This is a genomic window from Nonomuraea sp. ZG12, from assembly GCF_052068115.1.
Taxonomy (GTDB): Bacteria; Actinomycetota; Actinomycetes; order Streptosporangiales; family Streptosporangiaceae; genus Nonomuraea.
Genome location: NZ_JBQHCW010000003.1, coordinates 1 through 455,234, shown reverse-complemented (window position 1 = coordinate 455,234; position 455,234 = coordinate 1). Strand labels below are relative to the sequence as shown.

The window sequence follows — 455,234 nt, the reverse complement described above, 5'->3', positions numbered from 1 at the left end:
CGGACTTCTTCTTGCCGGTGACTGTTTCCACCCTCGTCCCGGAAGGTCTTGCCACCTTCTACTGGTTTTCGATCGGTAACCAGGTGTTCGACGTGTTCGGGTTGGTATGGCTGGCCCGTACCGCGCACGAACTCGGGAGCCGTCGGGAGGAGTCGGCGCCCGGACGCGGGCACGGCCCTCGCGGACCGTTACGGGCGGCGCTCGCCTGTACGGTCACGATCGCGGTGCTCGTCCTCGTCCCGGTGTCGGACCACGCGCCAGGGCCCGTCACCACGGCGAGAGCCTGCGAGCGGGCGGAAGAAGACCGGCGGTGGAACGCGCGTCCGCCGATCACCGGTGGGCGGGCGTTCGTGTGCGAAGTGCGCACATCAGGCAAGCCGTCGTTCGCGCAGGGCATGCCGGACGGCCTGCTGATCGTCTACGGGCACCGCCTGTGCGGCGTCTACACCCGCGCCGACCCGCGTGAGCTGGCCGGGCTCCGCGAGAGCGACGGTCTCGACCCGGCGGACCTGGCGACCCTCCTGGCGGGCATCTGCCCTCGCGCCGCCGCCACGCTGAAGGCGGCGGCCGACGCCGAGCAGCGCGAGTTGCTGGCCTGGGAGGCGGCGCAGCAGCGTAAATGCGCCAAGGTGCCCCGCCACCGCCCCCTGATCAAGCCCGTGAAGGCGACGGTGGTGAAGAGTCCCATCTGGCCGGAGTTGCCCCTTGAGGCGTACGAAGAGGGAGCGGAGGACGACCCCTTCGAAGACGACCTGATGGAACGCGCGCAGGAGAACGACCTGGTCGTCTCGGCCCCCGGCCACCTCATCGTCTTCGCCAGCACCTCACTCCGCTCCTGCGTCACCGTCGAGACGTACGCCCGCCGCCCGCCGATGGAGACCAAGGGCTGGGCACACGTCGTCGAGGTCGGTTACCAGAGCCCGGACGGCAGCATCGTCCTGAGCGACGGGCTGGGCAGCGCCCCGCTCCCGGACCTCGCCGCCCACGGCAAAGGCCACTACCGGATCCGCGTCCACGTGAGCCAGATCCCCTGGAAGGGGGACGAACAGGGAGCCTGGCGGCTGCTCATCATGTCCTACCCGGGCCCCGGCGACCACGTCGTCGACCACCGCCCCGGCCGGACCCCCTGATCTGTTCAGCCGTCCTCTGCGTAGTCCGCGAATACCTCGTCGAAGATCCGCCGGGCCTGGTCCTGCTCCTTCTTCGAGATCGGCCCCTTGCGGCGCTCGTAATCCGCCAGGTATTCGTCCAGGATCCGGCCGCGTAGCTCGCGCTCGACCGCAGCGAGCGCTACTGGCGACTCGATCAGCCGCCGGGCTGGACCATCCGCGCCCACACCCGGTGCCCTATCTCCTCGTCGCCTTCGTAGCCGAACTGGTCGGCGAGTGCGGCGACGATGGCCAGGCCCCGGCCGTGCTCCGCGTCGATCCCGAAGAGCCTGCCGAAACGGGGGACGCCGCCCCGGCCGTAGTCGTAGACGCCGATGGTGGTCGTGGCTGTCGTGCGGGAGATCTCGACGATGAAGGTTCCGTTGGAGCGGCCGCTGGTGGTGTGCCGAACGGCGTTCGCGGCGAGTTCGCCGGTGATCAGTTCGGCGTCGTGCCGGTGGTCGGATTCGGCCAGGAGGTAGCGGGTGAAGTGGCGGGCGTACGGGATCTGGTCGAGGGTGCCGGGGAAGGTGCGTCGCCAGGTCAGGCCGCCGGGGTGCAGGTCGATCATCGCGTCGATGTGTTCGCGGAGGACCGAGCCGGATGGGCCGGTGCTCGGGTCCTGTTCGCGCTGCAGGGGAATGTGCGGGCGAGCGCGTACGGCCGCCGGTTCGGTGATGTCGGGCACGGGGACCTCTCGTGAACGCATAAGGGGGTTCGGTCGGTCGCCACTACGTTGCCCGGTCCGGCGTGCCGGGTGGACCGCCACCGCATCCTCCAGGACCACCCCGGTGGCATCGGCGCCGACCTGCGCGCGCCTGCCGCATCCATGATCGGTGCCCCGCTGCGGCCCGGATCGACCACCCAACCCTTCGCACGCAATGTGACTATTCCTTTACGATCGGTAGCCGAAGTGGAGGTGGTCCGGATGTCCGGAGAAGGCTGCCGAGTACTGCTCCGAGCTCGCTCGTGGAGTCAGCACCTGCGAGGGAAGGGCTTCACCTGGGATCAGATCGCCGATGTGCTCGCCCTCACCCACCAGGTGAGCCCGTTGCGGCTTCATCGGCTGGCGCACGGCCGCACCGCCGCCGATGTCGTGTCCATGGTCAACGACGCCGACCCGGCGGGCACCGCCGCACTGCGCGACTCGCGACTGTACGACTATGAGGGGTGGCCGGAAGCGGGCCGCCGCCCGCCCGCCCGCGTGCTGGCCGTACTGGCTGAGATCTACGAAACCACGGCCCGGAGCCTGCTGTCTGAGGCGGTCGTGGGTTCTTACGAGACTGCTGACCGTGTCCTGCTCGATGACGCGGACTTCCGCCATCTGGACGCCAACCAGCCCACACCGCCCAATCGGGACAGTCGTGTCACCACCAAGACGGATGCAGACCGTACGTCTGCGGGCAGGACGGCAGTGGACGCGGCGTCATGCATGCGGTTGCTGCGTGCCATCGACGTCGAGGAGGCCGACGTGAAGCGACGCGAACTGCTCTTCGAGCTGGCTCTGGTGTTCGGCGGAAGCCGTGCACTCGATCTGCTGCGGGTCCTCACCCCGGAGGAGGAGGAACGCCTGGCCGGGGTGCTGCGCAACACCTGGCGGACGGACGAGGCCACGGTACGGACCTTCGAGAAGATGACGTTGCACGCGCGGCAGTCCGACGACGTGTCCGGCCCCGCGACCCTGCTGTCCGTTATCCATGGACAGCGGACGGCGGTCGGAAGGCTCCTCGCATGCGAGTCGATGCTGCCGACCCTACGAGACCGGCTCCTCGACACGTATACGCAACTGTCACAGCTGGCCGGCTTTCTCACTTATGACCTACGCGATTACGCGGCTGCCGAGCAGCCTCTGCGCGACGGCTTGCACTCGGCACTAGACCTCGGCGATCCGACGTTGATCGCCTACATGCACTACTGGCTCGGCCGGGTGGCCGCTGACCAGGACCGGATCGCCTCGGTCCTCGACCATGCCTACGCCGTTCGGAGCTGGGCCGCCCGATCTCCGGACAAACTGCTGGCCCCGCTACACGAAACGCTGTTCTCACTCTCCTACGCCGCCGAGGGCAATGCGGCGGCGAGTGCTCGCGCGCATGAAAGCGCGCTTGTCTCGGCAGGGGCGCCGAAGGACAACGAACGCGAGTTCTTGTACTGGGTCTCGCCGGCGGTGGTGAAATCCCGGAGAACCGCCTTGCTGGTCCGGCTGAATCAGCCTGGCCAGGTCATAAAGACGGCCGAGCACCATTTGGCTGGGATAGACCCGAAGTTCAAGAGGCGTCGGGGAATGATGCTGGCCCGATATGCCCACGCCTTGGCGCAGGCGAAGGAGGTCCCCGAGGCCACCGCCAAACTCACGGAGGCCGCCCACATCACCAGGCAGCACAGCTCGGCCCGGCTCGCCGACGAGATCGACCAGGCACGAGCCCGACTGGAGCCCTGGGCGACCACCACGTACGTTCGCCGGCTGGACGAGACTCTACGATCCTGCGGCCTCACCTCGACGGGGCCAGAAACCAGGGCTTGAACCGGCGGCTCCACCCGATGCGGGTCGCCCTGTCACCGCTGCCTCATGAGACCTGTATTGACGGCGGTGAACCAGGCGTCGGCATGGGGACAGCCTTTTCTGATGGCGTCGATGCCGATCTCGGCGATGACGAGTGGGCCGTCGGACGTCTTGCGGTAGCGCGGATAGAGGCGCAGGAGTCGCTTGGAGGGGGCCGTATCGGCTCCGTCGTTGACAAGTTCGGCTCCCTGGGCGTCGGTCACGATCGCTTGGGCGGCATGGGAGAGCGCGGCATCCCCGGTGAGCTCGCCCAGGGCCTCATGGCCGAGGATCACCCATGCTTCGATCTCGTGGAGAACCAGGTGGGGTAGGAAGCGGGGATCCCCGATGGCTTGGCCCATGGCGCGCTCGACATGGGCCACCCGATCGTACGGAGAACCGGGTGGGCGTGTCGTCATTCCGGGAGTGTCGGCGGGGAGCCCGTAGTAGTCCAGCAGGGTCGTCAGCGTGGTGATGGATGAGTCACGCAGGAGCAGTCGGATCTCCGTGGCGAGCTTGCCCCAGGTGGACAACCCTCCCTTGTAGGAAGTGCCACCTGCCGGGCGTTTGGTTGTGAGGATGGATCGGGTGACGAAAACGTCGGCGCATTGCAGGTAAGGGGTGATGACCTCGCGGGCGACGGTCTCTTCGGTTTGTCCTTCACACAAGATGTGGAGTCTGCGCATCGGGGTCACCGAGACTCGGCTTGCGGCCTGCCGCCGAGCAGGTTCTTCTCCCATAGTTCGCCCAACGAGTAGTCCGTCAGCCAGTCGCGCAGCCGTTCGGGGTCGGGGCGGTCGAAGACCGAGGCGCCTTCGGCGCGTTCGACGACGATGAGGTCGTCGAGTTCGAACTGGTTCATCAGCGTGACCGACTGGGTGGCGATGAGCACCTGGCTGTCGTGGGCGGCGGCGCGCAGCATGTCGGCGAGTTGCACGATGGCGTAGGGGTGCAGGCCGAGCTCGGGCTCGTCGAGGACGACGAGGTTGGGCAGGTCGGGCAGGCTGAGCAGCGTGGTCAGACAGATGAATCGCAAGGTTCCGTCCGACAGAGCGTCGGCGGGGAAGACCACATCGGAGCCTTCCTGCTGCCAGCGGAGCCGCAGCCGCCCGTTCTCGTCGGCGAGTACGAAGTCCCGGAAGAACGGGGTGACCTGCTGAATCGTGCGTACGATGCGCCGGTAGGAGGCGGTGTCACTTCGCTGCAGGCGCAGCAGGACGGCGGCCAGGTTTCCCGCGTCGGGGTGGAGCGCGAGATTGTCGGAGGCGTATCCGGTCTGCTTGACGGGGGCGTTGGGACCGGTGTCGTGGAAGTGGAACACCCGGCAGCCGCGCAACATCTCCACCACATGCCCGGCCACGGAGGCCTGTCCACGCTTGTCGATCTCCTCCAGCAGCCGGGTTTCCCGGTGTCCTCGCCCCAGGGAAGCATCGTACGGCTCGGCATGGTTTCTGCCGCGGAATCGGATGCGTTCCTCTCCAAAGATCAGCTCGTCGCCGGCCGCGGGGAGGAGCGTCGCTTCGTACTCGTTGGGTGCGAAGTCCAGCCGCAGCGCGATCCGCGCGTCGCCCTTGGGACCGCCGTGCAGCAGAGCGGAGGCCCCGCCGGCCTGGCCGACGAAGAGGTTGAGCTCCCCGTCGACGATGCGGCCCAGCAGGGCGAGGGCGGAGATGAAGTTGCTCTTGCCCGCGCCGTTGGCACCGACCAGGACGTTGAGGTCACGCAACTCGACCTGGGCCGAGCGGATCGAGGTGTATCCCTCGACCGTGATCGACTGAAGTCTGCGGCGCGTCATGAGGCCAGCTTAGATCGGGACGGCCTTGCTCGATCACCGGAATCGGCGTCCCGGCTGTACCGGCCGAACCACCTCACCGCAGGAGACCGCGTCGGCCAGGAAGGCGAAGACCAAAGGCGGCGTTGATCGCGTCAGAGGGGGAGGCCTCCGGTGGCGGCGTTGGTGGAGCCGGTGGCCCGGTAGGCGGCTATGGTGCGCTCCGCGATGCGCATCTGGTGGATCTCGTCGGCGCCGTCGGCGAAGCGGGCCCAGCGGGCGTGTTGCATCATGTTCGCCAGTGGTGTGTCCGTGGAGTAGCCGAGGGCGCCGTGCACCTGGATGGCGCGGTCGATGATGCGGTTGAGGCTGTTCGCCACGAAGTGTTTGGCCATGGAGACCTCGGTGCGGAAGTCCTCGCCTTTGTCGATCTTGGAGGCGGCGTGCAGGACCATGAGTTTGCACTGGTAGAGCTCCATGGCGGAGTCGGCGATGAGCCACTGGACGCCCTGTTTCTCCGCCAGCAGTGAGCCGTGGCTGTAGCGGTTCAGGGCGCGGTCGACCATCATGTCCAGGGCCGTCTCCGCCTGTGAGATCCAGCGCATGCAGTGGGCCAGGCGGGCCGGGCCGAGACGATACTGGCCGAGCCGGTGACCGTTGCCCCGGCCGCCGAGGATCTGGCCGTCGGGGACGCGCAGGTCGGTGATGACGATCTCGCTGTGGCCGGTCGAGCCGTGCATGGTCTCGACCTCGCGGACGTCGTTCCAGCCCTCCTGCGGCAGGTCGATGAGGAAGGCGGTGTTCGCGCCCCGGGCGCCCTCCGGCACGTCGAGCTCGGTCCTGGCGATGAGGATGGCGAAACTGGCGCGGCGGGCGTTGGAGATGAACCACTTGTGGCCGTTGATCACCCACTCGTCGCCGTCCTGTACGGCCTGGGTGCGGATGAGGGTGGGGTCGGATCCGGCCACCTCCGGCTCGGTCATCGCGAAGCAGGACATTTTCACACCGTCCAGCAGGGGGCGCAGGTAGCGCTCCTTCTGCTCGTCGGTCGCCCAGTGCAGCAGGGTGTGCATGTTGCCCTCGTCGGGAGCGCTGCAGTTGAGCACCCAGGGGCCGAGCCGGGTCTTGGCCGCCTCCGACTGCACCATGGCCAGCTCCACATGGCCCAGGCCCATGCCGCCCCACTCCTTGGGCATGTGCGGCAGCCACAGTCCCTCGGCCTTGGCCTGCTCGCGGAGTGCGAAGATGCCGCGCAGGTAGCCGTCGCGGTCGCGCTCGCTCAGCTCCGCGCTCGCCGGGATCACGACCTCGTGGATGAAGGTACGGACCCGCTTGCGGATCTCCTCATGCTCGGGCGCAAGGGTGAAATCTATGGCCATAAATCCTCCTTCAGTCGGATATCTCGGGGAAGTGGCAGGCGACGAAGTGGGAGCCGCCGTTCAGCGGGCGGATCTGCGGCTCCTCCTGCGCGCACCTGGCCGCCGCCCGAGGGCAGCGGGTGCGGAAGCGGCAGCCCGTGGGCGGGCTGACGGGGGAGGGCGGTTCGCCGTCGATGAGCTGGTCCGCCGGAGGCAGGCCGAGTCCGCTGCCGGGGATGGAGGCGAGCAGCGCCCTGGTGTAGGGGTGGGCGGGACGCGCGATCAGTTCCTCGCTGGGTGCCAGCTCGCACGTCTTGCCCAGGTACATCACCAGGATCCGATCGCTGACGTTCTTGACCACGGCCAGGTCGTGGGCGATGAACACCAGCGTGAGCCGATAACGCTCCTTGAGATCCTCCAGCAGGCCGAGGATCTGCGCCTGCACCGAGACGTCCAGCGCCGACACCGGCTCGTCGCAGATCACCACCTCGGGCTCCAGGATGAGGGCACGGGCGATGGAGACGCGCTGGCACTGCCCGCCCGAATACTCGTGCGGTCGCCGGACCGCCGCGGTCGCCGGGTCCAGGCCCACGGCCTCCAGCACCTCGTCCACGTCGCCGGCGCCCGCACCCCACACCCGCGGCCCCTCCGCGACGATGTCGCGGACGCGGCGGCGCGGGTTCAGCGACGAGATCGGATCCTGGAAGATCATCTGGAGCCGCCGCCGGGTCCGCCGCAGTGCCTCGCCGCGCAGCCCGGTCAGCTCGACGCCGTCCAGCCGTACCGACCCCGAGCGCGGCGGCGGGAGCTGGATGAGCGCCCGCGCGGTGCTCGACTTGCCGCAACCGGACTCGCCGACGATGCCCAGGGTCTCGCCCCTGGCCAGGTCGAAGCTCACCCCGGAGACCGCCCTGACAGTACGGCCCCGCCCGGCGGGGAACTCCACGACCAGGTCCTCCACCTGGAGCAGCACCTCGTCGCGGGGACGCAGGTGCGCGGTTCCGCTACCGGCCATGAGTGTCGGCTCCTTCGGCTCCGGCGGCTTCAGTGATGGTGATGGCTGTTTCCGTGACGGCCGAGCCGGTGACGGCTGCTTCGGTGACGGCCGAGCCGGTCGGGTACCAGCAGGCGTAGCGGTGGTCGGGGGTCTCGGCCAGCAGCGGTGGCGCCTCGGTGGCGCACCTGTCCCGGGCGTGGGCGCAGCGCGGGTGGAACGGGCAGCCGTCGAGGGTGGCGGCCAGGTCCGGCGGCCGGCCGGGGATGACGCGCAGCCGGTGGTGCGCGGGGTCGGTCAGGCGGGGCGCCGCCTGGAGCAGAGCCTCGGTGTACGGCATGCGGGTCCGTTCGAAGATCTGGTCCGCGGGCCCCTGCTCGACGACCTTGCCCGCGTACATCACGATGACATCGTCGGCCCACTCCCGCACCACCGCGAGGTCGTGGCTGACCAGCACGACGGCCATGTCGCGCTCCTCGCGCAGCCGGTGGATCAGCCGCAGCACCTGGTCCTGGATGGTGACGTCGAGCGCGGTCGTGGGCTCGTCGGCGAACAGCACGTCGGGCCCGCAGGACAGGGCCATGGCGATGGTGACGCGCTGGCGCATGCCGCCGGACAGCTGGTGCGGGTAGCGGTCGAGCAGGCGATCGGGGTCCGGGATGCCGACGGAGGCGAGCAGCCGGGCGGCCTCCTCGCGGGCCGCGCGCCGGCTCATGCCGAGGTGCACCCGCAGCGGCTCGGCCACCTGCGTGCCGATGGTGCGGACCGGGTTGAGCGCCGTCATCGGGTCCTGGAAGACGGTGCCCAGCCTGCGGCCGAGCACCTGGCGCAGCTCCTCGGGGGTGCGCGCGGTGAGGTCGTCGCCCTCCAGGAGGACGCGGCCACCCCGGGCGACGTCCGTGCCGGGCAGCAGGCCGAGGATGGAGCGGATCAGCATGGACTTGCCGGAGCCGGACTCGCCCACGATGGCCAGCGTGCGGCCGCGCCGCAGGGTGAAGGACACGCCGTCGACGGCCTTGACGGCGCCGCGTGGGGTGACGAAGTGCGTGCGCAGGTCGTCGACCTGCAGCAGGGCGTCGGCGACGGGCTGCGCGGGAGCACCGACCGGCAGCACCGCCGCCGCCTGCCGCACCGGCTCCAGCCCACTCTGCCGTACGTCGCTGAGCGCCCTGAGCCGGTCACCCACCAGGTTGAACGACAGGACAGTCAGGAACATGACCACCGAGGGTGCGAGCACGACGTGCGGCGCGTTCTCCAGCAGGGTGCGGCCCTCGTTGATGAGTCCGCCCCAGGTGGGGGTGGGCGCCTGGACCGACAGGCCGAGGAAGGCGAGGCTGCCCTCGGCGACCACGACCACGGCCATCCCGATGAAGGCGTACGACGCGGCCGGCACCGCGACGTTGGGCATGATCTCCCGCCAGAGGATCCGGCGGTCACGAACCCCCAGCACCCGCGCGGCCAGCACGAACTCGCGCTCGGCGAAGGTTAGGGTGGCCCCGCGGATCAGCCGTACCCACGCGGGCACGCCCAGCACGCCGAGCACGATGAGCACGTTGCGCAGGCTCGCCCCGGCGAAGGCCACCACGGCCAGCGCGAAGACCAGGGCGGGGAAGGCCAGCGCCACGTCGTTGACGGCCATGATGACGGCGTCGGCGGCTCGCTTGCGGTATCCGGCCAGGACGCCGAGCGGGGCGCCGACGGCCAGGCCGAGGACGACCGCGCCGATGCCCACGCCGAGGGAGACGCGGGCGCCGTACACGACCCTGCTGAGCACGTCGCGGCCGAGGCCGTCGGTGCCGAAGGGGTGCGCGAGGCTGGGGCCCGACTGCGGCGGGCCGGCCAGCGTCTCGTCGTAGCGGGGGAGCGGCAGCACGTCGGCCAGGACGGCGGCGGCCAGGACCAGCCCGATCCAGGCCGTCGCGATCCAGAACCCGGGACCGAAGCGCCTACGCACGCCGGATCCTCGGGTCCACCGCGGCGTAGACCACGTCCACCGCGAAGTTGACCAGCACATAACCGACCGAGATCAGCACCACGCCTCCCTGCACCGTCAGGTAGTCCCGGGAAAAGATGGAGTCGACGATGAGCCGCCCGATGCCGGGCAGGCCGAAGAGCGTCTCGATGATCACGGTGCCGCCGATGAGCGCGCCGAGATTGAGCCCGACGGCGGTGACCAGCGAGATCGCCGACGGGCGTAACGCGTGCCGCCACAGGATGCGGCGCGGCGACAGGCCGCGGGCCCTGGCCAGGGTGATGTAGTCCTCCTGCAGGGTCGCGATCAGGTCCGTGCGCAGCAGCCGCGCGTACACCGCGAGTTGCCCGCAGCCGAGCGTGACGGCGGGCAGCAGCACCGAGGTGATGTTCCATCCCAGATCCACCGAGATCGGCGTCCAGCCGGTGGCGGGCAGCACCTGCCAGGTGACGGCGAACAGTAGGATCAGCAGCACGCCGAGCACGAACACGGGGGTGGACAGCAGCGCGAAGCTCACCGCGGTGAGCACCTGGTCCAGCGCGCGGCCCGCATGGCGGGCGGCGGCCACGGCCACCGGGACGGCCAGGCCCAGCGCGACGATCTGCGCCGCGACCAGCAGCTCCAGCGTTACCGGCAGCCGTTCCAGGAGTTCGTCGGCGACCGGTACCCGGCTGATGTAGGAGGTGCCGAAGTCGCCGGTGACCAGGCCGCCGAGCCAGGAGGCGTAGCGCACCAGCAGGGGCTGGTCGAGGCCGAGTTCCCGGCTGACCTGCGCGCGTGCCTCCTCGGTCGCCGACAGGCCCAGGATCTGGGTCAGCGGATCGCCCGGCAGCAGCGCCAGCAGCGCGTAGGACAGGAACGTCACCACGAGCAGCACGATGACCAGCCGGCCGAGCCGGCGCACGAGGATCACCGTGGGCTGACCCAGAGGTGGGCGAACGGGTGGTAGGGGATGGGGGAGCCGGTCAGCGGCAGGCCCTTCTCCCCGTCGGGGAGCGTCCGCTCCTCGATGCCGTGCACGTTCGCCCTGGCGATGACGGCTCCGGTGCTGAGATGGTCGATGAACACGTACGGCACCTGCTCACGCAGCCGCTCCTGGACGGTGGCGTAGGCCTGCTTGCGGGCGCCCTCGTCGGGGTTGGTCCTGCCGATGTCGAAGGCCTTGCTGAGCCGCTCGTCCTTGAGGCGGGTGAAGTTGAGCGAGATCTCGCCGACCGGCTTGGCGTAGGCCTGGTGCATCCAGATGTACTCCTCGTCGGGGTCGGAGGAGGAGAACGCCGTCCACACCGTGGCGCCGTAGTTGCCGGTGACGGCGCGGTTGATCAGGTCGGCCTGGTCGGCCTGCTTGATCGACACCTCGATGCCGGCCTTGCGCCACATGTCCTGGGCCAGCTCGACGCCCTGCATGGTGTTGGGGTCCGGGGTGGAGATCACCTCGAACCTGACCGGTCCCTTCTCCGCCTCCACCTCCTTGACCAGTGCGGTGGCCTTGGCCAGGTCGTAGGCGGGGTAGTCGCCCGCGTCGGAGTACCACGCGGAGTCCTTGGACCAGGGGCCGTCGGCCTCCTCGGTCAGTCCGCCGCGCAGGGTCGAGATGACGGCCTGGCGATCGGTGGCGTGGGCCAGCGCTCGGCGCACCCGTACGTCGTCCAGCGGCGCGGTGGCGGTGTTGAGCATGAAGGCGTACTCGGCGATGGCCATGCCCTGGGCGCGGTGCACGCTGTAGGCGTCCTTGAGCGCGCCGTACTTGGTGATGTCCTCGTCGCGCGAGGTGCCCATGGCGTCGATGCCGCCGGCTTCGAGCGTCTGGGCGCGGGTCTGGCTGTCGGGCAGGATCCTGAACTCCACTTCGTCCAGGTACGGCAGGCCCTTGCGCCAGTAGCCGGGGTTCTTGGTCACGACCATCCGGCTGTCGGGAACGTACTCCTTGAAGATGAACGGCCCGGTGCCCACGGGCTTGAGGCTCGCCGTCTTGGGGTCACGCAGCGAGCTCGGCGGCACGATCATGCCGATCTGGGCGTCCAGGTAACTGGGGAAGGCCACCCAGGGCTGCTTGAGCTTGACCGTGACGGTCATGGGGTCGGTGAGTTCGATGGACTCGACGGGCAGGAGCACCGCGTTGTTGAGCGGTGAGGCCTTCTGCGCCTCCAGGTTGGCCTTGACGACGGCCCCGGTCAGGGCGATCCCGTCATGGAAGGTGATGCCTTCCCTGATCTTGATCGCCCACTCGTCATAGGTCTTGCTGGGGGTGAGCGACTCCGCCAGATACGGCTTCCAGTCGCCGTCGGCGTCGGTGCTCACCAGGGGTTCGATGATCGTGCCGACCATGCTGTAGCTCTGGGCCGCGAACTGGTCGGTGACCGGGTTCAGCCCGTTGGCGTCGGCGCTCAGTCCGTAGACCAGCCGTCCGCCCGGTGTCGGTGACGATGGGCTGGCAGGCGCGTCGCTCTCCTGAACGGCGGCGGGCCGTTGCCCGCTGCACGCGACAAGCAGCACTGTGGCCAGCGAAAGTGCCGCCACCCTCTTCCAGCAGCGTTCCATCCGTGCCTCCCGGTCAGCCCCCGGCGCAATTTCACCGATAGTACTATCGGTGAAAAATCGCACAAGAGCCCAATGGCGATCGTTATCGGGGACTTGGCCTGGCTAGAGTTATCGGTGAACGAGAGAAGGTGGCCTGTGACCAACACACCGCTCACCAGGAGCGAGGGCAAGGACCTCACCCGGCGCAGGCTGATCAGGGCCGCGCTGGAGATCCTCGACGCGGAGGGCGAGACACGCCTGACCACGGTCAACGTCGCCAAGGCCGCGGGCATCGCGCAGTCCAGCTTCTACGTCCACTTCAAGGACAAGCAGGACCTGCTGCGCGCCCTCGGCGACGAGGGGGGCGAGCGGCTGCGCAGGGCCATGCGCGAGGCGCGGCGGCAGGCGAGGGAGTCGCCCAGCGACACCGAACGGCACCGCGACACCTTCCGCATCCCGCTGGAGGCCATCTCCCGCCACCCCGAGCTGCTGCGCGCCATGCAACGGGCCCGGCACGATCCCGCCTCCCCGCTGCGTGAGTTCGCCCTGGAGACGGCGAGGGTCTACCGCGACCACCACGCGGCCGACCTGGCGGCTCTCGGCTACACGGCCGACAACGACCGTGACCGCCGCCGCCTGGAGATGATCGCCGAAGGGATCAACGCGGCCACCAACGCCCTGGCCATGGGGCACCTGGAGGGCCGCTACCCGGACATCGAGGAGGCCGTGGACGTCCTGGTCGCCCTGTCCAGGGGAGCTCTGCGCCTCCTCAAGTCCGCACAGACCGCCCCGGACCAACAGGCCTGACCGCCTTCCGCTCCGGAGTGACGCCGGGCTCAGTATTCGGCGAGGACGATCACCGAGTCCCGCTCTCCCAGGACGATCGGGTCCGTCTTGTTGGGGTTCAGGACGATGCCGTAGTGCGGCGGATCGTTGCGCGCGGTGGCGTCGCGATAGCCGATGGCCGTCTCGCCCTGGCGCCGCGCCGACTCTACGACCGTGGAGAACGACACCGGCGTGCCGGTCTTCACGTAGCCGGCGGCGGGGCGTGGGTAGATCTCCGAGCCGCGCGAGTCGAAGAGGTAGCCGAACACGTCCGCCAGGTGCTGGTTCTCGGCGAGCTGGGCCAGCAGCAGGCCGATGACGGTGTCGCTGATCACGATGTCGTCGGCCTCGGTGACCTCGGCCAGGGCGCGGTTGTTCTCGTCGTGCATCTCGCTGACGATCGAGTAGTGCTCGCCCAGCACGCGCTGCATGTCGCGTAACTGCAGCAGCGTCATGAGCGTGCGCGTGTCGGCGTGATGAGTCTCGAAGCGGTCGTCGGACAGCACGATGACGTGCTGGAAGAGGCCGACGCCGAGCGACTCCAGGGCGAACCTGTCGGTGGTGTCGCAGTCCTTGACGTTCACGACGAGGTTGCGCAGCCCGGCGAGGTCCGCCCCGGCCTTGGGGTGGTCGGTGGAGATCTCCAGGATCGAGCCGGGGGCGACATAGCCGTCGAGGTAGCGGACGATCTGCTCGGCCCGGCCGTTCCAGTTGAGCAACAGCGTGCGCTCCGGCTCGGTGGACGTCTTCCCGGCCACGACGATGGCGGGCTCGTCCAGGGACGGCTCGCCGGCCGCCAGGCGGACGTGCGAGTCGTCGTGCGCGATGACGATGACCTGGTCGTCGGCGTTGATGACGGTGTCCATGGCCGGGTTGAGCACGACGCCGGACGGCCGGCGCAGGCCGATCACGGAGGCGGTCTGGTACGCGTGCAGCGCATCCCCGTACGTGACTCCCACGAGTTTCTTCGGGGTGCGCAGGTAGATCTCGCCGCCGTCGAAGTTCAGTAGGTCCATGCAGACGACGGACATGCCCGACTGGCGGGAGGACTGCACGATGAGCCGCGAGGCGGTGTCGTCGGAGTCGACCAGGTGCACGTCCGGGCCGCCGGCCAGGCGGGCGGCGGCGGCGTTGCGGCTGGAGGTGAGGGCGGCCACCACGGGCGGGTGGACGCCGTCGCGTTTGGCCAGCGCGAGCAGGGTCTTGATGACGTGCGCGTCCGGGTCCTCGCCCTCGGGCGAGAGCACGACGACGGAGTGGGCCGCCGCCAGGTTCAGCAGCGCGAGGTCGTGCGGCTCGGTGGGCCGTCCGGTGCGGCAGACCAGCCGGGTCCTGCCGAGGTCGCCGACGTGCTCGCGGATGTCCTCCTCCATGGCCAGCTTGTCACGTTCGGCCAGGACCGCGATGACCGAGCCCTTCTGGCTGGCCTTCGCCTTGACCAGCTCGGCCACGATCGTGAACACCTGGTCGGACCAGCCGAGCACCACCGTGTGCCCGGACTCCACGATCCGCGACCGTCCCCTACGCAGGCGGTCCACCTTGTGCTTCAGGCCGTTCGCCAGCAGGCCGACGAGCATGCTCACGATGAAGAGCCCGCCCAGCGAGCCGGCGAACATCACGATCATGTACGCCACCGAACCCTTGTCGCTGGCCACCTTGCCCGGGGTGAGCGCGTGCATGAGCGCGATCCAGAGCACTTCCCCCGCGTGGGTCACGCCCTCGGGCTCGCCGGGCGCCAGCCACAGCGTGAGCGCCGTTACCACGACGATCAAACCCAGCGACGCCATCGCCAGCCAGCCGATCAGCGACGCGGTGCCCCTGGACATCGTGTTGTCGAACCAGTAACGCACCCGCTCGCCGAACGTGACCTTCGACACTTCCTCGATACCTCCGCGTAAGGAGTGATCTGACCCGACAGCACAACGCCTCGGGTGATCTTATGTCCGTCCGGCGACAGTTTTTCCCCATCGTTCAGCCGACGGACCACGGAGAATCCTGGAACTCAGGGAACGGTGATGGCACGCTTGAGGATTTTGCCGGTCGGGGTGACCGGCAGTTCGTCGGTGAAGGAGATGTGCCGGGGATACTTGTAGGCGGCCACCCGCTCCTTGACGAAGGCGCGCAGCTCGTCGGCCTCGACCGCCCCCCGCAGCGACACCACGGCGGCGATCTCCTCCCCGAGCTCTGGGTGGGGGACCCCGATGACCGCCGCCTGCCGCACGGCGGGATGCTCGTACAGCACCTCCTCCACCTCGCGCGGATAGACCGTGTACCCACCCCGGATGATCACGTCGCGGCGGCGGTCGACCAGGAAGAAGAAGCCGTCGCCGTCCACCCTGCCGAGGTCGCCGGTGTGGAACCAGCCGTCACGGATGGCCTCGGCGGTCGCGGCCGGGTTGTTCCAGTAGCCCTTCATCACGTTCGGTCCCCGGATGACGATCTCGCCGATCTCGCCGCACGGCACCTCGCTCCCGGCGTCGTCCACCACCCGCATCTCGATGCCCCTGACCGGCCAGCCGATCGAGCCCGCCCGGCGGCCGTGGCCGCTGCGGTTGGTGGCGGCCAGCGCCGAGGTCTCGCTCAGGCCGTACCCCTCCACGATCGGGCAGCCGAAGCGCACCTCGAAGGCCCGCAGCACGTCCAGCGGCAGCGGCGCGCCGCCGGAGACGCACACGCGCAGCAGCGACAGATCCGAGGCGCCCGGATGGTCCAGCAGCGAGATGTACATGGTCGGCACGCCCTGGAAGACCGTGACCCCGTCGCGCCGCATGACCTCCAGCGCCCGGCAGGCGTCGAAGCGGCGCATCAGGGTGAGCCGCGCGCCCGCGTGCACGGTGGCGTTGAGCGAGCAGGTCTGCCCGAAGGAGTGGTAGAGCGGCAGCGCGCCGAGGACCACGTCGTCCACGCCGAGCGCGTGCATGCGGGCCACGGTCGCGGCGTTGCCGCCGAGGTTGCCGTGGGTCAGCTCGATGCCCTTGGCCCGGCCGGTCGTGCCGGCGGTGTAGTGGATGACCGCAGTGTCGCCGTCGGCCCTGGGGGTGATCCCGTCCTCGGCGGGCAGACCGCGCAGCAGCCGGCGGAACTCGTCGGGGACCACGAAGAAGCAGTCGGTACGGGTGCCGGCCGTCCCCGCCTCGGCGACCTCCGCGAAGGCGTGCCAGGCGATCAGCAGCCTGGCCCCGCAATCCCCGACGTACGAGGCGATCTCGCGCTTCCTCAGCAGCGGATCGATCGGCACCACCACGGCCCCGATCCGCAGCACCCCGTAGTAGACGGCGGCGAACTCGGGGACGTTCGGCAGCATGACCGCCACCCGGTCGCCGATGCCGATGCCACGCCGGATCAGGAGCGTCGCCACTCGTGCCGCCATCAGCTCCAGCGCGTTGTAGGTGAGCACCGATTCGTCCAGCGTGATGACCGCCCGTTCGCCGAGTCGCTCGGCGGAGGAGTGGAGCCGGTCGGCGAGGTTCATGGCAATGACCGTACGTCCGGCATCCCCGGTCCTCATTGGTCACGGTGGCCAGTCTTTTCCGCTGCTCATTGTGCCGGGAGGCAGGGAGTCCTGCAGCGCGATGGCCACGAGCAGCTCGACGAGGTCGTTGATCCGGCGCAGGCTGCGCCCGGTGCGCTCCTGGATGCGGCGCAGCCGGTACTGGGCCGTGTTGGGATGGATCTGCAGCCGCTCGGCGGCGGTGCGCAGGTTCAGGTCGGCGGCGGCGAAGGCGCGGATGGTGGCGGTGAGCACGCCGCCGCGCGCCCGGTCCTCGTCCAGCAGCGCGGTGATCCGGGGATCGACCAGGTGGCGGGCGGTGTCGTCGGCGCGCAGCGCCAGATACTGGAAAGGCGTGATCCTGGGCAGCGCGGCCACGCCGCCGTCCTCCGGCAGGAAGTCCAGCACCGCGCGGGCCTCCTGGTAGGCCTGCGGGATCAGGGCGAGATCCGCGCTGACCGTGCTGATGCCCATGGCCAGCACGATCCCCTCGGCCAGCAGGGTCTCGCGCAGCGCCTGCAGCCGGTCGCACAGCTCGCCGGGGTCGCCGCCCTGGCCGAGGACGGGAACGGCGACGATCTCCGACTGCCGCACCACCGACAGCGTCCGCGCGCCGTGACCGCCGGTCCTGGCGATCGCCGCGCAGGCCGCGTGCCGGGCGTCGGCTCCCCGGTCGGGCCCCCTGGGCACCGCGCCGCGCAGCCCGAGCACGACCGCGACGACCACGAGCACCGAGCTGCGTGAGTCCGGCGCGAGCCCGTGCGCCTGTGCGGCGGCGAGCTGCGGCCCGCGCGTCGGCAGCGCTCCGGCCAGCAACGTCTCCAGCAGGTCCCGGCTCTCCCGCACGGCCTCGGCGGCCGCGTACTGCTGGAATTCCATGTACGCGTTCGCGGCGTGCGTGCTGGCGAAGTCGCAGTAGCGCATCAGCGGCGCGGCCAGCGAGAGCGCGGCCTCGTGCCCGGCGGACGAGTGGCCGGCCCGGATGAGCACCGACTCCCAGAAGACCTGCTGGCCGACACGGAAGGCGTTGATGTAGTCGGCCAGGGCCAGCCCGGCGCGGGCCCGGCGCATGGCCGCCCGGCGGGTGAAGGCGATGTCGTCCAGCGTCACCGTCCGCTCTTCGAGCAGCACGGCGAGCTTGCTGCGGTAGTGGCGGGCCACCTGGTCGCGCACGTCGGTCAGGAACGCCTCCTCCTGGGCGGCGTAGGCGGGGATCTCGGCTCGCATCGTGGCCACCGCCGTGGCCGCCAGGGCGTCGAGGTCCGCGAGCAACTCGGAGAGGATCCGCGCGCGTTCAGCACGCACCGGCTCCGCACCAGTGAACGTTTCCATGCTGAAACCACGGGACATGTCCGGGATGATCCCCGCCGGTAGCGGACAGGTCAACGGCTTGTAACCGGTCCGAGACAGATGCTGTGCTCGGCGGACAACCTTCGTGTCACATGTTGGGTGACCGTACCCAATGCGGCCGGTGACGGCCGGATCCTACGCTGACCCCAACTTCAGAACATTCTTCCGCTCGCAGCGCCCCAGGAGGCCGGATGCTGGAAGTACACGATCTCACCGTCCGTTTCGGAGGCATCACCGCGCTCGACGGCGTCGGGTTCTCCGTGGCGCGCGGCGAGATGGTGGGGCTCATCGGACCGAACGGCGCCGGCAAGACCACCCTGTTCAACTGCCTGACCCGGCGCTACACCGCCGACGAGGGAACCGTCCGGTACGAGGGCGAGAACCTGCTGGCCGTCGCGCCTCACGCCATCGCGGCGCTCGGCATCGCCAGGACCTTCCAGAACCTCGGCCTGTTCCCGCGCATCTCCGTACGTGACAACGTGCTGGTCGGCGCGCACCACCGCGGCCGGTCCGGGTTCCTCACCGCGGCGCTGCGCCTGCCGGGCGTCGGCCGGGAGGAGCGGAAGCTGCGCGCCGAGGCGGACGCCATGCTCGCCCGCCTGTCGCTGACCGAGGTCGCCGGCCACCCGGCCGCCGGGCTGCCGTTCGGCACGCTCAAACGGGTGGAGCTGGCCAGGGCGCTGATCGGGCGGCCCCGGCTGCTGCTGCTCGACGAGCCGGTCAACGGGCTCAACTCCGCCGAGGTGGCGGAGTTCGCCGGGACGCTGCGCGCCCTGCGCGACGAGCTCGACCTGACCGTGGTCGTGGTCGAGCACCACATGGGCTTCGTCATGAGCACCTGCGAGCGGATCGTCTGCCTGGACTTCGGCAAGAAGATCGCCGAAGGGCCCCCCGCCGAGGTCCAGCGCGATCCCGGCGTCATCGAGGCCTACCTGGGGACGGCGGTATGAACGAGCTGGTGGTGTCGGACCTGCACGCCGGATACGGGGGCGCGCAGGTCCTGCACGGGGTGAGCTTCACGGTCGGCGAGGGCGAGATCGGCGCCATCCTCGGCCCGAACGGGGCGGGCAAGACGACCCTGCTGCGCGCGTTGTCCGGCATGGTGAAGGGGCGCGGCAGCGTCCGGCTCGACGGCGTCGAGCTGCTCGGCAGCTCGCCGGACACGCTGGCCAGGCAGGGCGTGGCGCACGTCCCCGAGGGGCGGGGCACGTTCATGCCGTTGACCGTCGAGGAGAACCTGCGCCTAGGGGCGTATGTACGGCGCGCCGGCGTGGAGGCCGACCTGGACCGGATCTACGGCTACTTCCCCGCCCTGAAACCCCGGCTCAAGCAGGCGGCGGGCAGCCTCAGCGGCGGCGAGCAGCAGATGCTCGCCCTCGGCCGGGCGCTCATGCTGCGGCCCCGGCTGCTCCTGCTCGACGAGCCGTCGCTCGGCCTGGCCCCGCTGGTCACCCGGGAGCTGTTCCGCATCGTGCGGGCCATCAACGAACAGGAGCGCACCACCGTGGTCGTCGTCGAGCAGAACGCTCATCTCGCCCTCGGCATCGCCCAGCAGGCGCATGTCCTGGAAACCGGCAGGATCGTGCTGTCGGGCACCGCGGCGCAGATCAGGGCGGACGAGCAGGTCGCCCAGTCCTATCTCGGATACCGGGTTTAGGCATGGCCGGATTCCTGCAGCAGATCGTCGTCGGGCTCGGCGCGGGCGCGATCTACGCCAGCCTCGCCCTGGCCCTCGTGCTGATCTACCAGTTCACCGGGATCGTCAACTTCGCCCAGGGCGAGCTGGCCATGTTCTCCGCCTACGTCGCCTGGCAGTTCACGGCCGTCGGGGTGCCGTTCTGGCTGGCGCTGGTGCTGGCGCTGGCGGTGTCGTTCGCCGGCGGGATGCTCATCGAACGCGTGATCATCCGTCCGGTGGAGGGCGCCCCCGAGCTGACCGTGGTGATCGTCACCGTGGGGCTGTTCATCTTCGTCAACGCCGCGGCGGGGTGGATCTGGTCGTTCCTCATCAAGGACTTCCCCAACCCGTTCCCGAGCGGCGCGATCGAGGCGGGCGGGCTGACCATCGGCTTCTCCACGCTCGGCGTGTTCGTGGTCGTGGGGGTGGTGATGGGGCTGCTGTACCTGCTCTTCCAGCACACCAAGATCGGCCTCGGGATGCGGGCGGTGTCGGCCAACCCCGACTCGGCCCGGCTCGTCGGCATCAGGGTCGGCTGGACGCTGGCGCTCGGCTGGGGGCTGGCCGCCACGGTCGGCGCGGTCTCCGGGGTGCTGGTGGCCCCGCTGCTGTTCCTGGAGCCGAACATGATGGGCGGCGTCCTGATCTACGCCTTCGCCGCGGCCACGCTCGGCGGCTTCGACAGCCCGATCGGGGCGGTGGCGGGCGGCCTGATCGTCGGCGTCGCGGAGACCCTGGCCGGGGCGTACGTGAGCGCCATCGGGCCCGACCTCAAGGTGGGGGTGCCGTTGATCATCATCCTCGGCGTCCTGCTGCTGCGGCCCCAGGGCCTGTTCGGGCGAGCGGTGGTGGAGCGGGCATGAACGAATCGACAGCGAGCGACGCGGCGGCGGGCGGTTCGCCGGCGGATGGCCCGGCGGCGGGCGGGAGCGTCGTGACGCGGGCTCGGGCGTGGGCGGGGGCTCGGGCGGGGGCTCGGGCGAGCGCGGCGCGCTGGCGCTGGGCGGTCGCGGGGCTGCTGCTGGCGGCGGCGCTGTACGCGCCCTTCCAGCTCGTCCCGTTCCACGTCTTCCAGCTCACCATGGTGCTGGTCTACGCGGTGGCACTGCTCGGGCTGAACGTGCTGGTCGGGCACGCCGGGCAGATCTCCCTCGGGCACGGCGCGTTCTTCGCCGTCGGGGCCTACGCCGCCGCCATCCTGCTGGCCAGGTGGGACGTGCCCCACCTGGTGACACTGCCGATCGCGGCCGGGGTGGCGTTCCTGCTCGGGCTGGCGCTCGGCCTGCCCGCGATGCGGTTGCGCGGGCTCTATCTGGCCCTCGTCACCCTGGCCATCGCGATCTTCCTGGTGCCGCTGCTCAAGCGGTTCGAGGAGGTGACCGGCGGGTCCATGGGGCTGACGCTCCCCAAGCCGGCGCCACCGGCCTGGACCGGCCTGGCCGAGGACCAGTGGCTGTACTTCCTGGCCCTGGCCGTGGCCCTGATCGCGTTCGGCCTGGCGGCCGGGCTGCTGCGGTCGCGGGTGGGGCGCGCCCTGCACGCCATCCGCGACAACGAGGCCGCGGCCGAGGTCATGGGCGTGCGGCTGTCGTACTACAAGACGCTCGCCTTCGCCTGGAGCGCGATGTTCGCCGGGGCGGCGGGCTGCGTCTACACCTGGGTGATCGGGTTCGTCTCACCGGACTCGTTCGTGGTCACCCTCTCGATCACCCTGCTGGCCGGCATCGTGGTCGGCGGTCTCGGGTCGCAGTCCGGCCCACTGTTCGGCGCGCTGTTCGTGATGTTCGTGCCGAGCATCTCCCAGGACATCAACAAGGCCGCGCCCGGCGTCATCTTCGGCCTGCTGATCATCGCGGTGATGTACGTCGCTCCGACCGGTCTTGCCGGGCTGGCAGGGCGCGCGGCTGGTTCGCTCAAGAAGACCCTCCGGAAGGGGTAAAAGGGATGCGTTTATCTGCGATCGGCCGTACGGCCGTGACGGCGACCCTGCTGATCGCCGCGGCGGCCTGCGGGGGGCGGGAGAGCGGCGGCGGCACACAGTCCACGGCGGCCGCGGGCGAGTGCCAGGGGCAGCAGACCACCGGCATCACGGACACGAGCATCAAGCTCGGCGGCATCTATCCGCTGTCGGGGCCCGCGTCCGCGTACGGCGACATACCCAAGGGCATCAAGGCCTACTTCGACTACGTCAACGCCGAGCAGAACGGCATCGACGGGCGCAAGGTCGAGTTCGTCGTCCGTGACGACGGCTACCAGCCGCCCAAGGCGGTCGAGGAGGCGCGCAGGCTGGTCGAGCAGGAGCAGGTGTTCGCGCTCTTCCAGACGCTGGGCACGCCGTCGACCACGGCGACCTGGGACTACGCCAACCAGCGGAAGGTGCCGCAGATCTTCGTCGCCACCGGCGCCTCCAAGTGGGGCCTGGACGCGGCGCACCCGTGGACCATCGGCTGGCAGCCCAACTACATCTCCGAGGCCCGCGTCTACGCGCAGTACCTCAAGACGGAGAAGCCCACGGCCAAGGTCGCCGTCCTCTACCAGAACGACGACTTCGGCAAGGACCTCCTCGGCGGCTTCAAGAACGCCATCGCGGGCACCGAGATCACCATCGCCGCCGAGCAGAGCTACGAGGTCTCCGACCCCAGCGTGGACCCGCAGATGCGCAACCTGGCCGGGTCGAAGGCCGATGTGTTCCTCAACATCACCACGCCGAAGTTCGGCTCGCAGGCGCTGGCCGCCGACGCCAAGAACACGAAGTGGAACCCGCTGCACATCGTCAACAACGTCGCCGCCTCCGTCACCGTGCTCAAGCCGGTCGGGTTCGAGAACGTGCAGGGTGTCGTCTCCTCCTCCTACTACAAGGACCCGCTCGACCCCGCCTGGGAGAACGACGCGGAGATGAAGCTCTACAAGCAGAAGATGCAGCAGTACGCGCCCGGCGCCGACCCCGACATCCCCTATCACACCTTCGGCTGGGCGGTGGCGAGCAGCTTCCACAAGGCGATGGCCGCGGCCAAGTGCCCGACCCGCGAGGGGCTGCGCGACTCGGTGCGTGACCTGAAGGGCGTCAAGGTGGACATGCTGCTGCCGGGCGTGCTGCTGGACACCGCGCAGGGTGACGGCTTCCCGATCGAGTCGATGCAGCTGATGGAGTTCAAGGGCGAGCGGTGGGAGGTCTTCGGCGAGGTGATCGACACCCGCAAGGAGTTCGGCCCGCTCACCGGCTGACCGGGCGCGTCAGCCCCCCACGAGCCCGCTACGAGCCCGCTATGAGCCCGCCGCGGGCTCGTAGCGGGTGAGCACGGCCTGGGAGTCGAGGCGGTGGGTGTCGGTGAGGCGCAGGGCGAGGCGGTCCTGCGGGTGCGGGAACAGCTGCCTGCCGCCGCCGAGCACGACCGGGTGCACCACGATGTGCCACTCGTCCACCAGGCCGAGCCGGGTGAGCGAGGACATCAGCTTCGAGCCGCCGGTGAGCAGGATGTCCTTGCCCGGCCGCTCCTTGAGCGCGGTGATCTCTTCGGCCACGTTCTCGCGGATCAGCTGGGCGTCCCACTCGACCTTCTCCAGGGTGCTGGACACGACGACCTTCGGGGTCGCCCGCCAGATGGGCGCGAACTTGAGGTCGTGCGGGTCCTGGGAGATCGACTCGGCGTCCGGCCAGTAGGCGGACATCACCTCCCAGACCGTGCGGCCGTAGAGGAAGGTGTCGGTCCTGTCGACGAGCGTGTGGGAGTAGGCCGACAGCTCGGGGCCCATGCTCGCCCAGTCGAACTCGCCCTGCGGGCCCTCGATGTAGCCGTCGACCGAGGCGTGGACGTAGTGAATGATCTTACGCATGGCGTGCTCCTGATGGGTGTTCCGTTGCCTTTCGCGAGTGGGTCGGAGCCGCCGGCGCGTTCTCTACACGTACGCGGAAGATTTTCGGGAAAGCGGTGAGCGGTCCCCGTGGGGACCGCTCACCAGGGCTGTCAGCTGCGGGCGCCGGCCGGGGCGCCCTTGCGGGCGGGGGCGGCGTCGGCCCGGTCGGGGATGGCCCGGAGGTTGAAGGCGTACCTGGCCGTGGAGTCGGCGATGGCGTCGGAGTTCACGTCCAGCGCGGTCGCGTTCACGTTCGTGATCGTGTCGCACGCCTGGTGGTAGCAGGCGTCGTAGGCCGCGCCCGCCGTGCCGCCGAACAGCGCGGCCTCCTCCGCCGTCTTGACACCCTCGGCGCCGGTGAAGATGCCGCCCGACGGGATGCCGATGGCGATGAACGGCCCGTAGTCGGAGCGGCCGTCGAAGTCGGTGCCGATGGTCGGCAGGTCACGCTTGCCGAAGAACGCCGCCAGCTGCTGCTCGATCTGCGCCGATCCGGGCGGGCCGGCGGCTGCGCCGGTGGCGTCGGAGTCGTCGCCGTCGTAGAGCATGTAGGCGTAGTTGGGCGAGGCGACCATGTCGAAGTTCAGATAGAGCCTGATGCGGTCGCGCTCGGCCTGGCTGAGCTTCTCCACATACTGGTCGGAGCCCAGCAGGCCGATCTCCTCGGCGGCCCAGAAGGCGAAGCGGACCTTGTTCTTCACCGGGAAGTGCTTCAGCTGCAGGGCGGTCTCCAGGATGGCGGCGCTGCCCGAGGCGTTGTCGTTGATGCCGGGACCGGCGGGGACGCTGTCGAGGTGCGCGCCGACCATGACGACGTTGCGCGGGTCACCGGAGCGGGTCTCGGCGATCACGTTGTCGTCGGTGCCGAGCACCAGGGCCGAGTCGACCTTGAGCCGGACGGACGTGCCCGGCGTGGCGGCGAGCTCGTTGCCGACGAAGAAGTCGGCGTAGACCATCGGGATCGCGGCCCGCCATTCGCCGATGTCCAGCGGGTTGGCCTCGGTCCGGTCCGGCTGGCCCTCGTTGAAGACGATGATCCCGCCGGCGCCGGCGATCCCGGCGTTGCGCACCTTGTTGGCGAAGGGACAGGTGCCGCGCTGGATGAGCGCGATGTTGCCCGCCTGGAAGCCCTCGAAGTCGGACTGCTCGCAGCCGCTGGTGGAGGAGGAGACGGGAGTGGGAGGCAGGGTCAGGTCGACGCCCTGGACCGGCGCGGTCACGTCGCCCGCCGGGGAGGGCTGGAAGGTGTAGAAGTCCTGGTTCGGGACGTACGTCTTGGCGCCCGCGGTCAGGGTGGGCGGGGTGTTCTCGCTCCAGCTCTCCACGAAGTTGATCGGCTGGAGGGTTACTTTGTACCCGGCTTTGCGCAGCTTGCCGGCCACGTAGTCACGGGAGGCCTCGTAGCCGGGCGTGCCGGCCGCGCGGTTGCCCCCGTTGGCCGTGGCGATGGCCTGGAAGGCCTCCAGGTGCTTGCTGACATTCGTGCCCTTGACCTTCTTCACGAGCAGTTTGGCGGCTGCTTCGTCGACGATTCCGGCGTTGGCCGGAGGCGTGAAAGCGAAGGGGAGGGCGAGCGCCGTGACCAGTGCGACGGTACGTATGGCGCTTTTTCCGAAACGAAGGTTCATTTCGCACTTCCCGTGGGACAGCTTGAAGCGGTCATGCGCCTGGATGCGCGGTGCCACCTCGACGGATGGCTTGAAAAGGACCTACACGGCATTTATTCCCCCGAATGCGTGCCTAAGGGAAGCTAATACCGACAGGTACCCGTGAAAAGACCCACTCAGCCCATGGTGTGTGCCAGATTTGGGACAATCTCGCAGTTGACCTTTCATGATATTCGCGATAAATGTTTATAAACGCCGCTAAAGCGGACCGCGCCGCCAGGGCCCCCGGATGGCGTATGTGCGCCCCGGCGGATCCAGCGAGGCCGTGCTGCCGAGCTGGTTGACGAACAGGACCGAGCCGTCCGGGCTGAAGCAGGCCCCCGCGAACTCGCTGTCGTCGGCGACGTTCACCGCGAACTCGAACGGCCGGCCACCGCGCGGGTCCAGGCCGATCAGCCGGTTGACGTTGGCCAGGCCCGGAGCCAGCGGATGCGGGTCGGCGTCGGCCGAGGAGGCGTCGTCCTCGCACAGCACGATGCCGCCGCGCGGGGTGAAGGTGAGGTTGTCGGGCGAGTCGAGCTCCTTGCGCCCCGGAGACTCGTACACCAGCACCAGCGTGCCGCCGTTGTTCCGACTGGGCAGATACTGCCAGACCTGGCCGTATCCCTCCACGTAGCCGTCAGCGCCCGGCGCGTCGCCGCTCTTGACGTCACCGCCGCTGGTGGAGTTGAAGAACACCGCGCCGTCGCCCCACCAGCAGCCCTCCAGCCGGTTGAACTTGGCGCCGCCCTTGGCGAGCCCCTGCTGGGTGCACGTCGGGGCGCCGCCCTCCAGGTCCGGGTCCGGGTCGTCGATCCGCACCCACTCGACCGGCAGCCGGGCCCCCATCCGCTGGCCCTCGCGGCAGTCGTAGCCGTCCACATCCCTGATCTTGAGCATCTCCAGCACGCCCCCGGCCGACAGCTGCCGGGGGTCGTGCGGGCGGAACCGGTAGAACCCGTCGGGCTTGCCCGAGTCGTCCTCGGTCTCGTACACGTACCCGGTGCGCGGATCGACGGCGACGGCCTCGTGGGAGAAGCGGCCCATCGCGGTGAGCGGCATCGAGGCGGCCGGCCTGCCCGGCACCGGGCCGCGCAGCGGCACCTCGAAGATGTAGCCGTGCTTGCGCTGCCAGCCGTCCGCCGGGCCGGCGGTCGTCTCCTCGCAGGTCAGCCAGCCGCGCTGGTGCAGCATCCGGCCGCCGGCGCAGTTGATGATCGTGCCGTTGAGGCTGACGAAGTGCCGCAGCACCTCGCCGTCGCGCAGGTCCACCTCCAGGGTGGTGGTGCCGCCGACGCCCAGCTCGTCGTACCTCTCAGAGCCCGGTACGTGCACGCGCCCCTCGGCGGTCCCCGGCGGCGTGCGGACCTCGTGGTTGCGGATGAGCCGCACGGTGTGGCGGTGGGTGCCGGGGAAGGCGGCCATGCCGTCGTGCGCGATCGGCGTCGGCACGCCGTCGGACATCGGGGTGCCGGTGCGGCCGAGCACGACGTAGGAGAAGCCGGCGGGCAGGGCGAGCAGTTCCTCCCCGGTGTTCCCGGCCGGTTCGCGGTGCAGCGGGCCGTAGCCGGCTCCTCCGGGCTCCCGGCCCGCTTGCGCCCAGGCGGCGTGGGCGGACAGGGTCTCGATGGCGACGCCGCTGGCCAGCGCGCCACCGGCGGTGGCAAGGAAGGATCGGCGATCGAGCGCACTCATGGGGTCCCCTCACGGTCGCGGATCACCACACGGTAAACGCACAATGCGCCGTCAAATAGACCCAATCGGGCGTGGTCCACCGCATAACCTGAAGGTCCGAGCGAAGGGGCCACGGGTGCTGCAGGGGTTCGTGCGGATGGCGTTGGCCGTCACGGTGGTGGTGCTGGCCGTCATGCCGGACACCGTGGTCACCGCCATCGCCAGGTCCTTCGGCGCCGCCGAGGCGTGCCCGCCGAGGGACACCCGGGTCACCACCCCCTACCCGATCACCGGCTACTGGGTCATCCCGCGCCCGGACCGGTGCGTGACCCAGCGGCTGGTGGAGGCGGTCCACGGCGTGGGCGGCGACACGCTCGTCACCTTCGGCGCGCGGATCCTGCCCGCCGAGGTGGACGGTGCGGGACGGGTGACCGGCGACCTCGCCGGCGACTTCGCCGGCTGCGTCGAGAACGGCAAGCCCTGCTACCGGGCCGCGCTGGAGGCGGCGCCCGGCCGGACCGTCCGCCAGGTGTACACCTACGTGACGACCGAGCGGTTCGGCGACGCGGTGCTGCGCTGCCCCGGGCTCGACCGGCGGATCGAGAGCGGCGGGCGCACCTACTACCGCCTGATGCTGGGCGGCTCCTGCGACTCCGGCGGCCACGACCTCCTGCTGATCGCGACCGACGGCGACGGGGTGGGCAACCTGCTCGCCGAGGCCGCGGCGTACGGCATGCGGGTCTTCCCCGGGCTGCCCGTGCCGCCCAAGGACGCCGCCAAGCCGTGGCTGCCCGACCTGTCGCACCTGCCCGCGCTGAACGAGCTCACCGCCCGCGTCCTGACCGACTACCGGCAGCGTTACGGGTCCTCGCCCGCGCTCGGCGGCGTCTACCAGTCTTTCGAGCTCGCCATGCGGGACCGGGCGGACGACGACCCCATCATCGCCCTGTACGCCGCGCAGCACGAGGTGGTGGCCGCCACCATGCCCGGCACGAAGATCATGGTCAGCCCCTTCTGGGACGCGCGCAGGGGCCGCGGCTTCCCGGTCGAGCAGGTGGGCAAGGGCTTCGCCGACATCGCCGCCACCCGGGCGGGCGCGCCGATGGCCATCGCCGTCCAGGACGGGCGCGGTGTGGGCAAGGTGCCCGTCTACGGCGCGGACGAGGTGGACGCCCCTGTCGGGCCACGGCTGGCGCCGATGGTGGGCGAGGTCACCCATCGGCAGGCCTACTACGGCTCCACCCGCGACTACGTGGCCGAGGCCGCGCGGCAGGTGGAGCCGGGGGTCGAGCTGTGGGTGAACGTCGAGGTCTTCGAGCCCACCCAGGTGGCGGGCGAATGCGGCAGGGCCAACCCGTTCCCGCTGCGTGGCCGCGCCGCCAAACCCCGGGTGGACGAGCAGGTCGCCGCGGTGGGCAGGAACGCCACGAAGATCATCGCGTACGGGTGGGACCCGTTCCTGACGTGCCGGTCCGACCTGGCCACGCCCTCGCTGAGCGACGATCTCGCGGCGGGCCGGCAGCAGCCCATCGTCGCCGGCGCGCGGTGGACGGACTCCGGCGTCACGGTCGAGGGCTACCACCTGGGCGGCGGCGAGCTGCGGTTCACCTACCGGCAGCGCGGCGGCGGCACGAGGACCGTGACGGCCGCACCACAGCGGCACACGGCGGTGACCGGCGCGGTGCCCGCCGGCCTGGAGACGGCCTGGGCGCCCTTCGCGGCGCCCGACCTCGACCCGGAACGGCCCTGGATCTCGATCACCGCCCAGAACGCCACCGGCGCCTACGCCTTCGACGGCGGCGGACCGCCTGCGGGCGGGCGCGCCGGGTCCTGATCGGCCTGCTGCATGTGCTCCGCGGGAACCCTGCGGAACCCTGCCGTACGTGCTCCGCAGGGTTCCGCCCTGCGGGAGGCCACAGCCGTCCAAGGCGGCAGTCCATGGGTCAAAATGGCGCACTTGGCTATTTATCCGATAAGAGTGACATGTGAGACATGAGATGAAGAAGTGCGGCATGTCTTCTGATCATGAAGGTGCCCGGGTGCGGCACGGGTGAGCGGGCGGGGGATCGCGGGCCGGGTGGTCTCGCCGGTCCTGGTCGGTCGCGACAGGGAGCTGGGCCGGCTGGCCGCCGCGCTGACCATGCCGCCGTCGGTGCTCGTCGTCGAGGGTGAGGCCGGTATCGGCAAGTCCCGTCTGGTCACCGAGCTGCTGGCACGGCCGGAGGCCGCCGGGAGGCGGATCCTGAGCGGTGGGTGCGGCCAGATCAGGGAGCCCTTCCCGCTGGGCCCGGTCGTCGAGGCGCTGCGGTCCACGGGCGGCGAGCTGGCGGGCGCGGCGCTGTCGCCGGTGGCCGGAGCGCTGCGTGGCCTGTTCCCCGAGCTGGCGCACGTGCTGCCGAGGCCGCCCGAGCCGCTCGACGACCGGGCGGCCGAGCGGCACCGGCTGTTCCGCGGCCTGGGCGAGGTGCTGACCGCGCTCGGCCCGGCGGTGCTCGTGGTGGAGGACCTGCACTGGGCCGACGAGCAGACGGTCGAGTTCCTGTCGTACCTGCTGGGGAACCAGCCGGGCTCGCTGTCGATCGTGGTGACGTACCGGGGCGAGGAGGTGTCGGCGGGCGTGCGCGCGCTGACCGCGCGCCCCCGTGACGTGCTCACCCACGAGCACGTGGTGCTCGCACCGCTGGACGAGGGGCAGACGCGCGCGCTCGCGGCGGCGATCCTGGGCAGCGAGGAGGTCTCCGCGGAGTTCGCGGCGCACCTGTGCGGGCGGGCCTCGGGGCTGCCGCTGGCGATCCAGGAGCTGCTGGCCCTGTTGCGGACGCGCGGGGCGCTGATCCCGTGGGCCGGTGGATGGGCGCGCCGGACGCTGGACGCGCTCGACGTGCCGAGCGGCGTGCGCTCCTCGGTACGGGAACGGGTCGGCCGGCTCTCGCCGGCGGCGCGGACGGTGACCGAGGCGGCGGCCGTGCTCCAACTGGCCTCACCCCTGACGGTGCTGATCGGCGTGACCGGCCTGCCCCCGGCGGCCGTGGCCGACGGGGTGGACGAGGCGCTGGACGCCGGCCTGTTCGCCGAGCGGGAGGGCACGGTGGGATTCCGGCACGTGCTGGCCTCCCAGGCGGTGTACGAGGGCATCCCGCTGGGCCGCAGGCAGACGCTGCACGCCGCCGCCGCGGACGCCGTACAAGGGCTGGCTCCCGTGCCGCTCGGGCAGGTGGCGCACCATCTGCGGCAGGCGGGCCGGGACGACGACTGGGTGACGGCCGCGCGGCGAGCCGCGGACCAGGCGGTGGACCTCGGCGACGACGCCGAGGCGGCCCGTCTCCTGGAGGACGTGCTGCGACGCGCGCGGCTGCCGGAGCCGGTCCAGGCCGAGCTGACGGTACGGCTCGGGTGGATCGCCACCGAGGTGCTGCACGTCCCCGACGTCTGCGATCTGTTCGCCACGGCGCTGCAGGGCGAGCCACCCCGGGCCGTCCGCGGCGAGCTGCGGCTGCTGCTGGCCCTGCACCTGAATCTCGCGCGGTCGGATCCGGCGCGGGAGCGGCGGGAGATGGCCGCTGCCGTCGACGACCTGGGCGATCGTCCGGAGCTGGCGGCGTGGGCGATGATGGCCCTCGGCCTGCCGACAGCGCCGGGAACCTCGCTGGACGAGCACGTCGAGTGGCTGGACCGGGCGCTGGAGACGGTGCCCGCGATCGATGACCCGACCATGCGCCTCTATCTCCTGGGCAAGATCGTGATGGCGCTGGTGCTGATCGGCGACCCTCGCTGGCGCGAACTGGCCGCGGGGATGGAGAAGGACGTCGCCGGGTTGCCCGCCCACCGCCGCATCGTCAACGTGCCCTTCTCGATCGGGGCGGGGGCGGTGCTGACCGGGCACCACCACCTGGCCCGGCGGCTGCTCACGATGGCCCTGGAGCGTAGCGCGGAGATCGACGCCACCGGACCCATCGCCGTGCGCTGCAGAGCGTCCCTCCTCCAGGTCGCCTATCTCAGTGGCGCCTGGGAGGGGCTGGCCAGGGAGCTCAGGGAGCTTGGCGCGGAGCTCAGCGAGCGGCCCGAACGTGACTCCCTGGCGCTGACGACCGCCGGGTTGCTGCTGGCGGAGGGCGATCTCGACACGGCGCGGAGCCGCTTCCTGGACCAGATGCGGATCGGCCTGACGACGGACACGGCGGACCTGCCCTTCCCCGCGACCGCGCTGCTGCGGCTGGGGATCGCTCGCGGCACCGCGGCGGCCGCGCTCGCCGAGACGGCGGAGGCCGTCGCGGCCTGGGAGGCGCACGGGCTGTGGCCCCTCGGCGTGCGTGCCCTGCCGGCGCTGACGGAGGCGCTGCTGGCCGCCGGGCGGCAGGAGGAGGCAGCCGGAGCCGTGGAGCGGTACGAGTCAGGGCTGCGCGGGCTGGACGCGCCGCTGGCCGTACCGGCCCTGGAGCACGCGCGCGGGCATCTGGCGGCGAGCGCCGGGCGGTGGCCGGAGGCCGTGGCGCACTTCACCGCCGCCGCGGCGGGCTACGAGCTGCTTCCCGCCGCCTACGAGGCCGCGCAGGCGAGAGAGCAGGCGGCGGCCTGCCTGTTCGAAGCCGGTGACGACACGGCGGAGCCGGCGCTCAAGGCCGTACTCGCGGTGTACGAACGGCTGGAAGCGCGCTGGGATCTGGACCGGGCCACCCAGCTGGGACGACTGCACGGACTGCGCACCGGCCGGCGTCGTGGCTCGGGAGGTCCGGAGCGGGGGCTGACGGCCCGGCAGTGGGAGGTCGCGCGGTTGGTGGCGACGGGGCTGACCAACCAGCAGATCGCCAGGGAGCTGTTCCTGTCGGCCAAGACGGTGGACAAGCATCTCAGCGCCGCGATGCAGAAGTTCGGCGCGCGGTCGCGCACGGAACTGGCCCGGCATCTGGAACGTCCCCTCCCCGACTGAATGGGGAATTTTCCCCATACGGCTCCCATACCCCACCGGGTGACGCGGCGACGATGCTGGCCGCATGTCTGACGAGCCCGCGACCGAATCCGACGTGGACGAGTTCTCCGACCAGGGATCGGAGGCGTCCGAGGGCGAGACCGCGCCGAGTGCCGAGGAAGCCCCGCCGCCCGAGGGATTCGTCCCGCTCTGAGCCATCCCCCATCACGACCGCAGAAAGGCAGTCCCCCCATGCCTACCCACGGCTTACTCCCCCGGAGGACCGCGTGAAACGCGCCATCCTGCTGTCCTCGCTCCTCACGCTGGCCACGCTGCCGCCGACCTCCGCGGCGATGGCCGCCGCGCCGCCACCTGCGGCGCCCGTCACGCTCCAGGGCGTCGGGCCCGGCCCGCACGTCATCACCCTGGTCACCGGGGACAAGGTCACCCTCACCCAGGCCGCCAACGGCGCCTTCGACGTGAAGACCGAGCCCGCCACCCGCCGGAACGGCCACCGGCCGCGGCTGGTCACCGAGACCACCCCCGACAGCGTCTTCGTCCTGCCCGACGACGCGCTGCCCGGCATCCAGGCGGGCCGGCTGGACCGGCGGCTGTTCGACGTCAGGTATCTGGCGGAGAACGGCTATGCCGACGACCAGGCCAAGCAGGTCCCGGTCATCGTGCAGTACCCGAAGGGCCAGGAGGCCACGGCCTTCAAGCGGGCTGCCGACGCGATCCCGGCCAGCGTCCCCACCCACACCCTGGACAGCATCCACGCCTCGGCCGTGAGCGTCACCAAGGCGGAGGCGGGGGCGTTCTGGGAGGCCGTACGGACCGTGCCGTCGGCCGGGCTGAAGGCGTCCGACACGCTGAGCGGCGGGATCGCCAAGCTGTGGCTGGACGGCAAGGTCAAGGCCGTCCTGGACGAGAGCGTGGCGATGATCGGCGCACCCGCGGCCTGGGCCGGGGGCCACGACGGCACCGGGGTGACGGTCGCGGTGCTGGACACCGGCGTCGATGCCACCCACCCCGACCTCGCCGGAAAGATCGCCGACTCCAAGTCCTTCGTTCCCGACGAGGCGGTCACGGACGGTCACGGCCATGGCACCCACGTGGCCTCCACCATCGCCGGCTCCGGAGCGGCCTCCGGCGGCACGCGCAAGGGCGTGGCTCCGGGCGCGCAATTGGTCATCGGCAAGGTACTGAGCGACAACGGTTCTGGCGATGACTCCGGGGTCATCGAAGGCATGGAGTGGGCCGCCGCCAGCGGCGCCAAGGTCGTCAGCATGAGCCTGGGCGACGGGCCCACCGACGGCACCGATCCACTCAGCCAGTCGGTCAACAACCTGACCGCCTCCACCGGGGTCCTGTTCGTCATCGCTGCCGGCAACGCCGGTGGCGCTGCCGGGACCGTGGCCAACCCCGGGACGGCCGACGCCGCGCTCACCGTCGCCGCGGTCGACAAGCAGGACGGGCTGGCCGACTTCTCCAGCCGGGGTCCGCGGTTCGGCGACTCGGGGCTCAAGCCCGACATCGCCGCGCCCGGCGTGGACATCGCCGCGGCCCGTGCGGCGGGCACCGCGATGGGCTCCCCGGTCGACGACCACTACACCGGGGCGTCCGGCACCTCGATGGCCACACCGCACGTCGCGGGCGCTGTGGCGATCATGGCCCAGCTGCACCCCGACTGGAAGGGGCCGCTGCTCAAGGCCGCGCTGATGTCCACCGCCAAGGACGACGGATACACCGTGTACGAGCAGGGCGCCGGGCGGACCGACCTCGCCAAGGCGTACACCCAGCGGGTCTTCGCCACCACCGGCGGCATCGACTACGGCTCGGTGACCGAGGAGGGCGAGTCCTTGCGGCGGGAGCTCTCCTACAGCAACCTCACCGATCAGCCGGTCACCCTCACCCTCACCGCCGCCCTGCGCGGCGCCAGAGGCTCCGAGGTCGACGGCAAGCTGGCCACGGACCCCACTCTCACCGTCCCCGCGCGCGGCACCGCCACGACGACCGTCACCCTGGAGAGAGGCGATCTCGCTTTCGGGAACTACACCGGCGTGGTGACGGCCGAGGCCGGAGACGTCCGGCTGACCACCCCGGTCGGCCTGGTGCGGGAGGCTCCGACGGTCCAGTTGACCGTCCACACCATCGGCTGGGACGGTAAGCCGTTGTCGCCGTGGTATCAGCAGACCCTCGACATCGACGGCGCGAAGGGATACATCGATGGCACCGTGCTGTCGACGGAGGGGACCACGGTCACCCGGGTCCCGATCGGCACGCACCATGTGATGCTCATGGCGGGCGCGGTGGACTCCGACGACCGCTACAACACGGTGTCGCTGATCGCCCCGGAGGTCACCGTCACCGGTGACACCGAGATCACGCTCGACGCCCGGCAGGCCTCCCAGATGCGCTTCAGCACCCCGAAGCCCGCCGAGCCGCTGAACACCTTCTGGGTCGCCGCCACCCAGCGGACCATCGCCAACGGCCTGACGTACGCCACCAGGATGGAACCGGGCTCGCAATTCAGCACGTGGGAGAAGTTCTGGGTCACGCCCACCAAGCCCGTCACCAAGGGCAAGTTCCGCTTCTCCGGCCAATGGACGCTGGGGCAGGCCCAGGTCACCATGAGCGCGGGCAAGCGCAAGCCGATCATCCTCGATCCGGTCGCCCCCCAGCACCAGGGCTTCTCGGACGGCGAACGCCAGAACGAGCTGCCCGGCTGGAAGCCGTTCACCGGGACGCAGAACCTGCCGCTCGTCGACATCGGTGAGGGCCGGCCCGAGGACATCGCGGGGAAGAACCTGCGCGGCAAGCTCGCCCTCGTGGAGACGGGGTCGACGCCCGAAGGCGGGCCGGCGTGCCACATCATGATCACCAAGGTCACTTCGATCCGTGAGGCCGGTGCGGCCGGATTCGTCATCTTCCCGTCGGAGGGCGGCGCCTGCGGCCTGCCGATCAACATTTACCAGGCGATCAACACCGGCGATCCCCAGCGCGTCGACATCTCCAACGTCTCCCTGTCGAACAAGGAGGGACTGAAGCTGCGCGCCCGGCTCGCGAGCGAACCGGTCAGCGTCCGGGTGACCGGCACGCCGCAGACGCCCTACTCCTACTTCCTCAAGCCGTACGCCGAGGGCAGCGTGCCGAAGTCCCTGCACTACACCTTCACCGCCAAGCAGCTGGCCCAGGTCGACATGGACGTCCATGCAACCCGGCCGACCGGCCACAACAACTGGCGCATGATCTACAAGCAGGACGACGTGGTGACCACCACGACGGCCACCTCGATGTGGTCGCCGGTGGCCTTCACCGCTCCGAGCACCAGGACCGATTACGTCGGGCCCATCTATCCCGAGGTCATCCACTCGCACGGCATGGGCTCCACCAGCGTCGACGGGACGGTGCCCGGCGAGACCCGCTTCCGCATCGAGAAGTTCGACCGTCCCGGCCGTACCCGGCAGCAGTGGTTCACCGCCGGCCTGACGCCGGGCGCCTTCACCGCGTCGGAGAAGGTCTACGCGACGGCGGACAAGGACGCGGCGCCGGCCATCACGCTGGGGCTCGACCTGCCGTGCGTCGTCTGCGTGCACGGTGACACCCTGTGGGCGGAGGTCGGCCTGGCGGGCACGCCCGACAAGCAGCCGGTCAGCAACGCGTTCTGGTCATGGACCCTTCCCGCCACCCCGGACTTCGACATCCATCTCTATCGGGACGGGACGGAGATCACCAACATCAAGCGGCCCTACCTGGACAAACTCCCGATGTTCCCCCTGTCCAAGGGCTCCGGCACCTATCGGCTGACCGCGAAGAACGCCGCGCACGACGCCGAGTGGACGTTCAAGGCTCCGCCGGCCGAGGAAACCGCGCTGCCGGGATCCGCCTGTGGGATCTGGTTCTACGTGGAGACCTACGAGCGATGCCGGCCGACCCCGGTCGTCTTCGCCGGATACGACCTGGGCGACTCCCTGTCGATGGACAACACCGTTCGCGCCGGTCGATCCCACAAGTTCACCGTCGAGGCCTACCACTCGCCGTCCCCGGCGAAGATGCCGAAGATCGCCGGGCTCAAGCTGTGGATGAGCACCGACGACGGCGCCAAGTGGACCCCCGTCTCGGTCGAGCGCGACCGCGACGGTGCCTACACCGCCCGCACCCGCTACCCGTCCCTGCGTGACACCAAGGGCGCGGTCAGCCTGAAGGTCGAAGCCTGGGACGCCGACGGCAACCGCCTCAAGCAGACCAGCACCCGCCTGTTCAACCTGCGCTGAACCGTCCCCGGCCGGGCGACGGGGAACCTCCCGTCGCCCGGCCGCGGGTCGTCAGGGGACGATGGAGTCCACGTACCCGCCGTCGACCCGGACCGCCCCGCCCGTCGTGGCCGAGGCGAACGGCGAGCTCAGGTAGACGACCAGGTTGGCGATCTCCTCGGGCTCGATCAGCCGCTGGAGCAGCGACTGCGGCCGGTACTCGCGCATGAACGCCCGCTGTGCCTCCTCCCACGGCAGCTCCCGGTCGACGAGTTGGTAGACGAAGTCCTCGACGCCGCCGGTGTGCGTGGGGCCGGCGATCACCGAGTTGACCGTGACGCCGCTGCCTGCCGCCTCCTTGGCGAAGCCGCGGGAGACCGCGAGCAGGGCGGTCTTGGTCATGCCGTAGTGGATCATCTCGGCGGGGATGACGATGGCCGAGTCGCTGGCGATGTACTGGATCCGGCCCCAGGCCCGCTCCCGCATGCCGGGCAGGTAGGCCCGGGTCAGCCGGATGGCCGCCAGCACGTTGATCTCGAAGTAGCGCCGCCACTCCGCGTCGGTGATCTCCAGGGCGGGTACGGCGCCGAAGATGCCGAGGTTGTTGACCAGGATGTCCACCTGCGGCAGCTCCCGCAGCACGCTCGCGGCGCCTTCCTCGGTGCCGAGGTCGCCCGGCGCGGCGACCAGGTCCGCGTCCGACACGTCGGCCCGGATCCGGTCCATGGCCGCGCTGACGGAGGCGTCGCCGCGGCCGTTGACCGCGACCCGCGCCCCCGAACGGGCCAGCCCGGCCGCGATGGCGGCCCCGATGCCCTGCGTCGAGCCGGTGACCAGCGCGGTCCGTCCGGTGAGATCGATGTGCACGGGTGAGACTCCTCTGTCGGATCCTGCTCTGCGGTCATTGTCGGCGAGTCCGGCATCAGGAGGGCGGCACGGTCACGGCGTGTCCCGCGAACGCCGCCACAGCCGCTCGCCGTCGTCGAACCGCTCGGTGGGCAGCAGGCCGGCCCGCCCGGCGACGGCGGCCGAGGCCGTGTGGCGGGGGTGGATGTGCGCCTCGACCGTGGTCACGCCGTGCCCGTCCAGCCAGGCGACCAGCGCGCGGGCGGCTTCGGACGCGTAACCCCGGCGCTGCCGGCGCGAGCTCACCACCCAGGCGATCTCCGCCCGCCGGCCGTCGTCGGCGATCGTCGCCTGCACGTAGCCGACCGCCTCGTCGTCCTCCACCGTGCGGATGATCCAGTTGCGCCACTGCTCGCGGCCGTCCGGTGAGTGGCCCACGACCTGCCTGGTGTAGCGCTCGCGCAGCTCCGCCAGGGTGGGCGGGGCGCCGCCGGTGAAGGTGTAGAGGTCCTCGCCGCTCAGCACCTCCACCATCTCCTCGGCGTCGCCCACCTGCAGCGGGACGAGCCGGATGCGCTCAGGTGCCATGCCACGAGCCTATCGGGCGGAGTCGCTCACGGAATGTGTGCCGAATGTGACCTAGTGTGCTGCCGGAAAGGATGGGGGATCGATGTCACGCCGAAGGATCCTGCTGGCGCTCGCCGTCGCGGGCACCGCCTTGACGCTGCCCGGCCCGGCCGGGGCCCGCACGGGGGACGGGCCGCAGGTGGACGCCTCGCCGGTGATGGATCCGCGCCGGGCGGTGGACTACTGGACCACCAGTAAGCAGTCCAACGCCGGCGCGGCCGAACTACCAGAGCTCGCGACACCGCTGGACAGGCCCGGCTGGATGCGCGGTGGGGCGGAACGGGGGGTGCCGGAGGGGATCCGGCTGACGCCGGGGGGTGACGTCAACGGGTACGCGAGCGTGCCCAGGCCGTACGGCGGGGCGGCGGCGAGCCGGGCCACCGGGCGGCTGTTCCTCCTCGACGCCGACGGCAGACGCAAGTCGTGCAGTGGGGCGGTGGTGCGCTCCGCCGGCCGGATGCTGGTGGCGACGGCCGCGCACTGCGTGTACGGCGTCTCACGGCGGACCGGCCAGGGCACCTGGTCGTCGCACCTCGCGTTCGTGCCCGCGTACGACGGACACGGCCAGGGCGCGCCGTACGGCGTGTGGGGGGCGCGGCGCGTCTGGAAGCCGCACGCCTTCACCGGCGAGGGGCAGTGGGACTGGGACTCGGTGTACGACATCGCCCTGGTCGAGGTCGGCAAGTTGGGGAGCGCCACCCTGCAGGACACCGTCGGCGCCTTCACCCCGATGCGCAACCAGGCCGGCGACTACACCGTCGTGAGCCTGGGCTATCCCAGCGACCCTCCCTACGACGGCTCCCGCCAGCTCTGGTGCCTGGGGCGGACGACCGTCGCACCCGGCTACGTACGGCCGACAGGGACGTCCGGGCGGTTGCACACCGTCAACTGTCACCTGTTCGGCGGCAACAGCGGCGGGCCGTGGCTCGACCGGAGCACCGGCCTGCTGGTCGGGGTGCTGTCGTCGGGGGCGGGCGGCGTGCCGGGAGACGGGTACGCGGTCGCCAACCCGCTCGGGCCCGACGGCTACGGAGCGCTGGCGCGGCAGGCGGATCCGGGCGGGGTGTACGACGCGCTCTCGGTGAAAGGCACGGTGAAGGGCGCCCGGTCGGCCAGGCGCGTCACCGCCACGGTGCGCATGCGCGGGCTGATGGCGGCGGCCCAGGTCCCCGTCACCTTCCTGCTGCCTCGCGGGCTGAGCCTGGCCTCGGGGTCGTCGTGCGCGGCGGTGCGGCGGCGGGTGACCTGCACGCTCGCGGTCGTCCGTCCGGGCAGCCCGGCCCGGGTGACCATCCCGACCACGGGCCGCACCGCCACCCACCGGAAGATCACCGTCTCGGTGGCGTCCACCTACCTGGACCAGAACCCCCGCGACAACACCCACACCTTCCCCGCCGGTGACGCCCCCGCGCGCCGAACACGGATGCGGGACAGGTGACCCCATCGGGGGGTGGGGGATCACCCACTGGTGACACCACCGGTGGGACAACCCCCACCGGCCCTGGCCGCCCCCACCTGAGCGTCATGGCCGTGTGCGGCTACGGCAAAGGATCGCGTGTTGCGCGAGCCGGTCCCGCGTCCGGTCTGGAAGCGTCTACGCGGCTGCCGCGAATGCGGGAGGGCATTCGACATCCTCGCCCTCGTGAACGAGGGGATTCCCACGGTCGCCCGTGAGGATTCCCGCCGCACCGCCGATTGCCCGCCCGAGAGGACTCTCCTTGAGGTCTTACACCAGCTCCACAGGCGTTTCAGCTCTCCGCCGGCCCGGCGGAGAGCACGTTCCTGGCCGCGTTCGCGTCCCGGGCGTGGACCGCCCCGCAGGCGCAGCTCCACTTTCGGACACGGCGATTCCGCCTGGCGGCGAATCTCCTGCCCCTGCTCTGTTCCGCAGGGGTTCGATTCCTCTCCCGCCTGAAGGCGGGGGTCTCCTCGGAGGTATCTGATGAGTTCTGTCGGGGGCGGGGAGCAGTTCGAGCGTCTGCTCTCCGCGGCGAGCGCCTACTGGGGCAAACGTCACCACCGGCCGGGAGCCTGTGTGGTGGTCGAGGCCATGCAGCAGGACGTCCGGCTCGTCGTGCGCAACCTTCTGCTCGCCAACGCGATCTGCGACGTGACCTCCGCGAGGCTGGTCGTGCTCACCGGCACCGACCGGGAGCTGAGCGGGGTGCTGTGGGAGCGGTTCGACGTCGAGCGGGTGCGCCGGCTGGCCGAGGCGTTCGGCGCGGCCGAGATCATCGACGTGCACGACCTCGTGGACCGGCGGCTCGCCGACGAGGGGGACAGTCCTGCCGACGGGATCGGCTCGGCGGCGCTGGAGGCGCTGGAGAGGGCGACGCTGCTCCGGCTGAGCCGGATGCCCAGGCTGCCCGAGACCGAGGACGAGCGGCACCACGCGAGGCGCGGGCGCGCCAGGGCGCTGTCGGCCGTCTACGACCGGCTGTTCGCCGAGCTGTCGCCCGTCGCCCTCGTCACCGGTCAGGTCGACTACGACCAGTGGGGACTGGCGGTCGAAACGGCCATGCGCAGGGACGTACCGGTCGTGCACACGCAGAGCACCGGGTCGCTGGGAGCGTACGCACTCTTCCCCCAAGCGGACCCAGGCACTCACGCGGACCTCGGTACGTCCGCGGCCGCCGGGACGCCTGGGGCGGGCGGCTTCCGCGAGGTGCTGACCGGTCGCCTGGCCCGCTACTTCGACGAGTGCGTCTGGCCGCACCGGGACCTCATCAGGCCGGGCGCGGAGCTGGTGGCCTGGCGGGTGAAGGGCGATCGGGGGAGCTGGTGGCGGGGCGGCAGCGTGAACTCCTTCGAGCTGCGGACCGAGACCGAGCGGCGTCAGCTCCGGGGGCACGGTTGCGACAGGCTCGGCCTCGACCCGGACCGCCCGACCATCACCGTCTTCCAGCACGCCGTCTCCGACGCCGTCGGCATGAACCGGGAGACATTCGACGACTTCGCGGAATGGTGCGAGGAGACCGCCGAGTTCGCGGCGGCCGAGGACGCCGTGAACTGGCTCTTCCTCGACCACCCCGAGCAGGACCGCCACGACTCGACCGGCCACTTCGCCGCCCTCGCCGAACGCCACTCCCGCCGCCCGCACCTGGCCTTCATGCCCAGGCGGGCGCTGTCGAAGAACATGCTGTGGAGCATGACCGACGTGGGCGTCACGGTACGCGGCCGGGTGGCCTGCGAGCTGCCCGCCTTCGGCATCCCGGTGATCCAGGCCTGCTGGTCGGAGTGGAGCGGCTGCGGCCTGTCGCATGTGGCGGAGACGCGGGCCGACTACTGGCGGCTGCTCGCCGAGGCGGTCGCCAGGCACACCAAGGGCGAGTCCCTGCTGGCGCCCGAGCAGCGCGAGCGGGCCCGGCTGTGGCTGTGGCTGCGGCGTAGCGGCGCCGACGTGTCCTCGCCGCTGCTGCCGCACTGGGAGCTGGGCGAGGGGGAGGAGTATCTGCGCGCGCTGTCGGTCAGCATGCGGCACGTGGAGCGGGACGGTGACCCGCTGCACCGCGCGGTGCGCCGCATGTGGGAGCGGCGTGACCCCGTGCTCAGCAGGTTCGACTTCCATGATCCAGCAGGGCTCGCCGAGGCCCTCACCGCATCGAGGGGCGCATCATGACCACGACTCTCCTGACCGGCCCCGCCACCGAGCTCGACGAGGTCATCGTGCCGCTGTCGCCGCCGATCGAGGTGTTCGGCGGGCAGGCGGCGGCGCTGCAGGTGGCCGACCAGTTCCATCGGGGCAAGCAGATCCTGGGCCGGTTCGAGCGTTCGGGGCTGGTCGGGTTCAAGGTCGCGACCAGGGGGCGGTGGTTGCGGGTCAAGGTGGCGCTGGCGCTGGACGAGACCTCCTTCCCCGGCTGGCACCTGGACGGCCGGGCCCAGGCGGCCCGCCTGCCGCAGCGGCTGATCCAGGTCCGGGCGCAGGGGCGGCTGCGGCAGTGCGTGCTGCTGAAGGGCGGTCCCGGCATCAAGAGCGGCCAGGCGGTCTTCGACCTGATGCCGGAGGAGGTGCCCGAGGACGGCCTGGTGTGCGTGGAGATCCTGGACGTCGCCGAGGGCCGTGACGTCTCGCCGGAGGTGCGCGAGGCCGTGGCGGGCTCGGTCATGGAGGGCGGCACGGCCGGCCTGCGCATCGACAGCGTGGCGTTCGAGGAGGTTCCGGAGCCGAAGGGGGCCCGGCAGGGCGAGGAGCTGGACGCCGCCCGCTGCGAGCTGCTGTCCTTGGTCAGCTCCGGCGGCCTGGCCAACCTCAACCGGCGCGGCGTCCGTACCATGCGCAGCGGCCTGTTCGTGGTCAACCCCGTCCCGCTCGGCGTCTTCGGCTCGGGCGGCCGGCTGACCGTCCGGCTCGGCAGCCGGGCCGACCTCAGCACCGGCAGGCCGGCCACGGCCAGGGACCGCGCGCTGATGCGGCGGGCCCTGCGCCGGGCCGGAGGCGAGGCCAGGCGGTTGCGGCACGCCGCCCGCGAGGCCCTGTGCACCGCGGCGCCCACCGTGGTGCGGATCATGAGCGTGCAGGACGGCGTCCTGCCCATGCCGACCCGGTCCACGACCGGCAACGCGCTGGAGCTGGACCTGCCCGCTCCGCTGACCTCGCCGGTGCTCGTCCAGGCCGCCTGCAGGCAGGGCGCCGTGCCGACCCTCGTGTCAGTCGCCTGGACCCCCTGACGCCCCGCCGAGGTTGTCGGCGAGCAGGTCGAGCAGTGGTTGCCGGCGCACGCACCCCTCCAGGGCGAACGAGTCCGCCAGCGCCAGCAGCTCACTGTCGTCGAGCCCGCGGAACAGCTCGGCGTACTCCGGCAGCAGCGCCTGGGCGATGAGGATGTGCCTGATCAGGTCGTCGGTCTGGTAGCGGGCGCCCCACGGGTAGGGGTTCCAGCCGGGGAACTCCGTCTCCACCAGTGTGTGCAGCGGGCTGAGCCGGTCGCCCGCCTCCTCCATGGTGGAGCCCCACCGGTCCGCGCCCAGCCGCCGCTTCTTGTCGATGAAGGCGCCGAACCGCTCCAGGTACGGCCCGCTCGCGTGCACCAGCCCCTGCAAGCCGACATCCTTGTACGTCCACAGCGACCATCCGGCGTCATGGGCGTCGTAGATGTCGAGCTGGTCCCGCAGGATCTGGTAGCGCTCCTTGTCCGGCTCCGGATGGCCGGTGTAGACGGGCCCGAACTCGCCCACCCACAGCGGCGTGCCCGTCTCCCGCTGGAATCGCGACCGTTTGTCGAAGGTGCGCTCCAGCTCGTTCCTGTCGCACCACTTCCCACGGGTGAAGCCGGGATATCCGCCCCCGTGGGCGAACCCGGCCAGCGCGTAGTCATGGCAGACGAAGACGGTGTTCTCGTACATCTCCCGGAAAATGGAGAAATCGGTGGAGTAGGTGTTGCCGTCGAGGAAGAGCACATGCCTCGGGTCGGCCGCGCGCACCGCCTTCACCAGACGGTCGTAGAACGGCCCGATGACCTTGCCGCTGGGGTCGCCAGGCTCGTTGACCGGGTTGTAGCCGGCCACCCAGGGGTGGTCGCGGTAGTGGTCGGCGATGGCCTCCCACAGGTGCACGGCCCGGTCCTGGAAGTGCCGGTGCTGCCAGAAGGCGGCGATGTGGGTGGGATTGTCGGAGTGCCAGTGCTGGTTCTGCGAGCCGGGCAGCGCGTGCAGGTCGACGACGCTGTAGATGCCGTGCGCGCCGAGCAGGTCGATGACCCGGTCAAGGTGGTGGAAGCCCTGCTCGATGACCTCGAAGGGCCGGTCGTCGGACTCGAAGTGCCGGTAGTTGATCGGGATGCGGACGCAGTTCATCCCCAGCCCGGCCAGCAGCGCCGCGTCCTGGTCGGTGAAGAAGGAGGCGAGCAGCCGGTCGAAGAAGAGCGCGGCCCGCTCCTCGCCCAGAACCTCTCGTACGGCGGCGCGCATGGCGGACTCGTTGGCCGGATGACCGGTGATGAAGTTCTCCAGGTTCATCCACCCGCCCAGCCCGACCCCGCGTAGCCGTACAGGCTGATCGCCGGCGAGGAGCCGCGCTCCGGAGACATGCAGCATGGTCATCCTTTCGTAGCGCCCGCGGTGAGGCCACCGATGAGGTGGCGCTCGGCGATGGCGTAGAAGCCCAGCGCGGGCACCATGGCCAGCACCAGGTAGGCGAGGATTCGGGAGGTGTCGGAGCTGTACTGGCCCTGGAACTGCTGGATGCCCAGCGGCAGCGTCCAGCTCAGCTCTTCGCTGAAGACCACCAGCGGGAGCATGAAGTTGTTCCAGCTGCCGACGATCGCCAGGACCGAGACGGTGGCCAGCGCGGGGCGGGCCATCGGCAGCAGGATGCGCCAGAAGAAGGCGAAGGGGCCGCAGCCGTCGAGCGTGGCCGCCTCCTCGATCTCGCCCGGGATGCTGCGGAAGAACCCGCGCAGGATGATGATCGTCAGCGGCAGCCCGAAGGCGGCCTGCACGAGGATCACGCCCCAGGGGTTGTCCAGCAGGTTCAGGGTGCGCAGCATGACGAAGATCGGCAGGATGGCCACCGCGAACGGGAACATCAGCCCGGCGGTGAAGAGGGTGAACAGCAGCTCCCTGCCCCGGAAGGCGAACCTGGCGAAGACGAACGCCGCCATCGCCGACAGCGCCACCGTGACGAAGGTGGTGAGCACGGCGATGAACGTGCTGTTCCACAGCTGCCGCCAGAACGACCCCTCGGCCAGCACCTCGGTGTAGTTGCCGGTGTTCCACGGGCTGGGCGGGCCGAACGGGTTGACCGAGAGCTGGTCGGTGCTCTTGAAGCCGCCGAGCAGCGCGTACACGATCGGGACGAGGATGAACGCGCCGACGACCCAGGCGATCGCGTGCAGGGGGAGTGTGGTGCGCTTCAACGGTTGTCTCCCATCGCGGTGGTCGCGCCCTCAAGGTCACGGCGCATCACGAACCGCTGGTATCCCAGGGCGAAGACGAAGCTGAGCACGAACATCACGACGCTGATCGCGCTGGCGTAACCCACCTGGGCGCGGTCGAAGCCGACGTCGAACATGGTGACCGCGAGCGTCTCGGAGGCGTGCGCCGGGCCGCCCTCGGTGAGGATCCAGACCAGGTCGAACAGCTGGATGGTGTAGATGACCGAGAGGAACACGCTGATCCGGATCGTCGGCCCGAGCAGCGGCAGCGTGACGTACCGGAACACCTTCCAGCCCGCGGCGCCGTCGATCTTGGCGGCCTCGATCAGCTCGTTCGGGATGTTCTGCCGCCCGGCGAGGTAGATCATCATGTGGAAGCCGAAGTACTTCCACGTCAGCACCAGGAACAGCGACAGCAGCACGGTGTCGGGATCGGACAGCCACTCCGACTCCAGCCCGACGATGCCGATGATCTCGTTCGCCAGCCCGGAGGTGGGCGACAGGATGAGCGAGAACAGCACGGCGGTGATGACCTCGGACAGCACGTACGGCGCGAAGAAGATCATCCGGTAGATGGAGCGTCCGCGGATCCGCTGGTTGAGCAGCATGGCGATGCCCAGCGCGAACGGCAGCTGGACCACCACGCAGAGCACGACCAGGACGAGCAGGTGCCACAGGTCGGTGAGGAAGATCTCGGACTGGAGCAGCCGGGTGAAGTTGTCGAAGCCGATGAAGTCGGTGGGCAGCCCGCCGAAGCCGTTCCACTTGAAGCCGCTGGCGTAGACCGCCACCAGGATGGGGGCCACCACCAGCAGCAGGAACAGCACCAGGGCGGGCAGCACGAACAGGATGATCGTCAGTAGGCCGCGCCCCCTCTTCCGGGTGGGGCGGGCGTGGGCCGGAAGCGTCGCCGCTTCCGGCCTACGGGTGACGGTCGTCATTCGCTCTTGGCCACTTCGGTGATGTCCGCCGCGACCTGCTCGGGGGTCTTGGTGCCCGCGAAGAGCTCGGCCACGCTGTCGTTGACCTCCGCTCCGACGGCCGGCGGGTACGCCTGGTCGAGGTAGAGCTGGAAGCCGGTGGCGCCGGCCAGGGACTCGGCCACCACCTTGAGGTTGGGATCCTTGACCGCGCTCTCCTCGCCCTTGAGCACCGGCAGCACCGCGTTCGCCTCGACGGCCTTGGTGTGGTTGCCGGTCTCGGTCAGGAACTTCAGCAGTTCGAGGGCCTCGGGGGGCGCGTCGGCGCCGACGGCCATGCCGCCGCCTCCGCCGAACGCCTCGGTGATCGTGCCCTTGCCGCCCTCGACCGCGGGGAAGGGGAAGAAGCCGAGGTCGTCACCGAGCCCCTTGCCGTTGTCGTTCTGCACGTTGGGCGCCCACTGGCCCATCAGCTCCATCGCGGCCTTGCTGTTGGAGACGGTGGCGGCCTGCCCGTCGGGGGTGGAGTAGCTGGCGCCCAGGAAGCCCTTCTGGAACGGCTGGAGGTCCACCAGCGCCTTGAGCTGCTGTCCCGCCTGGACGAACTCCGGTTTGGTGAAGTCGTGGTCGACCCCGGCCTGCTGGAGCGCCGGCAGCCCGGCGATGCGCATGGCGAGGTAGGCCCAGTAGTAGTGGCCGGGCCACTTCTCCTTGCCCGCGAGCGCGATCGGGGTGATCCCGGCGGCCTTGAGCTTCTTGACGGCGTCGAGGTAGGCCGACCAGGTGGCCGGCGGCTCGGTGATGCCCGCCTGCTCGAAGAGCTTCTTGTTGTACCAGAAGCCGACCATGCCGATGTCCACCGGCAGGGCGTACGTCTTGCCGTCGAACTGGTAGGCGGTGAGCGACGCCTTGGTGAAGGTGTCGAGGACGGGGGCGACGTCGGCGGAGACGTCCTTGACCAGCCCGGCGTCGATCTGCTGCTTGAGCACGCCGCCACCCCAGGTGGCGAACAGGTCGGGGGCCTTGCCGGACTGGGTGAGCGTGGTGACCTTGGACTTGTAGGCCTCGTTCTCCAGCACCGTCATCTTGATGGTGACATTCGGGTACTTGGCCTGGAACTCCTTGGCCCTGGTCTCGTAGACGGTCTTGAGGGGATCGGCGGTCGACAGGTGCCACCACTCCAGGGTGACCTTCTGTGGTGCTCCGCCGCTGGCGTCGGCCTCGGGTGCGGCGGCCTGTCCGCCTCCGCAGCCCGCCACGAGTGCGGCGGCCGCGATCAAGGCGAAAGTTCGTTTCATAGGGGTTCCTCCCCGGCTGGCGAAAGTTTCGTGAACCCCCCGATAATTTCGTTGTGTCCGGAGCATAAATATTGGTGTGATATTCGTCAATAGTCGTCCTGACCCTGATCATGGACCCCTTGCATCGTGATCCCGAAACTTTCGGCTAAACTTCGGATCATGTCTGCGAAAAGGCGGGTGACGATCGCTCTGATAGCCGAAGAGGCCGGGGTGTCGATCCCCACGGTGTCCAAGGTCATCAACGGCAGGCCCGAAGTGGCTCCGGCGACCAGGCACCGCGTCGAGCGGCTGCTGCACAAGCACGGATACCAGCGGCGCATCAGCCAGGACGAGACCCGCGCGGGCCTCGTCGACGTGGTCTTCACCGAGATGGAGTCCCCCTGGGCCATGGAGATCGTGCGCGGCGCCGAGATGGCCGCCCACGAGGCCGGGGCGAGCGTGGTGATCTCCGTTCTGCACACCCACGCCGGGCCGGGCCGCGACTGGCTCGAACGGCTCGCCGGGCGCAGGACGGACGGCGTGGTGATCGTCGCCTCCCGCCTGTCGCTCGGGGTCCAGGACCAGCTCAGCGCCCGTACGCTGCCGTTCGTGGTGGTCGACCCCGACGGTGAGCCCGCGCCGGGTGTCGTCTCCGTCGGCGCCACCAACTGGAACGGCGGCCTGGCCGCCACCCGCCACCTGCTGGAGCTCGGCCACCGCCGGATCGGCATGATCAGCGGTCCCGCCGACATGCTGTGCAGCCAGGCCCGGATAGACGGCTACCGCGCGGCCCTGGAGACGGCCGGCGTGCCCGCCTCGCCGGAGCTCATCCGCCGCGGCACCTTCCTGGTCGACTCCGGCCACGACCACGGTCACGCGCTGCTCTCCCTCGACGACCCGCCCACGGCGATCTTCGCGGGCAGTGACCTGCAGGCGTTCGGCGTCTTCGAGGCGGCGCGGCAGCGTGGGCTGCGGGTGCCCGAGGACCTCAGCGTGGTCGGCTTCGACGACCTGCCCCTGTCGAAGTCCGCCTGGCCGCCCCTGACCACGGTCCGTCAGCCCTTACAAGAGATGGCGGCGCTGGCCACCCGGACGGTGCTGGCCATGCGCCGGGGCGACACCCCCGAGGCGCGTCGCGTGGAGCTCGCCACCGAGCTCATCGTCCGCGAGAGCACCGCGGCGCTGCCCGCGTAGCGTTCCAGGGCGAGCGTTTCAGGGTAATTTCATCGGGTTCCGGCCCGGCGACCGTTTCGCGCCTGGGGAGTCGGGCAGCCGCACGGCATGATGCGCGAACTCGTCAACGGAGCCGTCAGCGGCACGCTCGCCACCGCGGCGATGAGCACGGTCATGGTCACGGGGGAGAAGGCGGGGCTCATGCACGGCCAGCCGCCCAAGCACATCGTCCGCGGCCTGCTGCCCGGCAGCGAGCGGCGGCGCAAGAAGGGCGAGGGCGTGCTGGGCGCGGTCGCGCACCTCGCCTTCGGCGCCGCCTCGGGCGCCGTCTTCGGCCTGCTGTGCAGGAGGCGGCGCGGCCGGATGCCGCTCGGCGTCGGTTACGCGCTGCTGATCTGGGTCGTCAGCTACGCGGGCTGGGCGCCCCGGCTGAGCGCGCTGCCGCCCCTGGAGCGCGACGACCCCGGCCGGAAGGGCGTGATGGCCGCCGGCCACGTGGTGTACGGCGCGACGCTGGCCTTCCTGCTCAACCGGCTCGACCCCGGCCGGGCCATCCCGGCCGAGGCGTCACCTCAGATGGCGTCCCAGGGCGTCGCGTCGTAGAGGTCCGTCAGCCGGGCCATGAGCCCTTCGTCCACCTTCAGCGCGACGTCGTCCACCCGGTCCACGGCCATCACGCCCCACGAGTTCGTCAGGAACACCGCGCCGAACGCCGGCAGGTCGCCCGCCCGCAGCACCCGGTGCTCGCACGGCACCCCGGCCCGGCCCAGCTCGGCCTCCATGAGCTGCATCGTGATGCCGCGCAGCATCGGCGCGTCCGGCCAGATCACCCGCTCGCCGTCGAAACAGCCCAGGTTGGTGATCGCCCCTTCGGAGATCACCCCGTCGTCCCCGGTGAGCAGTGCCTCGTCGAAGCCCTCCGCCCGCACCTGGGCCCGCAGATAGGCCTGGGGGAAGCCGCCGGTGTGCTTGATGTGCGGCAGGAAACGCTGGTAGCGCACCGACCGCAGCCCCTTCGGCGTGGCCGCCAGACGCACCGGCTCACCGGAGCCCACCAGCACGCACAGCCCGTCCGCCTCGCACACGTACACCCGCACGCCGGCGTCCACGACCTCCAGCGCCCTGATCGAGTCCACGACGAGATCCCGGTCAAGCTCCTGGCCGAACAGCTCCCGCGTGGCCGAGCCGAGCCGGTCGAGATGGCGGCCCAGCCCCCGCACCCGGCCGCCCCGCAGCTGCATCGCCGTGAAATGCCCGTAACGCGCCTTGAGGGCGAGAGCCACCTCGGCCCCGTCCGCGATCCGCCCGTCGATCACCGTGCGCTCGATGACGACCACCTCCTTCGACCTCCGGCAACATACTCCTTTCGTCGCCCCTCCCCGTAGCCGATCGGCCCAAGCCGGGCCCGCCCACCGCGCCGTACCCTGACGTCGTGCGGTGGAGGGAACGGATGCGGAGCAGTGTGCCGGCGGCGCTCGGCGCGCTGGTGTTCGTGACCTGCCTGATGGCGGTCACCGGAGGCCAGGGCTTCACGCCCGCACCTCCGGCCGCGCTCGTGCCGGTCGCCGCGGCGGCGGCCGGCGTGGCCGCCTGGCAGGCCGGGCGCTCGTGGTGGCCGCTCGCCCTCGTCGCCGCCGTCGTCTACCCGTCGCTGGTGATGTGGCCGCCGCTCGTCGTCGCCTCCTACTACGTCGGTACGTCCTGGCGCAGGACCCGGGACCTGGTCGCCTACCTGGTCGTGGCGGCGCTCACCATGACGGCGTCGGTGGTGGTGGGCCGGCTGACCGGCGGGATCCGGGAGACGGTGACCGCCACGCCCGCCAACGCCACCCTCATGGCGGCGGGCACGGTGGGCCTGCCGCTGGTGTTCGGGCTCTGGATCCGTACCAAACGCGAGGTGCTCGCGGCGGCCAGGGAGCGCGCCGACCGTCTGGAGCGCGAGCAGGTGATGCGCGCCGAGCAGGCCCGCACCCAGGAGCGGGCCCGGATAGCCAGGGAGATGCACGACGTCGTCGCGCACCGGGTCTCCCTCATGGTCCTGCACGCCGGCGCCCTCGAAGTGAGATCCCGCGACGAGGAGGCGGCCGGCACCGCGGCCATGATCGGCGACATCGGCAGAGAGGCCCTGACCAACTTGCGCGAGATCCTCGGCGTGCTCCGCTCCCCGCACCAGCCCGTGCCGCTGAGCCCGCAGCCCACGCTCGGCGACCTCGACCGGCTGCTGGACCAGACCCGCTCGCTCGGGATCTCCGTCGTCCGGCACGACCACGGCCAGGCCCGCCCGCTCGGCGCGACGGTGGAGCGGACCGCCTACCGCGTCGTACAGGAGGCGCTCACCAACGTCCACAAGCACGCCGCCGACGCCCGCACCGACGTCCACCTCCGCTTCCTGGCGGGTGAGCTCCAGGTGGAGATCCACAACCTGCCGCCGCGCGGCGCTGACCTGCCGTCTCCCGGCGCTGACGTGTCACGGCGGGGCGCCGGTCCGTCGGCCGGGGGCGGGGCGCCGGCCGCCGCCGGGTCGTTGCCCGGCTCCGGGTGGGGGCTGGCAGGGCTGCGTGAGCGGGTGGAGCTGCTGGGCGGCACGCTGCAGGCGGGGCCGCGTGCGGACGGCGGGTTCGGCGTGCTCGCCACCATCCCGGCGGAGGCCGCCGCGTGATCCGGGTGCTCGTGGTCGACGACGAGGCCCTGGTCAGATCCGGACTTAGGATGATATTGGAGGCATCCGATGACATCGTGGTCGTCGGCGAGGCCCGCGACGGAGCCGAGGCCGCCACGGCCGTCCTCCGGCTCAAACCGCACGTCGTCCTCATGGACGTACGGATGCCCGGCACCGACGGGCTGACGGCCGCCGCCCGCATCCTCGCCGCGCCGGACCCGCCCAAGCTGGTCATGCTGACCACCTTCGACCTCGACGAGTACGTCCACGAGGCGCTCCGGCTCGGCGCGGTGGGCTTCCTGCTCAAGGACACCCCGCCGCGCGACCTCGCCACCGCCGTGCGCACGGTCGCGGCGGGCCAGGCGATGCTCTCGCCCGCAGTGACCAAGCGGATCATCGACGCCTTCGTCGGCCGCGCGCCCTCCCGGGCCGAGGCGGCACGCGACCGGCTCGCCTCCCTCACCGGCAGGGAGGAGGACGTGATCAGGGCCGTGGCCCGCGGCCTGTCCAACGCCGAAATCGCCCGCGAGCTACGACTCTCGGAGGCGACGGTGAAGGCGCACCTGAGCCGCGTGCTGGCCAAGCTCGGCCTGACCAACCGCGTCCAGGCCGCCATCCTCGTCCACGACGCGGACCTGTGAGCGTGTCGTGTGGGTAGTGTCGTCTTCCGTGACGGAGTTGGAGCGGCTCGCCGCACGGTTGCAGGAGTTCGCCGAGGTCCGGGAGTGGGAGCGGTTCCACACGCCCAAGAATCTGGCGATGGCGCTCGCGGGCGAGGTCGGGGAGCTGGTGGCGGAGTTCCAGTGGCTCACCGCCGAGGAGTCCCGCGCCCCCGACCCGCAGACGCTCGCCAGGATCGCCGCCGAGCTCGGCGACGTGACCAACTATCTGGTACGGCTCGCGGACGTCCTCGGCGTGGACCTCATCGAGGCTGCCGAGGCCAAACTGGCCTCCAGCGAACGCCGCTACGACCCGGACCTCTACCGAGGATCCGCCAGAAAAGCCCCACCGGACGCCCACCCCTAGGGGCCGGGGAGCCGCTTACGCCCCGCTCTCGCCCATAGGGTACGAGTATGCGTTTTGGGGTGCTTGGGCCGCTGGCCGTGTGGACGGACGCCGGTGAGGCCGTCACGATCCCCGGTACGAAGGTACGCGCGCTCCTCGCCGACCTCCTGGTGCACGACGGCCATCCCGTCTCCGCCGACCGGCTGATCGACGACCTGTGGGGCGACGACCCGCCCGGCAACCCCACCGGCGCGCTCCAAGTCCGCGTCTCCCAACTGCGCAAGGCGCTGGAGGACGCCGAGCCGGGCGGCAAGAACCTGGTCGTCTCCAAGCCCCCCGGCTACCTGCTCCGGGCCGCCGACGTCGACGCCACCCGCTTCGCCGAGCTGCTCGCGCGCGCCGAGGCGGCCGGCGGCCCCGGCACCCGGGCGGGACTGCTCGCCGACGCGCTCGCGCTGTGGCGCGGGCCCGCGTACGCCGACTTCGCCGACGAGGAGCACACCCGGGGCGCGATCCTCCGGCTGGAGGAACAGCGGCTGACCGCCCTGGAGCTGCAGGCCGAGGCGCGGCTGGAGCTCGGCGAGCACGGCCTGCTGGTGGGCGAGCTGGGCGATCTGGTGGCCCGGCACCCCCTCAGGGAGCGGCTGCGCGCCGCGCACCTGCGCGCCCTGTACCGGGCGGGACGGCAGAGCGAGGCGCTCGCCGCCTACGCGGAACTGCGCGACCGGCTGGCCGAGGAGCTCGGCCTGGACCCAGGACCCGAGCTGGTGGCGCTGCACCAGGCGATACTCGGCCAGGACCCGGCGCTGAGCCTGCCCGCCGAACGCCCCGCGACCAACCTGCCCGCCTCGCTCAGCAAGCTCATCGGACGGGGTGAGGCCCTGGCGGAGGTACGCTCCCTCGTCCAGTCCGAGCGGCTGGTCACGCTCACCGGCACCGGCGGCGTGGGCAAGACCCGGCTCGCCCTGGAGCTCGCGAGCCGCCTGGTGGACGACTTCCCCGACGGCGCGTGGCTGGTGGAGCTGGCCCCCGTCGACCGGCGCACGACGTCGCTGGCCGAGGTCGTCATGGCGGCGCTGCAGATCAGGCAGGACACCGGCGCGGCCTCGTCCACCGACCTGCTGGCCGACGCGCTGCGCGCCAGGCACATGCTGTTGGTGCTGGACAACTGCGAGCATGTGGTCGAGCAGGCCGCGCAGCTGGCCGAGCTGCTGCTGCGGGCCGCCCCGGAGCTGCGGATCCTGGCGACGAGCAGGGAGCCGCTGTCGATCGACGGCGAGACGTTGTGGGCGGTGCCGCCGCTCGGCGTCCCCGGCAGCACCGACCTGGCGATCATGGCCGGTTCGGACGCCGTGCGGTTGTTCGTGACGCGGGCCGCCGCCTCGGCACGCGGGTTCGCGCTCGACGCGGCCAACGCCCCGGCCATCGCGCAGCTGTGCAGGCGGCTCGACGGCATCCCGCTGGCGCTGGAGCTGGCGGCGACCCGCGTACGGGTGCTCGGCGTGCAGGGCGTGGTGGCCCGGCTCGACGACCGGTTCCGGCTGCTGGCCTCGGGGCAGCGCGGCGCGCCGCAGCGGCAGCAGACGCTCATGGCGGTGATCGACTGGAGCTGGGAACTGCTGACGGAGCCGGAACGCGTGGCCCTCCGGCGCCTGGCGGTGCACTCCGACGGCTGCACCCTGGAGGCGGCCGAGGCCGTCTGCGGCTCCGGTGCCGCCGAGTCCGGGCCCGGGGTCGCCGGGCTGGACGTTCTCGATGTGCTGGCCCGGCTGGTCGATCGGTCGCTCGTGGTCGTGGTCGACGGCGCGGCGGGCGTCCGCTACCGGCTGCTGGAATCGGTGGCGGACTACTGCGTGACCAAGCTCGCCGACGCCGGCGAGCTCGACGCCGTACGGCTCGCGCACGCCGCCTACTACACCGGCCTCGCCGAGGAGGCCGAGCCCCACCTGTACGGCCACGAGCAGCGGGAGTGGCTGCGACGGCTGGACGCCGAGTCCGCGAACCTCCGGGCCGCCCTGGACACCGCCGTGGACCAGGGAGCGGCCGACCTGGCGCTGCGACTGGTGAACGCGATGGCGTGGCACTGGTTCCTCCGCGGCCGCCTGGCCGAGGCGAGACGGGCGCTGGAAGCCGCGCTGACCGCCGCAGGCGACGCCGGTGAGCGGCGTGACGCGGGGCCCGCCGGCGACGGGGACGGCGGCGATGCCAGGGCGAGGGCGGCCGCCTGGCACGCCGGGTTCGCGCTGCTGCTGGGGGAACAGGCCGGCTGGGAGTCGCTGCCGGACCGGATCGCCGACCCCGGCCGGCGGGCCAGGGCGGTGCTGTTCCTCGCGATGAGCGTGCATGACCTGCCGCTGTGCCTGGAGCTGCTGGACAGGGCACTGGTCACCTTCCGGGCCACCGGCGACCGGTGGGGCATCGCCGCCGCGCTCAGCCTGCAGGCCAAGGACCACTTCACCCGCCGCGACCTGGCCGCCCTGGAGCGCGACTGCGAGGAGAGCGCCCGGCTGTTCAGGGAGCTGGGCGACCGCTGGGGCCTGCTGCAGGCCACCGAGTGGCTGGCCGGACTGGCCGAGACGGTCGGCGACCTCGACCGCGCCAAGGAGCTGTTCGCGCAGGGCCTGCGCATGGCGCAGGAGCTCGGCCTCTGGGCGGACGCCGCCCGGCGCACGTTCTGGCTGGGCTGGGTCGCCATGCAGGCCGGGGACTACGACCAGGCCCTGGAGCTGTGCGGCAGCGCGCTGCGGCTGTCCGTCGACCAGGGCTACCGGGAAGGTCAGATCATGTGCGAGATGGGCGTCGCCTTCTCGGCCCGCCGGGCGGGCGAGCTGGAGCTGGCGGACAAGCACCTGCGCCACCTGCTCGACGGGGTGCCGCGCGGCCCCGGCGTCGAGCCCGCCCTGCACGTGCCGAGCACCCTCGTCGAGCTGGGCCTGCTCACCGAGCACCGCGGCGACCCGGCGGCGGCCCTGGAGCTGCACCGGGAGGCGCTCGACGCCTCACAGCGGATCGGCGACCCACGGACCTCGGCGTTCGCCGTGGAAGGGGCGGCCAGCGCGCTCGCGGCCGAGGGATCGTACGACAGAGCCGCCCGTCTCCTCGGCCTCGCGGCGGCCGCCCGCGACCTCAACCAGACCCCCGCGGGCCCCTCGGAGCAGGAGGACCTGGACCGCATCACGAGCGCGGCCCGCGACGCCCTCGGCGAGCGGGCGTTCGCCGAGGCGTACGAGCAGGGCGGCACCGTGAAACTGGACGACGCCGCCGCCGCGCTGTGACCGTTGTCCGGGTCACGCGGACGTGAGGTGGTCGTTCAGGCGGTCGAAGAACTCGAGCCAGCCCACCTTGGCCTCGTCGGCGTGCTCCTGGTCGGTGTTCACGCCCCACTGGTGGAAGCGCATCGTGGTCCTGCCGCCGGCCTCGGTCAGCTCGACCGTCGCCACGGAGGCGGGGCCGTCGCCGGGGTTGTCGGGGTCGCCGGTGGTGAAGACGAGGCGACCCGGCGCCGCCACCTCGCGGTACGCGCCGTCCAGAGTGACCTCGAAGTCCTCCTCGCCGCAGAGCGTCGCCTGCCACCTGCCGCCGGGGCGCACGTCCATGGCGACCCGGTCCACGGGGGCGGTCAGGCCGTGCGGCCCGAACCAGGCGGAGAAGTGCTCGGGCTCGGTCCACGCCTGGAAGACGCGCTGGCGGGGGGCGTCGAAGACGCGGGTGATCTCGTACTCGGCGGTCTGGATCATGGTGTGGCCCTTCGGGAGAGGCGGTGCGGCTTGATGACCATCACGATGCCGGGCCGCGCTTACGATCCCCTTCATGCCGCCTTCAGGCTTCGGGGTAAGGGCGCGTCGCTTGAAGGTCGTTTCCTGGTGATGAGCGTGCCGCGCGGGTGGGGGCCGGTTCACCGATAGTCTGCGCGGGTGGACAGCGCAGAACTGAAGGACCGCGTACGCGAGCTGAGAGCCGAGGGCCGCTCGCCGAAGGAGATCGCCCGCACGCTCAAGGTGCCGCCGTCGGCCGTGGCGCCGCTGGTGCGCGCCATCGCGGCCGAGAGCGCCGACCCGGAGCGCGAGCCCGAGCTGGTCGGTTGCTGGGTCAACGTCGGCTGGAGCGTCGGCCTCGGCGTCGACCCCGCCCACGGCTGGACCGACGAGGCGCCCGACGCCGGCGAGGGCGGCATGGTGTCGGTGCTGGTCGCCAGGCGCCACGGCTGGGACAAGCTGTCGGTCGCCGGCTTCCTGGCCGACGTCTACTGCACCGGCGTCAAGAACTACATGGGCCCCGAGGTGTTCGACGAGCGGGAGCTGCGCCGGTTCAGGGAGTTCTTCTTCGGCGAGTACAAGGGCTATCAGGAGGCGTCGATCGAGCTCGCCCGGCACCTCGTCCTCGGCTCCACCGACTATGCCCGCACGCTCGGCTTCAAGTCCGACGAGGAGTTCGCGGCACCCGCCGCTCTGCTCGGCGCGTGGGAAGGGCCGTCGGCCATCACCTTCGGCAGGCAGGGCAGGCCGTTCTACGTGCCGGGACCGCACGACGACCCGGGCAAGATCGTCCGGATCCTGCGCCGCACGCTGTCCTACGACGACTTCGACTACGTCACGGACCAGTCACCCGCCTAGCGCTCCCGGTGGATCAGGTTGCGGCCCAGCCGCCAGACGCCGCCGTCCTCGTCCGCCCCGCGCATCCCTTCGAGCGTTCCCGGCTCGGCCAGGGCGACGGCGCGGGCGGTGGAGGCGAAGCCGAACGTGCGCTCCGGGGCCCAGTCCGTGCTCCGTCGCAGGCGGGTGCTCATCCGGGCCCAGCCCAGGGGCGCTCCGGCGACGACCCACGCGTCGGGCGGCCCGGCGGCGAACCGCCTGGCCTGCCGCAGCCAGGACGCCGCCTCCTCCGGCCAGTCCACCACGGCCAGCACGGTGCCTCCCCACGCCCGCACGAACGCCTCGACCTGCGCGAACACCTCCGTCTGCGCGAACGCCTCCGCTTGGGCGAACGCCTCCGCATGCGCGGCGGCGTCCCGCCGATGACCGGCCGGTACGGGGACGCCAGGGCTGTGGTTGCCTGGGGCTTGGACGTCCTGGCTGGGACGGGTGTGGCCGGCCGGGAGCGGGACGTCACGGCTGGGACGGGTGAGGCCGACCACGACCGCCTCTACTCGTGGCCGCGTCGAGGAGAGCAGCTTCATGAGCGTCTCCAGCTCCGGCGTCAAGCGGCGTCGTGGAAGACGAGGCCGAGCGTGTGGCGCCGGCCTGAGCGTACGGTGCTGACGCCGTGCCTGACCGGCGCGGCCGACCAGCCGCGCGCGGACCTGACCGGGCGGTCACGCGTGGTGAAGATCAGCCCGTGGCCCTGCGGCAGCATGGTCACCGTGCCGCGCGACTGAGCCCGAGGTCGCTGCTCGACCAGCAGGAACTCGCCGCCCGCGTAATCCTCGCCCGGCCGGTCCAGCCCGATGACGACCTGGAGCGGGAACACCAGATCCCCGTAGAGGTCGCGGTGCAGCGCGTTCCAGTCGCCGGGCCCGTACCGCAGCAGGATGGGCGTCGGTTTCGGCTGCCCGGCCCGGTGGCACCGGTCCAGCCACTCGTCGAAGCTGTCGGGCCACGGCGCGGGCTTGCCGAGCCTGGCCGCCCAGTCGCGGGCGATCGGCAGCAGCCTCGGGTAGAAGGCCACGCGCAGCCGCGCGACCAGCGGCGGCAACGGGTGGGTGAAGTAGCGATACTGGCCCCGCCCGAACCTGTACCTCTCCATGTCGATCGTGGATCGGAACCGCGTGGCCTCGTCGTACAGGCCGGAGACGCTCGCGCACTCGGCCGGCGTGAGCACCGGCGGCGTCAGCGCGCACCCGTGCGCGTCCAACTCCCCGGCCAGGGCCGTCCAGTCGGCTGTGTTGATGGTCATACCTCTTACAACACCGGCGGCGCGCGGAAAGTCGGCGGTTTTCGGACCTCGGAGCGGGTGGCCGCCTGGACGGCGGGGAAGCCACGTCGTACGCTCACCACGAAATCCGGACAGGGGGCCGAAGATGGCGGAATCTCGGGAGTACGGCTTCGCCGGCACGCGGGGGCGGATCGTGGCCCGCGTGTGGCCGAACGAGCACCCGCGCTACGTCGCCATCCTGGTCCACGGCTACGGCGAGCACATCGGCCGCTACGAGCATGTGGCCGACACCCTCGTACGCCATGGCGCGGCCGTCTACGGCGCGGACCATCTCGGGCACGGCAGGTCCGACGGCGAGCGGGTGCTCATCGAGGACTACGAGGACGTGGTGACCGACGTCCGCACGGTGGACGAGCGGGCCAGGGCCGACCATCCGGGCCTGCCCGTCGTCGTCATCGGCCACTCGATGGGCGGCCTCATCGCCGCCCGCTACGCCCAGCGTTACGGCGACACCCTCGCCGCGCTGGTGCTGTCAGGCCCCGTCCTGGGCGAATGGGAGGTGGTCGGCACGCTGCTGGCGCTCGACGAGCTCCCCGACACCCCGCTCGACACCGCCACACTCTCCCGCGACCCGTCGGTGGGCGAGACCTACGCTCACGACCCGCTCGTCTGGCACGGCCCCTTCAAACGCCCCACCCTGCGGGCGCTGGACGCCACCATCAAGGCCATCGCCAAGGCGGGTGCCCTGGGCGCGCTGCCGACCCTCTGGATCCACGGCGCCGACGACCGCCTCGTCCCCCTCACCGGCACCCGCGTCGGCATCGACGAGATCCGGGGCGCCGACCTCACCGAGCTGGTCTACCCGGAGGCCAGGCACGAGGTGTTCAACGAGACGAACAAGGCCGAGGTCCTGGCCGACGTGACGACCTTCATCGACCGCGTACTGACAACCTGACCCTCACCGGCACCGCAGCCCGAAACTGACCTTCACCGGCATCGCAGCCCGATACCTGACGGCTCAGCCGGATATGCGGGCTGATTTGCCGACCTGTAGCCAGACGTGGCCCGAGCCGTGGGTTCTAGAAAGCTTCACCTTCCAACATCCTGCCTTGGGGAACACCCAGCCGGTGCCCCACTCGTAGCCGGGGCGCTGCCAGCTCGACCCGCCGTGCTCCTCCAGCCACACCAGCTTGGCCCGCTCGCCGCTGGGCAGCGAGGCCGACGCCTTGAGCGGGCCCTCGCCCGTCATCCGCCAGGCGATCTTGACCTCCTTGCCCCGCGCGAACGGCACCTCGGCGAACAGCAGCCCCCACAACTCCGCGCCCTGCGAAGTCCCGCGCACCTCCGTAAGCCCGGCAGAGGTAAGCAGCGGGGTGCCACCACACGTCTCCCTCGCCACGACCGACCCAGGCGAGGCCCCGCCACCGGTAACCCGCCCGCCAGGGCTCCCCACCGCAGTCGGCCCACCCGGCGAGGGCCCGCTCGTTACGGTTGCCCCGCCCGGCGAGGGCCCGCTCGTTACGGCCGGTTGGCCTGGTGAGGGACGGCCTGGCGTGGTCGGCCCGTTCGGCGAGCGGGTGACCGCCGTCGTCTGGGCGCACGCAGTGCAGCCGGTCGTCAGGACGAGCGCCGCGACCACCATCGTCAACCGCATGGAAACTCCATGCCTCTTCTACAACCGGCCGCCCCGGAGGGTTCCCAGCAGTCCCCGTGGGTGTGGCCGAGTCAGGGCCAGTCGGTCGTGGCACGGGCCTGCCCGATGGGTTGGTTGTACCGCCTTCGCCCCACAATGCGCTGCAAGTCCACTGCAAGATCGTCTAACTAGGTTGCCAACATGAGACGACTGTTGTTGGCCGGCATGCTGACGGTGACCCTGGGCGGTTGCGTGATCACGACAGGGGGACCGGTTCCGGTCAGCACGCAGGTGAGCGCGGAGCAGGGCAAAGGCACCCAGGAGGTCGAGGCGGGTCAGGACAACGGCACGCTGGAGGTCGAGGCCGGAGTGCTGAAGGGCCGGGTCGTGGGGGCGGACGGCAGGCCGATCCAGGGTGCCGAGATCGCCGCCGACAACCAGCTCCTCTACAACAGCAATCTCATCGTGTCGACCGACGCCGACGGCTTCTACCGGGTGGACACCGACGTCGCGGCCACGTTTCACGTGACGGCCAGAATGAAGATCGACTTCAACGGCAAGAACTACGCGATCGACCTCGCCCCCGAGGACGACACCTCCTTCGCCGGCCCGACCGGCGCGGTCAGGAACTTCACCTGGAAACTCACCGGGGAAAGGCCCGACGGCCTCGGCCACTACGGCAGCTCGGTGCTGTTCTACCTGGACAACGTCGACCCGCAGAATCCAGAGGTCTATCTGGAGGACGAGAACGTCGAGGTCACGCTCACCCCCGAAGGCCCGCTGGCCGACGGTTCGGCCGGACAGACCATCACCCGGAGGGCGATGCGGACCCCGGACGGGTCGGGCCTGGTGGACGTCCCTCTCGGCCGCTACCGGATCAGCGCGAACTATCAGGGGCGCCCGCTCCAGGTCGGCCCGCGTAACAGCGGGCAGTACGCCGCCGAGGTCGTCGCGGACTTCACCCAGCACATCAACGCCGTCTACTGGATCGAGCTGGAGATGAAACTCTGACCGAGCCGCCGGCGGTCACGGCGCGGCGTCACCCGCCAGGGTCTCCAGCACCTGCTCGCCGTATTTGGCCAGTTTGTTCTCGCCCACGCCGTTGACCGTGCCCAGCGCGGACAGTGACGTCGGCGCCAGCGTGGCGATCTCGCGCAGGGTGGCGTCGTGGAAGATGACGTAGGCGGGGACGCCCTGCTCCTTGGCGGTGGCGGCCCGCCAGGAGCGCAGCCGCTCGAACACCGGCGCGGCCTCCGCCGGCAGGTCGACGGCGGGGCGGGCCTTGCCCCCGGCGGGTCTGGCGGCACGGGCGGGCCGCTGAGCGTCGCGGCGGAGCGGCACCTCCTGCCGGCCGCGCAGGACCTCGGCGCTCGCGTCGGTGAGGACGAGGGCGCCGTAGTCGGGCTCGACCGCCAGCAGGCCCTGGGCCAGCAGCTGCCGGACCACCCCGTGCCACTCGGAGTTGCCCAGCTCGGCGCCGACCCCGAACACGCTCAGCGAGTCGTGGCCGTGCTGGAGCACCTTGGCGGTCGTCTTGCCGAGCAGGATGTCGACGATCTGGCCGACGCCGAACTTCTGCCGCCGCTCGCGGGCCAGCCGCAGCACGGCCGAGAGCACCTTCTGCGCGGGCACCGTGCCGTCCCAGGACTCCGGGGGCGTCTGGCAGGTGTCGCAGTTGCCGCACGGCTGGGAGCCGCTCTGGCCGAAGTAGTCGAGCAGCATGACGCGGCGGCACGTCACCGTCTCGCAGAGCGCCAGCATCGCGTCGAGGTGGTGCGCCTGGCGGCGGCGGTGCTGGTCGTCGCCTTCGAGGCTCATGCGGCGGTGTTGCACGACGTCCTGCAGGCCGTAGGCCATCCAGGCGGTGGCGGGCAGCCCGTCGCGCCCGGCCCGCCCGGTCTCCTGGTAGTAGCCCTCAAGGGACTTGGGCAGGTCGAGGTGGGCGACGAAGCGTACGTCGGGCTTGTCGATGCCCATCCCGAACGCGATCGTCGCCACCACGATCAGCCCCTCCTCGCGCAGGAAGCGGGCCTGGTGGGCGGCGCGGGTGCGGGCGTCGAGGCCCGCGTGGTAGGGGACGGCGGCGATGCCGTTGTCGACGAGGAACTCGGAGATCTTCTCGACGGAGGAGCGCGACAGGCAGTAGACGATGCCGGCCTCGTCGGGGTGCTCGGCGCGCAGGAAGTCGAGGAGCTGGCGCTTGGGCTCGCTCTTGGTGGTGATGCGGTAGTGGATGTTAGGGCGGTCGAAGCCGGCCACGAAGTGCCGCGCCTGCTCCAGGCCGAGCCGCTCGGAGATCTCGGCGTGGGTGGCGGGGGTGGCGGTGGCGGTCAGCGCGATGCGCGGCACTTCTGGCCAGAGCGTGGGCAGCTCCGACAGCGCGAGGTAGTCGGGGCGGAAGTCGTGGCCCCACTGCGAGACGCAGTGCGCCTCGTCGATCGCGAACAGCGAGATCTCGCCCTTGGCCAGCAGTCGCACGGTGGCCTCGACCCGCAGCCGCTCGGGCGCGAGGTAGAGCAGGTCGAGCTCGCCCGCCAGGAACGCCGCCTCCACCCGCTGCCGCTCGCCGAAGTCCTGCGTCGAGTTGAGGAACCCCGCGCGCACGCCCAGCGCGGTGAGCGCGTCGACCTGGTCCTGCATCAGCGCGATCAGCGGCGAGACGACCACCCCGACCCCCGGCCGCACCAGGGCGGGGATCTGGTAGCAGAGCGACTTGCCGCCGCCGGTGGGCATGAGCACGAGCGCATCGCCGCCCGAGACGACGTGCTCGATGATCTCCTGCTGACCGGTCCGGAACGAGTCGTAGCCGAACACTCGGTGCAGGACCTCAAGGGAGGTATCCATATGGCTACCTTACGTGTTCGGGGGTCGACGTCCGGCGAGGTTCGCCCACGGCGATCGTAGTCACCGGCGAGAGCGCTCCGAGACCGCATGCCGTATCCGATCAGCTGAGTGATCGCCGGTACGCGACCATCACTTTCCCGGAATGCCCGGAAATGCGGTGATTGCGGTCACGTCAGTGGGAAGGGCTGACCGATATGAGCCTGTCTTATGTGGTGACCGGTGGAGGACGAGGTATCGGGCGAGCCGTCGTGCAGCGGCTCCTGGGGGAGAAGGACACCGTGGTCGCCGTCGAACGCGACCCGGGCGCCCTCGACTGGGCCGGTCCCCGGGTCGTCCCGGTGATCGGGGACGCTGCCGACGAGGCCGTCGCCGGCCGGGCCGCAGACCTCGCGGAGGAGGCGGGCACGCTCTCGGGCTGGGTCAACAACGCCGCCGTCTTCGGGGATGCCTCCGTCCACTCCGCCCCGATCGCCGAGGTCCGCGCGCTGATCACGGCCAACCTCGACCTGGCCGTCGTCGGCTGCGCCACCGCGGTGCGCCGCTTCCTGGCCTCGGGTACGGCGGGCGCCATCGTGAACGTCACCTCGCACCAGGCGCGCAGGGCGGTCCCGGGCAGCCTGCCGTACTCGACGGCCAAGGCCGCCGTCGAGGCCCTGACCAGAGCACTGGCGGTCGAGTACGGCAGGAGCGGCATCCGGGTGAACGCGGTGGCGCCGGGCTCGGTGGCGACGGAGCGCTACGAGCGGTTCCTGGCCGGGCGGGGGGCGGAGGCGGCCGGGATCGAGGCGGAGATGGCCCGGCTGCACCCACTGGGCCGGGTCGCCACCACGGCCGAGATCGCCGCCGCGGTGGCGTACCTGCTCTCGCCCGAGGCCTCCTTCGTGAGCGGCGTGACCCTGCCCGTCGACGGCGGCCGCTCGGTCCTCGGACTGGATCCCGAAGCACGGGAATGAAAACCGTTGCCATCGAGTTGGAGGGGGCATGAAGAAGAACCTGCACCCGTCCTACCGGCCGGTCGTCTTCCGTGACCCCAGCGTCGGCTTCGCCATGCTGACCCGGTCCACCGTGTCCACCGACAAGACCGTCGAGTGGGAGGACGGCCGCACCTACCCGGTCGTCGACGTCGACGTCTCCTCCGCGAGCCACCCGTTCTACACGGGCCGTGGCCGCGTGCTGGACACCGCCGGCAGGGTCGAGCGCTTCAAGCAGCGCTACGGCAAGATGTGACGCGAGAGCTCGTAGCCCCCGTTCCGCCCGGCTTGTCCAAGCCCGGCGGGCGGGGGCTTCGACGTTCACTCCCTTTCCTCACCGAAGAGGCCGCATGTCCGAGTTACCAGCGGGTACAAGGGCTTTACCGGCGTGGGAGCGATGGTGATCGCACAATGAGTCTCTCTGGGAAGGAGCGCCGCATCCTCGCTGAAATCGAGCAGGCTCTGGAGCAGGATGACCCGGAGCTCGCCAAGAGGGTCGCGGCGATCAACGAGATCGAGTCGGACGGCGTGCCGGCCCGGCGCAAGGACGACGAGCTGCCCCGGGCCAGGGACGCGATCCCGATCCCCGGCGACGAGCCCGCCCCGCGAGCCGATCCCGAGCGACCGCGCGGCCACTCGCGCGGCCGACAGCCCGGCCGGCAGTCCGGTCGACAGTCCGGTCGCATGTGGCTCATCGTGGTGGTCGTGGTGCTGACCTTCCTACTGCTGGTGCTGGCCGTCGCGACGGCGTGAGCGGCGGTGCCTGAGCACCAGCAGGTCGACGGCCGCGATGACGGCCACAGCGGCCGCGATCGCCGCCTCCCAGACCCAGACCTCCTCGCCGGTGCTCAGCGCCCGCGAGACGAAGAAGACGGCCGCCACGGTGGCGAGCACGAGCGCTGCCAGGGACAGGATCCTGCGGACGCGCACGGGGCTGCGTGCGGTCGTGGGCTCGGTGCCCGCGCGGTTGCGTAGCCACATCATGAGTCAGGCCAGACAGCGCAGGGCCGAGACGAGCCGCGGATCCAGCGGGTGGCCTTCGGGCAGGCGGCCCACCGTCGCCTCGACGAACTCCGGCGGCGACAGCGACGCGCTCACCCCGCCGGCCGACACCCAGATCTGCTCGGCGGTCTGCTCCACCTGCGCCTTGGACTCGCTCTCGGCCAGCGCGAACCGCCCGATCGCGGTCCGCCAGCGCGTACGGTACTCGGCCTCCTCATCGGAGACGGGAGCGCCCACGTCGTCGGCGTGGGTGGCGTACTCGGAGTCGTAGTGAAAGGCCTGCCTGCCCACCGGGTAGGGGCCGGCCATGGTCTCCAGCGACGCGTCCGGGCCGAGCTCGCGCATGCGGCGGCGGGTGTCGCCGTTCTTGGCGCGCCACTCCCGCAGGACCTCCTCGACCGGCACGTCGCGGCGCTGCCGTACGCACCACTCGTTGAAGTCGTTGTAGCCGCTGATGCCCTCCCGCTCCATCAGGGAGAACAGGTCCGGCAGGGTGCCGTCGAGGCAGGCCTGGTTGTAGAGCTCCTCGCCCGCCAGGTGGCCGAGCACGTCGCGGACCGACCAGCCGGCGGCCCGGGAGGGACGCTGCCAGCCGTCGGCGTCGAGGCCGGCGAAGAAGCGGTCGAGCCTGGCCGCCTCGGCGTCGAAGATGTCGAACGGGTCGAACCGGTCGAGTTCGTGCAGCACGTCGTCACCCATGGTGCGGACGCTACCCCCGGGACGCCGCCTCTCACGGAGAAGCCTCCGGAGAAGCCTCCGGAGATGGCGAAGGCCCGGCCGACGGCCGGGCCCTCACTCAGGGTTGACTAGCGGCGCCAGCTGTAGACGCGCACGTAGTCGCTGCGGCTGGACGTGTCGTCCGTCCGCCAGCTGCCCTTGTACACGGCCTTGTAGCTGCCGCTCTTCCACGCGCGGGTCGAGGCGTCGAACTTGCCACGACGGTCGGTCCTGTCGGAGTCGACCCACTTCCAGCCACTGGAGCCGTTGGCCCGGTAGTAGATGGAGACGTTGGCGTGGCTCAGGGTGTCCCAGCGCCTGCCGTCCTCGACCAGGAGGCGGCCGGAGAAGCGGACCGTCCGGCCCTTGAAGGTCTTGGACGGCGACGCCTCGAAGCCGATGATCCGAGTGTCGTCCTTCGACCTGCGCTTCTGGACGTCCACGGAGAAGAACGACGAGTCCTCGGCGACTCGCTTGCCGTCCTTGTCGAAGGCGACGGCGGTGGCCCGCCACTTGCCCTCGTAGTCGCGGGAGTTGAACGGCACCGAGAAGCGCCAGTCCTCCAGCGGCTTGACTTCCTTGGCCGCCATGGTCCGCGCGTTGCGGGTGGCCGGTGAGACGGTGAGCTCGACCTTCTCGACGTCCGAGGTCGCGTTGACCTTGAAGTTGGCGGTCGTCTCACCGCGCCACTCGACCTCGACCGGGTTCGGCGAGATGTCGACGATCTCGACCTCAGGGTCGGCCGTGGTGGTGGTGCTGGCGGTGGCGACGCCACCGGACATCAACATTGTTCCGCCGGCCAGGGCGGAGATGATTCCTACAGCGAGCTTACGCATGAGGGTGCTGATTCCTCTCCCCGTATCGCTTTGGACCCGGCCCGGGATGGCCGGATCCTTTACTGCTTAGAGCCACAGTATGGGGAAAAGGTTGTCTAAAGTTGTGGGAAAGATTGGATCACGGCTGTTACCTGCACTGTCGCCGCAAAAAAATTTTGATGTGACCTTAACCGACTACAGTCTGTGTCCATGATCGACGTCTACACCCTGGGCGAGGCGCTCGGGGTCGTGTCCAGCGGCCGTGTCCGGCACGAGCATGAGGCCAGACTCGACGTCTGCGGCCCCGAATTCACCCTCGCCGTCGCCCTGGCCAGACTCGGCCATACCTGTGCCTACCTGGGCAAAGTAGGGGCCGACGAGCTGGGCGCGCGGGTGCTGACGGTGCTGCGGGGCGAGGGCGTCGACGTGGCCGACATGCGGGTGACGCAGGGTGGTCGTACCGGCCTGGTGTTGCGTGACACGCGGGTGGGTCTGGACCCGCGCACCACCCATTTCCGCGCCGGCTCGGCCGGGTCGGCGCTGACTCCCGGGAACGTGCCGATCGACCGGATCGGGGCGTCGAAGATGCTGCATGTCTCCGGCGTCACGGCGGCGCTCGGCCGGGACACGCTGGAGGCGGTGCGGTCGGCGGTGAGCGCGGCCAGGAACGCCGAGGTGATGATCTCCTTCGCCGTCGACTACCGGCCCGAGCTGTGGGCCTCGGTCCGCGAGGCCGAGGAGGCGCTGACCGAGCTGGCCTGCGACTCCCACCTGCTCTTCGTCCACCAGGACGAGCTGGACCTGGTCAAGCCCGCGCTCACGCCCGAGCGCGAGGTCGTGGTGGACCGCGGCGCGAAGGGCGCGAGCGTACGGTCGGACCGCATGCGCTACGACGCGCCGGGCCCGCAGGTGCCGGTGGTGGACACCTCCGGGTCGGCGGAGGCGTTCGTGGCCGGGTACATCAGCGCGGCCCTGGACGGGCTGACCCCGCCCGAGCGCCTGCACCGCGGGACGCTGCTGAGCGCCGCCGCGGTGACCAGCGCGAGTGACTGGCAGGGGCTGCCCACCAGGGGCGAGCTCTAGTCGCGTTTCAGGCGAGCTCTAGTCGATGTCGAGCGTGAAGGTCGACGTGGCGTTCCTGATGTCCTGCGCGTTGCCGCTGAACCGCAGGCCGGTGAAGGTGGCCGAGCCGACCGCCGGGCCCTGGCCGGTCTCGGGCATCTCGTTGACCCAGATGCCGAAGCCGGACTTGGCGTCGAAGGCGTCGCCGCTCTTGCGCGCCCCGCTGATGGAGACGTTGTCGAAGACGGTGTCCGTCACCGGGTTCAGTGGCCGGCCGCCGGTGTCGTATCCCGTCTGGAACATGATTCCCGAGTACGTCGGATCCACGATGTCCAGGTCGCTGACCCGGATGCCCTGGAACACCTTCGACGCCGAGAACACCCACAGCGCCGGGAAGGTCTGCGCCCCCCAGAAGTGCCCGCCGGCCCTGACGAGGGAGATGTTCTCGAACCGGGTGGGCGGGTCGGCGCCGAAGCCGTGCATCGGGATCCCGAAGTCCAGCGAGCTGATCGTGATGCCGGAGTACACCAGCGTGTCGGCGACGTAGATGTTCCTGAAGACGTTGTCGTAGCCGCCGTAGACGGCCACGCCCGCCGCCCGCCAGGTGAGCAGCGAGGTGAGGTTCTCGTAGACGTTGCCGTGCTGCTCGCCCTGGTTGTTGTCGATGGCGGAGAACAGCGCGAAGCTGTCGTCGCCGGTCGACCTGGTCTCGATGTTGGAGACGAGGTTGCCGGTGCTGCCGTTGGTCATGTTGAGCCCGTCGGCGAACACGTTCCGGATCCGCGAGTTCTTGATGACCATGTCGTCGGTGTTGGTGCCCCAGTACATGCAGACCTGGTGCTCCACCCACAGGTCGTCGATCGTGATGTCCGACACGTTGCTGAAGTCGAAGACCTTGCCCGGCCCGTTGATGCGCGAGGTGTAGTTGCCGAAGTAGGCGAAGCTCGCGTAGGTCGAGCCGTTGGCCGACGCCTCGGTACGGAACCCCACGTCGGTGTTGGCCTGCCCGGCGGGCGCGCGGAAGCGGGTGTACCACGGGCCGGCGCCGACGATCCTGACGGCCTTGCCGTACACCTGGAACTTGTTCGCCGTCTGGTAGTCGCCCGGGGGCAGGTAGACGCCGGTGAGCGCGCTGTCCTGGCGCGCACGGTCGAGCGCCTCCTGCACGTCCTGGTGGGTGAATCCGTCCGGTACGGCATAGCGTGCCGGGTCCGGGTTGGCCAGCGGCGCCACCTGCTCGAAGTTGACGAAGTCGATGGTGTAGGTGGAGGTGTTGGCCGCGTCCTTCTGCAGCTTGATCCTGCTGCCCGCCGGGACAGTGGCGTTCAGCATGATGTTGGCCTCGTCGTAGATGGCCCGGGGCGGGCCGGAGGAGGGATCGTTGTTCGGCTCCGCTTCCGGGCCGTACAGCCAGGCGTGGCGCGAGGTCAGGGGGATGGCCTTGTGGAAGACGCCGTCGACGTAGACGTTCAGGGTGGAGTCGATGCCGCCGCCGCCCGGCGCGTCCGGGATGGAGAACCTGGTGACCAGCGTGTTCGTGCTGGCGCGGGTGGTGAACTCGACGTAGGAGCCGGTGCCGCCGAGCGTCACCGCACGGCGTCCGGACGCCTCGCCCGCCAGGTCGCCGACGGTCCGGTTCGGGCCGAGGCGGGTGGCGCCGCCGCCGACCGCGGCGTCCTCGGCCTCGTACATGTCGTACGGCATGCTCGCGCCGCGGCCGACGAAGAGCGGCTGCGTGCTGGTGTTGTTGTCCCGTTTGACCGGCAGTTCCTCCGGGTCGGCGGCGAGCACCACCTTGACCGTGTGCCGGCCGTCGGCGGCGGTCCAGGTGCCGAGATCGACCGGTGCGCTGGTGGCGCCGGGGGCGAGCACGCCGCCGGTGGCGCCGGTGAGGGTCCGCACGACGTCGCCGGACTGGTTCGTCACGGTGAGCGTGATGCCGTGGGAGCCGCCGCTGCTGGCCCGCGTGCCCTGGTTCCTGACGGCCACGGAGAAGGTCACGGTGTCGCCCCGGGCCGGGTTGCTCGGGGTCCAGGCCACAGGGGCCGCGACCAGGTCGGCGGTGTCGACGGGCCGCACGGTCAGGGTGCCGGAGGCGGTGTTGTTGGTCTCGTCCTGCTCGAAGATCTCCTCGTCCTCGTCCACCTTGGCGCTGACCGCGTAGGCGGCGGCGTCCCGCGTGCCGACGTCGGCGGAGACGGTGGCCGAGGCGCCGGGGGCCAGTGCGCCGACGTCCGCGCTGCCGGCCTGGTCGTCGCCCAGGTAGAAGGCGACGGAGGTGGCGGCCGAGGCGGCGGTGCCGGTGTTCCTGACCGTGGCCGACAGCTCGATCTCGTCGGTCTCGGTGGGTGCGGCCGGGGTCGAGGCCAGCCCGGTGACGGTCAGATCCGGGTTGTCCGCCGGGGCGCCGAAGACCTGGAACTCGGCCACCTGCCCGCCCGGCGCGCCGGAGTTGGCGGCGATCCGCAGCCGCACGTCGGCGGCCGTGGCGGTGACCGGGATGGTCACGGTGTTCCCGGAGGCGGGGTCGAAGGTGTACGTGGCCTGCGGGACGAGGGTGGTGAAGTCGCTGTCGCCCTGGTCGCGGCCGAGCACCTGGACGGTCTGGGTGCGCCTGGCCCAGGCGGGGGCCGGGTTCAGCTTGAGCACCACCGAGGTGAGGTCGGCGTTGGCGCCGAGTCGCACGGTCAGCGTGTTCGGGTAGGCGGCGCCTTCCCAGTAGGTGTCCAGGTCGTTGTCGTTGGCCTGGGCCGCCACGTAGGTGTGGGTGTGCGAGGAGGCGTCGATCTGCTTGCCGATCGCCAGGTTCGCCCCCGGTTCCGGATTCGTGCCGCTGTCGCCGTACACCTCGAACTCCGAGAGCTGGCCGGCGGGCCAGCCGGTGTTGGCGGTGAATCGCAGGCGGACGTAGCGGGCGCTCGCGCTGACGGCGATCGTGGCGGTGGGGGCGAAGGTGTAGGTGGCCGAGGGCTTGACCGTGGTGAAGGCCGTGCCGTCGGTGCTGCCCTCGACGCTCAGTGTCTGCGTCCTGCCGGGCCAGCCGGTGGGCAGCTTGAGAGTGAGGCCGTCGATGGTGGCGGTGGCCCCCAGGTCCACCTGGACCCATTGGGGGAAGGCGTTGTTAGGAGACTCCCAGTAGGTGGCCTGGTCGCCGTCGGTGACGTTGGCGGCCCGGTAGACGTCGGCGTGGCCGCTGGCGATGGCGGTCCGGCCCGCCGCGAGATTGCTGTCGGCCGCCGCCGGGGCCGGCGCGGCGAGGACGGAGATGACCAGGGTGAGGGCGGCTAAGAGTGCTCTCATGGGGGTGGCCCTTCGAAGAAGTGCGGTTGGGCGCACCATAAGATGTCCAGCACATCTCAGCAATATTCCGATGAGATTGCGCAACTTATTGACTGACAATTGCAGCCGTTCCGCTGTCCTTGGTCCTGGTCAAGGCCCATGATGTACGTCTCACGCCTCGCGCAACGACTGCCGTCGAATCAACGTAAGTGGTTGCAAGCGTTTGCGCATTCTGTCGTATAGTTTGCGCATGACGCGACGACTCGCAGACGTGGCCAAGAAGGTCGGGGTGAGCGAGGCGACCGTGAGCCGCGTGCTCAACGCCAAGCCGGGGGTGTCCGACGCCACCCGTGAGGCCGTGCTGACGGCGCTCGACGTGCTCGGCTACGAGCGCCCCACCCAGTTGCGCGGCGACCGTGCCCGCCTGGTCGGCCTGGTGCTGCCCGAGCTGCAGAACCCGATCTTCCCCGCCTTCGCCGAGGTGGTCGGCGGCGCCCTGGCCCAGCAGGGGTTCACCTCCGTGCTCTGCACCAGGACCGTCGGCGGCGTGTCCGAGGCCGACTACGTGGACCTGCTGCTGCAGCAGCAGGTCAGCGGCGTGGTCTTCGCCGGCGGCCTGTACGCCCAGGCGGACGCCGCGCACGGCCACTACGAGCTGCTGCACGAGCGCAAGCTGCCGGCGGTGCTGGTCAACGCCGCCGTGGAGCGCCTGGAGTTCCCGCAGGTGTCGTGCGATGACGTGGTGGCCGCCGAGATGGCGCTGGGCCACCTCCGGGCGCTGGGCCACGAGCGCGTCGGCATGGTGCTGGGCCCCAAGGACCACATGCCGTCACGGCGCAAGCTGGCGACCTTCCTGGCCGAGGGCGGTGACCCCGAGCTGGTCGAGCACACCATGTTCGCGCTCGAAGGCGGGCACGCCGCGGCGACCCGGCTGCTCAGGCGCGGCGTGACCGCGGTGATCTGCGCCAGCGACCTGCTCGCGCTCGGCACGATCCGGGCCACCCGCCGCGCGGGGCTGAGCGTGCCCGGCGACGTTTCGGTGATCGGCTTCGACGACTCCGCCCTGATGAACTGCACGGACCCGCCGCTGACCACGGTCCGCCAGCCGATCGACGCGATGGGCCGGGCCGCGGTCGACCTGCTGGTGGCCCAGATCGACAAGGCCGCGGTGTCGGCGGACGAGCTGCTCTTCGAGCCGGAGCTGGTCGTGCGGGCCTCCACCGCGAGAGTCCGCGCCTCGTAACTCAGTCGTTATCTTGCAATAGTCCGTCCAAATCTTGCGGACTTCCGTTGGCGATCCTATGGTGTGGGCACCTCGCATCAGAAGGGTCAGATCAATGAAGAGATCCACAGGACTCTTAGTCGTCACCGCGCTCGGCCTGTCCGCCTGTGGGTCGGGTGAGCCCGCCACGCCCTCGGCCGGTGGGGCCGAGCAGGTGACGATCACGGTCGCCTGCCAGCCCGCCAAGTCGGCGCCCAAGGAGCGCCAGGCGTGGGATGACGACGTGGCGACCTTCATGAAGGCGCATCCCGGCGTGACCGTGAAGAGCACCGACCAGCAGCCGTGCTTCGACCCCAAGACGTTCGGGCCGAAGCTGGCCGGCGGCCAGATGGAGACCGTCTTCGTGGTGCCCGTCACCAACTACGCCGACGTGATCGCCAAGGGCCAGGCCCTGGACATCACGGCGTACACCGGCGAGATCAAGAACTGGAACGACCTCCGCTCCGACGTGCGCGAGCTGGTCACCAAGGACGGCAAGATCTACGGCGTCCCGAACGTGCACTACGGCGTCGGCCTGGTCTACAACCGCAAGCTCTTCACCGAGGCCGGCCTCGACCCCAACACACCGCCCACGACCTGGGCCGAGATCCGCGAGGCCGCCAAGAAGATCGCCGGGCTCGGCTCCGGCCACGTCGGCTACGGCGAGTACTCCGGCGGCAACACCGGCGGCTGGCACTTCACCCAGGCCATCTACGGCCGCGGCGGCAGCATCCTGACCCCCGACAACAAGCAGGCCGCCTTCAACTCACCCGAAGGCAAGGCCGTCCTGCAGACCCTGCACGACATGCGCTGGACCGACAACAGCATGGGCAACAAGCTCCTGGTCGGCTGGGAGTCGCTGATGATGGCCATGGGCAGCGGCAAGGTCGGCATGATGCTCGGCGCCCCCGACGTGGTCACCGACGTGGTCAACAAGTTCAAGGGCAACGTCGCCGACTACGGCATCACCGGCTTCCCCGAGGCCAAGGCGTCGCTCAGCGGCGGCGAGGCGTTCATGGTCAACCCGAAGGCCACGCCCGCCGAGGCGAAGGCCGGGCTCCAGTGGCTCGACTTCCGCTACAACACCGTCGGCAAGGGCCGCTTCGACTTCGCCCGCGGCAAGACCATCGGCAACCCCGTCGGCGTGCCCGACAACGACGTCTACGGCGACTCGGCCACCGGCAAGGCCATCCAGGCCGACCGCAAGGCCAACGCCTCGCTCCCGGTCGAGAACTACGAGCCGTACGTCCAGGCCGCCGCCACCATCCCGCCGAAGGCCGAGCCGCCGCACGCGCAGGAGCTCTACGCCATCCTCGACGTGGTCATGTCGGGCGTGCTCAGCCGTAAGGACGCCGACATCGACAAGCTGCTCGCCGACGCCGAGACCAAGGCGAACGCCGTGCTGGCCGCCAAGGGCTGACCTGTATGCCGGTTCTGAGGCGCAATCTGACGGCCTACGGGTTCCTGTGCGCGGCGCTGCTCTGCTTCGCGGTGTTCGCCTGGTACCCGATGGCCAGGGAGTTCATCCTGAGCTTCCAGTCGACCAACCTGATCGACCCGCCCACCTGGGTGGGGCTGGACAACTTCGGCTACGCCGTCAGCGACCCGGCCTTCGCCGACGCCTGGCTGGCCACCCTGCAGTTCACGTTCCTCGCGCTGGTCTGCGGCTACGTCGTGCCGTTCGCCGTCGCCCTCGTGCTGAACGAGTTGCGCCACGCCCGGGCGTACCTCAGGTTCGTGGTCTACCTGCCGGTCATGCTGCCGCCGATCGTCGCGGTGCTGCTGTTCAGGTGGTTCTTCGACCCGGGGCCCGGGCTGTTCAACCAGATCCTGGGCTTCTTCCAGCTGCCCGGCCTGGCCTGGCTGGACTCCCCGACCACCGCCCTGATCTCCCTGGTCATCGTCTCGACCTGGATGAACATGGGCAGCGCCACGCTCATCTACCTCGCCGCCCTGCAGAACATCCCGCCGGAGCTGTACGAGGCCGCCGAGCTGGACGGGGCCGGCATCTGGAAACGGATCAAGCACGTCACGATCCCGCAGACCCGGCTCATCCTGCTGCTCATGCTGATGCTCCAGATCGTGGCCACCATGCAGGTCTTCATCGAGCCGTACATGCTCACCGGCGGCGGCCCGGAGAACTCCACCGTCACCGTCGCCTACCTGCTGTTCCAGTACGCCTTCACGTACCAGAACTACGGCGCCGCGGGCGCGCTCGGCATGATGCTCATGATCGTGCTGCTCGCCTTCGCCGCCTTCCAGCTCCGGCTCACCCGGGAGGACAAGACATGATCTCCGTCGGCGCCCGGGCCGGCACCCGGCACGGCAGGGCCAGGCGAAGGCGTGGCAGGCCGATCGAGTCACAGTTCCGTACGATCATCTCCCCGCTCCAGCTGAACAGCCGGTGGGGCAGGCGGATCTACTGGGCCGTGCTGGTCACGGTCGTGGTGAGCTTCACGCTGGTCTTCCTCTTCCCGCTCTACTGGATGATCACCGGCGCCATGAAGACGGGCGAGGAGATCGCCCAGATGCCGCCGACGCTCTTCCCGGCCGAGCCCACCCTGGACGCCTACGTCGAGGCGTGGGACCTGTTCGACCTCGGCACGCTGCTGTGGAACACCGCCTACTACTCCTTCGGCGGCTGGCTGTTCTGCATGGCGGTCGACGTGTCGGCGGCCTACGCGCTGTCGAAGCTGCGGCCGATGTTCGGCGGCGTGATCCTCGGCGCGATGCTGGCCACGCTGATGATCCCGGCCATGGTCGTGCTGATCCCGCTCTACGTCACGGTGGTGGACCTGGGCCTGCTGAACAACCCGTGGGGGCTGTGGTTCCCCGCGGCGGCCAACGGGTTCAACATCTTCCTGCTCAAGCGCTTCTTCGACTCGATCCCCAGGGAGCTGATCGAGGCGGCGCAGATCGACGGCGCCGGCTCGCTGCGGGTGCTGTGGTCGGTGGTGCTGCCGATCTCCCGGCCGATCCTCGGCGTGGTGTCCATCTTCACCATCGTCACCTCCTTCAAGGACTTCGTCTGGCCGCTGCTCGTCATGACCGACAGCGACATGATGACGCTCAGCGTCGGCCTGTCGCAGACCGCGGGCATGGTCACGCAGAACGCCATCATGGGCGGCCTGGTCGTCGCGAGCATCCCGACGATCATCGTTTTCTTCATCTTCCAACGTCACATCATGGCGGGCCTGACCGCCGGATCCATAAAAGGATGAGCATGCCGAACACGTGGTGGCGGGGGGCCGCGATCTACCAGGTCTACCTGCGCAGTTTCGCCGACGGCAACGGCGACGGCGTCGGCGACCTGGCCGGGCTCCGATCCCGCCTGCCCTACCTGAAAGACCTCGGCGCCGACGCCATCTGGCTGAACCCGTGGTATCCGTCGCCGATGGCCGACGGCGGCTACGACGTGGCCGACTACCGCGACATCGAGCCGGTCTTCGGCACTCTCGCCGAGGCGGAATCGTTCATCACCGAGGCCCACGAGCTGGACATCAAGGTCATCATCGACGTGGTGCCGAACCACAGCTCCACGGCCAGCGCCTGGTTCCAGGAGGCCCTGACCGACCCGTCGACCCGGGACCGCTTCTGGTTCCGTGACCAGCCGAACGACTGGCAGTCCATCTTCGGCGGCCCCGCCTGGACCCAGGTGCCGGACGGTCAGTGGTACCTGCACCTGTTCGCGCCGGAACAGCCGGACTTCAACTGGGACAATCCGGAGGTGCATGCCGAGTTCGAGGACGTGCTCCGGTTCTGGTTCGAACGCGGCGTCGACGGCGTCCGCATCGACTCGGCGGCCCTGCTGCTGAAGTCGGACACCGCCTACGAGGACCTCGACGGCGTGCACGACGTCTACCGCCGCTGGCGGCAGGTCGCCGACTCCTATGACGAGCGCGTCCTGATCGGCGAGGTATGGCTGCCCGACCAGGAGCGCTTCGCCCGCTACCTGCGCCCCGACGAGCTGCACACCGCCTTCAACTTCGACTTCCTGTCCTGCCCGTGGGACCCTGCCGAGCTGCGCCGGGTCATCGACCTCACCCTCACCACGCACGCCCCCGTCGGCGCCCCGCCGACATGGGTGCTGTCCAACCACGACGTCACCCGACCGGTGACCAGGTACGGCCGCGCCGACACCAGCTTCGCCCACGGCGGCGCCCTGCACGGCACCCCCTCCGACGCCGAGCTGGGTTATCGCCGCGCTCGGGCCGCCGCCCTGCTGGCGATGGCCCTGCCCGGCGGCCTGTACGTGTACCAGGGGGAGGAGCTGGGCCTGCCGGAGGTCGAGGACCTGCCGGACGACCTGCGCCAGGACCCGATGTACGCCCGCTCCGGCGGCACGAACCCCGGCCGGGACGGCTGCCGGGTGCCGCTGCCCTGGTCGGGCGACGAACCCCCGTTCGGCTTCAGCCCCGCCGTCGCCCAACCATGGCTGCCCCAGCCGGAGAGCTGGCGCAAACTCTCGGCCGAGGCCCAGCTCGCCGACCTGGACTCCATGCTCAACCTCTACCGAGCCGGGCTGCGACTGCGGCGGGAACTGCTGGGTGACGGTACCTTGCACTGGCTCCCGTACGACCCGGCCGTGCTGGCCTTCACCCGCGACTCCGGCCTGACGTGCGTGACCAACCTGGGAACGGAGGCCGTCCGGCTACCGGCGGGGGAGGTGCTGCTGACCAGCGGTCCGCTGGAGGACGGCGCCTTGCCCCCCGACACCACCGCCTGGCTGGCCGGCTGAGCCAACGGCACGGCCTCGGTCGGGCACGCTACGCGCGTCTCCACCTCGGACTGTGCTGTGCGGGGGAGCCGAGCTCCCCCGCACCCCCTTGTGCCTAGTTCTTCGCGGGGTTGACCGCGTTGAACGACGTGCCCACGGCGACGTTGTCGTGAAAAATCACTCGGTTCTTGACGAGGGTTGGTGCGGTGTTCCATGCGGGCTTGTAGAGCCCCCACTTCAGATAGCCCTTGGTCGTGGCGTCGTCGTTGAAGGTGTTGGCCCCGGTGGCGCTCACCACCTTTTTCCAGCCGGGCGTCCTGTGGGTCTGATGCCAGCCGGTGAGGGCGCCGTCGCTGCCGTGGCTCCACTTGATGTGGAACACGAAGTCGTGCCACCGCCCCAGCTGCACGTCGGCCAGGTTGTAGCTGGTCTTCTTGAGGGACGCGGACGTCGAGCAGCGGTTGCCGTCCGAGTTGACGCGCAGTTGGAATGTGCCGGTGGGCTGCACGGTGAGGAACGCGCTGGGCCACTTCTGCGCCTCGCACTTGTCGCGCCACGGCTTCCACTGGAAGACGATCTCCTCCCTGGAGTCCTTCTCCCACGTGCTCGGGATGTAGATGCTGAACCCGTAGTAGGCCGTGGTGCCCGACCTGAAGTGGCCGGCCGTGTTGCGGAGCGTGTGCGATTCCGCCCTGATTCCACCCTCGACCTGCGGATCGCCGTATTTCAGCTGGCTCATGACCGCGTGCTCACCGGTCCGCCCGAGGGAACTGATCCCGAGCGAGTGACTGCAGCATTCGTTGACCTCGAGTGCGGTGCCCGAGGAGATCTCGCCGTTCTCATAGGTGAACCTCAGAGTGTCCGCCGCGGCGCTCGTCGCAGTCGCGGTGCCCGCCGCCGTGGCAGACAGCGCGGCACAGCCGGCAGCCAGTGCCACGCAGGCAGCACCGAGCCGGTAGTTCCGAGGTCTCACATTCGTCGCCTTCCGTCGCGTACGTAATGAAGCGTGATCGTAACGACGGGTGGTATGTCCCGGGTATGCCGACCGAGCATGCTCGTTTGAGCCGGTTGATGCCGCATTCCACGGCGTGACGCTGTATGTCCTTAAGGCAGGTGACGCACCTGTTCATGCGGCCATGGCGGTGAACGTCAGGCATTGCTTGGTGGAGCCGGCGACAGTTACGCGGCGTGGGTGTCGGTGCCGCGCAGGATGTAGAGATCATGCCGAACACCGCCGAAATCTGGATCTGCCCGCCCAGGGACTGCACGTAGGCGGCATCGTCACGTCCATCCGCTTGTAGGCGTATCCCAGAAAGGACTGCTCAGGAACGCTTATCAGATCGGCTGAGTTCGTGGTGGGCCCGAAAGTCGAAGAAACGAAGACCGTCGATCACTGTCCCGGACTCGATCTCCTGCAGGGTCCAGGGGTGGGCGGAGTAGTCGTCCATTGCCACGCCTCCGTGTTCGAGGAGTAGCGCGACCACGTAGTGGACCTCCGCGGTGCCGTCGATCCGTCCGGAGATGTCGATCTGCACGGCCCAGGTGGGGTGGTGTCCGACGGCCGCTTCGAGGACCGCCACGTCCTGGGGATCCCAGTCGGAGAAGAGGTAGCCGGTCTGCTCGTCGTCGATGTCGATGTTGAGGCCGCGCTGTCGGGACAGGTGCCGATCGATGGAGGCGACGGTCTCAGCGCGCTCACCGGCGGGGAACACGAACACGGTGCGCATGGGTCGGAGCGTAGGCCATGCAGCTTCGCGGCGGCCGCATCGGCGATCCTCGTCGAGCAGTTCTTCCAGGAGGTTGTCCCGCGAGTGGTGGTTCCGGAGCGGGGGTTAGGCGGGATGGTGCTGTCAGTGGTGAAATCTGGAGTCATGGATGATCCGTTCGCACTCGACACGCGCCTCAACCTTGACCGGATCCGCGCGGCTCGCCAGGTGATCGACCCGACATTCCTCGACACACCGCTGTACGAGTGCGACGCGCTGGGCGGCCGGCTCGGCTGCACGATGAGCATCAAGCTGGAAACGGCGAACCCGGTTCGCAGCTTCAAGGGCCGGGGCACCGAACTCGTCGCGAGCCTGCTGACCGACCAGGGCCGGGCAGCCGTGGTGTGCGCCAGCGCCGGCAACCTCGGCCAGGCGCTCGCTTGGTCGGGTCGCCGCCGTGGCCTCGACGTGACGGTCGTGGCATCGCGCCGGGCGCCCACTGCCAAGCTTGATCGGATCCGTGCGCTGGGTGCGGAACTGGAGTTGGTGGAGGGCGACTTCGACACGGCCCGCGAGCGGGCGGCGAGCATCGCGCGACAGCGCGACATCCGATTGGTCGAGGACAGCCTGGACATCGAGACCTGCGAGGGCGCGGCGACCATCGGCCTGGAACTGGCGAGCGGGGCGCCCTCCTTCGACACCGTCCTGATCGCCCTGGGCGGCGGCGCCATGGCCACCGGCGTGGGTCACGTCCTGAAGACCCTGCTGCCGGCGGTCGAAGTGATCTGCGTACAGCCCCTCGGCGCACCCGCGATGACCCGATCGTGGCACGAGCGCCGGGTCATCACCACCGACTCCACCGACACCATCGCCGACGGCGTCGCCGGCCGGTGCCCCATCCCGGTGGTCCTGGACGACCTCCTCAAGGTGGCCGACGACGCCGTCCTGGTCCAGGAGGCGTCGATCATCGCCGGCATGCGGATGCTCCTGGAGCACGCGGGGCTCGTCGCCGAACCCTCGGCGGCCCTCGGCGTCGCCGCCGTCCTGGAAGACCCTGACCGGTTCGCCGGACGCCACGTGGTCACCATCGTCTGCGGCAGCAACGTCGACCTGGACGCCTATCACCGCTGGGTCCGCACGTAGGTCACTGGCCGCTTACGGGACAGGGCCGGAGCCGTGCGGGTCGAGCAGGATGATGAGCGTCAGCAGGGCGATCCAGGCGATGACCGCGGCGAGCAGGAGCTTGCCTGCGGAAGGCCTGTGACGGAAGAAGCCGGGGGTTCTCACAGCCATCCGCTCTTGCGCAGCAGCCGGTGGACGATGAGCGCGGCCACGACCATGACGCCCAGGCTGAAGGGGTAGCCGAGCAGCCAGTGCAGTTCGGGCATGTAGTCGAAGTTCATCCCGTAAATTCCGGCGATCATGGTGGGTACGGCGACGAGGGCGGCCCACGAGGAGATTTTGCGCATGTCGGCGTTCTGCTGCATGGCCGCCGCGCTTTGCTCGCGGCCCACCAGGGCAAGGTGGGCGTTCAGGACGCTGGTGAGCAGTTCGTTGTACTCATCGATCCGGGCGTCCACGCGCAGCAGGTGGTCCAGGACGTCGCGGAACTGCTCCCGGTTGGCCGTGCACAGCTCGACCCGCCCTTTGACGATCTCCTCCAGCACCGGGATCAACGGATCCTGGGCGGTGCGGAACTCCAGCACCTCCCGTTTGAGCGAGTAGATGTCAGCGGTGACGTCATCGTGTTCGCCGCTGAAGACGCGATGCTCCAGGCCGATGAGGTCGCCCTCGATCTCGTGGGAGAGGCGTGAGTAGGTGTCGACGACCTCGTCGCAGATCGCGTACAGCACCCCCGCCGGGCCGGCGGCCATGAGGTCGGCGTCGGACTCGATGCGGCGGCGCACCCCGCCCAGCGGGTTGGCCTGGCCGTGGCGGACGCTGATGACGAAGTCACGACCCAGGAACAGGTTGATCTCGCCGACCTCGATGTCGGAGGTCTCCTCCACGTAGAGCAGCGGCTTGAGCACGATGAACAGGGTGTCGCCGTAACGCTCGAGCTTGGGCCGCTGGTGGGCATGGATGGCGTCCTCCACCGCCAGCGGATGCAGGCTCACCTCGCTGGTGATCAGGTCGAACTCCTCCTGTGTCGGTTCGTGCAGGCCGATCCACAGAAAGCAGTCGCCCCGGCCACGGGCGTCGGTGAACGCGTCACTGATGTCACCGTCGATGGCCTGGCGCACACCATCGCAGTAGATCGCCTTGTTCACAATCACATCCGGCATTGTCGCGTACCCAAAAGACCGCACATATCCGCAACCGGGATTAACCGAGCAGTTCGGCGAGCTCCTGTTGAGTACCCGGCAGCTCGACCTGCGCTCGGGGACTCGCTGCCGCTTGCGCCAGCAGCCAGGTCGCCAGCCTGGCCTCCACAGGCAGCGTGGCGGCGCCGGCGAACCGCTCCTGCTGCTGCCGGGCATGCTCGGCGAGGAGGCGCAGTACGTGTCCGCGTACCGAGGAGCGCAGCCGATCCTCAGACAGGGTGGCGAGCAGCGGCACCGCGGCCAATCCCTGCCACGCGGCCGATGTATCAGGAACTCGCCGAAACCCGCGACGAGGTGGCTTGCGAGCGCCAGGCACACCTACTCGCCAACGCCCTCATCGCTCTCGCCACCCCGTGACTCAGCCGAGGTCCGGCATTACTGCCCGCTCGATGATCACGATCGGGATCTGCCTCGACGTCGCTCGCTGGTAGCCGATGTAGCGCGGCCATATCCCGGTCATCGTCTCCCAGAGGCGGAGCAGCTCGTCGCCGGCCGCCGGGCGGGCCACCGCGTCGAAGACCTCTGCTCCGACCTGCACCTTGACCTGTGGCTGAGCGAGCAGGTTGTGGAACCAGAGCGGATGGTCGGCGGCGCCGCCGTCGGAGGCGACCACGAGGTAGCGGTCGCCGTCGCGGCCGTAGATGAGGGCGGTGCGGCGGGGGAGTCCTGAGCGGCGGCCGATCGTGGTGATCAGCAGGGTGGGCGCGCCATGGAAGAGGTGGCCGCGAGTGCCGCCGGACTCCGCGTAGCTCTTGACGTGCCTGGCCACCCACCCGGTCGGGCTGTCGATCGGCTCCTGGCTCATCGGGCCGCTCCGCCCACGTTGAGCGCGTGTCCGGTGCCGGGGACCAGGACAGTCTCCAGCCGGGCGCGGGCACTGGAGAAGGTGGCCCACAGGCCGGGCCGGGTGACGGGCATAGAGCTCCTTCGAGGCAGCCAAATTTGGTTAACCAAATTTGGTTATCGAACTATGCCTCGTCCACCTCCCTGGGGTCAAACCGGTTCCCGGACGGTCAGGCCGGGTCCTCGCCGCGTTCCAGCCGCCCGATCAGGTCACGCGTCCACGCCGCTTCACCCGCCGCCTGCGCCGCGCGCAGGGCGAACAGCTCTGTCACGTTCCTTGGGCGCCTTCCCTGCTGGGCCGTGGCCACGATCTGCGCCCGCTCATCCTCCAGAGCGCCTACCCGCTCCTTGAGCAGCGCGATCACCTCCTCGCCGGGCAGCGCGGGCAGCAGTACGAGGGCCGCGTTGAGCAGTTCCGGACGCCGATCGGGCACACTGAGGGCGTTTCTGAGCAGTCCGAAGAACTCCGCCTCGCCCTTGTCGTTGATGGCGTAGTCGACGCGGCCCGGCCATTCGTGCACCTCGCTGGTGTCCAGCAGACCTTCCTTGGCCAGTTGCCGCAGCGCGTGGTAGATCGAGCCTGACCTGAGCCCTGCCCATTGCCCGGCCTCCCATGACTCCAGTTCGGAGCCCACCAGGTAGCCGTGTGCCTGACCGTGCAGCCGTACCACACCAAGGACCAGCAGTCGCGTCGCCGACATCGTCTCCCTCACTCGCCGGGGGCCCCGGTACCCGCCCTGCCGACCAGGCTAGCCGCCGTGCCCGTGGCGGCGAGAAGGCGGCGGGCGAGGCAGCCCCTACCGCTTCACGAGCTGAGTCCGGCGTAGGGTCAGCCCGCCTGCGCCGGCGGCCAGCACGAGGGCGGACCCGGCGAGCACCAGCATCCGCCCGTCGGGTCCGGCCTCACCGCCGGCCCCGGTGGCGACTCCCTCCTCGGGAGTCTGCGATGACCTGGTCGTCGGCTCGTCCTCCGACTCCTGGGGCGTCGGCTCCTCGTCCGTTTCTTCCTCGTCCGCGGTGGGTGTTGTGCTGCCAGTGCCGCCGATGGTGAGCGGGTACGTCTTCAGCGTGGCCGAGTTGGTGGGCTCGCAGTCGATGAGACGGTTCTGCGGGCTCAGGCCGAAGTTGACCGAGGCGGGCTTCACACTCGCCGTGCCGGGATTCTTCGAGGTGGTCGTCATATTCACGGATTCGAGGAGCGCGATCGGCTGGCCGGCGGTGACGGCCGCCAGCTCTCCCACGCCCATAGCCGACGTCAGCTGGGGGAGTTTGGAGATCGACGCGTAGGCGTACATCTTGAGGCCGGCGGGGACGCCGGCGGGAGCTTCGAGCTCGCTGCCGGGCACGAACTCGCCCGTCCAGCCGATGGAGAATTGCTCGCCGGTCCGAGGCGTGGTGGACGGCATGGTGAGCGTGATCCTGATCCGGACGTCCCCCGGGATGACCTGCTCGTTGATCTCGCACCTGTACGTCACCACGTCGCCGTCCCCCACCGGATCCGCGTACGCGGAAGAGGGCAGGAACGTGGCGGCCAGGAGGAACAGGATCCCTAAACCGGAGACCTTCGTGGCAGACACTGTCCATCCCCCTGTCGGAGCGGAAGTCGCGGCGGCCCAACGATGCCACTTCTTGGTCACGTTCCAGTGGAGGCAATGCCGAGAGAGCAGAGCCGGACGGTCAGGCGGACTCGCGGATGATCAGCTCCGTGGGGAGGATCACGGGGACGGCGGGGCCCTCCCCGAACAGGCGCAGCAGGAGGCCGACCATGGCCGCCGTCTGCTCGGCGATCGGGTGGCGCATCGTCGTGAGCGGCGGCTCGGTGTAGCGGGCGGCCTCGATGTCGTCGAAGCCCACCACCGCGACATCGTCAGGCACCCGGCGGCCCGCCTGGCGCAGCGACTGAAGGGCGCCGACCGCCATCAGGTCGTTGGCCACGAAGACGGCGTCCAGAGCGGGGTCGTCGCGCAGGAGTTGGCGCATGGCCACCGCGCCGGACTCGCGGGTGAAGTCGCCCACCGCGACGATCGAGCGGCGGTCGGAGTCGCGCAGCACGTTGCGGTAGCCGGTGAGCCGGTCCTGGCCGCCGATCATGTCCTGCGGCCCGGCGATCGTGGCGATCCGGCGGCGGCCCTGGTCCACGAGGTGGCGCACCGCCGTCTCCGCCCCGCCCACGTTGTCGTTGTCGACGTACGGGATCTCGACGGGGACGGCGGGCCGGCCGTAGGAGACGACCGGCACCTGCAGGCGGGACAGCGCGGACGGCAGCGGGTCGGCGCCGTGCATGGAGATGAGCATGACGCCGTCGACGTGCCCGCCCGCGATGTAGCGCTCCACCCGGGCGTGGCTCTCGGCCGAGGACGCGAGCATCAGCACGACCTGCTTGTTGACCGCCTCCAACTCGTAGCTGGCCGAGCGGATCACCGTGGAGAACAGCGGATCTTCGGAGAAGACCCTGGTCGGAGGCTCGGAGACGACCAGGGCGATCGAGTCGGTCCGTTGTGTGACGAGGCTGCGCGCCGCCGAGTTGGGCACGTAGCCCAGCTCGTCGATCGCGCGCTGCACCGCGTCGCGGATCTGCGGCGCCACGGTCGTCTGGCCGTTGACGACGCGCGAGGCGGTGGCCCGTGAGACGCCCGCTCGGGCGGCGACCGCCTCCAGGGTCGGACGTCTCATGACTGCATCAAACAGGAGAGCACGGAAGGAATCTACAGGTGGTTGGCGGCGATCACGTCGCGGTACCACAGCGCGCTGTCCTTGAGCACCCTGGTCTGGGTCGCGTAGTCCACGTGCACGATGCCGAACCTGCGCCGGTAGCCCTCCGCCCACTCGAAGTTGTCCAGCAGCGACCAGACGAGGTATCCCCGCAGGTCGGCGCCCTGCTCGATGGCCCTGCCCACCTCGCGCAGGTGCCCCTGGAGGAAGGACACGCGGTCCACGTCGTGCACCCGGCCGTCCTCCACGACGTCGTCGAAGGCCGCACCGTTCTCCGTCACCATGAGGCCCACCTGCGGGTAGTCCTGCGAGAGCCGTACCAGCAGCCTGGACAGGCCGTCGGGGACGATCGGCCAGCCCATCGCGGTCGTCGGCGCGTCCGCCGCGGCGAACTCGACGTCCTCCGAGCCCGGCCAGGCCGCGTCGGCGGGCCGGCCGGGACCTGCCTGCACCACGCACGGGTTGTAGTAGTTGATCCCGACCAGGTCGATCGGCGCGTTGATGATCTTGAGGTCGCCGTCCTGGATGTGCCCGGTGCCGCCGTTGCGCGCGGCGGCGGCCAGCACCTCCTCGGGATACCGGCCGTAGAGGGCCGGGTCGAGGAACTGCCTGGTCAGCAGCGCGTGAATGCGGTCGACGGCCGCCGCGTCGGCCTCGCTCGCGACCGCCTGCGGGTCGTTGACCTGGGCCGGGGTCAGCACCGGGGCGGAGTTGACGACCAGCATGATGCTCTGCGCGCCGAGCTCCCGCAGCCGGGACGCGGCCAGGCCGTGGCCCAGCAGCAGGTGGTGGGCCGAGCGCATGGCGTGGGCCGGGTTCTTGCGGCCGGGGGCGTGCACGCCGTTGCCGTAGCCGAGGAAGGCCGCGACCCACGGCTCGTTCAGCGTCGCCCAGTCGCGGACCCGGTCGCCCAGCCGCTCGTGGACGAGCGCGGCGTAGTCGGCGAAGCGGTAGGCGGTGTCGCGGTCCACCCAGCCGCCGCGCTCTTCGAGGGCCTGGGGAAGGTCCCAGTGGTAGAGGGTGACGTACGGCGCGATGCCGGCTTCGAGGAGTTCGTCCACGAGCCGGTCGTAGAACGCGAGCCCGGCCGGGTTGGCGGGGCCGCTCCCGTCCGGTTGGATGCGCGGCCAGGCCACCGAGAACCTGTAGGCCGCCAGCCGCAGCTCGCGCATGAGCCCGACGTCGTCCTGGTAGCGGTGGTAGTGATCGCAGGCGACGTCCCCTGTGTCGCCGTCGGCTACCTTGCCGGGGGTATGGGAGAAGGTGTCCCAGATCGACTGGCCTCGCCCGTCCTCCTTGACCGCCCCCTCGATCTGATAGGAAGCCGTTGCGGCACCCCAGACGAAGTTTTCCGGGAAAATCATCCCTTGACCGCTCCTTGCATGATTCCGCCGATGATTTGCTTGCCGAACAGGGCGAAGACGAGGACGAGCGGCAGTGTGCCGATCGCGGTCCCGGCCAGCCCCAGCACGTAGTCGTTGACGTACCCGCTGGCGAGTGTCGACAGCGCCACCTGGACCGTCGGATTGTCCGGGGTGAGCACGACGAGCGGCCAGAAGTAGTCGTTCCAGGCTGACATGAAGGTCAGCATGCCGAGCACGGCCGCCGCCGGTCGCGCGGCGGGCAGCACGACGTGCCAGAAGAGCCCCCAGGTCGTGCACCCGTCGACCCGCCCCGCCTCCAGCAGCTCGTTCGGCAGCGCCCTGGACAGATACTGCGTCATGAAGAACACGCCGAAGGCGTTGACCAGCGCCGGCACGATCAGCGCGTAGTTGGTGCCGGTCCACTCCAGCTTGATCATGAGCATGTAGAGCGGGATGATGCCGAGCTGGGCGGGCACCATCATGGTCGCGACCGTGATGACGAGCATCGCGTTCTTGCCCCGGAAGCGGAGCTTGGCGAAGGCGAACCCGGCCAGCGTCGAGAAGAACATCACCGCCAGCGAGATCGACCCCGCCACGATGATCGAGTTCAGCAGCGCGAGCCCGAAGGGCACGGTGTCGAAGACGCGGGCCACGTTGGCGAAGAAGTTGCCGCCGGGCAGCAGCGGCGGCGGCACCTCGGCCAGCGCCGAGTTGTGCCGGGAGGCCACGACGACGCTGTAGTAGAGCGGGAAGGCCGAGAAGAAGGCCACCCCGGTCAGCGTCAGATAGCGCAGTCTCACAGGAGTCCGCCCTTCACTCGCCTGCTCAGCAGGAAGTTCACGCCGGCGACCAGCACCACGATGAGGAACATCACCCACGACGCCGCGGAGGCGTAGCCGAAGTCGAACACGGTGAAGGCCTGCTCGTAGACGTACAGCGCCAGCGTCTGGAACTGCCGGTCCGGCCCGCCGCTGACGAGGCCGCCTCCGCCGCCGCTGCTCGTGCCGAACAGCATGGGCTCGGCGATGACCTGCATGGCACCGATGGTGGAGACGATCACCACGAAGATGATCGTCGGCCGGATCATCGGGATGGTGATCCTGCGCAGCTGGGTGGCGCCGCTCGCCCCGTCGAGGGTCGCGGCCTCGTACAGTTCGCGTGGTACGGCCTGCATCGCGGCCAGGAAGATGAGCGCGTTGTAGCCGGTCCACCGCCACATGATCATCACCGAGAGCGCGATGTGCGAGGTCGCGGTGCCCGCCGCCCAGTCGATCTGGCCGACGCCGACCAGCGACAGCATCCAGTTGATCAGGCCGAAGTCCCGGCCGAACAGCTGGCTGAAGATCACCACCACGGCCACCACGCTGGTGACGTTCGGCAGCAGCAGCGAGATCCGGAACAGCGTCTGGAAGCGCAGCCGCCGGTTGAGCAGGTGCGCGAGCCAGATGGACAGCACCAGCTGCGGAACGGTCGACAGCACGCCGATCGACAGCGTGTTGAACGTGGCGTTCCAGAAGTAGCCGTCGGCGAGCAGCGTCTCGTAGTTCTTCAGGCCGATGAACGTCTGCTCCTCGTCCAGCAGCGTCCACTCGTGCAGGCTGACCCAGGCCGTGTAGAAGAGCGGGAAGAGGCCGAACGCGCCGAACAGCAGGAAGAAGGGGGCGACGTAGGCGTACGGCGACACCCTCGTGTCGAGGGTGTGCCGCATGCTCCGCCTACGTGGTCGGGTGACCGCGAGGGGAAGGGTGCTCATTTGATCTTCTTGACGTCCTCGAGCACCTGCGCCCACGCCTCGTCCGGGGTCTGCTTGCCCTGCTCGACCCGGCCCAGGCCGTTGCCGATGGCCGTGCGGACGTCGGCCTCCTTCGGGCCGAGGTGCTGCGGCTTGAGCGCCTTGGCGGCCTCGGAGTAGATCTTGCCGATGGGGGTGTCACCGAAGAACGGCTTGGTGAAGCTCTGGATCGACGGGTCGTCGTAGAGCGCCGGGATCGACGGGAAGATGCCCTCCTCCTTGAAGATCTGGGCTTGGGCGTCCTTGGAGGTGAGGAAGTCGATCAGCTCGGCGGCCTCCTTCGGGTGCTTGCTCTGCTTGGGCACCATCAGGTGGGAGCCGCCGCTGTTGCCCGATCCGCCGGGGACGGTGGCGATGTCCCACTTGCCGGTCGCGTCCTTGGCCTGCTCCTGGATGAAGCCGGTCATCCAGGCCGGGCAGATGATCGTGGCGAACGAGCCCTTGGCGAAGCCGGTGTTCCACGGCGGCGTGAAGGCGGCGAGCTTGGCGGTCAGCCCCTCGGCGGTGATCTGGTTGGACAGGTCCCAGGCCTTCTTGACCTCCGGGTTGGAGTCCACGACGAGGTTGTCCTGCGGGTCGTACAGGCCGGTCGGGGCCTGGTTCACGATCGCGCGGAAGATCTCACCGGGGGAGTCCACGAACTTGGCCCCGGCCACGTCCGCCGCGGCGAACTTCTTGCCCGTGGCGATGTAGTCCTCCCAGGTGGGCCAGAGCGCGGCGACCTTCTCGCGTTCCTCGGGCAGCCCGGCCTTCTTGAACAGGTCCTTGCGGTAGCACATGGCCAGCCCGCCGACGTCGGTGCCGAGCCCGAGCACCTGCCCGCCGTCCTTGCTCAGGCCCTGCTGCCACTTCCAGTCGAGGTAGTCGCTCTGCCGCTTGTCGAGGCCGTACTGCTTGAGGTCGTGGAACTTCTGCGGCTGGGCGGTGAAGGTGCTGATGTAGCCGACCTCGACCGCCTCGATGTCGCCCGCGCCCGCGTTGGTGGCCAGCCGCTTGACGAGGTTGTTGTGGTGATCGTTGAACTGCGTGACGTTCTCGACGATCTCCACGTTGGGGTGGGTCTTCTTGAACTCCTCGTACAGCGGCTTGAAGCCGAGGTCACCGAAGAGCCCGACCTTCAGCTGGATCTTCTCCGTGGGCGCGGCCTCGGGGCCCGAAGCGGTGTCGCTGCCGCCGCAGGCGGCGGTCGCGAGCGCGAGTGCCGACGCGGTGATCATTGGTACGGCGAGGCGCCGGAAACGAGAGGTCATGGAACTCTCCTGCAATCGTGCTCAGGGGGTGTGTGAGAGAGCGCTCTCTCGCCAGATTCGCGGGCATAACCAGGGCCTGTCAACGATTGTGCGATAACGATCGCTGTTATCGAGAGAGCGATCTCTCAGCCGGATCCGGGCATGGCCTGGTGCGGGAACGCTCCCACGGCATCCGCTCTACGAGCTGAGAACCCGCCCGACCATGCGGGCGTACATGCGTCCCGGGCTCGGCGCCTGGGTGAGGAATCCCGGCAGCATCGGCAGCGACACTGCCAGGGGCTCCAGCCGCCGGTAGAGCTCGTTGGCGTCCGACGGCCGGTCGTCCGGCTTCTTCTCCAGCAACTGGGCCAGCAGCGTGTCCAGCTCGCGCGGAAGCCCCGGGATGGCGGGCGGGCGCTGCTTCACCTGCCTCTCGAACACCACGTAGTCCGTGGGCCCGGTGAACAGCTGCCGCCCGGTCAGCATCTCGTGCAGCACGCAACCGAGCGCGTACAGATCGCTGCGGGGCTCGGCGACGCCGTGCTGGATCTGCTCGGGCGCCATGTAGGCGGGAGTCCCCAGGATCTGCCCGATCCTGGTGAACGTCGTCACGTCGGCGTCACGCAGCATGGCCAGGCCGAAGTCCAGCACCTTGACGCTGCCGTCGGGGCAGAGCATGAGGTTGGTCGGCTTGAGGTCGCGGTGGCAGATCGACAGCGCGTGCGCGGCCGACAGCACCGCGCAGGCCTGCGCCGCGATGGCGGCGGCCCAGGACACCGGCAGCGGCCCGTGCTCGCTCACCACGTCGGCCACCGTGACGCCCTCGATGAACTGCATCACCTGGTAGAGCCGCTGATCGTGGGTGCCGAAGTCATACAGTACGGGCGCGCCCGGATGCTCCAGCCTGGCCAGGATGCGCGCCTCACGGATGAACCTGCGCTCCAGCTCCTGGTCGGGGCCGCTGGGCAGCCGGAGCAGCTTGACCGCGACCCTGCGGTCCAGATGACGGTCATGGCCGGCGTACACCGCGCCCATGCCGCCCTGTCCGAGGGGAAGGGCGTCGAGCGCATAGCGGTCCCCGATGACCATAACCCCCCTCCCGCCGTCTTCCGGAAAAACTACACCGTCAGGACTGCGGGTGCAGGTGGCCGTCGGTCAGCCCGTCGAGCCCCAGCCGGATCAGTGTCTGGCCCAGCGCCGACGTCTCCCGCAGCGCGTCCTCCAGCACCGCCAGCCGCCTGAACGCCTCGCCGTACGCGCGCTGCTCCTTGAGCGAGAGCCTCGGCAGGCGCGTACGGCGTACGTCGAACCTGCTGGAGCCGGTGGTCGCGCGGCTGCCCGCGGCCCGCAGGAACCCCGCGAGGAAGTCCGGGTCGAGCCTGCGCGCGTCCACCCGGTAGAGCGTCAGATGCGGGCCGAGCGCGTAACCGCCGTCGGTCATCACCCGCACGCTGGAGTAGGAGGCCACCACATCTCCCGGCTGGACCATGACCAGGCCCTTGAACACGGAGACGCGGCCGGACGCCGGCGTGCCGGTGGCCACGTCGTCGACCGTGAGCACCGGGACGTCGCCGTCGCCGACGGCCATCCTGGGCGGCGCCTGCGCCACCGTCACCAGACCCTCCTTGATCAGGTCGCCGACCGTGGTGACGGGCTGGTCGAGCGGCTGGTCGAGCACCTTGAGGTCGGGCGGCACGGCGGTGGCGGCCAGGAAGCGCTCGCGGGTCTCGGTGAACGCCCGGCCCAGGTCGTCGCGGCGCTGGTGGCGGGCCGGCGTCATGTCGACCTCGTCGGCCAGCAGGTCGATGATCCGTACGGCCTGCCCGGAACCGTCCTCCAGGTAGGCCCGCCAGGCCGGCTCGACGGCCGACTGGTCGGCCGCCGCGTCCAGGATCAGCACGTCGGACGGCGGGCGCTCGCCGGCGGCCGGACGGCGCAGCAGCCACAGGTCGGAGCCCGGCAGCGCCACCACCGCCCGCAGCGCCCCGGCTCGCAGCAGGTTGGCGCGGATGCGGCGGCCCGCCTTACGGCTGGCGGCGGCGGGCGGCATCAGGATCGCCACCAGGCCGCCGGGCCTGACGTGCGTCAGGCAGTGCTGCACCCAGGCCAGCTCGGGCTCACCGCGCGGCGGCAGGCCGTACTCCCAGCGAGGATCGCCGACCAGCTCCTCGTAGCCCCACGCCCGCTCGTTGAACGGCGGGTCACAGACCACGGCGTCGGCCTTCTGCCCGGCGAAGCCGTCATGCCGCATGGCGTCGCCCGTCACGATCGCGGCCTCGACACCGCGCAGCCGCAGCCGTGCCGCGGCGATCCCCGCCGACGCCTCGCTGAGCTCCTGCCCGAGCACCCGCGCCGACCCGGCCGCGAGCAGCAGCGTCCCCACCCCGCAGGCGGGGTCGAGAATCACCCGGGCTCCTGGGCCGGCGTGGCCGGGGGCCGGGGGAGGGCTGTTGGCGGGGGCGATCTCCGCCGGTGCACGCCCCGGCGGACTGCTCGCCTGCCCGACACCGTCTTCCCCGCTGAGGCCGGGGGTCGGGCCGCTTGCCTGTGTGATGTTCTCGTCCCCGGGGCCCGTGGCCGAGGTGCTCGCCTGTCCTGCGCGATCTGTGACCGGGGTGCTCGCCTGCCCGGTGAGGCCCGTGACCGGGGGGTTCGCCTGGCCGCTGTTGGCGGGCCGGTCGGTGGTCGGGGGAGGGCTGCTTTCGGCGCCGACCAGGCGGAGCATCAGCTCGGCGATGTCGTCGCGGGTGACGGAGAGCTGCCTGGAGTGGGCTTCGAGGTAGCGCTCGACGAGGAACTCGTACGCGGTCAGCGCGCCGTGCCGGTCGGCCAGCTCCGACACGAGCGCCGCGAGCTCGGGCTCCAGGTCGCTCGCGCCGGTGGTCAGGAGCGCCCCCGCCTGAGCGACCGCCTCGCCGAGGCGCAAATCGCCTGCGGCTTTCAGGCGCTGCCAGGCCCGATCCGCCAGGGATACCTGGTAGGACTTCCCATAGCGTCTCAGCCACGCCTCGACTTGCGGCAGTGAGAAGAGCGGCTGGTTGGCGGTACCGCCGACAGGCGGCGGGAAGTCGTCGTGGCGGCGGCGCCAGTTGCTCACCGCCGCACGCCCGACACCGGCGAGCCGGGCGATGTCCCCGGCGTTCAGGGTCGGGTCGTGGCTCATGAAGGCCACAGTAGTTCAACCGAGTCTTCAGCGCATCTGCTTGTGAAGTCTTTCAACCAGTGATTTACTGCAGGGTATGAAGCAGAACATCCGCTATGCCGCCGGATCAGACGTGGGCCGCCGCAGGGAGCAGAACGAGGATTCTGGCTACGCGTCCGGCCGGTTGCTCGTGGTGGCTGACGGGATGGGCGGGCATGCGGCCGGTGAGCTGGCGAGCTCGGCGGCCATCGCGGTGATGCGCGAGCTGGACGCCACGCTTCCCGAGACGGGCACCGATCTTGAGAGCGCGCTCGAAGGCGCCGTGCACGAGGCCGCGCGCAGGCTGGTCGAGCTGGCGGAGATCGACCCCGCGCGCAGGGGGATGGGGACCACGGTGACCGCCATGCTCTGGGACGGTTACCGGTTCGCCCTTGCTCATCTCGGCGACTCCCGCGGATATCTGCTTCGTGATGGTGCGCTCTATCAGATGACCAAGGATCACACACTCGTGCAGTCGATGGTGGACGAAGGCCGCATCACCGAGGACCAGGCCGCCGTGCACCCGCGCCGCTCGATGGTGCTGCGGGTGCTGGGCAGCGAGGGCAGGGCGGAGCCTGACATGGCGCTGCGCGAGGCCGAGCCGGATGATCGCTACCTCCTCTGCTCCGACGGGCTCACCACCGTGCTCGGGCCCGAGGTCCTGCACGAGGTGCTGACCACGGTGGCAGACCCGGCCCTGGCCGTCCAGAGGCTCATCGACCTGGCCAACGAGGGCGGCTCGCCGGACAACGTGACGGTGATCGTCGCCGACGTGGTCACGCCGGGCGCGGGCGACACGAACATCTTCCGAGTGGGCGCCGGCTGCTGAGTTCACCACCGCCTCACCAGTATCAACAGCCACAAGACCGATATTTCGGCTCATAGCTTGACACTTTCCGAGTGTCCCGCGCACGTTTGCGATGCCGCTATTACAGTCCATCGTGATCTGCCACATTCTGGGGGGAGTCAAGCTGGACCCGATCGCTGAAGAGTTATTGAAAACGGTCCGCAAGGAACTCGGCTACCGGGAGAAGAAGGGCGAACATACCAAGTTCGGCCACTGGTACGCGGACCGCCTCCAGGACCCGCAGTATCGGGACGCGCCCTGGTGTGACATGTTCATCGCCTGGGCCGCCGACAAGGCCGGCGTCAGCGACTACGTCGGCCAGTTCGCCTGGACCCCCTCGCACGCGGTCTGGTTCATCAAGAAGGACGCCTGGACGCAGCGGCCGGAGCCCGGAGCACTGGTCTTCTTCGACTGGAAGGGCGGCAAGAGCTACAAGGGCGTCGACCACGTGGGGATCGTGGAGCGGGTGGAGGGCAAGAAGATCCACACCATCGAGGCCAACGTGGACCGCGTCTGGCTCAAGCGCAAGGTCCGCGAGACGGACAAGGTCGTCGGGTACGGCCTGCCGCGCGTGGTCAAGGCCAACGCCTCCCCGGACGAGATCCGTGCCACCGACCAGCCGTTCCCGTCAGGCGAGCGCTCCGACGCGCGGGAGGGCTCACCTCTCGACGTCCTGGGGTCGCCGCTGGCCCTGCTGGTGCTCATGGTGGCCACCACCGTCTTGGTCTCGCTCCGGCTGGCGGGTCGTCGCCGTGGTCACCACCGCCGCTTCCGTTGGCCCTGGAACGCGCCATCGTCCACGCCGTCGTCGTCCACCCCGCCGTCGCGCAGGGCCGCTGAGCCGCTCCCACCGGAGATCCCGCGCATCAGGACCCGCGCCGCCCGCCCCGAGACCGGCGCGTCGAGGACCACCCCCACGGTTACCGAGCCGCGTCCCGGCCCGGTGGCCACCAAGACCCGTCCCCCGGCGGGCCGTACCCCCACGAGACGCAGACCGTACGAACCGAGGGAATGAGCGGTCCGCGTGGTCAGGATTCCAGGTTGATGACCACCTTGACGTGGTCGCCGGGTTCGAAGGCCGCTGGGGCCTGGTCGAGCGGCAGGCGGCGGGTGATGAGCCTGGACAGCCAGTCGTGGTCCGCCTTCGTCAGCGCGGCGGCGGCGGCGCGGTAGTGGCGCAGGTTGGCGTTGACGCTGCCGAAGACCACGTCGTTCTCCAGGACGATGTCCCGGTTGATCTGGCCCGCGTCCATCCGGATGAGCCGTCCGCCGCTGGAGACGCCGGTGAGGCAGACGATGCCGGCGGCCGCGTTGTTCAGCATGGCCTCCACGACGAGCTGCGCCGCCCCGGTGGCCTCGACGATGATGTCCGGTTTGAAACCGACGGACTCGATGCCGTCACCCGCGTGGTAGGTGCCGCCCAGGTCGGCCACCAGGGCGGGTTTGATTCCGTCGGTGGCGCGGTCGAGGACGTGCACGTCGAGTCCGCGCTGCTTGGCGAGCAGGGCGGCCAGCAGCCCGATCGGCCCTGCCCCGGTGACGAGCACGTTCTGCGGCCCGAACCAGGCGCGCGCGCCGATGGCCTCGATGTGCTCCCAGGCCTTGGCCACCACGGAGGCGGGCTCGACGAGGACGCCGAGCTCGCCCAGGGCGGGATCGATCTTGATCGCGTACCCGGCCTCCACGACCCACCGCTCGCTGCCGTAGCCGTCCAGCTCCTTGATGCCGCGCTCGGTGTACCCGCCGTTGCGGCACATGTCGAACTCGCCCCTGGCGCAGGCGGGGCACGGCTCGGGGTCGGGCCGGCGGACCACGCCCACCACGAGGTCGCCGGGGGAGTAGGCGGAGCCCTCCGGCGCCCGCAGCACCCGCCCGAGTGACTCGTGGCCGAGGATCATGGGCTCTGCTCGCGGCCAGCCGTACTCCCCCGAGTTCAGCTCCCTGTCGGTCCCGCAGATGCCCAGGGCCAGACCCTGGACGAGCAGCTGGCCCGCCTTCGGCTCCGGCTCCGGAACCTCTGTCACCCCCAGCGTGCCCTGCTTGCCGGGAATCAGCGTGATCGCACGCATGGCCTCACCTCCGAGGGCACTACTACCCATCCAGAGGCCCTGGGAAATAGTAGGACGTCCTAGTATCTTCGGTTGTAAGCCCACAAAGGAGTGATCAGGCGTGCACGTTCCCGTCCACCCGGTCCGTTTCGTCACGGCGGCAGCGCTGTTCGACGGCCACGACGCGGCGATCAACATCATGCGGCGGATCCTGCAGACCCAGGGCGCCGAGGTGATCCACCTCGGGCACAACCGGTCGGTGGACGACATCGTCACCGCCGCCATCCAGGAGGACGTCCAAGGCGTGGCGATCAGCTCCTACCAGGGCGGGCATGTGGAGTTCTTCTCCTACCTGGTGGATCTGCTGCGCGAGCGCGGCGCCGGCCATGTCAAGGTGTACGGCGGTGGAGGCGGCGTCATCGTGCGCGAGGAGATCGACCTCCTGCATTCCCGGGGCGTGACCCGGATCTTCTCGCCCGAGGACGGCCAGCGTCTCGGCCTGCCCGGGATGATCAACAAGCTGATCGAGGAGTGCGACGTCGAGCCGGCGGGCGCGCCCACGGTGGAGGCGGTGGTCTCGGGCGACCAGACGGCCCTGGCCCGCGCGATCACCCTCCTTGAGTCGGGGCGGGCCCCCGCCGAGCTGGTCGACGGGCTGCGGGCGGCGGGCCGGTCCGCGCCGGTGCTGGGCATCACGGGCACCGGCGGCTCCGGCAAGTCCTCGCTCACCGACGAGCTGGTGCGCCGGTTGCGCGTGGACAACGACGACAAGCTGCGCATCGCCATCATCGCGATCGACCCCACCCGCAGGCGCGGCGGCGGCGCGCTGCTGGGCGACCGGATCAGGATGAACAGCCTGAGTCCCCAGACCTACTTCCGCTCCCTGGCCACCCGGGGCGCCGCCAGCGAGGTGCCCGCCTGCCTGGACGACGTCATCACCGCCTGCCGCGCCGCCGGGCACGACCTGGTCGTGGTGGAGACGCCCGGCATCGGGCAGGGCGACGCCGGCATCGTGCCGCACGTGGACGTGCCCATCTACGTGATGACGCCCGAGTTCGGCGCGGCCTCCCAGCTGGAGAAGATCGACATGCTGGACTTCGCCGAGGCGGTCGTGATCAACAAGTACGAGCGGCGTGGCGCCGAGGACGCCCTGCGTGACGTGCGCCGCCAGCTCGTGCGCAACCGCGAGGCGTTCGGCGTCCCGCCGGAGGAGATGCCGGTCTTCGGCACGATCGCGGCCCGCTACAACGACGGCGGCGTCACCGCGCTCTACCACCACCTCAAGGACCTGCTTGTGGACAAGGGCATGCCGGCCGGGCCGGGATTGCTGGCGGCGGTGGCTGGGCGTACCTCTCAGGCGTCGGCCGCGATCGTGCCGCCGGCGCGGGTGCGCTATCTGGCGGAGATCGCCGAGACGGTGCGCGGCTACCACGCCGAGACGCGGGCTCAGGCGGAGATCGCCCGCCGCCGCCAGCAGCTCACCGACGTGCGCGCACTGCTGGCGAGTGACAGCGCCAGTGCCAGTGCCAGTGCCAGCGCTAGTGCCGGTGACGGCGCGGCGGACGCCCGGCTGGCCGGGCTGAGCGAGCGGGCCGAACGGGAGCTGAGCGAGGAGAGCAGGGCCCTGCTGGACTCCTGGCCCGCGACGAGGGAGCAGTACACCGCCGACGAGCTGGTCGTGAAGGTGCGCGATCGGGAGATCCACACGCCGCTGTGGCGCGAGACGCTCTCCGGCAACCGCATCCCCCGGGTGGCCCTGCCCCGCTACACCGACCACGGGGAGCTGCTCAGGTTCCTGCGGGCGGAGAACCTGCCGGGCAGGTTCCCGTTCACCGCCGGGGTGTTCCCGTTCAAGCGGGACGACGAGGACCCGACCAGGATGTTCGCCGGCGAGGGCGATCCGTTCCGCACCAACAGGCGCTTCAAGCTGCTGTCGGAGGGACAGCCCGCGACCCGGCTGTCCACCGCCTTCGACTCGGTGACGCTGTACGGGAACGACCCCGACCTGCGCCCCGATATTTACGGAAAAGTCGGAACTTCGGGGGTGTCGATCGCGACGCTCGACGACATGAAGGCGCTCTACGACGGCTTCGACCTGGCCGCGCCCAGCACGTCGGTGTCCATGACGATCAACGGCCCGGCCCCCACCATCCTCGCCTTCTTCCTCAACGCCGCCATCGACCAGGCGATGGACCGCTTCCAGGCCGAGCACGGGCGGGCCCCGTACGAAGAAGAGGCCCGTGACCTGCGGGCCAGGACGCTCGCCACCGTCAGGGGCACCGTGCAGGCGGACATCCTCAAGGAGGACCAGGGTCAGAACACCTGCATCTTCTCCACCGAGTTCTCGCTCAGGATGATGGCCGACATCCAGGAGTGGTTCATCGACAACAGCGTGCGCAACTTCTACTCTGTGTCGATCTCCGGCTACCACATCGCCGAAGCCGGCGCCAATCCCATCAGCCAGCTCGCCTTCACCCTGGCCAACGGCCTGACCTACGTGGAGGCGTACCTGGCGCGCGGCATGAACGTCGACGACTTCGCGCCCAACCTGTCGTTCTTCTTCTCCAACGGCATGGATCCCGAGTACAGCGTGCTCGGCCGGGTCGCCCGCCGCATCTGGGCCGTCACCATGCGGGAGAGGTACGGCGCGGCCGAGCGGTCGCAGAAGCTCAAGTACCACGTCCAGACCTCGGGCCGCTCCCTGCACGCCCAGGAGATGAACTTCAACGACATCCGCACCACGTTGCAGGCCCTGATCGCCATCTACGACAACTGCAACAGCCTGCACACCAACGCCTTCGACGAGGCGGTCACCACCCCGTCCGCCGACTCGGTGCGCCGGGCCATGGCGATCCAGCTCATCATCAACCGCGAGTGGGGCCTGGCCCGCAACGAGAACCCGCTGCAGGGCTCGTTCATCATCGACGAGCTCACCGACCTGGTCGAGGAGGCGGTGCTGCGCGAGTTCGAGCGGCTGTCGGACCGGGGCGGCGTGCTGGGCGCGATGGAGACCGGCTACCAGCGCGGCCGCATCCAGGACGAGTCCATGCTGTACGAGACCCGCAAGCACGACGGTTCGCTGCCCATCGTCGGCGTGAACACCTTCCGCGCCCCGGACGGCGACGACCAGCAGGGGTCGCGGCACCTGGAGCTGGCCAGGGGGACCGATGAGGAGAAGCGCTCCCAGCTGGACCGGCTGCACGCCTTCCACGAGCGCCACCGCGACGAGGCGCCCGCCGCGCTGGCCCGGCTGCGCGAGACGGCCATGTCCGAGGGCAACGCCTTCGAGGTGCTGATGGAGGCGGCCCGGGTGTGCTCGCTGGGGCAGATCACCGAGGCGCTGTTCGAGGCGGGAGGCCAGTACCGGCGCAACGTCTGACGCCCCCCGGAGGAGCGGTCAGGTGAGGTGGGACCTGAACTCGCCGGCCAGCTTGAGCAGGTGCTGGTCGTCGGTGGCGGTGAGCTGGAGGTCCAGGAAGACCTCGTGGACCCCGGCCGCCGCCGCCTCGTTCAGGTAGCTGGCGATCTGCGCGACGGTGCCGCTCACGGGCGGCGTCCCCTGGCCCTTCCCAGTGATCTTCGGGTTGGCCCGCATCACCATGCGCAGCGCCTCCGGGTCGCGGCCGGCCGACTCGGCGCTGCGCCGTACGGAGTCCCACATCGGGACGAGCATGGACAGCGGCATGGCGGCGGTGAGCCAGCCGTCGGCCCGGCGTCCGATGCGCTGGAGCGCGCCGGGTGAGAAGCCGGCGAGGTAGAGCGGCGGGCGGCCGACGGGCTTGGGCTGGATGCGGCTGGGGGCCACGGTCCACAACTCGTTGGAGTAGGCCACCGGGTCGCTGTGCCAGATGGCCTCCAGCGCGTCCAGCGTGGCCTCGTACCGAGCGGCCCTGGACTGCCACGGCACGCCGACGGCCGCGTACTCGTCGGAGGACCAGCCCAGGCCGAGGCCGACGTCGAGCCGGCCGTCGCTGAGCCGGTCGATGGTGGTGAGCGAGCGGGCCAGCAGCGGGGGAGGGTACCAGCAGGCGTTCAGCGCGCTGGAGCCCAGCCGGACCCGGGAGGTGACGGAGGCGGCGACCGACAGCACCGCGAACGGGTCCAGGAAGACGCCGTGCTCCTCCGGGATCGCGCCGTCGCCGCCCGGATAGCGGTCCTTCGGCTCCAGCGGTGTCATCAGCCGGTCGCCCACCCACAGGGAGTCGAGGCCCATGGCCTCGGCCTCCTGCGCGACCAGGCGCAGGCTGCTGGGGGAGGCGAACCTGCCGTACTGCGGCACCGCCAGGCCGATCCGCACGCGTCAGCTCCTTCTGGCCACGCCGCACAGGACGAGCGACGATTCCGGCCGGTCGATGAAGTCGATCCTGTCAGCCTCGTCGGGCCGCCATTCCGGCAGCCAGACCACCCCGGGGTCCAGCAGCTCGAAGCCCTCGAACAGGGCCTCGATCCGCTTGCGGTCGCGCAGGAAGAGCCGCGAGGTGGCGTTCCGGTAGACCTCGGTGCCCTTGCTGACGGCCTCGGCGCGGGCGTCGCTGGTGCCGTGGGACATCACCAGATAGCTGCCCGGTGCCATGACCTCGCGCAAGGTACGGATGATCTGCTCGGGGTCGTCGGCCTCGTCGATGAAGTGCATGACGGCGACCAGCAGGATCCCGACCGGCTTGGTGAAGTCGATGATCTCGGTGACATCCGGATTTCTCAGGATTTCCTGAGGCTTTCTGAGGTCGCCTTCCACCGCTCTGGTGTCGTAGGCCGATTCGAGCAGCGCCCTGGCGTGGACCAGGACCACCGGGTCCACGTCCACGTAGACGACCTTGCTGGTTCCCAGGACCTCGTTGGCGACCTCGTGCACGGCACCCTGCGTGGGCAGCCCGGTGCCGATGTCCAGGAACTGATGGATCCCGGCGCCCGCCAGGAACCGCACGGCTCGTCCCAGGAACGCCCGGTTGGCGCGTGCGGCGGCTCGCAGCTCGGGGGCCACTTCAAGGATCTTCTCGGCGGCTTCGCGATCGGCCGGGAAGTGGTCCTTGCCCCCGAGGTAGTAGTCGTACAGGCGGGCGACGTTGGGCGTGTTCGGATCAAAGCCCAGCGAGTCTCGCTCCAAACCGACGATCCCCCGATTCGGTCAATATGGTGTTTTTTAGGATTGTAAGGTTCTCTAACCTCACTTGTAGCGCAATTCCCGGCGATCTCCCAGTCCATGGTCACGACGCATAGAGTTCTTCTGTGCCAGGCGAACAGGTCGACGACACCGGGGCGGTCGTGCCGGTCCCCGAGACGGTGACGCGCGTCGTGTCCCTCGTGCCGTCGCTGACGGAGTCGGTGGCCGCGACGCTCCCCGGCGCTCTCGTGGGCGTCACCGACTGGTGCTCGCACCCCGCCGACCTGGACGTCACCCGGGTCAAGGGCACCAAGAACCCCGACCTCGACCTGATCAGGCGGCTGCGCCCGGACGTCGTCCTGGCCAACGCCGAGGAGAACCGCGCCCCCGACATCGAGGCGCTGCGCGCGGCGGGCGTCCCCGTCTGGGTGACCAGGATCGAGACCCTGGACCAGGCCTTCGCCTCCCTGGCCCGGATGTTCGCCGTGGCCTGCCGCGCAGGCCGTCCCGGCTGGCTCGACCGGGCCGAGGAGAGCTGGCGGGCGCCGTACGAAGGGCCGAGAAGGAGCGCGGTCATCCCCATCTGGCGGCGTCCGTGGATGGTGGTGGGCCGCGACACCTTCACCGGCGACGTGCTCGCCAGGCTGGGCGTGGACAACCTCTACGCCGGCCACCCCGACCGCTACCCGAAGATCCCGCTGCCGGAGCTGGTGGCGGCCCGCCCGGACCTGGTGGTGCTGCCCGACGAGCCCTACGCCTTCACCGCCACCGACGGCCCGGAGTCGTTCCCCGGCCTGCCCTGCGCGCTGGTGAGCGGGCGGCTGCTCACGTGGTACGGCCCCTCGCTCACCACCGCCAGGGCCGGGCTGGAGGCCGCGCTGTCAGCCGGCCGCGCCGGTCCTGGCCCGTCCTCGTGACGGGGCGAGCTCGGCCAGGGCCGCGTCGACGGCCGCCGGCGACAGGACGTGCTCCATGACGGCGACGGCCGTCCCCACGATGCCCGCCCGGTCGCCCAGCGAGCTCGGGACGATCTCCAGGTTGCGGGTGGTGTACGGCAGGCTCCGGCGGTAGACGCTCTCCCTGATGCCCGTCAGATAGTGCTCTCCCGTCGCCGCCATGTCACCGGCCAGCACCAGCACGCCCGGGTTGAGCAGGCTGACCGCCGTGGCCAGCACGATGCCCAGCGTGCGGCCGCCCTCCTGGGTGCGCGCGATGGCGGCGGGGTCTCCCGCGTGCACCAGGCGGACCACGTCGCGGCTGCTGCTCCGGCCCAGGTCCGCGGCCATGGCGGAGCCGCTCGCCAGCGAGGCCACGCAGCCGCGCGAGCCGCAGGTGCACACGCGGTCGTCGGCCTCGTGCAGGCGGACGTGGCCGATGTTGCCCGCGGCCTCCTCCACACCCCGGTAGACGCGCCCGCCCAGCACGATGCCGGTGCCGATGCCGGTGGACACCTTGATCAGGATGAGCGACTCGCAGTGGCGCCAGCCGGACCACCACTCGCCCAGCGCCATCGCGTTGGCGTCGTTCTCCACCAGGATCGGCACGTCGAACCGCTCCCGCAGCAACTCCCGGATCGGGTGGTCGTCCCACCCGGGCATCAGGAACGACCTGATGACCCGGCCCGTCGTGTGGTCCACCGAGCCGGGCAGGTCCAGGCCGATGCCGCACACCTGGCCGGCGGTCCGGCCGGCGCGGTCGAGCAGCCGCTGGAAGGCCTGGCCCACCCAGGACAGGACGGCCTCGGGGCCGAGCTCGATGCGCATCTCGGTGTGCTCCTCGGCCATCGGCCGGGCCGCGAGGTCGGTGAGCGCCACCCGGGCGTGGCTGGCCCCCAGGTCGGCCACCAGCACCAGGCGGCTGGTGGCGTCGATGTCGAGCACCGAGGGCGGCCGCCCGCCGCCGGAGGTCCCGACGCCGGACTCGTGGATGAACCCGGCCTCGATCAGCCGGTCCACCCGGTCGGTGATGGTCGACCGGGACAGACCGGTGTACTCGATCAGTTCTCTGCGTGTCGGGCAGGAGCCGTCGCGGATGAGCTGGAGGACCTGCCCTGCCGTCAGCATGGTCTATCCCTTCTCCGCCCCTGCGGTGAGGCCCTCCGTCAGCAGTCTCTCGCCGGCGAAGAACACGATCACGATGGGCAGTGTCAGAACCACGGATCCCGCCATGAGAACCGTTGTCGGGATCTCGATGCTGCCTGCCAGCTGTGAGAGTCCCAGGGAAACGGTCCAGCTGTCCCGCTTTTCCACCAGGAAGAGCAGAGCGAACAGGAACTCGTTCCAAGCGATCATGAACGCGTACAGTCCGGTCGCCATGAGCGCGGGCTTGGACAGCGGCAGCACCACCCGCCAGATCGTCGACAGGCGGCTGCAACCGTCGATCGCGGCGGCCTCCTCCACGCTCTGCGGCACCGTTTCGAAGTAGTTGCGGAGCATGTATACCGTGACGGGCACGGTCTGCGCGATGTACACCAGGATCAGGCCGGTCAGCGACCCGCGCAGCCCCAGCATCGTGAACAGCACGAAGAGCGGGATGGCCAGCACGATGGCCGGGAACAGGTAGACGGCCAGGAACAGGAAGTGCACCTGCCGGCGGCCGAAGAAGCGCAGCCGCGCGACCGCGTACGCGCCGGGGATCGAGATCAGCAGCGTGACCGCGACCGAGACGACCGCGACGATCGCGCTGTTGCGCATGAAGGTCAGAAAGCCCTGCCGGCCCAGCACGTTCGTGTACGTGTCCAAGGTGAAGTTCCGCGGCCACAGCGAGCCGGGCTCCAGGATGAGCTCCTGGATGTCGCGGAAGGACAGCATCACCATGTAGTAGAGCGGGAACGCGGTGATCAGGAAGAGGACGGCGATCACCAGCGGCCTGAGCACGCTGAACAGGGCCCGCTCGAACCTATCCCTGGTCACGGTCGCCTCCAGCGAAGAACTTGAGATAGACGACCAGGAACACGACCAGCACGGCCGCGAGCACGATGGCCTGCGCGGCCGAGGCGCCGATGTCGTCGCGGGCGGTCAGGAAGTTGTAGACGCGCACGCTGACCACCTCCGTGCCGGCGCCGCCGCCGGTCAGCAGATAGACGTCGTCGAACTTGGTGAAGGTGAACACGAACCGCAGCACCGCCAGCAGCGCGATGATCCGCCACAGCTGCGGCATGATCACGTAGCGGAAGCGCTGCGTCGGCGTCGCCCCGTCCACCACCGCGGCCTCGTCCAGCTCGGCGGGCAGCGCCTGGATCCTGGCCAGGATGAACAGGAAGGCGAAGGGGAAGTACCGCCACGCCTCGAACGCGATCACGGTGAGCAGCGCCACCGGCACCTCGACGCCGAGGAAGGTGCCCCTGGCCTGGGTGAGGAAGGCGATCGGCTCGCGCAGCCAGGTGTTCACGATGCCGTACTGGGGGCTCAGCATCGTCTCCCACAGGAACGTCACCGCCACCACCGGCGCCACGTACGGGATCAGGATCGAGGCCCTGACCAGGGTCCTGCCCCTGAACCTGTCGCGCAGGGCCAGCGCGGCGACCAGCCCGATCACGATCGACAGCCCGGTGCCCGCCACGGTGTAGATCAGGGTGTTGACCAGGGCCGTCCAGAATCCCGGCTCGGCCAGCACGTACGTGAAGTTCTCCAGCGTGTAGCCGCCGAAGAGCCCCACCTGGCGGATGTTGATCAACCGTACGTCCTGGAACGCCAGCATGATCGCCCACAGGAGCGGCAGCACCACCACGACCAGCGTGATGGTCAGGGTCGGCGAGATCAGCGCCAGCCCGGCCCGGCCCTCCTGCTCGCGCAGGGTCTGCCCGCGTACGGTCTGCCCGCGCGGGGTCCGCCCGCGCTTCACTCGCGGATCCCGCGCTTGATGGTCTCCACCTCGGTCTTGGCCTGGGTGGCCGCGGCCTGGGCGGTGAGTGAGCCGTTCACGATGGCGCTCAGCGCCGTGGGCACCGGCAGCTCGCCCATGGTGGCGCCGACGAGCTTGCCCTGGCCCTGCGGAATGCCCCAGCGCCCGAACGTGTCGGGGCTGGTGCGCAGCGCGTCGAGCACCTCGGCCGGGTAGACGTCGGCCAGCGGCTTCTTGGTGTCGACGCCCGCCGGCAGCCGGTCCCACTTGTCCGCGTACCCCTTGCGGGTGGGGAACTTGCCCTCGGGCGCCATCCCGATCCACCGCTCGTAGCCCTCGTTCATCATGTAGGAGACGAACCGGGTGGCCGGGTCGGTGGCGGAGTCCCGCATGATCGCCCAGGAGACGATCTCGCCGTACTGCGCGGGCGCGCTGCCGTCAGGGCCCTTCAGCGCGGTGACGACTCCGGTGTTCTTGGCCAGCCATTCAGGATCGTCCCGGCATTCGGGGCAGCTGGGCAGGGCGTCCTTGCGCAGCCCGGCCAGCTCGTCCAGGACGAACGACGACCAGATCATCATCGCGGCCTTGCCGGAGAAGTAGGTGGCCCTGGTGGAGTCGACGTCCTGCATGCCCTTGACCGAGTGGTCCCTGGCCAGGCCGGCGTAGAAGTCGAACGCGCTGACGCACGGGGGTGAGTCGAGGGTGACGTTGCCGGCGTCGTCCACCAGTTGGCAGCCGTTGGCCAGTGCGATGTGCTCGAAGCTCTGCGCGGTGAAGGCGTCCTTCGGCGCGACCGCCAGCGTGATGCCCGCGGTGCCGCCGGTGTTCAGCTTCGCGGCCGCGGCCTGCAGCGCTTCGTAGGTGTCGGGCGGCTGTAGCCCGGCCCGCTCGAACAGGTCCTTGCGGTAGAGGATGAGCTGCGCCCATCCGTCGCTGGGCACGGCCAGCAGCTTGCCTTCGGAGCTGTCGAGCTCCAGGGCCCGCGCCGAGAACGTGTCCCGCCCGAGCCGATCGACGATCCTGCCGGCGGTCTCGGTGTCGAGCAGGTCGTTGGCCTCCAGCTCACGGACCGAGGCGAGGGGAAGCGCCCCGATCACGTCGGGCAGGTCGCCCGCCGCGGCGGCGGAGGTGATCACCTGGCTGAATTGGTCCTCGGCCACTCCGACGAGGTCGACCTTGACCCCGGTCTTCTGGGTGAACTCGGCGATGATCTGTTTCTGGACGGCCATCCGGTCTTCGAGGTTCTCCTCGGTCCAGACGGTGATCCGGTCGGTGGCCTGCTCGCTGTCGTCGCCACAGGCCGCCAGGCAGGTCGCGGCGAGCAGTGCGGCGGAGAGGACGGCGGTTACCCGCTTCGGCATGGCACGCTCCTCTGTACGGGGATACGCCCGCACGTACCCCCGGACGAGACGGCTCAACGTGGAGTAAGTGAGACCAGCCTTGACGTGGTCACGCCGGTCACTGCTTTCACCTGCGCCTCATGCGCCGGGCGTGGAATGTTCAGGTGGCCGGGCGCGCAGGCAAAGCGGGGGTCTGCTCTTCGCGAAGGATGTCGCGTTAGGAATCTAAGCGTATGACCTGGTGTTGTATGCCGGGTAAGGTGCCTTTCCAGAAGACACACCGTCTGAACCCCCATTTTCGTCAGGAGACTCGACGGAAGTCGTAGACTTACGAGTGTTCCGGGCGCAACTATGGTTTGCCAACAACCCGTAATTGATCGACTTTTGTTTGATCAAAAGGCATAAGTGTGGGAAATGCGCGTCATCACCTTTCAAGAGCCAGGCCTTGTCTCTGTCAGCCTGGAACAGCCCGCCGAGCTCGTCGCGGGCAGCGTGCGCGTGCGCACTCTGTTCTCGGGCGTCTCCGCGGGCACCGAGTTGACGGCCTATCGGGGGACCAATCCCTATCTCAACCGCAAGTGGGACACCGAGCAGCGCCTCTTCCTCGACGGCAACACCCACGCTTATCCGCTCAGCGGCTGGGGCTACCAAGAGGTCGGTGAGGTGGTGGAGGCGGCGCCCGACGTCGCCGACCCGCCCGTCGGCAGCCTCGTCTGGGGCATCTGGGGCCACCGGGCCGAAGCCGTCGTCCCGGCCGCCAAGCTCGTCGGTCATGTGCTGCCACCGGGCGCCGACCCGATCACCGGCGTCTTCGCCCGCGTCGGCGCCATCGCGCTGAACGCCGTGCACGCCGCCGACATCCATCTCGGCGACCAGGTCGCCGTCTTCGGTCAGGGCGTCATCGGCCTGCTCGCCACCCGCCTGGCCGTGCTGAGCGGCGCGCGGGTGGTCGCCGCCGACGCCATCCCGGCCCGGCTGGAGCTCGCCAGGAGGTACGGCGCCGCCGAGACGTTCGACGTCCGGTCCGGCTCGGTCGCCGAGTTCACCCGCAAGCGGATCGAGGGCGCCGACACCGTCATCGAGCTGAGCGGCAGCAACCTCGGCCTGCACGAGGCCATCAGGACCGTCCGCAAAGGCGGCCGGGTCGTGGCCGCCGGCTTCTACCAGGGTGACGGCATCGGGCTGCGCCTCGGCGAGGAGTTCCACCACAACCAGGTGCAGCTCGTCTCCTCCCAGATCGGCGGGGTCGCCTCCTGGCTCGCCCACCGCTGGGACGTCGAGCGTCTGCAGCGCACCTTCATGGAGGTCGTGCACCGAGGTGACATCGACGTCACCGATCTGATCAGCCACGTCGTCCCCGTGGACGACGCCGCCGCCGCCTTCGAGTTGATCGACAAGCACCCGTCCGAGGTGCTCCAGCTCGTCTTCACCTTCGAGGAGTCACAGTGAAGCTCGCCGCCCAGGAGCAGCTCCTGCCCGGCCGGTCCCTGCAGGAGAAGTTCGCGTTCGCGATCGAGGCCGGGTTCGACGCCATCGAGCTGCGCGGGAAGGGCGACTTCCACTTCGCGGGCCGCCTGACCGAGCTCAAGCGGGCGTTGGCCGACGGCGTCGTGATGCCGACCGTGTGCGTGGACATGCCGCACTTCATCGGCGACTTCGACCCGGCCAAGCGGACGGACGCGATCCAGCAGCTCAGGTCGCAGCTCTCGGTCATCGGCGAGCTCGGCGGCGTCGGCGTGATGACCCCGGCCTCGTGGGGCCAGTTCTCCCTGCGGCTGCCGCCGTTCGTCCCGCCGCGCAGCGCCCAGGAGGACCGCGAGGTGCTGGCCGAGGCGCTGGGCATCCTCGGCGAGCACGCGCAGCGCAACGGCGTGCTGATCATGCTGGAGCCGCTCAACCGCTACGAGAACCACATGGTCAACACCCTGGCCGACGCGGTCTCCTACTGCGCCATGGACTCGATCCGGATCGTCGGCGACACCTACCACATGAACATCGAGGAGGACGATCCCTGCCGCTCGCTGATCGAGGCCGCCCCCTACCTCGCGCACATGCAGATCAGCGAGTCCAACCGCAACCAGCCGGGCACCGGCCACCTCGACTGGGGCGCGCAGCTCGCCACCCTCGACGCCGTCGGCTACGAGGGCTACCTGGCGCTCGAATGCCGCCTGCGCGGTGAGCCCGAGATCGTTCTTCCCCAGACGGCCGCCTTCATCAGGAAGTTCCTATGATCCTCCGCGATGCGGTGCGTGTACTGATCGACAACTGGGACGGCGGACACACGGTCCCCTCGCGCAGGCTCTATCCCCATCAGTGGAGCTGGGACTCCGCCTTCATCGCCATCGGCAACGCCCACCTGTCGCCCAGGCGGGCCAGGACCGAGCTGCTGTCGCTGTTCGGGGCGCAGTGGAGCGACGGCAGGGTGCCGCACATCGTCTTCAACCCGGTGGTGCCCGAGGGGGCCTACTTCCCGGGGCCGGAGTTCTGGCAGGCGCGCTCGCCCTCCGGCGCGGCGACCTCCGGCATCGTGCAGCCGCCGGTGCACGCGCTGGCCGCGTGGCGGGTCCACCAGGCCGAGCCCGACCTGGCCTTCCTGCGCAGGATCTATCCCCGGCTGGTGGCGCAGCAGGAGTTCCTGCGCACCGCCAGGCGCTCGCCGGAGGGGCTGATCTCGATCGTGCACCCCTGGGAGTCGGGCATGGACAACAGCCCCGCCTGGGACCGGCCGCTCGCCGCCGTCGAGACGGGCGCCACCGGTTACCGCCGCAGGGATCTGACCCATGTCAGCGCCGAGGAGCGGCCCACCGACCGCGACTACGAGCGCTACACCGCGCTGGCCCGCGCCTACCGCGACTCCGGCTACCGCCAGGCGGGCGAGTTCCACGTCGAGGACCCGCTGTTCAACGCCGCCTACGGGATGGCCGAGCTGGCGCTGGCCGACATCGCCGCCGCGTGCGGCCTGGATCCCGAGCCACACCGCGCCGAAGCCGCCGCGATCACCGCCGCGATGGTCGAGCACCTCTACGACGACGGCCTCTTCCAGCCCCGCGACGTGCGCACCGGCAACCTGATCCGCTCCAGCAGCGCCGCCGGCCTGGTCCCGCTCATCCTGCCCGGCCTCCCGCGCGAGATCGCGCACGCGCTGATCGGCACCGGGCTCGACCGCTTCGCCCTCAAGGACGCGGTGCTGCCGAGCTTCGCTCCCGCCGCCCCGCAGTTCGACCCGGTCCGCTACTGGCGCGGGCCGAGCTGGATCAACCTCACCTGGCTGGTCTGGCAGGGGCTCAAGGACCGCCGCGCCGACCTGGCCGCCTCGCTCGCCGACAACATGATCAAGGCGGTGGTGCGGTCCGGGTTCCGCGAGTACTTCGACCCCATCACGCTGCAGGGGCACGGATCGCGCGACTTCAGCTGGTCAGCCGCCCTCATCCTCGACGTGGTGGCTGAGCACGGCCTGCACGGCGTGCCGTCGGCGGCTCGCGAGGTCGGCCAGCAGGCGGGGAGCTTCGGCAAAGCCGGCGACCTCGGTGATCACGTGCCGGCGTAGCAGGTCGCCACGCTGCCTGAGCAGGCCGATCGTCTCGTGGGACAGGCGTTCCCTGTCCCACGCGTGCGCCAGCCCGCGCGGCACCCGGCCGATCTGGGCGCAGCGCAGCGACAGCCCGTTGTGGTGAAACTCCTCGCCCAGCCGCACCTCGTCCGCGCCCTTCGTGTAGAAGGCCAGGTCGATCGCGGTGCCCTGCGGTCGCAGCAGCTTCAACGCCAGAGCCAGCGCCCGCGCCTGGCCCCGGCACTGGAACACCACGTCGGCGCCCCGGTCGTTGGGCCCGTGCCGCCAGCGCCGCTTCAGCTCCACGGCCGGGTCCTCGTCGGCGGCCAGCACGTTCGCGCCGAGCGCCGCGGCGACGGCGAGCCGGTCGGGGGTCTCGTCCACGACCACGACCTCCGCCGCGTCGTACGACAGGGCGAACGACGCCGTCAGCAGCCCGACCACGCCCGCGCCCATCACCACGACCCGCCGCCCCCGCACGCCGTCGCCCAGCTCCCGGACGTTGGGCCCGTGCAGGTCGGCGGCGGCGTGCAGCAGGCCGTTGGCGCAGATCGGGCCCATGTGGGCCACGTAGATGCCGAGCATCGGGTCCAGGTCGTCCGGTAGCTCCACGAAGCGGTCCTGCAGGGGGTCGGCCACATAGCCGGTGCGGTGCCCGTAGGCCATCGCGACCGTGGCGCCCTCGCGCACCGCCCGGGTGCGGGTCTCGACCACCGTGCCGACCTGCATGTATCCGATGCCGCGCACGGGATAGGCCACCGAGGGCGTGCCCTGCCGGAACAGGCCGAGCGCGGGGTCCCAGGTGGAGGTCAGGTAGGGATTGTCCCCCTTGACGTAGGTGAGCTCGGTGCCGGCCGAGATCCCGCTGTGCCCGGTCTCGACCCGGAACCCGCCGTCGGGCACCTCGACCAGCTTGTCCTCGACCAGCGTCACCTCGCCGGGCGCCTCGATGCTCAGCATTGCGCCCATGACTGGGCCCATGGACTTGCCGTACGCCCTGTCCGTGTGGCCACCGTGGTCACCCATCGAGCATCACCGGCTCCCGCTGTCGTGCCGACCGCGCCAGCGCGAGCGCCAGCCGGTGTGTCTTCAGGGCCTCCCGGTACGGGGCCCGCACGTCGGCTTCTCTACCCTGTACGGCGTCCACGAACGTGCGATCGACCATCGTCTTGGCCTTGCCGCCGTCCTGGACCTGCCGCTCGCCGTCCACGACCAGCTCCGTCTCGGTCAGGTCGAGCGCGATGCCCTCGGCGTGCACCTCCAGCCCCACCCGATGCTTGTGGCGCAGGAGGCAGGTGGTGGCCAGCAGCCCGGTCGCCCCGTCCGTGAAGCGCATCACCGCCGCCGTGGCGTGGTCGATCTCGCCGTTCACCGGGCTCTCGGCGGGCACGGCGTGCACCATGCTCACCTCGCCCACCAGCAGTCTCGCCAGATCGAGGACGTGGACCGCCTGCTCGACGGTCTGGCCGCCGGACATCATGGGGTCCAGCCACCACCCGACCGGGGGGACCTTGTCCAGCCAGTGGCCCAGGGCCAGGCGCACCGGCCGGTCGGCCAGCAGCTCCCGCGCCTGGTCGAGAATGTCGAGATAACGCCAGTGGTGACCGACGGCGGACGGCAGGCCGCGCCGGTCGATCTCGTCGGCGATCTTCTCCGCGGTCCCCAGATCAAGTGAGAGCGGCTTCTCCACAAAAATAGGGATATCGCAGGCCAAGATATCGAGCTCTGGATTACCGTGCGCGAATGGAGGCACACAGACGTAAACGGCATCCAGACCGCCGGCCTCCAGCAGGTCGGTGTGGCTTCCGTAAGCGGGGGAGTCGTGCTTCGACGCCAGTGTTTCGGCCCGGCGCGGATCTGTGTCCGCGATTCCGGCGATCTTAACATCGCCGAAACCAGACAGGACCTCAGCGTGCCTCGCGGCGACATTACCGGCACCTACCATGCCGATACGGGTAGTGGGGATCATAACCCGGCATATCCCACGGTCAGCAGAAAACAAACAACCATGTTCGAAGGCGCATGGATAGGGCAGATGTCGCCGACCGTGACCTGAAAAGATCGGGGATGACTGCATGGAGACAGATCTTCGCGCCTTGGCAAGGGTCCGGGAGTGGTACGGGCCGCATTCGAGCACGGCCGGGGATTGGCCGCTCGACGCCCTGCTCCCAGCCAAGGGGACGACCACGGTGAGCGTCGTGCTGCCGGCGCGTGACGAGGAGTCGACAGTCGGCGACATCGTCACCGTGATCCGCCGTGACCTCGTGGAGCGGACACCGCTCGTGGACGAGATCATCGTCGTTGATTCCAACTCCACCGACGCGACCGCGGTCAGAGCGGCCGCGGCGGGAGCGCGGGTGGTGGCGCAGCGAGCGGTGTTTCCCCAGCTCCCGCCCTTGACCGGCAAGGGCGAGGCGCTGTGGAAGGGGCTGGCCGCGTCCAGCGGGGACATCGTCGTCTTCGTGGACGCCGACCTGCGCAACTTCGGCTCCCACTTCGTCTCCGGTCTCCTCGGGCCGCTGCTTCTGGACAGGAACATCAAGTTCGTCAAAGCCGCCTACGAACGGCCTTTCACCGGTGCGGACGGCGTGGTCAGGCGCGGTGACGGCGGGCGCGTCACCGAGCTGGTCGCCAGGCCGCTGCTCAACATGTTCTGGCCGGAACTGTCCGGCTTCGCGCAGCCGCTCGGGGGTGAGTACGCCGCCCGCCGGGAGACGCTGGAGCGGGTGCCGTTCGTCACCGAGTACGGCGTGGAGTTCGGGCTCCTGGTCGACCTCCTGCACCTGATCGGGCTCGATGCCATGGCGCAGGTCGACCTCGGCTCCCGTACGCACAGCCACCAGTCGGTGGCCGCGCTCGGCCGCATGGCGGGGCAGATCATGGCCACCGCGTGGTCCCGGCTGGAGCGCCAGGGGCGCGTCCTCACCTCGGAGCCCCCCTCCCACACGCTGCTGCAGTTCGGGCTCGAAGGGCAGGCCGATCTGGTGGACGTGGCCGTGGCAGAGCGGCCTCCGCTGGCCTCCCTCGTACTGGAGGAGGATGTGGCATGAACGTCCTGGTGAACGCGGGACCGTGGCTGGCGGTCCCGCCCCCTGGCTACGGCGGCATCGAGAACGTGGTCGCCACGCTCGTCCCGGCCCTGCGCGAACGCGGGGTGCGGATCATCCTGGCCTCGGTGGGGTCGAGCACCCTCGACGTGGACGAGCTGATCAGCGTCTTCGAGCAGGGGCAGTTCGCCCACCTGCAGAAGCCGTACAACCAGGTGATGGGCATCTCGCACGCCCACCAGGCGCGGGTGGCCGCGGAGCTGCGCCGTCGCGACGACATCGACCTGGTCCACGACCACCTGGAGGTCGTCGGGCCCGCCGTGCTGTCGGCCCTGGACGGCCCGCCCGTGCTGCACACCCTGCACTGGGACCTGCGCAAGCACGCCGCCTTCTACCGGTCGTTCCCGCAGTCGATCGCGGTCAACGGCGTCTCGCACTCCCAGCTCGCCCGCGCGCCCAGGGCGGTGCAGGACGTCGCGCTCGGCGCGGTGCACCTGGCGACCCCGCTGGCCGACCGTGACCTGCGGGTCGAGCGGGGCGAGCACCTGGTGGTGATGGGCCGGGTCTGCGGGCTCAAGGGCCAGCACGTGGCCGCCAGGGTCTGCCAGAAGCTCGGTCTGCCGCTGGTGCTGGCCGGCCCGGTGAGCGGCCTCAACACCCCCGCCGAGCTGGACGTCGTGGCCCAGGACCCCTACCATCCGCTGCACGGCCACGCCGACGTCCGCTACTACCTGGACCACCTCGGCGCCTACCTCGACGGCGACCTCATCGCGTGGGCCGGCTCCCTGGGCGGCGACGAGCGCGACACCCTCTACGGCTCGGCCCGCGCGGCCCTGTTCCCCATCCAATGGGACGAGCCGGGCGGCACGGCCGTGGTGGAGGCGATGGCGCTCGGCGTGCCGCCGGTCGCCCTGCGCCGGGGCTGCATGCCCGAGATCATCGACCACGGCCGCACCGGCTTCCTCGCCGACACCGAGGAGGAGCTGGCGGAGTGGGTCCTGCGGGTGGACGAGCTCGACCCCGAGGAGTGCCGCCGCGAGGCCCGCGTCCGCTTCTCCCCGGCGGTGATGGCCGACCGTTATCTGGAGCTGTACGACCAGGCGGTCAGGCGCGGCCGCTAGGCCGGCCGCCGTCCCAGAACGGAGGTCGTCAGGCGAAGCCGCGTGGCAGCACGGCGACGGGGCACGGTGAGGCGCGCAGCAGTTTCATCGCCTGCTCGCCGATGAACACCCGGTGCGGCTGCGCGTCCTCGCTGGCCGCGCAGACCAGCAGCTCGCCGGGCAGCCACTCGGCCGCGGCCACCGCGGCGGCCACGTCATGCCCCTCGGCGACCTCCGCCTCGGCCTCGATGCCGGTGTCCTCCCACGCCTGCCGGACGGCCAGGGCGAGATCGTCCCTGAGCCGTCCCCGGTCCTCGGTCCGCAGGTCGAAGGTGATCAGCCGGAGCGGCACGCCCAGCCGGAGCGCGGCCTGCGCCACCTGCTCGACGGCGGTGTCGCACTGCGGGCGGTGCACGTAGGCGAGCGTGAGCCGGGTGGGGCCGTCAGGCGGCACGTAGCCGGCGGGCGTCAGCATCACCGCCTCCGGTGACAGGTGCAGCAGGTGGTCGGTGGTGCTGCCGAGCTGGATGCGGCCGTGCGGCCCGCCGTCCGCCGACCCGGCCACCACGAGGTCCGCCCTGATCCGGCTGGCCAGCACCGCCAGCCCGCGACCGGCGCCCCTGCTCTCGAACGCCATGAACTCGGCCGGCACGTCCTCCAGCCGGACCGCCGCGTTGGCCAGGCCCGCCTGCGCCTCGACCGCCAGGCCGGGACTGCCCGGCGGGTAGATCGACACCACCGTGAGGTCGCCGCCGGTGATGCGGGTGATGGCGGCGCCCAGGGCGAGAGCGTCCCGCCCGCCCGCGTCGTCGGTGTAGCCGACGATCACCTGCCCTCCGATCACGAGAGCCTCCATACCCGGTCCGAGGTGGGGATACGCAGCCTTCCTCGGGGACATGAAGGCAGTAATCATCCGAAAGGCCGAGGTGTCGACGAAGATCCACTCGTAAGGTTCTGTCCATCGGCTGTTAACAGATTGGACACCCGTTGTACCGCGACATCGTCGACTTCGCTCTCACCACGCCCGCATGGCTGCACACGCTCGCCGAGGTCGGCACCGACGCCGGGCTGTTCCTCTTCGCGGCGCTGTTCGTGCTGACGTGGTGGCGGGCGAGGAACGCCCCGCCCCGCGACCTGGCACTCGCCATCGCCGGGCCGGCCGGGATCGTGTGCGCGTACGTCAGCAGCGAGATCGTGAAGATCCTCATCCGGGAGGAGCGGCCGTGCCGGGACGGGGTCGCGACCATCGCCGCCTGCCCGCCCGTGGGCGACTGGTCGTTCCCGAGCAACCATTCGGTGATCGCCGTCGGCGCCGCCGCGACGCTCGTCCTGATCTGGCGCACCCTGGCCTGGGTGGTGCTCCCGCTGGCCGCGGTCATGGCGTTCTCGCGGGTCTTCGTCGGCGTGCACTACCCGCACGACGTGGCCGCCGGGGCGCTGATCGGCCTGGTGCTCGCGCCGCTGTTCACGCTCCTGCTGGTCGGCGCCGTCACGCCGGTCGTCCGGCTGCTCCGCGCCCGCCTGTCAGTCGCTCAGCGGGCGTAGGTCGTCAGGCCGACCACTCGTGCCGGCCGAGGAACCCGCGCTCGCCCGTGGCGTACTCCTGGAAGGCCCGTTGCACCTCGTCGAGCTCGGCCACCTCGGTCCTGATGAGGTCCGTCTCCTTGTATTCGAGCTCGTAACCGGGCGAGACCTGGATGAAGTGCTGCCCGAAGTTCACCAGGGCGACGAACGGGTTCTGCGGTGACAGGGTGGCCAGCACGTCATGCACCAGGCCCAGATCGGGGTCGTGCACGATCAGGCCGTCACCGGTGTGCAGCTGCATCCCCTGGTGGACGCCGAGCGGCGCGACGTTGTGCACGAGATCGCGCTGCGGGTCGTAACAGGCCACTCCGTGCGCGCGGGCGACCGTGAACACCTGGCCGGACAGCTCGTCCATCGAGTCCAGGTCCATCGCCACCAGCACCTGATCGTGGTAGACGGTGACGAGTCCGGGCAGCTCCTTGGCGATGTCCGGCAGTTGCCCGGCGACGGGCTCGGTCTTCTTGACCTCCAGGTAGGCGGCTCGCGCCTGGTCCCTGGAGATCGGCGCGGGCTCGTTCCAGACCATCAACTCAACGCTCACCCGTCCATCTTGTCGAACCGGTGCCGCATCTGCGTAGGTAGTGGCCGGAAGAACGCGAAACCCTCGTCCCACCAGACCTTCACCCGCGTGGCGCTCCAAGCCCACCGATCCTGCCAAGTACGGACATGGGCGGGCTAAGGCGGGCTAGGGCGTGGCCGGGGTCTCCGAGCCGGGGACCAGCTCGACCGTGCAGTACATGCAGCGGCGCGCCTCCACCGGCACGTCGCTGATGCACTCCGGGCACTGCTTCGTCGTGGCGGCCTTGTTCCGGTCGAGCAGCGCGAGCAGCCGGGTCATCGGTGTGACGACCAGCCAGTAGATCACCGCCGCGATGATCAGGAAGGTGATCAGGTGGTTGAGGAAGTCGCCGTACTTGAACTCACTGCCGTTGACGGTGAAGGAGTACTCGGCGAAGTCCGGCTGCCGCCCGCCGGTGACGGCGCCGATCAGCGGCGTCACCAGGTCGGTGACCAGCGCCTGCACGAGCCCGCTGAACGTGGCCCCGATGATCACGGCGACGGCCAGCTCGACGATGTTGCCGCGCAGAATGAAGTTCTTGAATCCACCCATGGCACCGCAATATAGCCGGTCAAGAGACGGTCAAACCTTGTCCTGGGACGCGGGCGTACGCCAGGGCGGTTAGCCGCTCGCGACGGGGTACAGAGTGATCGGCGCGAGGCGCGGGGAAGGTAAGAGGTTGCCGCTGGGCGGGGCGGACGAAACCGGGGTTGTCCGGTGGAGCGAGAGGACACACCATGGGAAAGACCGTGAGGGAGCTTCGATGATCGAAGTGTGGCCGGGAGACCCGTACCCACTCGGGGCGACCTACGACGGCGCGGGCACGAACTTCTCGCTCTACACCGAGGTGGCGCACTCCGTGGAGCTGTGCCTGTTCGACGAGGACAACTGGGAATCGCGGGTGCCGCTCACCGAGGTGGACGGCTTCATCTGGCACGGCTACCTGCCCGGCATCGGCCCCGGGCAGCGCTACGGCTACCGCGTCCACGGCCCCTACGAGCCGGCCCGCGGGCTGCGGTGCAACCCGGCCAAGCTGCTGCTCGACCCGTACGCGATGGCGATCGAGGGCGGTGTCGACTGGCACGAGGCGGTGTACGGCTACCGCTTCGGCTCACCCGACACCCGCAACGACATGGACTCGGCCCCCTACGTGCCGCGCTCGATCGTGATCAACCCGTTCTTCGGCTGGGGGCACGACCGGCCGCCCGCGACGCCGTACCACGACACGGTGATCTACGAGGCGCACGTGCGCGGCCTGACGATCAGCCACCCCAAGATCCCCAAGCACCTGCGCGGCACGTACGCCGCGCTCGGCCACCCGGAGATCCTCGACCACCTCACCAAGCTCGGCGTGACGGCGCTGGAGCTGATGCCGGTGCACCAGTTCGTCACCGACCACATCCTGGAGCAGCGCGGCCTGTCCAACTACTGGGGCTACAACTCCATCGGCTTCTTCGCCCCGCACAACCGCTACTCCAGCCAGGGCCAGCGTGGCGGGCAGGTGCTGGAGTTCAAGGCGATGGTGCGGGCGCTGCACGAGGCGGGCATCGAGGTCATCCTCGACGTCGTCTACAACCACACCGCCGAGGGCAACCATCTGGGGCCGACGCTCGGCTTCCGTGGCATCGACAACCCTGACTACTACCGGCTGGTCAACGGCGACAAGCGCTACTACATGGACACCACGGGCACCGGCAACAGCCTGCTCATGCGGTCTCCGCACGTCCTTCAGATGATCATGGATTCGCTGCGCTACTGGGTCATCGAGATGCACGTCGACGGCTTCCGCTTCGACCTGGCCTCGACGCTGGCCCGCGAGCTGCACGAGGTCGACCGGCTGAGCTCCTTCTTCGACCTGGTCCAGCAGGACCCGGTGCTGTCGCAGGTCAAGCTCATCGCCGAGCCATGGGACGTGGGCCCCGGCGGCTACCAGGTCGGCAACTTCCCGTCCCGGTGGACCGAGTGGAACGGCCGCTACCGCGACACCATCCGTGACCTGTGGCGCGGCCAGGCGGCCACGCTGCCCGAGTTCGGCTCCCGGTTCACCGGGTCGAGCGACCTCTACCAGGACGACAGCCGCCGCCCCGCCGCCTCGATCAACTTCGTCACCTGCCACGACGGCTTCACCCTGCAGGACCTCGTCTCGTACGACCACAAGCACAACGAGGCGAACAAGGAGAACAACCGCGACGGCACCGACGACAACCGGTCCTGGAACTGCGGCGAGGAAGGCCCGGCGGGCTGGGCCATCGAGTCGCTGCGCGAGCAGCAGAAGCGCAACTTCCTCACCACGCTCTTCCTGTCGCAGGGCGTGCCGATGCTCTCGCACGGCGACGAGCTGGGCCGCACCCAGCAGGGCAACAACAACGGCTACTGCCAGGACAACGCGCTGACCTGGGTGGACTGGTCGGACGTCCGGGAGAACTGGCTGCTGCTGGAGTTCACGCAGAGCCTGGCCGCGCTGCGCAAGAAGCATCCGGTCTTCCGGCGCAGGAGGTTCTTCTACGGCAAGCCGGTGCGTGGCCTGAGCGACATCGCCTGGCTGACGCCCTCCGGGGAGGAGATGGCCGACAGCGACTGGACCGTCGGCTACGCCAAGTCGCTGGCCGTCTTCCTCAACGGCGACGCCATCACCGAGCCCGACCGTCGGGGCAGGCCGATCCGCGACGACTCGTTCCTGCTGCTGTTCAACGCCCACCACGACACCATCAAGTTCACGATCCCGAAGGATTACGGCGAGATGTGGCAGACCGAGATCGACACCGCCATGCCGATCGGGCTGGACGTGCGGATGTGCCGGGCAGGAGAGGGCGTGGACGTGCCCGGACGCAGCGTGCGGGTGCTGCGCCGTGTCTAGGCCCACCTCGACCTACCGACTGCAACTCACCCCCGACTTCGGCTTCGCCCAGGTGGCGGAGGCCGCCGGCTACCTGCGCGAGCTGGGCGTCAGCCACCTCTACCTGTCGCCGATCCTGCAGGCGACCCCCGGATCCCGGCACGGCTACGACGTCACCGACCACTCCAGGATCCGGGAGGAGTTCGGCGGCGCCCAGGGCTTCCGCGAGATGGCCGAGCGGCTCGCCACGCTCGATCTGGGCGTCATCCTCGACCTCGTCCCCAACCACATGAACACCGAGAACGCCCAGTTCTGGTCGGTGCTTCAGCACGGCCGGGACTCGCCGTACGCGAGCTGGTTCGACATCGACTGGGACGGCGGGACCGTGGCGCTGCCCGTGCTGGGCGACGACACCGAGCCGGTGGTCGACGGCGACCTGCTGCGCTACCACGAGCACGCCTTCCCCCACCCCGGCCACTACCGGCTCGTCGACTGGCGCGAAGGGCCCGGCTACCGGCGCTTCTTCGACGTCTCCACACTGATCGGGGTGCGGGTCGAGGATCCGGCGGTGTTCTTCGCCACGCACGAGGTGATCTTCTGGCTGCTCGACGAGGGGCTGGCCGACGGGCTGCGGATCGACCACCCCGACGGCCTGGCCGACCCGCGCGGCTACCTGGACCGGCTGCGCGCCAGGTCCGGCGGCGTGTGGACGGTCGTGGAGAAGATCCTCATCGGCGACGAACGGCTGCCGGACGACTGGGCCTGCGACGGCACCACCGGCTACGAAGTGCTCAACCGGGTCAACGGGCTGTTCGTCGACCCGGAGGGCAAGACGCCGCTCGTCGAGCTGTTCACCCGGCTGACCGGCGAGCGGGACGACTACCTGCCCGTGGTCATGCGGGCCAAGCACGAGGTCATCGACCTGTTCTTCGGCGCCGAGGTCCGGCGGCTGGCCCACGCGGCCGCCTGCGCCCCGGAGGTGGTCGCCGAGCTGCTGGCCGCGATGCCGGTCTACCGGGCCTACGTGGTGCCCGGCGAGCCGCCGCCGCCCGAGGCCGTCGAGATCGTCGAACGGGCCGCCGCCACCTGCTCTCCCGCCGTCCGGCCGCTCGTCCAGCAGGTCCTGTACGGCTCCGCCGAGGTGATCACCCGGTTCCAGCAGGCCTGTGGGCCGGTCATGGCCAAAGGGGTGGAGGACACCGCGCTGTACCGGTGGTTCCCCCTGTCGTGCCTGAACGAGGTGGGGGGCGAGCCTGACCGGTTCGGGACCTCGGTGGAGGAGTTCCACCAGTTCTGCGCGGAGATGCGGCCGGACTCGATGACCACGCTGTCCACCCACGACACCAAACGGTCGGAGGACGTACGGGCCCGGCTGGCCGTGCTGTCGGAGCTGCCGGAGGAGTGGGCCGAGGCCGTGTCTCAGTGGGAGGCGGAGCTCGGCTTCGACCCCCACCTCGACTACCTCGCATGGCAGAACCTCATGGCCGCCTGGCCGATCTCCGCCGAGCGGTTCGCCGCCTACCTGCTCAAGGCGGCGCGCGAGGCCAAGACCGCCACCTCCTGGATCCGCCCCGATCCCGGCTACGAGCAGCGACTGCGCGACTTCGCCGAGGCCGCCGTCCGGCTGCCGGTGGGCCGCTTCACCGAGCGGATAGACGGCTTCGCCAGGTCCAACTCGCTGAGCGCCAAGCTCGTCCAGCTGATGATGCCGGGGGTGCCGGACGTCTACCAGGGCAATGAGATGACCGATTTCTCCCTGGTCGATCCGGACAACCGGCGTCCCGTCACCTTCCCGCGCACGCCCGCGTCCGACTGGGACCGGGTCAAGTTCCAGGTCACCGGCCAGGCGCTGCGGCTGCGCCGACGCCTCGGCCCCGCCGCGCCGTACACACCGTTGCAGGCCCAGGGGCAGGCGGCGGAGCACGTGATCGCCTTCGCGCGCGGCGAGGGCGGCGGGCCGCAGGCCGTCGCGATCGCCACCCGTCTGCCCGCCCGCCTGGCCGGCAGCGGATGGGGGGACACCACGCTGGCGCTGCCCCCGGGACACTGGCGCGACCTGCTCGGCGGCGGCCTGTACACCGGGCGGACCCCCCTGGCTCACCTGCTCGGCATGCATCCCGTCGCACTCCTGGAGAGACATGATCTTTGAGGTGTGGGCACCCACGGCCACGGCGGTCGAGGTCGACGTCCCCGGCGGCCGGCGGCCGATGTCCGCGAGCCAGGACGGCTGGTGGTCCGCCGACGTGCCCGAAGCCGGGCACGGCACCAGGTACGGCTTCGTGCTCGACGGAGACGGCCCCTACCCCGACCCCCGCTCCCGCTGGCAGCCCGAGGGCGTCTTCGGGCCCAGCGCGGTGTACGACGACGCCCGCTTCACCTGGGCCGACCACGACTGGAAGGGGCGCGACCTGCGGGGCGGCGTCATCTACGAGCTGCACATCGGCACCTTCACCCCCGAGGGGACGTTCGAGGCCGCCGCCGGGAAGCTCCAGCACCTGACCGAGCTGGGCGCCGACTTCGTGGAGATCATGCCGGTCGCGCCGGTGCCCGGCACCCGCAACTGGGGCTACGACGGCGTCGACCTCTACGCCGTCAACCACACCTACGGCGGTCCCGACGGGCTCAAGACCCTCGTCGACGCCTGCCATCGGGCCGGTCTCGGCGTCATCCTCGACGTCGTCTACAACCACCTGGGACCGTCGGGCAACTTCCTGCACCCGTACGGGCCGTACTTCTCCGGATTCGCCGGCAGCTACTGGGGCGAGGCGGTCAACCTCGACGGGCCGGGGTCCGACGTGGTGCGCCGCTACTTCATCGACAACGCCCTGCAGTGGCTGCGCGACTACCACATCGACGGGCTGCGCCTGGACGCCGTGCACGCGCTGCACGACCGCCGCGCCACCCACCTGCTGGCCGAGCTGTCCGACGAGGTCGACGCGCTGTCCTGTGCGGTCGGCAGGCCGCTGACGCTGATCGCCGAATCCGACCTGAACGACCCCCGCATGGTGCGCTCGCGCGACGCCGACGGGCTCGGCATGACCGCCCAGTGGAACGACGACGCCCACCACGCGCTGCACACCGCCGTCAGCGGCGAGCACCACGGCTACTACGCCGACTTCGCCGGCCTGCCCGCCCTGGCCAAGGTGCTGACCTCGGGCGTCCTGCACGACGGGAGCCGTTCGAGCTTCCGCGACCGCGCGCACGGACGGCCCTTCACCGGTGTGCCCGGCCACCGGCTGGTCGCGTGCCTGCAGAACCACGACCAGATCGGCAACCGGCCCATGGGCGACCGGTTGCCGATGCCCGAGCTCAAGCTCGGCGCCGGACTGCTGCTCACCTCGCCGTTCACGCCCATGCTGTTCATGGGGGAGGAGTGGGGGGCCGGGACGCCGTTCCTGTTCTTCTCCGACCACGTCGAGCCGGAGCTGCGCGACAGCGAGGGCGGGCGCCGGCAGCGCGAGTTCGAGGGCTTCGGCTACGCCTGGGAGGCGCCCGACCCGTCGGAGGAGGAGACCTTCCTACGCTCCAAGCTCGACTGGGACGAGCTGAAGGAGGAGGGGCACTGGTCGCTGCTGTGCTGGTACCGCGACCTGACGGCCCTGCGCAAGGCCCTGCCGGAGCTGTCCGACCCCCGCCTGGACCGGGTCCGGGTCGACTGCGACCCGGACGACCGGTGGCTGGTCATGTGGCGGGGGGCGCTGGCGGTGTCGGTGAACTTCTCGCCGGAGTCCGTGACCTTGCCGGTCCCGCTGGGAGCGGTGCTGCTCGCCTCCGACGAGAACGTGTCCGCACGGCCGGAGGGCACGCGGTTGCCGGGCCAGTCCCTGGTGATCCACCGCCCCTGACCGGTTTGTCAGGCGACGACCGCGAGCAGGGTCGTCATGGCGCTGGTGAGCTCCGGGTCACCACTCACCCGCGCACGCTCGCGAGCCTGCTCGACGGTGACACCCCTGGTCGCGAGCCGCCAGAAGGTGTCCTGATCCATCGAGACACGCGCCGCCGGCTCTCCTGCCGGCGTCGCCATCCGCCACCTGCCGTCCTCCCGGGCAGCGCTCCACTGCCCGCCCGCGGGCCCGAGCACCTCCAGGCGGACCGTCGTGCCCTCCGGACGGTCGAGCGCTCTCATGGCGTACGGCAGCGCCCGCGCGAAGAGCTCCAGCACCGGTGCCATGAGGTCCGGCTCGGTCGCTCCGGGAAGGGAGACGGCGTCGCGCACCTGCTGCTGGTGGACCCAGAACTCGGTGTACTCACGGCCGATGTCCAGCCAGGTGGGGCTGTCGAGGTCCATGGCCGCCCAGGACACGTTCAGGTCGGCGGGCGCCTCCAGGTCGCGTGCCGCCCAGACGGCGTCCAGCCGCGGCCCCAGGTGCTCCAGCAGCTCGATCAGCAACCGGGGGCTGAGCTGGCGACTCGCCCGGACGAACTCGTCGTTGGTACGGGTGAGATAGGCGGGAAGCGTCTCGTCATTGGCGAAGACGGCGCCGCCGTACCCGTCGCGGCTGCCTGACAGGCGGCGCATGTAGTCGTTGAGGACATGACCGGCGACGTCGTGCACATCCCAGCCTGGACAGACCGTGGATCTGGCCCAGTCTGCCGGGTCAAGGCCGCGTAGCAGGTCGAGCATGGCCTCCCGCTCGCGCGGGAACAAGGGGCGGACGTCTATGGCCGAGCCGAAAATCTTCATGGCTCCATTGTGGACAACCCTCCGTCGTCCACAGAACGACGTTCGCCGCCACGCCGCCGGCTGGGCATTGCCGATGCTGGGTGCCTCATCGAACGTACGTCGGAGGCTCTCATGAACATCGTCCTTTCGCTGCCCCACGCGCTGACGTCCCTGTTCGTCGTGGTCGCCGAGCGGATCCCGTTCGACGTCACCGCCGTGCCATGGCGGGTGGGCGCGCCCCACAGGAGGGCCGCCATCAGAGCGATCGGCAGTCCGGCGCTGCTGGTCACCCATCAGCCGACACGGTGGAGACCCGGCCGGACCAGCCTCACGGCCGACGAACGGCGCCTGCTGCGCCGATCCGGGGAGCACCTCGTCGTCTCCACGACGGTGCCACCGCACGAGCTGCCCGGCGGCGTACAGCTCGCCCGCGCGACGGCCCGCGCGCTGGCCCGCGCGTACGACGGCCTGCTGATCGACCCCCTGAGCGGCATGGCGGTGCCCGCGTGCGAGAGGGCTGAGGGGGAGCCGGTGGACTTCGACCTGGGCGACGACTGGCTGGGCTGGGACATCCACCCCCACGACACCACCCGCCTTCGGCCTGCCTCCTCGGTGGGCCCCCCACCTGGGAGCCCTCCCGCCGCGCTATCCCTCTCGGCCGTCACCCCGGCCTGGAGCCCTCGCGCGCTGGGGCTGAGCCCTCGCGCACCTGAGCCGGGTGTCCGCGATGGCCTGGGTGTCACCTCGCGAGGACTCCGGCGCTTCGCCGTGCCCGAGATCACCCTCGACGGCGGGGCCTGCACCCACCACCGATGCGCCATCGGCCTGCTGCGCACGGTCGCCCACCGCCTGGTCACCGACCAGCTGGCCTTCGTCGCCGCCCACCCTGACATCCGGCAGCGCGCCATCGACGACCATCTGCGGATAGAGCCGCTCCGGCCCGGTGAGCCGCCCTTCGCCGTCCGCCTCACCCCCTGCGAGACCGGCTCCCCCGAGCCAGGACGAGCGGGCGGCACCACCCGCCTCAAGGTCGCCCCCGCAGGCGGCACCGACCAGGCCACCTGCCTCAGAGCCGGCCCACCCCCAGGCTTCCCAGACACCTTCGACGCCCGGCCCCACGCGAGCCCTGGAGCCACCCTGACCGCAATCGACGGCCACACCTCGGACCCATCACGGGCTCTCGCCGCTTGAGCCCGCCGGTTATGGCCAGGGGTAGGTCCCCGGTGAGACGACTTCGCCCGAAGACAACATCAACGGTGGAACAGGCCCCCGGTGCGACAGGTCAACGCGACCAGCCGGTTACGGACGCTCGCTCGTCGGTTGCTGGGTGACGGGCAGCTCGCCAGCGGCTGGAGGTTGCTCGGTACCCGGATGCTGGCCGGCAGCGGCGGGCAGACCCGTGACGGCGGGTTGTCCCGTGACGGCCGGTTCGTCCCTGAGGGATGGCTGGGCGGTTGCCGGGGGCTGGGGCACGGCAGAGGCGGGCAGGGTCGGGGAGAAGGCGTGCCACTCACGGGGCTTGTCAGTGGGGCCCTGGGAGGAGGCTGCCCAGACTGCCTCCGCGCAGATGAGGCGAGCGGCCTCGACAGGCTCGGCGTCGCGGACGTGATAGCCCTCTTCGTCACGCCACAGGACGGTGACAATGCCGGTGACCAGCGTCGTGCCACTCATCACGTCCTCGTACACCACCCGGCGGTTCACGGTCAGTGTCTCGTGGTCCGGAGCTCCAGCGCTCTCCCAGCGCCAGCCCCGGCAGGTGTCGCCGGGCTCGGCCTTGTTGACGCGGATGTCGGTGACGAACGTACGGGCACCGTCCCGGTTGAGGATCGCGGAGGTACGCATGCGGGTGACCAGAGCCCGTGCCAGCTCATGGCGGCGCTCAACCGGCCAGTTCACAGCTTCGTGCGAGATCGGCAGCCACTGCGGGCCGAGGTCGGGATACCGCCCTGCCAACGCCCTCCACCAGTCCGGCCACCCCTCACGCTCAGCCGTCTCGGCCAGGCTGCGCTGCCTCAACGTCTCCGCCATCCGGTCGAACGGAGTGTCAGGAGGCAGCCCTCTGGCGGTCAGGAAATCGGCCATGGTCGCCCCCTGCCGGGCGAGCCGCTCCTCCAGTACGGCCTGCTCGCGCGCGACCCGAGCCGCCGGCCAGTCGGCCGCCTCAGAAACCGGCACCTGGACCGGCAGAGCCCTTTGCTGCCCTGGACCGCCAAGACTCCCCGAAGGCGCCGCGCCCACCCCGGGCACTCCAACGCTCCCAGGAACAGCCGACGCCCCAACCTCTGCCGAGAAACGCCCCGCGCCGGCAGCCGACGTTCTGTCACCTGTCGGAAGGCCCGGTACGTCAGACGCCAGAACCTCCGGGACGGGCGGGTGGGTCCGCGCGCCGGAGGCCGGTGTTCCGGCGTCTGGCTGCGTGCTTTGGGCATGGGTGGCTGGGCCCCTGAGATCTGCCGGTGGGGCTTGGCTGTGGGTGGCTGGGCCCCTCAGGTCTGGCGGTGGGGCTTGGGCATCGGTGGCTGGGACTCCCGGGCCTGGAGGGGAGGCTCCTGTATCGGAGGCTGGTGGTCCCCCGCCTGGCGGCAGATCGTGTGCGCCGGTGGCCGGAGCGCCGAAGGCTGTTGGGTGGGCTTGTGCGTCGGAGGCCGGTGGTCGAGCGTCTTGTGGAAGTGCCTGTGCGTCGCCGGCCGGAGACCCGGAGGGGGTCGGGCTGGTCTGTGTGCCGGCGGCCGGTGGGAGGCTCTGTCCGTCGGCGGCCGGCGTTTGCAGGTCGGGTAGCGGGCTCTGGGCGTGGAGAGTCGGCGTGTTCGAGTCTGCTGGGACGTCGGTGGCCGAGCCCCTCAGGCCGGGTGGGAGGTTCTGGGCGTCGGTGGGTGGGCCACTCAGGGCCGGTGGCCGGCTCTCCGCCTCGGGAGCCGGTGTATGCGGGTCAGGCAGGAGGCTCTGTGCAGGGGAAGCCGGTGGTGTCGCGTTCGAAAGGAAGTCTTGGGGGTCAGCACCGGACAGGCTTTCGACATGGTCGGGGCGGGCGTGTCTGGCAGGGTCGAAGGCATCTCTGATCGGCCAGAACCGGATCAGCCATCGTTCGGGCTCCCTGCTCTCGTACGCCTTCTCTAACTCCTCCTCCGACGCGGTCTGCGGAAGCTTTCCGGCAGGCTGGGAGTGCGCGGTCAGGCCGTACAGGAAGTGCGGTGGGCCGATGACGAAGCGCTCGGTGGCGTCCTCCGCGACCGAGCCGACGGCCACGAAGCCGGTGCCGCCCTCGATGGTGGTGTTCTCGACGGGGATCCAGGCGGGGGCCGGCTCGGGTGGCCGCGAGTCCCAGGCTTCCAGGCGGATGTGGGCGAGGTCGCCGTCACCGGGACTCTCCAGGAGGATGTCACCGTCGTTGCGTTCGAAGAAGATGGCGAGCTCCCCGAACTCCACCAGCACCGTGTTGTCGAGACCACGGATCAGACGTGCCACCGGACCTGCCTTCGCCCTCATAGTTGATCACTGGCTTCGGAGCTTAGAGGACTCTGCCGACAAACCAGATCAGCGAGCTCACCGCCTGCGATGCGGCTTATTACGCCTGGGTCCGGAACGTCCGGGAGTGATCGTTCGTACACCAGATGTGACCCAATTCGAAAACCTTGATCAGGGACTGCGAGAGGCGCGGGAGGGAGTTCGGAGGTTCGACCATCTGGCGGGGCGGCGGTCGGCGATCGCGGCCCAGGTTCGGGAGGTCAGCGAGCTGATCGGTCAGCTGGAGGTGGAGCTCGCCAAGGAGCGGCACGATGTGGCCAGGCTGGAGGGCGGCTTCGCGGGGTTCGTGGCCGGATTGGTCGGGTCCAAGCAGGAGCGGCTGACCAAGGAGCGGGCCGAGGCGGAAGCGGTCCACGAGCGGCTGGACGGACAGCGGGGGAGGCTGGCGCAGCTGACCGGCGACCTCGACCGCACCGACCGCGAGCTCGCCGAGACCGCTGGGGCGCACGAGTCCTACAGGCGGCTGCTTGCTGAGAAGGAGCGCCTGCTCGTGGAGCTGGGCGACGACCGAGGAGCCAGGCTCATGGAGCTGGCCACGCTGCTGGCCGACGCGCTGGCCGACCTCCGGGAGCACGAGGAGGCGCTCCAGGTAGGCATGACCGCAGGCCAGGCCGTGGGCCAGATGCTGAGCCTGCTCAACAAGGCACGCGGGGCCTCGACCTGGGACATGCTCGGTGGCGGCGCCTACACCGACGCCGTCGAGCGTCACCACCTCAAGGCGGCGGACCAGACGGCGTGGCATGCCCAGCGGGCACTCGACGTCTTCTCCCGGGAACTCGCCGACCTCGGCTGGGTGGCCGACCCGCGGCTGCCCGAGGTGGACACCCGGTGGTTCGCCGACGTGTTCTTCGACAACATCATCACCGACGCCCTCAAGCACCAGCGCATCAACCGCACCCGTGACGCCGTCGCCGAGATGTCCCAATGGGTCGGCGAAGCCGTGCGTACGCTCACCCAGCGCAGCGGCGAGTTGCACCAGCGTCGTGAGGAGCTGCTTCTGGAGAGGGAGCGGCTGATCGCCGCTTGAGCTCTTCAGGGAGAGGGGCTGGTGGGTGGTCGGGCTGTCAGTACGTGTGGGGGCGGCCTCGGGTGATGGCGCGTGCTGCCGTCAGGGATTGGCCGATGGCCGTGGGGATGTCGAGCACCGGAAAGATGACATGGCGTACGACGCGGAGGCGGTCCACTACCAGGATGAGGCGTTTGAGGCGCATCGCCTGACCTGCGCGGAACGTCGGCAGGCGAAGTGCTGCCGCCAGCCTCAGGTCCATGTCGGAGAGCAGGGGGAACGCGATGCCCTCAGCCTCGGCGAAGGCGGCCTGCTCGTCGGGCCGTTGCGTGCTCACTCCGTGGACGGCGATCCCCTCGGCGGCGAACTCGGGCAGTCTGTCACGGAAGAGACGGTTCTCCAGGGTGCACCCCATCGCGCCAGGGATGTCGTCCCAGCGTGGCGGCAGGGCACCGGGCGAGCCTGCCGCGGGATAGACGAACAGCACCGTGGCTCCGGCATCCGCGACCACGTCACTCCACCCCGTGTCAGTAACGCCGACCACCTCTGAGCCGACCTGCGCCACCGTGGCCGTACGGACCGGCGCCACCGCGGCCGTATCGATCTGTGCCACGGTGGCCGTACCGACCTGCTCCACCGTGGCCGTACCGACCTGAGGAGCCGAGTCGGGCGGCACCGTGGTCTCGGGTCTTGGGAGGGGCTGCGCTGTGCTCGCGGGGCTTGACGGGAGGACGCTTGTGGGCTCTGGCGCGGGGGCGGGAGTGGGGCCGCCGGCGATGGCGGGGGCGGGGGTGGAAGCGGGCAGCACCGTCTCACCCAGGTCGAGGCGGGCGCTGGGGCTGTGGAGCGACGGGTGAGGTTGGTCGAACTGGTCGCTGCGCTCCGCTGGATCGGTCTGGTCCAGGTGGTGGTCTGAGGGTCGTTGCGGTGGGTGAGTTTCGTGGGGGTGGGAAGGGCCGCGTTCTCCTGGCTGGGTGCGGTTGGGGTGGGGGTGCGGAGTGCGTTGCGGGGTCGGGGGTCCCTCGGGGTCGGGTGGGAGGAGGGGACGGGCTGTGGGGCGGGGACGGGTGGCGGGGAGGGAGAGTGGGGCGGGGATGCGGGTGCCGAGGAGGGCGTGGACTCGGGTGGTTTCCGAGTTGTGGGATTCCGGCAGGGCGGTGAGGGCGCCGGCGCCGAGCAGCCAGCGGTCCGCCCAGTCCTGCATGGTGATGAGCAGGGGTGCCAGGGCCCAGCCGGTGTCCGTCAGGACGTACTCATGGCGTACAGGCCGGGTCTGGTAGGGGTCGCGGGTCAGGACGCCATGCTCGACCAGGTGTTTCAGGCGGTCGGTGAGGATCTTGCGGGAGATGCCGAGCTCGCCGAGCAGGTCTTCGAAGCGCCGGTGCCCGCGGGCCACCTCGCGCACGATGAGCAGGCTCCACCAGTCGCCGATGACGGCGGCTGCCTGGGCGATCGAGCATTGGGCGTCCTGCGCACGCAACTCCCGGCTCATAAGGCGAATATATCGGGATAAGTCTCTTTAGGGAACTGACTGACCGGCCGTGCCGAGCGGGCGTGCAGAGGAAGGGTTGCTCAGCTCAGGTGGCGTTCCAGTGACTCGACCTTGCTCGTCATGCCGTCGGTGACCCCCGAGCGCATGTCGGCCTTGAGCACCAGTCCCACGCGGGGCGCCACCTCGGCCACGGCGTCCACGGCGTTCTTGATCACCCCCATCACCTCGTCCCAGTCGCCCTCGATCGTGGTGAACATGGCGTCGGTGTGGTTGGGCAGGCCGCTCTCGCGCACGACCTTGACGGCGCGGGCGACGGGCTCGGCGACGCCTTCGCCGACGCCGAGCGGGGTGATGGAGAATGCCACGATCACGATGTGCCCCCTTGAGGCTCCTGACGCGGACCGTCCGCGCCGACGAACGTGGCCAGGGGCCGCTCGAGCCGGTCCTGCTCGTCGGCGGTCAGCTTCGCGAAGATGGCGGCGCTCACCTGGCTCTGGAGATCTTCGATCCTAGCGAGTGCCTGCCGGCCGGTTTCGGTCAGCACCAGTACGGCCGGCCTCGGGGCGCCGTGCGAGCAGGCCCTCCGTTTCGAGGGCGGCCACCAGCGGGGTGACCGCGCGTCCCCTGACCCCCAGCGTCTGGGCGACTTCGACCATCTTGAGCCCGGCGGCGCCGTCGTCGACGCGCTGCTCGCCCGGCCCGGGTGGCGTGCACGGGGTCTCCTCGGTGCAGACCTCGCGTACGGCCGGCTTCAGGGGCGAGGTTGCTCCAGGGCCTGACACTGGCCGACGCCGCCCGGAAGGCAGGCGTCGCCCATGTCGTCTACAGGAGTGTCGGAGGTTACAGGAGCGTCGGAGGTGTCGAGCGGGCGCGCGGCATCCCGCATTTCGCCACCGAGTGGGAGATCGAGCAGCACATCCAGCGCTCCGGCCTGCCCTGCACGTTCCTGCGGCCGATCACCTTCACTGACGTGTTCATGATGAAGGGCGCGGCCATCGGGCTGGGCATGATGGCCGCGGTGCTGGGACGTGGCAAGACCCGCAGGTGATCGCGGTGCGGGACATCGGCGTCTTCGCCCGGCCGGTGTTCGAGGATCCGGACCGGTACGCCGGTCAGGCCCTGGAGCCGGCCGGTGACGAGCTCACCGTGCCTCAGATCGCGCGGACGGTGGGCAAGAGGTATGCGACCTTCCCGAAGGCGCTGCTGCGCCTGATGGGCAAGGGGAGCAGGATGCTCTTCTGGTTCGGGGAGTCGGGTTACGACGCCGGCATCCCCGCCCTCCGCGCGCTCCACCCCGGCCTGCTCAGCCTCGACGGATGGCCGACCGGTGGTCAGCGCCAGGACGCGCGCTGACCGGTCACTGGTGGATGTGCTCTTCCTCTTCCTCGTCCTCGCTGGGACCGTCGGAGGGCTCGACCCCGAGCACGGCCTCGCGCGGCTCGATCTCGTCGATGTGCTCGACGAGCTGCAGCACGTGCTCGGGCTCGATCAGCCACTGCAGGGCGGAGGCGCCGGTCTCGTCGGCGGAGACGAGCTCCGCCTGCTCGGCGCGCTCCTCGTCGGAGAGCTCGGCGTCGGGGTGGCGGATCTCGGCCAGCGCCGCAGCCTGGAGAGCGTCCACGTCGAGCACTTCGACCGTCAGCTCGACCGTGAGACGTAGGAACTTCTGTGCATCACTCATGGCGACGAGCCTAGGGCAGCTTCCACTCCACAGGCGCCGCGCCTTGCTGGACGAGGAGCTGATTGGCACGGCTGAACGGCTGGGAGCCGAAGAACCCGTTACGGGCCGACAACGGTGAGGGGTGGGCCGACTCGACACGCGGCACCTTGCCGAGCATCGGCGCGAGGTTGCGCGCGTCGCGACCCCACAGGATCGCCACCATCGGCTTGTCGCGGGCCACGAGGGCGCGGATGGCCTGCTCGGTGACCTCTTCCCAGCCCTTGCCGCGGTGTGAGGCGGGCTTGCCCGGCATCACGGTCAGCACCCTGTTGAGCAGCAGCACGCCCTGGTCGGCCCAGGGCGTGAGGTCGCCGTTGGCGGGGCGGGGCAGGCCGAGGTCGCTCTCCATCTCCTTGTAGATGTTGAGCAGGCTGCCCGGCAGCGGCCGCACGTCGGCGGCGACGGAGAACGACAACCCGATCGGGTGGCCGGGCGTGGGATAGGGATCCTGGCCCACGATGAGCACCTTCACCTCGTCGAAGGGCTGGTTGAAGGCGCGCAGCACATGAGCCCCCGCGGGGAGGTACTGCCTGCCTTCGGCGATTTCCTTGCGCAGGAACTCGCCCATCTGGGAGATCCGCTCGGATACGGGCGCGAGAGCCTCGGCCCATCCGGCTTCGACGACTTCGTTCAGGGGAAGACCGGCCATGGCCGATGAGCTTAGTCAGGTCCGGTACGGCATGCGTACCGAACGGGGGAGAATGATCATAAAGGCGGGCGCCCGCGGGGTGCGGGCGCCCGCGGGGGCTACTTGACAGAGCCGGCCATCATGCCCTGGACGAAGTAGCGCTGGAAGGCGAAGAACAGAACCAGCGGGATGATCAGTGACATGAAGGCGCCGGACGACAGGATGTCGATGTTGGTGCCGAACTGCCGCATCTGAGACTGCAGCGCCTTGGTCATCGGCTGGCTGTCGGTGTTGGCGAAGACCAGGGCGATGAGCATGTCGTTCCAGACCCAGAGGAACTGGAAGATCCCCAGCGAGGCGATGGCGGGCTTGCCCAGCGGGAACACGATCTGGACGAAGATCTTCCACTCCGGGGCGCCGTCCATCCGCGCCGCCTCCAGCAGCGAGGACGGGATGCCGACGAAGAAGTTACGCAGCAGGAAGATCGCGAACGGCAGCCCGAAGGCGACGTGGAACAGCACCACGCCGGGGATCGTGCCGAAGATCCCGACGCCTCCGTAGATCACGGCCACCGGGATGAGCGCGATCTGGATCGGCACGATGAGCAGCCCGACCACGATCAGGAAGAGCGTGTCGCGGCCCTTGAAGTCCATCCAGGCGAACGCGTAGGCCGCCATCGCGGCGATCCCGATCACCAGGATGGTGGTCGGCACGGTGATCGCCACCGTGTTCCAGAAGGACGCGGTGAAGCCGCTGGCCAGCAGGCTGCGGTAGCTCTCGAAGGTGATCTCGGCCGGCTTGGTGAAGATGGTCCACCAGCCCTCGGCCGCGTTGACCTCCGGCGTGCGCAGTGAGACCACCAGGAGCCCGAGTGTGGGCACCAGCCAGAACAGTCCGAGCAGCACCATCACGACCTGGAGGGCGCCGCCTCCCAGGCGGTCGACGATCCGGCCGACCAGGCTTCTCTGTGGCGCTCCCGCGTGCGTCGGCGCGGGGGCCGTGGCCGTCGCGGTCGTCATGTGTCTTCCCTCCTGAACCTGCGGATATTCATGATCATGAAGGGCAGGACCAGAATGAGCAGGAAGATGGCGAGCGCGCTGCCGAGCCCCTGGTTGTTCCCGCCGCCGAACGACACGCGCCACATCTCCAGCGCGACCACGTTCGCCTCCGGCTGGACCGACGCCGGCGCGATGATGAAGACCAGGTCGAACACCTTCAGCGTATTGATGATCATCGTGACGAAGACGACGAGCAGCACCGGTGAGAGCAGCGGCACGGTGATCCGCCGGAACACCTGCCATTCCGTGGCGCCGTCGATGCGGGCGGCCTCCAGCGAGTCACGCGGGATGGCCGCCAGTCCCGCCGCGATCAGCACCATGGCGAATCCTGCCCACACCCAGACGAACGCACCGATGATCGCCGGTGTGATGAGCGTCGGGCCGAGCCAGGTCAGGCCGTTGTAGGCGCCCACGAAGTTCGCCTGCGGTAGTCGTACGTCATAGGAACCTGCAGGCAGGCCCTCGAACCGGAAGGAGCCGTCCTCGGCCGTGGTGGCGGTGCCCGCCACCTGGCCGTTGCTGACCGCTTCCACGGTCATGCCGGGCAGCCCCTTCTCGGAGCCGTCCACGGCGCCGTTAACACCGCCGCCACCAGGGGTGAAGTCGAACCAGACGGTGCCCGAGAGCTGGTCGCCGCCCGTGGCGGCGCGGGCGGGCTGGGCCTCGGCCGGCATGAACTCCGGCTTGACGCCGACGATCGGGATCAGCACCGGCTGACCGGACTGCATCGGCTGCTTGGTGACGACCGCGCCGCCCTCCGCGGCGACCGCGGACTGCTCGCCCTCACGCGGCCGGGCGCCCGGATAGCCCTGCGAGGAGGAGAACGTGTCGTGCACGGTGGTCAGGATGGCGTTGGCCACGCCCTTGTCCGGGTCCTCGTCGTACACGAGGCGGAAGATCACGCCGGCGGCCATCAGGGAGACGGCCATCGGCATGAAGACGATCAGCTTGAACGCGGTCGCCCACTTGATGCGCTCGGTCATCACCGCGAAGATCAGACCCAGCGTGGTGACCATGATCGGTGCGGCGATCACCCAGATGAGGTTGTTCCGGATGGTCTTGAGCATGCTGCCGTCGGTGAAGATCGTCACATAGTTGCCGAGCCCGACGAACCCGTCACCGGGAGCGTCGAACAGGCTGCGGAAGATGGAGTAGACGATCGGATAGACCACCCAGATTCCCAGCAGCAGGGCCGCGGGGAGCAGGAAGGCGACGGCCATCATCGGGGATGGGCCGAGGCGTCGTTGCTTACGGGGGGTGTCAGCGGGTCCCGAGGTGGACCCGCCCGAGGTTTCCTCGGGCGGGGCCTGCGGGCCGTCCAACCTTTCGGTCACGGCCTTACCCTCTTTACTTCCAGGCCTTCTTGGCCTCGGCTTCGAGCGCCTCCTGGGCGCCCTTGATGTCGGTCGGCTTGCGCAGGAAGTCCTGCAGAACCTTCCACTCGCCCTTGCCGTCGGTGCCGCCGAACGCGCTCGGCGCCAGGTCGGACATGTCGTAGCGGACCGCGTCGCCGGCGGAGATGATCGTCTGGCCGAGGGCCTTGGTCAGCGGGTCCGGGTAGTTGTCAGGCGAGACGTTCTTGTTGGGGGAGAGGTAGCCGGGCAGCTTGGCCCAGATCTCGCCGCCTTCCTTGGAAGCCAGGAACTGCAGCAGCGCCATGGCTCCGGGGGAGTCCTTCATGGCCACCGCGACGTCGCCGCCGAGCACGACGGGAGCGGTGTCGCCGACCTTCGGGAACGGGAAGTACTTGGCCTCCTCGCCGACCTTGGCGCCCGACTCGACGGCCGTGACGGCCACGAAGTCGGCCTCGATGACCATGGCGGCCTCGTCCTGGCCGTAGACCTTGGTCACACAGGTCGGGAAGTCGGTCTGCAGCGCGCCGCTGTTGCCCTCGGCGAGGAACTCCTTCTTGCCCACGATCTCGGCGATCTTCTCCAGGGCGGTGCCGACGCTGGCGTCGGTCCACGGGATCTCGTGCTTGGAGAGCTGGTCGTACTTCTCCGGGCCCGCGGTCGACAGGTAGACGTTCTCGAACAGGTCGGTCAGCGTCCAGCCGGAGGCGCCGCAGAAGGAGAAGGGCGGGGTGCCGGAGTCGGCGATGGTCTGCCCGGCCTTGATCAGCTCGTCCCAGGTGGCCGGCGGCTGCACGCCGGCCTCCTCGAACGCCTGCGAGCGGTACCACACCAGGGACTTGTGCGCCGCCTTGATCAGCACGCCGTACACCTGGCCGTCGGCGGAGCCCAGCTCCTTCCAGTACGGCGTGTAGTTGGCGTCGATCTCCTTGGTGACGTCCGCGCCGAGCGGCTTGAGCGCGTCCTGGTCGGCGTACTGCTGCACCAGGCCGGGCTGCGGGAGGATCGCTACGTCGGGCGGGCTGCCGCCCTGGATGCGCGGGCCGAGGTAGGCGCCGGTGTCCTCGCCGGTGGAGGCGTAGGTGACCTTGGCGCCGGTCTTGTCGGAGAAGGCCTTGAGGACCTGCTCGAAGTTCTTCTGCTCCTCGCCGGTCCACTTGGCGGCGACTTCGAGTGAGACGCCCTCAAGGGTCTTGGCGGCCGCCTGGGTCGGCGACGCCTCCCCGGTCGGCTGCGTGGTCGTCGGCGCGTTGCCGCCGCAGGCGGTGACGGCTACCGCCAACCCCGCCAGGATCGCTACTGCTCTGCCTTTTCGCATGGCTGCCTCACTGGGTTTTGATGATCTCTTCGAGTTCGGCTTTCAACGAGGCCGCCACGTCGTCGGCGGACTCGGAAGACTGGGGTTTGAGCGCCTTGGCGACCGTGCTGGCGATCACCAGGCTGAGCTGGTTGTAGTTGGCGCCTGCCGCACGCGGCTTGGCGGCCAGGATGCTCTCCTTGAGTACGGGAAGGTACGGAAAGCGGTCGATCAGCTCGGGATCGTCGTAAAGCTCCGTCCACACCGGCGGGAAGGACCCTTCGGTGAGGACACGGCGCTCGTTCTCCAGACTCGTGAAGTAGCGGATGAACTCCTGTGCGGTGTGCTGATGCTTGGAGAAGGCGCTGATGGCGAGATTGATGCCGCCCAGCGCGCTGGAGCCGGGCCCGTTGAGCCCGGGCAGTCTGGTCACCGCCACCTTGTCGCCGAGCCTGACCCTGGCCGGGCCGTAGGCGTGCGGCCAGTTGCGGGCGAAGGCGAGCCGGCCTTCCTGGAAGGCCAGGCGGGACTCCTCCTCCTTGTAGTCCAAGGCCTCCTCGGGGATCCACTTCTCGCGCAGGCCCTGCTTGAGGAAGTCGAGCGCGATCGCGGCCTTGGCGGGGTCGAGGGTCACCGTGGAGCCGTCAGGGCTGACGATCTGCCCGCCCGCCGACTGCACGGCCTCGGAGAAGTTGACGGTCAGCCCCTCGTAGGCGAGGAACTGCCCGGCGTAACCCTCGATGTCATGCTTTTTCGTGATTTTTAGGGCTTGTTGGCGAAGTTCCGCCCAAGTGCGTGGCGGTTTCTTCACCAGGTCGGTGCGGTAGTAGAGCAGACCCGCATTGCTCGTGTAGGGGACCGCCCAGAGCTTGTCCTGATAGATGGCGGTCTCCACGACAGGCGGCAGGAACTTGTCGAGCGGGAACAACCCGCGCTCCAAGGGGATGATCCAGCCGTTGTCGGCGAACTCCGCCGTCCATACGACGTCGAGTCCGAGCACGTCGTAACGGTCGCTCTGAGCTTGCAGGTTGGCCGCTATCTGAGCGCGTTGCTCGTCGGCGACCTCGGGTAGTTCGAGCAGCGTCACCTTTTCGGCCGGGTGGGCCTGGTTCCAGCGATCCAGCAAGGGTTGCAGGTATGCCGTGGTGTCGCGCCCCGTGGCGAAGGTGATCGGGCCGGTTCCGCTGGCTCCGGTTCCACCGCCGCCCTCTTGGCTCACTGTCGAGCATCCGGCCACCACGAGGGCGGCCAGTGCGACTGACAGTGAGCGAATCATCCGGTTGAGCTCCGGTTTCTTCGGGGTTACATACATGTTAGGTAGATGCATTCATGTTAGGCAGCCAGTAATCTGGTGGTCAACGGGTGTCCACGTAACGCATCCGTAACACACGGGGAGGTGAGGTGTGCGGCTTCACCTGCTTGCGCTTCTGGCGAAGGAGCCTGCCCACGGCTATGAGCTCAAACAGGCGCTCGAACAGACCTTCGGCAGCGCCTATCCATCGCCCAACATCGGGCAGATCTATGTGACGTTGAACCGGCTCGAAAAGGACGGCCTCGTCCGGGCCGTGGACGTCGAGCAGTCCAACCGGCCCAACAAGAAGGTCTATTACCTCACCGCCAAGGGCCGCGACGTGCTCACTCTATGGGTGGACGAGCCCACGGAGGGGCCGCGGGTCCGCGACGAGTTCTTCATGAAACTGGTCCTGGCGCCGCTCACCGGCATCGCGGACCGGATGGCCCTGATCAACCGGCAGCGTCGCCACTACCTGTCCCTGATGGGCGACCTCAACGCCCTGCTCGACGACACCGAGCCGGATGATCGGGTGGCGACACTGCTGATCGAAGGTGCCATGCTGCACCTGCAAGCCGATCTCGAGTGGCTCGAACGGTGTCAGGAGGACCTGGCATGACCCATGCCGTGCTGAAGACGGTCAATCTGGTGAAGGTCTACTCCGGCGGCGCGGTCCCCGTGCACGCCGTGCGGGGGGTGGACCTGGTGGTGGAGCCGGGTGAGTTCATCGCCGTCATGGGCCCGTCAGGGTCCGGCAAGTCCACGCTCGTGCACATGCTCGGCGGGCTGGACGCCCGCACCAGCGGCGAGATCTGGGTCGACGGCAAGCGCGCCGACACCCTCTCCGAGAGCGCGTGGGCACTGCTGCGCCGGAAGAAGATCGGGTTCGTCTTCCAGTTCTTCAACCTGGTCGCCAACATGACCGTGACCGACAACGTCGAGTTACCCGCGCTGCTGGCGGGGGCCTCGCCCCGGGTCGCCCGCGAGCGCAGGGAGCACCTGCTCGGCGCGCTCAACCTCACCGACCGCGCCGACGCCTCGCCCGCCCAGCTCTCGGGCGGCGAGCAGCAGCGGGTCGCCCTGGCCAGGGCGCTGGCCAACGAGCCGAGCGTGCTGCTGGCCGACGAGCCCACGGGCAACCTCGACAGCCGCAACACCCGCGACGTGCTCCGCCTGCTCAGCAAGGTGCACAAGGACGGCCAGACGATCATCATGGTCACCCACGACGCCCGGGTGGCCGGCCTCGCGGACCGCGTGGTCTGCCTGCTGGACGGCGAGATCGTGGACGACGGCCGGATCGCCCGCCGCCGCACCGGGACTGCCGGAGCGGTGATCGACCTCAGATGAGCCCCGTAACGAGCCCCGTAACGAGCCCCGTAATGAGCCCTGCGATGAGCCTCGCGATGAGCCCCGTGATGAGCGCAGAATGAGCAGCACAGCACGAGCGGGCGGTCGCTGGATTCGGGCCGACCTGCGGGCCAGAAGGGGCCAGGCGGCGCTGACCGTGCTCGCCGTGGCCGGCATCGTGGCCGCCCTGATCACCGCCGTCACCCTGCTCGAAGACGGCACGAACCCGTGGCGCAGCCTGTTCGCCCAGACCGAGGGCGCGCACGTCTGGTTCTACACCAAGGACAATTCCGCCCAGGTGGCGGGCGCCGGGGGCCTCGACGGGGTCACCCAGGTGGCCGGCCCCTACCGATCGGCGCCCGTCACGGTCGTGCGGGACGGCAAGAAGGAGCCCGCGGCGCTGCGCGCGATGCCCGCCACCCCGCCCCAGGTGGCGCACCCGGTGGTGGCCGAGGGCAGCTGGCTGGACCCCGCGCAGGCCGACGGCGTGGTGGTCGAGCGCTCCTTCGCCCGCGCGCTGCGCCTGCGGATCGGCGAGCCACTCGCCATCATCGCGCTCAGCGGCGAACGCCACCCGCTGTACGTACGCGGCATCGCCGACTCCGCCGAGCAGGGCTTCTACCCGGAGTGGACGCCCGGCCTGGCCTGGGTGCTGCCCCAGACGCTCGACCGGATCGAGCCGATGCTGGGCCGCAGCGAGTGGGTGACCGGGCTGCGGCTGGCCGACGCCGACGCCGCCCAGGTGGTCTCCCAGCGGGTCGTCGTCACGCTCGACGACCAGGTCCAGCGGCTCTACACCTGGCGCGAGGTCCGGGCCGCGATGGAGCTCGACAACCGGCTGCTCGGCACGCTGCTGGCGCTGTTCGGCATGGTCGGCCTGGTGGCCGCCGCGCTCGCGCTGGCCAACGCGGCCGGCGGCCGGGTGCTCGGTCAGCTCCGCGACCTGGCCACGCTCAAGTCCATGGGCTTCACCGCGGCGCAGGTCGCCCTGCTGCTCGTGGTCGAGCACGGCGCGCTCGGCCTGCTCGGCCTCGCGCTCGGCACGCTGGCCGGCTGGGGGTTCGCGGTGGCGCTGCTCGGCGCGACGTCCGTCGCGCCGATGCCGGTGCTGGCCATCGTCGCGGGCACCGCGCTGGTGGTGCTCGCCGCCGTCGGCCTGCCGGCCTGGCGCGGCGGTCGCACCCCGCCCATCCCGGCCGCCCCCACGCAACCGCTGCGCGGCCACCTGTCCCGCCTGGCCAAGCTCGCTCTGCTGGTACGGCTTCCGCCCGCGCTCGTCCTGGGCAGCCGGGACGCCTTCACCAGGCGGGTGCCCGCGTTCCTGACCGCGTTCGGGCTCGCCGTGCCGATGATGATGATCACCATCGGGCTGGGCGTGTGGGCCACGCTGGACAACTTCGCCGACCACCCCGAGCAGGTGGGCCAGCACGCCGCCCTGCACGTCGGACCGGGCAAGCTCGAAGCGGCCGAGGCCGAGCGCCTGGTCAAGGCGGACGAGGATGTGCTGGCCGTCTATCCGGGCACCGACGTGAACGCCCTGGCGGCCGGTGAGGGCCGCTCGGTGCGGGTGCGGGCCATCGGTGGCTCAGCGGACCCGTACCCCTTCCCTGTCGTCGAGGGCCGCATGTACGGCGAGCCGGGGGAGGCGGTCGCCGGTCAGGGGCTGCTCGACCTGCTGGGCGTGGGGATCGGCGACCGGGTGCGGCTCACCGTGGGCGGCTCGCCGCTGATCGTGCGGATCGTGGGCCGGGCCATCGAGCCGGACCAGGACGGCGAGGTGCTGTCGGTGGGGCTGGACAGCCTGGCGCCGAAGGACTCGGTGCCGCCCGAGTTCTACGCGCTGGCGCTGCGGCCCGGCGCGGACCGGGGCGAGGTGGCGGCCAGGCTGCTCGCCCAGTCGAGCGAGGGGCTGGACGTGCAGGCGGTGGTCAACCCGGCCGACCGGCTGGCGATCATCCGGGTGCTCATCGTGGCGCTGATCGCGGTGCTCGCCCTGATCGGGCTGGCCAACCTGCTCACCGCCAGCGCGCTCGGGCTCCGCGACCACGCCTTCGACCTGGCCGTGCTCAAGGCGATGGGGCTGACGCCGCGGCAGGTCATGGCCACGCTGGTGACCGGCACCGGCCTGCTGGTGGTGCTGGGCGTCGCCGTGGGGACGGCGGCCGGCGCGTCGGTCGTGACCTGGCTGATCGACCTGCAGGGACACACCAGTGGGGTGGGGGCCGGAATCGGCCGCCCACCCTCTGGTCTCTCACTGTCGATCGCCGTGCTGGTCGCCGTGGGCACGGCCCTCGCCGTCGCGCTCATCCCGGCCCGCCGGGCGGCCCGTGCCCAGGTGCCCGTCACGGCACGTTGACGCCGCCCTCACGCTTGAGCGCGAACCAGTAGAAGCCGTGGCCCGGCAGCGTGAGCAGGTAAGGCCGCGGCCCCACCTCGGGGAAGTGCACCCCGCCGCGCGCCTCGATCGGCGTCATGCCCTCGAACCTGCGCAGATCGAGCTCCACCGGCTGGGGGAACTTCGACAGGTTGTTGACGCAGAGCATCACGTCGTCGCCGTCCTCGCGGACGTAGGTGAGCACGCTCGGGTTGGAGGACCACATCTCGGTGTAGGCGCCGACGCCGAAGACCGGGTGGTTGCGGCGGATCTGCAGCATCTTGCGGGTGAAATGGAGCAGTGAGCCCTCATTTCGCTGCTGCGACTCCACGTTGACCGCCTGGAACCCGTAGATCGGGTCCATCACGGCGGGCAGGTAGAGGCGCCCCGGGTCGGCGGTGGAGAAGCCGGCGTTACGGTCCGGACTCCACTGCATCGGCGTGCGCACCGAGTCACGGTCCTCCAGCCAGATGTTGTCGCCCATGCCGATCTCGTCGCCGTAGTACATGACCGGCGAGCCCGGCAGGCTCAGCAACAGGGCCGTGAACAGCTCGATGCGGTCCCTGTCGTTGTCCAGCAGCGGCGCCAGCCGGCGGCGGATGCCGAGGTAGGCCCGCATGCGCGGGTCCTTGGCGTACTCGTTGTGCATGTAGTCGCGCTCTTCCTCCGTCACCGTCTCGAGCGTGAGCTCGTCGTGGTTGCGCAGGAAGATGCCCCACTGGGCGCTGTCGGGAAGCTTCGGAGTGCGCGACATGATCTCGGAGATCGGCTCGCGCGTCTCCTTCCTGACCGCCATGTAGATGCGCGGCATCAGCGGGAAGTGGAAGGCCATGTGGCACTCGTCGCCACCGGTGGTCGGATCGCCGAAGTACTCGGTGACGTCCTCCGGCCAGCCGTTGGCCTCGGCCAGCAGCACCCGGTCCGGGTAGAGGCGGTCCACCTCGGCACGCACCTTCTTCAGGTACGCGTGCGTCTCCGGCAGGCCGGAGCACGCGGTGCCCTCCCGCTCGAACAGGTAGGGGACGGCGTCCAGGCGGAAACCGTCGATGCCGAGGTCGAGCCAGAAGCGCAGGACCTCCAGCATGGCCTCCTGCACGGCCGGGTTGTCGTAGTTGAGGTCCGGCTGGTGGTGGAAGAAGCGGTGCCAGTAGTACTGCTTGCGGACCGGGTCGTAGGTCCAGTTGGACTCCTCGGCGCCGATGAAGATGATCGGCGCGTCGCCGTAGGCGGTCGGTTCGTCCGCCCAGACGTAGAAGTCGCCGTACGGCCCCTCGGGGTCGTGCCGGGATGCCTGGAACCAGGGATGACGGTCGCTGGTGTGGTTCATCACCAGGTCGGTGATGATGCGCAGGCCACGCTCGTGCGCGGCCTCGATCAGCTGGACAAAGTCCCCCAAGTCTCCGAAGTCCGGGAGGATCTTCATGTAGTCGGAAATGTCGTAGCCGCCATCGCGCAGCGGCGACTCATAGAGCGGCAGGAGCCACAGGCAGTCGACTCCCAGCCACTCGAGATAGCCGAGCTGGTCGATGAGACCGCGCAGGTCTCCGGTGCCGTCTCCGTTGGAGTCCTTGAACCCCCGGACGAGAACCTCGTAAAACACCGCCCGCTTGTACCAGGAGGGGTCCTCCGAGATGAAGGTCTCGGCGACCGGCTCCGGTGATGGGGATGCGTTGATCATAATGTCGCTCACAGAAGGAGATGTGGGCAGGACGAAGTCACCGGTTTCCCCGGCGTTGTTATCTGGTGACCGCGCCGCGTGGGGTCGTCATCCCTGCGAACCCATGCCCTTGACAGGACCGGATTTGTGATCCGGTGCCCGCTTGTGCGGCGCTTACGGGCCGAACACTACCAGCCCGTTGGCTTTCCGGAACCCGCTTGTGCTGTGCGAGCTGTAATACCCAAGAGATCTCTGTGTAATCGTGATGTTACCGACCGTTCTTCTCCCCGTAACTAGAAGGGGGCAGACAGGTCGCTAAGGTCGGTTTCGTAGTCGCTGAGCCAGAGACCGAAAAGGACCAGCCCGCGCACCCAGAAACGGTCGTTCCAGCCGCTGAACCGGGTCAGCGCGTCGGGCCCGCCCGCGATCACCTCGTGCAACTCGTCCGAGAGCAGGCCGGGCACCCGGGTGGCGACCACGCTGAGCATCTGGTGCGAGTAGGCGCGCGCGGGAGCGGCCGTGGAGCGCAGCGGAACGCGCCGGAGCGGCTGCTTGATCACGTTCGTCGACGGCAGCGCCGCCACCCGCGGGTTGGCCGCGTGCAGCACCTCGCGGTAGAAACGGCCCTTGTCCTTGCGGGTCACGCCCACCGAGAGCGCGGCGTCGAAGAAGTCCGGATGGATGAACGGCGCGGCGAACGACGACTCCGGCCCCACCAGGTTGACCGCCGAGCGCGCGATGCCCCGCACCGTCCGGGTGTGCAGCACCGACAGCGGCAGCTCCGCCCGGTGGCCGTGCAGCATCGAGGTGGCGGCGGCGAACTGCTCCTGCACCGTCTCGGCCATCCACTGCGCGGCGGCCTTGGACAGCATCGGCTGCGTCGGCGCCCCGAGGCTCAGCGAGCCCAGCACCGCGGCCGACCGCTCGGCCTGCGTGGTCGCCTCCAGCGCGGCCCCGCTGACCATGAAGTTCTTCAGCAGCGGGCCGCCCGCCAGCCCGTCGACCAGCACTCGGCCGGCCTGGTGCACCTGCTTGGCGAAGGGGGCGTACCACGCGTGGTGCGGCGTCAGGTATTCGAGCCTGCGCGCCACCTCCCGCGCGTCCTCCGGGTAGTCGGCGGCGTCCTGCATGATCACCCGGTGCGGGATGCCCAGCTCACGGGTGATCGAGCGGGCGAACGCGATGTCGGTGTCGTTGCCGTCGTCGGGGCTCGTCGTCCACGACTCGACGTCGAACCCGCGCGCCTTGGCCACGCTGCCCAGCAGCCGCGAGTCGTAGCCGCCGCTGATCGGCACGAGCAGCTTGCGGCCGTCGTAGTCCTTGTAGACCTCGTGCAGCAGCTCGACGATCTCGCCCGCGCTGGTCCACGCCTCGTAGGGCTCGCGCCGCAGCCAGCGCGGCAGCCTGCGCTCGGTGGCCAGCCGGCCCTGGTCCCACACCAGCGCCCCGGAGCCGGGCAGCCGGCTGATGTCCGCGTAGGGGGTGGCCTCGCCCAGCGGGAAGGTCACCTGGAGGATCGACGCCCAGGCCGACCAGTCGATCGAGACCGGGACCAGCGAGATCAGCGGCTGGATCAGGGAGGAGAAGTAGACCGCCTCGCCGAGGCGTACGTAATAGACGTCGACCAGCCCCAGCGCGCCCGCGTGCAGCGTGACGCGCGAGCCGTCGCCGATCAGGCCGGGAGTCTCGTACGTCTCCGCGACCGACATCCAGTCGCCGACGAGCTCGCTCCGCTCCAGGGCGGGCCTGCGCTCGCCCCAGGAGAACGCGAACGCCTCACCGGCCCGTTGATAGGGCGGCAGCGGCGTGGAGCTGAACAGCGCCGCCTCGGCCGTCTGGAGCGCGGGCCTGACCCGGGGCCCGGCGGCGGACAGCTTGCCGAGCAGGGCGCCGTCGATCCGGCCCAGAGCGCCGCAGACATAGGGCCGCACGTTGAACTGCACCGGATGTCATCCCTTCGAGCCGCTTCCCGCAAAAGAGTATCCTTTGCCGGGCTGAGAGACGGAGGTCCACGTGTCCATCGAGCTGGAAAGCACGCGCAGGGCGTTGCGGGATGCTGTCGCACAGGCAGAGCACGCCGCCGAGCTGGCCCGGTTGCTGGCCGCCGCCCAGAGCAGGCTGGCGGAGGCGGAGAGCCGGGCAGGAGAGGCCAGGGAGCTCGCCGAGAAGCTGACCGAGGCCGAGGAGCGGCTGGAGGACGAACGCACCGCGGTGGACAAACTCCGCAAGGAGCTCGCCGAGCAGCGCTACCAGGCGGAGGTGGCCAACTGGAAGCTGTCCTCGATCAAGGTGGCCCGCTGGAACCGCCTCGGCGACGCCATCAAGAGCGGCAAGAACAACCCGATGCGCCTGGCCAAGGGGCTCAAGGGCGCCACCAGGCCGGTCAAACGGCCCATCGCGCCCAAGCGCAAGCCGGTCGCCGGCGGCGGCCAGGGCAAGGACGAGCGCCCCGGCGCCGCCTTCCAGGCCACCACGTCCACCAGGACGCTCGGCGGGGCCTCGTTCAAGCTCAAGCCGTACCGCGTCCCCACGGGCCCCAACACCCGCCCGCACATCACCGCCGCGGTGATCGCCGACCCCCACGTCGAGGCGCTGCTGCGCTACGAGTGGCGGCAGAGCACCGGCTTCACCCCGCGTGACTTCGCCAGGGTGCTGCCCCAGGAGGTGCCGCACCTGCTCGTGGTGGAGTCCGTGAGCCAGGGGCCGTGGGCTGGGGAGCTGCGCGGCGAGCCGGGGCAGGGGCTCAGGGCGCTGCTGGCCTGGTGCGGCGAGCGGGGCATCCGCACCGTGTTCTGGCACACTCAGGGCGACGTCTCCGACTACGCCGCCGCTGCCGAGCTGTTCGAGCACCGCTTCACCACCGATCTGACCGTCGGCTGGCCCCGCCTGCAGTTCGGCGTCCAGCCGCGCGTGCACAACCCGCTGCCGCTGGCGGGCGGCCGCATCGACCGGGTGCTCACCCTCGACCAGCTGCTGCCCGGTCACCTGAGCTATCCCGACGTGCTCACCTCCTACCGCTGGCCCGCCGCGGTCGACTGCCCGCCCGGCACCCCGCAGTGGCGGCTGACCGAGCTCGCCGCCTGCGGCACCCCGATCGGCGACGACCCCGACACCCGCCGGGCCCATGTGGCCCTGCGCCGCGCCTACAGCGGCGGCACGATGACCGACCGGATCGACACCATGCTGGAGGCGGTCGGCCTGCCCAGCGCCCGCGCCACGTTGGACGTCTCGGTGCTGCTCGTCATCCCCGACGCCACCCGCATGGAGCACGCGCTGGCCCAGCTCGCCCGGCAGAGCGGGGTGGTCCAGGCGATCGTCATCGGCCCCGACGAGGCCGAGCAGCGCGCCCGCGACATGCTGCCGGACGCCGACGTGGTCTTCCGCCGCCTGCGCCCCGACCTGACGGTCGGCGCCATGCTCGGCCACGGGCTCGACCTGTGCGAGGCCGACCTGGTCGCGGTCATGGACCCGCGTGACGTCTACGGCGGCCACTACCTCGCCGACCTGCGCCGCGCCTTCCTCTTCAGCACCGCCGACATCGTCGGCAAGGCCGCCTTCTACGCCCACCTGCGCAAGCCGCAGGCCACGCTGCTCAAGCAGCCGGACGCCGAATACGCCTACCTGCCGGAGATCGCCGGGGCCACGCTGCTCGCGCGGCGCAACGCCCTGCGCGAGGTGGGCTTCGCCGACCTGACCGACGGCTGGGACGAGGTGCTGATGCGCCAGTGCCGCCAGGACGGCGTCAAGGTGTTCTCCGCCGACCGGTTCGGCTACGTGCGGGTCCGCGACGAGGACCGCTGGCTGCTCGGCGCCGCCCACCTGGTCGAGTACGGCTCCGCCGAGCCGCACGCGCTCATCTGACGCCGTGACGCCGGGGCGGCTGGCCGGGGTGCTCGGCGAGCCGCCGGAGCCGGAGGGCACGTGGGCGGTCGAGGCCGCGTACATGTCGGCTGCCGCGCTGCGGCGGCGGATCCCGCCCGCCGAGCTGGCCGGGCGGGTCCGGTCGCTGCCCGGCGTCGCCGGGGTGGAGGTGCGGCCCAACGGGTTCCTGCGGATCGTGGTGGCGGTGCCGGGCGCGCTGGTGGAGGAGGTCGAGCCGCTCGGCCTGCCGGATCCCGGCTGGCCGGACTTTCCCCGGACCTGGGAAAACCCCGGTTTCGTGGTCCGCTACGGGCATGCCCGCGCGGTGGCGGCGCGGCGGTGGGCGCGGGAGCTCGGGGTGCCCGTGGACGGCTTCAGGCCCGAGCTGCTCGACGACCCGCACGACCGGGCCGTGCTACGGGTGCTGGCGGAGCTGCCGGGGCGGCTGGCGAGCCGGGACCCGGGCTGGGAGACTTACCTGGTGCGGCTGGCGCTGGCCTACCATGACGCGCATGAGCACGCCCCGGCGACGCCGATCGGGGACGAGCCGCCCGGTGCGGTGCACGGGGCGAGGGTGCGGCTGGCGCAGGCCGTACAGGATGTGCTGATGGGACCGGATCGGTTGTGAGGGTAAACAAAATATCCGGTCAAACGGCGAAAAAGCGTAAAAAATCCGCTCAGGTACGGTGATCGCGTCTCGATACGTGGGCAGACTGTCCGGGGCGAACGGTGGTTCGGATAGCCTCGTTCGGGTGAGTCGATTCGCCCATCCTGCCGGGGACCGTCACGCTGAGACGCCGCCCCACGAGCGCCCCCCGCTGGCGCCCGCCGACCTCAACCGGATCAACCCCGCGATCTGGCCGCGAACGTCGAGCCGGGTCGATGGCGCGCTCATGGTCGGCGGGCTCGACGTCCGCGAGCTGACCCGTGAGTACGGCACCCCGCTCTACGTGCTCGACGAGGACGACGTACGGTCCCGCATGCGCGACTACGCCACCGCCTTCGCCGGGTCCGAGGTGCACTACGCCGGCAAGGCGTTCCTGTGCAAGGAGATCGTCCGCTGGCTCCAGGACGAGGGCCTCGGCGTCGACGTCGCCAGCGGCGGCGAGCTGGCCGTCGCGCTCAGCGTGGGCTTCCCCGCCGAGCGCATCACCCTGCACGGCAACAACAAGTCCGCCGCCGAGCTCACCAGGGCGCTGGAGGCCGGCGTCGGGCACATCGTGGTCGACTCCTACGAGGAGATCGCCCGCCTGGGCTACCTCGCCGAGCAGCTCGGCAAGCGGCCCAAGGTGATGGTCCGGGTGACCACCGGCGTCGAGGCGCACACCCACGAGTTCATCGCCACGGCGCACGACGACCAGAAGTTCGGCCTGTCGCTCAACAGCGGCGCCGCCGCCGAGGCCGTGCGCCGCATCCTCGCGCTGCCCACGCTGGAGCTCGTCGGCCTCCACTCGCACATCGGCTCGCAGATCGTCGACACCGCCGGGTTCGAGGTGGCCGCCCGCCGCCTGGCCTCCCTGCTGGTGCAGATCAAGGAGGAGCACGGCGTCGTGCTCCCCGAGCTCGACCTCGGCGGCGGCTACGGCATCGCCTACGTCGACGAGGACGAGGCCCCCGACATCAAGCTCGTCGCCGACGGGTTGCGCGAGATCGTGCGCAAGGTCTGCACCGACGCCGGCCTGCCCGTGCCCCGCCTGACCGTCGAGCCCGGCCGCACCATCGTCGGCCCCGGCGGCATTACCCTCTACGAGGTCGGCACCGTCAAGGACGTCGAAGGGCTGCGCACCTATGTCAGCATCGACGGCGGCATGAGCGACAACGTCCGCACCGCCCTGTACGGCGCCGAGTACACCGCGGTGCTGGCCAGCCGCGAGAGCACCGCCCCGCCGATGCTCAGCCGCGTCGTCGGCAAGCACTGCGAGAGCGGCGACATGGTGGTGCGCGACTGCTACCTGCCCGCCGACCTGGCTCCGGGCGACCTGATCGCGGTCGCCGCGACCGGCGCCTACTGCCGGTCGCTGGCCAGCAACTACAACTACCTGCCCAGGCCCGCCGTGGTCGCCGTCTCCGGCGGCAAGGCCCGCGTGATCGTGCAGGGCGAGACCGAGGACGACCTGTTGAGAGGGCAACTGTGAGCAAACCGTTGAGGGTGGCCCTCCTGGGCTGTGGAGTCGTCGGCTCCCAGGTCATCCGGCTCATTCACGAGCAGAGCGCCGACCTGGCCGCGCGCATCGGCGCCCCCGTGGAGCTGGCCGGAGTGGCCGTCCGCCGCCTGGGCCGCAAGCGGGACGTCGAGGTCGACCCCGCCCTGCTCACCACCGACGCCGAGTCGCTGGTCACGCGCGACGACATCGACATCGTCATCGAGGTCATCGGCGGCATCGAGCCCGCCCGGTCCCTGATCACCGCCGCCCTGTCCAGGGGCAAGTCCGTCGTGACCGCCAACAAGGCGCTGCTCGGCGAGGACGGCGCCACCCTGCACGAGGCCGCCCGCGCCGGCCGCGGCGACCTCTACTTCGAGGCCAGCGTCGCCGGGGCCATCCCGCTGCTGCGCCCGTTGCGCGAGTCCCTGGCCGGCGACCACGTCAACCGGGTCCTCGGCATCGTCAACGGCACCACCAACTACATCCTGGACAAGATGGACTCCACCGGCGCGTCGTTCACCGACGCCCTGGAGGAGGCCCAGACCCTCGGCTACGCCGAAGCCGACCCCACCGCCGACATCGAGGGCTTCGACGCGGCGGCCAAGGCGGCCATCCTGGCCGGGCACGCCTTCCACAGCCGGGTCACGGCCGCGCAGGTGCACCGCGAGGGCATCACCGAGATCACCGCCACCGACGTCGCCTCCGCCAAGGCGATGGGCTACGTCATCAAGCTGCTGGCCATCTGCGCCCGCTCCGACGACGGCCGCTCGGTCGGCGTCCGCGTCCATCCCGCCATGATCCCCAGGACCCACCCGCTGGCCGGGGTCAGGGAGGCCTACAACGCGGTCTTCGTGGAGGCCGAGTCGGCCGGGCAGCTCATGTTCTACGGCAAGGGCGCGGGCGGTGCGCCCACGGCCTCGGCCGTCCTCGGCGACCTGGTGGCCGTGGCGCGCAACCGCCTGGCCGGCACCCGAGGCGCGGAGGAATCCACCTACGCCTCCCTCCGGGTGCACCCGATCGGCGAGACGGTCACCCGGTGCCACGTGGCGCTGGACGTGGCCGACAAGCCCGGCGTCCTGGCCACGGTGGCCGAGCTGTTCGCCAAGCACGACGTGTCCATCCAGACGGTCCGGCAGGAGGGCCACGGCGACGACGCCCAGCTCGTCATCGTCACCCACCGCGCCACGGACGCCGACCTGACGGCCACCATGGAGGACCTGCGCGAGCTGGACGTGGTCCGGGCGGTGGCGAGCGTCATGCGGGTGGAGGGCGACGAATAGCTTCCCGCCGGGGTCCGGCGCCGGGCCCCGACGGCTTTTCGCACGCTGGCAACTCCCTGTGAAGCTCCGCCTTATCGGCACCTTTCACCACATCGGCCACTAACGTGTCATTTATGGCGAGATGCCTATGGTGGAGAATGGCGTGCGGGCGGTGATCATCGCTTGTCATGGCAACCCGAACCGCAGGTCTACGCGCGTGTAAAACGGCGTAGGGTAGGCGCCGATCAAGTCCCGCAGGTCAAGGAGCAGCGCGCATGACCTTCAGTCCAGCCGGTTTCCTGCGCACGCCGGAGCAGGGGCTGGCCCGCCTGCACTGGCATGAGGACGCCTGGGCCGTCGACGGTCAGGCACCCGACCCCGAGGTGCTGCACACCCTGCGCGGCCTCGACATCGACTGGCCCGCGGCCGAGGTCGCGCCCGATGCCGGGTCGTCCACCGCGGGGGTCGCGCTGGACGCCGGGTCGCCCGGGGCAGGAGGCGCGTTCGATGCCGAGTGGGCTGGGGTCGAGGTCGCGCTCGACGGGCTCGCGCGGCTGGCCGCCGCCGGGGTGCCGCTGACGGCGGCGCACGCGCCGCCGTGGGTTCCCACCGACCTGGCCGCCCTGCTCACCGACCGGAGCTGGCTGGACCACGCCGCTGACGACACCGCTGACGACACCGTACGCAGCCTGGCCGACCTGCGGCGCGAGGAGCACAGCGTACGGCTGCGCCGCCTGGCCGCCCAGCCGGCCACGATCGCCAAGGTCAGCGTGGTCATGGCGACCAAGCGGCCCGGCTTCGTCGCCGGCGCGCTCGCCCAGATGGCGCGGCAGCGCGGGGTCGAGGTGGAGGTGATCCTCGGCCTGCACGGAGTCGCCTACGACGAGGTGCGGCAGGCCGCCGAGGCGTGCCCGCTGCCGCTGCGCTGGATCGAGGCCGAGGCCGGGACACCGTTCGGAGAGGTGCTCAACCAGGCGGCGGCCCTGGCCGGCGGCGACTACCTCGCCAAGTGGGACGACGACGACTGGTACGGCCCGGACCACCTGGCCGACCTGCTCATGGCGGCCGATTACTCGGGCGCCGACGTGGTGGGGGCCTCCGGGGAGTTCTTCTACCTGGAGCCGTTGCGCACCACGATCAGGCGTACGACGTTCGCGTCCGGGGCGGCCTATCCGAGCGAGGTGTGGGCCGATCACATCGCGGGCGGCACGATCATGGTGCCGGTGGCGAAATTTCGCGATATTGGGGGATTCCCTGGGCTTCCTCGGGCGGTGGACCGTGAATTCCTCAAGGCCGCGAGCGAGGCCGGAGCCCGCATCTACCGCACCCACGGCCTGGGATACATGTTGCGCCGCGGGCTGAGCGACCAGCACACCTGGCAGCTCCCGCTCGCGCACTTCCTCAAAGTCGCCACCAACCAGTGGTACGGCTTTCGCCCGAGCCTGCTGATGGAGCCCGATCTGCTGACGGAGTCGAGCATGAAGCCGAGCATGAATGCGAGCACGATGTCCAGCACCGGACCGAGCACGGGGGCCGGCACGGGGCCGAGACTGCTGGAGACAGCATGAGGGTGCGCGGCAACGACTATCGCGTCCTCGACCCGCCCGAGCGGTTCACCCCGGAGCTGCGCGTCAGCGTGATCGTGCCGGCCTTCGGCGGTCAGGACAAGCTCGACCTGGTGCTGGCCGCGCTCGCCAGGCAGACCTATCCGGCGGAGCTGACCGAGGTCATCGTCGTCGACAACGGCAGCACGCCACCGCTGCGGCTGCCCGGCACCCGCCCGCCGGGCGCCCGGCTGATCCGCTGCGAGACGCCCGGCCGGCCCAGCGCCCGCAACGCCGGGCTGGCCGAGGCCGCCGGCGACGTCATCCACTGGCTCGACTCCGACGTGGTGCTCACCCCCGGCGCCGTCGAGGCCCACATGCGCTGGCACCACGCCGCCCCCTACCTCGTCGTCGGCGGGTTCATGCGCTTCAGCGAGGCGCCGCTGCCCGCCGAGCTGCCGGACGACCTGGAGTCCTACTTCGAGCCCGCCGAGCCGCACCGCTGGATCATCGACCTGCTGGAGCGCACCGACGGGCTGACCAAGCGCACCCCGCGCCCCTTCAGCCTGCACGTGGGCGGCGCGACCTCGGTCAACGCCCGGCTCTTCGAGCTCGCGGGGCCGATGGACGAGGAGCTGATCCTCGGTCAGGACACTGAGATGGGCTACCGGCTGGGGCAGGCCGGCGCGGTCTTCGTACCCGAGCCGCGGGCCCTCGCCTACCATCTCGGCCCGACCATGCGGATGCGGCACAAGGAGCGCATCGACCGGGTCAGCTTCGCGTTCGTGGGTGACCGGATCCCCCTCTACCGCTGGCTGCGCTCGCATCCCGGCCGCCAGTGGAAGATCCCGTACGTCGAGGCCGTGGTGGACGGCACCGTCGGCTACGAGAGCGTGCGCGCCACCGTCGACGCTCTGCTGGCGGGCACGCAACACGACCTGCGCGTGGTCATCGTCGGCCCGTGGGAGGGGCTCGACCGGGACCGGCGCGCCCCGCTGAAGGATCCCAACCTCGAACTGGTCCTGGTGCACGGCCACTTCGAGCACGAGAGCCGGGTGCGGTTCGCCACCACCGGCGAGGTCGACCTGGCCGTCCCGTACGTGCTGCGCCTGCCACCCGGCTGGGCGCCCGGCGAGGACTCCGTGGCGAGCCTGCTCGACCTGGCGCGCACCGAACAGCACGGCCTGATCAACGTGCTGCTCGACGAGTCGCCCGCCGGCGTGGTGGCCGCCCGCCTGGAGCGCCCGGCCGCCTTCGCCCGGGCCCGGATCGTCGCCGGGCCGCAGGAGAACCTGGACGACGTCGTCGACGACGTCTCCTCCGTCACCTGGGTCGACGGCGAGACCTACGGCTTCACCAGCGAGCCCGCCAAGCCGCTCGGCCGACGCGGCGCCTACAACGCCAGGATCAAGGCCGAGGCCGACGTCGAGCGGCTGACCGGCGAGAACGAGCGGCTGCGGGCCCAGGTCACCAAGTGGCGCGAGGAGGCGGGCACCTGGCGCAAGGACGCCGTCGAGTACCGGCGCGACATCGGCGCCCTCCGCAAGGAGGTCTCCGAGCTGCGCCGCGAGCTGGCCGCCGCCCAGCGCGCCCAGGACAGCCTGCGCACCGTCATGGCGGCCACGGTCAGGCGCGCCCTGGGCAGGAAGACCGGCAGATAGCCCACCCTGCACGAGCCCGGCCTCAGGCACGAGCCCGGCTGGTGATCAGTTGGGGCGGAGCGCGGACTTGAGGCGGCCGAGCAGGGTGCGCTCGCCGGTGTCCGCCGGCGCGGTGGCGGCGAACGGCTCCGGGGCGGGAGCCGTCACGGCCGGCGCCTGTGGCGGCGCGGGCTTCGGCCAGTAGCGGTCCGGTGGCACATGCCGTACACCATGGGTGGTCTCGATGATGTCGTCCAGGTCGTCGCCGAGTTCGGCGAGCAGCTCCGCGCGGGCCAGCGCGGAGGTCCGCTCCAGGCGGGCGGTGCGGCCGTCGGGCAGGTCCACGATCAGCACGCCCGTCAGGTCCTTCTGGACCGTCTCGATCATGCGCTCCAGCGTCGCCCGGTGCAGCGGCACGTCCACCGGTCCCCGATAGCGGAACGGCGTGGGCGCGGGCGTCGGCGCGGCCTCGTCGATGAGCCGGATCCGCTCGTCATGCGCGAAGACCTCCCGCAGCACCCGCAGGTCGAACCACGGGTCCTCCAGCACCGAGCGCCGCCCGTCGCGCAGCAGCGACCAGGGCGCGACCAGGGTCACGACCACGTCCTGCAGCTTGCCGTCGAGCGCCGCGGACACCGCCTGCCGCACCACCGACTCGGGGGTGTCGGCGATGTCGAGGACGATCTCGACGTACGGGACCAGCCAGTGGCGGCCCCGGTCCTTGCGCAGGTCGCGGCGGAGCGGGATGCGCTGCGCGAGGTGCGGCTCCACGGCCCGTACGGCGCGTTCCCGGTCGCGATGCTGGGCGGGCAGCCCCAGGTGGACGGCCTGGGCCTCCAGCTCCGGCACGAACACCACGCCGTGCATGGCCAGCCGGTAGGCGAACTCGGTGTCGCCGCCGCGGGTCACGCCCGGGTCCAGGCCGCCGACGGCGTGGAAGATCTCTCTCGGCAGGGCGATGGTGGGCCCTGTGCACACGTGGTAGGGATTGCGGCTCTTGCGCAGGCCGTCGGTCTTGGCGATCGTCGCCTCGGTGGAGCTCCCCGGGGCCTGGGCCAGGTCGAACACCTCGCCCAGGTGGCGGGCCCGGTAGACCTCGCCGGGCGTGAGCGGCGGCGTCTCGACGAACTTCTTCATCCCGATGGTGACCAGATAGTCGGTCACGTGGTGCCAGCGGGCCATCGCCTCGATGTGCTCGCGGCAGGCCACCATGTCGGCGTCGAGCCGTTGGATGATCTCGCCGTCGGCGGCCTTCACGCCGGTGTTGACGGCGTTGGAGATGCCCCAGCCGGTCTCCGGCCGGACGATCCGGATGTTGTCCGGCCGCAGCTCCGGCAGGCGGATGGGCGGCTCGCTGCCGTCGTCCACGACCAGGACCTCCATGAGGTGGCCCGGGTACGTCTGCGCGGCGAGCGCCGCCAGTGTCAGATCCAGGTGCGGCCCGCCGCGCGCGGGAATGACCACGCTCACGGACAGGGTGGGCGACCAGGCGCCGAGCTCCGGTGGAACCAGAGCGGAATAGTCGTTCTGCGGCATAGCAGGACGCGCGTTCATCGTGAGACCCCCTGCGACGAACCCTAGCGAGAGATGCTGAGATTTTCCTGAATAATGACGTTCTTGAGGGCTCTGTCCACGCACTGGACTCGGCTCCGCGTCCACCCTGCCGACCCCGTACACTCGGTGCCCAACAGCGCAGGTAGGGAGACATCAATGAGCAGGTCCTGGCGTGGCCTCATCGAGGAGTACCGCGATCGGCTTCCGGTCACCCCGAAGACGCCCGTCGTCACGCTGCTCGAAGGCGGCACCCCGCTGGTGCCCGCGCACCGCGTCTCCGCCCTCACCGGATGCGACGTCTTCCTCAAGGTCGAAGGCGCCAACCCGACGGGCAGTTTCAAGGACCGCGGCATGACGATGGCCATCAGCAAGGCCGTCGAAGAGGGCGCCAAGGCGGTCATCTGCGCCTCCACCGGCAACACCTCCGCCTCGGCCGCCGCCTACGCCGTGCGCGCCGGCCTCACCTGCGCCGTCCTGGTGCCCCGAGGCAAGATCGCCATGGGCAAGCTGGCCCAGGCCCTCGTCCACGGCGCCACGCTCCTGCAGGTCGAGGGCTCCTTCGACGACTGCCTGGAGATGACCCGCAAGCTCTCGTCGAGCTACCCGATCGCGCTGGTCAACTCCGTCAACCCGTTCCGGCTGCAGGGCCAGAAGACCGCGGCCTTCGAGATCGTGGACACGCTCGGCGACGCTCCCGACATCCACTGCATCCCGGTGGGCAACGCCGGCAACATCTCCGCCTACTGGATGGGCTACCAGGAGTACGCCACCGACGGCGTCTCCACCAAGCGCCCCCGCATGTTCGGCTTCCAGGCCAGCGGCGCGGCCCCCATCGTCGACGGCGCGCCGGTCACCCACCCGCACACCATCGCCACCGCCATCCGCATCGGCAACCCCGCCTCCTGGCAGCTCGCCACGGCGGCCCGCGACGAGTCCGGCGGCGTCATCAAGGCCGTCACCGACCGTCAGATAGCCGCCGCCTACAAGCTGCTGGCCCAGGAAGAGGGCGTGTTCGTAGAGCTCGCCTCGGCGGCCAGCGTCGCCGGCCTGCTCCAGGCGCACGCTGACGGCCTCGTCGCCCCCGGCCAGCGGATCGTCTGCACGGTCACGGGCAACGGGCTCAAGGACCCCGACTGGGCCATCTCCGGCGCTCCCGCTCCGGTCACGATCCCCATCGACGTGCACGCGGCCGCTGCGGCTCTCAACCTCGCCTGACCATGCGGGCGGCTGCCGCCCTCTCGGCGCGTGCGTGGCTTACGTGATGGTCCTTCTCGCGTGTACGGATGCCGTACGAGATGGGTGGGTTCATGTACGCCCATAGAGAAATTGACCGCAGCTTCATAGAGGAATGACGCGGACAATGGCGAGAAAGGCTCAGGAATGACGACCGTTCACATCCGCGTGCCGGCGACGTCGGCCAATCTGGGGCCGGGGTACGACGCCCTGGGACTGGCGTTGAGCCTCTACGACGACATCGACGTCTCGATCGCCGACAGCGGCGGCGTGGAGGTCGTCGTGGAGGGCGAGGGGGCCGGGGAGCTCGACACCGGTGAAGGGCATCTCGTCGTCAAGGCGATGCGCGGGGCCTTCGACCGGATGCGGACGCCGCAGCCGGGCGGGATTCGGTTGCGGTGCCATAACAGGATTCCGCACGCTCGCGGGCTGGGCAGCTCGTCCGCGGCCATCTGCGCGGGGATCCTCGCGGCGCGGGCGCTGGCGCACGACGGCGACCTGACCGACGACGAGGTGTTCGCGCTGGCCGACGAGATGGAAGGGCACCCGGACAACGTCGCTCCCTGCCTGGCCGGTGGGCTGACGATCGCCTGGACGCAGCACGGCGGCACACCACGTATGGTGAAACTGGTTCCCGATGCGAGCATCCGGCCCGTAGTGATCGTTCCGGCGACGCGGCTGGCCACGGAGACCGCCCGGGAGCTGTTGCCGAAGGATGTGCCCCACAAGGACGCCGCCTTCAATGCCGGCAGGGCCGCGTTGCTGATCGCCGCGCTGACCCAGCGGCCTGAGCGGGCGTTGCTGCTCGCCGCCACGGAGGACCGTCTCCATCAGGACTACCGCGCGCCTGCCATGCGCGAGAGCGCGGATCTGGTAGAACGTCTGCGTGCAGTGGGCGTGCCCGCGGTCGTTTCGGGAGCGGGTCCCACGATCCTCGCGTTTTCAACATCGGATTCGCAGGATTTGATCGCGCCAGAAGTGGGTAATGACTGGCACATCCAGCTAATGGACGTCGACCCAGTTGGTGCGAACGTTCAGGTTCCCGAGACACGCTGATGCCTCTTTAGACCTTCAGGGAATAGCCGTGTGCGCTGGTGATGTTAGGCTGATAGCCGCACCAGATGCCCCCTTGTTGGGTGCGCGTGCTTGTCAGCCGTACATCGCTGCATCATGCTTCACGTCGCGAGGCGTGAGCAGCGCGGCTGTCTCCCCGGAATCCGTTGCCTCCGGTTGGCCCACACCCGGTTGGCCCAACGTGAGGCGGCGACGACGGGGATCTACGCGTTCGAATCACCTCGACATCTGGCTGGCGGCAGCAATCTTAGGGGTTGTCATCCACTCGTCACCGTCCTGTGGCGGCCTGGACGAGCCCCTTGCCAAGAGTGGCGACCGTCCCCAGCGGCGGCCGAAGATCGCAAAAGTGCACCCCGGTTCGGTCTGTCCCGCCGGATCGCAAGCACATCCGGGACGCCCGGCGAATGAATCCGGCGCCCGACCCCTGGGAAGGACCTTTTAGTTGAGCGACACCACCGAACTCCTCTCCGACGCACCAGGCACACCTGCTGCGACCGGCGACACCCCCACCCGTGCCGCGGCCAAGCCGCGTGCGCGTCGCTCCGGCACCGGCCTGTCCGCCAAGGTGCTGCCCGAGCTGCAGAAGATGGCCGCCGAACTGGGCATCAGCGGGACCGGGCGCATGCGGAAGAGCCAGCTCATCGCGGCCATCCAGGAGAAGCAGGGTGGCGGCACCGGGGACGGCGCGCCCGCCACGGCAACCGCGACCGAGGCGCCTGTCGCCGCCGACGCGGCTCCCGCCGCAGAGCGGCCCACCCGCACCCGTCGGGAACGTTCCCGCACCAAGACCGTGGAAGAGCCGGTCACGCAGGCCGCCGCCGAGCCGGTGGTCACGGCCGCCGAGCCCGTCGTGGCGCCGGCCGAGCCGGTCGTCGAGCAGGCCGCTCAGCCCACGCAGTCCACCGAGACCCCGCAGGGTGACTCGCGTGGCGACCGTGGCGAGAGCCGCCGTGAGCGTCGCGGCCGTGGCGAGCGCCGTGACCGCGGCGAGCGTGGCGGCAACGACCGCGCCGGCGACCGCGGTGAGATCCGTGGCGAGAGCCGCGACAGCTCCCGTGACGGTGGGCGCGACGGACGTGACACCCGTGACACCCGTGACACCCGTGACACCCGTGACACCCGTGACACCCGTGACATCCGTGATGGCGGTCGTGACAGCGGTCGCGACGGTGGCCGTGACGGTGGCCGTGACGGGCGTTCCGACCAGCGCGAGCGCGCTGCCGACTCCGGCGGTCGTGGCAACGACCCGCGCGGCGGCGGCGACGACGACGAGCGGGGCGGACGCGGGCGCCGGGGCCGCTTCAGGGAGCGCAACCGTGGCCGTGGCCGCGAGCGCTTCGACAGCAGCGAGCCCGTGATCGGCGACGACGACGTGCTCATCCCGATCGCCGGCATCCTCGACATCCTCGACAACTACGCCTTCGTCAGGACGAGCGGTTACCTTCCGGGCAGCAACGACGTTTACGTCTCGCTCGCCCAGATCCGCCGCAACGGTCTGCGCAAGGGTGACGTCATCACCGGCGCCGTCCGCCAGCCGCGCGACGGCGAGCGGCGCGAGAAGTTCAACGCCCTGGTCCGCCTCGACACCGTCAACGGCATGGACCCGGAGCAGGCCCGTAACCGGCCGGACTTCAACAAGCTGACGCCCCTCTACCCGCAGGACCGCCTGCGCCTGGAGACCGAGCCGAACATCCTCACCACGCGGATCATCGACCTCGTCTCCCCGATCGGCAAGGGCCAGCGCGGTCTCATCGTCTCGCCGCCCAAGGCCGGTAAGACGATGGTGCTGCAGTCGATCGCCAACGCGATCACCCGCAACAACCCCGAGTGCCACCTCATGGTCGTGCTCGTGGACGAGCGGCCTGAAGAGGTCACCGACATGCAGCGCTCGGTCAAGGGCGAGGTCATCCACTCGACCTTCGACCGTCCCGCCGAGGACCACACCACCGTCGCCGAGCTCGCCATCGAGCGCGCCAAGCGCCTGGTGGAGCTGGGACACGACGTGGTCGTGCTGCTCGACTCGATCACCCGTCTGGGTCGCGCCTACAACCTGGCCGCCCCGGCGTCCGGGCGCATCCTGTCCGGTGGTGTCGACTCCACGGCCCTCTACCCGCCCAAGCGCTTCTTCGGCGCCGCCCGCAACATCGAGAACGGCGGCTCGCTGACGATCCTCGCCACGGCCCTGGTCGAGACCGGGTCCAAGATGGACGAGGTCATCTTCGAGGAGTTCAAGGGCACCGGCAACATGGAGCTCAAGCTCAACCGCTCCCTGGCCGACAAGCGGATCTTCCCCGCGGTGGACGTCGACGCGTCCGGCACCCGTAAGGAAGAGATCCTCATGGCCAAGGACGAGCTCCAGATCGTCTGGAAGCTCCGCCGCGTGCTGCACGCGCTGGACATGCAGCAGGCTCTGGAGCTGCTTCTGGAGAAGATGAAGGAGACCTCCTCCAACGCGGAGTTCCTCCTCCAGGTCCAGAAGACGACCGTGAGCAACGACCGCGACTAGCGCGCGAATCGTGACGAAGCGGCGGGGGAGAACCCCCGCCGCTTCCTCGCGTTCCGGGCCGTTCTACCGCACGTCCACCAGACGCTGCGGCGACAGGGCCGCTCGGGTGCTCCGCGTGCCCGGCGACGTGACGCGGAAGTAGCCGTCGGTGCCGGCCTTGAAGGACTTGGTGTACTTGCCGGACCGGTTCGTCCTGACAAAGGCGACGAGCTTGTACGTCCTGGTGCCCTTGGCCTTGAAGTGGACCTTCAGTCTCTTGCTCACGTACGGCTCGGCGCCCCGGTAGGCCTTGCCGTATACCCGGAAATACCTGCCCTTCTTCACCTTCTCGGCCGCGCCGATCGTGACCCTGGCCCGAGTCTTCCCCGAGACGCCCTGGGCCGCCGCCCGCACGGTAAAGGGCGCCACCCCCTTGAGGACCTCCCCGCCGCGCGTGGCGTAGATCTCCAGCGTCCACGCGCCGGCGGTGCTGTCGTCGCCGAAGTAGGCCGTGCCCCGGTGGTAGCCGCCTGGCTCGAGCGCCAGGTTCCCCAGGTCGTAGTACTGGCCGCCCCTGTCGCTGACGAGCTTGGCCGACACCATGCCGGAGCCTTCGACCGTGGTCTCGACCGAGACCTTCACGTCCTTGCCCCTGACCAGCGGGACGGGGTCGGGGGCGACGGAGGCGGAGGTGATGCGCTGCTTGCCGGCCACCCTGACGGTGAAGTCGTTGGTCCGGGTGGTCTGGCGGACGACGCTGACCGTCAGCTTCCAGCGGCCGGCCGGGTCGTGCTCGCCGATCGTCCACTTCCCGGTGACGACGGCCTCGCGCTTGAAGTCGAACGTGACCGGCCGGGCGGGCTTCCCCGGCGCCGCGATCACGCCGGTGACCTTCCTGACCGTCATCGGGTCCCGGAGCTTGAGCGTCACAACGGCTCCGGCCTCGCCCTGGACCGGAACGTACGCATTGGCCGAGACATCCCCCATGAAGTCCGGCCCCGAGTCCTGCGCGGTGGTCAGCGCGTGCTGTGAGGCGTACGCGCCGGTGGCGGTGAGGCCTGAGCCTCCGAAAAGAACGGCGACCCCCGTGGCGGTCGCGAGCAGCGACCGCACCCTTCTCTTCATCAGATGAAAGATCCTTAGTCGGTGAAAGTGATGCTTGGTGCGGCGGAGCCTAGTGTGACCGCCGCGACCGTCGCCATAAACACCGGGGGAATGGCTGGTGGCCCTGGGTGGTTGAACCATCTGGCACACTGGTAGCTGACCGATTTCGCGGTTCCGGCTCCCGCCCATGCGCATCTGACGCACCAGCTGGCGACCCGGCGACCGCACCCGAAAGGACAGCCATGAAGCGCGACATTCACCCCGACTATCACGTCACGCACGTCACCTGCACGTGCGGCGCCACCTTCACCACCCGCAGCACCGCCAAGAACGGCGTGATCCACGCTGACGTGTGCTCCGCCTGCCACCCGTTCTACACGGGCAAGCAGAAGATCCTGGACACCGGTGGCCGAGTGGCGCGCTTCGAGAAGCGCTTCGGCAAGAAGCCCTCGGGCAACTAGCTTCACCGACGCCGATCCGGACGCACCATAGCGTGCGCCGGGTCGGCGTTCTTGGTGAAAGGCCCGCCCACACGCAAGACGAAGGATGCACGGTGAACCTCGACGAGTTGCTCAAGGAGTATTCCGAGCTGGAGTCGCAGCTCGCCGATCCCGCCGTGCACGCCGACCAGGTCAGGGCCCGCACGCTCGGCAAGCGCTACGCCCAGCTCACCCCGGTCGTCGGCACCTACCGCGAGCTGGAGGCGGCCCGCGACGACCTGTCCGCCGCCAAGGAGCTCGCCGGTGAGGACGAGGGGTTCGCCGAGGAGGCCGCCGAGCTGGAGAAGAAGCGCATCCCCCGGCTGGAGGAGCGGCTCAAGCACCTGCTGATCCCGCGCGATCCCAATGATGACAAGGACATCATCATGGAGATCAAGGCGGGCGAGGGCGGTGAGGAGTCCGCGCTGTTCGCGGGTGACCTGCTGCGCATGTACCTGCGCTACGCCGAGCGCATCGGCTGGAAGGCCGAGATCATCGACAGCCAGCCCTCCGACCTGGGCGGCTACAAGGACGTCGCGGTCGCGATCAAGGCCAAGGGCGACGACGGCGTGTGGTCCAGGCTCAAGTTCGAAGGCGGGGTGCACCGCGTGCAGCGGGTGCCCGTCACCGAGTCGCAGGGCCGCATCCACACCAGTGCCGCAGGGGTGTTCGTCTACCCCGAGGCCGAGGACGTCGAGGTCCAGATCGACCCCAATGAGCTGCGCATCGACGTCTACCGCTCCAGCGGCCCCGGCGGGCAGAGCGTCAACACCACCGACTCCGCCGTCCGCATCACCCACCTGCCCACCGGCACCGTGGTCTCCTGCCAGAACGAGAAGAGCCAGCTGCAGAACAAGGAGTCGGCGATGCGCATCCTGCGCGCCCGGCTGCTGGCCATCGCCCAGGAGCAGGCCGACGCCGCCGCGCAGGCCGAACGCAAGTCGCAGGTGCGCACCGTCGACCGTTCCGAACGCGTACGCACCTACAATTATCCCGAGAACCGTATTTCCGACCACCGGGTCGGCTTCAAGGCGTATAACCTCGACCAGGTTCTCGACGGTGAGCTCAATGCCGTCACCCAAGCCCTCATCGACGCCGAAATGGCGGAGAAGCTCGCACAACACTCATGACATTTCTGCTGGACGAGATCGCCCTCGCCACCGCGCGGCTGGCAGAGGCAGGTGTGCCGTCCCCGCGCACGGACGCGGAGGAGATCGCGGCATTCGTCCACGGCGTGCGCAGGAGTGAGCTGCACACCGTCAAGGACGCCGACTTCGACGCGCTGTTCTGGGAAGGCGTCGCCAGGCGCGAGGCGCGTGAGCCGCTCCAGCACATCACCGGCCACGCCTACTTCCGCTACCTCGAGCTCGCGGTCGGGCCCGGCGTCTTCGTCCCCCGCCCCGAGACCGAGGTCATGGCGGGCTGGGCCATCGATACGCTGCGCGCCATGGACGTCACCGCGCCCATCGTCGTCGACCTCGGCACCGGCTCGGGCGCCATCGCGCTGTCCATCGCCCAGGAGGTCGCGCTCTCCGAGGTGCACGCCGTCGAGGTCGACCCCGACGCCTACGGCTGGGCCAAGCGCAACATCACCGAGCACGGCCAGGGCCGCACCCACCTGCACCCCGAAGACCTCGCCGAAGCCCTGCCCGAGCTCAACGGCAAGGTCGACCTGGTCATCTCCAACCCGCCCTACATCCCGCCCGGCGCGATCCCGCGCGACCCCGAGGTCCGCGACTACGACCCCGCCCGCGCCCTCTACGGCACCGGCGACGACGGCCTCGGCGAGGTGCGCGCGGTCGAGCGCACCGCCCGCCGGCTGCTGCGCGCCGGCGGCTGGGCGGTGGTCGAGCACGCCGACGAGCAGGGCAGGTCGGTCTATCTCACATTCCCCGAGGACAACGGCTGGCGTGACGTACGGCTCCGCCAGGACCTGACCCGCAGGGACCGCTTCGTCACCGCCAAGCTCGGCCAGGACTAGGATGCACGCCGTGGGGAAAAGCTTTGACTGCACCGACCTCGAACAGCGGGCCGAAGGCCTGGTCGAGGCGACCGCCGCCGTCCGCCGCGGCGAGCTCGTCGTGCTGCCGACCGACACCGTCTACGGCATCGGCGCCGACGCCTTCACGCCGGCGGCGGTCACCGCGCTGCTGGAGGCCAAGGGGCGCGGCCGCGACATGCCGCCGCCCGTCCTCGTCGGCACTGTCAGAGCCGCCAGCGCGCTGGTCGAGGACCTCGGCCCCTACGGCCAGGACCTGATCGACGCCTTCTGGCCGGGCCCGCTCACGCTGGTCTGCAAGGCCAACCGGGCGCTGTCGTGGGACCTGGGTGACACCAAGGGCACCGTGGCGCTGCGCATGCCGCTGCACCCGGTCGCGCTCGACCTGCTCAAGGAGACGGGCCCGATGGCGGTTTCCAGCGCCAACCGCACGGGCTCCGCCGCGGCCGTCACGGCCGCGGAGGCCAAGGAGCAGCTCGGCGAGTCCGTCGCCGTCTACCTCGACGGCGGCAAGACCACCGACAGCACGCCGTCCACCATCCTCGACCTGACCACGGCCGTCCCCCGCCTCCTCAGAGCGGGCGCGATCCCCGTCGGGAAGCTTCGCGGCATCATCGGGTACGTCGCCACCGACGAGTGACGTATACCGTCTGCTTATCCCGGCTGCGCGGGCGGCCGGCTCGACATTACGGTGAAGCCCGGAGCAGCGACGTCCGGGAGTGACCCATGAGCAAGTTCGACGGCATGGATCCCAAGCTGGTCCGTGACCTGCTGGGTGAGGCGAAGCGGGCGGCGGAGGAGCTGCGCAGGGTCGAAGGGCGCGTCGGCCAGATCATGACCGGCGCCGGCCTGGCGACCCAGACCACCCACCGCCCGGCCCAGGTGGCCGACGCGGCGGACAAGATGGTCAAGGACGTCACGGCCCGGCTGGGGGTGCTGGAAAAACGCGTCGCCGACCGCGACACCACCCGCCCGTCGACCGCCGACCCCAAGCAGAACGGCTACGACAACCCTCCCACCGACACCGGCAAGTCCGAGAGCAAGCCGGACGGGAAGGTCGAGGACGGCAAGCCGGACGGGAAGGTCGAGGACGGCAAGCCGGACGGGAAGGTCGAGGACGGCAAGCCGGACGGGAAGGTCGAGGACGGCAAGCCGGACGGGAAGGTCGAGGACGGCAAGCCGGACGGGAAGGTCGAGGACGGCAAGCCGGACGGGAAGGTCGAGGACGGCAAGCCGGACGCGAAGGTCGAGGACGGCAAGCCCGACGCGAAGACCGAGGACGGCAAGCCCGACGGGAACGTCTGTCAAGACGATGTGCAGGATCGGGGGATCACCGATACTCCTGCGAAGGATCACCCGGATGATCGCGATCCGAGTAGGCCGCAGGTCGTCGAAGTGGACGGGGTCAAGGTGATCCAGGTGCCCATCGACCCGCCGACGGCCAACCAGCTGGAGAGTCTCCTCGAGAATTTGGACAAAGTTCAGCCGATAGACATGCCGCAAGTGGATGGCCGACCTGGCCAGGCGGATGGTTACGCGGATCGGCCTCCCAGCAGCGATCAGTCCCCTCGAAATGATCAGCCGATTCGCAATGATCCGCCGACCGGCTCCGATCAGCCGATTCGCAATGATCCGCCCACTGGCTCGGGTCAACCTGCTCGAATTGACCCGCCCACTGGTGCGGCGCCACCGTCGGGTACGGATCAGCCACCCGCAACGCAGCCCCCTGCCTCGGATGGTTGCTCGGACAACGGCAGCGGTCGCGACAGCGGGACCTCACGTGACGCTCAGCCGGGCGACCAGGACGTACGCGACCCCAGGCAGGACGGCAACGCCGAGCGGAACGACAACGCCCGGCAGGACGGCAATGCGGCGCGGGACGGCAGCACGGGGCAGGACAACGCCCGGCAGGACGCTTACGGCGGGCGGGACGGCAACACCGGGCAGGACAACACCGGGCAGGACAACGCGAGGCAGGACAGCGGTGGGCGGGACGGTGTAGGGCAGGGGGCGCGTGATGAGGGGGGCGGGTTGGTGGTGCCGCCCACTCCGCCGCCGGACAGTGCCAACGGCACCCAGTCGGTGGGTACGCAGAGCCCGCCGCGGTACGACGGAACGGGCGTGAACGCCGTCCCCGGAGCGCCTGCGGGGGTGAGCGCCTGGGTGAGCGACGGCGGCGACGTGGTGTCGGTGAACGTCGATCCACCCACCGCGGACTCGATCCGCCTGCTGGTGGGGGACGCGCGGGGAGTCCAGCCCGTGGAGATGCCGGGCGTGGAGGCGCCGGGTGCGAAGGTGCCGGGCGTGGAGGTGTTGCCGGGAGAGTGGAGGGACGGGGTGTGGGTGCCTGAGGACATCGAGCCCGATGGACCGCGTGGATCGGTCGATCCGGGGACACCGGAGAGGAATGCCTGATGTACGTGGACCCGCCCGCGCCACGCCCGCGCCAGCCCGGGGAGACACCGCCGTCGACGTCCGGCGGTGTGCTGGACGACCAGCCGAGGGCCTGGGAGTTCAACCCTGAGTACCAGCGGCTCGTGACGGCCTGGCAGAACGTCCTGCCGTTACTGGAGAGCCTCACGTCGTCCCTGGACAAGGCCTACCAGCTCGCCAGAAGCCCGCAGACGTGGGACGCGCCGGTCGGCGCCCGTTACGTCGAGGACCTGCAGGAGTGGCGTACCAGGCTCAATCTGTACCGCCAGGCCGTGCTCACGTCGATCAGCGACGAGGCGGCCGACACCCCGCGGTGGATCCCCAGCGCGATCGGAGCACCGCACGCCTTCTCCTGAATACCCGACAAATCTGGATAAATCCGGAAGCGTGCTCGTACAGTGGGATTATGGGTGTTGAGCCCACCTACGGCCCCGACTTCGACCAGCTCCAGCGGCAAGATCCGGAGCTGGCGCAGGTCCTGCTGGACGAGGTCGAGCGGGTGCGCGCCGGCCTCCAGCTCATCGCGAGCGAGAACTTCACCTCGCCCGCCGTGTTGGCCGCCCTCGGCTCGACGCTGAGCAACAAGTACGCCGAGGGCTACCCGGGCAGGCGCTACTACGGCGGCTGCGAGGTCGTGGACCGGGCCGAGCGGCTGGCCATCGAGCGGGCCCGCGAGCTGTTCGGCGCCGAGCACGCCAACGTCCAGCCGCACTCCGGCGCGTCGGCGAACCTGGCCGCGTACGCCGCGTTGCTGCAGCCCGGCGACACGATGCTGGCCATGGCGCTGCCGCACGGCGGGCATCTCACCCACGGCTCCAAGGTCAACTTCTCCGGCAAGTGGTTCGACGTGGCGTCCTACGGGGTGCGGCGCGACACCGAGCTCATCGACTACGACGACGTCCGGGACCTGGCGCTGAGGCGGCGGCCCAAGCTCATCGTCTGCGGCGCGACGGCCTACCCGCGCCTGATCGACTACGGGGTGCTGCGCGGGATCGCCGACGAGGTGGGCGCCTGGCTGCTGGCTGACGCGGCGCACCCGATCGGCCTGATGGCGGGCCGTGCCATTCCGTCGGCGGTGCCGTACGCGGATGTCGTCACCTTCACCACGCACAAGTCGCTGCGCGGGCCGCGCGGCGGCGGGATCCTGTGCACGGCGGAGCTGGCCGCGCGGATCGACCGGGCGGTGTTCCCGTTCGTCCAGGGCGGGCCGCTGATGCACGCCGTGGCGGCGAAGGCGGTGGCGTTCGGGGAGGCGCTGCGGCCGGAGTTCGCCGACTACGCGCGGCGGGTGGTGGCCAACGCGCGGGCGCTGTGCCAGTCGCTGGCGGCCGAAGGGATGCGGCCCGTCTCGGGGGGTACGGACACGCATCTGGCGCTGATCGACCTGCGTGACCTGGGGATCTCCGGGGCTGAGGCGGAGCGCCGGTGCGCGGCGGCGGGGATCACCCTCAACAGGAACGCGATCCCGTACGACCCCGAGCCACCGGCCGTGACCTCGGGCATCCGCGTCGGCACCCTCTGTGTCACCACGCAGGGGCTGGGGCTCCAGGAAATGGCGGAAATCGGCGCGCTGGTGGCCCGGGCCATCCTGCGGCCCGAGTCCGCGGAGGACGTGCAGGCAAGCGTGGCTGCGCTGCTGGCCATCCATCAGCCATATCTCAGCGAATATTAAGCTGTTCTGAGTCGTTTTCCGGTCACGAGCAGCCGGAGCATCCTGGAAACTAGGACTGTGCGCGAATACCTGTTCATGGCGCTCATCGCGGCAGCGGTGACCTATTTGCTCGTCCCGTTGGTGCGTAGGTTCGCCATCCGCATCGGCGCCATGCCGGAGATCCGCGATCGAGACGTGCACACCACACCCACGCCGAGGCTGGGCGGCCTGGCGATGTACGGCGGGCTGGTGGCGGGCCTGCTGGTCGCCAGCGAGCTGACCAACACGGGCGAGGCGCTGGCCGACTCCGACGGCCAGCCGGTGCTGGCGTTGATCATCGGCGGCGGCCTGATCACGGTGACCGGCTTCCTGGACGACTGGTGGGGCATGGACCCCTTCATCAAGCTGGCCGGCCAGATCGCGGCCGCCGGCGTGCTGGTCTACTACGGCCTGCGGCTGACCTACATCCCGCTGCCCAAGGACTGGGGCGGCTCCACCAGCCTCGACTACACCCTGAGCACGATCATCACCATCCTGGTCGTGGTGGTGGCCATCAACGCGGTCAACTTCGTCGACGGGCTCGACGGGCTCGCCGCCGGGATCGTGTGCATCGCCGGCATGGCCACCTGGGCCTACTCCATCTTCCTCAAGCAGAGCATCACCGGTGACCGCATCACCACCACCGCGGCCATCACCGCCGTCCTCATCGGCACCTGCCTGGGCTTCCTGCCGCACAACTTCCATCCGGCCAAGATCTTCATGGGCGACACCGGCGCGATGCTCATCGGCCTGGTGCTCGCCTCCTCGATCGTCACCGTGACCCCGGTCGACCCGTCCGTCATCGAGGGCATCAACCGGTTCGGCGTGCTGCTGCCGCTGCTGGTTCCCGCGGCGGTCCTGGTGTTGCCGCTCATCGATCTGATAACGGCGGTGGTGCGGCGCACCTCCTACGGCATGTCGCCGTTCGCGCCCGACCGCGGGCATCTGCACCACCGGCTGATGGACATCGGCCACTCACACCGCCAGTCCGTTCTGATCATGTACGCGTGGGCCTTCCTGTTCGCGTTCGGCATCTTCGCGATGTCCGCGATCGGCGTGCCGGTGCTGCTGTTCCCGGTGATGATCCTGCTGGCGCTCGGTGTGCTGGTCATGATGGCCGCGCCGCGGTGGCGCCGGCGGGCCAGGGCGCTGCGTGACCGGGCGGGCGACGACGACGGGCCGCCCACCGGTCCGATGCCGCCGATCGTGCCGGAGGCCGAGAGCAGGCGGCAGCTGCCCCCGGAATCGGGGCCGGCGCAGGAGCGAGCGAGCGCCGAGCGCAATCCGGTCATACCCGCCTTCCCAAGCCGTCCGTGACAGCGACCTAGAAACGGCAGGTAAAAGCGGTCTTCCGTGCGCTTGTGATATCTTTCACGAGCAGGGGCCCCCGGATACACAAGTTCAGGGGGTAGCAAACGCTCGCTTGACAACATGCTGATGGAGCACCGATGCAAGCCAACGACGTGCGCGTACTCAAAAGCGCCGCGATCCCGACCTTGGCCGTCGGAGTGGTTGCCGTGGTCGTGGCTCTGCTGGCGGCCGGTGGCAGAGGTGCGCTGGGCGCGGTGATCGGCACCTTGCTCGTCGCCGTCTTCTTCAGCATCAGCGTGGTGGCCGTCTCCTACGCCGCGCGAGTCTCCCCGCAGATGATGGCCATCGCCGCGATGGTCAGCTACCTCGTCAAAGTCATCGTCATCATGGTGATGCTGGTCACGTTCGGCGACACCACGCTCTGGAACCCTCAGGTTTTCGCCTGGTCAGTGGTGGTGTGCACGATCGTCTGGACCGCCTTCGAAGTCCGGGCCTTCATCAAGACCAAGATGCTGTACGTCGACCCCGAAGCCAAGGTTCCCGGCCAGGGCGACCGATGAGGCTTACTAACCGGACGGGGCCCGATATGACTAGTCCTCTACTCGCCTGCTATCGTCAGGGCCGCGATGAGCGAACAAGAACGTCGACCGGAAACAGACGGTCGCGACTTCGCCGACGCCATGTGGTCGGTCCCCAGCTATCTTCTCGCCGGGATGGCGGTCTACGGCGGCATCGGGTGGTTGCTGGACCGGTGGCTGGACCTGTCCGCGTTCTTCCCCATAGGCATCGTCCTGGGGCTGGTGCTCGCCGGCTACGCGGTCTACCGGAGGCACGGTCGCTAGTCCCACGCAGCGACCGCTTCTCTGAGGAAACTCTTGTGATCAACTACGACGTTGAAGGGAACGCCGCGTGAGTGCGCTGACGGTCCTAGCACCACCGGGAGAGTTCGGGGCGCCCACGCCTGACGAGCTCTTCACGTTGCCCCCCATCATTCCCGGGGTCTACTGGTTCACCAAGCCGGTCCTGCTCGCCATGTTCGCCTCGGTCCTCGTGATCGCTTTCTGCTGGGCGGCCTTCGCCAAGCCCAAGCTGGTTCCCAGAGGCGTGCAGAACGTCGCCGAGTACGGCTACATGTTCGTGCGCGACCAGGTCGCCCGGCCCTTCCTCGGCAAGGACGCCGACCGGTGGATGGGGCTGCTGCTCACCCTGTTCTTCCTGGTGCTGGTCTGGAACCTCATGGGCGTCATCCCGGTGCTCCAGTTCCCGGTCGCCTCGCACATCGCCTTCCCGGCCGTGCTCGCGATCTCGATCTACGTGCTCAAGGTCTACCTGGGCGTCAAGCACCAGGGGCCCGTCGGCTACTTCAAGAACATGATGTTCCCGCCGGGGCTGCCGAAGCCGATCTACCTGCTGCTCGCCCCGATCGAGTTCCTGTCGAACATGATCATCGCGCCGTTCACGCACGCCGTGCGACTGTTCGCGAACATGTTCGCCGGCCACATGCTGCTGGCCTTCTTCAGCATGGTGGGCTTCTGGTTCCTGTTCGAGGCGCTGACCCCGCTCGGCGCGCCCATCGGCGTGCTCGGCGTGATCATGACCATCGTGCTCACCGGCTTCGAGATGTTCATCCAGTTCCTGCAGGCATTCCTCTTCGCGATGCTGGCCGCGATGTACATCAACGGCGCACTGCACGCGGATCACTGAGAACCACATACCGGAATATCCATGACCGGTGAGACTCCACTTCACCGGCCGTTCAGTAAAGGAAACAAGCAATGAGCGTGAGCGTTCTCGCTGAGGTCTCCGGCAACGTCACCGCCATCGGTTACGGTCTTGCCGCCATCGGCCCCGGCATCGGCGTCGGCATCATCTTCGGTCAGGGCGTGCAGGCCATCGCGCGTCAGCCCGAGGCCTACGGCCTGATCCGTCAGAACATGCTGCTCGGCTTCGTCCTCACCGAGGCCCTCGCCCTGATCGGGCTGGTCGCGCCGTTCATCTTCGCGAACCTCTAAAGACCAGAAGAATCCCCTGACGAAAGGCTGCATCCATGAAAACGGCAGCTACGCTCCTCGCGGCGGCGGAGGAGGGTGCCAACCCTCTGATTCCGCACACCTACGAGCTCGTCGTCGGTATCTTCTCGTTCTTCGTCGTCCTCTTCGTCGTCGGTAAGATCCTCGTCCCGCGTATCCAGAAGACGCTGGCCGAGCGCACCGACGCCATCGAAGGCGGCATCAAGAGGGCAGAGGAGGCCCAGGCGCAGGCGCAGGTCCTGCAGCGGCAGTACAGCGAGCAGCTCGAAGAGGCCCGTCGCGACGCGGCACGCCTTCGCGAGGAGGCTCGTGAGCAGGCCGCGCAGATCAAGGCGGAGCTCCGCGAGGAGGCGCAGGCCGAGGCCCGCCGCCTTGTCGCGGCGGCGCACACCCAGATCGAGGCGGACCGCCAGGCCGCCTTCGCCCAGCTCCGCAACGAGGTCGGTCGCCTGTCGACCGAGCTGGCCAGCCGGATCGTGGGTGAGTCCCTTGAGGACGAGGTCAGGCAGCGCCGCACCGTCGACCGCTTCCTCGACGAGCTGGAGAGCTCAAACGCGCAGGCGGTGGGTTGATGCGGGGCTTGAGCAGGACCTCGCTGGCAGAGGTCGAGGAGCGCTTCAACGTGGTCGCCGGCAGCGCCGACCTCGGCACGCTCTCCGACGAGCTGTTCGCCGTCGCGGATCTGCTCGACCGGGAGCACGGCCTGCGCCGGGCCCTGTCCGACCAGGCCAGGCCCGCTGAGCAGAAGTCGCGCACTGTGCGCGCGCTGCTCGACGGCCGGGTCAGCGAGGCCGCGATCGCCACCGCCGAGGCAGCCGTCTCGGCCAAGTGGTCGCGCGCCGGTGACCTGGCCGACGTGCTGGAGCGGCTCGGCGTCATCGCCGCGGCGGCCGAGGCCGAGGGCCGGCGCAAGCTCGACGAGGTGGAGGACGAGCTCTTCCGCTTCGGCCGCATCCTGGCCGCCAACCCTCAGCTGCGCCGCGCGCTCGCCGACGCCTCCGCCCCGGAGACGGACAAGCGGGACCTGCTGCGCGACCTGCTGGCGGACAAGGTGGCACCGACCACCCTGCGCCTGGTCACGCAGGTGGCGGTGCATCCGCGAGGACGTAACCTGGAAACAGGCCTGGAAGAGTTCGGCCGGCTCGTGTCGCAGCAGAGCCAGCGCCTGGTGGCGGTGGTGCGCAGCGCCGTCGAGCTGTCGGAGGCGCAGAAGCAGCGGCTCGCCGCATGGCTGCGTTCCTCCTACGGCCGCGACGTGCACCTGAATGTCGAGGTGGACAAACGAGTGCTCGGTGGGTTCTCGGTCCGCATCGGCGACGAGATCATCGACACCACCATTGTGGGACGAATCGAAGAAGTCCGCCGCCGGTTGGCCGGCTAGGCGAATAGGGAGACAGAGTAGAGATGGCGGAGCTTACGATCCGGCCGGACGAGATCCGGGACGCGCTTGAGCGCTTCGTCCAGGCGTACGAACCGGAAGGCGCCGCGCGCGAGGAGATCGGGACCGTCGTCGACGCCGGCGACGGCATTGCCCATGTCTCCGGCCTTCCCTCGGCGATGGCGAACGAACTGCTCGAGTTCGAGGACGGCACGCGCGGCCTGGCACTTAACCTCGACACCCGCGAGATCGGTGTCGTGGTCCTGGGCGAATTCAGCGGTGTCGAGGAAGGTCAGACGGTTCGCCGGACGGGCGAGGTCCTGTCCGTACCCGTCGGCGACAACTTCCTCGGCCGCGTAGTAGACCCCCTGGGCAACCCGCTCGACGGCAAGGGCGCGATCGAGTCCGAGGGCCTTCGCGCCCTTGAGCTCCAGGCCCCCTCGGTCGTCCAGCGGCAGCCGGTGAAGCAGCCGCTGCAGACCGGCATCAAGGCGATCGACGCCATGACGCCGATCGGCCGCGGCCAGCGCCAGCTGATCATCGGTGACCGTGGCACCGGCAAGACCGCGATCGCCGTGGACACCATCCTCAACCAGCGCGAGAACTGGGCCTCGGGTGACCCCGAGAAGCAGGTGCGCTGCGTCTACGTGGCCGTCGGCCAGAAGGGTTCGACGATCGCGCAGGTGCGCTCCCGCCTCGAAGAGGCCGGCGCGCTCGAATACACCACGATCGTCGCCGCCCCGGCGTCCGACCCCGCTGGTTACAAGTACATCGCCCCCTACACCGGCTCGGCCATCGGCCAGCACTGGATGTACCAGGGCAAGCACGTTCTGATCATCTTCGACGACCTCACCAAGCAGGCCGACGCCTACCGCGCCGTCTCGCTGCTGCTTCGCCGCCCGCCGGGTCGCGAGGCGTTCCCCGGTGACGTCTTCTACCTCCACTCCCGTCTGCTGGAGCGCTGCGCCAAGCTCTCCGACGACATGGGCGCGGGCTCGATGACCGGTCTGCCGATCATCGAGACGAAGGGCAACGACGTCTCGGCGTTCATCCCGACCAACGTCATCTCCATCACCGACGGCCAGTGCTTCCTGGAGACCGACTACTTCAACGCCGGCATCCGGCCTGCGATCAACGTCGGTATCTCGGTGTCCCGAGTCGGCGGCTCCGCGCAGTCCAAGGCGATGCGGAAGGTCGCGGGCACGCTGCGGCTGTCACTGTCGCAGTATCGCGACCTGGAGGCCTTCGCGGCCTTCGCGTCCGACCTGGACGCGGCCTCCCGCGCCCAGCTCGACCGCGGCCAGCGGCTGACCGAGCTGCTCATCCAGCCCCAGTACTCCCCGTTCCCGACCGAGCACCAGGTCGTGTCGGTCTGGGCGGGCACCACGGGTGAGCTCGACGAGGTCCCGGTCGAGGACATCCGGCGCTTCGAGACCGAGTTCCTGGAGTTCATCCAGAGCTCGCACAAGGGCATCTTCGACAGCATCCGCGAGAGCGGGCAGCTGGGCGACGACACGGTGACCGTGCTCAAGGACGCCATCACGGAGTTCAAGAAGGGCTTCACCACCTCCTCCGGCGAGCTGCTGGTGAAGGACGAGCCGGTGGCTCCGCTGGGAGCCGACGAGGTCGGCCAGGAGAAGATCCGCAAGGTCGTTCGCCCGGCGGAGAAGAAGTAGCCGATGGGTGCCCAGCTAAGGCTGCTGCGGCGGCGGATCAAGTCGGTCAAGTCGACCGCCAAGATCACGCGTGCCCAGGAGCTCATCGCCTCTTCGCGGATCGTGAAGGCGCAGATGCGGATGCAGGCGGCGCTGCCGTACGAGCGTGAGATCACTCGCGCCGTGACGGGCGTCGTCAGCAACGCGGCGAGCGTCGATCATCCGCTGACCGTGGCGAAGGAGAACCCCGCCAAGGCGGGCGTCCTCGTCGTCACCAGTGACAGCGGCTTCTGCGGCGGCTTCAACGCCAACGTGCTGCGTGAGGCCGAGGCCCTGCGTGGGCTGCTGGCCGCCCGTGGCATGGACGTGGTGCCGTTCGTCACCGGCCGGAAGGGTGTCACCTGGCACAGCTTCCGCAACCGCGAGATGGGCGGCCAGTGGGTCGGCTTCTCCAGGGCCCCTGCCTACAAGGACGCCAAGGAGATCGCCGAGACGCTGATCGACTCGTTCAAGGACGAGAACGGCATCGACGAGATCCACATCGTCTCGACCGAGTTCATCTCCATGCTCACGCAGAACGTCGTGGTCAAGCGCGTGCTGCCGCTGGAGGTGGAGGAGACCGAGGCGTCCGAGTCCGACGCGATCCCTCCGTACTTCGAGTTCGAGCCGACCGCGGCCGACGTGCTGGAGTCGCTGCTGCCGCGCTACGTGGAGTCCCGCATCTTCACGGCGCTGCTGGAGTCCGCGGCTTCGGAGGAGGCGGCGCGCCGCCGGGCGATGAAGTCCGCCACGGACAACGCCAACGAGCTGATCCGCGTGTTCACCATGCAGATGAACCAGGCTCGCCAGGCAGAGATCACCCAGGAAATCAGCGAGATCGTCGGTGGCGCCAACGCGCTCGCTGACGCCGCAGCGGGGAAAGAGTGAAATGACTGCAGAGGCTGTTGAGACTGTTGAGACCCCCGTGGCCGGTGTCGGCCGCGTGGCTCGCGTCACAGGGCCCGTCGTCGACGTGGAGTTCCCCGTCGAGGCGATGCCCGAGATCTACAACGCGCTGACCCTCGAGGTGACCCTCGGCGGCGAGGCCAAGACCCTGACCGCGGAGGTGGCCCAGCACCTGGGTGACAACCTCGTCAGGGCCATCTCCATGCAGCCCACCGACGGTGTCGTCCGTGGGATGGCCGTCGTCGACACCGGGGCGCCGATCTCGGTGCCCGTCGGCGACGTCGTCAAGGGCCACGTGTGGAACACGCTCGGCGAGTCGCTGGACGTGCCGACCGCGTCGCTCAAGATCACCGAGAAGTGGGGCATCCACCGCCCGTCTCCGGCGTTCGACCAGCTGGAGTCGCGCACCGAGATGCTCGTCACGGGCATCAAGGTCATCGACCTGCTCACCCCGTACGTGCTGGGTGGCAAGATCGGCCTGTTCGGCGGCGCGGGTGTGGGCAAGACCGTCCTCATCCAGGAGATGATCCGCCGGGTCGCCCGTAACTTCGGTGGCACCTCGGTGTTCGCCGGTGTGGGCGAGCGCACCCGTGAGGGCAACGACCTCTGGCTGGAGATGGAGGAGGCGGACGTCCTCAAGGACACCGCGCTCGTCTTCGGCCAGATGGACGAGCCCCCGGGCACGCGTCTGCGCGTCGCGCTGTCGGCTCTGACGATGGCTGAATACTTCCGCGACGTGCAGAAGCAGGACGTGCTGCTCTTCATCGACAACATCTTCCGCTTCACGCAGGCCGGTTCGGAGGTCTCCACGCTGCTGGGCCGTATGCCCTCGGCCGTGGGTTACCAGCCGACGCTGGCCGACGAGATGGGTGTTCTCCAGGAGCGCATCACCTCGACGCGTGGTCACTCGATCACCTCCATGCAGGCGATCTACGTGCCCGCCGACGACATCACCGACCCGGCTCCGCACAACGCGTTCGCGCACCTCGACGCGCAGACCGTGCTTTCGCGGCCGGTCTCGGAGAAGGGCATCTACCCCGCGGTGGACCCGCTCGACTCCTCCTCCCGGATCCTCGACCCGACGATCGTCGGCGAGGAGCACTACCGGGTGGCGCAGGAGACCAAGCGGATCCTGCAGAAGTACCGCGAGCTCCAGGACATCATCGCGATCCTCGGTATCGACGAGCTGTCCGAAGAGGACAAGGTCACGGTGCAGCGGGCCCGTCGTATCGAGCGGTTCCTGTCGCACCCGATGTACGCCGCCGAGGCGTTCACCGGTCAGCCGGGCGAGAACGTGCCGCTGGACGAGACCATCGCCTCCTTCAAGGGCCTCTGCGCGGGTGAGTACGACCACCTGCCCGAGCAGGCGTTCTTCATGGTCGGTGGCATCGAGCAGGCCGTGGCCAAGGCCAAGGAACTCGAGCGCCGCTAAGTCGCCCCACACGGTGGTGGCACGGTTCGCGAACCGGGCCACCACCTGATCGGAAAGGAACCTACACAAGTGGCGAAGCTACGCGTAGGGGTTGTCTCACCCGAGCGTGAGATCTGGTCGGGCGAGGCCGACATGGTGATTGCCAAGACCGTGGACGGCGAGATCGGTATTATGCCGCAACACGCACCTGTGCTCGGCGTTCTCGTCGAGGGCGGCGTGCTGAAGGTGAAGCGGGAGGGCCAGGACGACCTGGTCGCCGCGGTGCACGGCGGTTTCATCTCCGTGGCCGACGACGAGGTGTCCGTGCTCGCCGAGGTGGCCGAGCTCGGTTCCGAGGTCGACGTCGCGGCTGCCCGTGACGCTCTCGACCGGGCTCAGGCCTCGATCGAGGCCAACCAGGAGGACGCCGACGCGTCTGTCGAGGCCAAGCGGGCGAGGGCCCGGCTGCGCGCGGCGGGCGAAGAGGTCTGATCATCACGAGTCCAGGGGGCGGCATGGTAGCGACGATAGTGACGTGTGTGCTGCTTGCCGCCGCCCTGATGGTCGCGCGCCATCTCCTGCTGGCCCGTCGTGGCAGCGTCCCCTGCCGCATCCGGGTGGGTGAGGGCGCCTGGCGCAGTGGCGTAGCCCGCTACGCCGACGGGGAGCTCCACTGGATCCCGTTCCTGGGTGTGCGACTTCGGCCGCGCCACGCTATCGCGAGGCGCGGCCTTGTCGTTTCCCGGCGTCGTGAGCTCGACGGTGGCCTGTTCGCGGTCGACTGTTCGGGCTCGACGCGTGATCTGTCGCTGGCGATGAGCGACGACGCGCTGACCGGTTTTCTGGCCTGGCTGGAGTCCGCGCCTCCCAGCGCCTATCTGGACGTCGCCTAGCGCTGTCCGGACGTCGCCCAGCGCTATCCGGCCGCCCTGGCGCTATCTGGTCCCGCCCGGCTTCCACAGGATCTCGCTGCCGGCGTGCGCGACCCGGCACAGGATGAACAGCAGGTCTGACAGGCGGTTGAGGTATCTCGCCGTCAGCGGGTTCATGTCCTGGTGCGCCTCCAGCGCGGCCCAGGTGGTCCGCTCGGCCCGGCGTACGGTGACCCGGGCGAGGTGGAGAGCGGCGGTGGCGGGGTCGCCGCCCGGCAGGATGAAGCTGCGCAGGGGCTTGAGCTCCGCGTTGAAGCGGTCGCACTGCTCTTCGAGCCGGTCGACGTAGGACTGCTCGACCCGCAGCGGCGGGAACTCCGGGTTTTCGGTGATCGGGGTGGCGAGGTCGGCGCCCAGGTCGAACAGCTCGTTCTGGACCCGCACGAGGACCGCCACGAGCTCGGCGGACAGGGTGCCGTGTGACATCGCCAGGCCCAGGTGGGCGTTGGCCTCCTCCACGTCCGCGTACGCCGCCAGCCGGGAATCGGTCTTCGACGTGCGGCTCATGTCGCTCAGCGTCGTCATGCCGTCGTCTCCCGTGCGGGTGTAGATCCGGGAGAGAACGACAGGCTTGTCCTTGTCTGCGCGCGTCATGAGGTCAGCGTAATGACAAATGTCATCGAGAACGGACGCGCAGCGCATCCCCGTTCGCTGATTTCCGCAACTACCAGGGCGAATGCCATGTAGGACACCATCTATCTCATGACAGAGGAGAAGATCTGATGCTCGAGATCAGCGAACTGCGCAAGCGCTTCGCCGGAGGCCCGGACTCGCCGGAAGGCAAGCTCGCCCTCGACGGGATCAGCTTCGCCGTACGGCCGGGCGAGATGTTCGGGTTCGTCGGCGCGAACGGAGCCGGCAAGACGACGACCATGCGGATCGTCATGGGTGTGCTCAAGGCCGACTCCGGCTCGGTGAGCTGGCAGGACAGGCCGCTGACGTACGCCGACCGGCAGAAGTTCGGCTACATGCCGGAGGAGCGCGGGCTCTACCAGAAGATGCGGGCGGGGGAGCAGATCGAGTACTTCGGCCGGCTGCACGGGCTGAGCGAGAGCGCCGCCAAGCAGGCCACCGACGACCTGCTGCAGCGCCTCGGGCTCACCGAGCGCAGGAACGACGCGGTGGAGTCCCTCTCCCTGGGCAACCAGCAGCGCGTCCAGCTCGCGGTGGCCCTGGTGCACGACCCCGAGGTGCTCATCCTCGACGAGCCGTTCTCCGGCCTCGACCCGATCGCGGTCGACGCGCTGGCCACGGCCCTCCAGGAGCGCTGCCGCGGTGGCGTGCCGGTGATCTTCTCCAGCCACCAGCTCGAACTGGTCGAGCGGCTGTGCGACTCGGTGGGCATCGTCTCGGCCGGGCGGATGGTGGCCAGCGGCACGGTCGAGGAGTTGCGCGCCGCCGAGAGCCGCACGCTGCGGGTCGTGGTCAGCGAGGCGGTCCCCGGCTGGGCCGAGGGCCTGCCGGGTGAGGTGACCGTCACCGGCGACCGCCATGTGCTGCTCACGGATGTCGGCCCAGGTCATGGCGATGACCAGGAGATCCTGCGCCGCGCCGTGAAGGCCGGCCGGGTCGAGCACTTCGGCGTCGAGCAGCCGTCCCTCACCGAGATCTTCAAGGAGGCCGTGGCGTGAACGGGTTGATGCTCGTCGCCAGGCGTGAGATCAGCACGCAGATCCGTACGAAGGCGTTCATCGTCGGCCTGGCGATCACCGCCGTGCTGGTGGGGGCGCTGGCGTTCGCGCCGAAGTTCTTCGACGGCCCCGATTCCTACGCGCTGGGCACCGTACACACCCAGCAGTTGCCGCTGGAGGCGGCGGCGCCCGACGCGGAGTTCGAGTGGCGCTCGTTCCCGGATGAGAAGGCGGCCACCGAGGCGGTGCTCGACGGTGACGTCGACGCGGTGCTCGTCAACGGCACCAAGGTGATCACCGACGGGGAGATCGAGTCCGAGCTGGGCGTGCTCCTGCAGAGCATTCACCGGGAGACGAAGCTCGGCGCGGCGGGAGTGCAGATCGCGCCGCTGCAGATGGAGTCCGTGGGCGCCGACACCCGTTACGAGGCCGCGCGGACGGGCATCGCCGTGGTCCTCGTCCTGGTGCTGTTCATGCTCATCATCGGTCAGGTCATGATGGTGGCGATGGGCGTGGTCGAGGAGAAGGGCAGCCGGATCGTGGAGATCCTGCTGAGCGCGGTCCGGCCGTGGCAGCTGCTGGGCGGCAAGATCGTCGGCCTCGGGGTGCTCGGCCTGATCAACCTGGGCACGATCCTCGTGGTCGGCCTCGGGGCCTCGTTCGCCTCCGGGTTCGCCGCCGACTTCCCGCCGGGCATGGTGGGCATCGTGGCGGGCGTCCTGCTCTGGTTCGTGCTCGGTTATGCCTTCTTCGCCACGCTGGCGGCCGCGCTCAGCTCGCTGGTCTCCCGGCAGGAGGAGGTCGGCAACGTGATGACGCCGCTGACGATGCTCATCATGGCGTCCTACTTCGTGGCCTTCTATGCCACCAACGACCCCACCGGCACGGTCGCCACCATCGTCTCCTTCGTCCCGCCGTTCTCCTCCATGGTGATGCCGGTGCGGATGGCGGCCACCGAGGTGCCGATGTGGGAGGTCGGGGTCTCCGTCGTGCTGATGGCGCTGGCCGTGGTGGGCACGCTCACCTTCGGCGCGAAGGTGTACGAGCGCGCCGTGCTGCGCACCGGCGCGCGGGTCAAGCTCGGCGAAGTCCTGCGCGCCAAGTAGATGGAGGAGCTCAGGCGGGCGCGGCGGCACACCCTGCAGATGATGGTCATGATGCTGGTCATCATGTGGCTGTTCATCGGGATGCGCCAGGCCATGGCCGCCGCCGACGGCCACGCCCCATCGTGGCCGCGCCTGGCGCCCGCCCTGGTCGCGTCCGCCTGCTTCACCTGGCTGTACGTACGGGTCGCGGCCGGCATCATCGACCGTCGCCACCCCGTCAAGGAGATCGTGGCGGCCGCCGCCGTGGCCGTGTGCGCGGCGGCAATCGGCGGAGGCGACCCCCTGCACTTCGGCATGGTGCTGGTCGTCTGGTTGTCGGTCGCCTCACTCGGGGTCACCCGGAGGACCGCCGTGCTCATGGCGGTGGGCACCTTCGTCACCGGCATCATGCTGAGTCTCGGCAACTATTATCTCGACCCTTCCACGCTGCTGGTCGACGACCGGGACATCGGCAGCGTCCTGCTGTTCGTGGTGCCCACCTATGCGGTGTTCTGCGCGCTCTTCCCGCCGTCCAACCGGGTCTGGATGTACATGCTGTCGCTGGCGATCCAGGCGCAGGAGGGCAAGGAGGCGCACACCCGGCTGGCGCTCGCGGAGGAGCGGCTGCGCTTCTCCCGGGACCTGCACGACATCGTCGGGCACCAACTGTCCGCCATCGCGGTCAAGACGGAGCTGGCCGTACGGCTGGCGGACGCCGACGCGGCGGCGGCCAAGGCGGAGATGACCGAGGTCAACACGCTGACCAGGAAGGCGCTGCGGGAGCTGCGCCAGGCGGTGCGCGGCTACCGTGAGCTTGACTTGCAGGCTGAGCTGAATAGCGTGAAGGGAGTCCTCGAAGCGGCGGGCGTACGGTGCCGGACGCATCTGCCCTACCGCGAGCTTCCCGAAGGCGTGGCGCCGGTGTTCGCCTACGTCGTCCGGGAGGCGGTGACCAACGTGCTCAAGCACAGCGCGGCCACGCACTGCGACATTCTCGTACGGTTCACCGACGAGGAGGCCGAGATCAGCGTGCGCAACGACGGAGTCGGCGGTTGGCGCGGCGAGGATCTGGGCAGCGGCCTGACCGGACTGGCCGAGCGGGTGGAGGCCGTCGGCGGCAGATTCACGGCGGGCCCGGCAGGTGACGGAGAGTTTGTGCTTCGCGCGGTCGTGTCTCTGCCGATACCTGGGTAGGGGACAGAGGCCGGGTCTACCTCGGCGAATGCTCTGTGCGAGAGAGCGACCACGCCGCGTACGACAGCGCGGGGTGACTGAGGAGGTGGCATGCGCGTCCGGGGCAATCCAAGAGCACAGGTGGTGCGGATCGGGGAGCGGCTCGACGCGGGCACGTCGGCGGGCGTGCGGTCGCGCCTGCACGAGGCCGTCGAGGCCGGCGAGGGAGACCTGATCGTCGACCTCTCCAAGCTGGAGATGATCGACGCCACCGGTCTCGGAGTGCTCGTGGGCACGCATCGGCTCGCGCTCAGCGCGCAACGCCGCCTCGTCCTTCGGGGGGTGCCACCGCGGATCATGCGGGTGCTGGCGGTGACCCGGCTGAATCGGGTCCTTTCCGTCGAGGCGCAGCAGGCGGCGGTGGCCTGACACGACGCCGTACGCGGCGACATATCGGAGCGGGCAGCGATCAGCCGCTGCCCGCTCTCACTGTTTTCCGGTAAGCGCTTTTCGGGCACACCGATTTATCGAATCCGGCCCGCTGCAATAAGACAATCGCAGACCGTGATCATGGTGTCACGGTTTTCCCAGCGATCTGCCGAAGATGTGCACCGCGACGTCCACGAGTTCGTCGATGCTCGGCGGGTCGTCCGCGAGCAACCATTCAATGAGCAACTCTTGCAGCGCTCCAATTACGCCGAGAGCGACCAGGCGGCGATTGCCCGTGGCCGGCTCGGGAAAATCGGTGGACGCCTCCTCGACCAGCCGGGCGAAGGAGCTGACGGCGCGCTGGCGTGAGGCGGCCAGGATGTCGCCTGACCTGCGCACCTCCAGGTGCATGATGCGTGCCCTGCGCCAGTCGGCGGTCGTGAACTCGACATAGGCCCGAATGCCGGCGCTGACCCTGTCGTCCAGGCCGGCGTGCGCCTCCTCCAACGCCGCGGCCACCGCGGCCAGGCTCTCCTCCACGCACCGCTCGTGAAGGGCCTGCAAGAGCTCCTCACGGCCGCTGACACACTCGTAGAAGGCGCGGTTGGAGATCCGCGCCTCGGAGCACAGCCTTTCGATCGTCGTGGCCTCGAAACCTGGTTTCGCGTATAGCGTGTAGGCGGCTGTCATCAGCCGCTCTCGTCTGTCCGCCAGCCTTTGCTCAGCCGACATTCCCCGGTAAGACCGGTTCACATTCCACCCGTCCAACATGATCGTGGCCCCCGAGCACACAATTATGGATGGATGATCGGAATAGTGAAAGAGTGCGTACATTACCTCTTACGTCGTCCATGCAAGAACGTGACAAGTTTGATCAGCCGCTCAAGCTCCTGGGGCCCTCGGGCGAACGACGTCACGTTCATCCCCGGCAACGCGAAGCGCTGACGGGAGATGGCCTTGGGCCGGGCGAACTCGCGCAGGCCGTCCGCGCCGTGGATGCGCCCGAACCCGGAGTCGCCCACCCCGCCGAACGGCAGTGCCGGCACCCCGGCGAAGGAGATGACCGAGTTGACGGCGGTCATCCCGGACCGCATCGCGCGGGCCAGCTCCATCGCCCGCCGCGCGTCGCGGGAGAAGACCGTGCCCGCCAGCCCGTAGGCCGAGGCGTTGGCCAGCTCCAGCGCCTCCTGGGCGTCGCGGGTGCGGCGTACGGTGATCGTCGGCCCGAACGTCTCCTCACGCACCGCGGGTGAGTCCTCCGGCACGTCCTCCACGATCACCGGATCGACGAAGGGCGCCCGTACGGACTCCGGGCCGCCGATGACCACCTTGCCCGAGCCGGTGGCGTCGTCGATGTGCCGCCTGATGATGTCGAGCTGCCCCGGCATGGTGATCGGCCCGTAGTGCTCCCCGGCCCTGATGGACGCCGCCCGCTCCGACAGTTCGCGCATGAACGGCGCGTAGACCGCGTCGACCACGTACACCCGCTCCACGCCCACACACGTCTGCCCGGCGTTGGACAGCGCGCCCCACAGGCACGCGTCGGCGGCGGCCTTCAGGTCGGCGTCGGCGTCGACGATGAACGCGTCCTTGCCTCCGCACTCGGCCACCATCGGCGTCAGGTTCTCGGCGCAGGCGGCCATCACCCGCTTGGCGGTCGCCGTGGAGCCGGTGAAGGCGATCTTCCTGACCCGGGGGTCACCGGCGAGGAAGGCGCCCGTCTCGCCGAGCCCGGTCACCGTCTGGAAGACCGGCTGCTCCGGCACCGACTCGGTGAAGAGCTCCGCCAGGCGCACCCCGATGCCCGGCGTGAGCTCGCTCGGCTTGAACACCACGGCGTTGCCGGCGGCGAGCGCGTACGCGATGGAGCCCATGGGGGTGAAGACCGGATAGTTCCACGGCCCGATCACGCCCACCACCCCCAGCGGGAGATACTCCAGCGTGGCGGCCAGATTGATGCCCAGCATCCCGGACGAGACCCGGCGGCGGCCGAGGACCTTCGGCGCGTTGCGGGCCGCCCAGTCGAGGTGCGTGATCGCCAGCACGAGCTCCAGCGCGGCGTCGGCGACCGGTTTGCCGGTCTCCTGGTGCACGAGCTCGGCCAGCTCCCGAAGATGGCGGGTGACGACGGCCTTGTAGTCGAGCAGCCGCCGTCTCCGCTCGGCGTGGCCGAGCCGGGCCCACCACGCCGAGGCCGTCTCGGCCCTGCCGACGGCCTCGCGCACGGCCTCCGCGCTCTGCCGGGGATGACTGCCGACGACCTGGCCGGTCGCCGGATTCAGGGACTCGAAGGTGAGCGTCGTCATGGCGTCACCATAGACCGGTAAGCCGCCGCTTACGAGCGCGCTCAGAACAGGGTGGGGTTCTCCGGCTCGATGCCGCGCATGGCGGCGTAGTCGAGGGTGACGCAGTCGATGCCGCGGTCGTTGGCGAGCACCTTGGCCTGCGGCTTGATCTCCTGGGCGGCGAACACGCCGCGGACGGGCGCCAGCAGGGGATCGCGGTTGAGCAGCTCCAGATAGCGGGTGAGCTGCTCGACGCCGTCGATCTCGCCGCGCCGCTTGATCTCCACCGCCACCGTGCCGCCGGCCGCGTCGCGGCACAGGATGTCGACCGGGCCGATGGCGGTCATGTACTCCCGGCGGATCAGGGAGTAGCCGTCGCCCAGGGTCGTGATGTGCTCGGCGAGCAGCTCCTGCAGGTGGGCCTCCACCCCGTCCTTGATCAGGCCCGGGTCGACGCCCAGCTCGTGACTGGAGTCGTGGAGGATCTCCGCCATCGTCAGGACCAGCTTCTCACCCGTCTTGCCGTGGGTGACGGTCCACGTCTCGCCGTCCTCCTTGAGCTTGCACGGCGGGTTCATCCAGTTGAGCGGCTTGAAGGCGCGATCGTCGGCATGGATCGACACACTGCCGTCCGCCTTGATGAGCACGAGCCTGGGCGCCATCGGCAGATGCGCCGTGAGCCTTCCGATGTAATCCACGCTGCAACGCGCGATGACCAGCCGCATGTCGGCCAACCCTACCGCTCTGGGAAACTACGGGTATGGCGTTCGAAATGGTGGCTGTGGTCGGGCTCGGCACGATGGGGGCCGGCATCGCGGAGGTGTTCGCGCGGGCCGGGCTGCGAGTGATCGGCGTGGAGGCTGACGCCGACGCGCTGGCCACCGGGCGCGGCCATGTGGAGAGATCCACGCAGCGCGCGGTCGACAGAGGCAGGCTGACCGACGGCGAACGCGCCTCGATCCTCGGCCGGATCACGCTCACCACCTCGCGGGAGGACCTGCGCGAGGCCGATCTGGTGGTGGAGGCGATCCCCGAGGTCCTCGACTACAAGCTCTCGCTCTTCGCCGACCTCGACCGGATCTGCAAGCCGGAGACCGTGCTCGCCACCAACACCTCCTCGCTGCCCGTCACCGCCATCGCCGCCGCCACCGGGCGCCAGGGCCGCGTGCTCGGCATGCACTTCTTCAACCCCGCGCCGGTGATGGGCCTGGTCGAGGTCGTCAGCACGGTGCTGACGGACCCCGCGCTGGTGCCGGAGATCTCCGAGCTGGCCACCCGGCTGGGCAAGACGCCGGTGGCAGTCGGCGACCGGGCTGGATTCGTGGTCAACCGGCTGCTCCTGCCCTACCTCAACCAGGCCGCCGTGCTCATGGAGCAGGGCCTGGCCGGGCGCGATGACATCGACGCGGCGATGCGGCTCGGCGTGGGGCTGCCCATGGGGCCGTTCGAGCTGCTCGACCTGATCGGCCTCGACACCGCCTACGAGGTGATGGGGGTGCTGTTCGACGAGACGCGTGACCGCCGGCACGCGCCCGCGCCGCTGCTGCGCGAGCTGGTCTCCGCCCGGCTGCTCGGCCGTAAGAGCGGCCGGGGCTTCTACGGCGACGAACCTCGCCCGCACGAACCGGTCAAATCCTCGGTCATCACGTTCGAGGTGGCCGGGGAAGAGGCCGGCGAGCTCACCGAGCGGCTCCGTACCGCCGGCTTCAAGCCCTCGACCGACCCGGACGTGATCCTGCGGCAGGCCGACAGGCCGGTGATCGAGCACGCCGTGCGGCTCCAGGACCCCGCCAGGATGGTCGGCGTCCGGATCGTCGGCGACCGGGTCGCCGAGCTCGCCGCCACGGTGCTCACCTCGGGCGAGGCGGCCAGGGCCGCCAGGGACCTGATGAAGGTCATCGGGCTGACGCCGGTGGCGTGCCGGGACCGGGCCGGCTTCGTGACCGACGCGCTGCTCTACCCCTACCTCAACGACGCCGTCCGCATGTACGACGCGGGCTACGCCTCGATCGGCGACATCGACGCCGCCATGCGGCTGGGCTGCGGATACCCGGCCGGGCCGTTCGAGACGCTGGAGACCATCGGCCTCGCGGTGGTGCGCGACGGGCTGCGAGCCCTGTACGCGGAGTACCGCGAGCCCGCCTACGCGCCGGCGCCCCTGCTCGACCAGCTGGTCACCGCCGGCGTACGCGCGTTCCCCCGGCCATGAGCCCGCGCCGCGCCCGCCGCAGGGAGACCGGCCGTCCGCTCGGCGTGCCCCGGGGCGCCGACCGGGTGGAGGAGTGGCCCGACGGCGACTGGAAGGTGCGCATGCTCACCGGCGGCACCTCCACCAAGGACTACCGCTGTCCCGGCTGTGACCAGGAGATCCGCGGCGGCCAGCCGCACCTGGTCGCCTGGCCGGACTGGACGGGCGGCGACGACGAACGCCGCCACTGGCATCCGGTGTGCTGGCGCAAGAGACTGGACCGCGGCCCCGGCCGCAGCCGCTACTGACAGGCATGAGCCCCAACCCCCCGATGAGGAGCGACGTGGAGATTCGCGCGGCGAGCGTGCTGCCCGCCCGGCGAGAGCCGATCGAACTGCACACCGGCGACGGCCTGAGGCTGGTCGGCGAGCTGGCCCTGCCCGAGGAGCGCCCGCCGGTGGCGACGCTGGTGACCCTGCACCCGCTGCCCACCCATGGCGGCTTCATGGACAGCCACGTCTACCGCAAGGCGGCCAACCGCCTGCCCGCCCTGGCCGACCTGGCGGTGCTGCGGTTCAACACCCGCGGCACCTCCTCCGATCGCGGCACCTCCGAGGGCGAGTTCGACGGGGGCGAGGGGGAGCGGTTCGACGTGGCGGCGGCGCTGGAGTACGCCGAGTTCCACGACCTGCCCCGGGTGTGGGTGATCGGCTGGTCCTTCGGCAGCGAGCTGGCGCTCAAGTGGGCGCAGGATCCGCTGGTGGAGGGCGCCATCCTGCTCTCTCCGCCGCTGCACAGGGCGACGGACGCCGACCTGGACGCCTGGGCGGCCTTCGGCCGTCCGCTGACGGCGCTGGTGCCGGAGTTCGACGACTACCTGCGCCCGGAGGAGGCCAGGCGCCGCTTCGCCCGGGTGCCGCAGGCGGAGGTCGTCGGCGTGGACGGGGCCAAGCACCTGTGGGTCGGCGAGCCGTTCGTGCGCATCGTGCTGAACGAGATCGTGCGCCGCGTCGCTCCCGCCTCCTACCCGCTGCCCACCGAGGTCTGACCCGGGTAGCGGCGAGAGCCCCGATGTCCATAGAATCTTGTTCGGTTACCAGCGAGGAGACATCGTGGGCGCGTTCACACTCGACGGGAAGAAGGCTCTGGTCACCGGGGCCTCCAAGGGGATCGGTAAGGCGATCGCGCTCGCCTACGCCGAGGCGGGCGCGGACGTCGCGCTGGTGTCACGCTCGGCCGAGGCGCTCGCCGAGGTCGCCAAGGAGGTCGAGGCGCTCGGCAGGCAGGCCGTGGTGATCCCCGCCGACCTCACCGACCGCGACGCCGCGAGCGCGGTCGTGCGCGAGTCGATCGAACGGCTCGGCCACCTCGACATCGTCGTCAACAACGCCGGCGGGTCGAACTTCCTCGTCGAGTTCAAGGATCTCCGCCTGACCGGCTGGGACAAGATCATGCGGCTCAACCTCGACTCGGCCATGGCGGTCTGCCACGCCGTGGCGCCGCACCTGCTGGAGCGCGGCAGCGGGTCGGTGATCAACGTCGCCTCCGTCGCCGCCCGGGGCGCCCCCTTCCTGGCCCCGTACGCCGCCGCCAAGGCGGGGGTGGTGGCCCTGACCAAGACGCTGGCGGTCGAGTGGGCCCTGGCCGGCGTCCGGGTCAACGCGCTGTGCCCCGGCTGGACCGTCACCGAGCTCAACCGCAACCTGTGGGCGAACGAGGCCAGCAACCAGGCCACGGTGGCGAACGTGCCGATGCGCCGCTGGGGCACCGTGGAGGAGATGGCGCAGCCCGCGGTCTTCCTGGCCGGCGACGCGTCGGCCTACATGACGGGCCAGGTCCTGTTCATCGACGGGGGCGCCACCGCCATCTGATCCCGGACAGATGCGGTCATGTCCATCGGGCATATCGGCCCATGCCCTGGAGTGATTGTCGCGGCGAACAGGGCTACCGTGTGGTGGTGCAGCTCTACACGAGATCAGCCGGGACCGGGCTCCCGGTCGTCCTGCTCCACGCTTTCCCGCTCTCCTCCGCCATGTGGCTGGCCCAGCGGGAGGGGCTGGCCGCCTTCTGCCGGGTCATCACGCCCGATCTGCGAGGCTTCGGCGGATCGACGCTGGGGGACGACGAGCCGTCTGTCGAGCTGATGGCCGACGACGTCGCCACGATGCTCGACGCGGAGGGCATCGACCGCGCGGTGATCGGCGGGTTGTCCATGGGCGGCTACGTGACCATGGCGTTCTGCCGCCGCCATCCCGACCGGGTGCTGGGCGTGATCCTGGCCAGCACGAAAGCGAGCCCCGACACCGAGCCCGCGCGCGCCAACCGGGAGCGCATCGCCCAGGCGGTGCTGGCCGACGACCGCGAGGTGCTGGTCGAGGAGGTGCTGCCCGGGTTGCTCGGGCCCACCACCAAGCAGCGCAGGGCGATGGTGTTCGGCCGGGTCAAGGGCCTGGTGCAGTCGGCGCCGCCCAAGGCGGTGGCCTGGGCGCAGCGGGCCATGGCGGCGCGGCCCGACTCCTTCGGCACGCTGGCCGCGCTGAAGGCGCCCACGCTGGTGCTGGCGGGGCAGGAGGACGAGCTGACGCCCCCGGCCGACGCGGAGGCGATGGCCAGGGCGGTGCCCGACGGCCGGGTGGAGGTCATCGCGCAGGCCGGTCACCTGACCGCCGTGGAGCAGCCCGAGGCGTTCAACACGGCGGTGGCGCGTTTCCTCAGCGCTGAGCTTGGCGCGGTATCACGATCTCACGGATGATCAGCGCGATGGCGGCGGCCACCGGGATGGCCAGCAGCGCGCCCACGATGCCGAGCAGCGCGCCGCCGAACAGCGCGGCGATGACCGTCACGGCCGGCGTCACGTCGACCGACCGCTTCATGACCCGCGGATAGATCAGATAGTTCTCCACCTGCTGGTAGACCACGAAGAAGATGGCGCAGGCGATGCCTGCGGGCAGCGAGCCGAGCAGCGCGACGCCCGTCACCACCGCCGCCCCGATCGTGGCGCCCACCAGCGGGATCAGGTCCGTCAGCGCGACGATCAGGGCCAGCGCGAGCGCGTACTTCACGTCCACGATCGACAGGAAGATCCAGGTGAGCACGCCCGCGATGAGCGAGATGAGGATGTTGCCCGCGACGTAGCCGCCGATGCCCTTGAGGACTTCCTCGGTGATCGCCCCGGTGCGTTCGCGCCGACTGGAGGGGACCAGCCTGAGCAGGTAGTCCTTGATCGTGTTCAGGGAGCCGAGGAAGTAGAGCATGAGCACCAGCAGGGTCACCGTGGTGAACGCGCCTTCGAGCACCACGAGCCCCGCGCCCAGCACCCCGGTGGCCAGCGAGGTCCCCATGGTGCCGGTGACGAACTCCCCGAGCTGCGGCAGGAGCTGGTAGTTGGCGTCGAGCTGGCGCAGCGTCGGATGGTTGGACAGCTCGGTGACGTAACCCGGCACCGCGTCGATGAACTCGGTCAGCTGCTGGCTGACGGGCGGCACCACGGCCAGCCCGAACAGCACGAAGGCCACGATCACCCCGGCGAACACGATGGAGATCGCCCACTGCCTGCTCAGCCGCCGCCGCTGCAGCGCCTCCACGGCCGGGTTCAGCCCGACCGCGAGGAACATCGCGACCACCACCAGGATGATCACGTTCTGCAGGCTGACGACCATCTGCGCCAGCCCGATCGCGGTCAGCACGCCCAGACCGCCGACCAGCCCGAACAGGAACGGGCCCTGGCTCAGGGGCTTGCCGGGCAGCCCGTAGGGCCGAGCCGGCGGGCTGTGGTCCTCGGCCGGGGCCGCTTTGACTTCTGCGGACACGAAGAGCTCTCCTGCGGAGGTCGGGGGGACGTGACCGGCTGATCGCCGGGCAACGGAAAGAGCCTAGCGACCTTACGGTCACCAGGCTCTGTCCGGTCGTTCGATCAGCCCCCGTGTGGCTGCCTAACCCCAGTCGCCCGCTCGCGTGGCGGCGGCTACTCCTGCCACCACTCCGCGTCGTCCTCGGACTTGCCCGCCGGCTTGGCCGCCGACGGCGCCGGCGAGACGTCCGGCCTGTCGTTGGCCGGCGCCGCCGGAGCGGCAGGGGCGGCGATCGCGGGCTTCGGCGGTGCCGCCGCGACCGCGGGCTCGGGCTCCATGCCCGGCAGCGCGGCGCCGCCGAGCAGCTGGCGCAGCTGCGCCAGGTGGCTGGTGATGCTGTCGCGCTGGCGGGTCAGCTCGTCGACCTGGCGCTGCATCGAAGTGCGGGTGCGCTCGGCCTCGTTCTTGGCCTCGGTCACTATCGTCTCAGCGCTGGCCTTGGCCTCGGAGACGATCTGCTCGGTGTTCTTCCGGGCGTTGGCGACGAGCTGCTTGGCGTGCAGATCGGCCTCGCGGCGGGTCTGCTCGGCCTGCTGGCTCGCCTTGGTGGCCCTGGACTCGGCGGTGGCGGCGCGCTGCTCGGCCTCCGCGACCAGCTTCTGGGTCGCGGCCTGCGTGCTGGCGTGGTGCTCGGCCTCCTGACGCTCCGCGTCCTCGCGCCTGGACGCGAGCTGGATCTCGAACTCCGCCTCGTCCTGCGCCCGCTTGGCCTCCGACTCCTCCAGGACCCGCTGTGCCTGCCCGCGCATCTCGTCGGCCTGCCGCTTGGCGGTGGTCAGCACCTCGTCGCGCTCACGCTTGGTGGAGGCGCGCAGCTGGGCCACCTCACGCTCGGTGGTGGTGCGCAGCTTGGCGATCTCCCGCTCGGCGTCCGCGCGCTTCTCGGCGACCTCGTGGTCGGCCGTGGCCCGCAGCTTGGCGACCTCGCGCTCGGTGGTGGCGGTCAGCTCGTCGGCCTCCCGGCGGGCGGTCGAGCGGATCTCCTCGGCGTCGCGCTCCGCGCTGGTGCGCATCTCTTCGCTCTCGCGCGTGGCCAGAGCGCGCTTGTCAGCGGCCTCGGCCTCGGCGGCAGCCCGCATGTCGGCCGCGTCCACCTTGGCGGCGGCCTTGATCTCGTTCGCCTCGGACCTGGCGGCCTGAACGAGCTCGGTGGCCTGCTCCTCGGCGAGCCTGAGCAGCTGCTCGATGCGGGCGCCCAGACCGGAGTAGGTGGGGCGCTCCTGCTCCTGCAGTTGGCGCTGGGAGTCGGACAGATCCCGCTGTAGGGAGGTGACCTGCTCGCGGGACTGGCGCAGCTCGGCGTCGATCTGCTTCAGGTGGTCATGGACCTGGTGCCGGTCATAACCGCGGAGGACGACGTCGAATTCGCGAGCTGGGGCGTCCTCGAAGAAATTGTTGAGCTGGGCGTCGATGTCGGACTGCATGGAGGCTCGATCCTGGGTTGTCGAGACGGCTACACGGGCCGGACGGGGGGTTCGGGGCACCCGAGCCAGGAGCCCGTGCCATGCGGCAGGCTCCTTGTCCGGTGGAAGGCCAGCGTACTCCGCCCTTGCCGCGTTCGAAGCCCCGTCCGGGTTTCTGCGTAACTAGTTACTAATGAACGATTCTTGCGTTTGCGAGGGCTTGGCCGCTTGAACCAGCTCCGTGAGCGTTCCTCCTAGGTCTTTGGGATGGAGAAACGCGATTTCCGAACCCATCGAGCCATGCCGGGGACGCTCGTCGAGCAGTCTCACGCCCTTTGCGCCGATCTTATCCATCGCCTCGGCCACATCAGGAACCCCGAAAGCCACGTGGTGGACTCCCTCCCCCCGCCTGGCCAGGAATTTTCCCACGGGGGAATCGGGTGACAACGGTTCGAGAAGCTGAATGTAGGAGCCCCCACCTTCGCCGTCGGAGATGCGCAGCATGGCCTCCTTGACGCCCTGCTCCTCGTTGGTCTCGCGGGCCACCACGGTCAGCTCGAACGTCTCGGAGAACAGCTTGATCTTCGCCTCGAGGTCATGGCAGGCGATTCCGATGTGGTCGATGCGCATGAACATGTGTGGCCTACCTCCATAGCGAACAACGTGCTGCCCCTGGGTATCGTGTCAAAGAACCCCACGCGAAGCCCAGGAGGCCCCCGCCATGTCCGATCCGGTGTCCGGTTCTGTCATCGTCGCCGGGGCGCGCACGCCCATCGGCAAGCTGCTCGGCGCCCTGTCCGGCCTGCCCGCGGTGGAGCTCGGCGGAATCGCCATCAAGGCCGCCCTGGAGCGTGCCGGGGTGGCTCCCGAGGACGTCCAGTACGTGATCATGGGCCAGGTGCTCCAGGCAGGGGCGGGCCAGATCCCCTCCCGCCAGGCGGCGGTCAAGGCCGGCATCCCGATGACCGTCCCGTCGATCACGATCAACAAGGTCTGCCTGTCGGGCCTGGACGCCATCGCCCTGGCCGACCAGCTCATCCGGGCGGGCGAGTTCGACATCGTGGTCGCGGGCGGCATGGAGTCGATGACGAACGCCCCCCACCTGCTGCCGGGCCTGCGCAAGGGCGTCAAGTACGGCGGCGCGGACGTGATCGACTCGATGGCCCACGACGGCCTGTACTGCGCCTTCGACCAGTGCGCGATGGGCGAGTCGACCGAGCGCTACAACGCCCGCCTGGGCATCGGCCGCGAGGAGCAGGACGCGGTGTCGGCCCGCTCCCACCAGCTCGCGGCGGCCGCCGCCAAGAACGGCGCGTTCGAGTCCGAGATCGTGCCGGTGGAGATCCCGCAGCGCCGCGGCGAGCCGGTGGTCGTCAAGGAGGACGAGGGCGTGCGCGGCGACACCACGGCGGAGACGCTGGCCCGGCTGCGGCCCGCCTTCGCCGCCGACGGCACGATCACGGCCGGCTCGGCCTCGCAGATCTCCGACGGCGCCTGCGCGGTGGTGGTCATGTCCAGGGCGAAGGCCGAGGAGCTCGGCCTGCCGTGGCTGGCGGAGATCGGCCGCCACGGCAACGTCGCCGGCCCCGACGCCTCTCTGCAGTCGCAGCCGGCCAACGCGATCAAGCAGGCCCTGGCCAAGCAGGGGCGGACCCCTGCCGACCTGGACCTGGTGGAGATCAACGAGGCGTTCGCCAGCGTGGTGATCCAGTCGGTCAAGGAGCTCGGCGTACCGATGGACATCGTGAACGTCAACGGCGGCGGCATCGCGCTCGGTCACCCGATCGGGGCCTCGGGCGCGCGCATCGTGCTCAGCCTCGCGCACGAGCTCAAGCGGCGCGGCGGCGGCCTCGGCGCGGCCGGGCTGTGCGGCGGCGGCGGCCAGGGCGACGCGCTCGTCATCCGCGTGCCGAACTAGGGAAATCCGCGTACGCGGCTGGGAAATCCGCGTACGCGGCTGGGAAATCCGCGTACGCGGCTGGGAAATCCGCGTACCGGGCTAGGGAGGATGATGCGCCCGGCCGCGAGGGAGGGTGCGGCCGGGCGTTCTTGCGGCGGTCATGAGGACAGGAGACGGGCGAACAGCGACCGGTGCCCGCGCTCGGCCTTGCGGGCCTTCAGCGCCTCGCGCACCCGGCGGTGCTCGGCGGCCGCCTCGCGCAGCTCCTGCGCGTGGTTCTGCATGACGGTGTACTCGAACTCGGCGTTCATCGAAAGCTCCTGTGCTGTGGGTTCTTCTCTGCCTGCACTCTCAAGACTCGTCCTAAGGCCCGCCCCGGCACATCGGGCGGATGCCTTATCTGCGCGGGGGCGGACGTCTGAGTAGGTGCCTAGGCAGGGGAGAAGGGCACTAGGACCCTCACGTCTCGTCGGCGAACTTCACCGTCACCTTGCTGAACCCGAGGGACTTGAGCATCCCTTCCAGCATCGTCTTGGTGTTGGCGTCGGCGCGGGCGCGCAGGTCGCTGGAGACGGCCGCCTCGCTGATCTTCTTCTCCGCCAGCAGGTAGAGCTCCCGCTGGTCGCCCGGGGAGGTCGACAGGAAGTCCTGCACCCGGTCGAACAGTCCGCGCTGCTGGGCGAAGACGTATGAGCGCGAGTTGTTCAGGCTGGGCTTCTCAAGCTGGGCGCGCGGCAGGCGCACGGTCGCCTGGGTGCGGTCCTCCGACACCGTCACCGCGTCCTTGCCGAGGCGCGAGAAGTCGGTGTAGGCGTCCACGCCGCCCGCGCCGACGAACAGCGTCCGGGTGCCCTTGATCGCGTCCGGCAGGAAGTTGGCGTCCTTCTCCAGGTCCACCACCACCTGGAAGCTGCCCGTCGCGCCCACGAACCGGCTCAGGTCCTTGATGGACTCCAGCAGGACCGGCTGGCTGCGGTCGATGGTCTGCTCGCCCATGGGATTGAGCCAGGTCCAGGCCAGGCGGCCGCCCACCACGAGCAGGACCACCGCGACCAGCAAGGCCGCGAGATATCGCCACCTGCGGCGGCGCCGTGGAGCCACTGCGGGGTCCGCCGTCTCGGAAGTCGTCATGGTGTCTGACTACCCGAAAGGCGATCATCATTGCCAGCCATGAGGTGACATATTCGGTCCCCAATCGGCCGAGGGCTGGTCGCTGGGGTCCGGATAGACGGGGTAGACCTGGGGCGCGCTCTCCTCGTGCACCTGCGTGGCGGCCGGTGAGGCCGGCTGCGAGGCCGCTCCCGCGGGGCCGCCGCCGAAGTGGGTGCTGGACAGCTTGCACGCCTGGAAGTCGCTGAAGAACATGCGCAGCCACTCGCGGCGCTGGTGCTCGTTGAGCCCGGAGAACCAGGCCGCCGCGTACTCGTGCTCCAGCAGCGGCCCGCCCGGCAGCGGCTCGCCGCGCAGCCAGGCCATCACGATCTCCCGGTAGCCGTCGGCGGCGCTGCCGGCGCACCTGGCCGCCAGCGAGTCGATGTACTCGTGCGCGGCCTCGTCGGCGAACCCCGCCGACAGGTCCGGCAGGTGGATGGGCGCCAGCCCGCTGGACGGCTTGAGCGGGTCGTCGAGCGGGCGCTGCTCCACCCGGGTGAACGCTGCGGGCGTCTCCGCCAGCCGCGAGGCGATCTCGGTGAAGGCCGCCCCGAGCTCCGTCAGCCCCGCCCGCATGCCGGGATGCACGCAGACCGTGATGGGCCATTCCTGGCAGCTGTAGGCGATCTCCTGCGCCGCCGCCGGCCTCGGCTCGGCCAGCACCCGCGCCACGCCCGTGCCCGCCGCCAGCACGGCCAGCAGCGCGCAGGCCAGCACCAGCGCCTGCCTGGTCACCAGCGCGGCCCAGCCGAGCAGCAGGGCGCCCGTGACGCCGAGCAGCCAGATGATCTGGTCGAGGAAGATCGTCCCGCTCAACCCCTGGAAGAGGTCGTACGGCTCGCCCGTGCCGGGGGCCAGCCTGTCGGCCCAGCCCTCGCCGTCGGCCAGCCAGCTGAACAGCCCGTAGCAGGCGATCCCGGCGAGCGGCGGGGTGACCGCGCTCGGCAGCGACCAGCCGGCCACCCAGCCGATCACGGAATAGAGCGCCAGCCCCGCCATGCCCATGCCCAGGCCGGACAGGCTCAGCCGGCCCGCCTGCTCGGTGAGCACGGTCTTGACGGCCAGCACCAGCACGGTGGCGGCGAACGAGCCCAGCACCACCAGCATGATGGCCAGCGGCGCCTTCAACGCCTTCCAGGTCGTCAGCGGGCGGTCGCGCAGCGCCCTGCGCTTGCGCAGGGCCACCCAGGCGGCGAACGCGGCGGCGACCGGCCCGGTCAGCCGGAGCGATCCGATGACCGCCGCCACGATGTTCTCCCAGGCGTCGACGCCAGGGATCAGGACGCTCCACGCCGCGGCCAGGCCGAGAGCGAGGAGCACGGCGACCGTGACCGCCGCGCTCTGCTTCAGCTCCTCGCGTGAAACGCCCGTGTGCTCACGCACCCGTTTTCCCGTTGAAGTTCACCAAGCACCCCCCGTGCCCCGTCGGCGAGGCGGAAACGCCGAGTCCAGCCGTCCCCACGGCTGATGGACTTGGCTTCTCCGTCACCATTCGATGCGAGAACCATAACTGAGCGTGATGATTGACGCCCGGATTCTTGGCCAAGCGGAGAATCCGATGGCTCTCCGTAAGCGCACGAACCTGGACGAGCAGCGCGCTACGGTAGCGCTGTGTCGCAGCACAAGCCGCTCAATCTGCCGTTCGATCCCATCGACCGAGCCGCGGAGACCTGGCGCGTTCACTTCGGCCCCTCTTCTGCCATGGCCGCCGTCACGTCGATCATGAGAGCGCATCAGATCCTGCTGTCGCAACTTGACTCGCTCCTGAAGCCCTACGACTTGACCTTCGCCAGATACGAGGCGTTGGTGCTGTTGACCTTCAGCCGCACGGGGGCGCTGCCGCTTTGGAAAATCGGGGAGCGGCTGATGGTGCACCCGACCAGCGTCACGAACACCGTTGACAGGCTGGAGAGATCCGGCCTGGTCCGGCGCATGCCCAATCCCCGGGACGGGCGTGGCGTGCTCGCTGAGATCACCGAAGCGGGTCGTGACGTCGTACGGCGCGCGACCGCCGATCTGATGGCGGCGGACTTCGGCCTGTCCATGTACGACGAGGACGCGTTGCGGGGCATGTTCGACCAGTTGCGCACGCTGCGGGTGGCGGCGGGTGACTTCTCAGGTTCCGCCATGCGGCAAGATGAGGAGCATGGCGGACTTCTCTAGGCCCGGATCGCTCTACGGAGCCATTGATCTGGGCGCGCGCAAGCAGGCACTGGACGCGCAGGCCCGACGGGAGGCCACGGGTCCACAGGCGGCGGCGTCGGCCGCGGTCGTCGACGTGACCGAGGAGACGTTCTCGACCGACGTCATCGATCGCTCGATGACCCTGCCCGTCATCCTCGACCTCTACTCGCCCCGGGCTCCCGGCAGCGCCCAGCTCAGCCCCGTGCTGGAGAAGGTGGTCGGCGGGATGGGCGGCCGGGCGGTGCTCGCCAAGATCAACGTCGACGCCAGCCCGCAGATCGCGCAGGCGCTGCGGGTGCAGGCGGTGCCGACCGTGCTGGCCATCTTCCAGGGGCAGGCCGTCACCGGCTTCCAGCAGGTGCTGCCCGAGCAGGAGGTGAGCCGCTGGCTCGACGAGCTGATGGGCGCGGTCGAGCAGTTCTACCAGGCCAACCCCGACGCCAGACCCCCGGCCGCCGGTCAGGAGGAGGCGGAGGGGCCGCAGGAGCCGCCGGCCGACCCCGACCTGGTGGCGGCCGAGCAGGCCATCGAGCAGGGCGACCTCGACGCGGCCGCGGCGGCCTACGAGCGGCTGCTGGCCCGCGCGCCGGGCAATGAGGACGCCAAGATGGGCCTGGCCGGCGTCAGCCTGATCAGGCGGACGGCCGACGCCGACCCCGCCGACGTCCAGCGGCGTCTGCAGGACCCCGCCGACCTCGACGCGCAGCTCCTGGCGGCCGACCTGGAGATGCTGTCCGGCTCGGTGGACGAGGCCTTCGACCGGATCATCGCGGTGGTCAAGCGCACCTCGGGCGACGATCGCGACAAGGCCAGGCGCCACCTGCTGGGGCTGTTCGAGGCTCTTCCCAACGAGGACCCATCTCTGTCCAGAGCGCGTAGAGCTTTGTCGAGCGCACTGTTCTAACCTGGAGGTATGCGGGTCGTCACGATCTCCGCGACGTACGGCACGGCCGGCGGCCACATCGGCCCGGCCGTGGCGGAGAGCCTGGGCGTGCCCTTCGTCGACCGCGCCATCGCCAGTGCCGTCGCCCAGGAGCTGGGCTGCACCCTTGAGGAGGCGCTGGTCCATGACGACCGGGCCGAGCACGGCCTCGGCAGGCTGCTGTCCAGCGCGATGCGGCTGCCGACCGTCACCTTCGGCGGGGTCGACATGTACGTTCCCGGCGCGCTGCCGCACGCGCCGGAGGAGTTCGTCCGCCACACCGAGCGGATCCTGACGGAGACCGCCCGCTCCCAGGGAGGCGTCTTCCTGGGCAGGGGCGGGGCGGTCGTGCTCGCCGACCATCCCGGCGCCCTGCACGTCAGGCTGGACGCCCCGGTGGCGCGCCGGATCAGGCAGACGGCCACGCTCAGCGGGCTGACCGAGCGCGAGGCGCGCAAGGTCATCGAGGACAACGACCGGGCGCGCACCGCCTACGTCCGCCATTTCTACCGGCGGGATCCGGCCGACATCTCGCTCTATCACCTGGTGCTCGACAGTACGGCCATCCCCGTGACGACCTGCGTCGATCTGATCGCGTCCGCCGCTGAGGCGCTGGGATGACCAGAAGACCCCTACCATGGGAGGACTTCTTGGTCAGGCGCGAAGGAGCGATTGACGTGGCGACCGTCCCCAGTGTGTCGTACTCCATTACCGTGCGGCTTGAGGTGCCGGCAGGCGGCAAAGCCGTCAGCCAGCTCACTCACGCCGTAGAGTCGGCCGGCGGGGTGGTCACCGCTCTCGACGTCACCAACGCCGGCCACGAGAAGCTCCGCATCGACGTGACGTGCGCGGCCCGTGACACCGATCACGCCCAGGCCATCGTGGACCAGCTCGAGGCCGTCGAGGGCGTCGTCATCCACAAGGTCTCCGACCGCACGTTCCTCATGCACCTCGGCGGCAAGATCGAGATGAAGTCGAAGGTGCCGCTGCGCAACCGCGACGACCTCTCCATGGCCTACACGCCGGGCGTCGCGCGGGTGTCGATGGCGATCGCCCGCAACAAGGAGGACGCCCGCCGGCTGACCATCAAGCGCAACAGCGTGGCCGTGGTCACCGACGGCTCGGCCGTGCTCGGGCTGGGCAACATCGGCCCGGAGGCCGCGCTGCCGGTCATGGAGGGCAAGGCGGCGCTGTTCAAACGGTTCGCCGGCATCGACGCCTGGCCGATCTGCCTCGACACGCAGGACGTGGACGAGATCGTGCGCACGGTGCAGATCATCGCGCCCGGCTTCGGCGGCATCAACCTGGAGGACATCGGCGCGCCGCGCTGCTTCGAGGTGGAGCGGCGGCTGCGCGAGCTGCTCGACATCCCGGTCTTCCACGACGACCAGCACGGCACGGCCATCTGCGTGGTCGCGGCGATGACCAACGCGCTGCGCGTGGTCGACAAGAAGATCGAGGACGTCAAGATCACCATGGCGGGCGCGGGTGCGGCGGGCAACGCCGTGCTGCGGCTGCTGCTGGCGGCCGGCGCCCGCAACGTGGTGGTCTGCGACTACCTCGGCGCCGTCCACCGGGAGCGCGACGACCTCGACGAGTCGCTGCGGTGGATCGCCGAGCACACCAACGCCGAGGGCTACTCCGGAGACCTGCGCGGCGCGGTCAAGGGCGCCGACGTGTTCGTGGGCGTCTCGGCGCCCGGCATCCTGACCGGTGACGACATCGCCGCCATGGCCCCGGGCGCGGTCGTCTTCGCGCTGGCCAACCCGGAGCCCGAGGTCTCGCCCGACGACGCCCGCGAGTACGCCGCGGTGGTCGCCACCGGCCGCTCCGACTACCCCAACCAGATCAACAACGTGCTGGCGTTCCCCGGGGTGTTCCGAGGTCTGCTGGACGCCCAGGCCAACGTCGTCACCTCGGAGATGCTCCTGGCCGCGGCCGGCGCGCTCGCCGCCGTCGTCACGCCGGAGGAGCTGGGCCCCAACTACATCATTCCCAGCGTCTTCCACCCCGACGTGGCCTCCGCGGTCGCGGCGGCGGTGCGCGAGTCGGCCGGCGGCCGCGCCCGCGGCTTCACCGAGGCGTAGTCCCGGCGCCACCGCCCGGCCCGATCGGGCGGTGGTCGTCCCGGGTCCGAGCCCGGATGAGGACCCCCGTGAGGGCGAGGGCCGCGTTGACCAGGACGGCCACGATCACGCCCTGGAGGACGGTGCCCATGGCGGCGGTCACCACAGCGCTCATGATCGGGATGCCCAGGGTGATGCCCACCTGCTGGGTCATCGTGGCCAGGCCGGTGGCCAGGCCCTGCTCGGAGTCGGGCAGGCCGGAGGTGGCCGTGATCATGAAGGCGACGATCGCCACCATGTTGCCCACCCCGCCGACGAAGGTGGCCACCAGCAGCAGCCAGATCCAGCCGGATCCGGCGCCGAGCAGGGCCAGGGACGCGGTGGCGGCGGCCTGCACGGCGAAGGCGACGGTCATGGCCCTGCCGGTGCCGGTCCTGGCCAGCACGCGCGGGGCGATGACGCCGCCGAGCACGGTGCCGATCCCGAGCACGCCGAACGACAGGCCGGTGGCCAGCGCCGAGTAGCCGAGGACCTTCTGCAGGTAGAGCGTCAGGAGAAAGACCAGCGAGGTCTCGGTGGCGAACGCGATCAGGCCCGCGAGGTTGCCCCACTTGACGGTGGGCCTGGCCAGGATGGTCACCGGCACCAGCGGCGAGGTGGCCCGCCGCTCGACGAACCAGAACGCGACCAGCAGCACCGCGCCGGCGGCCAGGGCGCCGAGCGCGACCGGGTCGGCGAACCCGTGCTCCCCGGCCCGGGTGAGCCCGAAGACGAGGGCGAGCAGGCCGCCGGTCACCGTCACGGCTCCGGGCAGGTCCATCTTCGGCCGCTGCGCGGGCCGGCTCTCGGTCAGGACCAGGGGCGCCGCGACGAGCACGGCCAGGGCCACGGGCACGTTGACGAAGAAGGCCCAGCGCCAGCTCAGCAGCTCGGTCAGCAGGCCGCCGAGGATCGCGCCGGAGGTGAAGCCGGCCGACATCAGCGCGCCGTTCAGCCCGAGGGCCCTGGCCCGCAGCGGCCCTTCCGGGAACGAGGTGGTCAGCAGCGACAGGCCGGCGGGCGTGACGATGGCCGTGGCCAGCCCCTGGGCGACGCGGGCGACGAGCAGCATGGTGGGTGAGGTGGCGAGGCCGCCGGCCAGCGAGGACAGGCCGAGCAGGGCCATCCCGGCGAGGAACAGCCGGCGCCGCCCGAACAGGTCGGCGATCCGCCCGAACAGCAGCGTGAACCCGGCGGCGGCCAGCGCGAACGTGGTGGCCACCCATTGCAGGTCGGCCAGCTCGAAGCCCAGGCCCGAGCCGATCACCGGCAGCGCGACGTTCAGGATGGAGAAGTCGACGGCGAGCATGAACTGCGAGCCGAGCAGCAGCAGGAGAATCAGTCGTTGGCGGGCGCTCATCCGAGCCGTTTGATCACTGAGTACGGTCACACCGTCCCCCTAATGGGCAATTCGTTCCGTTAAGATGGCGGTGACGTTAGCACGTAAGGAGAATTAATGGAACAAGAGTCCCGTTTGGCTGGGACGGTCCGCCCCGGTGGTCGTACGGCGAAAGTGCGCGCGGCCGTGCTCCAGGCGACCCAGGACGAGCTGGTCGAGCGTGGGTTCGACGGCCTCAGCATGGACCAGGTGGCCGCTCGGGCAGGGGTGGGGAAGACCACCGTCTACCGCCGCTGGGGCACCACCGCCCGGCTGGTCACCGACCTCATGACCGACCTGGCCGAGCAGTCCTCCCCGCCGCCGGACACCGGCGGCATCGACGGCGACCTGCGGGCCAACGCGCTCAGTGTCCTGAGCGCCATCACCGACCCGCGTCTCGGCGCCACCTTCCAGGCGGTCATAGCGGCGGCGACCTGCGACGAGGAGGCGGCCACCGCCCTGCGGGCCTTCTACACCCGCCGGGTCGCCGAATGGGCCAGGGCCGTGGACGCGGCGGTGGACCGGGGGGAGCTGCCCGAGGGCACGGACGGGCCGGAGCTGATCCGGGCCGTCTCGGCGCCCCTGTACTACCGGCTGGTGGTCACCAGGGAGCCGGTGGACGAGGTCGTCGCCGAGCGGGCGGCCTCCCGGGCGCTGGCCGCCGCCAGGGCCGGCGCCTTCGTCAGTGGCGCGGCCGGCTGAGCCGGACCAGATGGTCGTCGAGCGACGGGCGGCCTGAGCGCGGCCACAGAGAGCCGTACCACCACACGATGCCGCCGGTGAGGACCAGGCCGCCCGCGGTGGCGAGCTTGGCCATCAGGTCGACGGGAGGCCCGGTGAAGGGCAGGCGGTCGTGGTGGTGGCCCCAGGGACAGTCGTTGCGCACCCGGGTGGAGTCGATCAGGGTGTCGGCGCGGGGCGGATCGACGGAGTACGCCTCGATCTCGACGCTGCTGCCGGACCGGACCTTGACGTGCCTGGTGATGGCCTTGCGGGCGGGGATCGAGCCTGTCGCCACTGAGGAGGAGTCGGCGCGCAGGTCGAAACGGGCGAGCTGGCGGGTCTGGTTGCGCAGGGTGACGCGTACGGTGCTGGAGCGGCAGGAGACCTTGTAGGTCGTCATCGTGAACGGGTCGCCGGAGCCGGAGTCGGGCCAGGCCCAGGCGGCGGCCGGCAGAAGGAGGGTCATGCTCAGCGGCACGGCGGCCAGGGCGAGACGGGCTCCGATGCGCATGGCTCCTCCCGAGCGTGCCGATGTGACGATCTTTGATATCTACAGTGCCCATATGACTACAGAAAGTAACATCGGCCGTCTGGGGGAGCGGGAAGTCCGGTTGACCCTTCATGATGGAGGTATGGCGGAGGCGATCTACGTCGGCGGGTTGTTGGTGGCGACGCCGCTTCTCGACGATCCCAACTTCCGGCGTAGCGTCGTCCTGATCCTTGAGCATGATCTAGGCGGCGGCACGCTCGGCGTGGTACTCAATCGGCCGAGCGAGATCTCGGTGACCCAGGTCCTGCCGGTGTGGGATCCGCTGGTGACCGGGCCCCCGGTGCTCTTCGAGGGCGGGCCCGTACAGACCGACAGCGCGCTGGCGCTGGCCGCGGTGCCCAGCGGCGAGGAGCCGCTGGGCTGGCGCAGGCTGCACTCGGGCACGCCCGCAGTGTCCCGGCTGGGCACGGTCGATCTGGACGCGCCGCCGGAGATCCTCCAGGGGGAGATCGCGCAGATGCGCATCTTCGCCGGCTACGCGGGCTGGACGGCGGGGCAGTTGGAGAGCGAGATCGCCGAGGGGGCGTGGTACATCGTCGACTCGGAGGTGGGTGACACTTTTCACACCGATCCCGGGGCTCTGTGGCGCCACGTGCTGCGGCGGCAGCCGGGGGAGCTGGCGTTCGTGGCGACCTGCCCGGACGATCCCACGATGAACTAGGCGTCCCAGCCGGGCCGGAGCGAGCGCTCCACGAGCTGGAGGGTCTCCTCGATGCGGCGTACCATCTCCTGGAGTCCTTCCTGGTGGGCCGGGCATTCGAAGCCGACCCGCATGGCCGCCATGGCGAACGTCACGATCAGGTGGGAGAGCGGATCGGTGACGGGGTCCACGCCCCTGAGCGCGGCGATCGCCCCGATCAGGCGGCGCTCGGTCTCGATGGAGCGGCCGATCGCGTGGTCGGCCAGCTGGGGATTGGCCTCCATGAGCCGTCTCAGCTTGAGGAACCTTTCGGTGTCCGCGGGCGTTGCGCCCTTCATGTCCCGCAACAGGGCGCGCACGGCGCGGGTCATGGACGCGAAGGGGGGCTCGTCCGGAGCGCCGGCGGCCAGCGCCTCCAGCATCGTCTCCTCGCCCTGGTCGTGGTACCAGTGGACGAGGTGGTCCTTGCTGGTGAAGTAGCGGAAGAACGTCCTCGGCGAGACGTCGACGGCCCCCACTATCTGATCCACCGTGGTCGAGTCGTACCCTTGTTCGAGGAACAGATCGAGCGCGGCGTCCAGCAGTGCGAGCCGCGTTTTCTCCTTCTTGAGCTCCCTTAGCCCCACGCGCGTCACTCCTTCGAAACCTTTCTGTCACATTGTGCCAGATGTCGGCGAGTGCCTAATGAAATCCATTTGTCATGTGGCATGAGCTGTCATAGATTACCCCGAGACTTATGGGCGTATGCCCCGGTATGGGGCGAGATGTACTAGGGGGACTTCATGGCTCAAGCGACGGTCGACGCACCGTCGTCGCCGGAGAAGGCGGGGACCGGCGGCAATCCATGGTTGGTGCTGCTGGCGGTCAGCCTTGGCGTGATCATGGTGATGCTCGACGGCACCGTGGTCGGCATCGCCAATCCGGTGATTCAGACCGACCTGGGCGCATCCTTGGCGGACCTGCAGTGGGTGACCAGCGGCTACCTGCTGGCGCTGGCGGTCTTCCTGATCACAGCGGGCAAACTGGGTGACCTCTTCGGCCACAAGCGGATCTTCCTCATCGGTGTCGGCGGCTTCGCGCTCGTCTCGGTCGGCATCGGCTTCAGTCAGGAACTGGCCGAGATCGTCCCCGGCCTGTCGCCGGTCGGCGCGCTGATCGGCCTGCGCGTGCTCCAGGGCCTGTTCGGCGCCCTGCTGCAGCCCGCGGCGCTGGCCCTGCTGCGCGGGGCGTTCCCGGGCGAGAAGCTCAACCAGGCGATGGGGGCGTGGGGCGCCATCATCGGCCTGTCCAGCGCGGCCGGCCCGATCGTGGGCGGCGTGCTGGTGGAGAACGTGAGCTGGGAGTCGGTCTTCTTCATCAACGCGCCGGTGGGGATCATCGCCCTGCTCCTGGGCATCTTCCTCATCAAGGAGAGCTCGGTCAAGGCGCTGGCCAAGATCGACTGGGGCGGCGTGGTGCTGCTGTCCGGCGCGATGTTCGCGCTGGTCTGGACCATCATCAAGGCGCCCGAGTGGGGCTGGGGCGACTCCACGACGCTGGGCTTCATGGCCGCGTTCGTGGTGCTGATCGCGGGCTTCATCTTCTGGCAGAACAGGGCGAAGCAGCCGCTGGTGCCGCTGTCGCTGTTCACCAACGCCTCCATCTCCATCGGCACCGTGCTGATGATGATGGTCGCCTTCGCGATGTTCGGCGCGATGTTCTTCCTGGGCTTCTTCTTCCAGGGCGTGCACGGCCTGACCCCGCTGGAGGCCGGTCTGCGCATGCTGCCGATGAGCGCCGGCATGATCGTGGCCTCGCCGCTGGCCGGTTTCGCGATCGGCAAGCTCGGGCCGAAGATCACCATGACCGCGGGCCTGGTGGTGACCGCGCTGGCGATGTTCCTGATGTCCCAGCTCAGCATGGACGCCACGTTCGTGGAGAGCGCGATCCCGTTCGTGGTGCTGGCCTTCGGCCTGTCGCCGGTCTTCGTGGGCGCCACGGAGATCATCGTCGGCAACGCCCCGCTGGAGCTCAGCGGCGTCGCCGGCGGCCTCCAGCAGTCCGCCATGCAGGTCGGCGGCGCGCTCGGCACCGCGATCCTGGGCGCCGTCATGGCCGCCCAGATCTCCACCTCGCTGCCCGAGCACCTCGGTGCGGTGGCCCAGACGATCCCGCCGGAGCAGCTGGCCGGGCTGGAGAAGGCGGCCGCGTTCGGCGGGCTGCCGCCGGGCCTGCCCGGAGAGTTCGCCCAGGTGGTCGGCCCCGCCGTGAACAACGCGTTCATGGACGGCATGCACCTGGCCTTCCTGGTGAGCACCGGTGTCGCGCTGCTGACGGCGGTCCTGGCCATGTTCGTCAAGAGCGGGCGCAAGGTCGAGGACGCTCCGCTGCACGTCGGTTGATCTTTTCGGCTCTTTTCGGCTCGGCAACGGCTCTCGCTTCCGGCGGGAGCCGTTGTGCTGTCCGTGAACGGGACCGGTCGGCGGCAGGCATAGACTCGGTGAGGTGAGCACGAAGATCCTCCCAGAGCAGGAGACCCGTCCGCAGACGTCGCACGGCGACGGCGACCACGAACGGTTCGCCCACTACGCGGACAAGCACAAGATCACCGAGTCGATGGTGTCGGGCACCCCGATCCGCGCTCTGTGCGGCAAGATCTGGGTTCCGAGCCGGGACCCCAAGAAGTATCCCGTGTGCCCGGAGTGCAAGGAGATCTATGAGGGCCTGCCGGTCGGTGGCGGCGGCAAGGGCGACGACAACAAGCAGTGAGTGTTGCTGACATGTGACCGCCCTCGGTAGGGCTACGGTCTGTATCCAGACCAGCTCAGACCGTAACAGGGGGTTGCATGACCCGGCGCGCGACCGCCGTCTTCTTCGCATGCGTGCTCGCGGCCGGGATCGGCGTGCCGATCCGGCCGGTCGCCGCGGCCACCGGCTGCACCGGTGCGCCGCTCGCCGGCACAGCAGGTGGCCGGCCGCGCTCTCCTGAGCCCCGTTCTCCTGAGCCGCGGTCGCCCGCGCCCGGTGATGTCGCCACGGTCGGCGCCGAGCTCGCCCGGCGGCTGCGCGGGGTTACGCCGCCTGCCCGGCTCAGGGTGCCGACCTGGGTGCACGTCATCACCGACGGCACCTCCAGGGCGCCGGACAGCGCCGTCAAGGCTCAGCTCGCCACGCTCAACGCCGCCTACGGCGGCAGGCTCGGCGGCGTCGACACCGGCGTGCGGTTCCGGCTCGCCGGCATCACCGTCACGCGCGACGCCCGCTGGTTCACCGATCCCATCACCCACGAGCGCGCCATGAAGAGCGCGCTGCGCAGGGGCGGCCCGGAGACGCTCAACCTCTACCTCGCCCAGCCCGGCGAGCTGGTGCTGGGCTTCGCCGCCTACCCCTACTGGTACGACGACGAGCCGGCGCTCGACGGCGTGGTCGTCGACTGGCGCGGCCTGCCCAGCGGCTCACAGCCCGGCTACGACCGCGGCTTCACCGGCGTGCACGAGATCGGCCACTGGCTCGGCCTGTTCCACACCTTCGAGAACGGCTGCAGAGAGCCCGGCGACGGCATCTCCGACACCCCACCCCAGGTCAGGCCGACCAACGGCTGCCCCGGCGCCCAGGACAGCTGCCCGCAGCCCGGCCAGGACGCGGTGCACAACTTCATGGACTACGCACAGGACCGGTGCATGCGCGAGTTCACGCCAGGTCAGGCCGAGCGGATGCGCCAGATGTGGGCGGCCTACCGGATGAGGGGCCCGACTAAGATATCCAGGTGACAGTACCAAAGGCCCTAGACGCTCCCCACGAATCCCCTCGCATCTTCGGTCATCCCTACCGCACCGCCACCATCGGCATCCTGCTCGTAGTCACCCTGGTCGCCTTCGAGGGCATGTCGGTCGGCGTGGTCATGCCGACCGTCTCCATCGATCTCAACGCCCTCAACCTGTACGGCGTGAGCTTCTCCGCCTTCCTCATCGCCAGCCTGTTCGCCAACGTGGTGGCGGGACTGTGGGCGGATCGCCGGGGCTACGCGCTGCCGTTCCTGGCGGGGCTGGTGCTGTTCGTGATCGGCATGGGCCTGGCAGGCGCGGCGCACAACCCAGAGCTGTTCCTGGTCGCGCGGGCCGTGCAGGGGCTGGGCGCCGGGCCCACCATTGTCGCGCTCTATGTCATGATCGCCCGGGTCTACCCCGTCGACGTGCGGCCCCGGATCTTCGCCGCGCTGTCGGCCGCCTGGGTGGTGCCCGCCATGGTCGGCCCCGCCGTCGCCGGATTCGTCTCCGACAACTGGGGCTGGCGCTGGGTCTTCTTCGGCATCGTCCCGCTCGTGGTGCCCGCCTTGATCATGCTCGTCCCCTCGCTGAAGCGGCGCGCCACCGACGAGGAGGCGACGCCTTCGCAGGGTCGTCGCTCCCGTCCCCTGGCCATGACCGTGGCCGCCAGCGCGACCGCCGCCGGAGCCGGCGTGCTGCTGTACGGGGTGGACATCCTGCAGGCCCAGCCGCTGCTCGGCCTGCTCGGCTGCGCGGTGGGCCTGGCCACGCTCCTGTACGGCCTGGTCAGGCTGCTGCCCGTCGGCGCGCTCCGGTTCGGGCGTGGGCTGCCGACCGCGGTGATGATGCGCGGCCTGTTCTCCGCCTCCTTCTTCGGCGTCAACGCCTTCATCCCGCTCGCCCTGCAGCAGGTCAAGTCCTTCGACACCACGTTCGCGGGCATCGCGCTGACCACCGGAGCGCTCGGCTGGTCGGCAGGCTCCTACCTGCAGAGCAGGCGCGCGGCGCAGCCGCACGCGCGGATCAGGACGGGCGCGGCCTGCGTCACGGTGGGCATCGTGCTGTCGGTCCTCGCGGTCGCGCCGGGCGTCACCGGCTGGGTCGCCGTGCCCGCCTGGATCATCGCCGGGTTCGGCATGGGGCTCGGCATGACCACGGTGAACATCACCACCCTGCACCTGTCCCCGGTCAACGAGCAGGGCGCCAACAGCGCCTCCCTGTCGGTCACCGACATGCTCGGCTCCGCGCTGACCCTCGGCATCAGCGGGGCACTGGTCAACGTGATCGGGCACAGCGCCATCCAGATCGCCTGGGGATTCGTGGTGATCTGTGCGCTGATGGCGGTCATCGCCCTTGCGGCCACCCTCCTGTCCTTCCGGGTGGCCCCCGCCGCCTCATAGCCGCCAATCCTCCTCTCCCGTCACAACGATCGCCGAACGCCTGATCCGCGCGGCGCGCGGTGATAGGACAGCGGGACGAGGAGGTGCCATGGACGGGGATCAACGCGCCTGGCCGCCCAGGAGCCGCCGCGCCGAGGAACCGGAGGATCTCTACTGGGACACCGAGGAAGAGGAGCCGCCGTGGAATCCGCGCGCCGACCGGGCAGCCCGCCGGGAGCTGGAGCCCGAGGACCGTCCCGGGCCCTCGTGGGAGTCACTGCCGCCGTCGGCCCGCCTGTACGGCGCGCCGGCCGATCCGGGCTTCCGTCCGGTACGGCGCGGCGCATGGCGACGGCGGGCCGGCACGGTGCTCGTCAGGGTGCTCGCCCTGGCGCTGGCCGCGGCGCTGGTGACCGGGCTGGTCGTGGCGGCGGTGCGGCTGGCCACGCCGGAACCGCAGCCGGGGGAGCTGTCCGACTCCCTGGCCGGGGTGCGGCTGACGCTGCCGCCCGGCTGGCAGGAGGGCCGGGTTCCCCCTGTGACGGGATTCACCTCCGTCGCCAGGGACGGCGGCGGCTCGCTCGTGATGGCCAGGCCGATGTACGGATCGGTGCCCGACCTCGCCAAGGCGGCCAAGGAGGCGGCCACGCGCTACTCACGGCTCCTGCTCAAGGGGGACCAGGTCAGCGTGGTCGAGGACGAACCGGTCGCCCAGGGCCACACCAGGGCGCTGCGGGCGTCGTACGACGACATCGTGAACAGACCCGCCTACCTGCGCGTGACGATTCTCACCCGGAACGGCAGGACGGCGCTGCTCGTCGGCCTGCTCCAGCCGGAGCAGGCCGCGAGCAGGCAGGCGCTCGACGCGGTGCTGTCGAGCGTGCGATAAGCCGCGTCCCGCCCATAGCACGCAGGGGCCAGGTTGGCCAGAATCCCCGATGCACGGCACGTCTTGTCGGTCGGCCCGATTACTCTTGGGTCACTGTGAGAGAGCGAAGCACACCAACCCCAGAGGTGATGCGGTGAGCACCTTCGCCGCATCCCACCTGTCGCCTTCCTATCCCGACCGAGCCGCGTGGGGCACCGCCCAGAAGTTGCGCGCGTGGCAGCAGGAGGCGCTGGAGCTCTATTTCAGGCGTGAGCCGCGTGACTTCCTCACCGTGGCGACGCCGGGCGCGGGCAAGACCACCTACGCCCTGCGCATCGCCAGCGAGCTGCTCGCCAAGGGGGTGATCAAGGCGATCACCGTCGTCACGCCCACCGAGCACCTCAAGCGCCAGTGGGCCGACGCCGCGGCCAGGGTCGGCATCAGCATCGACCCCGAGTTCAAGAACAGCCAGGGCACCACCAGCCGCGACTACCTCGGCGTCGCGGTGACCTACGCCCAGGTCGCCATGCACCCCGCCCTGCACAGGGCGCGCACCGAGGCGCGCAAGACACTGGTGATCTTCGACGAGATCCACCACGCGGGCGACGCCCGGTCCTGGGGCGACGGCGTGAGCGAGGCGTTCGAGCCCGCGGCCCGCCGGCTGCAGCTCACCGGCACCCCGTTCCGGTCCGACGACAACCCGATCCCCTTCGTCAGCTACGAAGAGGACGCCGAAGGCTTCAAGCGCAGCGTCTCTGACTACTCCTACGGCTACGGCCCCGCCCTCGACGACGGCGTGGTCAGGCCCGTCATATTCCTGGCCTACTCCGGCGAGATGAAGTGGCGCACCCGCGCCGGCGACGAGCTCGCCGCCACGCTCGGCACCCCGCTCACCAAGGACCAGCTCTCCCAGGCCTGGCGCGCCGCGCTCGACCCCAAGGGCGACTGGATCCGCCAGGTCATGACGGCCGCCGACCGCCGCCTGACAGAGGTTCGGCGCGGCGTCCCCGACGCGGGCGGCCTGGTCATCGCCACCGACCACGAGACCGCCCGCGCCTACGCCCGCCACCTGCGCGCCATCAGCGGCGAGGGCGCCACGGTGGTGCTCTCCGACGACCCCGGCGCGTCCAAGAAGATCAAGGGGTTCGCCGCGTCGGGAGACCGCTGGCTGGTGGCGGTCCGCATGGTCTCCGAAGGCGTCGACATCCCGCGTCTGTGCGTGGGCGTCTACGCCACCTCGACCTCGACCCCGCTGTTCTTCGCCCAGGCGGTGGGCCGTTTCGTGCGGGCCCGCAAGCGCGGCGAGATGGCCTCGATCTTCCTGCCGTCGGTGCCCACGCTGATGGGCCTGGCCAACGAGATGGAGGTCGAGCGCGACCACGTCCTCAACCGCAAGCCGCCCGAGGACGGCCTGGACGACAGCCTCCTGGAGGACGCCAACCGCAAGAAGGACAACCCCGACGTCCTGGGCGACGAGCTGCCGTTCGAGACCATGCAGACGTCGGCCACGTTCGACCGGGTGCTGTTCGACGGCGGCGAGTTCGGCACCGGCGCCGAGATCGGCTCTGCCGAGGAGGAGGACTTCCTCGGCCTGCCCGGCCTGCTGGAGCCGGACCAGGTGGCCACTCTGCTGCGCAAGCGCCAGTCCGACCAGCAGGCGGCCAAGCGCAAGGAGCCGGTCGAGGCGCCCGCCAAGCTGGCCCCGCACGAGCAGATCGCCGAGCTGAGGCGCGAGCTCAACGGCCTGGTCGGCGCCTGGAACCACCGCACCGGCCAGCCGCACGGCGTCATCCACTCGGAGCTGCGCCGCGCCTGCGGCGGCCCGCCGATCGCCCAGGCGACGGCCGAGCAGATCCAGGAGCGCATCGCCGCCATCCGCCGCTGGGCCACCCAGCGCCGCTGACGCGCCGCCGGACCCGCAGCCTCGCTGCGGGTCCTTTCGGGTCGGCCGCATAGGGGCTCGTGACTCTCCGTAACCCTATGCGTTTGGCGACAGAGTCGTGGCCTTCCGTTAGAAACCGGCCGGAAACGGCAACACTTCTCTAGGCCGCCTTGGGATATGCAGAAGGACGTTACCCATGTCGTCTGGGGCCACCGGAAAGTCGACGCTCAACGTCTCTTCTGGTCTCTCCCGAAACGCCGTCATCGTCCGCCTGGACGGGGAGATAGACGCCTACGCGGTGTCGCCGCTGCGGGAGCACCTCGACCGCGTCTGGGAGCTCCCCGCCCGGCCCTTCCTGATCCTGGACCTGCACGGGGTCGGCTTCTGCGACTCCATCGGGCTGAACGAACTGGTGGACATCATGCACCGGTGCGAGGCGCGGGGGACGCGGTTGCTGCTCGGGGGTGTGCAGGAGGTCATGGCGCGGGTGCTCTACATCACCGGCCTGCGCAACGCCTTCGAGGTCTTCGACACCTTCGACGAGGCGCTCCGGCGCGCGCACTCCTGACGTGAGTCGAAGAATTCTCACGCCCAGGGTGCGGAAGTGTTACTCGCTGTGGGGCCAAGTCCTTCCCCGGGCGTGACTCCACATGACCACACTGTTGCCAGGCTCATACTCTCCGTGACGGGCCGCGACGCATGGGGGTCGCGTTAACGTAGAAAGGTGCCTGAGGTGAGTCTGTACCTACCGGAAGACATCCAGCATCGGGTTGCTGAGGCGGCGCGGGCGCACGGGGTGTCCGAGGCCGACTACATGCGTGAGGCGATCACGCGAGCGCTCAGCGAGGAGTTCGTGGGAGAGCGTCCTCGCCCACGACTGCCGCTGTTCGACAGTGGTGACCCCTCGTTGGCGCGGGACATCGACGAGGTCCTGGCCGAGGGATTCGGACGGGACGGGCTCGACTGATGCTCGTCCTCGACACCAGCGGCGCCTACGCCGCCATCGACCGGTCCGCCGAGGAGCACCAAGCGGCGCGGCGCGTGCTCGAGAACGAGCGAGGTCCGATCCTCCTCTCGCCGTTCGTGCTCGCCGAACTCGACTACATGCTGCTGACGCGGATCGGCCTGCGGGCCGAGCTGTCCTACCTCCAGGAGGTGGCGGACGGCGTCTACGACCTGATGCCCATGACGCGGCATGAGATCGTCGAGGCGGTCGACATCGTCGCCCGTTACGCCGACATGGAGGTGGGAGTGGCGTACGCTTCCGTCGCCGTGCTGGCAGCTCGGCACAGGACGACGCGGGTGCTGACGTTGGATCAGCGGCACTTCCGGGTGATGAAGCCGCTCTGGGGCGACGCCTTCACGCTGTTGCCGGCTGACGCCGCCTAGCGGACGATGGGGGCGCCCTGGAGGGTGGCGCCCGCCTCGTCGAGCTCGGCGAGGGCCGCCTGGGTGGTCTGCCTGGCGACCCCCGCCGTGAGGTCGAGGAGCACCCGGACGGCCAGGGCGTGCTTGACGGCGTCCAGGGCGGTGGCCCGGACGCAGTGGTCCGTGGCGATGCCGACCACGTCCACCTCGTGGACGCCGTGCCGCTCCAGCCATTCGCCGAGCGGCACGCCGTCGCCCGAGGTGCCCTCGAAGCCGCTGTAGGCCGCCTCGTGGGCGCCCTTGCTGAAGACCTCTTCCACCCCGGCCACGTCGAAGGCCGGGTGGAAGTCGGCGCCGGGGGTGCCCGCCACGCAGTGGGGCGGCCAGGACCGGTAGAAGTCGGGGGTGTCGGAGAAGTGGGGGCCGGGGTCGACGTGATAGTCGCGGGTGGCCACGACATGGTCGTAGCCGTGCTCGGCCACGTGGCGGGTGATCGCCGCCGCCACCTCCGAGCCGCCTGCCACGGGCAGGCTGCCGCCCTCACAGAAGTCGTTCTGCACGTCCACGATGATGAGCGCACTACCCATACGGATCACGATACGTCAGGCGAACTCCGTGGGGATCGCCGCATACCCTCTGGCGAGGTGGCGTGCGTCCTTCGGGAGCTGGGCGATGGCCTCGGCGTGCCTGGCGCGGGCGTCGGACAGGGGCTCGCGGCCGATGACCTCGCCGTCGCGGACGAGTTGGTGCAGCAGCCGGACGCCGCCCTTGGGGGTCAGGCCGGAGGTGCTGACCAACTCCGTCTGGAAGTGCCCGCTCTCGTCCAGCAGGCGGTAGGCCCTCTTGCGGCCCCCGCGCGAGGGTTTGCCGACCGAGCGTTTGGCCACGGGCTCCAGCTTGCCGCTGGGCGTCTCGCGGGCCACGAGCTTGTAGACGAGCGCGGCCGTGGGGACTCCGGACCCGGTCACCAGTGCCGTGCCGACGCCGTAGCCGTCGACGGGGGCGGCGGCGAGCGCGGCGATGGCGTACTCGTCCAGGTCGGAGGTGACCAGGATGCGGGTGTTGAAGGCGCCGAGCGAGTCGAGTTGCTCGCGGACCTCCTGGGCCGCGACGCCCAGGTCGCCGGAGTCGATGCGGACCGCGCCGAGCTCCGAGCCGGCCAGGTCCACGGCGGTGCGGACCGCCTGGGGCACGTCGTAGGTGTCGACCAGCAGCGTGGTGCCGGCTCCTAGGGCGTCGATCTGGGCTTGGAACGCCTGCCGCTCGGTGTCGTGCAGGAGGGTGAACGCGTGCGCGGCCGTGCCGGCGGTGGGGATTCCGTACATCCGCCCGGCCATGAGGTTGGAGGTGGAGGCGAAGCCGGCGATGTAGGCGGCGCGGGCGGCGGCCACCGCGGCGTGCTCGTGCGTGCGGCGCGAGCCCATCTCGATGATCGGCCGCTGGCCGGCCGCGTTGACCATCCTGGAGGCAGCGGAGGCTATCGCGCAGTCATGATTGAGAATGGAAAGGGTCACGGTCTCGAGGAGTACGGCCTCCGCGAACGTGCCCTCCACGACCATGATGGGGGAGGCGGGGAAGTAGAGGTCGCCCTCCCGGTAGCCGTAGATGTTCCCGGAGAACCTGTAGTCGGCGAGGAAGGCCAGGGTGGGCTCGTCGACCACGTGGTTGTCGCGCAGAAAGGCGATGTCCTCGTCACTGAACCGGAAGTTCTCCAGCTCGTCCAGGACGCGTCCGGTCCCGGCCACGACGCCGTAGCGGCGTCCGGCGGGCAGATGCCTGGCGAAGACCTCGAAAACCGCCCTTCTGTCCGCCGCGCCACTGCGCAGGGCCGCCTCAAGCATTGTCAGCTCATAGTGATCTGTGAGCAACGCAGAGCTCATCGTCATTGTCACGACTCGAAGACTACGGCCGAGGTAGGGCAGGATGGGGGATGTGGGTAGCACCGCTCCAATGACCGTCGAGCGTCCTTCAACGGACGTCCGGCCCGATCTGCCGTGGGTGACGATCGTCTGGAACGACCCGGTCAACCTCATGTCCTATGTCACGTACGTCTTCCAGACGGTCTTCGGTTACACCAGGGAGAAGGCCGAGAAGCTGATGATGGACGTCCATCACAAGGGCAAGGCCGTCGTCTCCAGCGGCACGCGCGAGGAGATGGAGCGCGACGTGCAGATCCTGCACTCCTACGGCCTGTGGGCGACGGTTCAGCCGGATTCGGTCAAGTGAGGCGGCGGTCGTGAGTTCGGGGTTCTCAGCGGGCCGGCGGGGTGCCGTCGTCGCGAGGTTCGAGGCGGCCGAGGTCTCGATCCTGCGCTCGCTCGTCGCCATGGTCCTGGGCCTGGTGGAGCCGGGCCTGACGAGCGACGATCCGCTGGAGAAGGCGCTCGGCATCGGCGGCGGGCAGGCGCCGTCGGATCCGGTGCTGGTCCGCCTGTTCCCGTCGGCCTACGAGGACGCGCAGGAGGCCTCGGAGTTCCGCCGCTACACCGAGGCGACGCTGCGGGACGGCAAGCGGGCCGACGCGCAGACCGTGCTCGACACCGCCCAGCCCGGCCGCGTCGACCTGACGCCCGAGCAGGCGCAGGCGTGGCTGCGCTCGCTCAACGACGTGCGGCTGACCCTCGGCGTCAAGCTGGACGTGACCGAGGAGATCCACGAGGAGATCGAGAACATGGGGGAGGAAGATCCCCGTTATGCGGCTCTCGTCACCTATGACTGGCTGACCTACCTCCAGGACAGCCTGGTCCGAGCCCTCTGGTAACTTCCGCAGCATGCTGACGATCTCACAGGAACTCGCCGACAAGATCGTTTCCCATGCCCGGGCCGACCACCCCGATGAGGCGTGTGGCGTCATCGCGGGGCGCGAGGGCGTGCCGGAGCGGTTCATTCCCATGGAGAACGCCGAGCGTTCACCCACGTTCTACCGCTTCGACTCGATGGAGCAGTTTCGTGTCTGGCGGGAGATGGACGATCGGGACGAGGAGCCGGTGGTGATCTACCATTCGCACACCGCCACCGAGGCCTACCCGTCGCGCACCGACGTCTCCTACGCGTCGGAGCCGAACGCCCACTATGTCCTGGTCTCCACGCGGGAGGAGGACAAGGTGGAGCTCCGCTCCTACCGGATCGTGGACGGTGAGATTTCTGAGGAAGAGGTAAGGTTCATCCCATGATGGTCAGGCATGTGCAGAGTTTTCTCTTCGCACACACTCCGGCTGTCGTCGTCTACGACTGTCGCTGAGCTGGAATTCCGCAGCCAGCCCTCGGCGTTGCATGCCGATGGGACGACGAACTGACCAAGGAGACTGACAGCGATGGCCATCGAGGTTCGCATTCCGACCATCCTGCGTAACTACACCGACGGCGCCAAGGCAGTCGACGCCGAGGGCGCCACCCTCGACGAGCTGATCGCCAACCTGGAGTCCCGCCACCCCGGCATCAAGGACCGCCTGGTCGACCAGGGCGCCCTGCGCCGTTTCGTGAACGTCTACCTCAACGACGAGGACGTACGGTTCCTCGGCGGCCTCGGCACCCCGGTGTCCGACGGCGACACGGTGACGGTCCTCCCCGCTGTCGCCGGCGGATGACATGCGGTTCGAATCACTGACCGACTCCGTCGGGGGCACGCCCCTGGTGGGCCTGCCGCGCCTGTCGCCCTCGGCGGACGTGCGGATCTGGGCCAAGCTGGAGGACCGCAACCCGACGGGCTCCATCAAGGACCGGCCGGCGCTCTGGATGGTGCAGGAGGCCGAGAAGAACGGGTTGCTCACCCCGGGCTGCACGATCCTGGAGCCCACCAGCGGCAACACCGGCATCTCGCTGGCCATGGCCGCCAAGCTCAAGGGCTACAAGCTGATCTGCGTCATGCCGGAGAACACCTCCGAGGAGCGCCGCCAGCTCCTGCGCATGTACGGCGCGGAGATCATTTCCTCGCCCGCGGCGGGCGGCTCCAACGAGGCGGTCCGGGTGGCCAAGGGCCTGGCCGCGGAGCACCCCGACTGGGTGATGCTCTACCAGTACGGCAACCCGGCCAACTGGCGTTCCCACTATGAGACGACGGGTCCGGAGATCCTGGCGGATTTGCCCACCGTGACCCACTTCGTGGCAGGGCTGGGCACCACCGGGACCCTCATGGGCGTCGGCCGTTTCCTGCGCGAGCGGGTGCCGGACGTGCGGATCGTGGCCGCCGAGCCACGCTACGGCGAGCTGGTCTACGGCCTGCGCAACGTCGACGAGGGCTTCATCCCCGAGCTGTACGACGAGTCGGTGCTGACCACGCGCTTCTCGGTGGGCTCGGCCGACGCCCTGCGCCGGACCAGGGAGCTGCTGAGCTCGGAGGGCATCTTCGCGGGTGTCTCCACCGGCGCCGCCCTGCACGCCGCCCTGGGCGTGGCCCGCAAGGCCGTGCAGGCGGGAGAGCGGGCCGACATCGCGTTCGTGGTGGCCGACGGCGGCTGGAAGTATCTGTCCACCGGTGCCTACGAGGGCACCCTGGACGAGGCGGAGCAGCGCCTGGAGGGGCAGCTCTGGGCCTGACCCGGAAAGCCTGACCTGACATGTGAGAAGGGCGGCCGGCGAGATGCCGGCCGCCCTTCGCGTTGTCACTGGTCGAACAGTTTTGTCACTAGTTGAACAGCGTTGTCACTAGTTGAACAGGACCCGCAGCGAGAACGTGGCCTCGGTGTCCGTCTGCGTGCCGCTCAGGCCGACGGCCCGAAGGACCTGGACGTTGGCCTTCGCGTCGCCCTGCATGTCCGCCAGGTAGAGCTTCTCGACCTTGTCCAGGTCCACGAACAGGCCGTAGGTGGCCGCGTCCGCGTCCGGGATGGCGATCTGGAAGGTCTCGTTGTCGCCGAGGGCACCGTCCTCGGCGAGCTTCTTGGCGTACTCGTCCGTGGTGGCCACGGTGAAGACGCCGTCCCCGGCGACCTTGGCGATCTGGGGCGCCTGCTGGCCGTTGGCCGTCGCGGCCTTGAGGACCTTGTCGAGCACGGCCTGAGCCTTGGCCGGGTCCGTGGCGATCCGGACGCCGCCCTTCAGCTGGTTGGTGTCGAGCCCCTCACTGTCGAGCGCGATGGTGAAGTTCTTGCCCAGGACGGTCGCCAGGTCATCGGGGAGCTGGAGGCCGAACTGGGTCTTGGCCTGCTCGACGAACTGCTTGAACTGGGCGCCGCTGGGCGTCGCGGCGGCCTGCTTCTCGATCTCGGCCCACTGGGTCGTGATGAGCTGGTCCAGGCCCGACATCGAGAACGCGCCCGCGGTGGAGGCGGGCAGCGCGGCCAGGGAGGAGCCGGGCAGCTCAGCGCCCTTGGTGAGGTTCTGGCCGCCCCGGACCACCCCGGCCAGCTCGGCGTAGCCGCTGTCGAACCGGAGCGCGCCCGCGAACCGGGCCGTCTTGATCTGGTCGAACATCTTGGTCTGCTCCGCCGTCAGCTCACTCTTGGCGAGCTCGCCCAGCTTGCCGAGGTGCGTCCAGAAGGACAGCACGCCCTGCTCGCCCATGGCGGCCAGGTCGTCGCTGAACTCGGCGTTGTCGGCCAGGCTGCCTTCCTCGGCCGCGTACTGGTCGGCGAGCTGCTGGCTGGTGGAGATCAGGGCGTAGTCCTCGCGGAACGCCAGCCCGTACTTCTCCCCGTCCATCATCTTGCTGATGCCGGCCTTGGCGGCCTCCTCGTCCTTGACCTGGATTGCCAGGGCGAAGTCCGGCTGCTCGCCGCCGGAGGGCAGCACGCTGAGGCCCACCCGGCTGCCGAGCCACGGGTCGACGTCCTTGAGGAAATCGAGCTTGGCGAGGTCGTCGCCGCCGTCCTTCTTCATGGCGTCGAACAGCGCCTGGCGCGGGTCCTCGCCCTGGAAGCTGTCCTTGGTGACAGTGAACTTCTGGGCGATCTGGAACAGCGCCAGCTTCTGGTTGGCGGCCGGGTCCAGGTCGAGGCGGACGTAGGCGATGGAGGCGGCGGGCAGTACCTCGTGCGGCTGCGTGCCGCCGCCGCTGAGCGCGCCGACCGCCCACACCGCGCCGCCGCCGAGCAGCACCACGGCCAGCGCGGAGGCGATGGCGATGATCCAGCCCTTGCGGCTCTTGGCGGGCGGCTCACCGCCCGTGCCGAGCAGTTCGGGGCCGTTGTTCTGCCAGCCGCCGCCCTGGTCCGGATGGCCGTACTGGCCGCCGTAGGCCTGCTGCTGACCGTACTGCTGGTTGTAGGCGGGCTGCTGTCCTTGCGGCTGCTGGCCGTAACCCGGCTGCTGCCCCTGCGGCGGCTGCTGGCCGTACTGGGGCTGCTGCCCGTACTGCGGCTGCTGGCCATAGGACGCCTGCTGCCCCGGCGCCGGTGGCTGGCCGTACTGCGGCTGCTGGCCGTACGGCTGCTGCGGTGGGTACGGCTGGCCGTGCGGCGTGGGCGGCGTCGGCGGGTTCTCGGGCTGCTGCTCCTGGTTCCACCGGTACGCCGTGGTCCGGTCAGGATCTTGGCCCCGTGGGGGATTGTTCGCAGACATCACTCAACTCACAGTGTGGACTTATGACCACAGAGAAGCTATCTGATGTTGCTAGAAGGGCGCTTGCAATGTACTGAAGTGAGGCCTATGCCCGGTTGAGCTCCTGGCGGAGGCTGCTGAGGTGCACCTCGCCGTCGCTGTACTCCCGCACGCTGGTCCACGGCACGAACGTGCATCCGGCGTAGATCAGGCGCCCTACCATCCGGGAGAGCCACGAGGGGCGGCCGTCGCGGTCGTGGGTGAGGCCGAGCAGCAGTGGCCCGCGCCGGGCCGACACCAGCAGGCCGTAGACCGTGGCGGCCTGTTGCGGCTCGCCCCTGTGCTTGATCACGCGGATGTCGACCACGTGACCGATCCACACCCCGTTGGCGTCCCAGACGGACTGTCCGATGAGTTCGGTGACACTCGCCATGCTCGAACTTTCTCAGCCTTGTCACGTTTTCGCAGGTAGGCGCGCTGATGGGTGGATGCCGTAGAGTATGGGGCGCTAGAACATAGTTCCAGACTTCAGGCAGGGGCGGATGACCAAGTTCGACGAGGCCACGCAAGCCATCCGGGTCGACGAGAACACCTACGACGTGTGCCTCGACCCCGGCTATTCGATCGGCGGCCCGCTCAACGGCGGCTACCTCATGGCGGTGGTGCTGCGCGCGGTGGTGGACGACTCACCGTTCGAGCACCCGGTGAGCACCACCTCACAGTTCCACAAGTCGCCCGCCGCCGGCCCCGCACAGGTGCGCGTCGAGCGGCTCAAGGCGGGCCGGACCGCCGCCTTCACCCGCGCCACGCTCGTCCAGGACGGCGTCGCGCAGATTGAGAGTCTTGTCACCACGGCCACGCTGCACGGCGCCGACCCGGTCTACGCGGCCCCTTCCGCGCACCGCATGCCCCCCGCCGAAGAGTGCGTCAAACTCCCCGACCCCAAGCCCGAGTCCGGCATGACGCTGAACGCCCAGATGGAGCTCCTGTTCGACCCGCCGACGATCGGCTGGCTCACCGGCGAGCCCACCGGCAGGCCCGAGGCGCGCGCCTACTTCCGGATGGCCGAGCCGCAGGACCCCGACCCGTTCGTGCTGGCCCTGGCCATCGACGCGCTGCCCCCCGTGGTCTTCTCCGCCGGGATGCGCGGCTGGGCGCCCACCGTCGACCTCACCTGGCACCTGCGCGCGCTGCCCGCCCCCGGCCCCCTCACCCTGATCGGCAGCGGCCGCCTCATCGCCGACGGCTGGTTCGACGAGGACGTCGAGGCCTGGGACGCCGCGGGCCGGCTCGTCGCCCAGTCACGCCAGCTGGCGAGGGTGGGACGCGGGTGACCCGCCCGGCGACACACCGGGTGACACACGCGGTGTGAGCATTCTTACGCAGAGAAGATGCCGCAGGTCGCCTACCCTCTGAAGGGTGCCGGACGCGAGTATTGGGATCTTCGACAGCGGGGTGGGCGGCCTGACGGTCGCCCGCGCGATCATCGATCAGCTGCCTCACGAGTCCATCACCTACGTCGCCGACACGGCTCGTCAGCCATACGGGCCCAGACGCATCGCCGAAGTGCGCGCGTACGCGCTGGAAGTGATGGACCACCTGGTCGAGCACGACGTCAAGATGCTCGTGATCGCGTGCAACAGCGCCAGCGCCGCCGTGCTGCGCGACGCCCGCGAGCGCTACGACGTGCCCGTCGTCGAGGTGATCCAGCCCGCCACCCGGCGGGCCGTACGGGCCACCCGCACCGGCAGAGTCGGTGTGATCGCCACCCAGGCCACGATCGAGTCGATGGCCTACCACGACGCCTTCACCGCGGCTCCCGACGTACTACTCACCGGCGTGGCCGCCCCACGCCTGGTGGAGTACGTCGAGCGGGGCGAGACGGCCAGCGAGGAGCTGATCGAGGTCGTACGCGGCTACCTGGAGCCCATCCAGGCCGCCGGCTGCGACACGCTCATCCTCGGCTGCACCCACTACCCCCTGCTCACCGGCGCCATCTCCTATGTCGCCGGTGACGGGGTGACCCTGGTGTCCAGCGCCGACGAGACGGCCAAGGACGTCTACCGCATTCTGCATGACCGCGATCTGGCGGTCGGACGCGGAGCCACCCCCCGGCACCGCTTCCGCGCCACCGGCGACTCCCTGCTCTTCGCCCGGCTCGGGCGCCGCTTCCTGGGCCCGGAGATCGATGCGGTCGAAGTCGCACCAGTGGGGGGTACCACCTACAAGGGAGGCCCACATGAAGGTGACCATCATCGGCTGTTCGGGGAGCTTCCCCGGGCCTGACAGCCCCGCGTCCTGCTATCTCGTGGAGGCCGAGGGGTTCAGGATGCTGCTCGACTTCGGCAGCGGGTCGCTGGGCGCGCTCCAGCGCCATATCGGCCTGTACGACGTCGACGCGATCTGCCTGACCCACCTGCACGCCGATCACTGTCTCGACCTGTGCGGCTATCACGTGGCCCGCACCTACGGCCCCGCCGCGCCGTACCCTCGCGTGCCCGTGTACGCGCCGGCGGACGCCCCGAGGCGGCTGGCCGCCGCGTACGGCATGCCCGAGGAGCCCTGCCTGGAGACCGCCTTCGACTTCGCCGGGCTGGCGCCGGGCACCTTCGAGGTCGGCCCGTTCACGGTGACCGCCGCCTTGGTCAACCACCCCGTCGAGGCATACGGGTTCCGCGTGGAGTACGCCGGGCGCAGCGTCGCCTACTCGGGTGACACCGGCGAGTCCAGCGACCTGGTCAAGCTCGCGGCGGACGTCGACATACTGCTGTGCGAGGCGTCCCTGATCGACAGGCCCGACCTGCCCGTCAACCTGCATCTGTCCGGCCGCCAGGCCGCCGAACACGCCGCCAGGGCAGGCGCTGGGCGGCTCGTGCTGACCCACCTCGTCCCCTGGAACGACCCGGCCACCGTCATGGCGGACGCCGGCAGAGGCGGCTACGACGGGCCGGTCGAGCTGGCGCACAGCGGCGCCGTCTACGACCTGACCTGAGGGCAGGCGGAGTCAGGTCACGGAGATAGGGTGATGCGCATGTCACGACAGGATGGCCGCACTTCTGACCAGCTCCGCCCCATCACCATCACCAGGCAGTGGCTCGCGCACGCCGAAGGCTCGGTGCTGGTGGAATTCGGTGGCACCCGGGTGCTCTGCGCCGCCTCCGTCCAGGACAGCGTGCCGCGCTGGCGCCGGGGCAGCGGCCAGGGCTGGGTGACGGCCGAGTACGCCATGCTGCCGCGCGCCACCAACACGCGTAACGACCGCGAGTCCGTGCGCGGCAAGATCGGCGGCCGCACGCACGAGATCTCCCGCCTGATCGGCCGCTCGCTGCGCGCCTGCGTCGACTACAAGGCGCTCGGGGAAAACTCCATCGTGCTCGACTGCGACGTCCTGCAGGCCGACGGCGGCACCCGTACCGCCGCCATCACCGGCGCGTACGTGGCGCTGGCCGACGCCGTCGCGTGGATGCGCGAGCGCAAGATGTGCCCCGGCGACCCGCTCATCGGCTCGGTGGCCGCGGTCTCCGTGGGCGTGGTCGGCTCGGTGCCGATGCTCGACCTCTGCTACGTCGAGGACGTGGCGGCCGAGACCGACATGAACGTGGTCATGACCGGCGACGGCAGCTTCGTCGAGGTGCAGGGCACCGCCGAGGGCACGCCGTTCGACCGCGCGGTCCTCAACCAGCTCCTCGACCTCGCCGTGGCCGGCTGCGAGGAGCTGACCCTCTTCCAGCAGGAGGCGCTGGGCGCATGAGGATCGTGCTCGCCACCCGCAACCCCGGCAAGATCAGGGAGCTGCGCCGCATCCTGTCCGGGTTCGACATCGTCGGCCTGGAGGAGTTCCCCGAGATCGGCGACGTCGCCGAGACCGGCGTCACCTTCGAGGAGAATGCCCTGCTCAAGGCGCACGCGGTGGCCCAGCAGTCGGGGCTGCCCGCGGTGGCCGACGACTCGGGGCTCTGCGTGGACGTGCTGGGCGGCATGCCCGGTGTGTTCTCCGCCCGCTGGTCCGGGCGGCACGGCGACGACCGGGCCAACCTGGAGCTGCTGCTCGCCCAGGTGTCCGACGTGCCCGCCGCCAAGCTGACCGCGCACTTCACCTGTGCCGCCGCGCTGGCGCTGCCGTCAGGTGAGTCACGGGTGGCCGAAGGGCTCCTGCCCGGTCGCCTGATCTCCACGCCGCGGGGCGCCAACGGGTTCGGCTACGACCCCATCTTCGTGCCCGACGGAGACACCCGCACCACGGCGGAGCTGTCACCGCAGGAGAAGGACGCCATCAGCCACCGGGGCCGCGCCTTCAACGCCCTGGCCCCGATCGTGCGCGAGCTGCTCTCTTCGTAACCACCGCGTAAGAACCCCGCGCCCGGGGCGGCGTAGCGTCATCAGTGTGCAGAGCAATGAGAACGTGCCCGCCTGGGCCGGCGCGCTGGCGGGAATCGTCACCGGGGGCGTCGCCCTCGGTGTGGCGCAATTGGTGGCAGGGCTGGTGAGCCCTGCGGCCTTCCCCGTGCTGGCCGTGGGCGACGCGGTGGTGGACCTGTCGCCGGCGCCGCTGAAGGACTTCGCCATCCGTACGTTCGGCGAGAACGACAAGGTCGTCCTCGTCGGTGGCGTCTTCGCGCTGCTCGCGCTGGCCGCCGCCGTCATCGGGGTGCTGGCCAGGCGCAGGATCTGGTACGGCCTGGCGGGGCTGGCCGGGTTCGCGCTCCTGGGCGTGCTGGCGGTGCTGACCAGGCCCGACGCGCAGGTGGCCGACGTTCTGCCCACCGTGGTCGGGGTCGGGGTGGGGGCCTTGGCACTCGTCTGGCTGATGGGGAGGGCCCGTGTTGGGGCGGTGGCGCCGTCCTCGCGCGCCGAGCCCGCCTTGCACGCCGAGCAGGCAGAGTCGGTGTCGCCTGCCTCGCCCGCTTCGAGCGGGAGCGCCGAGCCGGTCGAGGCCGCTGGGCCTGTCGAGCGGGTGGAGCCTGAGCGGCCGGCCGTCATGCGGGCGGGTCGTGAGCCGTACGTGTTCGACCGGCGGCGGCTGATCACCGGGCTCGCCGGCGGCGTCGTGGTCGCGGGCGCCACGACGGTGCTGGGACGAACCCTCGCCGGGCAGCAGGCCGTGGACGCCGCCAGGGTCGGCGTGGCCCTGCCCGCGCCTGCTCAGCCTCTTCCCGCGCTGCCGCCCGGCGTGGACTTCAAGCTCAACGGCCTGTCATCCTTCGTCACGAAAAATGCGGATTTCTACAGGGTCGATACCGCGCTCATCGTGCCCCAGGTCGACCCGCGGACCTGGACCCTCCGCGTCCACGGACTGGTGGACCGGCCCATCGAGATCACCTACGACGACCTGCTCAAGCGCCCTCTCACCGAGGCCGACATCACCCTCGCCTGCGTCTCCAACGAGGTCGGCGGGCCGTACGTGGGCAACGCCCGGTGGCTCGGCGTCCGGATGGCCGACGTGCTGCGCGAGGCCGGCGTCCGGTCCGACGCCGACATGCTCCTGTCCACCTCCTCCGACGGCTTCACCTGCGGCACCCCGCTGGACGTCGTCATGGACGGCCGCGACGCCCTGTTCGCCATCGCCATGAACGGCGAGGCCCTTCCCGTCGACCACGGCTTCCCCGTGCGGCAGGTGGTGCCGGGTCTGTACGGGTACGTCTCGGCCACCAAGTGGGTCGTGGACCTCAAGGTCACCAGGTTCGACACCGACGAGGCGTACTGGACGCCACGCGGCTGGGCGGCCAGAGGCCCCATCAAGGTCCAGTCCCGCATCGACCTGCCCGGCTCCAAGGTCACCGCCGGCCGTACCACCATCGCCGGCGTCGCCTGGGCCCAGCACACCGGCCTGTCCGCCGTCGAGGTCCGCGTCGACCGGGGCGAGTGGCTGAAGGCGAAGCTGGCCCAGGTGCCGGGCCCGGACACCTGGCGGCAGTGGGCGCTCGACTGGGACGCCACCCCCGGCGACCATACCATCGAGGTACGCGCCACGGACGCGGCCGGCCGCACCCAGCCGGAGGAACGCACCTCGGTCGCCCCCGACGGCGCCACCGGCTGGCACACCATCACGGTCCACGCCACCTGACCTCGTTGGCCCGCTGTTGCCCGCGTTTGTGCTGGTACGGGCGTCAGTACTGGCCGAGAATCTTCCTGACTCTGCCTCTTCCTCGTGGTGGCCGCCCCTACGATCGGTCGTCGAGTATGACAGGAGGCAGGACGTGTTCCGCGACCGAAAGTCCAGCGTCCGGTGGGTCCTTCCCGAGGGGCAGTACAACCCCGTGGTCGCTGACGGGGTCAGATGGCTCGACTACGAACGCGCCGCGACCCCCGACCCACCCGACTCCACACCCACCGACCTGACCAACTCCACACCTACCGACCCGACCGACTCCACCCGCACCGGTCCGACCAGCACCGGTCCGACTCGCACCGGTCCGGCTGCACCCATCCGCACATCCCCGCCGACCGCCCAGAATCCGCTGGGCGGCCCTCGCCCACGCGACCACCTACAGACCGACCAGCCATCGAACCGCCAGCGCTCCAACGCCCGGTTCTCCAACACCGATCAGCCGACCGGCCGATCTTCCAACGGCGAGTCCCCGTACGGCGAGCAGCCGAACGGTCAGCGCGCCAACGCCCAGCACTCAGCCAGGCACACCCCACAAGGACAAGGACCGGGAGGTCAGGGTCCTGGAGGTCATGGTCCCGGAAGGCAGGGTCCCGGAGGGCAAACAGCGGCAGGGCAGGGCCGGGCAGAGCAGGGCATGCACGGACAGGTGCCGGAACTGGAGCCGGAGCAGGGGCCGCAATGGCGACGGGCGGACGGCCGGTGGCGAGGTGCCCTGGCCTCTGACGGCCAAGCCCCAGACTCGCGACCTCAGGATGACCACCTTTCAGGCGGCTCGTTCCCCAACGCCCAGCCTTCTGACGGCCTGCTACCCCATGGCCAGTTCAGGAACGGGGCCAGGCGGGACCCCTCGCTGCTCGAAGGACCTGAAGGCCCTTCGAGTCCGATGACGCCGGATACGGCTGCGGCACGAGGGTCAGGACTCCGCGATGAGCCTGAGCAGGGCCCAGCCCGGCGGGCAGCACCATCAGGTGATCACGCACCACCGCCTGCCCCGCACCGAGCTGCGATGCCGTCGGCCATGTCCAAGGCCCTGCCTCACTGGCCCGCTCCGAGCACGTCCCAAGAGCCCGGTAGCGCCCAACAGCGTGCCGGTTCTCACCAGACCGGCAGCGTTCAGCACACGACGCCTCAGCACTCCGATACCCCGCACCAGTGCGCAAGGCCGCAGGAGTCCGAGACTCCCCAGCAGTACACGAGGCCCCGAGGTTCTGGGAGCTCGCAGCAGGGCGTGACCTCGAACGGATCCTGGCCCGTCGAGGCTTCAGCTCCCCAAGCCGCATCCCGTGAATATCCACACGCGGACAGTTCGCGAAAAAACGCAGCACCAGGCGATATGTCTCGCGAAAACGCCACGACCGGGGAGTCGTCGCGAGAACCTCTGGGACATTCGCAGCCCGACGGCATGCCAGCGACGTCCAGCGCCGCGACGGCCTCCACCTCTGGTGCTCCTCGGCAAGCCGGAGTCCAGGCCGGGAGCGTAGCTCCAGGCTTCGGCGAAGCTCCCAGCGCTGCTCACAGAGGCGCTGCCCCACAGGGGAGCGCCGGCGACCAGCGGGATGTTCCAGGAGCCAACCCCGCTGCGTATGCTCGCGCCTTCCCCAGGGTTGGCCCCTACGCACAAGTGGCCTCCCCTGCCCAGGCCGGCACCTCTCCTCAGATCGGCTCATCTGCCCGGATCGGAGACCCTCGACCGGGCGGTTCGTCCGCTGGGGTTGGGTCGTCCGCACAGGGTGGGGATTCTCCCTTGGGCGGTTCGTCTGGCCAGGTAGACCAGCCTGGCCCTTCCCTCCAGGGCGGCCCGTCTGCTCGGGTTGGGTCGTCTGCTCAGGGGGGCAACGTCTCTCAGGCGGGTTCTCCGGGTGAGACGGGCTCCTCTGCTGGGGTCGGTAACCCTTCTCCGGTCGGCCCGTTTGCGCAGAACGGCCCCTTTGCTCAATCTGGTTACCTTGCTGATGCTCCCGCCCCGAACGGTGCTGCCGGTTGGGGCGGTGCGCCCGTTCGGGGCGACGCGCCTGTTCGAAGCCAGGCATCTGGTCGAGGCGGTACGCCTGCCGACGGGCGTTCGGCAGCCGGGGCGGCGGACGTGGCGGTTCGTGGCCCGGGAGGGACCGCAACACAGGGAACGGCCGACGGGCCGGGCCATCAGGCGCCCGCTCCGAATGAAGCCCCGGGACCGGCGGCGCGATTCTCCACGCCGGGAGCTGGGACGGCCCACGCTGACGGCCGGGCCGGCGTTTCGGACGGCGGGCGGGCTGACGCTTTCGGCAACGGCCGGGCTGACGTTTCAGGAAACGGGCGGGCCTCCGGGGGTTGCGCATCGTCCGGGGTTTCCGTGGGGGTCCCGGCTGACGCCGGTTGCCGGGCTACGGGTGGGGGTGGTTCAGCGGCCCAGGGGAGGTGGGGGAGGGCAGGCGGCACCGCCGCGTACGACTGGTTCGACTGGCCGCATCGGCCGCCCAAGCTCGCCGACAGCAGGCCGTACGGTGTGCCGGGTGGGCTGGTGGCGCCGGACCCGCAGGTGCAGCGGGACCTGGTGGCGGCCGTGACGCCGGGTGCTCGGTTCCCAGACCCGCGCGGCACCTGGGTTCGGCTGATCAATGGGGGCGGGCCGACGGACGATCCGTTCCGGGCGTCGAACGCCGCCGACTGTGCGCTGGCCGTGGTGTCCACCTGGCACGGCGAGCCGGCCGCGTCCGCCCCGAGGATGCCCGAGTACGACAAGATCGGCAGGCCGCTGCTCACCGGTGAGGCCGGGAGCGCGGCGCGGATGGAACGCTGGGTGGGGCAGCGGTTCCAGCACGCGGGGCAGGGGAGGCACGCGTACCCGATGGTGGCGCGGCGGCTGCGGGAGGCCGGGCACGGGGCCTGTGCGGTCATCGTGGTGCGCTGGCCCGGCGGCGGGACGCACGCGTGGAACGCGGTCAACTCCCACGGTGAGGTGATCTGGATAGACGCGCAGCGCGGTCATATGGCCGTGGAGCCGCCGTACACCACGGTGACCGGGGTGTTCTGCGTCGTCCTCGACAGGCAGGGACAGTCACGATGAACATGGACCAGGCGCGGGCGCTGGCGGAGGAGTACTTCAACGGGGTGCGGCCGGCGGACGCGACGTACTCGGTGGGGATTTACGGGTTCGATGAGGGATATGTCGCCTGGGTCCGCGAGTTGGAGCCCGATGACCCGGTGAGACTGCCGGACGCGGTGGGGGGCGGCTGCATCGTGATCGACGGCAGCACGGGCGAGGTGGCGGCCCGCCCCCTGCTCGATCCGGAGACGGTGGCCGAGCTGTGGCCCGGCCACCGGACCCGCTGACGAAGGCAGTGCGTTCCGGCTCAGCGGATCCTTCGGCCAAGGCTCGTGCCTTCGGCGCTCGCCTGATCGCGAGGCGGAGTCGTCATGGGCAGGCCGGCAGCGGCCCCGGGCGGGATTGCGCGGGGCCGGGCGTTGCCCCCGTGGACGCCCGGCCCTGCGCATGGTGCCGCCGGGCCGGGCCCGGCGGCGTCACACCTACATCTATCCGGATTTATCGCCATAAATCGGATTCGAGGGCATCAATACCGAGCCCACCCATCACCCCGCAGCCAGCGAGCCGACGATCGAGGCCCTGGCGGCCCGCCGGGAGGGCAGGATCGCGGCCACCACCCCCGCCAGCCCCGAGAGCACCACGAACAGCCCGATCTGCCCGGCGGACGCGGAGAAGACCGCTCCGTCCATCAACGCCCGCGAGGCCGCCCACCCGAACGACACCCCGAGCACCACTCCCACCAGCGCCCCGATCAGCCCGAGCACCAGTGCCTCCACCGAGAGCATCCGCCGCAACTGGGGCCTGGTCAGCCCGAGCGCCCGGAGCAACGCCGATTCCCTGGTCCGTTCGTACACCGACAAGGACAGTGTGTTGGCGATGCCGAGCAGTGAGATCAGGATGGCCAGCCCCAGCAGGCCCGTAATGATCATCAACAGCATGTCGAGCGTCTCGTCGAACTGCCCGCGCACCTCGGTCGAGCTCTGCACCTGGACCGTCGGGTACGCGGCGGTCGCGGCGTCCACCACGGTGCGCGCCTGTCCGGGTGAGACGCCTTCGCCGATGTTGAGCAGCACCAGGCTGTCGTCAAGCACGCCGAACGCCTCCTCGAACTGCGGCTCGGCCATGGTGAGCGTCGGCAGCGGCGACTCCGCGTCGACGATGGCCACCACCTTGAGCGGCACCGTCCCGGCCTGCTCGGTCTTGACGGACACCGTGTCGCCCACCTTGACGCCGATATCGGTGGCCGCGTGGTCCGCCAGGATCGCCTGGCCGGCCCCGAAGTCCCGCATGGAGCCCGACAGGACCTCCGGCTCGATCGGCCCGTTGTACGTTCCGACCTGGGTCTTGATGCCGCCGACCGACGCCCGGGTGTCGCGGATCCGCAGCACCGCCGCCAGCTCCGGCTTGCCCCGGAGCTCCTCGCCGATGGTCCGGGGGATGGTGGCGTCGCGTTCCTGGGTGATGAGCTGGTAGTCGACCGGGAACTGCTCGTCGAGCTTGACCGTCACCGTCGCCCGGGTGGACGCCGTGACCACCGAGATCAGCGTCATGAGCGTCACGCCGATGGTCAGCGCCACCGTCGTGGTCGCGGCCCGCTTGGGGTTGCGCCCGGAGTTGTCCACGGCCAGCCGGCCGGGCACGCCGAAGAGCTTGGCCGGGATCCAGCCGATCAGCGCGCTCAGCGGCTTGACCAGCACCGGTCCGAGGATCAGCACCCCGAGGAAGGTCAGCACGCCGCCCGCCATCACCACGAACAGCGAGCTGTCCTGGCCGGGAGGCAGCGCCAGCGCGCCGACGCCGGCCGCGCCCAGCCCCGCGAGCAGGAACAGCGACGCGAAGACCACGCGCAGCGCCCCGGCGCGGAACGTCTGCTCCTCCACCTGCGTGCGCAGCGCCGCGATCGGCGCGACCCGGGTGGCCGTGCGGGCCGGCAGCACCGCCGCACCCACGGTCACCACGAGCCCGAGCACCAGGCCGATCGCGATCGTGGCGGGCGTGAGCGTGACCGCCGCGTCCGTCGGCAGTGGCGCCTCGAACGCGGCGAGCACCGCCAGCGTGAGCACGCTCAGGCCGTACCCGGCGGCCAGGCCGAGCACCGAGGCGACCAGCCCGACCACCGCCGACTCGATCAGGACCGAGCCGAACACCTGGCCACGCGTCGCGCCGATGCACCGCAGCAGCGCCATCTCCCTGGTGCGCTGGGCGACGAGGATGTTGAAGGTGTTGTAGATGACCAGCGTGGCCACCAGCATCGCCACCAGCCCGAACATCAGCAGGCCGATGGTCAGCACCTCTATCTCCACCCCGGCCTGCTTGGCCAGGTCGGCGGCGAGCTCCGTCCCGGTCTTGACCACGTGCGCGCCGCCGACGGCCGCCGCGACGGCCTCTTTCAGCCGTACGGGATCGGCACCCGCGACGTCGATCTCCTGGAAGCCCTTCTCGCCGGTCATCCGCTGCGCCGTCGCCATGGTGAACCCGACCACGCCGGTGTAGGACAGCTGCTGATCGAGTCCGGGATCGAGGGTGCCGACGAGCTTGAAGGTGTGCTTGCGCTGCTCGGCGTCCAGCACCGTGATCGTGTCGCCGAGCCGGAACCCCTGGGCCTCGGCGGTGTTCTTGTCGAGCACGGCCGCCCGGTCGTCGGATCCCGGGCCGGTGCCGGTGACGATCGTGGTGCGGTCCAGCGCTCCCGGCACGATCGACACGGCCGTGGTCGGCATGTCGCCGGCTGTCTTGCCGTCCTTGCCCAGCAGCGGCGCGGGCCCGCGCAGCAGCCCCTGCGCCTCCCGCACCCCCGCGACGCCGCGCACCCGGTCCAGCGTTTCCGGGGCGATCGTCTTGTTGTCAGACCCTCCAGGCAGTACGGCCACCGCCACCTTCTCGGCGTCGGCCGTGACGCGCTGGCCGAACCCGGCCTGGATGGTGTCGTTCAGCACGAACGTGCCCGCGATGAACGCCACCCCCAGCACGATCGCCAGCGAGGTGAGCAGCAGCCTCAGCTTGTGCGCGCGCAGCCCGGCCCAGGCCGTCTTCACCACGTCAGGCCTCCAGCTTCATCAGCGTGTCCAGCACGGACTGCGGCGTGGGCGAGGTGATCTCGGTGACCAGCGCGCCGTCACGCAGGAACACCACCCGGTCGGCGTACGACGCGGCCATCGGGTCGTGCGTGACCATGACGATGGTCTGGTCGAGCTCCCGCACGGACGTCCGCAGGAACGACAGCACCTCCGCGCCGCTGCGCGAGTCGAGGTTGCCGGTCGGCTCGTCGGCGAAGATCACCTGCGGCTTGCTGATCAGCGCCCTGGCCACGGCGACGCGCTGCTGCTGGCCACCGGAGAGCTCGGCCGGCCGGTGGCCCAGCCGGTCCCTCAGCCCGACGGTGTCGATCACCCGGTCGAACAGCAGCTGGTCCGGCTGGCGTGCCGCGATCTCCAGCGGCAGGCGGATGTTCTCCTCGGCGGTCAGCGTGGGCAGCAGGTTGAACGCCTGGAAGATGAAGCCGATCCGCTCACGGCGCAGCAGGGTGAGCTGCTTGTCGCCGAGCCCGGTCAGCTCCACGTCACCGATGTGCACCGTGCCGGAGGTGGCGGTGTCGAGCCCGGCGAGGCAGTGCATCAGCGTCGACTTGCCCGAGCCGGACGGGCCCATGATCGCGGTGAAGGCGCCGGTGGCGAAGGCCACGTCCACCTCGCGCAGTGCGTGCACCTGTGCGTCGCCTTGGCCGTACACCTTGGTCAGGGCCTGGGCCAGCACGGCGGGTGGGGCCTGTCGCCAGGTTTCGGTGAGAGTCACGTTCGCTCCTTGTCGTTCTTGAACGCGACTCACGCTATGGCCGGAAATTTCGGGTTTTGTGGGCCTTGAGGAGGGACTTTGTGTAGGCCGTCAGATGACCCGGGTCAGCCGTTCGGCCGATGCGACGGCACGATCAGCCCGGCTTCGTAGGCGTACACCACGACCTGCGCCCGGTCCCTGACCCCCAGCTTGGCCAGCACCCGGCCCAGGTGCGTCTTCACCGTCGCCTCCGCCACCTCCAGCTCGGCCGCGATCTCCAGGTTGGAGCGGCCCCGCGCCACCATGAGCAGCACCTCCCGCTCGCGCGGCGTGAGCTCGGCGGTCGCGGCCGGGGCCTCCGACGGCAGGTAAGTGGCGAACCTGCCGAGCATCCGCTTCAGCGTGCTCGGCGCCACCACGGCGTCACCGGCGTGCACCGACCGGATGGCGCTCAGCAGCTCGGCGGTCGGCACGTCCTTGAGCAGGAACCCGGAGGCCCCCGCCTTGATCGCGGCGAACGCGTACTCGTCCAGGTCGAACGTCGTCAGGATGAGCACCTTCGGCCCGGTGATGTGCCGGGTCGCCTCGACGCCGTCCATCCTCGGCATCCGCACGTCCATGAGGACCACGTCCACCTCGACGTCCTTCAGCACCTCGATCGCCCGCAGCCCGTCCCCGGCCTCGGCCACCACCTCGATGTCGGGCTGCGCGCCCAGCACCATCCTGAACCCGGCACGCAGCAACTCCTGGTCATCGACGAGCATCACGCGTATCACTGGCCGCTCCTCGCAGGCTCTAGGCGGCCCTGGCCTCGGGCATCGGCAGTTTCGCCAGCACCTCGAAGCCGCCGCCCGCTCGCGGCCCGGCCGTGACCGCTCCGCCGTACATGGTGACTCTCTCCCGCATCCCCACCAGCCCGTGCCCGCCGGACGCGAGCGCCGCCGCCGCGCCCCGCCCGTCGTCGGTCACCCGCACCACCAGCTCGAACATGGAGTAGCGGAGCTCGACCAGCGCCCGGACGCCGGGGCCGCCGTGCTTGAGCGCGTTCGTCAGCGCCTCCTGGACGATCCGGTAAACGGCGAGCTGCTTGCCCTCGGGCAGCTCCGCAGGCGTGCCCACGACCTGCAGCCGCGCGGGCACGCCCGCCCCCCGCACCAGCTCCTCCAACTGCGCGAGCCCGGGTTGCGGGGTGTACTCGGTGCTCTCGTCCTCCCGCAGCACCCCGACCAGCCTGCGCATCTCGGCGAGCGCCTCACGCCCGGTCTTGGAGATGTTGCGTACGGCCAGCCGCGCCTGCTCGGGATCGCCGTCGATGGCGTACCCCGCGCCGTCGGCCTGCACCACCATCACGCTGACATTGTGCGCCACCACGTCGTGCAGCTCCCTGGCGATCCGGGCGCGCTCGGCGGCGGCCGCCATCCGGGCCTGCTGGTCGCGCTCGAACTCGGCCCGCATCGCCCGCTCCTCCAGGCTCTCCAGATAGCGCCTGCGTGTGTTGGCGTACAGGCCCGTCAGCCAGACCGTCACCACGAAGATCGAACCGCTGGTGAACATGCCCAGCGTGGCCGTGTCCCACTGCACCAGGGCCAGGAACACCCCCAGCTCGGCCACCAGCATGGCGGCCAGCGACCAGCGGAAGGAGGCACGGTAGGCCACCGACCACAACGCCACCAGCACCGCCAGATTGGCGGGCAGCACCCCCGACTCCGCCAGCCACTGACCGAAGCTGATCAGCGAGACGACCGCGAACACCACCAGCGGACGCCCCCGCCACAGCAGCGGCAGCAGCAACGCCAGGCTGACGGCCAGATAGACAGGCACGCTGAACGGCGGCATCGGGCCACTCGACGGCGCGCCGATGTACGTGGCCAGCGGTAACAAGCACAGCAGAGCCAGAGGAGCCACCCGCAGGGCGTCCATCAGCTTCCCATGGCGCGTGGACCACGCCCGTACCCTGCCGAACACATCATCACGATACGTATGGATGGGGAGAGGTTGGTCAGTCTTGAGGCGGATGTTTGCCTACGACCCTGGTCTTACACGGGTCTTACGAGTGGTAGGCCAATCTTGTACCTGGGTGCGCCTCTCGGGGCGAGTAAAGGGAGATCGTGATGGCGGATCATGATCGTGAAGACGGGTCGCGCGGCGAGGTGCCGCGCGACCCGTCTCACGAAGAGGGGGCCGCGCAGAGCGCGTCCGACGACACACAGACATCTCCCTCACCGGACCCCGCCCACGACGTCTCCCCCTCATCTACGGACAGGCCCACGGCGAGCGGCGCGACGGCGGGCGACCCAACGGTCAGCGGCCACACGCAGGCCGATCCCGCAGAGGGCGGTCATGCGGCGGCCGGTCACGCGACCGGCGATTTCGCTCAGGGCGGGCGTGCGACGGGCGGGCCCGGTGGTCCCATGCCCGGTGGTCCCACGTCCACCGGTGGTCCCATGCCTGGTGGTTTCACGGCCCCCGGATGGGCGGGACCTCGGCCGCCGGAACCGGGTTCCTGGCGGGACTTCGTCCGTCAGAAGCCGGCCCAGATCATCGGCGCCGGCCTGATCGGCCTCATCGTCGGCTGCCTGATCGGCGGCAGCGCCGTACTGCTGATCGGCAGCCTCACCTCCCACGATTCCTACAGAAGCTGGGAGCGGCCGGCCCTGGACCGTCGTTACGGCCCCTTCCAGCCCGACTACCGCGCCCCTCACCACCCGGCCTGCCGCCCCGTTCCCGGCGGCACCTACTGCCGCCACCCGGCCCCGTACCCGATGCCCCTGCCCAGCGACGGGTCGTCGATCAGCCCTCCCAAGCCGACGCCCACCCTCGCCACTCCCGTCCCCACCCGCACGGGCTAAGGTTTCCCCGCAAGGCGAACGAACGTGACGCCGGCCGTCGGAACCAGGGGATCGCATGTCAGAGACGCACAACGGCGACATGGTGGCTCTTGTGCCGCAGAAGCTCGGGCTCGCCGCCCTGTCCGCCGTGTCCGGCGTCCGCCCCGTCCTCTACGACGTCACGGCTCCGCTGCCCGCGGAAGCCTCGGACGCCGAGGTCATGGTCGTCCCCTCGCGCCCCCTGGACCGCGTACTCGCCCTGGTGAAGGAGCTTCCCTCGCTCCGCCTGGTCCAGACCCTCAGCGCCGGCACCGAACAGCTGTCCGGCCGCCTCCCCGACCAGGTCGCCCTCTCCAGCGCCCGAGGCGCGCACGGCCTCGCGGTGGCGGAGTGGACGGTCGCCACCCTCCTCGCCGTCTACCGTGGCCTCCCGACCTACGTGGCCAACCAGGCCGAGGCCCGCTGGCACCCGCGCCCGACGGAGACCCTGGCCGGCAAGAAGATCCTCATCCTCGGCGCCGGCGACCTCGGCACTCGGCTCCGCACCCACCTGGAGCCCTTCGGCGTCGAGATCACCATGGTCGCCCGCCGTGCCCGCCACGACGTCCACGCCATGGACGACCTGCCGCGCCTGCTGCCCGCCCACGACGTGGTGGCTCTCATGCTCCCCCTGACCGCCGACACCCGCCACCTGGCCGGCCAGGACTTCCTGAGCAGGATGCGAGACGGCGCCATCCTCGTCAACGCGGCCCGCGGCGGCGTCGTCGACACCGAGGCCCTGCTCGCCGAGACCCGGTCCGGCCGCCTGCGCGCCATCCTCGACGTCACCGACCCCGAGCCCCTGCCCTCGGACCACCCGCTGTGGCACTCACCGGGCGTCCTGATCACCCCACACGTGGCGGGCAGCGTCCCCGAGGCCGACGAACGCGCCTGGCAGGTAGCGGCCACCCAGATCGGCCAATTCGCCAGAGGCGAACAACCGGCCAATCTGGTTATTTAACCATTTTTCACCTTACGGAATCCGCGCCGATTTCCTGTCGTCGAGAAATGTCGGTGGCCTTGCCTAGGCTGTCCGCATGTCGTACGGCGATATCAGCACGGATGAGCTGGCCCGATGCGTGAGGCGGGCGCGCTCGATAGCAGAAGTCCTGTCATCGCTGGGGCTCAACAACTCAGGCGGCCGACGCGCTGGAATTCGGCGGAAAATAGATGAGCTGGGTCTCGACACGTCGCATTTCCGGCGCACCTCCCGAATAAAGTACACTGCGGGTCTTCTGTCCGAGGCGGTGGCCGCTTCGACAAGCGTCAATGGCGTTCTCGATCACCTGGAGATACGGCGAAGTGGCGGAGCGCATTCGCACATCAGCAGACGTATCAAGGCCGAGGGGATCGACACGTCGCGCTTCTCGCACGAGCCTGCGTCTCAGCCTGTCCACTGCGAGCGCTTCGAACGCGCTGTTCTCGAAGAGGCCGCAGGCGGCGCCAAAAGCATGCGTGAGATCCTGCGGCGACTCGGAGTGACCGAGTGCGGACGAGTTCGCGAGGATGTGCGCCGGCAGCTGCGCGCTCTCGGGATTGCGGAGCCGGCTGGTTTCCAGCGGATCCACCTGGACCCGGAGGCCGTCAGGGCCGCCGTCGCCGCGTCCTGCTCGGTGGCTGACACGATGCGTCGCCTGCGATTGCCGGTCAACGAAACGAATCGGAGGCGCGTGCTCCGTTGCGTCGCGCGCCATGAGATTGACACCTCACATTTCGGACGCGAGCTCACGAACTCCCGTACGACAAGCCTCCAGAGTGATCCGGCGAAACTCCTGGTGCTGCGTCCCCCCGGATCCGGCCGCAGTCGGGGAGCCCTGCTTCGCCGCCTTCTCGGACGCATCGGGATCCCTGCGGTCTGTGAGAAATGCCGGGTCGGAGACACGTGGCAGGGCGCGCCGCTGACACTGCAAGTGGACCATATCAATGGCGACCCGCTCGACAACCGGCGGGAAAACCTGAGGTTGCTGTGCCCGAACTGCCATTCGCAGACGGCGACATACGCCGGTCGGAACCGTGGCGCCTCGATCGGATAGATGTGCGGGCGGGGGGACTCGAACCCCCACAGTGTCTCCACCAACAGGACCTAAACCTGCCGCGTATGCCATTTCGCCACGCCCGCGCAGTCCCCGCCGAGGGGGCCTCAAATAGTTTAGCCCTCCGATTGTGCGGCGCTACCAGTATTGCGGGCCCGGAGGTCGGGCCCGCAGCCGGGGATCAGGACAGGCCGAGCTTCTTCTTCAGGCTCGCCACGTGTCCGGTGGCCTTCACGTTGTAGAGGGCCTGCTCGATCTTGCCGTCGGCGTCGATGACGAAGGTGGAGCGGATGACGCCCACGACTTCCTTGCCGTAGAGCTTTTTGGTGCCGTACGCGCCGTACGCCTGATGAATCACCAGCTCGGGGTCCGACAGCAGCGGAAAGGTCAGCGCGTCGTGTTCGGCGAACTTGGCGAGCTTGGCCGGCTTGTCCTTCGACACACCGAGGACGACGAAGCCCTCGGCGGTGAGTTGGCCGAGGTTGTCGCGGAAGTCACAGGCCTGCTTGGTGCAGCCGGGGGTCATCGCGGCGGGGTAGAAATAGAGGATCACCCGCTTGCCGCGGTAGGAGTCGAGGGAGACCTCGCCGCCGTCCGCGGTGGGCAGGGTGAAGTCGGGTGCGGCGTCGCCGGGTGCCAGCTTCGTGTCGGTCATGGGTCCTCCAGTGTTTTTCCAGGAAAACCTACCTGGCCGCCCGCGGTGCCGTACGTCGTGCCGACCTGACAGACTGATCACGACAACAGCGGGCAGTGCCCGCATGACGGCGCGGGCACGACCAGGAGCGCGGTCGAGAGGAGAGCCATGGCTGACACCGATCCCGACGAGTTGGAGCGGCGGATCGCGCGGACGCGAGCCGAGTTGGCGCAGACGGTCGACGCCATCGCCGACCGGGTGAGCCCCAAGCGCGTGGCCGGGCGCACGGTGGCGGATGTGCGGTCCCGGGCCGAGGGTCTGGCGATCTCGGTGAGCGACGCCCTGGGGATGAGGTCACGGCCGGTGGAGTTCGGCGACGACCCGGAGCGGCTGTGGGACGAGGAACCGCCCAACCTGGCGCCGGTGCTGATCGGGCTGGGCGCCGTGCTGGTGGTGGGCGCGGCCATCGCGCTGTGGCGTCGCCGTCGCCGTTAGAGGGCCGTCAGAGGGCCGTCAGAGGAAGGTCCGGGCCTCGCCTCTGTAGGTGGGGACGGACTCCGTGACGGTGTCGTTCTCCACCAGGTAGAGGGTGTCGAAGCGTTCGCACAGCTCGCCCGCCTTGGCGTGCCGGAACCAGACCCGGTCCCCGACGCGGAGGTCTTCGGCGGGCCGGCCGAGCAGGGGGGTCTGCACCTCGCCCGCACCTTCGTCCGGCGCGTAGCGCAGGCCGGCGGGCAGGTACGGCTGGGGGAGCCGGCTGGGCCCGGCGGCTCCGGAGGCGAGGTAGCCGCCGCCGAGGACGGTGACCGTGCCGGGGGCGGGGCGGCGGACCACCGGCAGGGCGAACAGGGCCGCGGGCCGACCGGTGAAGCGGCTGTAGAAGTCGAACAGGCGCGGGTGGAAGAGCCCTGATCCGGCCGCGACCTCGGTGACGGCCTTCTCGCGTACGGTGCGTTCGACGGAGCCGGTGCCGCCGCCGTTGACGAATTCGAGGTCGGCGATCTGGCGGACGGCGTTGACGATGCGGCCGCGCCGTACGATCAGCTCTCTGGCCGACAGGGCCTGCATGAGCCTGATCGCGCGGGCGCGGGCGGCGCCGGCGTGCGGGGCGTCGCCGACTCCGGCGATCTGCGCTTCGTAGGCCAGGAGCCCGACGAGGCGACACCCCGGGCGTTTGGCGATGTCGGTGGCCAGGGCCGCGGCCTGGTCGGCGTCGCGGACGGGCGAGCGAAGCGCACCCGCCCGAAATTTCCCACCAAGGGCGACAAAACCGGCGTCGATGTCGATACATATGCGGATCTCGTGGCGCGGCTGCACCCCGGCCACGGCATGATCCATGAACGCCAGCTGCTCCGTGGAGTCCACCGACAGGGTGATCCGCCCGGCGGCCTCGGCGTTGCTCGCCAGCGTGGCCAGGGCCTCGCGGTCGACCGTCGGATAGGCCACGAGGATGTCATCGAACCCCCGCTCCGCCAGCCAGAGCGCCTCCGGCAGGGTGAAGGCCATCAGGCCACGGAAGCCGTCCATGGCCAGCACGCGTTCCAGCAGTGGCCGTGAGCGGATCGACTTGGTCGCCACCCGGATCGGCTTGCCGGCCGCGCGTCGTACCAGAGCGGCGGCGTTGGCGTGAAAGGCCTCCAGGTCGAGGATGGCGAACGGCGGCTCAAGAGCCGCGGTCGCCCTGTCGTAGCGCCGGCGGTCGTCCATGCCAGCAGCGTAGATGAATATGAGACGCATTCATATTGGCCGTCGCGCCCGTAAGGATCTAGCAAACGGGCGGCGAGGGGGCGGTCGAGTGGCCACCGGATCCGTGTACCTCTGGTCGTTGTGATGACCACGCTCCAGCAGATACTGCCCGGTGCGGCCGTCGCCGCGCAGGACACCCCGCTCCGCAGGTCCAGGCGAGCGCTCAGACCGGCACGCACCCCGGCGGCGGTGCTCGTGGCGACCCTGCTGACCGCGGGGCTCGGGCTGACCACCGTGGAGATCGTGTCGGCGCTGCTGGGCAAGCGGCTCGGCTGGGTGCCGGTCGACGAGGCCGTGGCATGGGCGTCGAAGTCCTCGTGGAGCGAGCTGTCGCCCGTCGCGCTCGCCCTGGCCGGCGTGGGCGGCATCCTGCTGTTGCTCGCGCTGGTGCCGGGCCGCTCCAGGCTGGTGCCGGTCGAGACGACCGACCCGCTCATCGTGGTCGGCATCACCCGCGTCGGCCTCCGCCGTACGCTGCGGGCCGTCGCCCAGGAGGTCGACGGCGTGCACAAAGCGCGGGTACGGCTGCGCAGACGCAGGATCGAGGTCACCGTCGTGACCGGCCCGGAGAGCTCCGGCTCGATGCTCAAGCAGGTCGGCACCGCCGTGGGTGACCGGCTGGCCGGCGTGGGCACGCTGGAGACGTGCGAGGTCGTCGTACGGTTGCGCCGGAAGGGGCTGTGATGAGGCAGTACGCCGGCAACCGGGTCGGCCTGGCCGTGGTCGGCGCGCTGCTGCTGGGCGCCGGGACCTACGCGTGGCTACGCGGACAGGACAAGCTGGACGGGCTGCCGCCGCGGGCCAAGGTGCTGCCGGAGCGCACCGCCCACGCCGTCGCCGAGCAGCAGTGGGCGCTGTGGGCGATCGCGCTGGCCCTGCTGGTGCTCGCGTTCGTGACGCTCCGCTGGCTGCTGCTCAGCCTGGGCTGGGGCCGCCTCGGCGCCCGCTCGGGCACCGGCACGGCGATGCTCTGCGTCGGCCTCAAGGACGTCGACGGCCTGGCCAGGGCGGCGGTCCGGGTCGTCGGCGAGGCCACCCGCCTGCGCATCAGGCTCACCTGCCCGGCGACGGCCGACGTGGGCTCGGTGGCGGCCAAACTGGACCGTGAGATCGTCAGCCGCATCAGACGCGAGGTCCGCGACGACGACCTGGCCGCCATCGTCCGCATCCACGTCCGCCGGTGAGGTGTTGACCCGCGCTGCTAGTCGTAGTGGTAGCGGGCCTGCAGAATGATGATTTCGTCGTTCGCGGCCAGATACACCAGGCGATGCTCATCAGTGATGCGCCGCGACCAGGCGCCCGCCAAGGCATATTTGAGCGGCTCGGGTTTGCCGATGCCTTCGTAAGGATCACGTAGGACGTCCTCGATGAGCCGGTTGACACGCTTGAGGATCTGTCGGTCAGCGGTCTGCCAGTGGACGTAGTCCTGCCAGCCTTGATCGGTGAACGCGACTTTCACCGATCACCCTCGTCACCCAGCAGTTCATGCCGCTCGTGACGCCCTTCGATCGCCTCCTGGTAGGACTCCATCAACCGGCGAGCGTTGCCGGGAGAGCGGAGCAGGTAAACAGTCTCCTGGAGAGCTTCGTACTCCTCTGCGGCCACGAGGTAGGCATTACCGCTCTTGGAGACGATTTCCACGGCGGTGCGGTCGTTGTTGACCTCTTCGATGAGTGGGAACAGACGACGGCGAGCTTCGCTGGCAGTGATGGACACGGCCCCTCCTTCCGAGTGGTACAACATTATGGTACCACTCGGAAGTGTTCAGCGCTCGATGACGTTGACCGCGACGTCCGCGACGACGACCTGGCCGCCATCGTCCGCGCCGGTAGGTCAGCTGTTGGACCTGAGTACGAGAATGCGCACCTGGTCGGCTACCAGCGTGAGCAGCAGGCGCCGGACCCGTTCGGGCATCTGGGTGGCGATCTCGTGAGTAGGCGGTTCCCAGATGACGGCGCGCAGGGTCATGTGCGAGGTAGCCCCAAGGAGTCGGCGAGCTTGGCCTCAAGCTCTTCACGGGAACTGGCAGTGACGATGACCGTACCCTCCGGATCGGGCTCTCCGCGCTCGATCCGCGCGATTCCCTCACGGATCACCCGCCGGTCCGCCTCATCCTGAAAACGGCGAAGCTCCTCCTGCAGGTGGGCGTAGTCGTCCGCTGAGAGCAGGACGGCCTCCGGCCTGCCGTGCCGCGTGATCGTCACCGGCTTGTGAGCATGGTGGACCTGTGCGACGAGAACGCCGAGCTTCTCGCGGGCTTCCTGGAGCGCGATGATGTCCATGGCCACAGCTTAGATGAACAACCTTGAAAACTGTAAGGTTCTCAAGGTTCGTACATTTCAGCACTCGATGACGTTGACCGGGCCACGGGAGGCTGTCCATTGCGGATCGCATGCACAGGCATCAAAGATAGGGTCGGCGAGCGTAGGCCGCGGCTCGTCCAGAAGGGTGAAAATAACGAGCTGGACGGGTCTGCGTAGCCCCTCTGGCAGGGCCTCGATCTGCTCCCACGCACGCTCAGGGAAGGCGATGCGCCGGTCAGCCACTGATGCCCCACTCGGCGGCCAGCTCGTCGCGAGTGAACACGCGCACATGGCCCGGGTCGGCGGCGTTGTTCATGATGGCTTGCCTGGCCTGCTGGCGCCCCACCTCCCGACGTAGTCGTCTCACCTCGGCTCTGAGCGCCTCGTATTCGTCACGAGGAATGGTGATGACCTCGTCGTGGTGATGTGCCGTCATGTTTTCAAGCTACCTGCTCTCCGCGACATTCTCAGGGCACCGCCGTCAGGTCAGCACTCGATGACGTTGACCGCGAGGCCGCCGCGGGAGGTCTCCTTGTACTTGTCGAGCATGTCCCGGCCGGTGTCGCGCATCGTCTTGATGGCCTTGTCCAGCGAGACGTGGTGGCGGCCGTCGCCGCGCAGGGCGATGCGGGCGGCGGTGATGGCCTTGATGGAGGCGACCGCGTTCCGCTCGATGCACGGGATCTGGACCAGGCCGCCGATGGGATCGCAGGTCAGGCCGAGGTTGTGCTCGATGCCGATCTCGGCGGCGTTCTCCACCTGCTCGGGGGTGCCGCCGAGGACCTCGGTGAAGCCGGCGGAGGCCATCGAGCAGGCCGAGCCGACCTCGCCCTGGCAGCCGACCTCGGCCCCGGAGATGGAGGCGTTCTCCTTGAACAGCACGCCGATGGCGGCGGCGGTGAGCAGGAAGCGGACGATGCCGTCGTCGTCGGCGTTGGGGGTGAAGCGGGAGTAGTAGGTGAGGACGGCGGGGATGATGCCGGCGGCGCCGTTGGTGGGGGCGGTGACGATGCGGCCGCCGGCGGCGTTCTCCTCGTTGACCGCCAGGGCGAACAGGGAGAGCCAGTCCATCGCCTGCAGCGGGTCCTTCTCGGCGCTCTCACTTTGCAGGCGCCGGTGCAGGGGGTTGGCCCGGCGCTTGACCTTGAGGCCGCCGGGCAGGACGCCTTCCTTGGCGATGCCCCGCCGGACGCACTCCGACATGACCTGCCACAGGTTCAGGATCTCGGCGCGGATCTGGGCCTCGGTGCGGCCGAACGCCTTCTCGTTCTCCAGCATGAGGGCGGAGATCGACAGGCCGGTGGCGGAGCAGTGCTTGAGGAGCTCTTCGGCGGTGGTGAAGGGGTAGGGCAGGACGGTGTCGTCCGGTTTGATGCGGTCGGCGCCGGTGGCCTGCTCGTCGACGACGAAGCCGCCGCCGACGGAGAAGTAGACCTTCTCGCGCAGGGTCTCGCCGTCGCCGGAGCGGGCGGTGAAGCGCATGCCGTTCGGGTGCTCGGGCAGTGAGATCTTGCGTTCGAAGATCAGGTCCTGGCCGACGACGAACGGGATCTCGTGGGTGCCGTACAGCTTGACGGTGCCGGACTCGCGCATGGCGGCCAGCCGCTCGTCGATGGTGTCGACGTCCACCAGCTCGGGCTTCTCGCCGGACAGGCCCAGCAGGACGGCCTTGTCGCTGCCGTGGCCCTTGCCGGTCAGGCCGAGTGAGCCGTACAGGATCACTTCGACGCGCGTCGTACGGTCGAGCAGCCCGTCGGCGTGCAGCCCACGCGCGAACTTGTGGGCGGCGGCCATCGGGCCGCCGGTGTGGGAGCTCGACGGGCCGATACCGATCTTGAACAGGTCGAAGACGCTGATCGCCATTGATGCGCCTTTCAGCTAGGCCGGGGCCCGGTGGCGGGCCCCGGCGGCCGGATCAGGAATCGCCAGAGGTGAGTGCGGCGTACTCCTCGGCGGACAGCAGGTCTTCCGCATTGCCCTCCACGCGCACGCGGAACATCCAGCCCTCGCCGTAAGGGTCGCTGTTGGCCAGCGACGGGTCGTCCACGAGGCTCTGGTTGACCTCCACCACCTCGCCGCCGACGGGGGTGAAGATCTCGCTCACCGACTTGGTCGACTCCACCTCGCCGATGGAGTCGCCCGGCTCGATGGTGGAGCCGACCTCAGGGAGCTGCACGTAGACGACGTCACCCAGGGCTTCGGCGGCGAAGGCCGTGATCCCGATGGTCGCGATGAGGCCGTCCTCAAGACCGGCCACCCACTCGTGCTCCTTGGTGTAGCTCAGGTCCTCAGGGATGTTGCTCACTTGTTCCTCCTGTAAAAGGGCAGCTCGACCCGGTCCACGGGCTCATGGCTGCCCCGGATGTCCACGGCCAGACCTTCATTGACCCCGGTGTCGACGTAGGCCAGCGCGATGGGCTTGCCCAGGGTCTGGGATGGCGCACCACTGGTGACCTCGCCGACGACGGCACCGTCCTTGGTGACCGGGTAACCGTGGCGCGGCACCCGGCGGCCTCGCGCGACCAGGCCGACGAGACGGCGCCGTGGCGGGATGTCCTTGACCGCCTCCAGCGCCGACCTGCCGACGAAGTCGCCCGGCTTGTCGAATTTCACCACTCTGCCCAGGCCCGCGTCGAACGGGGTGAGCGAGACGCCGAGCTCGTTGCCGTACAGCGGCATGCCGGCCTCCAGCCTGAGCGTGTCGCGGCTGGACAGCCCCGCGGGCCTGAGGTCGTACGGCTCGCCCGCCGCCGTCAGCGCGTGCCAGAGCGGCACGGCGTCCTGGTTGGCGATGAAGAGCTCGAAGCCGTCCTCGCCGGTGTAGCCGGTGCGGGCGATGAGCGCCTGCCGCCCGTCGACCAGCCCCGGCAGCCCGGTGTAGTACTTGAGCCCGGTCAGGTCGGCGTCCGTGAGCGTGGCGAGGATCTCCTGCGCGCGCGGACCCTGCACGGCGATCAGTGAGTACTGGTCCGAGCGATCCTCAACCACCACGTCGTACGACTTGGCGCGGGTTTTCAGCTCATTGCCGACCATTTCATAGTTCGAGGCGTTGGCCACGACCATGAACTCCTCGTCCCCGAGCCGGTAGACGATGAGGTCGTCCAGCACCCCGCCCCGCTCGTTCACGATCATGGTGTAGCGGGCCCGGCCGGGCTCCATCGCCGACAGGTGACCCACCAGCGCGAAGTCCAGCGCCTCACCCGCCTGCGGCCCGGTCAGGAAGATCTCGCCCATGTGCGAGAGATCGAACAACCCGGCCGCGTGGCGGACCGCGTTGTGCTCCGCGGACTCGCTGCCGTAACGCAACGGCATGAGCCATCCGGCGAAGTCGGTCAGCGTGGCGCCGAGAGCCTCGTGTACGTCTCTCAACGGTGTGAGTCGGGACATGTGTCGCACCTCAGGACAGGGACGGATGCACGGATCATCCTCCCCCTCTGTCGTCGTTGCCTGAGAGCTTCGCCCGGGGATTTGCCGGACTTTCACCTTCGGCGAGGCCACCAGGCCTGCTTTCCAGAGGACACCTCGTCCGTACGGTCCTTTTCCTTGAGAGGTTCGCGGGGAGGGCTTGCTCCTTCAGGGGCCCCGACCGGCTGTCAGGACGCTCTCCCGTACGGTTTCGACGGTGATGTCCGCAAGCCTAGTGGCGTCACGGGCCTGTTGTCGCGCCCGGCTTCCAGGGGAGTGAACCCGCCCGCACGCCCGGGGTCAGCAGGCGGCTATCAGGGCTTCGAAGAGGGCGCAGTCGGTGGCGGCTTCCGGGTGCCACTGGACGGCGATGGTGAAGGGGTGGGTGTCCAGTTCCACCGCCTCGATCGTGCCGTCGTCGGCCGTGGCGGTGGCCGTCAGGGTTGGGGCCAGGCGGTCGGCGGCCTGGTGGTGGTAGTGCGGCACGGTCACGGGATCGTCGCCCAGGGCCTTGGCGACCCGGCTGCCGGGGGTGGGCCGGATGGGGAGGTGGCCGAACTCGCCGGGGGCGGGGGAGTGGCCGGTGTGCCCGACGACGTCCGGGAGGTGCTGGTGGAGAGTGCCGCCGAGGGCGACGTTCAGGACCTGGAGTCCTCGGCAGACACCTAGGTAGGGGAGACCGGCGTCCAGGGCCGCGGTCAAGAGCGCAAACTCCGCCTCGTCACGAAATTTCCGGACATAGCCGGTTTGGTCGTGCGGCTGCTCCCCGTACCTGCCGGGGTCGATGTCGCCCCCGCCGGCCAGGATCAGCCCGTCCAGCCGCCCCACCAGCGCCGCCGGCTCGCCCGCCGGCGGCAGCACCACGGGCTGCCCGCCCGCCCGCACCACCTGCTCCACATAGGTGTACGGCAGCAGCGCGACGGTCATCTCCCAGACCGTGAACCGCGCGGGCTCGACGTAGGACGTGATGCCGATCAACGGCCGCTTCATCATCTTCCCCCCTACAGCGGTGTCACGTACGCGCCGGAGATCCCCCCGTCCACCAGGAACTCCGACGCCGTGATGAACGAGGCGTCGTCGCTGGCCAGGAAGGCGACCGCGGCCGCGATCTCCGACGCCTCGGCGAACCGCCCGACCGGCACGTGCACCAGCCGCCGCTGGGCCCGCTCGGGGTCCTTGGCGAACAGCTCCCGCAGCAGCGGCGTGTTGACCGGCCCCGGGCACAGGGCGTTGACCCTGATGCCCTCGCGGGCGAACTGGACGCCGAGCTCCCTGGACATGGCCAGGACCCCGCCCTTGGAGGCGGTGTAGGAGATCTGCGAGGTGGCCGAGCCCATGACCGCGACGAACGAGGCGGTGTTGATGATGGAGCCCTTGCCCTGCCGCCGCATGTGGCCGATGGCGTGCTTGCAGCACAGGTAGACGCTGGTGAGGTTGACCTCCTGGACGCGTCGCCAGGCGTCGAGGCCGGTCTCCAGGATCGAGTCGTCGTCCGGCGGGGAGATGCCCGCGTTGTTGAAGGCGATGTCCAGGCTGCCGTAGGTGTCGAGCGCGGTGGCGTACATCCGCTCGACGTCGTCCTCACTGGTCACGTCCGCCCTGACGAACAGTCCGCCGACCTCGGTCGCCGCCTTGGTCCCGGTTTCCTCGTCGATGTCCACGCAGACGACCTTCGCGCCTTCCTGTGCGAAGCGGCGCGCGGTGGCCAGGCCGATGCCGCTGCCCGCGCCGGTGATGACGGCGACACGGTCCTGCAAACGCTGCATAGCTCCACTCCCTGTCTGATGGGTCGTTCACCGCTCCTCATTCGCTTCGCGAGGTGCCTCGTTCCCCGGCCCTTCACTCCGCTCACTGCGTCGGGTTCAGTCCCACGAGATGAACACGTTCTTGGTCTCGGTGAAGGCCGCCAGGGCGTCCGGGCCGAGTTCTCTGCCGAGTCCGGACTGCTTGAAGCCGCCGAACGGGGTCCAGTAGCGGACGGAGGAGTTGGAGTTGACCGACAGGGCGCCGGCCTCGACGGCTCTGGCCACTCGCAGGGCCCGGCCGACGTCGCGGGTCCAGATGGAGCCGCTCAGGCCGTACGGGGTGTCGTTGGCGATGCGCACCGCCTCGGCCTCGTCGGCGAACGGCACCACCGACACGACCGGGCCGAAGATCTCCTCGGTGAACGCCCGGTCGGTGACCGCCGAGGTCAGCACCGTCGGCGGGAACCAGTAGCCCTTGCCCTGCGGGCAGGCCCCTTGCAGGTACGGTGCGTCGTCGACGAAGCCGCGCACCCGATCCAGGTGCTCGGCGCTGATCAGGGGGCCCATCTCGGTGTCCGGGTCGAGGGGGTCGCCGACCCGGATGTCACGCACCGCCTCCGACAGCCGCTGGAGGAACTCGTCGTAGGCCCCGGCCTGCACGAGGATGCGGGAGCGGGCGCAGCAGTCCTGTCCGGAGTTGTCGAAGACGGCGTACGGCGCGGCCTTCGCCGCCTTCTCCAGGTCCGAGTCGGCGAAGACGATGTTCGCCGACTTGCCGCCGAGTTCGAGGGTGATCCGCTTGACCTGGGCCCCGGCCTTGGCCGCGATCTGCTTGCCCACCTCGGTCGACCCGGTGAACACGATCTTCGCGACGTCCGGATGCTCGACCAGCCGGGCTCCCGCGACCTCCCCTGCCCCGGGCAGCACCTGGAGCACCCCCTCGGGGAGGCCCGCCGCCAGGGCCAGCTCGGCCAGCCTCAGCGCGGTCAGTGGAGTCCACTCGGCGGGCTTGACGATCACCGTGTTGCCCGCCGCGAGCGCCGGCGCGACGCCCCACGACATGATCAGCATCGGGAAGTTCCACGGCACGATGACGCCCACCACGCCCAGCGGCTCCTGGAACGTCACGTCCACGCCGCCCGGCACCGGGATCTGCAGGCCGTGGTTGCGCTCCGGCGCCCCGGCGTAGAAGTGCAGGACGTCGCGTACGGCGCCCGCCTCCCAGCGGGCGTTGCCGATGGGGTGACCGGCGTTGGTCACCTCCAGCCTGGCCAGCTCCTCGCCGTGCGCGTCCACCAGGTCCGCGAAGGCGCGCAGCAGCCGCGCCCGCTGCCCCGGCGCCACGTCCCGCCAGGCCGCCTGGGCCTTCCTGGCACGCTCCACCGCCCGGTCGACCTCGGCGGCGTCGGCGAGCTCGACGTCGGCGACGACCTCTTCCGTCGCCGGATTGATGATCTTCATACGGCTCACATCCGCTCGAAGCCGCGGAACAGCTCCCAGTCCGTCACGGCAGCGTCGAAGGCCTGCAACTCGATCCTGGCGTTGTTGGCGTAGTGCGCCACGACCTCGTCGCCGAAGGACTCGCGGGCCAGCTTGGACCCCTCGAACAGCGCCAGCGCGTCGCGCAGGGTGTGCGGCACGGTCTCGGCGTCCGTGGCGTAGGCGTTGCCCGCGAATGCCTCCTCCAGCGGCAGCTCGGCGTCGATGCCGTGGAGCCCGGCCGCGATCAGGGCGGCCACCGCGAGGTAGGGGTTCACGTCACCGCCGGGCACCCGGTTCTCCACCCGCAGCGACGGGCCGTGGCCGACCAGGCGCAGCGAGCAGGTGCGGTTGTCCACCCCCCACTTGACGGCCGTGGGCGCGAAGCTGCCGGGCACGAAGCGCTTGTAGGAGTTGATGTTGGGCGCGTACATCAGGGTGAGCTCGCGCATGCAGGCGAGCTGCCCGGCGATGAACCGGGCGCCCAGCTCGGACAGCCCGTGCGGTCCGTCGCCCGCCATGACGAGGTCGCCGTCCGCGCCGCGCAGCGAGATGTGGACGTGGCAGGAGTTGCCCTCGCGCTCGTTCGGCTTGGCCATGAAGGTGATCGACTTGCCCTCCTGGGCCGCGATCTCCTTGGCGCCGTTCTTGTAGATCGAGTGGTTGTCGCAGGTCCTGAGCGCCTCGTCGTAGCGGAAGGCGATCTCGTGCTGGCCCAGGTTGCACTCGCCCTTGGCGGACTCGACGTAGAGTCCCGCGCCCTCCATGTCGCGCCTGATCCGGCGCAGGAGGGGCTCGATGCGGGCCGTGCCCAGCAGGGAGTAGTCGACGTTGTAGAGGTTGGCGGGCGACATATCGCGATAACCGCGTTTCCACGCCTCTTCGTAGGTGTCCTCGTAGACCACGAACTCCAGCTCGGTGCCGACGTACGCGCGCAGTCCGCGCTCCTCCAGCCGGGCGAGCTGCCTGCGCAGGATCTGCCGCGGCGAGGCCACCACCTCGGCGCCGTCCTCCCAGGCCAGGTCGGCCATCAGCAGCGCGGTGCCCTCCTGCCAGGGCACGCGCCGCAGGGTCGACAGGTCCGGCCGCATCACGAAGTCCCCGTACCCGCGATCCCAGGACGACATCGCGTAGCCGCCGACCGTGTTCATCTCCACGTCCACCGCGAGCAGGTAGTTGCACCCCTCGGAGCCGTGGTGCAGCACCTCCTCCAGGAAGTAGCGGGCCGACAACCGCTTGCCCTGCAGCCTGCCCTGCATGTCGGCGAGGGCGAGCAGCACGGTGTCGATCCGCCCCCGCGCCACCTCGTCCCGCAGCTCGTCGACGGTGAGGAAACCGGCGCCCGGTCGATCACTCACGTGGGTCGCTCCCATCTGGCCCGTTGATTGGGCTAGTCTCAGACCATTGATGTGCATGCTGGGATCGCTTGTCAAGACCCGAGGACACGTTGGACGAGTCGACGCGTTTGATGACGGTGTTGCGGCCGGTGCGGGCGGGCAACGCCTTCGAGGAGACCGTGGAACGGCTGCTCCAGGCGATCAAGCTCGGCCTGGTCGCGCCGGGCGCGAAACTCCCCGCGGAGCGTGAGCTCGCCGTCCGGCTCGGCATCAGCAGGGTGACCCTGCGCGAGGCGATCCGCGCCCTGCAGGACGCGGGCTATCTCGATGTACGGCGCGGCCGCTACGGCGGGGCCTTCGTCACCTACGTGCCGCCCGTCCCCGGCGCGACCGATCTGCGCCAGGTCGTCGCCGACATGGGCGCGGCCGACCTGGCGGACGCCCTCACCTTCCGGATGGCAGTGGAGTGCGGAGCCGCTCAGGCGCTGGCCGCCACCGAGCTCACCGACGAGCAGCGCGCCACCCTGCACCGCGGGCTGACCGACCTGGACGAGGCGTCCCTGGCCGACTACCGACGCCTCGACACCGCCTTCCACCTGTCCATCGCCGAGCTCACCGGCTCCTCCCTGCTGGCGGCGGCCTGCGCCGACGCCCGGCTGCGGGTCAGCGACCTGCTCGACGCGATCCCCATGCTCCAGGTCAACCTCGACCACTCCGCCGCCCAGCATCGCGCCATGGTGGCGGCCATCCTCGCCGGTGACCCCGACGCCGCCCGCCGCGCGGTCGCCGAGCACCTGGAGGGCACCGCCGCGCTCCTGCGCGCGTTCCTGTCCTGAGAGTCATGCCTGAACACGATGAGGACAGCGAGACCAGGACGGCGAGATGGGGACAAGCAGTCCGAGCGGGCTCGTAGAGTCGATGTCAAGGTCATGGAAAATTGGTTCGAGCACAGCATCATCGCCACAGGACGGCTGCCGCTGTTCTGTTTCTTCGCCGCGCTCATCGTGGCCTTCATGGCCACCCGCATCAACGTGCGGCTGATCAGGGCGAAGGTCGGCTGGTTCCGCAACGTCAACGTGGGTGAGATGCACATCCACCACGTGGTGTTCGGCGTCGTGCTCATGCTGGTCGGCGGCGTCGCCGGGCTGATCGTGTCCGGCGCCTCGCAGGAGGGCTACGCGGTCGCCGCGTCGGTCTTCGGCGTCGGGTCGGCGCTCGTGCTGGACGAGTTCGCGCTCATCCTGCACCTGCACGACGTCTACTGGGAGGAAGAGGGCCGCACCTCCGTCGACGCGGTGTTCATCGCGGTCGCCGTCACCGGGCTGCTGCTCGTCGGGCTGCGCCCGCTCACCTGGGACTACGGCACCCCCGTGAGCCCGGCCGCGCTGGTCGTGGCCAACCTCGCGCTGGCCGTCATCACGCTGCTCAAGGGCAAGATCTGGACCGGGATGGTCGGCCTGTTCGTGCCCGTCCTGCTGCTCGTGGGCGCGGTGCGGCTGGCCAGGCCCGGCTCCCCGTGGGCGTACTGGTTCTTCGCCGACCGCTCGCCGCGCAAGATGGCCACGGCCATCCACCGGGAGGACCGGTGGCGGCGGCCGGTCATCCGAGCCAAGATCGCCTTCCAGGAGTTCCTGTCCGGCCGCCACGACCTGCCCTCCACCCGGCGTGCCCGGCTGAGGCGCGACACCTAGGGCAGCGGCAGCAGCCCTTCGTGGCGGACCGTCCACGAGCCGTCCGCCGGGAAGCCGGGCGCCGGCCCGCTGCCGTCCCAACCGGCGGCCATCAGGGCGACCGCCGCCAGGAGCCCGCCGTTGCCGGGCAGGTAGACGGGCAGCGACGCCGTCTGCCTGTTGTGCCCGTTGAGCAGGTAGGTGTTCTTGGCGGTGGGCATCAGCAGGGCCGCCAGCGCGGTCTCCGGCTCGCCCAGCCGGGTCGCCGTCATCGCGATGGCCGGGTAGTCCCAGCCCCACGTCGTCTCCCACGGCCAGGTTGCCATCACGTGCCGCAGCGTCGCGCGCATCGTCTCCGGCTCGATCAGGCCGGTGGGAGGGACGACGCCCAGCGCGTACAGCATGGACGGATGGTCGTCCGGCACGGTGTACGGCGGGGCGTCCATCGCGGCGTAGACCCCGTCGCGGACCAGCGGCCTGGACAGGCCGGCGGCCACCTCCGACCAGGACGGCTCGGGTTCGAGGCCGAGCAGCCGCCGCCATTCCTGGGCGATCTCCAGCGCCCACGCCCAGTAGGCCAGCTCGAACGTCGGGTTCGCCGCGCTCGCCCGGACCTCGGCGTACGACTCCTGCGCCGGCACCAGCGGCGGCCCGAGCGTGTGACCGCCGGGCCCCTTGACCGGGAAGGCCGCCATGAAGGCGGCGGTGTCCATGACGATGCCCGCGTACCGGGTCAGCGCCTCGCGGGAGCCGGTCGAGCGGCGTACCAGCTCGGCCAGGAAGATCGGGTGCGGCTGCTGCCACACCAGGAACGGCCCGATCGGGCTCGGGCTCTCCCGGCCGTCGGGCGCGACCTGCTTGGGCCAGCGCGCGCCCGGCAGTCCCTGCCGCGCCGCGGTCTCACGGGCCCGTCCCAGGATGGCGTCGTACCAGCCGAGGCTGCGTTCGAGCAGCTCGGAGCGCCCCCACAGCGGGAAGTGCGCGCCGTGCCACCAGTGCATCTCCAGGTGGAAGCGGCCCCGCCAGCTGTTGGTCATCAGGCCGGTCTCCTGCGGCGGGGTGGAGCCCGCGCAGTGGATCGCCGTGAGGTACTGCGACAGCACGACGCGGCGCTCCAGCTCCGGCGCGCGCTCGTCCTGGCTGCCGGACAGGTCCAGCGCGCCGCCGGTGCTCCAGAAGCGCGCCCAGTGCCGCTCGGACGCCTCCAGCACGCGCTCGTACGCGGGCAGGTCGGCGGGCGGCTCGGGCCCGAAGGCCACCACCAGCTCGACGACCGGCTGACGCGAGGTGATCAGGAACTCGTGCGGCCCGTCCGCGCGCACCTGCGCGCCTTCCGGCAGCCCGACCGCCACGCCGTACCGCGTGTCGTCGAGCACCCGCTCGACGGCGAATCCGCCGGGCGTCTCCCGCAGCGCCGACGTGTGGGCTTCCGGCCGCGACCAGTCCGCCGCGTTGCCCCACGCCTGCGACCCGTAGGGAAAGGCCAGGCGTACGGCCAGCCCTTCGGTGAGCAGCCGGGACGCCACCCGCACGGCCAGGATGTCGCGCTCCGGATGGCAGGCGGTGGTGACCTGGACCGGGGTGCCCCCCAGCCGGTGTTCGCCGGTGATGACCCCGGTCCACAGGTCCAGCCGCTGGCGGACGTCGCGCACGTCGGCGGGCTCCAGCGGCGCCTCACCCGGCCGGGCCAGGCCGATCCTGGCCAGGTCCAGCCGGTGCGGGTTGTTGCGCAGCCACGCCTCCGCGGCCGAGGCGGGGTTCTCGCCCGTGCCGCTCAGGTCGCCGCGCATGTCCACGTACGGGACCGGACCCCGGGGGGTCTCGTACGTGGACATGGTGTCCGCCAGGTCGTACGAGCCGGGGACGCTGTGCCAGCCCCATGAGGACATGGTGCCCAGCAGCGTTCCCGGCCCGTTCCCGGTGCGGTCCTCGACCGGGTAGGAGTCCGGGAAGGTCTGCAACCCGGTGACGTCGACGGTGAAGCAGAACTCGCCGTTGCCCACGGACAGCGGCGACTCCGCCACGATCTCCGTCACCTCGACCGCGTGCCGGCCGACGAGCGCACGCCTGTCGATCCCGGTGCCCGTCACTGCTGGATCGCCGTCCCCACCTGCTTGATGAAGTCGGCTGCGGCCTCGGCCGGCTTCGAGCGGTCGAACAGCACCTCCGCGTTGATCCGGTCAAGGATGTCCGGCGTGTCCGTGGAGCCTGTCGGGCCGATCACCAGCGCCGGGCCGGCCTTCGGGGTCACCTCGTCGATGAACTTCGCCTGAACGACCTCGTCCTCACTGAGTGAGCTCTCGATGGCGGTGCGGACGTCGGAGTTCGCCGAGATGCCGCGGTCGGCGAGGATGATCTTCCCTGCCTCGGGGCTGTTGACCAGGAAGTCCACGAGCTTGGCGGCCTCCTGCGGGTGCTCGCTCTTGGCGTTGACGGTGTAGAGCTGCGAGGCCTGCAGCCACATGCCGGGCTGTGTGGCACCGCTCTCGCCCGGCACCCGCATGAGCTCCAGCGGGTGCCCGGACGCCTTGCGCAGGGCGGTGAGCTGGTTGCTCCACTCGAACTGCATCCCGGCGAGGCCACGGCCGATCAGTGACTGCTCGGGCGCGGGCTGGGTGATGAGCTCGGCGGTCTGCGAGGCCGGCGGGGTGGCCCCGGCGTCACGCAGTTCGAGGGTCATGTTCCACCAGTCGACGAGGGTCTTCTCGCTGATGCCCACCTTGCCGTCCGCCGTGTAGAGGGCCTCGCCCCGCTGCCGCGCGAAGATGTCCAGCATGTCGGTCTTGGTGGGGTCGGCCAGGCCGAAGGTGCCCTTCGGGGACTTCTCCGCGATCTCCTTGGCGATCCGCTTGAAGTCGTCCCACGTCCAGGTCTCGTCGTCCGGCAGCGGCACGCCGGCCGCCTTGAACACCTCGGGGTCGACCACGAGGGCCACCGTGTTGACGCCGGTCGGGACGCCGTACTGGACGTTGTTGAACTTGCCGTTGTCCAGCGCGGCGGCGCCGATCTTGTCCGTCTTCAGCACGCCGCTGACCGTGGACAGGTCGAGCAGGGCGCCGCGGTCACCGTACTCGCGCGGGTAGGCGCCGCCGAGGGTGATGACGTCGGGGGCGCCGCCCGCCGCGACCTCGGTGGCCAGGCGGTCGAAGTAGGAGTTGAAGTCGGTGAACGAGCCCTTGATCTTGATCTTCGGGTTCTGCTTCTGGAAGGCGTCGATGACCTTCTGCGTGGCGGCGGCCCGGTCGTTGTTGCCCCACCAGCTGAACTTCAGCTCGATGGTGCCGTCCGCGCTCTCGCTCGCGCCGCCGCCGCAGCCGGCGGTCGCTAAGAGCGCGGTGGTGAGGCAGAGCGCCGCCAGGCGGCGGGATGTGGGCTTTCTCATGGGTCTCTCTCCGGGGGTTTAAAACGATTTAATGGACCGTACGTGAAACTCTGCTGGGGCGTTTACTTGAATCCCGTGGTCGACAGGCCCTGCGTCAGGTAGCGCTGGCCGGCCAGGAAGAAACCGAAGATCGGCACCAGACCCACGATCGACATCGCGAAGAGCTGACCCCACGCCGTCTCGCCCTGACCGTCCATGAAGGAGCGCAGTGCGACCGGCATGGTCCACAGGTCCGGATCGGTGAGGAAGATGAGCTGGCTGAAGAAGTCGTTCCAGGTCCAGATGAACGTGAACAGCGCCGAGGTGGCGAGCGCCGGCACCGACAGCGGCATGATGATCCGCCAGTAGATCCGGATGTGCCCGCACCCGTCGAGGCGGGCGGCCTCGTCGAGCTCCCGGGGCAGGCCCCGGATGAACTGCACCATTAAGAAGATGAAGAACGCGTCATGGGCCAGGAACTTCGGCACGATGAGCGGCAGGTTGGTGTTGATCCAGTCAAGCTGGGAGAACAGCACGTACTGCGGGACGATCAGCACATGGATCGGCAGCATCAGGGTCGCCAGCATCGCGGCGAAGAAGAAGTTCCTGCCCCGGAACTTCATCCGGGCGAAGGCGTAGGCGGCGAGTGAGCACGAGAGCAGGTTGCCGATGACCGCGAAGATCGCGATCACCGCCGAGTTCCACAGGTAGTAGTGGAAGGGGTGGCTCAGCGCCGTCCAGCCCCGGAAGTAGTTGCTGAAGTCCAGCTCAGTGGGCCAGATCGACGGGTCGCGGAAGATGATCTCGTTGGGCTTGATCGAGCTCGACACCATCCACAGCAGCGGATAGAGCATGACCACGCCGCAGATGATCAGCAGCGCGTGCTTCGACAGCCGCCGTGTCCGGCTGCCCTCGCCTTGCCGCGCGCCTCTCACGTCAGTTGCCATAGAACACCCACCGCTTGGCCAGAAGGAAGTTGAGCCCGGTCAGCGCGGCGATGATGAGCAGCAGCGTCCATGCCATCGCGGAGGCGTAGCCCATGTCGAAGGAGCCGAAGCCGCGCTGGTAGAGATAGAGCGTGTAGAGCAGGGTGGAGTCGGATGGACCGCCCTGCCCGCCGCTGACCACGAACGCCTGGGTGAAGCTCTGGAACGCGCCGATCATCTGCAGCACGAGGTTGAAGAAGATGATCGGGGTCAGCAGCGGCATCGTGATGTGGAAGAACCTCGCCATCGTGCCGGCCCCGTCGACCTGCGCCGCCTCGTAGTAGGAGACCGGGATCTGCCGCAGGCCCGCGAGGAAGATCACCATCGGCGCGCCGAAGGTCCAGGCGTTCAGCACGACCAGCGTGCCGAGGGCGTAGTCCGGGTGGGCCACCCAGCTCACGCCCTCGATGCCGGCCATGGCCAGGAACTGGTTGATCAGTCCTTCCTTGCCGAAGATCTGCCGCCACAGGATCGCGATGGAGACGCTGCCCGCCAGCAGCGAAGGCAGATAGTAGACCGACCGGTAGAAGCTCAGGCCGCGCACGCCCCGGTTGAGCAGGAGCGCCAGTGCCAGGGCCAGGATCAGCTGGATGGGCACCGACACGAACACGTAGAGGAACGTCACCCCCAGCGACTTGTGCAGCCGGGGATCCTCCAGCATCTGCTGGTAATTCGCCAGGCCCAGCCATTCCGGCGGCTTGAGCAGCGTGTATTCGGTGAACGAGAGATAGAGCGAGGCCAGGATCGGTCCAATGGTGAAGACCACCATGCCGATGAACCACGGCGTCAGGAAGAGATAACCGATCCGGTCCTCGCGAGGACCTCTCGGAGCCAGGAAGCGCCGCAAACGGTTGTTTTGCTGTAACGGCGACGCAGGTGCGAGTGCACCCGTTTGTTCGCTCATCTATCACCCTTCGCCAGGTCGCGCAGGGGGAAATGCGCGGGTGGGAGTGGGCGGGCCGGCTTGCAACCCGGCCCGCGAGTAACCAGTTTCTAACAGAGCCGTCATTGGCTGTCAACGATCGGTGAACACCGCCTTGAGCTGGACAAACATCGGATGGAAGTTTTTTGGAAGGGGCTACGGCAACCGGTTGCAATCGCGTGCGGAAACCGGTATCTTGCGGCGGTGCCCGGTTCGGGCGCGCCGGTCCTGACTCGACGATTTAATGCATGCAGTGAAGCTTGAGCATGCGGGGAGAGCGGACATGAGCGCGCGTGATCACAGCAGGGACGAGCCGGAGCAGCCCGTCCGGCCCCCCGGCAAGCGCGGGCCCCGGCCCTGCGGCACGGCGACCATCAGCCGCGTCGCCGAGGCCGCCGGCGTCTCGCGGGCGACCGTCTCCCGGGTCATGAACGGCTCACCCACCGTCAACCCGGAGCTCGCCGCACGGGTGCGGGCCGCCGCCAAGGAGCTCGAGTACGAGCCGAGCCTGGTCGCCCGCAGCCTCGCGCTCGGCCGCACCAGCACCATCGCGCTCATCGTCCCCGACCTGGCCAACCCGCTGTTCCAGGGCATCCTGCGCGGGCTCAGCCAGGCCGCCGGAGAGGTGGGCCGCCGCCTGCTGGTCGCCGAGTCCAAGGAGGACGCCGAGGAGGAGATCATCCTCGCGGTGGAGGCCCGGCGGCGATCCGACGGCCTCGTCCTCGCCTCACCCCGGTCGACCGACGAACGACTCCGCGCGCTCAGCGACCGGCTCGCCCCGCTCGTGCTGCTTCACCGGGAGATCCCCGGCTCCACCCTGCCGTCGCTGTCCATCGACAACGCGGTCGGCATCGCGGGGATCATGACCCACCTCACCGGCCTCGGCCACCGCCACCTGGTCTACCTCGCCGGCCCCGAGGCCAGCGCGTCCAACCGCGACCGCCGCGCCGCGCTGCGCGCCATCGTGGCCGCCACGCCCGGCCTCGCCCTGACCGAGCTCGCATGCGGCGCCATGTTCGACGACGGCCACGCCGTGGCCCGCGAAGTGGTGGCGTGCCGCGCGACCGGCGTCATCGCGTTCAACGACATGGTCGCCTTCGGCGCGCTGAGCGGCCTGCACGAGCTCGGCGTCGCCGTCCCCGGCGACCTGTCGCTCACCGGGTTCGACGACATCCCCTTCGCCCGCTACACCACACCACCGCTGACCACGGCCTCCATCCCAAAGAACGAGCTGGGCAAGCAGGCCTGGGACAAGCTGTGGTCGCTGATGAACGGTGACACCGGCGGGCACAACGTCCGCTTCCAGCCGCGCCTGCTCGTCCGGGAGAGCACCGGGCCCTACCACCCCCTGAGGAGAACACCATGAAATGGATCAGCGTCCGCGGTGACCGCCTGGTCGACGACACCGGCCACCCCGTCACGCTGGCCGGCGTCGGGCTCGGCGGCTGGATGAACATGGAGAACTTCATCACCGGCTACCCGGCGACGGAGTCGCTCCAGCGTGCCGCGCTGCGCAAGGCGCTGGGGGAGGAGGGCTACACCAGGTTCTTCGACCGCTTCCTCACCGACTTCTTCGACGTCGAGGACGCGCGCTATCTGGCGTCCCTGGGCCTCAATTCCGTACGGATCCCCTTCAACTACCGCCACTTCGAGGACGACGACCGGCCGTTCGAGCTCAAGGAGGAGGGGTTCGCCCTCCTCGACCGCGTCATCCGCCTGTGCGCCGACGCCGGCCTGTACACCATCCTCGACCTGCACGCGCTGCCCGGCCGGCAGAACCAGCACTGGCACAGCGACAACCCGACGCACTGGGCCGACTTCTGGAACCAGCGGCAGTTCCAGGACCGGGTCGTGCACCTGTGGGAGGCCCTCGCCGACCGCTACAAGGACGAGCCCGCGGTCGCCGGGTACAACCCCGTCAACGAGCCCGGCGACGCCTCGGGCGAGGTCATCGGACCTTTCTACGAGCGGCTGGAGAAGGCGGTGCGGGCCATCGACCCGCGCCACGTCCTCTTCCTGGACGGGAACCGCTACTCCTCCGACTTCTCCGTCTTCGACGAGCCGTTCGCCAACACCGTCTACACCGCCCACGACTACGCCCTGCCCGGCATCGCCGCGGGCAGCACCTACCCGGGCACCACCCGCGGCGAGTACTTCGACCGATCGGTGGTGGAACAGACCTTCCTGCGGCGTACGGAGTTCATGCGCCGCACCGGGACGCCCATCTGGATCGGCGAGTTCGGCCCCGTCTACGACGGCGACCCCGAGCGTGACCGGTCGCGACTCCAGCTCCTGCGCGACCAGCTGGACATCTACCGGGAGCACGGGGCGAGCTGGGCGCTGTGGACGTACAAGGACATCGGCCTGCAGGGCCTCACCTACGCTCGCGCGGACAGCGCCTACCTCCAGCGGATCGCACCCGTCCTGGAGAAGAAGGCCAGGCTCGGCTCCGACTCCTGGGGCGGGAACGACCGGCAGATCCGTCACATCCTGGACCCGATCGAGGAGCTCTTCGACAAGGAGTTCCCCGACTTCGAGCCGTTCCCGTGGGGGCGGCGGTCCTACATCCAGACGCTGGTGCGCAACATCCTGCTGGCCGAGCCGATGGTGGGGGAGTTCGGGCGGTGCTTCGACGGGGTGACCCCGGCGCAGGCCGAAGAGCTGGCGAGCTGCTTCGCCCTGGCCGCGTGCGAGCGCCGTGAACCCCTCGCCGAGGTCCTGCGCGCCCACCAGAATCAGGTCTGAACCGGCTCCCGCTTCACGCCGCCCTCGAAGGCGCGGCGATAGTCGGTGGGCGTGACCCCCACGTGGAGCGCGAAGTGGCGGCGCAGGTTGGCCGCCGTGCCGAGACCGCTGTGCTGGCTGACCTGCTCGATGGGCAGCTGCGTCGACTCCAGCAACGACTGCGCGTGGGCGAGACGCTGATTGAGCAGCCACTGCAGCGGGGTGGTGCCCGTCACGGACTGCACCTGGCGGAAGAAGGTACGCGGGCTCATCCCGGCCCTGCGGGCCAGGTCGTTGACCGAGAGCGGTAGATGGAGGTGCTCGGTGGCCCACTGGAGCACGGGGGCGAGGCTTTCGTCGTCGGTCACGGGCACGGACAGGTCGATGAACTGGGCCTGGCCACCCGCCCTGTGCGTGGGCACCACCATGCGGCGGGCCAGGGCGTTGGCGACGTGCGCGCCCAGGTCCTGCCGTACGAGGTGAAGGCACAGGTCGAGCCCGGCCGTCATGCCGGCGCTGGTGAGCACGTCGCCGTCGTCGATGTACAGCACCGAGTCGTCGATCTCGACCTTGGGAAAGCGCCTGGCCAGGTCCTCGGTGTGCATCCAGTGAGCGGTGGCCCTGCGGCCGTCGAGGAGCCCGGCCTCGGCGAGCGCGAAGGCGCCCATGCACAGCGAGACCATGCGCGCGCCGGACTCCGCCGCTCGCCGCAGCCCCCTGATCAGGTCGGGGTCGATGGGCATGCCCTCAGTGAAGACGGCCTCCGGCACGGATGGCACGATGACGGTGTCGGCCCTGGCCAGGGCGTCGAAATCGTGATCGCAGCGCAGGGAGAAGCCGCGCGCGGGCCCCGTCTCCGCGGTTCTCGGCCCGCACAACCACAGGTCGTACCACGGGTCTGCCAGGTCGGGTTGCGGCCTGCCGAAGACGGCGTAGGCGATGCCGAGCTCGTACAGGTCCCACGGGTGCATGTCGGTCTCTTCGGTCACCACGAGGGCGACGGATCCGGCGCTCATGGGATGGAGCCTATGGCAGCAATTTTGCGAAGATAGTCGGTCCTGCCACTGTTGATGGCGTCTGCGCAGGTGAGAGCGTGATCTCCGGAACCGAAACGAAGGAGAAAGCACTGTGCGTACGACCGATGTGACAGTTCTCGGCCTTGGCCGCATGGGCACCGCGGTGGCCGGGGCGTTTCTGAACGACGGCCACTCCACCACGGTGTGGAACCGGTCAGCGGGCAAGGCGGGCGCGCTCGTGACGAAGGGCGCCGTCCTGGCGCCCTCCGCCCGCGAGGCGGTCCAGGCCGGCCCGCTCGTGGTCGTCGTCCTGACCGACAACGCCGCCGTGCGGGAGCTGCTCGAACCGCTGGCCGACGTGCTGGCCGGACGGATGGTGGTGAACCTCACCTCGGGCAGCTCCGACCAGGCCCGCGAGACCGCCGCGTGGGCGCAGGCCCAGGGGATCGGCTACCTTGACGGCGCGATCATGGCGATCCCGCAGGTCGTCGGTACCGTCGACGCCTTTCTGCTCTACAGCGGCCCGAAGGCCGCCTACGACGAGCATGAGAAGACGCTGCGGAGCCTCGGCGCGGGCACCACCCATCTCGGCGCCGACCACGGCCTCGCCTCTCTGTACGACGTGGCGCTGCTCGGCCTGATGTGGGGCACGCTCAACAGCTTCCTGCACGGTGCGGCCCTGCTCGGCACCGCCAAGGTCGACGCCACCACGTTCGCGCCGTTCGCCAACAAGTGGCTCGGGGCCGTGACGGGCTTCGTGTCCGCCTACGCGGAGCAGATCGACCAGGGCGCCTACCCGGCCCTGGACGCCGCCATCGACACCCACGTGGCGACCATCGACCACCTCATCCACGAGAGCGAGGCCACCGGCGTCGACACCAGCCTGCCGAGGTTCGTCAAGTCCCTGACCGACCGGGCCCAGGCAGCGGGACAGGGCGGGCTCGGCTACGCCGCCATGATCGACCAGTTCCGCCACGATCACTGACGCTCGCAGCCACGGAGCGTCACGGAGTCCACGTAGGTTTCCGAAGCTCGATCGCCGGTTACCGGAAAGTCATGTTCGGCGCGGTACGGGTCCGTCCTGCCAGCGGTAGAGGTCGCGCAGCAGGGAAATCTCGGCGCCGTGATGGATCAGCTCCCTGTTGACGTGCAGGACGATGCCCTCCATGGGAAACCGCTCGGGACCCACCGTGGGCGGATTCTCCAGGTCAGCGTCCGAGAGCTCGCGGACCCCCGCGTTCCATCTCCCATACATCTCATCGAGCTGTTTCAGCGCCTCGTCAGCGGTCCCCGCGTAGGCGAAGGTCTGGGAGTCGACGTCCTGGCCGCCGAAGTGCCATCCGACCCGATAGCCCAGGCAGGAGACGATGATGTGCGCCAGCCGCCAGGCAATCGTGGTCACCGGCGCCGGCACCGGGTCAGGGGACGCGAAGTCCATCGTCCATTCCCCCGAACCTGCCGACATCGGTTCGGCCGACGTGCCACGTGGGCGGATGCTCCAGCAGCCACGCACCGGCTCCCAGAAGTACTCCTCATCGGCAAGACCGTGCAACCGCGGCCGCAGGTTCTTGTGCCAGTGCCGGTCCAGCTGGTCCGCGATTCGCTCGCTTCTTGTCATTTCCGCACACTACAAACAACGGAGACCTGGCTGCGGAGCATGAGTATCCCGAGCGAGCGCCACGCCAGAGCCTCCGACCTGCATGTTCGAAGATGGCGAAGACTCGCTGATCGACTCAGGGCTTGCTCGTTCAGAGCGCGACCGCGGAGCGGATGGCCAGGCCGGCGCCGAGCACCACCACCATCGTGGCCGTGCCCAGCGGGGCGAGCGCGGAGAGGCGGGTCGCCAGGCGGCGGCCCGCCGAGGCGCGCTGTTCGAGGCGATCGGCGAGCTTGACGAGCAGCAGGCCGGTCACGGTGAGCGTGACGGCCATGCCCAGGCCGTAGGCGGTCACCAGGGCGACCCCGAACCAGGTCCGGCCCAGCGCGACCGCGCCCAGCAGCACGATCAACGCCGACGGACTCGGCACCAACCCACCCGCCACCCCCAGCCCCACCACCCCAGACCTCTTCCCCCCACCACGAGCCCCGTGCCCATGGCCGTGGCCGTGGCCGTGGCCGTGGCCGTGGCCGTGCTCATGTTCGTGGTCGTCGGGGTGGTGGGCGGTTCTGAGGAGGCGGAGGCCGATGAGGGCGATCAGCAGGCCGCTGGCCACGCCGAGCCAGGACAGCACCGACTCCCCGGCCAGCGTCGTGAACGCGCTCAGCACCAGCCCGACCACCAGCACCGCGCCCGTGTGGGTGGCCGTCACCGTCGCGCCCACGGCCAAGGCGTCACGGGGACGGCCCCGGCGACCGGCCAGGTACGCGGCCATGATGGTTTTGCCGTGTCCCGGGATGAGCGCGTGCCCTGCGCCGAGCACCACCGCCAGGCCGAGCGCCAGCAGCCCCAGCGGCACGGTCAGATCGTCCGCGCCGATGAGCCCGGTGAACAGGCGGTCCAGCGCGGCGAAGGCGTCCCCGATCGGCCCGCCGACCGGGATCACGGAGATACCGACACCGGACGCACCCGGCTCCGCCCCACCGAAGGCAGTCGGGCCGGGGCCGGGAACTCCCGAGGTGGTGGCGCCGGTGTCAAGAAGAGCGCCGGGGGCGGCTACGGCGACGGTGGCCGTGCGTTGGTCGAGGGGGTCGGACAGGAGGTCGTCGGGGTAGCGGCGTAGTTCGTCGGTCACACTCGTCGCGGGCACCGACGAACGGGACAGGCGGACGCCGTCGCCGGTGGCGGTGATCTCACGCCAGCCGATCCGGTCCTGCTCGAAGCCGTCGGTGAAGCTCACCGTCCCCGCCACCCGGGTCACGGCGACCAGCTCGCAGGTCAGGCGGCTGACCTGGAGGCCGCCCTGGCCGGGCGCGTGAACGTGGGCGGATCGGGCCACCTGCCAGGGCGCCGCCCTGCCGTCCACTTCGAGGCTCTGCGCGGTGGCGAGCGCCGTGCATCTGCGGGTCGCGTACGTGTCGTCCACGTCCGGCTCGGCCTGCAGTGTCGGCAACTCGGCCAGGTCCACTACGGCGAGGTTGCGCACGCGGTCGGAGGAGACGCGCAGACCGTTGTAGTGGTTGACGGTGAAGTTGCCGAGCGGGTGAGCGAGGGTCGCAGGGGTCTCGGCGTGGGCCGTGGTGCTGGGCAGGACGCTCGCGCAGAGCGTGAAGATCAGCCCGGCGGTGGCGGAAAGGGCGAGCTGGAGCGGTTTCATGAGGGCCTCGCCAGTGCGGGCAGGTCGGGGTCGAAGCCGGTGGCCGAGGTGGTGCGGGTGTCGTGGCCGGTGGTCGGGGTGGTTCGGGGGGTGCGGCCGAGGGCGCGTTCGATGGTGGCTCGGTGGTGGTGGATCAGCGGGTTGCGCCAGCCTGTCGAGGTGGCCTGCTTGGCATGGTGGAGTGCCGCCTCGGGGCGGCCGGCTTTGAACAGGGCCCAGGCCAGCGCGTCGGCGGCGACGAGGTTGGGGTTGCGGGCGTGCTCGGCGCGGGCGTGCCGGACGGCCCGCGCGGGGTCGCCGTGGTCGGCTTCGAACTCGGCCCAGGTCAGATCGTCGCGTACGCCCGCTTCCTCCAGGAGGGTTCGCTGGGCGCGCAGCAGGGTCCAGTCGGCGGGCAGGCCTGCCTTGAGGCGGGTCTCGCCCTGCTCGATGAGGTACTGGGGGAGGGGCAGCCGCTGGACCACACGCTCGTAGAGCGTGAGCGCCTCGGTCAGGCGGCCGTCCAGGGCGGCGACGGAGGCTCGGCCGGCGAGGGCGGGGGTGTAGGCGGGCTGGGCTTCCAGGGCTTGGGTGTACCAGCGGTCGGCGGTGTCGAGGTCACCCTGGTGCAGGGCCAGTTCGCCCAGGTAGTGGCGGGTGTAGGCCAGGTCGGCGGGGGTGTGCGCGTCGTCGTGGGCGTACTCCAGGAACGTGCGCGCCTGCTCCTGGTCGCCCCGGAGCTCGGCGGCGTACGAGGCGCGGGCGAAGGCGGCCACGCCCGGGCGCAGGCGCAGCATCGTGTCCACGGCCCGTTCGGCGGCGGGCAGGTCGCCGAGCTGGGTGCGGGCGTCGGCGAGCACGCCGTGGGCGGCGGCGTTGTAGGGGTTGACGTCGATGGCCTGCTCGGCCAGCTCGGCCGCGTCGGCGAACTCGTGCCGACCGGCCGCCAGGGCCGCCCTGCCGGTCAGGACCGTGTCGTCACGCGTGTCGTCGCGCGGGTCGAGCCGGGCGGCCCTGGCCAGCGCGCCCTCCGCCTTGACGTAGTAGGACGGGTCGCCGGTGACCCTGGCCTGGTCCACGTACTGGCTGCCGAGCAGGGCCCAGCCGTGGTAGTCGCCGGGAAGACGCTGCAGACGCTCTTGCAGAGTCTCCCCGGCGGGACCTCCGGCCGCGGCCGGCACCGGGTCAGGGGGCGCGGAGACGGCGAGGACGGTGAACAGCAGGGCGCCGGCCAGGACCAGTCCGGTGGCCGGAAGAAGTGGGCGCATGAGGACTCCGGTGCTCAGAAGGTGCCGCGACGGGAAGAGCGCTGGTCAAGGCCGGTGCGAGCGGGGTCAGCGTTGGCTCACCGCGACGTTGCCGGGGAGGGGGATGTACGGGAACGTCTGGCCGAGCGGTCTGTCGTTCGCGTCGACCTTGTCCGTGAGGACGGGGATGAGCTTGCCGGATCGCGCGGCCCCCGCCACGGCCTGCAGGGCGATGTCCACGACGTCGTCGCCGAGGCGGCGGCCGTTCGGGAAGCCCTGCAGGTCGCCGCCGAGGACGCCGAGCCTGTTGGGGCTCTTGGCGGGCGGGACGGAGGTGTTCAGCCGCAGCATCTCGGCCGGCCGTACCGCGTGCACGTCCTTGTTGAGCGACAGCGAGTTGAGATCGGCCGCGATCGGCCCGTTGTCCTTGGCGACGCCGGTGAGGAAGATCTGCACCAGGTCGGCGCGCGGCGTGGGCGGGGCCTTGATGCCGTAGACGGATTGCAGCAGCCGGGCGACCTCCGGGTCGGTGACCCGCTTGACCAGGGCCGGTACGCCGGCGTCCCGGTCCGGGGGGAGCGCGTTGAACGCGTCCTTCAGCCCGGCGGGGGCGACGACCTCGTTGACCAGCGGGTTGCCCAGGCGTGAGACCTGGACGTGCCGGTGCCCGTTGAACTTGTCGGTCGTGGACCAGACGCCGATCACTGGGTTGCGCCTGGCGTCGCCCTTGAGCACCAGGTCCTCCACGGGCACCTGGAGGCCCAGCGTGCTGACGTTGTAGCCCTTGGCGGTGTCCTGGCCGACCTGGGACAGGTCGCCGCCGTACAGCAGGTCGAACACGCGCAGGTCCAGGAAGAACGCCTCGTCCGACTGCCCGGCGAAGGCCCGGCCGCCGCCCCGGAGGCCGGTGATGGCCTGCGAGCGCAGCGTGGCGTAGTCGGGCATGGACGCCGGGCCGACGTTGCTCGGCGCCACGACGCCGTTGGCGACCAGGGTCCGGGTGCGGCCATGGGTGATCCGCTTGAGCGTGTAGCGCTGCCGGTAGAGCAGGTTGCGGTCGGTGAGGGAGGTCACCGGCCCGTTGTTGTAGAGGAAGGTGTCGTTGCCGCGCCGGTCCTCTTCGCGGAACGTCCACTGGTAGGTGATGTCGGGCTTGGCGTCGCCGTTGTTGTCGATCTTGATGTTGTAACGGGACTTGGTGTCGAAGGGGTAGAAGTTCGGTCCGCCCTGAGGCTCCTGGAACGGGATCCAGTTCGACAGGAGGGTCACGGTGCCGGCCTTGTCGGGGCTGACGAACGCGTACACGTCGGTGTTGTCGTTGCGCGGGTCGCCCGCGATCGCCGGGGCTTCGCGGTGCGAGGAGGCGATGCCGGAGTCTGTACGGAGCAGGGCGAGCGAGGAGGCGGTCAGGGCCGCCGCGACGCCGAGTCCGATGAGAGCGCGCCGGTTGATCCGGAGCTCCATGGTCGGTCCTTTCGAGAGCTGCTTGTCTGAGAGGTTCCGGCCGGGTTCCTCGATGCCCTATTCGTTCCAGCGCGTCCGCCGGATGAGGCGTCTTCATCCTCAAGGAGGAGCGTCAATATGAGTTGACATACTTAAGTCGTCAATCTAAGTTGACGGGTGCTGAATCGGTGTCGCCGTTCGTTGGCTGTTGTCGGGATATATCTCGAAAGGGGAGCTTGTGATCAAGGAATTACTCGCATACCTGCGTCCGCACAGGCTGGTCCTGATCGTGGGCGGAGTGTTGGGCCTGATCGGATCGGCGGCGGGCCTGGCCATGCCGTTGCTGGCGAAGTACGTGGTGGACGCCTTCGGGCAGGATCGTTCGATGGCCGGGCCGCTCCTCGGGCTGACCGCCGCGGTGTTGGTCGGAGCCGTGGTGTCCGCCGCCGGCGGCTATCTGATGGAGCGCACCGGCGAGGGCGTCGTGCTCGGCGCCAGGCGCAGGCTGGTGGACCAGATGCTCAGGCTGAAGGTCGCGGACGTGGACCGGCTCAAACCCGGCGACCTGCTGTCGCGGGTGACAGGCGACACGACCTTGCTGCGCGCGGTGCTGACCAACGGGGTGGTCAACTCCGTGGGCGCGGCGTTCATGCTGGTCGGCGCGATCGTGATGATGGCGATCATGGACGGCGTCCTGCTGCTGATCACGCTGCTCGTGATCGTGGTGATCGGCGGACTGACCGGGATGGTCATGCCGAAGATCCAGCGGGCGCAGAAGCACGCGCAGGAGGCCGTGGGCGAGATGGGCGCGGTGCTCGACCGGGCGCTGCAGTCCTACCGCACGGTCAAGGCCAGCGGTGCGGAGGAGCGCGAGATCGGCGTCGTCTCCGCCGCGGCCGAGCGCGCCCGCGACCGGGGCCTGCAGGTGGCCGGGTGGACGTCGCTGGCCGGCGTGGCGACCTGGATGGCCGTGCAGGTCGCCTTCCTGTGCGTGCTCGCGGTCGGCGGCTCCAGGGTCGCCGCCGGCACGCTGGAGGTCTCGGCGCTGATCGCCTTCCTGCTCTACCTGTTCTACCTGGTGGCGCCGATCGGGCAGCTCGTCGAGGGCGCCGTCCAGCTCCAGCAGGGGCTGGCCGCGATGAGGCGGATCAAGGAGATCGAGGACCTGCCGGGCGAGCCCGTCGCCAAGCTGCTGCCGCCGGAGGACCCCACGCCCCTGGGCGTCACGTTCGAGGACGTGGTCTTCCGGTACGGCGAGGACCGGCCGCTCGTGCACGACGGGGTCACCTTCGAGGTGCCATCGGGCGGGCTCACCGCGCTCGTCGGGCCGTCGGGAGCGGGCAAGTCCACCGTGTTCGCCCTGCTCGAACGCTTCTACGAGCACCAGAGCGGGACGATCGCGCTCGGCGGGAAGCGGATCGAGGACTGGCCGCTCGCCGAGCTGCGGGCCGCGCTCGGCTACGTCGAGCAGGACGCCCCCGTGCTCGCGGGCACGCTGCGGGAGAACCTCCTGTTCGCCGCCCCGGAGGCCACCGAGGAGGAGGTGCTGCGGGCCGTCGCCCGGACCCGGCTGGACGACCTCGTGGCCAGGCTTCCCGAAGGGCTCGAAACGGCCGTCGGGCACCGGGGCGTGCTGCTGTCGGGCGGCGAGCGGCAGCGGGTCGCCATCGCCCGCGCGCTGCTGCGCAGGCCCAGGCTGCTGCTGCTCGACGAGGCCACCTCCCAGCTCGACGCGGTCAACGAGCTGCGGCTGCGCGAGGTCATCGCCGAGGTGGCGAAGGAGACGACCGTGCTCGTCATCGCGCACCGGCTGTCCACCGTGACCAACGCCGACCGGATCGTGGTCATGGAGGCGGGCGGCGTCCGTGCGGTCGGCACACACGCCGAACTGGTCGGCGGGGACGAGCTCTACCGTGAGCTGGCGGCCACGCAGTTCCTTGTCAGCTAGCCGTTGTACTCTTCGGGTGACATAGATGAATGTGTTCATTCAGGAGGTCGCATGAGCCGCACCGTGCGGGCGCCGCGAGGCACCACGCTCACCGCCAAGGGCTGGCCGCAGGAGGCCGCGCTCCGCATGCTCCAGAACAATCTGGACCCGGAGGTCGCCGAGCATCCGCAGGAGCTCGTCGTCTACGGCGGCTCGGGCAAGGCCGCACGGGACTGGCCGTCGTTCGACGCGATGGTCAGGACGCTCACCACGCTGGAGGGCGACGAGACGCTGCTGGTGCAGTCCGGCCGGCCCGTGGGCGTCTTCCGCACCCACGAGTGGGCGCCCCGGGTGCTCATCGCCAACTCCAACCTGGTGCCCGACTGGGCCAACTGGGAGGAGTTCCGGCGGCTGGAGTCGGCCGGGCTGACCATGTACGGGCAGATGACCGCGGGCTCCTGGATCTACATCGGCACTCAGGGCATCCTGCAGGGCACGTACGAGACGTTCGCGGCGGTGGCGGAGAGACACTTCGGCGGTTCGCTCGCGGGCACGATCACGCTGACGGCCGGGCTCGGCGGGATGGGCGGCGCCCAGCCGCTGGCCGTCACCATGAACGGCGGCGTCGCCATCTGCGTCGACTGCGACCCGCGCTCCGTCACCCGGCGGATCGAGCACCGCTACCTCGACGTCCAGGCCGACTCTCTGGAGGAGGCGCTGCGCCTGGCCTACGAGGCGCGTGACGCCCGCCGCGCGCTGTCCATCGGTGTGGTGGCCAACGCCGCCGAGGCGCTGCCCGGCCTGCTCGCCCGCGGCGCGGAGATCGACATCGTCACCGACCAGACCTCGGCGCACGACCCGCTGATGTACCTCCCGGCCGGGGTGGCGTTCGAGGACATGGCCACCGAGCGGGACAAGGACCCGGCGGGCTTCACCGAGCGGGCCCGCGAGTCGATGGCCAGGCACGTCGAGGCCATGGTCGGCTTCAAGGACGCCGGGGCCGAGGTCTTCGACTACGGCAACTCGATCCGGGGCGAGGCCAAGCTTGCCGGCTACGCGCGGGCCTTCGACTTCCCCGGCTTCGTGCCCGCGTACATCAGGCCGCTGTTCTGCGAGGGCAAGGGCCCGTTCAGGTGGGCGGCCCTCAGCGGCGACCCCGCCGACATCGCCGCCACCGACCGCGCGATCCTCGACCTGTTCCCCGACAACGAGCCGCTGGCCCGCTGGATCAGGAAGGCGGAGGAGAAGGTCCACTTCCAGGGGCTGCCCGCGCGCATCTGCTGGCTCGGCTACGGCGAGCGCGACCTGGCGGGCGAGCGCTTCAACGACATGGTGGCCTCGGGCGAGCTCCAGGCCCCGGTGGTGATCGGCCGCGACCACCTCGACAGCGGCTCGGTGGCCTCCCCCTACCGCGAGACGGAGGCCATGGCCGACGGGTCCGACGCCATCGCCGACTGGCCGTTGCTCAACGCCATGCTCAACACCGCGTCCGGCGCCTCCTGGGTCTCCATCCACCACGGCGGCGGGGTCGGCATCGGCCGCTCCATCCACGCCGGGCAGGTCACCGTCGCCGACGGCACCGCGCTGGCCAGGGAGAAGATCTCCCGGGTGCTCACCAACGACCCCGGCACCGGCGTCATGCGCCACGTCGACGCGGGCTACGACGAGGCCGCCGCCGTGGCGGCCGAGCGGGGCGTCCGCATCCCCATGCGTGAGTCCTGAGTGACGGGATGATAATGCCGGGGCCGCGGTGTTGGAGGAGGCGTGACGGGGTTCGACGAGTTGCTCGACGGCCGGAGACTCTCACCGGTGCAGCGCAGGATCGCCCATTACCTGGGGGAGCATCTGGAGGAGGCGATCTTCCTGTCCAGCGTGGAGCTGGCCGAGCGGGCCGGGGTGAGCCAGCCGTCGGTGACCAGGTTCGCCGTGGTGCTCGGCTTCGCCGGCTACCCCGAGCTGCGCCAGGCGCTGCGCCCGCTGGTGCTCGGCGGCGCCCCGGAGGGCTCGCAGGAGAGCGTGCTCAGAGGGGCCGTCGACCGTGAGATCCGCAACCTGACCGTGGTGCGCGACCGGCTCGGCAGCCTGCCGCTGAAGGAGCTGGGGGAGGCGCTGGCCGCCACCGAGCCGCTGCCCGTGCTCGGCCTGAGGGTGTCGGCCGGGCTCGCCACCACCTTCGCCTACTACACCCGGCGGATCCACCCCGACGTGCGGCTGCTCACGCACGGTGGCTCGGAGCTGACCGACGGCCTGCACGCGGCCCGCCGGGCCGGCGCCGAGTGGATGGTGGCCGTGGTGCTCCCCAGATATCCCACCGAAGTCATCCACGCTCTGCAGTACGCCGAGAAACTGGGCTATCGGGTTGCGGCGATCTGCGACCGGCCCGACTTCCCCGCCGAGGTGGTGCTCGACGCCCCGGTGGGGGACCGGCTGGTGTTCGACTCGCATGTGGCGCCGCTGGCCCTGGCCATGGCCCTGGTGGAGGCCATGGCCGACGCGGCGCCACTGCGCACCCAGGCCCGGCTGGAGGAGTACGAACGCATGACGGACGAGACCGGCACCTTCCAGCCAGGCGACCTTTCGTTTCCTTAGGCGGGCAGATTCCACGTGGGCCCGTCCGGGTCGCCGAGCCACACTCGCTGTCCCTGGCGTGTCACGGTGAGCCCGAAGCCGGATTGGTGTGGGCTGCCGGCGTGCTGCCAGGTCAGGACCGCATCCTCCACGGCCTGCCAGAGCCTCAGCGGGCCGTGCTGCCGAACCAGCCACCCCTCATCCTTCGGATCCCGGCGCGTGGTGGCCTGGGAGCCGGTGGCGACATCAAGCAGGATGATCTCATCACCGAACCCCAGTTTCTCGGCCGAAGGAGCGCCGAGCTGGGCGACGAACCGGCCGGTCGAATCATCCAGAACGTTCGGGTCGATCCTGCTCTCCCGCTCGTCGCCGAGCCCGATCACGTACGACGACCGGGGCGGGCGGGCATGTGGGCGGGCGGGCATGAAGGCGAAGTCGTCGAGCAGGAACCGGCCGCAGGCGGAGCCGTCGTCGGCCAGGGTGAGGTGAGCCAGCGCGTCGCCCGGCATCCACCCGGACAGGGGTGCGGTGATGGTGCCGCCGTCGCGTACCTGCTCCATCCAGGACAAGGGGATGTACCGCACCGAGCAGGTCGCGATGAGGCGGTCGTACTCGGCGTTCTCGTCGTACCCCGCCAGGCCGTCACCGACGACGAGCGTAGGCGCGTACCCGGAGTCCTCCAGCGCCAGGCGGGCGCGGGCCGCGGCATGGTGGTCGTACTCGATGCTGGTCACCTGACCGTCGCCCAGGCGCTCGCACATGAGCGCTGTCGAGTACCCCGTCCCCGTTCCGATCTCCAAGACCTTGTCGCCGTCCCCGATGCCTGCCCGTTCCAGCATCGCGACGACCAGGCTGGGCATCGTCGAGGATGAGGTGGGAGCACCGACGGTGATCGTGCCGGCGGTCTCGGCCGGGATGCCGTCGACCTGGGTGATCCAGGTCTTGTCGGAGTAGGCCATCTCCCACCACTTCCCCTCGGGCAGGTGGCTTCGCCGTATGGAGTGCCAGTGGTCCCCGGCCATCGATGCGTCCCGGCAGAAGAGGGCTTCACCGAGGAATCGCTCACGCTGTACGACCTCTACCGCTCGGCCCCAACCGGGATCGGTCAGGGCGCCTTCTCGCGCCAGCAGTGCGACCAGTTCCTGGCGGAGATGCATTGGAGTGGTGCTCATGACTCTCTTTTCTGGCGGGTCAGCGCGTCAGCTATGGCGCCGGCGATCTGGTGGGGTATCGGGTCGTCGAACCACGCCCATTGACCGTTGGGGTTGCACTCCAGAAACACCCACTCGTCGTCGATCAGGCAGAAGTCGAAGGCTCCGAAGACCAGACCAAGTTGGTCCAGGTATGCGCGCATGCTCTTGACGACGGCTGGAGAAGCCTCGATGAGTCGGTACGACAATGAGTCGTAGTGCAGCCGCCAGTCCAGCGCAGGGGCGCCGTCGATGCGTACAGGAAAGACACGGTCGCCCACCATCGTCACCCGAACGTCGGCCGTCTTCTCCACCTGCTCCTGGAACAAGTGAGCCGCCCCGGTAACGGTCTCGTCCACCTCTTCGGGGTCGATGGGATGCGCCCAAATAGTCCGCCACTTACCGTCGTCGGTCTTGAACGGTGTGGACCACAGCGGTTTGTACACCGTGCCGTTCGATCGCGACGCGAAACGACGTACGCTGTCCGGCCGGTTCGTGATCAGGGTGTGCGGGATGGCCAGGCCGCAGGCGGCGGCAGTAGCGAGTTGGAGCGGCTTGTACTCGGCATCCCGATTGCGGAACGGGTGGTTCAGGTAGAACGCGCCAGGGAGGGTCGCCAAGACGCCGCCCAGCCCGTAGCGCGCTTGCTCGGCCGCCCAACTCGCGCTACTGGTGTCCATCCCGGGCAAGGGCTTGTAAGGAGTGGGCTGACGCCAGTAGACGGCGCTCACGCCGGACAAGTCCAGGCGGCGGGTCGGTGTGTCGATCGACCCCGTCATGCCCGAACCATCGAAGTAGGCGGACGCAGGCGACCACCAGGACGGGTGCTGTCATCGGAATCAGTCCTGTACCCAGTCCTGGGTACTGTCTGCCTCGCCTTTGGGTGCGTTGCCGCTGCTCCCGTCACCCAGCGGAGGTGCGGTGGGGCTCGGCTTCTGCCTGTTCGTGCCGTGCTTGCCCGCCTCGATCGGCTGGTGGGTGACCGGGTCGGTGTAGATGCCCGTCTGCTTCACCGGGTCCAGGTGGACACGATAGGGAACATGGCCGCTGTCTCCGCTCTGCCTGAGAAACGGCGCCATTTGCGACACCCCCCATGGGCGGGACCTGCCCCCAGAGACCCCGAGGTTCGAGGGGGTCGGATCGTGGGTCACGTGCATGAACTCCTCCATTCACTTGGATGTGGTCGAGAACCGTGAAGGTCCAGTCCTCGCGCGCCCAAGAAAGCACGGTAAGACGAGAGTGGCGAAGCGTGTACGGACAGTGCGTACGGATTGGACGTTGTCCTGATGCCGACCCGTACGCTGCGTACGGGTCACTGCTCGAATGCGCTGACCAGATCGCGCAGTGACGACGAAAGCCGCTGACGGTGATCAACGAGATCATCAACGACGGACCGGGCGAATCCCTGGTGGCGGAACCATTCCAGTGACACGGCCTTGGCTTCGGCCGCGGCCTCCTCGGCGGCCTCCGACTTGCGCAAATCCAGCAGAGCGCGGGCATCATTCAGCCGGTGGCGCCCCCACTGCACCGGCAGCAAATCCGCCCGCCGGACAAGGGCACTCGCCTTCAATGCGGCGTCGGGACGGTTCAGCGCGGTCATGACATGCGTTGCCTGCACGCCGACGTGAGAAGGGCCGAAGCTCACCCAATAGTCGTGCCGGTCGGCCCCCGCCCTGGCCGCGCCGGCCCTGGCGACGCTCAGATACTCTTCGGCCTGCGTACCGTCTCCCCGCGCCCCGCACGCGACGGCAGCATGCAGGATGAGACCACCCCAGGCGGTGAGCTGGTTGGGAACCGCAGCCGACATGGTGGGCTCGATCTCTTCGGCCATGCGAACAGCGATCTTCTCGGCCTCCTCCGAACGGCCTTGATGCAGCAACACCCATGAGTAGGTCCCGTGCAAGGTGGCCAGCCGGTACGGGTCGTCACCGCTCTGTCCCGCGCTGATCGCCCGCTCGGCCGCGACAGCGGCAGCGTCGTCCCGGCCGGTATGAACGAGGACGCAGGCGGCGAGCTGCCAGGCGTGGGCCAATGGGGCTGCGCCGACTGTCCGGTCCGCGCCGTGCAGCACGCGGCACCGGTGGATCAGGTCAGGCAGGTCGGCGGCCAAGACGCCGAACTCGCCGCCGAAGTACGCGTCATACCCGCTCTCGACCCGGTGCCACAGCTCCGTCGCGTCGGGCTCCTCCTGGCCGTCCTCCGGGCTCATCTCCAGCAGCAGACCAGGATTGATCACCGCGTCGCGTACCGCCAGCGACGGGGCACCCGGCACCGGCTCCAGGTACGGCCCCTTGCCCGCGATGACTCCGGGATCAACGTCCAGTGCCCGTGCCAGCTTGACCATGCTGGACCAGGACATGCCCTTCTTGACGTCTCGCTCCAGAGCGGAGACCAGGTCCACGCTGAGCCCGGCACGCTCGGCCAGTTCCGCCTGCTTGTAGCCACGTCGGAGGCGGAGTCCGCGAACGCGCTGCCCCGGCGTCGTCGGCTTGGTCTGCGGCATGGGGTCCCTCTCGCCCAAGGGTTGCCGCCCACCTGCAGAGTAACCGCTGGGCGATCGTTGGCGTAGGTACTCATAGAGGTAGGGGAGCCCACCTTGTTCCCCTGAAGGCATGGCGTATCCCGTCGACAGAAGTCGGGAGGCCATTCGCGAGGTGGTGACGACTTATGAGTAACGCAGGTCTCCGTGTAGGTGTGTGGACCAAGGCCGAAGCGTCTGGCGGGAATGGCGGAAGCTGTGTCGAGGTGATGCGGCGGCCGGATGACGGTGTTCTTGTCAGGGACACCAAGGATCATGGGGAGGGGTTCAGCCTGGTCGGCTGAGCCCTTCTCGATGCCGTGATCCGTACATGCCTGTAGGGAGGGGTGGAATCCCTGACAGCGATTCAGCCGCAGATCTTCATTCCAGATCAGAGGAGGTCGGCTCGGTGGGCGAGGAGGCCCGCCTGAGTGCGGTTGGCCAGGTCGAGCTTGTCCAGCAGGCGTGAGACGTAGCTCTTGACCGTGGTCTCCGACAGGAACAGGCGGGCCGCGATCTCGCCGTTGGTCAGGCCCTCGCCGAGGCAGCCGAGCACGTCGCGCTCACGGTCGCTCAGCGCGGCGACCCTGGCTCGTACGGCCTGGCGGGCGTCGTCCGTGCTCGCCGAGCGTGAGACGAGGTGGCGGGCCGCCGACGGTGACAGCACGGTGTGGCCCTGGGCCGCGACCTTGACGAGGTCGATCAGGTCCTCCGGTGGCGTGGATTTCACCAGGAAGCCGCTGGCTCCCGCCTCCAGCGCCCTCAGGACGTGGGTGTCGGAGTCGAACGTGGTCAGCGCGACCACCGCCGGTGAGGTGCTCAACCTGGTGATCTCGGCGGTCGCGGTGATGCCGTCCACGCCCGGCATTCTGATGTCCATCAGGACGACGTCGGGGGCCGTACGCAGCACCGCCTCCACTGCCTCCGCCCCGTCCTCGGCCTCGGCCACCACCTCGATCTCGCCTGCCGAGGCGAGGATCGTCCGGAGGTGACGGCGGACCATGGGGTCGTCGTCGGCCACGAGCACCTTGATCATGTCGTCTCCCGTCCGCGCTGCCTGGTTCCGTGCTGCCCGGTCTCCGTGGGAACGGAGGCGGGGAGGGTGGCGGCGACGCGGAAACCGCCGTCCGGGCCGGAGGCGGCAGCGAAGGTGCCGCCGAGCAGGGTGACGCGGCGCCGCAGCCCGTCCAGGCCCATACCGGAGCCACCCGCCGCCAGCTCGGAGGCGGACACAGGCGGGGCGTTGCTCACCGTGACGGTCATGGTGTGGTGGTCGTAGGCGAGCTCGGCCTCCACCCGCGTGCCGGGCGCGTGTTTCCGCGCGTTGGTCAGCGCCTCCTGCAGCACCCGGTACGCGGCCCGCGCGATCGCCGGGGTCACCGCTCCCGGCCGGCCGGTGACGCGCAAGGTGGTCGGGTTGCCCGCCGCGACGGCCCCGTCCACCAGGAAATCGAGGTCGGCGGAGGTCAGCGTGACATCCGGCGGCTCCTTGGACTCCTGGGGCTGGTCGTGGCCGCGCACGATGCCGATCAGGTCGCGCAACTCCGTGAGCGTGCGGGTACCCGCGTCGCGGATGTGCTCGGCGGCGGACCGGACGGCGTGGTCGGCGGTCGAGACCTTCAGGGCGCCGGCGGCCAGGACGATCTCCGTGACGTGATGGGTGACGATGTCGTGCATCTCCCCGGCCAGCCGCTGCCGCTCGCCCGCCCTGGCCCGCTCGGCCAGCAGGTGCCGCTCGCGTTCCGCGCTCTCCGCCTGCTCGGTGAGAAGGCGTCGCTCCCGTTCCGCGCTCTCCGCCCTGTCCCGCAACGATCTCACCAGTTCCCGGCGGGCGCGGACGTACAGAGCGAGTACGGCGGGCAGGACCGTCGTGGTGAGCCCGGCGTACACCGTCTCCCAGTCCGGGGCCCACGGCCGGCCGGCCGACAGGGCCAGCACCGTCACGTACGCCAGCGCCTTCCGGCGCGGCAGCTCATGGACCAGGAACCACACGATCACCGGCGTGCACAGCGGCGCGGTCACCGGCGTGGCCTGCTCGGCCGGGGTGAACGTCCCGGGAGCCAGCGTGTCCCCGACGGCCGCCGCCACCGTCGTCGCGCACGCCACCAGCGCCACCATCCGGGGGAAGCGGCCGAGGAAGGGCAGGCAGGCGTTCACGACCAGGCTCAGCACCAGCCCGGCGGCCGGGCCCAGGGGGCCGCTGGTGCGCTGGACGTTCCGGTAGAGGGCCAGGTCGAGCAGGATGAACGCGACCATGGCGAGGACCAGGAAGGCCTGAGCCCTCCTGGCCTCGTTCATCTGGGGTGGGGAGGTCATGGTCGGTTGAACAGGTCACATCGGGGCGCGGGCGTGGTGGCGGTGCTGCCCGGCCGCTCGGTGATCAGGTGGGCCACCGGCTTGCCGCCCCGCCAGCGCGGCCACGCCTTGCCGCTCGACGCCGGCGTGCCGGTCCGCGCGAACGTGGCCCAGGCGGTCACCATATCCCGGGCCACCGACCGCTGGGTCCCCGTGAGCGGGACGGGCCGGCCGTCGAGGTTGATCGGCTTCTCTTTGACGTCGAAGAGGTACGCCAGCTCCGAAGCATGTCCCGCGCCGGCCGGGAAACCGGGCACGGTCGGGATGAACGGAGGCGCGGTGTCGTCGCCGAAGACGTACGCGTACACCCTGGTGTGCTTCGTGAGGGCGTCCTGGGTGGCGGCATGTGGGCAGGAGAAGATCGCATCGGTGTACGGCGCCGCCCACGCCTCGTGCGCGGTGCCGTACCGGTCGCGGGGATAGCGGCGGGCGACCTCGTCCGCCTGGTCGCCGAAGCCCTGGCGGAGCAGGTCGGGCAGGTTGGCGTCGTTGATCGGCTTGCCGAGCAGGGTCATCACCCCGGCCATCAGCAGGGCCTCCTCGGACGTGTGGCCCGACAGCACCGGCACCCGGGCGAAGTCCCCGTCGCGCAGCGCCTGGTCGGGGGCGACGGGAAAGGTGGGGCCGCCGTAGGACGCCGCCGTGAAGTACTCGGTCAGGTTCAGCAGGTCCTTGACCGGTTTGGCGCGCAGGCACTCCAGCGTCCTGGCGGCGTCACGGCAGCCGACCCGCCGGGCTGCGGTCTGGGTGGCGGCGTAGGTCTCCTTCAGCGACCGCCAGTACGGGATCCTCGGCGTGCCGGGGGCGGCCGCGTTCGGCAGCAGGACCGTGCCGCACGTGCCGCTCTGGATGATCGCCTTGTGGAACAGGCCGCGGCCGGCGGGGGAGGTGAGGTGGCCGCAGGTGGCGATGCCGCCGCCCGACTCGCCGAACAACGTCACGTTCCCGGCGTCGCCCCCGAAGGCCGCCGCGTTCCGCCGTACCCAGCGCAGTGCCGCCTGCTGGTCCTGCAGCCCGAACGTGCCTCCGCCGGACATTCCGGGGACGGCCAGGTAGCCGAGCACGCCGAGCCGGAACTCCACCGTGACCACCATGACGTCGCCCTGGACGGCGAGGCGGCGCGGGTCGTAGTCGGCGCCCCGGCCCGCGTTGAACCCGCCGCCGTGCAGCCAGACCAGCACCGGCCTCGGCTTCTGGCCCGCCTTCTTCGGTACGGTCACGTCGAGCGTGAGGCAGTCCTCGGCGTCGCTGCTCTCCTTCGGGTTGTCGCTCGCCTGGGGGCACGCCGGGCCGGAGGTTGTCGCGGGTACGACGCCCTGCCACCTGGCGACGGGCTTGGGCGGTTGCCAGCGCAGTTCGCCGATGGGCGGCTGGGCGTACCGGATACCCCGAAATCTCAGGACATTTCCGTCTTCTGTCCCCCGAACTCGCCCGCTGTCAAGCCTCACCTCAGGCCCGGCCCCGGCGCTGCTCGACGCACTGGCCGCGCCGCTGGTCGCCGGGCTGGTCGCGCTGACTGCAGCCACCGGATCTCCTTCGGTCCGGGCCGCCTCGCAGCCCTGCGTGAGCAGGAGCGCGAGCGCCCCCAGGACGGCTCTGCCTCGTGGTGCATCCATGACCAGCACGCTAGGAAGCGACCCCCACCTCCCGGTACGGCCGCAGGTTGCGTTCGACCGACCGAAGGTTGCCAGTGGGTCGACCGGGAGTCGGCAGAGGCGGCCGGTGGTGGTGAGCGATGACGGGCGCATTGATGGCGAGATGGTCCAGCGTCTGCCCGGCCCAGCGAGTGACAGGGTATGAGCCGCTGTCCGGGTTCGCGGTCGACACGGTCGCTGCCGTGACCCTGGAGTCCGGTGCGCGCGCCGTGTTCAAGGCCGCCGCCGCGTGTGAGGTCGAGGTGGAGCTGTGGGCGCTGTGGTCTATGGCGGAGCGGGGCGCCTCCTCAACCGGCGATCTTCCTTAGTGAGCGCACCGACCAGGTCACGGTCAGCGCCGCGAGACCCAGCATGACGGCGAACGCCACGGGCACCGACAGGTCGGTGAGGTCGCCGGCGAACAGCGCCCGGCCGGCCTCCACCGGGTGATAGAAGGGTGTGAACCAGGCGATCCGCTCCAGCCAGTCGGGGCCGAGTGCCATGGGCAGCAGCGCGCCCGACAGCAGCATCAGGGGCAGCGCGAAGAACTGCATGATCTGCCCCATCGCGTTCTCGTCACGCAGGCCGAGCGCCAGGCCGTAGGCCACGCCGGAGGCGAAAAGCCCGGTCACACCGAGGAGCAGCAGCATGAGCAGCGCCTCCACCGGGCCGATTCGCAGGCCCATGACCAGCGCGATGAGGATCACCATCAGCGACTGGACCGTCAGCACGGCCACGTCCCTGAGCATGCGGCCCAGCACGAGCGCGGGCCGCCAGACGGGCGCGACCGCGATGCGCTCCAGCACGCCGCTGCGCATCTCGTAGATGGTGCCGTAGGCGACGCCCATCGAGCCGAACAACGCGGTGATGACGAGCATGCCGGGCGCGAAGGAGGTCAGCGCCCGGCCGAGGTCGCCGCCGAAGGCCATGCCGGCGTACAGCGGGGCGAACAGCAGCAGGTACATCACCGGCTGGATGATCCCGAACAACGGCCAGACCGGATTGCGCATGGTGTTGCGCACCTCGTGGCCGAGGAAGAGCGCGGTGTCCCTGATCATGCGGCGGCTCCCGTGTCGCGCAGTGACCGGCCGGTCTTGGCCAGGAAGACGTCGTCGAGCGTGGCGCGGTCGAGGGCGATGGAGGTGATGCCGAGCCGCTGTTCCTCCAGTGCGCGCAGCAGCGGGGGCAGGGTGTGCTCGCCGTCGTCCACGTACACGCGCAGTACGTCCTGGTCCAGGCGGGTCTGCCTGGCCAGCGGCGCCAGCGTCGCGGCCGCCCGCTCCGGCTCGTCGAGCCTGAGGGTCACCACGTCTCCGGACACCTCCCGCTTGAGCTCGGCCGGGGTGCCGTCGGCCACGACCACACCGTGGTCCACGATGGCCAGGCGGTCGCAGAGCGCGTCCGCCTCCTCCAGGTAGTGGGTGCTGAGCAGGACGCTGGTGCCCTGGTCGCGCAGCTCCTTGATGCGGTCCCACAGGTTGGCCCGATTCTGCGGGTCCAGGCCGGTAGTGGGCTCGTCGAGGAACAGCAGCGGCGGGGTGTGCACCAGCCCGAGCGCGATGGAGACCCGCCGTTTCTGGCCGCCGGAAAGGGTACGGCCCGGCCGGTCGGCGATCTCGGACAACTCGAACCTGTCGAGCATCTCGTCCGCCGCCTTGACCGGATCCGGCACCCCGTACAGCTTGGCGGCGAAGACGATCTGCGCGCGGGCGGAGATCTGCTCCTCCACTCCGCCGGACTGGCTGACGTAGCCGAGACGGCGGCGGATCTCGCCCGGCTGCTTCAGCAGGTCGTGCCCGGCGATCGTGGCGCTGCCGGCGTCGGGCCTGATGAGCGTGGCGAGCATCCTGATCGTGGTCGTCTTGCCGGCGCCGTTGGGGCCCAGCACGCCGTAGATCTCTCCTGCCTTCACCTCCAGGTCGACGCCTCTGACGGCCTCGACCGTCTGGGCGCCCTTGCGGCTCTTGGTGGTGAAGGTCTTCTTTAAGCCGTGGGCATTGATGATCATGCTTCTCCTCAGGGAAGCTCGTCGTTCTCCACTTTCGGCAGCGCCTGTTCGCACCAGTCGAGCTGCGCGCGCAGGGTGCCGATGTTGAGCTTGAGGTTCTCGTCGATGTGCCGGGGGGCGCCGAAGCGCTGCTTGGCGCCGAGCGCCCGCTCGGTCGTCGCGATGCCCAGCTTGAGCTGCTCGATCCGGGCCTGCAACGCGCTCACCAGCTGCGGACGCTCCAGCCTGTCGAGGAAGGTGACCGCCACCTGGAAGGGATCCACGATGGGCTTGACCTCGTGCCAGGTGAGCATGAGCAGCCGGTGGTACTCGAAGCGGCCGTCGTCGGTCAGGGCGTAGACGGTGGAGCCGCCCTTGCCCGTCTCGACCACCTCCAGCAGGCCTTCGTCGGCCATCTTGCCGAGCCCGTGATAGATCGAGCCGAACTTGACGTTGGCCCAGCTGTCGGCTCCCCAGGTCTCCAGGTGCCGTCGGACCTGGTAGCCGTTCAGCGGGCCGTCGAGCAACGTGCCGAGAATGAGAATGCGGGTGGTCGTGGACATGTACTCAAGTTTGTACTCAAATTTTAGTGCCTGTCAATCGTGAGAGGCTTCCGACCATGAGCGAACGACCTACGGCCCTGGTCACAGGGGCCACTCGCGGGGTGGGGGCGGCCGTCGCCCGTGCCTTCGCCCCGACCCACCACGTCATCCTCGGCGGGCGCGACGAGCGGGCGCTGGCCGCCCTGGCGGCGGAGCTGCCCGACGCGCGGCCCTGGCCGGTGGAGCTCACTGAGGTGACCGAGGCGGACGTCGCCGGCGTCGATCGGCTCGACGTGCTGGTCCACAGCGCCGGCGTCACCACGCTCGGCCGGATCGGGGAGCTGCCCGCCTCGGTGTGGCGTGACACGATGGCGCTCAACCTCTTCGCGGTCGCGGACCTCACCCGGCTCGTCCTGCCGGCCCTCAGGCGGGCGCGCGGCCACGTGATCTGCGTCAATTCCGGCGCCGGGCTGCGGGCCAACCCGGGCTGGGCCGCGTACGCCGCCAGCAAGTTCGCGCTACGGGCCTTCGCTGACGCGCTGCGGCAGGAGGAGCCGGACCTTCGCGTCACCTCGGTCTACCCCGGCAGGGTGGACACCGACATGCAGCGGAGCGTGCGCGAGCAGGAGGGCGGCGCGTTCGAGCCGGACCGTTACCTTCAGGCCGACAGCGTGGCTCGCGCCGTCCTCGCCGCCGTCAACGCCGGCCCCGACGCCCACCTCACCGAGCTCACCCTCAGACCGAGCGCGGGACCCGTCACGTAGAACCCTGCCCGGCGCTTCGCCACTCGGCAGGTTGGCAGGGCCGCTCCGGGCCGTCGGCGTGAGTGTGAATGGATCCATTCACTACAGTGGGTTCATGCTTGAGGAACTCGCGCGTACCGGTCGGGACTCCGCCACCAATGGCTACGTCAGGGACGCGTGGTCTCCGCCTGACCTGGAGCTGCGTGAGTGGTTCGCGGGCGAGGCCACGCGCAGGGGTCTGGACCTGCGGGAGGACCGTAACGGCAATCTCTGGGCCTGGTGGGGCGACCCCGCGCGCGAGCCTGGCGTGGTCACGGGCAGCCACCTCGATTCCGTACGGCAGGGCGGCGCGTACGACGGGCCCCTCGGGGTGGTCTCGGCCTTCGCAGCCATCGATGTGCTGAAAAATCGGGACTTCTTCCCGAAGAAGCCGCTCGGCGTCGCGTGCTTCACGGACGAAGAGGGTGCCCGGTTCGGAGTGCCGTGCGTCGGGTCGCGGCTGCTCACCGGGATGCTCGCGCCCGAGCGGGCGCTGGCGCTCAGGGACGACGAGGGCGACACCCTGGCCGACGTCCTCACCAAGGCCGGCCGCGACCCGCGCGGGCTGGGCCGCGACGACGAGACGCTCGCCCAGGTCGCCACGTTCGTGGAGCTGCACGTGGAGCAGGGCCAAGGCCTGGTACGGCTCGGCAGACCGGTGGGCGTGGCCCAGGCGATCTGGCCGCACGGGCGCTGGCGGTTCGACTTCCGGGGGCGGGCCGACCATGCGGGCACCACCAGGCTCGCGGACCGCGACGACCCGATGCTGCCGTTCGCCCGCCTGGTGCCGGCCGCCCGCGACGCCGCCGCCCGGCGCGACATCGTCGCCACGATCGGCAAGGTACGCGTCTCGCCCAACAACGCCAACGCGGTGCCCGGCCTGGTATCGGCGTGGCTCGACGCCCGCGGCCCGGACGAGGCCGACGTCCGCGCCTTGGTGGAGGAACTGACCGCCCTGGCGTCCACGGCCGGAAGCGGAACGGGCGGAGGCGCCGGGGTGACGGCCGAGGTGAGCGAGGAGTCGTGGACGCCCCTGGTGGACTTCGACCACGGGCTGCGGGAGCGGCTGGCCGCCGTCGTGGGCGGCGGCACGCCGGCGCCGATCCTGCCGACCGGCGCCGGGCACGACGCCGGCATCCTGGCCGCCGCGGGCGTTCCCGCCGCCATGCTGTTCGTACGTAACCCCACCGGCGTGTCCCACTCCCCGGAAGAGCACGCCGAGCAGGCAGACTGCCAGGCGGGAGTCGTCGCACTGGCGAGTGTGCTGGAGGAGCTGTGCCGCTGACCTACTGGTGCGAACAGGCCTGGCTGCCCGACGGCGTCGCCGACAGCGTGCTCGTGACGATCGACGGCGCCCGGATCGTCGAGGTCGTACAGGGGGACCCGGGCGGGGCGCGCCGCCTGCCGGGGCTCACCCTCCCGGGCCTGGCCAACGCCCACTCACACGCCTTCCACCGGGCGCTGCGCGGCACGACGCAGACGGGCAAGGGCGATTTCTGGACCTGGCGCGACCGGATGTACGAGGTGGCGGCGGGGCTCGACCCCGACGCGTACCTCGCCCTGGCGAGGGCCACCTACGCCGAGATGGCGCTGGCGGGGATCACCTGCGTGGGGGAGTTCCACTACCTGCACCACGCGCCGGGCGGCAGGCCGTACGACGACGCGAACACCATGGGCCACGTCCTGGTGCGGGCCGCCCGCGAGGCGGGGCTGCGGATCGCGCTGATCGACGCCTGTTACGTCTCGGGCGGGCCCGGCACACCGCTGGCCGGGGCGCAACTGCGGTTCGGGGACGGGAACGCCGACGGGTGGGCGGTGCGGGCCGAGGAGCTGGCCGCCGCCTACCGGGGCGAGCTGGACGTGGAGATCGGCGCGGCCATCCACTCGGTCCGCGCGGTGCCGCCCGAGCAGATGCCGGTGATCGCGGAGTTCTCCCACCGGCACGCGGTCCCGCTGCACGCGCACGTGTCGGAGCAGCGGGCCGAGAACACCGCGTGCGTGGAGACGTACGCCGCGACTCCCGTGCAGGTGCTGCACGAGCACGGCGCGCTCGGGCCGCGCTCGACCGCGGTGCACGCCACCCACCTGTCCGAGGTCGACGTCGAGCTGCTCGGCCAGTCCGGCACCTACGTGTGCATGTGCCCGACCACCGAGCGCGACCTGGCAGACGGCATCGGGCCGGCCAGAACGCTGTACGACCGGGGCTCGGCGATGACGCTCGGCTCCGACAGCCACGCCGTGATCGACCTGTTCGAGGAGGCCCGCGCGGTCGAGCTGGACGAACGGCTGGCGAGCGAGCGGCGCGGCCACTGGAGCGCCGCCGAGCTGTTGCGCGCCGCCACCTTCACCGGTCACGTCTCGCTCGGCTTCCCCGACGCGGGGCAGCTCCTGCCCGGCGCGTGGGCCGACCTGGTCTCCGTGCGGCTGGACTCTGTGCGTACGGCCGGCGCGGCCGGGCTGGAGGCGGTCGCGTTCGCGGCGACGGCGGCCGACGTGCATTCGGTGATCTCCGGCGGTCGCCAGGTGGTCAGCGAGGGGCGGCACGAGCTGGGCGACGTCGGGACCATGCTGTCCGAGGCGATACGGCGGGTGAGCGGAAGGGTGGGCACCGGATGACCAGCACGGTGATCGACGGCATCGGGGTGCTCTACACCGGTGACCCGGAGCGCGAGGAGATCGAGGACGCGGCCCTCGTGGTCGAGGACGGCCTGGTGGCCTGGACCGGGCCGGCCGCCGAGGCGCCGCAGGCCGACCGCAGGGTGGCGGCGGAGGGCAGGGGGGTGATCCCCGGCTTCGTCGACAGCCACGCGCACCTGGTGTTCGCGGGAGACCGGACGGCCGAGTTCCAGGCCCGCATGTCCGGCCAGGCCTACACCGGAGGCGGCATCAGGACCACGGTCGCCGCCACCCGGCAGGCGGGAGACGCCGAGCTGGCCACCCGCGCCGCCGCCCTGGTGAAGGAGATGCGCGCGCAGGGCACCACCACCGTGGAGATCAAGAGCGGCTACGGCCTGACCGTCGAGGACGAGCGGCGCTGCCTGGAGATCGCCACCGCCCTCACCGACGAGACCACCTTCCTGGGCGCCCACGTGGTCCCCTCGGGGATGGACGCTGACGACTATGTACGGCTCGTCGCCGGTGAGATGCTCCAGGCCTGCGCGCCGTACGCGAAATGGGTGGACGTCTTCTGCGAGCGCGGCGCGTTCGACGGCGACCAGACGCGGGAGATCCTGCGTGCCGGGATCGCGGCCGGGCTGCAGGCCCGGGTGCACGCGGGCCAGCTCGGCGAGGGGCCGGGCGTGCGCATCGCGTGCGAGCTCGGCGCGGCCTCGGCCGACCACTGCACCCACCTCACCCCGGCCGACGTCGACGCGCTGGCCTCGTCGGGCACCGTCGCGACGCTGCTACCCGGGGCGGAGTTCTCCACCCGCTCGCCGTACCCGGACGCCAGAAGGCTCATCGACGCGGGGGTGACGGTCGCGCTGGCCACCGACTGCAACCCGGGGTCGTCGTACACCTCCTCCATGCCGTTCTGCGTCGCGCTGGCCGTACGGGAGATGGGGATGACGCCGCTGGAGGCGATCAGGGCCGCCACCTACGGCGGGGCGCGCGCGTTGCGCAGGACGGACGTAGGCTGGCTGCGCCCCGGCACCCGCGCGGACCTCGTCGTTCTCGACGCTCCCTCCTATGTGCATCTGGCCTATCGCCCCGGCGTTCCCCTTGTTCACCAGGTGTTTCAGGCCGGTCTCCTCCTTGAGGAGGACCCGCAGAACCCTCCGCTGGTCGTAGGCCTTTAGGGAATCTTTGCTTCTGGCCAGACGTTGGCGGGATAAGAACGCAGCTGCGGGAACGAGGTGCCTGGGGATGGCAAGGCCTACGGGGAGTCGCGGAAGCGAGCAGCACGTCGCTGACCGGGATCTGCTGGGGACGTACCTGGCGGAGATCGGCAGGGTTCCGCTGCTCACTGCGGAGCAGGAGGTGGAGCTCGCCAAGCGGATCGAGGCGGGACTCTTCGCCGAGCAGTTGCTCGACAGTGGGGGCTCGGAGCCGCGCATGGGGGATGCGGCGGACGAGGAGCTTGAGAGGCTGGCCATCTCGGGCCAGCGGGCGAAGGACGAGTTCATCCAGGCCAACCTGCGCCTGGTCGTGGCGGTGGCCCGCAAATACTCGGGGCGCGGGATGCCGCTGATCGACCTGGTCCAGGAGGGCAACCTGGGGCTGGTCCGCGCGGTGGAGAAGTTCGACTACAAGCGGGGCTACAAGTTCTCCACCTACGCCACCTGGTGGATCCGGCAGTCGGTGGGCCGGGCGATCCACGAGCAGGCCAGGCCGGTGCGGCTGCCCACGCACGCCGGGGAGCAGATGACCCGGCTGATGCGGGTGCGCAGGGACATGCTGGCGGAGCTCGACGTCGAGCCCACCGACGAGGAGCTCGCGGCGCTCCTGGAGCTGCCGATCGAGCGGGTCAAGGAGCTGCGCCGCTGGGCGTCCGACCCGGTCTCGCTGCAGCTCGGCGTGGGTGACGAGGATGAGACCGAGCTGGGCGACATGATCGCCGACGACACGTGGGCCGATCCGGAGCAGCAGGCGATCGACATCCTGGAGCGCGAGCGGCTCGACCAGTGGCTGACCGGGCTGGAGGGCGACGCGCGCGACATGCTGCGCTGGCGCTACGGGCTGGTGGACGGCCGCGAGCACACCCTCACCGAGGTGGGCGAGCGCTACGGCATCGGCCGCGACCGGGCCCGCCGCATCGAGCGCGACGCCCTGGCCAGACTCCGCAGGATGGCCGACGCCGCCGCCTGACCTGGTGCCGCGCGGGCCGCTTCAGATGTACGCGTAGACCCCCTCCCAGTTGGGGAGGGGGTCTACGCGTCCGCGCCGTTGCCGTCCGAATCCGTCAGTCATCGGCCCACGTCCCGTCCGGGATGCGGCAGAGCAGCCCTGGCGTGGTGAGCCAGGTGTCGTCGATGCGGCCGCTGTGATCGTCTACGACTCCGAGTTCACCACGACCTACGGGGAGACCGGCGAGATCGCCAGGCCGTAGGGAGTCGTCCTTCGTCAGCCGGTCGTGCGCCACTTCAGATAGCCGCGTCGCCGCCGGGCGCGGATGAGCCGGTCGAGGAGGAGCGCGATGGACGGCGGATAGGGGGTCCGGGCCGGCTTGCCCGCGCCGAGGCGGGCGAGCCGTCGCGACGTAGCGGCCTGGACGGCCGCGGCGGCGAAGGCTTTGTGCCGGATGCGGGTGCGGGGCGGGTGGGCCTGGGCGTCGGTCCCGGCAAGCCACCGCGCGGGCAGGTCGGGCGCGACGGCCAGCGCTGTGGCCATGCCGGCGACGGCAACGCCGGAGTCGATCACCTGCTGGGCGACCGCGCGTCGCCGGATTCCGCCGGTCAGCAGCAGCGGCAGTGGCGAGGAGGCGACGAGCCGCTCGGCGAGCTCCAGGAAGTACGCCTCTCGTGCCAGGGTGCGCCCGTCCGCGGGGAAGCCCGCGGTGACCAGGCTCTCGATGCTGCCGCCGGACAATTCGACCAGGTCAGCCCCGGCATCGGCGAGCATTTTGATCACGTCTCGCGCGTCGTCGGTGTCGAATCCACCGCGTTGGAAGTCCGCGGAGTTCAGCTTCACCGCGACCGCGAAACCCGTGCCGACGCGCCGGCGTACCGCGCCCACGACATCGAGCAGCATCCGGGCGCGGTTGGGCAGGCTGCCGCCCCAGCTGTCGGCACGCCGATTCACCAGCGGGGACAGGAACTGGGACAGCAGGTAGCCGTGTGCGGCGTGGATCTCGACCCCGTCGAACCCGCTCCGCTGCGCCAGCCGCGCCGTCACCGCGAAACGTGCCACCGTCTCGTCGATCTCCAGGGCGGTCATCGGCCGTGGTGTTGGATACATGCCGGAGAATCCGCCGAGGTCGATCGGGACCGCGGACGGGGCCCAGGTGATGTCGGCGAGGTCCTTCGGGATGACCCGCCCGGGGTGGTTGATCTGCATCCAGATCTGTCCGCCTGCCGACTGCCCGGCGGCCGCCCAGCGGCGAAACGGTTCGAGAGGCGTGTCCTGCTCCAGCACGACGTCTCCGGGGTGAGCGACCGCCCGGCGATCGATCATGACGTGCCCGCTGATCAGAAGCCCGGCACCGCCTGCGGCCAGCCGCCGATAGAGCGTGACGAGCTCGTCGCCAGGAAGCTGGCCAGTCGTGGCGAGCAGCTCCTCCATCGCGGCCTTCGCGATCCGGTTCTTCAGCGGGGCGCCGTTGCGCAGGTGCAGCGGCTCGTTCAGCGCGGTCATCCGCTCTCCCCTGACAGGTCCTGGTGTCATGACGTGGCCGGGTCGAGATCGCTGACGTCATGGAAGCCGGCCTTGCGGTTGAGGCCGCCGGTGACCCGGGCGACCGTGGTCCGGGGCAGCAGGCGCGCCGCCCAGGTCGCGGCGCGATTGAAGGTGCGACCGGGATAGGAGGCGGCCAGGCCGCGTGCGAAGTCGTCGAGCGTGTTGGCCGCGACGCTCTCCGGGGTGTCCGCCTTCGGGTCCATGGAGGCGGTCGTACGGCTGAAGAATCCGGTGTCGGTGGCCCCGGGATGTGCCGCCATCACGCGGAGGCCGGTGCCTCGGAGTTCCTCGGCGAGCGCCTCGGTGTACGAGAGCACGAACGCTTTGGTGGCGGCATAACTCGCCTGATAGGGCATGGGCTGGAAGGCGGCCGTGGAGGCGACGTTGATGATGCCGCCGCGACCGCGTTCGAGCATGTCGGCTCCCAGAAGGTGGACCAGGCCCATCAGCGCGGTGATGTTCACCTCGACCGACTGCAGATTGGGTTCGAGAGGGCGGCTCAGGAAGGGGCCGACCGATCCCAGCCCGGCATTGTTGACCAGGAGGTCCACGGCCAGGCCGAGACGCATGATCTCGTCGGCCACCGCCTGCGGGGAACGCCGATCCGAGAGGTCCGCGGCGATCACGTCCACCCTGACGTGGTGCGCGGCCTGGATCTGCTCGGCAAGGCCACGGAGCACATCGGCCGAGCGGGCGACGAGGACGAGGTTCGCACCTCGGCGGGCGAGCTCACGCGCGTACGCCTCGCCCAGTCCTTTCGAGGCCCCGGTGACCAGGGCTGTGGTGTTCGAGTAGGTGTGCATGGGCGATCGCTTCCTGTCGACCTCGGAACTGGCTTCGCGGGTGTCTCGGGCGGACGGGGCGCGGTGACGGCCCCGGCGAAGATCGCACGTTTACTTCGAGACTCGAATTAACGTAACACTTCGAGTCTCGAAGTACAAAGGTGAGGATGAGGCCATGACCCGAAGCGTCCTCGAAGCGGTAGTGATGGCGAATCACGAGATGTTCATGCTGACCAGCGACCGGATCGACGCCGTAGTGGCCGAACAGGGTCTGACGCAGGCGACCGCCCAGGCCCTCTGGATGATCGATCCGCACGAGGCGCCGCCGTCGATGAAGGCGATGGCCGATCGGCTGTTCTGCAATGCGCCCAACCTCAGCTTCGTCACCAACCAGCTCGTCGATCGGGGCTACGTCGAGCGGTCCGTCGATCCCGACGACCGCCGGTCACGCGTGCTGACCCTGACGGAGAGCGGGCGGCGCGCGCGGGCGACGGTGATCGCGGCGACGCTGGCGTTGAGCCCGTTCGCTCGGCTGAGTCCCGAAGAGCTCCTTCAGCTGATGAAACTTCTGGAGAAGGCACTCGAACCCGCGGGAGATCACTAGGCGGCGAGCGGGCCGGTTGTCGCTGTCGCGGCAGAAGGGAGCGCGAACAGTGCGCCTGTCGATCACGACATCCGCCCAGGTCATGCCTCTGTGGGAAGCCGGCTTCCGGTCGTGGTGGATTTACCTATTAAATAGGTAGGTCTTGACGGATTCTGGTCGGCTGTGTTGAGCTGGGATGCGCTGACGAACATCGGAAGGGCCTCGGCTCATGCCGGTGGAGCTTCTCGGAATCGGCGGGACCAACGGCGGCTCGGAGACCTGCGGATCCTGCCGGTCATAGAGCAATTTCGATCGGAAATGCAGTGAAATGTGACCTAGATCACTCGCGCAGTTGGAATTTCGCCCCTTTCATACGACTTAGTGACCATGTGAGGTTCACTGTCCTGTCTGTGTGGCTTGTTGAGCGGCTGCACATCGATCTCTGTCGTCTGACCGGCTCCGTCTGCCACTGATCGCGCTCCGGACGTAGCGCTCGATCCCTCGCCCCCTGACTCACTCCTCTTCGCATGCCCTCTGCCGGCATGCCGTTTTTCGGAGCCTTCTCACCGTGAAGAGATTCTCTTTCTCCCTGCAGTTGCTGCTGGGCCTGGTCGTGGGAGCCGCCCTCGGCTTCGCCGCCCGTATCTGGGACCTCGCCTGGCTGGCCACCACCCTCACCGAAGTCGGCGCGATCTTCGTCCAGCTGCTCAAGCTGGCAGTGGCGCCGCTGGTGTTCACCGCCGTTCTGGTCAGCGTCGCGAACCTTCGCAACGTCGACGGCGCGGCCAGACTGGCGGGCAAGACGCTGTTCTGGTTCCTCGCCACCGCGCTGATCGCCGTCATCGTCGGCATCGGCCTCGGCCTGATCATCAATCCCGGCCAGGGCGTCACCCTGAGCACAGCGGGCGCGAAGGCGCCCGAGAACGTCGGATCCTGGGTCGACTTCCTCACCGGCATCATCCCGACGAACATCGTCACGGCGTTCACCGAGCTCAATGTCCTCCAGATCGTCTTCCTGGGGATAGTCCTCGGCGCGGCGGCCCTCGCGCTGGGCGAGAAGGCCGAGCCGTTCGTCACCTTCAACCGCTCGATCCTCGAACTGGTCCAGAAGGCGCTGTGGTGGGTCATCCGCCTGGCCCCCATCGGGACCGCCGGCCTGATCGGCAAGTCGGTCGCCACGTACGGGTGGGACCTGCTCGCGCCGCTGGCCAAGTTCAGCCTCGGCGTCTACGTCGGCTGCTTCATCGTCCTGCTGGTCGTCTACCCGGCGCTGCTCTCGCTGGTCGGCAAGGTCAACCCGATCACGTTCTTCCGTAACGCATGGCCCGCGATCGAGCTGGCTTTCGTCTCCCGCTCCTCGGTCGGCACGCTGCCGCTGACGCAGAAGGTCACGATCGAGCGGCTGGGAGTCGACCGCGACTACGCCTCCTTCGCCGTGCCGTTCGGTGCGACCACCAAGATGGACGGCTGCGCCTCGATCTATCCGGCGCTGGCGGCGATCTTCGTGGCGCAGGTGTTCGACATTCCGCTGGGCGTCGGCGAGTACCTGCTCATCGCATTCGTCTCCGTGATCGGCTCGGCCGCGACGGCCGGTCTGACCGGCGCGATCGTCATGCTCACGCTGACGCTGAGCACGCTGGGCCTGCCGCTCGAGGGCGTCGGCCTGCTGCTGGCCATCGACCCGATCCTCGACATGATCCGCACCGCGACCAACGTCGCGGGACAGATGGTGGTGCCGGTCCTCGTCGCCCGCGGCGAGGGCCGTCTCGACGAGGCGGTGCTCAACGCGCCGCCGCAGCCGCTCGACGAGGCTCCGGTGGTGAGCGCGCCGCGCCCTTCCGGCGAACCAGCGATCGCCTGACCTGCGCACCCGAATGAGTGGACGGGGCGGCCCGCGAGGGGGCCGCCCCCAGGGCTCCGGCCCAGTCAGTTGATCATGTGAGGCCGCGTAGGGGCAGTGGGCGGGTGGCGTCTCGGGAGAGGTGTCGGATGGCCCGGTGTTGCGCCGGTCAGGCGCAGGGTGCCGATGGCGAGGTCGCGCGGGGCGGCCATGTTGCGGGTTCTGACGGCGTGCACCTCGGCGGCGTGTCAGTGCTGGCGGAGCAGGCGGGTGAGGAACTCCTCTACGGCTGCTTCGGCGGTGGTGTGGTCGCCGCCTCTGGCCACCAGCAGCGCGCTCTCGTTGACCGCGGCGAGCAGCATGTGGGCGTGCAGGTCGAGGTAGGCGTCGGGGACGGTGCCGGTGCGCCGTAGGGCCGACTTGAGCATGCCGAACGAATAGCGCTCCTCCAGGGCTCGCCACCGCTCCCACCCGATGACCGAGGGGGCGTCGATGAGGACGATGCGCTGGATCACCGGGTCGCCGGCGAGCCTGATCCAGGTGCGAATGCCCGTCTTGAGCGCTTCGGCCGGGTCGGTGATGTCCCGTACCGCGTCCATGAGCTTGACGCCGATGGCCGACTCCGTCGCCTCCAGCACCGCCTCGAACAGCGCGTCCTTGCCCGCGTAGTGGTGGTAGAGGGCGCCTCGGCTGAGCCCCGACTCATGCAGCACGGCCTCGATCGAGGTGCCGTCGTAGCCGTGCTCGGCGAACAGTCGCGTGGCGATGGCCAGGACCTTGTCGCGGGTCGCCGCGCCGCGTTCCGCCTTGAGGTTCATGGGACCACTGTAGACAAACCGACAGTCAGTCGGTAATTTCGTAGACCGACAGTCGGTTTGTAATCCAGGGGGCGCCATGAAGGACATCCATTACGTCGACACCGGCGAAGGTGACGTCGCCCTGTTCGTGCACGGTGTCGGCACCAGCTCCCACCTGTGGCGCAACGTCATCGCCGAGCTCCGCGACGAGCGCCGCTGCGTGGCCGTCGACCTGCCGCTGCACGGCGGCAGCGCGTCACGCGCTGATCTGTCGCTGCCCGCGATGGCCGCAGCGGTGGCCGAGCTCTGCGACGGCCTCGGCCTGGACCGGGTGGACCTGGTCGGCAACGACACGGGCGGCGCCATCGCGCAGATCTTCGCCGTCACCCATCCCGAGCGGCTGCGCAGCCTCACCCTCACCAACTGCGACGTGCACACCGAGCTGCCGCCCGAGACCTTCAGGCCCACCGTCGAGCTGGCCGCCCGCGGTGAGCTGGCGCCGATGGTGACGGCCCTGCTGGAGCAGCCCGAGCTGCTGGCAACCAGTGCGTACGGCCAGGGCTACGAGCGCATCGAGGACCCGGCCGCGCTGGTCGACGCGTACCTGCGGCCCATCTTCGCCAAGCCGGACGGCGCCCGGGACTTCGAGCGCCTGCTGACCTCGCTCGACGCCAAGGACCTGATCGCCATCGAGGCGCAGCTCACGGTGCTGACCGTGCCGGCGCTCGTGGTGTGGGGCACGGGCGACCCCTTCTTCGACCTCAGCTGGGCGCGCTGGCTGCGGGACACGCTCCCGGGCGTCAGGGAGATCGTCGAGATCGAGGACGGGCGGCTGTTCTTCCCCGACGAGCGGGCCGCCGAGCTCGTCCCCCATCTGCGCCGCTTCTGGAGCCGGCTTTAGGCTGCCCGATATGAGGATCGGACAGGTCGAGACGCTGCGTCGTTATCCGGTGAAGTCGATGCTGGGGGAGGAGGTGACGGCGAGCCTGGTGACCGAGCGCGGGCTGGCGGGCGACCGGGTCCGGGCCGTGCTCGACGTCGCGACAGGAAAGATCGCCAGTGCCAAGAACCCCCGGTTGTGGCGCGAACTGCTGGCGCTGCGCGGCGACGCGGTGCCCGGCGACGAGGAGCTGTCGAAGCTGCTGGGTCGCGACGTGCGGCTGGTGGACGTGCCGCCCGAGGGGGCCACGCTGGAGCGGTCGGTGCCCGACGAGGTGCTCGACCAGGGGGTCGAGGCCGAGGTGGCGTTCACGGCCAGCGGGCTCGGCGGGGCGGCTCCGGAGGGCACCTTCTTCGACTTCGCGCCCGTACACCTGATCACCACCTCGACGCTGGACAGGATCGGCGAGCTCGGCGCGCGCGGCACCATGGAGGCCGTCCGTTACCGGCCGAACCTGGTGATCGCGACGGAGGCCGACGCCTTCGCCGAGAACGGCTGGGTGGGCGGCGAGCTGGAGATCGGCGACGAGCTGGTCCTCGGCGTGATCGCGCCCACCCCGCGCTGCGCCGTGCCGACGCTGGCGCACGGGGAGCTGCCCCGCGACGCCGGCGCGCTGCGCACGGTGGCCCGGCACAACCGCGTGGACGTGCTCGGCACCGGTCCGCAGCCGTGCGCGGGGGCGTACGCGCGGGTGCTGCGGCCCGGCACGATCGCGCGGGGCGACGAAGTACGGCTGATCCACGGCCTCAAACGCTCCTAATGCGGCCGGTGAGCCGACCGAAACTTCGGTGAAACACCGGCGCGGCGAGATTCACGTACGTGAAACACACCAGGTCGAGCCACGAAACGGAGGGCGAACACGCTGTGGCGACACGTCACAGTTAAGGAGGGTCGCGTCGTGAAGATCGATAGCGGCACCACGGCCTGGATGCTCGCGGCCACAGCGCTGGTGCTGTTGATGACTCCGGGCCTCGCGCTTTTCTACGGCGGTATGACCAGGGCCAAAAGTGTCCTGAACATGATGATGATGTCGTTCGGCGCCATCATCACCGTCACCGTCGCCTGGGTGCTGTTCGGGCACTCCCTCGCGTTCACCGACAACCCCAGCTCGGCCATCAACAACTTCGTCGGCGGCTTCGACGCGCTCGGGCTGCAGAGCCTGGTCGACCTTCCCACCAAGGACGACGGCACGGGCATGCCCAGCCTCGTCTTCTCCGCGTTCCAGCTGACCTTCGCCATCATCACCGTCGCCCTGATCAGCGGCGCGATCGCGGACCGTGCCAAGTTCGGCGCCTGGATGGTCTTCAGCGTCATCTGGGCGACGATCGTCTACTTCCCGGTCGCCCACTGGGTGTGGGGCACCGGCTGGCTCAACACCATGGGCATCGAGGACTTCGCCGGCGGCACGGTCGTGCACATCAACGCCGGAGCCGCGGCCCTGGCCCTGGTCCTGGTCATCGGCAAGCGCAGGGGCTGGCGCAAGGAGCCGATGCGGCCGCACAACCTGCCGCTGGTCCTGCTCGGCGCCGGCCTGCTGTGGTTCGGCTGGTTCGGCTTCAACGCGGGCTCCGAGCTCGCCGTGGACGCCACGGCCGGCCTGGCCTTCATGAACACCCAGATCGCCGCCGCCGTCGCGGCCGGCGCCTGGCTCGTGGTCGAGAAGCTGCGTGACGGCCACGCCAGCAGTCTCGGCGTCGCCTCCGGCGCGGTCGCCGGTCTGGTGGCCATCACCCCGGCCTGTGGTTTCGTCGACCCCTGGGCGGCCATGGTCATCGGTCTCCTGGCCGGCTCGATCTGCGCCTGGGCCGTCGGGCTGAAGTACAAGCTCAACTACGACGACTCGCTCGACGTGGTCGGCGTGCACATGGTCGGCGGCGTCGTCGGCGCCGTGTCCCTCGGCTTCTTCGCCGCCTACCCCTTCCTGGACCAGCAGAGCGAGGGCCTGTTCTACGGCGGCGGCTTCGGCCAGCTCGGCCTGCAGATCCTCGGCCCGGTCGCGGTCGGCGGCTACTCCTTCATCGTCACCTACGTCCTCGGTAAGATCATCGACAAGACGATGGGCTTCCGGATCAAGGAAGAGGACGAGGTCACCGGCATCGACATCACCACCCACGCGGAGACCGGCTACGACCTCGGCTCGGTCCACGCCTCGGGTGTCTCCTCCCCCAACGGCCCTGTCACCTCGGTTCCGGCACCGAAGAAGGTGGAAGCATGAGGCTCATCACAGCCGTCATCAAGCCCTTCAAGCTCGATGACGTCAAGGCCGCCCTTGAGCAGTTCGGCATCAAGGGCATGACGGTCAGCGAGGCGAGCGGCTACGGCCGTCAGCGCGGCCACACCGAGGTCTACCGCGGCGCCGAGTACCAGGTGGACCTCGTCCCCAAGGTCCGGCTGGAGGTCCTCATCGAGGAGGACGACGCCGAGGACGTGATCGACGTCATCGTCAAGGCGGCCCAGACCGGCAAGATCGGCGACGGCAAGGTGTGGTCCGTCCCGGTCGAGAGCGTCATCCGGGTGCGCACAGGGGAGCGCGGGCCAGAGGCCCTGTGACCAGGCGAATCGGGGGGATCAGGTGAGGGGCGAGGCACGCTCGTTCTCCGCGGCTCGCAAGGAGCGGGCCGCGGACACCGATCGGTGGCTGAAGGACCTGTTCCGCACGGCCAGCGACGGGGAGCACGTCTCCCTGGTGGCGGTGGGCAGCTTGGGGCGCGGCGAGCTGGCTCCGGGCAGCGACCTCGACCTGGTCCTGCTCCACAACGGCCGGGCCGACGTCGCCAGGATCGCCGACCGGATCTGGTATCCCATCTGGGACTCCGCCGTCGGCCTCGACCATTCGGTACGCACCGTGGACGAGGCCGTGACCGTCGCCAGGCAGGATCTCAAGGCGGTGCTGGGGCTGATCCAGGCCCGGCACGTCGCCGGAGATCCGGAGCTCACGAGGAAGGCCAGGGAGTCGGTGCTCGCCGAGTGGCGGGCCGACTCCAGGCGCAGGCTGAGCGAGCTGCGTGACGCCGCCGACAAGCGGGCGCAGGTCAGCGGCGAGCTGGCCTTCCTCCTCGAACCCGACCTCAAGGACGGCCGCGGCGGGCTGCGCGACGTCCAGGCGATGCAGGCCGTGGCAGCGGCCTGGGTGGCCTCCGCGCCCGGCCCCCGGCCGCGTGAGGCCTACGAGTTCATCCTCGACGTCAGGCACGCCCTGCACGTCGTCACCGCGCGCGGCGCGGACAAACTGGTGCTTCAGGAGCAGGACGCCGTGGCGGGAGTGCTCGGCCTGCTCGACGCCGAGGCGCTCATGCGCAGGCTCGCCGAGGCGGGCCGGACCATCTCCCACGCCTTCGACGGCACCTGGCGTTCGGTTGACCGGCTGGTGTCAGGACCGGCCCCGCGCGGGCGGCGCCCGCTGGCCGACGGCGTGGTCGAGCACGGTGGCGAGGTGGTGCTCGCCAGGGGGGTCACGCCGCGTACGGACCCGGTGCTGGTGTTGCGCGCCGCCGCCGCGGCGGCCGAGTCCGGGCTGCCGCTGGCCCCCGCGACCGTGTCCGTTCTCGCAGCTCAGTCGGCTCCGATGCCGGTTCCGTGGCCCGAGGAGGCCCGCGGCGCGCTGGTGGCGATCCTCGGCGCCGGCCGTGCGGCCGTGCCCGTCTGGGAGGAGCTCGACCAGGCGGGCATCCTTGTCAAACTCCTTCCTGACTGGGAGCGCGTACGGCATCGCCCGCAACGCCACCCGATCCACCGCTTCACCGTCGACCGGCACCTGATCGAGGCCGCCGCGAACGCCGCCAGCCACACCCGCGACGTCTCGCGCCCCGACCTGCTGCTGATCTCGGCGCTCTTCCACGACATCGGCAAGGGCTGGCCGGGCGACCACTCGGTCACCGGCGAGGTCGTGGTCCGCGACATCGGCGTCCGCCTCGGCCTGCCGGCACAGGACGTGGAGACCCTCGCCACCGTCGTCCGCCACCACCTGCTGCTGCCCGAGACCGCCACCCGCAGGGATCTGGACGACCCCGTCACGATCGAGAAGGTCGCCGCCACGGTCGGCTCCCGCGAGGTGCTGGAGCTGCTGGCCGCGCTGGCCGTCGCCGACGGCACCGCCACCGGGACCGCCGCCTGGAACTCGTGGAAGGCCGGGCTCGTCGCCGACCTGGTGCGCCGCGTGCGCTCGGTGCTGTCCGGCTCGCCGCCGCCCAAGGCGCCCGTCCTGTCGGCGGAGCAGGCCGCGCTGGCCCGCCACGGGGGCGGCGCCATCCGCGTCAACGGGGGCGCCGTCACGGTGGTGGCCCCCGACCGGGCCGGGCTGCTGTGGAGCGCCGCCGGGGTGCTGGCCGCGCATCGCATGGTGGTCCGCTCGGCCTCGGCCGCGTCCGCGGGCTCCACCGCCATGATCGAGTTTTCCGTCACCCCCGAGTACGGCTCCCCGCCGGACCCCGCCACCTTGGAGGCGGATCTCCGTCTCGTCCTTGCTGGACGCCTTGACATCGAGCAGCGGCTCGCACGCCGTACACGATCTATGAGACCCGCCCGGGTACCCGTCGCTCCACCCCGGGTGACGTTGGTGGATGACGCTTCCGCCACCGCCACCGTGGTGGAAGTCAGGGCCCATGACAGGCCAGGCCTGTTGTGGCGTATCGGTCGTGCCTTCGGGGAGTGCGGTCTTGACGTGAGAGCCGCCCGCGTAGAGACTCTCGGCGCGGAGGCGGTGGACGTGTTCTACGTGCTTGACCGCGCCGGACGCCCCCTCAGCGACGAGGCGCAGCGCAATCAGGTCCGCGACGCCGTGCTCGCAGCACTGCGATAACCGAGAGCACACGGCTGACGGTCACATTCGTAACGATTGTGCCCGATTTGGACTGTTTAGTCGGATGCTGCGGATACCTTGTGGACGGCCTGACGACCCGTGCGTGAGCGGGATGATTGAGGGGTAGCGGGAGTTGTGACTACGGGGAGCTCCGACAGCGGCTTCGCCTCCGCCAAAGACCGCGGACGGCGGTTACTGCCACAGCTGGCGCTGCGTAACTGGCGCGTGAGATGGCGTCTCACGGCGCTCGTCCTGGTTCCCACCATCGCCGGTGTCGTGCTCGGGGGAGCGCGCGTGGTGGGATCGGTCCAGAGCATCAACGACTACGACCGCACGGCCGTCGCCGCCGAGCAGGCGACCCACATCCGGGACCTCGTGCAGGCGCTGGGCCTGGAGCGTGACACCGGCGGCTGGTCCGACGCCGCCAGGAGCCTGCGCAAGCGGCTCGCCGAGCCCTACGCCGCGCGCAAGGCCGACGTCGACCGCCTGGTCAAGACCGTGCGCAGCGACCTGTCCTCGATGGACGAGTCCTACGGTGACCGCGTCCTGCGCGTCGTCCAGCGGGCCCACACCGACCTCAACTCGCTGCCCAGGACCAGAGCCGAGGGCCAGCGCGACACCACCCGTTACGACACGCTGCTCGACACCCTGCTCCGGCTGCACGAGGAGCTGAGCCTGCTCAGCGACGACTCCCAGATCGTCGGCCATTTCCGCGCGCTGAACGCGCTGGCCCGCGCCAAGGAGCAGGTCTCCCGCCAGCGGGTCCAGCTGCTGCGGGGCCACTACAACTCCGCCAGCGTGGACGCCAAGGAGATCGAGCGGTTCATCGCCTCCAACGCGGCCCAGCGCAGCGAGATCGCCACCGTCGCCCAGGAGGCGGGCGCCGAGGTCGGCATGGACCTGCAGAAGGCCCTGACCATCCCCGAGTACTACAACACCGAGCTGACCAAGTCCCGCGCGATCACGCTGGCCAGCGGCAAGGCCCCCGGCGTCCGGATCAGGTCCAACCTGCTCGCCCAGACCACGCGCGAGAAGTCCGCCCCCGACCAGTGGTTCGACGAGAACGCCACCACCATCGACGCCTTGGGCGGAATCGAGACCAAGCTCAGCGAGCGGGTGGCCCTGCGCAGCCAGGAACTACGTGACGCGGAGATCCGCAACGCGATCATCGCCGCGGCCCTGATCGTCGGCCTGCTGCTGCTCGTGCTGCTGCTCACCATCGCCATCGCCCGGTCGATGGTCACGCCGCTGCGCCGCCTGCGCACCGAGGCGCTGGAGATCGCCGGCTTCCGGCTGCCGGACGTGGTGCGCAAACTGCGCGTCTCCGGCGACGCCGCGCCCGAGGTACGGCCGATCGCGATCGACGGCGACGACGAGATCGGCGAGGTCGCCAAGGCCTTCGACCAGGTCCACCGCCAGGCCGTACGGCTCGCGGGCGAGGAGGCCGAGCTCCGGGGCAACATCAGCGCCATGTTCGTCAACCTCTCGCGCCGCACCCAGACGCTGGTCGAGCGTCAGATCTCGCTCATCGACGGCCTGGAGAAGGGCGAGCAGGACGGCGGCAGGCTGTCCGACCTGTTCAAGCTCGACCACCTGGCCACCCGCATGCGGCGCAACTCCGAGAACCTCCTGGTCCTCGCCGGGCACGAGCCCACCCGCAGGCGCAGCCAGCCGGCCAAGCTGGTCGACGTGGTGCGCGCCGCGCTCTCGGAGGTCGAGGGGTACGAGCGCGTCCAGGTCAAGGTGCACCGGGCCACCTCCGTGCTCGGCAGCGCCGCCAACGACCTGGTCCACCTCGTGGCCGAGCTGGTCGAGAACGCCATCCAGTTCTCGCCGAAGAACTCGCAGGTCGTGGTCTCCAGCAGCCTCATCGAAGGCGGCGGCGCCCTGCTGTCGGTGACCGACGCCGGCATCAGCATGACCCCGGAGGAACTGGCCGAGGCCAACCGCCGTCTCGCCGAGCCGCCCGTCGTGGACGTGTCGGTGTCGCGCCGGATGGGCCTGTTCGTGGTCGGCCGGCTGGCGCTGCGCCACGGCATCCGGGTCCAGCTCCGCAAGGGTGACGGCGACGGGCTGATCGCCATGGTGCTGCTGCCGCCGGCCCTCGTCCAGGACGCCAACCAGCCGCCGCTGCCGCAGCGTTCCGGTTTCGGCGGAGCAGGCGCGCCGGTCCCGCAGCGGCCCGCCGCGCCGGTGCAGAACGGCTACCACTCCTACGGCTCCTTCGACTCCTTCGACCACGGCGCCGGCACCGCCCGCCCCTTCACCGCCGACACCGACGGGGGCGCCTTCCGGCCGCACTCCTTCGACACCGGCAACGACACCGGCGCCTTCAGGCCGCAGCCGCCCAGCACCGGCAACGGCGCTTTCAGGCCGCAGTCGTACGACTCCGGCGTCTTCCCGTCGTACCCGAGCCCGACCTCGCCGCCCCAGGGCCCACCGGCACAGGGCCTGCCACCACAGGGCCTGCCACCACAGGGCACGCCGTCGCAGCAGCCCCCGCCTCAGCAGCCCCCGTCGCAGGAGCTTCCGTCGCGTGGCGGCCCGTCGCAGAGCACTCCGCCGCCTTCCTACCCGTCGTCGGACTCGTTCCCCTCGGATCCGTTCCCGTCCGGGCCCGAGCGGATCGGTTCCTTCCCGTCGTATCCGAGCACGGACAGCTCGTACCCCACGCCGCAGCCGAGGTACGACACCAACGACATGCGCAAGCAGGATCAGCCGCCGCCCTCGGTGGAGGTCTCGTCGATGGAGGCCGAGCAGGAGGAGTTCCTGCCGATCTTCGCCTCGGTGGAGTCCGCCTGGTTCCGCAAGCCCCCGGACGATATAGCACCGGAACCGAACCGGAATGAGCAAACCCCCGCGCAACCCGTACCCTCTGTGGAGGAAACGTGGCGAACCGCCGCGGACGCCGGATGGCGTGCGGCGGCAGCCGCTAGCGATCCGAGCCTCGGCGGCGTCACCGCTGCCGGACTCCCGAAGCGAACGCCCAAGGCCAACCTCGTTCCGGGGACGGTCGGCCGATCGGAGCAGCAGCCGCAACAGCGGCAGGCTCCGGCGCCGCCGGTCTCCGCGACCCGGGTGCGCAGCCGGATGGCGAGCTATCAGCAAGGAGTGCGGCGGGGTCGTGCTGAAGTACGTGAACAGGAGGAACGAGAGTGAGTAAGCGTCCTAGGGAGGGCGAGTGACGACCCTCAGCCATGAGGCACATCGGTTTGACTGGCTGATCACCGACTTCGTGCGGAACACGCCCGGAGTCGCGCACGCGGTCGTCGTCTCAGCGGACGGGCTGTGCCTGGCCACCTCCGAGGGCTTCCCACCGGACAGGGCCGACCAGCTCGCCGCGGTTTCCGCGGGCCTGCTGAGCCTGACCGTGGGCGCTTCCCGGGTGTTCGAGGGTGGCGCGGTGTCGCAGACCGTGGTGGAGATGCAGCGTGGGCTGCTTCTGGTCATGGCGATCAGCGACGGCTCGGTGCTGACGGTGCTGGCCGGGCCGGACTGCGACATGGGTTTGGTGGCGTACCAGATGACGCTGCTCGTCGACCGGGCGGGCCAAGCCCTGACGCCCGCCCTGCGTGCGGAACTGCAGGCAGCCAGGGTGCGGTGACGCGATGCAGATGATGGGACAGGGCCGTGTACGGCAGTAGCGGGGCCGGGGACGACGACGAGCCCCTGTTCCGTCCTTACGCGGTGACCGGCGGCCGTTCCGAGCCGCGCTACCACCTGGCGATGGAGACGCTGATCTCGTCCATGTCCATACCGGACGACGAGATGGCCCTGCTCACTCCCGAGCAGGATGCGATCATGCAACTCTGCCGCTCGATCCGGTCGGTCGCCGAGATCTCGGCCCTGCTCCGTGTCCCGCTGGGCGTGGCTCGCGTGCTGGTGGCGGACATGTCGGACGAAGGGCTCGTTCGCCTGCACGCGCCACGCCTCGACCAGGGACAGCCAGACCTCAATATGCTCGAAAGGGTGCTCAGTGGACTTCGCAGGCTCTAGCCCCGGGCTTACCTCGACGAAAATCGTCGTGGCCGGCGGGTTCGGCGTCGGCAAGACGACGTTCGTGAAGGCGGTGTCCGAGATTCTCCCGCTCACCACGGAAGCGGTGATGACCGACGCGTCCGCGGGCATCGACGATCTCGGTTTGACTCCGAACAAGCAGACGACCACCGTGGCGATGGACTTCGGCCGGCTCTCACTGGATCGCGACCTGATCCTCTACCTGTTCGGCACGCCCGGGCAGCACCGGTTCTGGTTCATGTGGGATGACCTGGTACGCGGCGCCATCGGGGCCGTGGTGCTGCTCGACACCAGGCGGCTGGCGGACAGCTTCCCGGCGATCGACTACTTCGAAGAGGCGAAGCTGCCGTTCCTGGTGGGCATCAACGGCTGGGACGGGCAGTTCCAGCACACCGACGAGGAAGTGCGGGAGGCGCTGGCGCTCGGCGGCCACGTGCCGATCGTACGGACGGACGCGCGGAGCCGGGAGTCGGTCAAGTCGACGCTGATCTCGCTCGTCGAGCACGTCGTCCGTCTGCGTGCTGCGCCGGTCAGATAGCAGAAAAGCCTTATATCCGGCATGATCACACTACGCTTTCCTTGATAGAAGGGCGTGGATCGTGTGGATCGCAGTGGCGGGGGCGGTGGCCGTCATCGGCGTGATCGTGTGGTCGTTCCGGCGTAACACGCGTGGAGCTGACGAACCCGGGGGCCGGCCCGGCTGGGACTGGGAGTCCCGGCTGGGCGAGGACGCCCGGGTGGCGTTCATGGAGGGCGTGCGGGCCTGCCACGACCAGGTGGGCCCGCTCAGCCTGGACGAGGAGCGGGGGCTGCTCAGGATCGTCGATCCGCCCCGGCTCATCTCCCTCTACCTGCTCGCCGACCGGTTCACCGGGCGCGGGCAGGACGGGCTGCACGACCCGCAGGGGACGGTACGCGAACTGGTCGCTCAGTGCGTCGCCACCGAGCAGCCCGGCGTGCTGCACCTGCGCGCCGACTGGCTGAGCGGCGAGGTCGACGGGATGGACAGGTCCGGCTTCACGGCCGCCGTGCGCGAGATCGTCCGCCCGGACGGCGCGTCGTCGTCGGGGGACGAGAGCGTCGGCTGCCTGGAGGTCACGCTGCCCGGCTCGCCGGACGAGTACGCCAACACGGCGCTGCTCGATCTGGGCCGGGTCGTGGAGCTCTACGAGAAGGCGCGTGCCGAACGGCCTGCCATGCCGGCCGGGGCGCTGCTGCGGGACGTGGTGTTCGGCCTGATCAACGAGGCGGGGCCGGGGCTGACGTGGGCCAGGCCACCCACCGAGCGGCACCGCACGGCCCTGCTCGCCGCCAGCCGCCCCGCGACCTGACCGGCACACCGGCGGCCGTCCACGAGCCGACCGCCGGACCGGCCCGCTGTCAGTCGGCAGGGGGAGCGCTCGCGCGCCCGCTCACCAGTGCCTCGATGCCGTCCAGGACACGCTGGAGGCCGAACTCGAAGGCGTGCTCGGCGCTGTAGGCGGCCCCCAGGGCCTCGCCCGTGGCCTGGCCGACCCGCGCCGCCGTGGGGAAGCGCCCGACGTCGGCGATCCGGCTGAAGAACGGCGCGTGGGCGGCCCACCACTGCTCGTCCGACAGCCCGGTCCGGCTCTCCGCCTGCGCGGCCTCGACGGCCCCCCTCGCCGTGCCGTGCACGAACCCGGTGACCAGCGTGATCACCGAGTCCATCTCCACGTCGGTCAGGCCGATCCCGTCGACGGCACGCAGCTCGTAGTCGTACTTGGCGGTGACGTTCGGGCCGAGCACCGGCCGGCTCGCCGCCACCTGCAGCAGCCACGGATGGCGCAGGTAGAGCCGCCAGTTCTCCCTGGCGATGACCTCCAGCCGCCCCCGCCACCCGCCGGGCACCTCCTCGGGCCCGGCCGTCTCGCCCTGCCCCGTCCCGCCCTGCCGCGTCTCGCCGTACGCCGTCTCGCCGTACACGGTGTCGAGCATGACGTCGAGCAGCTCCGGCTTGCCCGGCACGTAGGTGTAGAGCGACATCGTCCCGACCCCGAGCCTCTCGGCAACCCGCCGCATGGACAGGGCCTGCAGCCCGTCGGCGTCGGCCACCTCGATGGCCGCCCGGACGATGCGGTCCACGCTCAGGTCGGGCTTGCCCTTGCGGCTGGTGCGCTCGCTGGTCCGCCAGAGCAACGCCAGGCTGCGCGCCGGATCGCCTTTGCCGCTGTACTCAACAGTCACAACTCGTACGGTACACCGTACGGTCGATGTTCGGTGTCGATCCGTGGATCTTGGGGTGCCGGTAAGATAACGTGTCATGAGCCCCAAACGGCATTGATCTTGCTATGACTTGCCTGGTCAATGCTGGTTGGTCATGAAACACCCCCCGATGCACATCGACGAGTCAGGTCACTTCAGGAAACAGCCCTTCCGTGAAGTAATCTGGGCCCATGCGGTCCTCCACCCCCAGCTCGGCCTCGCTCGGCTCGGCCCCGGATCGCGCCGAAATCACTTCACGAAAGGTGGTCGGGCTTCCCGAGCGCCTCGATCCGGCCGACGACAGCCTGCCGGTGTGGACGGAGCGCTGGAGCCGCCCACCACCGAGGTGACCGCCTTCAGGCAGCCGGTGTGGCCGCATCGGCGGCATGCTGTCGGCTCCAACCTCCTATGGGTGTCGCTGTATGCCTCAGTCGGCACGAAGCTGAGCGCCGCGTGGCTCGATGGCGACCGGGTGCCGGTCGTCCGCGAGGACGAGCGATCCCATCCGATCTATTCCAAGATGATCGAGTTCGCCCCGCGACAGTCGCGGACCTTGGAGCTCGAACTGGTGGAGCCGTATTCCACTGCGCCGCCGCAGATCCCGGTTCAGCCGCTGGTTCGTCCGCAGCACACCGAGATTATCCAGGATCCTCGGGGCTGCCCTTCGTGAGGCTCTCGGGGAGGAATGGAACGATCAGTGGCGGTAGCGCGTGCAGTTTCCTGTACACGTCGGCGCCACTGACTGTTCCGCTGCTCCCCGAGGGCCATTGTCCGCCACCCGTCCGCGCTCGGTTCCTCCCGCCAGCCCGATGACCACCGCCGCTCCACCTCCGTGGCCACCGGTGCCACCCGCACAGCGTGCACATCCGCGCCCTCTAGGGGTGCCACCGGAATACGGCCGAAACGGGCTGCGGTCACGGGGGCGAGGAACCGGCGGACAGCCGTTGGCGCTGAGAAGGATCAAGACGCACTTACGGCTGAAAGATCCTCACTTGTGAGGACGGTTCCGTCAGCTGATTCTGCGGCGCCGTCGGCGGGCCATCCTGGCCTGCCGGTAGGAGTGGAACGGCGAGTCGGGGTTACCGTCACATTCGTTGACGATCCGTTCTTGACCTGCGCGAAGATCGACCTTTCGTGAAGTGACTTTGCGGCGATCACAAGCAGTTCGACCGGCCGATCACCCGCTCACCGACCAGGTCTCTTCATAGAAGGGTCATTTCCTGAAAAGATCTGGGCTGTCGCGCGTATCTTTCGAAAGGGTGGCGTATGGAGCCGTTGCGGGTGGGTGATCCGCTCCAGGTGGGCCCCTATCGGCTGCAGGGGCGGCTGGGTGGCGGCGGTATGGGACAGGTGTTCTTAGGCCGTTCCCGGGGTGGCCGGCCGGTCGCGGTGAAGGTGGTGCGCCCGGAACTGGCCCACGATGAGGGGTTCCGGCGCCGGTTCGCGATCGAGGTGGAGGCGGCCCGGCTGGTCGGCGGGTTCTACACCGCGCAGGTGGTGGACGCCGACACCGACGCCGATCAGCCGTGGCTGGCCACTGACTATATTCCCGGCCCGTCCCTGCAGCAGGCCGTCGCCGCACACGGACCACTGCCGCCCGCGGCGGTCGGTGTGCTTGGGGCAGGCCTGGCCGAGGGCCTGGCCGCGATTCACAAGTGCAAACTTGTGCACCGTGATCTCAAACCCGGCAACGTGATCTTGGCCGCCAACGGTCCCCGAGTCATCGACTTCGGCGTCGCCCGTGCATTGGACACCACCTCCCACACCGCCACGGGGGCCGTGATCGGCACTCCGGCGTTCATGTCCCCCGAACAGATCCGAAGCGATGAGGTCGGCCCTGCCAGCGACGTGTTCTCCCTGGGGGCGGTGTTGGTTTTCGCCGCCACCGGCCGCGGCCCGTTCGGTGACGGCCACCACCACGCGATCATGTATCGCATCCTCCATAACGATCCCGACCTGGCCGGCCTGCCGAGCGACCTGACTGACCTGGTGGGCGCCTGTCTGGCCAAGACACCCCAGACCCGGCCCAGCCTCAACGATCTTCTCGACCGGCTGACCGCACCGGCTGAGGGCGCCACGCGATGGCTTTCGCCCGAGGTCACCACGATGATCACCCGACTCGAACAGGCACGCGTCGACGCGTTTATCAGCCTGGCCCAGACGGAGGAGGCCGGGAATCCGGAGCAGGCCCGCCAGCTCTACCGGCAGGCCACCGAGGTCGGCGGTAACCCCGAGCGGATGGCCGCGGCGCTCATCGACCTGGGCTGGCTGGAGAAGACGGCCGGGAATCTGGAGGAGGCCCGCACGCTATTCCAGCGGGCCACCGAGATCGGTAACCCCTGGCAGAAGGCCAAGGCGCTTATCTGTCTGGGCTGTCTGGAGTACGACGATGCGGGGAACGTGGAGGAGGCTCGCGGGTTCTGGGAACGAGCGGCAGAGACCGGCCAAGCAGGCATAGCCCCGCAGGCGTTGGTGAACCTGGGCTCGCTGGAGAAGACGGCCGGGAACCTGGAAAAGGCCCGCACGCTCTACCGGCAGGCCACCGAGACCGACGATCTCGACGCGGCGGCCCAGGCGCTCAACGGCTGGGCCGACCTGGAACGCAGCGCCGGGAATCCGGAGCAGGCCCGCCAGCTCTACCGGCAGGCCACCGAGGTCGGCGGTAACCCCGAGCGGATGGCCGCGGCGCTCATCGACCTGGGCTGGCTGGAGAAGACGGCCGGGAATCTGGAGGAGGCCCGCACGCTATTCCAGCGGGCCACCGAGATCGGTAACCCCTGGCAGAAGGCCAAGGCGCTTATCTGTCTGGGCTGTCTGGAGTACGACGATGCGGGGAACGTGGAGGAGGCTCGCGGGTTCTGGGAACGAGCGGCAGAGACCGGCCAAGCAGGCATAGCCCCGCAGGCGTTGGTGAACCTGGGCTCGCTGGAGAAGACGGCCGGGAACCTGGAAAAGGCCCGCACGCTCTACCGGCAGGCCACCGAGACCGACGATCTCGACGCGGCGGCCCAGGCGCTCAACGGCTGGGCCGACCTGGAACGCAGCGCCGGGAATCCGGAGCAGGCCCGCCAGCTCTACCGGCAGATCCTTGACGTCAAGTAACCACTTACCGAACCCGGCAAGTGAGGCGGCGCCGGCGGTCAGAGAGATTTGGAACGGAATCCGGCGTTAACGGGGTTCCGGCAGGTCAGCGAGCCAAGCGTTTCCCTGCCTCCAAACGCGGCTCGCGCCGGATTCCGTTCGGTTCACAGCGCGACAGTGATCTACTTACTGTCACGGTGGGTAGCGCTTGGTAACGGTCGTGTTGCTCTGATGACGCTGTGTCTGCCGGCCAATACGTTGCGTGCATGCCTGTCGACTTCCTGAGCGACTCAGAAGCGGCGAAGTACGGCCGTTACGACGGTCCGCCCTCCCGGGCCGAGATGGAGAAGATCTTCTTTCTCGACAACGAGGACATGGCCCTCATCAAGGCCCTCCGCTCGGGTCGGTGTCATAGGCCCGCAAAGTAGGGGCGTATCCCAATCAGGGCGTCGTACCGGTGCCTGTCGTTCACCGACATTGATTCTCGACACGGGTTTTCGACGCTCACCACCTGCGACCTTGCGGTTTCCGGCGCGAGTGTCGACAGACGAAGGTTCAGGTCTGGAGGAGCTCGAGCGCGCACGCCGCGTCTGGGTGCGCCTCACCCAGGGACGGACCGGCTGCCCGAGGGCAGCAGGCGGTCGCGCCGGTACTGCTCGGAGGCCTGCCGAGTCGGACGATGTTGCGAAGGCGGCGGTCGCCCGTGTTCTGGCAGACCGAAGCTACTCAGCGCAGTACGGCCGTCAGCAGGTCGACGCCCAGCGCCGTCAGATCGGGGAGATTGAGCGTGTAACGGACGTAACGACCGTGCCGCCGGGCCGTGAGCAGGCCCGCGCGGCGCAGGACAGCGAGGTGGCGGGAAACCTCCGGGGGTGAAAGTTCCCAGGCGTGGGCCAGCTCACCGGTGGTGTGCGGGCCGCGGGCGAGAGTGCGCAGCAGCCGCAGTCGTACCGGATGCGCGAGTGCCTCCAGCCGTAGCGTGACCGTTTCCAGCGATACCGGCTTCGATGGACTTGCCTCGGCCACGGGGTACTGCACCACCGGCTGCCACCCGGGCGCGTGGATCACCACCAGGTGCGGGCGGCCGAAGACGCTGGGGAGGAAGGTGACCCCGGTACCGTGGGCGGCGGTCGCATTGTCCTGCAGCTTGTCCACGATGATGCAGTTGCCGTCCGGCGCCAGGGTGACGGCGCCGGAGACCGACGCGAGTGCCGCCCCGATGCCCTGGCGCTTCAGCAGGTCGTTCTTCAGGCGCAGGTCGGTGGCGAGTTGCACGGCGACGCCCGTCCAGGCGGTGTCGAAGAAGGCCTCGGCGCACTGTTCGAGGGTGTGACGCACCCGTGCCCGCACGGCGGCCGGGTCCGCGAGCAGCCGTTCCGCGAAGGCCTCCTGAAGCGCGCCGCGGGCCTGGGCCAGGTCCAGGGCCCGCTCGCGCGCCGTCGCGTCGGTGAGCGGTGACGGCGCGGCGAAGTGGACCCGGTTGCTGCCGCACGTGGTGACGAGCGCGGCGGTCACATAGGTTTCGTCGTCGATCCGGTCCACGTCGTCCAGTTCCTCGGCGAGGGTCGGCCGAGGACGAGCGGGGACCAGAAAGTCGGCTCGTGAGGAACGCCAGAGGAACTCCGCCTCCCGCAACCGCTCGGCCAGCTCCGGCCGCAGCCCAGCCCAGACGTCCCCGGCCCAGCCGGCGAGCTGCGGGTGATGCCCGGGTTCGGCCAGCACGTGCAGCATCGCGGTCAACTCGGCCAGCGGGGAGGCAGCGAACCGCAGTCGCCCGGACGGCAGACCGCCGATGTCGATCCTCAACGTCATCCCCTCATCATCGCTGGTCGGATGGCCGACGACCGCGTCGATTGACGGTGTCCGTCAACCGACACAGTCGGCCCGGCGGCCGAACGCATCGTTTACGCCATGGCAACCACCACCAAGATCCGGCCGCGCGCCCTCGTCCGTGCCTCCGGAGGCCCCCGCTATGCCGTCGCCCTGGCCGTGGACGCGCTCGGCACCGGCCTGCTGCGGCCCTTTCTGCTGCTCTACGGGGTGATGGTGCTGAGGCTGTCCGCGCCGGCCACCGGCATCGCCATGACGGTCGGCGCCGTCGTGGGTCTGGTGTGCATGCCCGCGGTCGGCCGATGGCTGGACCGGGGCGCACGCAGCACGGTCGTGGCAGCGTCGATGCTGGTGCGGGTGCTGGGCGTGGCCCTGCTGCTGGCCACCCCGACGGGGAACGTCTGGCTGTTCGCGACAGCGGCACTCTTCCTCGGCATCGGCAACCAAGCATGGCCGGCCGCCCACGCCGCCCTCGTGGCCACGGTCGCCCACGGCCGCGAACGCGACGCCGCCCTCGCGGGAGGCCGCGCCCTGCGCAACGCCGGCCTGGGCGCCGGTGCACTCCTCGCCACCGTATGCCTGGCGGGCGGCACCACCGCATTGCAGGCGCTGGCAGCCGTCACCGGGCTCGCCTACCTCGCCGCGGCGGCCTTGGCGTGGTCGGTCCACGTGCACGCTCATCCGGCCGCTGCCGCGGCCAAGGACAGGGACGACGAGCCCGCACCCCGGATGCGCGCGCTGCTGGCCGCCAACGTGATCTACGTCTTCTGCCTCAACGTCCCCGAAATCGCGCTCCCTCTGGTCCTGGTGGCACAGATGCACGCCTCCCCGGTGTGGTCGGCAGCCATCTTCGTGGCCAACACGGTGCTGGTGGTCACCCTGCAGGTTCCGGTCACCGTCCTGCTGTCCCGCTTGTCCCGGCGGACCGTGCTGGCTCTCTCCGGCGTGGTGCTCACCGCGTCCTACCTCGGCTTCCTCGCGGCCACCTCACTGGGACACGGCTGGGGTGCCCCGGCCGTCGCCATGGTGTCCGTGGTCTGCACTATCGGCGAGATCATCTATGCCGGTAGCGCCACCGCGCTCGTCACCGCCCTCGCCCCGGCCCATGTCCTGGGACGCGCTCTCGCCCGCTTCCAGCTCTCCACGGGCTTCGGTCTCGCCGTCTCCCCGGCGGTCATCACCGCTCTCGCACCCCACGGTTCGGCCGCACTCTGGGGCAGCCTCGCTGGTGCGACGCTCCTCTCCGCCTCCGCCGTTGCCACCGAGAAGGATCAGGAAACGCGGCTCAGCGGTTGCCGCCGCCGGGCGCGAGCAGGCTCGTGAGTTCGGCGATCGCCTCGGGGGACGGCTTGAAGTAGCGGCGGACGTTCTCCGGCTTCTTGTGCCGGGACTTCGCCATCAGCATCAACAGCGAGGCGCTCTGTTCGCCGAGATGGGTCAGGGCGGAGTGGCGGTACTCGTGGAGGTCCCAGCCCGTGCCCGGTCCGCGCAGGGCGGTGTGCTCGTCGAGCAGGGCGCGGGCCTGCCCGTAGGAGAGACGCCAGGCCGGTGTCCGGGCACGCGTCGCGGGGGCTGACAACCTTGCCCGGTCAGCATCACCTACGCAGGTCACAACAAGATCAACGCCGTTTGGGGCTCATGACAGCGTTCTTACCGGCACCTCATCTTGTGTTGTCCACGGACTATACGTTTGGATAGTATCCTCTACACACGGATAGCTTCCTGGACGATTGGACAATGGACTCGTGACGACGTCGAGACCCGACCCCGAGGACCTGACCGCTCGCGCGCGGATCCGGGACGCGGCCCTGCGGCTCTTCGGGGAGCACGGCTTCGAGGCGGCGACGACCCGGCGGATCGCCGAAGCCGCAGGAGTGTCCCCAGGGCTGGTGCGCCATCACTTCGGGTCCAAGCAGGGGCTCCGCCAGGCCTGCGACGCCCACCTGATCAAGCTGATCACCAGGATCAACGAGCAGGTCGCCGCCGACACGACCGCCGCCGACGCACCCGTCGGCGGCGTGAACTACGTCGGGGCCTCCCTGGCGGCCCTCGGCCCCTACCAGCGGTACCTGGCGCGGGCCCTGACCGAGGGATGGGCGGAGCCGGTGTTCGACGCGATGGTTCAGATGAGCGAGCAGCGGCTCGCCGAGCTCGACGAGCGCCGCTCCGATCCGCCCTTCGCCCACCGCAAGGCCAGGGCGACGGTGAGCACGGCGATGGCCCTGGCCGTCGGGATCCTGCACGAGCACGTGTCCCGGGGGCTGGGCGTCGACGTGTCCACCGAGGAGGGCGCCGACCTGCTCGCCGTGACCCTGCTCGATCTCTACTCCCACCCCTGGCTCAGCCCGGAGCAGGCCGCCGCGTACCGCGACGCCCTGGAGAGCACCCGGCGTTCGACCGAGGAGCACGCTGATGAGTGACGCGATAGCGGTAACCGGCCTGGTCAAGGCGTTCGGCGCCACCCGCGCCCTGGACGGGCTCGATCTCGTCGTGGGCACCGGTGAGGTGCACGCCTTCCTGGGGCCCAACGGCGCCGGCAAGAGCACCACGATCCGGACCCTGCTCGGCATGCTCCGGCCGGACGCCGGCACCGCCCGGCTGCTCGGCGGCGACCCGTGGGCCGACGCGACCGAGCTGCACCGCAGGCTCGCCTACGTGCCCGGCGACGTCACCCTGTGGCCCCAGTTGTCCGGCGGCGAGGTGATCGACCTGCTCGGCCGGCTGCGCGGCGGGCTCGACGAGCGGCGTCGCGACGAGCTGCTGGAGCGCTTCGACCTGGACCCCCGCAAGAAGAGCCGCGCCTACTCCAAGGGCAACCGGCAGAAGGTCGCCCTGATCGCCGCGCTGGCCTCCGACGCCGAACTGCTCATCCTCGACGAGCCCACCTCCGGCCTGGACCCCCTGATGGAGGAGGAGTTCCGCGAGACGGTCCGTCAGGAGCGGCGCCGCGGAGACCGGACCGTGCTGCTGTCCAGCCACATCCTGTCCGAGGTCGAGGCCCTGTGCGACCGGGTGACCATCATCAAGGACGGCCGCACGGTAGAGAGCGGCACCCTGGCCGGCCTGCGCCACCTCACCCGCACCTCCATCCAGGCCGACCTGGCGGCGCCGGCGGACGGGCTGGCCGCCCTGCCCGGCGTGCACGACCTGAAAGCCGAGGGCGGCCGGGTCCGGTTCGACGTCGACACCGCCGCCCTGGACGCGGTGCTGAGGCATCTCACGGACGCCGGCGTACGCGGCCTCGTCAGCCGGCCCGCCACCCTTGAGGAGCTGTTCCTGCGCCACTACGACCGCGGCGCGGACGCGCCGCACGCGGGAGCGGTTCGATGACCGCGCTCACCGGCACCGGCCACCTGGCCCGCCTGGCGCTGCGCCGCGAACGGGCCATCGCCCCCTGGTGGATCCTGCTGATCGTGAGCCTGGCGCTGGTGATGGTCGCGTACGTCACCAGGAACATGGGCACCTACGAGCTGAAACTCGCCTACGTCGACCTCATCCGCCGCAACGCCTTCTTCCAGGGCCTCGGCGGCGGATTCGCCGAACCGCGGCTGGAAGTGCTCGCCACTTGGCGCAGCGGCGGCTTCCTCTATCTGGCGAGCGCGTTCGCGGCCGTCATGTCCGTCGTCCGGCACACCCGCGCGGAGGAGGACACCGGCCGTAGCGAGCTGGTCCGCTCAACCGTGGTGAGCCGCCACGCCCAGCTGACCGCCGCCGTGCTGGTGGCGGCCGGGACCAGCCTGGTCTGCGGCCTTTCGACGGCCGTCGTGCTGATCGGGATCGGGCTCGAACCGCTCGGGTCGCTCGCCTACGGGGCCGCCGTCACGGTCGCGGGCTGGGTCTTCGCCGGCATCGCCGCCGTCGCCGCCCAACTGGCACGCGACGCCCGTACGGCCACCACGATCGGCCTGACCGTCCTCGCCCTCTCGTACGTGATGCGCTACGCCGGTGACGCGAGCGGGCAGTACTGGCTGAAGAACCTGTCCCCGCTCGGCTGGAGCCATCTGGTGCGGGCCTACCAGGACGAGCGGTGGTGGATGCTCGGCGTCCCGATCCTGACGGCCGCCGTCCTGCTCGCCGCCGCCTACCGCCTGCTCGGCCGCCGCGACCTGGGCGCCGGGCTACTGCCCGAACGCCTCGGGCGCGCGACGGCCCCGAACCTGCGCGGCCCGATCAGCCTGGCCTGGCGGCTGCACCGCGGCCTGCTGGTGAAGTGGGCGGCCGGAGTCGCGTTCTTCGCGGCGGCGGCCGCCGCGCTGAGCCCGCTGGGCCGGGAACTCCTCTCGCGGCCCAGCATCGTGGTCGACAACATCACCCAAAGCCTCGGCGTGCCCGCCGACGCCACGCTCGGCGCCTACTCCTGGTACCTGATCCTGATCCTCGCGTACGCCATCGCCCTCTACCCGGTGCTCATGACCCTGCGGCTGCGCGCGGAGGAGACCTCAGGCCGCGCGGAGGCCGTACAGGCCACCCCCGTGACCCGGCTCAGGTGGGCGGCCGGGCACCTGGTCGTGACCGGACTCGGCACGACGGCCCTGCTGGCTCTCGCCGGGCTCGTCTTCGGCGCGCTGTACTCAGTGCTCGTCGGCGACCTCACCACCGACCTGCCCCGCTTCCTGGCGGGGGCGCTGGGCGCCGTACCGGCCGCCTGGTGCGTCGGGGCGGTGTGCGTGCTCGCGTACGCACTGCTGCCGAGGGCGAGCGCGGCGATCTCCTGGACCGTCTGGACCCTGACCGTCGCCCTCGGCCAGGTCGCCGCCCCCCTGTACGGGCTCTGGGGCGGCAGCCCCCTGGAGCCCTTCCACTACATCCCCAACGCCTTCGCCGGAGCACCCCTGAACATGGGGCCGACCCTGGCCCTGCTCACCGTCACGGCGGGCCTGCTCGGCGGCGCCATGCTCGCCCTGCGCCACCGCGACTTCGGCTAGGACCTCGCTCAACGGCCGGGGTCGCCGGCTCGCGAATGACCGGCATGTCCGCCTACATCGGCGACGGCGCCAACCGGTGGCCCGCAGCACATCGGCTCGACGCGGCGATCCTGTTCCGCCTGGCATGGGAGAAGGCTCCCGCGGGCAGCGTGCTGCACGGCGTAGCCGAAAGCGGCGTCACCCTGAAGAGCATCGCGGAGACGATCGCCCGGGGCCTCGATCTGCCCACGGTCTCGCTGACCCAGGACGAGGCCGCCGCGCACTTCGCAAGCCCGTTCATGGCCACTGTCTACGGCTCATTCCGGTCATGGAACGCATCCGTGTTGGCCGCCTCGGTGGCGGACACCCGCAGGCTTCGACAAGACGATCTACAGGCGAAGGAACGCAGTCGAGTGGACGATCAACGCATCGAAGAACTGTCTAGCCGCCGGTCGTGCCGTCGAGCATCTCGCGCAGGATGTCCAGGTGGCCGTTGTGGCGGGCTGTCTCCTCGGTGAGGTGGAGGAGGATCCAGCGCAGGTCGACGTGGAGGCCGTTGCGGACGGCTCGCTGGGCCTGCTTGTCCAGGCCGTTCCCGGCGACCAGTTCGCGGTAGCGGGTGCTCTGTTCGGCGTATTCGTCGAGCAATTGAGTGAGCGGGAAGTCAACGGCGATACGCATCTCGCGGTCGGGGTCTTCCTCGGTCCAGGGGCCCCGGTCCTCCTCACCGAGGAAGACCACTTGGAACCAGTAGTACTCGACCCAGCGGAGGTGGTTGATCACTCCGCTCATGGTCATCAGCGGTGAGCCCGGCAGGAGCGCTTTGCCGGCGTTCTCCGCGGCGACGCCCTCGCATTTGGCGCGGGCGGTGTCACGTGCGTAGTCGAGAAACGTGGTGAGCTGGGTGCGCTCGTCCCACGCCGACGGTGTGTCATCGATTCTGGTCATCGCGCGAAGTGTCCCCGATCCCCGCGATCGATGTCGAATGCCCAGGGGCTGGGCGACCGCGATGCGCTGTGGGATCAGTGATCAGGTGTGGTGGACGGCTCCCGGTGTACGGGCTGATCGGCGTGCCCGGCCAGGGGATCGCTCCCGGCCGGGCACGCCGGTAGAGGGTCAGCGGTGCAGCATGAGCGGCAGGCTGCCCCAGCCGTGTGCGATGAAGGACGGGACGTGCGGCAGCTCGCCCTCGTCCACGGCCAGCCGGAGGTCCGGGAACCGGGCGAACAGCGCGGGCAGGGCGGCGAGCGCCTCCTGGCGGGCGAGCGGAGCTCCGATGCAGCGGTGCACGCCGATGCCGAAGGCCAGGTGCTCGTCGCGTTCCTGGGTCGGGTCGAACTGGTCAGCATCCGGGCCGTGCTGGTCGGGGTCGTGCCCGGCCGCCAGGTAGCTGGTGATGATCGCGTCGCCCGCCTCGATCCGTACCCCGCCTATCTCGATCGGCTCGATGGCGAACCGTAGCGGCAGGTTGGCGATCGACGGCGTCCAGCGCAGTGTCTCCTCGATCACCGCGTCCCAGGAGATCTCCCCCGACAGGACACGCCGGAGGTGCTCGGGGTGGGTGAGCAGGGCGTGCACCGCGTTGCCGATCAGGTTGACGGTGGTCTCGTGCCCGGCCGCGATGAGGAGCAGCAGCGTGTCGCGCAGCTCGTCGTCGCTGAGCGAGTCGCCGCTGTCGCGGACGTTGATCAGCTCGGTGGTCAGGTCGTCGCCCGGGTGCTCGCGCTTGTAGGCGACCAGGCCGGGCAGCACGGTGCCGATCTGGGCCGCCGTGGCCGCCGCCTGCTCCGGGGTGCCGGTGGTGTCCATGACGGCCTCCATCACCTGGGCCATCTCCACCCGCATGTGCTCGGGGACGCCGAACAGCTCACAGATCACCCGCATCGGCAGGGGGTGGGCGTAGGCGGTGCGGAGGTCGACGGCCTGACCCGGCGGCTGCGCGGCCATGGTGTCGAGCAGCTCCGCCACGATGCTCTCGACGATCGGCTGCATGGCCTTGGTCCGGCGCGCGGTGAAGCTCGGGGCGATCAGCTTGCGCAGCCGCCGGTGCTCCTCGCCGTAGGCGCTGAGCATGCTGGACACGCCGATCCAGGTCATGAGCCACGTCCAGCCGGGCTCGGTGAGCGCCTGTGGCAGCAGCCGCCAGTGCCGCTTGTCCTTGCTCACCAGCGGATCGAGGATCAGCTGCTTGAGCAGGTCGTGCCGGGTGACCGCCCAGGCGGGGACGCCTCCGGCGAGTTCTACGAGGACCAGGGGGCCGAGGTCACGTAACCGGCGGGCCTCGCCGGGGAGGTCGGAGCCGAAGGGATCGAGGACGACGGGGGCTGGACTGCCCAAGGGGATTCTCCTGGCTGATCGGGGCGGATGGGGGTGAAGCGCACCGGCAGACGCGCCAGGGCGCGGTGGAACGGGCCGGGCCGCCACGGAAGCTCCTCGCGGGGCACGGTCAGTTCGAGGTCGCACAGGTGAGAGGTCAGGCGTTCGATCGCGGTCATGGCGATGAGCACGGCCGGGTCGCTGGCCGGGCAGCGGTGCGGCCCGGCGCCGAAGCCCAGGTACGCGCCGCCGTCGGAGCGCAGCTCCTCGGGAACGTTGGTGGGCTCGGTGTTGGCCGCGGCGTAGGAGACGAGGACCAGCTCGGCCGGCTGGATCCAGGTGCCGTGGAAGTGCACGGGCTGGAGCACGAAGTACGGGCCGTAGTTCGACATGGCGGGCTCGGCGCGCAGGGCCTCCATGAGGGCGTCGTACGTGCTGAGCGCGCCGTTGGTGAGCGAGCTGTAGTAGCGGTCGTCGCTGACCATCCGGGAGATCGTATTGGAGATCAGGTTGGCCATGGGGTCGTAACTGGCGGCCGTCACCAGGACGAGGGTCTCCGCCAGCTCGTCGGGCCGCAGCGCGGCGGGATGGTCGATGAACCAGGAGACCAGGTCGTCGCCCCGCTGGGCGTGCTTGGCCTGGATCAGCTCGCCGATGTAGCGGCTGAACGCGTCGCTGCCCCGCTTGCCCGTCTCGCCGTCAGCCTCCATCATGTCCGACAGGGCCTGGGTCAAGCCGGCGCTGTCGGAGTCGGGCCGCCCGAAGAGCAGGTTGAAGATGCGGGTCGGGATGAGCCGGGCGAAGTCGGCGACCAGGTCGGCCTCGCCCTGCGCGGCGAACTGGCTGATGAGCGAGTCCGAGACCTCGATCACCATCTGGCGCAGCTTGTGCGGCTGGATCTGCTGAAAGCAGTCGGAGATCACCTTCCGGAAGCGGGCGTGCTCGGCCCCGTCGGAGTACAGCGCGCTCGGCCGGCGGCCGAGCATGGCGATGGCCCCCGCGGCTTCCGGGGTGTCGGGGAGCCGCGCCTGCCAGGCGCTGGGATGCTTGCTCCAGACGCCGCCGGCGTTGGTGAGCACGTCCAGGGCGGCCCGATAGCCGAGCACCAGGTGGGCCTCGATGCCCGGGGCGATTTCCACGGGCGCGACCGCGCCGTGCCGCCCGCGCAGCTCCGCGTAGAGTGCCTGCGGATCTCTGGCGTATTCCGGCCCGTACAGGCGCCCGGCGTCGGGCAGGTAGCGCAAGGTCATGACAACACCAGCTCTCTGACGTGCTCCACCAGCGCGATCAGCGAGGCACGGGCGGAGGCGGGGTCACGGGCGTCGCACACCATCAGCGGCGTGCCTGGGTCCAGATCGAGTGCCTCGCGTACGGACTCCAGCGGGTAGTCCGGCGAGTCGGGGAAGTGGTTGACGGCCACCGCGTAGCGGATGCCGGCGTTCTCCACCAGGTCGAGGACGGCGAAGCTCTCGTCGATGCGGCGGGTGTCGGCCAGCACCAGGACGCCCAGCGCGCCGCGCACCAGCTCGTCCCACAGGACCTGGAAGCGGGTCTGCCCCGGCGCCCCGAACAGGTAGAGCACGACCCCTGGCAGGGTGAGGCGGCCGAAGTCGATCGCGGTGGTCGTGGTCGTCTTCTCGTTCACGCCGGTGAGGTCGTCGACCAGCGTGCCCGCCTCGGTGAGCACCTCTTCGGTGTTGAGGGGCTTGATCTCCGAGAGCGCACTCACGATGGTCGTCTTGCCCACGCCGAACGGCCCTGCGATGACCAGCTTGACCGGAATGTGCTCGGTGCTGACGCGGCTGTCAGAGAGCGCGGAGGCCATTGAGTACCAACTCCAAGATCTCGATGTCGGGCAGGTCGGTGGCCGGCGGATCGCGGGTCAGCAGCGTTCCGCCGCCGACCAGTCCGGCGACCAGCAACCGCACCACGCAGTACGGCAGGCCCAGGTGCGCGGCGCACTCGTACACCGACAGGGGCCCGTCCCGCAGCAGGGCCAGCAGATGCGACCCCGGAGGGTCCAGCCCGTGGGCGGCGGCGTCGGGCGAGCCGAAGACCAGGGTCGTGCGCTCGACGCTGATGTGCTCGGGCACGGTCAACCTCGCGGCGGCCATGTAGTCCGGGACGACCCGCCGCCGTTGCCGTCCGGAGGTCATGCCCGGACGCCTGGCACCCTGGCCGCGCTGGCCTCGTCGAGAGCCTTGATGAGTTTCTGCACCTGCAGTTGTACCTCGTAGGCGAGGGCGCCGATGTTGACCGCCCCGGTGGCGGCGACGACGATGGCGGCGCGGTCGCCGGCCGGGGCGATGTAGTAGTAGCCGCTCTCGGCGGAGATGACGATGTCCACCACCCCGCCGTCGGAGCCGCCGCTGAGGCCGTCGCACAGGGCGCGGGCGGCTCCCAGCACGGAGCTCGTCATGGCGGCGGCGCGTTCGCCGCTCTCGGTCGTCACGTCGGCCGAGCCGCCGAGGATCAGCCCGTCACGGCTCAGTACCACGCCTCGCGCGACTCCGGGCAGTGCCAATAGGGGCGAAAGGACCCAGGACACGTCGAGGGACAACGCGCGACCCTTGGTCCGAGGACGGCCTGAAGCGCTAGGAGTGTCCATGGAGCGGTCAATTCCCTTCGGTGATGTCGTGCTGCTCGGTCGGGAGCGCTTCGCGGCGGCCCGCTTCGGCTCCGGTCTGGAAGTCTCCCCACCGCTTCTGGGCTTCCTCCGGGGTGGTGAGCAACCTGCCGTCGGAGCCCTGAGAGCTGCCTCCGGCGGGCCTGGAGCCGGACGCGGCCCGTATCGGCTGGCGGCGACGCTGCGGCAGCGGTGTCAGCTCCTCCTCCGTCGGTTGCCGCTGCGCCGTCGCGGGCTCGGCTCGTACGGAGGCGGCGACGGGCTCAGGGCGCGCAGCCGCGACAGGCTCCGGCTGGGCAGCCGCGACAGGCTCGGCGGCCGCCACGGGCTCCGGCCGGCCGGCCGGGACCGCGGCGCGGACCGGCTCGGGCGCCAAGACCGACGGCCGGCTGTCCTCCGGCATCTCGACCAGCAGGGCGGTGGGGATGGTCAGCACGGCCTGTACGCCGCCGTAGGCGCTCTTCTTGACCGTGACCTGCACGCCGTAGTGGGCGACCTGGCGGCCGATCGCGGCCCAGCCGGTGTGGGGCGGGTTGCCCAGGTCGACCAGGCGGGTCGGCTGGGTGCCGCTCAGCAGGCGGGTGGCGCGGGCGTACTGGTCCTCGTTGAGGCCGACACCGGCGTCGTCGATGACGATGGCGGCGCCGTTGTTGGTCTCGTGTACGGCGATGGTCACCTTGAGCGTGCCGTAGGAGTGGTGGACCGCGTTGGCCAGCAGCTCGGCGGTGATGAACAGGATCGACTCCGCGGCGCGGGCGGCGACCCCGATCCGGCGGCGCAGGTGGTTGGCCGGGCCCTCGATGCGCTGCTCGAAGTTCTCCACCCGGGAGATGGCGCCCACCATCAGGTCCACCAGGTAGGTGTCGTCACGCGAGAGGCCGGGCGTGGCGCCGCACGCGATGCCGGTCACCTGCACGCGACGGATGATCAGCTCGTTGAACATGTCGAGTCCCAGCACCTCGCGCAGCAGCGCCGTGTGCTCGTCGCCGCCGTAGCGCTGTTGCACACCGGCGAGCAGGTCCTGGGCGCGCAGCGCCTGGGTCTGCACGCGGGACATCGCCCCTCTGATGACCGCCTGGGCCGCTTCGTCGATGCGCTCGCCTTCGTCTCTGAGTCCGCGGGTGACCAGGTCGAGGATGGCACGGTGCTGCCTGTCGACGTCTGTGCCGGCGAGTGCGGGGCTCTGCACGCCCGGCACGATCACGTGGGGGGTGCGCAGGTGGGACAGCAGGGCGGGGATGCGCTTGGAGATCAGGTGCTCGGTCTCGGCGCGTACGAGGTCCTGCTGGGCGCGGGCCTCGCGCAGCAGTTCCGCGCTCTCCTGGGCCTGGCGCTCCGCCTGGGCCAGCCGCTGGTTGCCGGCGCTGGTCTCGCGGGTCCGATGCTCGAATTCCTGACGGGCCTGAACGAGCTGCCCACGGGCCTGGGCGAGACGGTGGCGTACGCGCATGTGGAGGAGCAGGACGCCCACGAGAGCGAGGGCGAGGACCACGGCGATGATCACTATGGGAACGCTGGAGGAGTCTGGCGGCATGACAAGTCCTGGGGTCGAGGAAAGCCGGCGGAAAGATGTCGACCGCCGGAGAGCCTGCTAGCAGCGCGTGACGGTCTCGCACAGCGTCCGGCATGGACCGCGTCGGAGTGGACCGCGCCCTTCCGCGACGTCGGCACGGCTGGGTGCCTGGTGCGGCTCTGCCGGCGGCAGGGCGAGGCCGAGCAACATGTGCATCCTCAGTCTCAGTCGAACGACGACCAACAGGGGAACCAGTATTCCCGTTTAGTCACGATAGTCAACCGTGTGTAAGGTCGTCAGTTCTTGCGGTGGCGTAGGGGTTTCGCGTGGATCGATGATCACCGGCGGTAGAACTCGGCGGGCTCCGGGGTCAGGGGGGTGTTGCCGAGAATGAGGTCGGCCGACTTCTCCGCCAGCATCATGACCGGGGCGTAGATGTTGCCGTTGGTGACGTACGGCATGGCCGAGGCGTCCACCACGCGCAGGCCTTCCAGGCCGTGCACACGTAACGTGTCCGGGTCCACGACGGACATCTCGTCCACGCCCATCTTGCAGGTGCACGACGGGTGCAGGGCGGTCTCGCCGTCCTTGGCCACCCAGGCCAGGATCTCCTCGTCGGTCTCCACCGACGGGCCGGGGGAGATCTCCCCGCCGTCGAGCGCGGCCCAGGCCGGCTGGGAGAGGATCTCGCGGGTGAGCCTGATGGCCTCCACCCACTCGCGGCGGTCCTGCTCGGTGGACAGGTAGTTGAAGCGGAGCGCGGGCTTGACGCGGGGGTCCGCCGAGGTGATGCGCACCGAGCCGCGGGCGTCGGAGTACATCGGGCCGATGTGCACCTGGTAGCCGTGCCCGCCCGCGGGGGCGCTGCCGTCGTAGCGGACGGCGATCGGCAGGAAGTGGAACATCAGGTTCGGGTACGGGACGTCGTCGTTGGAGCGGATGAAGCCGCCCGCCTCGAAGTGGTTGGTGGCGCCGGGCCCGCCACGCAGGAAGAGCCACTGCGCGCCGATGAACGGCCTTCGCCACCTGGCCAGCGACGGCTGCTGCGACACCGGCTGCGTGCAGGCGTGCTGGACGTACACCTCCAGGTGGTCCTGAAGGTTGGCGCCCACGCCGGGCAGGTCGTGCACCATCTCGACGCCGAGCGGCTCCAGCAGCTCGGCGGGGCCGACGCCGGACAACTGCAGGAGCTGGGGGGAGTTGATGGCGCCGCCGCTGACGATGACCTCGCCGGCGTCGACGCGCTCGCCGTCGCAGATCACACCGACCGCTCGAGTGCCCTCGAAGACGATCTTCTCGACGAAGGCACGGGTTCTGATGGTGAGGTTGCGGCGGTGGCGTACCGGATGGAGATAGGCGCGGGCGGCGCTCAGCCGGCGGCCGCGGTGCAGGTTGCGGTCGAAGGCGGCGAAGCCCTCCTGGCGGTAGCCGTTCACGTCGTCGGTGAGCGGGTGGCCGGCCTGCTGGACGGCCTCGAAGAACGCGTCGAACAGCGGGCCCTTGGCCGGGCCGCGCTCCAGCTTGAGCGGGCCGTCGCCGCCCCGGAAGTCCGTGCCGGGGTCGGCCAGGCAGTTCTCCATCTTCTTGAAGTACGGCAGGCAGTGCGCGTAGTCCCAGTTCTTCATGCCGGGATCGGCCGCCCAGCGCTCGTAGTCGAGCGGGTTGCCGCGCTGGAAGATCATGCCGTTGATGCTGCTGGAGCCGCCGAGGACCTTGCCGCGGGCGTGGTAGACGCGGCGGTCGTTCATGTGCGGCTCGGGCTCCGACTCGTACTTCCAGTCGTAGAACCGGTTGCCGATGGGGAACATGAGCGCGGCGGGCATGTGCACGAACACGTCCCACAGGTAGTCGGGCCGGCCCGCCTCAAGCACCAGGACCGACACCGACGGGTCGGCGCTGAGCCGGTTGGCCAGGGCGCAGCCCGCGGAGCCGCCTCCCACGATGACGTAGTCGTAGATCAACGGGGGATCCAGTCCTTCCACACGATCTCGTTCTCCTCGACCCAGCGCTTGGCGGCCTGGTCGGCGTTGAGCCTGCGGTTGATCATGTCGCTGGCGACGGCGTTCTGGTCGTCGTTGCTCCAGCTGAAGTTACGGACCAACTCGTAGGCCTTGCCGCCGGTCTCGGCGAACTTCTTACTGACGATCTTGTCGAGCAGGTAGGGAGGGTAGTCGCAGGCGACCTTGGCGGCGTCGGCGTCGCAGCCGATGGCGTAGGGCGGAAGGTTGATCTTCACCAGCTTCACCTTGGTGAACAGCCACTGCGGCTCGTAGAAATACATCAGCAGCGGCGTCTTGTTCTTGGTGGCCGCCTGGGCCGCCTTGATCAGTGCGGCTTCGCTGCCGGAGTAGACGACCTTGTAATTCAGGTTGAGGTTCCTGACGATCGCCTCGTCGTTGGTGACGAAGGTGGGATCGCCGTCCAGCACCTGTCCGCGCTCGCCGGATCTGGGGGTCCTGAAAAGGCTCGCGTACTTGTTCAGGTTCCGCCAGTTGGTGATATCCGGATATTTCTTGACCATCCACTCAGGCACGTACCAGCCGATCACCCCTTTGTTGCCGGTGAGCCCGGCGGAAAGGGCGACCTTCTTCTTCTCGATGTACTCCTCTTTGAGGTCGTTGTGGCCCCAGCTCTCGACGATGACGTCGACCTCGCCGCTCTCGAAGTCACGCCAGGATTGGTCCTCCTTGATCTCCCGCTTCACGACCTTGTAACCGAGTTCCCGTTCGAGCAGGTAAGCCAGCACAGCGGCCTGGGCCTCATAACCGGCCCACGCGTGAATGTCCATCCTGACCGTTTTGTTCGCCGCACTGGCAGAGGTGGGGGCCTCATTGGTGCAGGCCGTGAGCAGCAGGGCCAGCAGTAGGGGCCCGACGAGTGTCTTGGTTCGCATGAGAGTCTCCGCGACCGTGACCCCGCCCTGCGGCGAGGTCACGGGTCAAGGGGGATCAGGGAGTGTTACGCGGGGATCCAGGCCTGCCACTTGGCCTTGTTGGCCTCGACCCACTTCTTGGCCGCCTCCTCGCCGGACATGCCGTTGTTGGTCATGTCGTCGGCGACGGCGTTCTGGTCCTCGTTGGTCCAGCTGAAGTTCTTGACCAGCTCGTAGGCCTTGCCGCCGGTGTCGGCGAACTTCTTGCTCACGATCTTGTCGAGGTCCATCTCGGCGTAGTCGCAGGCGACCTTCTTCGGGTCGGCGTCGCAGCCCTCGGTGTACGGGGGCAGGTTGACCCTGACCAGCTCGGTCTTGCTGAACAGCCAGTGCGGGTCCCAGAAGTAGAACAGCAGCGGCTTCTGCTGCGCCTGCGCCTGCTGGGCGCCCTTGATCAGCGCGGCCTCGCTGCCGCCTGTGACGATCTTGAAGTCCAGCTTGAGGTTCTTGATCAGCGCGGCCTCGTTGCTGACGTACGACGGGTCACCGAACAGCAGCTGGCCCTTGTCGCCCGACTCGGACGTCTTGAAGAGCTTGGCGTACTTGTTCAGGTTCTTGTAGTCGGTGATGTCGGGGTACTTGTCCGCCATCCACTTGGGGATGTACCAGCCGATGACGCCCTTGTTGCCGGTCGAGCCCGCCTCGACGGCCGTCTTCTTCTCCTCGATGAACTGCTTCTTGAGGTCCGGGTGCCCCCAGTTCTCGATGATGACGTCGACGTCACCCGTCCCGAAGCCCTCCCAGGCCAGCTGCTCCTTGATCTCCGGCAGCTCCACCTGGTAGCCCAGCTCGTTCTTCAGCAGGTACGCCACGACGTTGGCGCTGGCCTCGTACCCCACCCAGGGGTTGATCGCGATCTTCACGGTCCCGGGAGCCGAGCCGGAGGCGCTGGCGGTGCCCTCCGGAGCCGCGGAGCTGGGGGAGGTCTGCACCGTGGCCCCGCCGCATCCTGCGGCGAGCCCCAGGGCTAGTAGGCCTGCGAGCAGGCGAATCTTCATTTTTGCTTTCCTTTTGTGGGGGATGGGCGCCTGTCGGCACCTTGCGTGATGCGGTCGAGCATGACTCCGAGCAGGACCATCGCGACACCGGCGACGAATCCCATCCCGAAGTCCGTCCGCTGGGAGAAGCCGAGGACCACGTCGTAGCCGAGGGCTCCGGCTCCGACCAGCGCGCCGACGACCACCATGGCGAGCGTCATGACGATGCCCTGGTTGGCGGCGAGCAGGATGGCGCGCCTGGCCATCGGGAGCTGCACCTTCCACAGGAGCTGTCCCGAGGTGGATCCGGCGGAGGCGGCCGCCTCGACCACGGTGGCGGGCACGGTCCTGATGCCGTCCTCGACGAGCCGCACGACCGGCGGCACGGCGAAGATGATCGAGGCGAAGATCGCGGTGAACCGGGTGGTGCCGAACAGGGCCAGCGCCGGCAGCAGGTAGACGAACGACGGCATCGTCTGGGCCGCGTCGAGCAGCGGCCGCTGGATGGCGGAGTAGGTGTCCGACCTGGCGGCGGCCACGCCCAGCAGCAGGCCGATGACGAGGGTGATGACGACCGCGACGGCGACCGTGGTCAGCGTCCGCATCGAGTGCTCCCAGGTGCCGAGCAGCGCGATCGCCAGCAGGCAGGCCAGGGCCGTCAGCGCGGGCCGTACCCCGCTGATCCGCCACGCCACGATCAGCACCGCGGCGGCGACCAGCCACCACGGCGCCGAGGTGAACAGGCTCTCCAGCGGGTTCAGCACCAGGTTGGAGAAGGTGTCCTTGATGGAGGAGGTGACGCCGAACCAGCTCGTCTCCGCCCAGAGGACGACGTCGTTGATCTCGGAGACGAGGTTGATCGTCAGGTTCTCGGGCCACTCGCGCGGCAGCAGCTGGGCCGCGACCAGGCCCGCGCCCGCCAGGACCGCCGCGACGACCAGGCTGGTCCTGCCGATCTTGTTACGCGGGTCGCGCTTGGCCACCGAGACCATCATCCGGTCCAGCACCACCGCCATGATCACGATCGCGAGGCCGGCCGGGAGCATGATGCCCACCTGCGCGCGCGACAGGCCGCGGATGATGTCGGAGCCGAGGCCGGGCGCGGAGATCAGGTTCGCGATGACCACCATGGACAACGCCATCATGATCGTCTGGTTGACCGCCAGCGCCATCGTGGACCTGGCCAGCGGCAGGCGCACCTTGAGCATGGTCTGCGTCCCGGTGGCGCCGAGGGAGGCCGAGGCCTCGACCGCGGTGGGGGAGACCCGCTCGATGGCCAGCGCGGTGATCCGGATCGCCGGCGGGATCGAGTAGATCATCGTCGCGATGACGCCCGCCGGGGCGCCGATGTGGAAGAACAACGCCAGCGGCGCCAGATAGGCGAAGTGCGGCATGATCTGCATGACGTCCAGGACGGGCGTGATCAGCCTGCGCACCCGCGGCGACAGTCCCGCCCAGACGCCCAGCGGGATGCCGATGGCCAGGGACAGCAGCACCGCCGAGGCGACCAGGGCGAGGGTGTCGACGCTGGCCTGCCAGAGCCCGAAGACGCCGAAGGCGCAGAACCCGGCGACGGCCCCGAGCGCGACCCGCCAGCCCCCCGCCAGCCACGCCAGCGCGCCCATGACCCCGATCAGGCCGGGCCAGCCGAGCGCGTACAGGGTGGTCTGGAAGAAGCCGAAGACCATCTCGACGAAGATCCGGATGTAGTTCAGGAAGTACAGGAAGACCGGGTTCTCGTTACGGTGGTCGTCGATCCACTCGCGCAGCTCGGTGACCGCCGCGAACTGCGGCGCCTCGCTGTTGTGCGGCAGCGTGCCGGTGCCCTGGAAGATCAGGTACGCCACCACGAACAGCAGCGCGATCCCCGTGGGCGCGACCCATCCGGGGACCCGCAGCCTGGAGGGTGTGCTGACGGCCGTACTGCTCATGCCGTCGCCACTCCCGAAGAGTTCTGTCCCTGTCCCGCGAGGAAACCGAGCAGGTCCACCCGGTCCACCACGCCGACCAGCTCGTCACCGTCGACCACCCGGATCGGGCGGGAGGAGGACGAGGCGGCGCCGATGGCGTCCTTGATCACCGTGGCCGCCGGGAGTTCGGGGCCGTCCAGCGGCTCCCCCTCCTCGGGCGGCCGGGCGATCCAGCGCAGGGTGAGCACGTGACTTCTGGGGACGTCTCGCACGAAGTCCGCCACGTAGTCGTCCGCGGGCGCGCCCACGAGCTCCTCCGGCGTGCCGATCTGCACGATCGCGCCGCCCCGCATGATCGCGATGCGCTCGCCCAGCTTGAGCGCCTCCGACAGGTCGTGGGTGATGAACACCATGGTCTTGCCGACCTCGCGGTGCAGGCGGACCACCTCGGCCTGCATGTCCCGGCGGATCAGCGGGTCGAGCGCGCTGAACGGCTCGTCGAACAGCATCACCTGCGGCTCGACCGCGAGCGCGCGGGCCAGCCCGACGCGCTGCTGCATGCCGCCGGACAGCTGGTCGGGGTAGGCGTCGGCGTGGCCGTCGAGGCCGACCAGCGACAGGATGTCCGCCGCCCGCGCGTGCCTGGCGGCCTTGCCGGTGCCCTGGATCTCCAGCCCGTAGGCGACGTTGTCGATCACCCGGCGGTGCGGCAGCAGGCCGAAGTGCTGGAAGACCATGCTGACGTGGTGGCGGCGCAGCTCGCGCAGGCGCGCGGGAGAAGCGGCGCCGACGTCCTCGCCGCCGATCGTGATCCGGCCGGCCGTCGGCTCGATGAGCCGGGTGAGACAGCGTACGAGGGTGGATTTGCCGCTTCCCGACAGGCCCATCACGACGAAGACCTCGCCGGGTCGTACGTCGAAACTGACGTCCCTCACAGCGGCGGTGCAGCCGGTCTTCTCTCTTAGTGCCGCGGGGTCCAGAAACCTGTCGTCGCAGTCCAGCACCCTTTCGGCCTTGGGACCAAAGATCTTCCACAGCCCTTCGACGCCGATGGCCCCACTGTCGGGAGATTCCCGCACCACTTGCCTCCTCAGTTGAGGGGGCAAACATATGTGGTGAATAACGCGAATCTCAATGCTGTGACCTTCTGGAGACCTCTGCGCTCCTGGGGTGTTACGGTCATGGACCGGTCCAAACACCCATTAGGGGACATTTCCTCACTTAATAGATTATTTCGCGCCGTCGAAGCTTTATAGATGGGGCTCCAGGTTCTTGCTCATGCGTCACACTGCTCGACTTATGTCGCGTTATGTTCGCTTGGCCGAGCTGGTAGGTATGTGTTCCAATTACCCAGGCTTGCTGGATTTTCACATGCGTCACGGGGATCTTCATATTGCGCCGATTCGGGCGAGAGGTTGCGTTCGGTGAGTACTGAGTTAGGACAGCGGCCGCCAGAGGAAGGCAACTGGCGGTTGCGTAACTGGCGTGTTCGGGCGCGACTTGTCGCGCTCATTCTCGTCCCGACGGCCGCGGCCGTGCTGCTCGGTGGCTTTCAGGTGTTCGCCTCCACCGGCGCGGCGGCCGATTTCGCGCGCACCAATCAGCTCGCCCAGCTCTCCGCGCAGATCGGCGAGCTCACGCACGTCGTGTCCGGAGAGCGCGCGCGGACCTCCTGGTTCATCGCCAGGAACCGCCCCGCCAGCGCCCTGCCGCCGGTGCGCGAGCAGATGGAGCAGGTGGACGACGTCATCGGCGAGGTGCGGACCAGCGCCGACGCGCTCCTGCTCACCGTCACCGGCCGGACCGCCGACCAGATCCAGAACATGCTCAACCGGCTGGACGACCTCACCGGGCTGCGCGAGCAGGCGCTTGAGGCCGACCTGTTGCCCGCCGCCTCGGTCGAGCTGTACACCACGGTGATCAACGACCTGCTCTCGGTGCACAACGAGCTCATCAAGGGCAGCCAGGACGACGAGCTGTTCCGCCAGTCGCGCATGCTCGACGCGCTCGCCCGCGCCAAGGAGAGCGTCTCGCACCAGCAGGCCCTGCTGACCACCGTCCTGACCGAGGGCGCGTTCAGCCAGGACCAGCTCAAGCGCTTCCTCGGCGAGTTGTCCCGGGAGGAGAACGAGCGCAGGACCTTCGCCGACGAGGCCACCGCCGAGGAACGCCGGATCTTCGACGAGAACGTCAACGGCCGCTCCGCCGACAACATGCTGTTCCTGCGCGAGCTGGTGCTCATCAGGGCGACGGCCGGGCAGACCGTACGCGGGCTCGACCAGGGCAACCGCGACGACGCCGGGCAGTGGTTCGAGGCGTCCAACGTGGTCGTCGACTCCATGCGCCTGGTCGAGCAGCGGCAGGCCGCCGGCATCGTGACCCGCAGCGAGGCGCTCAGCGCCGACGAGCGGCAGCGCGCGTACGTGATCGCCGGCGCGGTGATCGCGCTGCTCGTGGCCGTCCTGCTGATCACGACCGGGGTGGCCAGGTCTCTCGTACGCCCGCTGCGCCGGCTGCGCGCCGAGGCGCTGGACATCGCCGGCAAGCGGCTGCCGGACTTCGTGCAGCACCTGCGCGAGTCCCGTGACGGCGTGGTGGACGCCGAGGTGCCGCCCATCAACGTCTTCTCCAGGGACGAGGTCGGTGAGGTCGCGCGGGCCTTCGACGAGGTGCACCGCGAGGCCGTGCGCCTGGCCGGCGACGAGGCCAGGCTCCGCGCCAACGTCAACTCGATGTTCGTCAACCTGTCGCGGCGCAGCCAGACGCTGGTGGAGCGGCAGCTCTCCCTGATCGAGCGGCTGGAGCGCGGCGAGCGCGACGACGACCGGCTCGGCGACCTGTTCAAGCTGGACCACCTGGCCACCCGCATGCGCCGCAACAGCGAGAACCTGCTGGTCCTGGCGGGCCAGGAGGCCGCGCGCAAGTGGAGCCAGCCGGTCGAGCTCATGGACGTGGTCCGGGCCGCGCTCGGCGAGGTGGAGAGCTACGACCGGGTCAGCATCCAGGTCCAGTCGGAGACGGCCATCGCGGGTCAGGGCGTCAACGACGTGGTCCACCTGCTGGCCGAGCTGATCGAGAACGCCGTCTCGTTCTCCGCCCGCGACACCAAGGTCATCATCTCCAGCAGCCGCATCGACGGCGGCGGGCTGATGGTCTCGGTCACCGACAACGGCATCTCGATGAACGCGGAAGAGCTGAGCGAGGCCAACTGGCGGCTGGCGAACCCGCCGGTGGTCGACGTGTCGGTGTCGCGCCGGATGGGCCTGTTCGTGGTCGGCCGTCTGGCCCTGCGGCACAACATCAGGGTGCAACTGCGGCGTCAGGACGTCGGCGGGCTGACGGCCATGGTGCTGCTGCCGGAGACGCTGCTCACCGCGATGCCCGGCTCCGCGGCCGACGCGTCCGTCGTCCGTACGGCGGTGTCCGCCCCGGAGATGATGCCGTACGCGCAGGTGCCGATGCAGACCATGCCATCCATGCCTTCGATGCCTCCCATGATGCCTACGCCTTCCATGCCGGGCCCCGGCCATCCGTCTCTGGACATGACACCCGCGCCCGAGCCTTCCTCGTGGTTCAGCTCGCAGTACACGAACTCCGTGGAGCTGCCGTCCGAGCCGTTCCCCTCCCAGGAACCCGCGCAGGGCGACTTCCTGCCGATCTTCGCCTCCGTCGAGTCGAGCTGGTTCACCAAGCCGTCGTTCACGCCGGACCGGCGCGAGCCCGACCCGGACCCCGCCTGGTCGTCGTCGGGCGCCCCGTCCTGGCCCTCGAAGGAGGAGACGTCCTGGCCCTCGCAGGGCGAGGTCACGCCGGCGCCCCTCCCGACGCGGGCCGCGCGAGCGCCGCAGGATGACACCGGCTCGATGACGCCGCCCCGCGCCCCGGTCGAGTGGTCGTCGCCGGCGGACAGCGGCTGGCAGGCGGCCGGAGCGGTCCGCGAGCCGGCCCTCGGCGGCACGACGAGCTCGGGACTGCCGAAACGGACGCCGAAGGCGAATCTGGTGCCCGGCTCCGCGGCGCCCTCGCCGGCGCCCATGCCCGCGCCCCCGGTGTCCCCCGATCGGCTGCGCAGCAGGCTCTCCAGTTACCAGCAGGGTGTCCGCAAGGGCCGGGCCGAGCTTGAGGAGGACTGATGAGCAATCTGAGCCAGGCGGCCAAGGATGTGAACTGGCTCGTCAGCGGTTTCGTCGAAGAGGTGCCCGGAGTGGCGCACGCGGTGGTGGTCTCCGCCGACGGGCTGCCGATGGCCTTCTCCCGAGGGTTCCCCCAGGACCGCGCCGACCAGCTCGCCGCCATCGCGGCCGGGCTGGTCAGCCTCACCGCGGGATCGGCGCGGGTCTTCGAAGGCGGCGAGGTCGTCCAGACCCTCGTCGAGATGGAGTACGGCCTGATGCTGGTGATGTCGATCAGCGACGGGTCGTGCCTGGCGGTGCTGGCGGCACCTGACTGTGACATGGGCCTGGTGGCCTACCAAATGACGATCCTGGTGGAACGCGCGGGGCAGGTGCTCACGCCTGACGTGCGCGCGGAACTCTCAAGCGCGCGCCCCTGGTGATGGGAGTAGACGTTGGCATCGTGGCATGGCGGTGAGCCGGAGCCCGAGCGCAGCTCGTTGGTGAGGATGTACGCCGTAACGGGTGGCCGGACCGCGCCGCGGACCGCGCTCGCCATGGAGGCGCTGGTCTCCTCGGCGACGTCGGTGCAGCTCGGACCGGTGTACGCCCGGGAGTTCCGGCAGATCAGCGAGCTGTGCCGGCAGATCAGATCCGTGGCGGAGATCTCCGCGCTGCTGGCCATCCCGCTCGGGGTGGCCAGGGTGCTGGTCGCCGACATGGAGGCGGAGGGGCTGGTCAGGGTCTATCAGCCACAGCTGGACGCGGGCAAGCCTGACACGAGCCTGCTCGAAAGGGTGCTCAGTGGACTACGCAGGCTCTAGTCCCGGCCTCACCTCGACGAAGATCGTGGTGGCCGGTGGCTTCGGCGTGGGCAAGACGACGTTCGTCGGTGCGGTGTCGGAGATCATGCCGCTGACGACGGAGGCGGTGATGACGGACGCGTCGGCGGGGGTCGACGACGTCTCGCTCACGCCGAACAAGAGGACCACCACGGTGGCGATGGACTTCGGCCGGGTGTCGCTGGACCGTGACCTGATCCTTTACCTGTTCGGGACGCCGGGGCAGCACCGGTTCTGGTTCATGTGGGACGACCTGGTGAAAGGCGCGATCGGCGCGGTGGTGCTGGTCGACACGCGCCGGCTGGCCGACTGCTTCCCGGCGATCGACTACTTCGAAGAGGCCAAGCTGCCCTTCGTGGTGGGGATCAACGGCTGGGACGGGGGCTTCCCGCACATGGAGAGCGAGATCCGCGAGGCGCTCACCCTGTCGCCGCACATCCCCCTGGTACGCACCGACGCCCGCAGCCGTGAGGCGGTCAAGTCCACGCTGATCACCCTCGTGGAGCACGCGATGGCCGCCCGCACGGCGTACTGATCACTGGGCCGACCACCAGTAGGCGGCCACCAGCTCGGCGACCAGCGTCTCGGTCAGCAGCGCCACGTCCGGGTCGTCGTCATGGGCGTACCTGACGGCCGCGGTGGCGTCCTTGACCTCGCCGCCCACGGTGATCACCGTGGACCCGCGCTGCCGTACCCAGTCCATGGCCTGCTCGTCGTAGCGTGAGCCGGGGAACAGCAGCGCGCGGTAGTCGAGGGTCTTGGTCAGGTAGACGTCCACGTGCGCCCAGTCGCCGGTCTCGCAGGCGTCCGCCGACCGGCGCGGGCCCTCCCTGAGCATCAGCGCCGACTGCTCGGCCGACGACAGGCGCTCCACCGGGCCGATCGCGTACACCCCGTGCGGGCCGTCGAGCAGCTCCAGCACCATCGGCAGCCACTCGTCGCGGCGCTCCAGCAGGTCGGCCGTGGCCTCGGCGCCCCGCCGCACCAGGGCCGCCACGTCCCGGCCGGACCCGGTGAGCCGGGACTCCAGGGCGAGCAGCAGGGCGAGGGTGTGCTGGAAGGTGCGGCACGACACGCCGCCCCGCTCCACGCCCGCGTGCATGGGGATCACCAGGTCGGCCGCCCGCGCGAGCGCGGAGTCGGGGGTGTTGGTGAGCGCCCCCACGGGGGAGTCGCCGCCCGCGTAGCGGGCCACCGCGTCCAGTGTCTCGCGGCTGCTCCCGGTCGCGGAGATCGGCACGACCAGCGTACGGGAGTCCGGCGGGAAGGAGGCGGCGGCGGAGGCGTACTCGGCGTAGGCGTCGACGCCCGCCGCCCGCAGGCGCAGGGCGGCGACCCCGGCGGCGTAGCGGGAGCTGCCCATCCCCAGGAACAGCACCCGCTCGACCCCGGCGGGCAGCGCCGCGAAGGGATCGGCCGCCTCCAGCGCCTCGGCCAGGGTGGCCAGGGCGGCGGGTTTGGCCTCCAGGTCGGACAGATAGAGCTCGGGGTTCAACGACTCTCCTCGGGATACCAGTCGCGCAGCACACCCATCGGTGCGTAGCGCCATCGGGGCAGGTGACGGGCCGCGTAGATCAGCTCACGGCACTCCTGCTCGATCTCGAACGGGCGGATCAGGGACTCGTCGAGCAGGCCGGCCGCGCCACGCTCGGCCAGGCGGCCGGTGTAGGCGGCGAGCATGAGCGCCCTGGCCTCGGCGGCCCAGTGGGCGGCGCTCTCCGGCGGGGTGCCGCGGCGCTTGATCGCCACCTGGGCCACATGCTGGAGGCTCGTGGTCAGCTGGGCGACGTCGCGGGCGGCGGGCTGGAGCGGGTCGGCGCCGGTGACGGTGGGGTTGCCGTCGAAGTCGATCACCGCGTAGCCGTCGCGCCAGCGCAGGATCTGGCCCACGTGCAGGTCGCCGTGGATGCGGATCCTGGGCGAGGCGACGGGCCGGGCCAGCGGCGCCAGCTCCTCCCGCAGCCGTCCGGCGTGGCCGGCCAGCCAGGCGCCGTCGTCGCCGCCAGTGAGCTCCAGGGCTTCGCGCAGGGCGGACTCGGCCCTGACGCCGTCCTCACCGGGGAAGGACGCGCTGGGGAAGGACGCGCCGGGGAAGGGCCCGCCGGTCCCGGGTTCGGCGCGGGGCCCGGGTTCGGCGGGGGACGCGGGTTCGGTGGGGAAGGTCGACAGGGCGAGGTGCAGGTCGGCGGCGAGGCGGCCGAGAGCGGGGGCGAAGGCGGTGCGGCCCGCCTGGGCGTCGTCGGCGCACCACTCCCAGCCGTCCGTGGCCTCCGGCAGATAACCCGTCACCAGCGCGAGGAGGATTTCGTGCGGCCCGTCCACCCGGGTGAGCGCGGCGTAAGGCGGCGCGGTGTCTTTGAAGCCCGCGTCAACGAGGTGAGCGAGCACCTCGGGCGTGCGCGGCAGCGGGACGGGAGGTGTGAGCCATTTCACGACGACCCGGTCATTCACCACCACAGAGTAGTTTGTCTGGTCTACGTGCGGCCCGAAGTCGCGCTCGGTCTGGACCCCAGTGTGCGTGGGGCCTGGGCTGTGCGAGATGGTGGGCAGCGGAAGGAACCGGCGGACGGCGAACCCCGGCGGCACGGGCCTTTCCAGCACGGCGAGCAGAGCGGTCGTGAGACCGCGATCTCGGTGGGAGGGCGGATTCTCACCGAGAGAGATCAACCGGTTCCATATTGAATCCGAATTCAACACTTGGACCAAACTTCCAGGTAGCAATGTCCGGCAAAGTCTTGCTCATGTTGATTTCTGCTGCAACACTCCTGCTCTGGTCTGCCGTGCCCGGTTGGTCGCGCGACCCCCCGTACATCGAAATTCATAAGGAGTAGCGGCTGTGTTCCGTACCCGGGTCACCCGTCGTCTTCCGGCTGCTGTAGCGGCGGCCGGCCTCGCGCTCGCCGTCGCGGCGTGCGGCGGTGGGTCGACCAACAGCGCAGAGACAGCACCGCAGGCGTCAGCCGCTCAGCTGAACCCGAACGCCGACCTGACGAAGCAGTCACTCATGGTGACGGTCTGGGATGGATACACGCCCAAAGAGCTCCAGGACATGGTGAAGAAAGAGCTCAAGGTCAGCAAGCTCGACATCACCATCCACGACACCAACGAGACCGCGATGACCAAGCTCACCACCGGTGGTGACAGCGGCATCGACGTGGCGTTCGTGTCCGGCCAGTACGCCCAGGCGCTCGCCGAGCAGGGCCTGCTGGAGCCGATCCACGCCGAGCTGATCCCCAACCTGGCCAACCTGTACCCCGAGGCCACCCAGCTCTCCTACGACAAGGGCAACAAGTACTCCGTGCCCTACACCTGGGGCACGACCGGCATCTGCTACCGCAGCGACCTGGTGAAGGCCGAGCCGACGAGCTGGAACGATCTACTGAAGCCGCCGGCCTGGGCCGAGAAGAAGGTCACGCTGATGACCACCGAGCGCTGGCTGGCCCTGCCCGCCCTCAAGGCCCTCGGTTACTCGGTCAACACCGCCAAGGACGAGGAGATCGCCAAGGCCAAGGAGATGCTGATCGCCGCCAAGCCGCATCTGCTCGCCTTCGACGACACGACGTTCGGCGACCGGCTGATCAAGGGCGAGGCGCTCATGGTCGAGGCGTGGGACGGCTGGTGCCCGACCACCGACGCGAAGCAGAACATCAAGTTCACGGTGCCGAAGGAGGGCAGCGACCTCTGGGTGGACACCATGGTGATCATGAAGTCCTCCAAGAACAAGGAGGCCGCGCACGCCTTCGTCAACTACATCCTCGACCCCGAGGTGCACCGCTGGGCGGCGGAGAACATCAACTACAAGGTGCCGAACAAGGCCGCCATGGACAAGGTCAAGATCGCCCCGGGATCGCTGCTCGGCATCAAGCCGGCCGAGCTGCTCAACGGTGAGGCCATCTTCGACCTCGGCCAGGCGTCGACCAAGTACACGCGCCTGTCGTCCGAAGTCCAGGCCGACTAGTTGCGGTGAAAGTTTCGATCGGAGCCCGGCCGGTGTCCCCTTCGCGGGGGCGCCGGCTGGGCGCATTCGTCTTCCTGGCCCCCGGGCTCACCTACCTGATCGTGCTGCTCCTGGTGCCGCTGGCGCTGGTGCTCAGCTACACGGTCTTCCAGCGTGGGCGTTTCGGCGGCGTCGTCTACGAGTTCACGGGCGAGAACTTCGCCCGCCTGTTCGACCCTCTCTACCTGAGCGTGCTCGGCACCTCACTGAAGATCGCGGGGCTTGCCACGCTGATCGCGTTGCTGCTCGGCTACCCGACGGCCTACCTGATCGCGCAGCTTCCGCGTAAGTGGAAGACGATCGCGCTGGTCGCGATCGTGCTGCCGTTCTGGACCAACTTCATCATCCGCGCCTACGCCTGGATCATGCTGCTGAGCGGCCCAGGGCTGGTCAACTCCGGCCTGCAGGCGCTGGGGCTGGAGCCCGTCGAGCTGCTCTACAACGAGGGCGCCGTCGTCACCGGCCTGCTCTACTCCTACCTGCCGCTGATGGTGCTGCCGCTGTACGCCGCGATCGAGAAGCTCGACCCACAGCTGCGCGAGGCCTCGGCCAACCTGGGCGCGTCGGCGTTCACCACCTTCCGCAAGGTGACGCTGCCGCTGACGGTGCCGGGCGTGCTGACCGGCTGCCTGTTCGTGTTCGTGCCGAGCTTCGGCAACTTCGTCATCCCCGAGATCCTGGGCGGCGGCAAGACGGCCATGGTGGGCAACCTGATCCGCACGGAGTTCCTGTCCGCCCGCGACTGGCCGTTCGGCTCCACGCTGGCGCTGGCCCTCATCGCGGTGCTGCTCGTGCTGCTGCTCGCGCAGGCCTGGGTGGCCCGCCGTGCGTAGATCGAAGCTCCTGCACGTCCCGTTCTGGGCGACGTACGTGTTCCTGTACGCGCCGATCGTCGTGCTGGTCGTGATGTCGTTCAACTCCGGCGAGTCGGCTTACACCTACGAGGGCTTCAGCCTCAAGTGGTACGCCGACCTCGCCCAGGACGAGCGCATCATCGACGGCCTGATCAACACGATCATCGTGGCCACGGGCTCCACGGTGATCGCCACCGTGCTCGGCACGCTGCTCGCCGTGGGCCTGGCCCGGCACACCAGGTCCAAGACGCTGGACGCGGTCGCGCTGATGCCGGCCGTGCTGCCCGACCTGGTGCTCGCCATCGGGCTGCTGCTCTTCTACGGCATGATCCAGCTCACGCTGGGGCTCTACTCGGTGATCCTGGCGCACGGCGTGTTCGCCATGGCCTTCGTGGCGGCGGTGGTGCGCACCCGGCTCTCGGGCAGCGACGGCTCGCTGGAGGAGGCCTCGCGCGACCTGGGCGCCGGCCCGGTGACCACGTTCAGGAAGGTCACGCTGCCGCAGCTCGCGCCGGGCATCGTGGCGGGGGCGCTGCTGGCGTTCACGCTGTCGCTGGACGAGTTCGTGATCGCCTTCTTCACGATCGGCAACAGCGAGCAGACGCTGCCGATCGTCATCTATTCCATGATTCGTTTCGGGGTGACCCCGAAGATCAACGCGCTGGCCGCGGTCCTGCTCCTGGTGAGCTTCACGGCGGTGATCGTGGGGCAGCGCATGACCAAGATCGGGGAGTCACGTGCTCAAGATTGACGGGATCACCCGCAGGTTCGGCGAGGTCACCGCGCTCGACGGCGTCTCACTGGAGATCGGGCAGGGCGAGTTCTTCGCCCTGCTCGGCCCGTCGGGCTGCGGCAAGACGACCCTGCTGCGCATCATCGCCGGCTTCGAGACCCCCGACAGCGGCACGGTGACGCTGGACGGGGAGGACCTGCTGGGCAAGCAGCCGAACCGCCGGCCGATCAGCCTGATGTTCCAGTCGTACGCGCTGTTCCCGCACATGACGGTGGCCAAGAACGTCGCCTACGGCCTGGAGCGCGAGAAGCTGCCGCGTCAGGAGATCAAGCAGCGCGTCGGCGAGGTGCTGGAGACCGTGGGCCTGTCGGCGCACGCCGGCCGCAAGCCGCAGCACCTGTCCGGCGGCCAGCGTCAGCGCGTCGCGCTGGCCCGCTCCATCGTCAAGCGCCCGCGCCTGCTGCTGCTGGACGAGCCGCTGTCGGCCCTGGACAAGAAGGTCCGCGCGGACATGCAGCTGGAGCTCAAGCGGCTGCAGAACGAGGTCGGTATCACCTTCGTGGTCGTCACCCACGACCAGGAGGAGGCCATGTCGCTCGCCGACCGCATCGCGGTCTTCGACAACGGCGTGGTGCGCCAGGTGGACGAGCCGGTCGCGCTGTACGAGCGCCCGCACACCCGGTTCGTGGCCGACTTCGTCGGGGCCAACAACCTGTTCGAGGGCGCCCTGGGCGACGAGGACGCGCTGGAGACCGCGGACTTCGGCGCGCTGCGTGGACGGCCGCTGCGGCCGCTGGAGACGGGCGCCAAGGCGCTGCTCGGCATCCGGCCGGAGAAGGTCCGGCTGGGCGCGGCGACGGACGCGGGCGGACTCACGGGCGGCCTCAAGGGCTCGGTGCTCGACGTCAGCTTCTACGGCGGCGTCTCGCACATCTCGGTGTCGGTGCCCGGCCGGCCCAAGCCGGTGCTGGTGGCGGTGCAGGGCGCGAGCGAGGTCAAGTCCGGCGCCGAGGTCACCCTCGGCTGGCGGACCGACGACGCCGTGATCATCCCGGTGGATCAATGAAGCAGGTCGTTGCCCGTCACCGTGCGCGCGTAGGACAGGATCAGGTCCGCCGCCTCCTGAGGGCCGATGAGCGGATGCCGGGCCGTGATCCGGTAGCCGTACGCGTCCTCCAGCGCCACCAGGTTGCGCGAGATCGACAGCGCGTCGGCGGTGAGCCTGAAGACCCCGAGCGCCGACCCCGTGTCCAGGATCGACTGGTACATCGACACCTGCCGGTCGTAGAGCGAGGTGAGCAGCACCCCGTAGACGCGGTGCCGCCCGGCGGCTCCGCCCAGCTCGTTGAGCAGCCGCACGTCCGGGTCGAGCGGGCCGGTGGGCAGCCCCGACTTGATGGTCAGCACCAGCTTGGTGACCGGGTCGGTGAGGGCGGCGATCTGCCGCAGCCGCTGCTCGTAGAAGCGCTCCATCCCGGCGTGCTGCGCCTCGACGAGCAGCTCGCCCAGGTCGGGGTAGTGGTAGAGGACGGCGCCGGAGGTCAGCCCGGCCTCCTCGGCCACATGGGAGAGCTGGACGCCGTCGACGCCGTGCTTGATGATGGCCCGCCGCGCCGCCTCGATCAGGTCGATGCGCCGGTCAGTACGGCTCTTGCGCTGGGCCATCTTCACCACCTCGCCATTTTCTTCGCCTGCAGTTCAATAAGTCGTGACCATAGTGCCCTGAAGTTGACCTTCTCGCTACTTGAGTATTTGAATTTCCATTCAAATGTCTAGCCCTACCGGAGTGCCCATGTCTCTCACCATCCTGTTCATGCCGGAAAGCGCCTACGGGCCCACCAACAACTCCATCGGCATCGGCGACATCCTGCGCAATCGCGGGCACCGCGTCGTATTCGCCGCCGAGGCGTCATGGAAGGGCAAGCTGGAGGCGCTCGGCTTCGAGGAGGACCTGGTCGACCTGGCCCCGCCCGCCGAGGAGGAGCAGGACGCCGGTCAGTTCTGGAAGGACTTCATCCGCGAGACCGCGCCCGAGTACCGCAAGAGCACCCTTGAGCAGCTGGAGACCGTCACCAAGCCCATCTGGGACTCGCTGATCGACGGCGCGAAGTACTGCGAGCCGCAGCTCAAGGAGATCATCGAGCGGGTCCGGCCGGACGTCATCGTCGAGGACAACGTGATCACCTTCCCGGCGCTGCTCACCGCCGGCAAGAAGTTCGTCCGGATCGTCTCCTGCAACCCGCTGGAGGTGCGCGGCGAGGGCGTCGCGCCGGTCTTCTCCGGGCTGCCCGCCGACGACCGCTCCGAGTGGGACGCCTTCCGCGCGGAGTACGACCGCACCCACCGCGAGATCTGGAGCGCCTTCAACGTCTGGTGCGTCGAGCAGGGCACCGAGCCGCTGCCCGAGCTGGACTTCATCCACGAGGGCGACCTGAACCTCTACGTGTTCCCGGAGATCCTCGACTACGCCGGCGCCCGGCCGCTCGGCGAGAACTGGCACCGCCTCGACTCCTCCGTCAGGGAGACCGACGAGGACTTCGAGCTGCCCTTCGAGCGCAACGAGGGATCGCTGATCTACTTCTCGCTCGGCTCGCTCGGCTCCTCGGACGTGGAGCTGATGCAGCGGGTGATCGACGTGCTGGGCACCACCCCGCACCAGATCATCGTCTCCAAGGGCCCGCTGCACGAGGAGATCAAACTCGCCGACAACATGTGGGGCGCCGAGTTCCTGCCCCAGACGAAGATCATACCCCTGTGTGACCTGGTCATCACGCACGGCGGCAACAACACCACCACCGAGGCGCTGCACTTCGGCAAGCCGATGATCTTGCTCCCGCTCTTCTGGGACCAGTACGACAACGCGCAGCGGGTGGACGAGTTGGGCTATGGTGTCAGGCTTTCCACCTACGCTTTCACCGATGAGGAGCTGAAGGGCGCGCTCGACCGCCTTCTGGGTGACGGTGAGCTCCGTGCGAGACTTGCCGCCGCCGGCGAAGAGATCCGCGGGCGCGACGGTCTGCGCAAGGCCGCTGACCTGATCGAGCGCCTCGGTCAGCAGTAGGTACGGAATCCAGGTACCACCAGGGAAAGATATCCATGCGTGAATTGATCAACCCCGCGACCGGGCTCGCCTGCGCGGAGCTGCCGGACACCCCCGTGGCGGCCGTCAACGCGGCCGTGCGGCGGGCCAGGGACGCCTTCGGCGAGTGGGGCGCGACCACGCCGGCCGAGCGGGCCCGGCTGCTGCTGCGGGTGGCGGACCTGGCCGAGGCCGACGCCGACGAGCTGACCAGGCTGGAGGTGGAGGAGACGGGCAAGCCCGCGGCCGTGTTCAGGGACGGCGAGCTGCCCTTCGCCATCGACAACCTGCGCTTCTTCGCCGGCGCCGCGCGCTCGCTGGACGGGACCGGGGCCGGGGTGTTCAGCGCCGGCTACACCTCGGTCATGATGCGCCGCCCCGTCGGGGTGATCGGATCGATCGCGCCGTGGAACTTCCCCTTCGTGATGGCCGTCTGGAAGATCGGCCCGGCGGTCGCGGCCGGCAACGCGGTGGTCATCAAGCCGGCCCCGCAGACGCCCCGCAGCACGCTGCGCCTGGCGGAGCTGTTCGCCAAGGCGGGCGCGCCCGACGGGCTGGTCCAGGTGGTCACCGGCGGCGCCGAGGTGGGCGAGGCGCTGGTCACCGATCCGGGCGTGGACATGGTGAGCGTGACGGGCTCCACCGAGACCGGCCGGGCCGTCATGACGGGCGCGGCCGGCACGCTCAAGCGGGTCCACCTGGAGCTCGGCGGCAAGGCGCCCGCGCTGGTCTTCGAGGACGCCGACCTGGCCGAGGCGGCGCGCGGGGTGGCCCTGGGCGCCACGTACAACACCGGCCAGGACTGCACCGCGGCCACCCGCGTCTACGTCGCCCGCGAGGTCTACGGCGAGACGGTCGAGGCGCTCCGGGCGACCCTCGCCGAGATCCGGGTCGGCGACCCCTGGGACCCGGCCACGGACATCGGGCCGCTGATCTCCTCGGCGCACCGGGACCGGGTGCACGGCTTCGTCTCCCGCTCGGGCGGGCGGATCCTGCACGGCGGGTCGCCGGTCGACGGGCCGGGATTCTTCTACCCGCCCACCCTGGTGACCGACGTCGCGCAGGACAGCGAGATCGTTCAGGGCGAGCTGTTCGGGCCCGTGCTGGTGGTGCTGCCGTTCGACGGCGAGGACGAGGCGGTCAGGCTGGCCAACGACACCCGTTACGGTTTGGCCTCGTCGGTGTGGTCGGCCGACGTCGCCCGCGCGATGCGCGTCTCCCACCGCCTCGACGTGGGGGTGACGTGGGTCAACGATCACCTGCCGATCGCCAGTGAGGCCCCGCACGGCGGGGTCAAGGGCAGCGGCTTCGGCAAGGACATGAGCCAGGAGGCGGTCCAGGAGTATTCCGTGACCCGCCACCTGATGATCAAGCATACGGCACCCGCGGAACGCGACTCGTTCCGCCCAGCCTGAGAAACGTGGACGGCGTAATGTCGCCCAAAGTCCTGCTTTGGGAGACTTTGATGGGATATGTTCGGTTGGCCGATCTGGTACGGGTTGTGTTCCAATTACCCAGCCCGGCAGAATCCCATGCGCCACACGCGTGTCTGATTTCCTTCGAGCACGTAACGGCGAGAGGTTGCGAGAGTCAGTGAGGACGGAAAACCCCAAGCACACGAGGCCGGGGGAGTACACAGGCGGACGGTTCCGGCTGGCGAACTGGCGCGTGCGCTCGAGGCTGGTGGCGCTGATCCTCATTCCCACGATCGTGGGTGTGCTGCTCGCAGGCATCCAGCTGGCCGACGCCATCGGCACCAGCAGCGAGTACCGCCGGCTCACCCAGGTGGCCGAGCTGGTGCAGCGCGTCGGCGTGCTCTCCCACGAACTCGGGAAGGAACGTACCCTCACCGCGTGGTACGTCGCCGACGACCGGCGTCCCGGCCGGATGACCCAGCTGCGCACGCAGCGCGGCACGGTCGACGCCGCCAAGCAGCGCGTGCTGGAGGCCTCGGCCACCATCGACGCCTCCCACTCCGCGCGGGTGCGCGCCGAGGTCGCCGAGATGAACCGGTGGCTCAACGGCCTCAAGGGGCTGCGTGAGTCGTTCCTGGGCCAGAGCGTCCCGCCCCGAGCCTCGATCAGCACCTACTCGCGGCTCATCGAGGTCCTCGCCGCGCTCCAGGCCGACCTGGGCGAGGGCGTCAACGACGAAGACCTCCAGGGCGACGTGAACGCGCTGCGCGCGCTCCAGCGGGCCAAGGAAGAGGTCTCCCGCCAGCAGGGCATCATGATCGTCGCGCTGGAGGAGCGGTCGCTCGACTACGACGACCTGTCCGACTTCCTGGGTTCGTGGAACCGTCAGCAGGCCGAACTCGCCGCCTTCGAGCAGGAGGCCGATCCGCAGGACCTGAAGGCCTACTCGCAGGCCGTGCGCGGCATCGAGATCGACCGCGCCGACTCCATGCGCCAGCGGGCCCTGGCCCAGCTGCGCGAGTACGCGCGCATCCGGGACCTCGACACCACCTCACGCCGGGACATCAATCTCTGGTACGAGAGCACCCTGCTGACCACCAACGCCATGCGCAAGGTCGAGGACGGCCTGGCCACCAAGATCGTGACGCAGACCCGCGAGCTCAGCGACACCGAGCAGCGCAACGCCATCATCTCCGGCGCCATCATCCTGGTCCTGCTGCTCCTCGTGCTGGTGATCACCACCCGGGTGGCCGGTTCGCTGGTCCGCCCGCTGCGGCGGCTGCGGGCCGAGGCCCTCCAGGTCGCCACCACCCGGCTGCCCGAGACCGTCCGCGTGCTGCGTGAGTCTGGCGACGCGGCCCGGGTGCCCGAGGTGCCGTCGGTCGGCATCGACACCCGGGACGAGATCGGGGAAGTGGCCCGCGCCTTCGACGAGGTCCACCGCGAGGCGATCCGGCTGGCCGGCGACGAGGCCAAGCTGCGCGCCAACGTCAACTCGATGTTCGTCAACCTGTCGCGACGCAGCCAGACGCTGGTCGAGCGGCAGCTCCAGCTCATCGAGGGCCTGGAGCAGGGTGAAGAGGACGAGAACCGGCTCGCCAACCTGTTCCGCCTGGACCACCTGGCCACCCGTATGCGCCGCAACAGCGAGAACCTGCTGGTCCTGGCGGGCCAGGAGGCCGCGCGTAAGTGGAGTGACCCGGTCCCCCTGGTCGACGTGGCCCGCGCCTCCCTGTCGGAGGTCGAGAACTACGAGCGGGTCCAGATCCAGATCGCGTCCGGCCCGATGGTCGCCGGCCCGGCCGTCACCGACGCCGTGCACCTGCTGGCCGAGCTGATCGAGAACGCCGTGTCGTTCTCGCCGCGAGAGAGCAAGGTCCAGGTCACCAGCGCCGTCGACGAGGGCGGCGTGCTGGTGACGATCAACGACCTGGGCATCGGCATGAGCCCCGAGGAGCTGGCCGAGGCCAACTGGCGACTGGCCAACCCGCCCGTCGTGGACGTCGCGGTGTCGCGGCGCATGGGCCTGTTCGTGGTCGGCCGCCTGGCGTTGCGCCACGGCATCCGGGTGCAGCTGCTGATGCGCGAGCGCGGCGGCCTGAGCGCGATGGTCATGCTGCCCGACATGCTGCTGGCCGGCACGCCGGGCAGCGGGCCGCAGCAGCGCTCCCAGTACGACGCGTTCACCAACTTCGACCCCGCCATGTTCGACCAGAGCCCGGCGACGAACGGCTCCGGCGTCTACGCGGCGCCGCCCGGCCTGGCCTCGATGCCGCCCGGGCTGGACACGACCGACATCAGGGGCAAGGACAGCGCTCCGATGGACACGCAGTGGCCCGGCTCGCTGCCCGCGCCCGGGGGCGAGGCCTGGCCGCCGTTCCCCGAGCCGCAGAAGCAGCAGGAGCAGTCGTGGCCGTCCTTCGGTGGCGAGGTGCCGCCCGCGCCGGCCAAGGACGAGCCCCGCTGGCCCTCGTTCGCCGAGGAGACGCCCCCGCCGGCGCCGGCGCTCGGCGATCAGCGCTGGCCGTCGTTCGCCGAGGAGCCCCCTCCGCTGGCGCAGGACGAGCCCCGCTGGCCGTCGTTCGCCACGGAGCCGCCCGCTCAGCCGCAGGAGGAGCCGCGCTGGACCTCCTTCGGCCAGCAGCCTCCCCAGCCTCCGCAGCGGCCCTTCGGCGAGGAGCAGCGCCCGTCGCCGTTCGCGGCCGACGAGCAGCGGTGGAACTCGCTCGCGGGTGACGACCAGCGCTGGCCGTCCTTCGCCGAGGGCCCCAAGGCCCCCGAGTCGATCCCGCAGAACGGCCACGCGGCGGTCAACCCGTTCGGGCCCGGCGAATACTCCTCGCAGGACCTGACCGGCCCGCTCCCCGTGGTGCGCAGTTCGCCGATCGAGGAGCAGGGCGAGGAGTTCCTGCCGATCTTCTCCTCCGTCGGATCGGACTGGTTCCGCCGGCCCGAACCCGAGCAGGTCGCCCCCCGCCAGCCCGACCCCGAACCGGAGACGCAGGCGCAGCCCGCGGTCCGGCCGGTCGAGGCAGCGTCGGCGGATCAGCCCGCGTCGCTGGACAAGCCCGCGCTGCCGCAGCGCAGGCCGGGTGAGTCGGGTGTCACCCCGTCGTGGACCTCGCCGGCGGACAGCGGCTGGCAGGCGGCACAGGCGGCGGCCGAGCCCGCCAAGGGCGGCACCACCGCGTCCGGGTTGCCGCGCCGCGTCCCGAAGGCGAACCTGGTGCCCGGAACGGCGAGCCTGGCTGAACCCCCAGTCACCTCGCCGGCCCCGCAGATCTCTCCCGAACGGCTGCGAAGCCGGTTGTCCAGCTTCCAGCAAGGCGTACGGCAAGGCCGCGCGTTCACCCGCGGAGACGAGAATGAGGAGGAGCAGCAATGAGAGAACTGAGCCAGGGAGCGCGTGGCATCAACTGGCTGATCACCGATTTTGTCAACAACGTGCCTGGTGTGGCGCACACCGTCGTGGTGTCGTCAGACGGCCTGCCTCTGGCCTTCTCCGAAGGTTTCCCCAAGGACAGAGCCGACCAGCTTGCCGCTGTCGCCTCAGGTGTGATCAGTCTGACCCAGGGTGCCGCCCGCGTCTTCGAGGGCGGCATGGTCACCCAGACCGTCATCGAGATGCAGCGTGGACTGTTGATGATCATGTCGATCAGCGACGGGTCCTGTCTCGCGGTGCTGGCGGCACCCGACTGCGACATGGGCCTGGTGGCCTACCAGATGACGCTGCTGGTCGAGCGTGCGGGCCAGGTGCTCACACCGGCCGTACGCGCCGAACTGCAGGCGGCCCGCCCCCGCTAGACGGGCGGTGACAGGAGATCATGGTGTCAGGTCAGGGTTGGGCTGGTGATAGCACTCCGCCGCATCCGTCGGCTCCCCGTCCGCCGAAGTCGAGCTCCCTGGTACGGCCCTATGCCGTGACCGGGGGGCGGACTGCGCCGCGGATGAAGTTCGCCATGGAGGCGCTGGTGTCCTCGGTGACGTCCGAATATCAAGATATTTCTCTATTAAGTCCGGAGTATCAGGCGATCATTCAGCTGACCCGGAACGTCCGATCGGTTGCTGAGATCTCAGCCCTCTTACACCAGCCCCTTGGGGTGGTCCGGGTGCTGATCGCCGACATGGCGTCGGAAGGCCTGATCCGCGTGCACCAGCCTGCGCTGGAAGCGGGAAAGCCGGACCTCAACTTGCTCGAAAGGGTGCTCAGTGGACTTCGCAGGCTCTAGCGCCGGCCTGACCTCGACGAAGATCGTCGTGGCCGGCGGGTTCGGCGTTGGCAAGACGACGTTCGTGAAAGCGGTGTCCGAAATCTTGCCGCTGACCACGGAGGCGGTGATGACCGACGCCTCGGCGGGGGTCGACGACGTCTCGCTCACGCCGAACAAGACGACCACGACCGTGGCGATGGACTTCGGCCGGGTGTCGCTGGACCGTGACCTGATCCTTTACCTGTTCGGCACGCCCGGTCAGCACCGGTTCTGGTTCATGTGGGACGACCTGGTGCGTGGCGCGATCGGCGCGGTGGTGCTGGTGGACACCCGCCGGCTGGCCGACAGCTTCCCGGCCATCGACTACTTCGAAGAGGCCAAGCTGCCCTTCATCATCGGGATCAACGGCTGGGACGGGCAGTTCGCGCACGGGGAGGACGACGTGCGCGAAGCGCTGTCACTGGGCTCGCACACCCCCGTCGTGCGCCTGGACGCCCGATCCAGGGACGCGGTCAAGACCACGTTGATCACCCTCGTGGAGCACGCGCTGACGCGTCACTCGCACGCTCCGGCGTGATCCGAGCGCCTCAGCGGTGCCGCGGGCACCGCTGAGGCGGCGAACGATCCCCATCGATCAGTACGTGGATCAGTGCGCGACCGTGTGGCCGCGCACCAGCCGCCCGACCTCGGCCCGCAGGTGGACGAAGTCAGGGTGTTCGCGGGTGGTGATCTGGTCGCGGGGCCCCGGCAGCTCCACGTTCAGGTCGCCGACCACGTGCGCGGGCGCCTTGGACAGCACCACGACGCGGTCGCCGACGTACACGCTCTCGTCGATGTCGTGCGTGATGAGCACGATCGTCATCTGGTGGAGCCGGCGCACCTCCAGTACGAGGTCCTCCAGATCCTCCCGGGTCTGCGCGTCGACGGAGCCGAACGGCTCGTCCATGAGCATCAGGGTCGGCCGGTAGGCGAGCGCGCGGGCGATCGCCACCCGCTGCTGCATGCCGCCGGAGAGCTGGAAGGGATACTTCCGGCCCGCGTCCGTCAACCCCACCGACGCCAGCGCCTCCTGCGCCGCCTCACGCCGCTTGCGCCGGTCGAGACCCTTACGGCGCAGCGGCAGCGCGACGTTGTCGGCCACCGACATCCAGGGGAACAGCGACCGGCTGTAGTCCTGGAACACCACGGCCAGGTTGGCGGGCGTCTGCTTCACCAGCACGCCGTCGACCTTGACCTGCCCGCCCGTGGGCGTGATCAGCCCGCCGATGGAGCGCAGCAACGTGGACTTGCCGCAGCCGGAGGGCCCGACGATGCACAGCAGCTCGCCGTCGGCCACCTTGAGGTCGAGCCCGTCGATGGCGTGATGCTCGTTCGGCCCACCGCCGCCATATATGTGCGTGAGGTTCTCTATCTCCAGCAAAATGAATTCCTAGGGCCGAGTCCAGCGATAACAGGCCGACTCTATCGAAGGGGTCATATCTTGCACATGACTATGGCCAGCGCGCGTGAGTAGTGTGTGGTGCCTGATGAATGGCTTCACTGAGGCGGAGCTCGCCTACCTGCGCACCCACGACCTGGCGAGGCTGGCGACGGCCACGGCCGCCGGGGCGCCCCACGTCGTTCCCGTCCGGTTCAAGCTGGACCCCGAGCGCAATCTGCTCGCGATCGGCTCCCACCTGCTGCCCGACGGCGTCCGTCCCCGCCGCTACCGGCACAACGTCCGGCACAACGAGCAGGTCGCCCTCGTGGTGGACGACTTCACCGACGACGGGCCCCGCGGCGTCGCCGTCCACGGGGTCGGCAGGGTCCACCTCCAGGGCGGTGAGGAGCTGAACCCCAGGTTCGAGCCGATCTGGCTGGCGATCATGCCGACCTGGATCTCCTCCTGGGGTGTGGACACGCCTCCCTACGCCGCGCCCCGCAGCCGGTGGGTGACCGAAGGACTGTGAGATCGGCTCACACCTCCACCCGCTGGGCGCTGTGGTGCCAGGCCAGCACGCGGCGTTCGGCGACCAGGAACAGTTCGTTGAGCAGATAGCCGAGGATGCCGAGCAGCAGGATGCCCGCCCACATCGCCGGCAGGTTGAAGGTGGAGTAGGCGACGGTGAGCTGGAAGCCGATGCCGTTGGTGGTGCCGGGCAGCAGCTCAGCGAAGACCGTGACGATCAGCGACAGGGACAGAGCCAGGCGCAGCCCGGCGAAGATCTTGGGCAGCGCGGAGGGCAGGACGATCAGGTAGACCTGCTGCGCCCGCGACAGCCGGAACACCTGCCCGGTGTTCAGGTGCAGCGGCTCCACCGAGCGGGCGCCGTCGGCGGTGTTGAGCAGCACCGGCCACAGGATGCTGAAGACGATGAAGGCCAGCTGCATGCGCAGCCCGAACCCGAACACCACCAGGAAGACGGTGACCAGCGCCGGGGGCGGGATCGCGCGCAGGAACTGCAGGACGCCGTCGAGATAGTCGTACGCCTTGGCCGACAGCCCCAGCGCCAGCCCGAGAGCGACGCCGATGACCGCGCCGCCCGCCAGGCCGCCCGCCATCCGGCCCAGGCTGGGCAGGACGTTCTCGACGGCCATGTCGGTCAGGAAGAGCCTTCCGGGCGGGCCGGAGAACCACATCGCGTGCATCCGGGTCACGATCGTGGACGGTGGCGGGAAGAACGCGCTGCCGGCGAGTGTCGTACCCCACTCCCACGCCGCCACCAGGACGACCAGTAGCAGCCACCGGGAGGCGAGCGCCCGCGCGAGCCGGCCGATGACCGCGCGCACCGCCCTCAACGTCCTGACCGCGCCCACACGGACCGCGCTCACACGGACGGCGGCCGCCCTTCTCACCGCGATCACCGCCCGGCTCCCACGGCGACCGTCGCGCCGGAGGGCGCCCCGAGCCTGGCGTGCTGCCACGCGAAGAGCCGTCGCTCGGCCGCGACCAGCAGCGCGTTGACGACCACCCCGAACAGCCCCACCCAGACGACCCCGGCCAGGATGTCGTCCATCCTCGCCGGCACCGCGATGCCCGCGAAGAAGATGAACACCCCGATGCCCTCGCCCCGGCCCGCCACGATCTCGGTGCTGACCGTGAGGATCAGCGCCACCCCGGTAGCCAGCCGGAACCCGGTCATGATGAACGGCGCCGCCGACGGCAGCGATACCCACCACAGCACCGCCGGAGCGCGGAAGCCGTAGGACCGCAGCGACTCCTTGGCGACCGGGTCGACGCCGCGCAGGCCGTACATGGTGTTGTAGAGGATGGGCCAGAGGGAGGCGTAGATCACCAGGGTGATGCGCAGCTGCAGGCCCGTCCCGATGACCAGCGCCACCAGGGGGATGAGCGCCACCGACGGGATGGGGCGGAGGAACTCGACGATCGCCCGGGTCGCCGCGTCGATCAGCCGGACGCTGCCGAACAGCAGACCGAGCGGCACCGCGATCAGCGCCGCCACGCCGAGGCCGATGGCCCAGGCCAGCATGCTGGTCGCCGCGTGCGCGCGGAAGGCGGGATCGAAGAGCAGCTCGCCGGCGCGCAGGAGGATCACCGAGGTGGGCGGCAGGAAGCCGGCGTCGACGAGCCCGGCCCGGCCGAGCACCTCGAACAGCGCGGCGAAGGCGAGCACCCCGACCGCCCGCCGCGACCACCGTGCGGTGGTCGTGGACGGGCGGTCACGGGTGCGGGTCCGGGCGCTCACCCGGAGGTGGTGGGGGACATCAACGACTTGACGTCGATCTCCTTGCTGAGCCATTTGGCCTCCAGCATCCAGTCGGCCACGCGTTGCAGCCGGACCGGGTTGTCGGAGCTGGAGAAGTAGGGGAACGTCACGGTCGCGGCCGTGTCCTTGTCGATCTGGGTGAAGTTCGGCAGCACGTTGGCCACCACCTCACGGTTGTTCTCCATCATCTTGGCCGCGTTGTGCAGCCCCCGCTGGAATGCGGCTGCGGTCTTCGGATGCTTGTCGTACCACTCCTGCGTGCCGATATAGCCGGAGATGGGGAATTCGGCCGCGGGGCCGGAGGCGGGATCGAGAATCTTTCTGGCGCCCATCGAGGACGTCGCCGCCGTTACCATCGGCTCGCCCAAATATGCGGCATCGAGCTGTCCCTTTTGCCACGCGGGCATGATGTTCTGGAACGTCACGGCAACGTACTTGATCTTCGTCGGGTCGACGTCGTTGGCTTTCAGGACTTGGGTGAGCGCGAGTTCCTGGAAATTACGCAGGACGTTCACATTGATCGTCTTGCCTTCGAGGTCCTTGGCGGATTTGATCGGTGAGTCAGGCAGAGCCATGATGCTCAGCGAGTCCGGTGCGGCGCGCGATCCTTCGGCCAGGATCCGCAGCTTCAGCGCGCCCTGATCGTGCGCCTGGAACATCGACACGTAATTGCCGAACATCGCGTCGATCTCGCCGTTGAGCATCATCGGAATGGCCTCGGGCGACGACTGGACGATCTCCGGCGTGACCTTGAGCCCCTCCTTCTCGAAGAGTTTCTGATCAATGGCGACGAACAGCGCGGCACTGTCGATGGCCGGCAGGGCGGCGACCTTCAGTTCGGTCTTCTCCAAGCCGCCGTTACCGGCGGCGGCGGACGTCTGTGGACTGGCTGTGTCGGATCCGCCGCCGCAGGCGGCGACTCCTAGCGCCAGGGCGAACCCGATGATGGCGGCCCGGGCGGGACGGCCAAGCCTCATGTCTTGGACTCCCTTCACACGATGAGGTGGAGCCTGGAGGGGAAGGAGGGGTGAATGTTACTGGGGTTACTCGCGGGACAGTGTGCATGGCGCACGACAGGACCTGACGGTAGCACCACATGATGCGCCATCATCGAGAAAATAACACTTGTGGTTGCATCGCCAGTTTGGCGCTATATCGTAAGGATTGACCCGACCAGTAAACAGTCTTCGTGCTTTCGCCTAATATGGCGCGGTTCGTGCCCTCAGGGGAAGGAGGTGACGCCCGGGGAAGCGGATGCCGGTGGGGCGAGTCGAAGATCGGCTCATGCGAGCTGAGACGAGTCAGTCCGTTTTGCTATTCAGCGTGGCGGACCGGTCTTGTCATGTGCGACAAATAGGGATATGCACAGTGTGACATTTCCTGATGTTTGATCCCGGTCATCGTCGTATGCTCAAATGGCCCTCATTTCGATAGTACACAGAGCCCCGCATGCGACGAGCAAGCATGGTGATCGAGATTTCCCCTCTGGGGCGAGAGGTTGCGAAGGCAGTGACTACGCAGAACGCTGGAGCTACCGCTGACCGCGAGGCGCACGGCCATCAGAAGCGCCGGGTGCCCAAGCCTTCTACGAGAAGATTCGGGCTGGGGAACTGGCACGTCCGATCGCGACTCGTCGCGCTGATCGTCGTACCCACGGCGGTGGCCGTGGCGTTAGGCGGTCTGAGCGTGTTCACCTCGCTCCGGGACGCCGACACCTACCAGACACTGCGAGAGGTCGCCGAGTTCAGCGAGGCTCTCGGCGCCGTCAGCCACGAACTGGCCTTCGAACGTGACCAGACCGCTCTCTACATCGCCCAGGGCCGCCCCCCGGCCAGCGAGCCGCAGCTCCGCAACACCTATGACGGGGTCGACGACCTGGTCCTGGCGGCCAAGCAGCGTGCCACGGTGCTCGCCGGCACCCACGAGGCGGCGGTGCGCTCGGTGCTGCGGCGGCTGGAAGAGGTCGCGACGCTGCGCGAGACCGCGGTCAAGGGGAAGATCCAGCCGCTGCCGACGATCTCCAAGTACTCCCAGATCATCTCCTCCCTCCTCCAGTTCCACGACCAGGTCGGCGAGGTCGCGGTCGACGACCAGGTCTCCCGTGGCGCGGGCGCCGGGGCGGCGATCGCGCGGGCCAAGGAGCAGGCCTCCAAGCAGCGCGGCATCCTGGCCAGTGCCCTGGACAAGAAGGGGTTCGACGCCGGCGAGCTCGACTCCTTCACCGCCGCCAAGGCCCGGGAGGAGAGCGAGCAGACCCTCTTCGCCACCCTCGCCTCCCAGGAGCAGCTGGAGCTCTACCGCAACAGCGTCGTCGGCCGGGACGTCGACCAGACCGACCTGTTCCGGCTGCGGGCCATCGCCCAGTCGTCGGAGAGCAAACCGCTGAGCATCGGCACCAGACCGGCCAGGGACGTGGCCACCTGGTTCGACGTCAGCACAGGCAAGATCGACGCGATGCGCGAGGTGGAGAAGGGGCTGGCCGCCGCGGTCATCCTGCGCGCCCGCGCTCTGGAGAACGGCGCCAACACCACCGCCCTGGTCTCCGGCGTGCTCATCCTCATCCTGCTGGTCGTGGTGCTCGCCATCATCGCGCTCATCGCCCGATCGCTGATCAGGCCGCTGCGCAAGCTGCGCCGCGAGGCCCTGGAGGTAGCGGGCCAGCGCCTGCCGCAGACCGTGCGCAAGCTGCGGGAGAGCGCGGACGGCGTGGCCGGTCCGGTGGTGCCGATCGGCGTCACCACGCACGACGAGATCGGGGAGGTGGCGCGGGCCTTCGACGAGGTGCACCGTGAGGCGGTCCGCCTGGCGGGCGAGGAGTCGCGGCTGCGCAGCAACGTCAACGCGATGTTCGTGAACCTGTCCCGCCGCAGTCAGACGCTGGTGGAGCGGCAGATCACCCTGATCGACGGGCTGGAACAGGGCGAGCAGGACGAACAGCGGCTCGGCAACCTGTTCAAGCTGGACCACCTGGCCACCCGCATGCGCCGCAACAGCGAGAACCTGCTGGTCCTGGCCGGTCAGGACCCGCCGCGAAGGTGGAGCCAGCCGGTCAAGCTCGTGGACGTGGCCCGCGCCTCCCTGTCGGAGGTGGAGAACTACGAGCGCGTGGTGCTGCAGGTGCCCGACGGCGTCTCGATCGCCGGGCAGGCCGTCAATGACATCATCCACCTGCTGGCCGAGCTGGTGGAGAACGCGCTGTCGTTCTCCCCTCGTGAGACCCGCGTGACGGTGTCCGGCAGCCGGATCGACGGCGGCGGCGTGATGCTGTCCATCACCGACTCCGGCATCGGCATGACCATCGAGGAGCTCACCCAGGCCAACGAGCGGCTGACCGACGCGCCCAGCGTGGACGTGTCGGTTTCGCGCAGGATGGGCCTGTTCGTGGTCGCCAGGTTGGCGCACCGGCACGGCATCAGGGTGCAGCTGCGACCGCACGGCTCGGGCGGGCTGACCGCCATGGTGCTCATGCCCGAGTCACTGCTCGCCCAGCCGGCCGCTCTCGCGGGCGCCTCCAGCGGCCCTCGCGAGGAGCAGCCGTACGTGGGACCGCACGCGGCCCCCATGCCGGAGTTCGGTGCGGGGCCCTACCAGATGGGCCCGGCCCACCCGTCCTACCCGTCCAACCCCGACGGCCCCGGCTGGCCCGCCCCACCCTGGCCGCCGAGCGACGGCGGTGGCAGTGGTGCCGGAGGGGGCGGTGGCGGGAGCAGCAACGGCAGCGGCTGGCCGGTCGACTCGCGCGGCCCCGGACCCGGGGCCGGTGTCGGCGGCTTCGACTCCGCCGACGTCTGGCTGCCCCCGCGCGAGCCCGGCTGGAACGGCGACCAGTTGCCCCGGCGCCCCGCTCCCGGCCAGCCGCCGAGCTGGGCGAAGGGCGAGCGGATCGACCCGCCGCAGCGTCCCAGGTACGACTTCCCCGAGATCGAGCAGGGCGCGACGACCGACCCCGGACTGAAGCCCGCTGGAGACGACTACCTGCCGATCTTCGCCGCCGTCGAATCCGCGTGGTTCGAGCGCGGCGGAAGCAGCGCGGTCTGGAGCTCGGAGAAGGCGGACGAGGGCTGGTCGGCGGCCAAGGCCGCGGTCGAACCGGCGCGCGGCGGCGCGACGGCAGCGGGACTGCCCAAGCGGGTGCCGAAGGCGAACCTGGTGCCGGGCTCGGCGGAGACGGTCAACTCTCCGCGCGGGGTCTCACCGGTGCCCTCGGTCTCCCCGGACCGGGTGCGGTCGCGGCTGTCCAACTTCCAGCAGGGCTTCCGCGCGGCGCGCGAGGACATCAACGGCGGGCGCGCCACCGGGTCCGGCTTCGGCGGCCCGATGCGGGCGGTGGACGGCGGAGACGATCCGGAGGAGAACATATGAACGAGCTGAGCCATGCGGCGCGTGGCGTCGACTGGCTGATCACCGACTTCGTCAGCACCGTGCCAGGAGTGGCGCACGCGGTGGTCGTGTCGTCCGACGGGCTGCCGCTGGCGGCCTCGTCGGGCTTCCCGGCGGATCGGGCGGACCAGCTGGCGGCCATCGCGTCCGGCTTGGTGTCGCTCACCCAGGGCGCGGCCCGGGTGTTCGAGGGCGGCGTGGTCAATCAGACGATCGTCGAAATGCAAAGGGGGCTGATGCTCATCATGTCGATTTCAGATGGTTCATGCTTAGCGGTTTTAGCAGCCCCTGATTGTGATATGGGACTGGTGGCGTATCAGATGACGCTGATGGTGGACCGTGCCGGTCAGGTGCTGACACCGGCGGTCCGTGCGGAGCTGCGCGCGAGCCAGACTAGGTGATGTGGTGACGGATCCACGGTGGAACAGCGGTGGCTGGGAGCCCGAGTCCCAGCCGCGGTTACAGGCTGACCCGGCCTCGCCGGTGCGTCCGTACGCGGTGACCGGGGGGCGGACGGCGCCGCGGGTGAAGCTCGCGATGGAGGCGCTGGTGTCCTCGGCCACGGCTGAGCACAGGGAGTTCTCCCACATCACGCCGGAGTATCAGGCGATCAGCCAGCTCTGCCGGCAGGTCCGCTCGGTGGCCGAGGTGTCGGCCCTGCTGCGTATTCCCTTGGGTGTCGTTCGGGTGTTGATCGCGGACATGGCGGCCGAAGGACTGGTGCGGGTGCACCAGCCCGCGTTGGAAGACGCGGGCCGGCCGGATGTCAACTTGCTGGAAAGGGTGCTCAGTGGACTTCGCAGGCTCTAGTCCGGGGTTGACCTCGACGAAGATCGTGGTGGCCGGTGGCTTCGGCGTGGGCAAGACGACGTTCGTCGGTGCGGTTTCGGAGATCATGCCGCTGACGACGGAGGCGGTGATGACGGACGCCTCGGCCGGGATCGACGATCTCGGTATGACCCCGCTGAAGTCGACCACCACGGTGGCGATGGACTTCGGCCGGGTGTCCTTGGACCGTGACCTGATCCTCTACCTGTTCGGGACGCCCGGTCAGCACCGGTTCTGGTTCATGTGGGACGACCTGGTACGCGGTGCCATCGGCGCGGTGGTGCTGGTCGACACCCGCAGGCTGGCCGACAGCTTCCCGGCCATCGACTACTTCGAAGAGGCGCAGCTGCCGTTCGTCGTGGGCATCAACGGCTGGGACGGCAACTACGCCCACAGCGACGCCGAGGTGCGGGACGCGCTCTCGCTCGCGGCGCACATCCCGCTCATCCGGCTCGACGCGCGGTCGAAGGAGTCGGTGAAGAGCGCGCTGATCCACCTGGTGGAGCATGCGCTGACCGTCCGTACCGCCGTCCCCGGCTGGAGCGGTTGACCCCTGCCGGGGCAGGTGCCGCGGCTTTCGGCCCTTGTTGATCGTCCGCTTCCGTGACAGGCTCAAGATCACTGATCATGCGCTTGTGAGGGAAGCCGATGGATGCCAAGGATTACATGGCCGGCGTGTTCGACCGCGCGTCCGGCACCTACGAGCGGGTCGGCGTGCCGTTCTTCGCACCCGTCGCCGCCGAGTTGGTACGGCGGGCCGCGCCCGCGCCCGGCGACCATGTCCTGGACGCCGGTTGCGGGACCGGTGCCTCGCTCGTGCCGGCGGCGCATGCCGTCGGTCCCAGCGGCCGGGTCGTCGGGCTCGATCTGGCGCCGGGGATGGTGGCCGCCACCGCCGCCGAGATCGAGCGGCACGGCCTGAGCCAGGCGATCGCCCTGCTGGGCGACGCGGAACAGGCGGAGAAGTTACTGCCCGGCGAGCGGTTCGACGTCGTGCTCGCCGGGATGATGCTGTACTTCCTGCCCGACCCGCCCCTCGCCGTACGCTCCATGGCGGGGTTGCTGCGGCCCGGCGGGGTGCTGGCGGCCAGCCTGCTGGTCCGGTCGAGCCCGGCCGAGGCCGAACTGCTCGCGCTGGTGGAGCGGGCGTTGCAGCCGTACGCCGCCGGCGCGGGCAGCGCTCCGTTCCAGCACAAGCTGGGCGGACCCGAGGACCTGACCGGGCTGCTCCAAGGGGGCGGCCTGAGCGATGTCCGCTACGCGGACGTGGTGTTCGAGGTGGCCATCGAGGCCGGCCAGGTGTGGGACTGGCTCTGGTCGGCCGCCCGCAGGGCCCCGCTGGAGAGCATCCCGACCTCCCAGCGGGCCGAGGCCAGGGCGGCCCTGGAGTCGTCACTGACGCAGGACCGCTACGTCCTGGCCCGCACCGTGCGCTTCGTCACCGGGTCGCGCGACTGACGACCGGTCAGGCTCCCGTCGCCGGTTCGAACTCCGCCACCAGACGGAGCAGCTCGCCGATGTCACCGACCTCGTCCAGCCGGCCCGCGTGGTCCACCACGGCGTCGGCGGTGGCGCCGGAGAGCCGGCCGGCCACGTTGTCACGGAACTTCATCGCCAGCTCGGCCGCGGACAGCGGCCGGGCAGGGCCGCCACGGTTGGCGAGGACTTCCTGATGCCAGTCGCGCCCGTCGAGGTCGCGGGCGCGCAGCACGGCGGGGAACTGGTGCGGGAAGATCTTCGTCGCGCGGTCGTCGGGCACCACGTCCACCTTGGCCATCAGCTCGCGCCGCAGCGGGTCACGCGCCAGGTCGTCGGTGAAGTCGGCCAGTCCCACCCCGAGACCGCCGCCGCCGAGCAGTCCGGCGACCACCGCGTACGGCCCGCTGAACTGCGCCTCGTATCCCGTCCGCGGGGCGCGCTTGCGCTCCATCGGCTCCCCGATGGTCCGGATGACGGGAGCGGGGACGCCCAACGTCAGGCTCTCCACGCGAGCGGGGTCCAGCCCCTGTTCGCGCAGCCCGATCGCGGCGTCGATGGCCGCGTGGGTGAAGTGGTTCGCCGGATAGGGCTTGAAGAAGATCCCGGGCACGGCCCACTCCGTGCCGAGGTCCCGGGTGATCTCCGCCGCGTTGTAGCGCCCGTGCAGGAACGCCTCGAAGAAGCCGAAACGTCCCTCAAGGACGGTCGGCGGCCCGCTGAACCCGCGCCCGACGAGATCCGCCGCCGTCACCGCCGCATGCGCCGCCCACCCGCAGTGCAGCCGTTTCACCGTCCCACCTGCCCGGTTGGACTCGATGATGCCCGAGGCCGTGGACGCGGCCAGGCCGAGGGCGTCGAGCACGCCTTCACGGGAGAGGCCGAGCAGGAGGGCCGCCGCGACGGCGCCGCCCATGGTCCCGCAGATCGAGGTGGCGTGCTGCCCGTGCTCGAAGAAGAGCGAATTGCCGGCTTCTGGGTCGTATCCGGCCATGCCCAGCCGCACGCAGACCTCCAGGCCGACGGCGATCGCGCGGATCGTGTCCCCGCCCGAGGCGTGCACCATCTCGGCCGTGGCGAGCGCGGCCGAGATGACCGGGGCGCTGGGATGCAGCACGGAGGGCAGGTGGGTGTCGTCGTAGTCGAGGGAGTGCGCGAGCACCCCGTTGGCGAGGGCGGCCAGCGAGGCCGGCACCTGAGAGCCGCCGCCGACGATGTGCGCCTGCGGGCGCCCGCCCTGGTCGCGGACGTAGTCCACGATGCCGCCGCTGGTCGGCAGCCGGTGCGCGGCCACGCAGAGGCCGAGCACGTCGAGCACGCGCTTGCGCACGCTGTCGACGACGGCGTCCGGCAGCGTGGCGGCGGAGGCGTCGACCGCGAAGTCGGCCAGTCGCCGGCCGAGGGTCGTCTCAGTCACGGCGCGCTTCCCCTGCCTGAGCGGTCACCAGTGCCAGCGGGCGCACCGGCGAGCCCGTCGCGCCGAAGAACGGCAGCGGGGACAGCACGAACGTGAACGCGTGGACGCCGTCGCGAGCCAGCTCGTCCAGCTCCATCGTCTCGATGAGGTAGATGCCCGACTCCACCAGCAGCACCCGGTGCGCGGGCAGCACGCTGTGTCCCTGTCCGGGGGCCAGCCGCTCGAAGGCGATGGTGTCGGCTCCCACGGCATGCGCGCCGCGCTCGGCCAGCCAGTGGGCCCCGGCCTCGCCGACTCCGGGGACACCCGACTCGCCACCGAGGTAGACCTGTGGGTCGGAGCCGGTGAAGTGGCGGCCCCACCCGCTGCGGACCAGGATGACGTCGCCCGGGGCGGGCTCGGTGCCCTGGCGCCGCACGGTCGCGTCCAGATCGGCCGGGGTGATCTCGTAGCCCGGTTCGCAGAGCTCCACGCCGAGCGCGGCCGGCACGTCCAGCAGCACGCCGCAGCGCACCATCGGCGCGATCGTGTGCACGCCGTGCTCAGGGTAGCGGCCTCCCACGCAGGCCGCGGCGGCGTCGGCCCCGCCGTACAGCCTGCCGTCCTGCGACACATGCGCCAGCGCGTCGATGTGCGTGCCGACGTGGGTGCCCATGGAGATCAGGTCGTTGGCGGCCGATCCCCCGTCGGAGCGCGTCCTGTCCCCGTGCCGTCGCGGGAGGGTGTGGGTGTAGGCGGGGTGGTTGGGTGACTGCGGCATGCCGGCGAAGAGCGGTCTGCCCAGGTCATAGATCGTCACTCCGCCACGTACGGCTTCGCGCAGGGGGTCGGCCTCGGGTGCGGGAGCGCCCGAAGGGGTGTTCAGGTGCGTCGTCATGGTCTGTCTTCTCTTCCGGACGGGGTGTTCAGGCGGGCCGGGGCACGAATCGGCCCACGCGGTCGCCCACGATCTTGCCCGCGTCCAGCACGTGGTTGCCGCGCACGAACGTGTCCGTCACCTTGGCGGTCAGCTCGAAACCCTCGAACGGTGTGTACTCCTGCGTCGACTCCGAGTCCTGCGCGCGCACCGTCCAGGTGCTCGCGGGGTCGACCAGGCAGAGGTCGGCGTCGAAACCCGGGGCGATCGTGCCCTTGGTGCGCAGGCCGTACCGCTTGGCGGGGTTCCAGGAGGTCAGCGCGGCGATCCGGCCGTACGGCAGGCCCCTGCGGCGGCCTTCGCTGATCAGACCGGGCAGCAGGTACTCGGCCCCGCCGAATCCGGCCTTGGCCACGAAGACGTCGTCGCGCGGGTCGCCGAACTTGAGCTCGTCCCGGCAGCAGGCGTGGTCGCTGACCACCCAGTCCACGGTGCCGTCGAGCACGTACTCCCACAGCGCCTCGACGTCCTCGCGCGGCCTGATCGGCGGGTTGACCTTGGCGCCGAGGCCGCTGGCCGTGTCGACGTCGGCGAGCAGGTGACCGATCGTGACCTCACGCCGGAAGTCGATGTGCGGGAACGTCGCCGCCATGCGGACGGCCGCTTCCAGGGCCTTGCGGGAGGACAGGTGCAGCAGGTTGATGTTGGCCAGCCCCGTCTCGTGGGCGAGGTAGGAGGCGATGAAGACGGCCAGCCCCTCGGAGTGCTGGGGGCGGGAGGCGCTGTAGGCGGCCAACCCGCTCAGGTCACCGGCCTCCTCGACGAGCTTCGTGTACGCGGTCATGATCTCGGCCGTCTCGCAGTGCAGCGACAGCGAGATCTCGTCGGCCAGCTCGGGCAGGCGCTCCCTGGCCGCCTGCACGCCGCGCATCACGAACTCGAAGTGCGCGTAGTCGTAGCGCTCGCCCTCCGGCAGCATGAGGAACGCCCGCTGGTCGTCGGACCGGCCGTGCAGCCCGTGCCCGCCGTAGAACATGAAGATCTTGAACGACGGGACCCCGAACCGCTCGATCAGGTCGGGCAGCTCACCGATGTGCCCGCGCGACATGGGCGCCAGGTGGAACCCGTAGTCGATGTAGGCCCGGCCCTCGGCCTGCTTGAGCACCTCGGGGAAGAAGTCGGCGTAGGAGCCGCCCCTGTTGAGGTAGTACTGCCCGGTCCGCATGTACGTCAGCGCGGTCGTCACGCCGCCCTGGGCGCTCGCCCTGCTCTCCGACTCGGCGTCCTGGGACAGCGGGTTGTAGATGCCCCAATGCTGATGGGCGTCCACGACCCCGGGGAAGGCCAGTTTGCCGCCCCCGTCGATCACCTCGCCCGTCTCGGGCAGTCCGGGCCGCACGTCGACGATGCGGCCGTCCACGATGGCGATGTCCGCGTTCGTGGGCTCGTCCCGGTCGTGGGTGACGACCCGTACGTTCTTCAGCAGCAGCTCGGACACGGGGGTTTCTCCTAAGCGATCCGGTGCGCGTCGCGGTGCCAGGCAAGCACGCGCCGCTCCACCATGAGGAACAGGGTGTTGAATGCGAAGCCGAGCACGCCGAGCAGCAGGACGCCGGCCCAGATGGCCGGCATGTCGGCGTTGTTGCTGGCCAGGTTGAGCAGGTAGCCGATGCCTTCGGTGCTGCCCTTGAGCTCGGAGATGACCATCAGGATCAGTGCCAGGGACACGCTCAGGCGCAGGCCGGCGAAGATCTTCGGCGCGGCCGCGGGCAGGATGATCCGGGTCAGCCGCAGATACGCGGGCACACCGAAGACGGTGGCGGTTTCGAGCTTCAGGTTGTCGAGGTTGCGCGCGCCGTCGATGGAATTGAGCAGGATGGGCCAGACGATGCCGAAGACGATGGTCGCCACCTGCACCTGCGTGCCCATCTGGAAGAGCACGAGGAAGACCGGCAGCATGGCGGGTGGCGGCACCGCCCGGCCGAACTCGACGAGTGGCTCGAAGTAGTCGGCCAGCCAGGGCGTCCGGCCGAGCGCGACGCCCAGCCCCACACCCACGATCACGGCCAGTCCCCAGGCTCCGGTGACTCTGATCAGGCTGGGGAGGAAATTGTCGACGGCCTCTTCGGTGAGGATGTACGGCCCGGAGAACCACATCTCGTACATCCGAGACAGAATCCTGGTCGGCGTGGGGAAAAAGGGGTTCTCGAGTGATAGGGCGAGCAGTTCCCAGCCGCCCAGCACGACGGGGACCAGCCACAGCCGTTTGATCAACGTACGGATCATGGCGTTCGCCACCTGAACAGACGTCGTTCGGCGCGCACCAGCACGATGTTGACGACGAGACCGATCGTGCCGGCCCACAGGAGGGCCGCGATCACGTCGATCATCGCGTCGGCGCCGATGCCCGTGCTCGCCTGGATGAGAAAGCTGCCGATGCCGCTCGCACCGCCGACGATGTACTCCACGCTGATCGCCAGGATGAGCGTGATGGAGGCGGCGAGCCGCACTCCTGTCGCGATGAAGGGCGCCGCGCTCGGCAGGGAAACCCGCCAGATCACTGCGGCCGGCCCGAAGCCGAACGCGCGCATCGTCTCCTTGGCCAGCGGGTCAACGTCCCGCACCCCGTAGAGGGTGTTGATCAGGATGGGCCACGCCGAGGCGAAGACGATGAGAGCGACCTTGGCGTTGATCTCCGGTGTGAAGAAGAACAGTGCCAGCGGGATCAGCGCCACCGAGGGGATCGGCCGGAGGAACTCCACGAAGACCCGGGTCATCTCCTCCACCGCCGGGACCGTTCCCAGGAGCACGCCGATGGGGACGCCGACCAGGACGGCGAGCGGCAGTCCGATGGCGCAGGCGGTGAGCGTGCCCTGCAGGTTCTCGAGGAACACGGGATCCACGGCGAGCGCCACGGTCCTCGACAGGGTGTCCCCGGCCGGTGGCAGCCACTTGAACAGGCCCGAGACGCCGAGGAGCTGCCAGGCAAGCAGAAAACCCGCCACGCCGGTGGCGTGGCGGGACAGCTTCACCAGGCTGGCACGGGTGAGCGGTCCACGTCCACGCCTCGCCGGAGAGACTGCGGTCATCATCCCTGAGCGGAATAGATCATGGAGCTGACGTCCATCTTCTGCTTCAGCATGCCCGCGTCGAGCATGAGGTCCGCCACCCGCTGGATGCGCTGGGCGCTCAGGGAGGTCGGGTAGTTGCCGAGGTTGATCGTGGAAGCGGTCTCAGCCGGGATCTTGGTGAAGGTCGGCAGGATCTTCGTCACCGCGGCGCGGTCCGTGGCCGCGATGTTCTGCGCCTTCGCCATGGCCCGCTGGAAGGCGGCCAGCGTCTTGGGGTTCTCCGCCACCCACTTCTCGGTGGCCGCCCAGCCGGTGATCGGCAGGCCGTCGGTCGGGCCGGACATCGTGTCCAGGAGCATGGTGGCGCCGAGCTCCTTCTTGGCCTGGCTGACGTACGGGTCGGTCATCCAGACGGCGTCCACGTCACCCTTGTCGAGGGCGGAGAGCCAGTTGGTCGTCGGCACCTCGACGTACTGGATGTCCTTGTTGTTGGCAGGGTCGAGACCGGCGATCTTCATGTGCGGGTTCATGGTGAGCACGCCCAGGCCGACCAGGGCGTTGGTCCCGATCTTCTTCCCCTTGAGGTCGGAGACCTGCTTGATGGGGGAGCCCTTCTTCACCATCACGCCGAACGCGCCCGCGGCGCCCTGGTAGGAGTCGGCGATGTACTTGAACTTCTCGGTGCCCGCCTCCTGAATCGACAGGATGGTGGCGTAGCTGCCGAGGACGACGTCCATGGAGCCGTTGGAGAGCTTGCCCAGGACCGCCTGGGGAGCCTGGATGGCCTCCTGCTTGACGTTGAGGCCCTCTTCCTTGAAGAAGCCGCGCTCCATGGCGATGAACAGCGGGGCCGAGTCGGCGCCGGGATACTGACCGATCAGCAGGTCAGTCTTCATGTCAGAGGAGGTGCCGGCGGCATCTGACTGTCCGCCCGAACTGGAACATCCCGTGACGACGAGGGTGGCAACCAGTCCAACCAGGGCGGTACGCCCTAATGTACCGAACCGCATTGCGGGTCTCCTTTGAATCGGGGGGTGATGCGAAGGGAGTGATCAGCGACGGTGGCACCCTAGCGCAGCTACCACACCTCTCCGCAGCCAGAACATCGGACGTTAACTCGAAATATGCATATATAGGGTGATTTATAACGTTTGTCTGACTTGATTGCACCGCTGCTGTTGATGTCGAAGGGGCGAGATTAGCGCTGTGATCTGCGTAAAATGCCGTGTTATGGACCGATTGTGACCCGTGGGGCATTGGCCGATCTCCTGGTGATGTGCTCCAATTGCTCTCGCCCCAAGGGTGCGTTGCGTCACGGCTGGCTCATGCGTGACATGATCTTCATGCACCAGACCATCGGAGAGAGGTTGCGGAGCAGGTGAAGACCGTTACCCGTGCTGCGGGCGGGGATCAGGGCTTTAGAGACGAAGCTCCCCGACGCGTGTCCCGTGGGCCACAGACGCCGGGCGGTGCGAAAGCCGGCAAGCGCAGGACGGGCCCCCGCTTCTCTCTGCGCAACTGGCGGGTCCGTTCCAAGCTGCTGGTCCTGGTGGTCATCCCCACTCTCGCGGCGCTCGTGTTCGGTGGCCTGCGCGTCACCACCTCGATCGCCACCGCCAGCGAGTACGCGCAGGTCAACGTGGTCGCCGTGCTGGCGAGCCGGCTGACCACACTCGCGCACGAGGTGGAGGTGGAGCGCGACCTCAGCGCCCAGTACGTCGCTCAGGGACGCAGAGGCGGCCGACCGGCGGACGTGAGCGCTCAGTACGAGCGCGTCGACAAGCTCGTCATCGAAGTCAGGAGCGGCGTCGAGGAACTCGAGGTCGCTGACGGCCCGCACGCCGCCGAGGCCCTGAGCATCAAGAACCGCCTCAACGAACTCGCCACCTCGCGCACGACCGCGATCGATTCGCAGCTCGACCAGAACTCGGTCATCGCGCTCTACGACCGGTCCATCTCGGACCTGCTCTCGCTGAACGGCAAGATCGACCTGGGCGCTGTCGACAAGGAGTTGTCAGCGAGCGTCTCCGGCTTCGCGGCCCTGTCCAGGGCCAAGCAGTACGTGTCCACCCAGCGTGCGCTGCTCGCGGGCGCCCTGGCCACCGGCGCCTTCGGCAAGGACGAACTCGACGCCTTCATCGCCGCGCGCGCTCAGAAGAACAGCGAGCTCGCCACCTTCAGGGCGCAGGTCTCCCTCGCGCTCCGCCAGCTGTACGACGACACCGTCAGCGGCGCGGCCGTCGACCGCGCCGAGATCCTCTCCGCCCGAGCCCTGGTCCTGCAAGACGCCGGGCTCCCCCTGAGAGACCGCAAGCTCGGACTCATCCGTGACGGCGAGACCTGGTACAACGCCATCAGTGAGACCGTCGACGGCATGCGCGAGGTCGAGCAGCAGGCGGCCGACTCCATCGTGCTGCGCAGCCGCGCCCTGGAAGGCGCCGAGCAGCAGAGCGCCGCGATCGTGGCCGGCGCGATCCTGGCCCTGCTCCTCCTCGTGCTGCTCGTCACCGTGATCATGGCGCGTTCGCTGAGCGGCCCGCTGCGCCGACTGCGCAGGGAAGCCCTTTTCATCGCCGGACGCCGTCTGCCCGATACCGTGCGCCAGCTGCGCGAGGCGGAGGCCACCGGCGAGAACGTCCAGGTTCAGCCCATCGGCGTCGCCTCCAACGACGAGATCGGGGAAGTGGCGCGGGCCTTCGACGAGGTCCACCGCGAGGCGGTCCGCCTGGCGGGCGAGGAGTCCCGCCTGCGCGCCAACGTCAACGCGATGTTCGTGAACCTGTCCCGCCGCAGTCAGACGCTGGTGGAGCGGCAGATCACCCTGATCGACGGGCTGGAACAGGGCGAGCAGGACGAGCACCGGCTGGCCAACCTGTTCAAGCTGGACCACCTGGCCACCCGCATGCGCCGCAACAGCGAGAACCTGCTGGTCCTCGCCGGCCAGGACCCGCCGCGCCGCTGGAGCCAGCCGGTCAAGCTCATCGACGTGGCCCGCGCCTCCCTGTCCGAGGTCGAGAACTACGAGCGCGTCCTGCTCCAGGTGCCCGACGGCGTCTCCGTGGCCGGCCAGGCCGTCAACGACTTCATCCACCTGCTGGCCGAGCTGGTGGAGAACGCCCTGTCGTTCTCCCCCCGCGAGACCCGCGTGACCATGTCGGGCAGCCGGATCGACGGCGGCGGCGTGATGCTGTCCATCACCGACTCCGGCATCGGCATGACGGCGGAGGAACTCGCCCAGGCCAACGAGCGACTGACCGACGCGCCGGCCGTCGACGTGTCGGTGTCGCGCCGCATGGGCCTGTTCGTGGTCGCCAGGCTGGCGCACCGGCACGGCATCCGCGTACAGCTCCGCTCCCAGGGCTCCGGCGGGCTCACCGCGATGGTCCTGGTGCCGGAGAGTTTGCTCGGCGCGCAGACGCCCGTCATGGACACCCCTCCGGCCGCGATGGACCGCGGACGGGCGGAGGCTTTCGCGGGACCCCCCCAGCAGGCGGCCCCTCAGTGGCAGAGCGGCGGCTACGAGCCCGGCCCCGGCCACCCCTCCTATCCCTCCAACTCGGACCCGAGCGCCTCCTGGCCCTCAGCGCCGCAGTGGCCGTCGGCCGGGACAGGGGAGGCCTGGCCGTCCGGCCCGCGCAGCACCAGCGGCGGCTTCGACACCGACGACGTCTGGATCCCCTCCCGCGTTCCCGGCTCCTGGTCCAGCGAGAGCAACCCGCTGCCCAAGCGCCCCACCGACGCGCCGCTGCCCGGCCGCGGCTTCGACGACCGGGTGAACGCCGGCCCGCAGCGCCCGCAGCACGACTTCCCCGAGACCGAGTCGGCGGCCACCGGCCCCATGCCGGTGGTCTCACCGTCCGGCCCGCCGCCGTCCGCCGGCGACGAGTTCCTGCCGATCTTCGCCTCCGTCGAATCCGCCTGGTTCGACCAGGGCGGCTCCGACGCGGCCTGGGGGTCGGCCAAGGCCGACGCCGGCTGGACCGCGGCCAAGGCCGCGGCGGAGCCGGTGCGCGACGGTGCGACGGCCTCCGGCCTGCCCAAGCGGGTGCCCAAGGCCAACCTCGTGCCGGGCTCGGCCGACACCGCGTCGGCGCCCAAGGGAGTCGTGCCGATGCCCTCGGTCTCACCGGATCGGGTACGCAGCCGCCTGTCCAGCTTCCAGCAGGGTTTCCGGGCCGCGCGTGACGACATCAGCGGTGGCCGGGCTCCGCAATCTGGTCAGCGGAACCACGAGAACAGGGAGGAGGGCGCATGAACGATCTGAGTCGCGCGGCTCGCGGAGTCGACTGGTTGATCACCGACTTCGTCAGCACGGTGCCAGGCGTCGCTCACGCCGTTGTCGTCTCTTCTGACGGCCTGCCACTCGCGGCCTCGTCGGGCTTCCCGCCCGACAGGGCCGACCAACTGGCCGCGATCGCTTCCGGCCTGATCAGCCTCACCCAAGGGGCAGCCAGGGTGTTCGAAGGCGGCGTGGTCAACCAGACGATGGTGGAGATGCAGCAAGGGCTCATGCTGATCATGTCCGTCAGTGACGGCTCCTGCCTGGCCGTACTCGCCGCACCTGACTGTGACATGGGCCTGGTGGCCTACCAGATGACCTTGATGGTGGACCGTGCCGGTCAGGTGCTCACTCCGGCGGTGCGTGCCCAGCTGCGTGCCACCCAGACCAGGTGATGTGAGTGACGGATCCCAGATGGAACAGTGGCGGCTGGAACAGCGGCGGCTGGGAGCCCCCGCCCCCTCCGCGCTCGTCGGACCCGGCCTCGCCGGTGCGTCCGTACGCGGTGACCGGGGGGCGGACGGCGCCGCGGGTGAAGCTCGCGATGGAGGCGCTGGTGTCCTCGGCCACGGCTGAGCACAGGGAGTTCTCCCACATCACGCCGGAGTATCAGGCGATCAGCCAGCTCTGCCGGCAGGTCCGCTCGGTGGCCGAGGTGTCGGCCCTGCTGCGGATGCCGCTCGGCGTGGCGCGCGTGCTCATCGCCGACATGGCGGCGGAGGGCCTGGTACACGTGCACCAGCCGCAGCTGGAATCCGGTAGGCCAGATGTCAACTTGCTCGAAAGGGTGCTCAGTGGACTTCGCAGGCTCTAGTCCCGGGCTCACCTCGGCGAAGATCGTGGTGGCCGGTGGCTTCGGCGTGGGCAAGACGACGTTCGTCGGTGCGGTTTCGGAGATCATGCCGCTGACGACGGAGGCGGTGATGACGGACGCCTCGGCCGGGATCGACGATCTCGGTATGACCCCGCTGAAGTCGACCACCACGGTGGCGATGGACTTCGGCCGGGTGTCTTTGGACCGTGACCTGATCCTGTACCTGTTCGGGACGCCGGGGCAGCACCGGTTCTGGTTCATGTGGGACGACCTGGTGAAAGGCGCGATCGGCGCGGTGGTGCTGGTCGACACCCGCAGGCTGGCCGACTGCTTCCCGGCCATCGACTACTTCGAAGAGGCGCAGCTGCCCTTCGTGGTCGGCCTGAACGGGTGGGACGGGGAGTACGAGCACAGCGACTCGGAGATCCGCGACGCTCTCACCCTCGCCCCGCACATCCCGCTCATCCGCCTGGACGCCCGGGCCAAGGACTCGGTCAAAAGCGCCCTGATCAACCTGGTCGAGCACGCCCTTTCAGTTCGGATGGCCGTGCCAGGCTGGAACGGCTGACGAAGCGGATAGGCTGACTGCAGACCCACATTCGCTTCGAGGACTGGCCTACCACGTGTTCGAGACGCTTTCCGACCGGCTGACATCGGTCTTCTCCTCCCTCCGATCCAAGGGGCGGCTGTCCGACGCCGACATCGACGCCACCACCCGCGAGATCCGCATCGCGCTGCTCGAGGCCGATGTCGCGCTGCCGGTGGTCAAGGCGTTCGTCGCCCAGGTCAAGGAGCGCGCCCGCGGCGCCGAGGTCTCCCAGGCGCTCAACCCGGCGCAGCAGGTCGTCAAGATCGTCAACGAGGAGCTCATCGAGATCCTCGGCGGCGAGACCCGCAGGCTCCGCTACGCCAAGACGCCGCCGACCGTCATCATGCTCGCCGGCCTCCAGGGCGCCGGTAAGACCACGCTGGCGGGCAAGCTCGCCAAGTGGCTGCGCGAGCAGGGGCACGTGCCGATGCTCGTGGCCGCCGACCTCCAGCGCCCCAACGCGGTGCAGCAGCTCCAGGTCGTGGGCGAGCGCGCGCAGGTCGCCGTCTACGCGCCCGAGCCCGGCAACGGCGTCGGCGACCCGATCGGCGTCGCACGCGGCTCGATCGACGAGGCCAAGCGTCAGCAGTACGACATCGTCATCATCGACACGGCGGGCCGTCTCGGCATCGACCAGGAGATGATGCGGCAGGCCGCCGACATCCGCGACGCGGTCTCGCCCGACGAGGTCCTGTTCGTGGTCGACGCGATGATCGGCCAGGACGCCGTCAGCACGGCCCAGGCCTTCATGGACGGCGTCGGCTTCGACGGCGTCGTGCTGACCAAGCTCGACGGCGACGCCCGCGGTGGCGCGGCCCTGTCGGTCAGGCACATCACCGGCCGGCCGATCATGTTCGCCTCCACCGGTGAGAAGCTCGAGGACTTCGACGCCTTCCACCCGGACCGGATGGCCTCCCGCATTCTCGACATGGGTGACATCCTCACCCTGATCGAGCAGGCCCAGAAGACGTTCGACGAGGACCAGGCCGCCAAGATGGCGGGCAAGCTGACCTCGGGCGAGAGCTTCACCCTCGAGGACTTCCTCGAGCAGATGATGATGGTCCAGAAGATGGGCCCGATCAAGAACCTGCTCGGCATGATGCCCGGCATGGGGCAGATGCGCGACCAGCTCGACTCCATCGACGACCGTGACCTGGACCGCATCGCGGCCATCATCCGCTCGATGACCCCGGCCGAGCGCCAGGACCCGAAGATCATCAATGGCTCGCGCCGGGCCCGCATCGCCGGCGGCTCGGGCGTGACGGTCACCGCGGTCAGCAACCTCGTCACCCGCTTCTTCGAGGCCCAGAAGATGATGAAGCGGATGGCGGGCGGCATGGGGATCCCCGGCATGCCCGGCGGCAAGGGCAAGGGCGTCAAGACGCAGAAGAAGGCGAAGAAGGGGCGCCGGGTGAGCGGCGACCCGCGCAAGGCCGCCCTCGGCAAGCCGGCGCCGGAGGCCCCCGCCGAGCCCAAGCAGGGCGGCGTGCTGGGCAACCTCGGCGGCAAGCTGCCCCCGGGCATGGACCTGCCGCCCGGCTTCGACCCGTCCAAGCTGCGGCTCCCCGGTCAAAAGTAACCTTTGCCCATCCGGTCCGGGCGTGCGGTCGTAGGCAGTGCCGTACATCTGGCACAATGACATGTTGGAACATCGCGATCAGGTGGGTGCCCTCTCACCTCCCGCCGGTCGCGCCTGTCCCTGGAGCGGGACCCTTGTCGTGCCCCACTCGATGAGACACCGCTCACCCGCGCTCGAATGCAGGAGAGACCACACCCGTGGCAGTCAAGATCAAGCTCAAGCGGCTCGGCATGATCCGCAACGCTCAGTACCGCATCGTCGTCGCCGACAGCCGCACCAAGCGTGACGGCCGGGCGATCGAAGAGATCGGCCTGTACCACCCGAAGCAGGACCCGTCGCGCATCGAGATCGACGGCGACCGGGCGGCCTACTGGCTGGGTGTCGGCGCGCAGCCGACCGAGCCGGTGCTCAAGCTGCTCAAGATCACCGGTGACTGGCAGAAGTTCAAGGGCGAGCCCGCCCCGGAGCCGATGAAGATGCCGGCGGAAGCTCCCGACCGTCACGCCCTCTACGAGGCCGCGGCCCGCGAGACGCTGTCCGGTGGCGACACCGCCACGGCGGCCACGACGCCGAAGAAGGCCAAGAAGAAGGAAGAGGCCCCTGCGGCTCCCGCTGCTGAGGCCCCCGCCGCGGCTCCGGCCGAGCCCAAGGCCGAGACCGTCGCCGAGCCCAAGGCCGAGGCCGAGGGCGAGGCCTGACGTGCTCGAGGAGGCTCTCGAGCACCTCGTCAGAGGCATCGTCGAACATCCAGACGATGTCCGGGTCCGCGCTCGCCGCATTCGCAGCGGTCGCGTCCTGGAGGTCCGGGTGCACCCCGAGGACCTGGGTAAGGTCATCGGTCGCGGCGGGCGCACCGCCAAAGCGCTGCGCACAGTCGTGAATGCCCTGGCCGACGGGAAGTACGTACGGGTCGATCTGCTCGACCTGGACGAAGCAGTCCGTTAGCGTCAGGTTCGCGCGCCCTCATCGGTTCACCCGATGGGGGCGCTTGCGTTAGAGAGGCAAGGTTCACGTGCAGTTGGTCGTCGGCCGGATCGGCCGCCCACATGGTGTGCGCGGTGAGGTGACGGTGGAGGTGCGCACCGACGATCCCGAGCTGCGCCTGCCCGTCGGCGCGTCGATCGCCACGGACCCCGCCGACAGGGGGCCGCTCGTCATCGAGGGCCGCCGCTGGCACAAGGGCATGCTGCTGCTCAGCCTCGCGGGGGTCGCCGGTCGTGACGCGGCCGACGCGCTGCGCGGCACCATGCTGGTCATCGACTCCGCCGAGGTGGCGCCCTCCGACGACCCCGACGAGTTCCACGACCACGAGCTCATCGGGCTCACGGTCGTGACCGTCACGGGGAAGTCCGTCGGCGAGGTCACCGACGTGCTCCACCACGGGCAGGACCTTCTCGTCGTCCGGCGCGACGGCCAGGAGGACGCGCTCATCCCGTTCGTCAAGGCGCTGGTGCCGGAGGTGGACGTGGAGCACGGCAGGCTGGTGGTCGACCCGCCCGAAGGGCTGCTGTGAGCGCGATGCGGCTCGACATCATCTCGATCTTCCCTGAGTACTTCGCCCCGCTGGACGTCTCGCTGATGGGCAAGGCCCGTGAGCGCGGCATCCTCGACGTGCGGGTGCACCAACTGCGCGAGTGGGCGCACGACGTGCACAAGACCGTCGACGACACTCCGTACGGCGGCGGGCCCGGCATGGTGATGAAGCCCGAGGTGTGGGGCGAGGCCATCGACGCGGTGATCGGCGACGGCACCCCGCGGATGATCGTCCCCACGCCCAGCGGCAGGCCGTTCACCCAGGAGCTCGCCCAGGAGCTGGCGGCCGAGCCCTGGCTGCTGTTCGCGTGCGGCCGCTACGAAGGCATCGACTCGCGCGTCATGGCCGAGTACGGTTCGCGGCTGCGGGTTGACGAGGTGAGCATCGGCGACTACGTCCTGGCCGGCGGCGAGGTGGCGGTGCTGGTGATGGCGGAGGCCATCGGCAGGCTGCTGCCGGGTGTGCTCGGCAACGCGCACTCCGCCGTCGACGACTCCTTCGCCCCCGGAGCCATGCAGAACCTCCTCGAAGGGCCCGTCTACACCAAGCCGCCCGTCTGGCGGGGCCACGAGGTGCCCGCCGTGCTGCTGTCCGGACATCATGGGAAAGTCGCCAGGTGGCGGCGTGACCAGGCGCTGCGCCGTACTCTCGCCAACAGGCCGGAGCTGGCGGCGGCGCTCGACCCCGAGACCCTCGACAAGCATGACCGCCGGCTGCTGGAGGAGCTCGCGTTTCGCCTCCCGCCGGAAGATATGGCACACTGAAGCGTTGCCAACCGTCATGTGGTTGGTCCGTCATGCCCGAGAAGCACTCTCGGGTTTCATCAGATCAGCAGGCGTGTCCGCCGCGAGCTTCAGGCCGGGTGGACCTCCGCGTGCTCACGAGACTTGAGGAAAAGCTCTCATGCACACGAAGATCCAGGAGCTCGAGAAGTCGACCCTGCGTAGCGACGTGCCGGACTTCCGGCCCGGCGACACGCTCGAGGTTCACGTACGAGTGGTCGAAGGCAACCGCTCCCGTGTCCAGGTCTTCAAGGGATTCGTGCTGCGCCGCCAGGGCAGCGGCGCCCGCGAGACCTTCACCGTCCGTAAGGTCAGCTACAGCGTCGGCGTCGAGCGGACCTTCCCCGTGCACAGCCCGGTCATCGAGAAGATCGTGCTCGTGACCCGAGGCGACGTGCGCCGCGCCAAGCTCTACTACATGCGCGACCTGCGCGGCAAGGCCGCTCGCATTCGCGAGAAGCGCGACGCCACGCCCGCCAAGTAACGCGAATGTCCTTCCGGATGGCCCGCCTGGCGTGCGGGCCATTCGGCTTTTGCGGGGCTGTTTCCTTTATGTGGAGCGACTCGTGCCCGTTGTAACGTCGGTCGAGGCTTGTCGGGCCTGCGCATCATCTAGGCTCGTCAACAATGACTAGCGAGAGCCAGGAGCACGGCGCGCCGCGCCGCCCTGTCGAGGACGAGGTGGACGTGGTCGCCGAAGAGACTCAGAAGCCAGCAGAAGACGGGAAGAAAGAGAAGAAGGGGTCGTTCTGGAAAGAGCTCCCCGTCCTGGTCGTAGTGGCGCTCGCGCTGGCGCTGATCATCAAGACCTTCGTCGTCCAGGCCTTCTACATTCCCTCCGAGTCGATGGAGAACACTCTCCTGATCAACGACCGGGTGCTGGTGAACAAGCTGGTCTACCACACGCGCGACATCGAGCGCGGCGACGTGGTCGTCTTCGCCGGCATCGACTCCTGGGACGGCGAGTTCGAGCTCGAAGAGCCGTCCAACCCCGTCGCGGGCTTCTTCCGCTGGATCGGCACCTCGTTCGGCTTGATCCCCGGCGAGAAGGACTACATCAAGCGGGTCATCGGCGTCGGCGGCGACCACGTCAAGTGCTGTGACGCCGACCATCGCATCACGGTCAACGGCGTGCCGATCGACGAGACGAGCTATCTCTATCCGGGCAACCTGCCGTCCAGCGAGAACTTCGACATCAAGGTGCCGCCCAACCGCCTGTGGGTGATGGGCGACCACCGCCAGGTCTCGCTGGACTCCCGCTTCCACACCGGCGATCCAGGGGGCGGATCCATCCCTGAGAGCCAGGTCATCGGACGGGCCTTCGTGATCGTCTGGCCGTTCTCGCGAGCCTCCTCGATCTCCATCCCCGACACGTTCGCGCAGCCGGCGCTCCAGGCGCTCGGTGGGTCGGTTCCGCTGGTCGCCGGGTTCGTCCTGGCCGTGCCGGTGGTCGTGATCCGGCGGCGGTGGCTCGGAGCAGGGCGTGGACGGCTCGGAGCACGGCGTTGATGGCCGTCACCAAGAAGGCGCAGGGCGTGGAGAAAAAGAAGAAAAAGGGCAGCATCCGCGAAACGATCGTCATGTTGCTGATGGGCGTGGGGATCGCACTGCTGCTGCAGGCTTTCGTGATCGGCAACTTCTGGATCCCCTCGGAGTCGATGGAGAACACCCTCAAGATCGACGACCGGGTGTTCGTCAACAAGCTCGCCGGCTCGCCCGAGCGGGGCGACATCGTGGTGTTCAAGGGCTGGAACGGCGAGGACACCATCAAGCGGGTCATCGGCGTCGGGGGTGACAAGGTCGTCTGCTGTGACGACGACGATCGCATCACGATCAACGGCAAGCCGCTCGACGAGTCGTCCTACCTCTACCCCGGTGACTTCCCCTCAGGCGACGAGTTCAAGGTGACGGTCCCGCAGGGCAAGCTCTGGCTGATGGGAGACCATCGCAGCTCCTCGGCCGACGCGCGCAGCCACATGGAGGAGCCGGGCGGCGGGTTCATCGGGGTGGATCAGGTCGTCGGCACGGCCGTGGTGCGCTGGTGGCCGCTGTCGCGGGGCTTGATCTTCACCAAGCCCGAGAGTTTCGCCAAGGTCGAGTAGAACGCGCTTCCAGTCGCGGTTTGCGGCGTTTGGGGCGTACGCTTCCTGTGTCATGACAGTTGCGTTCCGCCCTCGACCGAGCGTCGTCCGCCGCGATTCCGGACTCTACGCTTACGAGCGGGCGCTGGCCCGCCGCGGCCTCACTCCCATCGCGGGGGTGGACGAGGCCGGCCGCGGGGCCTGCGCCGGCCCGCTGGTCGTCGCGGCCGTCATCCTGCGCAGGCGGATCGACGGGCTGGCCGACTCCAAGCTGCTCACCCCGGCGGTGCGCGAACGACTCCATGACGAGATCATGGCCACCGCCCACGTCGGCGTCGTCACCATTTCCTCCGCGGAGATCGACGCCACGGGACTGCACAAGTGCAACGTGTCAGGAATGCGGCGGGCCGTCGCGCGGTTGTCGTGTGACCCTGGGTACATCCTCACGGATGGGTTTCCGGTGCCGGGCCTTCCGGCGCCGTCGCTGGCAGTGTGGAAGGGGGATCAGGTCGCCGCCTGCATGGCGGCCGCGTCGATCGTGGCCAAGGTGACGAGGGACCGGATGATGGTCGCGCTGGACGGCGACTTTCCGCTGTACGGTTTCGCCGATCACAAGGGGTACGTCACGCCACAGCATCGCCTGGCACTGGAGACGCACGGCCCGTGCGCGCACCACCGCTACTCCTTCGTTACGGTGGCCAGACGGATGGGCGAGAATGAAATGGGGGCCGGGGTTGCCTGAGCGGGCACACCGGGGGACCGGTACGACAGGAGGACCGCGATGAGCGCAGAGGATCTCGAAAAATACGAAACCGAGATGGAGCTGCAGCTTTACCGCGAATACCGCGATGTCGTCGGTTTGTTCACCTACGTCGTGGAGACGGAACGGCGCTTCTACCTGACCAACTCCGTCGACCTCGACGTGCGCACCGCCGAGAACGGTGACGTGTTCTTCGACGTGAAGATGCAGGACGCTTGGGTCTGGGATATGTACAGACCTGCACGTTTTGTGAAGAATGTCCGAGTTGTTACGTTCAAGGATGTCAACGTCGAAGAGTTGGCCAAGGCCGACCTGGAGATGCCGAAGGAGGGCTTCTCGGGATAACCGGACGGTCGTCCACAGCCTTGGGGGTGTCGGCTTCGGATATCCCCAGAACGACGCTCGGCCGCCGGCGGCACGGTCGAAGTAGGCGAAGGTCAGTGCCCGGAGGTGGCACATGGCCGCGAAGAACGATCTCGGCAGGCACGGCGAGCAACTCGCCGTGGCCTACCTGCAGGCCGAGGGCATGACGATCATCGAGCGTAACTGGCGCTGCCGTTACGGCGAGATAGACATCATCGCCGAGGACGGCCCCAGCCTGGTGGTCGTCGAAGTGAAGACCCGGTCGAGCAGGTCCCACGGCACAGCGCTGGAGTCCGTGCGACCCGCCAAAGTGGCCCGCCTGAGGCTCCTGGCCGCCCGATGGCTCGCAGGCCAGCCCCGCGTCTTCACCCGGGTCCGGGTCGACGTGATCGCGTTGGACCGCTTCGCCGGCGACTTCTCCCTGCGGCACGTGCGCGGGGCGTGCTAGATGGCCGTCGCACGCACCCGCAGCGTCGCGCTGGTCGGCGTCACCGGCCGCACCGTCGAGGTGGAGGCCGACGTGGGCAACGGCCTGGCGGGCATCCATCTCATCGGCCTGCCCGACACGGCCCTGAGCGAGGCTCGTGAGCGGGTCAGATCCGCGGTGGTCAACAGCCACTACGCGTGGCCGGACGCCCGCATCACGGTGAGCCTGTTCCCGGCCAGTCTCCCCAAGCGGGGCAGCCAGTTCGATCTGGCCATCGCCGTGGCGATCCTGGGCGCCGCGGGCGTCGTTCCCGCCGAGCGCGTCGCCGAGCAGTTCTTCCTCGGCGAGCTGGGCCTGGACGGCCGCCTCAGGCCGGTGCGCGGGGTGCTCCCCGCGGTCCTGGGCGCCGCCGACCACCCGGGCGCCACCGTGGTGGTCCCGGCCGCCAACGCGGCGGAGGCGGCCCTGGTGCCCGACGTGAAGGTGGTGCCGGTCGCCGACCTGCGCCAGCTCGTGGAGTGGCTGCGCAGAGGCGACGACCCGCCTCGGCATCCCGTCCAGGACGTCCCCCGGACGGCCACCGCCCCCACCGTGGACCTCGCCGACGTGGTCGGCCAGCCGCTCGCCCGCCGCGCCCTGGAGGTCTGCGCCGCGGGCAACCACAACCTCTGGATGCTGGGCCCGCCCGGCACGGGCAAGACCCTCCTGGCGGAGCGCCTGCCCACTCTCCTGCCGCCGCTCGACCTCGACCACGCGCTGGAGGTGACGGCCATCCACTCCGTGGCGGGTGTGCTGCCGCCCGACAGCCCCACGATCGACAGGCCCCCCTTCGTCAGCCCGCACCACACGGCGACCGCGGCGGCGATCATCGGCGGCGGCAGCACCGTCGTGCGCCCCGGCGCGGTCTCCCTGGCCCACCGGGGAGTGTTGTTCATCGACGAGGCGCCGGAGTTCCCCCGTCACGTGCTCGACTCCCTGCGCCAGCCTCTGGAGTCCGGCCAGGTCACGGTGGCCAGGTCGGCGGGCTCGGTCACCTTCCCGGCCAGGTTCATCCTGGTGCTCGCGGCCAACCCCTGCCCCTGCGCCCAGCCCCAGGACCAGAGCGACAGCTGCCAGTGCACGCCCACGATCAGACGCCGTTACCTGGGCAGGCTGTCGGGGCCGTTGCTCGACCGCATCGACATGAAGGTCACCGTCGCGCGTTCGTCGAGACGCGAGCTGATGGCGGACCGGCAGTTCGTCGAGACGAGCCAGACGGTCGCCGCGCGGGTCCTGCTGGCTCGCCAGCGAGCGGCCGTCCGGTTCGCCGGGACCCCGTGGCGGACCAACGCCGAGATCCCGTCCTCGGCCCTCCATGCCCGCTACCGCCCGTCGGAGTCCGCCATGAAGCCCATCACCACCTGCCTCGACTCCGGCACCCTGAGCGCCCGGGGCCTGGACCGTGTGGTGCGGGTGGCCTGGACGTTGGCGGACCTCACCGGCAAGGACCAGCCGGACGAGACCGAGACATCGTCGGCATTGGCCTTGTGGCTGGGGATGTCGGGGTGAGCCACCCGCCCGATCTCACATCCGTGGCCGCCCCTACTTCGGAGGACCCCTTGAGCACCACCCCTGAGCGTGAGGCAAGAGCCGCCCTCATGCGCGCGGCCGATGTCGGTGACACGGTCATGGGCCGTCTCGTGTCCCACTGCGGTGCCTCCCAGGCTGTGGAGGCCATCCGCGCCCGCACCCTTCCGCCCGGCTTCCCGGTCGGCGACGCGTCCCTGGAGCGCCCCGCAGATCTAGGCAGGCGCCTGAGCACCTGGCATGCCCGTCTGACGGCCTCCGACCCCGTGTCCGACCTGGTGGCGGGAGAGCGGTCCGGGGCGAGGCTCATCATCCCGGGCGACGCCGAATGGCCCACCCAGCTTGACCAGCTGGGCGCCGCCCGGCCGCTCGGCCTGTGGCTCCACGGCACAGCCGACCTGCGGTTCTCCTGCCTGCGCTCGGTGGCCGTGGTCGGCGCGCGGGCGGCCACCGCCTACGGCGTGCACATCGCGGCCCAGTTCGGCATCGGCCTGAGCGAGTCCGGTTGGACCGTGGTCTCAGGGGGCGCGTTCGGGATAGACGGCGCGGCCCACCGAGGCGTCCTGGCCTCGGACTCACCCACGGTTGCCGTCCTGGCCTGCGGTGTCGACATCGCCTACCCCTCCGAGCACCACGCCCTGTTCGCCGCCGTCCGCGACCAGGGCGTGCTCGTCAGCGAATGCCCACCGGGCGTCCACCCCACCAGAGCCCGCTTCCTCATCAGAAACCGCCTGATCGCCGCCCTGTCCAGAGGCACGGTCGTCGTCGAAGCGGCCCTGCGCAGCGGCGCCCTCAACACAGCCACGCACGCCCTGTCCCTGAAACGACATCTGGCAGCCGTGCCGGGGCCCGTCACCTCCGCACAGTCAGCTGGCTGCCACAGACTCCTGCGCGAACAGAAGGCCATCTGCGTCACCTCACCGGAGGAGCTCATCGACCTGGTGGGCGTCATCGGCGACGACCTGGCCCCGCTCCACAGGGCCCCCGCGCTGCCGAGAGACGCGCTCTCGGAGCCTGTCAGGAGAGTCCTGGACGCCGTCCCGGCCAGAGGCGGCGCGGGCCCCGCCTCCATAGCGGTGGCCGCCGGCGTAGACCTCACCACGGCCCTGAGCGCCCTGGGCGGCCTGGCGGCGGCCGGTTACGTCGAACGCGTGCCCAAAGGTTGGCGCGCCCGCAAGACCGCATCCCCCATCTACCCCAAGGCCCGAGAAACGCTCGCCCTCAGCACACCCCCTGCCGATCACCCCCCGCCACCCGCGGAGTCGGGGTCGCCCACCGAAATGGGGTCACCCAACGAAACGGGGTGGTCCGCGGAGTCGGGGCCGTCCGCCGCGGCTGAGTCTCCGGTGCTGGCGGGGGAGGGGGCGTCAGTCGTGCAGGCCGTGGTCCCACCCCAGACCGCTTCGGGGTGATCGCCTGTTTTCCTGTCACCGCATTGCCATTTGCCACCTCCCCCTACGCTCACCGGCGTCGCTGGACCTGCTCGGCCGTTCCCCCGTTCCCCCATGCCGCCGTTCGCTGGGGAACCGTGAGCCGCCGGCTCACTTCATGACGGCTGCGGCGGGGGTGATGGGATGGGTCCGGCGCTGGTCGATGAGTCGCCGCCTCGGGGTGCAACGGCGCGTTACGGTGCGTCATCGCACGCTGTTCTGGTCGTCGCTGTGTTCGAGGGCCTGACGAAAAGGCAGCGCGAGAAGAAGTGCGACGGCGACCAGGGCGCTGCTCGCCCAGACGGGCCCCAGCTCAGCCGCCCCAGGGTTCATCGTGGCGGCTGCGATGACGGGACCGGCGGTCGCCCCGACGTTGAGAGCAGCGGTGGCGTAGGAGCCGGCCATGGTTGGCGCGTCCGCGGCCTCATAGAGCACCCGGGCGATCAGCGTGCTCCCGAGGCCGAAGGAGAGCGCACCCTGGGTGAACGCGAGGATCAGCAGGGCGACCGGGGTGGACGCGGTGAGGGCGAGGGCGACCCAGCCGCTGAGCAGCAACGGCCCGCCGATCGCGACGACGACACCGGGCCGCCGGTCGGACAGTCGCCCGGCCACGGTGACGCCGGCGAAGGAGCCCAGACCGAACAGCACCAGCACGACAGAGACCCACAGCGGATCCAGCCCAGCGACATCGGTGACGATGGGAGCGAGGAAGGTGAAGGTGCCGAACGTCGCGGCATTCACCAGCGCCCCCAGCAGCAGGACCAGGACCAGTCGCGGACGCAGCAACTCAGCGAGCTCCCGCCGTAGATCCGGGCCGGCCGGCTTGTCCGGTCGTTCTCCTTTGGATCGTCGTGTTTTGACGGGAATGCTGCTGACTATGCCGAGTGCCGAGGGCAGGCACAACAGCGCAATTCCCCAGAAGGTGGCGCGCCAGTCGAGCAGCGTCCCTATCAAGGCGCCACCGGGGACCCCTGCGATGGTGGCGGCCGTGATGCCCGCCAGCAGGACGGCCAAGGCCCGGCCCTTCCGATCCGGCGGGACCAGTGCAGCGGCTGCGGTGAGAGCGACCGCAAGGAATCCGGCGTTGGCAAGCGCGGCGAGAATCCGGGTAGCGAGCAGAACGGTGAAGCTGCCGGTGCAGGCGCCGAGGACGTGCGCGACCAGGAACAGGCCGAGAAAGCCCAGCAGGCTGGATCGCTGTGGCCATCGGCGCGCGAGTCCAGCCATGAGCGGGGCGCCTACGACCATTCCGATGGCGAAGGCCGAGGTGAGCAGCCCCGCCGTCGCAACCGGCACGCCGACATCTGCGGCGATGTCCGGCAGCAGGCCGGCGAGCATGAATTCCGATGTACCCATGGCGAAGAGCGCCACGGCAAGCAGGTAGAGAGGCAGGGGCATCGAGAGACTCCGAGGTGATGAGAGAGATCAGCTGAGACGTCTCGTCACCGCGGTCAGCGGCCCGGCTACTTCTGTCATCTGTCGCCATCGTGCGACAGAGCAGGACTGTCCAGTGGATTCAGGGGGCTGACGGGTGACCGAAAGCCCCCACCTTGGATGCCTCTGGGCTCGACATGGCAAGCACGATACTCAGTCGGACCACGCTGCGCACATGGGTTTCCTCCTGGCTACGGGTCGTTCGAGCGCGTCACCGACGTTCTGACCGTCAACATCCAGTCACAAAGGAGCGGACCTATTCCTAGTCTCTGCTGGAAGGGAGTATTCACAGCCACTGCTGGAACGAAGTATCGCCGGTCACTGCTGGAACGGACCTACCACTGGCCCGTTGCGGGGTAAGAGGTCCCTGAAAGAATGATCGCGAAGCGTGCGGTGAACGGAGAGACGCGTGGATCTTGACGTTGGCGAGGTGCTGAGCGCGTTCGAGGCGCATCTGCGGTTTGAGCGGGATATGTCCCCCCATACGGTTCGGGCGTACATGGGGGACGTGACGGCTCTGCTCGGCTACCTGGACGGACACCTCGATGGTGTCGACGTCACCGCATTGCGGGGGTGGCTGGCCGAGCAGCATGATGCGGGCAAGGCGCGAGCCACCCTCGCGCGGCGGACTGCTTGCATCAGGACCTTCACCGCCTTCTGCCATCGGCAGGGCTGGCTGCCGAACGATCCGGGACTGCTGCTGGGGACGGCCAAGGCCCCTCGGCGGCTGCCCTCCGTGCTCGACCAGGAACAGGCTCGGGAAGTGCTGGACGCGCCGCCCTCGGAGGGGGAGCCGCGGGACCTGCGAGACCAGGCCCTCCTGGAGCTGCTGTACGCCACGGGCATTCGGGTGAGCGAACTGTGCGGGCTGGATGTGGATGACGTGGATCGCGATCGTCGTGTCGTACGGGTGCTGGGCAAGGGACGTAAGGAGCGGTCAGTGCCGTTCGGGGGACCTGCTCTGCGGGCGCTGGACAGGTGGTGCGTGCACGGCAGGCCGCTGTGGGTGCGTTCGGGGTCGGGGCCGGCGTTGTTCCTCGGTGTCAGGGGCGGGCGGATCGACGCGGGGACGGTGCGGCGGGTGGTGCACGCGCGCGTGCGGCAGGTCGAAGGGGCTCCGGACATGGGACCGCACGGGTTGCGGCACAGCGCGGCCACGCACCTGCTTGAGGGGGGCGCGGACTTGCGTAGCGTTCAGGAACTGCTGGGGCACGCTTCGCTGAACAGCACGCAGATATACACCCACGTCTCCATCGAGCGTCTTCGCAGCGCTTACCGGCAGGCGCATCCCAGGGCGTAAGACTTGCTGCAGCGTATGGCGACTCCCCCGGTAGGCCCAGAACGCCACGGACGACGTCCAAGAAGTCCCAATCGCCGGTGGTCAGGTCTCGCTGAGATCCACCTCAGTGAAACAGGACCACCGGAGAATCCGCAGATAGCGCCACCATGCCCCGCGGCCCCGCGGCCCCGCAGTCCGGCCCCGCGGCCCCGAAGTGCCGGCCCACGGCCCCGCAGGCCCGGAGCTTCGAAGTAATCATGATCGTCAGCAGCCATCATGATGGTCCGCCAGAGGTCGGTAACAGACGGAGCCGCGGTAAGGGAATTCGGCGGCAGCGGGGCGGCGGCTCTCGCCCTGACCGGGTCTTCGACCCGCCGCCCTCCCCCTGCTTCGACGTAGAACAGCCATGGTGCCAGCCAGCCGCTACCGATAGGTCCAGAACCCGCTCGTGGTGGGACGATGAACCCGGGCGCGATGGGGCGTCGCGCACACTGGCCGGCGCGAAATCAGGATTCTAGTGATCAGTCAGCCTTCTTCACCACCGGGCAGGCCGCCTGCTGGTACGGAGCCTTTTCATCCTCCCGGTCGGATAGCTCGGAAGCGGATGATGTGGAATTGCTTGGAATGGGTGGGATTGCCAACGCCTTGCTCGGCGACGGGCTGAGTGTTCGCCTCTACCGGTTCACCGCTCTGGGCTGTGCCTTCAGGGTGAAAGGCTCACTGAGGGTTTCCAACCTGACGTCGCAGGTCATGGGTTTGTCAGACCGTCCATCGCGGGGCGTACTCCAGGTGAATGTCCTGCCCGGCACCTGGATCCAGATTCGGCCAGTAGAACAGTCGGCAGACGTGATAGTTGCAGGCGCCCGAGATGTACAGCGAGGTCGCGGCAGCAGACGGCCCTTCCTTCGCCACGGCGAAGAAGTGACGGGCCGGCTGCCGAAACGCCGCAGTGCTGCCGGTCAGAAACAGCGTCTCGGCGTGCATGCGCTGGTGGAGTGTGTCCTTGTTTTCCTGGTAGTTCAGGGCCCGGTAGTCGATCTCCTCGTCGGCGGGTAGGTCGGTGTCCGGCACACTTGCCGTCCGTATTTCGCACGGAGGGCTTCCGGCGATGATCCGCTTTCTTACCTGCTTCCAGTGGGAGGGCGGGAACTGCAGCGAGTGGTGGACCAGCACGAGATCAAGCGGCCGGTCCGGGCACCTCTCCTCCTTGTCCCAGTCGGGGTTGATCCCAGGGACGGCCGGAGTGGCGCGCATCGGCAGGTAGACCAAAGAGCGTGGCGATCGGGCTGCGAGCAGCCACAACGCGCCGATCCGTCGGCCATCCGTCCGATCCACATACATGTGATACTGACTGCCGGTGTCGTAGAGTGCCCCATTGGCCAAAGGTTTGACCGGGCGGATCACCCGGAACTCCGAGGCTCCCAGCCGCACTCGGTGAATGGTGATCTTCACCTGCACGATCATCGGTTCCTTTCATCCTCAGGCTGCCTGTGCGACGCGGTGGTTTTAAAGAACGGCGATGGCCTTGCACAGGTGGCCGGCTTTTGCAGGGCTGCAGCGTAGCTTGCGGAGGATCTTCCAGCTCTTCAGCTGGGCGTTGGCGCGTTCGGCCGGGGCCGCGGAGCTTGGCGTGGGAGCGGTTGGCCGCTTTCGGGACTCAGGCTTGTTCTTGCCCTTGTACGGGGTGACGAGCGGGCCCTCGGCACCTTGGTACGCCTTGTCCGCGAGGGTGATGATCCCGGCCTGATCCAGCTCGCGGAGGATTCCCCAGATACGGGCGGCGCTCAGGTCGTGTGTCTTGCCGGGCAGCGCGGCGGAGGTCCACAGGATGGTCCCGTCTGGTGTGGCGATGACCTGGACATTCATCCCGTGTACGCGGTGTTCGCCGGAGTAGTAGGGGCGGTCGGCCTTGATCTGATCGGTGCGGATGGGTGTGCCGTCCAGCACCAGGTAGTGCAGCCCGTCCCGCTTGGCCTTCCGCAACATCGTCGTGAGCTTGGGAGAACGCGCTGACAGGAGAGCCACCGTCTCCTCCACATACCGCCACGCGGTCGAGGTCGATACCCCGACCCGCACCTAGCTCGGTAAATGTCTCATCTTTGCGCAGGTGGACCAGGACGGGCAGGGCCTGCTGGCAGGGGTTCAGCCGCCACCAACCGACCTCATGGACTTACGGTGGCGCCGGATTATCTCGGCGACGTAGTTCAGGCTCTGATGCGACAAATCGACGGTGGCACGATAGAACAGCACCTGAAGCTCCTGGTTGTGACGGTGACGATTGTGGTGATTGACCCGTGTACCAGGAGCTTCTTTGCGTCACCAGCCGAACACCAGCATCGCGATCATGATGTGATCAGGGCACGCGTCCAGTGGGTTGGAAAACGTTCACTGTCGGCTCCAACTGAATCGGCGCATCGCCCGCGCAGGGCATGTCGTCACTCGTTTCGAGCACAACTACCTAGCGGAAAATAGCCGAGCACACATCACTGTCGGCGGGTCCGTCTGCGGCGGTTCTTTCGGTGCTGGCCTGTCGTATGGAAGCGGGTTTCTGCTGTGAGGGTGTGATCGATTCTTGTGGAGTGTCTTCCGCCTGCTGCGTTATGTCGGGATTTGTTGGTGCGCATTCGGCGGCGCAGCAGGGTAAGGAGGATTAACACGGTTAGTAGTGCCGCGATGCCGAAAGCGGAGACCATCGGGATTGCGGTGGAGCGCAGCGAGAAGTGGTCGGGTGTTGCGATGGGTGTATGGGTGTGTTGCTCGTCTCGCCTGGCAGGGGCGAGAGGTGAGCGTGCGGACTGTTTCTCAGGTGTGTGGCCATCTGAGGGGATGTGAGAGCTGAAGGCAGGATTGGGGGTGGCGCTCGGGGGAGTGGGGCTGATGATTGGGGGCGGCTTCGCGTGCCAGTACGGCAGAAGGCGGATGCGGGCCTGGCCGAGCAGCAGCAGGGGATCCAGGTAGGCGGTGGACCTGCGGAGTCCCCAGTGGAGACAGGACTCCGGGCAGTGTGGCGAACCGGGCTCGACGGTGCCCAAATGGTCGCCTGAGGAGACCGGATCGCCCTGTTTTACTGCGGCGGCGACGGGGAGGTAGGTCGTGCGCAGGCCGCCCGGATGGTTCACGGTGACGACGCCTCGCCCGGCCACCGAGCCGGCGTAGCCGATGGTGCCTTGACCTGCGGCCAGGACCGGGGTGGCGACCGGCGCGGCGAGGTCGACGCCGCGGTGGCCGGTCAACCATGGTTCAGGTGGCGGGGCGAAACGACGCAGGATCCGCGGGGGGCCGTTGAGGGGCCAGCGCCAGGTTGCGGGTGCCGCCGTTCCCGGGGCAGCTGACATCGCTGGGATGGGGCAGAGAAGAGGGGCAACGAACACGAGGGCGATAACCATCACAATGGGACGAATTGGTGCCTTGATGAAGGGGAAATCATGCCTTTTTGTGAAACAGGAGGGATGGTTTGTGGATGGATTGGAATGTATAAGGGGTGCGGTCCGGCATATGAATGCGAATGGTCCGATGCGCTGGTTTGTAGTGGATGTGCTGTGGTCGGGCGGGGTGTAGTGGTAGTCCGGCTTCCGGTGAGGGCGGTAGGGGTGGCCTGAAAGGAGGCGGGAGGCGGTGTTGGTCGTTTGGGCAACGTGCATGCGGAGAGTATGTGGTGTGCGCCGGTTGATGAGATGAGGCGAATGCGATTCTGTGGATAACGCAAGGGTGAGGGGATTCGTCTGTGGATAAGCCGTTCAGCTATGGCGCCGCACTTGAAGAATCGTGATACTGCTAGGTCGTCGTTATTGAGTCGCTGGACATGCGCTATCGTGGGAGCGCGCAAGTTCGTGGTAGCTTGCTTTCTGAGACTTGTTACATGGGTGGTCGGCTTTTGGTGGCTGTGAGACCGTTCATTGTTTGCTGCTTGTTCGCCGGAGCGATGTGCGAGGCGAGATGAGAGCGGCTGGGCGTAGGGGCGAAGTCCAGATCCAGATGGTGCTTATGGCTATGCCGGCTGCGCAGATGAGGATGACCGGGCGCAGGCCGAGCAGTTCGGCCAGGAAGCCGCCGGTGACGCCGCCGAGGGCCATGACGCCCTGAACGGCGAAGGTCATGGTGGCGTTGACGCGGCCTCTCAGCTGTGGGGTCGTGTCGCGAAGGATGATGGCGCCCATGCAGGTGGCGAAGGCGACGACGATGCCACCCGTGATCGTGCCTGTCAGGGCGAGTATCGAGAGCTTCCACCAGAGCGGGCCGTCCAGTAGGCCTACGGCCAGGATTTCGATGGGGAAGAAAAGCACCGAGATGAGCAGGATCCGGTTCTCGCCGTACCGCTTGGCCAGGCGGGCGGTGGACCAGGCACCCAACAGGCCGCCGAGGCCGCTGAGGGCGATGAGCACGCCGATCATGAACTGAGGGATGTCCAGCGTGTGCAGCATGTAGAGCATGTACACGGCTGTGTATGCCATGGCGAAGAAGTTGATGGTCACGCCCGCACCCAGCAGGGCACGCAGGACTGGGTGGGTGGCGCTCGCGCGCAGTCCCTCCATGACGTCGCGCCACATGCCGCTGGAGGGGCCGGGATTGTTCTTCTCAGGGGTACGGATGGCGCGCAGGAGCAGGGCTGATGCCAGGAAGGAGAGGGCCTCCGCGAGCACGGCGAACGGTGCCGTAAGTGTCTGTACCAGTAAGCCGGCGAGCCCTGGGCCGCTGACCGAGGCGACTGAGTAAGAGGCGTTGAAACCGGCCATGGCGTCTGTTCGCTGCTCTGGTGGGACGACTGCGGCGATGTGCGGGAAGTTCGCGGCTCTGAACATCACCCCAGCGGTGCCGATGATCAAAGCTACGACGATGAGCCAGGTCACGTTCAGGCTGCCGATAAGCCAGGCCAGCGGGACTGACGCGGCTGCTGTTGCGGCGACCAGTTCGCAGGCGATCATCAACGGCCGGTGTCTGGCCAGCCGGTCAGCGACGGCGCCTGAGTGGAGTCCGAACAGCAAGGCGGGGACGAAGGACGCGGCGGTCAGAAGGCCCATCTCGGATGGGGAGGCGGTCAACAGGGTGATCGCGGTCAGGGGGACGGCGAGTTTGGACACCTCGGAGCCGGTGATCGAGATTGTGCGGGCCGTCCAGAGCAGGCGGTAGTCGCGCTGCTTGCGTAGGGGGACGGTGTGGAGGGGCTCCGGTACGTCGTCACCGCGATTGGGGGGTTGCCCGTCCGCATCATCACTGTGGAGGGGGAGATGCCAGTCCGCGTTGTCAGCGTTCGGGGGGAGGGGTCCGTCTACGGCGTCGGTGTCAGGGGGGAGGGGTCCGTCCACGGCGGCAGGGTCAAGAAGGGGATCGGGGAAGAGGCGCCCATCTACGGCGTCAGTATCCGGGGGAGGGTGCTCGCCTGCGGCCTCAGTGCTCCTGGAAAAGTGCTCGGCCCCGGGGACAGGGCTAGGGAGGGGACGCTCAGTGGGCGTTGAGGGAGAAGGGGTGAGGGGGGTGGCCGGCGTCTCTGGCTCAAGCTTCGGGTCGGCAGTGCCGCCTGCTTCCGGTGCTGTGCCGTTGGGTTGGTGGTTCGTGGCTGTGTGGTTCGGAGCTTGGTGGTTCAGGGCCTGGTGATGAAGGGGCTGATGATGAGTCGGCTTCCCTGCGGTGCCAGGCGTTGGTTGGGTTGGTCGATGCGGGGTTGTCGAGTTTGACACTGCAATCGTCTCCATGGATCCGGCGATTCCGGCGGGGGTGAGCTGAGTTCTGGCGCTGGACAAGGAGGGCGAAGCGCTGGGGCCTATGTCGGTGGGCGGGAAGTGTCCTACGAGGTAAGGCCTCTGCTTGGGCTGGCCGGCCAGACGTGAAAGATGCGCTTCATAACTATGAAGGTAATCTTTCAGAGTTATGAAGGCAACCCTTCAGGATTCGTCCGGGTACCTTTGGCGCATGGAGCAGGACAGGGATGGGCTCAGCGATCCCAAAGCGATGCGGGCTCTTGCTCATCCGGCCAGGCTGGCGATTCTGAACCGGCTTGGAGTCGATGGCAGTGCAACGGCTACCGAGGTGGCCGAGATCGCTGGGATCACGCCGAGTGCGGCCAGTTATCACCTGCGGATGCTGGCCAAGTACGGGTTCGTGGAGGATGCGCCACCCCGGGGTGATGGTCGTGAGCGGCTGTGGAGGGCCACAGCTAAACGGGTGGCGATCGGCGTCGCTCCGGGTGATCAGCCGGATGTCCGTGAGGCTAAGAATCTGCTGATTCGGGCGGTGCGCAGAGACGCTGACAGTGAGGTGGAACGGGCGTTGGCCGCCGCTGCGCAGGAGCCGGACGAGTGGCGTGATGTGACCCGCTTCGATCGGACCTTGCTGCGGCTCAACGCGACGGAGATGGCGCGGCTCAGTGAAGAGATTGAAAAGCTGCTCGCGCCGTACAGGGCCCGTTATCGCAGGCAAGAGGATGCGCCGCCGGGGGCGAGGGTGGCGGAGGCGCAGGTGAACCTGTTCCCTCACGCCAAGCGGCCGGTCCCGGGACTGCCCAGCGAAGATCACGGTGCCAGCTCCGACGCGTGAGCGTCAGAGCGGACTGGCCGCGTTCCGGGCAAACGTCAGTCAGCCGATCTTGGAAGAGACGTAATCGTTCTCCAAGGCGAGGCGAGGCGAGGCAAGGCGACGCAACACAACGCAACGGGACGTAACGCAACGCGAGGCAACACGAGGCAATGGGAAGCAACGCATCGTCAGGCAACGCGACGCAACAGCGACGCGGCGTAATGCGACGCGACAGCAATGCGACGCGACAGCAATGCGACGCGACGGCGACGCGACGGCGACGCGACGCGATGTGGCCGGTGGGTGGTGGCTTGGGTGATTTCGTTGGCGTGAGGAACGGTGGCTTCTGGGCACGATGTGCTGGCTGTCGGCGGCGGGCGGTTGCGGCGTGGGTGGGGGTCGCGTTGGAGGGTGTGTGGTGGTCTGGTGCAGGGTCGGGTGTGAGTATTTGGGGGTTCTGCGGTGAGGGTGGTAGGGCCTGGGTGGGGGGAGGGGGATTTGCGGGAGTGGGGCGCTGGTTGACCTGAACGGTCAGGTGGGGCTCGTGCGGGAGGTAGACTTTTCGGTGGCCTGTCTTCACAGGCCGACTTCGCATGCCCCGTCAAGGGATCGCGCCTTCGGTCCAGGCCACGGCCTGGCTGGAGCGGTTCTGGGGCATCAGGGCGGCAGCCCGCCGGCTGTCGCGACGCAACCGAGAATCGCGCCCGATCATGGGGCGCCCAGACCTGGAGGACCAGCACATGGCCCCCGTCGTAACCATGCGACAGCTGCTCGAGAGCGGTGTTCACTTCGGGCACCAGACCCGGCGCTGGAACCCGAAGATGAAGCGCTTCATCTTCACCGAGCGCAACGGCATCTACATCATCGACCTGCAGAAGTCGTTGTCGTTCATCGACCGTGCGTACGACTTCGTCAAGGAGACCGTCGCCCACGGCGGCACGATCCTGTTCATCGGCACCAAGAAGCAGGCCCAGGAGGCCATCGCCGAGCAGGCCGCGCGGGTCGGCATGCCGTACGTGAACCAGCGCTGGCTGGGTGGCATGCTCACCAACTTCTCCACCGTGCACAAGAGGCTTCAGCGTCTGAAGGAGCTCGAGGAGCTCGACTTCGACAACGTCGCCGCCTCGGGGCTCACGAAGAAGGAGCTCCTCATGCGCCGGCGCGAGAAGGACAAGCTCGAGCGCACCCTCGGCGGCATCCGCGACATGGGCCGCGTGCCCAGCGCGGTGTGGATCGTGGACACCAAGAAGGAGCACATCGCGATCAGCGAGGCCAAGAAGCTTGGCATCCCTGTTGTCGCGATCCTCGACACCAACTGTGACCCCGACGAGGTCGACTACCCGATCCCGGGCAACGACGACGCCATCCGCGCCGTCGGCCTGCTCACCAGGGTGGTCGCCGATGGTGTCGCCGCTGGTCTGATGGCTCGCTCGGGTGCCGCTCGCGGCGACGAGAAGCCGGCCGCGGCCGAGCCGCTGGCTGAGTGGGAGCGCGAGCTCATCGAGCAGGGCACCGGCGAGCAGGCCGCCGCTGAGACCGCGACCGAGGCTCCGGCAGAGGCTCCCGCCGAGGTTGCCGCTGAGGCCCCCGCCGAGGTTGAGGTCGAGGCTCCCGCCGAGGCGAAGGCCGAGGACGAGACCGAGGTCAAGGCCGAGGACGAGACCCAGCAGTAGGTCTGACGATCACGTGCCACGGTCCGGGGCGTTCGTGGCCTCGGGGTGAAACCCGGGTCAGGAACAGGCCTCGGACCGTAGGACTCGGATCGAGCACCTTCGGGTCGTTCGAAAGCCGGAGGCCAGGGCAGTTCGGAGGACGAGCGGTCTGGGTCGCAGAGCTTGGGCCGTTCGAGAGCTGAGGATCTCGGACAGGTCCAGAGCTGGCGGCTCAACCGGTCGGACTCCGGCGCGACGGCGAGGACTCTGCCAGAGGCCAGGCCAGGCCAGGCCAGGCCATAGGTCCGGCAGGACGGCAGGGCTCTGCCAGAGACCAAGGTTCAGGCAAGGTCGGGGCGTAGGGTCCGGTCAGTCCAAGGCCTCAGGGGCCGGGCAGGCTGGGGTCGGAAGACCCGGTCGGTCAAGGCTCCAGGGGTCGGGCAGGTCGGGGTCGCAGGCTCGGGGAACCGAGGATCGGTCGGGATCGCAGGCTCCGGTCGGATCGAGACCCGGGTCGGGGTGGCAGGCTCGGGTCGGCTCGGGGAACCGGGTGAAGGCCGGGTCGCAAGCTCCGGTCTTCGGCTCGGGGAACCGAAGGCCGGTCGGGGTCGCAGGCTCCGGTCCAGGGCCTACGCCAAGGCAGGTCTAAGCCTCATCGAAGGCGAAGGCAGGCCAAGGCAGGTCCGGAGGCGATGGGTCCGAAGGCGATGGGTCAAGGCAAGGGCTAACTGCAGGCGAGTGGTCAGGGTAAGCCGGAGACGCGGGTTCCAGCGGTCAAGGGCCTCAGGGCTCGGATCGTACGAATCGCCGCCTCAGGTCGAGTAAGAGCTTCCTGTACGGCACGCGGTGTCGTACCAACAGAGGGTGGGCGCCGGATCCCGGTGCCCACCCGATCCACGACGAAATCCCACAAGGAAAAAGCAATGGCTTCCGTGAACATGGCCGACGTCAAGCGGCTTCGCGAGATCACCGCTGCCGGCATGATGAACTGTAAGAAGGCTCTGGAGGAGGCTGAGGGCGACTTCGACCGCGCCATCGAGCTCCTCCGCCTCAAGGGCGCCAAGGACGTCGGCAAGCGCGAGACGCGCACCGCCTCCAACGGCCTGGTCGCGCTCAAGCAGGACGGCGACTCCTCCGCCGCGCTGGTCGAGGTCAACTGTGAGACCGACTTCGTGGCCAAGGGTGAGCGTTTCCAGGAGCTCGCCGCGCAGGTGGTCGCGCACGTGCTGGAGAGCAAGCCGGCCGACGTGCCGACCCTGCTCGAGTCCTCCTTCGACGGCAAGAGCGTCAAGGAGCACCTTGACGCCGCCAACGCCGCGCTGGGCGAGAAGATCGAGATCCGTCGTTTCGCGGTGCTCGAGGGCGGCTACATCGGCGCCTACATGCACCGCACCGACCCGGCGCTGCCGCCGGCCGTCGGCGTCCTCGTACAGCTCGACAAGCCGAACGCCGAGGTGGCCAAGGACATCGCGCAGCACGCCGCCGCGATGGCTCCCCAGTACCTGAAGGCCGCTGCCGTCCCCGTCGACGTCATCGAGAAGGAGCGCAAGCTCTTTGAGGAGATGACTCGTGAGGAGGGCAAGCCCGAGGCTGCCATCAGCAAGATCGTCGATGGCCGGGTCAACGGCTGGTACAAGGACTTCACCCTGCTCCAGCAGCAGTTCGTCAAGGACAGCAAGAAGAGCGTGGGCAAGTACGCCGAGGAGAACGGCGTGCAGGTTCTCGCGTTCGTCAGGTTCAAGGTCGGCCAGGCTTAGGCTTGAGCGAGTTTCCGATCCATCGAACCGCCTAAAGAGGGAGGCCGCCGCCGTGCAGGACAGCAAGGAGCCCGCCACGTCGGCGGTCTCTTCGTCCCCGAACCAGCCGGGCCAGTCAGGTCCGGTGCCCCACCAGAGCCCGCTGCGCTGGAAGCGGGTGATGTTGAAGCTGTCGGGTGAGGCGTTCGCCGGCGGTGACCCGCTGGGCATCGATCCTGCCGTGGTGGACCACCTGGCCGATTCGATCGCCGAGGCGGTGCGCGAGGGCGTGCAGGTCTCGGTCGTGGTCGGCGGCGGCAACATGTTCCGCGGCGCCACCCTGTCCGAGGGCGGCATGGACCGGGCCAGGGCCGACTACATGGGCATGCTGGGGACGGTCATCAACTGTCTCGCGCTGCAGGACTTCCTGGAGCGGCGGGGCATCGAGACCCGGGTCCAGACGGCCATCACCATGCAGCAGGTGGCCGAGCCGTTCCTGCCGCGCAGGGCGATCAGGCACCTGGAGAAGGGTCGCGTGGTCATCTTCGGCGCGGGCCTGGGGTCGCCGTACTTCTCCACCGACACCGCGGCGTCCCAGCGAGCCCTGGAGATCGGCGCGGAGGCGTTGCTCAAGGGAACGCAGGTGGACGGGATCTACGATTCCGATCCACGTAAGAACCCCGACGCGGTGCGCTTCGACCATCTTGATTACGGCGAGGTGCTGATGCGTGACCTCGCGGTCATGGATGCCACCGCGATCAGCCTGTGCAAGGACAACGACCTGCCGATCGTGGTCTTCGACCTCATGGGCGAGGGCAACATCCTGCGAGCGGTCCGCGGTGAGAAAATCGGCACGCTGGTGAGTCCCGCAGGCAAATGAGGGCGTGAGCCCGATACCGCCAGCTAGTAGACAGGGAGCCGCTGTGATCGACGAAACCCTCCTCGAAGCCGAGGAGAAGATGGACAAGGCCGTTTCGGTGGCGAAGGAGGACTTCGCGAGCATTCGGACGGGCCGGGTCACCCCCTCGATGTTCAACAAGATCAGCGCCGAGTATTACGGTACGCAGACGCCGATCCAGCAGTTGGCCTCGTTCCACGTGCCCGAGGCCCGCATGATCATCATCCAGCCTTACGACAAGGGCTCGATGGCCGCGATCGAGAGGGCGATCCGCGACTCCGACCTCGGCGTCAACCCCGGTAACGACGGCCAGGTGATCCGTGTGTCGTTCCCCGAGCTTTCGGAGGACCGGCGCAGGGAGTACATCAAGGTCGCCAGGAACAAGGGCGAGGCCGCCAAGGTGTCGGTGCGCAACATCCGCCGCTCCGCCAAGGAGATCCTCGACAAGATGATCAAGGATGGCGAGGCGGGTGAGGACGAGGTCCGGCGTGCTGAGAAGGAGCTCGACGACATCACCCAGAAGCACGTCGCGAAGATCGACGAGCTGCTGAAGCACAAGGAAGCCGAGCTGCTCGAGGTCTGAGCGGCCCGCCGCACGGCCCTCGCCTGACGGCGGGGGCCGTGGCTCTGGAGAGACTCTGTGGAAGAACGTACGGCTGGCGCCGGACCGAGCGGCGGCGGCCGTAGCGGCAGAAACCTGCCTGCCGCGATCGCGGTGGGTGTGGGGCTCGGTGCCTCGGTCATCATCTCCGTCTATACGATCAAGGAGATTTTCCTCCTGGTGGTCGTGGGGGCCGTGGGCGTCGGTGTGGTCGAGATGATCAAGGCGTTCGAGACCCGTGGCATCCAGGTGCCGGTGGTGCCGGCGCTGGCGGGGCTGGCGGCCATGCAGGCGGGCGCTTACTGGGGCGGGACTGACTGGCTGCTCGGCACGTTCGTGGTGTTCGCGTTCGTGTTGCTGATCTGGCGGATGTTCGCCGCCGGCACCGATGGATATGTCCGTGATGGGACGGCCTCGGTCTTCATCTTGTTCTATCCGGCGCTGCTGGCCGGGTTCGTGGCGTTGCTGCTGGCCCCGGACGACGGGGCGCATCGGGTGGTCCTGTTCATCGCCGTGACCGTGGCCAGTGACATCGGCGGTTACATCGCGGGGGTGCTGTTCGGCAGGCACCAGATGAGCGCGATCAGCCCGAAGAAGACCTGGGAGGGGTTCGCCGGGTCCGTCATCGCCTGTGTCGCCGTCGGGGCGTGGTTGATGGCGTGGTTGCTGGGCGGGGAGCTGTGGCAGGGGGCCGTGATCGGCGTGCTCGTCGCGGCGCTGGCCACTGTGGGTGACCTGATCGAGTCGATGATCAAGCGGGATCTCGGCATTAAGGACCTCGGCACGATCCTGCCGGGTCACGGCGGGCTGATGGACCGGCTGGACTCGCTGATCACCACGCTGGTGCCGGTCTGGATGCTCCTCGCGCTGTTCGTCTGACCAACAGCGTCCGACCAACGGCGTCTGACAGCGTGCGTCTGACTAACGGCGTCTGACGGCGTGCGCCTGATCAACAGCGTCTGACGGCGTGCGTCTGATGGTGCTCGTCTAGCGACGCTGCTCTTCGAGCGCGTCGTGGGTGACGGGTGAGAGCCAGAGCCACCGTACGGCCTCGCCCCCGAACCCGAATCCCGACATATCCGGCATGCCGGGTGGATCGGCCTGCATGACGACCCCCAAATACTGCGAGCCCAGCGGGAACGTGGACGGCTCGTGATACCACTTCGCGGTGTGCCCGTGGCCCAGCCAGGTGACCGAGTGCCAGGGATACTGCGCCAGCCACACCAGCAGCAGCGCCGCGTCGCGCGGATCCTCGCGGGTGGCGACCGCCAGCTCGATCCGGGCGTACGCGCCGGGCCCGTCGATCCACTGCTCCACCGTCGGCATCCGCTGGCAGCTCATCCCGACCGTGGACAGCACGGTGAACTCACGCCTGCCGCGCGGCGGCCGCTCGGTGATGCCGACGGTCGGCAACCGCTCGCCACCGGCGTCCCAGTAGCGCCCCGCCGGTCCCAGGGTCCGGTCCAGATGGCCCATCACCAGCTCCTGGAACGCCGGCCACGACCCTTCGGCCGATCGCCATCGCCAGTAGGCCTGGGCGTTGACGATCCGCGGCCGCAGCCCTTCCAGTGCTTCCGACAGCGCCCACGCGAACGGCGACTCGCCCACCGCGTCGCGGGCGTACCCGGGCATGCCGCGGCTCATGTCGGCCCACCCGGGGATGACGGCCAGCAGGTCGTCCTCCTCGTAGAGCGCCACCCCGTCGCCCTCCTCGAACCAGAGGGGCGTGAGCTGGCCGAGCGGCCGGCGCCCGGTAGGGTGCAGCGTGTTGGCCCTCGGCATCAGCGGCGGCAGACCGGCGTTGATCCGGGCCAGGTCGACCACGGGCGGGGCGGGCCGGTGGTTGGCCAGCCACACCGCGCCGTGCACGGTGCCGTCGGGCGCGCACAGGTAGGCCACCGAGGAGTCCTCGTCACGCTCCACCACGAGCGTCCGGCTGCCGTACGGGTTGCCGGCGGTGAGGACGACCTCGGTGTGCCCCTCGCCAGAAGCAGACCGGAAAATCGCCATACGTGAAGACTGTAGATCGGCCGGTCGCCCTCATGCGAGGCTTACCGCACCGGGAGCACCGGGCGGCGTGCGCCTTGCCACGGAATGTCACCTCCCCGCCCGGCGTTCACTACCCTGGTCGGTAACCCACCACAGCAAAGGCAGGATCGTGTCCCAGCAGCCAGGCCAGCTCACCTTCGTCGCGCCGCGCAGGGCCAAGCCGGCTCGGCACCTGGCGGACCTTTCCATGGCCGACCGCCGCGCGGCCGTCACCGAGCTCGGCGAGAAGGCCTTCCGCGCCGACCAGCTCTCCCGCCACTACTTCGAGCGGCTCACCACCGACGTGGCTGAGATGACCGACCTGCCGGCCGCCGCCCGGGAGAAGCTGTCGTCGCTGCTGCCGTCGCTGCTCACGCCGGTCAAGGAGCTCACCACCGACGGCGGCACCACCCGCAAGACGCTGTGGCGGCTCTTCGACGGCGCGCTGGTCGAGTCGGTGCTCATGCGCTATCCCGACCGCGTGACCATGTGCGTGTCGTCGCAGGCCGGTTGTGGCATGAACTGCCCGTTCTGCGCCACCGGCCAGGCGGGCCTGACCCGGAACATGTCCACCGCCGAGATCGTCGAGCAGGTGGTCTCGGGGGCTCGCGCGCTGGCGGCGGGCCAGGTGCCGGGCGGTCCCGCCCGGGTGAACAACGTGGTCTTCATGGGCATGGGTGAGCCGCTGGCCAACTACAAGCAGGTCATCGCGGCGGTGCGGCGCATGGTGGAGCCCGCGCCCGACGGCCTCGGCATCTCCGCCCGCGGCGTCACCGTCTCCACCGTCGGCCTGGTCCCGGCCATCGGCAAGCTCGCCGACGAGGGGCTGCCGGTCACCCTCGCGCTCTCCCTGCACGCGCCAGACGACGAGCTGCGCGACACGCTGGTGCCGATCAACACGCGCTGGAAGGTCTCGGAGGTGCTGGACGCCGCCTGGGCCTACGCCGCCAAGACCAAGCGGCGGGTCTCCATCGAGTACGCCCTGATCAAGGACATCAACGACCAGGAGTGGCGGGCCGACCTGCTCGGCAAGCTGGTGAAGAACAAGCTGGTGCACGTCAACCTGATCCCGCTCAACCCGACGCCCGGCTCCAAGTGGACGGCCTCGCGGCCGGAGGACGAGCGGGCGTTCGTCAGGCGGCTGCAGTTCCACGGCGTCCCGGTGACGGTCCGCGACACCCGCGGCCGCGAGATCGACGGCGCCTGCGGCCAGCTCGCCGCCACCGAATAGCCTCCCGCCGCGACACACTCGCGCGCGTACGCCTGACACCAACTGCCACCCCATGAGCGGGTACGGCGCCCGAAACGTCATGGGCGGGTACGGCGCAGCCAGGCGTAGGCGGCGAGCCCGATGAGGCACCAGGCCAGGGAGATGCCCGCGAGCTCGGGGAGCCGGTCCAGCAGGAGATCGGTGTTCGCGGCCCGCATCCAGACGATGACCGGCACGGTCAGCCAGTAGAGCGGTGACGCGCTCAGGAGCAGTATCCCGAGCACGCCCGACAACAGGGCCATGATGGACACGGCCGGCGACGGCAGGATCACCCTGCTGGTGAGCGCGCCGAGCGCGGTGCCCGCCAGCGCGGCCAGCACGTGCAGCAGCGCCGCGGCCCCCAGCACCGGCCCCGACGGGGTGGCGGCCAGCCCGAGCAGCACGCCGAAGGCGAGCGCGAGCGCGGCGAGGCCGGCGCAGGCGGCCAGGGCGGCCAGGATGCCGGCGGACAGCTCACGCCCGCTGCCGCCCACGCTGGTCGCGGACATCAGCCGCTGCTGGTCCGGCTCGGTGTCGAGCAGGCTCCGCGCGGCCCAGGCGAGAACCGGGATGATCAGCGCCGCCGAGTCCGTCAGCACGACGGCCTCGTGCCCTGCGGGCGCCGCGTTGCCGTGCATGACGGCGAGCAGGAGCAACAGCAGGAGCAGCGCCTGAAAGACGCGATGCGACCGCACATAGGCGGCCAGCCTGAACGCGGCCAGCGCGATCATGGGATCTCCTCAGCGGCCGGTCCGAACGTGGGCAGGGGGGCGGGCGGAGCCAGGGGGTCGGGGATGGGCGATGCGATCACCTGGTCTCCTCGGCGGTCAGTTCGCGGGTCTCGTAGCCCTGGCGGCGCATCCCGTCCAGGAAGGTCCTGACCTCGGCGGCGGGGACGGTCACCGCGACGGTCACCGGCTCCGGCGGCACGTCGTCCGTCGTACCGGCCGTCAGCTCCTGGAGGCGGCCCTCGGAGAGGGACCAGCGGCGGGCGGACGGCAGGCCGCGCAGGCCGCCCTGGTGATCGCTGGCGATCACGATGACCCCCTGTCGGGAGAGCTCCTCGACGATCGGCGGCAGCGCCTCGCGGGTGTCGGCGTCCAGGCCGGCGAACGGCTCGTCGAGCAGCAACAGGCCGGGGTCGGCCATCAGGGCCTGGGCGAGGCCGACCTTGTGGCCGCTGCCCTTGGACAGTGCGACGAGGCGTACGTCGAGCAGTTCGGCCATGTTGAGCCGCTCCGCCCAGGGCTCCCAGCGGGCGCCGCCGCGGATGCGGGACATGTGGTTCAGGTACGCCGACACCGTGAAGGGCTGCTCGGCGGGGAAGCGGTCGGGGGCCAGGCCGACGACCGCCGGGCGGCCGGTGATCGTGCCGCTGGTCGGCCGGGTGAGCCCCGCCAGGAGGCGGAGCAGCGTGGATTTGCCCGCGCCGTTGGCACCGGCCAGTTCGATCACGTCGCCGGGGGCGAGCTGAGCGTCAACCCCCTGTATGACGGGTTGATCACGTCTTGTGTAGCGGAAGGACACATTCGTCAGGCGCATGGTGGTGTAACGGTATAGGCCGCTGCGCCTTGTCGTGATAAGGACTATGGGGCGATCGCCCAGCACAATCTCAGGAGGAAAGGCTTGAACCGCTTTCCACGCGTCATGGGTATGCGTTCAGGCTACGACCCCGTCGAAGTCGACGCCCTGATCGGGCGGATCGAGGCGACCCTCGGCAGGGGGCCGCGGGAGGTCGAGCTCGTCACCGCCGACGACGTCCGCAGGGCGACGTTCCGCACCAGGCGCGGCGGCTACCATGAGACCGCCGTGGACTTCGCGCTGGAGGCGTTCGTGGTGGCGCTGGAGACCATGGCCAAGAGCCCGGTGCGGCTGGCGATGGCGGAGCCGACCGGCGACCTGCTGCGCGAGGAGTGGTTCGAGACCCAGGCGGCCAAGGTCGAGCGGGTGGCGTTCCGGCCCGGCCGGATGGCCACCGGTTACAACGAGGACGAGGTGGACGCCTTCCTGGACCGGATCGTGGCCACGCTGCGCGGCACGACCGACTATCCGCTCACGGTCGGCGAGGTGCGCGAGGCGAAGTTCTCCACGGTGCTGTTCCGCCCCGGCTACCTGATCGCGGATGTCGACGCGTTCCTGGAGGGCATCGCCGAGGTGCTGGAGCAGCGCGTGGCGCGGGCGTGAAGTCGCGGCGTCCGGGTCGCATAATGAGGCATGGCGATCTCCGTGCGAGCCGTCGAGCCCGCTGATCTTCCCGTGGTCACTCGCGTCCTCACCGACAGCTGGGGCGGCACCACCGTGGTGGCGCTGGGGCGCGGCGAGCTGATCGACGCGAGCGAGCTGCCCGGGTTCGTGGCCGTGGACGAGAGCGGCGAGGTGGCGGGGCTCATCACCTGTGCCAGGCGTGACGACTTCGTGGAGATCGTCACGATCGACGCGCTCCTGCCGGGCAGGGGCGTCGGCCGGATGCTGATGAACGCCGTGCGCGACGAGGCGATCGGGCAGGGCGTGGCCGCCCTGCGGCTGACGACCACCAACGACAACACCCGCGCCCTGCGGTTCTACCAGCGTTACGGCTTCGACCTGATCGCGCTGCACCGGCATGGGGTGGACGCGGCCCGCAAGCTCAAGCCGGGCATCCCGGCCGAGTCCGACGGCATCCCGATCAGGCACGAGCTGGAGCTGGAGCTCCGGCTGACGGCTCCTGGCTGAGCAGGGCGACGATCACCGAGGTCACGGGCGCCGCCAGGAAGGCGCCGGGGATGCCGAAGACGACGCTGCCGACCGTGATCGCCACCAGGATCACCGCGCCCGGCAGGTCGAGCGCCTTGCCGTAGATCTGCGGCGCGAGCACGTGCCCTTCGAGCTGCTGCACGAGCACGGTCACCCCGACCACGATCAGCGCGATCAGCCATCCCTTGGCCACGAACGCCACCACGGCCGCCAGCAGGCCCGCCAGAAACGCCCCCACCACGGGCAGGAACGCCCCGACCCAGGTCAGCACGGCCAGCGGCAGCGCGATGGGCACACCGAGGATCCACAGCGCGACCCCGATGAAGAAGGCGTCCACCGCGCCCACGATGGCCACGCCCCGGATGTAGCGGCCGACGACCGAGAACGCGAGCGCGCCGGTGTCCCTCAGCCGCTCCCTGGCAGGGGAGGGGAACAACCCCGTCAGCCAGTGCCAGAGCCGGTCGCCGCCGTGCACGAAGTACACCGCCAGGATGACGGCGAGGACCGCGCCGACGACGATCTCGCCCGCGATCCGCACCCCGGCCACCGCGCCCGTGGTGATCTGCTGGTCCCGCTGGGACAGCCACTGCCTGGCCTGGGCGAGCAGTCGCCGGTCGTCGAGGCCGAAGTAGGCGGCGAGCCGGTGCACCTCCTCCAGGACCCGGCCCAGGCTGGCCTGCAGCTCCGTCACGCTGGCGATGGTCGGCGGCACGAGCAGCGCGAACAGCCCCACGCCCAGCAGCAGCCCACCGGCGAAGACGATGATGGTGGCCGCCGCCCGGTTGTAGCCACGGCGGGCCACCCAGCGGGCAGGCGGGTGGAGCAGCGCGGTGATGAAGATGCCGATGATGATCGACAGGACCACCGTGCCCACGAAGGACAGGCAGTAGAGCACCACCGCGGCGATCCCCACCCACCCGAGCGCCCGCCAAGGCCCCATCCCCGCCCCCCGAGTCTTGCCTGGTCACAGGCTTCCCTCGGGTCGCCCGCGGCAATCTCCGCGGGCGACAAAGGATCATGCTCAGCCCGGCGGGTCCAGGTGGCGGCGGCGGCCCTGCCTGGCGGTCTCGTACTCCGTCCTGATGTCCTGACCCGCCGCGTCGGCGGAGACCTCCGCCACCGGCACGTCCCACCACGCCTGCGACGACGGACCGTCGAGCAGGGGATCGGTCCGTACGTAGATCACCGTGCAGGCGGTGGCCGCCCGAGCCGTGTCCAGGGCCTTACGCAGGTCGTCCAGCGTCTCGGGGCGCAGGACGGTGGCGCCGAGGCTGGCGGCGTTGGCCGCCAGGTCCACGGGGAGCGGGGCGCCGTCGTGGTAGGCGTACGACGTGCCGAGCCGTGCGGCGCCGACGCTCTCCGACAGGCGGCCGATGGAGGCGAAGCCGGAGTTGTCCACCAGCACGACGGTCAGCTTGACGCCTTCGGCGACGGCCGTGACGAGCTCCTGGGCCATCATCAGGTACGAGCCGTCGCCGACCATGACGAAGACCTCGCGGTCGGGGACGGCCAGCTTGACGCCGAGGCCGCCCGCGATCTCGTAGCCCATGCAGGAGTAGCCGTACTCGACGTGATAGCTGCCGGGGCCGCTGGGCCGCCAGAGCTTGTGCAGGTCGCCCGGCATGGAGCCGGCCGCGCAGATGACCACCCCGTCGTCGCCGGCGGCCGTGTTGACGGCGCCGATCACGGCGGACTGCGGCAGCGGGCTGCCGTCCAGGGAGTACGCCTCGTCCACGACGGCGTCCCAGGCCCGCGACAGCTCGGCGGCCCGGGAGCGGTAGTCGGCGGAGGTGGCCCAGCCCGCGCAGGCCTGGGCCAGCTCGGACAGGCCCTCGCGGGCGTCGGCGACGAGCTGGTGCCCGGAGAGCTTGGCGGCGTCGAAGCCGGTGATGTTGAGGTTGACGAACACGGCGTCGGCGGCGAACAGCGTGCGGGAGGCGGTGGTGAAGTCGCTGTAGCGGGTGCCGATGCCGATGATCAGGTCGGCCTCGCGGGCCAGCGCGTTGGCGGCGGTGGTGCCGGTGGCGCCGATCGCGCCCATGGCCATGGGGTGGCCGTGGGGGAGCGCGCCCTTGCCCGCCTGGGTCTCGGCGACCGGGACGCCGAAGGTCTCGGCGAAGGCCCGCAGCTCCTGCGCGGCCTCGCTGTAGATGACGCCGCCGCCGGCCACGATCAGGGGCCGGGCGGCCGATCGGATCAGCTCGGCGGCGCGGGTCAGGGCGGCCCGCTCGGGGCGCGGCCGGGGGATGTGCCAGACGCGCCTGGCGAACAGCTCCTCGGGCCAGTCGGCCGCCTCGGCCTGCACGTCCTGCGGCAGCGCCAGCGTCACCGCGCCCGTCTCGGCCGGGTCGGTGAGCACCCGCATGGCCGCCAGCAGCGACTGGGGGAGCTGCTCCGGCCGGTTGACGCGGTCCCAGAAGCGGGAGACCGGCTTGAAGCAGTCGTTGACCGAGATGTCGTAGGAGCGTGCGTCCTCCAGCTCCTGCAGCACCGGGCTGGCCACGCGGGTGGCGAAGATGTCGCCCGGCAGCAGCAGGACGGGCAGCCGGTTGATCGTGGCGCCCGCCGCGCCGGTGATCATGTTGGTCGCGCCGGGGCCGATCGAGGTGGTGCAGGCCAGGGTGGACAGCCGGTTGGCGGCCCGCGCGTAGGCGGCGGCGGTGTGCACCATCGCCTGCTCGTTGCGGCTCAGGTGGTAGGGCAGGTCCTCGGTGGTGGTGGCCAGCGCCTGGCCGAGCCCGGCCACGTTGCCGTGGCCGAAGATGCCGAAGACGCCGCCGAAGAGCCGGCGCTCGACGCCGTCGCGCTCGGTGTGCTGGGCGGCCAGGAAGCGCACCACGGCCTGCGCCACCGTCAGCCTCATGAGGTCCTCCCGAAAGGCAGTCGCGGGTCGATCTCCTGGCCGTTCCACGAGGAGCGGATCCAGGCGTGGCGGGGGTCGTCGCAGAAGGCCATCGACCGCTCGCCGGCCGGTCCGGCCAGGACGTTCAGGTAGTAGAGGTCGTAACCAGGCGCGGCCATCGACGGGCCATGGTAGCCGTAGGGCACCAGCACCACGTCGCCCGAGGAGACCTCGGCCAGGGTGTCGATCCGGCCGCGCTCGGAGGAGTAGACGCGCTGGTAGCCCAGCCCCTGGTCGGCCACCTCGAAGTAGTAGATCTCCTCCAGCTCGGCCTCGTCAGGACCCGCGGTGTCGTGCTTGTGCGGCGGGTAGGACGACCAGTTGCCGCCGGGGGTGAGGACCTCGACCGCGACGAGTTTGTCGCATGCGAAAGTGCCGGGGGAGGCGAAGTTGTTCACCTGCCTGCTGGCCTGCCCCGCGCCGCGCAGCTCCACGGAGACCTCGGAGGCGGGGACGTACCGGGGCTCCAGGCGGCGGGTGGCGCGGGCGGAGGGCAGCGCGATCCGGCCCGTACCTTCCAGCACCACATGCTCAGAAATAGGGAGATAGGCGAAATCGGAGGGGCCGTCGAACACCGACGGTCGGCCCGCGAGCTCGAACGTCCGGGAGCCGCAGGTGACGGTGCAGGAGCCCGACAGCGGCAGGACGATCATCTCCTCCTCGCCGGTGTCGAAGGAGATCGGTGCGCCGGTCAGGTCGGCGATCCGCAGACCGGAGTAGTCCCACTCGGCCACGGCGGGAGTGATCTCCACCGACCACGGCCCGCCGGCGGCCTTGCCGAACGGAAGGAAAGTCATGAGTCAACCTCTCGAACCAGGGCGGCGGCGCCGTCCACGGCGGTGGCGACGTCGTCGTCCGGAGGGTAGAGCAGAGCGCGCCCGATCACGAGCCCCCGCACGCCGGGCAGCCGCAGGGCGCGCCCCCAGTCGGCGTAGGCGGCGGCCACGTCGGGCGGGTCGCCGCCGAGCAGCAGCGCGGGCAGCGTGGTGGCGGCCATGACCCGCTCCATCTCGGCCACGGCGGGGATCTTCAGCCAGGTGTAGGCGGAGGTGACGCCGAGCGCCTGGGCGACGCTGATGGAGCGGATGACCGCGTCGGGCGACAGGTCGTTGCGGACCGTGCCGCCTTCCGGGCGGGTCGACCAGAACGGCTCCACCATCGCGATGAGCTGCCTGCGGGCCAGGTCGGTGACCGCCCGCGCGCACGACTCCAGCGTCGTCACGGTGGCGTGGTCGGACGGGTCGATGCGGCACAGCATCTTGCCGCCGTCCAGCCGCATCTCGTCGATCGAGGCGGCGTCGAAGCCGGTGAACCGGTCGTCCATCTCGAACACCGAGCCCTGCAGCCCGCCCCTGTTCATCGAGCCGAAGGCCAGCTTGCCTTCGAGCGCGCCGAGCAGCAGCAGGTCCTCCAGCACGTCGGCCGAGGCCAGGATGCCGTCGACGCCGGGCCTGGCCAGCGCCACCCGCAGCCGGTCGAGCAGGTCGAAGCGGCTGGCCATGGCCAGCGGCCGGTCGCGTACGGCCAGCGAGCCGCGCGCCGGGTGGTCCGCGGCGATGATGAGCAGGCGCTCGCCCTCGCCGGGCAGGCCGCGCCGCCGCCGCCGGGCCGCCGCCGCGGCGATCTCCGCGGGGTTGGTGGCGCGGATGCTCATGAGCTGCTCGTAGGGAGCGGTCATGGGCAGCGTGACATCGCTCATGGACGCACCTCGTTCGGCAGCAGGGCCAGCACCTCGTCCGTCGACGGCATGGCGTCCGCGCACGCCAGCCGGGCGGCGACGTGCGCGCCCGCCGCGTTGGCGAAGCGCACCGTACGCTCCAGCGACCAGCCGCGCACCAGCCCGAGCGCCACCGCGCCGCCGAACGCGTCTCCCGCGCCCAGCCCGTTGACCACCTCGACCGGCACCGGCGGGACCACCACGTGCTCGTCCTGGCTCCTGGCCAGGACGCCGCCAGGGCCCATCTTCACGATCGCCACCGCCATGCCCGCGTCGAGCAGCGCCCGCGCCGCCCGCTCCGGGTCACGGGTGCCGACGGCGATCTCCACCTCGTCGAGGTTGCCGACGGCCACATTGGCGTGCCGCAGCGCCTGGCGCACCTCGCGCCGGGCGGTCTCGGGCGTGCCCCACAGCATGGGCCGGTAGTCCAGGTCGAACACCGTCCAGCCGGACGTGCGGGCCGACAGGGCGGCGGCGTGCGCCGAGCGGCTCGGCTCCTGGCTCAGGCCGGTCCCGGTGAACCAGAAGACCTTCGCCTCGGTGATCGCGGCCAGGTCCAGGGACTCGGCCGTGAGGCGCAGGTCGGGAGGATGCTCGCCGCGATAGAAGTAGATCGGGAAGTGGTCGGGCGGGAAGATCTCGCAGAAGGTGACCGGCGTGGGTGGCCCGTCAACGGTGCCCACGAAGGCGTCGTCGACACCGAATCCGCGGATCGCCTGCCGTACCCACTCCCCGAAGGGGTCCGCGCCCACGGCGGTGACCACGGCGGAGCTCAGTCCGTGCCGGGCCGCCGCGACCGCGACGTTGGTCGGGCTGCCGCCGAGGAACTTGCCGAAGGTCTCGACATGGGCCAGACCCACGCCGGTCTGCAGCGGATAGATGTCGACGCCGCTTCGGCCGATCGTGATCAGGTCGTACAACGCACCTCCAGAGACGGAGCCTTCGCACCCACTATGGCATATTGTCATGACATTCTTATGTCCGCTATGTTGCCTCTCGTGCCAAGGTCTTAGAACGTGCCGGAGGGGTTCATGGTGTTGCGCAGAAGGTCGATGGGCTTGGCCGCGGTGGTCGCCGCGACCGCGATGGGACTGGCGGCCTGTGGCCAGTCGTCGGGCGGCGGCGATGGCGGGACCATCGAGCTCACGATCACCCAGAACGCCATCGCCGGCGGCAAGAACGCCGCGGCGGCCGACCACATCGCCAACTGGATCATTCCTGAGTTCGTGAAGGCCCAGAAGGCGAAGGGCAAGGACGTATCGGTCAAGTTCGTCCCCAGCGGCGTCGACGACGAGCAGTACAAGACCAAGCTCTCCCTGGACCTCAAGTCAGGCAAGGGCGCGGACGTGATCGACATCGACGGCATCTGGGCCGGCGAGTTCGCCGAGGCCGGCTACATCAAGCCGCTGACGGACGTGGTCGGCCCCGAAGCGGACAGCTGGGAGGGCTGGCAGCAGATCCCCGAGGCCGTCCAGGGCCTGGCCACCTTCGAGGGCAAGAAGTACGCGCTGCCCGTCGGCACCGACGGACGCGTCCTCTACTTCAACAAGACGCTGTTCGGCAAGGCCGGACTGCCCGCCGACTGGCAGCCGAAGAGCTGGCAGGAGATCCTCGACGCCGGCGCCAAGCTGAAGTCCTCGGGCGTGCCCGTGCCGATCCAGATCAACGCCGGCACCGCCATGGGCGAGGCCACCTCGATGCAGGGCGTGCTGCCGCTGCTCGCCGGCGCGGGCGGCGAGGTGCAGAAGGACGGCAAGTGGACCGGCGCCTCGCAGCCGCTCAAGGACGCGCTCGGCCTCTACCAGAAGATCTACGGCGGCGGCCTCGGCGACCCCAAGCTCCAGCAGGAGGCCAAGGGCCGGGACAAGTCCTTCCAGCAGTTCGCCGAGGGCAAGATCGGCATCCTGATGGAGGGCGACTACTTCTGGCGCGGCGTCGTCAACCCCAAGGACGGCGTGGCCAAGATGGCCGACCGCGACCAGGTCGTCGGGTACGCCAAGATCCCGGCCATCGAGCCCGGCAAGGGCGTGCGCGGCCAGGACTTCGTCAGCATGTCCGGTGGCGCGCTGCGCACCGTCAACCCGGCCAGCGAGCATCCGAAGGAGGCCTTCGAGCTGCTCGCCTTCACCCTCTCGGCCGAGGCGCTGAAGGAGGAGACCAAGGACGGCAACGTGCGCGTCACCCCGCGCACCGACGTCAACAAGGAGATCCTCGCCGGTGAGCCGCTGCTGACCTACATCTCCGACGAGGTGCTCCCGCTGACGGCCTACCGCCCGCCGGTGGCGGTCTACCCGCAGGTGTCGGTGGCGCTGCAGGAGGCCACCGCCGCGGTGGTCGGCGGCACCCCGGCCGACCAGGCGGCGGCCGAGTACCAGAGCAAGCTCGAAGGAATCGTCGGTGGCGCCGGTAACATCGCCAGCTGATCCCGTGAAGGCCGATTCCGCGAAGGTCGCCGACCCGGCCCCCGGCCGCTACAGCTCCGACGCGGCCGGCCTGGGCCGGCTGAGGGCGGGCGCCTTCGTCGCGCCCGCCCTGGCCCTCATCGCCGTCTTCCTGGTGTTCCCGGCACTCTGGGTCATCTACCTGGGCCTGATGAACTACCGGCTCACCGGCCTGGCCGCGGCCGACCCGCAGTTCGTCGGGCTGGACAACTTCCTCCAGGCGGTCACCGACCCCGGCTTCTGGAACTCCACCTGGCTGACGTTCCAGTTCGTGCTGGGCTCGGCCGTCATCGGCCAGGTGGTGCTCGGCTTCACGATCGCGTGGATGCTGCGCGACTGGCGCGGCCCGCTCAAGCGGATCGTCGAGGGCCTGGTCATCCTGGCCTGGATCCTGCCCAGCGCCGTCGTGTCGTTCCTGTGGGTGGCGCTGCTGGACCGTGACAGCGGCACCCTCAACGCGCTGCTCGGCATCGAGGGCCTCGCCTGGCTGCTCGACCACCCGATGCTGTCCATCATCATCTTCAACACCTGGCGCGGCACCGCGTTCTCGATGATGTTGTACGGCGCGGCGCTGGGCAACGTGCCCCCCTCCCACCTGGAGAGCGCCCGCCTGGCCGGCGCCTCCAGCTGGCAGCAGCTCCGCGACGTGGTGTTCCCGCACATCCGAGGGCACATCCTGACCAACCTGCTGCTGATCAGCCTGTGGACGTTCAACGACTTCAGCCCGTTCCTGCTCACCGCGGGCGGCCCCGACGGCAAGTCCGAGGTGCTGGCGGTGCACGTCTACAAGACGGCGTTGCAGAGCGGCGACCTGGGCTACGGCGCGGCCATCTCCACGGTGATCCTGCTGATCAACCTGGTCGTGGCGGTGTTCTACCTGCGGCTGCTCAGGAGCAAGAAATGACGCGGTTCGTCGCCGGCCGGATCGGCGTCTACACGCTGATCGCGGTGCTGCTGGCCTTCTTCACCATCCCGCTCCTGTGGCTGGCCACCGCGCCGTTCACCTCCGACCCCAGCTACGAGGTCAGCCTGCCCGACTTCACCTTGGAGAACTTCCAGACGATCATCGAGCATCCGTACGCGCTCTGGTCGCTGGTCAACTCGCTGGTGCTGTCGATCGGCACCGCGGTGCTCGTGGTGGTGCTGTCGGCGCTGGCGGCCTACGCGCTGAGCCGGGTGCGGCTGCCGGGGCGCGACGCGCTGCTCTACGCGCTGCTGCTGCTGTCCTCGATCATCACCGGCACGGCCGCGATGGTGCCATTGTTCCAGCTCGCCATCGAGCTCAACCTGATCGACTCGCACACCGGGCTGATCCTCATCCTGAGCGGCGGCCTGCTCCCGGCGGCCATCTTCATGATCAAGGACTTCATGGACACCACGCCGAAGTCCTACGAGGAGTCCGCCCGCGTCTTCGGCGCCTCGCCGTTGCAGATCGTCGTGCACGTGGTCGTCCCCCTGGTGCGGCCCGGCCTGGCGACCATCGCGGTGTGGACCGTGGCCAACGTGTGGGGCAACTTCCTGATGCCGTACCTGCTGCTCAGCGACGTCGACAAGCAGCCGGCGGCGGTCATCATGTACACCCTCTACACCGAGGGCGGCCAGGCCAACCTCAAGGTGCTGTCCACGTTCGGCCTGCTCTACTCCATCCCCGTGGTGATCATGTACCTGTTCGTCAGCAAGAAGTACGGCTTCCGCTTCCACGGAGGGATCAAGCGCTGAAATGACTCCTCCGCTCCCTGAAGGAAGCGGCTTCTCGCTAAGCCGCTTCCGCAGACTCACGAAGGGCAAGCCCTGCCCTGAGGATGTTGACCGCCGCGTTCTCGTCTGCGTGCGCGGTGTGCCCGCACGCTGTGCACGCGAAATCGGCTTGGGTGACGCGGTTGTCCTGCGCGCTATGCCCGCAACGGGCGCAGGTGCGGGAGGTGCTGGCGGGATTCACTGCGATCAGCTCTCGACCAGCACTTTCAGCCTTGTGCGCGAGGATCGTCAGGAACACCCCCCAGCCCGCGTCCAGGATCGAACGGTTAAGGCCGGATTTAGCGGCCACATTCCGGCCGGGCTGTTTGATCGTGCCGGATGCCGAACGGGTCATGTTCGCCACTCTCAGGTCTTCGTGCACGATTATGTCGTACGCGCGGACGATCGTAAGCGCGGCCTTGTGAGCATGGTCCAAACGCTGACGCCGGACCTTGGAATGCAGGGCGGCCAAGCGAGCAAGGGCCTTACGGCGGCGCTTGCTCCCACGTCTTTTGCGGGCCAGATTTTGCTGGGCGCCGGCCAGTCGGTCAGCGGACGCGGCGAGGTGTCGCGGGTTTGTCAGGTGGTCACCGTCGCTGGTGGTGACGAGCGAGACCACGCCCATGTCCAGGCCGACGACAGAGCCGGTCGCGGGGAGCGGCTGGGCGGGCACGTCATCGCACGACATGATCACGTACCAGCGCGAGCCCTCTCGTTTCACGGAGATCGTCTTCACCGTGCCCTTGATCGACCGGTGCTGGTGGACGCGGACATGGCCAATGCCGAGCAGGTAGACGCGGGTCTGCCGCTCGTGCGGCTGGGAGTCCCACGTCGCGCCGTTCTTCGTCGCCGGCCACTCGACCGTGTCGAACCGGCCCTTGCCCTTGAAACGCGGGAATCCGGGTGTGCGGCCGGTCTTCCCGCGGCGGAAGAACGCGGTGAACGCCTTGTCCAGGCGTCGCAGTGTCTGCTGCTGCGAGCCGGCCGACCAGCGGCCCTGCCCATCGGGGTCGGCCTTGCGAATCTCCTTCAGCTCTGCCAAACACTGGGTGAGTGCGCTGGCCTGCCCGCCGGTGGGGCGCAGCAGGAACTTGAACGATCTGCGCACACCCACCTCCCACGCTCAGTGACGAGATCACCACGCTATCGACAGACACCGACAGAATCCGTAAGGGAGGGAGCGCGGATACCCCGTCGGCTGAAGCAGGCGGCTCCCTACGCGCGAACCTGAAATGGCCGCAATCGAACTTCGAGGCCTGACCAAGGTCTATCCCGGTGGCGTGAAGGCGCTCGACTCGCTCGACCTGAGCATCCCCGACGGCGAGTTCTTCGCCCTGCTCGGCCCGTCCGGCTGCGGCAAGACCACGTTGCTGCGGACGATCGCCGGGCTGGAGACCGCCACCGGCGGCGCGGTCGTCATCGGCGACCGCGACGTCACCGGCGTCCAGCCGGGCAGCCGGGACATCGCCATGGTCTTCCAGGACTACGCCCTGTTCCCGCACATGGACGTCACCGAGAACATCGCCTACCCGCTGCGCATCAAGAAGGTCGCCAAGGCCGAGCGCCAGGCCAAGGCCACCGAGGTGGGCGCCAGGCTGGGCCTGGAGCAGCTCATGGACCGGCGGCCCGGCCAGCTCTCCGGCGGCCAGCAGCAGCGGGTCGCGCTGGCCAGGGTGATGGCGACGCAGGCCAAGGCGTTCCTGTTCGACGAGCCGCTGTCCAACCTGGACGCCCGGCTCCGGCTGGAGGCCCGCACGTTCCTCAAGAAGCTCCAGCGCGAGCTCGGCGTCACCACCGTCTTCGTCACCCACGACCAGGCGGAGGCGCTGGCCATGGCCGACCGGATGGCGGTGATGGAGGCCGGGCACATCCGCCAGATCGGCACGCCGTCAGAGGTCTTCCAGCGGCCCGCCAACACCTTCGTCGCCTCGTTCATCGGCTCCACGCCGATGAACCTGCTGGACGCCGTCGTCAGGGGTGACACGCTGGAGGTGGCCGGGTGCGAGGTGCCCGTCCCCGCCATGGCGGCGGGCCTCCTGACCGATGGGGAGAAGATCGTGTACGGCGTCCGTCCCGAATACATGACCTACACCGACGAGCCCGCGACCGGCGGCCTGTCCGGCGCGGTGGTCATCGTCGAGAACCTGGGCGCCTCCCACCTGGTGACCCTGGAGGTGGCGGGCGTGCTCGTCCAGGCGGTGGTGCCCGAGGGGCGCGAGCCTGCGCTCGGCGATCAGGGGTACGCGGTGCCCAGACGCGACCGCGCGCTGGCCTACCGGGACGGCGAGCTGGTGTCGGCATGAGCGCGATCAGTGTGATCCGGGGCCACTGGAGCCTGGACGACCGGCTGGAGCGCATCCTGCGCGAGGTGGCGTTCGAGGTGCCCGCGGGCACCGCCGAAGTGACCGTACGGCTGGCCTACGACCGGTCGCAGGGGGTCCTCGACCTGGGCTGCGGCGGGCCCTGGGGCTTCCGTGGCTGGTCGGGCGGCGCGCGGGACTCGTACACGATCACCGAGGACTGGGCGACGCCCGGCTATCTGCCGGGCGAGCCGGAGCCGGGTGTCTGGAACGTGTGGCTGCGCCTGCACCGGGTGCCCCCTCAGGGGCTCGACTTCACGCTGGAGATCCACACCGGCAGCGTGCCGCCGGCCCGGCCCGAGGTGGAGGAGCCGCCGGCCGGGGAGCGCCCGCCGCGCCGGGACATTCCCGACCTCGGCGGCATGCGGTGGTTCGCCGGTGACTTCCACGCCCACACCCTGCACAGCGACGGCTCGCTGACCGTCGCCGAGCTGGCCGAGCTGGCCCGGGGACGCGGCCTGGACTTCCTGGCCGTCACCGACCACAACACCGTCAGTCACCACCCCGAGCTGGCCAAGACCGACCGGGGCATCACGCTGCTGCCCGGCCAGGAGGTCACCACCGACCGCGGCCACGCCAACGTCTTCGGTGACGTCGGCTGGGTGGACTTCCGGGAGCCCGCCGACTCCTGGGTCCGGCACGCCGGGCGCGAGGGCGGGCTGATCTCGATCAACCACCCGCTGGGCGGCGACTGCGCCTGGCTGCAGCCGCTGACCGAGCGGCCCCGCGTCGCCGAGGTCTGGCACTCCGGCTGGTGGGACCGGCGCTGGGGCGCGCCCCTGGCCTGGGCCGACGCCTGGCGGTCCGACCTGGTCTGGATCGGCGCCAGTGACTTCCACAAGCACGGCTCCGACGGCCTGCCCGGCTCGCCCACCACCTGGGTGCTGGCCGAGGACGTCGGCTCGGTCCTCGACGCCGTCTCCGCGGGCCGCACGGCGATCTCCGCCGGCCCCGATGCACCGCTGCTCCTCAGGCTGGGCGACGAACTGCTCGCCCTGGACGCCGACGGCCTCATCCTGGTGCGCCCCGGCGGCGCCCGCCAGGTGATCCGCGGCGACCGGGTGCTGCTCCCGGCCGACGAGGGACGGCACCGTCTGGAAACCTACGAGAACGAGGTGATGGCGCTATGCGCCTGACAAGTGTCGCCAACGCCCCGGTGAGCTTCGGCGTGTTCGAACTGAGTGACGCGCCGCCACCGCTGACCGCCGACGAGATGGTGCGCGCGATCGCCGGCGCGGGCTACGAGGGCATCGACCTCGGCCCGATCAACTATCTCGGCACCAAGGACGACCTGGCCGAGCGCCTGGACGGGCTGCTGCTCGCCGGCGGCTGGGCCGACCTGCGCTACAGCGACGCCGAGGAGTTCAAGCGGGGGCTGACCGCGCTCGACGCCACCTTGGAGGTGTTCGCGGCGGCGCCCGCCGCCCCCGCGCACCTGGCTCCGCGCCCGACGCTCGGGTGCTCCGGCTCGCCCGCCCGCTTCGCCCGCCCCGGCGGGAACGCTCCAGGGCTGGAGCCGTCGCAGTGGGCCGCGTACGCCGCCCGCGTCCAGGAGGCCGCCCAGCGCTGCCGCGACGCGGGCTTCGAGCCCGCCTTCCACCACCACCTCGGCACCTACGTCGAGACCCCCGAGGACGTCGAGCGGCTGCTGGAGCTGACCGACGTGCAGCTCTGCCTCGACACCGGCCACCTGCTGCTGGCCGGCGGCGACCCGGTGACCGCGCTGCGCGACTGGGCCGCCCGCGTCGGCCACGTGCACATCAAGGACGGCGACCGCGGCATCCTGGCCCAGGCCATCGCCGACGGCGTGGACCTGCGCGAGCTGATGGGCAGGGGCGGCTTCGCGCCGCTCGGCCAGGGCGAGCTCGACCTGCCCGGCGTGGTCCGCACGCTGGAGGAGATCGGCTATCAGGGCTGGGTCATCGTCGAGCAGGACACCCTGCCCGGACGGCGATCAGTTACGCAGAACATCGCCGATCAGGCCGCCAATCGCGAGAAGCTGAGGGCACTCGGACTTTGAACCGGGCTTTACGCCGGTTCGGGCCATGCCGGAGGGGCTGGCCGGTGAGACCACGCTGGAGGAGCGGGCTTTGAAGATCGCGCTTGTCGGGTGCGGAGCCGTCACGCAGGCGGTGTACGTACCGTTGCTGTCGCGCCGCCGTGATTTGTTCGAGGTGACGGCCGTCTGCGATCTGTCGCAGACGCTCGCCGACACCGTGGGGGACCGGCTGGGCGCGCCCAGCCGGCACACCGACATCGGCCACATGCTGGAGGCAGGCGGGTTCGACGCCGTGCTCGTGCTGGCCTCCGGCTCCCACGGCGAGCCGGTGCGGCGGGCGCTGGCGGCCGGTTACGCCGTGCTGTGCGAGAAGCCGCTGGCGCTGACCCGCGCGGAGGTGGCGGCGCTGCCCCCGGGCCGTCTCATGGTGGGCTACATGAAGCAGTACGACCCGGCCGTCCGCAGGGCCGAGGCGTTGCTGGCCGAGCTGGGCGGGCCGGAGCGGATCAGGTCGATCGAGGTGACCGTGCTGCACCCCAGCGGGGAGTCGCAGCTCGCCTTCGCCAACCTGACCCAGGCCCGCGACGTGGATTCCGGGCTGCTGGCGTCGCTGCGCGAGGCCGAGGGCGGGCTCGTCTCGCAGGCTCTCGGCGCGTCCGCACCCGAGCGAGTGCGCGGCCTGTACGCGGTGGCGCTCGGCTCGATCTGCCACGACCTGTCGCTGCTGCGCCGCCTGTCCGGCTCGCCCGCCGAGGTGTCGCACGTCGAGACCTGGGGGCCGGCGCCCGGATCCATCGAGATCTCCGGGCCGCTGCGCACCGGCGGCCGGTTCGAGATCCGCTGGCACTACCTGGAGGACTACCCCGCCTACCGCGAGACCGTGGTCGTCCACCACGACCGCGGCTCGCTGGAGCTGACCTTTCCCTCGCCCTACCTGATGAACGCGCCGACGACGCTGACCGTGGTGTCCCGTGACGCCTCCGGGGCCGAGAGCCGCACCGAGTGGCGGGACGTGACCGAGGCGTTCGAGGTGCAGCTGGCCGCCTTCCACGCCTTCGTCACCGATGGCACGCCGCCGCTCACCGACGCGGCCGGCGCCCTGGAGGACATCGTCACCGCCCAGCGCATCGCCGCTCGCTATGCCGTACAGCATGACCTGCAGATCGGAGGGGAAGCGGCGTGACCACCGCGGAGACCACAGGGACCACTGGCACCACTGAGATCGTCGTCGTCCCGCACACGCACTGGGACCGGGAGTGGTACGAACCGTTCCAGCGGTTCAGGCTGCGGCTGGTGGCGTTGCTGGACGAGGTGCTCGACACGATGGAGCGCGAGCCCGCCTACCACTTCACCCTCGACGGGCAGCTCGCCTGCGTGGACGACTACCTGGAGGTGCGGCCGGAGAACCGCGACCGCGTCGCCGCGCTGGTCGAGTCCGGGCGGCTGGCGGTGGGGCCGTGGCAGATCCTGCTCGACGAGTTCCTCTGCTCGGGCGAGAACATCGTGCGCAACCTGGAGCTCGGCATGGCCCGCGCCGACAAGCTCGGCAGGGCCATGGCGGTCGGCTATCTGCCGGATATGTTCGGGCACACCGCGCAGATGCCGCAGATCCTGCACCGGGCGGGGCTGCTGCACGCCTGCGTCTACCGGGGCGTGCCCTCGTCGGTGACGACCGACGCCTTCGCGTGGGTCGCGCCCGACGGGACGGCGCTGCGGACGCAGTACCTGCCGGCGGGCGGCTACGGCAACGGGGCGCACCTGTTCGAGGACGCGGGGCAGCTCGCCGAGCGCGGGGCCGCGTTCGTCGAGACGATGCGCCGCTGGCACGGTCCCGAGGGGCCGCTGCTGGCGATGTACGGCACCGACCACTCGGCCCCGGTGCGCGGGCTGCCGGAGATGGTCTCCCAGCTCGGCGCCCGGATGGACACCCTGTCCGGATACATCGAGGCGCACTCCTGCGACGTGGCCGGGCTGCCCCGCGTGACCGGCGAGCTGCGCTCGCACGCGCGCGCCAACATCCTGCCCGGCGTCATCTCCGTGCGCGCGCACGTCAAGCAGGCCATGGGCCGCGCCGAGCGGATGGTCGAACGCTACGCCGAGCCGCTCGCCACGCTCTGGGGCGACGACTGGCCCGGCCGCTTCCTCGACATGGCCTGGTGGCGGCTGGTCGACGCCAGCGGCCACGACTCGGTGACCGGCTGCGGCGTGGACGAGACGGCCCAGCAGGTGGCGGCCCGCATCGCCGAGGCCGAGCACCTCGGGCAGGCCGTCCGCGACATGGTCACCGCGAAGCTCGCCGCCACCGTGCCGACCGACGGCGTGCTCGTCGTCAACCCGACGCCCGCCGCCCGGCGCGGTGTCGTGCTGCTGGACGTGGCGGGCGAGGACCCGCTGGTGGACCCGGCCGGCGCCAAGGTGCCGGTCCAGCCACTGGAGTACGCTCCGACGCTGCTGCTCGACGAGGAGATGGACCCGGCCACGGCGCTGACGTTCGTGCACGGCACCGAGCTGTACGGCCAGCACATCACCGGCTGGTCCGTGGCGGACGGGGTGCTGACCTTCACCGTCGCCCGCGAGTCGACGGCCGCCTTCAACGTGGGCCAGGTGCGCGGGGAGCTGGACGGCGTGCACCGGGTCCGGATCGTGGCCCAGCCGCGCCGCACCGTGGCCGCGCTCGTCGAGGCGCCGCCGCTCGGCCACACCAGCGTGCGGCCCGCGCCGTACGACAGCGTGACCGAGCCCGCCGACGGCGTGCGTGTCACCGGCGTGCGGACCGAGGAGCGGGTGCTCGACAACGGGCTGCTCCGCGTCGAGGTGGCGCGCGACGGCACCCTGACGCTGACCGGCCCCGACGGGGTCACCCTCACCGGCGCCGGCCGGATCGTCGACGGCGGCGACGTGGGCGACAGCTACAACTACGCGCCGCCGGCCGAGGACCGGCTCGTCTCCGACCCGGAGTCCGTCCAGGTGACCACGGTCTGCTCGGGGCCGCTGGTGGCCGCCTTCGACGTGTGGCGCACCTACCGGTGGCCCGGCGCGGGCGACGGGATCGAGGGCACCCCCGAGATCCCCGCCACGTCCCGGACCGAGGCCACCGAGGAGATCGCCGTCCGCACCCGGGTCGAGCTGCGCGCGGGCGAGCCGTACGTGCGGCTCGACGTGGAGTTCGACAACCGCTGCGCCGACCATCGGGTGCGGCTGCACGTGCCGCTGCCGCAGCGGGCGGCGGTCTCGCACGCCGAGGGGCAGTTCGCGGTCGTCACCCGGGGCCTGACCGCCGAGGGCGGGTGCGGCGAGGAGCCGCTGCCGACCTTCCCGGCCTCCGGATGGGTGGCCGCCGGGGGCGTGGCGGCGCTGCTGCAGCACGTCACCGAGTACGAGCTGGTGGAGGAGGGAGGCGAGCTGGCGCTCACCCTGCTGCGCTCGATCGGCTACCTGTCGCGCAACCGCCACGCGCTGCGCCCCGAGCCCGCCGGTCCCCAGTTGCCGACCCCGGCCGCCCAGTCGCGCGGGCTGCGCACGGTGAGCCTGGCGCTGATGCCCTACAGCGGGACGTGGTCGGCGGTGCCGCCGGCGGCGGAGACGTTCCGGCACGACCTGCTCACGGTCGCGGGGACGGGCGCCCCGTACCTGCCCCTGCCCGCGCCGGCCGCCGGGCTGTCGGTGACGGGGGACGGCGTGGCGATGACCTCGCTACGGGCCCGCGACGAGTGGCGGGAGCTGCGGGTGGTGGCGCTCTCGGACACCCCCACCGAAGCGGTCATCGAGGGGTCGTTCGGCCGGGCCCGGCGCGCGGACCTGCGCGGCCGGCCGGGCGAGGAACTTCCCGTCACCGACGGCGTCCTCCGCCTGCCGCTGGGCCCCTGGGAGATCGCCACCGTCCAGTTGGCAAACATGGAGTAATGAAGTGGTGACTATGAGTAATATTCACTCATGGTCACGCCACTTCACGAAGGGCTGGTCGGGATCACCACGTGTGATCTGGAGCACACCGCAACCATGTTGCGCGAGCTGTTCGACCTGCCCATACCCCCCAAAGCCGAAGCCCGACTAATTTCCTGCGATCTGTCGGACTGCGTCCCAGTCGAGTATCGAGCGGACGCGGCAGTGCCCTTCGAGGGCGACGGCCAGTCCCGGCTGGGCGTCGTCTCCGAGGTGCAGCTCAGCAAAGACTGGAGAAAGCGTTACAGCTGGCCCGCTTACCTCGCCAATCTTCACGCGCGCGACAAGTGCCCGGTCTACCTGGTGGTCATCTGTGCCGACCAGGCCACAGCGCGCTGGGCGGCCACGCCGATCGACCTCGGCCATCCCGGCATGGTGCTGATCCCGCTGGTGATCGGGCCGGACAACACCCCAGTGATCACGGATGTCGTCCGGGCCATCGGCAACATCGGTCTCGCGGTCGTCTCGGCGATCACGCACAGCAACGACCCCCAGGTGAACGCCATCCTCGCCACGCTGACGGAGGCGCTGGACAGCATCGATCCGACAAGCGCCCGACGGTACGCTGAATATGTCACTGTCGCGCTGACTGGTAGTCCGCAGAAGGAAATGGAGCGCCTCATGGCCACGGAGACATACCTCTACCAGGGCGAATACGCCCAGAGCCTCATCGCCCGAGGCGAGACGAAGGGCGAGGCGAAGGCGGTGCTGACGCTGCTCGACTTCCGCGACGTCGCGTTGTCGGAGGAGGATCGGGCGCGGATCATGGCGACGACTGACCTGGCCGTGCTGGAGCGTTGGATCCAGCGGGCGTCCTTCGTGAACACCGTCGAGGAGCTCTTCGCCTGAGACCGAAAGCGGGGATTGGCGCGCTGAAGATCGATCCCCGTCGTCAGATACGAGCGGCGCTCGCCCATGGCGGGGTCAGCGGGTGCCCCAGGAGTAGGTTTGCTTGCGGAGTTTGAGGTAGACGAAGGACTCGGTGGCGCGGACCGCCGGGATGGCGCGGATCTTGCTGAGGATCTCCAGCAGGTGGCGGTCGCCCTCGCACACCACCTCGACGATGACGTCGAAGGAGCCGGCCGTGAGCACCACGTAGTCGATCTCGTCGATGGCGGCGAGCTCGTCGGCCACGGACTCCAGGTCGCCTTCGCAGGTGACGCCGATCATGGCCTGGCGGGGGAAGCCGAGCGTGAGCGGGTCGGTGACCGCGACGATCTGCATGACCCCGGACTCCTGCAGCCGCTGGACGCGCTGCCGTACGGCCGCCTCTGACAGGCCCACCGCCTTGCCGATCGCGGCGTAGGGTTTGCGGCCGTCGGACTGGAGTTGCTCGATGATCTGCTTGGCGAGATCGTCGAGAACGAACTGCCCGGGCGCGGCGTCGTTGCTGCGGCGTACACGCGGCGGCGTCGTCATTCGCGGAACCCTCCTAGCGGCCCGGCGTTACAGGGGCGTTCCCGCTGGATTGCCGTCCTGGTGCGACATGTTGTCAGTTTTGGCCCGCCTGTCAAGCGAATTCGTAGCAATTTGGTATCTTCGCCACGAAATCCCTTGTCCGGTTTCACCTACTCTGTAAGAGTCCGCCTCACGACCGAGCTCGTTGAGGTCACCCTTGGACAAAGCAATCTCCGGTCTTCCGACCGACAGGGAGGGCGCATGACGACCCGTCTGCAAAACTTCATCAACGGTGAGCTCGTGGACGCCAAGAGCGGCCGTTTCTCCGACGTCATCGATCCCTGCACCGGTGCGGCCTATCTCCAGGCCCCCGTCTCCGGCGCGGAGGACGTGGACACCGCCTACGCCGCGGCCGCCGCGGCGTTCGAGTCGTGGGGCCGGACCACCCCGGGCGAGCGGGCCAACCTGCTGCTCAAGGTCGCCGACGCGATCGAGGCGCGCGCCGACGAGATCAACGAGGCCGAGTGCCTCAACACCGGCAAGCCACGCGCCCGCATGGCCGAGGACGAGACCCCGGTCGCGGCGGACCACTTCCGCTTCTTCGCCGGAGCCGCCCGCACGCTGGAGGGCCCGACGGCGGGCGAGTTCCTGGCCGAGCACACCAGCGTCATCAGGCACGAGCCGATCGGCGTGGTCGGGCAGGTCACGCCGTGGAACTACCCGATGATGATGGCCGTCTGGAAGATCGCCCCGGCGCTGGCCGCCGGCAACACGATCGTGCTCAAGCCGTCCGACACCACCCCCGCCTCCACGGTCAAGCTCGCCGAGATCCTCGGCAGCGTGCTGCCTCCCGGCGTCTTCAACGTCGTCACCGGCGACCGCGAGACCGGCGCCCTGGTGGTGGCCCACCCGACCGCCGCCATGGTGGCGATCACCGGCTCGGTCGGCGCGGGCATGTCGGTGGCCAGGAGCGCCGCCGAGGACCTCAAGCGCGTCCACCTGGAGCTCGGCGGCAAGGCCCCCGTCGTGGTGTTCGAGGACGTGAAGAACCTGCGCAAGGCCGCCGAGGACATCGCCGTCGCCGGCTTCTACAACGCGGGCCAGGACTGCACCGCCGCCTGCCGGGTGCTGGTGCACGAGAGCGTGCACGACGAGTTCGTGGCGGCGCTCACCGAGGCGGCCGGCGCCACCGTGACCGGCGACCTGTCCAACGAGGACGCCCTGTACGGCCCGCTCAACAACGAGAACCAGCTCGCCAAGGTCCAGGGCTTCCTCGACCGCGTCCCGGCGCACGCCAAGGTGGTGACCGGCGGTCACCGGATCGGCGACCAGGGCTACTTCTTCGCCCCCACCGTCGTCGACGGGCTCAAGCAGGACGACGAGATGATCCAGGACGAGGTCTTCGGCCCCGTCATCACCGTCCAGACGTTCTCCGACGAGGCCGACGCGCTGGCCAAGGCCAACGACGTCCGCTACGGCCTGAGCGGCTCGGTCTGGACCTCCGACCACGGCCGCGCGATGCGCATGTCGAACAGGCTCGACTTCGGCGTGGTCTGGGTCAACACGCACATCCCGTTCGTGTCGGAGATGCCGCACGGCGGCTTCAAGCACTCGGGCTACGGCAAGGACCTGTCGGTATTCGGGCTGCACGACTACACGAGGGTCAAGCACGTCATGCACTACATCGGCGAATAGCGCACAAAGGGAATCTTCCTGAATGGCCGAGCGAGGTTTGACCGACAGCGCGATCGAACTACAGGACGTCGTCAAGGAGTACGTCTCGCACGGCGAAGTCGTGCAGGCGGTGAAAGGCGTGACGCTGGCGGTCGGCGAGGGGGAGTTCTTCTCCCTCCTCGGCCCGTCCGGGTGCGGCAAGACCACCACCATGCGGATGATCGCCGGCTTCGAGGAGCCGTCCAAGGGTGTGGTCAAGCTGCGCGGCGAGGACGTGACGAACGTTCCGCCCAACAAGCGCGATGTGAACATGGTCTTCCAGTCCTACGCGCTGTTCCCGCACATGAGCGTCTGGGACAACGTGGCCTTCGGGCTGAAGCAGCGCAGGACGCCGCAGGAGGAGATCCGGCGGCGGGTCGGCGAGATGCTGGAGATCGTCGACCTCACCGGCCGGGAGAAGCGCCGGCCGCGCGAGCTGTCCGGCGGCCAGCAGCAGCGGGTCGCGCTGGCCCGCGCCCTGGTCAACAGGCCCAGGGCGCTGCTGCTGGACGAGCCGCTCGGCGCGCTCGACCTCAAGCTCCGCCAGGCCATGCAGCTGGAGCTCAAGCGCATCCAGCGGGAGGTCGGCATCACGTTCGTGTACGTGACGCACGACCAGAACGAGGCGCTGACCATGAGCGACAGGATCGCGGTGATGAGTGACGGCCTGGTGGAGCAGCTCGCCGGGCCGCGCGAGATCTACGAGAGTCCGGCGACCACGTTCGTGGCGGGCTTCATCGGCACCTCCAACCTGATGGCCGGCACCGCCACCGCAGGCGTGCTGAAGGTCGGGGAAGGCCGGGTGCTGGTGCCGGGGCGCGACGGAGAGGTCTCGGTGACCGTCAGGCCCGAGAAGATCACCCTGTCCGTGGACGAGCCGGCCGGCGACCTGAGCGTCGTGCCGGGAACGGTGGCCGAGGTGGTCTACCTGGGCACCTACAACAGCTACACCGTGAGCCTCGCCGACGGGGCCGAGATCACGGTGTTCCAGCAGAACGCGCACGACTCGACGATCACAGCGGAGCGGGGCGACTCCGTCTGGCTGTCGTGGCAGGCGCAGCACTCTTACGTGATTGGAAGTTGATCATGCACGGCCTGCACACTCCTGCCCTCATTCGAGGGATGACCCAGCCCCGTACCCGACGTGACGCCTTCAGGATCGCCGGCCTGTCGGCGGCCGGGCTCGCCCTGGCCGCCTGCGGCGTTCAGGGGCAGAAGGCGGCTCCGCCCAAGGCCGACGCCGTCCAGGACTACTGGTCCAAGCAGAAGAAGAACGGCCAGGTCATCTTCGCCAACTGGCCCGAGTACATGCCGGAGGACAAGGGCCCGCTGGAGAAGTTCAAGAGCGAGACCGGGATCTCCTACGAGTACAAGGAGGTCATCAACGAGAACGCGGAGTTCTTCGGCAAGGCCGACCCGGTGCTCCGCGCCGGCCAGTCCCTGGGCTACGACATCGTCGTGATGACCAACGGCATCCAGCTCCAGCACATGATCGAGCTCGGCTACGTGGTGGCGCTGGATCAGTCGAAGATGCCGAACTTCCTGGCCAACGCCGGCGAGAAGTACAAGCAGCGCTCCTACGACCCGGGCAACGTCCACACGATCCCCTACACCTCGGGCGTGACCGGGATCGCCTACAACACCAAGTACGTCAAGGACGACATCACCAGCATCCAGGCCCTGTTCGACCCCAAGTACAAGGGCCGGGTCGGCATGATGAGCGACGCCCAGGAGATCGCCAACTTCGGCATGATCGCCCTCGGCCTCGACCCGGAGAAGTCCACCGAGGCCGACTGGAAGAAGGCAGGGGAGAAGCTCAAGGCCCAGCGTGAGGCCGGGATCGTCCGCAAGTACTACGACCAGAACTACATCGACGCCGTCTCCAAGGGCGACGTCTGGGTGACGATGGCCTGGTCGGGCGACGTGTTCCAGCGCCAGCTCGCCGGGGAGCCGGTCAAGTTCGTGGTGCCGGACGAGGGCGGCACGATCTGGACCGACAACATGCTGATCCCCAAGGGCGCCGCCAACCCGGTGGACGCGATGATGCTCATGGACTACCTCTACAAGCCCGAGGTGGCCGCCGAGCTGGACGAGTACATCCAGTTCGTCACCCCCGTGCCGGCGGTGCAGGACCTGCTGCGCGAGAAGGCCGGGAGCGCGACGGGCGAGGACAAGAAGGCGCTGCTGGACATGGTCGACAGCCCGCTGATGTTCCCGACCGAGGCCGACTACGCCAAGCTGCGCACGTACACCAAACTGACCACCGCGCAGGAGCAGGTGTTCAACCCGATCTTCCAGTCGATCACCCAGGCCTAGGCCGATGAGACGGCTCACCCCCTACCTGCTCGCGCTGCCGGGCTGGATGTGGCTGGCGATCTTCCTGGTGGTGCCGCTGGCGGCGATGGCGTCGGTGTCGCTGCAGACCGGCAACGTGATCGACGGCTTCGTCATGACGTTCAGCTTCTCCAACTACGGCGACGCGATCAGCGCCTACGGCACCCAGTTCGCCCGCTCCCTGCTGTACGGCGGGCTGGCCACGGCCGCCATGCTGGTGATCGGCTACCCGGTGGCCTACTGGATCGCCTTCAAGGGCGGCAACCGCAAGTCGATGTACCTGTTCCTGCTGCTGCTGCCGTTCTTCGTGTCGTTCGTGCTGCGGACGATCTCGTGGGGCTTCCTGCTGTCCGACGACGGGATCCTGTTCGGCACGCTCAAGGGGTGGGGCCTGCTGGCCCCGGACTTCCACGTGCTGGCCACGGCCTTCGCGGTGGTGGCGGGGCTGGCGTACAACTGGCTGCCGTTCATGATCCTGCCGATCTACGTGTCGCTGGAGCGGGTGGACCCGCGCGTGGTGGAGGCGGCGCAGGACCTGTACGCCACGCGGGGGGCGGCGTTCCGCAAGGTGGTGCTGCCGCTGTCGCTGCCGGGCGTGTTCGCCGGGGTGCTGATGACGTTCGTGCCCGCCACGGCGGACCCGATCAACGCCCAGGTGCTCGGCGGCACCGGCAACACCATGATCGGCAACATCATCCAGACGGAATACCTGGTGAACAACGACTACCCGACGGCCTCGGCGCTGTCGTTCACCCTGATGGCGGTGCTGCTCGTGGGCATCTTCGTCTACGCCAGGGTGCTCGGCACCGAGAACGTCCTAGAGGCGGCGGCCCGATGAGGCGCGGCAGGCTCGGCGACCGGCTGCTGCACGGCTACACCTGGCTGGTCATCGCCTGGCTGTCCGCGCCGATCGCGGTGATGATCCTGTTCGGCTTCAACGACACGCCGAGCAAGTCCAACACCAGCTGGCACGGTTTCACCCTCAAGTGGTACGCGCAGCTCTTCGCGATCCCGGACCTGACCGAGGCGCTGTGGAACTCGGTCGTGATCGCGCTGGTCAGCACCGCCATCACCGTGGTGCTCGGCACGATGCTGGGGCTGGCGCTCGGCCGGCACCGCTTCCGCGGCCAGGGGGCGACGAACTTCCTGGTGTTCGCCGCCATCTCCACGCCCGAGCTGGTCATGGGCGCGTCGCTGCTGTCGCTGTTCGTCTCGGCCAACCTGCCGCGCGACGCGATCACGATCACCATCGCGCACGTGCTGTTCTCGCTGTCCTTCGTGACCGTGACCGTGCGGGCGCGGGTCGTCACGCTCGACCCGTCGCTGGAGGAGGCGGCCAAGGATCTCGGGGCGGGCCCGTGGGCCACGTTCAGGCAGGTCACGCTGCCGTCGATCCTGCCCGGCGTGCTCGCCGGGGCGATGCTGGCGTTCGCGCTGTCCATCGACGACTACGTCGTCACCAGTCTCGTCAACGGCTCGACGCTCACCTTCCCGCTGTGGATCGTCGGCTCGGTCAAGACCGGCATTCCACCTCAGGTGAACGTGATGGGTACGCTGATCTTCGGTATCGGCGTGCTGATCGCGATCGCCAACGCGGTGGCCGCACGGCGGCGCGTCCGCGCATGAATTTTCCCGCGCGTCAGCGAGGGTCCTACGGCAAAGAACAGGGAGGCGAGATCGGATTTCGGCGGGGGGAACCCGCGCGTGATCACCGTTTGGTCCCGCGATTTTCATAGACAGAAGTCACCGTAAGGGATGTGGGATGTGTGGATCCGCTGAAGGCGCTTGCTGACGCGGAGCGCAAGCCGTACTGGCTGGACAGTCCAGCCAGGCCCGAGCCGCGACCGCGGCTCGTCGGCAACACGAGCGCCGACCTGGTCGTGGTCGGCGGCGGCTTCTCGGGGCTGTGGACCGCCCTGATGGCCAAGGAGCGAGACCCCTCGCAGGACGTGATCCTGCTGGAGGGCCGCAGGATCGGCTGGGCGGCGTCCGGCCGCAACGGCGGGTTCTGCATGGCGACCCTCACCCATGGCCTGCCCAACGGGCTGGAGCGCTGGCCGGACGAGATCGACCGGCTGGAGCGCATGGGCGTCGAGAACCTGGACGAGATCGAGCGGACGCTGCAGCGCTACGGCGTCGACTGCTCCTTCGAACGCACCGGAGAGCTGAACGTCGCCACCGAGCCGTGGCAGCTCGACGCGCTGCACGAGCACCTCGACCTCATCGAGCAGCTCGGCCTCGACTACGTGCCGCTCGACCGGGAGCAGGTGCGGGCCGAGGTCAACTCGCCCACCTACCTGGGCGGCCTGTGGGAGCGCAGCGGCTGCGCGATGGTGGACCCGGCCAGGCTGGCCTGGGGGCTGCGCGAGGCGTGCGTCCGGCTCGGCGTGCGGGTCTACGAGCGCACGCCGGTACGTTCGCTGCACGACGACGGCGTCACCATCGGCCTGCGCACTCCGCAGGGCGCGGTCACGGCCCGCCGGGTGGCGCTCGGCACCGGCGTCTTCCCGCCGTTGCTGCGCCGCCTGCGGCACTTCGTGGTGCCGGTGTACGACTACGCGCTGACCACCGAGCCGCTCAGCGACGCGCAGCTCGCCGAGGTCGGCTGGCGTAACCGGCAGGGCGTGGGCGACTCGGCCAACCAGTTCCACTACTACCGGCTGACCGACGACAACCGCATCCTGTGGGGCGGCTACGACGCCGTCTACTACAACGGCGGCCAGGTCAAGCCGGAGTACGACCAGCGCGACGAGACCTTCGCCAAGCTGGCCGGGCACTTCTACGACACCTTCCCGCAGCTGGAGGACGTGCGGTTCTCGCACCGCTGGGGCGGCGTGATCGACACCTGCAGCCGCTTCAGCGCCTTCTACGGGCAGGCGCACGGCGGCCGGCTGGCCTACGCGGTCGGCTACACCGGCATGGGCGTCGGCGCCACCCGCTTCGGCGCGAACGTCATGCTCGACCTGCTGTCGGGTGAGCGCACCGAGCGGACCGAGCTGCGCATGGTGAAGGAGAAGCCGGTCCCGTTCCCGCCGGAGCCGGTGCGGTCGGGGGTCATCCAGTTCACCCGCTGGTCGATCGCCCAGGCCGATCAGCACCAGGGCAGGCGCAACCTGTGGCTGCGGGCACTGGACCGGATGGGGCTCGGCTTCGACTCCTGATCGTCCCGGAACGCCCGCGGCCCCTGCCGTGCCGCGGGCGTTTCGATCAGACTGTGGGCATGAGGACTGAGTTCGCCGTGGACGGCGTCACGCTGGTGGGAGAGCTCCGGGTGCCGGAGGGTGAAGGGGCGCGTCCCGCGCTGGTCCTCACCGGGCCGTTCACCGGGATACGCGATCAGGTCACCGGCCTGTACGCCGCGCGGCTGGCCGAGCACGGCTACGTCACGCTGGCCTTCGACCACCGCAACTGGGGCGAGTCCGGTGGGGAGCCGCGCTGCCACGAGGATCCGCAGGGCAAGCTGCACGACCTGCGGGCCGCGGTGTCGTTCCTGCGCGCCAGGCCCGAGGTCGACGGGGACCGGATCGGCGCGGTCGGCATCTGCCTGGGGGGCGGCTACGCGCTGAAGTTCGCCGCCTTCGACCCCCGGGTGAAGGCGTTCGCCGGCATCGCGGGGGCCTACAACAACCCGTACGGCATGCGGTCGGGCATGGACTACGAGGCGGCGCTGGGCTCGTTCACCGAGGTGCTGGAGCGGCAGGACCAGGGCGGGCCGGTCGAGTATCTGCCGGCCGTCGCCGAGGAGGGCGAGGCCGCCATGCCCGGCGACGAGCCGTACGCCTACTACGGCACGGACCGGTCGGTGTCGCCGCACTGGGCGAACCGGGTCACCAGGGCGAGCGTGCGTGAGCTGATCACGATGGACAACATGATGGGCGCCGACTTCCTCTCACCCAGGCCGGCGCTGATCGTGCACGGTGTGGTCGACCGGTTCTGCTCACCGGAGGGCGCCGAGGAGGCGTACAAGCGGCTGGACGAGCCGAAGCGGCTGGTGTGGCTGGACGCCAAGCGGCACATCGACCTGTACGACCGCGAGCCGTACGTCACGCAGGCGGTGGCCGCGACCGCAGAGTTCCTATCCCAGTACCTATAGGGACAGGTGTGTCCAATGCGACAAGTGGGCAAGGTGAGCATCAGACCCCCATAAAGACCATGGGGGGGCGCGGGTGCGTACGAGATGGTGGGCCGGGACGGCCCTGGTGATGCCGCTGTTTCTGTCGCCGGTCGGCTGCGCAGGTGCCGCGGCCCCGATCGCGCCCGCGGCGGCGAGCCTGACCACGGTGGTGGCGCGCTGCGTGCTGACGCTGCCCGACGCGGCGGCGGCCGCCGCGGCGCGGGCCAGGCTGACCCGTCAGGCGGACCGCTATCTGCGCGGCCGGCCGGGGCGGATCGTCTACAGCGCCCACGACCTGGTCAGCGGCGTGCGGCTCGGCCACGGGGCGCACGAGGACGGCCTGATCACGGCCAGCGGCGTCAAGGTCGACATCCTCATGGCGCGGCTGGCCCGCCGGGACCGGTTGAGCGAGAGCGAGCGGGACCTCGCCTCACGGATGATCCGCCGCAGCGACAACCTCGCCGCCGATGCGCTGTGGTGGCGGATCGGCGGGGGAACCGGGCTGAGCGCCTACTACCGCAGGATCGGGCTGGCGGAGACGATCCCGGGGCCGACCCGCTACTGGGGCGGCACCCGGACCAGCCCTGCCGACCGGATCCGGCTGCTCGAACTGCTGGTGGACGGCGGCGGCGGGCTGAGCGCCGCCGAGCGGGGACTGGTGCTCGGGCTGATGGGACACGTCCACCACGACCAGGGCTGGGGCGTCAGCGCCGCCGCCAGGACCGGCGACCGGGTGGCGCTCAAGAACGGCTGGGTGCCGCGCCCGTCCGCGCGCGGCACCTGGGCGGTGACCAGCTACGGCCGCGTCACTGGCCCCGGCAGGGACCTGCTGCTGTCGGTGCAGACAGATCTCCAGCCGGGTCACGGCCAGGGCATCCAGTCCATCGAGGGCCTGGCCAGGCTCATCGGCTCCCGCCTCGGCACGCTCACGCCGACGCGGACCGGCCCGTGCGCCGCCCACCCCGGCGTCTGACGATCAGCGGCTCACCCGCCTGAACACCACCAGGTCACTGCGGTAGTCCGCGCCGATCGGCTCCCAGGCGGCGGGCCTGATGCCGGCCGCCATCAGGGCCGAGCCGTGCCAGCGCGACCCGTGCGCGAGCCGGCCCGGCCTGCCCTCCCCGGCGTCGGTCTTCCTGCTCTTCCTCACCGCGCTCATGGTGCCGCCGATCTTCACCACGCTGCCGAACTTCATCCTGATCAAGGATCTCGGCCTGCTCAACACCTACCTCGGCATCGTGCTGCCCGGCCTGCTCATGACGCCGTTCGCGGTGTTCTTCCTGCGGCAGTTCTTCCTCGGCGTCAACTCCAGCCTGGAGGAGGCGGCGCGCATCGACGGCGCGGGCCGGGTGCGGATCTTCTTCCGGATCATCCTGCCGGTCAGTAAGGCGCCGATCGCCACCCTGGCCATCCTCACCTACATCACGAGCTGGAACGACTACTTCTGGCCGCTCCTGGTCGGCAAGGACGAGAGCGTGCGGGTGCTCACGGTCGCCCTGGGCATCTTCCGATCCCAGACCCCGCAGGGCAGCCCCGACTGGGCGGGCCTCATGGCGGCCACGCTCTTCGCGGCGCTGCCGATCATCATCCTCTTCACCATGCTCGGCCGCAGGGTCATCGACTCGATCGGCTACACAGGCGTCAAGTAAGCCGCCGCCCCACTGGTAACACATGCAAAGAAGGTTCTGTGATGCAGGGACACCTCCGCTCACTCGCCGCCGCCGCGACCGCGGCGCTGCTCCTCACCGGCTGCGGCGGCGGCGCCGCCGAAGGCGGCGATGCCGCCGCCGGCTCCACGACCATCGACTACTGGCTGTGGGACGTCGCCCAGCAGCCGCAGTACCAGGCCTGCGCCGACGCCTTCCAGAAGGCTAACCCGAACTACAAGGTCAAGATCACCCAGTACGGCTGGGACGACTACTGGAACACCCTGACGACCGCCTTCGTCTCCGGCACCGCCCCCGACGTGTTCGTCAGCCACCTGTCGCGCTACCCCGACTTCGCCGCCCAGGGCCAGATCATGCCGCTCGACGACCTGGTCGCCAAGGACAAGGTGGACCTCGCCCTCTACCAGGACGGCCTGGCGGACCTGTGGGTCACCAAGGACGGCAAGAGGTACGGCCTGCCGAAGGACTTCGACACGGTCGCCGTCATCTACAACACCGAGCTGCTCAAGGACGCGAACCTCAAGCCGGAGGACATGGAGAAGCTGGAGTGGAACCCGCGGGACGGCGGCAGCTACGAGAAGACCATCGCCCACCTCACCGTGGACAAGAACGGCAAGCGCGGTGACGAGCCCGGCTTCGACAAGTCGAAGGTGGCCGTCTACGGCCTCGGACTGGTGGGCAGCGGCGCGGGCTTCGGCCAGACCGAGTGGAGCATGTACGCGATGAGCAACGGCTGGCAGTACGCCGACCAGAACCCGTGGCCCAGCCGGTTCAACTACGCCGACCCGAAGTTCAAGGAGACCATCACGTGGTTCACCTCCCTGATCGACAAGGGCTACATGCCGAGCATGGCGATCGCCAGCGCGGGCGTGGGACAGATGGACGCCTACGGGGCCGGCAAGTACGCGATGGTCACCGAGGGTAGCTGGAACACCAAGTCGTACTGGAACCTCAAGGGCGTGAAGTCGGCTCTGGCCCCGACCCCCGTCGGCCCCACCGGCAAGCGGGCCAGCCTCTTCAACGGCCTGGCCGACAACATCTCGGCCTCCACCGACAACCCGGACGCCGCGTGGGCCTGGGTGAAGTTCCTCGGCTCGGCCGCCTGCCAGGAGGAGATCGTGGCGGACCAGGCCGTCATCTTCCCGGCGATCAAGAGCGCCCAGGCCAAGGCGGAGCAGGCGTTCGAGAAGGCGGGCATCGACGTCAAGCCCTTCACCATGCACGTCGAGGAGGGCACCACGCACCTGGCGCCCATCGCCGACCACTGGGCCGACATCACCGCCACGATGACGGAGACGATGGACGCGATCTTCTCCCGCAAGGCCGACGTCAACGCCCTGGACGGCGCGAACGAGCGGGTCAACGGCCTGTTCGGCTAGGCCCCCGCCCGGGTGGCGCGCGTCGTGCGCGGCGCGCGCCACCGAAGCCGCTAGGAATGCGCGCGGGTCAGCACCTCCTCCGGGATCACCTTGGGTACGCCGCGCAACCCGACCAGGGCGATCACCGCCACGACCGCCAGCATCGCGGCCGTGGCGAGCGAGGTGACGTGCACCGCCTCGACGAAGGCCGTCCGGGCGGCCCCGATGAGCTGCCCGGCCTGCTCGGCCGGCAGCGACTCGGCCGTGGTGAGCGCCCCCGCGATCGACTCCCTGGCCGCCTGCGCCGGGATGCCGGCGGGCACCTGAAGGGCGCCTCTGTAGGTGCTGTTCAGCAGGGTGCCCAGGATGGCGATGCCGAGCGCGCCGCCCAGCTCGAACGACGTCTCCGACACCGCGGCCGCCGCCCCCGCGCGCTGGGCGGGGACCGTGGCGAGCACGTTGTCGTTGTTCACGGTGAACGCCAGCCCGACGCCCATGCCGCCCACCAGCATGAACCCCACCATAACCAGATAGTTGGCCTCCAGGCCGAGCGTGCTGTAGTAGAGGAACGCGGCGGCGTTCATGGCGAGCCCGAGCGCCACGACCCCGTTCCTGCCCAGGGGGTTGATGAGTCTGGCGGCGAGGATCCCGCCGAGCGCGCCGCTCAGCCCGCCGGGCAGCCCGGCCAGCCCGGCCTGCAGCGGCGACCAGCCGAGCACGAGCTGGAAGTACCACGCGAAGATCAGCGACATGGTCATCATCGTGAAGATCGCCAGCAGGTTGGTGCCGATCGACGCGGAGAACGCCCGCCGCCGGAAGAGCCGCACGTCGATCAGCGGCTCGGCCAGCCGCGTCTGCCGCAGGCCGAACGCCACCAGGCAGGCGATCCCCAGCACCCCCGCGACCAGCACGTCGGCGTGCGCCAGACTCTGATGCGCCGCCTCCTTGATGGCGTAGATGACCGCGATGACGCCGGTGAAGGAGAGCGCCACACTCGGCAGGTCGATGCGGCCGGCGTCCGGGTTGCGCGACTCCGGCAGCACCATGATGCCGCCGACCAGCACGATCGCCATGATCGGCACGTTGATCAGGAACACCGACCCCCACCAGAAATGATCCAGCAGCAGCCCGCCGACCACCGGGCCCACGGCGAACCCGGCCGCGCTCATCCCGCTCCAGACGCCGATCGCGGCGGTCCGCTCACCCGGGTCGGTGAACACGTTGCGGATGATCGACAAGGTGGACGGCATGATCGTCGCACCGGCCACGCCGAGCAGCGCCCTGGCCGCGATGAGCAGCTCCGGGCTGGGCGCGTAGGCGGTGACCGCGGAGGCGGCGCCGAAGGCCACCGTGCCGATGAGCAGCAGCCGCTTGCGCCCGATGCGGTCACCGAGGTTGCCCATGGTGATGAGCAGGCCGGCCAGCGCGAAGCCGTAGATGTCGCCGATCCACAGGAGCTCGGTGGAGCTCGCGCCGAGGTCGGCCACCAGCCTCGGCAGCGCGAGGTGCAGCACCGTGAGGTCCAGCGAGAGCAGGAGGGTGGCCAGGCACGCGATGGTGAGCGTGGCCCATTTCTTCGTCATGCCGCCCACGATCGAGGCCGGCGCTGACCGATCTCCTACCGCCCGCTGACCGTCAGCCGGGCCAGCCCCGCCTTGATGCGGGCGGTGAGCTCCTCGGTGCTGTACCACTGGTCGGGGCACTCGGCCAGCGCCCGCTCCAACTGGCGGCGCGCCTCACCCAGGTCATCCCGGGCCAGCGCCACCTCGCCCAGCCCGCAGTAGGCCCTGGCGAGGGTGTCGGCCGAGCCGATCCGGCGGGACAGCTGGACCGCGAGGCGGTAGTCCTCCTCCGCGTCGGCCAGGTCTCCGGTGCGGGCGACGGCGTCGGCCCGGCGGCACAGGCTCTCCGAGATGTCGGCCATCGCGCCCAGCTCGCGCGACAGCTTCAGCGCCTCGTCGGCCATCGCGTAGGAGTACGCGTAGTCGCCCTGCTCGAAGGCGAGGTCGCCGAGCCCCGACAGGACGAGCATGCACCCCCAGCGCTCGCCCAGGCGTCGGAAAGCCGCCAGCGCCAGCTCGAACTCAACCTTCGCCTCCTCCACCCTCCCCTCGATCTGCAGGACGAACGCCGTGCCGCAGTGGGTGAGCGCTCTCGGCCAGGGCGGCAGCATGTCGATGATCTCGTGCTGGCGGTACGGCACCGTGTAAGAGGGTGGTGGGCCGGTGAACGACGGCAGGAGCATCGTCAGGAACTCCAGCCGCGTCGGCAGATACTCCTCGGGCAGCAGGTCGCGCAGCGAGCGCAGCTGAGCGGAGTGCTCCGCGCCGATGTTGCCGGCCCATGCGGCGACGAGCAGGCACATCATGTATTCCTCGTCCAGGCCGGCCGGCACCTGGTCGCCGACGCGCGTGAGCAGGTCGGCGGCCAGGTGGGCGCTGGCGGCGCGATGGCCGCGCATCCACCAGTAGTAGGCGGCGAGCGCGACCAGCCGTAAGGCCAGCTCACTCGGACCCGACTCGGTGGCCCAGCGCACGGCCGCGGTGAGGTCGTCGCTCTCCTCGTCCAGGCGGGCCAGCCAGTCGAGCTGCTCGGCGCCGCGCAGGTGCGGGTCGGCGGTGCTCACCAGGTCCAGGTAGTAGGCGGCGTGCGCGTGGTGGATCGCCTCCGCCTCGCCGGCCTCCTCCAGCCGCTCGGCGCAGAACGCGCGAATCGTCCGCAACATCCGATAGCGGCCGTCGACGACCTCGACCAGCGACTTCTCCGCCAGCGAGAACAGCACGTCCTCGGGCAGCCCGCACACCCGTTCGGCCGCCTGCGCGGTCGCCCCGCCCGCGAACACCGTCAGCCGCCGGGCCAGCGCCTGCTCGCCGTCGTCCAGCAGGTCCCAGCTCCACGCGACCACCGCGCGCAACGTCTGGTGCCTGGGCAACGCCGTACGGCTGCCGCGCGTCAGCAGCCTGAACCGGTCGTCCAGCCGGGCCGCCACGTCCGGCAGCGACAGCGTGCGCAGCCTGGCCGCCGCCAGCTCGATGGCCAGCGGCAGCCCGTCGAGCGCCCGGCAGATCTGGATCACCTGCGCCGCGTTCTCCTCGGTGACCTCGAACGCCTGTCGCACCGCGGCGGCCCGGTCGGCGAACAGCCGGGCGGCGGGGTAGGCGAGCGGGTCGGCGGCGTCCGGCGGCGGCAACGCCAACGGTGAGACGGGCAGGATGCACTCGCCGGTGATGCCGAGCGCCTCGCGGCTGGTCGCCAGCACGCGCAGGGCGGGGCAGGCGGCCAGCAGCGTGTCGGCCAGGGCCGCCGTCGCCTCGATCAGGTGCTCGCAGTTGTCCAGCACCAGCAGCAGCCTGCGGTCGGCGAGCGCCGTCGCCAGGCGGGCCGTCGGCTCGACGACCGGCAGGTCACGGGCGTTCGTACGATCGCGGATGTCGAGCGCGGCCAGCACGGCCAGTGGCACGTCCGGCCCGTCGGTCACCGGCGCGAGCTGCACGACGCACACGTCACCCCCGGTCCGGGCGGCGGCCTCGACGGCCAGCCGGGTCTTCCCGGCGCCACCTGGGCCGATCAGCGTGACCAGCCTGGTCGCCTCCAGCTCGGTGCTCACCTGACGCAGCTCCTCCGCCCTGCCGACGAAGCTGGTGAGCTGGGCGCGGATGCCCTGCCTGACCGCCTGCGCGCCCGGCACACCCGCGCCCGGCACGCTCGTGGCCGGGACGCCCAGGGCCGGATCGGATCGCAGCACCGCGAGGCGGGTGGCGGACAGCTCCGCGCCCGGCTCGATGCCGAGCTCCTCGTCCAGGATGCGCCGCCCCTCGTCGAAGGCCGCCAGCGCCTCGGCCTGGCGGCCGCTGCCGTACAGGGCGCGCATGAGCTGGGCGCGCGGCCGCTCGCGCAGCGGGTGGGCGGCGGTGAGCTGGCTCAGCTCGGCCACCAGCTCACGGTGGCGGCCCAGCTCCAGCTCGGCCTGGACCCGGTCCTCGGTGGCGGCCAGCCGCAGCTCCTCCAGCCGGGCGGCGGCCGCCTCCGCGTGCGGGGCGTCGGCCAGCGGCACGCCTCGCCACAGCTCCAGCCCCTCACGCAGCAGCGCCGCAGCGCGCCGGGGATCGCCGCCGGTCAACGCCTGCCGGCCCGCTGCGGCCAGCCGCTCGAAGCGGTGCGCGTCCACGTCGAGCGGGTCGGCCACCAGCCGGTAACCCGCTGGATGGAACTCCACCCGGTCACGCCCCAGCGCCCTGCGCAGCCGGGACACCTGCGACTGCAGCGCGTTGGCCACGCCGTCAGGAGGCCGCGTCCCGTACAGGACGTCGACGAGCCGGTCCGAGCCGACGATCCGGTCCGCCTCCAGGGCCAGCAGCGCCAGCAGCGCGCGCACCCGTGGACCGCCGAGCGCCACCGGCGCTCCGCTGTCGTCGCGCACTTCGGTCGGCCCGAGGATGTCGAAGCGCATGCTCCGATTATTGTGCTTCGGGCAGCATGGCGGTGATGTCCGCGTAGGTGGGCAGTGCGGGCTCAGGTTCTCCCTGTACGGCCCGCAGCTCGGCCAGGGCGCCCCGCAGGCTCGCCCGGTAGAGCAGCGACCCGGTGCTCACCCTCGCCACGCCTGCCCCCGCGAGCTCGGCCAGGCTCGGCCCGCCCGGCTGGTAGAGCACGTTCACCGGCAGCGGCGTGCTCTCCACCAGCCGCGCGATCTCGCCCAGCTCGCTGAGTCCGGGCACGAAGACGCCGTCCGCGTGCCCGTAGGCGCGCACCCGTTCCAGGGTGTCGCCGGTTCCCAGCCAGCGGGTGTCGGTCCTGGCGTTCACGAACACGCCGTGTCCCTTGGCCGCCTCGATGATCGCCTGATGGGTCTCGATCGGGCGCAGTGTGCCGTCGGCCCGGCCGTCCTCCAGGTTGACGCCCACGACGCCGAGCCCGGCCAGCGTCGCGACGAGCTCCGCCACCTGCGCGGGATCGTCGCTGAAGCCGCCTTCGACGTCCACGCTCACCAGCACGCCGAGGTCCTTGACCGTCCTGGCCAGGGCCACCGTCTCGGCCTTGGTGGCGCCGCCCGCGTCGGGCTTGCCGTGCACGGCGGACACGCCCAGGCTGGTGGTGCCGATGGCGGCGAACCCCTGCCGGGCGAGCAGCGCCGCCGAGCCGTAGTCCCAGGCGTTGGGCAGCAGCAGGGGGTCGCCCGGCCGGTGCAGCTCACGGAACCTCGCGCTCATCCGTGCCCCTTACCCAGCAGCGCCTCCAGCACGCCCGCCGCCAGGGCGAGCCCGTGCCGGGAGGCGGGGCAGGGCCGCAGGCCCGCGCCGAACGTCAGGTGCGGCGTCTCACCCCGCGAGGCGTCGAACCGGCCGGGATCCGCGAACACGTCAGGATCGCGGTTCACCGCCACCAGATCGATCACCATCTCCGCGCCGGTCCGCCGATCGACCCTCCGCGTCGCCTGCAACGGCGGATCAAGCCGAAGCACCTCACCCAGCAACCCGTCCACCTGTCCGCCGGGGTCCGTGCGGGGGAACGTGGCTGCGCGGGTCCGCGCGTGTCCGAGCGCGGCGTCGATGAGGCCCTCGGTGGCGGCGTGGGCCTGGAGGAGCAGGGAGATCCGGGCGATGCTTTCGGGGCTTTCGGGGCTCTCGGGGGTGGTGCCGCCGGCCAGCCGGATCAGGTCGGTGACCGCGGCGTCCGCCTCGGGGCTCTCCACGCCGGACAGGTAACCCGTCGCGGCGGTCCGTACGGCCTTCGTCAGGCGGCCGGTGTCGTCGAAGCCGAGAGCGGCGCCGAGCACCGCGGTGGGAACGCCCCGCCAGTCGCCCCCGCGTTCGAGCGTCAGCTCTCCGGCCGCCGATCGCAGCGCGCCCGCGTCGAGCGTCGCCAGAATGGCGGTCAGCACCCGCCGCCGCTCAGCGTGGACCTCCCCATGACTGAACCGCGACACCCGCGAGCGCAGCCAGGCGAGCGTTCCGGGCTCGCCGTCCTGCCGCACCGGCGGCGGGACGTAACGGGGGTCCGCGAGCAGCGCGCGGGCTTCGGCATGACGGGTGATGAGCATGGGCTCACGCTAGAACGACATCCTTTCGGCGGGCGGCGAAGCATGCCCGCGCGGCGGCCGGCCAGCACCGGGGCAGCCCCGCGCCTCAGGCGGCCAGCCGTTCGTCGCGTGCCGCCGGGGCGGCGCCAGTCACCGGTGGGGCCATGACGGTCCGGCGGATCATGAAGGCCACCGCCATGGCGGCGACCAGCACGACCTCGGTCAGCACCAGACCCCGCTGCAGCAGCCCGTAGTAGGCCTCGCCGCCGATCCACGGCGAGGTGAAGGAGGCCGGGTGTGCCGCCAGGTAGACGGCCAGCGCCACCGCGGAGGTCACGCTCAGCGCCTTGACGGCGGTCCAGCGCGGCAGCGCCGCACGCCCGCGCGCCAGCCCCCACGCCGCGACGGGCAGCGTGGTGAAGACGACCGCCCCCGCCCAGCGGTGAATCTCCCCGGACGCCGACTTGATCACCGTGGCGTCGGTCGGGAACAGCGCGCACAACATCAGGCCGCCGGCCGCGGCCAGCAGCAGCACCCTGGTGGCCGCGGTGCGCCCCGGCTCCCCGGTCGCGAGACCGTACGCCAGCGACAGGCAGGCCGACGCCAGGGCGAGCATGCCGATGACCACCGGCAGCAGCCCGCCGGAGACCAGCGCGTAGTCGCTGAGCAGCGGCCGGTCGGGCAGCATGAACTCGGCGTAGCCGAACGCCAGCAGGGCGACCAGCGTGCCCGCCACGGTCACGGTGCCGGCCGTCTTCTCGCTCATCGTGCCACCTCATCGTAGATCTGCTCGAAACGGGCGAGGGAGGTCTGGTGGTCGTGGGTGAGGGCGAGCTCACGGCTGGCCCGGCCGAAGCGCTCGCGCAGCGCGTCGTCGGCGAGGATGCGCGTCAGGTGCCCGGCCAGCGCCGTCACGTCTCCAGGCTGGAACAGGTAGCCGTTGCCGTCGACCAGGTGCGGCAGCGCCATGGCGTCGGCGGCGACCACGGGCAGCCCGCTGGCCATCGCCTCCAGCGTCGCGATGCTCTGCAACTCGGCGACCCCCGGCATGGCGAACACGTCGGCGGCGGCGAACGCCTGCGGCATGCTCTCGTCGGGCACGAACCCGAGGAAGAACGTCCGCTCGCCCACCCCGATCCGCCTGGCCAGCCTCTCCAGCTCGCCGCGCTGGTTGCCCTTGCCGACGAACGCCACCTGCGCGTCGGTCTCGTTGAGCACGTACGGCAGCGCCCGCACGATCTCGTCGAGCCGCTTCTCCTCGTCCAGGCGGCCGACGAACAGCACGGTGGGCCGGTCGGGCAGCTCGAACCGCTTGCGGGCCCAGGCCTTCGGCTCGGCGTGCGGGTGGAACCGGGTCAGGTCGATGCCGCAGGAGACCGGCTCCACGTCGTAGTCGAAGCCCTGGGCGGTGAGCAGGCCGGCGGCCAGCGGGGTCGGCGTGGTGATGTGGTCGGCCTTGCCGAAGATCCGGCCGAAGTCGCGCCAGGCCAGCCGGCCCGCCTTCTCCCGCAGCTTGGCCGGGATGTGGGCGAACTGGAAGAGGTTGTCGGGCATGAAGTGGTTGGTGGCCACGATCGGCACGCCGCGGCGGCGGGCGGCGGCGATGGCGGACCTGCCGACCACGAAGTGGCCCTGGGTGTGCAGCACGTCCGGCTCGATGGCCTCCACGAGCCGGTCCAGCCGGGTGGGGACGGTGACGCGCATGGTCGGGTGGACCAATAGCGGCGCCGAGCGCAGCCGGTGCACGATGACGCCGTCGACCACGTCGGAGCTGGCCGGGCCGAGCTCCGACTGGCAGACCACGTGCACCTCGTTGCCGCGTTCGGCCAGGCCGGTGGCCAGCCTGTGGGTGAAGTAGGCGGCGCCGTTCACGTCGGGAGGATAGGTGTCGCTGGAGATCAGGACCCGCCGGGGACGAGTGGGGGCGGGGGCGAGTGCGGTCGTTGCTTCGATGGTGCGCATGGGCATGGCCATGATGGGTGACTCCGTTTTCGAGATATGAACCCCGGCTGGGGAAGGCCGGAGCGGTGAGATCAAGGTGAAGATCAGTGCCGCGCCTCCAGCGGGCTGGTGCGCGCCAGGGCGAAGGTGCCCGCCGCGGTGATCGCCGCCGCCGCGATCGGCAGCACGCCGGTGGGCAGCGGCTCACCGAGTAGCAGGGCGCCGAAGGCCACCGCGGTGAGCGGGTCGGCGATCTGCAGGGAGGCGAAGGAGACGCCGAAGTGGCCGACGGCGTAGGCGCGCTGCAGCATCATCAGGGCCAGCAGCGCCGGAACGGGCAGCGCCAGGAGGTACCACCAGTTCCAGCCGCCGTCCACCAGCACCCGGACCAGCGTGGCGGTGGCGCCGTACAGCACTCCCGAGCTGGTGGCCAGCAGGGCGGCGCGGCCGGCCGGGGAGGCCGCCTTCGAGCCCGCCCACAGCAGGACCGCCGCGACGCCGGCCACGCCGAGCAGGGTGAACAGCCCCTGCGTGGTCAGCTGCGTGGGGCCCGCCGACTCCGGGACCAGCAGCACCAGACCGATCAGCCCGGCCGCGACCACGCCCGCCGCGGCCAGCTCGTTGCGAGCGGGCTTGCGGCCGTGCAGCGTGGCGGCGATCGGCAGCGCGAACAGCAGGCTGGCCACGCCCATCGGCTGCACGACGGTCAGCGGGCCGAGGCCGAGCGCCACGATGTGCAGGCCGCCTCCCACCAGAATGGACAGTCCGCCGAACAGCCAGCGCGGCCTGCGCAACAGCGCCAGCAGACCGGGCTTGGCCGTACCGAACGCCTCGAACTGCTGCAGAGCGGCGCCGAGCGCGAAGAACAGCGATCCGATGAGGGCGATAGCAGCGGCCAGCACAGTCATGCCGACTCCTTTCAATCTGGATGGTCACCGGGCAGGGTCAAACGGACGTGTCCACCGGGAGGCGCTGGGGAGAAGCCTTGGTGGCGCGTCGCTTCCTGGCCCACCGGACCACCTCGACGATCGCGGTGATGCTCAGCGCGATGCCGAGTCCGAGCAGCAGGCCCTTGATCGGGTCCTGCTCGAACGCCATCCCGCCGAAGAAGCCGATCAGCCCGGAGTAGACGCCCCAGGAGACGGCGGCGATCGCGTCGAAGAAGGTGAACGAGCGCAGCGGGTAGCGGACGGCGCCCATGGTGAGCGTGGTCGCGGTCCGGCCGCCGGGAATGTAGCGGGCCACGACCAGGACCAGCCCGCCGCGCTCGGCGAGCGTGTCACGCGCCCACACGAACGCCTTGCGCTGCCGGATCCTGCCACCGGCCTTGCGCCCGAGCGCGTAGGAGATGTGGTCACCGGCGAAGGCGCCCAGGGCGGCCACCACGATCACCAGGGCGAGGTTCGTCTGCCCGGTCGCCGCGAACACCCCGGCGGTGATCACCGAGGTCTCCGCCGGCACGACAGGGAAGAACCCGTCGAGCAGCGCCAGCCCGAACAGCGCCAGATACAGCCATGGCGACGACATCACCTGCTGGAGTAACTCCAGGACAGCGTGCGACATCAGCGTGTACTCCGATCGTTGGGGCGCCTACTCAGCCTGGCGGTGAGGAGGGCCATGAGACATCGGGGATCTCCCCGATCGAACGAGGACCTGTCCCTTAGCGGGGGCAGGGGTCGTACGGTCCCAAGCCTCAATCCCCGCAGGTCATGGCACATCGGTCGATCGGTAGGCGCCACCCCCGACTTTCGTCAGGGGCGGCTGCGCGGCCCCCGGTGACACTCTTCGATCCAACCGGTCGCGGCGCCTTGGCACAGCAGTGCGGGTATCCGCCTTTGGGGTAGGGCCAGCCCCACCTCGGCGGTGACACGGTCACCACCCTTCCTTTCGTCAGGGCCGGCGGTGGACGATCGGCCGTGCCGGGACGCGGGCGGGGGCCTATACCGTCGTCGACGTGAGACTTCCGCGCCGAGCGAGCCGTCGCCAGGTGGCCCAGGACGTGCTGCTGTGGTGCCTGCTGTCCATCGCGGTGTCGGCCATGGGCCCCGATCCGTTCGAGCAGCCGATGGCCTTCGCGGGGATCACCGTGCCGCGCGTCGCGCTGGCCGGGCTGGCCGTGCTGGCCGGCCGGGCGTGGCCGCTCGCGGCGGTGGCGCTGCTGCTGCCGCTCGGCCCGTGGGACTTCACCGTGGGCCTCGCCACCTCGGACCTGACCTGGATCGCACCGTCCGGCGGCTACGTGAAGATCTTCCCGTTCGTCGCGACCTCGCCGTTCGTCATCTGGTACGCCTACCTCACCGGCCGGCGGCTGCCCCGGTTCCTGCCCGCCCTGGCGCTGGCCTCCGTGCTCTCCGCCGTCGGCGTGGGCCTGGTGCTGTCGCAGGGCGGCACGGTCGGCCTGTGGACCACCATGACCACCGGCCTGCTGGGCACGTACGCGGTGCCGTACCTTCTCGGCCTGCTCCGCGGCAGGCTGCTGCAGCAGCGGGAGCAGGCGAGGTCGTCGGCCGAGGCGCAGGCGAGGCTGCGCGAGCGGGCCAGGATCGCCCGGGACATGCACGACTCGCTCGGCCACGACCTGGCCCTCATCGCGGTCCGGGCCGCCGGGCTGGAGATGGCGCCCAGCCTGGATCCCGCTCAGGTCAGGGCGGCGGGCGAGCTGCGGCTGGCCGCGGCGGACGCCACCGAGCGGCTGCACCAGATCATCGGCGTGCTCCGCGACGAGGCCGAGGCGGCGCCGCTGTCCCCGGCGCGCGAGGACGTGGCCGCGCTGGTCGGCCGGGCCCGCGCCTCCGGCATGACGATCGCCCTGCGCCTGGCCGAGCCGGTGCCCGCCCTGGCGCACGCCGTGGTCCAGGAAGGGCTCACCAACGCGGCCAAGCACGCGCCGGGCGCCGAGGTCACGGTCACCGTCGCGCCGGGCCGCGTCGTCGTCGCCAACGGCCCGGCCACCCGCCCCCGGTCGGCGGTCGGGTCCGGCGGTCTCGGGCTGGCGGGCCTGCGCGAGCGGGTACGGCGCGAAGGCGGCACGCTGGCGGCGGCTCCCACGGCGGACGGGTTCGAGCTGGCCGTCGACCTGCCCTGACGTCTCCCCCTGGTGGGGGAGGCGGATCCCCTCGGCGCGGGAGGCCGGGCGACGCCGCTCGGAGCAGGCTCGGAGCATGGACGAGAAGAAGGCCGGAATCGGCCGGATCACCGCGGCGATCGTGGCCATCGCCGCCATGCTGCCCTACCTCACGCTCAAGATGCTCTGGCTGACGGGCAGCTCCCTGGGCATCACCGACCCGGAGCTGATGAGCGGCTCGGTCATGATGGGGATGAACACGCTCACCTTCGTCATGGACGCGATCGCGCTGGTCCTGGCGCTGGCGTTCACCATGCGGTGGGGGAAGCGGCTGCCCGCCTGGCTGGTGCTGCTGCCGCTGTGGGTGGGCGCCGGGCTGCTGTCGGTGGTGATGGTGACCGCGCCGCTGAGCGTGATCATGGCGGGCGTGTCCGTGTTCGACACCGGCGGCCCGATCGAGCCGTGGGTCTACCTGGCCGTCTACACCGGCTTCATCGGGCAGGGCGCCGGTCTCATGACGGCGTTCGCCCTCTACGCCCGCGACCGCTGGACCAGCGTCTTCACCACCTCCATCGGGCACCCGTACACCTCGCTCACCCGGTCCTTCCAGCGCGTCGTGGGCTGGGGATCGCTGCTGGTGGCCGGGATCGTCGGCGGCACCCGCCTGTACTGGGCGCTGGGCGGCACGGCGGGACTGCTCGGGGAGACCGCCGTCGCGATGACCCCGGTCGGGGGCATGAGGGAGGCGGTGCAGGGTCTGATGGCCATCGCCGCCGGTGCCGCGCTGGTGGTCCTGGTGCGGGCGCGCGGGCGCGGGCCGTTCTGGCGGCCGCTGGTCGTGGGCTGGCTCGGCTCCGGCGCGCTGTTCGGCTGGGGCCTCTACGCGATGATCGTCACCTTCGCCGCGGGGCCGCTCGGCGCGCACACCCTCGGCGGGCCCGACTTCGTGGCGCTGTTCGGCATGCTGACCGGGCTGGTGATGGGCATGTGCGGGGCGTTCCTGCTGGCCGAGCGCTCCGGCGCGCTCGCAGGTGGTCTCTCCGGCGGTCTCTCAGGCGTGGGTGACGTGCAGCCTGCGCAGCAGCCGCTTGAAGCCGAAGATGGAGATGGTGATCGCCAGGCCGCTTATCACGGCCACCGCCGAGGTGCGCAGCAGCATGTACCCGCCGAGTGAGCCGGCGAGCGACTCGTACACCGCGAGGGCGATGCTCAACGTCGAGTTCGCCAGCAGCACGAACGCCCACAGCAGGGTGATCCTGGCGAAGAACCTGCGCACCCGCTCGTGCTTGAGCACCGCGTTCGGCAGATGGATGTAGTCGAGCGTCAGCTTCTGCACGAGCGGCCTGTTCAGCCGCACCGAGGCGAGGAAGGCCATGCTGATGCAGATCGTGCCCAGTTCCGGCTGGATGAAGTACCACATCCAGGTGCCCGTCCACAGCCCCACGATGGTGCGCAGGGTGATCGCCGCCGCGGCCAGCAGCATCGTCGCCGGCACCGGGATCCGCCTGATCAACCGCCAGGCCACCCCGCCGTACACCCACGCGCAGGTCAGGATCAGCGCCCACTTCAAACCCAGCACCACCATCGCGAGATAGAACACCGCCATCGGCGCCACGACCGCTTCGAGCAGTCTCGGCGCCGCCTGCCGGGCCAGGGCGGTGAGCCGGGGCAGGGTGACTGGTGGGTGCGTCATGGATCGCTCCGCAGATAGGCCGACGGCCGGGCACTACCCGGGCGCCGGGCTGGCAGGCTTACCAGATGGGCCGCTCGACATCACCTGGCGGCCACCTTGAGGCCCCGACGATCGCATCGGGTGGTTGCCGGTCGCTTTCCGGTGGCTTACCGTACCTGACCGTCTGAGCGGTGGCTGCGTCTTTCGGCACGTTCAGCGGGCGGAGGCGGCCTTTTCCTACGCGTTCGCCCACGTCAGGGCCCGATATACCTTTCTGGTCAGCCCAGTGAGGTGGTGGCCAGCTTCGCCCCGAATCCCAGGAACAGCGCGCCCACCCCCGAGGTCAGCCCCGCGCTCAGCCGCCTGCGGGTGCGGAACTGAGCGGCCAGGAAGCTCCCGCCGAAGATCAGCGCGGACAGGTAGAGGATGCTGAAGACCTGGATGATCGCCCCCAGGATGAGGAACGACAGCGCCGGCGCGGCGTAACCGGGGTCCACGAACTGGATGAAGAACGAGACGAAGAACAGGATCGCCTTCGGGTTGAGCAGGCTGATCGTCAACGCCTTGCGGAACGGCCGCACCGCCTTGGGCCCGGGCCGATCGGACTCCATCACCGCCGCGGCGGCCACCTGGCCGAGCTCACCCTCGGGCCGCGCCCGCCAGGCCTGCCAGGCGCCGCGCAGCATCTGGAAGCCGATCCAGGCCAGATAGGCCGCGCCGGCGTACTTCACGATCGCGAACAGCACCGGATTCGACCGCAGGAGCGACGCGGCGCCCGCGGCGGCCAGCGCCATCAGCACGGTGTCGCCGACGAACACCCCCGCGGCGGCCCGGTACCCCTGGCGGACCCCGCGCTGCGCGGACAGGGCCAGGACGTACACGGAGTTGGGGCCAGGCAGGAGGATGATCAGGAAGGCGCCGATGACGTAGGTCCAGATGTCGGTGATTCCGAAGAACATGTGGTCTCGCTCCAGCTTGCCCGTGGTGACATGTCACGGTACCGCCGATATTTGGGTCTTTCCTAGTTGGCCGGTCCTCTTCACTCTCAGTGCAGGCGCGCGTAAACACCAAGCCCGCGCGCCTGGGAGGACATGGTGAAACGCCGATTAGTCATCCTGCTGGCCGTCCTGGGACTCATCTGCCTGACCGGCATGACCGGGGCGGGGGCCACCGCTGAGCCGCCGGCCAACAAGCAGTACCGCGTGCAGGGCCCGGCCGACGCGCGGGAACGCAGCGCCGTCGCGTCGACCGGCGCCGCCATCGACGAGGTGACACAGGACTCGGTCCTGATCACCGCCACGGAAGCCGAGGTCGCCGCGATCGAGCGGCTCGGCTACCGGGTCACGGAGGTGCCGCGCCCGTTACCCCCGTCAGCTGCCGTGGCAGCTGACTTCCCGCCGGCGGACTCGGGCTATCACAACTACGCGGAGATGACCGCGTACGTGGACGACGTGGTCGCCGATCATCCGGCGATCGCCCAGAAGTTCACCTACGGCTCCTCCCACGAGGGCAGGCCGCTCATCGGCGTCAAGATCAGCGACAACGTGGGGACGGACGAGGCGGAGACGGAGGTGCTGTTCACCGCCCACCAGCACGCCCGCGAGCACCTCACGGTCGAGATGGCCCTCTACCTCATGGACCTGCTCACCGACGGCCACGGCACCGACACCCGGATCACGGACCTGGTGAACACCAGGGAGATCTGGATCATGCCGGACCTCAACCCCGACGGCGGGGAGTACGACATCGCCACCGGCAGCTACCGGTCCTGGCGGAAGAACCGGCAGCCGAACAGCGGCTCGTCGGCCGTCGGCACGGACATGAACCGCAACTGGGGCTACAACTGGGGCTGCTGCGGCGGCTCCTCCGGGTCGTTCTCCAGCGAGACCTACCGGGGCGCGGCCGCCGAGTCGGCGCCCGAGGTCAAGGCCGCGGCGGACTGGGTGCGCGGCCGCGTCGTCGGCGGCGTGCAGCAGCTCAAGGCGCACATCGACTGGCACACCTACAGCCAGCTCATCCTCTGGCCGTACGGCTACACCTTCGACGACACCGGGCCGGGCCTGACGCAGGACGACCGGGACGCGCACGCCACGCTCGGCCAGAACATGGCCACCACCAACGACTACACCCCCCAGCAGGCCAGCGACCTCTACATCACCGACGGCACCATCGACGACTGGCTGTGGGGTACGTACAAGATCTTCAGCTACACCTTCGAGATGTACCCGGCCAGCTCCAACCCCGGCTTCTACCCGCCGGACGAGCAGATCGTCCCCCAGACGACCCGCAACAGGGAGGCCGTGCTCCGCTTCCTCGAATACTCCGACTGCGTCTACCGGATCATCGGCAAGGAGTCGCAGTACTGCGGCACGGGCACCCCGCCGGTGACGGTCCACTCCGACACCTTCGAGACCGCCACCGGCTGGACGACCGACCCGAACGGCACAGACACGGCCACGTCGGGGCAGTGGGAGCGCGGCGATCCCGCGGCCACCTCCTCCTCCGGGGCCAAGCAGCTCGGCACCACGGTCAGCGGCGCCAACGACCTGGTGACCGGCCGGCTGGCGGGCAGTTCGGCCGGCACGTACGACATCGACGGCGGCGTCACCTCGATGCAGTCGCCGCCGATCGCCCTGCCCGCCTCCGGTGACCTCACCCTGTCGCTGTCGTGGTACCTCGCGCACGGCTCGAACGCCTCCAGCGCGGACTACTTCAGGGTCAAGGTGGTGGGTTCGACCACGACCACCGTCTTCCAGCAGGCGGGCGCCGCCACCAACCGCAACGGCGCCTGGAGCGTGGCCACGGCCGACCTGAGCGCCTTCGCCGGCCAGACGGTGCGCGTCCTCGTCGAGGCCGCCGACGCGTCAGGCGCCTCACTCGTCGAGGCCGGCGTCGACGACGTACGCATCACCCAGCAGTCCTGACATCCAATGCCCCGCCGTGATCAATACGGCGGGGCCTTTTATTGGGTCTTGTAAGGAACCCTTGTCAAGGCTACGATCGCGACAACTCTTAGGAAACTTTCCTAACAGAATCTTGCCGGATTCCCCCCGGAACCCGGCTCCTGCTGACCCCCCAAGCGCCCGCGTCGCCTCCCGCGGGCCGTGCCGTGCGGCTTGCGCTCTACCCCCCAGGCGCAAGCCGTACGGTACGCCAGCAAGAAGGATGAAATGTGAAAGTTCGCGTGATCTTAGTATCGCTCGCGACCCTCGCCCTCAGCCTCATCGCGCTCCCCGCCCACGCCGCCTCGGCCTCCGCCACCTTCGTCAAGGTCTCCGACTGGGGCACCGGCTTCGAAGGCAAGGTCACCGTCACCAACGGCACGTCCACCCCGATGAACGGCTGGACCGTACGGTTCGACATCCCGTCCGGTTTCACGATCCCCTCCGCCTGGGACGCCGTACTGACCAAGGACGGCAGGCAGCACACGTTCACCAATCCGAGCTGGGCGTCCGCCCTGGCGCCGGGAGCCAGCGTCAGCTTCGGCTTCAACGGCAGCCCCGGCAACTTCCCCGGCATCTCCAACTGCACGCTGAACGGCGCGTCCTGCGACGGCGGCACCGGCCCGGGCCCCGGCGTCCCCGGCAAGCCCGGCGCCGTGACGGCGAACCCCACCGACAGCGCCATCGCCCTGTCCTGGGGAGCCTCCGGCGGCACCGTCACCGGCTACCGGGTCTACGAGGGCACGGCCGTCAAGGCCACGGTCAGCTCCACCGGCTCGACCATCGGCGGCCTCGGCGCCTGCGAGACCCACACCTACACGGTCAGGGCCTACAACACGGCAGGGGAGTCGCCCGCCAGTGACCCGGTGACCGCGACCACCACCGGCTGCGACCCGGGCGAGCCCGGCGGGGATCTGCCCGCGCACTTCCTCACCGGCTACTGGCACAACTTCGTCAACCAGGCGACCGAGCTGAAGCTCTCGGCGGTGCCCAACGACTACGACCTGATCGCGATCGCGTTCGGCGAGGCCACCGCGACGCCGGGCGAGGTCGTCTTCGGCGTCGACCCGGGGCTGTCGAGCGCGCTCGGCGGCTACACCGACGCCCAGTTCAGGGCCGACGTGCAGGCGCTGCACCAGCGCGGCAAGAAGGTCATCCTGTCCGTCGGCGGCGAGACCGGCCGGGTCCAGGTGGCCGACGCCGCGGCCGCGACCAGGTTCGCCGACACGGTGCACGCGCTCATGCGGAGCTACGGCTTCGACGGCGTCGACATCGACCTGGAGAACGGGCTCAACGCCACCTACATGGCCCAGGCGCTCAGATCGCTGCGCGCCAAGGCGGGCGCCGACCTGATCATCACGATGGCGCCGCAGACCATCGACATGCAGTCGGCGCAGATGGAGTACTTCAAGCTCGCGCTGAGCATCAAGGACATCCTCACCGTCGTCCACATGCAGTTCTACAACTCCGGCTCGATGCTCGGCTGCGACCGGCAGTGGGCGTACTCGCAGGGCTCGGTCGACTTCATGACCGCGCTGGCCTGCATCCAGCTGGAGAACGGCCTGCGTCCCGACCAGGTGGCCCTGGGCCTGCCCGCCGGGCCGGGGGCGGCCGGTGGCGGAGTCGTCGCGCCCGCCCTGGTCAACCAGGCGCTGGACTGCCTGGCCACGCGTACCCGCTGCGGGACCTTCACGCCGCCGCGCGCCTATCCGGGCATCCGCGGCGCGATGACGTGGTCCATCAACTGGGACGCCAGCAACAACTGGAACTTCTCCAGGACCGTCAAGCCGCACCTCCAGGGAATGTCATGAAATTTCGTCGCATGTTCCTTGCCTTACTCGCCTCCCTCGCCCTGACCGTCTCCGGCCTCGCCACCATCGCCCCGGCCGCCTACGGCGCGGCGGTCGTCGCCGCCCCCGCCTGGACGGCATGGACCCCGTACACGGTCGGCACCCGCGTCACCCACAACGGCGTCGACTACGAGTGCCTGCAGAGCCACACCTCCCAGCCCGGCTGGGAGCCGAACGTCGTGCCCGCGCTGTGGAAGGTCGTCTCCGGCGGCGGCGGGCCCGACACCAGCGCCCCCTCCGTGCCGGGCAACCTCCGCTCGACCGGCGTCACCGCGAGCAGCGTCTCGCTGGCCTGGAACGCCGCCACCGACAACGTGGGCGTCACCGGCTACAACGTCTACCGGGGCTCGACCCTGGTGACCACCGTCTCCGGCACCTCCTACACCGACACCGGCCGCGCGGCGAACACCAGCTACACCTACACGGTCAGGGCCCGCGACGCCGCCGGCAACCTGTCGGGCACGAGCAACACCGTCACCGCCAGGACCTCCGAAGGCGGCGGCCCCGACCCCGACCCGAACCCGTCCAGGATGCCCGGCGCGCCGTACCTCTGGATGGGCTGGGGCAACCCGCCCAACCCGGGCACGGTCATGGACGCCACCGGCATCAGGTCGTTCACCATGGCGTTCATCCTGTCCAGCGGCGGCTGCAACCCGGCCTGGGACGGCCAGCGCCCGCTGACCGGCGGCGCCGACGCGCAGGCGATCAACACGATCAAGTCCAAGGGCGGCAGCGTCCAGATTTCCTTCGGCGGCTGGCAGGGCAACAAGCTCGGCCCGAACTGCTCCACCCCGGCCGCCTTCGCCGGCGCCGTGCAGCAGGTCATCAACGCCGTCGGCCCCGCGGTCGTCGACTTCGACATCGAGAACACCGACGAGTTCGAGAACTACACGGTCCAGGACCGCATCCTCAACGGCCTCAAGATCGTCAAGCAGAACAACCCCAACGTCAAGGTGGTCGTCACCTTCGGTACCTCGACGACCGGCCCGAACGCGCACGGCGTCCGCCTGATCAACCAGGCCAGGGCGCTGAACGTGCCGATCGACAACTTCACCATCATGCCGTTCGACTTCGGCAGCTCCAACATCTACACCGACACCGTCAACGCCGCCGAAGGCCTGAAGAACGCGCTGAAGAACGCCTACGGCTGGTCCGACGCGCAGGCGTACGCGCACATGGGCATCTCCGGCATGAACGGCCTGTCCGACCAGCAGGAGCTCACCACGCCGCAGACCTGGACCCAGATCGTCAACTGGGCGAAGGACAGGGGCCTGAACAGGCTCGCCTACTGGGGCGTCAACCGTGACCGCCCCTGCCCCGGCGGCGGCGTGGTCTCCAACTGCAGCGGTATCGCGCAGGCCGACTGGGAGTTCACCAGGATCACGGCGGGCTTCTGACCGATACCGATACCGGGCCCGGGGCGGTGGCGAGGCCGCCCCGGGCTCACGGCATGCGCACGAGGTGGGTGGGTTTCAGCGGGAGGCCGGCCCCCGGCGGCCGGTAGACCGGCAGCGCCTCGCCGTACTCGTGCATCCAGGCGTGGTCGATCAGCAGCCGCATCCGCCGCTCGCCCGGCTCGGCGCCGGCGACGGCCGGTTCGAGGCGCGCGGTGGTGAGCTTGGCCACCGCGTCGGCGATCAGCCGCGCGTCCGGCGGGGCCAGATCACACCGCTCGTCCGGCCCGATGAGCAGGTCCACCTGGGGCGGCAGCGGGTAGATCCACCTCGGCAGGGCGAGCACCCGTGGCGGCGGCGCCATCGGCAGCCCGTCGCGCACCGCCTCCAGCAGCACCGACCGCGACGTCCGGTGCTCGAACAGGCCGTCGCCGAGCGCCCAGCTCAGCGCCCCCACGTCGGAGCGGTCCTCACCGCACGCGTGCAGGCACAGGTACGGCACCAGCGGGATGTCCGGCCCGGCCGACGGCTGCGCCCAGCCGTCCCGGCAGCCGGTGAGCACCAGCAGCGCCAGCATCGCCCGGTAGGCGGTGTCGGCGTGCGGCGTGTCCAGCCACCCCGGCACGACCATGCACCGCCCGTGGGTCTTCTCCGCCGTCACGCCCAGCTCCCGCGCGATCTTCACCGCGCGCGAGGCGGCCACCCCGGTGTACGCCTCCTGCCAGCCAGGTGTGTACGGCTCGGCGCGATCGTCGTAGCCGGACGGCCAGCGGCCCGGCAGCCCCGGCCTGGCCACCCCGTACGTCGCCAGCAGCAGGTCGAACACCGTCGTCACCAGGTGATCGCCGTCCCGGACCGCGGGCACGCCCCGGGGCAGCACGCCGGGCCCGTCGTCGAAGCGCGGCAGCAGCACCTCGGTCCCCTTCGAACCGTCCGCGCCGTACAGGCTCAGCCGGCCGGCGGCCGGCCCGAGCAGCCCGCCGGGCACGAGCACGCCGCCGCGCTCGCGCAGCCGCACCAGGAACGGCAGATCGGTCCACTCCATCGCGTGCTCGGTGAAGGCGGGCCGGTCCAGGTAGAACTCCTTGAGCAGCACGTGCCCGACCGCCATGGCCAGCGCGCCGTCGGCGCCCGGACGTACCACCAGCGTCTCGTCAGACAGCCGCGTCGGGTGCGGCCCGATCGCCACCACCTTCTGCCCCTTGTAGCGCCCGGCGATCACCCACGGCGTGCCGGGCGCCCGTACGGTCCGGTTGTTCTCCCCCCACAGCAGCACATAGGCCGCCTGCGCCCAGTGCTCGGTCGCCGGCCCGGGGAAGCTCGGGCCGAGGATCTGCGCGGGCGCGCTGGACTGCTCGGTCAGCACCGCGCCGCCCATCCCGCCGACCAGCCCGGCCAGCGGCGAGGTCGCCAGCGCGGCCACCTGATCCGCCCCGTGCTCGGCGGCGGTGTGCACGATCGCCGCCGCGGCCAGCTCGGCGGCGGTGTGGTCATCGAGGGGAACCCGCCGCCCGCCACGCGCCTGGCGGTAAACCTCCGAATTCGCTGTGAGTTTCGCCCAGGCCGCGACGGGGTCCCGTATCCCTTCACGGACCTCGAAGTAGAGCCTGACCAGCGCCTGGTTGACTAGCGATCCCCCCATGCGAAAAGTTCAGCACAGACGGTCATGATCTGACGCCTTTAGGCACCGCATGTCGGGGATAAGAATTCAGAAGTGCAGGTAGCACCATGCTTTTCTGTACGGCACTCTAGATCCCGCCATGGATTACGCAGTCATCACGGGGATCATCCTCGTCACCGGAATCGCCCTCGCCCTGATCGCCCAGTGGCGAGACTGGCGGCCGCCCCTGATCGTCGCCATCTGTGTGGGCATCGTCCTGCGGGTGCTGTTGCTGTTCACCGCGGCCGACGACTCCTGGCAACCGGTCGACTTCATCCACAGCTTCAAGCCGGCGGGCGAGGCGGTGCTGCGCGGCGAGGACCCGGTCCTGGCCAGCGAGGGCGGCTGGCACTTCCTGCCGACGATCCCGTACGTGTACGGCATCCTGCTCTGGCTCGGCATCCCGTGGGAGTTCGCCGGCCGCTTGGTCACCGTGGTCGCCGACATCGTGCTGATCCCCCTGGTGGCCAAGCTCGCGGGCGGCCCCAAGGCGTCGCTGCGCGCCTTCCAGTACGCGCTCAACCCGCTGGCGTTGCTGGTCGCCTCCATCCACGGCCAGGTCGAGCCGGTGGCGCTGGTCTTCGGCGTGGCCGCGTTCGTCGTCGCGCGCGGGCCCGGCTCCCCGGAGCGGGCGGGCATCCGCACCGACGTCGTCGCCCTCTTCCGCAGCCTGACCGCCAACGGGTGGGCAGCCGCCCCGCGCCCCCTGCTCGGCATGCTCCGCCAGGGACTGCGACCCGGCCCCACCGACCGCGCCGACCTCAAGCGGGCCGCGCTCGCCGGGGTGCTGATGGGCCTGGCGCTGTGCGCGAAGAGCTGGCCGATCTGGCTGATCCCCGGCTTCCTGCTGCTCCTGCCGCACCTGCGGGCCCGGATCGTGGGGCTGTTCGTGACGGGCGTGGTGCCGCTGTTCTTCCTGGTGACCCTGCCGATCTTCGCGGGCACCTCGCTCAGCCAGATCCCCGAGGTCATCAGGGTCATCCAGGACATCAGGCCGATCGTCGGCGAGTGGGGCTGGACTCCCTGGTTCACCGGCGGCAACTGGGCGCTGGAGCCGGTGCTGGCCAAGGTCGGCACCTACCTGATCTACCTCTGCGTCGTCGCGGCGGTGGTGATCTGGCGGCGGGCCGACCCGATCGACATGACGCTCGCCATCCTGCTGATCTTCATGGTGGTCACGCCGCGCCTGGGCGCCCAGTACCTTCTCTGGTTCATGCCGTTCCTGATCGCCAGGCCCACCAGGTTCGCCTGGCCGGCCATCCTGGGCACCTGCTTCTGGGCGGCCTACGGCTACGTGTGGATGACGCAGTACGACCAGGCGGGCTGGTTCCTGCAGCACACCTACTGGTCGCGGGCGTCGATCGTGCTGCTGCCGGTCCTGTTCCTGGCGATGCCGTGGGCCCGCCGTGAACCGCCCCTGCCGGAGCTCGCCGAGCCCGTCGAAACGACAGGCCCGGCGAGCGATCACCTCACCGGTGCAGCCGGGCGTACAACGTGATCCACTGATCGGGACGGACGTGGCCCACGACCGTGTCGCGGGCCACGCCCGCTGCGGCGAGCGCCGCGTCCACCCCGTCGTAGCGGGTTCGCAGCGAGGCGCGCAGCGATCCGCCCACCCCGCTGAACCCCAGCTCGACCAGCCGCTGATAGTCCCGGCCCGACTGCACCAGCGGCTCGGGCCGGCGCTGGAGACGCAGGATCGCCGAGTCGACCGACGGGACGGGCCGGAAGCTCGCCCTGCCGATCCGGTCGCCCAGCCGCCAGTCGAACCACGGCCATGACTCCACCGTCACCAGGCTCCAGCGGCCGTAGTCGCCCGCCCTCTTACGCGCGTACTCCCGCTGCGTGAGCAGGGTCGCCGAGGTGAGCCCCGGCGCCCGCAGACACCAGCGCACGATCTTCGACGTGATCGAGTAGGGGATGTTGCCCACCACCGCGAACGGCTCACGCGGCGGCCGGGCGGTGGTGAAGTCGCCCCGCACCACGTCGATCCGGGGATCGTCGCGGGTCAGCGACGCCAGCCTGCCGGCCAGCCGCGGGTCGAGCTCGTAGCCGATCACCCTGGCTCCGGCCCCGGCCAGCGCCCTGGTCAGCACGCCGTCGCCCGCGCCGGGCTCCAGCACGAGCCCGTCGGGACCGGCGGCCTTGACCACCAGCTCCACCGCGTGCGGGTCGGCCAGGAAGTTCTGCGACAGTTCCCGTCTCGTCCTGTCGCGGGGCGTACGACCGCCCGTGACTTTCTTCTGGGTGTGTGAGTAGTTTCCGTGTGCGAAATTCTGCGCCACAGCTGCCCTTCCGGGTCCTCGAGTTGATGGAGATCTCGAAGGGCCCCGGGCACGCCGGTGGACGCGCTCAGTCAGTCATCGCGTCCACCGGCGGGCCAGAGGCCGGCCGTGACGGATGCGGACCGCGTACAAGCCGTAGAAGCACGTGCACATGCCGCCGACGCTAGGCGGGCGCTCCCGGCGGTGGCAACCGAATAAAAGCGCTTTGAGCCGGCATTGAGGTGCCTGGGGTAATCCTTGGGGCATGGACCGACCGGCCAGGGTGCTCGTCGTCGACGACGAACCCAACATCCGCGCCCTGCTCTCGCAGACACTGCGCCTGGTCTCCTTCGAGGTCAGGACCGCTGAGACCGGGGCCGAGGCGGTGACGGCGGCCCGGGACTTCGCCCCCGACATCGTGGTGCTCGACGTGATGCTGGACGACATCGACGGGTTCGAGGTGGCCAGGCGGCTCGGCGACCGCGTGCCGGTGCTCTTCCTGACGGCGCGCGACGCCGTCGAGGACCGCGTCCAGGGGCTCTCGCTGGGCGCGGACGACTACGTGGCCAAGCCGTTCAGCCTGGAAGAGGTGGTGCTGCGGATCCGCGCGATCCTGCGGCGCAGCGCCGGCGGCGCCCGGCGCGAGGACGTCATCCGCTACGCCGACCTGGAGCTGGACGCGGCCGCTCACGAGGTACGGCGCGGCGGCGTGCCGGTGGACCTGTCCCCGACCGAGTTCAAACTGCTCGAATACCTGCTCACGAACGCCGGCCGGGTGGTCAGCAAGGCGCAGATCCTCGACAACGTCTGGCGCTACGACTTCGACGGCGACGCCAGCATCGTCGAGTCGTACGTCTACTACCTGCGCAAGAAGATCGACAAGGTCGAACCGCAGCTCATCCACACCGTGCGCGGCGTCGGCTACACGCTCAGGATCCCCCGGTGAGGCCCTCCACCTGGACCCTGCGCGCCCGCCTGGTCGTGGCGATGCTCGGGCTGACCACGCTCGCGCTGACGCTGGTCAACGTGTTCGGCATCACGCTGCTCCGCGACACCATGGTCCAGCGGGTGGACCAGCAGCTGACCGGCCTGACCAAGGTGTCCGGCCAGCGGGTCATGGCGATCCGGCCCGGACCCCCGCAGCCCGGCGAGATGGGCAACGTGCTGGAGAAGCGCCTCGCCTCCGTGATCCGGATCTACGTCTTCGGGCCGGACGGCGACCTCGTCAGCGCCCTCCCGCGCCACAACGGCCCCGGCCCGGAGCTCGGCGACGTCCACTACGGCACGCCGTACACCGTCGCCGGCTCCGACGGCCCCTCCTGGCGCGTCCTGGCCACACCCGCCGACGACGGCACCACCTGGGTGTTCGCGCAGTCGCTGGCCGAGGTCGAGCAGACCCAGACCTCCAACGTCGCCATCGCCACCGCCGTCAGCGCGCTGGTGCTGCTCCTGCTCGGGCTGGCCGCCGACGCCGTGGTACGGCTCGGCCTGCGACCGCTGACCAGGATGGAACGTACGGCGGGCCACATCGCCCGCGGTGACTTCGCCAGCCGGGTGCCCGCGCCCGACGGGCACACCGAGGCGGGACGCCTGGGCACGGCGATGAACGTCATGCTCGACCGCGTCGAGTCGGAGATCGCGGCCAGGACCGCCTCCGAGTCGCGGATGCGGCGCTTCCTGGCCGACGCCTCCCACGAGCTGCGCACCCCGCTCACCTCCGTACGCGGCTTCGCCGAGCTCTACCGCAGAGGCGGCGCCGACACCGGCGAGATGATGGGCCGGATCGAGGACGAGGCCGCCAGGATGGGCGTCCTGGTCAACGACCTGATGACGCTGGCCCAGCTCGACGAGGAGCGCCCGCTGGACCGCCGGCCCGTCGACCTGCTGGAGGTGGCGGCCGAGTCGATCCGCGACGCTCGCGTCCGCGTCCCCGACCGGCAGGTGCGGCTCTCCGGCTTCGACGACTCGCTCGTCCCCGTCTCCGTCGTGGGCGACGAGGCCCGCCTGCGCCAGGTGGCCGCCAACCTGGTCGGCAACGCGCTCACGCACACCCCCGCGGACGCCTCCGTCACGGTCCGCGTGGGCAGGCGGCAGGGCATGGCCGTGCTGGAGGTCGCCGACACCGGCCCCGGCGTGCCGCCCGAGCACGTACCGCACGTCTTCGACCGCCTCTACCGGGTCAACCCGGGCAGAACGCGAGGCAGCGGCGGCGCCGGACTCGGCCTGGCCATCGTGGCCGCCATCGTGCACGCCCACGGCGGCGAGGTCGAGCTCGACTCCCGGCCCGGCGAGGGAGCGACCTTCCGCGTCCTCCTACCTGGCTCCTAGGCGGCTCCCAGCCGGCTCCGATGCGGCCCGGCCACAGTCGGGAGCATGAGACGAGCATTACTCGCCGCCGCGCTGATCACCCTGGTAGCGGCCTGCGGAAACCAGCCGAGCACCACCGGCGTCGCCTCGGTGACGCGGGCCTCCGGCACGCCCGCGACCTCCGCCTCGCCCACCGCCTCCACCGACCCGGCGGAACAGGGCAGGAAGTTCGCCCAGTGCATGCGCGACAACGGCATCGACATGCCCGACCCGGATCCCGCCGACGGCAACGTCCGGATCATGACCAAGAAGGACGCCGGCAAGGGGGACATGAAGAAGGCGATGGAGGCCTGCCGGTCCCTGGCCCCCTTCAAGGACCGCAAGGAGCTGACCCCCGAGGACCAGGAGAAGATGCGTGAGTTCGCGCGGTGCATGCGCGACAACGGCGTCGACATGCCCGACCCCGACCCCGACGGCGGCGCCGTACGGATCAAGGGCGGGAACGGTATCAAGCCCGGCGACCCCACGTTCCAGAAGGCCATGGAGGCCTGCCGGGACATGGCGCCCCTCAGAGGCGGGCGCAAGTGACCCAGATCAAGGAGGAGAGCGATCTGCGGAGCCGCGCCCTGCCACCGCGCCGCCGGAGCCCCCTGCGCGTCGTCGCCTGGACCACCGGCGCCGCCCTGCTGGCCGCCGCGGTCACGGCCGCCGCCGTCGGCGTCGGCGGCACGGGCACGGGCACAGGTACGGCCACCGCGACCCGCACGCCCCCGGCCACCGCCCAGGTGACCAGGACGACACTCACCGAGACCAAGACCGTCGACGGCACCCTCGGCTACGGCGAGCCCCTGACCATCACCGCCAAGGCCCAGGGCACGATCACCTGGCTGCCCGCCGAAGGCGCCACCATCACCCGGGGCAGGGCCGTCTACAGCGTCGACGCCGACCGCCGCCCCCTGCTCTACGGCGCCATGCCGCTCTACCGCACCCTGGAGGACGGCGTCAGCGGCAAGGACGTCGAACTGCTGGAACGCAACCTGGCCAAGCTCGGCTACACCGGCTTCGACGTGGACGACGCCTACACCTGGGCCACCAGGGAGGCCGTCGAGGACTGGCAGGACGACCTCGGCGTGCAGGTCACCGGCAAGGTGCTCCCGTCCGACGTGGTCGTCGCCGACGGCCGGATCCGCGTCGCCGAGCTCAAGACCACGCTCGGCGCCACGGCCGGCGGCCCGGTCCTCACCGCGACCGGCACCACCCGCCAGGTCCTCGTCGACCTCGACGTGGCCGACGCCCACCTGGTGCGCAAGGGCCTGAAGGCGACCGTCGAGCTGCCCGACGGCACCGAGGTGAACGGCAAGGTCACCCGGGTCGGCAAGGTCGCCGAGACCGGCGGCGAGGACGAGGCCGCCACCACGGTCGAGGTCGAGCTCTCGGTGAGCGGCGTTCGGCAGTCCTTCGACTCCGCCCCCGTGGACGTCACGATCGTCTCCCGGCAGCGCGAAGACGTGCTCGCCGTGCCCGTCGGCGCACTGCTCGCGCTGGCCGAGGGCGGCTACGGCGTCCAGGTCGTCCAGGGCGGCGTCACCGCCTACGCCGCGGTCGAGACCGGCATGTTCGCCGACGGCCAGGTCGAGATCACCGGCGTCGACGAGGGCGCCACCGTGGCGGTGCCCAAGTGATCGTCGAGCTTGAGGACGTGAGCAAGGTGTACGGCGACGTCGCCGCGCTGCGCGGCGCCTCCATGACCATCCGGTACGGCGAGCTCGCCGGCATCGTCGGCCCGTCCGGCTCCGGCAAGTCGACCATGCTCAACATGATGGGCACCCTGGACCGCCCGTCCGGCGGCACCGTGCGCATCGCCGGGCACGACGTGAGCGCGCTCACCGACAGGCAGCTCTCCGCGTTGCGCGCGAACGTCATCGGCTTCGTGTTCCAGCAGTTCCACCTGGCGGCCGGGGTGTCCGCGCTGGACAACGTGGCCGACGGCCTGCTGTACACCGGGCCGCCCCTGCGCGAGCGGCGCGAACGGGCGGCCGAGGCGCTGGAGCGGGTCGGCCTCGGGCACCGGCTCGGCCACCGCCCGCACGAGCTGTCCGGCGGCGAACGGCAACGGGTGGCCATCGCCAGGGCCGTCGTCGCGGACCCGCCCCTGCTGCTGGCCGACGAGCCGACCGGCAACCTCGACTCCCGATCCGGCGCCGGAGTGATGGAGCTGCTGCGCGAGCTCAACGCCGCCGGCACCACCGTCGTCATCATCACCCACGACCGCGACATCGCCGCCCGGCTGCCCCGCCAGGTGGAGATGCTCGACGGCCGGGTAGTGGAAGGGGCCAGGCTGTGACCGTCCTGGAAAGCGCCCGGATGCGGCCCCGCGACGTCGTCCGGGTCGGCGGCGCCGGCCTGCGGACCAGGCCACTGCGGGTGTTCCTGTCGGCGCTCGGCATCGCCATCGGCATCGCCGCCATGATCGGCGTCGTCGGCATCTCCGCCTCCAGCCAGGAGGACCTCAACCGGCAGCTCGCGGCCCTCGGCACGAACCTGCTCTCCGTCTCCCCTGGCCAGACCCTGTTCGGCGACGACGCCCACCTGCCGAGCGAGGCCGAAGGCATGATCGGCCAGATCGGCCCGGTCACCTCGGTCACCGCCACCGGCGTCACGCAGGCCAAGGTCTACCGCAACGACCACATCCCCGAAGCCGAGTCGGGCAGCATCTCCGTCCTCGCCGCCCGGCTCGACCTGCCGCGGGAGGTGAGCGTTCAGCTGGCCGGCGGCGCCTGGCTGAACGAGGCCACCCACCGCTATCCGGCCACCGTGCTCGGCGCCAAGGCGGCCGACCGGCTGGGCGTCGTCCGAGCGGGCCCCGACCAGCGCGTCTGGCTGGGCGGGCAGTGGTTCACCGTCGTCGGCGTGCTCGCCCCCGCGCCGCTCGCTCCGGAGCTCGACACCGCGGCCCTGGTCGGCTGGCCCGTCGCCGAGGAGCGGCTCGGCTTCGACGGCTACCCCACCACCATCTACACCCGGGCGGAGGAGGAGTCGGTGACCGCGGTGCGCGACGTGCTCGCCGCCACCGCCAACCCTGAGGCGCCCAACGAGGTCGAGGTGTCCAGGCCGTCGGACGCGCTGGCTGCCCAGCAGGCCGCCGACGCCACGCTCAACGCCCTCCTGCTCGGCCTCGGCGGCGTCGCCCTGCTGGTCGGCGGCGTCGGCGTGGCCAACACGATGGTGATCTCGGTGCTGGAACGGCGGGCCGAGATCGGCCTGCGCCGCTCGCTCGGCGCCACCCGCGGCCAGATCAGGCTGCAGTTCCTGGCCGAGTCACTGCTGCTGTCGGCCATCGGGGGAGTGGGCGGAGTGGCGCTGGGCATCGCGGTCACCGCCGCCTACGCGAGTCTGCAGGGCTGGCCCGCGATCGTGCCCGTCTGGGCGATGGCCGGCGGCGTGGTGGCCACCCTCGTCATCGGCGGCCTCGCCGGCTTCTACCCGGCCGTGCGCGCCGCCCGCATGTCACCCACGGAGGCGCTGGCCACCCCATGACGCGTCCGATTCCTACAAGCTTCGCCGCGCCCGTGCCAGTAGCGTCGGCCCTATGGACGTTCTTCACCGCGCGGGCGCCTACCTGCAGCTTCACGCCCGGCTGATCGACAGGCTCAGGTTCGAGACGCTGTTCGCCGGAGGGCCCCGGGATCGGGTGCTCGACGCGCTGCGCTGCTACCAGAACCCCGACGGGGGCTTCGGCAACGCGCTCGAACCCGACCTGCGCGGCGCGGGCAGCCAGCCGGAGCCGGTCGAGGTGGCGTTCTGGATCCTGGACGAACTGGACGCCTTCTCCGACCCGATGGTGACGGCCGCCTGCGACTACCTGCTCGGCGTCACGACCGAGGACGGCGGCGTCCCGTTCGTGCTGCCCAGCGTCCGCGACACCCCGAGGGCCCCCTGGTGGGAGACCACCGACGACCCGCAGGGCCACCTCATCCCCACCGCCTCCCTCGCCGGACTCCTGCACAAGCACGGCATCACCCACCCATGGCTCGGGCCGGCCACCGACTTCTGCTGGCGCGCCGTCGCCGCCATCGACAAGATCACACCGTACGAGGCCCGCGCCGTCGTCACCTTCCTTGACCTGGTCCCGGACAGGGAACGGGCGCTGGCCGAGTTCGACCGGCTGAAGGACGGGATCCTGGCCACCGTCTCGTTCGACCCGGACGCCGAGGGGGAGGCGCACTTCCCGCTGGACTTCGCGCCGGAGCCGCTGCGGCTGCCGCTGTTCGACACCGACGTCCTCGACCGCCACCTGGACGCCCTGCCGGCGGCCCAGTCGGAGGATGGCGGCTGGCACCCTAACTTCCTCATGTGGACCCCGGTCGTGGCCCACGAGTGGGGCGGCTACCTGACGGTAGGACGCCTCAAGACCCTGCGCGCATACGGCCGCCTGCCGGCCTGATCGCCACAGACCCCCGCTCGCCCGACCGAGCGCCGCTCACCCCGCCCTTGCCCGGCTAAGTGTCGTAGGCGCCGCCTAGCCTTGAGGTATGTATGCGGAATGGGCGCCGGAGCCGGCTCTGGCCGGACGGGTCGCCTGCCTGTGGCGGCGGGTCGGTGAGAGGGAGGGCACCCAGCTGGTGGTGCCCGACGGCTGCGTCGACCTGATTTGGGGCCCGGACGGCCCCTTCGTCGCCGGCCCCGACACCGGCCCTGTCCCCAGCAGGATCCGCCCAGGTGACGTGCTGTCTGGCATCCGCTTCAAACCGGGCGCGGTGGGCGAGTTCTTCGGCGTCCCCCTCTCCGACCTGCGCGACCAGCGCGTCCCCCTGGCAGCTCTCGGCGCCGTGCCGCCCCTGGCCGGGCCCGGGATCCGGCTGCGGGACGTACCGGACCTCGATCCGGAGGGGGCCGACCCGCTGCCCGTCCTGCGGGCCGCGGTGGCGGCCCGCCTGCGTGAGATCCCCGGCCCCGACCCGGCTGCGCCCGCCATCCTCACCGCGCTCCGCGCCGGCCGGGGCGTGCGGGAGGTGGCCTGGGAACTGGGGCTCAGCGAGCGCCACCTGCACCGCAGGACCGTGGCGGGCTTCGGCTACGCGCCGAAGACGCTGCAGCGCGTCGTCCGGTTCCAGCGAGCGTTGCGGCTGGCCCGCTCGGGCGTCGCGGCGGCGGAGGTCGCGGCCGTGGCGGGCTACGCGGACCAGGCGCATCTGTCACACGACGTCAAGCGGCTGAGCGGCGTGACGCTGCGCCACCTGCTGCACGGCGGGTAGCTCGATCAGGCGGGTGGCGGCCTGTTCGAGACGAGCGCGGCGGCCCACTTCGCCGCCGGATCGCTGTCGATCAGGAGGGCCTTGGCGAGCAGGCTGAGCGGGATCGCCAGCACGGCTCCCAGCGGACCGAGCACGAAGGTCCACACGATGAGCGAGATGAACGTCATCGTGGTAGACAGCCCCACCGCGTCCCCCAGGAACTTGGGCAGGATGAAGGACTGTGTGACCACGTTGATGACGGTGTAGGCGGTGATCACCAGGACCATCTCCTGCACGCCGCCGTCCAGGAGGGCCAGGGTCGCCGGCGGCAGCAGACTGAGGACGAAACCGATGTTGGGGATGTAGTTGGCGATCAGCGCCAGGACTCCCCACAGAAGCGGCAGTGGGACGCCGATGACCGTGAGGGCCAGGACGTCGAGGATCGCGCTGATCAGCCCGAAGATGGTGGAGACGATCAGATAGCGCCGCGTCTTGTGGGCGAAGACGTCCAGCGCGGTCACCACCCCGGGCCTCCTGTCCACACTGGTGGACAGGATCCTCGACGTGGCGGGCGCGTCCAGGCACATCGCCAGGAGCAGGACGACGATGAGGAACAGCCCTGAGAAGACCCCGATGACGCTGCCGAGCAGGCTCTGCGCGATGCCGATGATCCGCTCGGGATCGAAGCTCTCGATCGCTCTGTCGAGCTGCTCGACGCTGACGCCGTGGGCGACGGCGAAGTTCTGCGCGTCGACGAGCAGCGCTTGAAACTCCCGCGTGTAGGTGGGGACGAGCGCGCCGAGCTGCACCGCCGAGATCGTCAGCACCCCCGCCATGGCGAGCAGCACCATGACGAGAATCAGGAACGGCACCGCGACCTGCACCCAGATCGGCGCCCGCCGGGCCGCCAGCCAGGTGCGCACCGGGGACACGGCGATGACGAGGACCAGCGCGAGCACGAACGGCCCGACGATGGACGCCACCTCGCGGATCCCGAAGAGAACGATCACCGCACCGGAGAGTCCCACCAGGACGATGAGGGTTCTCGGCACGGATTGATGCTCCACGCGGGGTACGTACCCCTGCCTCCGAAGTGACACTGCCGCAGACGGGTAAACCGTCGATTTGACGGTTCCGGGAGCCGTACATAGAGTTCACCAGTCCCACGAGGACGGCGTTGATCGTCGGCCTCACTCGGGGACACCTCCCTAGCACCATCCAGTCCGTGGATCTTCGTGTCCACGGGGGGTCGATTCGACAAGAGTCAGGCTTTGGAGTAAGTTAGAGGGGTTGTCTCCGAAACGGGACGGCGGTTATTCCTGCAGGTCGAGCGAGTCCGGTCAATTTGACAGAGACTCAAACGGCTGACAGGATTAAGACATAGCAAAGACGAAATGAACGCCTCCGAGCGAGGATCCCGAAAGGGTTTCTGGTGAGGATGTACGCGTCCGTTTCTTGAGAACTCAACAGTGTGTTAAAAGCCAGTGCATGATGCACAACCCCGTCATTTATG

At 69.9% G+C, this 455,234-nt stretch carries 424 protein-coding genes, 1 tRNA gene, 5 pseudogenes and 2 riboswitches (1 of these 432 running past the window's edge); of the genes and pseudogenes, 241 read left to right on the top strand and 189 right to left on the bottom strand.

What is annotated here, in order from left to right:
* On the top strand, positions 1-1,130 hold the 3' portion of the coding sequence (locus ACTMTF_RS13970; RefSeq protein WP_441110971.1) for a hypothetical protein. Its footprint begins 592 nt before the window's first position; the window shows 1,130 of its 1,722 coding nt (coding positions 593-1,722); its start codon lies beyond the left edge, outside the window; it ends in the stop codon at positions 1,128-1,130.
* Positions 1,131-1,135: 5 nt separating this feature from the next.
* Here the strand turns inward: ACTMTF_RS13970 and ACTMTF_RS13965 are convergent, their stop codons facing one another.
* Both ACTMTF_RS13965 and ACTMTF_RS13960 read right to left on the bottom strand, forming a co-directional pair.
* Positions 1,136-1,336, bottom strand: a complete 201-nt coding sequence (locus ACTMTF_RS13965; protein WP_441110970.1) for a hypothetical protein — start codon at positions 1,334-1,336, stop codon at positions 1,136-1,138.
* Positions 1,306-1,836, bottom strand: a complete 531-nt coding sequence (locus tag ACTMTF_RS13960) for an ATP-binding protein (protein WP_441110969.1) — start codon at positions 1,834-1,836, stop codon at positions 1,306-1,308. The genes ACTMTF_RS13965 and ACTMTF_RS13960 overlap by 31 nt, the downstream gene beginning before the upstream one ends.
* Positions 1,837-1,905: 69 nt before the next feature.
* Between ACTMTF_RS13960 and ACTMTF_RS13955 the strand changes: the two genes are divergently transcribed.
* Positions 1,906-3,669 carry a hypothetical protein gene (locus ACTMTF_RS13955; protein ID WP_441110968.1) on the top strand — a complete coding sequence of 588 codons (1,764 nt, stop codon included), beginning with the start codon at positions 1,906-1,908 and terminating at the stop codon, positions 3,667-3,669.
* A 32-nt stretch (positions 3,670-3,701) separates the two neighbouring features.
* Here the strand turns inward: ACTMTF_RS13955 and ACTMTF_RS13950 are convergent, their stop codons facing one another.
* The 7 genes from ACTMTF_RS13950 to ACTMTF_RS13920 form a co-directional block, all read right to left on the bottom strand.
* Entirely contained in the window at positions 3,702-4,373 is a 672-nt protein-coding gene (locus tag ACTMTF_RS13950) for a DUF4276 family protein (RefSeq protein ID WP_441110967.1), read from the bottom strand.
* 5 nt (positions 4,374-4,378) lie between these two features.
* Positions 4,379-5,482 (bottom strand): AAA family ATPase, encoded by a 1,104-nt coding sequence (locus ACTMTF_RS13945; protein ID WP_441110966.1) that lies wholly within the window; start codon positions 5,480-5,482, stop codon positions 4,379-4,381.
* A gap of 131 nt (positions 5,483-5,613) precedes the next feature.
* Positions 5,614-6,837, bottom strand: coding sequence for an acyl-CoA dehydrogenase family protein (locus ACTMTF_RS13940; RefSeq protein ID WP_441110965.1), 1,224 nt, complete (start codon positions 6,835-6,837; stop codon positions 5,614-5,616).
* Between the two features lie 10 nt (positions 6,838-6,847).
* Complete coding sequence (locus ACTMTF_RS13935; protein WP_441110964.1) at positions 6,848-7,831, bottom strand: ABC transporter ATP-binding protein; 984 nt, start codon at positions 7,829-7,831, stop codon at positions 6,848-6,850.
* Entirely contained in the window at positions 7,821-9,764 is a 1,944-nt protein-coding gene (locus ACTMTF_RS13930; RefSeq protein WP_441110963.1) for a dipeptide/oligopeptide/nickel ABC transporter permease/ATP-binding protein, read from the bottom strand. Before ACTMTF_RS13930 ends, ACTMTF_RS13935 begins: the two co-directional genes overlap by 11 nt.
* Positions 9,757-10,686 (bottom strand): ABC transporter permease, encoded by a 930-nt coding sequence (locus ACTMTF_RS13925; protein ID WP_441110962.1) that lies wholly within the window; start codon positions 10,684-10,686, stop codon positions 9,757-9,759. Before ACTMTF_RS13925 ends, ACTMTF_RS13930 begins: the two co-directional genes overlap by 8 nt.
* 5 nt (positions 10,687-10,691) lie before the next feature.
* On the bottom strand, positions 10,692-12,323 hold the full coding sequence (locus tag ACTMTF_RS13920; protein ID WP_441110961.1) for an ABC transporter substrate-binding protein: 1,632 nt from the start codon (positions 12,321-12,323) through the stop codon (positions 10,692-10,694).
* Positions 12,324-12,458: 135 nt separating this feature from the next.
* Between ACTMTF_RS13920 and ACTMTF_RS13915 the strand changes: the two genes are divergently transcribed.
* On the top strand, positions 12,459-13,109 hold the full coding sequence (locus tag ACTMTF_RS13915) for a TetR family transcriptional regulator (RefSeq protein ID WP_441110960.1): 651 nt from the start codon (positions 12,459-12,461) through the stop codon (positions 13,107-13,109).
* 29 nt (positions 13,110-13,138) lie between these two features.
* On the opposite strand, the gene ACTMTF_RS13910 is transcribed toward ACTMTF_RS13915, so the two are convergent.
* From ACTMTF_RS13910 to ACTMTF_RS13900, 3 genes are all read right to left on the bottom strand, one after another.
* Positions 13,139-15,004 carry a CASTOR/POLLUX-related putative ion channel gene (locus tag ACTMTF_RS13910; protein ID WP_441110959.1) on the bottom strand — a complete coding sequence of 622 codons (1,866 nt, stop codon included), beginning with the start codon at positions 15,002-15,004 and terminating at the stop codon, positions 13,139-13,141.
* Between the two features lie 125 nt (positions 15,005-15,129).
* Complete coding sequence (locus ACTMTF_RS13905) at positions 15,130-16,599, bottom strand: long-chain-fatty-acid--CoA ligase (RefSeq protein ID WP_441110958.1); 1,470 nt, start codon at positions 16,597-16,599, stop codon at positions 15,130-15,132.
* Between the two features lie 39 nt (positions 16,600-16,638).
* Positions 16,639-17,949: a PucR family transcriptional regulator gene (locus ACTMTF_RS13900; RefSeq protein WP_441110957.1), complete on the bottom strand. Its 1,311-nt coding sequence runs from the start codon at positions 17,947-17,949 to the stop codon at positions 16,639-16,641.
* Between the two features lie 209 nt (positions 17,950-18,158).
* Between ACTMTF_RS13900 and ACTMTF_RS13895 the strand changes: the two genes are divergently transcribed.
* The 5 genes from ACTMTF_RS13895 to ACTMTF_RS13875 are packed head-to-tail and all read left to right on the top strand — an operon-like array spanning position 18,159 to position 22,870.
* The gene (locus tag ACTMTF_RS13895) at positions 18,159-18,917 is read left to right on the top strand and encodes an ABC transporter ATP-binding protein (RefSeq protein ID WP_441110956.1); all 759 of its coding nucleotides are present in this window, start codon (positions 18,159-18,161) and stop codon (positions 18,915-18,917) included.
* Positions 18,914-19,624, top strand: a complete 711-nt coding sequence (locus tag ACTMTF_RS13890) for an ABC transporter ATP-binding protein (RefSeq protein WP_441110955.1) — start codon at positions 18,914-18,916, stop codon at positions 19,622-19,624. The genes ACTMTF_RS13895 and ACTMTF_RS13890 overlap by 4 nt, the downstream gene beginning before the upstream one ends.
* 2 nt (positions 19,625-19,626) lie before the next feature.
* Positions 19,627-20,508, top strand: a complete 882-nt coding sequence (locus ACTMTF_RS13885; protein WP_397010549.1) for a branched-chain amino acid ABC transporter permease — start codon at positions 19,627-19,629, stop codon at positions 20,506-20,508.
* On the top strand, positions 20,505-21,584 hold the full coding sequence (locus ACTMTF_RS13880; RefSeq protein WP_441110954.1) for a branched-chain amino acid ABC transporter permease: 1,080 nt from the start codon (positions 20,505-20,507) through the stop codon (positions 21,582-21,584). Before ACTMTF_RS13885 ends, ACTMTF_RS13880 begins: the two co-directional genes overlap by 4 nt.
* A gap of 5 nt (positions 21,585-21,589) precedes the next feature.
* Positions 21,590-22,870 (top strand): ABC transporter substrate-binding protein, encoded by a 1,281-nt coding sequence (locus ACTMTF_RS13875; RefSeq protein WP_397010545.1) that lies wholly within the window; start codon positions 21,590-21,592, stop codon positions 22,868-22,870.
* Between the two features lie 39 nt (positions 22,871-22,909).
* Here the strand turns inward: ACTMTF_RS13875 and ACTMTF_RS13870 are convergent, their stop codons facing one another.
* From ACTMTF_RS13870 to ACTMTF_RS13860, 3 genes are all read right to left on the bottom strand, one after another.
* Positions 22,910-23,479, bottom strand: a complete 570-nt coding sequence (locus tag ACTMTF_RS13870) for a dihydrofolate reductase family protein (protein WP_441110953.1) — start codon at positions 23,477-23,479, stop codon at positions 22,910-22,912.
* Positions 23,480-23,610: 131 nt separating this feature from the next.
* Entirely contained in the window at positions 23,611-25,128 is a 1,518-nt protein-coding gene (locus ACTMTF_RS13865; protein WP_441110952.1) for a M28 family metallopeptidase, read from the bottom strand.
* Between the two features lie 237 nt (positions 25,129-25,365).
* Positions 25,366-26,841 (bottom strand): alkaline phosphatase PhoX, encoded by a 1,476-nt coding sequence (locus ACTMTF_RS13860; protein ID WP_441110951.1) that lies wholly within the window; start codon positions 26,839-26,841, stop codon positions 25,366-25,368.
* 115 nt (positions 26,842-26,956) lie between these two features.
* Here ACTMTF_RS13860 and ACTMTF_RS13855 point away from each other — a divergent pair, with 115 nt between their 5' ends.
* From ACTMTF_RS13855 to ACTMTF_RS13840, 4 genes are all read left to right on the top strand, one after another.
* Positions 26,957-28,654, top strand: coding sequence for a DUF4434 domain-containing protein (locus ACTMTF_RS13855; protein WP_441110950.1), 1,698 nt, complete (start codon positions 26,957-26,959; stop codon positions 28,652-28,654).
* Between the two features lie 216 nt (positions 28,655-28,870).
* Positions 28,871-31,747 carry an AAA family ATPase gene (locus ACTMTF_RS13850; RefSeq protein ID WP_441110949.1) on the top strand — a complete coding sequence of 959 codons (2,877 nt, stop codon included), beginning with the start codon at positions 28,871-28,873 and terminating at the stop codon, positions 31,745-31,747.
* A gap of 64 nt (positions 31,748-31,811) precedes the next feature.
* Complete coding sequence (locus ACTMTF_RS13845; protein WP_441110948.1) at positions 31,812-31,940, top strand: hypothetical protein; 129 nt, start codon at positions 31,812-31,814, stop codon at positions 31,938-31,940.
* 73 nt (positions 31,941-32,013) lie between these two features.
* Positions 32,014-36,000 (top strand): S8 family peptidase, encoded by a 3,987-nt coding sequence (locus tag ACTMTF_RS13840; protein ID WP_441110947.1) that lies wholly within the window; start codon positions 32,014-32,016, stop codon positions 35,998-36,000.
* A 51-nt stretch (positions 36,001-36,051) separates the two neighbouring features.
* Here the strand turns inward: ACTMTF_RS13840 and ACTMTF_RS13835 are convergent, their stop codons facing one another.
* Together ACTMTF_RS13835 and ACTMTF_RS13830 are read right to left on the bottom strand one after the other, a co-directional pair.
* A complete protein-coding gene (locus tag ACTMTF_RS13835; RefSeq protein WP_441110946.1) occupies positions 36,052-36,846 on the bottom strand; it encodes an SDR family NAD(P)-dependent oxidoreductase in 795 nt (264 codons plus the stop codon).
* A gap of 72 nt (positions 36,847-36,918) precedes the next feature.
* Entirely contained in the window at positions 36,919-37,413 is a 495-nt protein-coding gene (locus ACTMTF_RS13830; RefSeq protein WP_441110945.1) for a GNAT family N-acetyltransferase, read from the bottom strand.
* Positions 37,414-37,495: 82 nt separating this feature from the next.
* Between ACTMTF_RS13830 and ACTMTF_RS13825 the strand changes: the two genes are divergently transcribed.
* The 3 genes from ACTMTF_RS13825 (at position 37,496) to ACTMTF_RS13815 (ending at position 42,123) form a co-directional block, all read left to right on the top strand.
* Entirely contained in the window at positions 37,496-38,890 is a 1,395-nt protein-coding gene (locus ACTMTF_RS13825; RefSeq protein ID WP_441110944.1) for a trypsin-like serine peptidase, read from the top strand.
* Between the two features lie 504 nt (positions 38,891-39,394).
* Entirely contained in the window at positions 39,395-41,071 is a 1,677-nt protein-coding gene (locus ACTMTF_RS13820; RefSeq protein ID WP_441110943.1) for a hypothetical protein, read from the top strand.
* Positions 41,068-42,123: a hypothetical protein gene (locus ACTMTF_RS13815; RefSeq protein ID WP_441110942.1), complete on the top strand. Its 1,056-nt coding sequence runs from the start codon at positions 41,068-41,070 to the stop codon at positions 42,121-42,123. The genes ACTMTF_RS13820 and ACTMTF_RS13815 overlap by 4 nt, the downstream gene beginning before the upstream one ends.
* On the opposite strand, the gene ACTMTF_RS13810 is transcribed toward ACTMTF_RS13815, so the two are convergent.
* The 4 genes from ACTMTF_RS13810 to ACTMTF_RS13795 are packed head-to-tail and all read right to left on the bottom strand — an operon-like array spanning position 42,103 to position 46,545.
* A complete protein-coding gene (locus ACTMTF_RS13810) occupies positions 42,103-43,488 on the bottom strand; it encodes a glycoside hydrolase family 5 protein (RefSeq protein ID WP_441110941.1) in 1,386 nt (461 codons plus the stop codon). The two genes, ACTMTF_RS13815 and ACTMTF_RS13810, sit on opposite strands and share 21 nt — an antisense overlap.
* Positions 43,489-43,490: 2 nt before the next feature.
* The gene (locus tag ACTMTF_RS13805; RefSeq protein WP_441110940.1) at positions 43,491-44,309 is read right to left on the bottom strand and encodes a carbohydrate ABC transporter permease; all 819 of its coding nucleotides are present in this window, start codon (positions 44,307-44,309) and stop codon (positions 43,491-43,493) included.
* Positions 44,306-45,268 carry a carbohydrate ABC transporter permease gene (locus ACTMTF_RS13800; protein WP_397010521.1) on the bottom strand — a complete coding sequence of 321 codons (963 nt, stop codon included), beginning with the start codon at positions 45,266-45,268 and terminating at the stop codon, positions 44,306-44,308. The genes ACTMTF_RS13805 and ACTMTF_RS13800 overlap by 4 nt, the downstream gene beginning before the upstream one ends.
* The gene (locus ACTMTF_RS13795) at positions 45,265-46,545 is read right to left on the bottom strand and encodes an extracellular solute-binding protein (RefSeq protein ID WP_397010519.1); all 1,281 of its coding nucleotides are present in this window, start codon (positions 46,543-46,545) and stop codon (positions 45,265-45,267) included. The genes ACTMTF_RS13800 and ACTMTF_RS13795 overlap by 4 nt, the downstream gene beginning before the upstream one ends.
* 159 nt (positions 46,546-46,704) lie before the next feature.
* Here ACTMTF_RS13795 and ACTMTF_RS13790 point away from each other — a divergent pair, with 159 nt between their 5' ends.
* Both ACTMTF_RS13790 and ACTMTF_RS13785 read left to right on the top strand, forming a co-directional pair.
* The gene (locus ACTMTF_RS13790; RefSeq protein ID WP_441110939.1) at positions 46,705-47,718 is read left to right on the top strand and encodes a LacI family DNA-binding transcriptional regulator; all 1,014 of its coding nucleotides are present in this window, start codon (positions 46,705-46,707) and stop codon (positions 47,716-47,718) included.
* An 87-nt stretch (positions 47,719-47,805) separates the two neighbouring features.
* Positions 47,806-48,300 (top strand): DUF6789 family protein, encoded by a 495-nt coding sequence (locus ACTMTF_RS13785; protein WP_441110938.1) that lies wholly within the window; start codon positions 47,806-47,808, stop codon positions 48,298-48,300.
* Here the strand turns inward: ACTMTF_RS13785 and ACTMTF_RS13780 are convergent.
* The gene (locus ACTMTF_RS13780) at positions 48,270-49,034 is read right to left on the bottom strand and encodes an aminotransferase class IV (RefSeq protein WP_441110937.1); all 765 of its coding nucleotides are present in this window, start codon (positions 49,032-49,034) and stop codon (positions 48,270-48,272) included. The two genes, ACTMTF_RS13785 and ACTMTF_RS13780, sit on opposite strands and share 31 nt — an antisense overlap.
* A 113-nt stretch (positions 49,035-49,147) precedes the next feature.
* Between ACTMTF_RS13780 and ACTMTF_RS13775 the strand changes: the two genes are divergently transcribed.
* The 4 genes from ACTMTF_RS13775 to ACTMTF_RS13760 are packed head-to-tail and all read left to right on the top strand — an operon-like array spanning position 49,148 to position 54,636.
* On the top strand, positions 49,148-50,356 hold the full coding sequence (locus ACTMTF_RS13775) for a sensor histidine kinase (RefSeq protein ID WP_441110936.1): 1,209 nt from the start codon (positions 49,148-49,150) through the stop codon (positions 50,354-50,356).
* Positions 50,353-50,997 carry a response regulator gene (locus tag ACTMTF_RS13770; RefSeq protein ID WP_397010509.1) on the top strand — a complete coding sequence of 215 codons (645 nt, stop codon included), beginning with the start codon at positions 50,353-50,355 and terminating at the stop codon, positions 50,995-50,997. Before ACTMTF_RS13775 ends, ACTMTF_RS13770 begins: the two co-directional genes overlap by 4 nt.
* Before the next feature lie 28 nt (positions 50,998-51,025).
* Positions 51,026-51,382 carry a nucleotide pyrophosphohydrolase gene (locus tag ACTMTF_RS13765; protein WP_397010507.1) on the top strand — a complete coding sequence of 119 codons (357 nt, stop codon included), beginning with the start codon at positions 51,026-51,028 and terminating at the stop codon, positions 51,380-51,382.
* A 47-nt stretch (positions 51,383-51,429) separates the two neighbouring features.
* Positions 51,430-54,636, top strand: a complete 3,207-nt coding sequence (locus ACTMTF_RS13760; RefSeq protein ID WP_441110935.1) for a BTAD domain-containing putative transcriptional regulator — start codon at positions 51,430-51,432, stop codon at positions 54,634-54,636.
* A gap of 12 nt (positions 54,637-54,648) precedes the next feature.
* Here ACTMTF_RS13760 and ACTMTF_RS13755 read toward each other — a convergent pair whose 3' ends face one another.
* On the bottom strand, positions 54,649-55,098 hold the full coding sequence (locus ACTMTF_RS13755) for an SRPBCC family protein (protein ID WP_441110934.1): 450 nt from the start codon (positions 55,096-55,098) through the stop codon (positions 54,649-54,651).
* Between the two features lie 177 nt (positions 55,099-55,275).
* Here ACTMTF_RS13755 and ACTMTF_RS13750 point away from each other — a divergent pair, with 177 nt between their 5' ends.
* Positions 55,276-55,974, top strand: coding sequence for a helix-turn-helix domain-containing protein (locus ACTMTF_RS13750; RefSeq protein ID WP_397010501.1), 699 nt, complete (start codon positions 55,276-55,278; stop codon positions 55,972-55,974).
* On the opposite strand, the gene ACTMTF_RS13745 is transcribed toward ACTMTF_RS13750, so the two are convergent.
* Both ACTMTF_RS13745 and ACTMTF_RS13740 read right to left on the bottom strand, forming a co-directional pair.
* Complete coding sequence (locus ACTMTF_RS13745; protein ID WP_441110933.1) at positions 55,971-56,537, bottom strand: hypothetical protein; 567 nt, start codon at positions 56,535-56,537, stop codon at positions 55,971-55,973. The two genes, ACTMTF_RS13750 and ACTMTF_RS13745, sit on opposite strands and share 4 nt — an antisense overlap.
* 20 nt (positions 56,538-56,557) lie before the next feature.
* Positions 56,558-57,253 (bottom strand): 2OG-Fe(II) oxygenase, encoded by a 696-nt coding sequence (locus ACTMTF_RS13740; RefSeq protein ID WP_441110932.1) that lies wholly within the window; start codon positions 57,251-57,253, stop codon positions 56,558-56,560.
* Positions 57,254-57,377: 124 nt separating this feature from the next.
* Between ACTMTF_RS13740 and ACTMTF_RS13735 the strand changes: the two genes are divergently transcribed.
* A complete protein-coding gene (locus ACTMTF_RS13735) occupies positions 57,378-58,187 on the top strand; it encodes a lysophospholipase (RefSeq protein WP_441110931.1) in 810 nt (269 codons plus the stop codon).
* Positions 58,188-58,250: 63 nt separating this feature from the next.
* Here the strand turns inward: ACTMTF_RS13735 and ACTMTF_RS13730 are convergent, their stop codons facing one another.
* Positions 58,251-58,574: a hypothetical protein gene (locus ACTMTF_RS13730; protein ID WP_441110930.1), complete on the bottom strand. Its 324-nt coding sequence runs from the start codon at positions 58,572-58,574 to the stop codon at positions 58,251-58,253.
* Positions 58,575-59,066: 492 nt separating this feature from the next.
* Here ACTMTF_RS13730 and ACTMTF_RS13725 point away from each other — a divergent pair, with 492 nt between their 5' ends.
* Positions 59,067-59,876, top strand: coding sequence for a carboxypeptidase-like regulatory domain-containing protein (locus ACTMTF_RS13725; RefSeq protein WP_441110929.1), 810 nt, complete (start codon positions 59,067-59,069; stop codon positions 59,874-59,876).
* A gap of 15 nt (positions 59,877-59,891) precedes the next feature.
* On the opposite strand, the gene recQ is transcribed toward ACTMTF_RS13725, so the two are convergent.
* The gene (recQ, locus tag ACTMTF_RS13720; protein WP_441110928.1) at positions 59,892-61,709 is read right to left on the bottom strand and encodes a DNA helicase RecQ; all 1,818 of its coding nucleotides are present in this window, start codon (positions 61,707-61,709) and stop codon (positions 59,892-59,894) included.
* A gap of 194 nt (positions 61,710-61,903) precedes the next feature.
* Here recQ and ACTMTF_RS13715 point away from each other — a divergent pair, with 194 nt between their 5' ends.
* The 3 genes from ACTMTF_RS13715 (at position 61,904) to ACTMTF_RS13705 (ending at position 63,433) form a co-directional block, all read left to right on the top strand.
* The gene (locus tag ACTMTF_RS13715) at positions 61,904-62,662 is read left to right on the top strand and encodes an SDR family NAD(P)-dependent oxidoreductase (RefSeq protein WP_441110927.1); all 759 of its coding nucleotides are present in this window, start codon (positions 61,904-61,906) and stop codon (positions 62,660-62,662) included.
* Between the two features lie 28 nt (positions 62,663-62,690).
* Complete coding sequence (locus ACTMTF_RS13710) at positions 62,691-62,936, top strand: type B 50S ribosomal protein L31 (RefSeq protein WP_397010485.1); 246 nt, start codon at positions 62,691-62,693, stop codon at positions 62,934-62,936.
* Positions 62,937-63,091: 155 nt separating this feature from the next.
* The gene (locus ACTMTF_RS13705; RefSeq protein ID WP_441110926.1) at positions 63,092-63,433 is read left to right on the top strand and encodes a DUF3040 domain-containing protein; all 342 of its coding nucleotides are present in this window, start codon (positions 63,092-63,094) and stop codon (positions 63,431-63,433) included.
* On the opposite strand, the gene ACTMTF_RS13700 is transcribed toward ACTMTF_RS13705, so the two are convergent.
* The 3 genes from ACTMTF_RS13700 to ACTMTF_RS13690 form a co-directional block, all read right to left on the bottom strand.
* Positions 63,401-63,664: a DUF6343 family protein gene (locus ACTMTF_RS13700; protein WP_441110925.1), complete on the bottom strand. Its 264-nt coding sequence runs from the start codon at positions 63,662-63,664 to the stop codon at positions 63,401-63,403. The two genes, ACTMTF_RS13705 and ACTMTF_RS13700, sit on opposite strands and share 33 nt — an antisense overlap.
* Before the next feature lie 3 nt (positions 63,665-63,667).
* Positions 63,668-64,381: a maleylpyruvate isomerase family mycothiol-dependent enzyme gene (locus tag ACTMTF_RS13695; protein WP_441110924.1), complete on the bottom strand. Its 714-nt coding sequence runs from the start codon at positions 64,379-64,381 to the stop codon at positions 63,668-63,670.
* Between the two features lie 107 nt (positions 64,382-64,488).
* Entirely contained in the window at positions 64,489-65,235 is a 747-nt protein-coding gene (locus tag ACTMTF_RS13690; protein ID WP_441110923.1) for a hypothetical protein, read from the bottom strand.
* 189 nt (positions 65,236-65,424) lie between these two features.
* Here ACTMTF_RS13690 and ACTMTF_RS13685 point away from each other — a divergent pair, with 189 nt between their 5' ends.
* On the top strand, positions 65,425-66,297 hold the full coding sequence (locus ACTMTF_RS13685; RefSeq protein ID WP_441110922.1) for a sugar kinase: 873 nt from the start codon (positions 65,425-65,427) through the stop codon (positions 66,295-66,297).
* Positions 66,298-66,315: 18 nt separating this feature from the next.
* Here ACTMTF_RS13685 and ACTMTF_RS13680 read toward each other — a convergent pair whose 3' ends face one another.
* Positions 66,316-69,576 (bottom strand): discoidin domain-containing protein, encoded by a 3,261-nt coding sequence (locus ACTMTF_RS13680; protein ID WP_441110921.1) that lies wholly within the window; start codon positions 69,574-69,576, stop codon positions 66,316-66,318.
* Between the two features lie 229 nt (positions 69,577-69,805).
* Between ACTMTF_RS13680 and ACTMTF_RS13675 the strand changes: the two genes are divergently transcribed.
* From ACTMTF_RS13675 to ACTMTF_RS13655, 5 genes are all read left to right on the top strand, one after another.
* Positions 69,806-70,798 carry a LacI family DNA-binding transcriptional regulator gene (locus ACTMTF_RS13675; protein WP_397010471.1) on the top strand — a complete coding sequence of 331 codons (993 nt, stop codon included), beginning with the start codon at positions 69,806-69,808 and terminating at the stop codon, positions 70,796-70,798.
* A gap of 94 nt (positions 70,799-70,892) precedes the next feature.
* Complete coding sequence (locus ACTMTF_RS13670) at positions 70,893-72,236, top strand: ABC transporter substrate-binding protein (protein ID WP_441110920.1); 1,344 nt, start codon at positions 70,893-70,895, stop codon at positions 72,234-72,236.
* 5 nt (positions 72,237-72,241) lie between these two features.
* Positions 72,242-73,108: a carbohydrate ABC transporter permease gene (locus ACTMTF_RS13665; protein ID WP_441110919.1), complete on the top strand. Its 867-nt coding sequence runs from the start codon at positions 72,242-72,244 to the stop codon at positions 73,106-73,108.
* Positions 73,105-74,037, top strand: a complete 933-nt coding sequence (locus ACTMTF_RS13660; protein WP_397010465.1) for a carbohydrate ABC transporter permease — start codon at positions 73,105-73,107, stop codon at positions 74,035-74,037. Before ACTMTF_RS13665 ends, ACTMTF_RS13660 begins: the two co-directional genes overlap by 4 nt.
* 2 nt (positions 74,038-74,039) lie before the next feature.
* Positions 74,040-75,554, top strand: a complete 1,515-nt coding sequence (locus ACTMTF_RS13655; protein ID WP_441110918.1) for a glycoside hydrolase family 13 protein — start codon at positions 74,040-74,042, stop codon at positions 75,552-75,554.
* Positions 75,555-75,648: 94 nt separating this feature from the next.
* Here ACTMTF_RS13655 and ACTMTF_RS13650 read toward each other — a convergent pair whose 3' ends face one another.
* Entirely contained in the window at positions 75,649-76,470 is an 822-nt protein-coding gene (locus ACTMTF_RS13650) for a polysaccharide lyase (RefSeq protein ID WP_441110917.1), read from the bottom strand.
* A gap of 385 nt (positions 76,471-76,855) precedes the next feature.
* Entirely contained in the window at positions 76,856-77,260 is a 405-nt protein-coding gene (locus ACTMTF_RS13645; protein WP_441110916.1) for a hypothetical protein, read from the bottom strand.
* A gap of 144 nt (positions 77,261-77,404) precedes the next feature.
* Here ACTMTF_RS13645 and ACTMTF_RS13640 point away from each other — a divergent pair, with 144 nt between their 5' ends.
* On the top strand, positions 77,405-78,382 hold the full coding sequence (locus ACTMTF_RS13640; RefSeq protein ID WP_441110915.1) for a threonine ammonia-lyase: 978 nt from the start codon (positions 77,405-77,407) through the stop codon (positions 78,380-78,382).
* 12 nt (positions 78,383-78,394) lie between these two features.
* Here ACTMTF_RS13640 and ACTMTF_RS13635 read toward each other — a convergent pair whose 3' ends face one another.
* From ACTMTF_RS13635 to ACTMTF_RS13575, 13 genes are all read right to left on the bottom strand, one after another.
* Complete coding sequence (locus ACTMTF_RS13635) at positions 78,395-78,532, bottom strand: hypothetical protein (protein ID WP_397010456.1); 138 nt, start codon at positions 78,530-78,532, stop codon at positions 78,395-78,397.
* Positions 78,523-79,524 carry a magnesium and cobalt transport protein CorA gene (locus ACTMTF_RS13630; RefSeq protein ID WP_441110914.1) on the bottom strand — a complete coding sequence of 334 codons (1,002 nt, stop codon included), beginning with the start codon at positions 79,522-79,524 and terminating at the stop codon, positions 78,523-78,525. Before ACTMTF_RS13630 ends, ACTMTF_RS13635 begins: the two co-directional genes overlap by 10 nt.
* Positions 79,525-79,564: 40 nt before the next feature.
* On the bottom strand, positions 79,565-79,798 hold the full coding sequence (locus ACTMTF_RS13625; protein WP_441110913.1) for a hypothetical protein: 234 nt from the start codon (positions 79,796-79,798) through the stop codon (positions 79,565-79,567).
* A 123-nt stretch (positions 79,799-79,921) separates the two neighbouring features.
* A complete protein-coding gene (locus ACTMTF_RS13620; protein WP_441110912.1) occupies positions 79,922-80,368 on the bottom strand; it encodes a nitroreductase family deazaflavin-dependent oxidoreductase in 447 nt (148 codons plus the stop codon).
* Positions 80,369-80,576: 208 nt separating this feature from the next.
* Positions 80,577-81,107, bottom strand: coding sequence for a PadR family transcriptional regulator (locus ACTMTF_RS13615; RefSeq protein ID WP_441110911.1), 531 nt, complete (start codon positions 81,105-81,107; stop codon positions 80,577-80,579).
* A 96-nt stretch (positions 81,108-81,203) separates the two neighbouring features.
* On the bottom strand, positions 81,204-81,983 hold the full coding sequence (locus ACTMTF_RS13610; RefSeq protein WP_441110910.1) for a hypothetical protein: 780 nt from the start codon (positions 81,981-81,983) through the stop codon (positions 81,204-81,206).
* Between the two features lie 100 nt (positions 81,984-82,083).
* Positions 82,084-83,079, bottom strand: coding sequence for a LacI family DNA-binding transcriptional regulator (locus ACTMTF_RS13605; RefSeq protein WP_441110909.1), 996 nt, complete (start codon positions 83,077-83,079; stop codon positions 82,084-82,086).
* A 32-nt stretch (positions 83,080-83,111) separates the two neighbouring features.
* Positions 83,112-84,482, bottom strand: a complete 1,371-nt coding sequence (locus ACTMTF_RS13600) for a GH1 family beta-glucosidase (protein WP_441110908.1) — start codon at positions 84,480-84,482, stop codon at positions 83,112-83,114.
* Positions 84,479-85,282: a carbohydrate ABC transporter permease gene (locus ACTMTF_RS13595; protein ID WP_441110907.1), complete on the bottom strand. Its 804-nt coding sequence runs from the start codon at positions 85,280-85,282 to the stop codon at positions 84,479-84,481. The genes ACTMTF_RS13600 and ACTMTF_RS13595 overlap by 4 nt, the downstream gene beginning before the upstream one ends.
* Positions 85,279-86,235 carry a carbohydrate ABC transporter permease gene (locus ACTMTF_RS13590; protein ID WP_327109352.1) on the bottom strand — a complete coding sequence of 319 codons (957 nt, stop codon included), beginning with the start codon at positions 86,233-86,235 and terminating at the stop codon, positions 85,279-85,281. Before ACTMTF_RS13590 ends, ACTMTF_RS13595 begins: the two co-directional genes overlap by 4 nt.
* Positions 86,232-87,524 (bottom strand): ABC transporter substrate-binding protein, encoded by a 1,293-nt coding sequence (locus tag ACTMTF_RS13585; protein WP_441110906.1) that lies wholly within the window; start codon positions 87,522-87,524, stop codon positions 86,232-86,234. The genes ACTMTF_RS13590 and ACTMTF_RS13585 overlap by 4 nt, the downstream gene beginning before the upstream one ends.
* Positions 87,525-87,701: 177 nt before the next feature.
* Positions 87,702-88,592 (bottom strand): serine/threonine-protein kinase, encoded by an 891-nt coding sequence (locus tag ACTMTF_RS13580; protein WP_397010432.1) that lies wholly within the window; start codon positions 88,590-88,592, stop codon positions 87,702-87,704.
* 37 nt (positions 88,593-88,629) lie between these two features.
* Positions 88,630-90,666: an N-6 DNA methylase gene (locus ACTMTF_RS13575; protein ID WP_441110905.1), complete on the bottom strand. Its 2,037-nt coding sequence runs from the start codon at positions 90,664-90,666 to the stop codon at positions 88,630-88,632.
* A 76-nt stretch (positions 90,667-90,742) separates the two neighbouring features.
* Here ACTMTF_RS13575 and ACTMTF_RS13570 point away from each other — a divergent pair, with 76 nt between their 5' ends.
* Positions 90,743-91,513: a PP2C family protein-serine/threonine phosphatase gene (locus ACTMTF_RS13570; protein WP_441110904.1), complete on the top strand. Its 771-nt coding sequence runs from the start codon at positions 90,743-90,745 to the stop codon at positions 91,511-91,513.
* 112 nt (positions 91,514-91,625) lie between these two features.
* Positions 91,626-92,546, top strand: coding sequence for a CHAP domain-containing protein (locus ACTMTF_RS13565; RefSeq protein ID WP_441110903.1), 921 nt, complete (start codon positions 91,626-91,628; stop codon positions 92,544-92,546).
* Between the two features lie 13 nt (positions 92,547-92,559).
* Here ACTMTF_RS13565 and ACTMTF_RS13560 read toward each other — a convergent pair whose 3' ends face one another.
* Positions 92,560-93,600 carry a glucose 1-dehydrogenase gene (locus ACTMTF_RS13560; protein ID WP_441110902.1) on the bottom strand — a complete coding sequence of 347 codons (1,041 nt, stop codon included), beginning with the start codon at positions 93,598-93,600 and terminating at the stop codon, positions 92,560-92,562.
* Between the two features lie 100 nt (positions 93,601-93,700).
* Here ACTMTF_RS13560 and icmF point away from each other — a divergent pair, with 100 nt between their 5' ends.
* Positions 93,701-96,958 (top strand): fused isobutyryl-CoA mutase/GTPase IcmF, encoded by a 3,258-nt coding sequence (gene icmF, locus ACTMTF_RS13555; protein WP_441110901.1) that lies wholly within the window; start codon positions 93,701-93,703, stop codon positions 96,956-96,958.
* A gap of 18 nt (positions 96,959-96,976) precedes the next feature.
* Here icmF and ACTMTF_RS13550 read toward each other — a convergent pair whose 3' ends face one another.
* Both ACTMTF_RS13550 and ACTMTF_RS13545 read right to left on the bottom strand, forming a co-directional pair.
* Positions 96,977-97,876 (bottom strand): TIGR03619 family F420-dependent LLM class oxidoreductase, encoded by a 900-nt coding sequence (locus ACTMTF_RS13550; protein WP_441110900.1) that lies wholly within the window; start codon positions 97,874-97,876, stop codon positions 96,977-96,979.
* A 3-nt stretch (positions 97,877-97,879) separates the two neighbouring features.
* Entirely contained in the window at positions 97,880-98,683 is an 804-nt protein-coding gene (locus tag ACTMTF_RS13545) for an SAM-dependent methyltransferase (RefSeq protein WP_441110899.1), read from the bottom strand.
* A 122-nt stretch (positions 98,684-98,805) separates the two neighbouring features.
* On the opposite strand from ACTMTF_RS13545, the gene ACTMTF_RS13540 reads away from it, so the two are divergent.
* Complete coding sequence (locus ACTMTF_RS13540; RefSeq protein ID WP_441110898.1) at positions 98,806-99,597, top strand: helical backbone metal receptor; 792 nt, start codon at positions 98,806-98,808, stop codon at positions 99,595-99,597.
* On the opposite strand, the gene ACTMTF_RS13535 is transcribed toward ACTMTF_RS13540, so the two are convergent.
* The 4 genes from ACTMTF_RS13535 to ACTMTF_RS13520 are packed head-to-tail and all read right to left on the bottom strand — an operon-like array spanning position 99,562 to position 103,884.
* Entirely contained in the window at positions 99,562-100,743 is a 1,182-nt protein-coding gene (locus tag ACTMTF_RS13535; protein ID WP_397010414.1) for an ROK family transcriptional regulator, read from the bottom strand. The two genes, ACTMTF_RS13540 and ACTMTF_RS13535, sit on opposite strands and share 36 nt — an antisense overlap.
* Positions 100,744-100,746: 3 nt before the next feature.
* Positions 100,747-101,592 carry a carbohydrate ABC transporter permease gene (locus tag ACTMTF_RS13530; protein WP_441110897.1) on the bottom strand — a complete coding sequence of 282 codons (846 nt, stop codon included), beginning with the start codon at positions 101,590-101,592 and terminating at the stop codon, positions 100,747-100,749.
* The gene (locus ACTMTF_RS13525) at positions 101,579-102,523 is read right to left on the bottom strand and encodes a carbohydrate ABC transporter permease (protein WP_441110896.1); all 945 of its coding nucleotides are present in this window, start codon (positions 102,521-102,523) and stop codon (positions 101,579-101,581) included. Before ACTMTF_RS13525 ends, ACTMTF_RS13530 begins: the two co-directional genes overlap by 14 nt.
* Positions 102,520-103,884 (bottom strand): ABC transporter substrate-binding protein, encoded by a 1,365-nt coding sequence (locus ACTMTF_RS13520; RefSeq protein WP_441110895.1) that lies wholly within the window; start codon positions 103,882-103,884, stop codon positions 102,520-102,522. Before ACTMTF_RS13520 ends, ACTMTF_RS13525 begins: the two co-directional genes overlap by 4 nt.
* Positions 103,885-104,361: 477 nt before the next feature.
* Between ACTMTF_RS13520 and ACTMTF_RS13515 the strand changes: the two genes are divergently transcribed.
* The 3 genes and pseudogenes from ACTMTF_RS13515 to ACTMTF_RS13505 all read left to right on the top strand — a co-directional run.
* Positions 104,362-105,312, top strand: coding sequence for a zinc-dependent alcohol dehydrogenase (locus ACTMTF_RS13515; protein WP_441110894.1), 951 nt, complete (start codon positions 104,362-104,364; stop codon positions 105,310-105,312).
* On the top strand, positions 105,309-106,094 hold the full coding sequence (locus ACTMTF_RS13510) for a sugar phosphate isomerase/epimerase family protein (protein ID WP_441110893.1): 786 nt from the start codon (positions 105,309-105,311) through the stop codon (positions 106,092-106,094). Before ACTMTF_RS13515 ends, ACTMTF_RS13510 begins: the two co-directional genes overlap by 4 nt.
* A pseudogene (locus tag ACTMTF_RS13505) lies at positions 106,091-107,269 on the top strand (MGH1-like glycoside hydrolase domain-containing protein); the annotation flags it as partial. The gene ACTMTF_RS13510 and the pseudogene ACTMTF_RS13505, both read left to right, overlap by 4 nt.
* A 9-nt stretch (positions 107,270-107,278) precedes the next feature.
* Here ACTMTF_RS13505 and ACTMTF_RS13500 read toward each other — a convergent pair.
* Together ACTMTF_RS13500 and ACTMTF_RS13495 are read right to left on the bottom strand one after the other, a co-directional pair.
* Positions 107,279-108,382: a zinc-dependent alcohol dehydrogenase gene (locus tag ACTMTF_RS13500; protein ID WP_441110892.1), complete on the bottom strand. Its 1,104-nt coding sequence runs from the start codon at positions 108,380-108,382 to the stop codon at positions 107,279-107,281.
* 49 nt (positions 108,383-108,431) lie between these two features.
* A complete protein-coding gene (locus tag ACTMTF_RS13495; protein ID WP_441111033.1) occupies positions 108,432-109,316 on the bottom strand; it encodes a Gfo/Idh/MocA family protein in 885 nt (294 codons plus the stop codon).
* Between ACTMTF_RS13495 and ACTMTF_RS13490 the strand changes: the two genes are divergently transcribed.
* The 3 genes from ACTMTF_RS13490 to ACTMTF_RS13480 are packed head-to-tail and all read left to right on the top strand — an operon-like array spanning position 109,236 to position 111,581.
* Positions 109,236-109,469, top strand: coding sequence for a hypothetical protein (locus tag ACTMTF_RS13490; protein WP_441111037.1), 234 nt, complete (start codon positions 109,236-109,238; stop codon positions 109,467-109,469). The two genes, ACTMTF_RS13495 and ACTMTF_RS13490, sit on opposite strands and share 81 nt — an antisense overlap.
* Positions 109,470-109,488: 19 nt before the next feature.
* Positions 109,489-110,463 (top strand): glucosyl-3-phosphoglycerate synthase, encoded by a 975-nt coding sequence (locus ACTMTF_RS13485; RefSeq protein WP_441110891.1) that lies wholly within the window; start codon positions 109,489-109,491, stop codon positions 110,461-110,463.
* Positions 110,460-111,581 carry a glycosyltransferase gene (locus ACTMTF_RS13480; protein ID WP_397010398.1) on the top strand — a complete coding sequence of 374 codons (1,122 nt, stop codon included), beginning with the start codon at positions 110,460-110,462 and terminating at the stop codon, positions 111,579-111,581. Before ACTMTF_RS13485 ends, ACTMTF_RS13480 begins: the two co-directional genes overlap by 4 nt.
* Before the next feature lie 28 nt (positions 111,582-111,609).
* Here the strand turns inward: ACTMTF_RS13480 and ACTMTF_RS13475 are convergent, their stop codons facing one another.
* Entirely contained in the window at positions 111,610-112,404 is a 795-nt protein-coding gene (locus tag ACTMTF_RS13475; RefSeq protein ID WP_441110890.1) for a universal stress protein, read from the bottom strand.
* Positions 112,405-112,547: 143 nt separating this feature from the next.
* On the opposite strand from ACTMTF_RS13475, the gene ACTMTF_RS13470 reads away from it, so the two are divergent.
* Complete coding sequence (locus ACTMTF_RS13470; RefSeq protein WP_441110889.1) at positions 112,548-113,105, top strand: phosphatase PAP2 family protein; 558 nt, start codon at positions 112,548-112,550, stop codon at positions 113,103-113,105.
* A 4-nt stretch (positions 113,106-113,109) separates the two neighbouring features.
* Here the strand turns inward: ACTMTF_RS13470 and ACTMTF_RS13465 are convergent, their stop codons facing one another.
* Together ACTMTF_RS13465 and mscL are read right to left on the bottom strand one after the other, a co-directional pair.
* Positions 113,110-113,685: a hypothetical protein gene (locus ACTMTF_RS13465; RefSeq protein ID WP_397010392.1), complete on the bottom strand. Its 576-nt coding sequence runs from the start codon at positions 113,683-113,685 to the stop codon at positions 113,110-113,112.
* Between the two features lie 144 nt (positions 113,686-113,829).
* Complete coding sequence (gene mscL / locus ACTMTF_RS13460) at positions 113,830-114,255, bottom strand: large conductance mechanosensitive channel protein MscL (RefSeq protein WP_441110888.1); 426 nt, start codon at positions 114,253-114,255, stop codon at positions 113,830-113,832.
* 211 nt (positions 114,256-114,466) lie between these two features.
* Here mscL and glgX point away from each other — a divergent pair, with 211 nt between their 5' ends.
* Genes glgX through treZ form a run of 3 tightly spaced genes read left to right on the top strand, consistent with a single transcriptional unit; the run spans position 114,467 to position 120,384 of the window.
* Positions 114,467-116,560, top strand: coding sequence for a glycogen debranching protein GlgX (gene glgX, locus ACTMTF_RS13455; RefSeq protein WP_441110887.1), 2,094 nt, complete (start codon positions 114,467-114,469; stop codon positions 116,558-116,560).
* Entirely contained in the window at positions 116,553-118,688 is a 2,136-nt protein-coding gene (treY, locus tag ACTMTF_RS13450) for a malto-oligosyltrehalose synthase (RefSeq protein ID WP_441110886.1), read from the top strand. The genes glgX and treY overlap by 8 nt, the downstream gene beginning before the upstream one ends.
* Positions 118,678-120,384 (top strand): malto-oligosyltrehalose trehalohydrolase, encoded by a 1,707-nt coding sequence (gene treZ, locus ACTMTF_RS13445; RefSeq protein ID WP_441110885.1) that lies wholly within the window; start codon positions 118,678-118,680, stop codon positions 120,382-120,384. Before treY ends, treZ begins: the two co-directional genes overlap by 11 nt.
* 8 nt (positions 120,385-120,392) lie before the next feature.
* Here the strand turns inward: treZ and ACTMTF_RS13440 are convergent, their stop codons facing one another.
* Complete coding sequence (locus ACTMTF_RS13440; protein WP_441110884.1) at positions 120,393-121,223, bottom strand: maleylpyruvate isomerase family mycothiol-dependent enzyme; 831 nt, start codon at positions 121,221-121,223, stop codon at positions 120,393-120,395.
* 111 nt (positions 121,224-121,334) lie between these two features.
* Between ACTMTF_RS13440 and ACTMTF_RS13435 the strand changes: the two genes are divergently transcribed.
* On the top strand, positions 121,335-122,393 hold the full coding sequence (locus ACTMTF_RS13435) for a hypothetical protein (RefSeq protein ID WP_441110883.1): 1,059 nt from the start codon (positions 121,335-121,337) through the stop codon (positions 122,391-122,393).
* Positions 122,394-122,501: 108 nt separating this feature from the next.
* Here ACTMTF_RS13435 and ACTMTF_RS13430 read toward each other — a convergent pair whose 3' ends face one another.
* Positions 122,502-123,377: a hypothetical protein gene (locus ACTMTF_RS13430; protein WP_441110882.1), complete on the bottom strand. Its 876-nt coding sequence runs from the start codon at positions 123,375-123,377 to the stop codon at positions 122,502-122,504.
* Between the two features lie 1,438 nt (positions 123,378-124,815).
* Here ACTMTF_RS13430 and ACTMTF_RS13425 point away from each other — a divergent pair.
* Positions 124,816-125,754, top strand: a complete 939-nt coding sequence (locus ACTMTF_RS13425) for a hypothetical protein (protein ID WP_441110881.1) — start codon at positions 124,816-124,818, stop codon at positions 125,752-125,754.
* 37 nt (positions 125,755-125,791) lie between these two features.
* Here the strand turns inward: ACTMTF_RS13425 and ACTMTF_RS13420 are convergent, their stop codons facing one another.
* The 3 genes from ACTMTF_RS13420 to ACTMTF_RS13410 all read right to left on the bottom strand — a co-directional run bounded on the left by ACTMTF_RS13420 (position 125,792) and on the right by ACTMTF_RS13410 (position 127,769).
* The gene (locus ACTMTF_RS13420) at positions 125,792-127,225 is read right to left on the bottom strand and encodes a winged helix-turn-helix transcriptional regulator (protein ID WP_441110880.1); all 1,434 of its coding nucleotides are present in this window, start codon (positions 127,223-127,225) and stop codon (positions 125,792-125,794) included.
* Between the two features lie 80 nt (positions 127,226-127,305).
* Entirely contained in the window at positions 127,306-127,596 is a 291-nt protein-coding gene (locus ACTMTF_RS13415; protein ID WP_189138474.1) for an MTH1187 family thiamine-binding protein, read from the bottom strand.
* Positions 127,593-127,769, bottom strand: a complete 177-nt coding sequence (locus tag ACTMTF_RS13410; protein ID WP_441110879.1) for a hypothetical protein — start codon at positions 127,767-127,769, stop codon at positions 127,593-127,595. The genes ACTMTF_RS13415 and ACTMTF_RS13410 overlap by 4 nt, the downstream gene beginning before the upstream one ends.
* Positions 127,770-127,988: 219 nt before the next feature.
* Between ACTMTF_RS13410 and ACTMTF_RS13405 the strand changes: the two genes are divergently transcribed.
* Both ACTMTF_RS13405 and ACTMTF_RS13400 read left to right on the top strand, forming a co-directional pair.
* On the top strand, positions 127,989-128,273 hold the full coding sequence (locus ACTMTF_RS13405) for an NmrA family NAD(P)-binding protein (RefSeq protein WP_441110878.1): 285 nt from the start codon (positions 127,989-127,991) through the stop codon (positions 128,271-128,273).
* A 5-nt stretch (positions 128,274-128,278) separates the two neighbouring features.
* Positions 128,279-128,578 carry a hypothetical protein gene (locus ACTMTF_RS13400; protein ID WP_441110877.1) on the top strand — a complete coding sequence of 100 codons (300 nt, stop codon included), beginning with the start codon at positions 128,279-128,281 and terminating at the stop codon, positions 128,576-128,578.
* A 4-nt stretch (positions 128,579-128,582) separates the two neighbouring features.
* Here the strand turns inward: ACTMTF_RS13400 and ACTMTF_RS13395 are convergent, their stop codons facing one another.
* From ACTMTF_RS13395 to ACTMTF_RS13370, 6 genes are all read right to left on the bottom strand, one after another.
* Positions 128,583-128,906, bottom strand: a complete 324-nt coding sequence (locus tag ACTMTF_RS13395) for a hypothetical protein (protein ID WP_397010362.1) — start codon at positions 128,904-128,906, stop codon at positions 128,583-128,585.
* 10 nt (positions 128,907-128,916) lie between these two features.
* A complete protein-coding gene (locus tag ACTMTF_RS13390) occupies positions 128,917-129,594 on the bottom strand; it encodes a uracil-DNA glycosylase (RefSeq protein ID WP_441110876.1) in 678 nt (225 codons plus the stop codon).
* 98 nt (positions 129,595-129,692) lie between these two features.
* A complete protein-coding gene (locus ACTMTF_RS13385; RefSeq protein WP_441110875.1) occupies positions 129,693-130,592 on the bottom strand; it encodes a carbohydrate ABC transporter permease in 900 nt (299 codons plus the stop codon).
* Positions 130,589-131,965, bottom strand: coding sequence for an ABC transporter permease subunit (locus ACTMTF_RS13380; protein WP_441110874.1), 1,377 nt, complete (start codon positions 131,963-131,965; stop codon positions 130,589-130,591). The genes ACTMTF_RS13385 and ACTMTF_RS13380 overlap by 4 nt, the downstream gene beginning before the upstream one ends.
* 13 nt (positions 131,966-131,978) lie before the next feature.
* A complete protein-coding gene (locus ACTMTF_RS13375; protein ID WP_441110873.1) occupies positions 131,979-133,301 on the bottom strand; it encodes an ABC transporter substrate-binding protein in 1,323 nt (440 codons plus the stop codon).
* A 7-nt stretch (positions 133,302-133,308) separates the two neighbouring features.
* Entirely contained in the window at positions 133,309-134,556 is a 1,248-nt protein-coding gene (locus ACTMTF_RS13370) for an ABC transporter substrate-binding protein (protein ID WP_441110872.1), read from the bottom strand.
* Positions 134,557-134,683: 127 nt separating this feature from the next.
* Here ACTMTF_RS13370 and ACTMTF_RS13365 point away from each other — a divergent pair, with 127 nt between their 5' ends.
* The 3 genes from ACTMTF_RS13365 to ACTMTF_RS13355 all read left to right on the top strand — a co-directional run bounded on the left by ACTMTF_RS13365 (position 134,684) and on the right by ACTMTF_RS13355 (position 138,274).
* Positions 134,684-135,190 (top strand): PadR family transcriptional regulator, encoded by a 507-nt coding sequence (locus tag ACTMTF_RS13365; RefSeq protein ID WP_441110871.1) that lies wholly within the window; start codon positions 134,684-134,686, stop codon positions 135,188-135,190.
* Complete coding sequence (locus ACTMTF_RS13360; RefSeq protein ID WP_441110870.1) at positions 135,187-135,918, top strand: ABC transporter ATP-binding protein; 732 nt, start codon at positions 135,187-135,189, stop codon at positions 135,916-135,918. The genes ACTMTF_RS13365 and ACTMTF_RS13360 overlap by 4 nt, the downstream gene beginning before the upstream one ends.
* Positions 135,919-135,997: 79 nt before the next feature.
* The gene (locus tag ACTMTF_RS13355; RefSeq protein ID WP_441110869.1) at positions 135,998-138,274 is read left to right on the top strand and encodes an FtsX-like permease family protein; all 2,277 of its coding nucleotides are present in this window, start codon (positions 135,998-136,000) and stop codon (positions 138,272-138,274) included.
* On the opposite strand, the gene treS is transcribed toward ACTMTF_RS13355, so the two are convergent.
* Positions 138,261-139,970, bottom strand: coding sequence for a maltose alpha-D-glucosyltransferase (treS, locus tag ACTMTF_RS13350; RefSeq protein ID WP_397010344.1), 1,710 nt, complete (start codon positions 139,968-139,970; stop codon positions 138,261-138,263). The genes ACTMTF_RS13355 and treS overlap by 14 nt on opposite strands.
* Positions 139,971-140,242: 272 nt before the next feature.
* Positions 140,243-141,892 (bottom strand): asparagine synthetase B family protein, encoded by a 1,650-nt coding sequence (locus tag ACTMTF_RS13345; protein ID WP_441110868.1) that lies wholly within the window; start codon positions 141,890-141,892, stop codon positions 140,243-140,245.
* Positions 141,893-141,962: 70 nt separating this feature from the next.
* Between ACTMTF_RS13345 and ACTMTF_RS13340 the strand changes: the two genes are divergently transcribed.
* The 6 genes from ACTMTF_RS13340 (at position 141,963) to ACTMTF_RS13315 (ending at position 150,418) form a co-directional block, all read left to right on the top strand.
* Positions 141,963-143,810 (top strand): hypothetical protein, encoded by a 1,848-nt coding sequence (locus tag ACTMTF_RS13340; protein WP_441110867.1) that lies wholly within the window; start codon positions 141,963-141,965, stop codon positions 143,808-143,810.
* Positions 143,811-143,814: 4 nt separating this feature from the next.
* Positions 143,815-144,438 carry an anticodon-binding protein gene (locus ACTMTF_RS13335; RefSeq protein ID WP_441110866.1) on the top strand — a complete coding sequence of 208 codons (624 nt, stop codon included), beginning with the start codon at positions 143,815-143,817 and terminating at the stop codon, positions 144,436-144,438.
* A 124-nt stretch (positions 144,439-144,562) separates the two neighbouring features.
* Positions 144,563-145,945: a diaminopimelate decarboxylase gene (gene lysA, locus ACTMTF_RS13330; protein ID WP_441110865.1), complete on the top strand. Its 1,383-nt coding sequence runs from the start codon at positions 144,563-144,565 to the stop codon at positions 145,943-145,945.
* Between the two features lie 14 nt (positions 145,946-145,959).
* Entirely contained in the window at positions 145,960-147,234 is a 1,275-nt protein-coding gene (locus tag ACTMTF_RS13325; protein WP_441111032.1) for a homoserine dehydrogenase, read from the top strand.
* Positions 147,235-147,488: 254 nt separating this feature from the next.
* The gene (locus ACTMTF_RS13320; protein ID WP_441110864.1) at positions 147,489-148,781 is read left to right on the top strand and encodes a glycosyltransferase family 2 protein; all 1,293 of its coding nucleotides are present in this window, start codon (positions 147,489-147,491) and stop codon (positions 148,779-148,781) included.
* Complete coding sequence (locus ACTMTF_RS13315; RefSeq protein WP_441110863.1) at positions 148,778-150,418, top strand: glycosyltransferase; 1,641 nt, start codon at positions 148,778-148,780, stop codon at positions 150,416-150,418. The genes ACTMTF_RS13320 and ACTMTF_RS13315 overlap by 4 nt, the downstream gene beginning before the upstream one ends.
* Positions 150,419-150,463: 45 nt before the next feature.
* On the opposite strand, the gene ACTMTF_RS13310 is transcribed toward ACTMTF_RS13315, so the two are convergent.
* A complete protein-coding gene (locus ACTMTF_RS13310) occupies positions 150,464-151,951 on the bottom strand; it encodes a glycosyltransferase (protein WP_441110862.1) in 1,488 nt (495 codons plus the stop codon).
* A 156-nt stretch (positions 151,952-152,107) separates the two neighbouring features.
* Here ACTMTF_RS13310 and thrC point away from each other — a divergent pair, with 156 nt between their 5' ends.
* From thrC to rho, 3 genes are all read left to right on the top strand, one after another.
* On the top strand, positions 152,108-153,166 hold the full coding sequence (gene thrC, locus ACTMTF_RS13305; protein ID WP_441110861.1) for a threonine synthase: 1,059 nt from the start codon (positions 152,108-152,110) through the stop codon (positions 153,164-153,166).
* Between the two features lie 165 nt (positions 153,167-153,331).
* Positions 153,332-154,240, top strand: coding sequence for a homoserine kinase (gene thrB, locus ACTMTF_RS13300; protein ID WP_441110860.1), 909 nt, complete (start codon positions 153,332-153,334; stop codon positions 154,238-154,240).
* 460 nt (positions 154,241-154,700) lie between these two features.
* Positions 154,701-156,764 carry a transcription termination factor Rho gene (gene rho, locus ACTMTF_RS13295; RefSeq protein WP_441110859.1) on the top strand — a complete coding sequence of 688 codons (2,064 nt, stop codon included), beginning with the start codon at positions 154,701-154,703 and terminating at the stop codon, positions 156,762-156,764.
* 63 nt (positions 156,765-156,827) lie between these two features.
* Here the strand turns inward: rho and ACTMTF_RS13290 are convergent, their stop codons facing one another.
* The gene (locus tag ACTMTF_RS13290) at positions 156,828-157,868 is read right to left on the bottom strand and encodes a hypothetical protein (protein ID WP_441110858.1); all 1,041 of its coding nucleotides are present in this window, start codon (positions 157,866-157,868) and stop codon (positions 156,828-156,830) included.
* A 221-nt stretch (positions 157,869-158,089) separates the two neighbouring features.
* Here ACTMTF_RS13290 and rpmE point away from each other — a divergent pair, with 221 nt between their 5' ends.
* From rpmE to ACTMTF_RS13195, 19 genes are all read left to right on the top strand, one after another.
* Positions 158,090-158,308, top strand: a complete 219-nt coding sequence (gene rpmE, locus ACTMTF_RS13285; protein WP_397010318.1) for a 50S ribosomal protein L31 — start codon at positions 158,090-158,092, stop codon at positions 158,306-158,308.
* Positions 158,309-158,400: 92 nt separating this feature from the next.
* Positions 158,401-159,456, top strand: a complete 1,056-nt coding sequence (prfA, locus tag ACTMTF_RS13280; RefSeq protein ID WP_441110857.1) for a peptide chain release factor 1 — start codon at positions 158,401-158,403, stop codon at positions 159,454-159,456.
* Complete coding sequence (gene prmC / locus ACTMTF_RS13275; protein WP_441110856.1) at positions 159,453-160,307, top strand: peptide chain release factor N(5)-glutamine methyltransferase; 855 nt, start codon at positions 159,453-159,455, stop codon at positions 160,305-160,307. Before prfA ends, prmC begins: the two co-directional genes overlap by 4 nt.
* 1 nt (position 160,308) lies before the next feature.
* Positions 160,309-160,965 (top strand): L-threonylcarbamoyladenylate synthase, encoded by a 657-nt coding sequence (locus tag ACTMTF_RS13270; RefSeq protein ID WP_441110855.1) that lies wholly within the window; start codon positions 160,309-160,311, stop codon positions 160,963-160,965.
* A gap of 86 nt (positions 160,966-161,051) precedes the next feature.
* Complete coding sequence (locus ACTMTF_RS13265; RefSeq protein WP_441110854.1) at positions 161,052-162,740, top strand: hypothetical protein; 1,689 nt, start codon at positions 161,052-161,054, stop codon at positions 162,738-162,740.
* Positions 162,740-163,114, top strand: coding sequence for a hypothetical protein (locus tag ACTMTF_RS13260; RefSeq protein WP_397010306.1), 375 nt, complete (start codon positions 162,740-162,742; stop codon positions 163,112-163,114). The genes ACTMTF_RS13265 and ACTMTF_RS13260 overlap by 1 nt, the downstream gene beginning before the upstream one ends.
* A gap of 50 nt (positions 163,115-163,164) precedes the next feature.
* Complete coding sequence (gene glyA, locus ACTMTF_RS13255; RefSeq protein ID WP_441110853.1) at positions 163,165-164,430, top strand: serine hydroxymethyltransferase; 1,266 nt, start codon at positions 163,165-163,167, stop codon at positions 164,428-164,430.
* Between the two features lie 57 nt (positions 164,431-164,487).
* A complete protein-coding gene (locus ACTMTF_RS13250) occupies positions 164,488-165,765 on the top strand; it encodes an undecaprenyl/decaprenyl-phosphate alpha-N-acetylglucosaminyl 1-phosphate transferase (RefSeq protein ID WP_441110852.1) in 1,278 nt (425 codons plus the stop codon).
* A 131-nt stretch (positions 165,766-165,896) separates the two neighbouring features.
* Positions 165,897-166,319 (top strand): hypothetical protein, encoded by a 423-nt coding sequence (locus ACTMTF_RS13245; RefSeq protein WP_397010300.1) that lies wholly within the window; start codon positions 165,897-165,899, stop codon positions 166,317-166,319.
* Positions 166,320-166,385: 66 nt separating this feature from the next.
* Positions 166,386-166,601 carry an AtpZ/AtpI family protein gene (locus ACTMTF_RS13240; protein ID WP_187281350.1) on the top strand — a complete coding sequence of 72 codons (216 nt, stop codon included), beginning with the start codon at positions 166,386-166,388 and terminating at the stop codon, positions 166,599-166,601.
* A gap of 67 nt (positions 166,602-166,668) precedes the next feature.
* Positions 166,669-167,463 carry a F0F1 ATP synthase subunit A gene (atpB, locus tag ACTMTF_RS13235; protein ID WP_441110851.1) on the top strand — a complete coding sequence of 265 codons (795 nt, stop codon included), beginning with the start codon at positions 166,669-166,671 and terminating at the stop codon, positions 167,461-167,463.
* A gap of 71 nt (positions 167,464-167,534) precedes the next feature.
* Positions 167,535-167,771, top strand: coding sequence for an ATP synthase F0 subunit C (gene atpE, locus ACTMTF_RS13230; protein WP_397010296.1), 237 nt, complete (start codon positions 167,535-167,537; stop codon positions 167,769-167,771).
* Positions 167,772-167,806: 35 nt separating this feature from the next.
* Positions 167,807-168,361, top strand: a complete 555-nt coding sequence (locus tag ACTMTF_RS13225) for a F0F1 ATP synthase subunit B (RefSeq protein ID WP_441110850.1) — start codon at positions 167,807-167,809, stop codon at positions 168,359-168,361.
* On the top strand, positions 168,361-169,170 hold the full coding sequence (locus ACTMTF_RS13220; RefSeq protein WP_441110849.1) for a F0F1 ATP synthase subunit delta: 810 nt from the start codon (positions 168,361-168,363) through the stop codon (positions 169,168-169,170). Before ACTMTF_RS13225 ends, ACTMTF_RS13220 begins: the two co-directional genes overlap by 1 nt.
* 23 nt (positions 169,171-169,193) lie before the next feature.
* Positions 169,194-170,843, top strand: a complete 1,650-nt coding sequence (atpA, locus tag ACTMTF_RS13215; protein ID WP_441110848.1) for a F0F1 ATP synthase subunit alpha — start codon at positions 169,194-169,196, stop codon at positions 170,841-170,843.
* Between the two features lie 3 nt (positions 170,844-170,846).
* Positions 170,847-171,749, top strand: coding sequence for a F0F1 ATP synthase subunit gamma (locus ACTMTF_RS13210; protein ID WP_441110847.1), 903 nt, complete (start codon positions 170,847-170,849; stop codon positions 171,747-171,749).
* A gap of 1 nt (position 171,750) precedes the next feature.
* Positions 171,751-173,199 carry a F0F1 ATP synthase subunit beta gene (gene atpD / locus ACTMTF_RS13205; RefSeq protein ID WP_441110846.1) on the top strand — a complete coding sequence of 483 codons (1,449 nt, stop codon included), beginning with the start codon at positions 171,751-171,753 and terminating at the stop codon, positions 173,197-173,199.
* A 69-nt stretch (positions 173,200-173,268) separates the two neighbouring features.
* A complete protein-coding gene (locus ACTMTF_RS13200) occupies positions 173,269-173,670 on the top strand; it encodes a F0F1 ATP synthase subunit epsilon (RefSeq protein WP_397010284.1) in 402 nt (133 codons plus the stop codon).
* Between the two features lie 23 nt (positions 173,671-173,693).
* Positions 173,694-174,071: a DUF2550 domain-containing protein gene (locus ACTMTF_RS13195; protein ID WP_441110845.1), complete on the top strand. Its 378-nt coding sequence runs from the start codon at positions 173,694-173,696 to the stop codon at positions 174,069-174,071.
* Between the two features lie 42 nt (positions 174,072-174,113).
* On the opposite strand, the gene ACTMTF_RS13190 is transcribed toward ACTMTF_RS13195, so the two are convergent.
* The gene (locus ACTMTF_RS13190; protein ID WP_441110844.1) at positions 174,114-174,704 is read right to left on the bottom strand and encodes a cob(I)yrinic acid a,c-diamide adenosyltransferase; all 591 of its coding nucleotides are present in this window, start codon (positions 174,702-174,704) and stop codon (positions 174,114-174,116) included.
* A gap of 128 nt (positions 174,705-174,832) precedes the next feature.
* Between ACTMTF_RS13190 and ACTMTF_RS13185 the strand changes: the two genes are divergently transcribed.
* The 4 genes from ACTMTF_RS13185 (at position 174,833) to ACTMTF_RS13170 (ending at position 178,428) form a co-directional block, all read left to right on the top strand.
* Positions 174,833-175,741: an ABC transporter ATP-binding protein gene (locus ACTMTF_RS13185; RefSeq protein WP_441110843.1), complete on the top strand. Its 909-nt coding sequence runs from the start codon at positions 174,833-174,835 to the stop codon at positions 175,739-175,741.
* Positions 175,738-176,847, top strand: a complete 1,110-nt coding sequence (locus ACTMTF_RS13180) for an ABC transporter permease (RefSeq protein ID WP_441110842.1) — start codon at positions 175,738-175,740, stop codon at positions 176,845-176,847. The genes ACTMTF_RS13185 and ACTMTF_RS13180 overlap by 4 nt, the downstream gene beginning before the upstream one ends.
* Positions 176,848-178,020 carry a sensor histidine kinase gene (locus ACTMTF_RS13175; RefSeq protein ID WP_441110841.1) on the top strand — a complete coding sequence of 391 codons (1,173 nt, stop codon included), beginning with the start codon at positions 176,848-176,850 and terminating at the stop codon, positions 178,018-178,020.
* Between the two features lie 90 nt (positions 178,021-178,110).
* Entirely contained in the window at positions 178,111-178,428 is a 318-nt protein-coding gene (locus ACTMTF_RS13170; RefSeq protein WP_397010272.1) for an STAS domain-containing protein, read from the top strand.
* 147 nt (positions 178,429-178,575) lie between these two features.
* On the opposite strand, the gene ACTMTF_RS13165 is transcribed toward ACTMTF_RS13170, so the two are convergent.
* From ACTMTF_RS13165 to nucS, 3 genes are all read right to left on the bottom strand, one after another.
* Positions 178,576-179,118: a TetR/AcrR family transcriptional regulator gene (locus ACTMTF_RS13165; protein WP_441110840.1), complete on the bottom strand. Its 543-nt coding sequence runs from the start codon at positions 179,116-179,118 to the stop codon at positions 178,576-178,578.
* A gap of 143 nt (positions 179,119-179,261) precedes the next feature.
* Positions 179,262-180,734, bottom strand: a complete 1,473-nt coding sequence (locus tag ACTMTF_RS13160; RefSeq protein WP_441110839.1) for an aldehyde dehydrogenase family protein — start codon at positions 180,732-180,734, stop codon at positions 179,262-179,264.
* Between the two features lie 41 nt (positions 180,735-180,775).
* Positions 180,776-181,438 (bottom strand): endonuclease NucS, encoded by a 663-nt coding sequence (gene nucS, locus ACTMTF_RS13155; protein WP_397010266.1) that lies wholly within the window; start codon positions 181,436-181,438, stop codon positions 180,776-180,778.
* Between the two features lie 35 nt (positions 181,439-181,473).
* Between nucS and ACTMTF_RS13150 the strand changes: the two genes are divergently transcribed.
* The 5 genes from ACTMTF_RS13150 to ACTMTF_RS13130 all read left to right on the top strand — a co-directional run bounded on the left by ACTMTF_RS13150 (position 181,474) and on the right by ACTMTF_RS13130 (position 185,653).
* Positions 181,474-182,922: a 3-hydroxyacyl-CoA dehydrogenase family protein gene (locus ACTMTF_RS13150; RefSeq protein WP_441110838.1), complete on the top strand. Its 1,449-nt coding sequence runs from the start codon at positions 181,474-181,476 to the stop codon at positions 182,920-182,922.
* Positions 182,919-183,209, top strand: coding sequence for an ATP/GTP-binding protein (locus tag ACTMTF_RS13145; protein ID WP_441110837.1), 291 nt, complete (start codon positions 182,919-182,921; stop codon positions 183,207-183,209). Before ACTMTF_RS13150 ends, ACTMTF_RS13145 begins: the two co-directional genes overlap by 4 nt.
* Positions 183,210-183,244: 35 nt before the next feature.
* Positions 183,245-183,949 (top strand): alpha/beta hydrolase, encoded by a 705-nt coding sequence (locus ACTMTF_RS13140; protein ID WP_397010260.1) that lies wholly within the window; start codon positions 183,245-183,247, stop codon positions 183,947-183,949.
* Positions 183,950-184,013: 64 nt separating this feature from the next.
* A complete protein-coding gene (locus ACTMTF_RS13135) occupies positions 184,014-184,772 on the top strand; it encodes an SDR family NAD(P)-dependent oxidoreductase (RefSeq protein ID WP_397010258.1) in 759 nt (252 codons plus the stop codon).
* An 86-nt stretch (positions 184,773-184,858) separates the two neighbouring features.
* The gene (locus tag ACTMTF_RS13130) at positions 184,859-185,653 is read left to right on the top strand and encodes an alpha/beta fold hydrolase (RefSeq protein ID WP_397010256.1); all 795 of its coding nucleotides are present in this window, start codon (positions 184,859-184,861) and stop codon (positions 185,651-185,653) included.
* Here ACTMTF_RS13130 and ACTMTF_RS13125 read toward each other — a convergent pair.
* The 3 genes from ACTMTF_RS13125 to mce form a co-directional block, all read right to left on the bottom strand.
* A complete protein-coding gene (locus ACTMTF_RS13125; protein WP_441110836.1) occupies positions 185,613-186,710 on the bottom strand; it encodes an AI-2E family transporter in 1,098 nt (365 codons plus the stop codon). The two genes, ACTMTF_RS13130 and ACTMTF_RS13125, sit on opposite strands and share 41 nt — an antisense overlap.
* A gap of 155 nt (positions 186,711-186,865) precedes the next feature.
* Positions 186,866-188,176 (bottom strand): DivIVA domain-containing protein, encoded by a 1,311-nt coding sequence (locus ACTMTF_RS13120; protein WP_397010252.1) that lies wholly within the window; start codon positions 188,174-188,176, stop codon positions 186,866-186,868.
* A gap of 162 nt (positions 188,177-188,338) precedes the next feature.
* Positions 188,339-188,791, bottom strand: coding sequence for a methylmalonyl-CoA epimerase (gene mce / locus ACTMTF_RS13115; protein WP_397010250.1), 453 nt, complete (start codon positions 188,789-188,791; stop codon positions 188,339-188,341).
* 97 nt (positions 188,792-188,888) lie between these two features.
* On the opposite strand from mce, the gene ACTMTF_RS13110 reads away from it, so the two are divergent.
* The gene (locus ACTMTF_RS13110; protein WP_397010736.1) at positions 188,889-190,073 is read left to right on the top strand and encodes an acetyl-CoA C-acetyltransferase; all 1,185 of its coding nucleotides are present in this window, start codon (positions 188,889-188,891) and stop codon (positions 190,071-190,073) included.
* Between the two features lie 140 nt (positions 190,074-190,213).
* Here ACTMTF_RS13110 and ACTMTF_RS13105 read toward each other — a convergent pair whose 3' ends face one another.
* The 3 genes from ACTMTF_RS13105 to ACTMTF_RS13095 all read right to left on the bottom strand — a co-directional run bounded on the left by ACTMTF_RS13105 (position 190,214) and on the right by ACTMTF_RS13095 (position 192,590).
* Positions 190,214-190,366, bottom strand: coding sequence for a hypothetical protein (locus tag ACTMTF_RS13105; RefSeq protein WP_397010248.1), 153 nt, complete (start codon positions 190,364-190,366; stop codon positions 190,214-190,216).
* Positions 190,367-190,514: 148 nt separating this feature from the next.
* Positions 190,515-191,186 (bottom strand): DUF4230 domain-containing protein, encoded by a 672-nt coding sequence (locus ACTMTF_RS13100; RefSeq protein WP_397010246.1) that lies wholly within the window; start codon positions 191,184-191,186, stop codon positions 190,515-190,517.
* A 27-nt stretch (positions 191,187-191,213) separates the two neighbouring features.
* Positions 191,214-192,590, bottom strand: coding sequence for a hypothetical protein (locus tag ACTMTF_RS13095; RefSeq protein WP_441110835.1), 1,377 nt, complete (start codon positions 192,588-192,590; stop codon positions 191,214-191,216).
* A 228-nt stretch (positions 192,591-192,818) separates the two neighbouring features.
* Here ACTMTF_RS13095 and ACTMTF_RS13090 point away from each other — a divergent pair, with 228 nt between their 5' ends.
* Genes ACTMTF_RS13090 through ACTMTF_RS13075 form a run of 4 tightly spaced genes read left to right on the top strand, consistent with a single transcriptional unit; the run spans position 192,819 to position 196,400 of the window.
* Positions 192,819-193,370 (top strand): MarR family winged helix-turn-helix transcriptional regulator, encoded by a 552-nt coding sequence (locus tag ACTMTF_RS13090; RefSeq protein WP_397010242.1) that lies wholly within the window; start codon positions 192,819-192,821, stop codon positions 193,368-193,370.
* Positions 193,354-194,295 (top strand): co-chaperone YbbN, encoded by a 942-nt coding sequence (locus tag ACTMTF_RS13085; RefSeq protein ID WP_441110834.1) that lies wholly within the window; start codon positions 193,354-193,356, stop codon positions 194,293-194,295. The genes ACTMTF_RS13090 and ACTMTF_RS13085 overlap by 17 nt, the downstream gene beginning before the upstream one ends.
* A gap of 9 nt (positions 194,296-194,304) precedes the next feature.
* Complete coding sequence (locus tag ACTMTF_RS13080) at positions 194,305-194,934, top strand: AAA family ATPase (RefSeq protein WP_441110833.1); 630 nt, start codon at positions 194,305-194,307, stop codon at positions 194,932-194,934.
* Between the two features lie 56 nt (positions 194,935-194,990).
* A complete protein-coding gene (locus ACTMTF_RS13075) occupies positions 194,991-196,400 on the top strand; it encodes an NAD-dependent malic enzyme (protein WP_397010236.1) in 1,410 nt (469 codons plus the stop codon).
* Here the strand turns inward: ACTMTF_RS13075 and ACTMTF_RS13070 are convergent.
* A complete protein-coding gene (locus ACTMTF_RS13070; RefSeq protein WP_441110832.1) occupies positions 196,387-197,778 on the bottom strand; it encodes an MFS transporter in 1,392 nt (463 codons plus the stop codon). The two genes, ACTMTF_RS13075 and ACTMTF_RS13070, sit on opposite strands and share 14 nt — an antisense overlap.
* Positions 197,779-197,874: 96 nt before the next feature.
* On the opposite strand from ACTMTF_RS13070, the gene ACTMTF_RS13065 reads away from it, so the two are divergent.
* Positions 197,875-198,498 (top strand): TetR/AcrR family transcriptional regulator, encoded by a 624-nt coding sequence (locus ACTMTF_RS13065; protein WP_441110831.1) that lies wholly within the window; start codon positions 197,875-197,877, stop codon positions 198,496-198,498.
* Here ACTMTF_RS13065 and ACTMTF_RS13060 read toward each other — a convergent pair.
* Positions 198,479-199,030 (bottom strand): hypothetical protein, encoded by a 552-nt coding sequence (locus ACTMTF_RS13060; protein WP_441110830.1) that lies wholly within the window; start codon positions 199,028-199,030, stop codon positions 198,479-198,481. The two genes, ACTMTF_RS13065 and ACTMTF_RS13060, sit on opposite strands and share 20 nt — an antisense overlap.
* Before the next feature lie 121 nt (positions 199,031-199,151).
* Between ACTMTF_RS13060 and ACTMTF_RS13055 the strand changes: the two genes are divergently transcribed.
* The gene (locus ACTMTF_RS13055; protein WP_441110829.1) at positions 199,152-199,730 is read left to right on the top strand and encodes a YqgE/AlgH family protein; all 579 of its coding nucleotides are present in this window, start codon (positions 199,152-199,154) and stop codon (positions 199,728-199,730) included.
* On the opposite strand, the gene ACTMTF_RS13050 is transcribed toward ACTMTF_RS13055, so the two are convergent.
* On the bottom strand, positions 199,727-200,335 hold the full coding sequence (locus ACTMTF_RS13050; RefSeq protein WP_441110828.1) for a TetR family transcriptional regulator: 609 nt from the start codon (positions 200,333-200,335) through the stop codon (positions 199,727-199,729). The genes ACTMTF_RS13055 and ACTMTF_RS13050 overlap by 4 nt on opposite strands.
* Before the next feature lie 156 nt (positions 200,336-200,491).
* Here ACTMTF_RS13050 and ACTMTF_RS13045 point away from each other — a divergent pair, with 156 nt between their 5' ends.
* From ACTMTF_RS13045 to ACTMTF_RS13005, 9 genes are all read left to right on the top strand, one after another.
* On the top strand, positions 200,492-202,090 hold the full coding sequence (locus ACTMTF_RS13045; protein ID WP_441110827.1) for a DHA2 family efflux MFS transporter permease subunit: 1,599 nt from the start codon (positions 200,492-200,494) through the stop codon (positions 202,088-202,090).
* Positions 202,091-202,193: 103 nt separating this feature from the next.
* Entirely contained in the window at positions 202,194-202,457 is a 264-nt protein-coding gene (locus ACTMTF_RS13040) for a DUF3039 domain-containing protein (RefSeq protein ID WP_397010222.1), read from the top strand.
* Between the two features lie 77 nt (positions 202,458-202,534).
* Positions 202,535-203,458 carry a zinc metalloprotease gene (locus tag ACTMTF_RS13035; protein WP_441110826.1) on the top strand — a complete coding sequence of 308 codons (924 nt, stop codon included), beginning with the start codon at positions 202,535-202,537 and terminating at the stop codon, positions 203,456-203,458.
* The gene (locus ACTMTF_RS13030) at positions 203,455-204,855 is read left to right on the top strand and encodes an MFS transporter (protein ID WP_441110825.1); all 1,401 of its coding nucleotides are present in this window, start codon (positions 203,455-203,457) and stop codon (positions 204,853-204,855) included. The genes ACTMTF_RS13035 and ACTMTF_RS13030 overlap by 4 nt, the downstream gene beginning before the upstream one ends.
* Before the next feature lie 88 nt (positions 204,856-204,943).
* A complete protein-coding gene (locus tag ACTMTF_RS13025; RefSeq protein WP_441110824.1) occupies positions 204,944-205,723 on the top strand; it encodes a hypothetical protein in 780 nt (259 codons plus the stop codon).
* Between the two features lie 133 nt (positions 205,724-205,856).
* On the top strand, positions 205,857-207,605 hold the full coding sequence (locus tag ACTMTF_RS13020) for a DEAD/DEAH box helicase (RefSeq protein WP_441110823.1): 1,749 nt from the start codon (positions 205,857-205,859) through the stop codon (positions 207,603-207,605).
* Between the two features lie 175 nt (positions 207,606-207,780).
* Entirely contained in the window at positions 207,781-208,152 is a 372-nt protein-coding gene (locus ACTMTF_RS13015; RefSeq protein ID WP_441110822.1) for an anti-sigma factor antagonist, read from the top strand.
* Positions 208,153-208,317: 165 nt separating this feature from the next.
* Positions 208,318-208,551 carry a CopG family transcriptional regulator gene (locus ACTMTF_RS13010; protein ID WP_441110821.1) on the top strand — a complete coding sequence of 78 codons (234 nt, stop codon included), beginning with the start codon at positions 208,318-208,320 and terminating at the stop codon, positions 208,549-208,551.
* Positions 208,551-208,973 carry a PIN domain-containing protein gene (locus ACTMTF_RS13005; protein WP_441110820.1) on the top strand — a complete coding sequence of 141 codons (423 nt, stop codon included), beginning with the start codon at positions 208,551-208,553 and terminating at the stop codon, positions 208,971-208,973. Before ACTMTF_RS13010 ends, ACTMTF_RS13005 begins: the two co-directional genes overlap by 1 nt.
* Here ACTMTF_RS13005 and ACTMTF_RS13000 read toward each other — a convergent pair.
* Both ACTMTF_RS13000 and ACTMTF_RS12995 read right to left on the bottom strand, forming a co-directional pair.
* The gene (locus ACTMTF_RS13000; RefSeq protein ID WP_397010208.1) at positions 208,970-209,539 is read right to left on the bottom strand and encodes an isochorismatase family protein; all 570 of its coding nucleotides are present in this window, start codon (positions 209,537-209,539) and stop codon (positions 208,970-208,972) included. The genes ACTMTF_RS13005 and ACTMTF_RS13000 overlap by 4 nt on opposite strands.
* A gap of 15 nt (positions 209,540-209,554) precedes the next feature.
* Positions 209,555-210,838, bottom strand: a complete 1,284-nt coding sequence (locus ACTMTF_RS12995) for a nicotinate phosphoribosyltransferase (RefSeq protein ID WP_441110819.1) — start codon at positions 210,836-210,838, stop codon at positions 209,555-209,557.
* Between the two features lie 64 nt (positions 210,839-210,902).
* Between ACTMTF_RS12995 and clpS the strand changes: the two genes are divergently transcribed.
* The 5 genes from clpS (at position 210,903) to ACTMTF_RS12970 (ending at position 213,488) form a co-directional block, all read left to right on the top strand.
* Positions 210,903-211,178 carry an ATP-dependent Clp protease adapter ClpS gene (clpS, locus tag ACTMTF_RS12990; RefSeq protein WP_397010204.1) on the top strand — a complete coding sequence of 92 codons (276 nt, stop codon included), beginning with the start codon at positions 210,903-210,905 and terminating at the stop codon, positions 211,176-211,178.
* A 10-nt stretch (positions 211,179-211,188) separates the two neighbouring features.
* A complete protein-coding gene (locus tag ACTMTF_RS12985; protein ID WP_441110818.1) occupies positions 211,189-211,713 on the top strand; it encodes a DUF2017 domain-containing protein in 525 nt (174 codons plus the stop codon).
* 10 nt (positions 211,714-211,723) lie between these two features.
* Positions 211,724-212,125, top strand: a complete 402-nt coding sequence (locus ACTMTF_RS12980) for a Mov34/MPN/PAD-1 family protein (protein WP_441110817.1) — start codon at positions 211,724-211,726, stop codon at positions 212,123-212,125.
* A 141-nt stretch (positions 212,126-212,266) separates the two neighbouring features.
* Entirely contained in the window at positions 212,267-212,539 is a 273-nt protein-coding gene (locus ACTMTF_RS12975) for a MoaD/ThiS family protein (RefSeq protein ID WP_189138395.1), read from the top strand.
* Position 212,540: 1 nt separating this feature from the next.
* Positions 212,541-213,488: a PLP-dependent cysteine synthase family protein gene (locus ACTMTF_RS12970; RefSeq protein ID WP_441110816.1), complete on the top strand. Its 948-nt coding sequence runs from the start codon at positions 212,541-212,543 to the stop codon at positions 213,486-213,488.
* A 108-nt stretch (positions 213,489-213,596) separates the two neighbouring features.
* On the opposite strand, the gene ACTMTF_RS12965 is transcribed toward ACTMTF_RS12970, so the two are convergent.
* The gene (locus ACTMTF_RS12965; RefSeq protein ID WP_441110815.1) at positions 213,597-215,450 is read right to left on the bottom strand and encodes a DUF3352 domain-containing protein; all 1,854 of its coding nucleotides are present in this window, start codon (positions 215,448-215,450) and stop codon (positions 213,597-213,599) included.
* A gap of 85 nt (positions 215,451-215,535) precedes the next feature.
* The gene (locus ACTMTF_RS12960; RefSeq protein ID WP_441110814.1) at positions 215,536-215,862 is read right to left on the bottom strand and encodes a hypothetical protein; all 327 of its coding nucleotides are present in this window, start codon (positions 215,860-215,862) and stop codon (positions 215,536-215,538) included.
* A 109-nt stretch (positions 215,863-215,971) separates the two neighbouring features.
* Here ACTMTF_RS12960 and ACTMTF_RS12955 point away from each other — a divergent pair, with 109 nt between their 5' ends.
* The 8 genes from ACTMTF_RS12955 to ACTMTF_RS12920 all read left to right on the top strand — a co-directional run bounded on the left by ACTMTF_RS12955 (position 215,972) and on the right by ACTMTF_RS12920 (position 224,850).
* A complete protein-coding gene (locus tag ACTMTF_RS12955; protein WP_441110813.1) occupies positions 215,972-216,763 on the top strand; it encodes a thioesterase family protein in 792 nt (263 codons plus the stop codon).
* Between the two features lie 85 nt (positions 216,764-216,848).
* On the top strand, positions 216,849-217,715 hold the full coding sequence (gene murI, locus ACTMTF_RS12950) for a glutamate racemase (RefSeq protein ID WP_441110812.1): 867 nt from the start codon (positions 216,849-216,851) through the stop codon (positions 217,713-217,715).
* Positions 217,669-218,421: an MBL fold metallo-hydrolase gene (locus tag ACTMTF_RS12945; protein WP_441110811.1), complete on the top strand. Its 753-nt coding sequence runs from the start codon at positions 217,669-217,671 to the stop codon at positions 218,419-218,421. Before murI ends, ACTMTF_RS12945 begins: the two co-directional genes overlap by 47 nt.
* Positions 218,422-218,460: 39 nt before the next feature.
* The gene (gene rph, locus ACTMTF_RS12940) at positions 218,461-219,180 is read left to right on the top strand and encodes a ribonuclease PH (protein WP_441110810.1); all 720 of its coding nucleotides are present in this window, start codon (positions 218,461-218,463) and stop codon (positions 219,178-219,180) included.
* Positions 219,177-219,767, top strand: a complete 591-nt coding sequence (gene rdgB / locus ACTMTF_RS12935) for an RdgB/HAM1 family non-canonical purine NTP pyrophosphatase (protein ID WP_441110809.1) — start codon at positions 219,177-219,179, stop codon at positions 219,765-219,767. Before rph ends, rdgB begins: the two co-directional genes overlap by 4 nt.
* 46 nt (positions 219,768-219,813) lie before the next feature.
* Positions 219,814-221,493 (top strand): molybdopterin-dependent oxidoreductase, encoded by a 1,680-nt coding sequence (locus ACTMTF_RS12930; RefSeq protein ID WP_441110808.1) that lies wholly within the window; start codon positions 219,814-219,816, stop codon positions 221,491-221,493.
* Between the two features lie 2,377 nt (positions 221,494-223,870).
* On the top strand, positions 223,871-224,584 hold the full coding sequence (locus ACTMTF_RS12925; protein ID WP_441110807.1) for a toxin glutamine deamidase domain-containing protein: 714 nt from the start codon (positions 223,871-223,873) through the stop codon (positions 224,582-224,584).
* On the top strand, positions 224,581-224,850 hold the full coding sequence (locus ACTMTF_RS12920) for a hypothetical protein (RefSeq protein ID WP_397010176.1): 270 nt from the start codon (positions 224,581-224,583) through the stop codon (positions 224,848-224,850). Before ACTMTF_RS12925 ends, ACTMTF_RS12920 begins: the two co-directional genes overlap by 4 nt.
* 258 nt (positions 224,851-225,108) lie before the next feature.
* Here the strand turns inward: ACTMTF_RS12920 and ACTMTF_RS12915 are convergent, their stop codons facing one another.
* The 4 genes from ACTMTF_RS12915 to ACTMTF_RS12900 form a co-directional block, all read right to left on the bottom strand.
* Positions 225,109-227,601, bottom strand: coding sequence for an ABC transporter permease (locus ACTMTF_RS12915; protein WP_441110806.1), 2,493 nt, complete (start codon positions 227,599-227,601; stop codon positions 225,109-225,111).
* A 1-nt stretch (position 227,602) separates the two neighbouring features.
* The gene (locus ACTMTF_RS12910; protein ID WP_441110805.1) at positions 227,603-228,355 is read right to left on the bottom strand and encodes an ABC transporter ATP-binding protein; all 753 of its coding nucleotides are present in this window, start codon (positions 228,353-228,355) and stop codon (positions 227,603-227,605) included.
* 104 nt (positions 228,356-228,459) lie between these two features.
* A complete protein-coding gene (locus tag ACTMTF_RS12905; RefSeq protein WP_441110804.1) occupies positions 228,460-229,110 on the bottom strand; it encodes a response regulator in 651 nt (216 codons plus the stop codon).
* A 19-nt stretch (positions 229,111-229,129) separates the two neighbouring features.
* A complete protein-coding gene (locus ACTMTF_RS12900) occupies positions 229,130-230,299 on the bottom strand; it encodes a sensor histidine kinase (protein WP_441110803.1) in 1,170 nt (389 codons plus the stop codon).
* A gap of 146 nt (positions 230,300-230,445) precedes the next feature.
* Between ACTMTF_RS12900 and ACTMTF_RS12895 the strand changes: the two genes are divergently transcribed.
* Both ACTMTF_RS12895 and ACTMTF_RS12890 read left to right on the top strand, forming a co-directional pair.
* Complete coding sequence (locus ACTMTF_RS12895) at positions 230,446-231,183, top strand: hypothetical protein (protein WP_441110802.1); 738 nt, start codon at positions 230,446-230,448, stop codon at positions 231,181-231,183.
* 55 nt (positions 231,184-231,238) lie between these two features.
* A complete protein-coding gene (locus ACTMTF_RS12890; RefSeq protein WP_441110801.1) occupies positions 231,239-232,162 on the top strand; it encodes a 2-hydroxyacid dehydrogenase in 924 nt (307 codons plus the stop codon).
* Positions 232,163-232,334: 172 nt separating this feature from the next.
* Here the strand turns inward: ACTMTF_RS12890 and ACTMTF_RS12885 are convergent, their stop codons facing one another.
* Complete coding sequence (locus ACTMTF_RS12885; RefSeq protein ID WP_441111036.1) at positions 232,335-232,895, bottom strand: hypothetical protein; 561 nt, start codon at positions 232,893-232,895, stop codon at positions 232,335-232,337.
* Here ACTMTF_RS12885 and ACTMTF_RS12880 point away from each other — a divergent pair.
* A complete protein-coding gene (locus tag ACTMTF_RS12880; RefSeq protein ID WP_441111031.1) occupies positions 232,827-233,234 on the top strand; it encodes an HNH endonuclease in 408 nt (135 codons plus the stop codon). The genes ACTMTF_RS12885 and ACTMTF_RS12880 overlap by 69 nt on opposite strands.
* A gap of 3 nt (positions 233,235-233,237) precedes the next feature.
* Here the strand turns inward: ACTMTF_RS12880 and ACTMTF_RS12875 are convergent.
* Positions 233,238-233,320, bottom strand: a tRNA-Leu gene (locus tag ACTMTF_RS12875).
* A 95-nt stretch (positions 233,321-233,415) separates the two neighbouring features.
* The gene (bcp, locus tag ACTMTF_RS12870) at positions 233,416-233,889 is read right to left on the bottom strand and encodes a thioredoxin-dependent thiol peroxidase (protein WP_441110800.1); all 474 of its coding nucleotides are present in this window, start codon (positions 233,887-233,889) and stop codon (positions 233,416-233,418) included.
* 147 nt (positions 233,890-234,036) lie between these two features.
* Here bcp and ACTMTF_RS12865 point away from each other — a divergent pair, with 147 nt between their 5' ends.
* Positions 234,037-234,363 carry a DUF3618 domain-containing protein gene (locus ACTMTF_RS12865; RefSeq protein ID WP_397010160.1) on the top strand — a complete coding sequence of 109 codons (327 nt, stop codon included), beginning with the start codon at positions 234,037-234,039 and terminating at the stop codon, positions 234,361-234,363.
* 18 nt (positions 234,364-234,381) lie between these two features.
* Here ACTMTF_RS12865 and ACTMTF_RS12860 read toward each other — a convergent pair whose 3' ends face one another.
* A complete protein-coding gene (locus ACTMTF_RS12860) occupies positions 234,382-235,575 on the bottom strand; it encodes an amino acid deaminase/aldolase (protein ID WP_441110799.1) in 1,194 nt (397 codons plus the stop codon).
* Positions 235,576-235,698: 123 nt separating this feature from the next.
* Between ACTMTF_RS12860 and ACTMTF_RS12855 the strand changes: the two genes are divergently transcribed.
* Positions 235,699-236,298, top strand: coding sequence for a DUF6286 domain-containing protein (locus tag ACTMTF_RS12855; protein WP_397010156.1), 600 nt, complete (start codon positions 235,699-235,701; stop codon positions 236,296-236,298).
* Complete coding sequence (locus tag ACTMTF_RS12850; RefSeq protein WP_397010154.1) at positions 236,298-236,798, top strand: hypothetical protein; 501 nt, start codon at positions 236,298-236,300, stop codon at positions 236,796-236,798. The genes ACTMTF_RS12855 and ACTMTF_RS12850 overlap by 1 nt, the downstream gene beginning before the upstream one ends.
* A gap of 17 nt (positions 236,799-236,815) precedes the next feature.
* Here ACTMTF_RS12850 and ACTMTF_RS12845 read toward each other — a convergent pair whose 3' ends face one another.
* The 12 genes from ACTMTF_RS12845 to ACTMTF_RS12790 all read right to left on the bottom strand — a co-directional run bounded on the left by ACTMTF_RS12845 (position 236,816) and on the right by ACTMTF_RS12790 (position 245,904).
* Positions 236,816-237,073 (bottom strand): Txe/YoeB family addiction module toxin, encoded by a 258-nt coding sequence (locus ACTMTF_RS12845; RefSeq protein ID WP_441110798.1) that lies wholly within the window; start codon positions 237,071-237,073, stop codon positions 236,816-236,818.
* Complete coding sequence (locus ACTMTF_RS12840) at positions 237,070-237,330, bottom strand: type II toxin-antitoxin system Phd/YefM family antitoxin (protein WP_441110797.1); 261 nt, start codon at positions 237,328-237,330, stop codon at positions 237,070-237,072. The genes ACTMTF_RS12845 and ACTMTF_RS12840 overlap by 4 nt, the downstream gene beginning before the upstream one ends.
* 117 nt (positions 237,331-237,447) lie before the next feature.
* Entirely contained in the window at positions 237,448-237,582 is a 135-nt protein-coding gene (locus ACTMTF_RS12835) for a hypothetical protein (protein ID WP_441110796.1), read from the bottom strand.
* A complete protein-coding gene (locus ACTMTF_RS12830; RefSeq protein WP_441110795.1) occupies positions 237,579-237,896 on the bottom strand; it encodes a type II toxin-antitoxin system Phd/YefM family antitoxin in 318 nt (105 codons plus the stop codon). The genes ACTMTF_RS12835 and ACTMTF_RS12830 overlap by 4 nt, the downstream gene beginning before the upstream one ends.
* A gap of 256 nt (positions 237,897-238,152) precedes the next feature.
* Positions 238,153-238,353, bottom strand: a complete 201-nt coding sequence (locus ACTMTF_RS12825) for a hypothetical protein (RefSeq protein ID WP_441110794.1) — start codon at positions 238,351-238,353, stop codon at positions 238,153-238,155.
* Positions 238,354-238,403: 50 nt separating this feature from the next.
* Positions 238,404-239,780, bottom strand: coding sequence for an L-serine ammonia-lyase (locus ACTMTF_RS12820; protein WP_441110793.1), 1,377 nt, complete (start codon positions 239,778-239,780; stop codon positions 238,404-238,406).
* 52 nt (positions 239,781-239,832) lie between these two features.
* Positions 239,833-240,222 carry a glycine cleavage system protein GcvH gene (gene gcvH, locus ACTMTF_RS12815; RefSeq protein ID WP_441110792.1) on the bottom strand — a complete coding sequence of 130 codons (390 nt, stop codon included), beginning with the start codon at positions 240,220-240,222 and terminating at the stop codon, positions 239,833-239,835.
* A complete protein-coding gene (gcvT, locus tag ACTMTF_RS12810) occupies positions 240,219-241,304 on the bottom strand; it encodes a glycine cleavage system aminomethyltransferase GcvT (protein WP_441110791.1) in 1,086 nt (361 codons plus the stop codon). The genes gcvH and gcvT overlap by 4 nt, the downstream gene beginning before the upstream one ends.
* A gap of 37 nt (positions 241,305-241,341) precedes the next feature.
* Positions 241,342-241,438, bottom strand: a riboswitch (glycine riboswitch).
* Positions 241,439-241,536: riboswitch (glycine riboswitch) on the bottom strand. It abuts the riboswitch before it with no gap.
* An 86-nt stretch (positions 241,537-241,622) separates the two neighbouring features.
* Positions 241,623-242,312 carry a gamma-glutamyl-gamma-aminobutyrate hydrolase family protein gene (locus tag ACTMTF_RS12805; protein ID WP_441111030.1) on the bottom strand — a complete coding sequence of 230 codons (690 nt, stop codon included), beginning with the start codon at positions 242,310-242,312 and terminating at the stop codon, positions 241,623-241,625.
* An 11-nt stretch (positions 242,313-242,323) separates the two neighbouring features.
* Entirely contained in the window at positions 242,324-243,088 is a 765-nt protein-coding gene (locus ACTMTF_RS12800) for a 3-oxoacyl-ACP reductase (protein WP_441110790.1), read from the bottom strand.
* Positions 243,089-243,184: 96 nt separating this feature from the next.
* Positions 243,185-244,528: an aldehyde dehydrogenase family protein gene (locus ACTMTF_RS12795; protein ID WP_397010136.1), complete on the bottom strand. Its 1,344-nt coding sequence runs from the start codon at positions 244,526-244,528 to the stop codon at positions 243,185-243,187.
* A 5-nt stretch (positions 244,529-244,533) separates the two neighbouring features.
* Positions 244,534-245,904: a glutamine synthetase family protein gene (locus ACTMTF_RS12790; RefSeq protein WP_441110789.1), complete on the bottom strand. Its 1,371-nt coding sequence runs from the start codon at positions 245,902-245,904 to the stop codon at positions 244,534-244,536.
* Between the two features lie 110 nt (positions 245,905-246,014).
* Here ACTMTF_RS12790 and ACTMTF_RS12785 point away from each other — a divergent pair, with 110 nt between their 5' ends.
* Together ACTMTF_RS12785 and ACTMTF_RS12780 are read left to right on the top strand one after the other, a co-directional pair.
* Positions 246,015-246,719 (top strand): FadR/GntR family transcriptional regulator, encoded by a 705-nt coding sequence (locus tag ACTMTF_RS12785; protein WP_441111029.1) that lies wholly within the window; start codon positions 246,015-246,017, stop codon positions 246,717-246,719.
* Positions 246,720-246,812: 93 nt separating this feature from the next.
* Positions 246,813-247,574 (top strand): hypothetical protein, encoded by a 762-nt coding sequence (locus ACTMTF_RS12780; protein ID WP_441110788.1) that lies wholly within the window; start codon positions 246,813-246,815, stop codon positions 247,572-247,574.
* Here the strand turns inward: ACTMTF_RS12780 and ACTMTF_RS12775 are convergent.
* From ACTMTF_RS12775 to ACTMTF_RS12760, 4 genes are all read right to left on the bottom strand, one after another.
* Positions 247,571-249,643, bottom strand: a complete 2,073-nt coding sequence (locus tag ACTMTF_RS12775; protein WP_441110787.1) for a hypothetical protein — start codon at positions 249,641-249,643, stop codon at positions 247,571-247,573. The genes ACTMTF_RS12780 and ACTMTF_RS12775 overlap by 4 nt on opposite strands.
* Positions 249,640-250,935, bottom strand: coding sequence for an ABC transporter substrate-binding protein (locus ACTMTF_RS12770; protein ID WP_441110786.1), 1,296 nt, complete (start codon positions 250,933-250,935; stop codon positions 249,640-249,642). The genes ACTMTF_RS12775 and ACTMTF_RS12770 overlap by 4 nt, the downstream gene beginning before the upstream one ends.
* Before the next feature lie 62 nt (positions 250,936-250,997).
* Positions 250,998-251,861 (bottom strand): carbohydrate ABC transporter permease, encoded by an 864-nt coding sequence (locus ACTMTF_RS12765; protein ID WP_397010126.1) that lies wholly within the window; start codon positions 251,859-251,861, stop codon positions 250,998-251,000.
* Entirely contained in the window at positions 251,851-252,804 is a 954-nt protein-coding gene (locus tag ACTMTF_RS12760) for a carbohydrate ABC transporter permease (protein ID WP_441110785.1), read from the bottom strand. The genes ACTMTF_RS12765 and ACTMTF_RS12760 overlap by 11 nt, the downstream gene beginning before the upstream one ends.
* 301 nt (positions 252,805-253,105) lie before the next feature.
* Between ACTMTF_RS12760 and ACTMTF_RS12755 the strand changes: the two genes are divergently transcribed.
* Both ACTMTF_RS12755 and ACTMTF_RS12750 read left to right on the top strand, forming a co-directional pair.
* Positions 253,106-254,188 (top strand): LacI family DNA-binding transcriptional regulator, encoded by a 1,083-nt coding sequence (locus ACTMTF_RS12755; RefSeq protein ID WP_441110784.1) that lies wholly within the window; start codon positions 253,106-253,108, stop codon positions 254,186-254,188.
* Complete coding sequence (locus tag ACTMTF_RS12750) at positions 254,185-255,567, top strand: glycoside hydrolase family 5 protein (protein ID WP_441110783.1); 1,383 nt, start codon at positions 254,185-254,187, stop codon at positions 255,565-255,567. The genes ACTMTF_RS12755 and ACTMTF_RS12750 overlap by 4 nt, the downstream gene beginning before the upstream one ends.
* Here the strand turns inward: ACTMTF_RS12750 and ACTMTF_RS12745 are convergent.
* Entirely contained in the window at positions 255,558-256,562 is a 1,005-nt protein-coding gene (locus tag ACTMTF_RS12745) for a GlxA family transcriptional regulator (RefSeq protein ID WP_441110782.1), read from the bottom strand. The genes ACTMTF_RS12750 and ACTMTF_RS12745 overlap by 10 nt on opposite strands.
* A 112-nt stretch (positions 256,563-256,674) precedes the next feature.
* On the opposite strand from ACTMTF_RS12745, the gene ACTMTF_RS12740 reads away from it, so the two are divergent.
* Entirely contained in the window at positions 256,675-257,547 is an 873-nt protein-coding gene (locus ACTMTF_RS12740) for an NAD(P)-dependent oxidoreductase (protein ID WP_441110781.1), read from the top strand.
* Between the two features lie 69 nt (positions 257,548-257,616).
* Here ACTMTF_RS12740 and ACTMTF_RS12735 read toward each other — a convergent pair whose 3' ends face one another.
* The 4 genes from ACTMTF_RS12735 to ACTMTF_RS12720 all read right to left on the bottom strand — a co-directional run bounded on the left by ACTMTF_RS12735 (position 257,617) and on the right by ACTMTF_RS12720 (position 262,506).
* Positions 257,617-258,180 (bottom strand): DinB family protein, encoded by a 564-nt coding sequence (locus ACTMTF_RS12735; protein ID WP_441110780.1) that lies wholly within the window; start codon positions 258,178-258,180, stop codon positions 257,617-257,619.
* A 130-nt stretch (positions 258,181-258,310) separates the two neighbouring features.
* Positions 258,311-259,816 carry a nickel/cobalt transporter gene (locus ACTMTF_RS12730; RefSeq protein ID WP_441110779.1) on the bottom strand — a complete coding sequence of 502 codons (1,506 nt, stop codon included), beginning with the start codon at positions 259,814-259,816 and terminating at the stop codon, positions 258,311-258,313.
* The gene (locus tag ACTMTF_RS12725) at positions 259,813-261,063 is read right to left on the bottom strand and encodes a tetratricopeptide repeat protein (protein ID WP_441110778.1); all 1,251 of its coding nucleotides are present in this window, start codon (positions 261,061-261,063) and stop codon (positions 259,813-259,815) included. The genes ACTMTF_RS12730 and ACTMTF_RS12725 overlap by 4 nt, the downstream gene beginning before the upstream one ends.
* A gap of 66 nt (positions 261,064-261,129) precedes the next feature.
* Positions 261,130-262,506 (bottom strand): DUF4331 domain-containing protein, encoded by a 1,377-nt coding sequence (locus ACTMTF_RS12720; RefSeq protein WP_441110777.1) that lies wholly within the window; start codon positions 262,504-262,506, stop codon positions 261,130-261,132.
* 217 nt (positions 262,507-262,723) lie between these two features.
* On the opposite strand from ACTMTF_RS12720, the gene ACTMTF_RS12715 reads away from it, so the two are divergent.
* The 3 genes from ACTMTF_RS12715 to ACTMTF_RS12705 are packed head-to-tail and all read left to right on the top strand — an operon-like array spanning position 262,724 to position 267,001.
* Positions 262,724-264,433: an ABC transporter ATP-binding protein gene (locus tag ACTMTF_RS12715; protein WP_441110776.1), complete on the top strand. Its 1,710-nt coding sequence runs from the start codon at positions 262,724-262,726 to the stop codon at positions 264,431-264,433.
* Between the two features lie 51 nt (positions 264,434-264,484).
* Positions 264,485-266,134: a urocanate hydratase gene (gene hutU / locus ACTMTF_RS12710; RefSeq protein WP_441110775.1), complete on the top strand. Its 1,650-nt coding sequence runs from the start codon at positions 264,485-264,487 to the stop codon at positions 266,132-266,134.
* A 42-nt stretch (positions 266,135-266,176) separates the two neighbouring features.
* Positions 266,177-267,001, top strand: coding sequence for a MurR/RpiR family transcriptional regulator (locus tag ACTMTF_RS12705; RefSeq protein ID WP_441110774.1), 825 nt, complete (start codon positions 266,177-266,179; stop codon positions 266,999-267,001).
* Here the strand turns inward: ACTMTF_RS12705 and tgmC are convergent.
* From tgmC to ACTMTF_RS12685, 4 genes are all read right to left on the bottom strand, one after another.
* Entirely contained in the window at positions 266,998-268,152 is a 1,155-nt protein-coding gene (tgmC, locus tag ACTMTF_RS12700) for an ATP-grasp peptide maturase system methyltransferase (RefSeq protein WP_441110773.1), read from the bottom strand. The genes ACTMTF_RS12705 and tgmC overlap by 4 nt on opposite strands.
* Complete coding sequence (locus ACTMTF_RS12695) at positions 268,149-268,949, bottom strand: ATP-grasp ribosomal peptide maturase (RefSeq protein WP_441110772.1); 801 nt, start codon at positions 268,947-268,949, stop codon at positions 268,149-268,151. Before ACTMTF_RS12695 ends, tgmC begins: the two co-directional genes overlap by 4 nt.
* 60 nt (positions 268,950-269,009) lie before the next feature.
* Positions 269,010-269,327, bottom strand: a complete 318-nt coding sequence (tgmA, locus tag ACTMTF_RS12690; RefSeq protein WP_441110771.1) for a putative ATP-grasp-modified RiPP — start codon at positions 269,325-269,327, stop codon at positions 269,010-269,012.
* Between the two features lie 155 nt (positions 269,328-269,482).
* Positions 269,483-270,673: a helix-turn-helix domain-containing protein gene (locus ACTMTF_RS12685; RefSeq protein ID WP_441110770.1), complete on the bottom strand. Its 1,191-nt coding sequence runs from the start codon at positions 270,671-270,673 to the stop codon at positions 269,483-269,485.
* Positions 270,674-270,837: 164 nt separating this feature from the next.
* On the opposite strand from ACTMTF_RS12685, the gene ACTMTF_RS12680 reads away from it, so the two are divergent.
* Positions 270,838-270,993: a DUF397 domain-containing protein gene (locus ACTMTF_RS12680; protein WP_441110769.1), complete on the top strand. Its 156-nt coding sequence runs from the start codon at positions 270,838-270,840 to the stop codon at positions 270,991-270,993.
* An 86-nt stretch (positions 270,994-271,079) separates the two neighbouring features.
* Here ACTMTF_RS12680 and ACTMTF_RS12675 read toward each other — a convergent pair whose 3' ends face one another.
* Genes ACTMTF_RS12675 through ACTMTF_RS12665 form a run of 3 tightly spaced genes read right to left on the bottom strand, consistent with a single transcriptional unit; the run spans position 271,080 to position 274,659 of the window.
* Positions 271,080-271,724: a response regulator transcription factor gene (locus tag ACTMTF_RS12675; RefSeq protein WP_397010092.1), complete on the bottom strand. Its 645-nt coding sequence runs from the start codon at positions 271,722-271,724 to the stop codon at positions 271,080-271,082.
* Positions 271,721-273,004: a sensor histidine kinase gene (locus ACTMTF_RS12670; protein WP_441110768.1), complete on the bottom strand. Its 1,284-nt coding sequence runs from the start codon at positions 273,002-273,004 to the stop codon at positions 271,721-271,723. The genes ACTMTF_RS12675 and ACTMTF_RS12670 overlap by 4 nt, the downstream gene beginning before the upstream one ends.
* Positions 273,001-274,659: a carboxylesterase/lipase family protein gene (locus ACTMTF_RS12665; RefSeq protein WP_441110767.1), complete on the bottom strand. Its 1,659-nt coding sequence runs from the start codon at positions 274,657-274,659 to the stop codon at positions 273,001-273,003. The genes ACTMTF_RS12670 and ACTMTF_RS12665 overlap by 4 nt, the downstream gene beginning before the upstream one ends.
* Positions 274,660-274,778: 119 nt before the next feature.
* On the opposite strand from ACTMTF_RS12665, the gene ACTMTF_RS12660 reads away from it, so the two are divergent.
* Complete coding sequence (locus ACTMTF_RS12660; protein WP_441110766.1) at positions 274,779-275,006, top strand: hypothetical protein; 228 nt, start codon at positions 274,779-274,781, stop codon at positions 275,004-275,006.
* Here ACTMTF_RS12660 and ACTMTF_RS12655 read toward each other — a convergent pair.
* From ACTMTF_RS12655 to ACTMTF_RS12645, 3 genes are read right to left on the bottom strand one after another with little or no spacing between them, the layout of a single operon-like run.
* The gene (locus ACTMTF_RS12655; RefSeq protein ID WP_441110765.1) at positions 274,986-275,735 is read right to left on the bottom strand and encodes an ABC transporter permease; all 750 of its coding nucleotides are present in this window, start codon (positions 275,733-275,735) and stop codon (positions 274,986-274,988) included. The genes ACTMTF_RS12660 and ACTMTF_RS12655 overlap by 21 nt on opposite strands.
* On the bottom strand, positions 275,732-276,685 hold the full coding sequence (locus ACTMTF_RS12650; protein ID WP_441110764.1) for an ATP-binding cassette domain-containing protein: 954 nt from the start codon (positions 276,683-276,685) through the stop codon (positions 275,732-275,734). The genes ACTMTF_RS12655 and ACTMTF_RS12650 overlap by 4 nt, the downstream gene beginning before the upstream one ends.
* 8 nt (positions 276,686-276,693) lie before the next feature.
* Positions 276,694-277,227 (bottom strand): PadR family transcriptional regulator, encoded by a 534-nt coding sequence (locus ACTMTF_RS12645; RefSeq protein WP_441110763.1) that lies wholly within the window; start codon positions 277,225-277,227, stop codon positions 276,694-276,696.
* A gap of 56 nt (positions 277,228-277,283) precedes the next feature.
* On the opposite strand from ACTMTF_RS12645, the gene ACTMTF_RS12640 reads away from it, so the two are divergent.
* From ACTMTF_RS12640 to ACTMTF_RS12620, 5 genes are all read left to right on the top strand, one after another.
* Positions 277,284-277,970 carry an SDR family oxidoreductase gene (locus ACTMTF_RS12640; protein WP_441110762.1) on the top strand — a complete coding sequence of 229 codons (687 nt, stop codon included), beginning with the start codon at positions 277,284-277,286 and terminating at the stop codon, positions 277,968-277,970.
* A 94-nt stretch (positions 277,971-278,064) separates the two neighbouring features.
* Positions 278,065-279,273, top strand: coding sequence for an allantoate amidohydrolase (locus ACTMTF_RS12635; RefSeq protein ID WP_441110761.1), 1,209 nt, complete (start codon positions 278,065-278,067; stop codon positions 279,271-279,273).
* Positions 279,264-280,604 (top strand): formimidoylglutamate deiminase, encoded by a 1,341-nt coding sequence (locus ACTMTF_RS12630; protein ID WP_441110760.1) that lies wholly within the window; start codon positions 279,264-279,266, stop codon positions 280,602-280,604. The genes ACTMTF_RS12635 and ACTMTF_RS12630 overlap by 10 nt, the downstream gene beginning before the upstream one ends.
* A complete protein-coding gene (gene hutI, locus ACTMTF_RS12625) occupies positions 280,601-281,785 on the top strand; it encodes an imidazolonepropionase (protein WP_441110759.1) in 1,185 nt (394 codons plus the stop codon). The genes ACTMTF_RS12630 and hutI overlap by 4 nt, the downstream gene beginning before the upstream one ends.
* A gap of 67 nt (positions 281,786-281,852) precedes the next feature.
* Positions 281,853-282,794 carry an RNA polymerase sigma factor RpoD/SigA gene (locus ACTMTF_RS12620; RefSeq protein WP_397010078.1) on the top strand — a complete coding sequence of 314 codons (942 nt, stop codon included), beginning with the start codon at positions 281,853-281,855 and terminating at the stop codon, positions 282,792-282,794.
* Between the two features lie 255 nt (positions 282,795-283,049).
* On the opposite strand, the gene ACTMTF_RS12615 is transcribed toward ACTMTF_RS12620, so the two are convergent.
* Both ACTMTF_RS12615 and ACTMTF_RS12610 read right to left on the bottom strand, forming a co-directional pair.
* A complete protein-coding gene (locus ACTMTF_RS12615) occupies positions 283,050-284,279 on the bottom strand; it encodes an NADH:flavin oxidoreductase/NADH oxidase family protein (protein ID WP_441110758.1) in 1,230 nt (409 codons plus the stop codon).
* 26 nt (positions 284,280-284,305) lie between these two features.
* Complete coding sequence (locus tag ACTMTF_RS12610; RefSeq protein ID WP_441110757.1) at positions 284,306-285,124, bottom strand: SDR family NAD(P)-dependent oxidoreductase; 819 nt, start codon at positions 285,122-285,124, stop codon at positions 284,306-284,308.
* Between the two features lie 205 nt (positions 285,125-285,329).
* On the opposite strand from ACTMTF_RS12610, the gene ACTMTF_RS12605 reads away from it, so the two are divergent.
* The 3 genes from ACTMTF_RS12605 (at position 285,330) to ACTMTF_RS12595 (ending at position 287,547) form a co-directional block, all read left to right on the top strand.
* Positions 285,330-285,707 carry a MarR family winged helix-turn-helix transcriptional regulator gene (locus tag ACTMTF_RS12605; RefSeq protein WP_441110756.1) on the top strand — a complete coding sequence of 126 codons (378 nt, stop codon included), beginning with the start codon at positions 285,330-285,332 and terminating at the stop codon, positions 285,705-285,707.
* A gap of 302 nt (positions 285,708-286,009) precedes the next feature.
* A complete protein-coding gene (locus ACTMTF_RS12600) occupies positions 286,010-286,159 on the top strand; it encodes a putative leader peptide (RefSeq protein WP_441110755.1) in 150 nt (49 codons plus the stop codon).
* Between the two features lie 95 nt (positions 286,160-286,254).
* Complete coding sequence (locus tag ACTMTF_RS12595; RefSeq protein ID WP_441110754.1) at positions 286,255-287,547, top strand: dicarboxylate/amino acid:cation symporter; 1,293 nt, start codon at positions 286,255-286,257, stop codon at positions 287,545-287,547.
* Between the two features lie 227 nt (positions 287,548-287,774).
* Here the strand turns inward: ACTMTF_RS12595 and ACTMTF_RS12590 are convergent, their stop codons facing one another.
* Positions 287,775-288,344, bottom strand: coding sequence for a TetR/AcrR family transcriptional regulator (locus tag ACTMTF_RS12590; RefSeq protein ID WP_441110753.1), 570 nt, complete (start codon positions 288,342-288,344; stop codon positions 287,775-287,777).
* Positions 288,345-288,420: 76 nt separating this feature from the next.
* Between ACTMTF_RS12590 and ACTMTF_RS12585 the strand changes: the two genes are divergently transcribed.
* From ACTMTF_RS12585 to ACTMTF_RS12540, 10 genes and pseudogenes are all read left to right on the top strand, one after another.
* The gene (locus tag ACTMTF_RS12585) at positions 288,421-289,224 is read left to right on the top strand and encodes an alpha/beta fold hydrolase (protein ID WP_441110752.1); all 804 of its coding nucleotides are present in this window, start codon (positions 288,421-288,423) and stop codon (positions 289,222-289,224) included.
* 10 nt (positions 289,225-289,234) lie between these two features.
* Positions 289,235-290,023, top strand: coding sequence for an MOSC domain-containing protein (locus tag ACTMTF_RS12580; RefSeq protein WP_441110751.1), 789 nt, complete (start codon positions 289,235-289,237; stop codon positions 290,021-290,023).
* A 138-nt stretch (positions 290,024-290,161) separates the two neighbouring features.
* The gene (locus ACTMTF_RS12575) at positions 290,162-291,478 is read left to right on the top strand and encodes an ammonium transporter (protein WP_441110750.1); all 1,317 of its coding nucleotides are present in this window, start codon (positions 290,162-290,164) and stop codon (positions 291,476-291,478) included.
* Positions 291,475-291,813, top strand: a complete 339-nt coding sequence (locus tag ACTMTF_RS12570; protein WP_397010068.1) for a P-II family nitrogen regulator — start codon at positions 291,475-291,477, stop codon at positions 291,811-291,813. Before ACTMTF_RS12575 ends, ACTMTF_RS12570 begins: the two co-directional genes overlap by 4 nt.
* A 16-nt stretch (positions 291,814-291,829) precedes the next feature.
* Positions 291,830-294,061 (top strand): annotated as a pseudogene (locus tag ACTMTF_RS12565) ([protein-PII] uridylyltransferase); the annotation flags it as partial.
* Between the two features lie 225 nt (positions 294,062-294,286).
* Positions 294,287-297,220: a sensor histidine kinase gene (locus tag ACTMTF_RS12560; RefSeq protein WP_441110749.1), complete on the top strand. Its 2,934-nt coding sequence runs from the start codon at positions 294,287-294,289 to the stop codon at positions 297,218-297,220.
* Between the two features lie 22 nt (positions 297,221-297,242).
* Complete coding sequence (locus tag ACTMTF_RS12555; RefSeq protein ID WP_397010064.1) at positions 297,243-297,665, top strand: roadblock/LC7 domain-containing protein; 423 nt, start codon at positions 297,243-297,245, stop codon at positions 297,663-297,665.
* A gap of 26 nt (positions 297,666-297,691) precedes the next feature.
* Positions 297,692-298,057, top strand: a complete 366-nt coding sequence (locus ACTMTF_RS12550) for a DUF742 domain-containing protein (protein WP_397010062.1) — start codon at positions 297,692-297,694, stop codon at positions 298,055-298,057.
* Positions 298,058-298,085: 28 nt separating this feature from the next.
* Entirely contained in the window at positions 298,086-298,616 is a 531-nt protein-coding gene (locus ACTMTF_RS12545) for a GTP-binding protein (RefSeq protein WP_397010061.1), read from the top strand.
* Positions 298,617-298,677: 61 nt separating this feature from the next.
* Positions 298,678-299,409, top strand: coding sequence for a hypothetical protein (locus tag ACTMTF_RS12540; protein WP_441110748.1), 732 nt, complete (start codon positions 298,678-298,680; stop codon positions 299,407-299,409).
* 49 nt (positions 299,410-299,458) lie between these two features.
* On the opposite strand, the gene ACTMTF_RS12535 is transcribed toward ACTMTF_RS12540, so the two are convergent.
* Positions 299,459-300,283, bottom strand: a complete 825-nt coding sequence (locus tag ACTMTF_RS12535) for a TetR/AcrR family transcriptional regulator (RefSeq protein WP_441110747.1) — start codon at positions 300,281-300,283, stop codon at positions 299,459-299,461.
* Between the two features lie 331 nt (positions 300,284-300,614).
* Between ACTMTF_RS12535 and ACTMTF_RS12530 the strand changes: the two genes are divergently transcribed.
* On the top strand, positions 300,615-300,971 hold the full coding sequence (locus ACTMTF_RS12530) for a hypothetical protein (protein ID WP_441110746.1): 357 nt from the start codon (positions 300,615-300,617) through the stop codon (positions 300,969-300,971).
* Between the two features lie 596 nt (positions 300,972-301,567).
* Positions 301,568-303,403, top strand: a complete 1,836-nt coding sequence (locus ACTMTF_RS12525) for a tetratricopeptide repeat protein (RefSeq protein WP_441110745.1) — start codon at positions 301,568-301,570, stop codon at positions 303,401-303,403.
* Positions 303,404-304,108: 705 nt separating this feature from the next.
* Here ACTMTF_RS12525 and ACTMTF_RS12520 read toward each other — a convergent pair.
* On the bottom strand, positions 304,109-305,194 hold the full coding sequence (locus ACTMTF_RS12520) for a DUF5937 family protein (RefSeq protein ID WP_441110744.1): 1,086 nt from the start codon (positions 305,192-305,194) through the stop codon (positions 304,109-304,111).
* A 99-nt stretch (positions 305,195-305,293) separates the two neighbouring features.
* On the opposite strand from ACTMTF_RS12520, the gene ACTMTF_RS12515 reads away from it, so the two are divergent.
* Entirely contained in the window at positions 305,294-306,535 is a 1,242-nt protein-coding gene (locus ACTMTF_RS12515; RefSeq protein WP_441110743.1) for an MFS transporter, read from the top strand.
* Here ACTMTF_RS12515 and ACTMTF_RS12510 read toward each other — a convergent pair.
* Positions 306,498-306,791, bottom strand: coding sequence for a hypothetical protein (locus ACTMTF_RS12510; protein ID WP_441110742.1), 294 nt, complete (start codon positions 306,789-306,791; stop codon positions 306,498-306,500). The two genes, ACTMTF_RS12515 and ACTMTF_RS12510, sit on opposite strands and share 38 nt — an antisense overlap.
* A gap of 166 nt (positions 306,792-306,957) precedes the next feature.
* Here ACTMTF_RS12510 and ACTMTF_RS12505 point away from each other — a divergent pair, with 166 nt between their 5' ends.
* The 3 genes from ACTMTF_RS12505 to ACTMTF_RS12495 are packed head-to-tail and all read left to right on the top strand — an operon-like array spanning position 306,958 to position 310,137.
* Positions 306,958-307,632, top strand: a complete 675-nt coding sequence (locus ACTMTF_RS12505; RefSeq protein ID WP_441110741.1) for a TetR/AcrR family transcriptional regulator — start codon at positions 306,958-306,960, stop codon at positions 307,630-307,632.
* Positions 307,625-308,542 (top strand): ATP-binding cassette domain-containing protein, encoded by a 918-nt coding sequence (locus ACTMTF_RS12500; RefSeq protein WP_441110740.1) that lies wholly within the window; start codon positions 307,625-307,627, stop codon positions 308,540-308,542. Before ACTMTF_RS12505 ends, ACTMTF_RS12500 begins: the two co-directional genes overlap by 8 nt.
* Positions 308,539-310,137, top strand: coding sequence for an ABC transporter permease (locus tag ACTMTF_RS12495; protein WP_441110739.1), 1,599 nt, complete (start codon positions 308,539-308,541; stop codon positions 310,135-310,137). The genes ACTMTF_RS12500 and ACTMTF_RS12495 overlap by 4 nt, the downstream gene beginning before the upstream one ends.
* 420 nt (positions 310,138-310,557) lie before the next feature.
* Here the strand turns inward: ACTMTF_RS12495 and ACTMTF_RS12490 are convergent, their stop codons facing one another.
* The 12 genes from ACTMTF_RS12490 to ACTMTF_RS12435 all read right to left on the bottom strand — a co-directional run bounded on the left by ACTMTF_RS12490 (position 310,558) and on the right by ACTMTF_RS12435 (position 323,484).
* Positions 310,558-311,064, bottom strand: coding sequence for a DinB family protein (locus ACTMTF_RS12490; protein ID WP_441110738.1), 507 nt, complete (start codon positions 311,062-311,064; stop codon positions 310,558-310,560).
* Positions 311,065-311,232: 168 nt separating this feature from the next.
* Positions 311,233-312,453, bottom strand: coding sequence for a cytochrome P450 (locus ACTMTF_RS12485; protein ID WP_397010043.1), 1,221 nt, complete (start codon positions 312,451-312,453; stop codon positions 311,233-311,235).
* Complete coding sequence (locus ACTMTF_RS12480; RefSeq protein WP_441110737.1) at positions 312,357-313,682, bottom strand: cytochrome P450; 1,326 nt, start codon at positions 313,680-313,682, stop codon at positions 312,357-312,359. Before ACTMTF_RS12480 ends, ACTMTF_RS12485 begins: the two co-directional genes overlap by 97 nt.
* Positions 313,679-314,257, bottom strand: a complete 579-nt coding sequence (locus ACTMTF_RS12475) for a GTP-binding protein (protein ID WP_397010039.1) — start codon at positions 314,255-314,257, stop codon at positions 313,679-313,681. The genes ACTMTF_RS12480 and ACTMTF_RS12475 overlap by 4 nt, the downstream gene beginning before the upstream one ends.
* Positions 314,238-314,588 (bottom strand): DUF742 domain-containing protein, encoded by a 351-nt coding sequence (locus ACTMTF_RS12470; RefSeq protein WP_397010037.1) that lies wholly within the window; start codon positions 314,586-314,588, stop codon positions 314,238-314,240. The genes ACTMTF_RS12475 and ACTMTF_RS12470 overlap by 20 nt, the downstream gene beginning before the upstream one ends.
* Positions 314,585-315,040 carry a roadblock/LC7 domain-containing protein gene (locus tag ACTMTF_RS12465; RefSeq protein WP_397010035.1) on the bottom strand — a complete coding sequence of 152 codons (456 nt, stop codon included), beginning with the start codon at positions 315,038-315,040 and terminating at the stop codon, positions 314,585-314,587. The genes ACTMTF_RS12470 and ACTMTF_RS12465 overlap by 4 nt, the downstream gene beginning before the upstream one ends.
* A 7-nt stretch (positions 315,041-315,047) precedes the next feature.
* Positions 315,048-316,592, bottom strand: coding sequence for an ATP-binding protein (locus tag ACTMTF_RS12460; protein ID WP_441110736.1), 1,545 nt, complete (start codon positions 316,590-316,592; stop codon positions 315,048-315,050).
* 317 nt (positions 316,593-316,909) lie between these two features.
* On the bottom strand, positions 316,910-318,553 hold the full coding sequence (gene betA / locus ACTMTF_RS12455; protein ID WP_441110735.1) for a choline dehydrogenase: 1,644 nt from the start codon (positions 318,551-318,553) through the stop codon (positions 316,910-316,912).
* A complete protein-coding gene (locus ACTMTF_RS12450) occupies positions 318,529-319,464 on the bottom strand; it encodes an ABC transporter substrate-binding protein (protein ID WP_441110734.1) in 936 nt (311 codons plus the stop codon). Before ACTMTF_RS12450 ends, betA begins: the two co-directional genes overlap by 25 nt.
* Positions 319,465-319,529: 65 nt before the next feature.
* Positions 319,530-320,501, bottom strand: a complete 972-nt coding sequence (locus tag ACTMTF_RS12445; RefSeq protein ID WP_441110733.1) for an ABC transporter substrate-binding protein — start codon at positions 320,499-320,501, stop codon at positions 319,530-319,532.
* Positions 320,498-322,411: an ABC transporter permease gene (locus tag ACTMTF_RS12440; RefSeq protein WP_441110732.1), complete on the bottom strand. Its 1,914-nt coding sequence runs from the start codon at positions 322,409-322,411 to the stop codon at positions 320,498-320,500. Before ACTMTF_RS12440 ends, ACTMTF_RS12445 begins: the two co-directional genes overlap by 4 nt.
* The gene (locus ACTMTF_RS12435) at positions 322,408-323,484 is read right to left on the bottom strand and encodes a quaternary amine ABC transporter ATP-binding protein (RefSeq protein ID WP_441111028.1); all 1,077 of its coding nucleotides are present in this window, start codon (positions 323,482-323,484) and stop codon (positions 322,408-322,410) included. The genes ACTMTF_RS12440 and ACTMTF_RS12435 overlap by 4 nt, the downstream gene beginning before the upstream one ends.
* A gap of 330 nt (positions 323,485-323,814) precedes the next feature.
* Here ACTMTF_RS12435 and ACTMTF_RS12430 point away from each other — a divergent pair, with 330 nt between their 5' ends.
* The 4 genes from ACTMTF_RS12430 to ACTMTF_RS12415 all read left to right on the top strand — a co-directional run bounded on the left by ACTMTF_RS12430 (position 323,815) and on the right by ACTMTF_RS12415 (position 327,879).
* Complete coding sequence (locus ACTMTF_RS12430) at positions 323,815-326,523, top strand: nitrate- and nitrite sensing domain-containing protein (protein WP_441110731.1); 2,709 nt, start codon at positions 323,815-323,817, stop codon at positions 326,521-326,523.
* Positions 326,523-326,945: a roadblock/LC7 domain-containing protein gene (locus tag ACTMTF_RS12425; RefSeq protein ID WP_441110730.1), complete on the top strand. Its 423-nt coding sequence runs from the start codon at positions 326,523-326,525 to the stop codon at positions 326,943-326,945. The genes ACTMTF_RS12430 and ACTMTF_RS12425 overlap by 1 nt, the downstream gene beginning before the upstream one ends.
* 66 nt (positions 326,946-327,011) lie before the next feature.
* Entirely contained in the window at positions 327,012-327,326 is a 315-nt protein-coding gene (locus ACTMTF_RS12420) for a DUF742 domain-containing protein (RefSeq protein ID WP_397010726.1), read from the top strand.
* Complete coding sequence (locus ACTMTF_RS12415) at positions 327,307-327,879, top strand: GTP-binding protein (protein ID WP_397010021.1); 573 nt, start codon at positions 327,307-327,309, stop codon at positions 327,877-327,879. Before ACTMTF_RS12420 ends, ACTMTF_RS12415 begins: the two co-directional genes overlap by 20 nt.
* Here ACTMTF_RS12415 and ACTMTF_RS12410 read toward each other — a convergent pair whose 3' ends face one another.
* Together ACTMTF_RS12410 and ACTMTF_RS12405 are read right to left on the bottom strand one after the other, a co-directional pair.
* The gene (locus ACTMTF_RS12410) at positions 327,880-328,839 is read right to left on the bottom strand and encodes an SIS domain-containing protein (protein ID WP_441110729.1); all 960 of its coding nucleotides are present in this window, start codon (positions 328,837-328,839) and stop codon (positions 327,880-327,882) included.
* A complete protein-coding gene (locus ACTMTF_RS12405; protein WP_441110728.1) occupies positions 328,836-329,798 on the bottom strand; it encodes a phosphotransferase in 963 nt (320 codons plus the stop codon). Before ACTMTF_RS12405 ends, ACTMTF_RS12410 begins: the two co-directional genes overlap by 4 nt.
* A gap of 382 nt (positions 329,799-330,180) precedes the next feature.
* Here ACTMTF_RS12405 and ACTMTF_RS12400 point away from each other — a divergent pair, with 382 nt between their 5' ends.
* From ACTMTF_RS12400 to ACTMTF_RS12385, 4 genes are read left to right on the top strand one after another with little or no spacing between them, the layout of a single operon-like run.
* Positions 330,181-331,302: a polyamine ABC transporter substrate-binding protein gene (locus ACTMTF_RS12400; RefSeq protein WP_441110727.1), complete on the top strand. Its 1,122-nt coding sequence runs from the start codon at positions 330,181-330,183 to the stop codon at positions 331,300-331,302.
* A 32-nt stretch (positions 331,303-331,334) separates the two neighbouring features.
* Positions 331,335-332,174, top strand: coding sequence for an ABC transporter permease (locus tag ACTMTF_RS12395; RefSeq protein ID WP_441110726.1), 840 nt, complete (start codon positions 331,335-331,337; stop codon positions 332,172-332,174).
* Positions 332,167-332,946 (top strand): ABC transporter permease, encoded by a 780-nt coding sequence (locus ACTMTF_RS12390; RefSeq protein WP_397010012.1) that lies wholly within the window; start codon positions 332,167-332,169, stop codon positions 332,944-332,946. The genes ACTMTF_RS12395 and ACTMTF_RS12390 overlap by 8 nt, the downstream gene beginning before the upstream one ends.
* On the top strand, positions 332,933-333,994 hold the full coding sequence (locus tag ACTMTF_RS12385) for an ABC transporter ATP-binding protein (RefSeq protein WP_441110725.1): 1,062 nt from the start codon (positions 332,933-332,935) through the stop codon (positions 333,992-333,994). The genes ACTMTF_RS12390 and ACTMTF_RS12385 overlap by 14 nt, the downstream gene beginning before the upstream one ends.
* Here the strand turns inward: ACTMTF_RS12385 and ACTMTF_RS12380 are convergent.
* Positions 333,988-334,593, bottom strand: a complete 606-nt coding sequence (locus tag ACTMTF_RS12380; protein WP_397010010.1) for a TetR/AcrR family transcriptional regulator — start codon at positions 334,591-334,593, stop codon at positions 333,988-333,990. The genes ACTMTF_RS12385 and ACTMTF_RS12380 overlap by 7 nt on opposite strands.
* Before the next feature lie 127 nt (positions 334,594-334,720).
* On the opposite strand from ACTMTF_RS12380, the gene ACTMTF_RS12375 reads away from it, so the two are divergent.
* The 6 genes and pseudogenes from ACTMTF_RS12375 to ACTMTF_RS12350 all read left to right on the top strand — a co-directional run bounded on the left by ACTMTF_RS12375 (position 334,721) and on the right by ACTMTF_RS12350 (position 342,210).
* Positions 334,721-335,989: a glycosyltransferase gene (locus tag ACTMTF_RS12375; protein ID WP_441110724.1), complete on the top strand. Its 1,269-nt coding sequence runs from the start codon at positions 334,721-334,723 to the stop codon at positions 335,987-335,989.
* Positions 335,990-336,006: 17 nt separating this feature from the next.
* Positions 336,007-337,422: pseudogene (locus ACTMTF_RS12370) on the top strand (aminobutyraldehyde dehydrogenase); the annotation flags it as partial.
* Between the two features lie 253 nt (positions 337,423-337,675).
* Positions 337,676-340,807 carry a nitrate- and nitrite sensing domain-containing protein gene (locus ACTMTF_RS12365; RefSeq protein ID WP_441110723.1) on the top strand — a complete coding sequence of 1,044 codons (3,132 nt, stop codon included), beginning with the start codon at positions 337,676-337,678 and terminating at the stop codon, positions 340,805-340,807.
* Positions 340,804-341,226 carry a roadblock/LC7 domain-containing protein gene (locus tag ACTMTF_RS12360; RefSeq protein WP_049565005.1) on the top strand — a complete coding sequence of 141 codons (423 nt, stop codon included), beginning with the start codon at positions 340,804-340,806 and terminating at the stop codon, positions 341,224-341,226. Before ACTMTF_RS12365 ends, ACTMTF_RS12360 begins: the two co-directional genes overlap by 4 nt.
* A 20-nt stretch (positions 341,227-341,246) precedes the next feature.
* Positions 341,247-341,651 carry a DUF742 domain-containing protein gene (locus tag ACTMTF_RS12355; RefSeq protein ID WP_397010007.1) on the top strand — a complete coding sequence of 135 codons (405 nt, stop codon included), beginning with the start codon at positions 341,247-341,249 and terminating at the stop codon, positions 341,649-341,651.
* Positions 341,632-342,210 carry a GTP-binding protein gene (locus ACTMTF_RS12350; protein WP_441110722.1) on the top strand — a complete coding sequence of 193 codons (579 nt, stop codon included), beginning with the start codon at positions 341,632-341,634 and terminating at the stop codon, positions 342,208-342,210. The genes ACTMTF_RS12355 and ACTMTF_RS12350 overlap by 20 nt, the downstream gene beginning before the upstream one ends.
* Before the next feature lie 69 nt (positions 342,211-342,279).
* Here ACTMTF_RS12350 and ACTMTF_RS12345 read toward each other — a convergent pair whose 3' ends face one another.
* On the bottom strand, positions 342,280-343,053 hold the full coding sequence (locus tag ACTMTF_RS12345) for an ABC transporter ATP-binding protein (RefSeq protein WP_441110721.1): 774 nt from the start codon (positions 343,051-343,053) through the stop codon (positions 342,280-342,282).
* Positions 343,054-343,159: 106 nt separating this feature from the next.
* On the opposite strand from ACTMTF_RS12345, the gene ACTMTF_RS12340 reads away from it, so the two are divergent.
* Positions 343,160-343,582, top strand: a complete 423-nt coding sequence (locus ACTMTF_RS12340) for a pyridoxamine 5'-phosphate oxidase family protein (RefSeq protein WP_441110720.1) — start codon at positions 343,160-343,162, stop codon at positions 343,580-343,582.
* A gap of 7 nt (positions 343,583-343,589) precedes the next feature.
* On the opposite strand, the gene ACTMTF_RS12335 is transcribed toward ACTMTF_RS12340, so the two are convergent.
* The 3 genes from ACTMTF_RS12335 to ACTMTF_RS12325 are packed head-to-tail and all read right to left on the bottom strand — an operon-like array spanning position 343,590 to position 346,317.
* Complete coding sequence (locus ACTMTF_RS12335; RefSeq protein ID WP_441110719.1) at positions 343,590-344,477, bottom strand: ABC transporter permease; 888 nt, start codon at positions 344,475-344,477, stop codon at positions 343,590-343,592.
* A complete protein-coding gene (locus tag ACTMTF_RS12330; protein ID WP_441110718.1) occupies positions 344,474-345,319 on the bottom strand; it encodes an ABC transporter permease in 846 nt (281 codons plus the stop codon). Before ACTMTF_RS12330 ends, ACTMTF_RS12335 begins: the two co-directional genes overlap by 4 nt.
* Complete coding sequence (locus tag ACTMTF_RS12325) at positions 345,316-346,317, bottom strand: ABC transporter substrate-binding protein (RefSeq protein WP_397009995.1); 1,002 nt, start codon at positions 346,315-346,317, stop codon at positions 345,316-345,318. The genes ACTMTF_RS12330 and ACTMTF_RS12325 overlap by 4 nt, the downstream gene beginning before the upstream one ends.
* 595 nt (positions 346,318-346,912) lie before the next feature.
* On the opposite strand from ACTMTF_RS12325, the gene ACTMTF_RS12320 reads away from it, so the two are divergent.
* From ACTMTF_RS12320 to ACTMTF_RS12300, 5 genes are all read left to right on the top strand, one after another.
* The gene (locus ACTMTF_RS12320; protein WP_441110717.1) at positions 346,913-349,702 is read left to right on the top strand and encodes a nitrate- and nitrite sensing domain-containing protein; all 2,790 of its coding nucleotides are present in this window, start codon (positions 346,913-346,915) and stop codon (positions 349,700-349,702) included.
* Positions 349,699-350,121, top strand: a complete 423-nt coding sequence (locus ACTMTF_RS12315) for a roadblock/LC7 domain-containing protein (RefSeq protein ID WP_336208249.1) — start codon at positions 349,699-349,701, stop codon at positions 350,119-350,121. Before ACTMTF_RS12320 ends, ACTMTF_RS12315 begins: the two co-directional genes overlap by 4 nt.
* 4 nt (positions 350,122-350,125) lie before the next feature.
* Complete coding sequence (locus ACTMTF_RS12310) at positions 350,126-350,530, top strand: DUF742 domain-containing protein (protein WP_372462240.1); 405 nt, start codon at positions 350,126-350,128, stop codon at positions 350,528-350,530.
* 7 nt (positions 350,531-350,537) lie between these two features.
* The gene (locus tag ACTMTF_RS12305; RefSeq protein WP_397009990.1) at positions 350,538-351,098 is read left to right on the top strand and encodes a GTP-binding protein; all 561 of its coding nucleotides are present in this window, start codon (positions 350,538-350,540) and stop codon (positions 351,096-351,098) included.
* A 98-nt stretch (positions 351,099-351,196) separates the two neighbouring features.
* Positions 351,197-352,006, top strand: a complete 810-nt coding sequence (locus ACTMTF_RS12300; RefSeq protein WP_441110716.1) for a class I SAM-dependent methyltransferase — start codon at positions 351,197-351,199, stop codon at positions 352,004-352,006.
* 7 nt (positions 352,007-352,013) lie between these two features.
* On the opposite strand, the gene ACTMTF_RS12295 is transcribed toward ACTMTF_RS12300, so the two are convergent.
* From ACTMTF_RS12295 to ACTMTF_RS12270, 6 genes are all read right to left on the bottom strand, one after another.
* A complete protein-coding gene (locus ACTMTF_RS12295; protein ID WP_441110715.1) occupies positions 352,014-353,441 on the bottom strand; it encodes an MmgE/PrpD family protein in 1,428 nt (475 codons plus the stop codon).
* Positions 353,434-354,318, bottom strand: coding sequence for a cyclase family protein (locus ACTMTF_RS12290; protein ID WP_441110714.1), 885 nt, complete (start codon positions 354,316-354,318; stop codon positions 353,434-353,436). The genes ACTMTF_RS12295 and ACTMTF_RS12290 overlap by 8 nt, the downstream gene beginning before the upstream one ends.
* A gap of 28 nt (positions 354,319-354,346) precedes the next feature.
* Positions 354,347-355,795: a dihydroorotase gene (locus ACTMTF_RS12285; protein WP_441110713.1), complete on the bottom strand. Its 1,449-nt coding sequence runs from the start codon at positions 355,793-355,795 to the stop codon at positions 354,347-354,349.
* Positions 355,796-355,806: 11 nt separating this feature from the next.
* A complete protein-coding gene (locus tag ACTMTF_RS12280) occupies positions 355,807-356,583 on the bottom strand; it encodes an ABC transporter permease (protein ID WP_441110712.1) in 777 nt (258 codons plus the stop codon).
* Complete coding sequence (locus ACTMTF_RS12275; protein ID WP_441110711.1) at positions 356,580-357,302, bottom strand: ABC transporter permease; 723 nt, start codon at positions 357,300-357,302, stop codon at positions 356,580-356,582. The genes ACTMTF_RS12280 and ACTMTF_RS12275 overlap by 4 nt, the downstream gene beginning before the upstream one ends.
* Before the next feature lie 83 nt (positions 357,303-357,385).
* Positions 357,386-358,264, bottom strand: coding sequence for an ABC transporter substrate-binding protein (locus ACTMTF_RS12270; RefSeq protein WP_397009976.1), 879 nt, complete (start codon positions 358,262-358,264; stop codon positions 357,386-357,388).
* Positions 358,265-358,809: 545 nt separating this feature from the next.
* On the opposite strand from ACTMTF_RS12270, the gene ACTMTF_RS12265 reads away from it, so the two are divergent.
* The 17 genes from ACTMTF_RS12265 (at position 358,810) to dprA (ending at position 373,554) form a co-directional block, all read left to right on the top strand.
* On the top strand, positions 358,810-361,623 hold the full coding sequence (locus ACTMTF_RS12265; protein WP_441110710.1) for a nitrate- and nitrite sensing domain-containing protein: 2,814 nt from the start codon (positions 358,810-358,812) through the stop codon (positions 361,621-361,623).
* Positions 361,620-362,042, top strand: a complete 423-nt coding sequence (locus ACTMTF_RS12260; protein ID WP_441110709.1) for a roadblock/LC7 domain-containing protein — start codon at positions 361,620-361,622, stop codon at positions 362,040-362,042. Before ACTMTF_RS12265 ends, ACTMTF_RS12260 begins: the two co-directional genes overlap by 4 nt.
* 95 nt (positions 362,043-362,137) lie before the next feature.
* Positions 362,138-362,461, top strand: coding sequence for a DUF742 domain-containing protein (locus tag ACTMTF_RS12255; RefSeq protein WP_397010724.1), 324 nt, complete (start codon positions 362,138-362,140; stop codon positions 362,459-362,461).
* Entirely contained in the window at positions 362,415-363,029 is a 615-nt protein-coding gene (locus tag ACTMTF_RS12250; RefSeq protein WP_397009970.1) for a GTP-binding protein, read from the top strand. The genes ACTMTF_RS12255 and ACTMTF_RS12250 overlap by 47 nt, the downstream gene beginning before the upstream one ends.
* Before the next feature lie 55 nt (positions 363,030-363,084).
* On the top strand, positions 363,085-364,629 hold the full coding sequence (gene ffh, locus ACTMTF_RS12245; RefSeq protein WP_441110708.1) for a signal recognition particle protein: 1,545 nt from the start codon (positions 363,085-363,087) through the stop codon (positions 364,627-364,629).
* A gap of 197 nt (positions 364,630-364,826) precedes the next feature.
* Positions 364,827-365,327 (top strand): 30S ribosomal protein S16, encoded by a 501-nt coding sequence (rpsP, locus tag ACTMTF_RS12240; protein ID WP_441110707.1) that lies wholly within the window; start codon positions 364,827-364,829, stop codon positions 365,325-365,327.
* Between the two features lies 1 nt (position 365,328).
* Positions 365,329-365,574, top strand: a complete 246-nt coding sequence (locus ACTMTF_RS12235) for an RNA-binding protein (RefSeq protein ID WP_336208239.1) — start codon at positions 365,329-365,331, stop codon at positions 365,572-365,574.
* Between the two features lie 67 nt (positions 365,575-365,641).
* A complete protein-coding gene (gene rimM / locus ACTMTF_RS12230) occupies positions 365,642-366,142 on the top strand; it encodes a ribosome maturation factor RimM (protein WP_441110706.1) in 501 nt (166 codons plus the stop codon).
* Positions 366,143-366,147: 5 nt separating this feature from the next.
* A complete protein-coding gene (gene trmD / locus ACTMTF_RS12225; protein ID WP_441110705.1) occupies positions 366,148-366,927 on the top strand; it encodes a tRNA (guanosine(37)-N1)-methyltransferase TrmD in 780 nt (259 codons plus the stop codon).
* A gap of 139 nt (positions 366,928-367,066) precedes the next feature.
* Complete coding sequence (rplS, locus tag ACTMTF_RS12220; protein ID WP_189138260.1) at positions 367,067-367,429, top strand: 50S ribosomal protein L19; 363 nt, start codon at positions 367,067-367,069, stop codon at positions 367,427-367,429.
* A gap of 143 nt (positions 367,430-367,572) precedes the next feature.
* Positions 367,573-368,454 (top strand): signal peptidase I, encoded by an 882-nt coding sequence (lepB, locus tag ACTMTF_RS12215; RefSeq protein ID WP_441110704.1) that lies wholly within the window; start codon positions 367,573-367,575, stop codon positions 368,452-368,454.
* Positions 368,454-369,047 carry a signal peptidase I gene (lepB, locus tag ACTMTF_RS12210; RefSeq protein ID WP_441110703.1) on the top strand — a complete coding sequence of 198 codons (594 nt, stop codon included), beginning with the start codon at positions 368,454-368,456 and terminating at the stop codon, positions 369,045-369,047. The genes lepB (ACTMTF_RS12215) and lepB (ACTMTF_RS12210) overlap by 1 nt, the downstream gene beginning before the upstream one ends.
* 52 nt (positions 369,048-369,099) lie before the next feature.
* Positions 369,100-369,768 (top strand): ribonuclease HII, encoded by a 669-nt coding sequence (locus tag ACTMTF_RS12205; RefSeq protein ID WP_397009955.1) that lies wholly within the window; start codon positions 369,100-369,102, stop codon positions 369,766-369,768.
* 39 nt (positions 369,769-369,807) lie between these two features.
* Positions 369,808-370,131, top strand: a complete 324-nt coding sequence (locus tag ACTMTF_RS12200; protein WP_026215037.1) for a DUF2469 domain-containing protein — start codon at positions 369,808-369,810, stop codon at positions 370,129-370,131.
* Positions 370,132-370,243: 112 nt separating this feature from the next.
* Positions 370,244-370,597 carry a YraN family protein gene (locus ACTMTF_RS12195; protein WP_441110702.1) on the top strand — a complete coding sequence of 118 codons (354 nt, stop codon included), beginning with the start codon at positions 370,244-370,246 and terminating at the stop codon, positions 370,595-370,597.
* Positions 370,598-372,124, top strand: coding sequence for a YifB family Mg chelatase-like AAA ATPase (locus ACTMTF_RS12190; protein WP_441110701.1), 1,527 nt, complete (start codon positions 370,598-370,600; stop codon positions 372,122-372,124).
* 50 nt (positions 372,125-372,174) lie between these two features.
* Positions 372,175-373,554, top strand: a complete 1,380-nt coding sequence (dprA, locus tag ACTMTF_RS12185; protein WP_441110700.1) for a DNA-processing protein DprA — start codon at positions 372,175-372,177, stop codon at positions 373,552-373,554.
* Positions 373,555-373,776: 222 nt separating this feature from the next.
* Here dprA and ACTMTF_RS12180 read toward each other — a convergent pair whose 3' ends face one another.
* Positions 373,777-374,970 (bottom strand): Cmx/CmrA family chloramphenicol efflux MFS transporter, encoded by a 1,194-nt coding sequence (locus tag ACTMTF_RS12180; RefSeq protein ID WP_441110699.1) that lies wholly within the window; start codon positions 374,968-374,970, stop codon positions 373,777-373,779.
* 445 nt (positions 374,971-375,415) lie between these two features.
* Here ACTMTF_RS12180 and ACTMTF_RS12175 point away from each other — a divergent pair, with 445 nt between their 5' ends.
* Positions 375,416-376,306 carry a tyrosine recombinase XerC gene (locus ACTMTF_RS12175; RefSeq protein ID WP_441110698.1) on the top strand — a complete coding sequence of 297 codons (891 nt, stop codon included), beginning with the start codon at positions 375,416-375,418 and terminating at the stop codon, positions 376,304-376,306.
* Between the two features lie 738 nt (positions 376,307-377,044).
* Here ACTMTF_RS12175 and ACTMTF_RS12170 read toward each other — a convergent pair.
* The 4 genes and pseudogenes from ACTMTF_RS12170 to ACTMTF_RS12155 form a co-directional block, all read right to left on the bottom strand.
* A complete protein-coding gene (locus ACTMTF_RS12170; RefSeq protein ID WP_441110697.1) occupies positions 377,045-377,749 on the bottom strand; it encodes a hypothetical protein in 705 nt (234 codons plus the stop codon).
* 42 nt (positions 377,750-377,791) lie between these two features.
* Positions 377,792-378,535 (bottom strand): annotated as a pseudogene (locus tag ACTMTF_RS12165) (transposase family protein).
* A gap of 233 nt (positions 378,536-378,768) precedes the next feature.
* Positions 378,769-379,518 (bottom strand): M23 family metallopeptidase, encoded by a 750-nt coding sequence (locus ACTMTF_RS12160; protein WP_441110696.1) that lies wholly within the window; start codon positions 379,516-379,518, stop codon positions 378,769-378,771.
* A 660-nt stretch (positions 379,519-380,178) separates the two neighbouring features.
* Positions 380,179-381,420: pseudogene (locus ACTMTF_RS12155) on the bottom strand (MFS transporter); the annotation flags it as partial.
* An 18-nt stretch (positions 381,421-381,438) separates the two neighbouring features.
* On the opposite strand from ACTMTF_RS12155, the gene ACTMTF_RS12150 reads away from it, so the two are divergent.
* From ACTMTF_RS12150 to ACTMTF_RS12120, 7 genes are all read left to right on the top strand, one after another.
* The gene (locus tag ACTMTF_RS12150) at positions 381,439-381,738 is read left to right on the top strand and encodes a hypothetical protein (protein WP_441111035.1); all 300 of its coding nucleotides are present in this window, start codon (positions 381,439-381,441) and stop codon (positions 381,736-381,738) included.
* Positions 381,739-382,192: 454 nt separating this feature from the next.
* On the top strand, positions 382,193-382,816 hold the full coding sequence (locus tag ACTMTF_RS12145; RefSeq protein ID WP_441110695.1) for an ArsR/SmtB family transcription factor: 624 nt from the start codon (positions 382,193-382,195) through the stop codon (positions 382,814-382,816).
* 719 nt (positions 382,817-383,535) lie between these two features.
* Positions 383,536-384,468: a 30S ribosomal protein S2 gene (rpsB, locus tag ACTMTF_RS12140; protein ID WP_441110694.1), complete on the top strand. Its 933-nt coding sequence runs from the start codon at positions 383,536-383,538 to the stop codon at positions 384,466-384,468.
* Between the two features lie 902 nt (positions 384,469-385,370).
* Positions 385,371-386,204 (top strand): translation elongation factor Ts, encoded by an 834-nt coding sequence (gene tsf / locus ACTMTF_RS12135; RefSeq protein WP_397009937.1) that lies wholly within the window; start codon positions 385,371-385,373, stop codon positions 386,202-386,204.
* 160 nt (positions 386,205-386,364) lie between these two features.
* Positions 386,365-387,063: a UMP kinase gene (pyrH, locus tag ACTMTF_RS12130; protein WP_397010720.1), complete on the top strand. Its 699-nt coding sequence runs from the start codon at positions 386,365-386,367 to the stop codon at positions 387,061-387,063.
* A 43-nt stretch (positions 387,064-387,106) separates the two neighbouring features.
* Positions 387,107-387,664, top strand: coding sequence for a ribosome recycling factor (frr, locus tag ACTMTF_RS12125; RefSeq protein WP_397009935.1), 558 nt, complete (start codon positions 387,107-387,109; stop codon positions 387,662-387,664).
* A 57-nt stretch (positions 387,665-387,721) separates the two neighbouring features.
* On the top strand, positions 387,722-388,561 hold the full coding sequence (locus ACTMTF_RS12120) for a phosphatidate cytidylyltransferase (RefSeq protein WP_441110693.1): 840 nt from the start codon (positions 387,722-387,724) through the stop codon (positions 388,559-388,561).
* A gap of 108 nt (positions 388,562-388,669) precedes the next feature.
* Here ACTMTF_RS12120 and ACTMTF_RS12115 read toward each other — a convergent pair whose 3' ends face one another.
* Positions 388,670-389,692, bottom strand: coding sequence for a suppressor of fused domain protein (locus ACTMTF_RS12115; protein ID WP_441110692.1), 1,023 nt, complete (start codon positions 389,690-389,692; stop codon positions 388,670-388,672).
* Positions 389,693-389,840: 148 nt separating this feature from the next.
* On the opposite strand from ACTMTF_RS12115, the gene rlmN reads away from it, so the two are divergent.
* Positions 389,841-390,941 (top strand): 23S rRNA (adenine(2503)-C(2))-methyltransferase RlmN, encoded by a 1,101-nt coding sequence (rlmN, locus tag ACTMTF_RS12110; protein WP_441110691.1) that lies wholly within the window; start codon positions 389,841-389,843, stop codon positions 390,939-390,941.
* 77 nt (positions 390,942-391,018) lie between these two features.
* Here the strand turns inward: rlmN and ACTMTF_RS12105 are convergent, their stop codons facing one another.
* Positions 391,019-391,690, bottom strand: a complete 672-nt coding sequence (locus tag ACTMTF_RS12105; RefSeq protein WP_441110690.1) for a hypothetical protein — start codon at positions 391,688-391,690, stop codon at positions 391,019-391,021.
* A 76-nt stretch (positions 391,691-391,766) separates the two neighbouring features.
* Positions 391,767-392,501: an ATP-binding cassette domain-containing protein gene (locus tag ACTMTF_RS12100; RefSeq protein ID WP_441110689.1), complete on the bottom strand. Its 735-nt coding sequence runs from the start codon at positions 392,499-392,501 to the stop codon at positions 391,767-391,769.
* Between the two features lie 105 nt (positions 392,502-392,606).
* Between ACTMTF_RS12100 and ACTMTF_RS12095 the strand changes: the two genes are divergently transcribed.
* Together ACTMTF_RS12095 and ACTMTF_RS12090 are read left to right on the top strand one after the other, a co-directional pair.
* On the top strand, positions 392,607-393,143 hold the full coding sequence (locus ACTMTF_RS12095; protein WP_441110688.1) for a DivIVA domain-containing protein: 537 nt from the start codon (positions 392,607-392,609) through the stop codon (positions 393,141-393,143).
* A 30-nt stretch (positions 393,144-393,173) separates the two neighbouring features.
* Positions 393,174-393,671, top strand: a complete 498-nt coding sequence (locus ACTMTF_RS12090; protein ID WP_397009922.1) for a GNAT family N-acetyltransferase — start codon at positions 393,174-393,176, stop codon at positions 393,669-393,671.
* Here ACTMTF_RS12090 and ACTMTF_RS12085 read toward each other — a convergent pair.
* The 5 genes from ACTMTF_RS12085 to iolC all read right to left on the bottom strand — a co-directional run bounded on the left by ACTMTF_RS12085 (position 393,625) and on the right by iolC (position 399,231).
* A complete protein-coding gene (locus tag ACTMTF_RS12085; RefSeq protein WP_441110687.1) occupies positions 393,625-394,632 on the bottom strand; it encodes an AI-2E family transporter in 1,008 nt (335 codons plus the stop codon). The two genes, ACTMTF_RS12090 and ACTMTF_RS12085, sit on opposite strands and share 47 nt — an antisense overlap.
* Positions 394,633-394,713: 81 nt before the next feature.
* On the bottom strand, positions 394,714-396,555 hold the full coding sequence (iolD, locus tag ACTMTF_RS12080) for a 3D-(3,5/4)-trihydroxycyclohexane-1,2-dione acylhydrolase (decyclizing) (protein ID WP_441110686.1): 1,842 nt from the start codon (positions 396,553-396,555) through the stop codon (positions 394,714-394,716).
* Positions 396,552-397,391, bottom strand: coding sequence for a 5-deoxy-glucuronate isomerase (gene iolB, locus ACTMTF_RS12075; protein WP_441110685.1), 840 nt, complete (start codon positions 397,389-397,391; stop codon positions 396,552-396,554). The genes iolD and iolB overlap by 4 nt, the downstream gene beginning before the upstream one ends.
* Complete coding sequence (locus tag ACTMTF_RS12070) at positions 397,388-398,293, bottom strand: Cgl0159 family (beta/alpha)8-fold protein (protein ID WP_441110684.1); 906 nt, start codon at positions 398,291-398,293, stop codon at positions 397,388-397,390. The genes iolB and ACTMTF_RS12070 overlap by 4 nt, the downstream gene beginning before the upstream one ends.
* Positions 398,290-399,231, bottom strand: a complete 942-nt coding sequence (gene iolC, locus ACTMTF_RS12065) for a 5-dehydro-2-deoxygluconokinase (protein ID WP_397009912.1) — start codon at positions 399,229-399,231, stop codon at positions 398,290-398,292. Before iolC ends, ACTMTF_RS12070 begins: the two co-directional genes overlap by 4 nt.
* Before the next feature lie 111 nt (positions 399,232-399,342).
* Here iolC and ACTMTF_RS12060 point away from each other — a divergent pair, with 111 nt between their 5' ends.
* The 3 genes from ACTMTF_RS12060 to ACTMTF_RS12050 are packed head-to-tail and all read left to right on the top strand — an operon-like array spanning position 399,343 to position 402,471.
* Positions 399,343-400,734 (top strand): extracellular solute-binding protein, encoded by a 1,392-nt coding sequence (locus tag ACTMTF_RS12060; RefSeq protein ID WP_441110683.1) that lies wholly within the window; start codon positions 399,343-399,345, stop codon positions 400,732-400,734.
* A gap of 4 nt (positions 400,735-400,738) precedes the next feature.
* Positions 400,739-401,656 carry a carbohydrate ABC transporter permease gene (locus tag ACTMTF_RS12055; RefSeq protein ID WP_441110682.1) on the top strand — a complete coding sequence of 306 codons (918 nt, stop codon included), beginning with the start codon at positions 400,739-400,741 and terminating at the stop codon, positions 401,654-401,656.
* Entirely contained in the window at positions 401,653-402,471 is an 819-nt protein-coding gene (locus ACTMTF_RS12050) for a carbohydrate ABC transporter permease (protein WP_441110681.1), read from the top strand. Before ACTMTF_RS12055 ends, ACTMTF_RS12050 begins: the two co-directional genes overlap by 4 nt.
* 37 nt (positions 402,472-402,508) lie before the next feature.
* Here the strand turns inward: ACTMTF_RS12050 and ACTMTF_RS12045 are convergent, their stop codons facing one another.
* Positions 402,509-403,597 carry an RNA-guided endonuclease InsQ/TnpB family protein gene (locus ACTMTF_RS12045; RefSeq protein ID WP_441110680.1) on the bottom strand — a complete coding sequence of 363 codons (1,089 nt, stop codon included), beginning with the start codon at positions 403,595-403,597 and terminating at the stop codon, positions 402,509-402,511.
* Positions 403,598-403,769: 172 nt separating this feature from the next.
* Between ACTMTF_RS12045 and ACTMTF_RS12040 the strand changes: the two genes are divergently transcribed.
* From ACTMTF_RS12040 to ACTMTF_RS12015, 6 genes are all read left to right on the top strand, one after another.
* Complete coding sequence (locus ACTMTF_RS12040) at positions 403,770-404,792, top strand: ABC transporter ATP-binding protein (RefSeq protein ID WP_441110679.1); 1,023 nt, start codon at positions 403,770-403,772, stop codon at positions 404,790-404,792.
* Positions 404,789-405,985, top strand: coding sequence for a CehA/McbA family metallohydrolase (locus ACTMTF_RS12035; protein WP_441110678.1), 1,197 nt, complete (start codon positions 404,789-404,791; stop codon positions 405,983-405,985). Before ACTMTF_RS12040 ends, ACTMTF_RS12035 begins: the two co-directional genes overlap by 4 nt.
* Entirely contained in the window at positions 405,976-406,869 is an 894-nt protein-coding gene (locus tag ACTMTF_RS12030; RefSeq protein WP_441110677.1) for a TIM barrel protein, read from the top strand. Before ACTMTF_RS12035 ends, ACTMTF_RS12030 begins: the two co-directional genes overlap by 10 nt.
* A 25-nt stretch (positions 406,870-406,894) precedes the next feature.
* On the top strand, positions 406,895-408,031 hold the full coding sequence (locus ACTMTF_RS12025; RefSeq protein WP_441110676.1) for a Gfo/Idh/MocA family protein: 1,137 nt from the start codon (positions 406,895-406,897) through the stop codon (positions 408,029-408,031).
* A complete protein-coding gene (locus tag ACTMTF_RS12020) occupies positions 408,028-410,751 on the top strand; it encodes an alpha-mannosidase (RefSeq protein ID WP_441110675.1) in 2,724 nt (907 codons plus the stop codon). Before ACTMTF_RS12025 ends, ACTMTF_RS12020 begins: the two co-directional genes overlap by 4 nt.
* Positions 410,752-410,847: 96 nt before the next feature.
* On the top strand, positions 410,848-411,639 hold the full coding sequence (locus ACTMTF_RS12015; protein WP_441110674.1) for a hypothetical protein: 792 nt from the start codon (positions 410,848-410,850) through the stop codon (positions 411,637-411,639).
* A gap of 75 nt (positions 411,640-411,714) precedes the next feature.
* On the opposite strand, the gene ACTMTF_RS12010 is transcribed toward ACTMTF_RS12015, so the two are convergent.
* On the bottom strand, positions 411,715-412,209 hold the full coding sequence (locus tag ACTMTF_RS12010; protein ID WP_397009894.1) for an Lrp/AsnC family transcriptional regulator: 495 nt from the start codon (positions 412,207-412,209) through the stop codon (positions 411,715-411,717).
* Between the two features lie 240 nt (positions 412,210-412,449).
* Between ACTMTF_RS12010 and ACTMTF_RS12005 the strand changes: the two genes are divergently transcribed.
* The 8 genes from ACTMTF_RS12005 (at position 412,450) to ACTMTF_RS11970 (ending at position 421,322) form a co-directional block, all read left to right on the top strand.
* Complete coding sequence (locus tag ACTMTF_RS12005) at positions 412,450-413,883, top strand: gamma-aminobutyraldehyde dehydrogenase (RefSeq protein WP_441110673.1); 1,434 nt, start codon at positions 412,450-412,452, stop codon at positions 413,881-413,883.
* 22 nt (positions 413,884-413,905) lie between these two features.
* Complete coding sequence (locus tag ACTMTF_RS12000; RefSeq protein WP_397009890.1) at positions 413,906-414,985, top strand: ABC transporter ATP-binding protein; 1,080 nt, start codon at positions 413,906-413,908, stop codon at positions 414,983-414,985.
* Positions 414,986-415,023: 38 nt separating this feature from the next.
* Positions 415,024-416,217: a polyamine ABC transporter substrate-binding protein gene (locus ACTMTF_RS11995; protein WP_441110672.1), complete on the top strand. Its 1,194-nt coding sequence runs from the start codon at positions 415,024-415,026 to the stop codon at positions 416,215-416,217.
* A gap of 4 nt (positions 416,218-416,221) precedes the next feature.
* The gene (locus tag ACTMTF_RS11990; protein WP_397009886.1) at positions 416,222-417,073 is read left to right on the top strand and encodes an ABC transporter permease; all 852 of its coding nucleotides are present in this window, start codon (positions 416,222-416,224) and stop codon (positions 417,071-417,073) included.
* On the top strand, positions 417,070-417,861 hold the full coding sequence (locus tag ACTMTF_RS11985; RefSeq protein ID WP_441110671.1) for an ABC transporter permease: 792 nt from the start codon (positions 417,070-417,072) through the stop codon (positions 417,859-417,861). The genes ACTMTF_RS11990 and ACTMTF_RS11985 overlap by 4 nt, the downstream gene beginning before the upstream one ends.
* A gap of 140 nt (positions 417,862-418,001) precedes the next feature.
* Entirely contained in the window at positions 418,002-419,396 is a 1,395-nt protein-coding gene (locus ACTMTF_RS11980) for an NAD(P)/FAD-dependent oxidoreductase (protein ID WP_441110670.1), read from the top strand.
* 59 nt (positions 419,397-419,455) lie between these two features.
* Positions 419,456-420,328 (top strand): alpha/beta hydrolase, encoded by an 873-nt coding sequence (locus tag ACTMTF_RS11975; RefSeq protein ID WP_441110669.1) that lies wholly within the window; start codon positions 419,456-419,458, stop codon positions 420,326-420,328.
* A 73-nt stretch (positions 420,329-420,401) separates the two neighbouring features.
* The gene (locus tag ACTMTF_RS11970) at positions 420,402-421,322 is read left to right on the top strand and encodes a serine hydrolase (protein ID WP_441110668.1); all 921 of its coding nucleotides are present in this window, start codon (positions 420,402-420,404) and stop codon (positions 421,320-421,322) included.
* 3 nt (positions 421,323-421,325) lie between these two features.
* Here ACTMTF_RS11970 and ACTMTF_RS11965 read toward each other — a convergent pair whose 3' ends face one another.
* Entirely contained in the window at positions 421,326-421,499 is a 174-nt protein-coding gene (locus ACTMTF_RS11965) for a hypothetical protein (protein WP_441110667.1), read from the bottom strand.
* A gap of 7 nt (positions 421,500-421,506) precedes the next feature.
* Between ACTMTF_RS11965 and ACTMTF_RS11960 the strand changes: the two genes are divergently transcribed.
* Together ACTMTF_RS11960 and ACTMTF_RS11955 are read left to right on the top strand one after the other, a co-directional pair.
* Positions 421,507-421,998, top strand: coding sequence for a carbohydrate ABC transporter permease (locus ACTMTF_RS11960; RefSeq protein WP_441110666.1), 492 nt, complete (start codon positions 421,507-421,509; stop codon positions 421,996-421,998).
* 41 nt (positions 421,999-422,039) lie between these two features.
* Positions 422,040-423,395 carry an ABC transporter substrate-binding protein gene (locus ACTMTF_RS11955; RefSeq protein ID WP_441110665.1) on the top strand — a complete coding sequence of 452 codons (1,356 nt, stop codon included), beginning with the start codon at positions 422,040-422,042 and terminating at the stop codon, positions 423,393-423,395.
* 50 nt (positions 423,396-423,445) lie between these two features.
* Here ACTMTF_RS11955 and ACTMTF_RS11950 read toward each other — a convergent pair whose 3' ends face one another.
* The 8 genes from ACTMTF_RS11950 to ACTMTF_RS11915 all read right to left on the bottom strand — a co-directional run bounded on the left by ACTMTF_RS11950 (position 423,446) and on the right by ACTMTF_RS11915 (position 432,897).
* Positions 423,446-424,957 (bottom strand): MFS transporter, encoded by a 1,512-nt coding sequence (locus tag ACTMTF_RS11950; RefSeq protein WP_441110664.1) that lies wholly within the window; start codon positions 424,955-424,957, stop codon positions 423,446-423,448.
* 35 nt (positions 424,958-424,992) lie between these two features.
* Positions 424,993-427,824: a BTAD domain-containing putative transcriptional regulator gene (locus ACTMTF_RS11945; protein ID WP_441110663.1), complete on the bottom strand. Its 2,832-nt coding sequence runs from the start codon at positions 427,822-427,824 to the stop codon at positions 424,993-424,995.
* Positions 427,825-427,831: 7 nt separating this feature from the next.
* Positions 427,832-428,584 carry an isocitrate lyase/PEP mutase family protein gene (locus tag ACTMTF_RS11940; protein WP_441110662.1) on the bottom strand — a complete coding sequence of 251 codons (753 nt, stop codon included), beginning with the start codon at positions 428,582-428,584 and terminating at the stop codon, positions 427,832-427,834.
* Positions 428,581-429,414, bottom strand: coding sequence for a cytochrome P450 (locus tag ACTMTF_RS11935; protein WP_441110661.1), 834 nt, complete (start codon positions 429,412-429,414; stop codon positions 428,581-428,583). The genes ACTMTF_RS11940 and ACTMTF_RS11935 overlap by 4 nt, the downstream gene beginning before the upstream one ends.
* Before the next feature lie 85 nt (positions 429,415-429,499).
* Complete coding sequence (locus tag ACTMTF_RS11930; protein WP_441110660.1) at positions 429,500-430,159, bottom strand: DUF998 domain-containing protein; 660 nt, start codon at positions 430,157-430,159, stop codon at positions 429,500-429,502.
* Positions 430,156-431,355 carry a glycosyltransferase gene (locus tag ACTMTF_RS11925; RefSeq protein WP_441110659.1) on the bottom strand — a complete coding sequence of 400 codons (1,200 nt, stop codon included), beginning with the start codon at positions 431,353-431,355 and terminating at the stop codon, positions 430,156-430,158. Before ACTMTF_RS11925 ends, ACTMTF_RS11930 begins: the two co-directional genes overlap by 4 nt.
* An 83-nt stretch (positions 431,356-431,438) precedes the next feature.
* On the bottom strand, positions 431,439-432,242 hold the full coding sequence (locus tag ACTMTF_RS11920) for a DMT family transporter (RefSeq protein ID WP_397009856.1): 804 nt from the start codon (positions 432,240-432,242) through the stop codon (positions 431,439-431,441).
* Between the two features lie 37 nt (positions 432,243-432,279).
* Positions 432,280-432,897 (bottom strand): DedA family protein, encoded by a 618-nt coding sequence (locus ACTMTF_RS11915; RefSeq protein ID WP_441110658.1) that lies wholly within the window; start codon positions 432,895-432,897, stop codon positions 432,280-432,282.
* Positions 432,898-433,288: 391 nt separating this feature from the next.
* Here ACTMTF_RS11915 and ACTMTF_RS11910 point away from each other — a divergent pair, with 391 nt between their 5' ends.
* A complete protein-coding gene (locus tag ACTMTF_RS11910) occupies positions 433,289-434,419 on the top strand; it encodes a sensor histidine kinase (protein WP_441110657.1) in 1,131 nt (376 codons plus the stop codon).
* Between the two features lie 1,030 nt (positions 434,420-435,449).
* Here the strand turns inward: ACTMTF_RS11910 and ACTMTF_RS11905 are convergent.
* A complete protein-coding gene (locus ACTMTF_RS11905) occupies positions 435,450-436,091 on the bottom strand; it encodes a VC0807 family protein (protein ID WP_441110656.1) in 642 nt (213 codons plus the stop codon).
* 257 nt (positions 436,092-436,348) lie between these two features.
* Entirely contained in the window at positions 436,349-437,029 is a 681-nt protein-coding gene (gene leuE / locus ACTMTF_RS11900) for a leucine efflux protein LeuE (RefSeq protein ID WP_397009848.1), read from the bottom strand.
* Positions 437,030-437,161: 132 nt separating this feature from the next.
* Between leuE and ACTMTF_RS11895 the strand changes: the two genes are divergently transcribed.
* The 3 genes from ACTMTF_RS11895 (at position 437,162) to ACTMTF_RS11885 (ending at position 442,259) form a co-directional block, all read left to right on the top strand.
* Entirely contained in the window at positions 437,162-438,994 is a 1,833-nt protein-coding gene (locus ACTMTF_RS11895) for a M14 family zinc carboxypeptidase (protein ID WP_441110655.1), read from the top strand.
* Positions 438,995-439,242: 248 nt separating this feature from the next.
* The gene (locus ACTMTF_RS11890) at positions 439,243-440,823 is read left to right on the top strand and encodes a chitinase (RefSeq protein ID WP_441110654.1); all 1,581 of its coding nucleotides are present in this window, start codon (positions 439,243-439,245) and stop codon (positions 440,821-440,823) included.
* 11 nt (positions 440,824-440,834) lie between these two features.
* Positions 440,835-442,259 carry a carbohydrate-binding protein gene (locus tag ACTMTF_RS11885; protein ID WP_441110653.1) on the top strand — a complete coding sequence of 475 codons (1,425 nt, stop codon included), beginning with the start codon at positions 440,835-440,837 and terminating at the stop codon, positions 442,257-442,259.
* Positions 442,260-442,305: 46 nt separating this feature from the next.
* Here the strand turns inward: ACTMTF_RS11885 and ACTMTF_RS11880 are convergent, their stop codons facing one another.
* Positions 442,306-443,898, bottom strand: coding sequence for a molybdopterin-dependent oxidoreductase (locus ACTMTF_RS11880; protein WP_441110652.1), 1,593 nt, complete (start codon positions 443,896-443,898; stop codon positions 442,306-442,308).
* 118 nt (positions 443,899-444,016) lie between these two features.
* Between ACTMTF_RS11880 and ACTMTF_RS11875 the strand changes: the two genes are divergently transcribed.
* Positions 444,017-445,414 (top strand): hypothetical protein, encoded by a 1,398-nt coding sequence (locus ACTMTF_RS11875; protein ID WP_397009838.1) that lies wholly within the window; start codon positions 444,017-444,019, stop codon positions 445,412-445,414.
* Here the strand turns inward: ACTMTF_RS11875 and erm are convergent.
* Complete coding sequence (erm, locus tag ACTMTF_RS11870) at positions 445,386-446,111, bottom strand: ErmE/ErmH/ErmO/ErmR family 23S rRNA (adenine(2058)-N(6))-methyltransferase (protein WP_441111027.1); 726 nt, start codon at positions 446,109-446,111, stop codon at positions 445,386-445,388. The two genes, ACTMTF_RS11875 and erm, sit on opposite strands and share 29 nt — an antisense overlap.
* 334 nt (positions 446,112-446,445) lie before the next feature.
* Between erm and ACTMTF_RS11865 the strand changes: the two genes are divergently transcribed.
* The 8 genes from ACTMTF_RS11865 to ACTMTF_RS11830 all read left to right on the top strand — a co-directional run bounded on the left by ACTMTF_RS11865 (position 446,446) and on the right by ACTMTF_RS11830 (position 453,742).
* Positions 446,446-447,126, top strand: coding sequence for a response regulator transcription factor (locus tag ACTMTF_RS11865; protein WP_441110651.1), 681 nt, complete (start codon positions 446,446-446,448; stop codon positions 447,124-447,126).
* Positions 447,123-448,508, top strand: coding sequence for a sensor histidine kinase (locus tag ACTMTF_RS11860; RefSeq protein WP_441110650.1), 1,386 nt, complete (start codon positions 447,123-447,125; stop codon positions 448,506-448,508). The genes ACTMTF_RS11865 and ACTMTF_RS11860 overlap by 4 nt, the downstream gene beginning before the upstream one ends.
* 45 nt (positions 448,509-448,553) lie before the next feature.
* Positions 448,554-449,075, top strand: coding sequence for a hypothetical protein (locus ACTMTF_RS11855; protein WP_441110649.1), 522 nt, complete (start codon positions 448,554-448,556; stop codon positions 449,073-449,075).
* Positions 449,072-450,169, top strand: a complete 1,098-nt coding sequence (locus tag ACTMTF_RS11850; RefSeq protein ID WP_441110648.1) for a peptidoglycan-binding protein — start codon at positions 449,072-449,074, stop codon at positions 450,167-450,169. The genes ACTMTF_RS11855 and ACTMTF_RS11850 overlap by 4 nt, the downstream gene beginning before the upstream one ends.
* Positions 450,169-450,831 (top strand): ABC transporter ATP-binding protein, encoded by a 663-nt coding sequence (locus ACTMTF_RS11845; protein ID WP_441111026.1) that lies wholly within the window; start codon positions 450,169-450,171, stop codon positions 450,829-450,831. The genes ACTMTF_RS11850 and ACTMTF_RS11845 overlap by 1 nt, the downstream gene beginning before the upstream one ends.
* Positions 450,832-450,851: 20 nt before the next feature.
* Positions 450,852-452,024 (top strand): ABC transporter permease, encoded by a 1,173-nt coding sequence (locus tag ACTMTF_RS11840; protein ID WP_441111025.1) that lies wholly within the window; start codon positions 450,852-450,854, stop codon positions 452,022-452,024.
* 52 nt (positions 452,025-452,076) lie between these two features.
* Complete coding sequence (locus ACTMTF_RS11835; protein ID WP_441110647.1) at positions 452,077-452,931, top strand: hypothetical protein; 855 nt, start codon at positions 452,077-452,079, stop codon at positions 452,929-452,931.
* An 88-nt stretch (positions 452,932-453,019) separates the two neighbouring features.
* Positions 453,020-453,742 (top strand): DUF6597 domain-containing transcriptional factor, encoded by a 723-nt coding sequence (locus tag ACTMTF_RS11830; RefSeq protein WP_441110646.1) that lies wholly within the window; start codon positions 453,020-453,022, stop codon positions 453,740-453,742.
* A 5-nt stretch (positions 453,743-453,747) separates the two neighbouring features.
* Here the strand turns inward: ACTMTF_RS11830 and ACTMTF_RS11825 are convergent, their stop codons facing one another.
* Positions 453,748-454,773, bottom strand: coding sequence for an AI-2E family transporter (locus ACTMTF_RS11825; RefSeq protein WP_441110645.1), 1,026 nt, complete (start codon positions 454,771-454,773; stop codon positions 453,748-453,750).
* Between the last annotated feature and the right edge of the window lie 461 nt (positions 454,774-455,234).

Bases quoted from the DNA above. Each gene is read 5' to 3' on its own strand.
- ACTMTF_RS13940 (WP_441110965.1), bottom strand. From the start codon at position 6,837: ATGGCCATAGATTTCACCCTTGCGCCCGAGCATGAGGAGATCCGCAAG.
- ACTMTF_RS12015 (WP_441110674.1), top strand. From the start codon at position 410,848: ATGTTGCGCGAGCTGTTCGACCTGCCCATACCCCCCAAAGCCGAAGCC.
- glyA (WP_441110853.1), top strand. From the start codon at position 163,165: ATGGGTGTTGAGCCCACCTACGGCCCCGACTTCGACCAGCTCCAGCGG.
- ACTMTF_RS12655 (WP_441110765.1), bottom strand. From the start codon at position 275,735: ATGATCAGGGACACCGCGCTCTTCCTCGGCCACGAGGTGCGCAACACC.
- ACTMTF_RS12090 (WP_397009922.1), top strand. From the start codon at position 393,174: ATGGCGATCTCCGTGCGAGCCGTCGAGCCCGCTGATCTTCCCGTGGTC.
- ACTMTF_RS12025 (WP_441110676.1), top strand. From the start codon at position 406,895: ATGCCGGAGGGGCTGGCCGGTGAGACCACGCTGGAGGAGCGGGCTTTG.
- ACTMTF_RS12880 (WP_441111031.1), top strand. From the start codon at position 232,827: ATGCGTCGCCTGCGATTGCCGGTCAACGAAACGAATCGGAGGCGCGTG.
- ACTMTF_RS13355 (WP_441110869.1), top strand. From the start codon at position 135,998: ATGAGCAGCACAGCACGAGCGGGCGGTCGCTGGATTCGGGCCGACCTG.
- ACTMTF_RS12475 (WP_397010039.1), bottom strand. From the start codon at position 314,257: ATGGCCTCCGCGCTCTCTGACAGCCGCGTCAGCACCGAGCACATTCCG.
- ACTMTF_RS13260 (WP_397010306.1), top strand. From the start codon at position 162,740: ATGTACGTGGACCCGCCCGCGCCACGCCCGCGCCAGCCCGGGGAGACA.
- ACTMTF_RS13080 (WP_441110833.1), top strand. From the start codon at position 194,305: ATGCGGGTCGTCACGATCTCCGCGACGTACGGCACGGCCGGCGGCCAC.
- ACTMTF_RS13890 (WP_441110955.1), top strand. From the start codon at position 18,914: ATGAACGAGCTGGTGGTGTCGGACCTGCACGCCGGATACGGGGGCGCG.
- ACTMTF_RS13645 (WP_441110916.1), bottom strand. From the start codon at position 77,260: ATGCGCACCGTGTTCGTGTTCCCCGCCGGTGAGCGCGCTGAGACCGTC.
- ACTMTF_RS12650 (WP_441110764.1), bottom strand. From the start codon at position 276,685: ATGATCATCAATGCCCACGGCTTAAAGAAGACCTTCACCACCAAGAGC.
- ACTMTF_RS13820 (WP_441110943.1), top strand. From the start codon at position 39,395: ATGAGTTCTGTCGGGGGCGGGGAGCAGTTCGAGCGTCTGCTCTCCGCG.
- ACTMTF_RS12725 (WP_441110778.1), bottom strand. From the start codon at position 261,063: ATGCGCCCACTTCTTCCGGCCACCGGACTGGTCCTGGCCGGCGCCCTG.
- ACTMTF_RS13265 (WP_441110854.1), top strand. From the start codon at position 161,052: ATGAGCAAGTTCGACGGCATGGATCCCAAGCTGGTCCGTGACCTGCTG.
- ACTMTF_RS13440 (WP_441110884.1), bottom strand. From the start codon at position 121,223: ATGAAGATTTTCGGCTCGGCCATAGACGTCCGCCCCTTGTTCCCGCGC.
- ACTMTF_RS13105 (WP_397010248.1), bottom strand. From the start codon at position 190,366: ATGAACGCCGAGTTCGAGTACACCGTCATGCAGAACCACGCGCAGGAG.
- ACTMTF_RS12500 (WP_441110740.1), top strand. From the start codon at position 307,625: ATGAGTGACGCGATAGCGGTAACCGGCCTGGTCAAGGCGTTCGGCGCC.
- ACTMTF_RS13290 (WP_441110858.1), bottom strand. From the start codon at position 157,868: ATGAAGAGAAGGGTGCGGTCGCTGCTCGCGACCGCCACGGGGGTCGCC.
- ACTMTF_RS12200 (WP_026215037.1), top strand. From the start codon at position 369,808: ATGAGCGCAGAGGATCTCGAAAAATACGAAACCGAGATGGAGCTGCAG.
- ACTMTF_RS12315 (WP_336208249.1), top strand. From the start codon at position 349,699: ATGAACGAGCTGAGCCATGCGGCGCGTGGCGTCGACTGGCTGATCACC.
- ACTMTF_RS12480 (WP_441110737.1), bottom strand. From the start codon at position 313,682: ATGACCTTGCGCTACCTGCCCGACGCCGGGCGCCTGTACGGGCCGGAA.
- ACTMTF_RS13120 (WP_397010252.1), bottom strand. From the start codon at position 188,176: ATGCAGTCCGACATCGACGCCCAGCTCAACAATTTCTTCGAGGACGCC.
- ACTMTF_RS13015 (WP_441110822.1), top strand. From the start codon at position 207,781: ATGTCGTCTGGGGCCACCGGAAAGTCGACGCTCAACGTCTCTTCTGGT.
- ACTMTF_RS13060 (WP_441110830.1), bottom strand. From the start codon at position 199,030: ATGCGCATCGGAGCCCGTCTCGCCCTGGCCGCCGTGCCGCTGAGCATG.
- ACTMTF_RS11940 (WP_441110662.1), bottom strand. From the start codon at position 428,584: ATGAGCGCGAGGTTCCGTGAGCTGCACCGGCCGGGCGACCCCCTGCTG.
- ACTMTF_RS13435 (WP_441110883.1), top strand. From the start codon at position 121,335: ATGAACATCGTCCTTTCGCTGCCCCACGCGCTGACGTCCCTGTTCGTC.
- ACTMTF_RS12590 (WP_441110753.1), bottom strand. From the start codon at position 288,344: ATGAACCTCAAGGCGGAACGCGGCGCGGCGACCCGCGACAAGGTCCTG.
- ACTMTF_RS13070 (WP_441110832.1), bottom strand. From the start codon at position 197,778: ATGAGCGCCCGCCAACGACTGATTCTCCTGCTGCTGCTCGGCTCGCAG.
- ACTMTF_RS13620 (WP_441110912.1), bottom strand. From the start codon at position 80,368: ATGAGCCAGGAGCCGATCGACAGCCCGACCGGGTGGGTGGCCAGGCAC.
- ACTMTF_RS13615 (WP_441110911.1), bottom strand. From the start codon at position 81,107: ATGTCGGCGACGCGACTGCTGGTCCTTGGTGTGGTACGGCTGCACGGT.
- ACTMTF_RS12190 (WP_441110701.1), top strand. From the start codon at position 370,598: ATGGCCGTCGCACGCACCCGCAGCGTCGCGCTGGTCGGCGTCACCGGC.
- ACTMTF_RS12260 (WP_441110709.1), top strand. From the start codon at position 361,620: ATGAACGATCTGAGTCGCGCGGCTCGCGGAGTCGACTGGTTGATCACC.
- ACTMTF_RS12325 (WP_397009995.1), bottom strand. From the start codon at position 346,317: ATGAGGCTTGGCCGTCCCGCCCGGGCCGCCATCATCGGGTTCGCCCTG.
- iolD (WP_441110686.1), bottom strand. From the start codon at position 396,555: ATGAGGCTGACGGTGGCGCAGGCCGTGGTGCGCTTCCTGGCCGCCCAG.
- ACTMTF_RS12340 (WP_441110720.1), top strand. From the start codon at position 343,160: ATGAATGGCTTCACTGAGGCGGAGCTCGCCTACCTGCGCACCCACGAC.
- ACTMTF_RS12720 (WP_441110777.1), bottom strand. From the start codon at position 262,506: ATGGAGCTCCGGATCAACCGGCGCGCTCTCATCGGACTCGGCGTCGCG.
- ACTMTF_RS13190 (WP_441110844.1), bottom strand. From the start codon at position 174,704: ATGACGCGCGCAGACAAGGACAAGCCTGTCGTTCTCTCCCGGATCTAC.
- ACTMTF_RS13635 (WP_397010456.1), bottom strand. From the start codon at position 78,532: ATGGCTGTGAGAACCCCCGGCTTCTTCCGTCACAGGCCTTCCGCAGGC.
- ACTMTF_RS13845 (WP_441110948.1), top strand. From the start codon at position 31,812: ATGTCTGACGAGCCCGCGACCGAATCCGACGTGGACGAGTTCTCCGAC.
- ACTMTF_RS13520 (WP_441110895.1), bottom strand. From the start codon at position 103,884: ATGCCGAAGCGGGTAACCGCCGTCCTCTCCGCCGCACTGCTCGCCGCG.
- ACTMTF_RS12440 (WP_441110732.1), bottom strand. From the start codon at position 322,411: ATGAGCAGTACGGCCGTCAGCACACCCTCCAGGCTGCGGGTCCCCGGA.
- ACTMTF_RS12610 (WP_441110757.1), bottom strand. From the start codon at position 285,124: ATGCACACCTACTCGAACACCACAGCCCTGGTCACCGGGGCCTCGAAA.
- ACTMTF_RS12860 (WP_441110799.1), bottom strand. From the start codon at position 235,575: ATGGACGACCGCCGGCGCTACGACAGGGCGACCGCGGCTCTTGAGCCG.
- ACTMTF_RS12360 (WP_049565005.1), top strand. From the start codon at position 340,804: ATGAGAGAACTGAGCCAGGGAGCGCGTGGCATCAACTGGCTGATCACC.
- mce (WP_397010250.1), bottom strand. From the start codon at position 188,791: ATGTTCATGCGCATCGACCACATCGGAATCGCCTGCCATGACCTCGAG.
- iolB (WP_441110685.1), bottom strand. From the start codon at position 397,391: ATGACTTTCCTTCCGTTCGGCAAGGCCGCCGGCGGGCCGTGGTCGGTG.
- ACTMTF_RS12765 (WP_397010126.1), bottom strand. From the start codon at position 251,861: ATGGCAACTGACGTGAGAGGCGCGCGGCAAGGCGAGGGCAGCCGGACA.
- ACTMTF_RS12890 (WP_441110801.1), top strand. From the start codon at position 231,239: ATGTCAGAGACGCACAACGGCGACATGGTGGCTCTTGTGCCGCAGAAG.
- ACTMTF_RS13390 (WP_441110876.1), bottom strand. From the start codon at position 129,594: ATGGCCGGTCTTCCCCTGAACGAAGTCGTCGAAGCCGGATGGGCCGAG.
- ACTMTF_RS12495 (WP_441110739.1), top strand. From the start codon at position 308,539: ATGACCGCGCTCACCGGCACCGGCCACCTGGCCCGCCTGGCGCTGCGC.
- ACTMTF_RS11855 (WP_441110649.1), top strand. From the start codon at position 448,554: ATGAGACGAGCATTACTCGCCGCCGCGCTGATCACCCTGGTAGCGGCC.
- ACTMTF_RS12005 (WP_441110673.1), top strand. From the start codon at position 412,450: ATGACGACCCGTCTGCAAAACTTCATCAACGGTGAGCTCGTGGACGCC.
- ACTMTF_RS12580 (WP_441110751.1), top strand. From the start codon at position 289,235: ATGAGGATCGGACAGGTCGAGACGCTGCGTCGTTATCCGGTGAAGTCG.
- clpS (WP_397010204.1), top strand. From the start codon at position 210,903: ATGACCGTCGAGCGTCCTTCAACGGACGTCCGGCCCGATCTGCCGTGG.
- ACTMTF_RS13570 (WP_441110904.1), top strand. From the start codon at position 90,743: ATGAAGCAGAACATCCGCTATGCCGCCGGATCAGACGTGGGCCGCCGC.
- ACTMTF_RS12670 (WP_441110768.1), bottom strand. From the start codon at position 273,004: ATGACCTCCCCACCCCAGATGAACGAGGCCAGGAGGGCTCAGGCCTTC.
- ACTMTF_RS12960 (WP_441110814.1), bottom strand. From the start codon at position 215,862: ATGGCGAGTGTCACCGAACTCATCGGACAGTCCGTCTGGGACGCCAAC.
- atpA (WP_441110848.1), top strand. From the start codon at position 169,194: ATGGCGGAGCTTACGATCCGGCCGGACGAGATCCGGGACGCGCTTGAG.
- ACTMTF_RS13370 (WP_441110872.1), bottom strand. From the start codon at position 134,556: ATGATTCGCTCACTGTCAGTCGCACTGGCCGCCCTCGTGGTGGCCGGA.
- ACTMTF_RS13560 (WP_441110902.1), bottom strand. From the start codon at position 93,600: ATGCGTGCGATCACGCTGATTCCCGGCAAGCAGGGCACGCTGGGGGTG.
- ACTMTF_RS13055 (WP_441110829.1), top strand. From the start codon at position 199,152: ATGGCGGAGGCGATCTACGTCGGCGGGTTGTTGGTGGCGACGCCGCTT.
- ACTMTF_RS13195 (WP_441110845.1), top strand. From the start codon at position 173,694: ATGGTAGCGACGATAGTGACGTGTGTGCTGCTTGCCGCCGCCCTGATG.
- ACTMTF_RS13680 (WP_441110921.1), bottom strand. From the start codon at position 69,576: ATGAGAGCACTCTTAGCCGCCCTCACCCTGGTCATCTCCGTCCTCGCC.
- bcp (WP_441110800.1), bottom strand. From the start codon at position 233,889: ATGACCGACACGAAGCTGGCACCCGGCGACGCCGCACCCGACTTCACC.
- ACTMTF_RS13875 (WP_397010545.1), top strand. From the start codon at position 21,590: ATGCGTTTATCTGCGATCGGCCGTACGGCCGTGACGGCGACCCTGCTG.
- ACTMTF_RS12195 (WP_441110702.1), top strand. From the start codon at position 370,244: ATGGCCGCGAAGAACGATCTCGGCAGGCACGGCGAGCAACTCGCCGTG.
- ACTMTF_RS13145 (WP_441110837.1), top strand. From the start codon at position 182,919: ATGAGCCCGCGCCGCGCCCGCCGCAGGGAGACCGGCCGTCCGCTCGGC.
- ACTMTF_RS13395 (WP_397010362.1), bottom strand. From the start codon at position 128,906: ATGAGTGATGCACAGAAGTTCCTACGTCTCACGGTCGAGCTGACGGTC.
- tgmC (WP_441110773.1), bottom strand. From the start codon at position 268,152: ATGAGCACCACTCCAATGCATCTCCGCCAGGAACTGGTCGCACTGCTG.
- tgmA (WP_441110771.1), bottom strand. From the start codon at position 269,327: ATGCACGTGACCCACGATCCGACCCCCTCGAACCTCGGGGTCTCTGGG.
- ACTMTF_RS11895 (WP_441110655.1), top strand. From the start codon at position 437,162: ATGGTGAAACGCCGATTAGTCATCCTGCTGGCCGTCCTGGGACTCATC.
- ACTMTF_RS13640 (WP_441110915.1), top strand. From the start codon at position 77,405: ATGGATGATCCGTTCGCACTCGACACGCGCCTCAACCTTGACCGGATC.
- ACTMTF_RS13725 (WP_441110929.1), top strand. From the start codon at position 59,067: ATGAGACGACTGTTGTTGGCCGGCATGCTGACGGTGACCCTGGGCGGT.
- ACTMTF_RS11880 (WP_441110652.1), bottom strand. From the start codon at position 443,898: ATGGGGGGATCGCTAGTCAACCAGGCGCTGGTCAGGCTCTACTTCGAG.
- atpD (WP_441110846.1), top strand. From the start codon at position 171,751: ATGACTGCAGAGGCTGTTGAGACTGTTGAGACCCCCGTGGCCGGTGTC.
- ACTMTF_RS13385 (WP_441110875.1), bottom strand. From the start codon at position 130,592: ATGACGACCGCGACGGCCACGGCCCCCGCGCCGACGCACGCGGGAGCG.
- ACTMTF_RS12290 (WP_441110714.1), bottom strand. From the start codon at position 354,318: ATGACGACGCACCTGAACACCCCTTCGGGCGCTCCCGCACCCGAGGCC.
- ACTMTF_RS12750 (WP_441110783.1), top strand. From the start codon at position 254,185: ATGAAATGGATCAGCGTCCGCGGTGACCGCCTGGTCGACGACACCGGC.
- ACTMTF_RS12375 (WP_441110724.1), top strand. From the start codon at position 334,721: ATGTCTCTCACCATCCTGTTCATGCCGGAAAGCGCCTACGGGCCCACC.
- ACTMTF_RS12745 (WP_441110782.1), bottom strand. From the start codon at position 256,562: ATGAGCGCCGGATCCGTCGCCCTCGTGGTGACCGAAGAGACCGACATG.
- ACTMTF_RS13690 (WP_441110923.1), bottom strand. From the start codon at position 65,235: ATGCGTAAGCTCGCTGTAGGAATCATCTCCGCCCTGGCCGGCGGAACA.
- ACTMTF_RS13240 (WP_187281350.1), top strand. From the start codon at position 166,386: ATGAGCGAACAAGAACGTCGACCGGAAACAGACGGTCGCGACTTCGCC.
- ACTMTF_RS12920 (WP_397010176.1), top strand. From the start codon at position 224,581: ATGAACATGGACCAGGCGCGGGCGCTGGCGGAGGAGTACTTCAACGGG.
- ACTMTF_RS13905 (WP_441110958.1), bottom strand. From the start codon at position 16,599: ATGAACCTCGCCGACCGGCTCCACTCCTCCGCCGAGCGACTCGGCGAA.
- ACTMTF_RS12730 (WP_441110779.1), bottom strand. From the start codon at position 259,816: ATGAAACCGCTCCAGCTCGCCCTTTCCGCCACCGCCGGGCTGATCTTC.
- ACTMTF_RS12115 (WP_441110692.1), bottom strand. From the start codon at position 389,692: ATGGCGATTTTCCGGTCTGCTTCTGGCGAGGGGCACACCGAGGTCGTC.
- ACTMTF_RS12035 (WP_441110678.1), top strand. From the start codon at position 404,789: ATGAGCGCGATCAGTGTGATCCGGGGCCACTGGAGCCTGGACGACCGG.
- nucS (WP_397010266.1), bottom strand. From the start codon at position 181,438: ATGCGGCTGGTCATCGCGCGTTGCAGCGTGGATTACATCGGAAGGCTC.
- ACTMTF_RS13735 (WP_441110931.1), top strand. From the start codon at position 57,378: ATGGCGGAATCTCGGGAGTACGGCTTCGCCGGCACGCGGGGGCGGATC.
- ACTMTF_RS13160 (WP_441110839.1), bottom strand. From the start codon at position 180,734: ATGACGACGCTCACCTTCGAGTCCCTGAATCCGGCGACCGGCCAGGTC.
- ACTMTF_RS13320 (WP_441110864.1), top strand. From the start codon at position 147,489: ATGACCTTCAGTCCAGCCGGTTTCCTGCGCACGCCGGAGCAGGGGCTG.
- ACTMTF_RS13920 (WP_441110961.1), bottom strand. From the start codon at position 12,323: ATGGAACGCTGCTGGAAGAGGGTGGCGGCACTTTCGCTGGCCACAGTG.
- ACTMTF_RS13860 (WP_441110951.1), bottom strand. From the start codon at position 26,841: ATGAGTGCGCTCGATCGCCGATCCTTCCTTGCCACCGCCGGTGGCGCG.
- thrC (WP_441110861.1), top strand. From the start codon at position 152,108: ATGAGCAGGTCCTGGCGTGGCCTCATCGAGGAGTACCGCGATCGGCTT.
- ACTMTF_RS12780 (WP_441110788.1), top strand. From the start codon at position 246,813: ATGGAAAATTGGTTCGAGCACAGCATCATCGCCACAGGACGGCTGCCG.
- ACTMTF_RS12100 (WP_441110689.1), bottom strand. From the start codon at position 392,501: ATGCGCCTGACGAATGTGTCCTTCCGCTACACAAGACGTGATCAACCC.
- ACTMTF_RS12965 (WP_441110815.1), bottom strand. From the start codon at position 215,450: ATGTCTGCGAACAATCCCCCACGGGGCCAAGATCCTGACCGGACCACG.
- rdgB (WP_441110809.1), top strand. From the start codon at position 219,177: ATGAGGATCGTGCTCGCCACCCGCAACCCCGGCAAGATCAGGGAGCTG.
- ACTMTF_RS13705 (WP_441110926.1), top strand. From the start codon at position 63,092: ATGAGTCTCTCTGGGAAGGAGCGCCGCATCCTCGCTGAAATCGAGCAG.
- ACTMTF_RS12465 (WP_397010035.1), bottom strand. From the start codon at position 315,040: ATGGACACTCCTAGCGCTTCAGGCCGTCCTCGGACCAAGGGTCGCGCG.
- ACTMTF_RS12805 (WP_441111030.1), bottom strand. From the start codon at position 242,312: ATGAAGCGGCCGTTGATCGGCATCACGTCCTACGTCGAGCCCGCGCGG.
- ACTMTF_RS12800 (WP_441110790.1), bottom strand. From the start codon at position 243,088: ATGCAGCGTTTGCAGGACCGTGTCGCCGTCATCACCGGCGCGGGCAGC.
- ACTMTF_RS13270 (WP_441110855.1), top strand. From the start codon at position 160,309: ATGCACGCCGTGGGGAAAAGCTTTGACTGCACCGACCTCGAACAGCGG.
- ACTMTF_RS11885 (WP_441110653.1), top strand. From the start codon at position 440,835: ATGTTCCTTGCCTTACTCGCCTCCCTCGCCCTGACCGTCTCCGGCCTC.
- ACTMTF_RS13225 (WP_441110850.1), top strand. From the start codon at position 167,807: ATGAAAACGGCAGCTACGCTCCTCGCGGCGGCGGAGGAGGGTGCCAAC.
- ACTMTF_RS13245 (WP_397010300.1), top strand. From the start codon at position 165,897: ATGCAAGCCAACGACGTGCGCGTACTCAAAAGCGCCGCGATCCCGACC.
- ACTMTF_RS12095 (WP_441110688.1), top strand. From the start codon at position 392,607: ATGGGTATGCGTTCAGGCTACGACCCCGTCGAAGTCGACGCCCTGATC.
- ACTMTF_RS11830 (WP_441110646.1), top strand. From the start codon at position 453,020: ATGTATGCGGAATGGGCGCCGGAGCCGGCTCTGGCCGGACGGGTCGCC.
- ACTMTF_RS13065 (WP_441110831.1), top strand. From the start codon at position 197,875: ATGGAACAAGAGTCCCGTTTGGCTGGGACGGTCCGCCCCGGTGGTCGT.
- ACTMTF_RS13655 (WP_441110918.1), top strand. From the start codon at position 74,040: ATGCCGAACACGTGGTGGCGGGGGGCCGCGATCTACCAGGTCTACCTG.
- ACTMTF_RS12850 (WP_397010154.1), top strand. From the start codon at position 236,298: ATGAGGCAGTACGCCGGCAACCGGGTCGGCCTGGCCGTGGTCGGCGCG.
- ACTMTF_RS13000 (WP_397010208.1), bottom strand. From the start codon at position 209,539: ATGGGTAGTGCGCTCATCATCGTGGACGTGCAGAACGACTTCTGTGAG.
- atpE (WP_397010296.1), top strand. From the start codon at position 167,535: ATGAGCGTGAGCGTTCTCGCTGAGGTCTCCGGCAACGTCACCGCCATC.
- ACTMTF_RS13485 (WP_441110891.1), top strand. From the start codon at position 109,489: ATGGAGACAGATCTTCGCGCCTTGGCAAGGGTCCGGGAGTGGTACGGG.
- ACTMTF_RS13885 (WP_397010549.1), top strand. From the start codon at position 19,627: ATGGCCGGATTCCTGCAGCAGATCGTCGTCGGGCTCGGCGCGGGCGCG.
- ACTMTF_RS13315 (WP_441110863.1), top strand. From the start codon at position 148,778: ATGAGGGTGCGCGGCAACGACTATCGCGTCCTCGACCCGCCCGAGCGG.
- ACTMTF_RS13535 (WP_397010414.1), bottom strand. From the start codon at position 100,743: ATGCTGACGGCAGGGCAGGTCCTCCAGCTCATCCGCGACGGCTCCTGC.
- ACTMTF_RS13045 (WP_441110827.1), top strand. From the start codon at position 200,492: ATGGCTCAAGCGACGGTCGACGCACCGTCGTCGCCGGAGAAGGCGGGG.
- ACTMTF_RS13630 (WP_441110914.1), bottom strand. From the start codon at position 79,524: ATGCCGGATGTGATTGTGAACAAGGCGATCTACTGCGATGGTGTGCGC.
- ACTMTF_RS13605 (WP_441110909.1), bottom strand. From the start codon at position 83,079: ATGAGACGTCCGACCCTGGAGGCGGTCGCCGCCCGAGCGGGCGTCTCA.
- ACTMTF_RS12030 (WP_441110677.1), top strand. From the start codon at position 405,976: ATGCGCCTGACAAGTGTCGCCAACGCCCCGGTGAGCTTCGGCGTGTTC.
- tsf (WP_397009937.1), top strand. From the start codon at position 385,371: ATGGCTTCCGTGAACATGGCCGACGTCAAGCGGCTTCGCGAGATCACC.
- ACTMTF_RS11990 (WP_397009886.1), top strand. From the start codon at position 416,222: ATGAGACGGCTCACCCCCTACCTGCTCGCGCTGCCGGGCTGGATGTGG.
- ACTMTF_RS12785 (WP_441111029.1), top strand. From the start codon at position 246,015: ATGACGGTGTTGCGGCCGGTGCGGGCGGGCAACGCCTTCGAGGAGACC.
- glgX (WP_441110887.1), top strand. From the start codon at position 114,467: ATGATCGAAGTGTGGCCGGGAGACCCGTACCCACTCGGGGCGACCTAC.
- ACTMTF_RS11995 (WP_441110672.1), top strand. From the start codon at position 415,024: ATGACCCAGCCCCGTACCCGACGTGACGCCTTCAGGATCGCCGGCCTG.
- ACTMTF_RS12645 (WP_441110763.1), bottom strand. From the start codon at position 277,227: ATGTCCACGACCACCCGCATTCTCATTCTCGGCACGTTGCTCGACGGC.
- ACTMTF_RS13575 (WP_441110905.1), bottom strand. From the start codon at position 90,666: ATGAGCCACGACCCGACCCTGAACGCCGGGGACATCGCCCGGCTCGCC.
- ACTMTF_RS13220 (WP_441110849.1), top strand. From the start codon at position 168,361: ATGCGGGGCTTGAGCAGGACCTCGCTGGCAGAGGTCGAGGAGCGCTTC.
- ACTMTF_RS12970 (WP_441110816.1), top strand. From the start codon at position 212,541: ATGCGGTTCGAATCACTGACCGACTCCGTCGGGGGCACGCCCCTGGTG.
- ACTMTF_RS13685 (WP_441110922.1), top strand. From the start codon at position 65,425: ATGATCGACGTCTACACCCTGGGCGAGGCGCTCGGGGTCGTGTCCAGC.
- ACTMTF_RS12665 (WP_441110767.1), bottom strand. From the start codon at position 274,659: ATGGATGCACCACGAGGCAGAGCCGTCCTGGGGGCGCTCGCGCTCCTG.
- ACTMTF_RS12585 (WP_441110752.1), top strand. From the start codon at position 288,421: ATGAAGGACATCCATTACGTCGACACCGGCGAAGGTGACGTCGCCCTG.
- ACTMTF_RS13580 (WP_397010432.1), bottom strand. From the start codon at position 88,592: ATGGTCATCGGGGACCGCTATGCGCTCGACGCCCTTCCCCTCGGACAG.
- ACTMTF_RS13695 (WP_441110924.1), bottom strand. From the start codon at position 64,381: ATGGGTGACGACGTGCTGCACGAACTCGACCGGTTCGACCCGTTCGAC.
- ACTMTF_RS13870 (WP_441110953.1), bottom strand. From the start codon at position 23,479: ATGCGTAAGATCATTCACTACGTCCACGCCTCGGTCGACGGCTACATC.
- ACTMTF_RS12615 (WP_441110758.1), bottom strand. From the start codon at position 284,279: ATGACCGCGCTGAACGAGCCGCTGCACCTGCGCAACGGCGCCCCGCTG.
- ACTMTF_RS13745 (WP_441110933.1), bottom strand. From the start codon at position 56,537: ATGAAGCTGCTCTCCTCGACGCGGCCACGAGTAGAGGCGGTCGTGGTC.
- ACTMTF_RS13210 (WP_441110847.1), top strand. From the start codon at position 170,847: ATGGGTGCCCAGCTAAGGCTGCTGCGGCGGCGGATCAAGTCGGTCAAG.
- ACTMTF_RS12380 (WP_397010010.1), bottom strand. From the start codon at position 334,593: ATGGCCCAGCGCAAGAGCCGTACTGACCGGCGCATCGACCTGATCGAG.
- ACTMTF_RS12470 (WP_397010037.1), bottom strand. From the start codon at position 314,588: ATGACCTCCGGACGGCAACGGCGGCGGGTCGTCCCGGACTACATGGCC.
- ACTMTF_RS12145 (WP_441110695.1), top strand. From the start codon at position 382,193: ATGGAGCAGGACAGGGATGGGCTCAGCGATCCCAAAGCGATGCGGGCT.
- treZ (WP_441110885.1), top strand. From the start codon at position 118,678: ATGATCTTTGAGGTGTGGGCACCCACGGCCACGGCGGTCGAGGTCGAC.
- ACTMTF_RS13895 (WP_441110956.1), top strand. From the start codon at position 18,159: ATGCTGGAAGTACACGATCTCACCGTCCGTTTCGGAGGCATCACCGCG.
- ACTMTF_RS12515 (WP_441110743.1), top strand. From the start codon at position 305,294: ATGGCAACCACCACCAAGATCCGGCCGCGCGCCCTCGTCCGTGCCTCC.
- ACTMTF_RS12205 (WP_397009955.1), top strand. From the start codon at position 369,100: ATGACAGTTGCGTTCCGCCCTCGACCGAGCGTCGTCCGCCGCGATTCC.
- ACTMTF_RS12270 (WP_397009976.1), bottom strand. From the start codon at position 358,264: ATGAAGACTGACCTGCTGATCGGTCAGTATCCCGGCGCCGACTCGGCC.
- rph (WP_441110810.1), top strand. From the start codon at position 218,461: ATGTCACGACAGGATGGCCGCACTTCTGACCAGCTCCGCCCCATCACC.
- ACTMTF_RS13935 (WP_441110964.1), bottom strand. From the start codon at position 7,831: ATGGCCGGTAGCGGAACCGCGCACCTGCGTCCCCGCGACGAGGTGCTG.
- ACTMTF_RS13660 (WP_397010465.1), top strand. From the start codon at position 73,105: ATGATCTCCGTCGGCGCCCGGGCCGGCACCCGGCACGGCAGGGCCAGG.
- ACTMTF_RS13740 (WP_441110932.1), bottom strand. From the start codon at position 57,253: ATGACCATCAACACAGCCGACTGGACGGCCCTGGCCGGGGAGTTGGAC.
- ACTMTF_RS11950 (WP_441110664.1), bottom strand. From the start codon at position 424,957: ATGACGAAGAAATGGGCCACGCTCACCATCGCGTGCCTGGCCACCCTC.
- ACTMTF_RS11920 (WP_397009856.1), bottom strand. From the start codon at position 432,242: ATGACTGTGCTGGCCGCTGCTATCGCCCTCATCGGATCGCTGTTCTTC.
- ACTMTF_RS11985 (WP_441110671.1), top strand. From the start codon at position 417,070: ATGAGGCGCGGCAGGCTCGGCGACCGGCTGCTGCACGGCTACACCTGG.
- ACTMTF_RS13585 (WP_441110906.1), bottom strand. From the start codon at position 87,524: ATGACCTCTCGTTTCCGGCGCCTCGCCGTACCAATGATCACCGCGTCG.
- ACTMTF_RS11935 (WP_441110661.1), bottom strand. From the start codon at position 429,414: ATGCTCATCACCCGTCATGCCGAAGCCCGCGCGCTGCTCGCGGACCCC.
- ACTMTF_RS13950 (WP_441110967.1), bottom strand. From the start codon at position 4,373: ATGCGCAGACTCCACATCTTGTGTGAAGGACAAACCGAAGAGACCGTC.
- ACTMTF_RS13755 (WP_441110934.1), bottom strand. From the start codon at position 55,098: ATGATCCAGACCGCCGAGTACGAGATCACCCGCGTCTTCGACGCCCCC.
- ACTMTF_RS13100 (WP_397010246.1), bottom strand. From the start codon at position 191,186: ATGACGACTTCCGAGACGGCGGACCCCGCAGTGGCTCCACGGCGCCGC.
- ACTMTF_RS12420 (WP_397010726.1), top strand. From the start codon at position 327,012: ATGTACGCCGTAACGGGTGGCCGGACCGCGCCGCGGACCGCGCTCGCC.
- ACTMTF_RS13670 (WP_441110920.1), top strand. From the start codon at position 70,893: ATGAAGAGATCCACAGGACTCTTAGTCGTCACCGCGCTCGGCCTGTCC.
- treS (WP_397010344.1), bottom strand. From the start codon at position 139,970: ATGATCAACGCATCCCCATCACCGGAGCCGGTCGCCGAGACCTTCATC.
- ACTMTF_RS13810 (WP_441110941.1), bottom strand. From the start codon at position 43,488: ATGCTGCATGTCTCCGGAGCGCGGCTCCTCGCCGGCGATCAGCCTGTA.
- ACTMTF_RS12450 (WP_441110734.1), bottom strand. From the start codon at position 319,464: ATGCGAACCAAGACACTCGTCGGGCCCCTACTGCTGGCCCTGCTGCTC.
- ACTMTF_RS12895 (WP_441110802.1), top strand. From the start codon at position 230,446: ATGGCGGATCATGATCGTGAAGACGGGTCGCGCGGCGAGGTGCCGCGC.
- thrB (WP_441110860.1), top strand. From the start codon at position 153,332: ATGACGACCGTTCACATCCGCGTGCCGGCGACGTCGGCCAATCTGGGG.
- ACTMTF_RS12105 (WP_441110690.1), bottom strand. From the start codon at position 391,690: ATGATCGCGCTGGCCGCGTTCAGGCTGGCCGCCTATGTGCGGTCGCAT.
- hutI (WP_441110759.1), top strand. From the start codon at position 280,601: ATGACCAGCACGGTGATCGACGGCATCGGGGTGCTCTACACCGGTGAC.
- ACTMTF_RS12355 (WP_397010007.1), top strand. From the start codon at position 341,247: ATGGTGTCAGGTCAGGGTTGGGCTGGTGATAGCACTCCGCCGCATCCG.
- ACTMTF_RS12770 (WP_441110786.1), bottom strand. From the start codon at position 250,935: ATGAGAAAGCCCACATCCCGCCGCCTGGCGGCGCTCTGCCTCACCACC.
- ACTMTF_RS12460 (WP_441110736.1), bottom strand. From the start codon at position 316,592: ATGCCGCCAGACTCCTCCAGCGTTCCCATAGTGATCATCGCCGTGGTC.
- ACTMTF_RS12085 (WP_441110687.1), bottom strand. From the start codon at position 394,632: ATGGGGCCTTGGCGGGCGCTCGGGTGGGTGGGGATCGCCGCGGTGGTG.
- ACTMTF_RS13830 (WP_441110945.1), bottom strand. From the start codon at position 37,413: ATGGCACCTGAGCGCATCCGGCTCGTCCCGCTGCAGGTGGGCGACGCC.
- ACTMTF_RS13375 (WP_441110873.1), bottom strand. From the start codon at position 133,301: ATGCGAAAAGGCAGAGCAGTAGCGATCCTGGCGGGGTTGGCGGTAGCC.
- ACTMTF_RS12425 (WP_441110730.1), top strand. From the start codon at position 326,523: ATGAGCAATCTGAGCCAGGCGGCCAAGGATGTGAACTGGCTCGTCAGC.
- ACTMTF_RS12955 (WP_441110813.1), top strand. From the start codon at position 215,972: ATGACCAAGTTCGACGAGGCCACGCAAGCCATCCGGGTCGACGAGAAC.
- ACTMTF_RS11835 (WP_441110647.1), top strand. From the start codon at position 452,077: ATGGACGTTCTTCACCGCGCGGGCGCCTACCTGCAGCTTCACGCCCGG.
- ACTMTF_RS12170 (WP_441110697.1), bottom strand. From the start codon at position 377,749: ATGATCGTGCAGGTGAAGATCACCATTCACCGAGTGCGGCTGGGAGCC.
- ACTMTF_RS12000 (WP_397009890.1), top strand. From the start codon at position 413,906: ATGGCCGAGCGAGGTTTGACCGACAGCGCGATCGAACTACAGGACGTC.
- rplS (WP_189138260.1), top strand. From the start codon at position 367,067: ATGCACACGAAGATCCAGGAGCTCGAGAAGTCGACCCTGCGTAGCGAC.
- ACTMTF_RS11875 (WP_397009838.1), top strand. From the start codon at position 444,017: ATGGATTACGCAGTCATCACGGGGATCATCCTCGTCACCGGAATCGCC.
- ACTMTF_RS12855 (WP_397010156.1), top strand. From the start codon at position 235,699: ATGACCACGCTCCAGCAGATACTGCCCGGTGCGGCCGTCGCCGCGCAG.
- prmC (WP_441110856.1), top strand. From the start codon at position 159,453: ATGACATTTCTGCTGGACGAGATCGCCCTCGCCACCGCGCGGCTGGCA.
- ACTMTF_RS12685 (WP_441110770.1), bottom strand. From the start codon at position 270,673: ATGCCGCAGACCAAGCCGACGACGCCGGGGCAGCGCGTTCGCGGACTC.
- lepB (WP_441110703.1), top strand. From the start codon at position 368,454: ATGGCCGTCACCAAGAAGGCGCAGGGCGTGGAGAAAAAGAAGAAAAAG.
- ACTMTF_RS13775 (WP_441110936.1), top strand. From the start codon at position 49,148: ATGCGGAGCAGTGTGCCGGCGGCGCTCGGCGCGCTGGTGTTCGTGACC.
- ACTMTF_RS12760 (WP_441110785.1), bottom strand. From the start codon at position 252,804: ATGAGCGAACAAACGGGTGCACTCGCACCTGCGTCGCCGTTACAGCAA.
- ACTMTF_RS13785 (WP_441110938.1), top strand. From the start codon at position 47,806: ATGATGCGCGAACTCGTCAACGGAGCCGTCAGCGGCACGCTCGCCACC.
- ACTMTF_RS13165 (WP_441110840.1), bottom strand. From the start codon at position 179,118: ATGACAGCCGCCTACACGCTATACGCGAAACCAGGTTTCGAGGCCACG.
- lepB (WP_441110704.1), top strand. From the start codon at position 367,573: ATGACTAGCGAGAGCCAGGAGCACGGCGCGCCGCGCCGCCCTGTCGAG.
- ACTMTF_RS13175 (WP_441110841.1), top strand. From the start codon at position 176,848: ATGGAGGAGCTCAGGCGGGCGCGGCGGCACACCCTGCAGATGATGGTC.
- ACTMTF_RS13815 (WP_441110942.1), top strand. From the start codon at position 41,068: ATGACCACGACTCTCCTGACCGGCCCCGCCACCGAGCTCGACGAGGTC.
- ACTMTF_RS12525 (WP_441110745.1), top strand. From the start codon at position 301,568: ATGGAGCCGTTGCGGGTGGGTGATCCGCTCCAGGTGGGCCCCTATCGG.
- ACTMTF_RS12830 (WP_441110795.1), bottom strand. From the start codon at position 237,896: ATGGACATCATCGCGCTCCAGGAAGCCCGCGAGAAGCTCGGCGTTCTC.
- ACTMTF_RS11945 (WP_441110663.1), bottom strand. From the start codon at position 427,824: ATGCGCTTCGACATCCTCGGGCCGACCGAAGTGCGCGACGACAGCGGA.
- ACTMTF_RS13795 (WP_397010519.1), bottom strand. From the start codon at position 46,545: ATGAAACGAACTTTCGCCTTGATCGCGGCCGCCGCACTCGTGGCGGGC.
- ACTMTF_RS12520 (WP_441110744.1), bottom strand. From the start codon at position 305,194: ATGACGTTGAGGATCGACATCGGCGGTCTGCCGTCCGGGCGACTGCGG.
- ACTMTF_RS12865 (WP_397010160.1), top strand. From the start codon at position 234,037: ATGGCTGACACCGATCCCGACGAGTTGGAGCGGCGGATCGCGCGGACG.
- ACTMTF_RS11915 (WP_441110658.1), bottom strand. From the start codon at position 432,897: ATGTCGCACGCTGTCCTGGAGTTACTCCAGCAGGTGATGTCGTCGCCA.
- ACTMTF_RS13025 (WP_441110824.1), top strand. From the start codon at position 204,944: ATGGACGGGGATCAACGCGCCTGGCCGCCCAGGAGCCGCCGCGCCGAG.
- ACTMTF_RS13700 (WP_441110925.1), bottom strand. From the start codon at position 63,664: ATGATGTGGCTACGCAACCGCGCGGGCACCGAGCCCACGACCGCACGC.
- ACTMTF_RS13005 (WP_441110820.1), top strand. From the start codon at position 208,551: ATGCTCGTCCTCGACACCAGCGGCGCCTACGCCGCCATCGACCGGTCC.
- pyrH (WP_397010720.1), top strand. From the start codon at position 386,365: ATGTTGAAGCTGTCGGGTGAGGCGTTCGCCGGCGGTGACCCGCTGGGC.
- ACTMTF_RS13665 (WP_441110919.1), top strand. From the start codon at position 72,242: ATGCCGGTTCTGAGGCGCAATCTGACGGCCTACGGGTTCCTGTGCGCG.
- ACTMTF_RS13600 (WP_441110908.1), bottom strand. From the start codon at position 84,482: ATGATTTTCCCGGAAAACTTCGTCTGGGGTGCCGCAACGGCTTCCTAT.
- ACTMTF_RS12010 (WP_397009894.1), bottom strand. From the start codon at position 412,209: ATGACGACGCCGCCGCGTGTACGCCGCAGCAACGACGCCGCGCCCGGG.
- ACTMTF_RS12620 (WP_397010078.1), top strand. From the start codon at position 281,853: ATGGCAAGGCCTACGGGGAGTCGCGGAAGCGAGCAGCACGTCGCTGAC.
- ACTMTF_RS12640 (WP_441110762.1), top strand. From the start codon at position 277,284: ATGAGCGAACGACCTACGGCCCTGGTCACAGGGGCCACTCGCGGGGTG.
- ACTMTF_RS11905 (WP_441110656.1), bottom strand. From the start codon at position 436,091: ATGACGCACCCACCAGTCACCCTGCCCCGGCTCACCGCCCTGGCCCGG.
- ACTMTF_RS12060 (WP_441110683.1), top strand. From the start codon at position 399,343: ATGGTGTTGCGCAGAAGGTCGATGGGCTTGGCCGCGGTGGTCGCCGCG.
- ACTMTF_RS12825 (WP_441110794.1), bottom strand. From the start codon at position 238,353: ATGACGGCACATCACCACGACGAGGTCATCACCATTCCTCGTGACGAA.
- ACTMTF_RS12660 (WP_441110766.1), top strand. From the start codon at position 274,779: ATGACGGGCGCATTGATGGCGAGATGGTCCAGCGTCTGCCCGGCCCAG.
- ACTMTF_RS12945 (WP_441110811.1), top strand. From the start codon at position 217,669: ATGAAGGTGACCATCATCGGCTGTTCGGGGAGCTTCCCCGGGCCTGAC.
- ACTMTF_RS11840 (WP_441111025.1), top strand. From the start codon at position 450,852: ATGCGGCCCCGCGACGTCGTCCGGGTCGGCGGCGCCGGCCTGCGGACC.
- rpmE (WP_397010318.1), top strand. From the start codon at position 158,090: ATGAAGCGCGACATTCACCCCGACTATCACGTCACGCACGTCACCTGC.
- ACTMTF_RS12070 (WP_441110684.1), bottom strand. From the start codon at position 398,293: ATGAGCGATGTCACGCTGCCCATGACCGCTCCCTACGAGCAGCTCATG.
- ACTMTF_RS12605 (WP_441110756.1), top strand. From the start codon at position 285,330: ATGCTGACCAGCGACCGGATCGACGCCGTAGTGGCCGAACAGGGTCTG.
- leuE (WP_397009848.1), bottom strand. From the start codon at position 437,029: ATGTTCTTCGGAATCACCGACATCTGGACCTACGTCATCGGCGCCTTC.
- ACTMTF_RS13945 (WP_441110966.1), bottom strand. From the start codon at position 5,482: ATGACGCGCCGCAGACTTCAGTCGATCACGGTCGAGGGATACACCTCG.
- ACTMTF_RS12835 (WP_441110796.1), bottom strand. From the start codon at position 237,582: ATGACCCTGCGCGCCGTCATCTGGGAACCGCCTACTCACGAGATCGCC.
- ACTMTF_RS12570 (WP_397010068.1), top strand. From the start codon at position 291,475: ATGAGGCTCATCACAGCCGTCATCAAGCCCTTCAAGCTCGATGACGTC.
- ACTMTF_RS12755 (WP_441110784.1), top strand. From the start codon at position 253,106: ATGAGCGCGCGTGATCACAGCAGGGACGAGCCGGAGCAGCCCGTCCGG.
- ACTMTF_RS12050 (WP_441110681.1), top strand. From the start codon at position 401,653: ATGACGCGGTTCGTCGCCGGCCGGATCGGCGTCTACACGCTGATCGCG.
- ACTMTF_RS12300 (WP_441110716.1), top strand. From the start codon at position 351,197: ATGGATGCCAAGGATTACATGGCCGGCGTGTTCGACCGCGCGTCCGGC.
- ACTMTF_RS13590 (WP_327109352.1), bottom strand. From the start codon at position 86,235: ATGAGCACCCTTCCCCTCGCGGTCACCCGACCACGTAGGCGGAGCATG.
- ACTMTF_RS11975 (WP_441110669.1), top strand. From the start codon at position 419,456: ATGAGGACTGAGTTCGCCGTGGACGGCGTCACGCTGGTGGGAGAGCTC.
- ACTMTF_RS13760 (WP_441110935.1), top strand. From the start codon at position 51,430: ATGCGTTTTGGGGTGCTTGGGCCGCTGGCCGTGTGGACGGACGCCGGT.
- ACTMTF_RS12885 (WP_441111036.1), bottom strand. From the start codon at position 232,895: ATGGCGCGCGACGCAACGGAGCACGCGCCTCCGATTCGTTTCGTTGAC.
- ACTMTF_RS12975 (WP_189138395.1), top strand. From the start codon at position 212,267: ATGGCCATCGAGGTTCGCATTCCGACCATCCTGCGTAACTACACCGAC.
- ACTMTF_RS13715 (WP_441110927.1), top strand. From the start codon at position 61,904: ATGAGCCTGTCTTATGTGGTGACCGGTGGAGGACGAGGTATCGGGCGA.
- ACTMTF_RS11960 (WP_441110666.1), top strand. From the start codon at position 421,507: ATGGTGCCGCCGATCTTCACCACGCTGCCGAACTTCATCCTGATCAAG.
- ACTMTF_RS13185 (WP_441110843.1), top strand. From the start codon at position 174,833: ATGCTCGAGATCAGCGAACTGCGCAAGCGCTTCGCCGGAGGCCCGGAC.
- ACTMTF_RS13085 (WP_441110834.1), top strand. From the start codon at position 193,354: ATGGCGGACTTCTCTAGGCCCGGATCGCTCTACGGAGCCATTGATCTG.
- recQ (WP_441110928.1), bottom strand. From the start codon at position 61,709: ATGGATACCTCCCTTGAGGTCCTGCACCGAGTGTTCGGCTACGACTCG.
- ACTMTF_RS13865 (WP_441110952.1), bottom strand. From the start codon at position 25,128: ATGAACCTTCGTTTCGGAAAAAGCGCCATACGTACCGTCGCACTGGTC.
- ACTMTF_RS11955 (WP_441110665.1), top strand. From the start codon at position 422,040: ATGCAGGGACACCTCCGCTCACTCGCCGCCGCCGCGACCGCGGCGCTG.
- ACTMTF_RS12635 (WP_441110761.1), top strand. From the start codon at position 278,065: ATGCTTGAGGAACTCGCGCGTACCGGTCGGGACTCCGCCACCAATGGC.
- ACTMTF_RS11865 (WP_441110651.1), top strand. From the start codon at position 446,446: ATGGACCGACCGGCCAGGGTGCTCGTCGTCGACGACGAACCCAACATC.
- ACTMTF_RS12490 (WP_441110738.1), bottom strand. From the start codon at position 311,064: ATGACCAGAATCGATGACACACCGTCGGCGTGGGACGAGCGCACCCAG.
- ACTMTF_RS12735 (WP_441110780.1), bottom strand. From the start codon at position 258,180: ATGACAAGAAGCGAGCGAATCGCGGACCAGCTGGACCGGCACTGGCAC.
- ACTMTF_RS13310 (WP_441110862.1), bottom strand. From the start codon at position 151,951: ATGAACGCGCGTCCTGCTATGCCGCAGAACGACTATTCCGCTCTGGTT.
- ACTMTF_RS12795 (WP_397010136.1), bottom strand. From the start codon at position 244,528: ATGAAGATCATCAATCCGGCGACGGAAGAGGTCGTCGCCGACGTCGAG.
- ACTMTF_RS13790 (WP_441110939.1), top strand. From the start codon at position 46,705: ATGTCTGCGAAAAGGCGGGTGACGATCGCTCTGATAGCCGAAGAGGCC.
- trmD (WP_441110705.1), top strand. From the start codon at position 366,148: ATGCGGCTCGACATCATCTCGATCTTCCCTGAGTACTTCGCCCCGCTG.
- ACTMTF_RS12280 (WP_441110712.1), bottom strand. From the start codon at position 356,583: ATGATCCGTACGTTGATCAAACGGCTGTGGCTGGTCCCCGTCGTGCTG.
- ACTMTF_RS12250 (WP_397009970.1), top strand. From the start codon at position 362,415: ATGTCAACTTGCTCGAAAGGGTGCTCAGTGGACTTCGCAGGCTCTAGT.
- ACTMTF_RS12995 (WP_441110819.1), bottom strand. From the start codon at position 210,838: ATGACGATGAGCTCTGCGTTGCTCACAGATCACTATGAGCTGACAATG.
- mscL (WP_441110888.1), bottom strand. From the start codon at position 114,255: ATGGGTGGATTCAAGAACTTCATTCTGCGCGGCAACATCGTCGAGCTG.
- rpsB (WP_441110694.1), top strand. From the start codon at position 383,536: ATGGCCCCCGTCGTAACCATGCGACAGCTGCTCGAGAGCGGTGTTCAC.
- ACTMTF_RS13150 (WP_441110838.1), top strand. From the start codon at position 181,474: ATGGCGTTCGAAATGGTGGCTGTGGTCGGGCTCGGCACGATGGGGGCC.
- ACTMTF_RS12680 (WP_441110769.1), top strand. From the start codon at position 270,838: ATGAGTAACGCAGGTCTCCGTGTAGGTGTGTGGACCAAGGCCGAAGCG.
- ACTMTF_RS13825 (WP_441110944.1), top strand. From the start codon at position 37,496: ATGTCACGCCGAAGGATCCTGCTGGCGCTCGCCGTCGCGGGCACCGCC.
- ACTMTF_RS13800 (WP_397010521.1), bottom strand. From the start codon at position 45,268: ATGACGACCGTCACCCGTAGGCCGGAAGCGGCGACGCTTCCGGCCCAC.
- ACTMTF_RS12445 (WP_441110733.1), bottom strand. From the start codon at position 320,501: ATGAAGATTCGCCTGCTCGCAGGCCTACTAGCCCTGGGGCTCGCCGCA.
- ACTMTF_RS11930 (WP_441110660.1), bottom strand. From the start codon at position 430,159: ATGAGCGAGAAGACGGCCGGCACCGTGACCGTGGCGGGCACGCTGGTC.
- hutU (WP_441110775.1), top strand. From the start codon at position 264,485: ATGAGCCGCACCGTGCGGGCGCCGCGAGGCACCACGCTCACCGCCAAG.
- ACTMTF_RS13360 (WP_441110870.1), top strand. From the start codon at position 135,187: ATGACCCATGCCGTGCTGAAGACGGTCAATCTGGTGAAGGTCTACTCC.
- ACTMTF_RS12180 (WP_441110699.1), bottom strand. From the start codon at position 374,970: ATGCCCCTGCCTCTCTACCTGCTTGCCGTGGCGCTCTTCGCCATGGGT.
- ACTMTF_RS13170 (WP_397010272.1), top strand. From the start codon at position 178,111: ATGCGCGTCCGGGGCAATCCAAGAGCACAGGTGGTGCGGATCGGGGAG.
- ACTMTF_RS12695 (WP_441110772.1), bottom strand. From the start codon at position 268,949: ATGACGGGGTCGATCGACACACCGACCCGCCGCCTGGACTTGTCCGGC.
- ACTMTF_RS13675 (WP_397010471.1), top strand. From the start codon at position 69,806: ATGACGCGACGACTCGCAGACGTGGCCAAGAAGGTCGGGGTGAGCGAG.
- gcvT (WP_441110791.1), bottom strand. From the start codon at position 241,304: ATGTCCCGACTCACACCGTTGAGAGACGTACACGAGGCTCTCGGCGCC.
- ACTMTF_RS12980 (WP_441110817.1), top strand. From the start codon at position 211,724: ATGCTGACGATCTCACAGGAACTCGCCGACAAGATCGTTTCCCATGCC.
- ACTMTF_RS13420 (WP_441110880.1), bottom strand. From the start codon at position 127,225: ATGAGCCGGGAGTTGCGTGCGCAGGACGCCCAATGCTCGATCGCCCAG.
- ACTMTF_RS13480 (WP_397010398.1), top strand. From the start codon at position 110,460: ATGAACGTCCTGGTGAACGCGGGACCGTGGCTGGCGGTCCCGCCCCCT.
- ACTMTF_RS13710 (WP_397010485.1), top strand. From the start codon at position 62,691: ATGAAGAAGAACCTGCACCCGTCCTACCGGCCGGTCGTCTTCCGTGAC.
- ACTMTF_RS13035 (WP_441110826.1), top strand. From the start codon at position 202,535: ATGACCCGGCGCGCGACCGCCGTCTTCTTCGCATGCGTGCTCGCGGCC.
- ACTMTF_RS11925 (WP_441110659.1), bottom strand. From the start codon at position 431,355: ATGCGCACCATCGAAGCAACGACCGCACTCGCCCCCGCCCCCACTCGT.
- ACTMTF_RS12820 (WP_441110793.1), bottom strand. From the start codon at position 239,780: ATGGCGATCAGCGTCTTCGACCTGTTCAAGATCGGTATCGGCCCGTCG.
- ACTMTF_RS13880 (WP_441110954.1), top strand. From the start codon at position 20,505: ATGAACGAATCGACAGCGAGCGACGCGGCGGCGGGCGGTTCGCCGGCG.
- ACTMTF_RS13900 (WP_441110957.1), bottom strand. From the start codon at position 17,949: ATGGAAACGTTCACTGGTGCGGAGCCGGTGCGTGCTGAACGCGCGCGG.
- ACTMTF_RS12675 (WP_397010092.1), bottom strand. From the start codon at position 271,724: ATGATCAAGGTGCTCGTGGCCGACGACGACCCCATGGTCCGCCGTCAC.
- ACTMTF_RS13500 (WP_441110892.1), bottom strand. From the start codon at position 108,382: ATGGGCGCAATGCTGAGCATCGAGGCGCCCGGCGAGGTGACGCTGGTC.